Here is a 453,959-nt window from a genome sequence, read left to right as displayed (position 1 = left end):
GACGCGGGCGTAGAGGTGTGCCAGCTCGTGACAGATCGTGTCCAGGATCTCTTCGGCACGGGCCGTCGCATCCATGTGCGCGAACATGAACATCCCGACGTTGATGTGGATCTCATCGAGCGCCGTCGCTTCCAATTGCCACTTCTCCGGCTGATACGAGCCGAACGCTCCGAGCGCCTGCCCGCCGAGTACGACGACCACGCGCTTGCGGAAGGCCGCCGTGAGGCCAGGCAGATGCGGTTCGCTCCGCAGGCAAACCTCCAGAGCCGCCCGAGAACACGCGTCACTCAGGACGCGGAACGCGGCCTGCCCTGGCTGGGTCGAGATCGTCGCGAGTTCGTCCGATTGGGCGGAGACTCCCCACGCGTTCACTTCGTTCCCTCTTCGTGGAGGCGGCCGAGGATGAGCTTGATGAGCGTGTGGATCTCGTCCGCGTACTCCTCGCTGTCCTGCGCGAGCGGGGTGCGCTGCAACGAGGCCGCACGCGACGCATCGAGGTCGCGGAGTGCGAAACCGAGCTCCGTCACGGCCGTGATGAGGTGCGGGATCGGGTCGGGGTGAGTGTTGGCCACGGGGTGTCCTTTCGGGGATCGAGAACCGCTGACACCCTCCACACCAGTCGCTCCCAGGGCCTTGTCAAACGCGATTTCCTGGGACGCGAAATCACGCGAAACGTCTCTTCGCGCTGGGACTGGCTGGGACTTCCTGGGACGAGACGGCCGGTTCGGAGGGTGCTTGGTGGAGCCACTAACGTTCGATGTATGGGGACGATGACGGACGACCAGATCGGAGACGCGCTACGTGATCTCTTGCTGTCCGGCGGGAACCGAGCGGCTCGCAGTCGCACGCCCACGGCCGTCGATCTCGACCAGGCGCTCGTTGATCACGTTGCCAACCGGCTCGATGCGGTAGCGCCCAGTCGAGACCGCGGGTTTGATCGATCGGTGGCCTGGGACCTGTTGGTTGCCGCGGTGACGAGCAGCTCACCGGAACACGAGCGTGACAAAAAGCTGTTGGTCGCGGCGACGCACATGCTGGAGATGGGAAGGGATCCGAGAGACTCCGCCAAGCCGGCGCCTTACGAAGACACCCAAGCGCTGATGAAGTCGATCGGCGTCAACAGCGCGACGTTGAAGCGCTATGCGGGTGTGGAGTCGAACTCCGCCAAGTACGGCAAGAGCATCTCCTTCCGTCGCTATTACGCAGCGGTCGCCTCCGGCCTCGGCGTGAACAGGGATACCCTCCGCCCCGACAAGCACATCGAAAGCGACCACTTCGGCGAGGCCGTCGGCCGGGCCTACCAGCGAGCGCTGCGGAGTGACGACGTGCTGCTTCGCGCAGCACAGGGACACGCGCTACCGGTCGACGAGGCCGCCGAGTCCGATGCTCTGGCTCCACGTCGCGTGAGGCCGCTCGCGTGGGTCGGGGCGGGGCTGGCCGCCGTCGCGGTCGTCGCGGTCGGGATTCTTGTGGCGAGCAACATTGGGGGCGCAGCGCGGGGAGCCGCTGAGGCAGCAGCAGGGCTTGCGACGATCGAGTCGGTCGCCAGCGAACCGCCGAAGTGGACTATCAACACTGCCTTCTGGGTTCCGGTTGGCGCACCGCTCGAGGAGCTCGAAGGGATTACAGACGGGTGTGCGGACCCTCGTGCCCGCGACTGGCTCCTGAAGTACGGCCAGTACCGAGACCACTACCTGTTCAAGGTGAGGAACGTCAGCGACGAAACGATCGGGATTTCCAACGTCGTCTCACGTGGAACGGCGACGGCCCCGCAGCCCGGACTCATCGTGAAGTGCAGTGGCGGGGGCGAGGGCGGCGAAATCGAGTGGTCTGTGCTGCGACTGGAGTTCGGAGAGGGTGTGGTCGCGACGCTGGCCGATACCACGCGGGTGAGTGACTACTTCTGGCTCAACATTCCACCCGGGGAGACATCCGGAGTGCTGGTCTACCCGAGCGGCGAGCAAGACTTCAAGGGCACGCTCACCGTCGATGTCGCACCCACATCCGGCCAAGTGGCTCAGCTGACAATTCCCGCCCTTGAGGAAGCGGACGCCGCCCGGGCGATGGAGTGGCACGCCATGCCGAGCGATAAGCGGGTCACGCTTTCACTTCCGAGCCCCGGCGAGGCGGCCACCTGTGACGTGAACGGGACTGAATTGGAGCGCTGCACCGCGAATGCCCTGCGAGACGCGGTTGACACGCTGTGGGAGAAGGACTGAGCAGGAAGGCAGACATGAGCGAATTGGAATCACGTCAGCGTCGTCTGCGTAGGTGGCGCCATCGGAACGTCGTCGCGCCAGCGGTTATCGCCGTCGCGGGGATCCTTGCCGGGTGCACGGCGGGACCGAGTCCATTGACGGTGACGGCTGAGACGTCATTCGACTTCGCTGATGGGATGGCCGCGGACGTGATGTTCTGGGTGCCGTTGGACGCGCCGATCGAGGAGATGGATCTCGGGGCGAGCACCGTGTACGCCTGCGCACCGGAGCTGACGTCGTGGCTGACCAAGAACGGCACGCTCATCACGACCCCTCAGGCGGTTCTGATCCGCAGTTCGGCAGACAAGAAGCTGGATGTCGAGCTGCGCGCGCAGGGTTCGTACCGAAACGCCGATCCGGGATTTGTCGTGCAATGCGGAACTCCTGGTATCACCGGAGGCGAGGGGTTCGAGGGTGAACTCGAATGGGAACTGGCGCTGGTGCGTCTCGCAGACGATGGCGTCGAGGTGCTGGAGGCGACTAACGAGGGCCCGAAGCCTCTTCAGCTGGCGGTGGACGGTGCTCAGCCAGCTGGAATGCTGGCGCTTGTCCAGGGTGAGCGGGCGTTTGAGGGTCAGCTCGTCGCGTCGACGGAAGGCACGCAGGGGGTCGCGGTGCCGCTGCGCGGCGCGGATGAGGAAACCACCACAGACATCTATTGGCCAGGCATTCCACCTTCAGGCACGCTGCGCGTCGCGATTGCGGCCGACCCGTACACCGATGAGATCGCCTTCCTTTGCTCAGCGGCATCCCAAGCTGCGTATGCCGCGTTGCGGTGTGAGCCGAACAGCGGGCCGGTAGATGAGCAGATTCGGGCGCAGGCAGTCCGCTACCGCGACAACTACGACCGAGTTCAGGAGCGCGAGCGGCTCCGAACGACGGAACCGCAACCGACGACGGCCGCAGAGTCCTCTACGAAACTGACCCGTCTCGATCCGTGGGCTGATCCGGCGATGGCCGACAAAGCGGTCTACGGGGTCGCGGACGGCTGCTACCGCGACGCGTACCGTCTCGACCGGGTCAATTGCTCGGCAAGCCTCACCTGCTACCTGAACGCCGACGAGTCGCTCGGCGCGTGCTACCTCATCGACAGTTGGGAGGTGTTCACGATCGATGGCCTCCGTGAGCTGCCGCCTGCACCGGATGCGGAGATGGATGTCGAGATGCTGCGACTCGCAGACGGCAGCGTCTGCCGGTTCAGTACTGGCGCGGGGCCGAACGCGCCAACGGGCTTCCATGGATGGGTCGGAAGCTGCCACGACGGCGCCGACGTCCTGTGGGCACAGCACAGGGAAGAGATGCCACTGGACCAGATGTTCCTCTTCGAGCCCAAGCGGCCGGGAGGACTTCTTCAGATCGCGGCTGGACCCGAAGGAGTGAAGCCCACGTTCTACGACGTGGCCGAGATTCTCTACTGAGGTAGGGACCGACGAATCTGGTGAACAGGTGCGGGACGTACCCAGGATGCGACCCCCAGCGTCGTCATTGCTCAACCTCGAGCGCTATCCGTAGCGTGTCAGCCGGACTCCACAACGTCAGCAACTATTGACACATTAGAACAAATGTGCGATAATTCATGTCAGCTGAAGTTAGCTCTGACCAACACGGCTTCAGTAGAGCGCTCCCCGGATTCTCCGGAGCGAAGCGCTCGGGATAGCTCTCCACCCGTCTTTCGGGTGTGGGAGTAGCGCCATCACCGTCATCGGTGACGACGCTGCTCCTGCAACCGCAGGAACTGAGGACAAGACTCTTGGGGAGAGCATGTCAATGGAAATAATGGTCCGTGCCGGCGAAGTTGTAGAAAAGTGCGAATTCGTCGGCGAGTGGTCACAACTCGAGAACGTGTTTACGCCATCTCGGTTGGACGAGATCGTCATCGACGGGCGCAGCTACAGGCCGCACCCGAATGGCGGAGGCCTCGTCTCGGTCGATGCGTTCGTTGCATCGACCGCCTATGTGGCACCGACAGCGCGTGTTGCGGACAAGGCGATGGTGTTCGACGCCGTCCGACTCCTCGACCGCGCAGTCGTCGGTGGAAACGCCGTGGTCGCCGGCCGCTGCGAGCTCCGCGGCGATAGCTATGTCGGTGGCAACGCTGGCCTTGTTGGCAAGGTCACGCTGCGTCGTCGTGCGCGAGTCGATGGGATTGCCCGCCTTGAGGGCATGATCCTGCTCGACTATGTCGCACACATTTCACGAGGTCATCTGTTCGGTCCACTATCGATCGGATGACCGCATCAACTCGAGCCCGCCTCGAGCGCAACGAGAAGAGCCCGCACGGGCGACCTCAGTCGCTCGGCGGGCTCTTCTCTTATGTCCCGGTCATCACCAGGACACGGCGGCGCCTGCGTCCACGTAGGAAGGCCAGAACGCGGTTGGTTCGATTCGTAGGTCATCGATTTGAGGTGCTTAGTCCAGTTCTTGCTGGAACTGTCGTGTGGTTCACTTCTATCCTTTGCCCACTGTCTCAGGGGCTCGTCCGGTTAATTCGCTTAGGCACGCTAGGAAGAACGCCCCGTCTCGTACCAGTTCGTTCCATCGGAGACTAGGGACAAGGTGCTACCCGGCGTGGGCAGGAAATCCGAAGCTAGCTTGAGCGAGGTTCCGTTGTCCGTCACGGAGCCGGTGCCTGAGCCGGTGAAGATGATGGTGGCGCGACGTCCCACGCGTTGGCCGATAACGCTTGTGATTGTAGATCCTGCGTTGACTTGCACGACGTCCGAGAAGGACGGGATTCTCACAACACCTGAAACGACGGTCTGAGTCGGCGGTGCGGTTGCACCAAAGTCAACCGCACTGAACGCATCGTTGTGGCCCACGCCCGGGGCAAAGGAGTATGCGGGATTCGTGCCGCTGAGGGTGTACTCGTCGTGGAACCGGCATCCGGTGAAATTGTTGTAGTCGGCGCCTGACTCTTCCCGCAGCGCGAACGCGGCCGTGAACGAGGCGACGGACTTGCCGGGGAACGGATAGGTGGCGCTCGGGGAACCGTTGGAAGAGGGGTTCGCGCTCCCGATGGTAGACGTCGAGTCAATCGTCACGAGCCCTACGAGCGTGTTCCGAGTCGCGCCTGACAGGACGATCTGCGCGAACGCGTCCGAGACGGCGGTTGCAGTGTTGCCAACGTTATTGCGCTCGAACGTGCCGCCAGTGAATGAATTAGCGGTGCCGGTTAAGTAGAGCCCACGTTTGACATTGCCCCAGCTCCGAATGATCCCAAGAACATTTCTGTTGCTAGTGACATAGATTCCCTCACCGTTGTTTGTCTCGCACTGGAGGTTCGTGAGGGTGTTGTTGGTGGAATTGATCCAGACGCCGTGGTTGTCGGAAACGTCCTCCATGCCAGACGCCCACATGTGCACGTTGAGCATGTTCTGCGATCCGAGATCCAGCCGGACACCAGAACGTCCCGAGTACCCGCCCTCGATGTTGACCCACATACCGTCTGTCGAATCAGAGCCGGCGATCGTTCTGATGTGATAGCCGCGGTTCTCTCGGAACTGAATGTCCGAGTAGAACCCGACAATCGCGGGGCCCGCTTTGCCGAGGACTATTCCCGAGCCGGACGCCTTGTTTACGCCGAGGCGCTGAAGGTTCACGTAGGGCGCGTTGACACAGATATTGTCCATGTCGGGTGAGCTTGCGTTCTGATACCGACCGCCTTCGACGGTTAGGTCGCTGATCGTCGAGCTCGCTGAGTTGATGGTGATGAAGTCACCGGATACCCCAGAGGGGCGCCGTAGGGAGGTGACGCTTCGTCCGGCCCCGCGCAGATGCACGATCTTCCCGGGCGCCAGCGTGATGTCCGTCAGGTAGATCGTCCCTGGCGGGAACTGGATAATCGCCCCGCTAGGAGCGGAAGACAGAAGTGCCGATAGAGCGCTGGTATTGGCCGATGCTGTCGCAGGTGGTCCGACAGAGACGCCGTGGACGACTGAGTGGAATACAGGCGCACCTTCGCCGACGAAGGCGCGATTCAGCGACGTCGCCGTCAAGCGGCTCGGCACCTGTCCATCTGGCAGTCGACCTTCCAGGTCTAATGACGCGATGCCACCAATTGCGCCCAGGCCGCTGATCTTGTTAGGCGTGACCGCGCCGTCAGCAATCTTCGCCGTAGAGATCGAATCGTCTGGAACGTCTCCGTTCAGCTTGCCCTGTACCTCTGACGAGAGTTTGCTCTCGCTCACGGCACCGTCAGTGATCTTCTCATTCGTAACGGCGCCATCCTCGATTCGCCCTGTCGTGACCGCTCCGCCCGCGAGCTTCGCCGTCGTAACAGAAGCGTCCGCGAGCTCAGCGTTCAACTTCTTTCGCACGTCAATGCCCAGCTTGACCTCATCGATCGAGTCATCAGCGATGACACCAGTCCCGATCAATGTCATTACCTCTGGACTGAGCTTCGCCTCTGTAATCGCGGCGTCAGCAATCTGGTGTGCGCCTACAGAAGCGTCGGCGAGCTTCACGGTCGTCACCTGACCATCGCCAATGGCCGTCGTCATCACCGCGCTAGAGGTCAGCTGGGACGCTCCAACGCTGCCAACCTTGAGCGCGCCGTCGTCATCATGGGCCTGTTTGAGGAAGTCGTTTAGGATCTCACCCCAGTCCCCTTTGTCTCCTCCTACTTTTGGTAATCGCGCCATTCATTATTTCTCCTGTTTACGTTTCATCATGTTCCGGATCAGCATCACCCCAGCGATCAGCACGACCGCGCTTGCGCTCAGGGACCCCCAGAAGAGAGCCGGCTTCTCTGTCGCAGCTCGCGTCACAGCCTCGAACCCAGTGTTGGGTGGCTTGATTCCACCCGCGTCTGGATTTGCGGCGCTGTAGGTCTCGCTGCCATAAGGCGACGTGCCATAGGTGCTCTGCGCACTTGCACTGTCGGCGACGCCGAGGGCCGACGCCACCAGCAGAGCAAGGGCGAAGAACCCAGCGGCGAGGTGTCGCGCTGTACGAGAGGCAAGCAGCGGCGAAGTGAGGACCGCACTACTCACCGAACGCACGCCCTCCGTAGGCCGCGGCTTCTGCCTTGGAAGCTGCTTGCTTTCGCTCCGTGCCAGCGAAGGCTTTCAGCAATCCACTGACTCCAATAGCGGCGAGGACGCCCGCAAAGCACACCTTCAAGAAGGCTGCTCGCTCCATTTCAGTATCGAGTAAGTGGTCTATGTTGTCTCGGATGTTCGTGCTCACGATGATTGCGTCCTCTTTATGCGCCTGACTATGGGGCATAAGCGGAACCGGGTCAACGATCATCTGTTGGGCAAGCCTGGTCTGTCGGGGTGAGCCGTTGAACAAATCACAACAAGAGGTGTGGAAAACCTAGCTCGAAGGAAGCGCCATGACGCAACTCGAGAGGTCATCTGAGTAGTTCGTGCCATCCTCTTTCGCCGTCGCATCGCGCCTGTATGTCTGGCTGCCGTCGGTGGACTTGAGGGTCTCAACGCAGCCGTTGTCGAACGGCAGCGTGTAATAGATGTAGTTGATCATTGGCTCGCCGTCCAACATTGGTGCGGCTGGAACACCGGGCTCGACAGACTGGAAGACGATCCCTTGAGAGCACTGCGTCTGTCCGTCAATTGATCGCGTCGAACAGACAGGGTTGTAGGTCGCCATGTTGGGGCTGTACGTCGCAACTTTGGCGAGCTCATCGTTGAAGGCCGCGTCCACGTACGCATTGTGCCCCGCGCTCCACACGCAGGCCGCTTTCGGACCGCCGTGCACCGTGTACCCCTTGCCGAGACAGGCGTAGTAGTAGCCGGACCCGTACATCGGCGCGTGGTCAGCGAAGCTCCTCGGATACCGACCGTACTGTGCTTGGTAGAGGGCCAGGGCATCGCGGTATTGAGTCGCTGCCGTATGCATGCTCACGGACCGGGCGCGGTTGATAATCCCGCTGTAATTGGCGATGACGATCGCCGCCAGTACGGCGATGATCACCACGACGATAAGGAGCTCCACAATGGTGAAGCCATTCCTTTCGGTGTCAATGAGTGATGTCTGATGCGCCATTTCTGAGCATGACTATGAAGCACGAGCAAGATGATGACAAGCTCTGCGTCGTTGTAGAAAGCACCACATGGAGCAGAGCACGCACGTCCACACACTTGCGCGTCCCGCGCGAAGCCGGATCAGGTGTCGAGCTAGTTCCGATTCAATCCGTGACGCCGGGTATCGAGCGCGTCCTTAAAATGACTCTCGGCGATGTTGATATCCCGGGTCGGTGTCGCGGGGTCGAAGACCCGCAGGAGCGAGTATCGGAAGCTCAATGGATCGAGGCCCTTCAGCTCCACGTTGCCGCCGTGGCCGTTGGTGGCGTAGATGCTCCAGCGCTGCCGAATACTCTCCTCCCCGTCCGCCTTGCCGACGTACTGCTTTCCGTCCCGGGTATCGGTGATGAGGTAGACCCCGAACACCGAGGAGAGCGCCGTACGCCAGGACGCATACCGATGTTCACGCATGACGGCTTGCAGCTGCACGTAGCTCAGGACGAGACGGTCGAACCCGGGGAACGGCACCGGCTCGGCATCCGCGATGCCCATGACGGGATAGCTCGCCGCCGTCGTGGCGTTCATCCGCCAGGTGCGGGGCGACCGCCACCCGACGACAAGGCGGTTGCGCAGATCGGCCATGTGATCTGTCTCGATGGTGTCGAAAGTCCGGATGATCCTGTCGTTGGTGATCTCGCCGCGGTTCTCCACGACTGACCACAGTCGTGCCTGGTCTCCGCCCTCCTTGATGAAGACGACCCAGAATCTCGCCGGTGTTGCTGGGAACCGTCGCGTGTCGGCGGACTGGCGCCGCGTGTACTCGAAGATCTCCGCATGCGTCGAGTTCGCGTGAAGGCCCGTCAGACCGGTTTCTTCGGCTTCCTGCGCGAAGGCATGACGGATCACGAGCGCCTGCGCCGGATCGATTCCCGCGTCGATCAGCAGCGGGCCGAGTGTCAGCGCCATCGGTGACTCACCTCTCTAATGGCGAGGTCGGATCCTCGTCCGCGGCCGTTTCGTCATCGTCGCCTCGACGCCGGGGGAGACGCTCACTCACCTCGTGCGCGACCTTCTCGTCGATCGTGGCGAGATAGTCCGTGATCTCATCCATCGTCTGCTGCATCGCGAGCTGCGCCATAACGCCAGCCGCGCCGGCCAACATCGCCGGGCTTGTGAGCATCGAGCCGATCGAGCCCGGCTTCACGAACTCGAGGATGCCGGTGATCTTGCCACCCTTGGTCGTGGTGATCGCTCGCTGGACGCCCGAGGACGAGCCCTTCATCATGTGGCTGACCTTCATCGCCTCGGCGGACTTTTCGGTCAACTTCACCCACCGCCCTGAGTTGGCGGCGATCTGAGACCCCGCTTGGGCGGCAGTCGACCCGGTGCTCAGGACTGAGCCAAGTTTTTGCTGGAGGTCGAGTTCCTTCGAGGGCACGCCCGCTGTGCGAAGAAAGAGATCGACCGCGCCCGGGTCGCCGAAGACCGCGAGGCCATCCCCGTCGCTAACCAGCTCGATCTCGTCGCTCATCGCTTCACCTTACGAGGTGCGACCGATGTCACGCGGCGATCGGAGGGTGTTCTCGCGCCGAAGCGCCACGTCGTGGGGTTGTCGCTACAGTCACGAGCGCGGCCGGCGGACTGAGGAGGCGTAGGTGCGGGTCATCCAGGTCGCGACGAAATCATGGCTCGTCATCGACGAGATCTACCGACCGCGGTTCCTGATCTCGTACGGACCCGCCGTGCATCAGCGGACTTTCGAGACTCACCTGCTCTACCGCATCGAAAAATGGGCGTTGGAGCGTCAGAACCGTGTTCCGATCGCGTGGCGAGACACGCATGTCGAGGCCGTCAAGGTGTGTGAAAACGAGATCGATCGCCCGGATTTCCACGCACCGCTTCGTACTGACTACGGCTCGGCTGTCCCGGTAGACCTCCAACGAGCTCGCTGGGACCAGGGTCTCGATCCGCGCACGGGCAAGCCCCGCTGATTCTCGCCGAGGCTCACCAGCGCGGTGGCTTCCCTGCGGCGCCGAACTCGATTAACCCATCGCCGTATCCCGGGTGCTCGACTTCCGGAATGGACTCCTCGTGTCCGCACGACGGGCAGATGTAGCCATCGGGGGAGCTCCGCATCAGGACCGCGCAGTCCGGACAGCGCGGCTGCGCACCTTCGTCGAGCGGGTCGAGATCCATCCGGTCAGCGTAGGCGGCGCGGGGCTGAGAGCTTTGAGTTTTCCACAGCCACGGGACTGGCTTCGGTGGCTTCTTCGGACGACCATCGATTCATGGCAACCGGCAACGCTTCGGGGGCTGCGCCGAGTCCCCGAAGCCCCCATCAACTCACCCTGAGTCAAGCAGCGGTGCTCTCGTGGATCGTGGAGGGCTGCCCAGACGGCGTCTATCCAGAGGACTCGTTCGCTCACCGGATCTCCGCACGGGCGCTCGTAAGTCGAGGGCTGGTGAAAGTGAGCGGGCACGGGCATTCGTGGCAGGCGGTCCCCACAGAGAGCGGGCGCGTCTGGCCCGGCCTCACCGACAGCGACGCTGCGGCACTCGAACGCGCGAATCAGCAGGTCGGTGCCGTCGAAGGTCGGCCCTCTCCAGCGAAGTCGGCAGCTACCGTCAGCCAGTATCTGCAGCGCCGCCCTGCCCCGGCCAAGCCATCTCCCATCACGTACATCAACAAGCAGGAGACCTATATGAGGTTCAAGGTCATGGTCACGCGCGTCCAGGTCGCAGAGCGTTGGATTCGCGGTGTCGACGAAGAAGACGCGGCACGGAAGGTTCGCGAGGAGTTCGAGAAGCCGTATGCCTACTTCGGCCACTGGGAGACGAAGGCATCCGAGATCGAGATCGTCGAAGTCGAGCAGACGACGGTGATCCCTCCCAACCTGTTGGACGAGTCTGGGCCGATGCTCCTGACGGTTAAGGACGCAGCCCAAGCGCTCGGGATTCCCCACCGAGGGCTTGGTGAGCTCGCAAGTCGCGGCGACATCGAGTTCACCCGTGTCGGGTCGAGAAAATACATCCCACGCGAGTCACTACTAGCCTTCGTCCGCGAGAACACGCATCGGGGCGACACGTAGATCCGAGTCTTCGTGCAGCCTCACGCGTTCCGATTCACGCCGCTCTCGGCGCGGTACGCTTGTATCGCCTGCCTCTGTAGCTCAGTGGAAGAGCCACTCCGTCCTAAGGAGAGGGTCGGGGGTTCGAATCCCTCCAGGGGCACTTTTTCTTCGCTGACCAGCCATTTTGCTGTCGCCCAGATCAGCGAGCCCGAGCGGTTTTCATCGCTCGGGGTGGGTTGGCTCCGGCGGATCTATCATGGCGTCGTTCAAGCGCGCGGCCACCGCGTCCAGATCGTCGTCGAACAGATCGGCGTAGGTGTCGAGCGTCATTGCCGCCGAGGCGTGGCCGAGCATGCGCTGCACGGCCTTCACGTTCGCGCCCGCGCTGATCGCCAGCGAGGCCGCTGTGTGCCGTAGGTCGTGCGGGGTGAGCCGGGGGATCGACGGATCTTCTTTCTGCGCCCGTCGAACCGCGACAGCGAACCAACTCCGAGCGTCGCTCTCGCGCTTCATGTGCGTCGCCCCGTTGCCGAACAGGAGACCCTCCGGAGGCTTGTCGGCGCAGGCAGCCTTGATCAGGGGAGCCAGCCGTTCGGGGTACGGCACCGAGCGTCGCTCGTGCGTCTTAGGAGTACCGACATGGATCTCCCACTTCACGAGTACGGCGTTCTCTTCGATGCTGAATCGACGACGCGCAGGGCTCACATGACGGACCCGAAGCGCGGTTGCTTCACCCCACCGCAGTCCCGTGTATGCCAGCACCAAGACGAGTGTCGGGTGGGCGGAGTTGGTGGCGAGGATGTGAACCTGCTCGTGGGTGAGATAGACGCGGGGTTTGGCGACGCTTCGCTGCGGCAACGTGCGCAGATTGCGCGCCGGGTTGGTGGCTATGCGCTGGTCGTCAACGGCCATGTCGATCACCCCGGCGAGGACTCCGAGCGCACGCATGACGACCGAACGGGATTTTCGCGTGGCGAGGTCGGATACCCAGGCCTGGACTTCGGACTTGTGGATCGACGTGAGCTCACGGGCTCCCCAGACCGGTGCAACATGTGCATTCCAGGACGTGACGAGTGGCCCGAACGACGCAGGCTTGAGCATCGGTGGCTGCTTCGACTCCAGCCAAACGGCGGCGAGATCGCCGATGCGTACCTTCGCGAGCGCTGGATCGATGTAGCTTCCTGTCGCCTTGGCCACCGTGACCGTGGAGAGGAAGAGCTCAGCCTCACGTTTAGTTACGAAGCCGCGCTTCTCGGTTTCGGTACCGTCCGGCTTCCGGTAACGCGCGCGGTAGCGACGACCCTTGGCGGTCTCATATGGAGTTGCCGATCCCATCTCGTTACCCACGCCGCGTCGAGGTTGGCCGCAGCTACTGGAGCGGCTTCATCTTCCTGCGCGAACGCGCCACTTGGCGAACCCCTGCCGAAAACATCGGCTGGACGTACTCGCTGGTGAAGTCATCGATCAGCCGCGCCGTTTGGGTGAGATAGGTCGCGTCGATCGAGTAGACACTTCGCGCGTGCCCGTAGCTGTCATGCTCGAGGATCCGCGCGCCCCACCAATGATCTAGGCCCTCCAGACGCACGACGCCGTCCGGGATGAGTTCGAGTGACTGCCGCACTTCTTGGAAGCTCGCTGATTGGGCGAGGACCAGCACATCCGGGCCACTGGGCTTCCATGACAGCTCTTTGACCCATTCGTCGTCGAGCAGATCGTCCGCCGCGATGTCCCGGCTGATGCCAGCGAACTCGTCCGCTTGCAACACGCCCGCCGCGTAGTTGTGTGCGAGGGTGAGCACCGTCTCGGGATAGTCGCCGGCCAGGCCGAGGGACTCGAAACACAGATCGACTCGCGCACGGGCGGCGAGGAATCGTTCGAACGCCTCCGAGATTACGTCGCGGCTCTGCGCTTCGCCGCCCGGAACTTGCCCCAGTCGAGAGCCGAGACGACCGATCTCCTGCAGCGCCGCGAGTGTGTCACCGGTGGCAAGAAACAGTTGCTCAACTGATGCGGCTTCGCGGGCGATGGTGAGCGCACGCACGGCGACGATCACCGCGACAATACCGCCGAGCGCCGCCAGGCCAGAGAAGACGGCTGACAGGGCGTCGACAACGGTTACGTCCACGGCTTCACACAACAGATCGGCTCACGCACGCATCCTCAGTCCTTGCGGTACTGAATCTGGTCGGGCGACGGGCTGTTGTAGTGCACGCCGACGTTGGTCTCGGTGGAGCTTTCGTTCCCACCGCTGCCCGTGTCGGGTGCATCGTCAAAATCAGGACGTGCCATTCTCGTTCTCCGTTCGCGTGCCAAAGACGGTTCCGACGGTCGTCTCGTCCGCGTGATTCAGAACGCCGAGAAGGCTCGCGCCCGGGGTGTCAGCACCAAAGTAGGCGTTCTCAAGTGACGTGCCACCAACGTCACTACTGTCGGCGCTGTCTGACGCGCTGGCGTCAAAGTCTGGTCTTCCCATCGTTATCCTCCCAGGAGTTCAAAGCTGAAAACGGCTGCAAGCGAGAGTGCTGCCGCCGCGAGAACGCCAAATCCTGCCCATACCCATCGACCACGGCTGGCGATGTCGTGCTCGATCGCGGTGAGGACGGTCTCCTTGTCCCGCACGAGCTCTACCTCCACCTGTGCGACGGAATGGTCGCAATCGAGATGGCGGTCGACAAGACGGCGAGCCTCAATGCCCGGTCGTTTTCCCGGACGGAGCGCTATGGCAGCGAAACCCAAGGCGAGACAGGACAGTGCCAGCGATGCAACCCCATAGCCCGGAGCGGACTCCCACAGCTGCGCCGTCCCCGCGGTGATGAGCACGCCTCCGGATACGGCCAGAAATGATGCCTTGTTGGTCACGCTTGCGGTCCGCGCGGTGGCGTCGGACATGAGATGGTCGAGCTCCTCATTCAGCAGGCGCACGCGGTCAAAGCGCTTGCGGCGCGCGGCTGTCTCGGCAGCCGCCTTCGCCTTATTCGCTCCTCGCATACGACAAGCCTAGATACGCGCGCCGACATCACGAGGCACACCAGCGCGCCGAGCCGTTGGCGCGCGAAGATTGAGCCATGGCACATCAGATCGTGGCTCCGACATCACCGCGAACGTCGTACGTGCTGGGGGCCGGCTTTTCGCTCGCTGCGTCCTCGATGATGCCGATCACGGACGAGCTCGGACGCCGTGCAGCTGCGCGTCTCGAACTCGACGACCTTCCCGCGTTCAGTCCCGAAGGGATCACGTTCGAGAGCTGGCTCACGTGGCTCGCAGAGCGGCAGCCGTTCCTCAGCGAGGCGGAACACCTGCAGGACCGCGCTCGGTTCGCCGAACTGTCTGAGGCGATCGCCGAGGTGGTCACCGAGAGCCAAGCCGCCGCGGACGAGGCAGGGTTCCCTCTCTGGCTCGGAGAGTTCGTTGATCTGCTGCACTGGTCTCGGAGCAACGTCGTCACGCTGAACTACGACACGATCATCGAGGAGACAGTCGACAAGAGTCCGCGGTTCGACGGTGATGAGGCGATCTGGTCGGTGGACGTCGTCACGGGCTTCCCGAACGGGCGTGGCGTGCTGTTCGGATCTGGGACGTACTTCGAAGAACGGGCAACGTTCTCGATGCACAAGCTGCACGGCTCGATCGACTGGTACGGCGTCCCGGGTGACCGCACCGGAGCAACACTCGAGCGGATCCGAACTGTTGAGAATCGCAGCGTGGCCGCCCAGCGCGCCACGATCGGCGGCCGTGAGGTCTTCATCGTTCCGCCCACCTCGACCAAAGGCACCTACTTCGACAACCCCAAGACACGGTTCACCTGGCAGCAGGCCCGCGACGGCCTGCGAGCGGCTGAGCGTGTCGTGCTCATGGGATACTCGCTTCCGCTCACTGACACTGCCCTCGCCCGGCTTCTTGCGACAACGATCGGGGTCGGCGATCAGGAGATCGTGGTCGTCAACCCGGACGCGGAGGCCGTCGCGAGCCGCCTCATGGCGCTCGGTGTCGACCGAGCACGCATCCGCACGCACGAGGGGTGCGACTGCGTTGCGGACTACGTCAGCACTGAGGTCGAGGCGGCGACGCGGGAGCTGGTGGAGTATCTGGCATCGACATCACCCGACAGTCCCGTCGCGGTCGGCTGGGGATACAGCGGCTGGGGCGCGATTACCGAGGCAACACTGGATGCTCCGGGTGGCACGCTGCGCCTTTGTGTCGACCGCGTCGATCAGCCGCTCGCGACGGTACTGCACCCTGGCGCGACTTCGGATGACCCGAACGTCCGACCCACGATGACGCTGGGACAGCTCCTCGCGCTCGGGACGCCGTCGGCGATTGTCGTGGAAGTCGAGGGTCGCGAATGGCGCATCTGCACGCGCGCCGAGCCCGAACCAGCGCAGGAGTCGGACTGGATCCTGCTACGCCCGATCGGTCATCAGCCCGACCGCCGTCCGTAGCGAACGTGCGTTGTGGAATGGACAACGCGTATTGACTTTTCTGACCGTTCGTTCATAATCACTCGTCCCCTCCTCGTTGGGCTGCGATGTAGAGGACCCCACCCAGGGGTCATCCATCGCTTCCGATGAGGAGGGCTCACGATGAGTGAGAACGAACCACCCGAGGTGCCGGCGACGGCTCTCGGACCTGTCCGCCCGTTGTCCATACGGATCACGGACGGGCTGCGGGCGCAGCTGGACGTGATCGCCCAGCTCAACGACCGCAGCGTCACCGAAGAGATCCGTCTGGCGCTGGAGGCGTGGGTGCAGACCTCGAAGTCTGACCCCAAGGTGCTCCTGCGTGCCGAGACGGTGCGTGCCGAGATCGAACGCGAAGCCCAGACGAGGCAGAGCGCGATCGAGGCCATCTTCGGCGCCGCGGATTCCGGAGTGAAGACTCCGTCGAGTCGCGGCAAGGCTCCCTCCCCGTAGCTGGGGGATCGGGAGAGGGGCGGCTGTCCCGGGCATCGAGTGCTTTCGCGCACTCTGCCCGGGCGGCTGCCCGAAACACCACCTTCGACAGTCGCTCACCTCGTTGCTGCCCCGCGGCTTGCCAGAGAACTAACGAGTTCTCGGCCGCGACAACAGTAAGGAGGTGGGAACGATGGTCAAGAGCATCGTCATCCCGCACGACCCAAGCCGTTCACCGCGCCTGCGACACCTGGCAACCGCCAGCGAGTTCCAGGCCGCGGTGGACGGCTGGCTCGAGCCAATCGAGATGCCGGCCCTGAACGTGACCGTATACGTCAACGAGGCAGCCCGGCGCGAACAGCAGCCGATCAACTGCCGCGCCATGGCGATCTGGTGGCTCCACACCGCCAACCCGATGCAGCACCCAATCATCCTGGGTGATGTCGTCCTGACGGGCATCGCGGAAGACGGCGGTGGCACCGACGTGCCGGACGACCTCGTCCAGGACATCTTCGATGCACGCGAGTTCGTCGTTCAGATCCGTCCTCCAAAGGACACGGTCTGGTACGACACCTTCGCCCGCTTCGCGGACGTCTTCGACGCCGCAACCTGGTGCATGCTGCTCACCTACACCCTGCACCCGGGAAGCTCGATTCGGCTCTGCAGCCGCGAAGTGACAGTTGGGTCGGAGAGCTTCGATGACTCGTTTCGGGGGAGTGATGCACCGTGGTGAGGGCGCTGCGCATCCCGGTCGACCCTGATGAGCCGATCACGGAAGTTCAGGTCGAGTCGCTCGAGGACTACCAGGGGATCGTCGGCGGCTACATCGAACCGGTCGACATTCCAGCCCTCGGCGTCACGGTGTACGTCAACGAAGAGGGGCTGCTCCGGCAACTCTCCCTGAACTCCCGCGCCACGTTCCTCTGGTGGTACTTCGTCCCCGAAGCGCGCCAGAAAGCAATGCTCGTTGGGCCAGCGCTCGTCGTCGGCCTACCGAATCGGAACGGTGAGAGTACTGACATCCCGGGTGAAGCTACGGAACTACTCCTCAACCCGGGGTGTGGCGCGTCGAGGTGAAGACCCACGGCGACCCGAAGTGGTACCGCAACCGGGCAACCTACGAGGACTACTTCGAAGCGGTTGTCTGGGCGATGGTCACCCTTGAAGGTTGGAGCGCTGCGGAAGATACTCGCATCGTCCCAGTAGACACCGGCACGACCACGATGCCCGTTCGCGCCCAGGACGTAAGCGATCCGGAGCACCCACCCGCAGCCTGACGGATTCAGGCACCAATCCAACGGCGGCGACTGCCCGGACTAGAGAACCACCCGAGTTCTCGTCCGGTGCGGTCGCCGCCTCTTTCATGCGCTGGTATTCATGGGTCCGCCGGCCAGCGGCGGGCGCGATGCTACGTATCGGCCGAGAGGCAGTCCGCCCACTCGTGCCAACCAGGCCGCGTCCGATCGGAGCCCGACAGCCACGTACCCTGCGGCCTAGGTGCATGCGAAGATCGAGCAGCTGCGAGCCGAGGGTGTTCCAGAGGATCCTCCCGCTGAGGCGGTGCCTAGTGTGCCGTAGCTCGTCACCACGCAGGCAACGTCGGCGGTGCTGGCTACGCTCGGGAGCATGGAAGCGTTCGAACAGTTCGTCGCCTTGGCACTTGAAGCCGAAGGGCTGGTTGTCTCGAGCGCGCTCAAGTTCCCGGTCAAGCGACGCACCCGAAAGGTCGCCTACGAGGAGTGGCAGACGCATGGCTTCGAGGTGGATCTCGTCGCCGCTCGCTCAGACAAGCTTGTGCTCGCGACCGTCAAGTCGTTCTTCGGCTCACGTGGTGTGGTTGCCGCCCACGTACGCGGGGAAAGCGCCGATCCTCGGATGAATGCGCTCTACGCGTTGATCAACGACACTCATATCCGCGACACTGTGGTCGCGGGTGCTGCCGCGCGCTTCGGTTTCTCGCATGATCAGGTTGAGCTCCGCCTTTATGTGGGGCGTTTTGCGGGCAAAGGTGCCGAGGCTGAGATTCGCGAGTGGTGCGGAGACCAGAGTGTCGGTGTGGGCCCCATCGAAGTGATCGGAGCGCCGGAGGTCGTTGCGATCGTACGCGAAGTCGCCCGCTCAACTCAGTACCGCGACAGCGCCGTCCTTGCGACGATGAAGGTCCTAGACGCAGTCGGGGCGTTGGTCTGACTCGGAGCGACACACCTATCCAGACCCGCGGGTCTTGGTTGGTGAGTGTGGTGTAGGCTTGTGCCCGAAAGGCAGGGCATGATGGCGCTGAACGAAGCCGACACGCGGGCAAAGCTGATTGACCCGCGTCTTCTCGCCGACGGATGGAGCGAGGTGCTCATCGAGCGGGAGTACACCTATCGACGCGGCAGGGTTCGACTCGTCGGCGAGCAGAGCATTCGCGATCGGCCGCAGTTCTGTGATTATGTCCTTCGGGACGGTGCTCGAGGTCCGATCCTCGCGGTAGTCGAAGCGAAGGCCGAGGATCATGGTCCTTCCGACGGTCTGCAGCAGGCATTGGGCTATGCCGAGGACATTGGTGTGCACTTCGCATACTCGTCCAATGGGCACGGGCTCGTGGAACACGATCGGCTCACGAACCAAGTGCGTGACCTCGAGTCCTTTCCCTCGCCGGCCGACCTGCGCACGCGGATCTCGTCATCACTTCCCACGCGGACGGCCGCGTTGCGGAACCCTGATGGCGTAGTTGTAACCAACCCGATCATTCAGCCCGCGTTTCCCTCGCCGACTGGAGGAATGCGCTGGTACCAGGAGCGCGCAGTGACCGCCGCCCTCGATGAGATGCTCAGTGGGCGTCGGCGCGCGCTGCTATCGCTGGCCACGGGTACCGGCAAGACCTACATCGCATTCAACCTAGCGTGGAAGCTCCTTAGAAGTGGTTACAGCAAGCGCGTGCTTTTCCTGGCGGATCGGATCTCGCTGCGCGATCAGGCATTCAATGAGTTCGGACCGTTCGACACAGCTCGTGGGGTGGTCTCAGGATCGCCGCCATTCGCGCGCGACATCCACTTCGGGATCTACCAGACCCTTTACGCTCGCGGCGAGGACGGTCTCCGTCTGTACGAGCGATACCCGCGGGACTTCTTCGATCTAGTCATCATCGACGAGTGCCACCGCTCGGGATATGGCGACTGGCAGGTAATTCTCGACCATTTCGAGAGCGCGTTCCACCTCGGTATGACCGCAACGCCGAAGCGGAGCGACAGCATCGATACCTACGAGTTCTTCGCTGGCGAGAATAGGGACGGAGACGGCGCGCCGCAGCCTTGTTTCGAGTACTCGCTGGGACGCGGGATCGACGACGGCTTTCTCGCGATGTACCGAGTGCGTCGAGTGAAGACCAACATCGATCAGGATGGCCTCCGAATCGAGGAGGAACTCGACCAGGGTGCAGACCTGATCGTGCCCGATGGCGCGCCGGTCAAGGAGATCTACGCCTCAAGCGAGTTCGAGCGCGCGATTCAGGTCGAGGATCGCACTCGCGCAATGTGCGAGCATCTGGCGGGACTTCTCCGGCAGTGGGGGCCGAACGAGAAGTCCATGGTGTTCTGCGTCAGCATGGAGCACGCGGCACGAGTGCGTGATCACATGCAGCGCCTCCTCGGGCCGGAGACCGGCAAGTCCCACTACGCAGTCCGGATTGTGAGCGAGGAGCCCGCGGGGCAAGCGCTCCTGGAGGAGTTCCAGCTGTCGAGCAGCACACAGCCGGTACTTGCGACCACTGTGGACCTCCTCACGACCGGAGTGAATGTACCGTCCTGTCGGAACATCGTTTTCATGAAGCCGGTCGGATCGCCGACGGTGTTCAAGCAGATCCTTGGTCGAGGCAGCCGTCTCGATGCTGCGACCAACAAGGAGTTCTTCCGTATCGTCGACTACACCGATGCGACGCGCCTCCTCGATGAGTGGGACCTGCCGCCCGCGGGTGGCGCCATTCTGACTGAGGGCCACGGTGTCCTGACGGGCCAGGTAGTCAACCATGACGGATTCGAGCCGATCGAAGGTGCCGCGGTCGTCGTGCGGGCTGGCTCTCGGACGTTCGCCGAGGTTCACACCGACGCTCGTGGACTGTTCCACGTCCCTGAGCTGCCCGAGACGACGCTCACTGTTGACGCGGCAGCCCGCGGGTTTTCGAGCAAGCGACTGCGAGTACCGATCGCAGCAGAGTCGACAGAGATCGTCATCACGCTGCGCGAGCCGCAGCCCGGGGTCGAAAGGCTTGTCATCAGTGGAGTGACCGTCACGATCGCCGAGGAGACCGACCTTACATTGGCGGATGGTGCCGAGCTCACTGTGGAGGAATACATTGAACGGGCCGGAGCTAAGACCCGGGAACTCGTCCGTACACAGAAGGATCTGGTCGAACAGTGGCGCGATCCGGAGGCCCGATCCGCTCTGCGCGCTTCGCTCTCGGTCGTCGACGTGCAGCCAAGTATCCTCGCCCTTGTATCGGGGCGGTCGGATGCGGACGAACTCGATCTCCTAGCCTTCTCGGCGTTCGGCGCCGACATCAAGTCGCGGGAGGATCGCGCGCGGGCGCTCGCGCTGGCGCATAACGTTTCGGACGATGCGCCTCATGCCGAAGGCGCGATTGTGGCCGCGCTGATTGACAAGTACCGGCAGGCCGGCGTCGAGGAGATCGCGAGCGCCGATGTCTTCTCCGTCGAACCTTTCACGAGTGGTTTCGGAGGAGTTCAGGGCGTAATTCGCGCGCTCGGTGGCCCGGAAGCCGTCAAGCAAGTGCTGCGAGACGTGCAGCGCTGGCTTTATCCGACTGACGACGAGGAGCAGGACCGATGACCCCGGAAGCAAAGCTGCGTGGGCTGATTAGGGCCGCGTCGGACCAGATGCGGGCCGATGACAATACCAAGGGCTACCTCTCGTACCTTGAGCAGCTGACATGGCTGCTGTTCCTGAAGCAATATGAGGCGCTCGAGGAAGACCGCGCAGCGATCGCCGTCATCGACGGCACGGACTATGAGCATGTCGTGACGGGACCTTATCGATGGTCAGAGTGGGCCCGCTCCGACCTGACTGGTGACGCCTTGATCGCGTTTGTCACCGAGGATCTGCTGCCCGGACTCCGCAAGCTCGAAGGATCCCGTCGCGCCGAGCGTCTCGCTACCTTGTTCCAGTCAGTCACAGTGGTCATGAAGAGTGGACACACCCTTCGGGAGGTCATCAATCTCGTCGATCAGATCGACTTCCACGCGTTGTCGGATGCCCACACAATGTCGGTCGTCTACGAGTCGCTCCTTTCACAGGCTTCGGACGCTGGATGGTCGGGAGAGTTTTACACCCCTCGTCCGATCGTCGACGCCATGGTCGACGTCGTGCAGCCCACCTTGGGGCAGACGGTCTACGATCCCTGCGCAGGATCGTGTGGCTTCCTGGTTTCTGTCAACGAGCGCCTTCACCCGCAGGCTCTCACCACGGCCGATGCCGACCTCCTCAAGTCCCGCACCTACTTCGCCCAAGAATCCGGCGCGCTGGCTCACTTCGTCGGCACAGTGAATTTGCTATTGCATGGGATTGATGACCCCCAGGCGATCCGACGTAACACACTCGAGGAAGACGTGCGGTCGATCGACCCCGGCGACCAGCGAGATTTGATCTTCACCAATCCGCCTTTCGGCGGCGAGGAAAACCCGCAGGTGCAGCGCAACTTCCCGGCGCGATCTGATTCGACGGAGTTGCTATTCCTGCAGCACTGCATGGCCAAGCTGGCGCCGGGCGGCACCTGCGCAATTGTGGTCCCCGACGGAGTCCTTTTCAGAACTGATCAGGCGTTCCTGAGCGTGCGCCGTCGCCTCCTCAATGAGTTCAGCGTTGAGGGCATCATTCGTCTTCCGAGCGGTGTGTTCACCAACGCGCCGGGAGCGAGGACCAATTTGATGTTCTTCCGCCGCACAGGATCCCCGACCACGTCCATTCGCTTCTACCTAGTCCGCCCTCCCCAGGGACGGCCCGGCTTCTCGAAATCGCTCCCGCTGACCCGCGACCTGCTGACGCCCGCCGTTGAGTGGATTCGAGACGGTGTCCCGACCGCGCACGGATGGGAGTCCTCTTACGAAGAGATCGCGGCGGCAGGCTACGACCTGAACACCCGCCCACGCCTCCACACAGAGGCGGGGGTGCGCGCTGACCCGCTCGATGTGGTCGAGCATCTTCGTAGTCAGGTTGGAGTCGTGCGGGAAACTGCCGCCCGCTGGAGCGAGACGCTCAACAGGCTCGAAAACTTTGAGGCCGGAAACCGTGTGCAGCTCAAGCGTTACATCACCGAGCGAGGTGAACGTGCAGGCGGCGATCCTGCCGAGCGTCTCGTGGGCGTGACCAACTCAGGCGGGCTCGCTGAATTCCGAGGCGCAGCTGCGTCGGATCGATCTCGCTACCGGCGGATTGAGGTGGGTGACTTCGTGTACAACCCCATGAGGATCAACGTCGGGTCCTTGGCATATTGCCGATCCGCCATCGAGGAGGGGTGGGTCTCGCCGGAGTACGTCGTCTTCTCGCTCACTGACGACGCACCATTCAATGCTGACTACCTTCTGTTCTTCCTCACCAGCCACGCAGGTCGCGACGAAATCAACCGTCATGTGCGCGGCGGCGTTAGGGCACGCCTGTACTACGCGGGCCTGGAGAACGTCGAGGTACCAGTGCCCATCGATGCGGCTCAGTGGGACGCCTTCTTGGAGTCGATGGCGGTACTGCGCGAAGTGACGCGCAAGGCGGCGGGGGCATCGTCCGCATCTGATCTCGCTTCGCTCTTGTTTACGGAGGCATGAGATGACGAGGGATCTCGAGACGGCGAATGACCAGAACTGGACGCACGAGGGTACGCGCAAATGACAACGATCGATCAGCAGATCCGAAGTGCCGACGACGCGATTGTCCGCAACATCGAGTTGCTGAGCGCGCAGCGGGATCTTCTCTCGCAGAACGTGCTCGCACAGCTGCGAAACCTCGTCGAAGGACTCATCGTTCGCGCCCACCTCAAGGATGGCTCGCTCACGTTCGACTACAGCCAGGTGGGGCCGGCGCTCGCAGTAGTGAAAGCCAATGCCAAGCTGAATCGTCTGAGTCGCTTTCACAATCTCTTGCAGGCGAGCGCGTCGCACTACACGCTCGACGGTGATCCGTCCGAACGGCTGATGCTCAAGTACTACGAGTACCTGATGCGCACGCGGGATCTGGCACAGAGCCAGTTCGGCCTGACGATCCTTGGGAATCTAGCGAGGTTTCCGATTGATCTAGATCCCTCGATGTATGAGTACTACGAGAAGATCGCGGCTCGCGTGGATGCGATGCGCGCCGGGCCCACCCCGCCAACCAGTGACGCGATCTACTACATCCACAGCTCAAGGCCATTCTTCATCGGCGCTCGCATTTTTTATGAGGTGACGTTCTCGCTCGCTCACAATAAGACGAGCAAGTTCGATCGAGTGATCGGATTCACCGATATCGATGTGACGGACAAGTACGCCTCTAGTCTCGTAATCGCTCAAGACTCGATCGACGTACTCGGTCAGACGATGCCCATCACCCTGATCGAGTCGTGGAGCGTCGCGATCAGGGGCTGCGAGTTCAACAATCTAGCGAAGATTCTTGGTCAGTCGAACGGCGACGTTGGTCGCGGTCTGGCGGAGTACAAGAATCTGATGCAGTACCTGACCACCATGCGCTCGAATCTGCTCGATCTCATCGACATGGACGAGGCGGACTACAACCAGGTCCGTACGTGGGCGCTCGCGAACGCAAAGCGCAGTCCGCTCATCTTCGCCATGCTTGATGCCGCTCGAGCGCTGATCCGGCGAGGGCGACCGGGAGCGAGTCTGCTCCGCTATCTCTTGCTCCGCATGAACAACCAGGTAATCCGTGCGCAGTACGACCCTGCGGCGTGCAGTGCTCTCTCCGGTCTTCACGTGTCGCACTCATGCCGGCCGTTCGACACGATGCCCTTTTGCTCATCGCCACGGCGGCACAACCCACACTTCGCTGACCTCGCGGAGAGTCTCAACTCGTCAGCCCGTCGCCACGAGATCCTTGCTCGCCGAGTCCGAACCAATGTGGAGCAATACGGCGTGATCTACACGCCGGATGCGGAGCTCGCAGGCTTCGGAGACCTCGACTCGCTCATCGCGAAGCACAATGCTCAGTTGCCACCGACCGCTGCGCATCTGCCGCGCAAGCTGATCCACGAGAACGGACACGTCTTCATCAAGGGATATGAGGATGACACCGTCACGATCATCAACGAGCTGCAAAAGGTGGCTGCGACCGGCGTCGTCGACCACGGCATGGACGTCCAGACGTGGATCGACGCCAATCCGACAGCCATTGACGATGACCTCAAGGCCGACGCGCTGAAGGGGCTGTTTGCGGACTCGAAGGTTGCGCTCATCTACGGAGCCGCCGGAACAGGCAAGTCCACGATGGTCGATCACATCGCGAACTACTTCAGCGGTGAGCGGAAGCTTTTTCTGGCGCACACGAACCCGGCCGTCGACAATTTACGTCGGAGGGTGTCCGCCCCGAATTCGTCGTTCAGCACAATCGCGAGCCACCTCGGCGGCATGGGCACGACCCGTCGCTACGACGTCCTCGTGATCGACGAGTGCAGCACCGTGAGCAACGCAAGCCTCCTCAAGGTTCTGGAGAATACGACGTTCGACCTCCTTGTGCTCGTGGGTGACGTCTATCAGATTGAATCCATCGAGTTCGGCAACTGGTTCAGCACCATTCGTTCCTACCTGCCGCCGACCGCGATCTTCGAGCTGACCAAGCCGTTCCGGACGAATGACGAGGCGCTTCTCGCCCTCTGGGATCGCGTGCGGAATCTCGACGACCGCATCGAGGAGTCGCTCTCCAAGAACGGCTACTCGACCGTCCTCGGAGACACCTTGTTCGCGCCGCAGCGCGACGACGAGATTGTCCTGTGCATGAACTACGACGGGCTCTACGGGATTAACAATGTCAACCGCTTCCTCCAGGCCAGTAATCCCAATCCCGCATACGTCCGGCGCGGGGCGACCTACAAGGTCGCCGATCCGGTGCTCTTCAACGACACCAACCGATTCCCGGGAGTGATCTTCAACAACCTGAAAGGCACAATCGTCGGCATCGAGCAGGCGCTTGGGCGCATCACCTTCGACATAGAGCTCGCACGGGACGTCACCGCTGCAGATTGTTGGGGAACCGACCTGCTCTGGGTGGAGGGATCGACGGTTCGCTTCGATGTGCTCGAGATTGCCGATCAGGACGTGGACGACGACACCCTGACCACGGTCGTCCCTTTCCAGATCGCCTACGCGGTGTCCTTCCACAAGGCGCAGGGCCTCGAGTTTGATTCGGTGAAGATTGTGATCACCGACGTCAACGAGGCGAACGTCTCACACAGCATGTTCTACACCGCGATCACTCGAGCGCGGGAGCGGCTGGAGATCTTTTGGACGCCTGAGACGCAGCAGCGAATCCTCAGCCGTCTCGCGGTGAAGGAGAACATTAAAGACGAAAACCTCTTGAAGGTGCGCCGTGGGATTTCACCTGTTTCGAAGCGTCCGCGTCTTCAGAAGGTTCGCGCCACCCCATGATCGCCGATAGATAGTGCACCACACAGCGCGTGGGCATTCTCGCTCACCTTCGGCGTGCAAGAGCTCGAACTCGGACCGGGGCGAAGACATCTCGATCGGTTGGCTATAGCTCGAAGCAACCGAGCAAGTCGCCCGTAGTCTGACAACGTGGACACATTCCTCGACGAGTCGCAGACGTTCATGCGAGCGATCACCGACTCATTCCACCTAGTCAATACGAGCCGCGCGGGACTCGAATTGCTTTCAGGTCAAGTCAGCCGCGTGGTCACGGCGGGCGCCGACGATCGAGTGATCGAGGCGCTCTTCCCCATGCCGGACGGGACCACCGGCCAGAACCTGCGAGCCCACACGTTGCGCGATCAAGCTGCAAAGGACCGCGACCTTGCGGAGATGTGGCTGTTTGTCGCATTCGCACGGTACGAGACTTGGGCTGAGAGCCTTGAGGTCGAGTACGGAATCGCCGGTGCTTCACGCGCCAGTCAGTTCGCGTACGCCCATCAGGGAGCCCCAGGCTACGGCGATGTGTTCCCGACAATGTCGATCGACCGCACCATGGACGCGATCTATTCGCAGGCGGTGAGCGCTGACAACCTCTACTTGTCCTCGACGCCGATCGTAGAAGCTGCTCTCCAACTCTTTCGGTTCTATAAAGAGGTTCGAAATTCGTTCGTTCACTCGAATGCCCGCGCGAACGTGCGATTGGCCACCGCCTCGGTCAACGCACAGGCGGCACTCGTGACTCTGCAGGGCGCCACCACACTTCGGACCGGCGCGGTGCCAATTCTGACGGTTGGTGACCCCGTTTCCGTCAGTCTCGCGCTTGTTCGCGACGTGATAGCTCTGCTCCGCCGTCTCGTGTTCACGATTGATGCGCACCTGTTGCTGTCGCCTATCGGAGTTGCCGAATTCGAACGGCGATGGATCCAGAAGTATGGATCGAATCCCGTGAATGTCTCGCTGAGTAAGCTCAAGCGACCGGCTTGGTTCAACGCGCACGTGTCACACGCACTCGCCATGCCTTCTCCACCTTTGAGCGGGCGAACCGATGGAGCTGTCTGGCCCCCAGCGTCTCGCGAGGCGTTCGTCGACTTCGCGACACCTCGTTGGATGATCAGGCGGACATAGCGCCGATCAGTCCCGGCATCGTCGAGGACCTCCACCCGGCCGAACACTCGCACTGGACCCGCGCGCAGGAGCTGCCCAAACATTATTTGGAAGGCCCCGCGGCTCGAGCGCAGCAAGAATGAAGAGCTAGATCCGATCCTCAACTGCTGCCTGGCACGCGACCTGTGAAGACGGTCCATCCTCGTTGGACGCGAGGTTGATCGCTTCCTTGGCCAAGGCAGTCAGCCAGCCTTCGCGTGCCCTAAACGCGTCGCCTTCGGGAAACGCTGTCTGTAGGGCGGATAGCGCAGTGGATATCGACTCCACATCTTCGCCGGACTCAGCCCGTTTGGCAGCTACTTGAACGAACTGCGGCGCGATCGTGATGGGCGGTTGGTAGACCAAGGAAGTCACTTCACTCCACAGCCAAAGCCGGTCCGCTAATGTCGGCGGGTCCGACCCGATCCAATCGACGCCCTTGGGGAGGGTGAGGACATTCCACGTCCAACCGGACGAACTCCGGCGCCAACGACGGGAAAGACGCGTCTCTCCCGTTCCGGTTGTGATCGCGCCTCTAGCGGCGAGAGCGATGTCCCCGAACTCATCGCGCGCGCCACTGACCATCGGTGCGAGATAGAAGTAGAAGACCTTCGCATCGTGGGATTCGATGCGAACAACTGGGTCGGTCTCGCCGTCTGAGAGGCGGCGTGGAGGCATGATCGTCCAAGACCCAGTCGGGACCGGTTGTCGCCCGACACGTAGTCCGGGCTCCATAATCGTTGCGGCCGTCCTGCCTTTATTGCGAACCGTGAGACGGACGATATCGAGTCGGAGTCCGTGGCGTGGCGTGGCGTGGAGTCCGGTACCGGTCTTCCACCGAGCGATCGAACCGGTTAGGTCTGCGCCCATCCATCGACGCTCCATGAGGTCAAGCTCGACCGTCACGACTGCGCCACCGTAGTACCAACTGCGGGCCGAGAGGAAGACAGTAACAAGTAGAGACAGTGCCGCTAGGACGAGCGACCACGGCGGTTCCATAACGCGAGCGTACTCATCGACCATGCTCGCCTCAGAAATCCGAACCGAAAGGCGACGTACCTGGTGACAGATTGGGGGTTCGTCTCGCTAGCCGCGCCCTACGTTCGATCTACTTGATGCGCACTTCCTGATGATCCATTGCGACACAGACACCGTCCTTGACGACGTACGCCTCGACGTAGTGCCGCCCCTTGTAGGAGGTCGGTTCGACTCTGCTCAGGTTGCCAGTGTCCTTCTCGACTTGCCCCCGGATGCAGTCAGCGCCGATGGCTTCCTCGCCGGTGTTTCGAACCTTCCAGTACACGTCGGAGGGAGCCGGGACGTCGTGCTGGACCCGGAAGTTGATGCTGGAGTTCCGCGGCACCACATTGCCGTACTTCCCTAGTTCGTATTCGCGAAAGCCTCGGCGCTTCGCCACGCGACCGATGATGCGAGCGCGGTAGCGACCATCGAGGCGTGTTCGAATGCCCCACCGGCTTTCGAGCGTCTCATCGGTATTGCGTACGCCCGGTATGCCGAGATGAGCCTCCGACGCCTTCTTGACCGTGGTGTCATACGTTCCGAACTTCTCGCCGAAGAGCCGGCGCCACTTGACCTTCGACTCGTCCGCGTCTTCCTCGTCGTAGGCCTCATCGATCCAGCCGCGGTAGACGTGAATCTTGGTGCGGAAGTTTGCGTATTCGTCCTGGTCCCACCGATGGTTATAGTTCTCAGTTGGCTCGCTCGGGTCATCGATGCTCGGCATGAGCTCGTTGTTCTGCAGGTAATCATCAAGCGCGCCAACGATGTTCTTCAGCGCCGTCGGCACGTCCGTGTACAGAGAGTCGTCTCCCCAGGCGGCCGCTTCGCTCACGCTGTTGCCCAGCAGGATTGACAGAATCACGGACTTGCAGCTGAAGGTGTCCTTGAAGTCCCGGAGGTACTTCATCAGACGGATGACTTTGACGAGCCGCCCGCTCGCGAGCTTGTTCTGGCCGACGAGCCACTCGTTGTAGCCCTCAGGATTGCTGAGCTCGAACTGATTCTCGGCGCGGTTCGTGATGTAGTGCGCATCGTGGCGCTCCATGTACGGCACGAGGTCGATGTGGAACTCGTTGGCGTAGTCGATCCTGATGCACCGGTCGTGTCGGCTGACCATGTCGCGGTATGTGGAGCTGTTGCGGAAGACCGTGTAGAGCTCCTGGACGTAGTCTTCGGCCTCCCAATCTTCGATCTCGTTCATCTCGAGAAGGAGATCGGCGTCAAACTCATCGTTGGCGCGAACCGGGTTGATGATCGTCCGGTGGGCATAGCTGCCCTGGGGAAGAATGTCGATGAAATTGGCGGCGAAGGCGTCCTCGCCTGTCTGAACGAAGTTGGTGATCGCGTTCACTCGCTCATCGAGCTGCTTGATGCGCCCATCGCCGAGGTTCACCTTGTTGACGAGGAAGGCATCGAAGTGCTTGATCAGTTTCATCGCGTCGCCTCCTCGTCTTCGAGTTTCCGGACAGGATCGAACGGCGCGGCGGGCGCTGCGAAGAAGCGCTTGCGGAGGAGCGGAAGCTGCGTCCGAGCCTGGTCGGCACCCAGCGCTCGGAGTTCAGGGATTCCTTCGATTCCGTCAAGGGTGTACTTGCGTTCGTCCACAGAGGGCGACACCCGCACGACATGGTCGTGGCCGAGCAGCAGGATCGCCGAACCAATCGACGATGATGACTGTCCAGACATAAAGACCTTAACGATCCGTTTCGCCCAGTAATTGGCGAGCCCGTGATGACGTGCGCGGCCCGCTGCAAAGTTGGCCGGCGCTTCAGTGCAACCGACGCCGAGTAGTTCGACGTCACCCTTCGCCCATTCCAAGAGGCCGATCGCCTCGACGGCCGCGGTACCCATCGGGTTGTTCGCCCACATGCCGCCATCGACGAGCGGCACGCCATTCGTCAATCGATGCGTCGGGAAGTAGGTCGGCGCGGCCGCGGTCGCCATCGCGACATCCACCGCCAGCATCTTGTAGTCCCGTTCGAAACGTTCGTGATGAGCCGTTTTGAAGACGTTGACCTGGCCGGTCGAGAGGTTGAGGGCCGGGATGACGAGGCGTGTAGAGCTCTCTCCGAGGCGCAGGTTCCCGAATACTTCCTCGAGGGCGCTCTTGAGCGGAGCCGGGTCGTACTTCGCCGTGACGAGTTGCTTCAGCGGACCTACTCGCTTGCTTCCCTTGAAGATCGCGGGCCCCTTCTCTTCATAGAAGCGAAGGATGTCTGCCGCAGGGATACCGAGGCCGATGCCCAGGGCGATGATGCCCCCGGTCGATGTTCCTACGATCAGGTCGAAGTAGGACGCGAGCGGCTGGTCGAGCTCGCTTTCGAGATCAGCAAGGAAGGCCGCAGGAAAAACGCCCTTAATTCCCCCACCGTCGATAGTGAGTACACGTCGGGGAGATGCTGAAAAGTCCTGCTCGGTGGTCATTGTGTCCCTACTTATGCGCCTTTGCGTTCATTTTTGCAAGGACCACCGACATCCACAGAATATCTGACAGAGGTCGCCCACGATCCCAACGGTGCGGAGACTCGCGGCACGGCTAACTCTTCGACAGCAACACGTAGTAGCGGTCCGTGGCTATCTCTCGATAGCGGCGGTGCGGGTGGATTACGCTCAGCCACATGAACGACCAACGCGAGCGCTTCTTCAACGACCTCGACCGGAGCGATGACAGCGCTCGAACGATCGTCGTCGAAGTCAACGGTCGCGAAGTAGTCGCGTCTAGAGTTCGACCGGCCGAGTGGACACTGTCCTTGGGTCGCGAGGGTCGGATTGGACGCGTACGTCGCAGACAAGAGGATCGCGCGGTGTACTTCGTCGGCTATACAGAGCTTGATCCTGACCGTGTTGAGTGGGTCAGCGATGACATAGATCGGGTGCTCGACCGACTAGTAAAACCGGCCTGAGATACCTACTCTCGCCGCCCGGGTGATGGGCTCCAGTTGTGGCGCGTCTCGGAGCCTCGTGCGCGGCGCGACGCCCCGCGAAAGGTCGCTCGAGATGAATTGGCGATTGAAACAGACCTGACTAGCTGACTCGCCATGCCGCGGCTGTCCATTCCTTAGCGCCTACGGTTGCTTCACCTGCGAGCTGAAACGTGATGCCTGTCGGTATCCGGCGCCTCCCGTTGTTCCCCAGCGGCAGCCGCCCCCGGGCGCTGTCGCCTCCGAGGAAACGTCCGTTCTCATCGACCGGCGCGATGCCCCCGCTTCCTGACATCGAGCCAGCGGATCGGAGGACGAGTCCCGGCTCATACATCCTCCCGATCGCGCGCTTCTGATTTTCCGCTTGCACCTTCTCCAGGAGCTTCGTCACCCCAGTTCTCGGTCCGCACAGCACAAACATGCAGTCTGTGGTCGGCTCGGACATGGCGACGAGCTTCAGCCTGTACAGGTCCGAGACGACGTTGCCCCAGCTGCAGTGCTTCGATGGAGTCCACTTCACCTCCATAGCCAGCGAGCGACCCGTACGACCGGCCGTAGGGGTGATGAAGAAGTCCAGTTCCCGCGGGCGGCCCGCCTTCTTCCCGACTCCGCGGACGTCTTGCAATTGCGGGTGCGCGTAGCCTGGCCTGACCCAGAAGTCCGCGGTACTGATGTTAGACACCACGATCTCGTTGATGGTGCCGTGCAGATAGACCTCGTTAAACAACCCCGCTCGCATACAGGCCTGATCGAACGTCAGCTTCGACGCAAGACCGTGAGCGATCAGCCGACCGATGTCTCGCTTGATCCTCACCTGGCTACTTGACGGTGCCTGCGCCGTCATCCGATGAGCCGGGTTGTGGACTTCACGCGACGTGCCTCACTCAGTAGGCGCCGGATCTTGGGTGCAGTCGGCGCTTCGTCGAGATCGGCCTCGGGCCAAGCCACGAGAGCATCGTAGAGGTCACGCCTCGCCCCGCTCACGACCTTCAGGTTGAGGATGGCGAGAAGCTCCTTGAACTTCTCCTTAGCGAGAGAGCTGTGCAGGCGGTTCGCCACAGCGCGGTTTGTGATCGAGTTGAGCGCGAACGCCGACTCTCGGGTCGTGAATTTGCCGATCAGTTCCCTGTAAACCGGGTCTGCGGACCAAGAGGCACCGGACCCGTTCGTAAGGAACACGTACACGAGCACGGTGGCATATTTCTCCTGAATCGCCCGCGGGACTTTCGGCTCGTCGCCGACGAGCCTGCCGAGCTCGCGTACCGGTGGCCCCTCCGCGGCGAAGTTGCTCCACGAGTGGTGGGCGGCAAGGACCGCGTCGAGGGCGGCGTCGATGGCGGGGATACGGAGGTCATCGGGAAGATAGCTCTGACCTCCGACGGACTCCAGAAACTCGTTGGCGAGCGCGGATTCATCCGCCTGCTGGTTGACCCCGAAGCCCCGGGCCTTCGTCCCGAACTGCTTCCGGGCTTCTTCGCTGACGTGTTCCCACAGGTACGGCAGGAGAAGACGGATGTTCTCGAGCACGTATGTGTCGGCTCCTGGCCGGGTGTAGATCCCGAACAGTCCGAGCGCGAGGTTGTCAGCCTGTTCGCGGGGCATCTCCTCGAAGCCGCCGCCCGTTACCGCGGCCGTTGACTGCTCGATCGGGGCCGCTTTGATCTTCGTAAGAAGCAGGCGGACTTGCAGCACCGAGGGAGCGAGAGGGAGGTTGATGACCTCGTTGATGCACGCATCGAGGTAGCCCACCAGCTGAGGTGCGCGCAGAGTCACGTGGTTCGGATGCGCGGCGCTGGCGTGGTTGCGCATGTACCGGACCAGATCGAGCTGCTGGAGTCCCAGATCCGATACCAGCCCAATCCGGTTGGCGGCTAGCAACAGTTTCTGATCGTCGATCAGTCGCATGTCGTCCGGCCCATGGAGTTTCGACCGCAACTCTGAACCGGGCGGGGCAGCCTGATCGAAGAAGTAGTTCAAGTCGTAGGCTGCGGCTTTCGCGCGAACGCTGGACACCGTCTCGTCCCAGAGGTAGTTGAGGGCTGCGTCGAAAAGTCCGGCTGCCACGGCTGCCATGAACTTCGATAGATAGGCGCTCTTGCTGCGCGCCGCCGCATCAACGGGTTCCAGAACATCACCCATCTGGTTGAGCACCCCGACGCGCTGACGCACGGGAACGAGAATGTCCTCGGACGGGAGTCCCAGCGCCTCGATCTCGCCGAGGATGGCGGTCTCGAAGGTCGGCAGGTCGAGCTCTCCGGAGTTGTCCCGACGTGAGATCTCTCGGTTGTTCATGACCCGATCTTGCCAGTTGTCGCGTGGATGGCGAGTGGTACTCGCCTGGCCCCGTCATGCGTTTGAGCTTTGCCTGTCTCCTCGCACGCTCGCGGCGATCTATCTCGGCCGCGATGTTGCCGTCGGGCCGATCCGTTACAGCAGGTTGATCTCGATGAGCGTCCCGAAGTGCTTCTTGTCCGTGTTGAACTCCTGATCGGCGCGGTGCCGGGCGCGCTGACTGTCATACAGCGGGTCGAAAGTAGCCCGCAACACCTTCGCCATCCGCGTTCCGTCGCGGTCCAGCCTGCAAAAGCTCGCCGCCACCGCGGCGACGCCGGGGTCGGCGGCTGCGCGCGGGAGGATCTAACAGGACCACTGCTTACTATCGCGAGTTGAGCCGACCAGGCGCTCGTGGTTTACGGTACGGCCAGCCAGACTTGAAGGCTCGAGATGTGGCGCGTACACAACGACCAACGCCCAGCTATGGTCCGAGTTGAAAAAATCCTTCCCGACAGTCGTGCAACCGAAGAGAGGGCTTCTGGCGAACGGTTCGATGGCGAGACCGTGATCGCCATGCGTGCGCAAAACCTGGATCCGCCATATCCGATCAGCTGGGACTGGACCGCCGGAGGGGGCGCGACGCACCGCAGTAGTCCTCCCGCAATAGCCGAGCAGCTGAAGCGGTTTAACGTGACCCGATTCCGAGTCCGGCTGCCTACGCGAGCGAGATTGCATCTCGCTCGAGCGCTACTTGGCCTGGTTGGGCGCGCGCAGCACCACCCCAGACCTCAGGATGGCCATGCGCATCGTTTCTTGGTTCACGCCCAACCGCGATGCGACCTGCGATAAGGACAACCCAGACTCATACAGTGCCGCTGCCCGACTTACCTGCTCCAGTGTTAGAGGCTGCCGTCGCACCACAACCTTGTTGGCGCGGAGGATTCCGATGACCGTGGACTTGGCGACGCCGTAGTCCTTCGCGAGTTGCGTGGTGGTGTCGCCGGCTTCGTAGCGGGTAGCTACTTCAGCCCGTGTTTCGTCGCTCAGGCGGTTCCAGCCACGCTTGACACGTGGTTGGAACTTGCGCGGAGAATCCCCGAATGAGCCGAGAATCTCGCGGATCTGGGCTGGCGTAACAGGGGTCGCTGAATTATTGGAACAGAGGTAGATAACCCCGACTGAGAGGGGAGGACAATGGGAATGTTCAAACCCGTTGTCCTCCCTCTGTGATCCGCGAGCTTGACATGCGCACCTCCGCCGAGGTGGAGAACGCATCTACCGGTACTCGCCGACAAGTGCGCACGCTCCGGTGACACTCCCAGCGATTCGCGCGAGAGCAACCGCCCTCCGACCAAACTCCACCGGGTGCGCTGCAGGCATGCCTCCTTCACAAACGACTCTCGCCGCTCAGTTCAGGTGTCCACAAGACCGGGTTCAACTCCAATAGCTTCGAGGGCCGCCGAGCTGCCGCCATCTATGCGCCGAACGGAATGATGAAGTCGTCATTCGGGCGATTCAGCAATGCATGTGCTGGGAGCGCACTCCGAGAGCCGCAATGGCGTCGGCAAAGTCCTCGCTCACCCTGGCTCCGCCCTCGGGGGTCACCTCGTCAGGACCAAGGCGCGAGCACGACGTGGATGGCCCCAAGTAGAACCTAAGAATCGGTCAAACGGCACGGGATAGTGGCGCAATCGGCCGGGCCGGCCCACGGTGGCAAGGTCGTTGTCTGCGTCGACGACGCTCATCACCGCTTCACCAGTGTCGTGCTGCGGGTTCTCCACCCCTAACGAACGGCGTGATTTCAGGTCATCTTGGCGTGTGTTAGCATCTCGGCTGCAGTCGACGAAACTCTAACGTGTGATCTCAACGACCTGAAGTGTTAGCTCACTCGTCTCCCGCGTCGGGTCGGCTTCAAATCATTCCAAAACCGAGCTTGGTTGACCGCTTTAGCTTCCAAGGTCTGTTGTTGGTTACGTGACACCAGCAGTTGCTGGTTTTCAACTATGGGTGGTCAAAGATGACGCAATCTGTATCGGTCCAAGCGCGCACCGGGCAATACGCAACTCTGGTGACATTGCTCCTTCTCGCCGGCGTAACGGTCGACGTCCAGTTCGGCGGTCTCCCACCGCTCGTGGGGACGATTGCGGCAGAGTCTGGGCTCTCTGGACCGGAGATCGGGTGGGTCCTCAACGCCATGATGGTGGGTAGCGCCATCTCAGTGAGCCTCTCTACCCGCATCGGCGACATCTTTGGACATCGGAAGGTTCTGATCGTTCTTCTCGGCCTTGCGCTTGTAGGCGCGGCCCTGGCTGCTACCGGAGGCGGATTCTGGGCTCTTGTCACGGGCCGGTTCCTGATGGGGTTCGCGGTCCCGGTCCCACTGTCATGGGGTCTACTGCGCCCACGTGCTACTGCCCGTCAGGTCCGCAATGTTTCGCTCGTTCTCTCGCTGGTCATGGCGATCTTCACCCCCTTGGCCCTCGTCATCAGCGGTCTGGTCGTTCAGGCGGGACTGCCCTGGCAGATGGTCTTCTGGATCAGCTTTGCGCTGTTCGCGATTTTGCTGATCCTGGCCCTGATCGCACGTGAAACACCCGCGTCTTCCCTGGCCACCGGGAGTTTGAACTGGTTCGGGGCGATTGGCCTGGGTGTCTGGGTTACCGCGCTGCTGGTTGGTATCAGTACGGGACCCAGTCTGGGCTGGTCTTCGCCGCTGGTGATCGGCGCATTCGCGATCAGTGCATTAACGTTCATAAGCTGGGTGATTCAGCAAAAACGCTCCGCTGACCCGCTCATTTCTTTCCGTAACATGGACCGGCGCCAGGCCCTCGTTGGGTATTCGGGAATTCTGCTCATCAGCCTGGTTGGGTCGGGTATCTTCATCGTGATGCCTGCTGTCCTGCAAGCTCCAATTGAGTCGGGGTACGGGCATGGATTGTCGACCCTCGATTCGACGTACGTGCTTCTCGCACAGATTCCTGGTGCGGCGCTGGGCTACTTCTGGACGAAGTGGGGCCTTGCCCGGCTCGGGCCGAAAGTCGTCCTCATCACTTCCGGGATCTTCTCTGTCGTGGTGTACCTCGGCATGGCATTCGCGAATGGACCCGCTTGGGCACCGTGGCTGTGGGTCTTCGGCTACGGGCTGGCCACACTGAGCTGCCTAACCGCGGGGTACGCCCTTGTCGCAGCAGCGGGACGCCAAGACAATATGGCGGTGACGATTGGCATCCAGAGCATTGTCCAGTACACCGCGGGGACAGTTCCGACCGCCATTGTCCTGAATGTCCTGGTCGCAGGGGCTGACGGATTCATTCCGGAACAAGCACTCGTTGGAATCTTCGTAGCAGGTGCCGTCGTGATCGCTGTCTTCGTCGCCGTGTGGACCGTGTTCGCGCCAACGTCCATCAAGGATCTGCACGCTGTCGACACGGCAGTCAACACCGCGAAACTTCAAGCAGCCAACCGCTGATGACGTGACCTCGATCGGGTCCACCTGTCCTGAAACCTAACCGGCTAGAGCACTCGATCCGGCCGAGGCCGAGGCGAGCGCGAAAGAGCCCGAGCAAGGCATCCATGGGCAGGAGCATGAACGTGACAAAGTCCATAACCAAGATTCCACCAGGAGAGTTCTCATGAGTCCAACTTCACCCGGCGCAGCACTCCGAGAAATCTTTGAACGCCCCCAAACGGTCATCATGCCCTTCGGTGCGCTTCCAATCCACGCACAGATGGCCGAACACGCGGGGTTCGAGGCGTTCGAGCTTTCGGGTGGCATGTCAGCATGGTGGGCCGAGGGCGCGTCCGACACAGGCTGGTTGACGCTGACCGAAGTCGTAGCCCATGCGAAGCGCGTCGCACGGAGCGTCGACATACCAGTGTTCTGCGACGCGGACACCGGGTACGGGGCACCCATCAATGTTCAGCGCACGGTCCAGGAGTTTTCCGATGCGGGCGTAGCCGGTATTCACATCGAGGATCAAAGAGAACCGAAGAAGTCTGGCGGCGATACCGGAATCGAGCTGGTCTCCGACGCAGAGGCAATTGGACGCTTGAATGCAGCGGTAGCCGCGCGAGACCGATTGAACGCCGACTTCGTGATCGTCGCCCGCACTGATGGTTACGGCGCTGCGGGGGGTGGTCTTGACGAGGCTCTTCGGCGAGGACAGCTCTACCGCGCAGAGACCGGCGTCGACGTCATCTTCTACGAAGGTTTGCAATCGTGGGAACAGGCGGAACTTGCGCTGAAGGAAACACCCGGGGCGAACTATGTGATTCCCAGCGGTAACCTTTTGGGGCAGAAGACACTGCCCGAGCTGACGGCGATGGGCCAAGCGATCGACATCGCTCCTTTCGTGTTGCCGGGGATAAATGAGGTGTGGCGGCTCCTGGTAGATGTCAAAAAGGCGGGTGATGCGACACCCATTGCGCGCTATCTCGACCGCATGGATTCAGTCTTGAGAACCGAGTACGACTTTGGCTGGGGCGGAAAGTTGGGGCGCCCGTCAACGGAGTACGTTCGAGGTACTGAGGAAGAGTATCTACCCGCCGAGGGGCGGCGAGACTACGTCAACAATCTAAACGCGTAGAAAGTGGTGCTGCTCTAACGGGGGAGGGCTCGCGGTCACAAACAGTGCCCATGAGATTCCCGAACGCTCACACGGGGGCAAGGCGGATCCCGCCCTAATGGCTATGTGTGATCGCAACCGACGGGGATGCGTCGCGGTAGGCGGTCGGCGACGTTCCCTTCCACCGTTTGAACGCACTCGTGAAACTTGCCGGGTCAGAGTACCCGAGAACTCGTGATATTTGCGACACCGAGTGATTCGATGCGGCGAGCAGCTCGGAAGCGAGGGTGCCCAGGGTGGCATCGCGTACCTGTGCAAAATCGTGCCCGGTCAATTCAAGCTTTCGTTGTAGCGTGCGTGGGGAGACGCGCAGCGCAGCGGCCGCGTTCGCCAGCTTGCGATTTAGGTGCGGGGCCGCACGGATGACCTTCTCTACTGTGCTCGGCCAGTCGCCAGTCTCACGGAGGACTTCGAGAATCCGCGTGTCTTGGTGTACCCACGTTGTGTACTGAAACTCATTGCCAAAGGGAAGTTCGTGTAGGGACGCTTCGGGCTCCCACCACACCCGTAGCGCTTCGGAGTCGCACTTCACGCTGCACGCAACGATTGTCGAGACCTCGGGAGCAAGGGTTGGGAGCGGAATGTCCACGTGGGTGAATGGGAATGGCTCGCCGTAAAGCCAAGAGAACGTCCGGAAGGTCACGACGAGCTCGCGGTAGATGCTGAATGGTACGAGCTCGTCGGGGGCATCCGGGTAGGTGAATTCGAGGCCCGTTAGCCGTCCGTCTGACGTTCTCAGTGGCGACACTTCAACGAGACCCGGAACGTCATCTGTCGCTGCTGCCCGTACCCAAGCTTCGAGGTTCGGCGCGGCCACGAGAGCGAGTCCTCTGATACCGAACGAGCCGAGAGTATATGAACGTGCGGCCCGCACCCATAAGTCGACGCGGTCCTTCGTGAGAGCAACGAACTGCAGCTGGAAAGCCAGTTCTTTTCTCGCCGGTACGGTCCCCCCGGGCCGGTTTACAACGTCGTGGTCGATGTCGGCCGCCAACAAGGCGAGCTTCCAGTCAAGCCCCGCGTCTTTCAGCACGTCGCAGAGCGCGTGCAGGCTGAAGTTGGGGATGCGTAAGTCCCGGTAAGAGTTGAATCGCACTGCATACCTCCATCGACGTCTTCTGGAGCACTCCCCGACGCGCGGTCTTGTAGGCGCAGAAGAGTCGGAAATGCGGCGTAGTTTCCTAGGGTACTGGCGCGGTTCACCCTGTCAAGTCAGCGTTGAGGCTGGTTACGGTGAAGGCCTATCGCGGAGCGGGCAGCATGGCCGGCTCACAAGGCAATGGAGCAAACGTGATTCACCAGCGTGCGAGATGCTACGCCGGCGCGAGCGCTCGTCCCACCACCGCGGGCGCGACCACTCTTGTGGCTCCGTGACCGCGGCTCACTTAGAGCAAAGGCAGGTTATCGAATGACTTTTCCGGACCCCACCGAATTCCGTCTTGTCGTCGCGGGGCTCTCCGCTGCGGGGGAACCTGATTTTCTCGAGGTTGATCCACCAGCAACCATCGACATCCCCGGTGTGGCGAAGGGCGCTTTCTATTGGGCTGTCGACGGCGGCCATAGCAAAGAGAACATTGGCAGCCCGCCGGACAGTGTCCGACTCGCTGGGCCCGGCGGGTCGACTTTCGGGGTGAACAGCTTTCCGGCCCGTTCGGCGGGCAAGACTCTCGACATCAGCGATATCGATCCCTCGATGGAAGTCGGCCAGGGCGGCGACCCCGCGATGCACTCGAGCGACACGATCGATTACGAAGTTGTCATCTCAGGGAAAGTCGACGTTGAGCTGCCCGGAGGCAAGATCCGCACACTGCGGCCCGGTGACCTCCTTGTCATGGGCGGCGTCACCCACGCGTGGCGAAACCCGTATGACGAGGACTGCGTCTACATCGTGGTGACCGTCGGGTTCAACCCGTAGCCACCAGCGATGTTGTCGCGACGCACACCCAAAGCGGTCTCACGGGCTGCACAAACTCCGACGGCACTGCGCACGTGCCGTCAATCATCTTCGCGGATCTCTCGCGATCAATGAAAGGAAGACCAATGGCAAGACTAGAAGGCAAAGTTGCTCTCATCACAGGTGGCGCGTCTGGCATGGGCGCCGCCCACGTCAGGGTGTTTCTCGACGAGGGCGCGAAAGTCATCATCACAGACATCAACGAGGAACTGGGTTCCTCGTTAGCCAAAGAACTGGGTGCCAACGCCCTGTTCCTTTCTCACGATGTGAGTGAACCCGAGTCATGGGCCGCAGTAATAAAAGCCGGTGAAGCCGCGTTCGGCCCCATTACCGTATTGGTGAACAACGCGGGCATCCCGGGGCCGGTCGTTGAGACCCTGGAGCTGCGCGATTCCGACTATCTCCGCATCATCGACATCGACCAGAACGGCGTCTTCTACGGAATGCGTGCTGTCCTTCCGGCCATGATCGCCGCTGGCGGCGGCTCGATCGTGAATATATCCTCTCTGGCAGGAATGGCTCACAAGCCGGGCAGCCCGAACATCGGATATACCGGCGCAAAGTTCGCCGTTCGCGGCATGACCAAGGCGACCGCTGTCGAGTACGCGAAGCACGGCGTGCGGGTGAACTCGGTGCATCCGGGTGCCATCCTCACCCCACTGAACAGGACCTGGGGCGAAGATGCGCTGGCCGGAGTAGCGGCATCGATTCCGATCGGCCGCTTCGCCGAGCCAGAAGAAGTGTCGTACGCGGTCCTGTTCCTCGCGTCCGACGAAGCACGCTACATCACCGGCGTCGAGCTGATCGTCGACGGCGGCATTCTGGCTGCATAGCGGTGAACATGTGGGCCCGGAGACACGAGACCCTTCGGGCCCACATGCAACGGATGCCTCGTAGACGGGGCCACGACCAAAGGCGAGTGACAGTGGCCGATGTCATCGGTGGGACCTGGAATGATCCCTTCGACAAAGTAGGTAGCGAAGCGCCCGTGCAACAAGGCACCCATCTTGCCTCTCGCGCCGCGTACTTCGTGTCTGACAGCACCGGCATCACCGCCGAGACCCTGGGCAGCGCCCTGCTGGCGAACTTCCCGGGAGTCGTCTTCCACCGCCACACCATTCCCTTCGTTGATTCGGTCAGTGGGGCGCGAAATCTCGTCGGCGACATCCAGCGCGCAGAACAGGCTGGTGTCGACCCCATTCTCTTCACCACCGTCAAGGCCACCGAGATACTCCAGGTGCTGACCGCTTCAGGTGCGATCGTGATCGATCTTCTAGGTGGCCATCTCCGCGAGTTGGAGGCGGCCCTGGGCAGCACCGCGTCGGAGCAGCTCGGTCAGTACCACGGCGTGGGTGACATGGAGCGGTACTTCGCACGCATGCGCGCGGTGGAGTACGCGATCGAGCACGATGACGGTCAAAGCATGCGGGCCCTTGACATCGCAGACGTGATTATCATTGCGCCTTCGCGGTGTGGCAAGACGCCCACAACGATGTATCTGGCACTCCAATACGGCCTGCTCGTGGCGAACTACCCGCTGACCGACGACGACTTCCCCTCCGACGGGCTGCCGAATACGGTGTCTCAGTACGTCGAGAAGTGCTTTGGTCTCACTACAACGCCGCTGCGCCTGAGTCAGGTGCGGCACGAGCGCCGTCCGAGCTCGACCTATGCAAGCCTCGCGCAATGCACCCTCGAGCTGCGGCGGGCGGAAGATCTGTACCGCCGCAATCGCGTGCCGTTCCTGAACTCCTCCACCAAATCTGTCGAAGAGATGTCGGCCGTGATCATGCAGTCCATGCGACTGCGCACCTGACGTGTCGACTCGCTGAACGACCGACACCCATCCATCTCCTCGCGCATACACCCCACACAGATCGGGTCACCAAAATGACGAATACCCTCTGGTTCACCGAGATCGGCATGCACGACGTCGGCCAGGTCGGCGGCAAGAACGCCTCCCTCGGTGAAATGGTCTCGAACCTCTCCAACGCGGGCGTCACCGTCCCCGGGGGTTTTGCCACGACCGCGGACGCCTACCGCGCCTTCCTCGCCGCCGACGGCCTGTCCGACCGGATCCGCGCGACAGTCGAGTCGCTCGACGTGACCGATGTGGTGGAGCTCGCCCGAGTGGGCGCAAACGTGCGCGAGTGGATTGAGAATCAGCCCTTTTTGTCTGATTTCGAGGCAGATGTTCGTGACGCGTATTGGACACTTGTGGGCAGGGAATCAGTAGGCGGGCCCGTGTCGTGGGCGGTGCGTTCCAGCGCGACGGCGGAAGATTTGCCTGATGCGTCTTTTGCAGGGCAGCAGGAGACGTTCCTAAACATCAGTGGGATCGAGAACATCCTCGCGGCAATCCGCAGCGTCTTCGCGTCGCTGTACAACGACCGAGCGATCGCTTACCGGGTGCATCACGGCTTCGACCATCATGATGTGGCCCTGTCGGCGGGAATCCAGCGAATGGTCCGGTCGGATGTCGGGGCCTCCGGTGTGCTGTTCACCGTCGACACGGAGTCCGGGTTCGACCGGGCCGTGTTCATCACCAGCTCGTACGGGCTCGGGGAGGCGGTCGTGCAGGGTGCGGTGAACCCGGACGAGTACTACGTGTACAAGCCGGCTCTCCGCGCCGGCAAGCCCGCGATTCTGAAGCGGTCGGTGGGGGAGAAGGCGCTGAAGATGGTCTACGCCACGGGAGCCGAGATCGGAAAGAGCACGGTCTTTGACGATGTGCCCGCCTCAGCACGTACCCGATTCAGCATCACCGACGCCGAGGTCGAGGAGCTCGGCCGGCAGGCGCTTGTGATCGAGGAGCACTATGGATGCCCGATGGATATCGAGTGGGGCAAAGACGGGATCGATGGGAAGCTGTACATCCTGCAGGCGCGCCCCGAGACGGTGGTCTCGCGTACGGACGGGAACGTGACCCGCCGGTTCGTGCTCGAAGAGGCGGGCACCGTGATCACGATCGGACGGGCGATCGGGCAGAAGATCGGCGCCGGCCCGGTGCGTGTGATGACCTCGCTCGCGCAGATGGATCAGTTCCACGAGGGCGACGTACTCGTCGCCGACATGACCGACCCTGACTGGGAGCCGATCATGAAGCTCGCATCGGCGATCGTCACCAACCGCGGCGGCCGCACCTGCCATGCCGCGATCATCGCGCGTGAGCTCGGCATCCCCGCCGTCGTTGGCACGGGCGACGCCACCATTGGCCTGGCGAACGGGCGCGAGGTCACGGTCTCGTGCGCCGAAGGCGACAACGGGTTGGTGTACGAGGGGATCCTCGCCTTCGAGGAGGTCATCACCAAGCTTGACGAGATGCCCGAGAGCCCGACGAAGATCATGCTCAACGTCGGCACCCCCGACCAGGCGTTCGCGTTCTCGAAGCTGCCCAACAAAGGCGTCGGGCTTGCGCGCCTCGAGTTCGTGATCAACCGGCAGATCGGCATCCACCCGCGCGCGCTGCTCGATTTCGACACCCTCGAGCCCGCCCTGAAGGCCGAGATCGCCGAACGGATCGCCGCCTACCCGTCACCTCGTGACTACTTCGTGCAGCGCGTGGCCGAGGGTATTTCGATGCTCGGTGCCGCGTTTGCCCCCGAGAAGGTGATCGTGCGTCTGAGCGACTTCAAGTCGAACGAGTACGCGAACCTGATCGGCGGCGACCTCTACGAGCCGCATGAGGAGAACCCGATGCTGGGTTATCGCGGGGCTTCCCGATATATCTCCACCGACTTTCGGGAGTGCTTCGATATGGAGTGCGAGGCTCTGAAGTTCGTGCGCGACGAGATGGGACTCACCAACGTCGAGATCATGGTTCCCTTCGTCCGCACCGTCGGTGAAGCGCGCGCGGTGATCAAACTGCTTGCCGAGAACGGCCTGCGCCGTGGCGAGAACGGACTACGCGTGATCATGATGTGCGAACTGCCTTCGAACGCTCTTCTAGCCGATGAGTTCTTGGAGTACTTTGACGGCTTCTCGATCGGTTCCAACGACATGACCCAGCTCACCCTTGGCCTCGACCGGGACTCTGGCCTGGTCGCCGCGACCTTCGACGAACGCCACCCCGCCGTCCTGAAGATGCTCTCCATGGCCATCACCGCGTGTCGGAAGGCTGGGAAATACGTCGGCATCTGCGGTCAAGGACCTAGCGACCACCCCGACCTCGCCGAATGGCTCGTCGGCCAAGGCATCGAATCCATATCCCTCAACCCTGACACCGTCGTCGAGACTTGGCTGCGCCTCTCACAGACTGGCTGAGCCCTTCGGCGAAGTCGAACTGGCACGACTACAGATCTCGTCCGACATCTCGCTCACGAGCTTTGGGATATTGGTCGAACGTGGGCGAGAAGAGCTGAGACAACTAGCTCTATGAGAAGGCCGCCGCCTCTCGACACGCACGCCCACTTGTCGCCTGAAACAGAAGGCCATGCCATACGAAGTCTTGGCCATTCGTCTTCGCAGTGACCCGCTCCACGGATGAGTTCGCCCAGGTGTCGAGTCGACGCGACGCACTTCCAGGTCCTGCGCGAGCTTCATCGCACGCCCGTTCAAGGGGTCATTCTTCACTGGTGGACCGGGTCACCCGAGCTCCCAGACGAAGCTGTACGCCTGGGATGCTACTTCTCCGTGCCCCCGGCCATGATGTCCTTAACAGAGACATTGAAGCTAATCCCGCTCGATCGAATAGTTCCAGAAACTGACCATTCCTACAGAGACCGTCTGAGCCCCGGGGTGAAGAAGCTTGGCGGGGTCGACGAGGTGGAGCGACGCATCGCGAACTTCCATGGCCGGCAGCCGGAGCTGCTCCTGTGTCGGGACGTGTCTGGCGCTGTGCTTGGCCTGGCAGGGTTTGGTCGGATCGAACGCGCAACGGCGATGCGGGCACTCGGGTTTGGGATGGAGGTGCTGTTTTCGCCGAGGCCCCCGGGGGAACGTGTCGTCAGCGATGACGAACTGGGCGAGTTGGCAGGCAAGGTCCGGCAGGTTCCGCGGGACAACCTCGTCGAGCAGAGCGAGCTTCTCTCGATCCACGCGCCTTTGTCCGAACAGGCTGTCCACCTCGTCGACGCGGATGTATTTCGTCGGATGAAGGACGAGACGATTCATCAACACCGCCCGCGGAATAATCGATGACGAGGCGGCACTCGTGGACGCGCTTCGTAGCGGCGTGATTGCAGGGGCGGGTTTGGATGTGCACGAGAATGAACCGCAACTGGCCCCGGGGCTGGCTCTGCTGCCGAACACCGTGCTGTTGCCACACGTGGGAAGCGCCACGATTACTGTCCGTGCCGAAATGGCGCGCCTGAGCGCCCTCAACGCCGTTGACGTGGCCGCCGGCCACAGGCCATTGCACGAAGCGAATCCTGAAGTCAGACCGTAAGCATGCCCACCCTCCTTCTCGCAGACGTTCGCGGGCTTTCCGGCGGTCGAGCTCATCATCGTGCACACGGATCTCAAGGCCCTCGCGGTGGCTCAGGTCTCGCGAGCACGCGCCTCCGACTACACCAACGTGGGTCTTGCGCGCCGGCGGCAGACTCGGGAACAAAATCGCCTCGCCGTCACCCTCCTCGATCCCGGCCCCCGCTCGAGGAGCCCGCGCAGCCGAGGCGACGTCGTGACGCGGGTTGTGCTGGCGCCCGACAGCTTCAAGGGCACGATCATGGCGGCGGCCCTCGCAGCGGCCCTCGCATCGGGCTGGGCCGACGTCGACACAGCCGCGGATTTCGTACACCGCTCGATGGCAGACGGCGGTGAGGGAACGGTCGCAGCCTTCGCCGCGGCAGTGCCGGGAGCTCGACGCATCGCGGTCACAGTCGAGGGACCTGCCGGTGCCGCGATCGAGACGGCCTTTTGCTGCTCCTGCCCGCGACCTCCGGGGTGCCCGGCGGCACCTCCGTGATCGACATCGCCTCGACCTCCGGCATCGAACTGCTCGACGAACTCCGCCTCTGGGATGCCGACAGGACAGGCTTCGGCCAGACAATCCTCGCCGCGCTCGAACACGGGATTTCACGTCTCGTTGTGGGAATAGGATCGAGCGGCTCGACCGACGGCGACAACGGCATGCTGTCTGCGCTGGGCGCGCGATTCCTGAATGCGGTGGGCAAACCCGTCGCCCGCGGGGCTCGCGGACTCAACGACATCGCCTCCGTCGACTCGACCTCGCGGATCTCCGGGCGGCGCCCGATGTGCTCGTCCTCACTGACGTCACGATCCCCTCATCGGACCCCGCGGTGCCGCCGCAGTCTTCGGTTCGCAGAAAGGGCCGAACTCGGTTGCCGACATCACGCGGGTTGACAGCGGTCTCCAGCGTCTTGCCGACGTGCTCGGTCTCGACGCGACTCAATCGGGAACGGGGGCGGCCGGGGGCCCCGGAGGAGCCCTCGACGTCTGGGGCGGCGTGCTGGCTCCAGGCGCCACCGAGGGCGCAGAGCTTATCGGAGTGGCCGACGCCATAGCCGATGCCGACGTAGTGATCACGGGGGAAGGCTCATACGACGGACAGTCCAACGACGGCAAGGTTCCGTCGTTCCTCGCCGGACTTGCCGCCGACGCCGGCGCCCGAGCGATGCTCGCGGCCGGTCTCATCACCTCGGAAGCAGACCTGAGCCTGTTCGCCGCATCCGCTTCGCTCACCGATCTCGCCGGATCCTCCGACGCCGCACTCGCCGAGCCCGCGTGCTGGTCACGCGTGGCCGGCGCGGAACTCGCGCGGTCCGCCGCTCGCCAGAACTAGCTGCCACGCGTCCGTCACGACGCTGCGGACGGATCAACGTCGGCCGACTGAACGTTTCCGCCCGAGATGACCGGGGACGCCGCCAATCCACGCGTAGTCGGCGGCGACGAGGGCGACATTCCCGGGCGCGGGTGGCGGCTTTCCCGCATGCCTATGACCCTCCGCAGATCTGCCGACAGCCCATAACCCACCGTACGGTGGGTTTCAGTGTTAGCATGCTGCGTACGTCACCGCACCGCCGGGGTTCCGCCCAGGCGCGCGATCAAGGAGGATCGATATGGAAAAACCCCCCAGTTCACAGCCGCTCGGCGATATGCCAGCATTCCCTCTGGACAAAATGCCAGAGACCTCATCTGTCCCCGCGGGCGCCAAGCAGTCGGTGTATCCGATGGTCGCGATTCCGGTTGCGATGCTCGGGCTCATCGTCGCATTGCTGCCGCCCCTGCTCGTCACGATGGCATTGCGCTTGCGCGAGATGGACGCGGACGCGGTCACCGGCAATCTGAGCCTCGTCCTCGGGATCGGGGCGTTCTTTGCTTTCGTGGCAAACCCGATCGGGGGTCGCTTGTCCGACCGGTCGATGAGCAGGTTTGGTATGCGGAAGCCGTGGATCGTGCTCGGAGGAGCGATCGGCTACATCGGAATCGTGATCATCACGTTCTCGCCCAACGTGGGCTTTTTGATTCTTGGTTGGTCGATCACGTCGGTGGGGTTCAACTTCGCTCTCGCGGCCCTCATTGCGATGCTGCCTGACCAGATTCGCCCGAGTCGGCGTGGTCGGGTCGCATCCTTTGTCAGTCTCGCTCAGAATCTCGCGCCGGTAGGGGCGACGTATATTGTCCAGCTCTTCCCGATGGGCCTGGCTCAGAGCCTTGTGCCGAGTGCGCTCGGTCTTGTTCTGGTGTTCGTGATGATCGCTGGAGTGAAGGATCGCAGACGGACTGAACCACCCAAGGAGTCGCTGGACCTGAAGACAGTGTTCGGCTCGTTCGTTTTCAATCCGAGGAAGTTCCCGGACCTCGGCTGGGCGTGGTTGACGCGGTTCTTCCTCGTGGTCGCTCAAGCCACCGCGTTGGGATATTTGGTGCTGTTTCTCATCGACCATCTCGGTGTATCGCCCGCTGACGCTCCGAACTTGGTGTTCCAGGCAACCTTGGCGAACGCGGTCGGGATTCTTCTCACGACGACAGTGCTCGGGTGGCTTTCTGACAAGCTTGGGCGACGCAAGCCCTTCGTCGTTGCGTCGGCTCTTATCGCAGTCGTCGGTCTGACGATCATGGCGTTCGCGCCGGACTTCACTTGGGTGCTGGCGGGTCAATTGATCCTCGGCGGGGGGATGGGCGCGTTCTTCGCGGTCGATCTTGCGTTGATTTCCGACGTTCTCCCGAGTGAGGAGGACAGCGGTAAAGATCTTGGTGTTGTGAACATCGCCCAGGCGCTTCCCCAGTCCCTGGTTCCGATTGCTGCTCCGGGGGTCGTGGCGGCGTTCGGGTATCCCGGTCTGTTCCTGGGAGGGGCGTTCTTCGGTGTCCTCGGCGCGCTGGCTGTGCTTCGCGTCAAGAAGGTCCGCTGAACCAAGACGATTGCCCAAGAAGATGCAGACGGGCGGACGGATAGTCGTCCGCCCGTCGTGGACGACCTTTTACTCGTCACCATTCAAGAAACTAGTTAGGAATCAGCAATTGACCTCAGATCACAACCTACGTGATTACACGAGCGTGGACCGGTCGAAGCAATTGACTCTCGATTCGCCGGAAATCGTGGACCGTCTGCGAAAGCTGACTCTCGAGCAGAAGGTGAGACTTCTCACCGGCGCCAACGTCTGGGAGACATGGGCTGAGGAATCGATCGGATTACGCCCGATCGTGTTCTCAGACGGCCCGTCGGGTGTCAGGGGAGGTGCATGGGATGAGCGGCAGCCGTCGATCAACCTGCCGTCAGGCACGGCGTTGGCAGCCTCCTGGGACGTCGAGATCGCGCGGCTGTACGGAACCGTGATGGCTCTCGAAGCGCGAAAAAAAGGTGTCGATGTCGTGAACGGCCCGATGATCAACGTCCATCGTTCTCCGCTGGGCGGCCGAAGCTTCGAATCGTTCAGCGAAGACCCGCGACTGACCGCAGCCATGGCCGCCGGATACGTCCGCGGACTACAGGAAATGGGGGTGGCCGCAAACCTAAAGCACTATGTCGCGAACGACTACGAGACCGACCGCTACACCGCCAATAGCCAAGTCGAGGATCGTGCGCTCCACGAGATTTACCTGGCTGCGTTCGAGGAACCCGTCAGAGAAGCCGGCGCGTGGGCGGTCATGTCTGCCTACAACGCCGTCAACGGCGTGAGTGCAACGGAATCGCCACTGCTCACTGACCCTTTGAAGACCGAGTGGGAATTCGACGGTGTCGTGGTCAGCGACTGGACTGCCGTCCGAACCCTTGCCTCTGCAGCAGCGGGGCAAGATCTGGCCATGCCGGGGCCCGGCGGTCCATGGGGCGACGCGCTGGTCGATGCTGTGCGATCGGGGCAGATACCGGAGAGCACCATCGATGACAAGGTGCGCAGGATCCTTCTGCTCGCGGCGCGCGTCGGTGCATTGACCGACCTTCCACAGAACTCGGCACCGAAGGACATCGATGGCCTGGCGGTGGCAAAACTCGCCGCTGCCGAGGGCGCAGTCCTACTCAAGAACAATGGAGCCCTTCCGCTGGTCCCCGCTGACATCGGCCGGGTCGCCGTGATCGGTCAGCATGCCCTGACGCCACGGACCCAGGGCGGAGGGTCGGCCACCGTAATTCCGACACACGTCACGTCACCGCTCGACGCGATCCGCGCTGCCCTACCCGGACAGAACGTCACGCACGCGATCGGTTCAATCGTGCAAACCGGTATCGCCCCGATACCCCTCACACAAATCGTCAATCCATCCACCCAGCAGCCGGGCGCGCTGGTCCGATTCTTGGACGACGCGGGCGCTGAGCTCTACCGCGAAGACCGTCTCGCGACGACCCTCGTCTACATCACCGGCGACGCCCCCATCAGGACCGCGGCCCTGATGGAAGTGACGTTCAGCTACACCGCGGACTTCGACGGTGATCACCGAATCGGCTTCGCCGCCGTCGGATCTGGGAAGATTTTCGCAGACGGCACCTTGGTCGGCTCCGGGACGGGCGTCCCGATCGTCCACGACCTCGGGGCAAACCTGAACCAGCCGCCCCCCATCACCGCACCCCTCCAGTTGCGTACCGGGGAGTCCGTAGGCATTCGGATCGAGTTCGACATGACTACCCGAGTCGTCTTCGAAGGACACGAGGGGATGTTCGGAATCTTCATCGGCACCGACGTCGGCGAATACGACTCCGAGGCGCTCCTCGCAGATGCTGTCGCCGAGGCGTCGGCCGCCGACGTCGCCATCGTCGTCGTGGGTACAACGGCTGAGTTGGAATCCGAGGGGTTCGACCGCGAGAATTTCAGACTCCCCGGCAACCAGGACGAACTGGTAGCCGCAGTAGCAGCAACGGGCACCCCCACGCTCGTCGTCCTGAACGTCGGAGCACCGGTGCTCACCCCGTGGCGAGACCAGGTCGCGGCTGTTCTGGTGACCTACTTCGGTGGTGAGCAGATGGCCGAAGCGCTGGCCGACATGCTGATCGGAGTCGCGGAGCCCGGCGGGCGTCTCACGACCACCTGGCCGCGAACCGGAGACGAGGCCTTCCTGCCCTCGAACACCCCGGTCGACGGCGATGTCGTCTATGGGGAAGGCATTGGAGTCGGCTACCGCGAGTGGCTCTCACAGGACGCCGAACCTGCCTATTCATTCGGGCACGGGCTGGGCTACTCATCCTGGAAGATCGACAACGTCGACATCTCTCCAGGGGCGGAGGACGTGAGTCTTACCGTGACGGTCACGAATGTTGGTGAGAGGAGTGCCAAGGAAGTCGTGCAGGTCTACTTGTCGAAAGAAGACAGCAGCATCCACCGCCCGGTGTTGTGGTTGGCTGCCTGGGGGGTTGCCCGGTGCGAACCGGGAGCGAGTACGTCGGTCGAGATCAGAGTTCCCCGCCGTTCCTTCGAGGTGTGGCTGAACGGCCAGTGGTTCGAGGAAGCAGGAACGTACGGCGTCCGCGTGGGCACAAGCATCCTCGACTTGACGATGGAGGCGCAGATACTCAGAGGCTGAGTCACCTCTTAGTCGGAACCACAATCTCGGTGATATCTGCACCACTCGGTGCAGGTATCACCGAGACGCTCGATGGCTTACTGCGTTTTGTGATCAGCTCGTTCGCGGGCTAGAGGCACTGCAGTGCCCCAAAAAGTTGTGGTTTGGAACGCCCGCCATACCTCTGGTGCGTTCCCGATCAGAGGCTGCAGTTTACGTATAGCGCCCACGAAATCGAAGTCAGGATCCAGCAGCCACTGAACCTGCAGTCCATCCAACGCTGCCATCACCACCCCCGCCACCAGCTCAGCATCAGATCCATCCGTCCCCGCAGCGAGCTGGGCCTCTTTAATCGCTCGTCCCATTTGCTGGCGACCAACCTCGAATCGCTCCGCGAAGTAAGCCCTGGCCCTCGAATTCCCCGGCTCCACAGACCGCCCCAGCATGCTCGTGTACAGGGCGACGAGACTCGGGATCCTCACGTTGGATTCTGTACCGGCTTGCAGTTCTCCGACGAGGCCGACCCCTCCATCGTCACGTGACCTCAGATCAACTTCGGAATCGTGACGCACAAGGAGTTCGAGCAGCAGATCCTCGAGCGATGGAAAGTAATGAAGGATTGTTCCGTGATTGATATCGAGATCGTCGGCTATTGCCCTCAGAGACAACTTATCTAGGCCGCGATCCGCGAACACTTCGAGAGCAGTATCGAGGATCTCCCGCCGTCGCTCGATTCCTTTGGCGTATGGTCCTCGCCGGTTCAGTCGACTCATGAGACTGATTTTACGTCGGTCCCATCTCGGTACACCGACAAGCCAACGCCCGCAGGTCCGCGGACCCCAGGTCGTTACTCTGAACGAATCTCCCGCTGGCCTTGGCGGATAGGGCCCGTTCGAAGGCCCCGCTTCGTGCAGCGAACCAGGCCAAAGCGTGTGAACGATGAGTTGGCCGCCCACGCATCCGAGCAGATCCCTGTGGATGCGTCGTGGAGCTGGCCTCACCACCTCCAACGACCACTACACCTGGCGCAAGAACCCAAAACCTGTTATCCGCCCGGATCCCGCGTGATACGAACGTGTTGGTGGCTCCACGACTCGCCCAGGTCGCCCGTCATTCCGGCTTCGTGGAAGTCGAGCAGCGCGATGAAGTTCCCCTCCGGCACGACCATGCGTACGCCAGGCAGCTTCTCGTCGACGAGCTGAGCGAGCGTCTGCCGGTCCCGTCGAGGTACTCCACGATATGATCGAGCCACCGGCCGCCAGCAGAGTACGCGGCGATGTGCGCGACCACGCCGACCGTCGAGGCTCCATGACCGGCCCACATCGCGATCCGTTCCCAGAGCTGCGCATGCACGTCGTTCGACAGGATGATCTGTGCGCCCTTGAGTCCCGCGAGGTTCCACGCCTTCGAGGCGGATGTCGCGGTGAGGGTGTGCGAGGCGGCGTCATCCGACGCCGAGGCGTACGCGATGAGCCGTGCCGGCGCGCGCCGAGCCGGGGCAGGTGAAGTGCTCGATCGCCAGCTCAAACGCTGCGATCACGTCGGGAACATGGTGAGAAGGTGATGATCTGGCACGGCACGGCGGACGCTCTGCTCTCGGAGAACGAGACCGTACGCAACTGGAATGAAGTCCGTGAAGTCGCCGGAGGCCCCATCACCGATGATAACTCGCGCCTAATCGAACTGATCGAACGCAAAGCTCTGGTCTCCGAGATAGAGCATGCTTCCCGCATGCACCGCGCCGGCACTCTCGATGCATACGTCGTACATGAGCACCCAGAACCGGCGATGGGCTTCGCCGCGCCGCGAGCATGCCCGGATGCGGTGCTGGGGGCCCCCAGCGAGTCGGCGGCTCACCCTATCGAGGGTTCGGTGAAGCACACTCGTGAAGATCTCGTTGCCGCGCTGTCCACAGCGACTGATCCGATATCGGATCACTGGTGGTGAGAGCGCGGTCGCTGAGGCACCCGCGAGAGCGCCCTCTCACTCTCAACTGTGAATCGCGGCACCTCGCCTGGCCAACGCCTGCGTGAAGAGCTACCGGCTCTTGCTGCCGGCGTCGAATGCAGAGCCTGAGCCGACACCGAAGAGTGCCGCTCCGGTGAAGAGCTCCACGGTCTCACCATCGACGAGCACCTCGACCTCGCCGTCGCCGGCTGGCACGATGGTCTCTGCCCCCCGCCACGTGCAGATCACCGATTCGAGCTCGCGGCGGAGGGTGAGCGCGTCGTCCGCGCTCGCCGCTGCCCACTCTTCGCCGATGGAGATGCTCGTGCGCGCCGAGGCGGAGGCCCGCGCGACTCCCGGATGCGGCTCCGCGACAAGAGTGTCGCCCTCGAGTCGCAGCACGTGTGCCACGCTCAGTGCGCTGGCACGGCCCGCCTCGGCATCGCCCGCACCGCGCATCCACGAGATCAGGCATGGCAGCCCGTCGCGGTCGCGGAAGAAGGAGGGCGCGTAGTAGCTGTCGCCGTAGGTGAGGCGTCCCCAGCTGGCCGCATCGAAGCGTCCGTCTGCGAATGACCCGATGGCGTACGCGACGTAGTGCAGCTCGTCGTCCTGCCAGACCGAGGTGACCATCACATCGCGGCCGTCGATGGTGAAGATCTGGGGGCACTCCCAGAGTGCGCCCGTCCACACCGGCTCCGTCTCGCTCGTGTTCCGCGCTGCCGCCAGTCCGTCGAACGACCAGGAGCGGAGGTCGTCGGAGATGAATGAGCTCGCGGCGGCGTCGCCGCCGGCGATGGCGGTGCCCACGAGCATCCGCCACCGCTCGCCGTCGCGCATCACGAACGGGTCGCGGAAGGCGATGAGGTCGAGTGGTGGGGCTTCGGCGACGACGTCACCCTTCGTCCAGACGAGCCAGTCGTCGTCGACCGGGGTCGCGGTACGGATGCGGCCGACAGCGAACTCGGGTGTGGAGACCGCGGTGTAGAAGATGGTGGCGCGGCCGTCGTCGTCGACTGCGAGCGAGCCTGACCAGATGCCGTCGTCGCCGTCTCCCGGTTCGAGGGCGACGGGATGCTCGGTCCACGAGAACAGGTCGAGTGAGCTGGCATGACCCCAGCGGCATTCGGGCGCCCACGTGGTGCGGTCGGGCACGTACTGGAAGAAGAGATGGTAGCGGCCGTTGTGCCAGGTGAGCGCGAGCGGGTCGTTCATCCAACCCGAGCCGGGGGTGAAATGCCAGCGGGGGCGGTCGTGCGTCATGCGTGCGGCTCCTTTGCTGCCGCCATAGATAGCGGACCTGTCTCCAAGTATGGGCTTGACAAGACGATTTGGCAAAACGTATTGTCATGTTTGTCGCTCCGGCGGCGAGTGCCGCAAACCTGGGCACGTACCCTCGCAATCACGCAACGTCGCACAGAATTGGAGTCGAAGTGATGATGCTTCGCACACACACCCGGAAGTCCCGTCGTGTCCTGGCCGGCGCCACCGGCCTCCTTGCCGTCGGCATCACCGTCGTCCTTTCGGGATGCGGTGCCGGAGGAGGGGCCCCTGCAGCGGGCGCCGACTCGATCACCGTTCTCGTCGAGGCTGGCGGCCACGGCGAGTTGCAGCCCATCGCAGACCAGTTCGAGAAGGACACCGGCACTTCGGTGACTTTCGTCGAGCTGCCCTACGACGGCCTCTATAACCGGCTGAACAGCGAGTTCAGCTCGGGGTCGCTCTCCTTCGACGTCGCCGCCCTCGACTCGATCTGGCTGCCGACCTTCGCCGAGGCTCTCACCCCCCTCGACGATGTGTTCACCGATGACGTGCAGTCCGACCTCTTCCCGGCGCTCGTCACCGAAGCGCAGGTCGAGGGCTCCTTCGTCGGGATGCCCGCCTGGACCAACTCTGAAATTCTCTACTACCGCACTGACCTCTTCGAGGACCCGGCCCAGCAGGCGGAGTTCAAGGCCGAGTACGGCTACGACCTTGCGCCGCCCACCACCTGGGAGCAGTACTCGGACGTGGCGAAGTTCTTCACTCAGGACACCGACGGCGATGGCCAGGTCGACGTATATGGCACCGACGTGAAGGGCGCAGTCGAGACCGAGTGGCTCGCCACTCTGTCGCAGACAGGGGAGAAGAACATGGTCGTCGGAGACGACGGCTCGGTCTCCCTCGGCAATGCCGACAGCCTCGCGGCCCTCGATTTCTACACCAGCCTGCTGCCCTATGCGCCCTCGGGTGCCGCGCAGCTCGACTGGGCCGGTTCACAGAACCTCTTCAACCAGGGCCAGTTGGCGATGATGCGCTTCTGGGCGCACGCCTACAAGCAGATTCCCGCCGACTCGGCAGTAGCGGGCAAGGTCGGCGTCACCACGATGGTGGGTGGTCCCGGCGGAGTCGCCGGTGTGCCCGGCGCCTGGTACCTGTCGGTTCCGGCCGGTACGAGCAAGCAGGAGAAGGCGCTCGAGTTCGTGCAGTACGCCTACGACAACAACGAGCTGTCCGTCGACACCGATCTGGGGCTCGCCTCGCGCATCTCGGTACTCGAGCAGTACCAGGATGAGCCCGGCTACGAGAACTACAAGCCGCTGATCGACACTCTGAACGCCGAGTCGACCGTGCCGCGCCCCGCGAACCCAAATTGGCAGGAGATCGTCGATTCCGCTCTCATTCCGATGATCCAGAAGGCCGTCGTACCGGGAGCGGACAACCAGCAGCTCCTTGACGACGCCAAGGCGCAGGTCGAGTCCATCATCGAGTGACTCTGAGCTGTGGCGCCCGGTCCCGGACAGGGCGCCACAGCCGAATCACCCGCTCCTCGCCATCCCCTCGACCAGAAAGTCTCATCGTGCGTCTCACCGATCGCCGGTTCGCGTTCTTCCTGATGCTTCCGGCCACCGCCTTTCTCGCCGTGTTCGTGGCGTGGCCGCTTGTGCAGTTCGTCTCGGACTCTTTCTTCGAGATCAGCAAGTTCGCCGGTGGCCCCCGCACCTTCGTCGGCTTCGACAACTACATCGAGGCGTTCACCTCGGGTGACTTCGGCAACGCCGCCTGGCGCACCGTGGTCTACACGATCATCGTGGTCGTCTTCGAGTTCGTGCTCGGTCTCGCCGTCGCGCTCATGTTCACGGCGCTCGGCAATTCTTCCCGAGTGTTCCGCACGATCTTCCTCTACCCGCTGATGATTGCCCCGATCGTGGCCGGCCTGCTCTGGCGGTTCCTGCTGATCGACAACTTCGGCATCGTCAACCAGCTTCTGACGGATGCGCACATTCTGAGTGACCCCGGTCAGATCCAGTGGCTCAGCGACCCAAACATCGCCCTGTTCTCGGTCGCGATCCCTGACATCTGGCTGACCACCTCATTCATCTCGCTCGTGCTCTTCGCAGGCCTGCAGAACATCCCCGGCGACGTGATCGAGGCCGCACGACTCGACGGAGCCCGCTACCCGACGATCCTCTTCCGCATCATCATCCCGCTGCTGCGGCCTGTGATCGCGGTAGCCCTGATCCTCAGAGGCATCGACGCCGCCCGCGCGTTCGACGTCATCCTCATCCAGACCAACGGGGGACCGCAACAGAGCACCGAGACCATGTCGTTGCTCGTCTACCGCACCATGGTGCGATTCGGTGACCCGGGCCTGGCGAGCGCGATGGGAACCGTGTATCTCATCGCCATGCTCGCTGTCTCGGTCGCAGCCATCCTGCTCATCTGGCGTCCCGGAAATGAGAACAACCGATGAACGGCCTCGAAACCACCCGCGTCAGCTCACGGGCCATCCTCTGGGTCGCCCTGGTGCTCCTCGTCGTGCTCTACGGCTTCCCCTTTCTCTACATGCTGTTCACCTCGTTCAAGACACCGCTGGAGACCATCGCGGTGCCTCCGACGGTGCTGCCGTCGACCTGGACGATCGAGAACTACGCCTCGGCCATCGGCCGCGACGGCGTGGTCGCCTCGTTCATCAATAGCGTCGTGACGGCTGTGCTCAGCACTGCCATCTCGCTCGTTCTGGCGCTGCCGGCGGCCTACGCCGTCACGCGTTTCCGCACCCGCTTCGGCCGGTTCTTCATCGTCGGCGCCCTCGTGATGCGGATGGTGCCGCCGATCGTGATCGGTGTGCCGATGATCGGAATCTTCCGCAGTCTCGGCATCTCCGACACGTCGTTCGCGCTGGCCATCGCGCACGCCACGATCTCGCTGCCGCTGTCCATCTGGCTGATGTCGAGTTTCTTCGAGGCCGTGCCGGAAGAGCTGGAGGAGGCGGCGAAGATCGACGGCGCGAGTCGGCTCGGTGCACTCTGGCGAGTGGTGCTGCCTGTCACCGCCGGGGGCATCGCTGTCACCGCCATCTTCGCCTTCCTCGCGTCGTGGAACGAGTTCCTCTTCGCGCTGCTGCTCACGGCGACACGCTCGCAGACCACCCCGATCGTCATCGCGAACTTCCAGACTCAGTTCGGTCTCGATTGGGGGGCGATGACAGCTCTAGCGGTGCTCTACTCGGTTCCCGTGATCCTTCTGGCGCTTGTGCTGCAGCGTCACATCGTGGCCGGACTCACTGCCGGTGCGGTGAAAGGATGACGGACTCGGTGAGAATGGCCGGGAGCCGAACTGCCCGGCCTCAAGCATTCAAGGGGACACAGTGACACGCAAGGCCGTAGGCATCAAGGACGTGGCCCGGGAAGCGGGGGTCTCGGTCACCACCGTCTCGCACATCCTCAACGACGTCGAGTCCGCGCGCGCCAGCGACGAGACACGCGAACGGGTGAAGACCACGGCCGCGCGGCTCGGATACGGCGCTAACCGCATTGCCCGCAGCCTCCGGCGGCAGCAGTCCGAGATGATCGGCCTGCTCAGTGAGGAGATCGCGACCACTCCGCATGCCGGCCGCATCATCCTCGGCGCCCAAGAGGCTGCGCGGAAACGCGGGCTCACCCTCGTGCTCATCAACACCAGCCGTGATCAGCTCGACATCCAGCGCGATACGGACGCCCTGCTGCGCCAGCAGGTCGATGGCGTGCTCTACGCCACCATGTACCACCGCGAGATCGCCCTCCCGGCCTCGCTTCAGGCGGTTCCGACGGTGCTGATCGACTCGACTTCCGAGGACGGGCGCGTGCCGTCGGTCGTACCGGATGAAGAGGGAGGGGCCTTTGTCGCGGTCGATGAGCTGATCCGGCATGGGCACCGTCGGATCGGCTTCATCACCAACTCCGACGACGTGCCGGCGACCCGGGGGCGGCTGACGGGTTACCGCCGGGCCCTGGCGGGCGCGGGTCTGGAGTTTGACCCGACGTTCGTGGTCGCCGATCAGTCGGAGACCCCGGGCGGGTATAAGGCGGCGATGGAGATACTCGGCCGGCCGGACCGGCCGACGGGCCTGTTCTGCTACAACGACCGGATGGCGATGGGCGCCTACCGCGCGGCCGCCGAGCTCGGCCTTCGCATCCCAGACGATCTCTCACTGGTCGGCTTCGATAATCAAGAGCTCATCGCCGAAGGCCTCTACCCGGCGCTCACGACGGTGGCGCTCCCGCATTTCGAGATGGGGGAGTGGGCGCTCGAGGCTCTCGCCACGCTGATGGCGGGCTCGGAGGAGTCTGAGCAGCCCGCCGTGTACGAGGTGGTCGTACTGCCCTGCCCGCTGGTTCGGCGGCAGTCGGTCGGGGCCCCGGTTTCCTCGGAGGGGGGTTCCCGTGAGTGACCTGCTCGTCATCGGCGAGGCGCTCGTCGACGTGGTCTCGACTGGCGCCGGCCGTGAAGCACACCCGGGTGGAAGCCCCCTGAACGTCGCCGTGGGTCTCGCCCGGCTGGGGGCCTCAGTCACTCTCGCGACATGCATCGGTACCGACGAGTTCGGGCGGATCCTGTCGGGCCACCTCGCCCGGTCGGGTGTGGTGGTGACACAGGGATCGGTGGACCCCTCTATCCGCACCTCGTCAGCGACGGCAAGCATCCGATCTGACGGATCGGCACAGTATGACTTCGACATCACCTGGGACATCTCGGCTCCCCGCATCTCGAGTTTCCGTGGGCTCCACACCGGGTCGATCGGCGCTCTCCTCGCGCCGGGAGGCGACATCGTCGCGGCCTGCTTCGAGTCGGCCGGGCCGGAGATCCTTCGTTCGTTCGACCCGAACATCCGCCCATCGGTTCTGGGACCGCGGGAGCAGGTGCTCCCGTCGGTCGAACGAATCGCGCGAGCGAGCACGGTCGTCAAGCTGAGCGACGAGGATGCGGAATGGTTGCACCCGGGGCTCAACGCGGCCGAGGTGACGGCGCACTACGCGCGCCTCGGCGCGGCGCTCGTGGTCGTCACCCAGGGAGGTGCCGGAAGCGTCCTCCGTCTCGGCGCCGCGACGGCGTTCGTTCCCGCGCAGACCACCAAGGTCGCCGACACCATCGGGGCCGGCGACTCCTACATGGCGGGGCTCCTCTTCTTCCTCACCACGACGGTCGGTTCCGGCACACTCCTCGGCGGGGCGATGACGCTGCCCGACGCCGTGCAGGCGGCCGCGTTCGCCGCGGCCTGCGCAGCCGTAACGGTGAGCCGGCCGGGGGCAGACCTCCCGAGACTCGACGAGGTCGCTCCGGCGTCCTCCATCCGTTCCGAAAGCGAGAACCCATGACCGCCGCCAACCGATACGATGTGACGGACTGGCCCGTCGGAGATCCGACGGAGGACGTCGGCGAGGTGATCACGAGCATCATCGCCGACATTAAGCGCCGGCAGTCGGCGAGCGACGAGGACGACGGCGGTAAGCCGGGTGCCGTGATCTATCTGCCGCCAGGAGACTTCCGTCTGCGCACCCAGGTCGTGATCGACGTCAGCTTCCTCCGCATCGAGGGATCGGGGCACGGCTTCACCTCGTCGAGCATCCGGTTCAACGTGCCAGAGGACGAGTGGCCCGGTCTGCACGAGCTGTGGCCGGGTGGCAGCCGCATCCTCGTCGACATCCCGATCGGCGAGAACGCGTCGAAGTCCGACGGTGCCGCCTTCCTCGTCGAGCGCCTGGGGAGCCCGCGTATCAGCTCCGTGGAGTTCTCCAACTTCTGTATCGACGGGCTGCACTTCACCGGCGACGGCTCCGACCGGCACCCCGAGAACACCTACCGCAACGGCAAGACGGGCATCCAGGTCAACGGTGCCAACGACTCGTTCCGGATCAACGGGATGGGGTTTGTCTACCTCGAGCACGCCCTCACGATCCACAACGCCGATGCGCTGTCGATCCACGACAACTTCATCGCCGAGTGCGGCAGCTGCATCGAACTGCGCGGATGGGGCCAGGCGTCGAAGATCACCGACAATCTCATCGGGGCCGGCCCGGACGGTCACTCGATCTACGCCGAGAATCACGGCGGACTGCTCGTCACTGCGAACAACGTCTTCCCGCGCGGTGCGAGCAGCGTTCACTTCTCGGGCGTCACACGCTCGAGTGTCACGGCCAACCGCCTGCACTCCTTCTATCCGGGCATGGTCGTGCTCGACGCCGAGAGTTCGGAGAACCTCGTGGGCTCAAACCATCTGCTGCGGGACCTCGAGCCCTGGACCCCGTTTCTCGGCGCGGACAACGACCTCGACGACGACTATGGACTCGTGCGCATCAGCGGCAGCGGCAACTCTGTCATCGGCAATCACGTCTCCGAGATCGTCGACTCGCGCGGCATTCGCCCAGCCGGCGAGGCACCTACGATCTTCCGGCTGGTCTCGGGATCGGGCAATTACATCGCCACAAACCATATCGTCGCCCGGGACATCAACGCGTCGTCGAGTGGCTCCGCTTTCGAGGCGCAGGTAGACGCGCTGCTGAGCACAGCGGCCTCGGACGCGCTCGACGTTCGGACCGTCGTGGTCGAGACCGAGTCGACGGGCAACACCATCCTCGACTCCGGAACCGATAACCAGATCGTCGCCGATCGCGGCGTCAACGCAATTCGTGCAACGCCGGCAGCCTCACCCTCGAGCGTCAGCTAGGCGGGCGACGTAGGGACACCTTCTGCGTCTCGGTAAAGGACTGATTCTCGAGATGACGCATCCGGACGTGATTGGCAAGAGCACTTCGTGCTGGCAAACGCGAATGCGTGGTGCCAAATCAATCACATGCATGCTCGAGCTTCAGCCCTTGATCACGTCGGCGAGAACGTACGGGGAGATCGGCGCACTGCAGGACTAAGCCAAGCGGCCCACGCCAGTCCTGCAAAACCTCAGACGACGGACGATCGTCAGCGCGGACGCCGGCCAGGTGAACATCGGCCCCACCGGTCTAGATCGGATAGCGGCGGCCCTAGGGACGACGTTCATCGCACTGGTCTCCGCCGGGAAGCGACTCGTACCCCGATCAACGAAGTGACCTGGGGAACCAGGACCCCGAGAGCCTGACCGTACTGCTCGGGTTCCTTCCCGTCCACGGCGAGACACAGGTTTAGACCACGATTTTCGCGGTCGGCGCCCGTTAAGACGTACAGGCAGAACTCGACGGATGGAAGGAGATGGTCCTCGAAACTACTGGTTCACTACGGATCGAGGCAAACGGCGAGGATCTCTCCCTCTCGGACGGGCAACACATCATTTTCGCGGCCTCGACGCCCTACTCCTACGTCAACACTCGCGACGCCAGCACGTCGCTCACCCGCATCCTCGTCATCTGAGGAAGGGGCGAGGCTCTCGAGACGAATAGCGCTGGTTCTGATTGCTCCCAGAAAAACAGGCGTTCCCACAAGGCGCCACTGCGGGCTCCAGGATCGAGACGCGACGCTGCCGGCACTGTGACCACCCCCGCAGCCGCAGCGCGGCTCAGAAGGTCGAGACAATCGGTACCGAGGTCCTGGCGTCCTCTCGCCGAGCGGAGCCCCATACCCGGCTGCATCGCGGGGAAGCCTTCGAGCCGACACCGGCTTATCTAGGGGGCGACGTAATCAGCCCGAGCATTCGGGTGACGAGACCGGCGATTGCAGCATCTTCGATCCCCAGCCCGATCGATCGGAAGAAGGCCGTGCGGGTGCGCGATGGGGCGGGTGCTGTACCGGCGACGAGTTCGGGCAGGTCCCCGAGGATGTTCTTCGAGTTCCAGCCGAGTGCCGCCGCGGCGACGAAGTCGGGCACGGCGGCAGCGGAGGTGCGGTAGTCGCTGTATATCTCCAGCGACGGCAGCAGTGCGGGGTCGATCTCATGCGCGTCGGGTGCATTCGTGCTGATCGAAGTGATCAGCGCGGCCGGATGTGCGTGCGTCGCATCCAGCACAGCACCCGCGGCGGAGGTGCAAAGCGCGATGACGTCGGCGTCCAGTGCGGTTTCGACGCCCTGGACGATCTCGACTCCCGGCAGGTCTAGTTCGCGGGCGCTGCGCACGTGCATCCGGATCTCGGAGAAGGGACGCACAGCGCGCAGGTAGTCCACGTGGGCGCGTGCGACCGGGCCTGCGCCGACGACGCTGAGGGTGTTTGCGTCGGGCTTGGCGAGCAGGTCCACAGCCAGCGCGGTGGTGGCCGCGGTACGCAGGGTGGTCAGCGCCTTCGAGTCGATCAGGGCGAGCGGTTTTGCCGGATGTGACGTCGAAGATCAGTGTCCAGGCGGTGATGAGGGCGCCGTCTACGCGCGGGATGTACGGCGACAGCTTGACGGCGTACACGCCGGCGTCGAGGTCGAGCGCGGGGTAGGAGATGATGTCACCGCCGCCGTCGAGATCGAGGACGGTCTGCGTAGGCTGCACGGCACGTCCCGTGGCGAGTGCGCCGAAGGCGAAGCGCAGGCTCATGATGACCTCTTTCGGGTCGAGGGTCGGGAGCTGGTCGGCTGTGATGATCTGCGGGCTGCTCATGGTGTCCTTCCGGGCGGGTAGTTCAGGCGAGGTCGAGGGAACGGTAGAGGGTGCGCGCTCCGAAGCGCAGTGCGTCGGCCGGGGACGCGTTCGTCCACGCCGTGGAACATGCCGGCGAAGTTGTAGTGGCGGGGATCCTCACTGGGATTGGAGCGCGGCGGATGAATATGATCTAGCGTTGCTTATAGTGCGCACCGTGGGTAGTATAATGCGCATGGAGATTCTGTTTTCAGATTGTTTCCGAGCTCGGCGGTACGGGCCGGCCTGATAGATGTGATGTTCACATCCGCTCGCACTTTGAAAGTTGACGCCATGATTTCTACTCAGTTCCAGCCGTTCCAGCTTGAGGAATGGCAGTCCCTGTACGAGTTGGACGTCGATTTCAACCTCGCGGACAGCGGGGTCCAGCCGGTGCTTCTGTCCGAAATGCTGACCGATTCGGAGGCGATCGCCGACTTCCTGAACAGCGATCTGCACTATCCGGCGGTGAACGGAACAACCCTGTTGCGCACGCGGATCGCGGCGCTGTACGGCCCCGAGGTCACACCCGACGAAGTGCTCGTCACGGTAGGCGCAGCTGAGGCGAACGGCCTCGCCGTCACCACACTGACCCGGCCGGGCGACCACGTTGTTGTCCTGGAGCCCGGCTACCGGCAGGTCGCCGGGCTCGCGGCGAACCGTGGATGCGAGGTGGAGGCGTTCCACTTGATCGAGGCTGAGGGCTGGCGACCCGACCTGGAGGAGCTGGAGCGCATCGTGCGCCCCGACACCAAGCTGATCGCGGTGAACAACCCCAACAACCCCACCGGCGCGGTGCTCACCGCCGCTGAGATGGATGCGATCATCGCCATCGCGGCTCGGGTGGGCGCCTGGATCCTCGCTGACGAGGTGTATCACGGGTCTGAACTCGACGGAGTGGAGACCCCGAGCTTCCACGGCCGTTACGACCGGTTGGTCGTGACCAACAGCCTCTCCAAGGCATACGGTCTCTCCGGCGTGCGGCTCGGCTGGATCGTCGGCGATGCTGCCACCGTGCAGGAGCTGTGGCGCCGCCACGAGTACGCCACGATCTCGACAAGCAAGCTCTCAATGAAGATCGGGGAGCTGGCGGTCGAGCCGATACGCCGGGAGTGGCTCTTAGCGCGCAACCGCCGCTTCGTCCGGGAGGGCTTCGCGCGGTTGGCGGCCTGGGCCGAGACGACCGAGGGCGTCGTCACCGTGGTCGAGCCGAAGGCGACCGCGCTGGCGTTCCCCCGCATCGGCTTACCGCTGACCTCGCTCGAGGTCGCGCATGAGCTCCGGCTCGACGGCGTGCTGGTCGGCGTTGGTTCGCACTTCGGTGTCGAGAGCCACATTCGTGTCACGCATGCGCTCGACGGTGCATACATGGATGCGGGGCTGGCTCGGATGGGCGAGACGATCGCGCGCCTGGCGCGCTGATCCGCCTGACAGACTTGGATTCGGCGACGGAGGGAACACGGTGGCGGATCAGACGGACGCGCAGAGCACGTCAGACGGCGTCATCGATCGGTTAGGGCGCCGCATCCGCTCGCTGCGCAAGGCTCAGCCGTTGACGGTCCAGGAACTCGCTGATCGCTCCGGGGTCAGTCGGCGGCTGCTGACCCAGATCGAATTGGGGCAGGCGAATCCGAGCTTGGTCACTGTGGACCGCATCGCCAAGGTGCTCGGCGTCGATTTCGCTGCGCTGACCGCGCCGCGAGAGGCGGACCCCGGAGTTGCCGCCGTGCGGACCATCGAGCAGGCGACGCTGATCTGGTCCAGCCCGTTCGGCAGCACGGCGCACCTGCTGATCACGAGCGAGCACAGCGGTGGGCCCGAGCTGTGGCGCTGGCGGCTGCTCCCGCAGGATCGCTACGTCGCCTCACCCGACCCGTCCGGATCAGAGGAACTCTTCGTCGTGCACGAGGGCAGCCTCGATATCGTCGCTGACGGTGCGGCCGTCACGGTCCCGACCGGCGGCAGCGCTCGATTGCGCAGCGATCGCGAGTACCGGTACGAGAACCGCGGTCCAGAGACACTGGTGTTCAACCGTGTCGTGGCCGTGAGTCGGACGTAACCCGGCCTGCCGCACGTTGCCGATTTCCTGGCGCGCAGGCGGTACACGACCCCCGTACAGCGATATCGCCAGCACATGGGTCAGGAGGCGAAGTCGGGGAGGGAGTCGAGCAGTCGGCGACGTCGTCGTTGTACGGGGTGAGACCAAATAGGTAGGGCTTCGGGTGGCTCAACTCGAGACGGCGGAAGGCCTCGTAGACGTAGAACGAGCCGGCCGGGGCGAGGATGTCGCGCTCCTCGTGGTTGCCGCGGTCGGGGCGCCGGCCTCTCAGGCGAGCACACCCCTGCGGAGCCGTTCGAGGGCCTGATCGGAGTGTGGGGTCCGCTGTCATTCTCGGACGCCGGTGTCGGATCTGCGGCTTTCGCCATCACGAATACGTCTCAGGGTGTGCTCCGCGTGGGTCAGATCATGTTCACTCCGATTGCAACAACTCTCTGCGGTTCCTGCTCGTCGGCGGTCAGGGCGACGGGGCTGCCGTCCAGGGTGCCCTCACCTCCAGCCCCTGCGCACCTCATGGGCACGCCGCCAACGCGGCGAAGCGTGTTTGTGATGCGGCGGGATCCTCGGTCGCGGCAGGGCTGCGCGATGAGGCCCAGACACAAGCGACCACCGTCCCTCCGACACAAAGCGATCACGGAAAGCCGCCACAGAGGGAGCAACGTCACACCTTCGGTCCGTAAGCTGGCATCGCACTCGTGGGCGCTTGCATCCGTCGTTGGGACGATGCGTTCTCCGCCTCAGGAACACTGATGACCGCCGGTACTCCATTCCTCACGGAGCGGACGATTTCGACGGGAGGGAACCCTGGCACCGGTCTTCTGACTGTCGGATGCTAAGTCCTTCGAGGCTCGCGCTTTTCGCCAACCCGCACCTCTTTCGGCCAACTTTCGAAAACGACCCGGCAGGACTGGCACCCACTCGTTCCGCGAGTCCCGCACGCCTGCACCTTGTTTGATGATGCGGGGGCGGGCGCCCCGAAGCGCTACGTCCCTGAGCTGTCACAGTCCGAGGGAGGCGAGGAAGGCGAGCTTCTGCGCGTTGTAGGAGTCGGTCCAGACGCTGGGTGCTCCCATGAATCCGTGTCCCAGTGACGCCTCCTCCGCAGTAGGGAGGAACACGGCGTTTGGAACGCCGAGGTCGTCGAGGCGTTCATGCAGCGCGGATGCCTGGTCGGGGAAGGTGCCGACGTTGCCGTCGGCGATGAAAGTCGGCGGGAAGTCGGCGGTCACATGGTTCGTGACGGAGGCTTCGGCGATCACCGCGTCGGAGGTTCCGAGGTAGGTGCGCGCGGAGAGCCCGAAGAAGAAGTCGAGAAGGGGGACGGGGGCCTGGGTCTCACCTGTCTTGTGGAGTTCGAGGGCTGCACTGTCCAAGACGACAGCCTTCAGGGCGCTTCCGATGACGGGGTCGATGCCGACGCGTTCGGCGTACGCGGGGTTGGTCTGGATGTTGGCGAACTGTCCTGCGAGTTGTCCTCCGGCGCTGCCTCCGCTGATCACGACGTTGTCCATGTCGAGGCCGAGTTGCTTGGCATTTTGCTGGAGGAACACGACCGCTTGGGATATCTGCTCGACGGGTCCGGGATAGCTCACGGTCGGGGCGAGTCCGTAGTCCAGGCTGACGAAGTTGTAACCGCCATCGAGGACCGGGTTGGAGATGACCGAGAATCCGGCGTCCGGCGCGTTCGGATCACCCGTTGCCTTCGTTCCCGCGATCCATCCGCCCCCGTGGATGTAGATGTACGTGGGTCGGGCGATCGAAGCGTCGTCATCGGCGATGTAGACGTCGAGGAAGCTGTTCGGATATTTGCTCCCGTAGGCAATGTCGCTGGTAAGGCGGTCGCCATTGGCGGTCACGCTCGTTGCGTTCTCAGGACCCCGCGGAGCATAGGAAGAGGTCTGGCCCAGAGCCGATTGAAGGGCGACCGCAACACCTGCCGGAACCACCGCGATCGCAACGAGGGTGAGCGACACGACCACAGCGGTCGCCATGAGGGCCGTGGTGACGGTCGAGCGGAGGAGGCGACGAAGGCGCTGGCCGCCGATCGAGCGAGCGCCTCCGTGGGGGCGCCCATCCGCGGGGGATAGCCGGTGATGGCCGGCGATACAGGCGAAGCCGACGGCAATCGCCGCTACCTGTGCCACCACGACCGCCGGATACCATCCCCAGATCATCCACCCGAGTTGTGCAGCGACGCCCAAGGCGGCTGCACCCGGCACGATGACCGCGGTACGAGAGCCCGAGAGGGCGGGCCTGATCAGGGCCGCGCAGAGAAGGATCATGATCACGAGAACGCCGTACGCAGGAGCGCGCAGGAAGAATGACTCCGCCCAGGCGACGAGAAGCGCGAAGAGTCCGACAAGAAACGGCGTCCACCGGAACCGACGCGAGCGGAACGGGGGAACGGGGGCGGTAAGCATCAGCTTTTCTCCAATATTTGCAGGCTGCTGCAAATATACCGCGCTACGCAGTTTTGCGCTTCGCTACCATCGAGGGATGGATGCCGTCTCCCTCCGAGAGCGATCGAAAGAACGCCGTTACCGCGCAATTCTCTTAGCGGGGATGAGGCTGTTCGCTGAGCAGGGGTACGAGGCCACCACCGTCGCGCAGATCGCGGAGGAAGCGGAGGTTTCCCCCCGTTCAGTGTCGGCGTACTTTCCGACGAAGCTCGACATAGCAACCGCATCATCGGCAGCGGCCGCCCGCCGTCTGATGGACTCGTTCACCTCGTGGACCCCCGAACGCTCGATCGTCGATCTCGTCGACCGGTGGCTCCGTGACGAGCCACGCTTTGTCCCCGACGAGGAGTGGCGCGTTCGTGCCGCCATGCTCCACAGGAACCCGCTCCTCCACGGAGCACGTGCTGCGGACCCCGAGCCGCTCGTTGCAGCCGCCGCCACTGCGATCGCCGCTGAACTCGATGTTGATCCCGACGACGCTGCGGTTCAGATCATCCTCGGCATCATCTCGGGAGTCGTCTTGCGGTTTGAACTGATGGCCGGATACGACCGGGGGAGCGAGGGCGTGCTCAGCCTCGCTCATGACGCGCTGGCCGGCGCCTTCGCAGCGGTCCGGCGTGCACGGGGAAAGTATTGGGCCGGCGGCCCGGACGGGAGAACGGAGGCTTGACCGTCAGAGGGGAAGGCTGGTCGACCCGCGGGGGATCACGTCGACGACCGCGGAGTCCGTCGACGCGGGGGCAATCTCCAGACCCAGGCTCATCCCGATACGAGCGGCGATGCCGCGCCCCTCGGCCTGCAGGTTGAATCGCACGCTGCTCAGCGGGGGGTCACTGAAGGCGGCCACCGTGGTGTCGTCTCCACCGATCACTCCGACCTGCTCCGGTGAACGCAGTCCGAGTGACGCCGCTGCGGTGAGGACCCCCAGACCCGTGACGTCGTTCCAGGCGGCGATGCCCCACGGGCCGGAAGCTTCCGCCGTCCACGTCCGGAGGACCTCCTCGATCCGCCGCACGTCGCGCCCCACGACAGTGGATGCGGACCCGTCGATCCCCCGCTCCGCGCAGAAGGCGCGGAACGCGGCGACGCGAGCGGCGATGAACGGTCGGCCACGCGGCTCCTCGATCGCGAGGTAGGCGACCCGCTCATAGCCCCGCTCAAGCAGATGGGTCACTTGGGCGGCCACGATGTCGGCCTGTCCGATCGCCGTCGCGTGCGCGGGGTCGGTGCGGTCGAGGATCCACGCTCCGACCTCCGGCACGCCCGCGGCTCGGAGGGCCGTCGCGTCCGCATCACCCAGGGGATCGAAGGTCACGACGCACGCGGCCTCGACCTTGCCCAGCAGGCGGTCGAGGGCGCCCTGCCAGTGGGGCCCTTCGTAGCGCACCGCGACGAGATCGTACTGCCCCACGAGCCGCCCGATCTCCTCGAGAAGGAGCTCGAGCTGACCGGCGACCTCCCAATCGGGAACGAGGAGGAGGACCACGTCGCCGCGACCGCTTCGGAGAGCATTTGCCGCAGGTGAACTGATGTAGCCGAGCCGTCGCGCGACCTCACGGACGTGGTTCCGGGTCGCCTCGCTGACCTGCCCATCGCGACGACCGTTGAGGACGTAACTCACCGTCGCCCGCGACACGCCCGCTTCACGGGCGATATCTACGGTCCGGATTCTGGTCATGATGGCCTCACTCTAGTAGACACGTGTCATTCACGAAGTTGACACGTGTCTACTACATCGCTACTGTGGTCGACACACGATCGGTAGACACGTGTAAATCAAGGAGGATTTCATGTCAACGACACCTCAGGCCGCGAATGCGGCGCCCCCGGGTGACTCGGGCTCACCCGGCTCGCCTCCGCGGCCCTGGCGAGTGGCCATCATTGCGGGGCTGGCCTCCTTCGTCGACGGTGCCGCGCTGAGCGTCAACGGGATCGCTCTCGTGATCTACCAGCAGGCCATCGGTCTGACGCCCGAACAGGTCGGCCTGCTGACAGCGGTGGTAACCGTGGGGACGGCGATCGGAGCGCTCCTCGGCGGACGCCTGGGCGATGTCTACGGCCGCCGGAAGGTGTTCATCGTGACGATGGCGATGATCGTCATCGGGACGCTCGGTCCCATCTTCTCCGCTGATTTCTGGCTCTTGTTCGCCGGGCTCGCGCTCGTGGGATTGGGCGTCGGCGCTGACCTGCCGGTATCGCTGGCCACCATCGCCGAAGCGGCGACAGAGAAGAACCGCGGCGCGATGCTCGTCTTCACCCAGGTGCTGTGGATCACCGCCTCCCTCGTCGTCGTGATCGTCGCCTCGTCGATCGGCGGACAGGGACGGATCGCCGGTCAGATCCTCTACGGGTTGGTCGCGGTCGTCGGCGTCATCGGGCTCCTCCTCCGCCTCACCCTTCCCGAGTCGGCGCGCTGGCTCGCTTCGCGGGATTCTCGTAGTGACAGCCCGCAGACGGTCGGCGTGGTGCGCTCACGGGTGTCCGACCTCCTGTCCCCGCCGTTGCGTCGCCCGCTCCTGGTGCTCACCGCTTTCTATGCGCTCGTGAGCATCCCCGGCGGGATGCTCGCCTCGTACATCACCTACATCGCCGTGAACGTCGCCGGCGTGCCCGTCGAGCAGTTCGTCGCCTACACAGCCATCGCATTCCCCGTGGGGTTCCTCGCGCTCTTTTTCTTCATGAAGATCGTCGACACCCGGTTCCGGCGAGCCTTCGTTTACGGCTGCGGCCTGCTGACGGTCATCGTGCTGATCGTCCCCGTCGTCTTCGGGCTCGACATCGTCTCGCTCCTCGTCGTCTTCACGCTCATCGGAGGCATCGGCGCGATCTGCGGCGAACCCATCACCCGCGTGTGGTCGAACGAGTCCTTTCCCACCATGCTCCGCTCCACCGCCCAGGGATTCATCCTGACTGTCGGGCGACTCCTCCTGGCCGCCTCGCTGACGGTCGGTCCGGCGCTGATCGCGTTCTCGGTGACCGGCTTCTTCCTCACCCTCGCGGTCATCCAGCTCCTCGCCGTCGCGGTCGCGTACGTAGGCTTCCGAGGAGGACGAATCCAGAACACCTTCGTCGTCGAGAGCGACCCGGCAGTCGGCACCGCCCGTCTCAAAGGAGAGCACCATGCGCCCGCTGTATGAAGGACACCCCGAAGCTCCTGTTGCGGAGCCGGCCCGCGGGGCAGATCTTTGGACGCCGCGAGGGTTCGCGGAACCCGGCTACGGAGCCGTCGTCGACGCCTTCGCCGACGCCGCGGCAGCCAGCCCGCGCGGTGGTGCCGCGCTGACGATCATGGTCGAGGGCCGGACCGTCGTCGACCTCCAAGCTGGCGTCGCGGACCCAGCGGGCCGCCTGTGGGATCGGGACACCCCGACAGGGGTGTTCTCGTGCAGCAAGGGTCTTCTGGCCGCCCTCGTGTCCCGGTTGGTCATGGCAGGGCTTGTAGATCTCGACCGCCCCGTGTCCTTCTACTGGCCGGAATTTGCCCAGGCCGGCAAGGAATCGGTCCCCGTGAGGTGGCTGCTGACGCACCAAGCCGGGCTGTCCTACCCGGTCGAGGATGTGGAGAAGGCCGACGTCATCGCGTGGAGTCCCGTCGTGGACAAGCTCGCCGCACAGAAGCCCCTCTGGGAGCCCGGCACCGGATGGGCCTATCACGCCCTCACCATGGGATGGCTCGTCGGCGAGGTCATCCGGCGTGTCACCGGCCGCTCTGTCGGCGAAGTGTTCCGCGACTACCTCAGCGACCCGATCGGTGCCAGCGCCTCACTAGGTGCCCCGCACATGGCGCAGAGGCCGGTCGCGCAGATGGCTCCGATCCCCGGATTCTCACGCAACTCCCTCGCCGGTGTGGACGGGGCTGAGGATATCGCGCGTTCGTTCACCCTTGGGGGCGCGTTTCCCATCGAGCTCGTCGGCCCAGGGGCAGGCTTCAACGATCCCGACCTTCAGGCGGCCGACATCCCTGCCGGCGGCGTCATCGCCACCGCAGCGGACCTCGCAGCGCTCTGGTCGTCCGCCATCATTCCGACCGAGACCAGTCGCCCGATCGACCCGCTCGTCCTCTCCGACATGACCGTTCGAGGGACCTTCGGGGAGCCCGTCTTCGGGATCGCGGGTACACCGACCCCGCAGTGGGGAACCGGCTACATGATCCACTCCCCGCAAAGGCCTCTGCTGAGCCCGGCGTCCTTCGGGCACGACGGCGCGGGAGGACAGCTCGCCTTCGCCGACAGTGACCACGGCGTCGGCTTCGGGTTCGTCACGAACGATCTGCGCGGTGAGGGCGACACTCGATCGCTCGACATCCTCACGGCGCTCCAAAACACCCTCTGACGTCGGCCCCTCTTCGGCCGGCATTCGCCTCACCCTCACCACTTCTGAAGGATTCACAACATGCCCCTCTTGCCTACTCTCCAGGCCGCCCTGAGCGCCCTCCCGTCGACCTCGATCGACCTGAACGACATTCCGGGGGTCCGTTCCGAGGCTCTCGCCGCGTCGGCCGGTTTCGCTGCGATGGTCGCGCAAGCCGGTCCGGAGGTCGGCGCCGTCACCACCGCCCAGGTCGAGGTCGCCGATGGCACCATCGATGTGCGCATCTACCAGCCGATGGCTCCCGGCCCGCACCCTCTTCATATCTACTTCCACGGCGGCGGGTGGATCGCGGGCGGCATCGAGGACGCCTTCACTGACATCGTCGGCCGGGAGCGAGCCGGGCTCGCCGGGTACGTCACTGTGACGGTCGATTATCGACTCGCACCCGAGGTGACCTTTCCCGTACCGGTCGACGACTCCTACGCGGCCCTCCTCTGGGCCGTCGAGCACGCCGCCGAATTCGACGCGGATCCCGACCGAGTGACACTCGGCGGCGGCTCCGCCGGCGCGAACATCGCGGCGGCGGTCGCCCTGCGTGCGTCGAACGAAGGCGGACCGGTCATCTCGCTGCAGATCCTCGAGGTCCCCGCGCTCGACCTCACCTGCAGCAGCGACTCCTTCACGAGGTACGGCGGCGGCGACTACCCGCTGTCGGAGAAGGAGATCCGTACCTATATCGGCCTGTACCTCGCCCAGCCTCTGGATGCTCTCAACGAGTTTGCCTCCCCGCTCTTGACCGAGGACCCAGCACGCTTCCCCCCGACGCATGTCTTCAGCTCCGAGTTCGATCCACTGCAGGACGACGGACGACGCTTCGTGGAACTGCTCTCGGCGGCTGGGGTGGAAGCCACCTTCACCCTCGGCGAAGGGCAGGTGCATGGGTCATCGGGATTCACCAAACTCCTCCCTGAGTCGGCGACCTGGCGGGATGAGATCATCGCGCTACTCCGGAAGCACGACCCCCGACTCACCGAGACCGCCTGATGCGCCTGCCGCTTCTGGGAGATCCTCAAAATGCTTAATCCCGCTGACCGCTGGGTCTGGGACTTCTGGCATGTCCAGGACGGGTCGACCCACCACCTGTTCTACCTGCAGGCGCCCCGATCTCTTGGCGACCCTCACCTGCGACACCGCAACGCCACGATCGGCCACGCAACCTCAAAAGACCTCGTGAACTGGACCGAACTCGGAACGGTCCTCCGTCCCGGCGGACCGGACGCGCCCGATGCGACGGCGACGTGGACGGGATGCGTCGTACGCGCAGACGACGGCCAGTGGCGCATGTTCTACACCGGCGCCAGGTTCTTATCCCCGGGTGCGGATGGCAACGTGGAGGTCATCCTGGTCGCCGTCTCCGACGATCTGCATCACTGGCGCAAGGACTCCTCTGTCGTCGTGCGTGCCGATGAGCGCTGGTACGAGACGCTCGGATCCTCGAGCTGGCCAGAGGAGGCCTGGCGAGACCCCTGGGTCTACCGCGGCGACGACGGGCAATGGCACATGCTCGTGACCGCTCGCGCCCGCCACGGGGACATCGACGGCAGAGGCGTCATAGGCCACGCGACGTCTGACGATCTCCACACGTGGAATGTTCACCCGCCACTCACCGCCCCCGGTCAAGGGTTCGCGCACCTCGAGGTGGTTCAACGGGCCACCGTCGGGGAGCGATCGATGGTCCTGTTCTCCGCACATTCCGCCGTGATCTCCCCCGACCGGATCTCCGCCGGCGGCCGTACCGGGGTGTGGATCGCCCCATGGAAGAACACGATCGACCTGAGCGAGGCCCAGAACGTCGGAGCCTCCGACCTCTACAGCGGTCGGATCGTCTCCACGTCCGATGGCCCTCGCCTTCTCGGCTTCCTGCTCGACACCGACGGGGCGACGCCCCTCGGCATTTCGGATCCCGAGGATTTCGATCGCGCGACAATCGCCTCCGGAAGCGAGTGGACGCCGACATCTTTTTAAGCGGGGTGAACTGAGCAGCGAGACCGCCAGCGGCTGGAGGCCCGCAATAGTTGAGCCTCGTCCGCCTCAACTACGCCACCCCGCACTTCTCGACTTTCCCGAGGGCAGCGACCGACAGGCGCGGGGCACCGTGCTCAAGGTCCGTCGCGGTCCTCGCGGAACTCCTCGGGTACGAAACCAACGGACGGCATCCTCCCCGCCAGCCCCTTGCGGCACTACCAATCAGTTGTCACCAGTCCGATCCTCCCGCCCAATCGCCAACCCCAAGCCCGAGGCAGCAGATCTCGCGCCGCGAAACCGAGCGGGTAGAGACGTCCGCGTTGCCGCATGTCGACGCATTCGGCGACTCGAAGGGTGAAATGATGCATCTGACTACTCATGTTGGCCCCCCAGTTGAGGGGCCGGATCAAGTCACCGAACACTTTTCTCTAGTGCGATTCGCAGACCGAATCCGACGATCACTGTGCCGGCGATCGCGTCGAGGGCTCGCGCCATGGAACGACAAGCGAACCAGCGGCGAAATGACCGAGCCAGGAGCAGAAGGAACGTAAGCCAAGTGATCCCGATGAGGACGTGCACGAGCGCGAGGCATACAGCCCAGCTGATCTGAGGCGCAGTAGCAGGGATGAACTGTGGCAGCAACGCGATGTAGAAGGCTCCCATCTTGGGGTTCAGTAGGTTCGTCGTGAAACCCAGCCTCCATCCCGCGAGGAGCGAGTCACTGGAGGGGGCCTCAGCAGTCGCTGAAACGCCTGGTGTCGTTGAGGGTCGAATCGCTGAATAGATCATTCTGCCGCCGATCCAGAGCAGATAGCCGGCGCCGACTATGCGAAGCACGTCGTAGGCGATCTGGGAGGCGAAGAGGATCGCGCTCACGCCCGTCGCAGCAAGCACACCCCAGATGATTGTCCCAGTCTGAATGCCGGTAATCACACCCCAAGCTCGTCTCCGGCCCGACACTGTAGCGGTTCGAAGCACTAACGCGGTATCAAGCCCTGGAGTGATGGTGAGCAAGCCAACGACGAGGGCGAATGACCACATCACGGACACATCGGGGACCATGGGAGAAGATTACTAACGCTGCGTGAATCTCGTCGCCTACCCCGACACGCGACGGACAGACCTTGCCGTAACACCCGGGCAGCGCTGGTACTCGGCGCCGGTCGCCCGTAGGCAACGAAACGTGGTGCGCACGCGCTACGCCTCGAGGCCTGATCGCCGACCTGCCGGATGCTCCTCAGCGTCTTGCTCGTCTTCTGCGCGGTCGATCGGGTCGCGGTCCCTGTGCTCTTCGTTCTGGAGTGCATCCTTAAACATTGCGGTCACTGCTTCCGCTACCTGCGAGCGTGCGGTGATGGGGCGTACGTACAGGTGGATCTTGCGGTACGCGTCCGGGTCGGCCAGGGGCACCGCTCGCACCGACGCCGACAGCGTCCCCCGCCCGAGCCGAGGCATGACGGTGACGGCAAGGCCTGCCTCGACGTACCGGGTGAGTGTCTGAAACTCGGCCGCCTGGAACGCGTGGCCCAGCGGCGTCAACAGCGACGGATCGTGCGATGCGATCCACCGCCCGTACGGGTCGTGACGGGGACTGATCGCCCACTGGTCCGAGGCAAGCTCACGCAGAAATACGCGCCCGCGGTTCGCAAGCACGTGGGTAGCTGGCACCAGAGCGTCGAGTGTATCGATGCCGAGTTCGGTGCGGTGCAGGCTGCGGGGTTCGTACTCGTCCGGGATGCTCGCGCCCCAGCTTTTGTGGATGACCGCGTCGAGCGTGCCGCGCGCCAATGCTTGGAGGGCCGCATCCGCCTCCATCTCGTACGGCTCAATACGCAACCCGGGGAAGCTGGTGGCCGCCCTGGTGATCGTCGGGATGAGAAGCCCGCACACCGCGGTAGGAAACGCGCCCACACGGATCACGCCCTTCACCTCGTCATCGTGAAGGGGTGCCCGGCGTAGCTGCTCGAGGCCATCCACGAGCGGTCGACCACGCCCCACAAGGGTGAGTGCTGCCGGGGTGAGAACGACACCGCGACCAACCCGTTCGACGAGGGGTGTTCCGAAGTGCGATTCGAGCTTGCGGACGTGCTGGGAAATGTTCGGCGGCGTGTAACCGAGCACCCGTGCCGCCTCGGCGACGGAACCGTGGTCAGCGATGGCGATAAGCGCGCGGATGCTGATGGGATCAATCATGTAGCGACAGTTTCATGTTTTACGCACGAACGCTAACTGGTGTTGAGGGGTGACCTCATTCGACCATGGATGCGGAGGACACCATGGAAACAACGATTCTGCTCTGCACCCTCGCTCTCGCCGCAACGGGCATCGTCGCCGCGACGCTCGCCGCCATCCGTGGAGACGGGTACGGACAACGCCCCGAGAGTTTTGACTACGACACACGCAACCCCCACTGAGCTCCTGGTCTCTTGTTGCCGAAGCGCACAATCGAGGTTGACGAGCTGTTGGCTCAGGGCGTCGTCGTCTTGTCGGGAGTGGATGCTAATGGGAGGTGTCTTACAGCGTCGCGCCCGAAGGCGATGCGGCTACCGTCGGGGGTCGTGACGCTCCAGTTCTCGGTGCCACCCTCAAGAACAACACTGCCTGGGAGGCCTGTACGACGGCGGCGGGGCAGGCCGCGGTGGGGCGAGCCCGTGGTCCAGGCTGACGAAGTTGTGTCCACCGTCAAGGACGGGGTCAGCGATGACCGAGAATCCTGCGTCCGGCGCGTTCGGATCGCCCGTCGATCTTGTTCCCGCGATCCGGCCGCCCCCGAGGATATAGATGTACGTGGGTCGGGCGATCGACGAGTCGTCATCAGCGATGTAGACGTCGAGGAAGCTGTCCGGATGCTCGCTCCCGTCCGCCGTGTCGCTAATGAGACGGTCCACAGCCCTGCCGTCGCGCACCTTAGGGTATCGCCGTTCCGGATGACGTGAACGGGAGAGAGGGGCCATGCGTCATGCGCTGCCGTGTGCGGGGGATGCAGACTGCCGATCCTCGAACGCGGCGATCGCACGCGCGAGAACGGGAAGGCTCGTGACGCGGTCGTCGACTCCGTCCAACTCGACGGCGAGAGCGCCGCGGTAGCCCGCAGCATGCAGCTCGACGAGTGCCGCGTCGATGTCGAGCGTCCCGGTCCCGAGCGCGAGGTGGTGATCGAACACGCCATCGTTATCGGTGATCTGCACGTGTCCGATGTGGCCGGCGACCGAGGCGACGAATCCGGCGACGCCTTCATCGAGTAGGTGCGCGTGGCCGAGGTCGACGCATGCGCGCAGTGCGGGGGAGTCGACCGTGTCGATCAGGTGCCGTACTTCGGCGCCGGTGCAGCCGAGGTAGCGGATCTCCGCTTCGACGGGTAGCGCGTTCATGTTCTCGAGAACGAGCGCGATCCCGACCGACGCCGCATCCGCGGCCCACTCGGCGAGCATCGTGGTCGAGGCATCGACGGCCGCCGATGGGTCGTCGCCGAAGGCGAGGCCCCCGTGCACGATGAGCGTCCTGCTTCCGACCTGTGTGCAGAGATTGAGGTATCCGTCCATGTGGCGACGCACGGCGTCACGGACCGCCGGGTACAGCTCGGCGGTGTTGACCGACGAGTCGGTGTGCACGATCGGCGACACGTCCTGGCTCTCCAGTAGTTCGCGCAGCGCACGCGCGCGGGCCCGAGTGATCAGGTCGGGACGGTTCTCGGGGTGCTGACAGGCGAGCTCGACTGAGCCGGCGGAGGGAGCCGCCCGTAGGATCCCGATCTCTAGGGTGTCCGAGCCGGTAGACGAGCCGACGCGAGAGCGAGCCGAGAATACCGATGCAGTCATATTGTCTACAATAGACGCGGTTAGGGTAGGCTAAGTTCATGCTCCACAGATCCCGCCGTAGCGTGCTCACCGCCTCCGCCGCCGTTCTCGGCGCCGCCGCGCTGCTCGCCGGGTGTGCTCCCGCCGCCCCAGCCGCAACGGGTTCGACCGTCGAGACCGAGTTCGGCGAGGTCGTGATCCCCGAGCAGATCGAGTCGGTGGTTGTGCTGGAAGGACGTCGTGACCTCGATATCGTGCTCGCCCTCGGACTTCCGCTCGCGGGCTACCCGTTTGAGGGACCCGAGACCGGCATCGAGCTGCCGCTGCCACTTGAAGACGAGCTCGCTGCCGCCCGTGAGAACGGCGCCGAGCAGCTCTTCCTCGCCGGCGAGATCGACATCGAGGCGATCGCTGCCGCCGAGCCGAGCATCATCATCAGCCGCGGCGAAGACGTCGAGCCGATCTACGCCGAGCTGAGCGCGATCGCGCCGATCCTGCCGGTATCCACGAACGACGCCGGCGTCACGTGGCAGGAGGACCTGCTCGCGATCGCCGAGCTCACAGGCACCGAGGATCGCGCCAAGGAGATCATCGCGGAGTACGACGCTCGTCTGGCAGAGGTCAAGGAGACGCACGCCGAGGCACTCGCGTCCGTTCCCGTCGCGCCGGTCGGCTATGACCTCGAGGGCACCGAGGTCGAGGGCGGCCGCCTCCAGTCGGTCATCCTCCGCGAGCTCGGCGCACTCCCGTCGTCGGCCTTCGCCGAGGCCGGGACGGATGGTTCGCTCGAGTACAGCCCCGAGCAGACTCTGGAGGCCTTCGGCGACGCAGGTGCGCTGCTCGTCTTCGCCGACACTCAGGAGGAGTGGGACGCCGCGCAGGTCGACCCCCTCTACGCGCAGCTGCCGGCCGTCGCGGCCGGCGCGGTGGTGCGCGGCGACAAGATGATGCACGAGGGCGGACCCATCACCGCGATGCACGTGCTTGACCTGATCGACGAGCTCTACTCGACCCTCGGATGACGCCGAGTGCGCCTGTGCGGGCGTTTCGGCGCCCGCGCTTCGCGCCACCGGTCCTCGTGCTCGCCGTCGGTGTCGTCGCGCTGGTCGGTGCGGTCGCGGCGAGCGTCGCCCTCGGATCCCGGATGCTGGGACCCGGCGATCTCGCGGCGGTCCTGGCCGGTGCGGGCACCGACGAGTTCACGACGATCGTCAGCGACCTTCGGGTGCCGCGCACCCTCGCGGCTCTATTGGGCGGCGCGAGCCTCGCGGTTGCCGGAGCGGTCATGCAAGGTCACACCCGCAACCGCCTCGCAGACCCGGGCCTGCTCGGCGTCACCGGCGGGAGCGCCGTCGCCGTGGTCATCGCCATCTCCCTCCTGGGCATCCGCAGCCCGCTCGGCTACGTCTGGTTCGCGATCGGCGGCGCTGCCGCCGGCGTGCTGCTGGTCGCGACGATCGCCGCCTCGGCGAGCCTGCGCCGCGACTCCTCGCCCGCCACGCTCGTGCTCGCCGGTGCCGCCGTCTCGGCACTGCTCGGTGCAGCCACCGGCATCATGCTCCTCCTCGACTCCAGCGCACTCGAGCGATACCGCTTCTGGACGGTGGGATCGCTCGCGGCGGTGCGCGGCTACGAAACGGTCATCATCGCCATCCCGCTCGTCGCGGTCGGGCTGTGCGTGGCACTGTTTCAGGCGCGGGCGCTCGACGTGCTCTCGTTCGGAGACGACATCGCCGCATCGCTTGGCCGATCCCTCGGCCGTACCCGCGCCCTCGGGGTCACCTCCGTCACCCTCCTCGTGGCGGGCGCGGTGGCATGCTGCGGCTCGCTCACGTTCGTCGGCCTCATCGCACCGAATGCGCTGCGTCTCGTCGTCGGCCCGGCGCACCGCATCCTCCTGCCTGCATCGGCGCTCTACGGGGCGACGCTGACGCTGCTGGCCGACATCGCGGGGCGCTTCCTCGTGTACCCGGGAGAGCTTCCCGTCGGTATCGTCCTGAGCATCATCGGCGGACCGCTTTTCGTGCTGCTCGTCGCGAAGTCCCTGGCCGGACGGGCGGCCTGGTCATGAGGTCGAGCCTGGCCGATCCGCGCCGCCCGTCGATCCGCATGCACCGCCGCACCGTCATCGCAGCCGCCGCCGTCAGCGCGGGGGTCATCGTGCTCGCGACCGCAAGCGTGTTCGTGGGACGCTACGGCGTCGACCTCCGCGAGATGGCGGCCGTGCTCACCGGGCAGGGCTCAGCCACACAGCACACCGTGATCGTGACACTCCGCATCCCGCGCGTGCTCCTCGCGATCCTCGTCGGCGCCTCCCTCGGCATCGCTGGCGCGATCGTGCAGACCACCGCTCGCAACGCTCTGGCGAGCCCCGACCTGCTCGGTGTGACCGGCGGCGCGAGCGCGGCCGCCGTCGCCGTCATCGTGCTCGGGGGAGGCGGTGACGGTGTCTCCGGCTTTCTGCGCACGATCGGGATCCCCGCAGCATCCGTCGTCGGCGGACTCGCCGCCGCGATCCTCGTGCTCGCCATCCTGCGCCGAACCGGAACGCACGGTCCGACCCCGATCCTCGTGGGCATCGGGGTGTCGACGATCTTCACGGGTCTGGTGAGCTGGCTGCTCATCGCCGCCGACGTCGACGACCTGCAGCGGGCCTCGGTGTGGCTGACCGGAACGCTCAACGGCCGCTCCTGGCCGGAGGTGACCGCCACCACGCTGACGCTTGTCGTGGCTGCAGTGGCGCTGTTGCCGTTCCGGCGCGGACTCGACGTCCTCACCCTCGGGGAGGGTATGACGCGGTCGCTTGGCTACCGGCTCGGGGTGCTCTTCGGGGGGACGACCATTCTGGCCGTGCTGCTGACTTCGGTCGCGACGGCCGCGGCCGGGCCGATCGCCTTCCTCGCGTTGGTGAGCCCCCATCTCGCCCGGATGAGCGCGGCGCGGCCGCGCGCGGGTCTCGTACTGTCGGGTCTGTTCGGTGCCGGAGTGCTCCTCGGCAGCGATCTGATCGCTCGTGCGGCGTTCGCCGTGCAACTGCCCACGGGGGCGATTACCGCGCTGGTGGGGGCGCCGTTCCTCCTCTTCCTTCTCATCAGCCGTCGACAGGAGAACAGATGACGACGCAGACGTCGCCCCCGATCGGGCTGGCCGCCGAAGCGGTGAGCGTTGGGTACGGCTCGACGGTCATCGTGAACGCGGTGTCCCTCGCGATCCGACCCAGGGAGGTCACCACCATCGTCGGTCCGAACGGGAGCGGCAAGTCGACGTTCGTGCGGGCACTCGCCGGACTTGCGGCGCCCCAGGCCGGGCGGGTGGTGCTCGACGGTCGCGATCTCGTGACGCAGCGTCCGCGCGAGACCGCGCGCCGGATCGGGTTCCTTCCGCAGAGCTTGATCGCCCCCGAGCACATCACGGTCCGGGAACTCGTCGGCCACGGTCGCGACCCGCACCGGCGGTGGTTCAAGGCATGGTCGGCCGACGACTCCGTGGCAGTCGACTCGGCCCTCGAGCTCACCGACATGACCGGCCTCGCGGACCATCCGGTCGATGAACTCTCGGGCGGGCAACGTCAGCGCGCGTGGATCGCTCTCACGCTCGCCCAGACCCCCGGCATCCTGATCCTTGACGAGCCCACCACCTACCTCGACATCGCCCACCAGCTCGACACCCTCGAGCTCGTGTCGACCCTGGTGCGCGAGCGCGGCACGACGGTCGTGCTGGTGCTGCACGACCTCACGATGGCGGCGCGATACAGCGACACCGTCGTCGCGATGCACGAGGGACGCGTCGCGGCGCAGGGGAGCCCTCGAGACGTGTTCACTCCCGAGACCCTCGCGCGCGTGTTCGACATCCGCGCCCGTATCGATGATTCGGTCGAGGAGGGCCTCGTCGTGGTCCCGACGCGCCGGGTCGGGAACAGCGCGGGATGACCCCGCTCCGTCGCGGGGCGACGACAATGGCGACATGCATCTCAACGTCGATCTGCGCATCGTGAGTCCGCCGAGCATGGCGATGCTGGCGGCGGACGGCATCCGCGAGCAGATCGTCTCCGGCGCCCTGCGCCCCGGCGAACGACTGCGCGAGGTGCCGCTGTCGGAAGAGCTCGGTGTCAGTCGTCCCCCACTGCGGGAGGCGTTGCAGATGCTCGCGCAGGAGGGCATCGTCGATCTCCTCCCGCGCCGCGGCGCCCAGGTGCGCGGACTCACCGTGCAGGACGCCTACGAGATCGTGACCCTGCGCCGCTCGCTCGAGCGGTTCGCCGTCGACCTCGCCCTCCCCGTGCGCGACGAGGCAGCGCTGCGCCCGCTCGCCAATGCCCTGCAGACGCTCGAGGACCATGCCGCCGCCGGCCTCGAGGAGCGCGCGGTGGCCGACACGATGGGTTTCCACATCGCTCTCGTCGATCTCGGGGGGCACGCCCTGCTGGGGGACACCTACCGCCGGCTGTCGGCCCGCATGCGCATGTGCATGAACGCAAACCGCCGCGTCCGCACCGACAGCGAATCCCTGAGAGCACGTGCCCAACGCCACCGCGAATTGTTCGATGCGATCCTCTCCGGAGATTCCGATGTCGTGCGTGCGTCGATCGAGGACGACGCATCGCTGAGCTTTCTTCCGGCTCTCTCAGACTCCCTTCCCTTGGCCACTCCTGCGGCGACGCAGTGGTACCGCAAGGCCATCGCTACCCTCTCAAAGGGTGATGTGCTCGATGCGGGCTAAACAGGCGCGGAGATAGCTACGCGCGGTTGATGTCAGCACGTGAGGAAATGTCTCCGTTGAGCCGAACATGAACGGCCATACAGTTCTAGGGTCGACACGGAGGAGTGTCTGCTGTCGCGGGTGAATTCCAGATATGCCCGAAGATCAACGCATATTTTGGTCCGCCATTGTGCAGATCATGCCCGTTCTGTTGCTTGCGCTCGTAGTCGAGGCCCGCATGGTTCGCGTCGAGCGCGCGATGCGCTGACCCGAGACCTCCGCGCGCTTCGCGCATGGCGGGACATGTCGCGGTTCCCGGTGGCCGCGCAGAAGACGGGTACGCCATCACCTGCCGTGTCAGCACGTCTACTCTGTGACGCGCGCGAGCCAGCTCTTCGTCGTTCGTAGATTCCCTTTCAGCGTCGACCGGCTGCGAGGACCTGAGGTCGAGCGATCGGCACTCCTTTGGGCTTCGTGCGACGAGTGCGAGAGGATTGGAAGGCAGTCAGGCATGGCTATAAACCGCGCCAGAGCGAGGATGGGAGCGTGACCATGCTCGAAAGATTCTTGACAGTTCGGTGTCTTTTTTCCTGGGCGTCGGTCAATGTTGATACATGGTTTTCTCTCGTTCAGAAGAATTGTGGGTCGAGTACTGTCGCGCTCTGGGGCTCAACCTCAGTCGGGTCCGCGCGGAAGCGGGGCTGAGCCAGGAGTACGTTGCGCGCGCGGCTGGTCTCGCCACGTTCACCTACCAGAAGCTGGAAAAGGGTGAGTCGAATCCTGGAGACCCGGCTAACCCCCGTCTGCAGACGCTGGTCTCACTAGCGCTGGTGCTCGACCTCGACATCACGGAGATGCTTCCTCCAATACCTCACACACTTGCTCGACGTCTACGTGCGCGACCGGGGGTCGATCTGCCGACTACGGCATAGCGAGGCCCGAGGCGAGCGCGTCGGAAAGTGCTCGGTTCAGCCGTCCTGCGCTTTCGAAGCTGATAGCGAGACTCCGGGCGGCATCATCTTCGGGCCCGATCCAGACCCACACCTCACCCTGTGCCTGCTCGAGTCCGACGATCAGGTCCACGGTGACGGCGGTTACGCGACACTCCTCGCCGCTATCGCGGCGCTCGATGGCGGGGATCGCGGTTGGGTTGCTGCGGTGGGTCAGTCGGAGGTCGTCCGAGAGCTCGTGGTATCCGTTGCACCATTCAGGGCACAGCTCGCGGGATCGCTGGGGACTACGTGTCATTTAGAGGGTTTGTCCTTCTGTTGGTTTGTCCGCAGACCGTCTCGTAGCGTGGATCAGCCGGCCTCGGCGTTTCGACGGATCCGTTATTCCGGCCGGCGGCGGACCGGGCCGTATCGGTCGAGGTAGTTCTCCAGGGACACCTCGCGAACGTTGCGCCACCCAACCTTCACTCGTACCATCGTGGCGCCGGACGATCTGAGACCCACGGCGACCTCCGGGTTGAGCCGGAATCGGTCCTCGGGGTGGACCCACCGAAAGTCGGTATAAACACCGATCACTATGCGTCCGTCTGCGGTGCTCTTTTCCTCCCGCGACATGGGTACGGGCCCTTTCGAATGGTGAGAATTCTCAAATCTGATCGGACAGTACCATGTGCACATGACCACGGTGTGACGTGGATGCATCAGTGCGGAGCGCGGCTGGAAGCGTAGGTTCGGCTGAGATCTGTGGGTCGGCGGCTACGGCGCGATCACGGCTCGCCGATGCTCGGTGTGTCCGCGAAGAGCGCCCCTCTTCGCATTCTGGCGAGTCGGGGCGCTCTCGAGGCTGGGGAGAGGGGGGTCGCCCTAGCCTGGTGATGAGCGCACGGGCCTTCGCAGGGGGCGAGCGCTCACAGGCATTGATACCACAGAAGCATGTATACGTGGTGTGAGTCTGGGTGCTTCGACCGCCTCAGTTGCCCCGACTGTCGGTAGGTGGCCGCCACGCTCGCCAGGAGCGTGATCACCGCTGGATCACTCCACGCTTGGAGACTGTCGGCGAGACGCGACCCCCGAAGCCAACTCCGCCCCAGGGCGAGCAAGCCAGCTAGGTGTAGAAGGCCAGGACGTTGTTCACGCGTGATGGCGTTGCGGATGCTGGCGGCTGTTCGTCGTGGGCTCCGTGCGGGCGGTGGTAGGTGTAATGCCAGTTCCAGACCGTAAGAGCCGCGGCCCGATCGACCTCTGAGTGCCAGGTGCGGACGTAAAGGAACTCTTCGGCGAGGATGCGGTTGTAGCGCTCGACTTTCCCGTTGTGTCTGGGCGTGTAGGGCGTAGTCCTCTGGTGCTTGCGCTCGTTCATGGCGTGGCGGAACGCGTGGGCGCGGTAGCAGGAGCCGTTGTCGGTCACGATGCGCTCGATCTGTGTGATGCGGTGGACGGCGAACCACCCTCGTGCCCTGTCGAGGAACGCGACTGCGGTGGCTGCCTTCTTGTCGGGCAGCGCTTCGGTGTAGGCGAGCCTCGAGTAGCCGTCGATCGCGGAGTGTAGGAACACGTAGCCGATCTTCGCTCCTCGCGTCTTCGCGCGGACGACGGCTTTGGCGGCGTCGCTGTCTTTTCCATGGACACGCCAACCGCCTCCGTCGGGGATTCGGCCGGTCTTCTTCACATCGAGATGCACCATGTGCCCGAGCCGCTCGGCCCTGATCTGCTGTGATTGCCGATTACTTTCGCCACTCGGGTCGATGAACTTCCGCCGGCTCAAGCCCAACTGGGCAAGCACTCGGGTGACGGTGCGCCGGCTGACGGTGTTGCCGGTTTGCTGGAGCTCGAAGGAGATGCGGGAGGCGGGCCACTTGTGCCCGTGCCGCATTGCCTCGATCTGTTTGATGAGTCGGCCGGATGTGGCGGTCGGCTGCCGAGCCGGGGCCGATGATCGGTCGAGAAGACCGATTTCCCCGAACTGCTTGTAGCGGTTCACCCACTTTGATGCGGTCGCGCGGGAGATGCCCATCTCGGCGGCTACGTGCGCGATCGGGCGGGTGCGGCAGCGTTCGATGAGGCGCTTTCGCCCCTCGGGTGTGAGGGGCGCGTTTCGATGAGTCACGTTGCAGCCGAGGTGCGGGTCACGGGCGGACCACCAGTTCGAGCAGCTCTTGGCCGCGGGGCCAATCTCCGAGGTTGCTGGCCGTGTTGAGGTGCCCGAGTTCGCCGACGACCTGCAAAAGGCTTCCCCAGCGGGCCGCAAGTCCTTCGGCCACATCGAGGCGGCAATACGGATCGTTCGTGCTGGCTACGACCACGCTCGGGCAAGGCAGCATGCGCGCTTCGATGCCCACGAACGTCGATGCGGCCTCAGCCGGGAACGCGTCTCCAGCTTGATCTGGCGGCGCAACCAGGAGGACTCCCCGCACGCGCAGACCCGCCGCTCCGGTCAACCAGGTCGATGCCGCCCAGCAGCCGAGGCTGTGCGCAATCAGCACCACGTCGATGTCACGCGCCTCAGCATCGTTCACAGCCCACTCTATTGCCGCGACCCAATCGACAAGGTCGGGCTGCGACCAAGACTTTGGCGCGATACGAACCGCTGCGGCACCCCACTGGTGCTCCCATAGGGTCTGCCAGTGCTCTTCGCCGGAACCGCCAATACCGGGAATGGTTACGTACGCGACCACATGCCACCACCACTTCACTCGCCAGCCAGACCTTATGCCTGAACCCGTGTCATTGATACTGGTGGAATCAACATGAGCATGCAGTCGCTGCAAGCGCTATCTAAGTAGACAGGGGTGAACTCGATGGAATCACTGGACCAAATCGACCGCCGCATCATCGAACTGCTTCAAGGCAATGGACGACTCACCGGCGCTGAAGTCGGTCGACGCGTCGGACTGTCGCAGCCCGCGGCCAGCGCTCGTATCCTGCGGTTAGAGAAGGCTGGGGTCATCGCCGGCTATCGCGCTGTAGTTAGCGCGGCCGCGCTGGGCCTGAACATTCACGCCGTCGTCCGGCTACGCACGTCGCACGCGCAACTCTCCCCAGCCCTGGATCTGGCCGCGCGAACGAGTGAGGTCGCCTCAACCCTCAGGGTCACTGGGGAAGACTGCCTGCTCTTCGACATTCAATGCGTGGATGCAGCTCGCCTCGAAGCCGTCGTCGACTCATTCGCGCGCTACGGCCCCGTCACGACTTCCCTGGTACTACACGACTATCCGCTCAAGCCACTGATGCCGCAGCCGTCAACAACCTCATGACCAGCAACAAGCTCTTGCACCATGACGGTGCGTGCAGCGTGTGTGGCTCGTAGATGCTCGGCCAGGATGTCGACGTTGACCGAATCGAAGTCGGCCGACGTGAGGACGAATCGCAGCGAAACCAGATCGGCATACCCCATCCGTGCGGCGTCGAGCGCGGAGCCCAGAAGCGCCCATACGTTCCGCAGTTGGGCGTCGAATGTGTCGGGGATCGTCTCGCCCCTGGAGTCGTACCCGGTGAGGCCGCTGATGTCGAGCGTGCGGACCTCGATCGCGTGAGCGTAGTTGCGATAGGGCGGGAGGATGCCGGATGGGTTGTAGGCGATGTTGGCTGTGACTGCACGTTTTCAACTAGGGTCGGAGCCTGCATCGATGATGGCCCCTCAATCGCTCGAAACTGATCGTTTCTGGTGCCGCGCAGTTGGTGGGGCTTGTGCGATGCGGCGCGTCAGCTGCGTAGGTAAGCAGGCGCCATTGGCGTCGAGGATCGCTCCAGATGACCAGGCTGCCTCGGGGGATGCGAGCCAAAACACAGCGGCGGCGATCTCCTGGGGGTTACCAACTCGTCCGAACGGGCTTTGCGCGCGGAGCGCGTTGCCGTCAGCGCTGTTGAGTTTGGCGAGCTGGCGTTCGGTGGCGACGAAGCCCGGGGCGACGGTAGTGACCGAGATGGCGTGTGGGGCGAGGGCGATGGCGAGCGACTGGCCGAGGGCATGCAGGCCCGCTGTGCTCGCGGCGTAAGCCGGGTACTCGGGTTCGCCGCGGAAGGCGCCGCGCGAGCCGATGTTGACGATTGCTCCTGAAGCTTGGCGGTTGATGAGGTGAGTGGCGACTGCCCAAGCGAGGTTGGCTGGACCCAGCAAATGAACGTCGATCATCGAGCGGAAGGCTGCTGCCCAGTCGGCGTAGGAAACCTCGCCGATCAGGTGCCGGTTGTCGGACGTCGGGGCGAGAGCTGCGTTGCAGACCAGCACGTCAAGACAGCCGAGTTGCTCGACCGCCGAGGCCACGACCCCTGCTGCGCCGTCTTGTTCCCCGATATCGCCGCCGACAAGGATGCGGCGGTGATGAGCGTCGCGACGAGTGCACAGGCACGTCGGCGCGGGGGTATGGGGTGGGGCTCGTCAGCTTTCGCAAGACGAGCAGTATGCGAGAAAACCGACCGCACGCCAATTCGAGGATTCGAATACTGGCTTGGGCGGCGGGCACCTAAGCTCTACTGACGAAGAGGTGCCACTGCAATCCGACCATCCTGTCATCGCCGAAGAGTTCATTCATGGCGATCGTGAAGCCCTTCACGCGCGCTCTTGGGGCTGAGCTACGAGTGCTGATGCGGGTCGCTACGACGGCAAGCCGATGGTGCGACTCCTCGACGCGTACGTACTCGGGGCGCTGGACGCGGGGACTGCGCGCACGAACGCCGAGAATGCGCCGAACATTGCATCCGCTTTAAGCGCCTGGGTCGACGGGGCAAGGATCCGTCGGGAGCGCGATGCAGATGCAGCCGGACTCTCAAGACGTGCTGCGGGCAATGTGGGGGCAGCATGTGCATGAGACGATTGCCGAGGGGTATACGCCCGACTTGATCGCCTGGATCGGTGAACTGTTGGATTCGCGATTCGCTGAGTGACCCCCTGCATCGTCTACCGCGACCTCGCCGGGATGGCCTAACTCATCACGGTCGTATGGGCCGTGGCGTTTCGCGGCTGATGGACTGAGCGGTGCGCGGCGGCTGCTGGGCTCTGGGGAAGTCGGGAAAGCTGAGTTCGTTTCACTCGGGACACACGAGCGCGACTCTCGCGCAAGTGCCGACACCATTCGCGCCGGCGTGAAGTTCCAAAGAACCTGAGTTAGAACTTGCTATTTCTCGCGCCAAAGTTAGCCCTAGTCCAACACCTGGTACGGCTTGGCTATGCGAGAAGTCCGTGCGGTAGAACGGTTCGAAGACGCGCACGCGTTCGGCTGAACTCATGCCCACTCCTTTATCAATTACGTCGATTAGCGCGTGCTCGCTCCTTTGGCTGAGCGCGACGGTGATCGTGGAAGTATCGGAACTGTACTGCGCAGCATTGGATAGAAGGATAGATACAATCCTTTCGACATCCGTCGGATCTGCCCAAGCCTTTAGCTGCGCATTGGTCGATTCCAAGTGAACGCAGCGTTTCCTCCCATGTGGAGATCGCAAGAATATTTCGATCGCCTTTCGGACGGTGGGTTCCAATTGAACGGCTGTCAAGTTGTCGGGCACATGCTGACGCCCGGCTGCGAGAAGTTGTTTGATTACGGCGAGCTGCTTTTCTCCAGCTCGGATGATCGAGTGAGCCGATTCCGTGGCTTCAGGCAACTCGCTGAGCAGTTCGGCGCGCCCGAGTATCACTGTGAGCGGTGTGCGCAATTCGTGTCCGACGGTTCGCAAGAATCGATCACGCGAATCGATGGCTTCCACTAGTTCGGTAACGTCGTGGGAGATCAGCACGTGCCCCATGATCTGATGGTCATTGCCGTCCTGGATCTCTCGAGCGGAGAACCGCATCACGCGTTCTCGGTCAGCGTCGATGAACCGCGCGGTCACGCCTTCGGAGAACTCGCCTGCTCGCATCCGGGCGGTGAAGCCAGGACCGAAAGAGACCGAGGACCCGTCTGCCGGCCGAGCTGATGGCGTGCCGTTGCCTGACGGCTGGTCAGCGAAGACAAGGTGGAGCTGCCGTGCGGCATCGTTCACGCTAACCGGGCGCCCATCGGCATCGAATATGACGATGCCTTCGGATGTCGAGTCAAGGACTGCGGCGAGAGTTGATGCGGTGCGCGAATTTTTCGTAGTGAGCTCGCGGACACGGTCGGCGGCATTCCCTAGGCCACGTTCCGTCTTCCAGAAACGTCGCGAGAACACGGCGATCGCGATCGCGAACGCCATCATGAATGCCGGAAAGGCCACGGCTCCCGTTAAGCCATCCAGGTCGACATAACCCTGGCGGATGAGAGGGTGGGCGCCGGCGTACGTAATTGCGACGGCGGCAACGAAGAGCAGCCGCGCGGGAAACGCAAATGCCAACCACGCCAGCGGGAACATCAATCCAAAAGCGCTAGGTGTGAAGGATCTTACAAATACATCGCGAAGGAACGCCCAGAAGACAAGATCGATGAGCGGGATGGCAGCTAGCCACACCGTCCCGGCGTCACTGCGGGGAAAACGCGCAGCGCCGAGTGCGGCCAAGGTGCCCATTAGGACGAAGCCAAAAGAGACGAGGAACTCAGGCTGCATGAGGCCAATGTCAGACGCCGCCACGACGACCGCTCCAGTCAGCACTACGAGGAAGAACAGAACCTGGGGCGCGGGGTTTCGGCGTAGGTCTCCAATGCCCGGCGGCTCGGCTCGCAAAAGCGAGGCATTAGCTCGTTCCGCACGCGGCCAGCTGACTTCCATTCCCGCCGTCCTTCACACTGCTGAAGCGCCCCGGGTCTGATGGAGACTCGCGCTATTTGACTCCCACGAGCTGATCGGCAGTGGTTTGGTCAGCATAGAATTTTTGCTTGAACTCGGCGAGTGGGATGTCACCGAGGTAGCCGTGGAGGCGCTGGGTGTCGTGCCAGTGCGACCATCCGAACGGCGACGCAGTGGTACCGGAAGGTCATCGCTTCCCGCGGCGGGTGATGCTCGCCACGGGTTGACAGATCTTCTCGGTGTCCATTACCGTATCAGTCATACGATTAACATATCACGAGGAGGTGATGAGGCAGTGGGCAAGAAGCCACGGACAGCCACGATGTGGCAGGTCGCTGAGCGTGCGGGCGTTTCGCAAGCCACGGTCTCCCTCGTGCTGAACAACGTCGGCGGAAGTCGCGTCAATGACGTCACTCGCGAGCGAGTGATGAATGCGGTCGCGGAACTCGGCTATCGCACCAACGCGTTCGCGAAGTCATTGCGAAGCGGAGAGTCGGGCATGATCGGTTTCATCTCTGACGAGGTCGCGAGCTCGCCGTTCGCTGGTCGCCTTTTGAAGGGTGCCCAGCTTCGCGCGTGGGAGTCGGGGAGCGTCATTCTTAGCGTGGATACGTTCAACGACTCTGATCTGGAAGCGGCTGCGATCGACATGATGCTGTCGTATCGAGTTAAGGGCGTCGTCTACGCGTCGATGTACCACCGTGCTGTCGACGTCCCCGCCGGGCTGCAGGGGATACCAACCGTCGTCGTCAACGCCCATGACCGATCCGACCGCGTCCCGAGCGTGTTCCCCGACGAAGAGGGCGGCGGCTACGCTGCCACCCGGCACCTCATTGAGGCGGGCCATGGCCGTGTCGCGATGATCAACATCCAACCCCCGGAGAGCGACCTTCCGGCAGGTATCGGTCGTCTCGCGGGCTACCGTCGCGCGCTCGCCGAGGCGGGTATCGCCGATGACCCTCGCCTGACCCGGAGCGGGACGGGCGTCGTCGAAGACGGGTTTTCCGCCACTCTCAATCTCCTCGCAGAGGCGGACCCGCCCACCGCGATTTTCTGCGGCAACGACCGCACCGCGTGGGGCGCGTATCGCGCGCTGGAATCTGCGGGTTTGCGGGTCGGTGAGGACTGCTCGATCATCGGGTTCGACAACCACGACATGCTGGCACCGTTCCTCGACCCCGGATTGACCACCGTCGAGCTGCCCTACGAGCAGATGGCGCGGCAAGCCCTCGACATCCTTCTCAGCGATACCCCCGACAGCCCCTCCCGAACGTCCGTCGAATGTTCACTGATCCTGCGCGGATCTGTGACGAGTGCAAAGGTGCGCACATGACCATCGAATCCCCACCCCTGGCTGAGGCGGCGAAGATCGCGCCACCGAAGAAGAAGAAGAACCGGCTCCGTCTCCACGTCCGACGCGCGCTCCATTCTTGGCAGTTATACGTATTACTCGCGCCGGCCGTAGTCTACGTCGTGATTTTTAAGTACTGGCCGATGTACGGAGCACAGATCGCCTTCCGCGACTACAACCCCGCCCTCGGCTTCGCCGGCAGTCCGTGGGTCGGCCTCGAGCACTTCGTCCGCTTCGTCACTTCGTTCCAATTCGAACGCCTGATCGTGAACACCCTGACGGTGAACTCACTCGGACTGCTGATCGCGTTCCCCGTGCCGATCATCCTGGCTCTCGTGGTCAACCAACTGCAGAGCGAGCGATTCAAAAAGTTCACGCAGACCGTGCTGTACTCGCCGTCGTTCATCTCCGTAGTCGTCGTCGTCGGAATGATCTTCCTGCTCTTCTCACCGCGGTCGGGCATCGTGAACAACGCCATTGTCGCCTTCGGCGGTGAACCTGTCTTCTTCATGGGCTCGCCTGAGTGGTTCCGACCGCTGTACATCGGCTCGGACATCTGGCAGACGGCCGGGTTCTCGATGATCGTTTATCTCGCGGCGTTGACCGCGATCGATCCTTCGCTGCACGAGGCCGCACGCGTCGACGGGGCGAACAAGTGGCAGCGCATCCGTCACATCGACATCCCCGGCATCATGCCGGTGATCACAATCCTGTTCATCCTCGCCATCGGCAACCTCTTCAACCTCGGGTTCGAAAAGGTGCTGCTCATGCAGACCGATCTGAACCTCCCCACATCCGAAGTCATCCAGACCTACGTCTACAAGATCGGACTGCAGCAAGCGCAGTTCAGCTACTCAGCCGCGATCGGCCTGTTCAACTCCCTGATCAACCTCGTCCTGCTGCTGACCTTCAACTGGGTCGCCAAGCGGGCCGGACAATCGACCCTTTGGTGATGACGCCATGACACACACGATTCCAGCCCTGAAGACCGCGGCATCGGTGCCTTCCCCCGACGACTCGCAACCGCGCTCGCATAGTCCACGGCCGCGCAGCGGCCGTTGGCGCGACCGCGCCGCCGACCCGATCTTCAACGTCGTGGCGATCGGGATGCTGCTCCTGGCCATCGTCGTCATCCTCTACCCGCTGTACTTCATTGTGATCGCTTCGGTCAGCGAGCCCTCCGAGATCCTCAACGGCAACGTCTGGCTGTGGCCCCGGGGATTCACGCTCGAGGGGTACGCGCGGATCTTCTCCGACTCGACGATCATCCGGGCCTTCGGCAACTCCGTGTTGTACACGGTCCTCGGCACGGCGATCAGCGTGGTCGCCATCCTCTGCGCCGCCTATGCGCTCTCACGCAAGGATCTCTACGGCCGAACGTTCTTCATGCTGCTGTTCATCATCACGATGTTCATCGATGGCGGCCTCATCGCCCGCTACCTGGTCGTTCGTGACCTGGGCATGCTCGACACCATCTGGGCGATCGTGCTGCCCGGGGCCATCGGCGTCTGGAACCTCATCATCGCGAGGGCGTTCTTCGAGAACAACGTGCCGGCCGAGCTGCGGGAGGCGGCACAACTCGACGGCGCCAACGACTTCCGGTTCTTCCTTCAGATCGTGCTCCCGCTCTCCAAGCCCCTCATCTTCCTAATGATCATGATCCACCTCGTCGCCAACTGGAACGCGTTCTTCGACGCACTGATCTTCCTCAATGACGAGAGCAAGTACCCGCTCCAGCTGGTGCTGCGCAACGTGTTGATCCAGTCCGAGGTGAACTCCGCCGGTGGCACGGGGGCTCTGGACTCGTATGCCGCAGCTCAGCGCCTGGGGGAGCTGATCAAGTACGGAATGATCGTCGTCTCCACGATCCCCCTCCTGATCGTCCTCCCCTTCATGCAGAAGCACTTCACCAAGGGCGCCCTCCTCGGCGCAGTGAAGAGCTGATCGTGTCCTGCTCACCCACCGTCTCCCACAGGTTTGTCACACCGTCCCATCACCCAACAAGAAAGAACACCATGAGACACCGCCGTTTCCTCACCGCATCCGCCCTCGCCCTCAGCGGCGCCGTTCTCCTCGCCGGTTGCTCCGGCGGGGGAGCCGATACTGAGATCGCCGACAAGTCCGCCGACTTCGGCTTCAACGAGGAGGGGCTCCCGATCGTGGATGACACTCTCACGCTCACCTTCGGTGGCAGCAAGACGCCGCTGGCGCCCGATTACTCGGAGATGGAGCTCGTGCAGCAGTGGGAGGCCGACACCAACATCGCGATCGAATGGGAAAACCTTCCCGATCAGGTGTACGCCGAGAAGAAGAACCTGATGCTGGCCAGTGGTGACCTTCCCGACGTCCTGTTCAACTCGGGACTCTCGGATGCCGAGATCGTGCAGAACGGCAGCAACGGCACGCTCCTTCCGTTGGAAGACCTCATCGATGAATACGCTCCGACCCTCACCGACATCCTCGACTCGCGACCTGACATCCGCGCGGCAATCACCGCGTCAGACGGGCACATCTACACGCTCCCGTCCGTCGAAGAGCTCGGGCTCGTGCAATACCCGAACTTCCTCTACATCAACACCGCGTGGCTGAGCGCGCTCGGACTGCCGATGCCGACCACGATCGACGAGTACCACGACGCGCTCGAAGCCTTCAAGACGCAGGACCCGAACGGCAACGGCGCCGCAGACGAGATTCCCCTCTCGTTTCGCACGGACTCGTTCTGCGCCAACCCCAACGACCTGATCGCCGCGCTCGGCGGGCAGCCCGAGAATAACGATCACCGCATCGTTCGTGATGACGAGGTGCAGTTCACAGCCAACACCGACGGTTACAAAGACGGCGTGACCGCCCTCGGCGACTGGTACGCCGACGGTCTCATCGATCCGGAGTCGTTCTCGCAGGACGACGTCGCGTACCTCTCTAAGGGCAAGTCGGGCACCCCGATCCTCGGGTCGTTCTTCTGGTGGGAGGCGAAGGAGATGGTCGGCGAAGACCGGGTCGGCGACTATGCACTCCTCGGCATCCTCGAGGGCGTCGACGGACAGAAGCTCGCTAGCGTCGCCAACAACCAGGAGATCGGTCGCGGCGCGATGACCATCACCCGCGCGAACGAATACCCGGCCGCCACGATGCGCTGGGCAGATCGGCTCTTCGAGCCCGTGATGTCCGCGCAATCGAACTGGGGTCCGATCGGCGTCACCCTCGAAGAGAACGCCGACGGCGTCCTCGTGCAGATCCCGGCAGCGGCAGGAGAGTCCGAGGGTGAACGTCGCCAGCGCGTCGCTCCCGGCGGGCCCAAGATCACGACAGCGGACGATTTCGTGACCGTCGTCGCACCGGAGCCGCGAGCGAAGGAACGTCAGGATCTTGTCACCGAGTTCTATGCACCGTTCCAGGCCAACGATGCCTACCCGCCCGTGATGCTCTCGAACGAGGAACTCGACCGGGTCTCGCTCGCGAACACAGACATCAACACGCTCGTCAAAGAGAAGTTCGCATCGTGGATCGTGAACGGCACGATCGACGGTGAGTGGGACGCATACGTCTCGCAGCTGCAGACACTCGGCGTCGACGATGTCGTCGCCACCTACCAGCAGGCTTACGACCGGTTCCAGCAGGGCGGCAAATAGCCGTCTCTCGGGCGGGCGGAACCCGAAATCCGCCCGCCCGCGCGAATTCATCCCGACCGGCCGCCGCATCGCCTCGACCACGCCAGGAGCACCCGTGACCACGCCTTCGACCACCACGCCCGACAGCCTCTCCCTGCGGCCCACGGCGCACTTCACCGCGGCGAGCACGTGGCTGAATGACCCGAACGGCCTTCTGTTCCACGAAGGGCAGTACCACCTCTTCTTCCAGAACAACCCTCACGGGACGACCTGGGGAAACATCTCGTGGGGGCACGCCACGTCGGCCGACCTCGTGACGTGGGAAGAGCACGACATCGCCATTCCTGCCACGGACGACGAGATGGCGTTCTCTGGCAGTGCCGTGGTGGATGAGCGCAACACGGCGGGGTTCGCAGGACCTGGCCAATGCGCCCTGGTGGCCGTTTATACGAGTGCCCGTCCGCCGCGAGGGGACGCGCCGGCGTCCCAAACCCAGTCCCTCGCCTTCAGCCTCGATGACGGAGCGACCTGGACGCGGTACGCAGGCAATCCAGTGCTTGACATCGGATCCGCCGAGTTCCGTGACCCGAAGGTGTTCTGGCACGGAGGTGACGACGGCCATTGGGTGATGGTCGCCGTCGAGGCTGTCAAGCGGCAGGTGGTGCTCTACACGTCGCCTGACCTCATCACGTGGACTTACGCATCGCACTTCGGACCTGCGCACGCCGTAGGAGGCGTGTGGGAGTGCCCCGATCTCTTCGCGCTGAGGATCGGCGATAGCGATGAGACACGGTGGGTGCTCGTGGTCAGCATGAACCCCGGCGGCATCGCCGGCGGTTCCGGAACCCAGTACTTCGTGGGGAACTTCGATGGGTTCACCTTCACGGCGGACCGAGTGACCGACTCGACCGACCCCGAGGACTACGACTGGCTCGACTATGGGCGCGACTACTATGCCGCTGTGTCGTTCAACAACGTGCCAGACGGTCGACGGCTCATGATCGGCTGGGCGAGCAACTGGGACTACGCGAACGAGACTCCGACCCATCCATGGCGCTCTGCGATGTCGCTCGTGCGAGAGGTGACACTCGTCCGGACCGCTGAGGGTAGGCTCCGTCTCGTCCAGCGGCCGGTGCTGCCCCTCGATCAGACGGGGGTCACGGACTTCGCGCTGAACGTGCCGTGCGGGTCGGGTGACAGAAACGCCGTCGTGCTCTCCAGCGAGGCGGGCGATCAACTCGTGATCACCGTCGACGGCGAAGACCGCAGCATTACCTGCGACCGGACGCAGAGCGGTGCGACCGACTTCCACGCCGAGTACCCCTCGGTCGACTGGGCTCCGATTCCCGTAGCGTTCGACACTGTCCTCGATCTGAGGATCATCGTCGATGCGACGATCGTCGAGATCTACGCGGGCGGTGGTCTCATCACATTCACTGAGCAGGTGTTTCCCGCCGCCCCGCTCAACTCGATCCGTGTCGAATCGCGCGACTCGGACGGCTGAGCACATGGAGCAGCCGTTCGGCCTCGACGTTCTTGTGATCGGTGAGGCTCTGATCGACATCGTCGACACGGGCACCGAGGTCACCGAGCACGTGGGCGGCAGTCCGGCTAATGTCGCGCTCGGGCTCGGCCGGCTGGGGGTGTCCGTGGGTCTCCTCACCCACCTTGCTGATGATGCGCGAGGACGAAAGATCGTCGGTCACCTGACCGCCTCTGGCGTACACACACTGCCCGAGTCATACTCGGCGCGGGCGACGTCCACTGCGGTTGCGAAGATCGCGTCGGACGGGCATGCGGATTACGAGTTTGACTTGGCCTGGGAGACCACCGCCGGCCCGCTCCTTGACTCGCCGCCGCGTGTCGTGCACACAGGGTCGGTGGCCGCGTTCATGGAGCCCGGCGCGACCGCTGTCCGAGAATTTCTGCGGCGCTCGTCAGCGCAAGAGATGACGTTCGACCCGAACATCCGGCCCGCCTTGGTGGGGTCGCACGCGGTCGCGCTTGCGGCATTCGAGGCTGTCGCACGCATCGCCGCCGTCGTGAAGATGAGCGACGAAGACGCAGCGTGGCTCTACCCAGCGACACCCCCGGACGAGGTGCTCCGTTCTGTACTCCATCTCGGCCCCCGTCTCGTGGCGATCACGCTCGGGGCGGAAGGCGCACTTGTCGCCAATGCCGAAAACATTGTCCGTATACCTGCAGTTAAGGTCGACGCTGTCGACACCATCGGAGCCGGTGACACTTTCATGGCATCCCTCATTCTCGACATCCTGACTTCCGGCAGCCAGGGGCTCAACCACGAATCTCTCGAGCGCTTCGGCTTGAACGCGGTGCAGTCAGCGGCCATTACCGTGTCGCGAAAAGGTGCGGATCTCCCTCGGCTCGAAGACCTTCCTGACCGCCAATGACGCCCGTCACCACCACTATTCCAGATGACGAACCGGCAACTATCGTCTTGACTGCGGTACCGACGGATCGAGCCTCGTTCCCCTTGCGACGTCTCGTATTCCAGCAGACATTGCAACGAGGGGCGATTCTCGGGGGACGCCCCGCGGAGAGCAGCCGGGCGCTGGCACGCGCATTCCCCCGCCCGACGTAGTAACGCCACGCGGCCGTTAACCCTTTACAGCGCCGACCGTCATGCCCGCGATGACTTGCCGTTGGAACAGTGCGTAGATGATCAGCTGGGGCATGAGGACGAGTGTGGCTGCGGCCATCATTCCGCCGTAGTCGACTGTGTATTGGCCTTGGAATCGTGAGACCGCGAGTGAGACGGTGACCATGTCGGGGTCGTTGATGAGGATGGAGGCGAAGGGGAACTCGTTGAAGACGTAGACGACGTTGAAGATGAGGATTGTGGCGATGACTGGTTTCATCAGGGGGAGCACGACGGTCCAGCAGAGTTTCCACAGGCCGACGCCGTCGATGATGGCGGCTTCTTCGATCTCTGCGGGGAACTCGCGGAGGAAGCCGGTCATGAGGAGTGTGTTGAACGGGATCGACACCGCGACGTAGGGGAGGATCAGCGCCCAGTAGGTGCCGAAGATGCCGAGCGCGAGGTCGAGCCGATATACCGGGAATAGCAGGATGTAGACGGGAACGGCCAGCCCCGCGAGGAGGTAGAACCGGACGGACGACTGCGCACGTCGCCGTCGGAAGACCATTCGCGTCAGCGCGAAGGCTGCCATGAAGGAGATCGCGGTCCCGATTGTCACCGAGGCGAGCGCGATGAGGAGTGTGTTCCCGTACATGCGCAGCAGAGGGAGCGAACTGATCGCGTTGAAGTAGTTGTCGAAAGTGAGATTCTCGAATGAGAAGGGATTCGACAGGATGTTCGCGCTCGGCTGCAATGACAGCAGGACAATCCACAGCAGCGGCAGGATGATGAGGAACGTCACGAGGTATGCGACGATGCCGAATCCGGCCGCTGCTCTACGCCCGGGGCGTCGGTGTCGGGATGCGCCCGTGGGCCCGGGATTGACCGAGCCTTCTGGTGCGGTGGTGTGCGTTTGGGCGGAGGTGCGGTGCGTCATGAGACGGACTCCTTTCGGTGGGCCGCAGCCAGATACCCGATAGAGACGACGGCTCCCAGGATCGTGATGATGACAGCGAGTGCCATGCCGTATCCGTATTGCTGGTTGGTGAACGTGATGAAGTACATGTAGCTGACGAGTGTTTCCGAGCGGTGCACCGGTCCTCCGCCGGTCAGCATGTAGACGAGCTCGAAGATCTTGAACACGTTGGTGATCATCAAGATGGTGACGATCGCGAACGTCTCGCGCATCATGGGGATCTTGATGTGCCACGTTTGTTGCCAGCCGGTCGCCCCGTCCAAGGCGCTCGCTTCCATGACGTCGCTGGGGAGCAGCTGCAGTCCTGCGTAGAAGATCGTCATGGCGAAACCGATGCTGCTCCAGATGAAGACCACGGACACGGAGATCGGCGTCAGGTAGTCGCCGCCGATCCATTGCACGGGAGGGATCCCGAAGGCGCCCAGTGCGCGATTGAGGAGCCCGATCTTCGGGTCGAGGATGAAGACCCAGATCAGTCCGACAAGGATCGGCGCGATGATCGCTGGTCCGAACACGAGTGCCCGCATTAGGCCTCCGCCCGCGATGGTTCGCTGAAGCAGGAGAGCGAGTGCGAACGAGGCGGGGATGAGGATGCCGAGGCTGACGACCAGGATCACAATTGTGTTCTGGAGGGCCTGCCAGAAGAACGGATCGTTGAAGAGGGCGATGTAGTTGTCGAAACCGATCCACGTCGGTGCGCCAAAGCCCTGGAACCGGGTGAAGCTGAACACCCCGGAGTAGATGACGGGGTAGACGACGAACATCGTGAAGACGATGATCGCCGGGGTGATCATGAGGAGGATCTTCCAGCGGTTGCTGACCCAGATCATGGGGTGTCTCCTTACTGAGGTGCGGTGCCGACGACGGGTGTGGGGCGGGGCCGGCGCACCGGCCCCGCCCATCGGTTACGGCCGGTTGCTGTCGAGCGCCTTTTGCACCAGATCGAGGGCGGCCTCGGGTGTTAGCTGACCTTGGATGACGCCGTAGATGCTGTCGTACATTGCGTTGGCTACGGGTGTCGGCACGAACAGGTCGGGCTGCGACTGCGGGCTGGTCACCCCGTCGGCGGTTGCCGCGTCCAGTGCGGCCTTGAGAGCACTCTGGTTGTCGGCGTCGACCTGGGGAGCATAGGTCGTGACAGGCGGCTGCCCGTTGTCGACGAGGATCTGCTGAGCCTCGTCCCCGTAGTAGAAAGCAAGGAACTTCTTCACCGCGTCCAGCTTGGCCTCATCATCGCCGACCTTGTGGTCGACCGCGAACGGTGCAGACGCGACGTTCATGATAATGTTCTGCTCACCCACTCCGTCCTCGAACTGGGGTCCCTGCCAGAACGTGATGTCGGCCGCAACGTCAGATTCCTGGATGGCGCTGGATGCCCACACTCCGGCGTCCAGCATCGCCGCGTTGCCGTTGATGAACTGGTCCACCGCCTGCTGATACGTCTGGGTCGACACGTTCGATGGGAACGCGCCCGCCAGCCTCAGCTCATCGATGTGCTCGTAGAGCCGCAAGAAGTCGTCATTGGTGTACTGCTCAGAGCCGTCGAGGAGGCCGTCCACTAAGTCTTCGTACCCAAACCGGTCGAGCATCGTGAGGAAGCTCCAGACGCTGAACGAGGACTGGTTGGCGCCGTTCGAGATCGTGGTGATGCCCTTCGCGCTGAGCGTCTCCGCGGCAGCGAGAAGGTCATCGAACGTCTGCGGCATCGCCACGCCGTTGTCCTCAAGAATCTTCTTGTTCACCCACAACCCGGTGAGCAGACCCTGGTAGGGCACCCCGTAGATCACGTCGTCGGATGAGAAATTGGCGACCGTGCTGTCTGGGAACGAATCGGTCAGATCAAGTTCATCGAGCACCGGGGCGAGGTCCAGCAGCAGACCGGCACCCTGCATCTCCTCGGCCGTGGACTTATACACCCAGAAGATGTCCGGGAGCGTGTCGCTCTGCGCGGCAATCGAGATCTTCTGCAGGTGCTCCGCGACCGCCTCACCGGAAACCGTGACCTTAATGTCGGGGTTGGCCGCTTCGAACGCCTTGACAATCGCCCACGTCGCAGGGTCTGCCGACTCGACGTCGGGATTCTGCATGGACAAAGTGATCTCGGTTGTCCCATCTTCCGGTGCGCTCGTCGAGCCGCAACCTGTCAGAACGAGAGCCGTTACGGCAGCGACTGCGGATACCGCAAGGGCGAGTCGCCCACGAGGCGTACGGCGTACTGTGCGTTGCATTTTCATCTCCTTTGATGGCGAGTCTGCAGGGTGCAGAATGACCCAAGTATCGAAACGTTTGCGCGAAACGTTTGTCTCAAGATAGAGGCAGGGAAACCGAACTGTCAAGCCCTCAGATTTGAGGGGCTGAAGAGCTCGGTGGACTCGCGAAGTTCCAGCGACTGGTGCAGACGAACAGTCCGCGGTCTGGCATCGGGCGCCTCGATGCGTTCCATCAGCAGACCCACCGCCGCCGCGCCCATATCGAACGCCGGCTGGCGCACGGTCGTCAGTCCCGGACTAAACAGATCCGGATTGGTGAATCCGTCGAACGTGGCAAAAGCGATGTCCATCGGCGTTGCCAGTGCCGCCTGCTGCAACGCCCGCAGCCCCGCCACCGCGAGCGGCGTGCTACACGCGATAACCGCGGTGCTCGAGCCCTGTGTCAGATTCGCCGCCAACGCCTCCCGGAGCTCACCGTCATCGGTACCCGTCAGGACGAACTGGTCGTCCCCCACCAGCCCCGCATCGCGGACCCCGTCATAAAAGCCGTCTAGGCGCTCCGCGACCGACGGGACTCGAGCGTCGCCCGCCACCACGGCGAAGCGGCGGTGCCCCCGCGCAGTGAGATGGGCCATCAATCGCCGCATGGAATCACGGTTATCGGCACCCACCTGATCCAACGACACGTCGCTGTAGAGCCGGTCCAGCAGCACGACGGGAGTCTTCTCCGCCTTCAATGCGGTGAGGAGATCAGGTGCCGTGTTCGCGGCCCGCGCAAGGATCAACCCGTCAACCCGCCGCTCGAGAAGGGTGCGAATGGCTCGTTGCTCCCGGTCGGAATCCTCGGAGGAATTCGCAAGCAGCAACGTCAGCCCCCGGTCTGCGGCGGCCTGTTCGACGCCATGCGCCATCTCCGCGAACGCCGGCTCGCCCGCGTCCGACACGATCAGGCCGATGCTGTCCGTCTTGGAGCGACGCATGGCACGCGCCAAGGTGTCCTGCCGATAACCGGTCTTCTCGATTGCTGATACGACGCGGCTGCGCGTCTTCGGCTCGACGTTCCGTGTCCCGTTCAGCACGTGCGACACCGTGGAGATCGATACTCCCGCCATCCGCGCGACATCCACCATCGTTGCCATCTGCAAGCTCCCGTGCTCGACGTGTGATTCTTTTGCGCAAACTTATCCCAACCCACGGCAATCAACCGGAACACCAGCAAGATCGTCGAAATTCACTCCACTTGCACAACCGTCATGGATCATCTACGTTGCAGTCAGAGACAAACGTTTCGATGACTTTGGAGTCAACAAATCCCTGCGTGCAGGGCGAAGGAGGACAACGGTGACCGAACAGATGCAACCGGCCGGAATGCTCGGGGACCTCACGCGAGCGCGGTCGGCGCGTACGGCCCGCGCGTCGAGTTTCGATCAGACCGGCCGTAACCGTGACAACTGGATCGTCATGCCGGGCGAGGAGCGGACGCTGGCAGACATTGAGGGTCCGGGGTTCATCACGCACATCTGGATGACACAGTCCTGCCGTATACAGCCGGGCCCTGGCCAGATCGACCCCAACGTCGTCGGTGTGCCGATGCTCGAGATCCACAATGCTTTGGGTGTCAGTTGGGAAGTTGTCGATCCCGACTACTACCGGAAGGTCGTTCTGAAGATCTATTGGGATGACCAGGAGACGCCGAGCGTGGTGGCTCCTCTCGGTGACTTCTTTGGGCTGATGAATTCGCTTTCCGGGTCATATGAGTCGTTGCCGTTGTCGGTGTCGGCCAAGGAGGCGGAGCTGCATAGCTTCGGCGGCAGCGCCGCCTTCAACAGCTACTTCCGAATGCCGTTCAACACTCGCGCCCGTGTCGTGGTCGAGAATCAGAACGACATCCCCTACCTCCAGTACTTCTACATCGACTATGAGCTCGTCCGCGAGCCGCTCCCGGCCGACACGGTCTACTTCCACGCGCATTGGCGGCGAGCTCTTCCCAACGCGGGTTGGGGACCGGACCTGCAGTCCAACAGCATCGAAACGACTGTGGCGAACCTGGACGGGAACGACAACTATGTCGCGCTTGAGACGGAGGGACGGGGACACTACGTGGGCTGCACGCTCGCGGTGCGCCACTTCCAGGGGTCGTGGTGGGGGGAAGGCGACGACATGATCTTTATCGACGACGACACCTGGCCACCCAGCCTGCACGGCACCGGGATGGAGGACTACTTCGGCCACGCGTGGGGCATGCAACACAACGCGTATCTCTTCAACGGCACGATCGTGCACGAGGAGGACGTTCCCGGTTTCCACCACAGCTACCGATTTCACATGGCCGACCCGATCCGTTTCGAGAAGCGCATCAAGGTGACTTTCGAGCACGGGCACGGCAATCACCTCTCCGACGAGTGGTCCTCGACCGCCTACTGGTACCAGACCCTGCCGTCACCGACCCTGACTATCCCCCCCGTCGACCAGCGGCTTCCCCTCCGCCCCGTGGACCGTGTCATCGAGGCAGCGCTCCCTGCGCTCACCGAGCAGCAGCGAGAAGCGAGAGACGCAGCCGCCCGCAGGATGGACGCGTTCGTCGAGAGCCGCGACCGCATGCGCGCGGAACGTAGCGCGCAGATTGACGACTGGGAGCGCGGAAACGCTGAGATCGCGCATGAAGTTCGTGCCCGGTATGACGCTGGGGAGGCGTGAGCATGCGACCTGAGTTTCATTTCACCGCGGCATCCGGGTGGATCAACGACCCGCACGGCATCACTTACCGGGATGGCGAATACCACGCGTTCTTCCAATACGTTCCGGAACGCACGGACTGGGCACCGAACTGTCATTGGGGTCACGCACGCGGGGCCGACCTGCTTTCCCTCCGCGAGTTGCCCATCGCGATCGCACCAGGCGAGGGGGATGGCGGGATCTGGACGGGATCGCTGGTCACGGCCGACGACGGGCTCACCCGGATCTTCTACACTTCGACGTCGGAACCCGACTTTGGGATCGGACGCATCCGCGTCGCCACCCCGGATGACGATGACTGGATCTCCTGGAGCAAGGGCGCCGTCGTCGCCGTGGCGCCATCCGACCTGAACCTGATCGCCTACCGCGATCCGTTCCTCCGTGAGGACCCCGATGGATGGCGAATGTTCGTCGGCGCTGGAGCCGCCGACGGCACAGCAATGGCGTTGAGTTACCGTTCCGACAATCTGGAGGCGTGGGAGTACGAGGGCGTCGCATTGTCACGCTCGACGTCCGAGACCGAAGACGTCTGGATGGGTGCGCTCTGGGAATGCCCGCAAATCTTCGACATCGACGGACGTTCAGTCATGGTCTCATCCGTCTGGGACGACGATGTGCTGTACTACGCCGGCTACGCCGTCGGGACTTACACGAACGGCACGTTCACCGCCACTCACTGGGGACGCCTTACCTATGGAGACAGCTATTACGCGCCGTCATTGTTCCGCGACGCCGACGGACGACCGTGCTTGAGCTTCTGGATGCGCGGCGTCGCTGACAAATCAGCGGGCTGGGCGAGCGCGCATAGCGTCCCGTACCTTCTCACCCTCGACGGCGACACTTTGGTCGCGAGCCCCCATCCCGACCTCGAAAATTACCGAACCGGAGCTCCCGCCGGCGATTTCTCCGGGCTCGCCGCTGAAATGTCATGGAGCCCCGATGATGCAGGGCTGTCTATCGAGTCAGGGGGTCAGCTCGTCGTCTCCATGGGACGCGAGAACGACGAATTGACGATCGCGATCGACGACAGGGAGTGGAAGGTCCCCTACTCCGGTGAGGTCCGGATCATCGTCGACGGTCCCGTGCTGGAGGTCTCAAGCGCCAGGGGTCTGTTCGGCAGCGCGATTAGCCCGCAGGGCCTCGGGCTGACCGTGCGTAGCGCCGACTCTAAAACTTCTGGCCATGCACTCTCCCGATAAACAAGCCCCGCCGGCCGCGCGTCAACGCCACGGAGTCCTGGTCATCGGCGAGGCACTCATCGATATCGTTAAACATGGGGAGGGTACCCAACCGGTAGAGCACGTGGGCGGCTCCCCAGCCAATGTCGCCCTCGCGCTCGGCAGGCTCGGCCACTCCGTGCGATTGCTGACGGCGGTCGGCCGCGACACTCACGGCGCAAGGATCGAGAAGCACCTCAGCGACTCCGGCGTTGTCGTCGATCCGCGATCCTGGACTCTGGAACGCACGTCCACCGCCTGCGCGACCATTCACCAGGATGGCGCGGCGACCTACGATTTCGACATCACCTGGGCCGTCGAGTGGCCAGGAGACCCGATCACCGCGGGCGTGGTGCACGTCGGATCGGTCGCCGCGTTCCTTCCCCCCGGAGCAGAGACTGTTCATCGCATCGTCGAGCAAGTCGCACACGACGCGATCGTCTCGTTCGATCCGAACATTCGGCCTGCTCTGAGTGGTGACCGACTGGCCGCGATCGGCCAAGTCGAGTCGATCGCAGCGATGTCGGACATCGTCAAGCTCAGCGATGAAGACGCCTCATGGCTGTACCCAGAGTGGCCGCTGGACGCGGTCGCGGATCAACTCCTGGAATGCGGCGCCCGGATGATCGCCCTCACGGCCGGTGCCAGCGGCGCGCTACTCGTGTCGAGCACCGCTCGCGTTCAGGTCCCATCACCAGCCGTGAAGGTCCAGGACACAGTCGGCGCAGGAGACACGTTCTCAGCGGGACTCATCGACGCAGTGCTCCGAGCTCCCGCGCTCCTCGAAGCGCTCAACGAAGACGCCCTCTACACGTTCGGTTGCCACGCAGCGGCCGCTGCGGCGATCACCGTGCAGAGAGCTGGAGCCGACCCGCCCACACGACAGGAGCTGCATCGAGCCGCTCGTGCGTTCGCGGTCAAGCGATCCGCAAACGCCGCGATCGGACTGTTTGCCTGCTAGGGGCAGTTGCTCTAGTTGCTCGGTTGAACTCAGATGGTCCCTGCTATCGGACCAGTACGAGTCACCGCTCGGTCAGGTGTTCAAAGGTGAAACCGTAAAGCCGAACAACGTGACCGTCGCACGAAAAGTAGTCGCGAAGGGCATGCCCACTGACACCGGGACGACTGACCTCTCAGACCAAATTTTCGAAGATCGTCAAAGCCATCAAAGACGCGAACGGCCTCATCTAACTACCTACCGGTCGGCGACCTCAAGCATGTGCCCGCCTCGACTATAGCCACCCGCATCGTCTCCTGATTTACCTTCAGCTGTTTGGCGACCTGGGATAGCGACAGTCCTGATTCGTAGAGTCGCGCAGCTTCACTCACCTGCTCGGCCGTCAGCGGCTGTCGGCGCATCACCACGTTCCTGTCGCGCAGGATGCCAATGATGGTCGACTTCGCAACGCCATACTCCTGTGCAAGTGCGGTAGTTGTTTCGCCAGCCGCGTACCGTTCCGCCACCGTTGTACGAACTTCGTTGCTCAGGCGATTCCATGACCGTTTCACTCTTGGCTGGGCGCTGCGTACATAATCCCCGGTAGCGCCTAGAATCTCGCGGATCTGGGCTGGCGTAACCGGGGTGGCGGAATTATTGGAACAGAGGTAGACAACCCCGATAGAGACGAGAATGGGTCCGCCCTGGCGGGCCCTATCTCGTTCGCCCTGGGAAGGCCCTCGCTGGGGAGTCTCGGCGTCGATATCGTCATCCCATGAGCGCTCACCGGTCCTGGGACGACAGCGATGCGGAACAACTTCTGCGCACCGACAACGACGAGCGCGATGCTCAGGACTTCTCCGACTACTTCGCTTTGTGGATGCGTCAGAGCGCTTACATCAATGTCAACCGTCGTATCAAGGATCACCTCGTGCGTGACTGGCAGGTCCCGCGCCTCCCCGGAAGCAGTCAGAAGCGTCCGCGCCGCTACGCCGACGGGATCCCGTGGTCGATGAGCGCCCGAGATCTCCTCTTCTCGCTGGAACTCGGAAAGCCTCTGAGTGGCAGCATCGTCTTCGAGCACGTCCGTCCGCTCCAGAACACCGTCGCACAACTTACTGCGGCTTATGTACAAGGCGATGGACGTGACGGCCCGTCGATGCTCGAGATTCTTCGACGTGTGCATACGGGCTGGTGCTTCGCCGTCGTCACCAAATCCGAGGACACGACGATCAAACGGCGGGCCGAGGACGACATCTCCGGTAGCCAGAAGTATGCGGAATTGCAGGGTGGGAGTGCAGGGTTCGAGCTGCTGCGCGACGACCCCCGTTTCGCTATGCGCTTCTCGTAGAACTGACATTCCGCATGAGGTGTCTGTTGTCCGTCTCCGCAACGCGCGCCACCGAGAGCTGATCCTCGGACACGGTGAGGGGTGTACCGTCGGCTCGAAGAGAGTGGGGTTCACGGCGACGCCCGCCCGTCAATCGATACGCTCGCACCGTGAAGACACGGCGTAAACCACGCCGCGGGATGGCGTCGCTGCCGCTCATGCGCGGCATCCCCATCGGCGCCACCGCCGGACTCCTGATTGGAGCGGCGGCGGGAAATCCGGGCATCGGCGCAGCCATCGGAGTGCCGGCCGGGCTCGGAGTCGGTCTCGTCGCCACCGTGATCTGGGAACAGTTGCGCCGCTGACATCCGAGCCAACGACGCCTCGTCGAGCTCCGAGCGGCGATCACCGCCCTGTCCCGATGTCCCGCTCCGGGACTAGCCTGGCCGCACGCTCGCCGTCACGCCGGGCGCTGACGCCGGGAGGGCACCGACATGGGACTGCTGCGCTACTCGATCAACGTCACGCTCGACGGATGCTGCCACCACGAGGCGGGACTACCTCCCGACGAGGAGTCGATGGCGTACTGGACGGCGCGGGTCGCGGAGGCTGATGCCCTGATCTACGGCCGCCTCACCTACGAGATGATGGAGTCCGCGTGGCGGAGACCCGCATCCGGACCGTGGCCTGACTGGATGACCGCATGGGACATTCCCTTCGCCGAGAGCATCGATCGGGCGAAGAAGTACGTCGTTTCCGGCACGCTCGACGCCGTCGACTGGAACGCGGAACTGCTCGCCGGCGACTTGCCCGCGGAGATCCGGCGCATCACGCGAGGATCGAACGGGATCCTGGCGGTGGGTGGCGTCACCCTGCCGCTCGCCCTGGCAGACCTTGGCCTCATAGACGAGTACGAGTTCCTCGTGCATCCGGTCCTCGCGGGACGCGGACCGACGTTGCTGTCCGGACTGCGCGAACGTATTTCCCTTGAAGTGATTGATCGCCGCGAGTTCCCCTCGGGAGTGACCGCCCAGCGGTACCGGCCGATCCTGGTGTCGGAATGAGGGAGGGGGAGCCGTCGGGGCGACGCACCTTGTGGTGGGTTCTGCTGCTCGTCACGTCCGCAGTCACCTTGGTGACCGTCAGCATGATCGTCTTCGCCGGCCTCGGAAACTGGTTTACTCCGATCGGTTCCGCCTGCGCAGCCGTGGCGAGCGCGCTTCAGCTGCGAGCTCGCGGGAGGCCAGATGCGTGACCCACGCAGATCGAACGGACGTGGACTCGAGATCTTTCACGCCGTCCTGGCCGTCGCCGCGCTCGTTCTGATCGCCGTCGGCCTATTGGCGAGCATGTCGGGCTCGGACATCAGCGTCTGGACGTTCGTTGTCGGCGGCTACTTGGCGCTGCAGAGCATCCTGAGTTGGGGATGGCACCGTCATCGTCGGCTCGCGAGCCTCGAATCGAATGACGAGACCGCGCCCGGTGCGTGATACGTGAGCGTCGGCAAAACGCCCGGGGCATCCGTCCGCGGGATGTGGAGACTATGACCGAACGCTCAGGCGTGCGGCGGAAGGGTCGGACGGATCGTTCCAGGCGCATCCAGGCACACATGAACCGATTCGGCGGGGCTCTGTTTGTCATAGTCGGGTGCCTGTTCATCATCCTGGTCTTCCTTGGCGACTTGCCGCCGACGCAGCAGGGCCGTTGATATGGCGTGAAGCGTCTCGCCGGAAAGGGGACCCCTACCGGGCGAGAGCGAGGCCGGCGAGCTCGGCGCGGGTGCGGGCGCCGGCCTTCCGGAGCAGGTTCGAGACGTGGAACTTCACGGTGTTGTCGCTGATGCCGAGGTGCTTCGCGATGTCACGATTGCGCGCTCCCGACGCGACGAGGCGAAGCACCTCGCGTTCGCGGGCAGACAGAGACACCGCGCCCACGAGCGGCTCGGGATCGGCCGGCGGATCGAGCGGCAACCGGATCTCGAGCGATGAGCCCCATCCGGTCGTCGACGAGACCGCCAGTTCGCCATCGAGCGCGGAGACTCGCTCGGCGATCGGACGCAGCGAATCGTCGTGCGCGGTGAGCTCGCCCTTTCCGTCGTCGCGGATGCCGATCAACAAGTTCAGGCCGTCGCAATCCCACTGGATGCGCACCCGGCGCGACTCGCCCGCATCGACGAACGCGAGCACCGCGTTCCGCACGATCGCGCGGGCCGCGTGCGCCACCTCGCCGGGAAGAGCGCGCCCCGTGACGGGCGGCTCGACGAACTGCACGTCGAGATCCCCGAAACGCACGAGGGGCCGCAGATCATTGCGAAGTCGCGCAAAAGCACCGACGACCGGCTCGAGCACGCTGCTGCGCTGCTGGTCCGTCACCATCCGAAGACCGACCAACGCGCTCGCCGCCACATCGATCGCCATCGTGCGCGCGGCGCGGTCATCGAGGCGGTCGGAGCGCAGAATCGCGAGCATCGACTCGAGGGTCACGGCGTGCTCGTCGGCATGATCGGTCACCGCGCGCGCCTGCTCGACCTGCTCGCGTCGAGCGGTCGCCGAGCGGAGCGCCTCCTGTTCATCCATCCCTCCACCGTACGCGCCACCTACCCGAACGGATAGCTGACCCGTTCGGGTAGGAAAGACTGGTCTGTCGGGTGGGCGACCGCGGCCACGGAACGTTCGACGATGGACGCATGGACGTACTGGAAGCCGGCGTCGGGTACTCGCTCACCCGCATCCGAAACGAACTGGATGCGGTCATCGACGAGCTCGTGCACCGGGACCCGCTCGCACTGGCGCGCACGGCCGACCTCATCTCCGCCGCGCCGCGGGTCTTCGTCTTCGGTGCCGGCCGATCGGGCCTCGCCCTGCGGATGACCGCCATGCGTCTGATGCACCTCGGACTCGACGCTCACGTCGTCGGCGAAGTGACCGCGCCCGCCATCGGCAAGAACGACCTCCTCCTCGTCGCCAGTGGCTCCGGCACGACCGGCGGCATCGTGCGCGCTGCATCCACCGCGATCGACGCCGGTGCCCGCGTCGCCGCCATCACCACGGCGCCGCACTCGCCGCTCGCCGGCCTCGCCGCCGCGACCATCATCGTGCCGGCCGCCGACAAGCTCGACCGCTCGGGCACCGCATCCGCCCAGTACGCCGGCTCGCTCTTCGAACAGACGGTCATGATCCTCGGCGATGCGCTCTTCCACGCGCTCTGGCAGCGCAGCGGACAGACCGCCGACGAGCTCTGGCCACGCCACGCGAACATCGAATAGCCGCCGAGCCCCCTCTCTCGACCTCCCTTCCGCGATACGAAAAGGAACACAATGAAGCTGCAATTCGCCATGGACACCCTCACGACCGAGGCCGCTCTCGAACTCGCTGCCGCCGCCGCGCCGCACGTCGACATCCTCGAGCTCGGAACGCCGCTCATCAAGAGCGCGGGCTTGTCGGCCATCACCGCGATCAAGTCCGCGCACCCCGACAAGATCGTCTTCGCCGACCTGAAGACCATGGATGCCGGCGAGCTCGAAGCCGACATCGCGTTCGCCGCCGGAGCCGACCTCGTCACCGTGCTGGGAGCCGCCGGCGACAGTACCATCGTGGGCGCCGTGAAAGCGGCCAAGAAGCACGGCAAGGGCGTCGTCGTCGACCTCATCGGCGTCGCTGACAAGCCCGCGCGCGCCAAGGAGGTCGTCGCGCTCGGCGTCGAGTTCGTCGAGATGCACGCGGGGCTCGACGAGCAGGCCGAAGAAGGCTTCACCTTCGCGACGCTGCTGAGCGACGGCGCCGCATCAGGCGTCCCGTTCTCCGTGGCCGGCGGAATCAACGCGACGACGATCGCCTCGGTGCAGGAATCGGGCGCACAGGTGGCCGTCGCGGGCGGCGCGATCTACGGCGCTCCCGACGTCGGCGCCGCCGCGGCGGAGCTGCGCGCGGCCATCGTCTGAGCCCTCACGGACGGGCGGGGAGTCGGCGATCGGCGTCGGCTCCCTTCTTGGCGCGCGCCCCGGGCGGTACCAAGATGAGCGCCAGCTTCGATGTCGAGGGTGGGCCCTTCGCTCAGGACGAGAGCACGGCGGGAGAGCCGGAGTCTCTCCTCTTGCTGTCCCCGGTCGAATCGTAGAGTTCGCGCGCTGCACTCACGGAGTCGAAGTTGGTCTCCGCCCATGCTTTGAACTGTGTGGCCACCGAGAAAAGAGAACACCCGAGATCGGTCGCTTGATATGCGACCGTGACCGGGACGGTGGGCTCGACGGAGCGAGTGACCAGGCCGTCTCGTTCCATGCTCCGAAGGGTTTGCGTGAGCATCTTGGGGCTGACGCCCGCCATCAATCTGTTGAGTTCGGAGTACCTCTTGGCGCCCCCCGACAACGCATTCAGAACGAGGAGAAGCCACTTGTCTGTCAGCGTCGAGAAGAGTTGTCTGCTCGGGCAGCTCGATAGGAAGACGTCGTATGCCTCTTTCGCCGCGCTCTTTTGAACGGCTGCGGTGCGTGTGGTCATGACGAGTATTCCTCCTAGATAGCTACGCACTTTCGGGTACGTACTTCCTGAAGGATAGCGCGCGGCGCACACTTGAGGAATCGTCGGCGCATGAGCCGGCGAGCACTCCACACAGAGGAAAGGCTTCGTCACCATGCGTGCAGCTGTTGTCACGGTTCCCGGCGGTCCGAATTCGATCAGGATCGTCGAGGTCGCCACCCCGTCGCCGGGTCCAGGGGAGGTGCTCGTGCGCGTGGAAGCTGCGGGAGTCAACCCCGTCGATGCGCAGACTCGCGAGGGTTTCTATCACTCCCTGGGGTAGGCGACGAAGTCGCCCGTTGGGCTGGGCTGGGATGTCTCCGGAGTCATCGAAGCGGTCGGTCCGGGAGTGACGCGGGTGTCTGTGGGGTCGCTCGTTGCGGGTATGACGGGCATGGTCGATCGGGATCTGGGAACGTACGCCGACGCGGTCGTGCTTCCAGAGAACGCGGTGGCGGTACGCCCCCGTGAGCTCAGCGCGATCGACGCGGCAACTGTACCGTTGAGCGCCTTGACCGCGAGTCAGGCGCTCGATCTCGCTGGCGCTGCGCGCGGTCGGTCGTTGCTGATCACGGGGGCCGCAGGCTCGGTCGGAGGCTTCGCTCTGGTCCTGGCTGCAGAACGAGGCTTCGCGGTGACCGGTCTGGCGAGAGAGTCGGATCGCGTCTTCGTCGAATCCACCGGCGCGACTCTGATCACCTCGCTCCCCGGATCGCCGACCTACGCAGCGGTCCTAGATGCGGCGATGATCGGAGAGACCGCTCTCGCTTCGGTGGAAGACGCCGGGATCTACATCGGTGTGGCACCCTCTGCCGTGCCTGAGGCAGAGCGTGAGATCTCGGTCTCCGCCGTGGGTGCTCATGCGGATAGCAGAGTGCTGGGTGAGCTTCTCGCGGGCGTGACCAGCGGTGCATACCCAGCGCGCGTGCACAGTGTCATCCCGCTCTCCGAGGCGTTTCGCGCCCACCATCAGCTGGAGACCGGAGGATTTCGAGGAAAGATCATCATCGTTCCGTGAGAGTGCTCCGGCGGGGGCCTCAGCGGGGGAGTTGATTCATCTTCCGGATCTGCTTGTCGAACGTGCCGACAGGGGCGAAGCGAGTCAGGATGCTGGCGCTGCCGGCGAGACGGCCGGCGGTGTAGCGAAGCTTGGGTGTCGGGTTGATCGCAGCCTTCACGATGACTTCGGCGACGACAGCGGGATCGTCACCCGCTTCAATCGCTTTGGCCATCACGCGCGCAAACGTTTCGCGCTGTTCCGTGTACGCGGGAAGCAGTGCCTCCGGACGCGTGCTGCTGGCCTCGAAAGCGGTCTTCGTGTACGCGGGCTCCACGAGGATCGAACGGATTCCGTATTGCCGGACCTCATGGTCCAGTGACTGCGAGTAACCCTCGATGGCGTGCTTGGATGCGCCGTAGACGGCCATGAAGGGTGCGGGCATGAATCCTTGGACCGACGAGACGTTGATGATGTGGCCCGTGCCGCGTGCTCGCATGTGGGGCAGTACGGCTTTCACCATCCGCATGACGCCGAATACGTTGACGTCGAAAACCATCTGGGCCTGCGCGATGGAGGTTTCTTCGGCGGCTCCCACCGAACCGAAGCCGGCGTTGTTGACCAGCACGTCGATGCGGCCGTGCCGGGTGATGACGTCATCCACGGCTGTCTCGACGGACGCGTCGCTGGTGACATCGAGTTCGATCAGGTCGACGCCGGATGCGGGTGCGGCGTCCGTCGCGCGGCGGCTGGTGCCGACGACGACGAATCCGGCGTCGACCAGAGCGGACGCCGCTGACTTACCGATACCAGACGATGCTCCTGTGACGAGCGCGACACGTTTGCTGGAGAGAACCACGGAGACCTCAATCTTTAGATGATGATCGTAAGGTTATGGTTAACGGGGCGACAGCGCAACCTCGCCAAGCGATAGCCTGATGTTCGTAATGTCAACGCTCAGGAGGCTGTCATGCGGTATGGAAGCAGTCAGAAGGAGTCCACTCGCGCTCGGATCGTCGGCAAAGCGGGGGAGCGGTTCAAGACCGACGGGATCGTCGCGTCCGGCGTGTCGACGCTGATGGCCGATGCGGGGCTGACGAACGGTGCGTTCTATGTGCACTTCGCCTCGAAGGAAGACCTCGTGACTGCCGCGGTCGTCGACCAGCTTCGCGCCGAGAAAGACCGCTTCTCGAGCGTCACCGACGACTCTTCGGCGTTCGAGCGCATTGTTCGCGAGTACCTGTCGCCCGGGCACAGGGACGACCCCGCGCATGGATGCCCCACCGCGACTCTCGTTGCGGAGATCGGCCGCAGTGCCGGCGAAACGCGAAGTGCCTACACGCGCGGAGTGCTCGATAGCCTCGGACCGCTTGCCGCCAACATCGGCGACGAGGACCAAGATGGCCGAGCGGCCGCTCTGGCTATCTTGGGAGCGATGTCGGGCACGCTCCAGATTGCGCGTGCGGTCAGCGACCCCGACCTTTCCGACGCGATCTTGATCCAAGGAATCCGGAATGTTCTCTCTCTGATGCCGTGACCATACGGCGCCCGCCGCTTCAGCGGCGGCGGCGGGCGCGCCTCGCTGAGTCGACAGACATGATCGCCACCGTCAGAACGGCGAGCGTGGCCAGGGCGACGGCAATGCCCGCCACGAGAGTCGTCGTCGTTCCGGGGACGACAGCTGCCCACCGGAGCAGATAGCCCGCCAGCGCGGCGGCAGGAAATGTGAACGCCCAGAACGCCAGGCTGAACGAGGCAGACGCATACCTCGGAATCATGAAGACCTGAGTCAACACCATGAGAAAAGTGATTCCGGAGAGCAGTAACTGCACCACGTCGATTTCACCATCGCGGACTGCGAACCAGGCGAGTCCCGCCGTGATCGGCGGTGTGACGAGCACCGCCAACGTGGGAAGCATGGGAGAAGGCAAGGGTGCAGACGCGACGAGTCGGACGATGATGAGCGTGCCGATCGTGGCCCAGCAGAATGTCCCGACGCCGATCGTGCCGATGGCCAGCGCGGGGTATCCGGCGATGTTCAGGGCGATCGCTGCGATGTACGGGCCCGCGATCACAGGCAGCGCGTAGCCAGGGTGGATCTGGCTCAACTGCAGCGCGCCGCTCAACCAGAACGAGAGCATCTGCGCGGACATGGCGCCGAGTACGGCCACCCAGAGCAAGGTCAGTACCTGGACCGGCTCGGGTGCGAGGTACGTCGCGTAGTGGCTCGTGAGCAGCAGTCCGACGACCGGAACGTATGCCGGGAATGGACCGGTCGTCGGATGGCGAACGTCCGCGCGCAGATCCCGCAGTCGCTGCCGTGTCACCGGCAGTCGTGCCATCAGTACGGCAATCCACCAGGCTGCCGATGCCGCGAACAGTACCTCGGCTATGGCCGGCGACACGCCGAAGAGTTCTCCTGCGCCTGCCCAGACGCTGCCCAGGCCCGCGAGGCCCAGCGCGATTCCCAGGGTTGAGTAGCTCAACCGCCGTGGGTCCTGGGCGGGCGCGCTCTTAGGTGAGGCAAGGGGTTCGGTGTTCACCGGAGGGTTCCGCTCTTTCGATGCTGTTCGTTGCGTGGGGGATGGGGTCTTTGACCGGAGGCGCGGCGTACTGCTTAGAAACGCGCCTTCTGGAACGCGGGAACGGCTTCCCTGAGTGACAGCCCGAGATTCGCGAGCTTGTCTTTCACCTCATCGACGGATCTCTGGCCGAAGTTGCGGATCCTCATGAGCTGCTCCTCAGACCGAGTGACCAGTTCCGCGACCGTGTGGATGCCGTCTCGTTTGAGGCAATTGAATGATCGGACGGTGAGATCGAGCTCTTCGATCAGTACGGAGGGCTCGGTCATGACCGTCAGATCGGGCGTCGGACCGAGGCTGACGCCGTCAGCCTCGCCGTTGAGATCGTGCACCAAGCCGAACAGCTCGGTGAGGGTTCGGCCGGCCGAGGCCAGGGCGTCGCGCGGAGAGATGGACGCCTTGGACTCGACATTCAGGATGAGTCTGTCGAAGTCCGTTCGATCGCCCGCACGAATCGCCTCCACGCGGTACGCGACTTTCTGTACCGGCGAGTAGATCGAGTCGATGGGAATCTGGCCGGCCTCGGCAAAATCGTTTCTGTTCTGTGATGCCGAGACGTACCCGCGGCCGCGCTCGATGGTCATCTCCATTTCGAACGTCGCGGTGTCGTTGAGGGTTGCGATGACCAGTTCGGGATTGTGCACGACGATGCCCGCGGGAGACGAGATGTCCGCGGCGGTCATCGGGCCGAAGCCGGTCTTGCGCAGGTACGCCCGAACCGGCTCGTCATGCTCACTGGAAACGACGAGTTGCTTGATGTTCATCACGATCTCGGTGACGTCCTCGCGTACGCCGGGGATGGTGCTGAACTCGTGGAGTACCCCGACGACGTGAATGCTGGTGACGGCCGCGCCCGGGATCGAGGAGAGCAAGGTTCGGCGCAGCGCGTTGCCGATCGTGTAACCGAAGCCAGGCTCGAGCGGCCCGACGACGAAGTGCGACCGAGTCTCGGAGACCCGCTCCTCGGTGAGTTCGGGCCGCGGTGCAAGGGGCATGCAGAATCCTTTCGACTGAGCGCTTCAGGGAAGGCGCGCGCTGCGCTGTTCGGGTCAGGCGGCAGTCGCGAGCGTGTTCACGACAGTGACCAGGCGTGTCACGTCGCCGGGTTGAGTGAGGCCGGCGCGAGCCCGAACTCGAAGCCCCGTGGCTGCGTCTTGCGCAAAGTGCGCAATCTCCACCGCTCGTGATTTCGGCGTTGCGGTGAATCGGCAGATCTGAGCCGCGATCCGTGCCCGTCCTCGTGCCATATGTCCGTCGAGAATCGCGCCAATCTCCGCATCATCCGCCGGCGTCGCGGCTGCGGCGGCGGTCGCAAAGCAGCCTCGCGGGTGAGCGTCGTTGCCGGGCGGCGGTGCCAGCAGCGCGCTCAGCGCCTCATTCAGGGAGGTAGCGACGGACACGGCGTGATCGCGCGCGGCGTCAGTGGAGTCGATGTAACGGCGCAATGCCGCGACGTAGAGCTGGCGTTTGTCGCCAAACGTGTCGTACATACTGCGCTTGCCGATCCCCATGCGGGTGCTCAGCTCGGCTGTCGATGATCCGTCGAACCCGAGGTCCCAGAACACCAACATCGCCTGTTCCAGCGCATCGGCCGGGTTGAACTCTTTGTGTCGAGACATGGTTTCCTCCGCCCGCATCGCCCACGAGAACGATTATTGCACCGAACGTTCTCAAAAAGGCCGTCGCCTCGGTAGGCGCCGCCGTTGCGGAGCTGCGCCCGTGTGCCTACCTGATGAGCGGGCCGCCGCGCTTCCAGTAGCCGAGGAACGACACGCGCTCCTTCGCGATGCCGACCTCGCTGACCAGGTACCGTCGGACGGCCGTCGTCGCCCCCGCCTCCCCGGCGATCCAGGCGTAGAAGCCGTCGTCTTCGCGGGTGGCCGCACCGTGCTCGAGACCCCATTTCCGCACGGCCGCGTCCACCGACGGTGATCCGTGGTGCAGGAGCCGCACCCGCACGGGCGCGGGGACGCCGGCCGACACCACATCGTCGGCGGGATCCGCGCACTCGAGGACCACGTCTGCATCCGCATCCACCGGCAACGAATCCAGGATGCCGCGCACCGCGGGGAAGGCCGTCTCGTCGGCGACCAGCAGAAACCGACGGGCGTCGCCGGGCTGCCAGTGCAGGCCGTATCCGGTCCATCCCATCCGCGAGTCCGGGCCGTTGATGACGACGCGATCACCCGGAACGGCCGCCGCAGCCCACGCGGATGCAGGCCCCGCCGGCTCGTGCAGGAAGAAATCCACATCGATCTCGCCCTCGTCGGGCCGGATCGCGGCCGGCGTGTACGTCCGCAGCACGTTCCGCTCGTCTTCCGGCAGAGCCCGCCACCGGGCGTACCAGTCGGACGGATGCGGAGTCGGCTCGTCGAGCAGACCGAAATCGGCGAAGCGGCCACCGGGCAGCGGCAGCACGAGCTTGATGCGCTGATCCCGCCCCCAGGCGGCGAAATGACGGAGGCTCTCGCCCGCCAGCGTCACCCGCACGAAGCGCGGGCTGAGCATCACGCGCGCACGCACCTCGACCGGGAACGCGCTGTAAGCCCAGGGGCGATCCGCCGGCGCGGATGCCGTCTCGCCCGCCGTCACGAGCGGAACCGGGCCGGCGCCGACCCCCGCAGCGGCACCACGAGCGGGCCGCCCGTGACGGGGTCGCGGATCACCACGTTCGCCAGTCCGAACACCTCGTGCACGCGCTCGCTCGTGATGACCTCTTCCGGCGGCCCCTCGGCGACGATGCGACCGTCGCGCATGGCGATGATGTGTGTCGCGTACCGGGCCGCGTGGTTGAGGTCGTGCAGCACGGCGACCAGCGTGCGCCCCTCCGCGTTCAGCGCGGCGAACAGTTCCATGAGTTCGACCTGGTGGGCGACGTCGAGGAACGTGGTCGGTTCGTCGAGCAGCAGCAGGTCCGTCTCCTGCGCGAGCACCATCGCCACCCACACGCGTTGCCGTTGCCCGCCGGAGAGCGCATCGACGGGCCGCGATGCGAGGTCGGACGTGCCGGTCGCCGCCAACGCTTCTGTCACGGCGCGCTCGTCGGCCTCCGACCACTGCTGCACCAGGTTCTGGTGCGGGTAGCGGCCGCGGGCGACGAGGTCGGCGACCGCGATGCCGTCCGGCGCCGACGCGCTCTGCGGAAGCAGACCGAGCCGGCGGGCGACCTCTTTGGCCGGATACGAACCGATCGCCTGACCGTCGAGAACGACGCGACCGCTCGACGGGGCGAGCAACCGCGAGAGACCGCGCAGGAGCGTCGACTTTCCGCACGCGTTCGGCCCGATGATGACCGTGAAGCCGCCCGGCGGCACCGACACCGACAGGTCGTGCACGATCTCGGTGCGGTCGTACGACAGGCTGATCGCCTCGGCCGACAGGCGCGAGGTCGGTGCGGTGAAGGATTCAGGCACGGCGGCGGATCTCCCAGATGATCATAAGGACGAGGTAGGCGCCGCCGACCGACACGGTGACGACGCCGACGGGCAGAGCGGTGGGCAGCACGTGCTGCGCGATGAGGTCTGCGCCGAGCAGCAGCACCCCGCCGAACAGGCCCGACAGTACGAGCGAGAGATGCGGCGTGCGAGCGACGAGCCGTGCGACCTGCGGGGCCGCGAGCGCGACGAACGCGACCGGACCGGCGACCGTCGTCGCCGCAGCGACGAGGACGACGCCGATGAGCAGCGACGCGGCGCGGATCGCCGACGGCCGCACACCCGTCGACGCGGCCATGTCGTCGCCGAGTTCGAGCTGCCGAAGACGAGGCACGAGCATGATCGCGGCCACGACGAACGGAAGAGCGCACAGGAGCGCGCCGAGAAGCGGACCCGCGGTGACGCCGTTCAGCGACCCCGTTCCCCAGGCGGACGCGAACATTGCGGTCTCGAGCTCGATTTGCAGCAGCATCCACGTGTTCAGCGACGCGAGCATCGCAGAGACACCGATGCCGACGACGATGAGACGGAAGCCCTGCATCCCGCCCCGCGCGGAGAGCAGCCAGATGAGCGCCGCGGTCACGAAGCCCCCGAGCAGCGACCCCGCGATGAGGGCGCTCCCGCTGCTCGAGACGAACACCAGCGCGAGCAGCATCCCCGTGAAGGCGCCGTTGGAGAGACCCAGGACGTCGGGGCTCGCGAGCGGATTGCGGGTCACGGTCTGGAAGAGCGCCCCCGCGATGCCGAGGAGGATGCCGACGGTGATCGCGGCGAGAGCCCGCGGCAGCCGCCAGTCGAGCACGACCGTCCGGTCCATCGCCCCGCCTCCGCCGGTGAGCGCGCGGATCACCTCCGGCGGCGTGAGCGGATAGGTGCCGAGCCCGAGCGCGAGAACGCCGAGCACGCACAGCCCCGCGACGGCTGCGAGCCCGACGACGATGCTGCGCGCGCGCACCGGCATCCGCAGCGGACCAATGCGCAGCAGCACGCGTCGGTAACCGACTCCGGATGCGGCGGGCGCGGTCATAGCGCACTCACGCGGCGACGGCGGGCGAGGAGGATCAGCACCGGCGCGCCGACGAACGCCGCCACGATCCCCACCGGCACCTCGGCCGGAGCGATGATGATGCGGCCGAGCACGTCGGCGAGCAGCAGGACGACGGGTGCCAGCACGGCGGACAGCGGCAGGATCAGTCGCTGATCGACTCCGAACGTCCACCGGATCACGTGCGGCACCATGAGCCCGAGGAACGAGATCGGGCCGGCGAGCGCAGTGGCGGCGCCCGCGAGGAGCGTGACCGCGACGATGACACCGATCCGGATGCCGACGATGTTCGCCCCCTGCGCCCGGGCGACGTCCTCGCCGAGCCCGACGGCGTTCAACCCCGGTGCGAGAACCATCGCGAGAACCAATCCCGCGACGACGAACGGAACCACCGGGACGATGACGTCGAACCCGCGTCCGAGAAGGGATCCGGCGTTCCAGCTACGCATCGAATCGAACGCATCCGGGTCGCTGAGCGCCAGTCCCGTCGTGATGCCCGAGAGGACGGCGCCGAGCGCGACACCGGCGAGCGTCAACCGCAGGGGATCGGCCGAGCCCCGCCCGGACGATCCGATGAGATAGACCGCGACGGTCACGATGAGCGCGCCGAGGAACGCGAGCCACACGAACTGCGACACATCCCGGAGCCCCAGGAAGCTCACGCCGAGAGCGACCGCGAGTGCGGCCCCCGCATTCACGCCGAGGATGCCGGGGTCGGCGAGCGGGTTGCGTGTGAATGCCTGGATGAGGGCGCCGGCGACCCCGAGGGCGGAGCCGGCGACCAGACCCGCCAGCGTGCGCGGGACGCGCAGATCGAACACGACGTAGTCGGTCTCCGGACTGCCCTCACCCCGCAGCGTTCTCCACACCGCATCCAGCGACAGCGGATTGGCGCCGATCGCGAGCGAGAGCGCGACGGTGAGCGAGAGCACGGCCAGGAGGATCCACGTCCCCCCGACCGCGCGCACTCTGCCCTGCGTGACGCGCGCTCGGCCGTCGGTGACGCGCGCTCGGCCGTCGGCGCGGGTGGCTGTCACCGACGTGCGGCGAGGAACGCCTCGATGTCATCCAGCACGGCCTGAGCGCCCTTCGGGCCGACGCCCGACACCCAGTAGCTCGTGTCGACCAACGTCACCGAGGGGAAGGCATCCGCGTTCTGAGCGATGGCGGCAGGGATCTCCGCATCGTCATCCACGTCGGTCGCGGTGATGAACACGTGGTCGGCGCGGGCGGAGAGCACGTTCTCGGGCGAGATATCGGCCTGCAGCCCGTCTGCCCAGTCCTGCTCGGGGATGGTGAACCCGACGCACTCGAGAAGGCTTCCTGCGAACGACACCGGCCCGTAGAGGCTGAGGGTCGTTTCATCGCGGGGCCGGATGAGCTGGGCCGTCTGGCCGTCGACCATGTATTCGTCGGCCAGCGATGCGCAGCGCTCGTCGACTGCCGACAGCAGGTCGGAGACCTCGTCCTGCCGGTTGAGGGCCTCGCCGATGAGCTCGGCGTTGTCGCGCCAGGGGTCTGCCTGCGTCGCGATGAACACCGTCGGGGCGATGGACGAGAGCTGGTCGTAGAGCTCGGAGTGCCGGGCCTCGGTGCCGAGAATGAGGTCGGGCTGCAACGCCGCGATCGCCTCGAGGTCGGGCTCGGGCACGGTCCCCACCGCCTCCACTCCGTCGACATCGAGGTACGCCGGGGTTCCCGCGACGTTGCTCGCGACGGCCGCGCCGACGGGCACGATGCCGACGGCGACCGCCGTATCGAGTTCGAGCGGCTCGAGGACGACGACGCGCTGCGGATCGTCGGGTACGGCCGTCGTGCCGCGAGCGTGCTCGACGTCGTGGGTGCCGGAGGACTCGGATGCCGCACCTTCTTCCGAGGGCGATGCGGAGGCGCATCCGGAGAGCAGGAGCAGAGCGCAGGCCGAGGCGGCGAGAAGCGCGCGGGAGCGGCGGCGGGCGCGTGAGGGCATGACGGATCGTCTTTCTGAGAGGGGGATGGCTCAGCTACGAAAGCGTAGTAAGGCGACCCTAACATTCTCGATCTTCGCGCGCGGAACCCGGCGATGACCGCCGCGCTCAGAGCCGCGCGGGGAAGGCGTGACGCCGTCCGTAGAAGGTCAGCGCGAGCGCGATGGTCCCGAAGACGATCATCACGACCGTGAGCACGAGACCGTCGAACGGGCCCAGCAGAACCGCGCCCAGGATTCCGGCCGTGAAGATCGCGAGGTTGAAAGCGACCGGCAGGAACGAGTTCGCGACATCCGAATCGTCTCCTCCCGCCGTGGTCAGTGCGCCCTGCAGCTGCGCGGAGGCGCCACCGAACGTCATGCCCCACAGCACCGTCGCGACGATGACGGCGGGAGTCCACGCATGGCCGACCAGCAGCGCGACCGCCGCGATGATGAACAGCACGAGGCTGCCGTGCAGCAGCGGGCGCGGATGGTGATCCAACAACGCCCCGACGATGACGATGCCGACGACGGAAGACAACCCGAAGACGAGCAACTCGACGTCGGGGGTGAGCGCGGTGCTCGCCGCCCGCAGATAGGGCGAGATGTACGTGTAGATGGTGTTGTGCGCGAGCATCCACGTGAAGATGACCGCCAGGATCACGGCGATACCGGGGATGCGGATCACCCGCCCGAGGGGGAGTCGAGATCGTGAGGCTTGGCCCGGGGCGGGTGGCGCGATCACGGCGATCACACCGCCCGCGGCGACCGCGACCGCCGTCAGACCGGCGAACGCCCAGCGCCAGTCGAACGTCATCCCGATCCAGGAGCCCAGCGGCGTGCCCAGAGCGAATCCGAGCGGCGCGCCCACGGAGACGATGGCCAGTGAGAGGCCGGCGCGAGACGGCGGGCTGATCTTCCTCCCGTATGCCGCGAGCATGCCCCAGATGACCCCGGAGAACGCGCCCGCGACGAACCGGGACGCGAGGGAGAGGACGATGTCGCTCGAGATCGCCGTGACGGTGTTCGCGACGATCAGACCGATCAGCGTTCCGAGCAGGAGCGGTTTGCGTGCGACGCCGCGTGTCAGAGTGATTGCCGGGATCGAGACGATGACCGTCCCGAGGGCGTACGCGCTGACGAAGAGACCGATGATGCCTTCCCCGGTGCCGAGACCGGCGGCGATCTGGGGCAGCAGGCCCGCCGGCATCGTCTCCATCGCGACGAGCACGAAGCCGATGCACGCGAGGCCCACGAGTGTCGCCCAGGGGAGTCGGCGGGGGACTCGGGTCGAGCCGGACGGTGGAGAGGAGGTCGTGGTCGCTGTCATGGTGCGATCCAGTCAACGCGTGCCGCTCCGCGCGGGGGAGACCCCGTCAGGGGATGTACCCGGAGAGCACCCCATCACGGGCACGCTCGCCGTACTGTCGACGGCATGGACAACAACTCCGAGGTACGCGAGTTCCTCATGTCCCGTCGCGCCAAGGTCTCACCGGAGCAGGTGGGGCTGCCGGCCGGACCGAATCGTCGCGTCGCCGGTCTCCGCCGAACGGAGGTCGCCGTCCTCGCGGGCGTCAGCGTCGAGTACTACGCCAAACTCGAACGCGGCGCGATCGGCGGGGCATCGTCGTCGGTGCTCGACGCGATCGCCGCTGCGCTGCAGCTCGATGACACCGAGCGCACACACCTGTTCGATCTGGCCCGCGCCGCCGACGGCATTCCGGCGTCGGGGCGTCCGCGACGACGTGCCGCGCGATCGGCCGCCCCGCGGTCGAGTCTGCAGTGGGTTCTCAGCACGATCACGACCGGCGTGGCGTTCGTCCGCAACTCGCAGCAGGATCTGCTCGCCACAAATGCGCTCGGACGCGCGTTCTACTCGCCGCTGATCGGCGACGGCGGTCGGACCCCGAACCTCGCCCGATTCCAGTTTCTCGACCCCGCTTCGCGGGATTTCTACCCGGATTGGGATGCCTTCGCGCAGATGTGCGTCGCGATCATGCGCACCGAGGCAGGCCGCGACCCGCACGACAAAGGACTGCACGACCTCGTCGGCGAGCTCGCGATGCGCAGCGACACGTTCCGACAGTTGTGGGGATCGCACGATGTGCGCACGCACGGATCGGGCACGAAGCATTTCCATCATCCCGTGGTCGGCGAACTCGTGCTCGCGTACGAAGAACTCGTCATCACCGCCGACCCCGGCTGCATCCTCATGATCTACACCGCCGAACCCGGATCGGCGAGCGCGGAGCGCCTCGGACTGCTCGCCAGCTGGGCGGCGGCACAGTCGCACCCGCTCGACGCGGAGGCGATTAGCCTTCGAATCGATCTCGGCTGAATCAGACGTGACGCGTCTGGAACTCGTGTGTTCGGGGAGCATCGCCTTGCCGGCTCGCCTCGAGTCTCATTCTCGATCTTGTAGCGTTGGCGAGTGATTTCTCGTGATGCGTCTGGTCGTTCGCTTGATGACGTAGAGACAGCGATTCAGGCGGCGATGCTCGTCAGCGACGTTTCGGCCTTGGACCTTTTGATCTCCGACGACCTGATTTTCATCGGCCCGGATGGTAGCCAGATCAGCAAGGCCGCTGATCTGGATGCGCATCGCACAGGGACAACCCGATTCGAACGAATTGAGGAGATCGAGCGGGAGATAGTGCCCTCCGAGGCTGGTGGTCGCACGGTTCTCGGCGCTGACGTGACGATTATCGACCACGGCAAACGGATTGAAACGCGCCTACGGTGGGAACGTTCGTGGACCGTCGCTGAGGGTCTTTGGCAAGTCACTCGTGGCCGCGTTACCCCTGCGCGCTAGACCATTTCGAGGCCTCAACGTGCCCTAGTGCTCGTGCTCGTGCGCGGCGCGCTCGCCGGTCAGAACGCTGATCGGCTCCTTGCACGCGTCGCCGCGCCACGCTTCGATGCCCTCGCGGACCGCGAACACCGCGATCACGAGTGCCGCGATCGAGTCCGCCCACGCCCACCCGAAGAGGCTGTTCAGGAGCAGTCCGACGAGAAGTGCCGCCGAGAGGTAGGTGCAGATCAGGGTCTGCTTCGAGTCGGCGATCGCGGACGCCGACCCGAGTTCGCGGCCGGCGCGTCGTTCGGCCCAGCTGAGGAACGGCATGATGGCGAGGCTCACCGCGGCCAGCACGATCCCGACGGGACTGGGCTCGGGTGCCCGGTTGCCGACCAGTGAGATAACCGCATCCACACTCACGTACGCGGCGAGCCCGAAGAACGAGAGGGCGATCACACGCAGCGCGACCTTCTCGCGGGCCTCGGGGTTAGGAGACGCGAACTGCCACGCGACGGCTGCCGCGGAGAGCACCTCGACGATCGAATCCAGGCCGAACCCGATCAGGGCGGCCGATGACGCGACCGTCCCCGCCGCGAGCGCGATGACGGCTTCAACGACGTTGTACGCGATCGTGCCGGCCACGATCCAGCGGATGCGGCGTCGAAGGACCGCCGTCCGGAGGGGACTCGTCATGCGCCGCATTCGCAACCGTCGATCGTGCACGTCTCGTCGCTGTCGACCGCGAGAACCACGTCGATCAGGGATTCCAGCGCTCGCGTCAGGTGTGCGTCGGCGATCTCGTACCGCGTCTGCCGTCCTTCCGGCACCGCGACGACGATGCCGCAACCGCGCAAGCAGCTGAGGTGGTTCGACACGTTCGTGCGGGTGAGGTCGAGGTCGCGGGCGAGTTCGGCGGGGTGGCCGGGACCGTCCAGAAGGCGGACGAGGATCCGGGACCGCGTGCGGTCGGCCATCGCCCGCCCCAGACGGTTCATCACATCCAGACGCGAAGAAGTGGTCAGCATGCAGTGACTATACAGCAGGCGCTGACGTATTGTCACTCCGCCGCAGGTGCCGGAGCGGAGACCGTCGCCAGGAACGCGTCCGTCTCCCGGGCGATGGCGGCAGACTGGGTGTGGTGCAGGTAGTGGTCGCCGTCGAGCACGACGACGCGGCCCTGATCGACGGATGCGGCCTGACCGCGGTGCAGGTCGAGCCACCCCTCGACGTCGCCGTTATCGTCGGCGACGAAGAGCAGAACCGGCAGCGTTCGCGGGAACACCGCATCCCGTACCGCCGAGAAGTTCGTGGCGGCGTGCGCCATTTCGTCGAGCATCGTCGGAGCGGTCCCGTTCTGCGTGCTCAACAGCTGCATCTGCTCGGCGGTCGCGGCGTCGAACACGCCGGGCGCCGGGTCTTCGCCGCTCAGCCAGGACAGGGCGCGAAGGATGCCGAGATCGCGGAGGGCCCCGATGCCCTCGGTCGGGATCGGCTCTTCTCCGCCGGGCTGCTGAGGCACGCTGCTGTCGATGCCGACGAAGGCGATCAGTTCGTCGGCGTACGCCGCGCTGTAGGCCAGCGCGTATATCCCCGCGATCGAGTGGCCCATCAGCACGTACCGGTCGACCCCGAGGGCGTGGACCGCCTCGTGCACCTCCGACACGATGTTCTCCGCGGTGCGGGGGACGTCGGTCTGATCGCTCAGGCCCGTGCCGAATGGTTCGACCGCGATCACGCGGTGCGTGTCGTCGAGTTCGGCGATGAGCGGCTGGAAGTCCCGTGCTGGCGCGGCGGTGCCGAGACCCGGGAGGAGCACGATCGTCTCCGGGCCGTCGCCGCTGACGACCACGTTCATCTCTTTGCCGTCGACCGGCACGCGTTCGCCGTACGCGGTGATCGACGCGCGCTCGGACTGCGTCGCGACGAGGTTCACCACGGTCGTCGTGGTGAGAAGAAGGACGGGGAGGGCGACGACGACGGCGACCGTCACCATCGCGATCGTGAAGGGCTTTCGCATGACAACTCATCTCGGGCGCCGACCCGGCGGTCGCGTCGGCGTGCTTCCCAGCCAACCCGGGAGCGCCGGAGCGCAGAAGTGTCGCAGCGTCACGACGGGAGATGACAGATGTCACGCCATCCGGAGCGGCGTCAGCTCGGCGCCGTCACGAGTGCCGCCAGCCGTTCGAGATCCGCCTCCACCATCGCGACATCGCGGGCGAACTCGTCGTCGGTGAGCTCGATCTGGCGCACCGTGAAGATCACCTCGGAGCCGTCCGGATGCGGCACGACGCGCATGGGGTTCGTCACCGTCGTGCCCGAGGGAAGGACGACATCGTGGTCGAGGACGCCCAGCGTGTTGCGGTCGACGAAGCGGACGCGCACGTCGCCCATGGGTGAATCGACGACGAGGTCGTCGCCGACGCGAGTAACGCTCGCTCGGGCGAGGCCCGCCGCCCACCGGGGGAGGTTATCGATGTCGGCGGCATACGCGTAGACGACCTCGGGGGCGGCCCGAACGACTCGGCTGACGTGGTGGCTCCGCATGGCGCCATTGTGGCAGCACCTCAGCAGCACGTCGACGTGGCGATGTCAGTCGAGGATCCGCGCCCAGACGCGCATGTCGTCGAGAAGATCCCGCAGTCGCCCGAAGGCGGCTTCGCCCTCGGGCCCAGTGTCGCTGTGCTCGGCGGCGGTGTGCGCAACGCGCAGGGCGGCGCCGAGTTCGTCATCACCGGTCGCACCGGCGGCGAGCAGCATCCTCTCGAACGGATGCCGATAGAAACCGGACGCAGCCGTGAGCGCCGCGACGTCCCCCTGCAACGCCATGGCGCGCCGCAGGTCGAGCAGCACGACCGCGTGCCGGGCCCAGTCGGGTAGGCCCCGGAACTGCGGACTTTCCGGAAAGTCGGCGCGCTGAGAGGGACGAACGACCCAGATGAACGCCAGAGCCTCGCGACGATCACCGAACTCGCCGACCGTCGCTGCCGTCAACCGCATACGATCCGCGTCGACGAGGTGGCCCGTGCCGAGAACATCTCCGGACGCCGAGTGCACCGAGTCGAGCAGCGTCGCGATAACGGTCTGCGCCACCCGTGCGCGCGGTGCGGCAGGAGAGTCGCGATCGATGGCCTCCGCCGCCCGCAGCCGGGCACGCACCAACCGATACGCGATGCCGAGTCCCACCGGAACGAGTGCGCTCACACCGATCGCGATCGCCACCGCGGCAACGGCTCCGTTGGATACCCACTCCGGCGCGCCGCCGGCGAGGAAGGACAGGATGATGAGCACGCCGACGGTAGCGAGCAACCAGCCGAGGCTGCTCAGCGCCGCGCGACGCAGCCGGTCACCGGGCTGCGGCCGGCCGGAGCCGTCGAAGAGATTCACTCTGGCGCGGTGAGCGACCAGAGGTGGTCGATGCCGTTCTCCACGGCCACGACAGCGACATTCTGGGTGAGGTCCGAACGATCGAACAGCTGGGTGACGCACGCGCTCACGCCGAAGCGCTCTTCGAACCAGTGCGAAAGCGGCCGCGCGGTCATCCCCTGCCAACAGAAAAAGGTCGTCTGCTTCTTGTCACGCGCTTTGTACGTCGCCTTTTCGTCCGCGCGAATCAGATCGACGGGAAGCGCCGTGTCGATCGCGACCGCAATCGCCGCGAAGTCGGGCGTGGTCGCGGCCGGGTCCCAGAATGTCCGGATGACGAATCCCGTGCCCGAACCTCCGGGGGCTCGGAAACCGCGATACGAACCGACGTAACGCTGGTCGGCGCGGTTCCACAGGTCGAAGGCCGCCTGCGCTTGCTTTTTGGCTCCGAACACCTTCGGTTCGTCGCTGTAGGTGAGAAAAGCCTCGGGCGAACTCAGTGCGGCGGCGATCTGGGCGTGGTCGGGCATGGGGCATCCTTCGGTTCGGCGATGCGATCGAACCTCATCGTAGAGACTCGGCGCGGTGCTCAGATCACGCCTGTGGACAGGAGGATCGCCGTGGAAGACAGCGCTCTGATGGTTGCGACTCAGAACCCCGAGATCGAGTACAGCCACAAGAATCCGATCAGCGACACCAGACCGAGCGCCGCGCCCACGATCGACGTCACGAGGCTGAAGAGCGCCCAGCGAGCGCCGGGTAGTCGACTCATCCGAAGTCCCTGCGCCGCGAACAGCAGCGGTACGAAAGACGCCAGCACGGAGAAGATCCAGCTGCCCCCGTCACGCGCCGTCGCGATGACGGCCCAGATCGAATATCCCGCGATCACCACGCTGAGGATCGCGCAGGCCCGGGCCGAGATCGGTTCGTTCTTTTCGGCCACGACCCGGATCCTACAGATTCGCGGGCATGCTCACGCGCCCTAGCATCGAGAGGTCATGACATCGCCCGAGGATCCGCCGCGCTCGCCACTCTGGCGACGCCTGCTCGGCAACTCCGGCGTCTGGTCAGTTGTGTGCGCGGCCGTGGCGCTGCCGTTCTTCCTCGTCGGGCAGGGGCTGGACTTCGGCCCCTTCCTCCTCGCGCTCGGGGCGGGGTGGCTCGCCGGCATATGGGTCGTGAATGCGACGCTCCGGATGCGGCCCGCGTGGCGAGGTCTCCTCGTGCACGGCGTCGTCGCGCTCGTTGGCGCATCGCTCGCCGCGTGGAGTGTCGTCGGGGGCGCGGCAGCCGACGCGGGCCGATCGGCCGTGGTGCAGGGGGCGGTGCTGTTCCTCCAGCTGTGCGCGGTGACGGGGGTGTGCTGGATCTGGCTGGGTCTGCTGGTGCGTGCCCTCGCGGCGCTTCCGAACCGACACTCGACCTCCGGACGCTGACGCACGTTCAGAAGTGCATCTGCACGAATGTGCCGTATTTGATCACGAGCTCTTCCAATGGAACGCCGTCGGCGACCGCGGCGTCGATCCGGATGGTGCTGCCGGCGTTCTTCAGGATGAGGTCGTTGCCGTTCGAGAACGTCAGCGCGGTCCACGGAGAGGACCAGATCGACGCGCCGCGGGAATCTCGGACCGTTAGCCCCTCCGCATCCGCGTCTACTCCGGCCACCTGCTTCGACCCCGAGGCTGTGTACGAGGCCGGGAATTCGGTGCGGTCGTACTCGGCGAAGTACGCCGTGAATCCGACCCTGGCCGTCGGCCAGTCCGCGCGGAGGCTCCGTTTCACGGCCGACACGTGCAGCGTTCGCGTTCCGTCTTCCCCGGGCGCGGCGGGGATGGTGGCCTCTGAGCCGACCGGAAAGCGCTCTCGGAAGAGTTGCCATTGGGCTGCGTCCCCGAGTTCGGCATTCGACGACACCACGTATGGCTGATCGCCGAGATAGTCGATGCTCGCCGTCCAGACTGGGGCACCCGAGGCCCGGCGGCGGCGAGACGACACGATGCCGATCACGGCGATCAGGCCGAGGACGGCAATACCCGCCGCCAGGAAAAGCAGAATTCCTTGGTCGTCGCTCATGGCTCTCTCCTGCTTTCGTTACTCAGCGGCGATGACGGCGCCGGATCACGGTGCCGTCGGGATGAAGATCTCGACGCGGCGGTTGAGCTGGCGTCCGGCGGGATTGTCGACGCCGTCGATCTCGTTCGCCGCGACGGGACGCGATTCGCCGAAACCCTCGGCGGTCAGGCGAGTGTCGACCTGCCCCGACAGCGCGTCGACGACGGCGGCCGCTCGGGATTCGGACAGTGCCTGGTTCGCCGAGTCCGAACCGATGGCATCGGTGTGGCCCGACACCTGGGCGTCGGTCACACCGGCATCGGAGAGAACTCGAGCGACGGTCGCGAGGGTGGCTGTCGCATCCGGTCGGATGTCGATGCTGCCGAAGTCGAACAGCACCCCGTCGCGAAAGGTGATCGTCGTCCCGCACGAGGAGAGGGGCGCGAGAGCGGCGATCGGGGGGAACACTCCGAGCTCGGGCACCGGAGCGATGGGCTCGACCTCGATCGGGACGCCGTTGACGATCCCGGTGCCGTCGCCGTAGTTCTGGATGGTGACCGTGCCGTCGGTGTAGGTTCCCGACCCGTCTCCGAAGTTCTGGATGCTGACGTCGCCATCGGTATAGTTGCCGATGCCGTCGCTGAAGTTCTGAATCGTGGTCGAGCCGTCCGTGAAGTTTCCCGAGCCGTCGCCGAAGATCTGCACGGTCAACGAGCCGTCGGTGTAGTTGCCGACCCCATCGCCGAAGTTCTGGATGGTCACGGTGCCGTTCGTGTACGTGCCCGATCCGTCGCCGAAGTTCTGAATCGTCACGCCGTCGATGACGGAGATGCCGGAGCCGTCGCCGAAGTTCTGCACGGTCCCGTCGGGGCCGATGTAGTTTCCGGAGCCGTCGCCGTACAGGTAGGCGGTGCCATGCCCCGACGGCACTCCGGCGCCGTCGCAGTGCGCCGGCTGGACGCTCACACCGGGAACCCCCGTGAACTCCTCGCCGGTGGCGATGGTGAACGCGGATGCGGAGGTGTCGAGGAGCGAGAGATCGGGGAGCGCGAAGAGCGGAACGGGCGGGAAGTCGCCGACGTCGTACCCCGCCACGCGAGCCACGTCCGGCCCGCTCGGAGTCGCCGACGGTAGGGCACTGCTTTCTCGGGTCTCCGCCGGGTCGGGCGTCGCCGTGCATCCGGCCAGGAGGAGCAGGGTCGCGAGCCCCGGGGTGGTCAGGGTGAGTACAGGGCGGGCGGATGCGGGCATGGCGCGACGATCTCCGTTCGGTGGGGCTTCGGACTCGGCCGCGGGTCGGGAACCTCGGTGCAGAGCCTCTGCCACGGTATCGAGGTGCGCGGGGCGCGAAGGTCCGCGGCGGCGAATCTGTGGATGAGTGCGCGTCGCCCTAGGATTGCGCGGGTGACGGTCCAGACGCATCCGCTGACGGACCGGATCGATCGCCGCCGGCTGCGCGATTACCGTCGCTCCCTTCCGACGGCGGTGCGCCCGCCGTGGGCGGGGATTCTGGGACGCGCTCTTTTGCTGACCGGCTTTCCGACGGCGCTGCTCGTGACCTGGCTGACGGTCCTCGGCGACACGGTGTCGGATGATGGCGAGTGGGACTGGGCGTTGACGCTCATCCTCGTGCCCTACGCGATCCCGCCCGTCATCGGCATCGTGATGTTCGTGCGCGCGGTTCGGCGGCGGTCGGGAGTTCGCCAGTTCCGTCTGCACGATTTCGCCGAGGCGAACGGGTTCACGCACCAGCCGTATGCCCCGGCCCCGGCTCTTCCGGGCATGGTCTTCACCCGCCCGGCGCAGTCCTCGTCGTTCGTCACGGATGTCCTGCGTCGACGTTCCGGGCACGCGCTGGAGATCGGCAACCACACCTGCACCACCGGGTCCGGGAAGAACACGACCACCCACCGCTGGGGCTACGCGGCGATCCGGCTCCCGGTTGCTCTTCCCCACATCGTGCTCGACGCCCGGGGGAATAACTCGATCGGCCGGCCCGCCCTGCCGATCGCTTTCGCGCGCGACCAGCGCCTGTCGCTGGAGGGGGATTTCGATCGCCACTTCACGCTGTACTGCCCCGAGGGCTACGAGACGGACGCGCTATATCTCTTCTCACCCGACACGATGGCGATCTTCGTCGATGACGCCGCGCGGCTGGATGTTGAACTCGTCGACGACTACCTGTTCCTCTACTTCCCCGGGCAGCTCTCGACGCTCGACCCCGAGCTCTGGCAACGCCTGCTGGCGACCACGGAAACCCTGTCGCAGCGTGTGCTGCGGTGGGAGCGTTGGCGAGACGATCGGATCCGGACCGATGCCCTGCCCTTCGTCGCCAGCAGTATCGTCGGACCCGGCACGGGGCGCGGGGTCGCGCAGCAGGGCCGACGGCTATCGGTACGGCAGGACTGGTGGTGGGTGCTGGGCGCCGCTTTCGCGCTCTTCGGCCTGGTGAATCTCGTCATCGACACGGTTTCGGGATGGCTGTCCTAGACGGCGGAAGCGACGAATCGCATCCCGTGGTTCCGGGGGCCCCGAATGTGGGGTACAGTTGACCTCGATAGGCGAACTCTCATTCGTCTCGCCCCGGCCTCGTGGTAATGGTCGGGGCTTTTTCTTTGCCCGGGCGGTGCCGGGTAGACAGCCATGACAGGATCCCACCCGTGAGCGCGGCGCCGGCGGCGACCGCGAACACCGCGAACGTGGGATCATCGCCGGGCATCCCCACGGTCACCCCGACGAACAGGATGAGGGTCGCCAGAGCCGATCCGGTGCCGAGCCAGCGCACGCCATCGCGGGGTGCGCCCGCCCGCTGCACGATCTCCGGGCGAGCGCGGCGCAGCAGCATCCCGATCCCGCCGAGAATCAGGGCGACCGCGCCCAGCGCGCCGGTGACGGCCGCGGGCGCCGCCGCGAGGTACTGCACCTCGCGAAGCTCCTGCTCGTCAGGTCCGACGAACGTGCCGGCCGGGAAATCCCACTGGACGCCCGTATCGGAGACCGTCAGATCGAACGGGTAACTGTCGTAATCGTCGCGTCGGAGCTCGAGGGTGTGCACGTCGTCGCCCGCGACTGTGCGCTGCGTTTCGGTGGTCACCGTGCCCGGATCCGGAACCCGGTCTCCGATCGGTGCGACCACCTCGGCGACCGTTCCGAACGGCACCACGGCCTCCTGCCAATCGCGCGCGCTGTCGGCGGAGCCGGTGTCTTCGGTGATCCACCCGGATGCTGTCGCCTGAGCGGCGAGTTCCGAGGAGACACGGAATTCCACGCGCTGCGGATCGACCGCATCTCTGTTCCACTGGCCGTACGACGGCCAGTGCTCGAGGAGCGCCGCCCAGCGCACACGGTTGACCAGGTGCCCGTCCTCATCCGCGGCGAACGCAGCGGATTCCAGCGTGTAGTCGATGCGCGCTTCGTGCCGGCCGCTGCGCACCTCACTCATCGTCGTGCGCATGAGCGTGGTGTCTGCATCCGGCTCGGTGACGAAGGGCACGTCTTCACCGTCGACGGTCACCCGCTCGACCACGAGTCCGAGGTCGTGACCGTCGATGCGGTCGCGCCACTGCTGGGCGAACTGCGGCACCTGCGCGGACTCCTCATCGAACGAGAGCTGGATCGTCTCGCTGACGGCGATGCGCGCGCGCCCGTCGGGCGTCCGGCTGAGTTCCGCCGACACGGCGGTCGACTCGAACGTCGTGGCCAGCGTTCCCGGCACGTCGCCGTAGTGCGTCGCGTAGTCCGGCGTTCCCGCGTACGGGTTCGGCACGAACGCCACCACGGCGATCGCCCCGGCGACGAGGAAGAAGGCGAAAGCTCGCGCGGCGAGGGCGGGCCACGTCACGAACCCGGGTGCGCGCCACCCGCGGCCCGCGGTCCGATCGCCAATCGCCTGCGTCAGAACCTCGGTCACCCGGCGCCCCGCGGCCCGCGGCGGCGCCAGCAGGACGGCGTACGGGAGCAGTCGATCGCGTGCCGTCGTGCGGCTCAGCAGATCCGTGCGCTCGGCGTACAGTCCGATCCCGCGCAGGTGCTGCACGACGAGAGCTCCCTCGCGGGTCAGCGGGCGCGCCATCAACGCGATCGCGAGCACGACCGCGGAGATCGCCGACGAGGCAATCACGAACGCGACCGGCCACCAGACGATGGCGAGCGTCGTCTGGTGCGAGAGCTGCCGGATGAGACCCCACTGGGCGAGGGTGAGCGCCAGGGGCGCCGCGATGAAGTAATCGCGGACGAAGCCGCGGGGGATCCGTCGCAGGCCGCGCCGCAGCTGCTCGCGCCGCTCGGGCATCGCCAGGTACGCGGCGAGGGCCCGCGGTGCATCGCCGACCCGGCCCGTGCGTCGGGCCGCACGAACCGCCGCGACCAACCATTCCGGCCGCGCCGCGCTCGGGCTCTGCTGCGCGGCGGTGAGTGCACCGGCCAGCTCCGCCGACCGCGGTGTGCGCAGCAGCTGCGCCGCCAGGCGCGCGGAGACACCCTTCGGCGGATCGTACTGGGCGACGTACCACGCTCGCCCGCGCTCGTCGCTCCACGCGACCGCTCGCGCGGCGAGCGCGAGAAGCAGCGTGAGGGCGAGGAGCGCAAGGGGGAGGAGCGGCCCGAACGTCTGCAGCCAGAACAACGGCGTCAGGGGCGGCATCGTGAACGTGGCGGGCGCGAAGACCAGTGTGAACCGAGCCTGCGCGTGCGGGGGAAGATTCTGATCGTTCGTGAACGCGTAGGTCACCTGACCGGGCGGGCTCCCCGCTTCCGGCTCCAGCCACTCCCCGGCGCTCATCAGGGTCCAGGCGATGGCGCCTCGCGGCGGACGCTCGAGCTGCGCATCGAGATCGTCGGGCAACGTGACGGAGACGTCGATCGACGCAACGCCCTGCGGCCACGACGGCCCGAACACGTCCCACTCGAGAAGGTCGACGGGGGCGCCGGTGGCCGCATCCGTCGTCACGTACGCGAGGTCCTGCAGCGTGTAGTCGAGGACGAACTCGTGATCACCGCTCAACCGCCTGCCGGTGCCCATGGAGAGCGTCAGTCGATCGGCGGTGGCGCTCCGCCCGACCTCGACCGGCGCGCCGTCGACCGTCGCTCGGATGTCCGACGGATCGAGCGCATGCCCCTGGTACTCGACCGCCAGCACGCGCTCGATGCCCTGCTCGTCGACATCGTCGGGGAAGAACGCCGTGATCCGTTCCTGCACCTGCGCGCGCAGGACGCCGTCCGCGTCGCGGGTGACCGTGTAGTCGACGGCGAAATCGCGGGCGATCCACCGGTCGGTCGCGTTCGAGGCGGAGGAGGTGATGTCGTCCAGCGTGAGGGGCGGGTTGATCACCGGGCCGACGAGCAGCACGAGCCCGCCAACCGCGACGAGCGCCCAGAAACCCCGGATGGTGTGCTGCAACCGGGCGCCGCCGTGCGAGCGCAGCCACGCCTCGAGGGCGAGCAGCCACCGCGACAGCAGCGCCCAGAGCGGCGTGGGACGCGGACGGTCGTCGGGTACCCGCTCGTCCGTCCTGCCCGGTGCGTCCCCGGTCAGTGGCGCGGCTTGCGGTCGCGGTCGCGACGTCCGCCGGGGGCGCCCTGGTCGAGACGCATCTCGATCAGCTTCCCGCCGATGCGCGTGCCGCTCAGCTTGTCGAGCACCGAGCCCGGCATATCGGCCGGCAGCTCGACGAGCGTGAACTCGGGACGGATGTCGATCTGTCCGAAGTCCTCACGGCGCAGGCCGCCCTCGTTCGCGAGTGCGCCGACGATCTGACGCGGCTCCACCTTGTGGCGTCGGCCGACGGCCAGGCGGTACTTCACGAGCGAGGACTGCGACGGGCGGGCACGGCGTTCGGGCCGGTCCTCGCCGCCGCGCGAGTCGCGCTCCGGGCGGTCCGTGCGGTCGCGGTCCACGCGCACCGGACGCTCGTCCGCCGGGTCGAGCAGGAGAGGAGTCTCGCCCTGCGCGACGACGGCGAGCGCTGCCGCCACATCCGCCTCCGGCACGTCGTGGTGCGTCACGTAGTGCGCGATGATGTCGCGGAACCGGTCGATGCGGGCCGTCTGCTCGAGGGCGCCGGAGATCGCCTCGTCGAAGCGTGTGAGGCGCGTGGCGTTGACATCGTCGACGCTCGGCAGCTGCATCTGGGTCAGCGGCTGGCGCGTCGCCTTCTCGATGGCTGCCAGCATCCGTCGCTCACGCGGAGTGACGAAGCTGATCGCGTCGCCCTGTCGGCCGGCGCGACCCGTGCGGCCGATGCGGTGCACGTAGGACTCGGTGTCGATCGGAAGGTCGAAGTTCACGACATGGCTGATGCGGTCGACGTCGAGGCCGCGGGCGGCGACATCCGTCGCGACCAGGATGTCGAGTTTGCCCGACTTCAGCTGGTTGACGGTCTTCTCGCGCTGAGCCTGAGCGACGTCACCGCTGATCGCCGATGCGGTGTATCCCCGGGCGCGGAGCTTCTCCGCGAGGGTCTCGGTCTCGTTCTTCGTGCGGACGAACACGATCATGCCCTCGAAGTTCTCGACCTCGAGGATGCGGGTGAGGGCGTCGACCTTCTGCGGGTACGACACGTTCAGGTAGCGCTGCGTGATGTTGGCCGATGTCGCGGTCTTGTTCTTGACCGTGATCTCTTCCGGGTCGCGCAGGTACTGCTGCGAGATCCGACGGATCTGGGCGGGCATGGTCGCGGAGAAGAGGGCGACCTGCTTGTCGGCGGGCGTTTCGGCGAGGATCGTCTCGACGTCCTCGGCGAAGCCCATCTTCAGCATCTCGTCGGCCTCGTCGAGCACCATGAACGCGAGCTCGGAGAGATCGAGCGTCTTCTTCTCGAGGTGGTCCATGATGCGACCGGGGGTGCCGACGACGATGTGCACGCCGCGACGCAGAGCCGACAGCTGGGTCCCGTACCCCTGACCGCCGTAGATCGGCAGCACGTGCACGCCGCGGATGTGCGCCGCGTACTTCTCGAACGCCTCGCACACCTGCAGGGCGAGCTCACGGGTCGGGGCCAGCACGAGGGCCTGCGGCTTGCTCTTGGTCGTATCGAGCTGCGACAGGATGGGCAGCGCGAACGCGGCGGTCTTACCGGTACCGGTCTGCGCCATACCGATGACGTCGCGACCCTGGAGAAGCGGGGGGATGGTGGCGGCCTGGATGGCGGAGGGGGTCTCGTAACCCACATCCTTCAACGCCTTCAGTACCGCAGCGTCGAGGCCGAGGTCGGCGAAGGACAGTGTCTCGACGGCGGGCTCGGTCTCGGCGGGAGCGGGGGTCTCAGAAATGCTCATTCTGCAACGGTAGTCCAGGCGAGGGCGGGGTGCGGAGCGGCGCCCCGCGGAGGCCCACACGGATCGGCGGTGCGGCGCCCGCGGTCATTCGGCGGCGGGCTGCGACGATGCGGCATCTCCCGCGGCGCGCGCCTGGCCGATCGCGGTGGCGGTCGCGTCGAGCGCGGCCGCCGCGGCGGCCGCGCCGGCGAGGACTTCGGGGGCGGACGCGCTCAGGAGCTCAACCCATCCGCGCTGGATCCGAAGGAGGTCAGCATCCGCCTGCGGCGTCGGATGGAACCCCACCCCGCGCTGGCCCTCGGCGGGTTCGCCGCGGGTGAGGAGTCCGCGGGCCTCCAATCCGTGTGCGCTCGCGCTCACATAGCTGCGCTGCAGTCCGGTCGCGGCGGCGATGCGGGTGGCGGTGACGCCGGGTTCGCGATGCGCTTCGCGGATCACCGTGATCTCGGTGTTCGTGAGCGCTTCCAGGTCGCGGGCGGCAGGGCCGCGCCGCTCGAGCTGGTGAGCGAGTGCGAGCACCGCGTCCGCCAAAGCGATCAGTCCGAGTTCGTCCGGTGCATCGTTGCCATCCATGCTCCCACCTTAGTGTAAGATTTCATACACACAAGGGAGTCGCCGTCGGTCGAGGACGCGGTGACTCGTGCAGTCGTTCCTGCCACTTTCGGTCCTTGCGCACACGCGCACCTCGCGAGAACCGGACTGGACTCTCGTCGCGCGTGCCCCCCACGACGAGAGAGTGACTTCACGATGTCCGCACCCCGCCCGCCCGCCCGCGTCTTCCGCGGCAACCCGATCGCGACTCTGGTCGCGGTCTGTTTCGGCCTCTTCATGGTCGGCCTCGACGCCACCGTCGTCTCGATCGCCAACCCCGCGATCGCGGCCGACCTCGGTACGTCCTTCACCGAGCTGCAGTGGATCACGAACGTGTATCTGCTCGGGCTCGCCGTCTTCCTCATCCTCGGCGGCAAGATCGGCGACCGATTCGGTCGTCGCCGGATGTACCTCATCGGCGTCGCCGCGTTCGCGATCACGTCGGTCGCGATCGGGCTGATCGGCTCGGTGGAAGGCGTCATCTTCTTCCGCGCCCTGCAGGGCGCCAGCGCGGCGCTTCTGATGCCGCAGACGCTATCGCTGCTGCGCTCGACGTTCCCGCGAGAGAAGTTCGGCATGGCCGTGGGCATCTGGGGCGGCGTCTCGTCCGTCGCCATCGCGGCCGGACCGATCGTCGGCGGCGCTCTCGTGCAGGTTCTCGGCTGGCAGTCGATCTTCTACATCAACGCGCCGATCGCCGTGATCGGCATCGTCTTCGCCGCGTTCGCGCTCGCGGAGTCCACCGCTGAGCGTCAAGAGGGCCGCTTCGACGTGCTCGGGGTGGTCCTGCTCGCGCTCGGCCTCGCGGCGCTCGTGATAGCAATCGTGCAGGGCGAAGCCTGGGGCTGGGGGAGTGCGTCGACCATCGGCGCCTTCGCTCTGGCCGTGGTGTTCCTCGTCGTCTTCGTGATCGTCGAAGCCCGCGTCCGCAATCCGCTGCTGCCGCTCGGACTGTTCCGTTCCCCGCGCTTCTCGATCGGCGGACTCGCGATCGGCACGAACTTCTTCGCGCTCCTGGGCGTCACGTTCTTCCTCACGCTCTACCTGATGAACCTGCGTGGGATCGACGGTCTGGTCGCGGGCGTCATGCTGCTCCCGCTGTCCGGAGTCTCCATCGTCGCCTCGCCGATCGGCGCGATCGTCGTGAGCCGGATCGGCGCGCGCTGGACCATGATCATCGGGCTCGTGGCCATCGCCGCCTCGTTCTTCGCGCTCATGACGACCACGGTCGATTCGCCGTACCTCGCCATGGCGGCGGCGTTCGTGGTGCTCTCGTTCGGTGTCGGTTTCACGATGACTGCGGGCGCGGATTCCATCGTCGGCAGCGCCCCCGTGCAGTACGCCGGCGTCGCGGGCGGCGTCCAGTCCACGATGCTGCAGCTCGGCGGGGCTCTCGGCACCGCGGTGTTCTCCGCGATCGTGTCCGCGAGCGTCGCGGGGTCCGCGCTGGACCTCACCGAGACCGAGCGCGGTTCCCTCGCGCAGGGCATCCTCCCCGAGGGAACCACCGGTGCCGACACGATCGTCGCGCAGGCGGCGTTCCTCGACGGCTTCCACACGGCACTGCTGACCGGCGCGATCGTCGCGCTCGTCGTGGCGGTGCTGGCGGCGGTCCTCATCCGGGATCAGCGGCGCCCCGCGGTCGAGGTCGTGCTCGAGGAGACCGTGGAAGGCCTCGCGGCCCACGCATGATCGACGCGCGGTCGCGGGCGCATCGCGCGCTCGCGGCCGTCGCGCGATCGATCCGCTCCCACCGACCGGGAGCCCGAATTCTCGCACCGAGCCCGCGCTCGTACGCTGGGGAAGTGACGGATGCGGTGCGACGGGTGTGGACGGGGCTCGTCGCCGTCGGCCCTCGCGCGGGGGATCATCGCGTCGCTCTTCGCGCTGCGGTGAGCGTCGCCGTTCCGCTCCTGGTGGTGTGGGCGATGGGGCGACTCGACCTCAGCGTGTACGCGAGCTTCGGGGCCTTCGCGGCCCTGTACGGCCGCCACGACACGTATGCCGACCGCATCCGGATGCAGGCGGCCGCGGCCGCGGTACTGCTCGGTGCGATGCTCCTCGGCACGTCGCTCGTCGTGGTCGGCGCTCCCCTCGCGGTTCGGGTGATCGTGGTGTCGGTGATCGCCGCTGGCGTGACCCTCATCGCCTACGCGGGACGCTGGCATCCGCCGGGCGCCTTGTTCGCCGTGTTCGCGGCGGGCACGACCGCGTCGCTGCCGGCTCAGCCCGGAACCCTCGCGACGGTGCTCGTGGTGGGAGGTGCGAGCGCCGCCTTCGGGATCGGGCTGACCGCGTCGCTGGCGCTGATCCGGCGGGGCGCTCGCCCTTCGGCGGCGCCGGTGCACCGAGAACGCCGTCCCCTCGGCAACCTCGCCGGCGAGATGGCGCTCACGGTCGGAGTGGGTGCCCTGCTCGCGGGGTTGGCGGGTCTGCTCCTCGTCGGCACGCACTGGTACTGGGCCATGGTCGGCGCCGTCGCGGCGCTCGGCGGCGCGCACGTCACCGCGCGGATCGTGCGCGGCGTGCAGCGACTGGCCGGCACGCTCGTCGGCGTCCTCGTCGCCGCAGCGATCCTGGGGCTGCACCTGCCGCCCGTCCTCACGATCCTCGTGGCGGTCGTGCTGCAGGCGGGTGCGGAGATGTTCGTCGGACGAAACTACGGGATCGCGATGGTCTTCATCACGCCCCTCGCGCTCCTCATGGTCGAACTCGCCGCGCCGACCGATCCGACGGTGCTGGTGCGCGACCGTCTCCTCGACACACTGATCGGCGTCACGATCGGCACACTCGTTGCGGCCGCATCCGCCACCCTGCGACGCACCCGCTCGCCCGGTCTAGGCTGAGCCGGTCACCGTCTCGACCACAGGAGTTCCCATGCAGACCCGCCCGCTCGGCGCTACCGGCCGCACCGTCTCGGCCATCGGACTCGGAACCTGGCAGTTGGGGGCCGACTGGGGAGCAGTCGACGACGCCGAAGCGCGGGCGGTGCTCACCGCATCCGTCGACGCGGGAGTCACCCTGTTCGACACCGCGGATGTGTACGGCGACGGTCGGAGCGAGCAGACGATCGGCCGGTTCCTCGCGGGTCGGCCCGGACACGGCATCACGGTGGCGACCAAGATGGGGCGCCGTCTCGACCAGGAGCCCGAGAACTACACCCAGGAGAACTTCCGCGCCTGGACCGACCGCTCCCGCCGCAACCTCGGCGTCGACACGCTCGACCTCGTGCAGCTGCACTGCCCGCCGACCGCGGTCATCGAGTCCGCGGCCACCTACGACGCGCTCGACGATCTCGTCGCGGGCGGGGCGATCGCCTCCTACGGCGTCTCGGTCGAGACCACGGCGCAGGCGCTCGCGGCGATCGCGCGCCCGAACGTCACCAACGTGCAGATCATCCTGAACCCGTTCCGGCTGAAGCCCCTCGACGAGGTTCTGCCGGCGGCCGCGGATGCGGGCGTGTCGATCTTCGCCCGCGTTCCGCTCGCATCGGGGCTGCTGTCGGGCCGCTACACGGCAGCGACGACGTTCAGCGCCGACGATCACCGTTCGTACAACCGGCGCGGCGAGGCGTTCGACCGGGGCGAGACCTTCTCGGGAGTCGACTTCGAGGCGGGCCTCGCCGCGGTCGCCGAGCTCTCGGCCGCGCTGCCGGAGGATGTCTCGCTGCCCGCCGCGACGCTCGCGTGGATCGCGGCGCTGCCCGGCGTCACGAGCGTGATTCCCGGAGCCCGTAACACCCGTCAGGCGACGGCGAACGCGGATGCGGCGGCGCTCCTCGACGGCGGCTTCGAACTCGACGCCTTCGACGCGGTCGTGCGCGACGTCTACGACCGGCGCCTGCGCGCAGACATCCACCCGCACTGGTAACGCCCGCCGCAGACGCCACCCGCGTTGCGCGTCGCGCGCCCGGGAGCGACCATGGAACCATGCCCCCCGCATCCGCCCGCCGTCGCTGGCTCCCGCTCGCCATCGCGGCGGCGACCCTCGTCGCTGCCGCCCTCGTGCTGGTGCTCGTGATGGGCATGGATCGCACACCCGCGACTCCCGCGGCGGCGCCCGCGAGCCCGGTGGCGACGCCCACCGCGACTCCGACTCCGACGCCGAGTGAGACCGGCGCGCCGGTCGACGCGACGAGCTACGACGTCTCCGGGCTTCCCGCAGCCGAGGTGTACTCCGTGATCCCGGCGCTGCCGGTCGACGCGGATCCGGGGGCCGCCCTGCCTGGTCTGCTCGCCACCCCGGCGAGCGCCGCTATTCCGGTCTTCGCCGCTCCCGGCGAGGCCCCCGTCGCCCAGCTTCCGCAGGCGCAGACCTACGGCGGAACCACGGTTCCGGTCGTCGAGCGCCAGACGAACTGGGTGCGCGTTCTGGTGTCGGGACGGCAGGGAACGCCTCCCGGGGGAAACCCGGCGCAGCTGTCGGGGTGGCTGCGCGCCAGCGACGTGACCCTCACCGAAGACGCCACGCGCGTGGACGTCAGCCTCTCGGCCCGCACGGTCTCGATCGTCACCCCGGCCGGGACGGAGACGATCGCGACGGACTTCGGATGGGGAGCGGCGGCGACGCCGACCCCGCTCGGACGCACCTTCATCATGCACACCGCGGTCGTGCCGTCCTTCGGGTACACCCGTGGTCACCCGCTCGTGTACCTCGGGGTGCAGTCGCCGACGCTCGCGGGCTTCTCCGGCGCATCCGTCGCCGTGACCGCGTTCCACTACCACGACGCTCATTCGGGCGCGATCTCGAACGGGTGCCTGCGGCTGGATGCCGCGGCGATCGACCGACTGGCGCAGCTGCCGCTCGGTACTCCGGTCGTCGTCACCGGCTGAGCGGCCTCCCTCTACACTGAGCCACAGCGCCGCGTCGGACGACGGCGAGGCCACAGCGCCGCGTCGGACGACGGCGAGCGCGCCGATCGGACGAGGGGAGCGCGCCGTATGATCCGCATTCCGCGACCGGTTACCCGGCACGGTCTCGTCGCCCTCGGCATGCTGCTCTCGGTCGTCACCGGACTCATCGGGGGGCTCGTGCCGAATTCCACGGATGCCGACGAGCGCGGCTGGTTGCACACCTCCGGCGCTGACATCGTGCGCGCGGACGGCACTCCCGTGACGATCAAGGCGATCTCCTGGTTCGGTCTCGAGACCTCGAACTGCGCACCCCATGGCCTCTGGACGATCCCGCTCGACGAGGGGATGCACCAGATCGCGTCGCTCGGTTTCACCACCGTGCGCGTGCCGTTCTCGAACGAATGCCTCGCCGCGACGGCGAGCAGCTCGATCGACCGCACGGTGAACCCGCAACTCGCGGATCTCGCGCCCCTCGATCTGCTCGACGCCGTGATCGCGAGCGCCCGTACGGCCGGGCTCTCGGTCATCCTCGACCGCCACCGCCCCGACTCGGGTGGGCAGTCCGAGCTCTGGTACACCGCGCAGTACAGCGAGGAGCGGTGGATCGCCGACTGGCGGATGCTGGCGGCCCGCTACCGCGACGACTCCACGGTGATCGGTGTCGACCTGCACAACGAACCGCACGGTGCGGCGTGCTGGTCGTGCGGCGACCCGGCCACCGATTGGCACGCGGCGGCCACGCGGGCAGGCAACGCGGTGCTCGAGGTGAACCCGAACCTGCTCGTGATTGTCGAGGGTGTCGAACGCCAGCCCGACGGCACGTCGACGTGGTGGGGCGGGGGTCTGGCGGGCGTCGCCGACGCGCCCGTCGAGCTCGCGGTACCCGACAGGGTCGTCTACTCGCCGCACGACTATCCGGCGTCGGTGTACGCGCAGTCCTGGTTCTCGGCCGCCGACTATCCCGCGAACCTCGAGTCCGTCTGGGAGCGGAACTGGGGTTACATCGCCTCGCGCGGCATCGCGCCGGTCCTGCTCGGCGAGTTCGGCACCACCTATCGCAGCGAGAGCGACCGGCAGTGGTTGCAGGCCCTGGTGGGGTACCTGCAGCGCACCGGCATCAGCTTCGCCTACTGGTCGTTCAACCCGAACAGCGGCGACACGGGCGGGATCGTCGCCGACGACTGGCGCACTCCGCAGCAGGAGAAACTCGCCGCGCTCCGTCCCCTCCTCGGGCCGCCGGCCGCGCCATCCGTTCCCGTCCCTCGTCCGACGCTCCCGGTGCCGTCGCCGCCCGTCACCCCCGCTCCGCCCGTGACGCCCGCGCCGACGACGACACCCGCTCCGCCCGCCAGCCCGGCGCCGCCGACGACCCCCGCGGGGTCGAAGCTCGCGGCGGAGTGGGTTCTGCAGAGCGCGTGGGGCGAGGGGTACGTCGCCGAGCTGGTGCTCACCGCATCCGGCCCGGTGCGATCGTGGTCCGTCTCCTGGGATTCCCCGGGTGCGGCGGCGGTGACGAACAGCTGGGGGATGGACTGCACGGTGCAGGCGGAACGCGTCACCTGCACGGGTGGGGCGTGGGCGGGTTCGCTCGCGGCGGGGCAGTCGGTACGGGTGGGGCTTCAGGTCGCCTCGTCCGCCGCTCCGACGGCGCCGACCCTGACGGTGCGCGCCTCGTAGCCCGTCGTCTTCGTTCCCGCATCCCCAGGGTCGATCACCGTCCGCCGCGGAGAGCGGCCGGGTCCTACTCTGGGCGCATGCACTTCGTCTTCGATGCGGAGCTCTATCGCTGGGCTGCCCGAGCGGATTCGTCCTGGTACTTCGTCGCGGTGCCGCGGGAGTTCTCGGACGAGATCCGGCAGATCCCGCGCGTACCGCGAGGGTTCGGCGCGGTGCGGGTCGAGGCCGAGGTCGCGGGACTCACCTGGCGCACGTCGATCTTTCCCGGAGAGGCGGATGGCGCGTACTCGCTCCCGATCAAGCGAGCGGTTCGTGAGCGTGCGGCGGCGGGTGAAGGGGACGCGATCCGGGTCGCGCTGACCGTTCTCGACGGCTGATCGATCGTGAGGGGGGAGCAGATGCTGGCAGACGGGGCAGTGGCGGTGGCGTACGCGGTGTTCGCCGTGCAGAGCGTCGTACTCGCGATCATCGACCTCCGCACCCACCGGCTGCCGAACCGGATCGTGCTGCCGGGCTACCCGGTCGCCATCGTCCTGTTCGGCATCGCCGCACTCCTCCGGCCGGATCCGTGGGCGCTCGGGCGCGCGCTGCTCGCGGGCGCGATCCTCTTCGCGTTCTATCTGCTGCTCCGGATGCTGCAGCGCGGCGGCATGGGCGGCGGCGACGTGAAGCTCGCCGGGGTGATCGGCATCATGCTGGGCTTCGCCGGGTGGGACGCCGTCGTCATCGGACTGTTCGCGGGATTCCTCGGCGGGGGTCTCTACAGTGCGGTACTGCTCGCCCGTCGACGCGCCAATCGGCGCACCGCCGTTCCCTTCGGGCCGTGGATGCTGCTCGGCGCGTGGGTGGGCATCGCGGCGCATCTCGCGGGAGTCTGACGGGGCGGCGCTGTCAAGGCGCGGGCCGCGCGCTCCGACGCTCACTAATCTGGGCGTATGTCGGCATCGGAATCTGCCCCCACGTCTCCCGGTCTCCTCCCGCGGGCGACGTCCTGGGCGTTGCAGCGCACGCTCGTCCGCGGCTTCCTGCTCTACGCCGAACATCGCGGTGCGCAGCTGGCCGACAGCATCACCTATCGCACCCTGTTCAGCGTGTTCGCGGCCGTGCTGCTGGTGTTCTCGGCCGCCGCCGTGTGGCTGTCGGGCAATCCCGACGCGTGGGACGCCCTGATCGCCACGGTCAACTCCGCCATCCCGGGACTCGTCGGCGACGGCAAGGGTGCCGTGATCGACGCATCCGAGATCAAGGCGCCCGAGGGCTTCACGATCGCCGGGGTGATCTCGCTCGTGGCGCTCGTCGGTGCGGCGATCGGCGCCGTCGGGTCGCTGCGCAACTCGCTCCGCATCCTGGCCGACAAGGTCGGCGCCGACGCCTTCTTCGTCTTCGTCCTCCTCCGCAACCTGCTGCTCGCCATCGCGATCGGCGGACTCCTGCTCGTCTCGGCGATCGCCACGTTCCTCACATCCGCCTCCATCGGCACGGTCACCGGCTGGCTGGGGCTGCCGCAGGACTCGGTTCCGGTCCTGGTGCTCACCTACCTGGTGTCCGTCGTCATCGTCTTCCTGCTCGACACGGTCGTCATCGTGCTGATGTTCGTCGCGCTGTCGGGGGTGCGCCCGCCCGCCCGCGCGCTCTGGAGCGGCGCTGCCCTGGGCGGTTTCGGTCTGCTTGTCCTCCAGCAGCTTTCGGGTCTCTTCGTCGGCGGGGCGTCGTCGAACCCCCTGCTCGCGACGTTCGCGACGCTCATCGCGCTGCTGCTGTGGATCAACCTCTCCGCCCAGGTCATCCTGATCTCGAGCGCCGTGATCATCACGATGACCCGGGAGCACGAGGATCGCGTTCGCGCGCGTTTCGGAGCGGCGACGTTCCTTCAGCGCCGTGTGCAGCGCGCGGAGGACGCCGTGGCGGCCGCCGTCGCCGAACTCGAGGACGCGCGGGTCGCCGAGGAGAAGGAACGCGCGGCTCAGCGCGCGTAGCGTGCGACGAACGTCTGCAGGAGGCGGGCGGGTTCGGTGACGGGGGATACGCGCACCGCGTCGAGGGTGGAATCCAGCTCTCCGTCGGCGAAATAGCCGTAGTCCGCGTAGGCACGGATGCGGGTCGAGATCCCGTCCACGTCGAGCTCCGGATGGAACTGCGTCGCGTACACGTTCGTGCGGGCGCGGAACGCCTGCACCGGGCACCCCGGCGAGCCGGCCAGTCGCACGAGATGGGGCGGCAGCGTGTGGACGGCTTCCTTGTGGCCGACGTACGCGCCGAACGTATCCGGCATCCCGGCGAAGAGCGGATCGGCGCGGCCCTCGTCGGTGAGACTGACCGGCACGATCGAGATCGGCTCCGAGTACGTGCGATCGATCACCGCGCCCTGGTGCGCGCCGAGAGTGCCGACTCCGTAGCAGGCGCCGAGAAAGGGAAAGTCGCGCGCGACGACCTCGTCGAGGAGCGTCGCCATCTCCTGTTCGACACGGCGTTGCGTCTCGGACTTGCGCGCGGCGGGGTCCGAGGCGTTGAACGGCCCGCCGCCGACGATGACCCCCGAGATCGACTCGAGGTCCAGGGCCGGCAGTGGTCCCGCTTCGAGCCGGATGCGGCGCAGCATCCGCTCGTCGAGGCCGCTGTATCGCAGGAACAGCTCGTACTCTTCGTCGGCGGGCACGTCTTCGGCGCGAGTGGCGAGGAGCACGAACGGCAGCACCCGGGAATTGTACGCGCCTCAGACCGGGTGTCGGCGCGGTGGTTAGGCTGAGGGCATGGCTATCGCACGACTTTCCGGAGGCCCGCTCGACGGGCAGATCATTCCCCTCGACGACATCGTGGGCGACGAGTACATCGCGTCCTACGGAGAAGGGCAGATCATCTACCGCCGCGCCGGCGACGACGTCAACACGGGTGCGTCCGACGGCCCGACCGAGGCGAGCTTCATCTACGCCGACTCGACCGAGCCGCTGACCGTCACCGCCGCAGAGCTGGATGACGTTCCCGACGCGTGAGCGCTGCGCACGCATCGGATGAACCGACCCGCGCCGTCGAGGTCGAGGAGAAGTTCGACGTCGACGACGCGGCGGCCCTTCCCGACTGGACCGCGCTCGACGACATCGACGCGATAGGCGAGGCGGAGGTGCGCGAGCTCGACGCCCGCTACTTCGACACGGCAGACGTCGCACTCGGCCGAGCCCGGGTCGCGCTCCGGCGCCGGACGGGGGGCCCCGACGAGGGCTGGCACGTCAAGAGCTCGGCCCCCGAGGGGCGGCACGAGCTGCACTGGCCGCTCGGTGATACCGACAAGCTCCCGGATGCGGTCGTCGCGGCGGTCGCCCCCTGGGCCCGTCCGCCGTTCACCCCGCTGGCCCGCATCCGGAATCGACGGGTGGCGTACGCGCTCACGGACGTCGTCGGAGGTCTCGTGGCCGAGGTCGTCGACGATCACGTCACCGCGACCGCGGAGCGAACGGGTCAGGTGACCCGCTGGCGGGAGTGGGAGGTCGAACTCGGCCCCGCCGCACCGGGGGACGAGCGCTGGCGCGCGGCGTTCTTCGCCGCCGTCGCACGGCTCGTCGCCACCTCCGGAGGCCGGCCGGCCGCATCCGACTCCAAGCTGGGTCGGGCGCTCGGCCGCTGACGCTCGGCCGCTGACGCTCCGCCGTACTCTGGCGCACGCCAGACGAACGTACGAAGGGCTCCTCCCGATCTCCCGGGAGGAGCCCTTCGTCAGTTGTCTCGGGGTCAGATGTTGATCATGTGCCCGGTGAGACCGTGGAAGGCCTCCTGCAGCGCCTCCGACAGCGTCGGGTGGGTGTGCACGTTGCGCGCGGCCTCGAGGGCGGTGAGGTCCCACTTCTGGGCGAGCGTGAGCTCGGGCAGAAGCTCGGACACATCGGGGCCGATGAGGTGGCCACCGAGGAGTTCGAGGTGCTCCGCGTCGGCGACGAGCTTGACGAAACCGATCGGCTCGCCGAGCCCGTTCGCCTTGCCGTTCGCCGAGAACGGGAACTTCGCGACCTTCACGTCGTAGCCGGCGTCGCGGGCCTGCTGCTCGGTGAGGCCGAAGCTCGCGACCTGCGGGTTGCAGAACGTGGCGCGCGGCATCATCCGGTAGTCGCCGAGCGTCTGCGTCTCGGCCTTGCCGATCGTCTCGGCCGCGACGATGCCCTGCGCTTCGGCCACGTGGGCCAGCTGCAGCTTGGCGGTCACGTCACCGATCGCGTAGATGTGCGGAACGTTCGTGCGCATGTAGTCGTCGATGGCGATCGCGCCGCGGTCGGTCAGCTCGACGCCGGTCTTGTCGAGCCCGAAGCCCTCCACGCGCGGGGCGAAGCCGATGGACATGAGCACGCGGTCGGCCTCGATGGTCGTCGCGGTGCCATCCTTCGGCGTGTACGTGACGGTGACCTTGTCGCCGCCGTCGACAACGCTCTCGACCTTCGTGGAGGTGAGGATGTCGACGCCGAGCTTCTTGTACTGGCGCTGGATCTCCTTGGAGACCTCGATGTCCTCGTTCGGAAGCGCGCGGTCGAGGAACTCGATGATCGTGACCTTCACGCCGTAGTTCTTCATGATGTACGCGAATTCCATGCCGATCGCACCCGCGCCGACGATGACGAGGTTCTTGGGCAGGTCGCGGTTGAGGATCTGCTCCTCGTACGTCACGACGTTCTTGCTGAGCTCGACGCCCGGCAGCAGCCGAACGGTCGAACCGGTCGAGATGATCGCGTTGTCGAAAGTGACCTGCTCGGTCGAACCGTCGGCCTTCGTCACAGTGATGGTGTGCGCGTCGACGAAGGTGCCGCGGCCGTCGTACTCGTCGACCTTGTTCTTCTTCATCAAGTAGTGGATGCCCTTGACGTGCGTGTCGGCGACCTTGCGGCTGCGATCCCACGCGACGCCGAAGTCGAACGACACATCGCCCGAGATGCCGAACAGATCGGCCTGGGCGTGGAAGGTGTGGGCGAGATCGGCGTTGCGCAGCAGCGCCTTGGAGGGAATGCAGCCCACGTTCAGGCACACACCGCCCCAGTACTTCTCTTCGATGACTGCGGTGGAAAGGCCGAGCTGGGCGCTTCGGACGGCCGCGACGTATCCGCCGGGGCCCGCGCCGAGAATGACGACGTCGTAATGAGGCATGGCTCCAGCCTATCGCTCGCGCGGGACGTCCCGACCGGCCGTGCGCTCGGTCGCGACCTCCTTCTGCTGACGCGCTCGCGCGCCCAACAGCCACACCACGATGCCGATCACGACGACCAGCGCGACCGCGCCGATGATCCACGGGAGCGGGTCGGCGCCGGCCGGATCGGCGGGCACGACAGATGCCGACGGCGAAGGCGCGGGCGCTACGGCGTCGGTCGCCGGCGACGGCGTGGCGGTCGCCGAGGGGGAGGCCACCGGCGTGGACGCGATCGGCGCGGGGGCCGCCGCGACGTCGAAGGTGTACTCGCCGGAGATGGGGTGGCCGTCGCTCGAGACGACGCGCCAGAGAACGGTCATGGTGCCGGTCGCCGATCCGCCGAGCGACTGGGTGACCGTCGTGCCCTCGACGACGGGTGCCGCATCCGTGACCGCGGAGCCGGCCGCATCCGTCACCTGGATCACGGTCGACGATCCGTCGGAGAGCAGCTCCGCGCTGAAGGTGAGGACGAGCTGGGCGGGCAGGACGTCGACCGTGCTCCCGGCCGCCGGATCGGACGAAGAGAGCTCGTCGTGCGCGGAGGCGGGCACAGCGCTCGCCCAGAGCATGCCGAGGGCGAGGACGAGTCCTGCGAGGACAGCGGCGGAAAGGCGACGTGCAGACGAGAAGGTGCCGGATGCGTTCACCCCGCCGAGCCTAATCGTGCGCCCTTCCGGCTCCCTGGGTTGACGTGTTCGATTAGAGCGGATTCACATCGGGGGGCTGCGTCATCTCGCGTGCCCGGGCACCCGCGGGGCGCTCGGGAGAACGGCGTGCCCGGGAACCGATCGGATGTGGGACGCCCCGCAGCATCCGTTAGGCTGATCGGCGAGGAGGACGACGTGGACGAGCACTACACACACCGACCCGATGACATTCGGCGTCCCGGCGATGCGCCTACGCCGGCCCATGACACGACCCAGACCTTCGGGCACGACTCGGACCTCTCGTTCGTGCCGTTTGGGAGCGAGCTGAGCGACGCCGAGTTGGAGGCCATCGAGGCCCTTCCGACCGCATCCGCGCTGTTCATCGTGCGTTCCGGTCCGACGGCCGGAGCCCGGTACCTGCTGGACACCGACGTGACGACGGTGGGTCGTCACCCCGACGCCGACATCTTCTTCGACGATGTGACCGTTTCTCGCCGCCACTCCGAGATCACCCGGGTGGACGGCGGCTTCGAGATCGTCGATCAGCGTTCCCTGAACGGCACGTACGTCAACGGCGAGCGGGTCGACCGCGCGACGCTGACCAACGGCGCCGAGGTGCGGATCGGCAAGTTCCGCCTGAACTTCTTCGTTTCTCCCGTCGATCTTCCCGCGCCCGCGGGCGCGTGATGGCGGCTGTTTCCGCCCGCGGCCGTCACGAGGCTGCGGGGCTGCTGAGCATCGGTCAGGTGCTCGCCCGCCTCACCCCCGACTTCCCGGCGCTCACCTCGAGCAAGCTCCGCTTCCTCGAGGTGCAGGGGATCGTCACACCGCGTCGCACCGAGTCGGGGTACCGCAAGTTCACGCCCGCCGACCTCGAGCGGCTGCGCCTGGCGCTCACCCTGCAGCGCGACCACTACCTGCCGCTGAGCGTCATCCGCGACTATCTCGACGACGTGGACGCCGGCCGCAACCCCGCCCCGCCCGCCGAGACGGTCCCGCGCTCGATCGTTCCCGCCGCGCGCCGCTACCGGCGTGACGAGCTTCTCCACACGGCCGGTGCCGGAGCGCAGCTGCTGAACGATGCGCTCAGCACGGGGCTGATCGTCGGCGGCGAGACGTATGACGAACAGGCGCTCGGGATGCTGCGCGCCCTCGTCGCGCTCGACCGCCACGGCATCGAACCCCGCCATCTCCGTCAGCTCAAGCAGAGCGCGGAGCGCGACGTCGCGCTCGTCGAGTCCGCTCTGGCCCCTCTTCGCCGTCGCGTCGACGCGAATTCGCGGGGGAGGGCGGCCGACTTGGCTCCCGAGCTCGCGCGTCGGATCAGCGACGTCCGCGAGGCGCTCATCCGCGCGGCGCTCGACCGACTCGACACCTGATCACCCGACACGCCGAAGGCCGACGACGGATGTCGTTGCTCGCGGCCCCTCGCTCATCTAGCGTGGGAAACACACAGCTTCGGAAGGGAGGCACCCGCATGACCGCAGGTGACCTGCTCGGCGACATCCCGCTCGCCGCGGACCTCCTCTTCACGGACGGTCTTCCCCAGATGGACGACGAAGTCGGTTATCGCGGCGCGGTCGCCGCCCGCGCGGCCGGCATCACCTACCGTCAGCTGGACTACTGGGCTCGTACGGAGCTCGTTGAACCCACGGTTCGCGGTGCAAGCGGTTCCGGTTCGCAGCGCCTGTACGGTTTCCGCGACATCCTCGTGCTGAAGCTCGTGAAGCGACTGCTCGACACCGGGATCTCGCTCCAGCAGATCCGCACGGCCGTCGAACAGCTCCGGGTTGCCGGCATCCGCGACCTCTCCGGCACGACGCTCATGAGCGATGGTGCCTCCGTCTACCTCTGCACCTCGAACGACGAGGTCATCGACCTGGTGAGCCGTGGCCAGGGCGTGTTCGGGATCGCGGTCGGCAAGGTTCTCCGTGAGGTCGAGTCGACGCTCGTCGACTTCGACGCCCAGTCGCCGGACCCGTCCGACGAGCTCGCCGCTCGCCGCGTCCGCCGTACCGCCTGACCCCGGCCGGTCTGACCCGCGCCGCTCGACGCCCTAGCGGCACCCGCTCGCGCGCACTCCAGCACCGCGAGACGGGATCTTCGCGCCGAAACCGTGGGGTAACCCCTACGTCTCGGCGCGAAGATCCCGTCTCGCGGATGGAATCGGCGCAGGAGGCCGGGTCAGGCGGTGGGGGATTCCTCGGGCGACGTGATGCGTCCGGTGCGGATCACCCGGTCGAGCAGCGCGTCGAAGTCAGCGGCGAGCTCCTGAGCGGAGTCTCCCGGCCAGATGTGCAGTGGCTTCGCCGCGCCCTGCGCCTGCTGCAGCGACGTGCGCTCCGGCAGCTGGGGGGAGAGCACAAGCGGACCGAACATGTCGCGCAGTTCCTTGATGCGGAACTGGTGCTCGATCGACTGCGGTCGAACGCGGTTGACCACGATGCCGAGCGGCTGGAGGCGCGGCGAGAGACCCCGGCGGATCTCCTCGATCGCGCGAAGCGCGCGGTCCGCGGCGGCGACGGAGAAGAGCCCCGGCTCGGTGATGACGATCACGCGGTCGCTCGCGGCCCACGCGGTACGCGTGAGGGCGTTCAACGAGGGTGCGCAGTCGATCAGCACGAGGTCGTAGTCGGCCTCGACCGTCGCGAGGGCCTCTTCGAGCTTCCAGACATCGCGGACGCTCGGATGCGGACCGTCGAAGTTGATGGCCGAAGGGCTGCCGATCAGCACGTCGATCGTGCCGGCGTGCACCTTCGTCCAGCCGCTGGAGGTGATGGCCTGTCGGACCACCTTCTCCTTCGGATTCGCGAGGACATCCGCGACGTTCAGGCGACCGGCGACCTGGATGTCCATACCGGTCGACACATCGGATTGCGGGTCGAGATCGACGACGAGCGTACGAACACCCCGGGCGAACGCGGCGGACGCGAGACCCAGTGTGACGGTCGTCTTGCCGACCCCTCCCTTGAGCGAGCTGACGGAAAGGACATGCACGATCCCTAACGTTACCGTCCCCTAGGCTGTGAACACACTCGGCCCTGTGCCCTTGCGGCGCCGATGCCGGTGTGCCACCGCCACAAGACGGATGCGAGGCCCCATGTTCCGGAAGATCCTGGTCGCCAATCGGGGCGAAATCGCGATTCGCGCGTTTCGCGCCGCCTACGAGGTCGGTGCACGAACGGTCGCGGTGTATCCCTACGAGGATCGCTTCTCGCTGCACCGTCTGAAGGCGGATGAGGCGTACCAGATCGGCGAGAAGGGCCATCCGGTGCGGGCGTACCTCGACGTCGACGAGATCATTCGCGTCGCCAAAGACAGCGGCGCCGACGCGATCTATCCGGGCTACGGATTCTTGTCGGAGAACCCCGACCTCGCCGAACGGGCCGCCGCGAACGGTATCGCGTTCATCGGGCCGCCGGCCTCCGTGCTCGAGATGGCAGGCAACAAGGTGACGGCGAAGGAGCACGCGATCGCTGCGGGCGTTCCGGTGCTCCGCTCGACCCCTGCCTCCGACGACATCGAGGAGCTTCTCACGCAGGCCGAGGGGATCGGGTTCCCGATCTTCGCGAAAGCCGTCGCCGGCGGCGGCGGTCGCGGGATGCGGCGCGTCGAGACGGCCGAGGAACTCGCACCGGCGCTGGCGGAGGCGATGCGCGAGGCGGAGAGCGCGTTCGGCGACGCGCGGATGTTCCTCGAGCAAGCCGTGCAGCGTCCGCGCCACATCGAGGTGCAGATCCTCGCCGACACCCAGGGCACGACCGTGCACCTGTTCGAGCGGGACTGTTCAGTGCAGCGCCGCCACCAGAAGGTGATCGAGATCGCCCCCGCGCCGAACCTCGACGAGGACGTGCGCCAGGCGCTCCACCGGCACGCGGTCGCGTTCGCCGAATCCATCGGGTACCAGAACGCCGGCACGGTGGAGTTCCTGCTCGAGACGGCGGGCCCGCGCACCGGCGAGGCCGTCTTCATCGAGATGAATCCCCGCATCCAGGTCGAACACACCGTGACGGAAGAGGTCACCGACGTCGACCTCGTGCAGTCGCAGATGCGGATCGCCGCGGGGCAGAGTCTCGAAGAGCTCGGACTCCTCCAATCGCAGCTTCGGCTGCGCGGTGCCGCTCTCCAGTGCCGCATCACGACCGAGGACCCCACGCAGGGATTCCGGCCCGACACGGGCAAGATCACGACGTACCGTTCGCCGGGTGGCGCGGGCGTCCGCCTGGACGGCGGCACGACGGCCGCCGGATCGCAGATCAGCCCGCACTTCGATTCCATGCTCGCCAAGCTCACCTGCCGTGGCCGCGACTTCGAAGCCGCCGTCGCCCGCGCTCGGCGTGCGCTGGCGGAGTTCCGCATCCGCGGCGTTTCCACGAACATCCCCTTCCTGCAGGCCGTCCTCGATGACCCGGCGTTCGTAGCGGGAGACGTCAGCACGGCATTCATCGATGAGCGCCCGCAGCTGCTGCGCGGCCGCGAGTCGAAGGATCGCGGCTCGAAGATCTTGAACTGGCTCGTCGATGTCACCGTCAACAAGCCGAACGGGGAGAACCCGCTGTCGGTCGATCCCCGCTCGAAGCTCCCGGCGATCGATCTCGGTGCGGCTCCGGTGGCCGGTTCGCGTCAGCGGCTGCAGGAGCTCGGACCGGCCGGATTCGCGGCAGACCTCCGCGCGGCCACGGCCCTCGCCGTCACCGACACGACCTTCCGCGACGCCCACCAGTCGCTGCTCGCAACGCGCGTGCGTACCAAGGACCTGCTGGCGGTCGCGCCGTACGTCGCGCGCCTCACGCCCCAGCTCCTGTCCGTCGAGGCGTGGGGCGGCGCGACCTACGACGTCGCGCTCCGATTCCTCGGGGAGGACCCCTGGGAGCGGCTCGACTCGCTGCGCGGTGCGCTGCCCAACGTCGCGATCCAGATGCTGCTGCGTGGTCGCAACACGGTCGGCTACACCCCGTACCCGACGGCCGTCACCGATGCCTTCGTCCGCGAGGCGGCCGCATCCGGGGTCGACGTCTTCCGCATCTTCGACGCGCTGAACGACGTGTCGCAGATGCGGCCCGCGATCGACGCCGTCCTGGAGACCGGAACAGCGGTCGCCGAAGCGGCGCTCTGCTACACGGGCGACCTCCTCGACCCGGCCGAGTCGCTGTACACGCTCGACTACTACCTGCGGCTGGCCGAGCAGATGGTCGAGGCCGGCGCGCACGTGCTCGCCATCAAGGACATGGCGGGACTCCTGCGGCCCGCGGCCGGTGCGCGGCTGGTCAGCGCGCTGCGTGAACGGTTCGATCAGCCGGTGCACGTCCACACCCACGACACCGCCGGCGGACAACTCGCGACGCTGCTCGCGGTCAGCGCGGCGGGGGCGGATGCGGTCGACGCCGCCGCCGCGCCCATGTCGGGAACGACCAGCCAGCCCTCGCTCTCCGCCCTCGTGGCCGCTCTCGCGCACACCGAGCGCGACACCGGGATCCCGCTTTCGGCCGTCGCCGATCTGGAGCCGTACTGGGAGGCCGTGCGTCACCAGTACCGACCCTTCGAGTCCGGTCTTCCGGGCCCGACCGGCCGGGTCTACCACCACGAGATCCCGGGCGGCCAGCTCTCGAATCTGCGCCAGCAGGCCATCGCGCTCGGGCTCGCCGAGGACTTCGAACTGATCGAAGACCTGTACGCGGCCGCCGACAAGATCCTCGGACGGGTGCCGAAGGTCACTCCGTCGTCGAAGGTCGTCGGCGACCTCGCCCTGCACCTGGCGGCGGTGCGCGCCGACCCGGCGGACTTCGAGCAGAACCCGCAGAACTACGACATTCCCGAGTCGGTCGTCGGCTTCATGGCCGGCGAGCTCGGCGACCTGCCGGGCGGATGGCCCGAGCCCTTCCGCAGCAAGGTGCTGGCGGGGCGCACCGTGCGACCGCCGGTCGCCGACCTCTCCGACGACGACGCGGCGGCGCTCGACGCCGACGCGGCGACCCGACGGAACGCCCTAAACCGGCTGCTGTTCCCCGGTCCGACCCGCACCTTCCACGAGGCGCGCGAGACCTACGGCGACCTCTCTGTGCTCGACACCGACGACTACCTCTACGGACTCACCCCGGGCGTCGAGCACGTCGTCGAGATCGAGCGCGGGGTGCAACTCTGGTTCGGGCTCGAAGCCATCGGCGCGGCCGACGACAAGGGGATGCGGACCGTCATGACGACGCTCAACGGACAGCTCCGTCCGGTGTTCGTCCGCGACCGCAGCGTGGAAGTCGAAGCACGCCAGGCGGAGAAGGCCGACACCGCGCGGCCGGGCCAGATCGCCGCGCCGTTCTCCGGCGTCGTGACGCTCAAGGTGGCGGTGGGCGACAAGGTGCGTGCGGGCGGCACCCTCGCGTCGATCGAGGCGATGAAGATGGAGGCCGCGATCACGAGTCCGGTCGAGGGGGTCGTCGAACGGCTCGCGATCGGCGCGACGGCGCAGGTGGAAGCCGGCGACCTTTTGGTCGTCGTCCGGCCCGCGCATTAGCCTGGACCGGGCGCCGGCGAACCGGTGACCCGTAGGGAGTTCCAGAAATGCCTGATCGCGACGATCAGAACCGGGTCGACGGCGAGTCCGACGACATCATCGACGAACCCGTCAGCGTCGATACCACCGGCTTCGACATCCTCGGCACGCAGACCGCACAGGTCGCCGTTGCCCTGCCCGCACACGATGAGGACGACCTCGTCGATGACGACGTGCTGGCCGACGACATCGCGCTCGATGCTGCGGCATCCGCGCCGTCCGCTCGCCCCGACGTCCTCGTCGACGACGTGCACATTGTGCACGAGGACGACATCGAACAGCACGACGACGCCGCGCCGCACGTTGACGCTGTCGCACCGGTCGAGAGCGAGACCCGGGTCGAGCACGCGCACGAGGTCGACGAGGAGATCGCCGAGCCAGTCGATGCGCCCGAGCTGCCGATCGTCGACGACGTCGCACCGGTTTCGGAGCCGGTGCTGTTCCGCCGCCCCGATCTGCCCCCGGCAGAGCCTGCTGCCTCCGCCCGTCCGGCCGAGCCCGCCCCGGCCCGCGCGGCGGAACCGCTCGTGCCTGCGCCCGTGACCCTCGCCGCCCGCCGCGTGGAAGAACGCGACGCCACGCGGGAGACCCCCGATCTGCTCACGGCCGACCGTCTGCTGCAGCGCGACCGCCTGCCGCGCCGCGAACCCGAGGGTTCGTGGCCGCACTTCGTCTACGCGCTGAGCGGCGGCCGCATCCGGCTTGCCGACAGCAAGCGCGCGCGGGATCGCCGTGCCCTCGACGCCCGGATCGCCGCACCGCTCGATGGCGGCGCCCGGTTCGTGGCTGTGCTCTCCCGGAAGGGCGGCGTCGGCAAGACGACCGTCACGGCACTTCTCGGGATGGCCCTGGCCGACGCGCGGGAAGACCGGGTGATCGCTCTCGACGCGAACCCCGACCGCGGCACGCTCGCCGAGCGAGTGGGGCAGCCCAGCGGCAAGACCGTCCGCGACCTGACCGGGTCGCGCACGCGCGTGCACGGCTTCAACGAGATCTCCTCGATCGTCGTTCGCGACGAGACGCGCCTCGACGTCCTGGCGTCGGATGCGGACCCCCACATCTCCGAAGCGTTCGACGACTCCGACTATCGCGACGTCGCGGCCCTCGCAGCGCACTACTACTCCATCGTGCTCACCGACACGGGCACCGGCATCGTGCACTCCGTGATGAACGCGACGCTCGAAGCCTCCGATGCGCTGGTGATCGTCGCGGGTCTCAGCGTCGATGAGGCGCGCCTGGCGTCCGAGACTCTCACCTGGCTCGAGACGAACGGGTATCCCGAGCTCGCGCGTGCCGCGGTCGTCGTGTTGAACACGTCGCGTCCGGGCACGCCGCTCGTGCGTCAGGACGAACTGGAAGAGCACTTCCGCAGTCGCGTCCGCGCCGTCGTGCGGTTGCCCTACGACGCGCGCATCGCGACGGGCAGCGCGATCACGTTCCGTGATCTGCAGCCGGCGACCCGTCAGGCGGCGCGTGAACTCGCCGCTGTGGTCGTGGCGGGCATCGGTTCGGTGCCCGCGGTGGGCGCCGCGTGAGCGTTCGCTCCATCCGCCTGTTCGGCGACCCCGTGCTGAAGTCACCGAGTGCGCCGATCGACGCCGTCGACGACGGCATCCGGGCACTCGTCCGAGATCTCGTCGACACGGTCGAGCTGCCGGGACGCGCCGGTGTCGCGGCGCCGCAGATCGGTGTGGGCCTGCGCGCGTTCAGCTACAACATCGACGGTGACATCGGCTACATCCTGAACCCCGTGCTCGTGGAGGTGTCGGGGGAGCCCGAGCTGACCGGTGAGGGGTGTCTTTCGGTGCCCGGTCTCTGGCACGACGTGGTGCGGTACCCGCACGCGAAGGCCATCGGCACGGATCTCGACGGGAATGAAGTGGTCCTGGAGGGCGACGGACTTCTGGCCCAGGCGCTCCAGCACGAGACCGATCACCTGGACGGAAAGCTGTACCTCGACCGGCTCGACCGAGAGCGACGCCGGGTCGCGCTCCGCGAAGTGCGCGAGAGCGACTGGTTCTGACCGCGAGAAGGCCCGCATCCGGAAGTCGGATGCGGGCCTTTCGTCCGGGTCAGGCGAGGGAGATGTTCGCCGTGTTCTCCGGAACGCTGTAGAGCGCGGCCACGTCGTCGGCGAAGTCGTCCATGATCACGTTGCGCTTGATCGACAGCTTCGGCGTCAGGTGCCCGCTCGCCTCGGTCCATTCCGTGGACAGGATCGTGAACTTGCGGATCGATTCCGCCCGCGAGACCGTCGCGTTCGCCCGGTCGATCGCCTTCTGCACCTCGGCGCGGACGGCGTCGTCCTTCGCGGCTTCCGCGAGCGACATCGCCGGACGACCGCCGTTGTTCTGCAGCCAGGTGGGCAGCATCTCGGGGTCGAGGGTCACGAGCGCGGAGATGAACGGCTTCTGGTCTCCCACCACGACGACCTGACCCACGATCGGGTTCGCGCGGATCGGGTCCTCGAGCGCGGCCGGGGCGACGTTCTTGCCGCCCGCGGTCACGATGATCTCCTTCTTGCGTCCGGTGATCGTGAGGAACCCGTCGGCATCCAACGAGCCGATGTCGCCCGTTTTGAACCAATCGCCGTCGAACGCGGCGGCGGTGGCCTCGGGGTTCCGCCAGTACTCCTTGAAGACGTTGATCCCGCGGACCTCGATCTCGCCGTCATCGGCGAGCCGCAGTCCGACCCCCGGCAGCGCCGGACCCACGGTGCCGATCTTCGACTTCGTGGCGAGGTTCACGGTCGCCGGCGCGGTCGTCTCGGTGAGGCCGTAGCCCTCGAGGATGTGCACGCCCAGGCTGTGGAAGAAGTGCCCGAGTCGCGGACCCAGCGGAGCAGAACCCGACACGGCGTACTGGATGCGGCCGCCCATCGCCTCGCGGAGCTTGGAGTACACGAGCCGGTCGAACAGTGCGAACTTCACCCGCATCGCGAGCGGTACCTTCGCGCCCTCCTGCTGGAGACGGGAGTGCTCGATCGCCGTGTGCGCGGCCGCGCGGAAGATCTTGCCTTTGCCGCCGGCCTCGGCCTTCTGCTCGGCGGAGTTGTAGACCTTCTCGAACACGCGGGGCACGGCGAGCAGAAAGGTCGGGTGGAAGGAGCCGAGCGCCGCCAGCAGCTGCTTGGTGTCGGGCTGGTGGCCCGTCTTCACCCCGGCGTGGATGTTCAGGATGGAGATGAATCGCGCGAACACGTGCGCCGTGGTGATGAACAGCACGGTGGATGCGCCCTCGACCTCCACCACTTCGTGCAGCGACCGGGCGGAGTTGCGCGACAGCTCGACGAAGTTGCCGTGGGTGAGCACGCATCCCTTCGGCCGCCCGGTGGAACCGGACGTGTAGATGAGCGTGGCGATGTCGGCGGATTTCGCCAGCCCCCGACGGCGCGTGATCTCGTCGTTCGAGACGGAGGCTCCGGCCATGACCAACGCGTCGAGGTCACCCGAGTGCATCTCCCACGCGGTGCGGATGAGGGGCAGGTTCGCTCGAACCTCGCTCAGCCGCTCGGCGTGCTCGGCGGATTCGACCAGCACCGAGACGGCGCCCGAGTCCGACAGGATCCACTCGATCTGGCTCGACGAACTCGTCTCGTAGATCGGCACCATGACGGCTCCGGCGTAGAACAGCGCGAAATCGACGAGCGTCCAGTCGTAGGTCGTGCGGGCGAGGAACCCGATCTTGTCGCCGGGCTCGACGCCGGCCGACACGAAGCCCTTCGCGAGCGAAACGACCTGGCGTTCGAACTCGACGGCGGAGATGTCTCGCCATCCGTCACCGTCGGGCACGGCGAACAGCGGACGATCGGGCGTCGCAGCGACCCGGTCGAACAGCAGGTCGGAGACGTTGGCATCCGGATCGGCAGGGACGATCGCGGGGTTTTCGGATATTACGGCGCTCATTTTCGGCAGCTCCTTCGATACCGTGCGGGTCGCACTTATGAAACGCAAGTCTACGCAGGGGTGACACTGAGTCCCACAGTCCGGGCCCGGTAGGGCTGCCGTGTCCCGACGCAATAGGATTCTGGAGGCTCACGTCGCGGAAGGACACCAGCGTGCTCGCAGTGGGAATCGATATCGGCGGAACCAAGATCGCCGGGGGGATCGTCGACGAATCCGGCACCATGGTGCGCAGCATCCGGGTGCCGACGCCGGTCGATATCGCCGAGATCGAGTCCGCCGTCGCCGCGATGGTGACCGATCTCGCCGCGGGGGAGCAGGCCGTCGCCGGCGTCGCCGCCGCGGGATTCATCGACCGCGACCGATCGAAGGTGTATTTCGCCCCGAACATCGCCTGGCGCGATGAGCCGCTGCGCGACCGCCTCGAGGCACTGACCGGGATTCCCGTCCTGATCGAGAATGACGCGAACGCCGCCGGATGGGCCGAATACCGTTACGGCGCCGGCGAGAACCTCAGCGACGTCGTGATGCTCACCCTCGGCACGGGCGTCGGGGGAGCCGTCGTCGTCGACGGCACGCTTCTTCGCGGCGGCCAGGGGAGCGCTGCCGAACTCGGCCACATGCGCGTGATCCCCGATGGCCGTACCTGCGGATGCGGACAGCGCGGCTGCCTCGAGGTCTACGGCTCGGGCCGCGCCCTGCAGCTCGAGGCCCGAGAGATCGCACAGGACGCCGAGTTCGGGATCGGCCAGGCTCTCGCCGACGCCGCGCGGCGGCCCGAGGGTCTCACCGGTGCCGTGATCTCGCAGCTCGTGCAGGCGGACGATCCGGGTGCGCGAGAAGCCCTCCGCCGGATCGCGGTCGCGGTCGGAACCGCGTGCGGCAGCTTCGCGGCGATCCTCGACCCACAGCGGTTCGTGATCGGCGGCGGAGTGTCGCAGCTCGGCGAGGTGCTGCTCGCGCCGATGCGCGACGCCTTCGCCGCGGCACTTCCCGCCTCCGGTTCCTCACGTCCGATGGCGGATTTCGCCGTCGCCCGGTTGACCAACGACGCGGGGGTGATCGGTGTGGCCGACCTCGCGCGCCGGCGGTACCTCGGGGGGAACTGACCGATGTTCTACTGGCTGATGAAGTACATCGTGATCGGACCGATCGTGAAGGGCGTCTTCCGGCCCTGGATCGTCGGGCGACGTAACATTCCGGCCGAAGGCGCCGCGATCCTCGCGAGCAACCACCTGTCGTTCGCCGACTCGATCTTCCTGCCGCTGATGATCGACCGGCGGATGTCGTTCCTCGCGAAGAGCGACTACTTCACCGGCCGCGGTCTCCGCGGGTGGGCGACCCGTCTGTTCTTCAAGGCGACCGGCCAGATCCCCATCGACCGCTCGGGCGGCAAGGCCTCCGAAGCCTCCCTCAACACGGGCCTGCAGGTGCTCGGACGCGGTGACCTGCTCGGCATCTACCCGGAGGGCACCCGCAGCCCCGACGGCAAGCTGTACCGCGGCCGCACCGGGCTCGCACGCATGGCTCTCGAGGCGCGCGTTCCCGTCGTGCCGGTCGTCATGGTCGACACCGACACGGTGATGCCGATCGGGCAGCGCATCCCGCGTATCGGCCGCGTCGGCATCGTGATCGGCGAGCCGCTCGACTTCTCCCGCTTCGCCGGGATGGAGGGCGACCGCTACGTGCTGCGCTCCGTCACCGACGAGATCATGGTCGCGCTGCAGCGCATCGGGGCGCAGCAGTACGACGATGTCTACGCCTCCACGGTGAAGGATCGGGCGGCCTCGTCACGCGCGCCGGAGGCGGCTCTGCCCTCAGTAGACTGACGGGATGCTCACCTCGCTCGACCCGCTCGATCACTGGCGTTCCCTTCCGATCAAGCAGCAGCCGTCGTGGTCCGATGTCGACGCCGTTTCGGCGGTGTCCGCGGAAATCGCCACGCTTCCCCCGCTCGTCTTCGCCGGTGAAGTCGATCGCCTTCGCGAACGCCTCGCGCGCGCCGCATCCGGTCAGGCGTTTCTCCTCCAGGGCGGCGACTGTGCCGAGACGTTCGCCGGGGCCACCGCCGAACAGATCCGCAACCGCATCAAGACCGTGCTGCAGATGGCCGTCGTCCTGACCTACGGCGCATCCATGCCGGTCGTGAAGATGGGGCGGATGGCGGGACAGTTCGCCAAGCCCCGATCGAGCGACTTCGAGACCCGAGGCGATGTGACGCTGCCCGCCTACCGCGGCGACATCGTCAACGGCTACGACTTCACCGAAGCCTCCCGCCAGCCCGACCCGCAGCGTCTGCTGAAGGGGTACCACACGGCCGCGTCGACGCTGAACCTCGTCCGGGCCTTCACCCAGGGCGGGTTCGCCGACCTCCGCGAGGTGCACAGCTGGAACCGCGGGTTCGCGGCGAACCCGGCGAACCAGCGCTACGAGGGCCTCGCCACCGAGATCGACCGCGCCATCAAGTTCATGGAGGCGGCCGGTGCCGACTTCGACGAGCTGCGTCACGTCGAGTTCTACACGGGCCACGAGGGCCTGCTGATGGACTACGAGCGCCCGATGACGCGTATCGACTCGCGCACGCACACGCCCTACAACACGTCGGCGCACTTCCTCTGGATCGGTGAGCGCACGCGTGACCTCGACGGCGCGCACGTCGACTACTTCTCGAAGATCCGCAACCCCATCGGCGTGAAGCTCGGGCCCACGACCTCCACCGACACCGCGCTCGCGCTGATCGACAAGCTGGACCCCGACCGCGAGCCGGGCCGCTTGACCTTCATCACCCGGATGGGCGCGGGCAAGATCCGCGACGCCCTGCCGCCGCTTCTCGAGGCGGTCAAGGACTCGGGCGCGACTCCGCTGTGGGTCACCGACCCGATGCACGGCAACGGGATCACGACGCCCAGCGGATACAAGACGCGGCGCTTCGATGACGTCGTCGACGAGGTACGCGGCTTCTTCGAGGCCCACCGCGCGGTGGGCACGTTCCCCGGCGGCATCCACGTCGAGCTGACCGGCGACGATGTGACGGAGTGCCTCGGCGGATCCGAACTCATCGACGAGGCCGCTCTCGCCACTCGGTACGAGTCGCTCTGCGACCCGCGCCTGAACCACATGCAGTCGCTCGAACTCGCGTTCCTCGTCGCCGAGGAACTCGAGCAGCTCGAGCGGCACTGAGGCGAACCCGGAGAGGGAGGCGGTCGGCCTCCCTCCTCGGGATCACATCCCGCGGTCGCCGATACCGCCCGCGGGGACGATCTGCCGGATGCGGGCGAGGTCATCGGCGGTGAGGACCACGTCGGCGGCGGACACGTTCTCGGTGACTCGACCGACGCTCCGTGAACCCGGGATGGGCACGATGTTCTCGCTCTGGGCGAGCAGCCACGCGAGTGCCAGTCCGGCGAGCGTGGTGCCCTTCTCCGATGCCAGCTCGGTGAGACGCGTGACCATCGACACGTTGGCGTCGTAGTTCTCCGGCGCCCACCAGCCGACGCCGCGGCGGAAGTCGCCGGCGTCGTAGGCGTCGCGGGGCTGCACGGCTCCGGTGAGGAATCCTCGGGCAAGCGGCGAGTAAGCCACGAGGCCGATTCCGAGCTCGTCGAGGGTTGGGCGCAGCGACTCGGAGTCCAGCGAGAAGATCGAGTACTCGCTCTGCATGACGGAGATCGGGTGCACGGCGTGCGCGCGGCGGATATCGTCCGTGTCCGTGTTGGACAGGCCCAGGTACAAGACCTTCCCGGCGGCGACAAGCTCCGCCATCACGCCGATGACGTCCTCGATCGGCACGGACGGGTCGGGGGCGTGCTGGTAGAGGACGTCGATGTGATCCGTCCCGAGGTTCGCGAGGCTCGTGTCGACGACCGTGCGGATATGGTCGGCGGAAGAGTCCCGTCCGAAGTCGTGCGTGAACCCGAACTTGGTGGCGATCGTCACCCGGTCCCGGATGGGGGCGAGGGCGGTGCCGAGGAGCTTCTCGCCGTCGCCCCATCCGTACATCTCGGCAGTATCGAAGTGGGTGACGCCGAGGTCGTGTGCGTGCCGGATGGCGGCGATGGATTGGGTGTCGTCGCTCGGGCCGTAGCCGATGGCGGTTCCCATCGCGCCGTAGGCGATGGCCGACGACTGGAAGCCCTGACGTCCGAGAGTGCGCGTCTGCATGTGATGTCCTTTCGGGGGTGGAGGTGTCACTATACGCCTCATATGGCAGACTCTGACAGTTGTGTCGCGGTAAGCTCGACCTGTGACCTCACCGACTCGCTCTTCGAACCCGCTGCGCAGTGTCGCGCGCGAATCCGTGCGCGCCCATATCGCGGCGGTCGCGATGGACCTGTTCGCCGAGCGGGGCTTCGACCAGGTCACGGTCGAGGAGATCGCGGATGCGGCAGGCATCTCGGCGCGGAGCTTCCACCGCTACTTCCCCGCGAAGGAGGACGCGGTCATCGGCGATCCGACCCCGTGGGGCGAGTTCCTCCGCGACGACTTCGCGGCGCGGCCGGCGGATGCCCCGATCTGGGCGGCGCTGCACGCGTCGTTCGACGCGCTGCTGGAGACGGGCGGACACCAGGGCGAAGAGCACAAGCGGGGCCTGCGCGTGCTCGATAGCACAGCCTCGCTGCGCGCCCGACACCTCGAGAAGCATCTGCTGTGGGAGGCGATGCTCACTCCGCTGGTCGAAACCCGGTTGACGGGTTCGCAGAAGCCCCTTCGTGCCCGTGTCATCGTCCGGGCGGCGATCGCCTGCTTCGATTCCGCGCTCTCGGCCTGGAGCGCGGCGGATGAGGCGCGGAGCCCCCGGGAGCTGCTCCGGACGGCGTTCGCCCAACTCGACGACACGGAACAGCCGCCCCGCTCGCGCTAGCGGTTACACCCGGCCGATCTGCCCGTCCCGGCCCCCGGCCCCGGCGGGTTCGGGGCACGAAATGTCGTTTGGGGCGGGATAATCGCGCCCCAAACGCAGAATCGTGCCCCAAACCACAGAGGGGTGGCCAGGTGTCAGCCGGAGACGTTGAAGCGGAGCGAGATCCGCGTGCCGCGTTCGACCATCGCTCCCGCGCCCGGGTCCTGGGCCTCGACCTCGGTCGAGCCGTTCGGGAAGAGGTCCCAGGTCGAGAGATAGTCGGCGCTGAAGCCGGCGGCGGAGAGCGTGCTCTTCGCTTCGTCGCGCGTGAGGCCCTCGACATCCGGAACGCGGAAGAGCTCCGGGCCTTCGGAGACGATGAGGGTCACGGTGTCGCCCGGGCGCCAGTCGCCCCCGCCGTCGCGTCCGGCGATGCCGATGACGTTGCCCTTGTCGACGTCGTTCGAGAACTGCGACTGCCGGTCGGCGGAGACGACGAGATCGACCCCCTCGAGGGTTCGCACCGCGTCCTGCACCTTGAGGCCCGACACATCCGGCACGGAGCCGCGGGACACGAGCAGCGAGGCCGTGTCGCCCTCGTAGACGGTGCAGCCGTTGGTGCAGTCGACGGCTTCGCCGGAGGGCCGGGCGACGGATGCCGAGACCACCGTGCCGTCGGCCGCGCCGGTGAAGACATACGCCGGGTCGGACACGGTCACCTTCGCCTGCTGCAGGGTGGCGGTCGCCGCGTCGAGGGTGGTGCCGGTCAGCGGGCCGAGGTCGTGCGGCTGAGGACCGATCGACACGATCACGCGGACGGTCGAGTCCTTGTCCAGCCGATCGCCGCTCCCGGGTTCCGTGCGGATGACGAGACCGGTTTGGACGCTGAGGCTGTACTCCTCGCCCCGTTCGGCGATCAGTGTCTCCGAGAGGAGGGCGGCGCTGGCATCCTCGTAGCTCAGGCCCTCCACCGCCGGAACTGCGACGAGAGAGCCCGGACCCGAGCCGAACCACCATCCGGTTCCGCCCGCGATCGCGGCGAGCAGGATGACGAGGGTGAAGAGCCACCCGCCCTTTGCCGTTCGCCGACGCGCGCGGCGTCGCAGGAGCGTTGCGTTGTCGGTGTCGTCGGCGACGGCCGTCGGCCCGGTCAGCGAGGCCGGCATGGCCCGGGTGAGCTCACCCGAGTCGTAGCCCTCTTCGGCGACAGCCGTGCCGACGGCGAGCGTCCGCGCGACCTGCGGTGCGACGCCGAGCTCTCGCTCGATGTCGCGTAGGCGTCGCAGCATCTCGTCGGCGTCGACCGGACGGGCATCGGGGGAGCGTTCGGTCGCCCACAGGACGAGCTCGTCGAGTTGCTCGGGCACACCCGGGTTCTTCGCGCTCGGCCGGGGCACGGAATCCGTCGCGTGCTGATAGGCGATCTGCATCGGCTGCTCGCCCTTGTACGGCTGCTCGCCGGTGAGCATCTCGTAGAGCATGATGCCGAGCGCGTAGATGTCGCTGCGCGCATCCGCGCTGCCGCGGGTGACGAGCTCGGGCGCGAGATACGCGATCGTGCCCAGCAGCATCTGGCCGCTCGCGGTGTTCGCGGTCGTCGCGCGGGCCAGGCCGAAGTCGCCGATCTTGATGCGGCCGTCTTCGGCGAGCAGGACGTTCTCCGGCTTGACGTCGCGATGCACGATGCCCGCGCGGTGGGCGGCGGCGAGGCCCGACAGGATCGCGTCCATGATCGTGATCGTCTGCGGGATCGACAGACGTCGATGTTCCTTCATGAGGTCGCGGAGCGTGATGCCGGGCAGGTACTCCATGACCATGTAGGCCATGTCGTGGTCCTGTCCCTGGTCGAACACGTTGACCACGTGCGGGTCCGCGAGGCGCGCCGCGGCGCGTGCTTCCTGGATGAACCGGCTCTGGAAGACCGTGTCGTCGCTCAGATGGCCGTGCATGACCTTCAGCGCCACACGTCGCTCGAGCCGCATATCGGTCGCCACGTACACGGTGGCCATGCCGCCGCGGGCGATCCGCGCGCGCACGCGGTAGCGGCCGTCGACCAAACGGCCGATCAGCGGATCCGCGCGCTGGCCCGTGTTCACGCTCAGAGTCTACGGATGCGGGACTGTGAGCCCGGGCAGCGGCTCGCCCCCAACGCGGGGAATTCCCGGCTCAGCCGAGAACGCTCAGCCAGGTGGTCGCCGGCTGCTCCCACTGCGCGTAGCGGTCGGGGTAGGCGGAGATCTGCACCGACTGCGCCGCATCCGCGTACGACATCGACTCCCAGCCGGGAATGTCGAGCAGCCCCCGCGTGAGCGTTCCGTTCGGATCTCCCGCGCCACCGAAGAAGGCGCGCGTCGCCCGGTCGGGATCGCGGACCTGGTCGGCCGTGCCCCATCCGCTCGCCGGTCGCTGCTGGAACAGTCCCTCCGAGTCGCGGTCGCCCCAGTCGAGGTTGCGGAGCCAGGACTCCTGCATCGCCGTGCCCAGCGCGATGACGATGCCCCGGTCGGACACCCCGAGTTCCCGACCGATCCGGATGATGAGCTGCGCGTTGGCGATCTGCTCGGCGTCCAACTCGAGAACCGGAGCGGCGGCAGCGGGTGCGGGGGCGGCGGCTGCGGCGGGTGCGGACGGCGCCGCCGCGGTCGGGAGGGCGATGGTCTGCCCGGGGTAGATGATCGAGTCCCAGGTGAGACCGTTCGCGGCGAGCACGGCCTGCGCCGTTGTTCCGTTCCGTGCCGCGATGCCGCTGATCGTGTCACCGGCCTGCACGGTGTGCGCGGCCGTCGCGGACGGCGGCGCCGGAGCTGGCGCAGAGACGGGGGCCTGCAGCTGCAGGAGATCGCCCGGGTGGAGCACCGAGTCCCACCCCAGGCCGCTCCAGGCCAGCACATCGGCCGTGCGTAGTCCGTATCGGCCGGCGACGCCGCTCACGGTGTCGCCGGAGACGACCGTGTGGGTCGCCGGGGGAGCGACGGATGCGGGCAGCGCGGTGGGAAGCGGGCGTGCGTCGTGTGAGGCGAGCGTCCGCGGTTCGGCAGCATGACCGATCGCGGGGTGCAGGGCCAGAGCCACACCGCCGGCGAGGGCGGAGAGGCCAAGCGCGGCGGTGCGGGGGCGTACGAGGGCGTGCGAAGACATGGGCGTCCTCCTTATGGTGGATCGTCCTTCCGGGGGTTCGGCCACCCTGACATCGGTCGATAACGGTGTCAACGGATGTGAAGGATGTGACAGATGAGAAAACTGTCATCCGCGGTGCCATGCCCGCGCGTGTCGTTGCGGATCCGCTGCCGCGTGGGGAAGCGCAGCAGCGGGTGAGATAGTTGAGGGGTGACCGGCGACAACGACACCCGAATCCCCACCGACTGGTTAGCCATGCCCGACCTCGTGGAGGCGACCGGCGAATCGCTCAGTCGCGTCCGGAGGTACATCGACGAGGCGTACCTGATCGGCTCGCGTCGCAACGGCCCGTTCCAGGTTCCGGCCATCTTCCTCGTCGACGGAGTGCCGCTGAGCTCGCTGCGCGGAACCATCATCGCGATCCGGGATGCCGGTCTCACCGACGACGAGGCGATCGACTGGCTGCTCGAGCACGACGAGGCGATCGGACAGGCGCCGATCACGTCGTTGCTGCAGGGCCGGAAGAGCGAAGTGCGCCGGGTCGCGCGCACCCTCTGACCCGTCCGGAACGGTGACGGCCCTGCGTCACCGCGCGGGCGGTCAGGCCGATCGGGCCGTGGCCGCGCGCGCGAGGTCGCGGAGTTCGCCCACCGCGGCGTTGCCGAGAGGTGCGCCCGACAGCGCACGGTCGGCCTGACGGGCGAAATCCGCGATCAACTGCTCGACTCGTTCGAGGGCACCGCTGTCGATGATCGTGCGCTGCAGCGCCTCGATCTGCGCGACCTCGAGCGCGGGATCTCCGATGAGCTCGTCGAGAACGGCGCGGGTGCCCGCGGGCAATGCCTCGCGGGCGTACGCGACGAGCACGGTGCGCTTGCCCTCGCGCAAGTCGTCGCCCGACGGCTTCCCGGTTTCGGCCTCATCGCCGAACACCCCCAGCACGTCATCGCGCAGCTGGAAGGCCATCCCGACCGGATGCCCGAAGGCGCTCAGAGTCGACAGCTGTCCCTCGTCCGCCCCCGCCAGCGCCGCGCCGATGCGCAACGGCTGCTCGACGCTGTAGCGCGCCGACTTGAGCGAGGCGACGCGGAGCGCTCGTTCCGCGTGCCGCTCGTCACCCTCGGTGAAGTACGCGGATTCTTCGGCGATGTCGAGGAACTGCCCGACCGTGACGTCGCGCCGCATCCGCGCGTACTCGGTGCGGGCGGATGCCGCCGCCTCCGGCGATGACCCCCGCAGCCCCGCCTCGAACAGGTCATCGCTCCACGCGACGAGCAGGTCGCCGGCGAGGATCGCCGACGAGCGCCCGAAGGACTCGGCGTCGCCGGCCCACTGCCGGCCGCGGTGGTGCGCCTCGAACGCCCGGTGCGCCGCGGGGCGTCCGCGGCGGGTGTCGGAGTTGTCGATGAGGTCGTCGTGCACGAGCGCGGCGGCGTGGAAGACCTCGAGGGATGCCGCGGCGGCGATCACGCTCTCGGGGATCTCGACATCGCGCGATCGAGCCTCGGCGACGGCGCGCCATCCGGTCAGGCAGAAACGCGCGCGGAGGCGTTTTCCGCCCTGTACTGCTCCTGCGGTAGCGGTGACGAAATCGCCCGCATCCGAACCCATCTCCGTCGTATCCCGCGATTGGGATACGAAGAAGTTGTCCAGACGCTGGGAAACCGCCTCGATCGCATCTGACATCCTCGACACGGGCCTAGCCTAGTCAGAGCGCCGACGCGTAGACTTCGGCATAACCGTCACCCAAGGGGGATGAATGCCTCTCTCCGAACAAGAGCAGCGCCTGCTCGATGAGATGGAACGCCATCTCATGAGCAACGACGCCGACGTCGTCAGCGCTCCTCAGGACGGTCGCTCGCTCAGTTACCGAAACATCGTCTACGGCACGATCCTCGTGCTCGCGGGACTCGGTGGTTTGATCGTCGGCCTGTCCACTCAGCTCATCGTCGTCGGAGTCGTCGGGTTCGTCCTGATGCTCGGTGGAGTCATCCTCGCCGTCACCCCGACGCGATCCCTGCGTGCCCCGGCGTCCGCCGCCCCCGCGACCGGAACGCCGAAAGCTCGGACGAATGCCTCCTTCATGGATCGCATGAACGATCGCTGGGACCGCCGCCAAGAAGGCCGCTGACCCGCACACACCGCTTATGAAAGCGCCGCCCCCTCGGGGCGGCGCTTTTTTGCGTGCGCGGGGAGGATCCGCCCAGATCGGCCAACGAATGAGTAGTGAAGTGGAGGAAAGTGGAGTAAAGTGGTGATCACCTCACACGTGGGCCGGACGAAGGAGGGGGGAATGCGCACATGCTGCTGGGAACTCACACCCCCAAGCTCGACGACAAAGGTCGCGTCATCCTCCCGGCCAAGTTCCGCGACGACCTCGGAGCCGGCGTCGTGATCACCCGCGGTCAGGACCGCTGCCTCTACGTCTTCAGCGAGGCCGAGTTCGAACGGGTGCACGAGCGCATCCGCGAGGCCCCGCTCAGCAACAAGCAGGCCCGCGACTTCCTGCGCATGTTCCTCTCCGGCGCGAGCGCCGAGAAGCCCGACGGCCAGAACCGCGTGACGATCCCGCCGGCGCTTCGCGCCTACGCCGGACTCGACCGCGAGCTCGTCCTCACGGGTGTCGGCGCGCACGCCGAGATCTGGAACGCCGACGCGTGGAACTCCTACACCGAGACCAACGAATCCGCCTACTCCGAACTGGAGCAGGAGGTGATCCCGGGACTCTTCTGAGCCCCTCGGTCCTGACTCCCAGCCGCCCCCGCCCTGACGCACTTCCCCCGTGTCAGGTAGGCGAGCGGATGGGGATCAGGGCCGAGGGATCCGGCCCCTCATCATGACTCTCCGCGACATTCACACCCCGGTCATGCTCGAGCGCACCGTCGAGCTCCTCGCTCCGGCCCTCCGTGCGCCCGGCGCCGTCTTCGTCGATGCGACCCTCGGCATGGGCGGACACAGCGAAGCGTTCCTCGAGCGATTCCCCGAACTCCACGTGATCGGCCTCGACCGCGACACGGACGCGCTTCGCATCGCGGAGAAGCGCCTGGCGCCCTACGCCGATCGGACCACCTTCGTCCACACGGTCTACGACGGCATCGCGGACGCGGTCGTCGGGGCCGGTGTGCCGCGCGTCGACGGCATCCTCTTCGACCTCGGCGTGTCCTCGCTGCAGCTCGACGAGGCCGATCGCGGGTTCGCCTACGCCAAGGACGCACCGCTCGACATGCGGATGGACCAGAGCAGCGGAACGACCGCGGCCGACGTGCTCGCCACCTACTCCGAGGGCGCGCTGCGCCGCATCTTCGAGCGCTACGGCGAAGAGAAGCTCTCCGGACGGTACGCCCGCGCGATCCTCGCGGCGCGCGACGAGGCGCCCATCGAGCGATCCGGACGACTCGTGCAGATTCTGGATGCGGCCACGCCCGCCGCGCTGAAGAACGCCGGCCACCCCGCCAAGCGCGTCTTCCAGGCGCTCCGCATCGAAGTGAACAGCGAACTCGCCTCCCTCGACCGGGCGATCCCGGCGGCGCTCGACGTGCTCGCGGTCGGCGGTCGCATGGTCGTGCTCTCGTACCAGTCGCTCGAGGACCGCTTCGTCAAGCGCGAACTCGCCCGCGCCTCCGCATCCACCTCGCCCGCGGGCCTGCCCGTCGAGCTGCCCGAGCACGCGCCCCGCTTCCGGCTCCTCGTCAAGGGCGCCGAACTCGCGGACGACGCCGAACGCGCGCGCAACCCGCGCGCCATCCCCGTGCGCCTGCGCGCGGCCGAACGCATCAGGGAGATCGTATGAGCGTCGCCGCCGCACCCGTGGACTTCGTCTCCGCGATCCCGTTCGAGGAGGAGACCGGACAGCGCGACCCCGGTCGCGGCCTCCGGCCGCTCGAGCAGCCGGTGCGCCGGCGCCGCCCGCGTCTGGCCTACGGCATCCTCGCGGTCGCCGGCGCGATCGCGATCGCGGGCGCACAGATGCTCTTCTCCGTGCTGTCCACGCAGAGCTCGTTCGAACTCTCCGCGCTCACCCAGCAGCAGCGGGAGCTCACCTGGCAGAAGCAGATCCTGTACGACGAGGTCGCAGGTCTCAGCTCTCCGCAGTACCTCGCGGCCAATGCGACGGCGCTCGGCATGGTCATCAACGAGTCGCCGAGCTACCTGCGGCTGAGCGATGGAGCCGTGCTCGGCAGCCAGCAGGCATCCGTCTACACGTCGTCGATCGATGCTCTCGGTCGCGGCGCGGTCGCCAACGCCCTGATCGCGCAGACGCCACTCGTGACCGCCCCGGACGCCACGATCGACGGTGTGCAGGCGCCCGCCGTCGATCCGGCGACGACCGACCCGACCGCGACCGATCCGGCGACACCCCCGGCGCTGACCGACGGACTGCCCACCCCCACGACACACTGAGACCATGACGACGCGAAGCACTCGAAGCCCTCGCCGCCGCACCGTCGTCGCTCTCGCGGTGGTTCTGGCGGTGCTCGTCGTCTTCGTCGTCCGGCTGGTCGACATCCAGGTGGTGAACGCCCGCGAGCACGTCGACGACTCGCTCGCGATGGGCATCGGCGCATCGACCACGCTGTACGGCACGCGCGGGTCGATCGTCGATACGAACGGGCAGACGTTGGCCGGCAGCATCCTGCAGTACGACGCCGAACTCGACCCGAGCAACGTCGGTCCGATCACACGGACGGACGCGACGGGCGCCAAGGTCGAGGTGGACTGGCCGACGCTCGCCGCCGAGATCGGTGCAATCACCGGGCAGACGCCGGAAGACGTGCAGAAGATCGTCGCGGATGCCCTCGCGGTGAACCCCGACTCGCAGTACGCCGAACTCACGAAGGGGCTGTCCACCGAGAAGTACCGCGCGCTGGCAGACCTCGAAATCCCGTACCTCTACATGAAGCAGCATCCCGCGCGGACCTACCCGGACGGTGCCGTCGCCGGCAACCTCGTGGGCTTCGTCGGCAGCGGCGGTGAGCCGCTGGAGGGGCTGGAAAGCTCCCAGAATCAGTGCCTGACGTCCACGAACGGCGAACGCATCTACCAGCGCGGCAAGGACGGCGTCGTCATCCCGGGCACCGAGCAGATCACCCCGGCCGTCGACGGCGGCACGCTCTCGCTCACCATCGACCGCGACCTGCAGTGGTACCTGCAGCAGCTGATCGCCGAGCAGACGCAGAACCAGAGCGCGCAGCACGGCCAGATCATGGTCGTCGAGGCCAAGACGGGCAAGATCAAGGCGGCCGCCGAGTATCCGACCGTCGACCCCAACAACGTTTCCGCCACCCCGGAGGCCGACCGCAGCAGCCGCATCTTCCGCGGCGAGTTCGAGCCCGGTTCGACGTTCAAGGCGCTGACCGCGGCGACCGCGATCGACACGGGAGCGGCGACGCCGACGAGCACGGTCACCGCATCCGGACGCGAGACCTTCCCGAACGGCGCACGCGTGACGGACGCGATCTCGCACGGGCCGACGAACTACACGCTCGCGGGCGTGCTCATCGACTCGTCGAACGTCGGCATCTCGAAGTTCGCCGAGAAGGTTCCGGTCGAGACGCGCTACGACTATCTGCAGCGCTTCGGCATCGGTCAGGTGAGCGGCGTGGGCTTCCCGGGGGAGGCCGACGGCGAGCTCCGGCCGGTGTCCGACTGGGACGACCAGACGTTCTACAACACCTCGTTCGGACAGGGCGTCGCGACGACGCTCCCGCAGCTCATGGGCGCGTACCAGGCGATCGCCAACGACGGCGTGAAGGTGCCGCTCTCGCTCGTGCAGTCCTGCACGCACGCCGACGGCACGGTCGAGACACCGGATTCGGGCGCCTCCACGCAGGTCGTTAGCGCGTCGACGGCCCAGCAGGTGCGCGAGATGCTCGAGAACGTCGCCGTCCAGGGCGGTAACGCGCGAGCGATCGCGATCAACGGCTACCGCCTCGGGATCAAGACCGGTACCGGCGAGATCTCGGAGAACGGCGCCTACAAGAACGGCGTGTACTTCACGACGATGATCGGAATGGCGCCCATCGACGACCCCCAGTACATCGTCGCCGTCACCCTCGATCAGCCCACTGCGGTAAGGTCGTCAGCGGCCAACGCGGCCGCCTTCCAGCAGGCGATGACCCAGGTCCTCAAGACCTACCGGGTGATGCCCTCCGACTCGCAGCCCGTGCTGCTGCCGAAGACCGGCTGACCGGCCACGCGCCCGCACCAGACATGATCGCACTCACTCTTTCCCACATCACGCACGTGCTCGGCGGCGAACTCCGCCTCGCCGGCACCGACACACCCGAGACCCTCGTCACCGGATCGGTCGACACCGACTCCCGGCAGATCGGTCCGGGCGACATCTTCGTCGCGAAGCCGGGCGACGTGACCGACGGACACGTGTTCGTCGGCACCGCCCGCTCCGCGGGCGCGGCTCTCGCGATCGTCGAGCGGCCCGTCGACGAGCAGATCACGCAGATCGTCGTGCCGCACGCGGTGACGGCTCTGGCCGATCTTGCCCGCGACGTCGTCGCGCAGGTACGTGCCGGCGGCGATCTTCGGATCGTCGGCATCACCGGCTCGAACGGCAAGACGACCACGAAGAACCTTCTCGCCCGGATCCTGGAGGACGAGGGGGAGACCGTCGCGCCCCGCGCGTCGTTCAACAACGAAGTGGGTGCGCCGCTCACGATGCTGCGCGTCACGACCGAGACGCGGTTCCTCGTCAGCGAATTCGGGGCCAGCGCCCCGGGTGCGATCGCGCAGCTCGCCGGTCTCGTCGAGCCCGACCTCGGCGTCGTCCTGATGGTCGGGATGGCCCACGCGGGCGGTTTCGGCGGGATCGAGGGAACCTTCCACGCGAAGTCCGAGCTCGTGAAAGCGCTCCGTCCGGGCGGGCTGGCCGTGCTGAACGCGGATGACCCCCGCGTGGCCGCCATGGCACCGATCGCGGCCGAGCACGGGGCTTCCGTTCGCTGGTTCGGCCTCGGCGCCGACGCCGACGTGCGGGCCAGCGACGTCGAGGTGTCGGCATCCGGAACCCGTTTCGTCCTCACCGTCGGCGAAGAGTCGCTGCCCGTGTCGCTGCGCGTCCTCGGGGCGCACCACGTGATGAACGCCCTGGCGGCGGTCGCTGCGGCGACGACGCTCGGAGTGTCGATTGCGGACTGCGTGGCCCGGCTCGAGACGGTGGAGATCGCCGAGCGGTGGCGGATGCAGCCCCTCGGGTCGGACCGCATCCGCATCATCAACGACGCGTACAACGCCAGCCCCGACTCTATGACGGCGGCGCTTCGCACCCTCGCCCAGATCACCGGCCCGAGCGAGCGGATGGTGGCCGTCCTCGGCGCGATGAGCGAACTCGGCGAGTACGCGGGCGACGAGCACGACCGGATCGGCGAGCTGGCCGTGCGGCTGCGCATTCCGCGCATCGTGGTGATCGGTCAGGACGCCCGTCGCATGTACATCTCGGCCATCTCCGAAGGTTCCTGGAGCGACGAGGCCGTCTTCTTCCCCGATGCCGACCAGGCGTTCGAGTACCTGCGCGGCGAGCTGCGGGACGGTGACCGGGTACTGGTGAAGTCTTCCAACTCGGCCGGCCTCCGGTTCCTGGGCGACCGGTTGGGAGAGCTGTACGCATGAGATCACTCCTCACCGCGGCGGCGATCTCGCTCGCCTTCACCCTGTTCCTGACCCCCGTCATCCTGCGGCTCTTCCGCAAGTGGGGATGGGGTCAGGTCATCCGCACCCCCGATGACGTCCGCAACCCCAATCACGGTGCGAAGCGCGGAACGCCCACGATGGGCGGCGTCATCTTCATCGTCGGTACCCTCGTCGGTTACTTCATCGGGACGTACGCCGGAGGCAGCCCGCCCACCATCTCGGGGCTCCTCGTCATCTGGATGATGATCGGCTTCGGCCTGGTCGGGTTCATCGACGACTACATGAAGGTGCGCCGTCAGAACAGCCTCGGTCTGAGCGGCTGGCGGAAGATCGTCGGGCAGGTGCTCGTCGTGGTGCCGTTCGGGATCGTCGCGCTGAACTTCCCGAACGCTGCTCAGCAGACGCCGGCGAGTCCGTACGTTTCACTGTTCCGCGACATCCCGGTGCTCTCGTTCATGGCTCTCGGCGTCGTCGTCGGATGGATTCTCTACCTGGCCTGGATCGCGTTCCTCGGCGTCGCGACCTCGAACTCCGTGAACGTCTCGGACGGCCTCGACGGCCTCGCCGGAGGCGCGGCGATCTTCGTGATCAGCGCCCAGGCCCTGATCTCGTTCTGGCAGTTCAAACAGCCCTGCGACCTCGAAGCGATCGAGCGCGGCCTGCAGGATGCCTGCTACCAGACGCGCGACCCGTTCGACCTGGCGATCATCGCGGCCTCGTTCATCGGCGCGCTCGTCGGTTTCCTGTGGTGGAACGCGCCGAAGGCGAAGGTCTTCATGGGCGACGTCGGGTCGATGTCGATCGGCGGCGTCATCGCCGCGCTCGCGATCCTGACGCGCACCGAGGTGCTGCTCGCCGTCATCGCGGGTGTCTACGTCGTCGCCTCCGGTTCGGTGATCCTGCAGCGCTTCTACTTCAAGCTGACCCGAGGCAAGCGGTTGTTCCTGATGAGTCCGCTCCATCACCACCTCGAGATGCGCGGTTGGCCCGAGATCACGATTGTCGTGCGGATGTGGATCATCGCTGGGCTGCTCGCCCTCACCGGCGTCGGGCTCTTCTACGTCGAATGGCTCGTGCGCTCATGAGTGCCGAGCGCCTCGACGCGCTGACGAGCTGGCACGCGGACTGGGCCGGGCTCCGGGTGGTCGTGCTCGGCCTCTCGGTGACCGGCTTCTCGGTCGCCGACACGCTCGCCGAGCTCGGCGCCGACGTGCTCGTGGTCAGCGAGCGCGCCGACGAGGAATACGCGCGGCTCCTGCCGGTCATCGGTGCGAGCCTGTGGACGGGAGCGCTCGACACGGTGCCGGCGGAGATCCTCGCGCACCGCCCCGAGCTCGTCATCGCGTCACCGGGTTTCGCTCCGTCGCATCCGGTGATCCGGTGGGCGCAGGATGCCGGGGTCGCGCTCTGGGGCGATATCGAACTCGCCTGGCGCGTGCGCGATAAGGTCCTGCGGCCGGACGGCACGCCGGCCGACTGGGTGCTGATCACCGGTACGAACGGAAAGACCACGACGACGAGCCTCACGGCGACCATGCTCGTCGCCGGTGGCCTGCGTGCGGCACCCGTGGGGAACATCGGTGTGCCTGTGCTCGACGCCATCCGCGACCCGGCGGGATTCGACGTGCTGGTCGTCGAACTCTCCAGCCACCAGCTCTGGTACCTCTCGCTGCAGACCGGCCCCCAGCCACTGTCGCCGCACGCGAGCGTGTGCCTGAACCTCGCGGAGGACCACTACGAATGGCACGGCTCGGCCCTGGCCTACCGCGACGCCAAAGCCGTCGTCTATCAGCACACCCGGGTCGCGTGCGTCTACAACAAGGCCGATGACGCGACCCGCGTGATGGTCGAGGATGCGGATGTGATCGAGGGTGCGCGGGCGATTGGGTTCGATCTCGGTGTGCCCGGGCCGAGCGATCTGGGACTCGTCGACGGCATCCTCGTCGATCGCGCGTTCCTGGACGACCGCCACACGAGCGCCCTGGAGCTCACGACGCTCACCGACCTCCGCGATCGCGGGCTCGGCGCCCCGCACGTCGTCGCGAACATCCTGGCGGCATCCGCTCTCGCCCGTTCGCTCGGGGTGTCGCCCGTCGACATCCGCCGCGCTCTGGCGGAGTTCCGTCTCGACCCGCATCGCATCGAGGTCGTCGCGGTCGCCGAGGGGATCACCTGGGTCGATGACTCGAAGGCCACGAACCCGCACGCCGCGGACTCCTCGCTCGCGGCGTATCCGGGGGCGATCTGGGTCGTGGGCGGCCTGTTGAAAGGCGTCGACATCGGCGCGCTCGTCGCCGGACGCGGCAGCCGCGCGAAGGCGGCGATCGTGATCGGAGCGGAGCGTGGCGAGATCCTCGCGGCGTTCTCGCGACACGCGTCCGAGGTGCCCGTGTTCGAAGTCGATGCCACGCAGACTGAGGACGTCATGGCGCAGGTCGTCGAACTGGCGATCGGGATCGCACGTGACGGGGACGTGGTTCTGCTCGCCCCCGCCGCCGCATCCTTCGATCAGTTCGCCTCCTACGCCGACCGCGGCCGGCTCTTCGCGCAGGCGGTGCAGCGACGGATCGGAAGGGATGCGGGTGGTCGACACGACGAGGACCAGACCGGTCCCGCCGGAGCCTGAGCCCGGCTCTCGCCGCGGGCTCGCGGCACGCGTCTCGCTCGGCCGTGTGTTCGCGCCAGTGCCGAGCGAGTTCCTGCTGATCGCCTCGACGGCGCTGCTGCTCACCGGGTTCGGGCTCGTGATGATCCTCTCCGCCACGTCGGCGACCGCGGAGGATGCCGGCGGCGGCCCCTACGACGCGGTACTCAAACAGGGCGTCTTCGCGATGATCGGCATCCCGCTGATGTTCCTGGCCTCGCGCATGCCGCTCACGTTCTGGAAGCGCATCGCCTGGCCCGCGCTGATCCTCGCGATCCTGTTCCAGATGCTCGTCTTCACGCCGCTGGGCGTGGAGAACGACGGAAACCAGAACTGGATCCGTATCGCGGGGCTGCAGGCTCAGCCGTCCGAATTCCTGAAGGTCACCCTCGCGCTCTGGCTCGGCTACGTGCTGTACCGCAAGAAGACCCTGCTCGCCGACTGGCGGCACGTCTTCATCCCCGCCGTGCCGGTGGGCATCGCGGTGATCGCGACCGTGATGGCCGGCCACGACCTCGGCACGGCGATGATCCTCGTGCTCATCATGCTCGCCGCGCTGTTCTTCTCCGGTGTGAAGCTCCGCGTCTTCCTGCTCCCCGTCCTCCTGGCGGTCGGTGCGGTGGCCTACTTCGCGATCAACAGTCCCGACCGGATGCGGCGCTTCATGAGCTTCATCAACGAGGACTGCCTGGCCGACTACTACGGCGACTGCTACCAGCCGTTGCACGGCATCTGGGGTCTCGCCGGCGGCGGGATCTTCGGGCTGGGCCTCGGCAACTCGAAAGAGAAGTACAGCTGGCTGCCCGCCGCCGCCAACGACTACATCTTCGCGATCGTGGGCGAAGAGCTCGGCCTCATCGGCTGCATCGTCGTGCTGCTCCTGTTCGGGCTCTTCGCGGTCGGCGCGTTCCACATCGTCCGCAAGACCAACGACCCCTTCGTCCGCATCACGGCGGGCGCGATCTCGATCTGGATCGTCGGACAGGCGCTCATGAACGTCGGCGTCGTCCTGCGCCTCCTCCCCGTGTTCGGTGTGCCGCTGCCGTTCATGTCGCAGGGGGGCACCTCGCTCATGTCGGTGTTGATCGGATGCGGTGTGCTCCTGTCGTTCGCGCGCACCCTGCCGAGACCGGGCCCCGTCGCTGCCGCCGCTCCGGTGCGTGGCAGAATCACCCGGTGACGACCTATCTTCTCGCCGGCGGGGGAACCGCCGGCCACGTCAACCCGCTGCTCGCGGTGGCCGATGCGCTCCGCGCCCGCGAGCCCGACGCGGACGTTCTGGTGCTGGGCACGCGTGAGGGGCTCGAAGCGCGACTCGTGCCGGCCCGCGGCTACGAGTTGCTCTTCGTCGACAAAGTGCCCTTCCCGCGTCGCCCGAACCGTGCCGCTGCGAGCTTTCCGGGCCAGTTCCGTCGAGCGATCGCGCAGGTGCGCGCCCACATCCGGGAGCGTCACGTCGACGTGATCGTCGGGTTCGGCGGGTACGCGTCGGCTCCGGCCTACATCGCCGCCGGTCGCGAGCGGGTGCCGTTCGTCGTGCACGAGGCGAACGCCAAGCCCGGACTCGCGAACGTGCTCGGCGCCCGTCGGGCCGCGGCGGTCGGCGTCGCGTTCGCCGGAACGCCGCTCCGTCGCGGCGAGGTCGTCGGAATGCCGCTTCGCGGAGAGATCGTCGATCTCGATCGCGACGCTCTTCGCGCGGAGGCCGCGGAATTCTTCGGGCTCGACGCCGAGAAGCCGACGCTTCTGGTGTTCGGGGGCTCCCTCGGCGCGCTCCGGCTCAACACGGCTCTCGCGGGCTCGTGGGGTGACGTGCGGGCGGCCGGATGGCAGCTCATCCACATCACGGGGGAGCGGTCGGACCTGACCGATCCCGGGGTCCCCGGATACGCGCTCCGGCGTTACGTCGACCGGATGGATCTCGCCTTCGCGCTGGCGGACGTCATCGTGTCCCGCTCCGGGGCCGCGACCGTGAGCGAGATCAGCGCCCTGGGCATCCCGGCGGTGTACGTGCCGTACGCGGTGGGCAACGGGGAGCAGCGGTTGAACGCCGCGTCCGCCGTCGCCGCCGGAGCGGCCATCATCATCCCCGACGCGGACTTCACCCCCGATCGCGTGCGCGCGGAGATTCTGCCGCTGCTCGCCGATGAGACCCGGATCGAGCGGATGCGGAGCGCCGCCGCATCCGTCGGCATCCGGCGCGGTGCCGAGAACGTCGTGGACCTGATCGACCGCGCGCTCACGCGCTGACGCGGACGGCACGCGGCGCGGACGGCCCGCGGTCGCGGTCGGCGTTCAGTCGCGCGTGGCGTGCAGGGCCGCGGCCAGCAGCTCGCGGGCGTCGTCGTCGGTGAGTCCCAGCAGGCGGATGCGGGCGACGAAATCCGCGGCGGCCGCCTGCGCCTGCCGGAGGGCCGGGTCGGCGGCCAGGCTGACGAACGTACCGGCCCGGCCACGGGTCTCGATCACCCCGGTGCCCTCGAGCTCCCGATACGCCCGAGCGGCCGTGCCGGGCGCGATATCGAGGCGTTCGGCGAGCGCGCGGACCGTGGGGAGTCGCTCGCCGGGTGCCAGAGTGCCCGCCGCGATCGCCGCGATCACTCCCGACCGCAACTGCTCGAACGGCGCGACGGAGCTCGAGGAATCGATACGCAGGGGGAGAGGCGGCATCTGCCCAGTCTGGCGTGCATCGCCGCACGTCGCTGGCGCGGCGGCGGCGTCGACGGCTTGGGCGTCGCGGCGGACGATCCGCGAATCGGTCTGGGCGCGCCCTCGGCGATCGGCGACGCGAGCGAACCTAGACTTGTCGGGCCATGATCAGACCCGACCTCACCCTCCCCATCCCCGCCTCGATCGACGCGGCGCACTTCATCGGCATCGGGGGGTCCGGAATGTCGGGGCTCGCGCGCATGTTCCTCGCGCGGGGCATCCGCATATCGGGGTCGGACCGCGCCGATAGCGCGGTGCTGCGCGAGCTCGCCGCCGCCGGCGCGGACGTCCACATCGGCCACGACGCGGCGCATCTCGGTGACGCCGACACCGTGATCCACACCGGCGCGATCTGGCCCGAGAACCCCGAATACGTGACGGCGAAGGAGCGCGGCCTCGCCGTGATCCACCGGTCCCAGGCGCTGCACTGGCTGATCGGCGGACGCCGCCTCGTCGCCATCGCCGGCGCCCACGGCAAGACCACGTCGACCGGCATGGTCGTCACCGCGCTCAAAGCGCTCGGAACCGACCCGAACTTCGTGAACGGCGGGGTCGTCGCGCAGCTCGGAACCTCGAGCGGAACGGGCGCCGACGAGTTGTTCGTGATCGAAGCCGACGAGTCCGACGGCACGTTCCTCCTCTACGACACCTCGATCGCCCTCATCACCAACGTCGACCCCGATCACCTCGATCACTGGGGCTCCGACGACGCGTTCTACGACGGTTTCGCGCGGTTCGCGGATGCGGCCACCGAGGCCGTCGTGATCTCCGCCGACGACCCGGGTGCACGCGAAGTCACCGGCCGCCTCGGCCACGCGAACATCGTGCGCTTCGGCTTCGCCGCGGATGCCGACATCCGCATCACGGACGTCGTCACGGACGGACCGGTGTCGTTCGAGGTCGCGCGCGGCGACGAGCGCGCGCGTGTGCAGCTCGCCGTGCCCGGAGCACACAACGCGGTGAACGCGACGGGAGCGATCGCCGCTCTCGTGACCCTCGGTTTCGCGTTCGCGGATGCTGCGCGCGCCGTCGAGGGATTCGCGGGCACCGTCCGGCGGTTCGAACTGCACGGTGTCCGACGCGGGGTGAGCGTCTACGACGACTACGCCCACCATCCGACCGAGGTCGCGGCGGCGCTGTCGGCCGCTCGTACCGTCATCGGAGACGGCCGGTTGATCGCCGTGCACCAGCCGCACACGTATTCGCGCACCCAGCTGATGTCGGGAGAATTCGCGCACGTGCTCGAAGAACTCGCGGACCAGACCGTCGTGCTCGATGTCTACGGTGCCCGCGAAGATCCGATTCCGGGCGTCACGGGTGCACTCGTCCGCGATGCCTTCGTGGACGAGAGCCGCGTGCGGTTCGTCTCGGACTGGCAGGAGGCGGCCGAGTACACCGCGAACATTGCGCGCGAGGGTGACTTCGTCGTCACGCTCGGGTGTGGCGACGTGTACCGGATCATCCCGCAGGTGCTGACGGCCCTCGGTGAGTCCGCCGCGCCCGGGAGCCACTGAGACGATGCGCCGACCGTCGCCGCTTCCGCCGCCCGCGGGGGCATCCTCGTCCGGCGGCCGCGACGATTCCGCGCGCCGATCGGTCGAGCGCCGCACCGCCGCGGAGACTGCCCGCGGTGACGCCCGGGTGGATTCGCCCGACGCCGACGAACTCTTCGGAGCAGCTGGAGCCGCCGAGTCGGACTCCGATGTCGGTGCCGGGGCTGGCGATGACGCGGGGCTCGACGGGGACGCGCAGATCACGGCGCCGATCGCGCCGCTCGTGCTCCCACGGACGACGCCCGGCGCGAGCCCCGTCGACCCGGGCACCGGTCGCGCCGCGGGCGCGCCGACCGAGGCGGAGCCAGTGGGCATCCGGGACGTCTGGCGCGCCGCCCGCGCGCGGCGACGTGCTCTGCGCGCCGAGGTGCGCCGATTCACGGTGCGCCAGCGGCGGCGGCGGATGCTGTGGCTCGGTGTCGCCGCATCCCTCGTGATCGTGACGGTGGCAACCGTCGGCGCCGCCTACAGTCCGCTCTTCGCGGTCGAGCAGGTCGAGGTCGTCGGCACTCAGCAACTCGCGGCCGCCGACGTGCAGGAGGCGCTGTCGGGCCAGATCGGCACCCCGCTCGCTGCGATCGATGAATCTGCGATCAAGTCCGCGCTCGTTCAGTTCCCGCTCGTCGAGTCGTACACGGTCGAGGCGCGCCCGCCACACGAGCTGATCGTGCGGATCGTGGAACGCACGCCGGTCGGTGTGTTCTCGTCGGCGTCGGGCTACACGCTGGTCGATGCCGCCGGAGTTGCGCTGTCGACGACCCCGGACGCGCCCGCCGGCTACGCGATCATGGATGTCTCCGGCGGAGTCGGATCGCCCGCCTTCGCGGCCGCCGGTCGGGTGATGCGCACCCTGCCCGCCGATCTCCGTGCGCAGGTGACGGTGGTCACCGCATCCACGCCCGATGACGTGACGCTGACCCTCGGTGCGGCGAATGCGAAGGTGGTGTGGGGGAGCGCGGACGACTCTGCGCAGAAGGCCCGTGTGCTGCAGGCGCTGATGGTCGCGCGCCCCGCCGACACCGTTTCGGAGTACGACGTGTCCTCGCCCGAGGCCGGCGTCGTCCGCTGACCTGCACCCTTGCTCCCTGCGCCGCGCTCCCTGCTCCGCGCTCCCTGCTCCGCTCCACTCTCGCGCCCCGCCTCGCTCCCCGCTCTCGCGCTCCCCGCCTCGCTCCCGCTCTCGCGCTCCGCTTTCGCGCTCCGCCTCGCTCCCTGCTCCGCTCTGGCGCGACTTCTGCGCGCTACGGGCTGCTCACGTGTCGCAATCTGTCGTCCACAGCAGCCGATTGCGCCACGTGAGCACCTTCCTGCTGCGTTCACGTGTCGCAATCCGCTCGCACGGCAACCGATTGCGCCACGTGAGCACCTTCCTGCTGCTGAGCACCCTCGTGCTGGGCTCACGTGTCGCAATCTGTCGGGCACGGCGGCCGATTGCGACAGGTGAGCACGTTCGTGCGGCGCTCGCGTGGCGCAATCGGTCGGGCGCGGGCGGGGGCGCGGATGGCGACACGTGAGCACCGGGGGTGCCAATTCGTGCGCGACTTGGGCGACACGCCCAGGATGCGCGGGGTCGGCGGGGTGGCGCCGCATACCTTCAAGTCAGGAATTGCATACCGGGTAATTCTTTAAACTTCTAGCTGAGGTTTAAAGTTCAGCCTCGGTTCCACAGCGGGTTCGGGATGAGACGGAGGCCGGCATGAGCCAGAACCAGAACTACCTTGCGGTTATCAAGGTCGTTGGAGTGGGCGGTGGCGGCGTGAATGCTGTCAACCGCATGATCGAGTTGGGTCTGCGAGGTGTGGAGTTCATCGCGGTGAACACCGACGCGCAGGCTCTTCTCATGAGCGACGCGGACGTCAAGCTCGACGTCGGACGCGAGCTGACCCGCGGACTCGGCGCTGGCGCCGACCCCGAGGTCGGCCGTCGCGCGGCGGAAGACCACGCGGAGGAGATCGAGGAAGCGCTCGCGGGCGCCGACATGGTCTTCGTCACCGCGGGTGAGGGTGGCGGTACCGGAACCGGTGGCGCTCCCGTCGTCGCGCGGATCGCGAAATCGATCGGTGCACTCACGATCGGTGTGGTCACCAAGCCGTTCTCCTTCGAAGGCCGCCGTCGTCAGAGCCAGGCCGAGGCGGGCGTGACCAAGCTGAAAGAAGAGGTCGACACCCTCATCGTGGTGCCGAACGATCGTCTTCTGGAGATCAGCGACCGCGGGATCTCGATGATCGAGGCCTTCGCGACCGCCGACCAGGTGCTGCTCGCCGGTGTTCAGGGAATCACCGATCTGATCACGACGCCCGGTCTGATCAACCTCGACTTCGCCGACGTGAAGTCGGTGATGCAGGGGGCGGGGTCCGCGCTCATGGGCATCGGCTCGGCGCGCGGCGCCGATCGCGCCATCAAGGCCGCCGAGCTCGCGGTCGAGTCGCCCCTTCTGGAAGCCTCGATCGAGGGCGCGCACGGCGTGCTGCTCTCGATCCAGGGTGGCTCCAACCTCGGAATCTTCGAGATCAACGATGCCGCGCAGCTGGTGAAGGAAGCCGCGCACCCGGAGGCCAACATCATCTTCGGTACGGTCATCGACGACACTCTCGGCGACGAGGTGCGCGTCACGGTCATCGCCGCCGGTTTCGACAGCGGAGAGCCGACTCCCCGCCTCGAGCCCGTGCTGCAGGCGCGCCCGGCGGTCAACCCGCTGACCACGCCCGACCCGGCCCCGATCGCCGAGAAGCCTGCGCCGCCCGTGCCCGTCGAGAAGCCGGTGGCCGTGCCGGTCGCGGCGAACGCCGAGCCGACGTCGTACGACTCCGCCTTCGGTGATGACGACCTCGACATCCCGGACTTCCTCAAGTAGGTCCGAGACACCCACGCGGGCGAGCCCGCCGGCCAGGTCGTCGGCGGGCTCGCCCGCACCACATCCCGCCCGTTCCGCCCCGCAGGAGGATCCGTGACCGACGCACCGAGCGCGCCGCTCTCCGAGCGTCTCGCGATGATCGACGAGCGGATCGCCGACGCCGCCCGGGCGGCCGGCCGGAACGCCGATGACATCACCCGCATCGTGGTGACCAAGTTCCACCCCGCGTCGCTCGTCGATGAGCTCTCCGCTCTCGGGGTCGGTGACGTCGGTGAGAATCGCCAGCAGGAACTCTCCGCGAAAGTGGGCGAGGTGCGGCCCGCGGGCCCGCTTCGCTGGCACTTCATCGGTCAGGCGCAGACGAACAAGGCGCGCGCCGTGCGTGCCGCTGCATCCGTCGTCCATACGGTCGACCGTGCCCGGTTGGCGGATGCTCTCGATCGGGCCGCCGAGCCGAGCGACGATCCGCTCGATGTGCTCGTGCAGGTCAACCTCACGGACGACGCGGACCGCGGGGGAGTCTCGCCCGAGGGGCTCGACGCCCTCGCCGCGCACGTCGCCGGATGCCGCACCCTTCGCCTCCGCGGGATCATGGCCGTCGCCCCCCTCGACGAAGAGCCCGCCCGAGCGTTCGCCCGGCTGCACGGCTACGCAGAACGACTGCGCGCGATCGTTCCCGACGCGCGCTGGATCTCTGCCGGAATGACCGGCGATTTCATCGAGGCGATCGACGCAGGCGCGACACACCTGCGGATCGGCTCGGCAATAACGGGTCCGCGCCCCTTGCGCGGATAGCCTCGAACTGACGAGCAGCAAACGGAGGATGCGATGTCGAACCCGCTGAAGAAGACCATGGTGTACCTGGGCCTCGCCGACGAGGAAGAGGTCTACGAGGAGCCGGCTCCCACGCGCGTGCGCAAGAGCGAGCAGGCCGTCGAGAAGGTCGCTGCGCCGATCACGCCGCTGCATCGTCCGGCGGTCGTGCGTCAGCCCGCCGTGGGTGCGGTCACCGAGATCCTCACGGTGCACCCGAAGCAGTACCGCGACGCGCAGATCATCGCGGAGAACTTCCGCGATGGCGTGCCGGTCATCATCAACCTCTCGCAGATGAGCGACGCCGACGCGCGTCGGCTGATCGACTTCGCGAGCGGGCTCTCCCTGGGTCTCTACGGGCGTATCGAGCGCGTGACCAGCAAGGTCTTCCTGCTGTCGCCGGAGAACGTCGCGGTGTCGGGAGACGGAGCGGTCGCTCAGGCCGATCCTGAGGCCGCCCCCTTCACTCAGCCGTAATCGATCGTGGAGATCGTCCGCCTCGTCGCATCGGTAGCGAACGTCCTGCTGTTGATCTACGTGCTGGTGCTGCTCGGGCGCCTGATCCTCGATTACATTCCCATCTTCAACCGTGAGTGGCGTCCCCGTGGCGTGGGACTCGTGGCCGCAGAACTCGTCTACACGGTCACGGACCCGCCCATCAGGCTGCTCCGTCGCTTCATCCCCCCGCTCCGCATCGGGCCGGTCGCGATCGATTTCGCGTTCGCCCTTACGATGCTGATCTGCTTCGTCCTGCTGTCGGTGACGCGGTCCCTCGCGGGCTGATTCGTCCCCGACTATGCTGTTCGAAGCGGCCCGTCCGCGGGCATCCCCCTGATATCGGCATGCCGCCACGCCCCGAAAGAGGAATCATCATGGCATTGACTCCGGATGACGTCGTCACCAAGCAGTTTCAGCACGTTCGCTTCAAAGAGGGTTTCGACCCCGACGAGGTCGACGACTTCCTCGACGAGATCGTCGTCGAGTGGCGCAAGACGATCGCCGAGAACGACGAACTGAAGGCGAAGCTCGCCGCGTTCGAGTCCGGTGACGCGACTCCCGCCGAGGCACCCGCGAAGGCGCCCGAGGTCGAAGAGGTCGTCGTCGAAGAGGCCGTCGTCGAGACGCCCGCCCCGGCTCCTGTGTCGAGTGAGGGCGGCACCGCCCAGACGGCCGGAATCATCGAGCTCGCTCAGCGTCTGCACGACGAGCACGTCGCCGACGGCAAGGCGCAGCGCGACCAGCTCATCTCCGACGCTCAGGCGCAGGCCGCATCCATCGTCGCCGAGGCCGAGGCCAAGGGTCGCGAAGAGATGGCCCGCCTCGACAAGGAGCGCACCGTTCTCGAGAGCCGCATCACCGAGCTCCGTCAGTTCGAGCGCGACTACCGCTCGCAGCTGCGCGGTTTCATCGAGGGCCACCTGCGTGACCTCGAGTCCTCCTCGAGCGGTACCGGCAACACCCCGGTCTCGGCTATCGGCCTCTAGGTCGGCCGTTGACGGCTCGACCCCCTTTGCGGACGGCGGCGGCCGGCGTCATCATCGCCTCTCTGGCGGTGCTGGTGCTGGCCGCCGACCAGTTCGCGAAGTTCCTTGCAATCGCCTTCCTGCCCAGTGAGCAGGCCGTTCCTGTCATCGGGGACGCGTTGGTCTTCTACCTGATCCGCAATCCGGGCGCCGCATTCTCGTTTGGTGAGAGCGTGACCTGGGTCTTCACGATCGCCCTCGCCGCGGTCGCCATCGCCATCGTGATCATGGCGCGGCGTATCCACTCGCGTGCGTGGGCCGTGATCCTCGGACTTCTGCTCGGCGGAGTGCTGGGCAACCTGACCGATCGGCTTCTTCGCGCACCGGGATTCGCCGTCGGTCATGTCGTCGACTTCATCTCGACACCGTGGATGATGCCGGCGATCTACAACGTCGCCGACATGTTCATCGTGACGATGATGATCGGCGTCGCCATCCTCGTGCTGATCGGACTGCGGTTCGACGGCACGCGTGACCGCGCGTCCACTTCGACGGATGCGGATGCCTCCGACGCCCCGCCCGAGGGCGACTCCGACGCAGCCACAGACCCCGCAGTTGTTGATGCGCGCGACCCGCTCTTCCCCGTTGCAGACCCGGATGCGGGCGCCCCGCCGCGTGCGGACGAACCGCGCCGGACCTGACGTGGAATCGCGTTCGCTTCCCGTCCCGGACGGGCTCGAGGGCGTCCGGGTGGATGCCGCCCTCGCGAAGCTGCTGGGGTTCTCCCGCACCTTCGCCGCGGATGTCGCCGATGCCGGCGGGGTGACCCTCGACGGTCGCGGCCTGGGCCGGTCGGATCGGCTCCGCGCGGGCGGGTGGTTGTCGGTCGAATGGACCCCGAAGCGGGAACCGGAGATCGTTCCGATGGCCGTGCCCGATCTCGGCATCGCCTACGACGACGATGACATCGTCGTCGTCGACAAGCCGGCGGGAGTTGCGGCGCATCCGTCGCTCGGATGGGACGGGCCGACGGTGCTCGGCGCTCTCGCGGCGGCCGGCTTCCGTATCGCGACCACCGGTGCTGCCGAGCGCCAGGGGGTCGTGCATCGGCTCGACGTCGGCACGAGCGGTCTCATGGTGGTGGCGAAGACGGAGTCGGCGTACACCGCGCTCAAGCATGCGTTCAAAGAACGCGAGGTGGAGAAGATCTACCACACGGTGGTGCAGGGGCATCCTGACCCGCTCGCGGGCACGATCGACGCCCCGATCGGGCGCAGCCCCTCGCACTCGTGGAAGTTCGCGGTGCGGCCCGAGGGCAAGGACTCGGTCACCCACTACGAGACGCTCGAGGCGTTCCGCGGCGCTGCGCTGCTCGAGGTGCACCTCGAGACGGGGCGCACACATCAGATCCGCGTGCACATGGCGGCGCACCGCCATCCCTGTGTCGGCGACCCGCTGTATGGGGCCGACCCGACGATCGCGGCCAAGCTCGGCCTGACCCGGCAGTGGCTGCACGCGCATCAGCTGGGTTTCACGCATCCCGCCACGCGTGAGAGCGTCACCTTCACTTCGGCCTACCCGGCCGACCTGGCGCACGCGCTCGAGGTGCTCCGCGGGGACTGAACGCGTCTCGTCGGTTCAGCGTCCGCCCTCGAAGCGGGTCGGTCCGTCTTCGCGCGCCGCGGCGATGCGCGCGCGCATCTCGTCGGAGACGCCCTGCAGGTCATCGAGCGGGTACCAGCCCACCTCGGTCATCTCGCCGTCTGCCGGGTACGGCTCGCCCTCGATCCAACTGCACCCGAAGGTGAGATCGAGGTAGTCGCTCTGGTCGCCGTTCTCGTAGGTGACCCGAGGGATCTGGTGCACCCAGGCCAGGCGATCGACGCGGATGCGGACGCCCGCCTCCTCCTCGGCCTCGCGCACGGCGGCCGTCGCGGGCTCCTCGCCGGGGTCGATGATGCCCGTGATCGGCGTCAGTGCGCCGTTGTCGCTCCGCCGCCCCAGGAGTACCTCGCCGCCTCGGATGATGACGGCGGTCACACCGCTGAGGGGGAGCGGGCGGGTGCCCACGAAGCGGCGCAGGTCGAGGACGAAGTCGGGTGTGGGCATGGCCTCGACGCTAGCGGAGCAGGGGGCGACGCCGCATCCGTCCGCGCCGCCGCACGCGACTCGCCGACCGGGGCGAGTGTCGGAGTCCGAACGTAGACTCGACGAGTGGCAGCCGACTCTTTCGCTCATCTGCACGTGCACAGCGAGTACTCGATGCTCGACGGGGCGGCCCGGATCGGGCCGATGGTGCAAGAGGCCGCGCGTCTCGGGATGCCGGCCATCGCCGTCACCGACCACGGCAACACCTTCGCCGCGTACGAGTTCTACAAGACGGCCAAAGCCGAGGGCATCAACCCGATCATCGGCATCGAGGCCTACGTCACGCCGGGGACGCACCGCTCCGACAAGTCCCGCGTGCGCTGGGGCGGTCCCGAGCAGTCGAGCGACGACGTGTCGGGGTCGGGCGCGTACACGCACATGACCCTGTGGTCGCAGACGAGCGGCGGCATGCACAACCTGTTCCGCCTCTCATCCCGGGCCAGCATCGAGGGCTACTACTTCAAGCCGCGCATGGACCGCGAGCTGCTGCAGACCTATTCCGGTGGCCTCATCGCGACGACCGGATGCCCCTCGGGCGAGGTGCAGACCCGCCTCCGCCTGGGTCAGTACGATGCCGCGCGCGCGGCGGCCGCGGAGTTCCAAGACATCTTCGGCAAAGAGAACTACTTCGCCGAGATCATGGATCACGGGCTGTCCATCGAACGCCGGGTGATGACCGATCTGCTGCGTATTTCGAAGGACCTCGACATTCCGCTGGTCGCGACGAACGACTCGCACTACACGCATCAGCACGACTCGACGAGCCACGCCGCGCTTCTCTGCGTGCAGTCCGGCTCGACCCTCGATGACCCGAAGCGGTTCAAGTTCGACGGCGACGGGTACTACATCAAGTCGCCGGCGGAGATGCGCCAGATCTTCCGTGATCACCCCGAGGCCTGCGACAACACGCTGCTCATCGCCGAGCGGTGCCAGGTCGAGTTCAACACCGAGGCGAACTACATGCCCCGGTTCCCGGTGCCGGATGGCGAGACCGAGGAATCCTGGTTCGTGAAAGAAGTCGAGAAGGGTCTCGAGTTCCGCTACCCGGCGGGGATCCCCGACACCGTCCGCGCGCAGGCCGAGTACGAGACCGGCGTCATCGTGCAGATGGGATTCCCGGGTTACTTCCTGGTCGTCGCCGACTTCATCAACTGGGCCAAAGACAACGGCATCCGCGTCGGGCCGGGGCGTGGTTCCGGTGCCGGTTCGATGGCCGCCTACGCGATGCGCATCACCGACCTCGATCCGCTGCAGCACGGCCTGATCTTCGAGCGGTTCCTGAACCCCGACCGTGTGTCGATGCCCGACTTCGACGTCGACTTCGACGACCGCCGTCGCGGCGAGGTCATCCAGTACGTGACCGAGAAGTACGGCGACGAACGCGTCGCGCAGATCGTCACCTACGGCACGATCAAGGCGAAGCAGGCGCTGAAGGACGCGGGTCGTGTGCTCGGCTTCCCGTTCAGCATGGGCGACAAGCTGACCAAGGCGATGCCCCCCGCGGTGATGGGAAAAGACATGCCGTTGGACGGCATGTTCAACCGCGATCACCCGCGCTACAAAGAGGCATCCGAGTTCCGCACTCTGATCGAGACCGATCCCGAGGCGAAGACCGTGTTCGACACGGCCGTCGGCCTCGAGAACCTGAAGCGGCAGTGGGGCGTTCACGCGGCCGGCGTCATCATGTCCAGCGACCCGCTGATCGACATCATCCCGATCATGCGCCGCGAACAGGACGGCCAGATCGTCACCCAGTTCGACTACCCCGCGTGCGAGTCGCTCGGCCTCATCAAGATGGACTTCCTGGGGCTGCGCAACCTCACGATCATCAACGACGCGGTCGACAACATCGAGGCCAACCGCGGCGAGAAGCTCGTTCTGGAAGACCTCACCCTCGACGATCAGGCCTCGTACGATCTGCTCTCGCGCGGCGACACGCTCGGCGTGTTCCAACTCGACGGCGGGCCGATGCGATCGCTCCTCCGGCTCCTGAAGCCCGACAACTTCGAAGACATCTCGGCGGTCATCGCGCTGTATCGTCCGGGTCCGATGGGCGCCAACTCGCACATCAACTACGCGCTGCGCAAGAACGGCCAGCAAGAGATCACCCCGATCCACCCCGAGTTCAAGGAGTCGCTCGCGGAGATCCTGAACACCAGCTACGGCCTGATCATCTATCAAGAGCAGGTCATGGCGATCGCACAGAAGGTCGCCGGGTTCAGCCTCGGCCAGGCCGACATCCTGCGCCGGGCGATGGGTAAGAAGAAGAAGTCCGAGCTCGACAAGCAGTTCGCCGGGTTCCAGGCCGGTATGCACGCGAACGGCTACTCCGATGAAGCGGTGCAGAAGCTCTGGGAGATCCTGCTGCCGTTCTCCGACTATGCCTTCAACAAGGCGCACTCGGCCGCCTACGGGTTGGTCTCCTACTGGACGGCCTACCTCAAGGCGCACTATCCCGCGGAGTACATGGCGGCGCTCCTGACGAGCGTGGGGGACTCCAAAGACAAGATGGCGGTGTACCTGAACGAGTGCCGCCGGATGGGGATCCGGGTGCTGCCTCCGGACGTGGGGGAGTCCATCCGGTACTTCGCCGCCGTCGGGGAAGACATCCGCTTCGGCCTCGGCGCCGTGCGCAACGTCGGCGCCAACGTCGTCGACGGGATCATCGCCGCGCGTGCCGATGACAGCTTCGTCAGTTTTCACGACTTCCTGACGAAGGTGCCGCTGCACGTCGCCAACAAGCGCACGATGGAATCCTTGATCAAAGCGGGTGCATTCGACTCGCTCGGATCGACCCGTCGGGCGCTCCTCGAGATCCACGAGGACGCGACCGAGGCGGCCGTCGAGACCAAGCGGAAGGCCGCGACTGGCGCGATCGGGTTCGACTTCGACAGCCTCTACGACGAGGCCGAAGAGATCATGCCGGCCAAGGTGCCCGAGCGACCCGAGTGGACCAAGAAAGACAAGCTGGCGTTCGAGCGCGAGATGCTCGGGCTCTACGTGTCCGATCATCCGCTCGCCGGGCTCGAGATCCCGCTCGCGAAGCACGCCTCGATCGGCATCCACGACCTGCTGGCCGCAGAAGACATCGCCGACGGCGATCAGGTGACCGTGGCCGGGCTCGTCACGAGCGTGCAGCACCGGGTGGCGAAGGCGAGCGGCAACCCCTACGGCATGATCACCGTCGAAGACTTCAACGGCGAGATCACCGTGATGTTCATGGGCAAGACCTACACGGAGTTCCAGTCGCAACTCGTCGCGGACTCGATCATGGTCGTCCGCGGGCGGGTATCGCGGCGCGATGACGGCATGAACCTGCACGCGCAGAGCTGTTTCTCGCCCGATCTCGGGGCGGTGGACGCCTCCAGCGACCTCGTGCTCGTCGTTCCCGAGCAGCGGGCGACCCAGTCGGTGGTCGAAGACCTCGCGGCGGTGCTCGCCCGCCACCGCGGTGACACCGAAGTCGTCCTGAAGCTGCACCGCGATGGCATCGCGAAGGTCTTCGAGGTTCCGCATCCGGTGACCGTCAGCGCCGATCTCTTCGGCGACCTGAAGGGACTTCTCGGCCCGAACTGCCTCGGCTGAGCCTGCCATGGTCGCGGTGGCCTGCCGCGATTAGTATCGAACCCGACCTCCCCCCGGCCCGATCGGGCCCGCGCCCGGAAGGATGCGACATGACCGATGACCACACCCCGGCGAACTCCGTGACGGAGTTCGACCCCGATGCCCCCGAGCACGACGCGTCGCACGACGTCTCGGCTCCCCGCGACGACGCCGCTCTGCAAGACGGTGCCGTGCCCGAGACGTCCGCGACAGAGACGGCGGAACCGCCGCAGTACGGGGTCGGACCGTTCTCGATCCGCGAGGTCGTCCTCGCCGGGATCTGGGCGCTCGGGTTCCTCTTCTCCTTCTTCTCGATCTTCTCGCCGGGTTTCGAATCGGTCTGGACGAGCGGGCTCACGTGGGTGCTCACGATCGGCACGCCCACCGTCGCCGTCTTCCTGATCGTGCTCCGTCGCCTGTCGCCGGGCGGCATCCGGCGCGTCGGATCGCTCGGTATCGACCAGTTCGCGTCCGTCGCGTTCTCGGTCTCCGCCGTGCTCTGGCTGCAGATGGTCTGGGCATCCGTCACCTCGCTCGCCGACAACGGCGTCACCCCCTACAGCTGGGTGGTGTGGGTCGAGCTCGTGCTGATGACCGCCGGCGTCGTCTTCACCGTGTTCGCCCCCTTCGTGCCCGGGATCGGTGAGGACTTCCGTTACCGCGCAGAGATCGTCGCGCACCGGAACGCCCGGCCGCTGCGCCCCGTGACCGTACGCCCGGCGGCACCTCGCCCGGTGCGTCAGCCCGCTCCGTCTCCGGCTCCCGCGCCCGCTCCCGAGTACGCGACGGGCGCATACCCGGCCGCGGACAACGCGACGGGCGCTCAGCCGGCGTTCGCCGCGACGCAGGAGAACGCCACGGCCGTGTACGACACGGGCGAGTTCCGCCCCTTCGGCGACGCGTTCGTCGAGACCGGCGCTCAGCAGACCATCGACCCGGATCCCGAGCCCGTCGCCGAGCCCGCCGCGCAGCAGCCGTTCTGGGCGCTCGCTCCGGTCGAACGCGAAGTGCTCGACGAGCGCGGCGCACCGTTGTTCGTCATCGGACCGACAGCGTGGGCGCTCGTGATCGAGGATCGCGGCGAAGTGTTCGTCGTGCGCCACGAGGATGGTCGCATCGGTTACCTGCACGACGTCACGGACGTGACGCGCGGCTGACCCGCGAACCTGCGAACGCGGCGGCCCGGGGCGACCCGGCCGCCGCGTTCCCGTGTGCGCAGCCGGTAGCCTGGACGGATGCTCCGCACCATCGATCTCCGCGGCCGCACGCTCTCTGCGGCCGAGCTGCTGGCCGCCGTTCCGCGGGCCGGCGTCGCCCGCGACACCGCTCTCACGACCGCTGCCGAGATCGTCCGTGATGTCGCGCTTCGCGGCGAGGCCGCCGTACGCGAGCAGGCCGAGCGATTCGACGGTGTGTCGGGTCACGCGATCCGCGTTCCGAGCGTCTATCTCGATGAGGCACTCGACACACTGGATGCCGGTGTCCGTGCGGCGCTCGAAGAAGCGATCACCCGCGTGCGTGCCGCATCCGCCGCCCAGGTACCACCCGCGGTCGTGACCGAGCTCGCCCCCGGTGCCCGCATCACTCAGCGCTGGCAGCCGGTGCGCCGCGTCGGGGTATACGTGCCGGGTGGCAAAGCGGTCTACCCGTCGAGCGTGATCATGAACGTCGTGCCCGCCCAGGTGGCGGGCGTCGACGTCGTCGCGCTCGCCTCGCCGCCGCAGCGCGACCAGGACGGTCGCATCCACCCGACGATCCTGGCCGCGGCGCGTCTCCTCGGCATCGACGAGGTCTACGCCATGGGCGGCGCGGGGGCCATCGGTGCCTTCGCCTACGGGATCGATGCGCTCGGCCTCGATCCGGTCGACGTCGTCACGGGCCCCGGCAACAACTTCGTCGCGGCCGCCAAACGGGCCGTCGCCGGTGTGGTCGGCACCGACTCGGAAGCAGGCGCGAGCGAGATCCTCATCGTCGCCGACGAGACCGCCGATGCGGGAATCGTCGCGGCCGACCTGATCAGTCAGGCCGAGCACGACGAGCAGGCGTCGTCCGTTCTCGTCACCACTTCGCCGGAGCTCGCCGACGCGGTGCGCGTCGAACTCGCGGCACGTGTCGCGCGGACGCGCCACTCGGTGCGCGTGACGGCCGCCTTCGACGGGCCGCAGTCGGCGATCGTGCTCGTCGACGACCTCGCGCAGGCGACGGCCTTCAGCAACGCCTACGCACCCGAGCACCTCGAACTTCATCTCGCCGATCCGCGGCCCGAGACTTTCGTGAACGCCGGCGCGGTGTTTGTCGGAGACCAGACGCCCGTGAGTCTCGGCGACTACCTCGCCGGCAGTAACCACGTGCTGCCGACCGGGGGACAGGCGCGGTACGCACCCGGATTGTCTGCCGCCACGTTCCTCCGTCCCCAGCAGGTCATCGAATACGACCGCGCGGCGCTGGCCGAGGTGCGCGACGCGATCGTGACTCTCGCCCAGGCGGAAGCGCTTCCCGCGCACGGCGAGGCCGTCGACGCCCGTTTCGAGAGTTAACCTGTCGCTGCCATGCATTGCCCTTTCTGTCGCCATCCCGATTCCCGTGTCATCGATTCGCGCACGAGCGACGACGGTCTCAGCATCCGTCGTCGTCGTCAGTGCCCCGAATGCGGAGGGCGTTTCTCGACGATCGAGACCGCGAGCCTGAACGTCATCAAGCGTTCGGGGGTGATCGAGCCCTTCAGTCGCGAGAAGGTCATGTCGGGCGTGCGCAAAGCGTGTCAGGGGCGACCGGTCACCGACGCCGACCTGGCTTTCCTCGCGCAGCGCGTCGAAGAGGCCGTGCGGCAGACGGGTTCGTCGCAGATCGACACCAACGAGATCGGGCTGGCCATCCTCGGCCCGCTCCGCGAGCTGGATGAGGTCGCGTTCCTGCGCTTCGCGAGCGTCTACCAGGCCTTCGACTCGCTGGAGGACTTCGAAGCGTCGATCAGCCAGCTGCGGGAGGACCGCGCGCGGCGACTGTCGGCCGAGCCCGCGGACTGACGCGCCGAAGAGCGAGGCCGCACGGCGGTAACCTGGGCAGCGATGTATCCGCTCATGTTCCGCCACGTCCTCTCCCGCATGGACCCGGAGACGGCTCACCACGCCGCCGTCCTCGTGATCCGGATGCTGGCATTCCCGCCGTTCTCCTGGGCGGCCCGCGCCCTCACGAAGCCCGACCCGGCGCTCCGCACCCGCGCCCTCGGGCTCGAGTTCGCGTCTCCGTTCGGTGTCGCGGCCGGGTTCGACAAGAACGGCGTCGCCGCCGCGGGGCTGCACTCCCTCGGGTTCGGTCACGTCGAGGTGGGCACCATCACGGCAGTCCCGCAGGAGGGAAATCCTCGCCCGCGACTGTTCCGCCTCATCCCAGACCGTGCGGTCATCAACCGGATGGGGTTCAACAACGACGGAGCGGCCGCTGCCGTCGTGCGGCTGCAGAAGCTCCGCCGCCGTTCCCGGCGCGCGGTGCTCGGCGTCAACATCGGCAAGAGCCGAGTCGTCAATGTGGCGGACGCGACCGACGACTACGTGCGGAGCACGCGACTGCTCGCGCCGCTCGCGGACTATCTCGTCGTCAACGTGTCGTCGCCCAACACGCCTGGGCTGCGGGGGCTGCAGGCGATCGAGACGCTTCGCCCGCTGCTGGAGGCGGTGCACGCGGCATCCGGATCCACTCCGCTCCTCGTGAAGTTCGCCCCCGACCTCGAGGACGATGAGATCCGAGCCGTCGCGCGTTTGGCCGTCGAGCTGGGGCTGGCCGGAGTCATCGCGACGAACACCACGATCTCCCGCGCGGGGCTCCGCACCTCCGACGCCGTCGTCGAGGCCGCGGGCGCGGGCGGTCTCTCCGGGGCGCCGCTCAAGGGACGAGCCCTCGAGGCGCTCCGTCTGGTGCGAGCCGTCGTCCCGGCCGAGTTCTGCGTGATCTCCGCCGGCGGTGTCGAGACGAGCACCGACGTGCAGGAGCGACTCGCCGCCGGCGCGACGCTCGTGCAGGGGTACACGGCATTCCTCTACCGCGGCCCGCTCTGGGCGCGTCAGATCAACCGCGGCCTCGCCGCCGCATCCGCCCGGCGCTGAAAAAACCGCGAGACCGCAGTCCCTCGGCGAGACAGTGGCTCGAAGCCGATGTCTCGCCGCGAAATTGCAGTCTCGCGGGTATGGGCGATGGGGGCGCGTGCGCTCAGGCGGGGCGCTGGCCGCGCTTCACCTGCGCCTTGGGCTCGCGCATGAAGCGCATCTGCACCGTGCGCATCGCGCCGTACCAGCCGAGCCCGCGTTCGACGCGGTCCTCGCCGAACTTGGCGCGGGTCGCCTTCTTCACGCGGAACGACGTGAGCACCATGTCGAGCACCGCGACGACGATAAAGACCCAGAGCAGCACGTACGAGTAGAACTGCAGGAACGGGATGTTGACGAACATCAGCAGCAGCACGACGACCATCACGGGCATCACCATCTCGGCGATGTGCCAGCGCGAGTCGACGTAGTCACGGACGAAGCGCCGCTGCGGCCCCTTGTCGCGCGGCTGCATGTAGCGCTCGTCGCCGGCGGCCCGACCGATCCGCGCCTTCTCGCGCTGGGCAGCGAGCTCGGCGCGGGCGCGCGCCTTCGCCTCTTTGGTGTCGGCGACCAGGGGACGCTTGCGTGCGGCTTCCTGCTCGGCGCGGCTGGGCGTCGGGCGCCCCTTGCCGCTCGCGGAAGTGGGCTCGGCGTCGAGCGGAGCGGAGTCAGCGGTGATCTTGGCCACGGGAGTTCCCTCGGGAAGCGGATGGGGGTTCGACTTAAGATTACCCGCATGACCTCGGAGACACCCCGAAATTCCGCCGTGCATGATTCTGTCGCCGCCGGCATCCCCACCGCGCTGGCCGATCTCGGTGCGCTGGTGCGCATTCCCTCGATCGCCTGGCCGGCGTTCGATCAGACCGCCCTGGAGCGGAGCGCCGATGCGGTCGCCGCGCTGGCGACGAGTACGGGCGTGTTCGATCGGGTCGACGTCACGCGGTCTCGGATCCCGGGGACGGACGAGTTCGGGCAGCCCGCCGTGCTCGCGACGCGCGCCGCACGGAACGGGCGACCGACCGTGCTCCTCTACGCGCACCACGATGTGCAGCCGACCGGCGACGACGACCTGTGGGAGACCCCGCCCTTCGAACCGACCGTGCGGGAGGGCCGGCTCTACGGGCGCGGCGCCGCCGACGACAAAGCCGGCGTCATGGTGCACATCGCCGCGTTGCGCGCGCTGAAGGAGATCGCCGGCGACGACCTCTCCCTGGGCGTCGCTTTGTTCATCGAGGGCGAGGAGGAGTACGGGTCCCGTTCCTTCGGACAGTTCCTGAGCGACAACGCGGACGCCCTCCGCAGCGACGTCATCGTGGTGGCCGACTCGGGGAACTGGGATGCGGAGACCCCCGCGCTGACGGTCTCGCTCCGCGGCAACGCGCGATTCACGCTCACCGTGCGAACGCTGGATCACGCGTCGCACTCGGGCATGTTCGGGGGAGCGGTGCCGGATGCGTTCATGGCCACCGTGAAGTTGCTCGCGACTCTGTGGGACGACGACGGCGCGGTCGCTGTCGACGGGTTGCTCGAGCGGGACGCGGAAACGCCCCCGTACGACGAGGCCACGCTCCGCGACGAGGCGGGCCTTCCCGACGGCGTGTCGCCGGTCGGGCGCGGTTCGATCCTCAGCCGGATCTGGAACAAGCCGTCGATCACCATCACCGGTATCGACGCGACGAGTGTGGAAGCGGCCTCCAACACGCTCGCTCCGGAGATATCCGTCGTGATCTCGGCGCGGGTCGCTCCGGGCCAGCGCGCCGAGGAGGCGTACGCGGCGATCGAGACGCACCTGCGCGCGCACGCGCCGTTCGGGGCGCAGCTCACGTTCACGGATGTGGACTGCGGTGACCCGTTCCTCGTCGACACCAGCGGATGGGCGGTCGAGGCAGCGCGTGCCGCGCTCAGCGTCGGTTACGGCGTAGACGCGGTCGACGTCGGCATCGGCGGGTCGATCCCGTTCATCGCCGACCTGATCGAGCAGTTTCCGGGCGCACAGATCCTGGTGACCGGCATCGAGGACCCGCACACGCGCGCGCACAGCCCGAACGAATCGCTCCATCTTGCGACATTCCGCCGCGCCGTGCTGTCCGAGGCGCTGCTGCTCGAGAACCTGGACTCGCGAACGATCTGAGGATCACCGGCGCCCAGGCCCGAGACGCGTCGTAGAATCGAGAAGTCCCGCGTCGTGCGGGCCCGCACCGAAGGAGAGTCATGACCGACACCGCACTGTCGACCGACCAGGCCACCCAGCCCCACGGTGTGGCGCTCAGCGATGCCGCCGCCGACAAGGTCAAGAACCTGCTCGAGCAGGAGGGCCGTGACGATCTGCGTCTGCGCGTCGCCGTCCAGCCCGGCGGATGCAGCGGCCTGATCTACCAGCTCTATTTCGACGAGCGTTACCTCGATGGCGACCAGACGGTCGATTTCGGTGGCGTCGAGGTCATCGTCGACGACATGAGCGTTCCGTACCTGGATGGCGCGACGATCGATTTCAAGGACACGATCTCCGAGCAGGGGTTCACGATCGACAACCCCAATGCTTCGGGCTCCTGCGCCTGCGGCGACAGTTTCCACTGACCTTCAATTCAGTTCGCGCAATCGGCGCGGTCGGCCCCGGATTTCGGCGGTTCGGCCGCGCCGATTGGCATATGCAGCCTGGACGGATGGCCTGAATAGGGTGAGACCTTGCCCTAGACTGAAGGAAGCTTCATCCGCAATCTGAAAGGTGCGCCGTGCCCTCGAAACGTCGTATCCGCTGGGCCGTTCTCCCCTTGGGGATCGCGTCGGCTGTCATCCTCGCCGGATGCAGTACGTCCGAGCTGCACGGCTTCCTTCCCGGCTTCGTCGAGGACGGTACTCCCACCACGAACCGCACCGACATGGTCGCCGGTCTGTGGGTCAACTCATGGATCGTGCTGCTCGCGGTCGGAATCGTCACCTGGGGCCTGATGCTCTGGGCGATGATCGCCTACCGCCGCCGCAAGGGTCAGACCGGCCTGCCCGTGCAGCTGCGCTACAACATGCCGATCGAGATCTTCTACACGGTCGTGCCGTTGATCCTGGTGGTCGGCTTCTTCGCCTTCACGGCGCGCGACCAGACGATCCTCGAGACCCAGTACGACGACCCCGACGTGTCGATCACGGCGATCGGCAAGCAGTGGGCGTGGGACTTCCAGTACGGCAACGATGACACCCCGAGCGACGAGCCGGTCTGGTCCATGGGCATCCAGGCGCAGACGGATGCCGCGGGCAACGTCGACCAGGCGCAGCTGCCGACCCTCTACCTCCCCGTCGACAAGAGCGTCAAGATCCAGCTCGAGTCGCGCGATGTCATCCACTCCTTCTGGATCGTGGACTTCCTCTACAAGAAGGACATGTACATCGGGCGGGACAACTTCTGGTCCTTCACGCCGACCCGTGAGGGAACCTACGCCGGCAAGTGCGCCGAGCTCTGCGGCGAGTACCACTCCGCCATGCTCTTCAACGTGAAGGTCGTCAGCGAGGACGAGTACGAGCAGTACCTCGACTCCCTCCGCGACAAGGGGCAGACGGGCGACATCCAGGACGCCTACGACCGGCTCGGGAACAACCCGGGCACCGGCGGCACGAACGCCGAGGGAGACGAGTAATCATGGCGACGACGCTTCCGCTCCAGGAGAAGGGCTCGTCCCGACCGACGACGCTGCCCCCTCGTCAGGCCGCCCTGCTCAGCGCCACGCGCGTCGAGCAGAAGGGCAACATTATCGTCAAGTGGATCACCTCCACTGACCACAAGACGATCGGGTACATGTACCTGATCGCGTCGTTCCTGTTCTTCCTGCTCGGCGGCGTGATGGCACTCATCATCCGTGCCGAGCTGTTCGAGCCCGGGATGCAGATCGTTCCCACGAAAGAGCAGTACAACCAGCTCTTCACGATGCACGGCACGATCATGCTGCTCATGTTCGCGACGCCGCTGTTCGCCGGATTCGCCAACGCGATCCTTCCGCTGCAGATCGGCGCTCCCGACGTCGCGTTCCCGCGTCTGAACGCATTCGCCTTCTGGCTCTTCCTCTTCGGCTCGACCATCGCGGTCGCCGGCTTCCTGACCCCCGCGGGCGCGGCATCCTTCGGGTGGTTCGCGTATCAACCGTTGGCCAGTGCGTCGTTCACACCCGGCGCCGGAGGCAATCTCTGGATGCTGGGCCTCGGCATCAGCGGTTTCGGCACGATTCTCGGCGCGGTGAACTTCATCACCACGATCATCACGATGCGTGCCCCCGGCATGACCATGTGGCGGATGCCGATCTTCTCCTGGAACACGCTGGTCACCAGCATCCTGGTGCTGCTCGCGTTCCCGATCCTGGCCGCAGCGATCTTCGCGGCCGCCGCCGACCGCGTGCTCGGTGCGCACATCTACGACCCGCAGAACGGTGGCGTGCTCCTCTGGCAGCACCTGTTCTGGTTCTTCGGTCACCCCGAGGTTTACATCATCGCTCTGCCGTTCTTCGGCATCGTGTCGGAGATCTTCCCGGTGTTCAGCCGGAAGCCGATCTTCGGATACAAGACGCTGATCTACGCCACGATTGCCATCGCCGTGCTGTCGGTCGCCGTCTGGGCGCACCACATGTACGTCACGGGTGGGGTGCTGCTGCCGTTCTTCGCCTTCATGACGATGTTGATCGCGGTCCCCACGGGCGTGAAGATCTTCAACTGGATCGGCACCCTCTGGCGAGGCTCCGTGACGTATGAAACGCCGATGGTGTTCGCGCTCGGATTCCTCGTGACCTTCGTCTTCGGTGGTCTGACCGGCATCATCCTGGCGTCGCCGCCGCTCGACTTCCACCTGTCGGACTCGTACTTCGTCGTCGCGCACTTCCACTACGTCGTCTTCGGTACCGTCGTGTTCGCGATGTTCGCCGGGTTCTACTTCTGGTGGCCCAAGTGGACCGGCAAGATGCTCAACGAGCGCATCGGCTACATCCACTTCTGGACGCTGTTCATCGGCTTCCACATGACCTTCCTCATCCAGCACTGGCTGGGCGTCGATGGCATGGTGCGTCGCTACGCGGACTACTCGGCCGCCGACGGCTGGACCTGGCAGAACCAGGTGTCGACCATCGGCTCGATGATCCTCGCCGCATCCGTGATCCCTTTCCTCTTCAACGTGTGGATCACGGCCCGGAAGGCCCCCTCCGTCACGGTCAACGACCCCTGGGGATACGGTGCATCGCTCGAGTGGGCGACGTCGTGCCCGCCGCCGCGTCACAACTTCACGTCCATCCCGCGCATCCGCAGCGAACGCCCCGCGTTCGATCTGAACCACCCTGAAGCGGCCGTGCCGGTCGGCGTGGGTCCGGCGAAGGATGCCCCCGATGCCCCGGTTGTCGACACGGCCGAGGGAGAGGTCAAGTAACGTGCGCACGAACACCACGATCTGGTGGATCCTGGTCGGCTTCTTCGTCTTCATCGATGTCGTGTACATCGGATGGAGCGTGCTGGCGCATCCCGAGATTCAGCCCTGGTACAAGGCGATCGAGTGGGTGGGTTCGATCGCGCTGCTGTTCGGTGCGCTGATGGCCGCCATGATCGGCTTCTACACCCAGCGCGTCTACATGGCGCAGGGCGGCGAGCTTCCCGAGGACACCCTCACGGCCGACATTGATGACGGCGACCCCGAGCTCGGCGAATTCAGCCCGTGGTCCTGGTGGCCCATCGTGCTCGCCGCCTCAGCCGCCATCGCCGCGATCGGCCTCGCGGTCGGTACGTGGATGGTGCCCATCGGATTCGCGGTCTTCGCCATTGCCATCGTCGGCTGGGTGTTCGAGTACTACCGCGGGTATTTCGCGCGCTGATCCGTGTCGATCCGGTTGAATCCGGCCGTCGTCTCCGACATCGGCCCCCATCGTGCCTCCAATCAGGACGCGGCGTTCACCGCGTCCTGGGGAGCCGCGGTTGCCGACGGCGTCGGTGGCGGTCCGTCGGGCGACCTCGCCTCGGCCGCGCTCGTCCATCGGCTGGTGCCCGGCCCGATGCGGATCACCGAGCCGGAGGAGTTGCTCGCCCGCATCCGTGAGGCGAACTGGGACCTGCGCGCACACGTGCGCCGCGACCCCAGCCTGCAGGGAATGGCGACGACGTTCACCGGGATCTTCGTGACGCCCGACGACCGGCTGCTCCTCGCGCACACGGGGGACTCGCGCGCCTACGTTCTGCGCCACGCCCAGCTGCTGCGGCAGACGCGCGACGACTCCTACGTGCAGGCGCTGGTCGACAGCGGGTTGCTCGCTCCGGAGGCTGCCGCATCCCACCCTCGTCGCAACATCATCACCGCGTCTCTCGGCGGCGGGGAAGAGGATGTCGTCTCCGTCGCAGAGCGGGAGGCCGTGGTGGGGGATCGCTGGCTGCTGTGCAGCGATGGAGTGAGCGACTACCTCGATGATGAAGAGATCGGGCTCACGCTCCTCCGTCACCGCGACGTCGGGCCCGCCGCTGAGGCGCTCGTCGCCCTGGCTCTCGAGAGTGGCTCTCGCGACAATGTGACCGCGGTCATCTGCGACGTGGTCGACGGCCTTGCCGATCTGCACGAACGAGCCGCGTTCGCCGGTTCGGCCGCGGAGCGGTTCCAGGAGCAGCTCGACGTCATCGCATGATCCCTTCGGGTCAGGCCGGGTCCCGTACGACCATGACGAGCGGGTCGAAGGTGCGGGGGAGCGCTCCCCGGTCGTTCTCGGTGGGCTGTCCCTCGCGCGCCCAGTACTCGAACCCTCCGATCATCTCGCGCACCGGGTACCCCAGAAGCGCGAACTCGCGGGCGCCCTTCGCGCCGGCGTTGCATCCCGGGCTCCAGCAGTAGACGACCACGGCGGTACCGGCGGGGATCTCGACGGGCGCCCGCTCCGCGATCTGCCGATACGGCATGTGTATGGCACCGGCGACTCGACCCTGAGCCCACGCCTCATCGCCGCGTACGTCGATGAGCACGACGTGCTCACCGTTCTTCTGAGCCGCGTACACGTCGGAGGGGTCGGTCTCGTGGGTGAGTTTCGTCGAGAAGAAGTCGAGGGCGTCGGTCATCGTCCGAGCCTAGGCCGGGCGTACCGCCGCCGACCTTGATCAGGCAGACGCCCGTCGGCGGATTCCTGCCGGATCAGGCCAGGAGCCCGCCGATCGAAACGGGGCTGTCGGCGATGTTGCCCACGATTCCCCGGATGACGTTCTCGCCGGTTTCACGCCGCAGGCCGTCGTACCAGGCCTCGGTCACGTCGGGCTCGAAACCGTGCGTCTCCGCGGCGCGCTTGCGGGCGCGCAGAACCAGATCGGCCGCGCGCTGCGTGCGGGCGTGCTCGTAGCGGCGCAGGGTGTCTTCGATGCCGAGTGAGGTGGTGGCGAAGAGCAGGCCGAGCACGTAGCTGTCCTCGAGCGCCGAACACGCTCCCTGACCGATGTCGGGGGCCGTGTTGTGCGCGGAGTCGCCCAGCAGGACCACACGACCGCGCGTCCAGGTGTGGAACGGGTCGACGTCCCAGATCTCGACCCGGTTGAAGGATGTCGCCGGATCGATCGAATCGAGAAGTGTCTGCACGCCCGGGGCCCAGCCGGCGAACGCCTCGCGCAGGGGTGCGATCCCGGTGGAACGGTCGTAGGGGATGCCGGACGGCTGGGGTACGTCGCAGAAGAAGTAGAAGCGATCGCCGGCGACGGGCATGACCGAGACGCGCTTTCCTTCCGCGACGTACGTGGTCCACTGGTCGACCGGTCCGACGCGCGTGTCGATCGGGACGAGCCCGTTGAAGTTCGTGTAGCCGGAGTAGCGGCGTTCGGTCGGAGTGCCTCGGACGTAGTCGCGTGTCAGCGACCGCGCGCCATCCGCGCCGATGACGAGATCCGCCGTCGCCGTCTGACCGTTCTCGAAGGTCACGGTCACCTCGTCGTCGGTCTGCGAGATCGACTGCATCCGCATCCCGAGATGGATGCGGTCGGCACCGACGGTGTCCATCAGGAGGCCCTGCAGGTCGGCGCGGGCGACGGGGTAGGAGCGTTGACCGGTCTGATCGGTGACCGGGTCGAGGCTGAACCGGCACATCGTGTCGCCGGTGTGGCCGTCGACGTAGGCCATGGTGTCGAGGTGGCCGCCGAGCGCCGCGACCTCGTCGCGCAGACCCAGCCAGTTCAGGACCTTGACGCCGTTCGGCCACAGTGAGAGGGCTGCGCCCACCGGACGGTTCTCACGGATCTGGTCGTAGATGCGCACATCGTGGCCGAGTCGCTGCAGGGCGATGCCCGCGCTCGTTCCGCCGATACCTGCGCCGATGATGATGACTCGCACTCCGTTACCGTAACCGGGCGCTGTCACGGCGATGTTACAGCCACCAACATCGCACGCTACGGAAATGACGAATGCCCCGGCGGTCTGCCGGGGCATTCGGTGTCACAGCCTCAGCTGCGTGGCTCGTCGTCCTTCGGAGCGTTCAGCTCTTCGAGACGCTTCGGTGACGGGAACTCGACCTCGGCCTTGTCGTGCAGCGAGATGGTCGGGCGACCCTCCTTCTCCGCGCGATCCGTGGCGCCGGCGATCTCGGCGTCTTCCTCGGAGTCGATGTGGTCGAGCGTGTGGTGCTGGTGAGCGACCGCGGCATCGAGTTCGGCCTGCGTGAGCGGTACGAGACGGTCCTCGAAGAACCAGCGCGAGATCGACGCGCGGAGGTTCTCGTGCCACGGGATGCGCCCCTGGGCGTTCGGACGAACCACGAGAGGCTCGTTCACCTCGTTGTCGACCAGCTTCCAGCGCTCGTACTCGTCGACGGGCTGGTGCACCTCGATGTACTCGCCGCCGGGGAGGCGGACGATGCGACCGGACTCGTAACCGTGCAGAGCGATCTCACGATCCTTCTTCTGCAGCGCGAGAGCCATCCGCTTCGTGACGAAGTAGGCGATGATCGGGCCGATGATCAGGAGCGCCTGCAGCGTGTGGATCACTCCCTCCATCGTCACCCAGAAGTGCGTGGCGATGATGTCGGAGGATGCCGCTGCCCACAGGACCGCGTAGAACGTCACGCCAGCGGCGCCGATCGCCGTGCGGGTGGCCGCGTTGCGCGGACGCTGAGCGATGTGGTGCTCCCGCTTGTCGCCCGTGACCCAAGCTTCGATGAACGGGTAGATCAGCACGAGGACGATGAACAGGCCGAGGACTGCCAGCGGCAGGATGATGTTCCACGACCAGGTGTGGTCGAGGAAGACGGTCTCCAGGTGCGGCGGAACGAGGCGCAGCGCACCATCCGCGAATCCGATGTACCAGTCCGGCTGGGTACCGGCCGACACCGGGGAGGGGTCGTACGGTCCGTAGTTCCAGATGGGGTTGATCGTCACGAGCGACGCGATCAGCACGATCACACCGAACGTGATGAAGAAGAAGCCACCCATCTTCGACATGTAGACGGGCATCATCGGGTAGCCCACGACGTTGCTGTTCGTGCGGGCGGGACCGGCGAACTGCGTGTGCTTGTTGATGATCATCAGGATGAGGTGCAGCGCAAGGAGCGCGACGAGGATCGCCGGAAGCAGCAGGATGTGCAGCGTGTAGAGGCGGCCGACGATGTCGGTTCCGGGGAACTCTCCGCCGAAGAGGAGGAACGAGATCCAGGTGCCGACGATCGGGATGCCCTTGACCATGCCGTCGATGATGCGGAGGCCGTTACCCGAGAGCAGGTCGTCGGGGAGGGAGTACCCGGTGAAGCCCTCGGCCATCGCCAGGATGAAGAGGATGAAGCCGATGACCCAGTTGAGCTCGCGCGGCTTGCGGAAAGCACCCGTGAAGAACACGCGGAGCATGTGCACGCCGATGCCCGCCACGAAGACGAGGGCGGCCCAGTGGTGGATCTGGCGAACCAGCAGACCACCGCGGACGTCGAAGGAGATGTGCAGGCTCGACTCGAGCGCCGCAGACATCTCGATGCCGCGCATGGGCTCGTACGCACCGAAGTAGTGCGTCTCGACCATGGATGCCTGGAAGAAGAACGTGAGGAACGTGCCCGAGAGCAGCACGACAACGAACGCCCACAGGGCAATCTCACCGAGCATGAACGACCAGTGGTCGGGGAAGATCTTGCGACCCAGCTCTTTCACGAGCCCCGAAAGGCTGGTGCGCTCGTCGAGATAGTTCGCCGCAGCGCCGACGAAACGGCCGCCGAGCGGCTTACCGTCGCGACCCGCGGGGGGAGCCGTCGTCACGCCCGAGGCAGGCTCGGTCGTGACGTTCTCCGTGGGGTGGGTGACGGTACTCAATGACGCTCCCAGAAGCTCGGGCCGACGGGTTCGGTGAAGTCGCTGCGTGCGACGAGGTAGCCCTCGGCGTCGACGGTGATCGGCAGCTGGGGAAGGGGACGCGCGGCCGGGCCGAAGATGACCTTGGCGCCGTCGGCGACGTCGAACTGCGACTGGTGGCACGGGCACAGCAGATGGTGGGTCTGCTGCTCGTAGAGCGCCACCGGGCAACCGACGTGCGTGCAGACCTTGGAGTAGGCGACGATGCCGTCGTACGACCAGTCCTTGCGGTCCTCGGCCTCGATCAGCTTCTCCTGCGGCATGCGCATCAGCAGAACGATCGCCTTGGCCTTCTCCTCGAGGTACCCGTCGTGGTGGCTGACGCCGGCGAGCTCTTCGGGGATCACGTGGAACGCGGAACCCAGGGTGACTTCGGATGCCTTAATCGGCTCGCCGCTGGGGTCGCGCGCCAGGCGCGTTCCCTCGGTCCACATGGTGTGGCTGAGCAGGTGCACGGGGTCGCCCGCGTACGGGTTCGCGGCGCTGTTCTGCGGAGCGAGACCGCGGAAGAGGACGACGCCGGGGATCACCGAGGCGACGAGTGCGGCGAACAGCGAGTTCCGGATCATCGTGCGGCGCCCGAATCCGGACTCCTCGTTCGCGACCTCGAAGTTCGCGATGACGGCTTCGCGCGTCGAGTCCCGACCGCGCGTGGCGTGGCGCGGCTCGATGAACTCCTTGTCGGACATGACGGCCTTCGACCAGTGGATCGCGCCGACGCCGATGGCGAGCAGCGCGAAGGCGATACCGAGGCCGATGAAGAGGTTGTTGTCGCGGATCGCGGCGAGCGATCCGCTCTCGATCGGGAAGATCAGGTACGCGATGACGGCCCAGATGGATGCCGCAACCGACAGGTAGAAGAGCGTGTAGACCGTGCGTACGGCGCGCTTCATCGCCGCCGGGTCCTTGTCCGTGATGCGTTCCCTGTGGTCAGGAAGACCGGGGTTCTGCACCGGGTCGGACACTGCCACAGCGAGACCACTCGACGGCTTCCAGGAAGCCCTCTCGTGCTCTAGCGGGTCGCCCTCGTGTGCCATGGTGCTCCTCGTGCGTTCGTTCGTGGGGGACGGTTAGTTCGACTTCGCGGTGATCCACACCGTGATGGCGATCAGTCCGCCGATCCCGAAGATCCAGATGAAAAGGCCCTCGGATACCGGACCGAGCGACCCGAGCGAGAATCCGCCGGGCGATTCGTTGTCCTGCATGTAGAGAAGCGCGGAGATGATGTCGCGCTTGTCTTCGGCCGAGAGGTTCATGTCGTTGAACACGGGCATGTTCTGCGGGCCGGTGACCATGGCCGCGTACATGTTCAGTGCGCTCGTGGTGTGCAGGTTCGGGGCGTACTTGCCCTCCGTGAGAGCGCCGCCGGCGCCCGCGACGTTGTGGCACATGGCGCAGTTGATGCGGAAGAGCTCGGCGCCCTCCGACACGTCGCCCTGACCGTCGAGGACCTCGGCCGCCGGGTAGGTCGGGCCGGGGGCGATGGACTGCACGTAGCTGGCCATCGCGTCGATCTGGTCCTGCGTGAACTGCACCGGCTTCTGCGGTGCCTGCGGCGCCTGCGCCTGCAGCGGCATCCGGCCCGTGGAGACCTGGAAGTGAACGGCCAGCTCGCCGACCCCGTACAGCGAGGGTCCGCTTTCCGTGCCCTGGACGTCGAGTCCGTGGCAGGTGGCGCAGTTGGCCTGGAACAGCTTCTTGCCGTCTTCGACGGTGAGCGTGGATGCCGCAGCCGACGTGTCGGTCGTTGCGGCCATCGCGGCAGATGCGCCGGCGTACACGCCGCCCGTCAGCAGCAGGCCGATGCCGATGAGGGCAGCGGCGGCCAGGGGGCTGCGACGACCGGACTGCCGACGCTTCTTCTCTCGTGCCATGAGTTCGTGGGGCTCCGCTCTATCGCAGGAAGTAGATGACGAGGAACAGGGCGATCCAGACCACGTCGACGAAGTGCCAGTAGTACGACACGACGATCGAGGTGGTCATCTCCTTGCGTCCGAAGTTCTTGACGGCGTACGCGCGGCCGATGACAAGCAGGAACGCGACGAGTCCGCCCGTCACGTGCAGGGCGTGGAAGCCGGTGGTGATGTAGAAGGCCGACGCGTACGAGTTGGCGCTGATCGGCATGCCCTCGGCGATGAGCTGGGCGTACTCCCACACCTGACCGGAGACGAAGACGGCGCCGAGGAAGAAGGTGAGGAAGAACCACTCGACCATGCCCCATTTGAGCGGGTTCTTGTCGGTGCGGTACGGCTGGTAGCGCTCGGCGGCGAACACACCCATCTGGCACGTGACCGACGACAGCACGAGGATGATCGTGTTGACGGTGGCGAAGGGGACGTTCAGCAGCGAGGACTCGTCGGCCCACAGCTCGGGGGAGGTGCTGCGCAGCGTGAAGTAGATCGCGAACAGGCCGGCGAAGAACATCACTTCGCTGCCGAGCCAGACGATGGTGCCGACGGCGACCGGGTCTGGCCTCTTAACCTTGCGAAGGGCCTGGGAATACGTCGCTGGGGTCGTCACAGTGTCCATTATGACCGATATCGGCTGCCTGTTCTCGCACCGCGTACCTGTGCGGAAGCCGCGTCGCGGCTTAGGGGAACCTAAGAAATAGGCCAGAGTGCGCGGGGAGTCGCGTCCTACCGGGACTTTGCCCCGGTGCGGCCCGAACCGCGGGCGGTCGATAGGCTTCGGAGTCATGGTGGACCTTCACGACTGGCCGACGATTCTGACCCGGCTGCTGGCTCGACGCGACCTCAGTATCTCCGAGTCGACCTGGGCGATGCGAGAGGTCATGGCCGGCGCGGCGACGCCCTCGCAGCTCGCCGGATTCCTCATCGCCCTCCGCGCGAAGGGCGAGACGGTGGACGAGATCGTCGGGTTCCGCGACGCGATCCTCGAAGCGGCGCTGCCGCTGCCGGTCGATTCCCACGTGCTCGACATCGTCGGCACGGGCGGCGACCGGTTCGGAACCGTGAACATCTCGTCGATGTCGGCGATCGTCGCGGCGGCCAGCGGTATCCCGGTGGTCAAGCACGGCAACAAGGCGGCCAGCTCGTCGTCGGGGTCCTCCGACGTGCTGCGCGCCCTCGGTGTGGACCTGGCGCTGTCGCCCGAGGCGGTGGCGGAAACTCTTGCCCGAACGGGGATCACCTTCGCCTTCGCGGCGGCGTTCCACCCCGGCTTCCGGCATGCGGGACCGACCCGGGCGGAGTTGGGGGTGCCGACCGTCTTCAATTTCCTGGGACCGCTCTGCAACCCGGCGCGGGCCGAGGCGAACGCGGTGGGCGTGGCGCATCTGGATCGCGTGCCGCTCATCACGGGTGTCTTCCGGACGCGGGGTGCGACAGCGCTCGTGTTCCGCGGCGACGACGGCCTCGACGAACTCACGACGACCGGGCACAGCCGGATCTGGGAGATCTCCCGCGGTGACGTGCACGAGCACGACCTGGACCCGCGCGACCTCGGGATTCCGCTCGCGCGCATCGAGGACCTGATCGGCGGCGGCCCCGAGCACAACGCCGAGGTCGTCCGTCGGGTTCTGGCCGGTGAGCGCGGGCCCGTCCGTGACATCGTGCTCCTGAACACCGCGGCGGGCATCGTGTCGTTCCGCCTCTTCCAGGATCCGGCGCAGGCGCAGCGCTCCATCGTCGAACGCCTCGCCGAGGCGAAGGATGCGGCCGCCGCAGCCGTCGACAGCGGCGCGGCCGAGGCGAAGCTCGCGCACTGGGTGGCGACGACTACCGAGCTCTCTGCCTGATCGGCGACTTCGATTAAACACGGCGCGGTGTCGCGGGCGTGAAGTGGTCAGACCTCTAACGTGAGCATCAACAGCCCGCGATCCCCAGGAGGAACGCTCATGTCCGCAACCACCGCACCCACCGTCGATGTCATCGACACCCCGACCAAGAAGGTAGGCCTCGTCAAGCTCGCCGGCATCCTCGGCATCCTCGGCGGCATCGCATTGATCTTCGTCGGCCTGGTCGTCTGGATCATGGTCTCCTCGCAGCTCCGCGCCGAGAACATCACCGTGCCCGACGATGCCGCCGCCTTCCAGGGGCAGACCGTCGCGGGTCCGTTCACCGCGTACGTGCAGGCCGATATCATCCAGCACCACGCGCTGGCCGCATCCGATGGCAAGACCTACGCCCAGCTCGACCAGGACGACCCGGTGCGGGCGACGCTGATGAACGCGTCGTTCCTGCGGGCGTCTCTGTTCACCTCGGTCGTGTCCTTCGGCGTCGCGGCATTCGCGATGGGCATCGGTGTGCTCTCGATCATCTTCGGCGCGGCGATCCACCGCCTCGCGTCCGTTCCGGTGATCGTGAAGCGCGCCACGGTATCGAGCAGCTGAGGTCACGGGTCGCCCCGCACCACCGCCTCCTCACGGCGGGTCCGCATCGATGCGGGCCCGCCGTCCGCGTTCGCCCTTCTTAGACTGGATCGGTGATCCGCCCTCCCGCATCCCGAGCCGCGTTCCCCTGGCTCGTCGTCGTGGGAGTTCTCGTGGCGGCCCTCAGCCTCCGCGGACCGATCGTCGCGCCGACACCGGTGCTGCGCGACATCGAGACCGATCTCGGTATCGGCGCGAGCACCGCAGGCCTGCTGACGACCGCGCCCGTGCTCATGTTCGCGCTCCTGACGCCGGTCGCCGCGATCGTGATCCGTCGGGCAGGTGCGGAGATCGCCCTTCTCGTGACGCTGCTCGGCGTTCTGGTCGGCACGGCGATCCGCGCGCTCCCCGGGTTCCCTTCGATGCTCGTCGGGATGATCGTGATCGGCGCGGCGATCACGATCGGGAACGTCGTCATCCCCGTCGTCATCCGCCGCGATGTTCCGCCGGAACGCGTCGGCATCGTGACGGCGTCGTACGCGGCGACCCTGAACGTCGGTTCGCTCATCACCTCGCTGCTCACGGCGCCGCTGGCGGAGGTGGTCGGCTGGAACCTCGCCCTCGTCGCCTGGTCGGTGCTCTCGTTCGCGGGAGTGGCGGTCTGGGGCGCCCACCTGAGGCGGGAACGCCGTCGCGCCGCCCATCCCGTTCCGATCGTGCGATCGGAGCCCCGGCCGCACCGCACCGATCTCGATCCGGAGACGATCACGGGGCCGCTGCCCATCGTCGCGCCGGCGTCATCGTCGGTCTTCCTCCGCCCCGCGTCGTGGTTGCTGCTGATCGCTTTCGCCCTGCAGGTCACGATCTACTACGCGCTCTCGACCTGGCTGCCGACCCTCGGAGCCGACCGCCTCGGCCTGGACTCGGCGACGGCGGGCGCGCTCGCGTCGATCTTCCAGGGCGTCGGGGTGCTCGGCTCGTTCGTCGTGCCGTTGCTCGCCCGCGTCGCCCCGCGCATCGTGCCGACCCTCGTGATCAGCGCCAGCTGGCTGCTGCTGACCGGCGGCATGCTGGCGGCGCCGGAGCTCACCTGGCTCTGGTTGTCGTTCGGTGCGATCGCGCACTCCGGCGGGTTCGTCGCCATCTTCTCGGCTCTGGTGAGCGTTGCGCGGACGGATGCCGAGGCCACCACGATGTCTGCCCTCGTGCAGGGCGGCGGCTACGGCATCGGCGCCTTCGGCGCACCCATCGCCGGGGCGTTGCACGAGGCGACGGGAGGGTGGGACGTGGCTCTGTGGGGGATGCTGGGGCTGGCGGTGCTCTACGCCGTCGCGCTGACGTCGGCGATGGCGGTCGCTGCGCGATCGAAGGCCGACCCGAGTCCCCACTGAGCGGTGAAGGATGCGGCCGCGCCGCGGGCATCCGCCGTCAACGGTGCGAGCGCCGTATCGGGGACGTCGAGGGGGAGGTCCCGGACCACCTTCACGACCGTCGGTGCCACGGCGAGGTAGTCGGCGCCGGCCTGCACCTTGGCCTGGGCGCTCGCGCCCATTCCCTCGCCGCGTTCGGCGGCTGCGATGATGCCGGCGAGGTCGCCGTGGGCGGCGAGCAGGGTCGCCGCGGTCTTCTCCCCGATGCCGGCCACCCCCGGAAGACCGTCGGATGCATCACCGCGGAGAACCGCGTAGTCGACGTACTGCGCGGCGCGAATGCCGTATTTCGATTGGACGGAGGAATCGGTGAGCACTTCGAGGTTGCTCATCCCTCGCGCCGTGTACACGACGCGCACATCGGCCTCGTCGTCGATGAGCTGGAAGAGATCGCGGTCGCCGGTGACGATGTCGACGGGCATGCCCGCATCCGTTGCCAGCGTGCCGATGACATCGTCGGCCTCGTGCTCGGCCGCGCCGACGATCACGACGCCCAACAGCCCGAGCGCCTCGCGGATGAGGGGCACCTGACGCTCGAGCGGGTCGGGGACCTCCTCGACATCCGGTCCCGCCGCGACGGCCTCGACCACGCGATGGGTCTTGTAGCTCGGGATCAGGTCGACGCGCCACTGCGGACGCCAGTCGTCGTCCCAGCACGCCACGAGGTGCGTCGGGCGGTACGTGCTGACGAGTTTCGCGATGATGTCGAGAAAACCGCGTACGGCGTTGATCGGGCTGCCGTCCGGGGCAGTGACCTTCTCGGGCACTCCGTAGAACGCGCGGAAATACAGGGAGGCGCTGTCGAGGAGCATGAGTCGGTCGGTCACGCGCTCATCCTGTCACGGGGGCTCGGCGCGCGGCAGACTGGGCGGATGGACCCTCTCGATGCCCTGAACGAGATCGCGGCGCTGCTCGAACGCGAACGGGCGTCGCGGTACCGCTCGAAAGCGTTCCGTGCCGCCGCGAAGGCGTTCGCGGAGCTGCCGGAGGCGGCGCGAACCGACCTCGGCCGCATCCAGCGAACGAAGGGCATCGGCGACACCACGTTCCGGGTGATCCGCGAGGCGATCGAGGGCGGGGTTCCGGACTACCTGGTCGAGCTCCGGGGGAGCGCCGGGGTCGCGGCCGTCGAGAGCGGCCTGCGCGCGCTGCTCCGGGGCGACCTGCACGCCCACTCGGACTGGTCGGATGGGCTCACCCCGATCGATCAGATGGTGGATGCGGCACGCGCGCTCGGCCACGAGTACCTCGCCCTTACCGATCATTCACCGCGGCTCCGGGTCGCGAACGGCCTGCGCGCCGAGCGATTGCGGGCGCAGATCGACCTCGTCGGCGGGTTCTCGGGCGACGGATTCACGCTCCTCACCGGAATCGAGGTCGACATCCTCGACGACGGGGCCCTCGATCAGGAGCCGGAGTTGCTCGATCGCCTGGACGTCGTGGTCGCGAGTGTGCACTCGAAACTCCGGATGGAGTCGCCCGCCATGACCCGCCGGATGCTGGCCGCAATCCGCGACCGGCACACCGACGTGCTGGGCCACTGCACGGGACGACTCGTGGAGGGCGCGCGGGGGACGCGCCCCGCATCCGTCTTCGATGCGCCCGCGGTCTTCGCAGCATGCGCCGAGAACGCCGTGGCGGTCGAGATCAACGCGCGTCCGGAGCGGCAGGATCCCCCCGATGAACTGATCGCGATCGCCCTCGAGGCGGGATGCCTGTTCTCCATCGACAGCGACGCGCACGCGCCCGGCCAACTGTCCCTGCTCGATCACGGCGCGCGCCGTGCGGAGGCGGCGGGTGTTCCCGCGGAGCGGATCGTCACGACCTGGCCGCTGGATCGGGTGCGCCAGTGGCTCGTCCGGGAGCGCTGACCGCTCACACCACGATGGCCGCGGCCATCACCACGGTCGCCAGCCCCATCGCGCCGAACTGCGCGCGCACGAGTCGTCCGTGCGCGCGCTGCGCCGCGATCGCGGACCACGCCCCGTACGCGATGGATGCCACCACGAACAGGCCCGTCGTGCCCCCGGCGCCCACTCCGTGCGCATGCGCCGGAGCAGCAGCGGAGGCGGGCGCCATCGCGAGCAGCAGCGCCGCCATCGCCACGAGTCCGAGCGCGGCGTGCACCGTCATGAGGGCGTCGTCGTCGGAGCGGGGCCGGTGCCGGCGGCGCGGGCTCCGCAGTGCCGCCAGCCCGACCGCGCCGACGATCAGCAATGCCGCCCAGTACGGGCGCGGGACGATGCCGAGGAGCGCCGCATCCACCATCGCGAGCAGCATGATGACGGATGCGGCGAGTTCGGGCACACGGACCCGCCGCCGGTCGGCCGCCACACAGCAGGCCGACGCGGCAGCGGGGACGAGCGCCCAGACGTGCAGGGCCTCGTTCACGGTTCAGTGGTGCGCGTGCGAGCCGTGATCATCGAGCCCGGCTTCCGGGCCATGACCGTGGGCGTGCGCATCGTGGTGGCCGGGTGCGCAGTGCGCGCTCTGCGGTGCCGGCACGTTCAGCACGGGGCTCCGCTCGAAGAAGTTGTACGGCTTGAGCGTGAACTTGGCGTAGTCCATCGGCATGACCGGCCAGTCCTCGTTGCGTGGGAAATGCGTGAGACCGAACGTGTGCCACAGCACGACGTCCTCACCGACGAGGGGCTCGTCGCCCGCGATGAAGGCGGGAATCCCCGCACCTCCCGGATGCTGGTTCACGAAGTCGCCGGCGGCGTAACGCTCCGCAGGGTCGTACTTCGTGACGAACAGGTTCTTGGTCGCGAACGCCGCGCGTGCGGAGATGGAGGAGTCGGGATCGGCGAGGAGTACCGGAGTCTCCGTCGGGAACAGCACGTAGGACGTGGGCTGGCCCATCGACGTCGACTTCTCGGTCGATGCGATCTGCCACACGCGGTTCACGGCGCCGTCCGCGACGCGACCCGACACGCCCTCCGATTCGATCGGTGTCACGCGCTTCGTGAAGGCGTTGCCCGCCGGGTTGGTGGAGGAGATCGGCAGGCGCACCGCGTCGATCTCGTTCACGACGTTGGCGGTGCCGTCGACGGTCATGTCGAGCCGGGCGGAGAAGAGGTGCTGGTGGTAGGGGGCGCCGAGTCCCGGAGCGACCTCGGAGGCGTACGGGTAGGGCGAGCCGTCGTCGTTCGCACCCGGGTACGCCGACGTGAACAGGATGCCGGTGAGCTTGGCCTCGCACTCGATGGTGCCGTCGAGGTACAGGTACCAGAAGAACCCGTAGTCGTAGTTGCCGACCGTGGTGAAGAACGAGATCACGAGCCGACGCGACCGGCGCACCTCGCTCGCTCCGGTGAAGATGTCGGTGTGCTTCCAGAGCGTGCCGAAGTCCTCTTCGTGGATGCAGACGCCGTTGCGGACGGTGCGGGGCAGCCCGAGCTCGTCGGCGATGGTGACGTCGAGGTACCTGATGTCGCCGACGCAGTCGCAGCCGAGCTCCAACTCGTTCGTGTACCGCCCGAACAGGTACTCGCCGGTGTCGAAGTAGTTCTGCCAGAAGCGGTTCGGCGCCGGATCGGCATAGGGGACGACCATCTCGCTGATCGATCCGCGGTACATGACGGGCCTGCCCGCGAACGCCAGCTGGCGCACCACGAGCCCCTCGCGGGTGTCGAACCCGATACGGAGGTCCCACTCGCCCCAGGTGAGGTGTTCCCCATCGACCGTGAAGCTCGATCCCTCCGGCTGCGTGATGATGATCGGCTTCAGCCCCTCCAGGGGCGGTCCCTGCAGCTCCGGGTCGTCGTAGTTGCCGCTCGTGGCGGGAATCTCGAATCCGGGAGTGTCGACGATGCGGATGACTCGACGATCGGCGACGTCGATGTAGGCGGTGAGACCATCCACCGGGTGCGCCCACGGGTGATCGGCCGGGTAGTCCTGGCGGAACGCGAAGGTACGCAGGATGCGGCGTCCGACCTCGTCGTCGTACCCGTAGCTGCCCGCGCTCAACGGCACGAGCACGACGTCGGCGACGGTGAGGCCGCGGGCGGCGAGTGCCGCGACCCATTCGGCGCTCTCGTTCGCGATGATCCCGACCTCTTCGAACTCCGCATCCAGGATCGGCAGCTGCCCGTCGCTGCCGTCGAGTTCGACCTGTGAGAGCACCGTGCCGGCGTCGATCGAAACGATCATGTCGAGCGATCGGGTGGTGGCCATGTCGAGCAGCTGCACCCGCGCCGTCCGTTCCGGCACGGGCCCGCCCGCCTGCCACTGGGCGATCAGGCTCTTCGACGGCTCCTCGAGGCCGACGTAGGCGAAGCGGGTCGTCGGGGTCGCATCCGGGCGGCCGAGCACGATGCCGCGCACGGCCTCGATCTCGGCGCCGGTCAGCGACGACAGCGGATGCTGCGGGGCTTCGGGCGCGGTGTATTCGGACGAGGTGGCGGTATCGAGGGTGCTCATGGGGAGATCTCCTGACGGTGTAGCGGGGGAGGGAAGCGGGTCACGCGATCGAGTCGGTGAGTTTCGTGTAGGCGGCCGGGCGGCGTTGGCGGATCCACACGGCCTGCAGATAGCCGAAGACGGGGAAGACGACGACCAGCGCCAGCAGGAACCAGCTGACGGCGCCGAAGACGGGGGTGCCCTCCGCATCGACGTCGCCCACCATGAGGGGGAAGTACACGACGATCAGCGCGGCCGACAGGATGAGCCCGACGAACCCTAGGGCCGGGGCGATGACCGTGTTCCAGATCCGGCGATCCTGACGGGTCCGCGCGAAGTACACGATCACCGCGATCGACGTGACGGCCATCAGAAGCGCGATCGCGAGCGTCGCGACACCGGCGAACCAGGTGAACACCTGCAGCACCGGGTCGAGCTGGAACACGGCGAAGACCGCGATCAAGACGACCGAGGTGATCGTCTGGACCAGCGACGACGCGTGCGGGGAGAGGTGACGGTGGTGCACGGCGCCCAGGCGATCGGGCATGACGCCCGCACCGGCCATGGAGTGCTGATAGCGAGTGAGGACGTTGTGGAACGACAGCACGCACGCGAACATCGACGTGATCAGCAGCACGTTGACCGTGACCTCGCCGACGATGCCGAGATACTGCGCGACCGTCCGGAGGATCAGCGTTCCCGGGTTCTCCGCCGCAGCGTCGAGGACGCCATCCGGTCCCCACGCCATCACCAGCGCCCACGAGGCGAGCGTGTAGAACACGCCGATCCCGATGACGGCGCCGTACGTGGCGCGCGGGATCGTGCGGTTCGGGTCACGGGCCTCGTCTCGGAAGATGGCCGTCGCCTCGAACCCGATAAAGGCCGCGATCGCGAACATGAGGCCGACGCCGGGGGAACCGCTGACGACGTTCTCGGGGGCGAACGGCGCGAGACTCAGTCCCTGGGCGCCGCCGGAGAACACCACGGCGGCGACCAGAACGAGAACGATGCCGACCTCGGCCACGAGGAGCACGCCGAGGACCTTGCTGGAGAGGTCGATGTGCCGGTAACCGAGGACCCCCACGAGGGCCACGGTCAGCAGCGAATAGATCCACCAGGCGATCGCGGGGCCGCCGAGCGAGGTGACCGTGACGCTCAAGATGTAGCCGACGTAGCCGTACACCGAGACCTGGATGGTCGTGTAGGTCAGCATCGCCGTCCATGCCGCCGCGAGGCCCGTCGATCGGCAGAGACCGTAACCGACGTAGGTGAAGAACGCCCCCGGCTTCGGCACGTGCCGTGTCATCGCCGCGAGGCCGACCGCGAAGAACAACAGGATGACGGCGCTGATCGCGTACAGGGCGGGGAACCCGGCGCCGTTGCCGAGCAGGATCCCGAGGGGGGCCGCGCCACCGACGACCGTGAGGGGGGATGCGGCGGCGACGACCATGAAGATGATGGCGGTCACCCCGAGCGATCCCTGAAGACTGCGGGCCGGCGCCGAAGCGACGCCGGGAGATTCGATCCGGGTCATGAGAGTCCTTGTCGGGTACGTGGTCGGGGAGCGGGACGGTTCGGGAGCGAGCCTTCCGGTCGGCCGTTGCCCTGCCGTCACCGCGCGAAGAAGACCTGGTACGCGCCGAACGGGACACCCGCGGTCCCCTGTCTCATTCGGGTGTCACGTCGCGGAAACACCGACGTCGCGACGGGGCAATCCGCACCGGATAGCGTCGGCGCAGCATCCGGAGGTGACCCATGACCGCTCTCGAACGAGCGATAGCGCGCCCGGATCCGGTGAGTGATTTCGGATCGCGCTCGCCGCTGCACGGCCTCGCGCGGCGGAGCGTCGGGTTCTTCGACGTGCTCGCGCAGTCCGTATCGGCTGTGGCGCCGTCGGCGGCCGCCACGACCGTGGTGCTCCTCGTCGCGGGGGTCGAGCCGTCGGCGACCGTGCCGGCCGTGCTGCTGGCCGGCATCCTGAGCCTGTTCGTCGCGCAGACGGTCTCGCAGTTCGCGCGCCGTTTCGCCGCCACGGGAGCGCTGTACACCTACGCGGTGCGTGGACTGGGCCCGGTGCCCGGCCTGGCCGCCGGCGCCGCGATCATCGTGGGGTACGCCGCGATCGCGATGTTCGCCCTGCTCGGCGGCGCGTATTACACATCGATGCTGCTCGGTGCGCTCTGGCCCGCGGTGCACGGACCGGGGGCAATCGCGGGCACCCTCCTCGCGGAGGCGCTGCTGCTGGTGCTCGTGCTGGTGCGCGGCATCCGTATCTCCTCGCGTGTCGCGCTCGTGGTGGAGGCGGTGTCCGTGGCGATCATCGCGGCTCTCCTCGTGGCGCTGCTGGTGCGGATGGGGCCCATCGATCCGTCGGTCCTGCTGCCGGCGGACGGCGTATCGCTCGCGACCGTGGGGGCGGGCGCACTCGTGGCGCTGACGGCATTCGTGGGCTTCGAGAGCGCCGCGACGCTCGGGGTCGAGGCGCGGACCCCGCTTCGCACCGTCCCTCGCGCCATCGCCTGGACCGTGCTGGTCTCGGCGGTTCTGTACCTTCTCGCCGCCGTGACCCAGGTGGCGGGTTTCGCCGCCATCGACGGCTCGATCGCGGACAGCGCATCACCCATCAACGAGCTGAGCGCGGCGTTCGGGCTGGGCGGATGGGGCGTGCTGGCTGACGTCGGGATCGCTGCATCCTTCCTCGCCTGCGCGATCGGCTCGGCGACGGCGCTCACTCGTGTCGTGTTCACGATGGCGAGGGACGGCGTCGTGCCGAAAGCCATCGGCCGCACGCATCGGCGCTGGGGCACCCCGACGGGCGCGTTGATCGTGTGCCTGCCCGTCATCGTGCTCGTCCCGCTCGCCCTCGTGCTCGCCGGGGTCGACATCCGTGCCGCGATGCACGTGACGATCGCCCTGGGTGGCGCGGGGTACATCGTGGCGTACGTCCTGGTGTGCGTGGCGGCTCCCGTGTTCCTTCGACGCATCGGTGAGCTGACGGTGGGCGGCGCGCTCATGGCGCTCTTCAGCGCCGCGGCCCTGACCGCCGCCCTGGCGGCGTTCTTCATCGTGGATGCGGCGGGCGGCGGCGCTGTGGTCTGGCTCGCGGTGGCCGTGGCGATGGCCGCGACCGGGGCGATCGCCTGGCGGCTTCGCGGAGGTCGCCGCCTCCCGGAGCGGATCGGCACCTACGACGAGCCGATCGCGACGCAGGTGCTGGGCGGAGTTCCCCGCGCCGATCAGGCGGCGGGTGGTGACACCGTTCGTGGCTGAGCGCGAGTCCGCTCCGGCCGTCCCGACCCTCACCGCGCGCCAGCCCCGCGCGATCCATAGCGCGCTTACCGTGCTGGAGTGCGTCGCCGCCCTCGGCGCCGGTGTCACGGCGCGGGAGATCTCCGATGCCCTGAAGCTGCCGCGCGCGACGACCTATCGGCTGCTCAACCTGCTGGTCGAGGACGAGTACCTCGTGCGGACCCCGGATCTTGCCGGGTTCGCGCTCGGGGCAAAGGTGACGCAGCTGGCAGCAGTCGCGTCTCCCGTTCGCATCACGACGGCGGCCCGGTTGGTGCTCGCGGAGACGCGTTCGGCGCTTCGCGGGGGTGTGCATCTCGTGCTCTACGACCACGGCCGGGTGATGGTCGCGGATGCGGACCCGGATTTTCCGTTGAGCGATGAACTGCGCCTCGTCCGCGAACCCGCACGGTACGCGCTCGGGCGTCTTGCCTACCTCGAGAGCGGGGCGCACGACGACATCACCCGCGCGGCCGCGGCCGATCTCGCCCGCTACGGAGCGACACGGCAGCTCGGCGAGACCACGCCGGGCACGGCATGCGTCGCCCGGCCGATCCGCGATGTGGACGGCAGATTGGCCGCGGCGATCGGCTTCTCCGGACCGCTGCGACGGGCTCAGGAGCCGGAAGAGGTGCTCACGGTTCTCCACGGCGCGGCCGAGAGGCTAGCGCCGCTGCTCACCTAGTGCGTGCGTCGTGCGATCGGCGTGGCGTCAGCATCCGGGCCCGGTCGGGTTCTCCACGCACGTGCGGTCGACGAGCGCCGTGCGGGCCTCGACGATCTGCACCGGGTGGCCGCCGGTCGTCGCCTCGACGATGCCGTCGATCTCGCGCCATCCGCCACCGTCGAAGCTGACCTCGGGCGCGTACTGCACCGTCACCGCGGCGATGTAGTCCCCGCGCGCCGGATAGGCATGGCTCGTGCCGGTGGGCGTGAACTGCGCCTGACCGAGCGCGGTCCAGGACGCTCCGCCGGACGCCGCGGTCCGCGTCGCACCGTCGCCGTACGCGAAGCGGTAGCCGATGGGGGTGAACCGCACGACCACGTCGTATCCGAACAGAGTGCCCGGAATGCTCTGCGCGGATGCGGCCGACACCAGGTTCGTCGGCATCCCGACGATGCCGATACCGGCGGGTTCGCTCGCCAGAGACGGCGCAGCCGGCCGGAACGACGCGATGTCCGCGAGCGTCACGTCGGGGAGCCCGACCGCCGTGTAGTTGCCCCGGCACAGGACGGTCTCGCACCCCGGGCGCAGCAGATTGCCGTTCTCGTCGTAACGCGGGGCGTCGGGATCGACGGGAGCGCCGTTGTTGCCGCCGTTACTGTTGCCGCCGTTGTTGGCGCCCGGGCCGGTGTTACCGCGGCCGGGGCCGCCGCCGGTTTGCGCACCGATATCGATCTGCGAGCCGGAATTCTCGACGGAACACGCACCCACCGCGACCAGGTCTGGACTGCAACTTGTCGCGGCGGATACTGCCGTGAGAATTCCCAGAGTCAGAACCAAGCTCAGCACTGGTCTTCCCCGATCAGCTGGCTGTCCGAAATCAGCCACACATCGGAATCGCGAACAAGATCGACGCTTAGCCGACTCACTGTTGCCCGATCAGCGGGAGTCTTGTCTTGTCCTGAATCGTCAACCACGCGAGTCTCACTAGAGTCCAGACAGACGACTATGGAGACCTGGTCCGGAAGCTCGAAGGTGCTAGGTAGCACTCGCTCTACAGATGACGCTCCAGTGATACGAAGTCCAGCCTCATCTAACTGGCGCTGAGAGTCCACATCGGAATCAAGCGCGTTGCCCGATAAGAACTGTTCAGGAGTCGGATTGCCGGTAGGGTCCTCGCGTCGTCGGTTCAGGGCGTCCACATAAGCGCGGTAGGTCTCCTCGGCGGCGGCGAACGCCTCTGCCTCGTCCGTGAATCCGGTGGCGCTCGGCGTCGGAGCAGGCGCGGGTGTCGTGCAGGCGGCAAGCGTCATCATCCCGGCCACCGCGAGGGTGGCCACCAGCGCGCGGAACGGACGACGGATCACACGCACACCGTAACCGTCCCGCATCCGGCGCCGCAGCCGTTATCCACAGGCGCCGTAACAGCGCCGACACACGGACCGGCGAAGATGGCGGAATGCACCTCGCGTCCTCTCTTTCTGCGTCCCTGCCCGCGTGGCTCCTCGGTGAGCTCGACGACCTGCCCGCCGTACTGCCGACGCTCGAGGACCGAATGGACCTCGTCAACGCGCTCGCGGATCGCAACTGGCGCGAGGGCAGCGGCGGTCCGTTCGCCGCGATCGTCGTCGACGCCGCTACCGGCGCGCTCGTCTCGGCGGGGGTGAACGTCGTGTTGGCGTCCGGTCTCAGCTCGATGCACGCCGAGGTGACGACGCTGAGCCTCGCGCAGACGGCCCTCGGCCGCTGGGACCTCGGCGCGGAGGGCGCTGATCTCGAGCTCGTCGTCAACTGGCGTCCGTGCGTCATGTGCTACGGCGCGACCATGTGGAGCGGCGTCCGATCGCTCGTCGTCGCGGGCGAGGGTCCGCTGCTCGAGGAGCTCACGAAGTTCGACGAGGGCCCGGTCGTGGCGGACTGGGCGGCGCAGTTCGACGCCCGCGGCATCCGCGTCTCCATCGGCACGCGTCACGATGAGGCCGTCGCGGTATTCGCGGCCTACGGCGACAGCGACTCGATCGTGTACAACGCACGCGGAGCCGTCGACTGACCGACGGGCTTATCGTGGCCTGCGATGACGGATGCGGATTTTCGGGCCGAGTTCGATGCCCGGCTGGAGGCGCTCCGTGCGCAGGCGGTGCGTGACGCGATCACGCGCGGAGACGCGCTCGGCGGCGTCCTCGCCGCGCGCGGTGACCCGGCCGGCGCGGACGACGAGCACGACCCCGAGGGTGCGACGCTGTCGGACGAGTGGTCGCGCCTCGAGGGACTGCGGATCGGCGCCGTGCGCGAGATCGCGGAGATCGACGCGGCGCGCGCCCGGCTCGACGCGGGAACGTACGGCATCTGCATCCGCTGCGGCCGCTCCATCCCGGTCGATCGGCTGCGCGTGCGACCCACCGCGACGATGTGCGTGACCTGCGCGGCGCTGGGCTGAATCCCGGCGAGCGTCAGTCGGCGTCCGACCGACGGCCGGCTTCGACGAGGCTGTGATGGATGCGGTGCAGGTCTTCGAGCAGAGACCCGATCAGGATCCAGTGCGTGGCCGACGGACGCGTGATCTGCAACGGCGTCGTCAGGGCCGGCGGTTCTTCGACGACCGCTGCCGGGGGCTGACCGACCCGCTCGACATCGTGGGCCGCCCGGCGGAGCTGCTCCGCGATCGCCCGCACCTGCGGCTCGTCGACGAGATCGGGGGAGTAGTGGTCGTAGACCGCGCGGGTCATCCCCGTTACCTGCGTCACGATCGGTGTGTACAGTTCGACGGTCCGGGTGAGCTCCGCCAGCTCCGCACGATGCCGACCGCTCCGCGGATTGAGCGTGAGGGACTCCGAACCCGCACGGATCGCGGCGTCGGCGGCGTCGCGCATCGGGCGCATGAGGCGCGCTTCGAGCATGAGCTCCTCGAGCTGCCCGCGCGTGCGGACGCTCGTGAGGGCTTCGGCGAGCCGGTCGAGGGATGCCGACAACTCGCTGCCGAGCCGCGCCGTCGACTCACGAGCCGGCGCCAGGGCCACCGGCGGCACCAAGAGCACGTTGACCACGACGCCGATCGCCGCGCCGAGGATCGTCTCGATGACCCGGTCGAGCGCGTAGTCCGGCGTCGCGGTGCCGAGGGCGAGCACGAGGATCGCGCTGATCGCGATCTGAGTGGCTGCCCCCGGAGCGAGGCGCAGTGCCCACGCGATGAGCAGACCGCAGGCCGCGGCCGTCAGGATGACCCAGGTGCCGCTGCCGAAGAAGAGTCCGAGTGTCGTGGCGAGCAGGACGCCGAGGATCACTCCGACCGACCGCTCCACCGCCTTGCTGAACGACTGGTTGAGGCTCGGCTGCACGACGAGCAGCGCCGCGATCGCGGCGAACACCGGCAGGGGTCCCGGGATCAGCCACTGCGAGAGCAACCAGGATCCGATGACCGCGATGGCGGACTTCACCACCAGCAGCAGCGGAGTGCGCTGCGCGGCGCGGATGGCGGCCGGAAGACGCATCAGGGTTGCCGGGCGCGCAGCTTCCGCGCCGCCTCCGCGGGGGTGGTGCCGAGCTCCCGCTCGGCGAAGGTCAGGTCGTATCCGCCGCTGGTGCGGCGAGTGGCGCGCAGCGACTCGGCGTCCGTGCCGGACGCACCGCCCGCGAGCAGCGCGTCGGTGCGGCGGAACCGCACACCGAGCTCGCCCTGGGGTGTGGTGCCGATCCGGTCGATGTCGGCCCACGGTGCGCGACCGATCTTCGCGACACGGATGCCGTCCGCATCCGCGCGGAGGATCGTCGAGTGCCGCAGCTGATTGATGATCGAGACGCCGCCCCCGACCCCGAAGATGCCGATGGCGGCGGTACCGGCGATGAGCGCGAGAACGTTGTCGCCGTTCAGGAGCACCACGAACACGCCGAGCACCGCGGCGGCCAGACACACGGCGCCGAGCGCGAACAGGCGCCCGCGCGGGGTCACGAAGCGGATGCGGGACGAATCTTCACTCACCCGCACAGCCTATTCGCCGGGTTCGCGCCCCGCGCCGGGCGACGCGTCGCCATCGGTGTCCTCGTCATCGTCCGGGCCGGTGTCGTCCGCCCGTAGGAGGTCGTCGAGGGCCGCGTCGAACGCCGCATCGGTGCTCGCGGAGGTGAGCAGCGGTTCGGCCTCGATCACGAGATCCAGGGTCTGTCGGAGCAGGGCGCCCGTGGTGGGGGACTGCAGCAGGCGATGCTGGTCGAGGGGGCCGAGCGGAGCGATGCCGGCCAGCTGCCACGACGAGGTGAGGGGGTCTTCCGACAGCGGGATGCTCGCATCCCAGGTGCCGTCCGCGTACTCCGTCGACCGTGCGAGCACGCGGCGCACCGAACGTTCGACCTCGTCGCGAAGCGGTGCCAGTTCGTCTTTCCAGGCGAGTTCGGGCACTTCCTCGACGAGCGCACGCGGGTAGGGGTCATCGTCCAGCCACTCGCGGACCCGGATGCGGCGATCCCCGTACGCGACGATCACGATGTCGTCGGCGCCGGGGGCGACGCGGGCGATGCGCGCCATCGTGCCGAACGGGAATCGCTCGTCGCCCCCGCCGGCCTCGTGGCCGCGTTCGATGAGCGTCACCCCGAACGACGGCGTCTCGTCGTCGAGCAGGCGTCCGAGCATGACGCGATAGCGCTCTTCGAAGATGCGCAGGGTGAGGGGCATGGCGGGCAGCAGCACCGTACCGAGGGGGAACATGGCGACCGGCTCCATGGCCCCAGTCAACCACTCACCGCACGGCAGCGGGCGGGTACCGCCTAGGCTGCCGATATGCCCGGCTTTCCCGTCGTGACAGGCGACGCCTCGTGCCCGTGCGGCAGCGGTGAGACGTACGACGGATGCTGCGCCCCAGCCCTCCGCGGAACCCCACCGGCCACGGCGGAGGCGCTCATGCGCTCCCGGTACACCGCGTTCGTCGTGGGCGACGGCGCGTATCTGCGGGAAACGTGGCATCCGGGCACGCGTCCGGACGATGTCGATCCCGACCCGGCCCTTCGTTGGACCGGTCTTTCGATCCTCGGCACCCGCGAGGGGATGCCGGGAGACACCCGCGGCCGCGTCGAGTTCCGCGCCCGATACCGCGCCGGTCGCGAGCGCGGCGAGCTGCACGAGGACAGCCGCTTCGTCTGGCAGAGCGGACGCTGGTGGTATCTGGACGGCGTCATCGGCTGACGGCCCGCGCCGTCCTGTCAACCCGCGCGCCGAGCGGGCGCGAGGTTTCTAGGCTGGACGGGTACCCCCGTCACTCTCAGAAGGAGTCTCCATGTCCCGCATCCTCGTCTTCGGCGGTCACGGCAAGGTCGCTCTCCTGCTCGAGCCGCTGCTGGCCGAGCGTGGCGACGATGTCACGGCCGTCATCCGCAACGCCGATCACTCCGAGGAGGTCGCCGCGACCGGGGCCACCCCGAAGGTCGCGGACGTCGAGCAGCTCGACGTCGACGCGCTCGTCGAGCTGCTCGCGGGCTATGACGCGGTCGTCTGGTCGGCCGGCGCCGGCGGCGGCACCGCCGAACGCACCTACGCCGTCGATCGTGACGCCGCCATCCGGACGATGGATGCCGCTGTCCGCGCGGGCGTTCCGCGGTACGTGATGGTGTCGTGGATCGGGTCGTCGCCCGACCACGGCGTCGACCCCGACAACTCGTTCTACGCGTACGCCGACGCGAAGCTCGCCGCAGATGAGCACCTCCGCGCCACCGACCTGCAGTGGACCGTCCTCGGGCCGGGAACGCTCACTCTCGACGCCCCGACGGGCGCCATCACGACCTCGCCCGAGGGCAGCGGCGACGTGTCGCGCGCCGATGTCGCCGCGGTCATCGCCCAGGTGCTCGCCGACGACAGCACCGCCCGGCGCACCATCCGGTTCGGCGCCGGCGAGACTCCGATCGCAGACGCCCTCCGCGCCTGACACGGAATGCCCCGCGCCGAGCGCGCGTTGACGATCGCGTGAATGCACAACGCGTCGACGTAGTCGTGATCGGCGCGGGGCAGGCCGGTCTGTCTGCGGCCTACCATCTGCGGCGGCGAGGATTCGCCCCGGTCGGCCGTGCACTCCCCGGAGAACGCACCTTCGTCGTGCTCGATGGCGACGACCGCCCGGGCGGCGCCTGGCAGCACCGGTGGGAATCGTTGCGCATGGCGACCGTGAACGGGATCCACGAGCTGCCCGGCTTCCCCGTTCCGCCGGCCGACCCGCGCGCGTCGAGCCGCGACGTGCTGCCGGTGTACTTCGCCGAGTACGAGGAGGAGTTCGCACTCGACGTGCGGCGTCCGGTGCGCGTGCGTGCCGTACGTCGTACCGCGGAGCCGGATGCGGGACTCATCGTCGAAACCGACCTCGACGTGTACGCCGCGGGCCACGTCATCAACGCCACCGGCACGTGGACTCGTCCGTACTGGCCGGCTTATCCGGGCCGTGACCGGTTCCGCGGGCGTCAGCTGCATGTCCACGACTATGTATCGGCGGCCGAGTTCGCCGGGCAGACCGTCGTGATCGTCGGTGCCGGAATCTCCGCGGTCCAACTGCTCGACGAGATCTCGCACGTGGCGAGCACCTACTGGGTCACGCGCGACGAGCCGCAATGGGCGCGGGAGGACTTCGACATCCCGGCGCGGGTTGCGGCGATCGCGGGGGTGGAGGAACGCGTGCGGCAGGGACTCCCGCCGGGCAGCGTGGTCTCGGTCACCGGAATGCACCACACGACGTGGTCGCGCGCGGCCGAGGCGCGCGGGGTGCTGGTGCGCCACCCGATGTTCACGGCGATCGAGGAGAACGGTGTCCGGATGCCGGACGGATCGTTCGTGCGCGCCGACGTGATTCTCTGGGCGACCGGCTTCCGGGCCGCCATCGACCACCTCGCGCCGCTCCGGTTGCGGACGGCCGCGGGCGGCATCCGTGTCGAGAACTCGCGGGCGACCGACGAACCGCGCCTGTTCCTCATCGGCTACGGCCCCTCGCAATCGACGGTCGGTGCCAACCGGGCCGGCCGCGCGGCCGTTCAGCAGATCGTCGCGGATCTGGATGCCGCACCGGCCCCTGCGTTGCGCCATGTTTCGCGCACGTGACCTGATCGAAACAAGAAGGATCTACCGTCGCATCATGAGTATTCACGCGTCGCACACCCCGGATGAACTGCTCGACCCGGAACGGGCGATCAGCGCTTCGCTGTCTGCAGACGAGTTCAAGGCGCTGTTCCGTGGGCACCCCGGCGGCGTCGCGGTCATCACCGCCGAAGGCCCGGACGGCCCGGTATCCCTGACCGCGACCTCGGTGTCGTCGGTGAGCGCCGAGCCGCCGCTCCTGATCTTCTCGATCTCCGCACTCTCGTCTGCCGCTCCCGCCATCCTCGCGGCGGAGACCGTCGTGGTGCATCTGCTCGACAGCGACGACATCGACGTCGCGAAGCTCGGCGCGACGAGCGGGATCGACCGGTTCGCCGACCACGACTCGTGGACCCGCCTCGTCACCGGCGAGCCCGTCTACAACGGCGTGCGCGCGTGGGTGCGTTGCAGCATCATCGAACGCATGAACGCCGGCGGATCGACCGTGATCGCCGCGCACGCGCTCCAGTCCAGCCTGAACCGCGACGTCGAGCCGGGTGCGCACGGCAACGCGCTGGTGTACCACAACCGCACCTGGCACCGTCTCAGCGACGACTCGCGCGTGCACTGACCGTCCTCTCCGGCCGGTTCCGCCTCCCCCTGTCGTAGACTGGGGGAGGCGCCTAGCGCGCCACGGCTGTGGCAGCATCCGCGACGACGACTCGATGCCGCCCCCCGATCGCCGCTTTCCGGCGCGGGCGCCGAGAGTGCAACTACCTGCTGATGGAGCAAGGCGGCACGCCGCTGAGTCCGCGCGGAGGTTGTGCCTTGGCACCCGAGCAATCCACTTTGATCCACCACACCGGGTGGGGATACTTTCCCATCGCGTTCATCGCCCGGCTGCCGTTCGCGATGATGGTCGTGGGTGTTCTGACACTCGTGACCAGTGCGAGCGGTTCTGTCGCGCTCGGCGGACTCGCCTCGGCTGCAGTCGGCATCGGTGTCGTGATCGCCGGTCCGGTCATCGGTGACGCCGTCGATCACCACGGCCAGCGCACGGTGCTCGTGCCGGTCGGTCTGATCAACGGTGTGCTTCTCGCGCTGTTCCCGCTCGTCGTGCTGTCGGGGATGCCCGATGCGATGGTGCTGATCGTGGCGGGACTGATCGGGGTGACCGCGCCTCAGGCCGCCGCGATGAGTCGCAGCCGTGTGATCGCGATCATCCGTGACCGGCTGCATCCGGATACCCGCGGCCGCACATTCACACGCGCCATGTCGTACGAGTCCGCCGCGGATGAGACGGCGTTCGTGATCGGCCCGTTCCTCGTCGGCATCTTCGCGTCGTTCATCGCCCCCTGGGCGCCGATCGCGATCGCCGCGGCCCTGAGTTTCGTCTTCGTCACGGCGTTCGCACTTCACCCGACCGGCGTGCTCGCGACATCGAGCGAATCCGAGACCGCGCGCCGTGCACCGTTCTCGGCCGTCCTGAGCCCGCGCGTGCTGGTGCTGGTGGGAGGCACGTTCGCCGTCGGACTGTTCTTCGGCTCGACGCTCACTTCTCTCACGGCCTTCATGGAATCCCGCGGCGCGGGCGCGGATGCGGGGCTGCTGTACGGCCTGATGGGCATCGGTTCCGCGGCTCTCGCGTTGGCCGTCGCGGTGCTGCCGGCACGTTTCGCATTGCGCTGGCGTTGGCTCGTCTTCGCCACGGTGATGGCGGTGTCGGCGTCGGCGTACGCAGCGACGGATGCGGTGTCCGGCCTCGTCGTCACGCTTCTCGTGATGGGGCTCGGCGTGGGCCCGGCGCTCGTGACGATCTTCAGCTTGGCGGGGGAGCGGAGCCCGGCGGGGCGCTCGGCCACCACGATGACGTTGCTCGCGTCGTCGTTGACGCTCGCTCAGGCCCTGTCGTCAGCCCTGGCGGGGTCGATCGCGGAGACCGTGTCGATTCCGCTCGCCCTCGCGCTTCCCGCCCTCGCGGCGCTGCTCGTGCTGGTGTTCGGGGTGCTGAATGTCGCCGTTGAGCGTCACGATGCCCGCGTCCACTACAGCGTGACGTACGCCTCGATCGTGGCGCCCGCGGGCAGCGGCTCGTAGAAACTCAGCTCGAACGTCTGCTCGGCCCCGGCGGGAAGCTCGTCGACGTAGGTGCCATCGGCCGAGATCAGGGTGCCCTCCGCGTCGCGCGTGAGGACGATGACCTGCGCATAGAGCTGATCTCGCGGGGTGCCGTTCACGACCCGGCCCGTGACGGCGGGGATCCCGTACTCGTCGGTCTGCTGCACGTCTTCGACGGTGACGATTCCCGCCTCATCGGGTCCGAGGATCCGCGCGTCGGCCTTGTCGGGTAGCTGCAGTCGGACGTCGGTGATCGTCGCGTCGCCGGCGTCGAGGAATGATCCCACGATCGCCGTGGGGCCGGGCTGGATCGTCAGGTACTGCTCATGCGTGTCCACGACGGTGCCGCTCGCGTCGAGACCCTCGACCAGGATGATGCTGTCTTCGAAGATCGCGTCGGGGTTGGGGTTGTCGAGCACGACGCCGTAGTTCCAGATCCCTTCGGCGAGGTTCGTGGGAGTCACGACGACCTCGCCCGCCAACAGATCGAGCGCCGCGCCGTATTCGATCGGTCCGTCGGGAACGAATTCCCCATCGTTCGGGAAACCGTCGGTGTAGGGCGCGTCGTAGGGGCGGGGTGCGAATCCGAACGGGTCGGAGACCGTGAACGCGGAACCGATGGCCACGGCGAAGATCACGCCGATGACAGCGAGCGCGCTGGCGCCCGCGGAGGTCGCGATCGCGGCGATACCGAATCCCTTGCCGCCGTGGCTGCGGCCGATGACGGCGATGAGCCCGCAGATGAAGCCGGCGAGGAGGGCGGGCACGGCGAGCACCGCCACGAGCGGGAGCGCGAGGGCGCCCACCCCCGCGAGGCAGAAGGCGACGATCGCCAGGGATGCGGGGCGGGGGTCGCGTCCGCGCGGTTGCGCGGACGGCGGCGCGTACGTCGGGCTCGGAGACGGGATCAGCACGGGGGCCGCGCCGGGATACGGCTGCGTGAAGCGCTGTCCGGGACGAATCGTCGGCGGCGACGGCTCTGCTGCCTGCGGTGGGACGGATTCGTCGCTCATGCCGGGGCTCCTCGCCGCAGGGATCGGATGCGGGTGGTCCGAGCCTAGAACTCCGGCCGTGCCCGCGCGTGTGCGCTGTGGAGAATACGCTCGAGGGATGCAGATCTTCCTCGCCGTGCTCCTGCTCGTGAACGCGATCTACAACGTGGTCGTGTGGCCGCGATTCTTCCAGCGGGTCGCGAAAGATGCCCGTGCGCGTGACGCCGCCGGCAAGCGGACGGCGTTCTTCCGCGTGCACGCGGTGCTGATCGGCATCGCTCTGCTGCTCGCTGTCGTCTCTGCGGTCGCCGGCGTCTGGGCGCTCGTCACGGTCTGACGACCTACGATTGGCCGGTGTCCGTCGCCAAGATCCTGCTGTTCTATCGCTTCGTCCCGATCGCCGATCCGGAGGCCGTGCGGTTGTGGCAGCGCGATCTCTGCGAGCTGCTCGGGCTCCGTGGGCGCATCCTCATTTCTCGCGATGGCATCAACGGGACGGTGGGCGGCGAGCTCGACGCGGTGAAGACCTACCGTCGGAAGACGCTTCAGTACGCCCCCTTCGCAGACATGGACGTGAAGTGGTCGGAAGGCTCGGGACTCGACGACCTCGGCATGAGCCTCGACTTCCCCCGGCTGTCGGTCAAGGTGCGCGACGAGATCGTCAGTTTCGGCGCTCCGGACGAGTTGACGGTCGACGCGGACGGTGTGCGCGGCGGGGGGACTCCGCTTTCTCCGGCCGAGGTCAATGCTCTCGTTGCTCGGCGGGGAGATGATGTCGTCTTCTTCGACGGGCGGAACGCCTTCGAGGCGGAGATCGGCCGATTTCGCAATGCCGTGGTTCCGGATGTGGCCACCACTCGCGACTTCGTGGCCGAGCTCGAGTCTGGGCGTTACGACCACCTGAAGAACACCCCGGTCGTCACGTACTGCACCGGCGGCGTGCGGTGCGAAGTGCTGTCGAGCCTGATGGTCGCGAGAGGGTTCCACGAGGTGTACCAGCTCGACGGCGGCATCGTGCGATACGGCGAGGCGTTCGGCAACGACGGACTGTGGGACGGATCGCTCTACGTCTTCGACGGCCGAGGCGCCGTCACGTTCGGGCCCGACGCGGAAGTCCTCGGCACGTGCGCCGGATGCGGCGCTCCCGGAGACCGCATCGGCGACTGCACGGATTCCGCTTGCCGCGTTCGGGTGGTGCTCTGCCAGGACTGCCTCGCCGGTGCCGCCGTTCCGTGCCCGGACCACGCCGCGACCGTTCCCGGATGATGCGATAGCCGCTCCCGGGTGACCTCATGACCCGCCTGCCCGTCAGAAGGGTGGTGGGTCGTTGTCGGGTGTGAACCGCGCGGTCCCTCCGTGTCTTGTGGGTGGGGTCGTGGTGTGGGTGTGGCCGAGGGGTGTGGTCCAGTGGAGGGTTCCGCCGGGGTGTTGGGTGACGGTCCAGGAGGCGGTGTGTTTGAGGGTGTGGTGGCGTCGGCAGAGGTGGGCGAGGTTGTCGGTGCGGGTGGGGCCGCCGTGGGCGTGGGGGATGGTGTGATCGATGTCGCAGTGGATGGCGGGGGTGCGGCATCCGGGGAATCGGCAGTGTTGGTCTCGGGCTTGGAGGTGTCGGGTCATGGCGGCGGTGGGGGTGTACCGGTCGGTGGTGAGCATGGTGCCGGTGATGGGGTGGGTGAGGACCCGGGCGAATGCGGTGCTGTTTCCGAGGAGTCGGCGGGCGGTGTCGGGGTCGATGGGTGAGCGTCCGGTGAGTTCGGCGGGGTCCTCGGATACGCCGGCGGCGGTGAGGACGGGGACCACGACCTGGATGGTCGCGCGGATCGCGCCGAGTTCTCCAGGCTGATCCCCGGTCACCGTCGGATCCGCGCCGGGCGTGCTGGTGAGGAGCATGTCGGCGACGAGGTCGGCGCGGATGTGGTCGACGGTCCGGTCATCGGACGCGATCACCTCCTGCCGCTCGCGCTCACGTGCGCTCGCGACATCGACGCCCACCGCAGCGCCACAATCATCCGTGACGTGGCGGCGCGTTCGTTCGCGGGCGTTCTTGATCAGGCGGCCTTGTTGGGTGAGGCGGTCGTGGATCGCGTGCGCGAGAAGGGCGGGGAGGATGACGACGAGTTCCGCCATTCCGTCCTCCAGCGGCACGACGCGAACGCCTCGGTTTTCTCGGGCTTCCTGGTGGCGTTCCGTCAGGGTTCGGGGGTGGAGTTTCTCCGCCAGCATCCCGAGCAGGTGTTTCGCGCCGGCCGGGGTCTCTGCTTCGCAGACGGGGACGGCGGCCTGGTCGAACAGCTCCCGGTCCTCGCCTGCGAGGGGGAGCCCGGCGTCGACGACGGCACGCACGTGCCCCTGGGTGATCCGGCCCGCCTCCCACGCCGTCACCGTCTCCGGGAACCCGGAAACGAGCGTGTCAGCATCGCTCATCCGGCGTTGCACGGTGCGATCAGACAGGCGGGTCGCGCAGGCGATCTCCGCCGCCACCGACCGCATCGCCATCTCGCGCTCCCGCACCGCGTTCGATCGGCTCACTCGCTCCGCGTACGCACCGGCTCGCGCGAAAGCCCGCACCGCTGCCGCCTGCGCGGTCGCTAACGCGCGCTCCGCGGCGATTACACCGGCCACCACCGCGGCCCGTTCGGCATCCTCACCGCCCGGGACGCTCACCTCGATATTCGAACGCATGTTCTAATCGTAGTGGAGACCTCCGACATCCACACCCTTATCACCCGCACAATCCACATCCGTGGACAACATCCCCGCACCCGCCCCTGGGGAGGACAAGTCGCCCGACCCGCGACCTGAAAGAATGGACCAATGCCTCCCGCACCCGATCAGCAGCTCGATTCCTACACGCTCGCGACCGACGGCGCATGCAAGGGCAACCCGGGGCCGGCCGGGTGGGCGTGGGTCGGCGAGGACGGTCAGTGGGCGGCGGGCTCGATTCCCGAGGGCACGAACAACATCGGCGAACTGCTCGGCCTCCTGTACGCGATCCGCGATCACCCGCACGTCACGAACCTCACGGTGCAGGCCGATTCGAAGTACGCGATCGACACCTACAGCTCATGGATGGACGGCCACGCGCGCCGGGGCTGGCTGACGAGCGCGAAGAAGCCGACCGCGAACCGCGAGATCCTCGAACAGCTCATGGAGGCCCGTGAGGAGCGCCGTGCGGCGGGACTCCCGCCGGTCATCCTCGAGCACGTCCGCGGGCACAGCGGGCATCGGCTGAACAGCTGGGCGGATGAGCGGGCCGTCCGGGCGTCGCAGCACGCGGCGAAGGGCGAGGAGCTCATCTGGACCTCCCACCGCGGGCTCGACCCGCTCGACGTGTCCGTCGACCCGCCGCGTTCCGCCGGCGACCGTCCGCGCCGCTAGGCCGACACAGGCTCCCGACGCACGCCCCGCGACGCCTGAGACCTCACGGACGATCGATCAGGGCGCGAGCCGCGGCACCACGCGCACCATGATGATCATTGCGACCAGCTCGACGAGCGTCTGGGTGACCACGACGAGAGGTGCGAGCGAAAGGTCGGGGGGCAGCGCGAGAGCGAGCGGCAGGACGACGAGCGAGTTGCGGGTGACGCCGCTGAAGATCAGGGCGCGGGCGGCGCCCGCATCCGCTCGCACCACGCGAGCCGCAGCCCAGCCGAGCGCGATCATCACGACGACGAACGCGGCGTAGAGCGGCAGGAGACCCCAGAGCTCGCTCAGTCTGGCGCCGACGGCCCGCACCTGAGAGGCGACCACGACGCCGAGGGTCAGCATCATGAGCGGCACCATGAGCGAGGGCAGCCCGCTTTCGGCCCGCCGCGCCGCCGGGATGCGCGCGGCGAGCAGCTGCACGAGGATCGCCAGCCCGAGCGGGAGCGCGATCAGCACGAGGAACGCGCGGATGAACGGGGCTGCGTCGATCGTGGCGAGAGCATCCGCTCCCGCGAATGCCCACAGGTATCCGGGCAGAAGGAGGAGTTGAGCGACCGTCAGGAGCGGAGCGGCGGCGAGCAGCCGGTCGCTTGCCCCACCGGCGATCCGGGTGAACACGATCACGTAGTCGACGCACGGTGTCAGAAGAACGAGAAGCACACCGATCAGCATTGCTTGGTCGCCGGCGACGAAACGGGACAGCCCGTAGACGACGCACGGGACGACGACGAAGTTCAGGAGTCCGAGGGTGAGCAGAAACCGACGGTCGCCGAGAGCGTCACGGATGCGGCGGAACGGCACGGTCAGGAACGTGACGAAGAGCAGGGCGCCGAGCGCGGGCTCGATGGCGACCTCGAGCGCCGCGTTCGCGGGAACAGCGATCCCGACGCCCGCGCCGAGGGTGATCGCGAGGAGATACAGCGCGACCTGGTGACGCTCCGCGACGTCGGAGTACGCGCCTCTCCGGTCTGCCACGCCCTCGACACTATCCGGACCCGCGGGCGTTCTTCCTCGCGCGCTGCGTAGGCTGGATGCATGCTCGCCACCGTCATCCACGCCGCCCGTGACATCCGCGTCGAAGAGGTTCCCGACCCGCAGCTCTCCACCGGACGCGACGCCATCGTGCGCGTCGTCGCCGCGTGTGTCTGCGGTTCCGACCTCTGGCCGTACCGGGGCGTCACCGCGACGGACCGACCGCACCGCATCGGTCACGAGTTCGTCGGGATCGTCGAGAGCGTGGGGGACGACGTGCAGAACGTCGCGCCCGGCGATTTCGTCATCGCCCCGTTCTACGTGTGCGACGGAACGTGCGCGAACTGCCGCAACGGTGTCAGCACCTCGTGCCTCAGCGGCGGATGGTGGGGCGGCGACGTGCACGACGACGGTTTCGCCGACGGCGGCCAGGGCCAGTTCGTTCGTGTTCCGCTCGCCGACGGCACCCTCGCGGTGGTTCCGGGGCCGATCGGCGACGAGGAGATCCCCGGCCTGCTCACTCTGAGCGATGTCATGGGTACCGGACACCACGCGGCGGTGTCGGCGGGTGTGCAGCCCGGTGACAGCGTCGCCGTCGTCGGTGACGGCGCGGTGGGGCTCTGCGCCATCATCGCCGCCAAGCGGTTGGGTGCGACGACGATCATCGCGATGTCCCGGCATCCGGAACGTCAGGCGCTCGCCCGCGAGTTCGGTGCGACGCACATCGTCGCGGAGCGTGGCGACGAGGGCGTCGAGAGGGTGCGCGAGCTCACCGACGGCATCGGCGCCGACCGCGTGCTCGAGTGCGTCGGCACGAAGGAGTCGATGGATCAGGCGCTCCGTTCGGCGCGTCCGGGCGGGATGGTCGGATACGTGGGCGTGCCGAACGGCGGCCCCGAACTTCCGATCGGTCGGATGTTCGGGTCGAACGTCGGCGTCAACGGTGGCGTCGCGCCGGTGCGCGGCTACATCGAGGAACTTCTGCCGGACGTCCGTTCCGGCGCCGTCCGGCCGGGTCTGGTCTTCGACCTGGAGCTTCCGCTGACGGAGGCGGCCGAGGCGTACGCCGCGATGGACGAGCGTCGGGCGACGAAGGTGCTGCTCCGGCCCTAGAGCGCGAGCTTCAGGGTGTGACGGACTCTGACGGCGCGTCGTCGATCGGTGGCGCGGGCAGGGGCGCTGGTGCTTGCTCGGACGGGAGTCCTTCGTCGTCGCCCGGCTCTTCGCCCGGGATCGGCGTCGTGCTCGGACCGGGCGTGGGGGTCGATGTCGGCGGCTTCGGCGTCGGCGTCGGATCCGGTGTGGGAGTAGGTGCGACCGGCTGCTCCGGAGCCGGGGCGGGCGCCGGCTCCGGAGCGGGCACCGGGTCGGAGCTGACGAACGGCTTCCACGGTTCGCTCACGGAGCGTCGGAACGTCGTCGGAGGTGCGGTGGGATCGACTTCGCGCACCTGCAGCGGCGGCTCCACGCCGATCGCCGCTTCCATCTCGTCGGGGGAGTCGGCCTCGGTGACACTCAGGATCTCGGCTGCTTGGGCCGTGCGGCCGCTCGCGGACTCGTCGGACACGTTCAGCGCGATCGAGGTGACGGCGGTCACGGCGAGGGCGCCCGCGCATGCGGCAGCGACGATGACAACGCGGGTGTGTGCGCGCACGTAGCTCCTCTCGCCGCACCGAGAATCACGGGAAGTCACTCGGTGGAAAGTGTCGGGGTGGCTTCCATATTCACGTGCTCCACAGCGCGAGTCAATGCGAGCGCACCGGGATTCTGTCCGGAGAGCACGTTAAACCCCAGTTCATGAGCACGATCTGAAAAACCAGGGCGGATGCGGGATCCGGCCGTGTCAGGAACTCCGCGACCCCAGCGGATACCGACGCCGCAGGACGAGGCGCTGCACGAGCGTCCAGACCACCGTCACGGCCAGGTACAGGCCCGCGGCCAGGGGAACGAAGACGGCGACCACCGCGGAGGCGAAGGAGAGGAACCCGAGTGCGTGGAGCGCGAACGACGGGGTGACGTCGCTCGTCACGACCGGTCGGAAGGCGCGACGGGTCACCTCGCCGGCCGCGATGATCATCAGGAGCACGGTGCCGAAGACGGCGATGCTCGCCGGATCGAGCGCCCCCGCGGAGACGATCCCCGCGAGGCTGCTGCCGAGAGGAACGCCCGCGAGAGTCTCCGACAGCAGCGCGTTGTCGCGCCCCGCCAGGACCGGATGCAGAAACACCGCGTAGAGAATGCCGACGATGGGCGCTTGCACGAGCAACGGCAGGCACCCCGCCAGCGGGGACGCGTGCTCGTCGCGATAGACCTGCATCGTCTCGCGCTGCATGCGCTCGGGATCGGTGCGATATCGCTGCTGGATGAGGCGTAGACGCGGCGCGAGCCGCGCGCGGGTCTGCTCCGCTTTCGCTTGCGAGACTCCGGCGGGGATGAGGAGGGCGCGCACGATCAGCGTGGTCAGAATGACCGCCGCGGCCGCAGCCGAGGCGCCGGTGAAGGGTTCGAGAACAGAGGAAAGGGCGAGAAGCGCGCGGTAGGCGAGGTCGAGGAGGGCGGTCACGGGCGGGAAGGCGAAGATGTCCACGGAAGGATCCGTTCTGCGAGGTCGATCGGGAAGGTGATCGGCCGCGACGGAACGCCGCATCCTCGCCGGTCGGGGGCGAGGGAGAGAAGGAGCGTTGCGCGGCGGCGTCTAGAGGACGACGGCCGCGTGGCCCGGTGCTCGCGGGCGCGGGTGCCCGGACGCATCCGGATCGCTCTGCGTGAGCGGAGAGGACACATCGATGCTGCGACGAGGGGTCGCGGAGGGATCCGTTCCCGCTGCCACACCGGCGAAGGCGGTAGCCGCCACGACGATAAGGGCGGCGGCGATCACGGTAGCACTCGATGATCGGCGTCAAGCCGAGGCCGCGTGGGGGTGGCCCTCCGTACGCTGGGGTCATGGCAGATCAGCACACCTCCGTTCCCACCGTGGCGCTCAACTCGGGCCACGCCATCCCGCAGCTCGGCTACGGCGTCTTCAAAGTCGACCCGGCGAAGACCGAGAAGTACGTCACCGAGGCCCTCGAGGTCGGCTACCGGCACATCGACACGGCAGCGATCTACGGCAACGAAGAGGGCGTCGGCCGCGCGATCGCGTCCAGCGGGATCCCGCGCGACGAACTCTTCATCACCACGAAGCTCTGGAACGATCGTCAGGCGGGCGACGAACCCCGCGCCGCGATCCAGGAGAGCCTCGAGAAGCTCCAGCTCGAGTTCGTCGACCTGTACCTGGTGCACTGGCCCGCCCCGGCCAACGGCAACTACGTGAACGCCTGGACGAGGCTCGTGTCGCTGAACGAGGCCGGGCTCGCGCGGTCGATCGGCGTGTCGAACCACTTGGTCGAGCACCTCGCACAGCTCGAGGCCGCCACGGGCACGCTGCCCGCGGTGAACCAGCTCGAGATCCACCCCGCCTACCAGCAGCGCGAGGTCGTCGAGTGGTGCACGTCTCGCGGTGTCCACATCGAAGCGTGGGGTCCGCTCGGCCAGGGCAAGTACGACCTGTTCGGCACCCCGGCTGTCGCCGACGCCGCCGCGGCGCACGAGCGCACGCCCGCCCAGGTGGTGCTGCGCTGGCACCTGCAGAAGGGCTTCATCGTCTTCCCGAAGACCGTGAATCGCGAGCGGATGGCGGAGAACTTCGCGCTGTTCGACTTCGCGCTCTCCGATGCTGAGGTCGAAGCGATCACGGCACTCGATCCGCAGGATGGCTCGGGCCGCGTGGGCGCGCACCCGTCCGAACTGAACTGATCCCGGCATCCGGAACGAGAGGCGCTGCGCGTGAAAGCGGCCCTGATCCTCGCGACTCAGCAGTTCGAGGATCACCCGGCCTTCCACGATCCCGACATCGACGAGTTCTTCGTTGTCGAGTCCGCGCAGCGCTTCTCCCGGTTGCCGTACCACCGGCACAAGATCGTGCTGCTGCTCGCGGCGCTTCGGCACACGGTCGACAGGCTCCGCGCGGACGGGCGCATCGTGCGTGTCGTCGCTCTCGAGGATGACCTTTCGTTCGCTCGCGGAGTCGAAGAACTGGCGACCCGGCACGGCGCCGACGGTCTGGCGTGGATGAGCGCGACCGATCGGGGAGTCGACGAACGGATCCACGCGCTGTGCGCCCGGCTCGGCCTTCGCAGTCGGGTGTATCCGGATGCGCTGTTCCTCACTCCGGCAGAGGCATCCGACGAGTGGTTCGCCGCGCATCCGACGCCCGTCATGGAGACGTTCGTGCGGTGGCAGCGTCATCGCACGGGGATTCTCATGGACGGCGAGCAGCCCGTCGGCGGGCGGTGGAACTTCGACGCCGATAATCGGCATCCGCTTCCGAAGCGCGGGGTGACGGTGCCGGCGCTTCCTTTTCCGTCGCCCGATCCGATCACCGCCGGTGTGATCGCCGAGGTGAACGAGCGGTTCGCCGATCATCCCGGTGATGCGGCGCAGTTCTGGCTCCCGGTGACCCCGGATGCGGCGCGCCAGTGGCTCGACACGTTCATCGCCGAACGGTTCCGCGATTTCGGGCGCTACGAAGACGCGATGTCGCGCGACCAGCCGTTCCTGTTCCACTCGGTGATCTCGCCGATGCTGAACATCGGGCTGCTGACGGTCGACGAGGTGATCACGGCCGCGACGACCGCGGGCGACGACGTGCCGCTGGCGTCGGTCGAAGGCTTCGTTCGCCAGATCATCGGATGGCGGGAGTACATGCGCGGCATGTACCGGGCGCATCCGGAACTCGACGGAGCGAACGCGTTGGGGTTGAGTAGGCCGCTCGAGGACTGGTGGTACACGGGGAAGGGAATCCCGGTCGACGTGCCGGTGCCGGTGCGGTCGGTGCTCGAGAGCGTGCACCGCTGGGGGTATGCGCACCACATCGAACGGCTGATGGTGCTGGGTAACTGGTTCCTCCTGCGGGGCTACGCCCCCGCCGAGGTGAACCGCTGGTTCTTGGCGCTGTTCGTCGATGCCTACGACTGGGTGATGGTGCCGAACGTGTTCGGGATGAGTCAGTACGCCGATGGCGGGCTGGTCGGCACGAAGCCGTATATCTCCGGCGGGGCATATCTGCAGAAGATGGGGTCGTGGTGGTCGTCGGCACAGCAGGCGAAGGAGTCCGCGTTCACGGACGCGTACTGGCGGTTCCTCGATCAGCACGAAGACGCGCTGGCGGGCAATCCCCGCATGTCGCTGCCCCTCGCGCAGATGCGGTCGCGGCGCGCGGCGAGCGAGTCCGCAGGCGGGTAGTCGCAGGGCCTCCCACGGCGTCCGGAGTGTGATTAGCGTGGAGGGATGAGTGACACCCGTGCGGAGATCCGAGAGTTCCTGAGTTCTCGACGGGCGCGCATCTCGCCCGAGCAGGCCGGGCTGCCCGCATACGGCGGCAACCGGCGCGTGAGCGGACTCCGGCGCGAAGAGGTGGCGATGCTCACGGGCGTCTCGGTCGACTACTACGTGCGGCTGGAGCGGGGCAATCTCGCGGGAGCCTCCGAAAGCGTGCTGGACGCGCTGGCGCGAACCCTGAGCCTTGACGAGGCGGAGCGGCAGTACCTGTTCGACCTCGCTCGGAACGCCGGACCGGCGCCGCGGCGTCGACCGCCGGTGACGAGCGATGTGCGGCCGGCGATCCGGCAGGTGCTCGATGCGATGGCCGATGCTCCCGCCTGGGTGCGCAACGGCCGGCACGACATCCTCGCCGCGAACAGCATGGGTCGTGCGCTCTACGCGCCGGTCTTCGACGACCCGCGGCGGCCGGTCAATACGACCCGGTTCACGTACCTGAATCCCGCCGCGCGCGAGTTCTGGCGCGACTACGACCAGATCGCCGACGACGCGGCGGCGATGCTCCGGTTGGAGGCAGGACGCAACCCGCACGATGAGGGGCTCATCCGCCTGGTGGGGGAGTTGTCGACGCAGAGCGAACTCTTCCGCCAGCGGTGGGCGTCACGGGACGTGAAGTACCACCGCAGCGGGATCAAACGGCTCCACCACCCGGTGGTCGGCGACCTCGACCTGAACTACGAGTCGATGGAGCTTCCCAGCGAGCCGGGGCTGGTCATGAACGTCTACACCGCGGCGCCCGGCTCGCCCACGGCGGATGCGTTGATGCTGTTGGCGTCGTGGGTCGCCGATCAGAACCGGCGGGCCGCCCCCGATCACCAGAAGGTCACCCCGGAGGCGTAACCTCTCCCGGCGCGCCTGCACCCGCACGGTCGCGCAGGACGGCCCGCGCGATGCGGTCACCTGACACGAGCGCGCCCTGGATGGACGCGGTGTCGCGGTGGTCTCCGGCCAGATAGACACCGTCGCGGATGCGGGCGGGTCGGGTCGGCCGCAGCGGCGCCGTCTGCGCGGGCAGCGCGTGCGGGATGTCATCGCGGCGGATGAGGTGCCAGCCCGCCACCGACCCGCCCCAGATCTCGCCGAGATGGCGGCGCACCACCGTCTCCACCGGCCCGCCGCCGGTCGAGGGCAGCAGACATGTCGCCTGCACGAGGTGCCGGCCGGGAGGTGCATAGGAGGGCGCGGCGTTCGACATCACCGCGGTGTTCACGACCGGGCCGCTGCGGCGTCCGTCGAGCCGCAACATGCCGGATTCGGTCGGCGGCACCTCCGCTTCGAACCACCACGTCTGCAGACCGCGGGTCTGAGCGGACGGCACACCGACGAGCGCCGGCACCGCCTCCGAGCCGACCGCGATGACGACCGTCTGCGCTCTGAGGGTGTCGGCACCGGCGACGGCGATCTCCGTGCCGCGGGCGCCCGACCGGAGCCCGGTGACGCGGTGACGGAGTCGGATCGAGGCCCCCATCAGTCGGGCCATGCTCGCGAGCTGCGCGGGGACCGCCTGGATGCCGTGCTCGGGAACTCCCGGGCGACCCAGCGCGAACATGCGGATGAGCAGCCGGACGAACGCGTCGGATGTTTCGAGCGTGTCGTCCGCGACGACGCCGGCGAGGAACGGCTCGAGCACCTCGGCGCGAAGTGCGCCGAGCACGCCCGCGCGACGCCATCCGGTCGCGAGTGACGCGTCGGCGCCGGTGAGCGCGGTGCGCGGCCTCACGATGGTCGGCCCCGCCCACCGCGCGAGAGCCGAGAGTTCGCGCGCCGATAGCAGCCCGCTGCGGAGGGTTGCGGGCAGAAGTCGGGGGTGATGGAGCGGGTGCGCGAGGGTCGCGACCCCGCGGTCGCGCCGCACCTGCACGCCCCCTGGGAACTGCTGCAGTCCGAGGGCACGCACATCGACCCACCGCCCGACGGCCGGGTAGGCGGGATTGAGCAGCTGGAAGCCGCGGTCGAGGAGGAAGCCGTCGACCGCATCCGTGCGCTGCCGACCGCCGACCGCCTCCGCCGCCTCGAGTACGACGACGTCGAGGCCCGCCTGCGCCAGCACGCTCGTGCAGCGCAGCCCCGCCAGGCCCGCGCCGACGACGATCACCTCGTGTGCATCCACGGGGCGAGCCTAGGCCTGCGGGCGGCGCCTACGGCGGGGTGGTGCGGCGCCCGCGCGCGTCGGTAGCCTGACCGCGTGACTCACCGGTTGACAGCAGATGAGGCTCGGCGGATCGCCGTGCGAGCACAGTTGCTCGATGCCGATCGCCCCGGCGATGTCGTGGAGGTGGCCGAGCAGCTCGGCTACATCAAGATCGATCCCACCGCCACGATCGCGCCCGCGGAGCACACCCTGCTCTGGTCGCGGATCGGATGGTCGTACGAACCGGGCCAGCTGTCGAAGGCGGTGGAGCAGGACCGGCTGCTGTTCGAGTTCGACGGTGCCTTTCGGCCGATGAGTCTGCTGCCGCTCATGCTGCCCGGCATGCGTCGGTGGCCGCAACGCGAGAGCAGCCGCCAGTGGCTCGAGGCGAACGCCGCGTTCCGCGACGACGTGCTGGCGCGCCTTCGCGACGGCGGCCCGCTCTTCGCCCGCGAGATTCCCGACACCGCGGTCGCGCGGCGCGGCACCGACGGATGGTCGGGGCCGAATCAGGTTCCGCACATGCTCGACTTCCTGAGCCGCCAGGGCAAGGTGGCGATCGTCGGCCGCGCCGGGCGTCACCGGCGGTGGGATCTCGCCGAGCGGGTCTACCCGCAGAACTTGCCCGACTACGCGTTCGATGACGCCGAACGGATGCGGGAGGAGCGCCGACTCCAGGCCGTCGGCATCGCCAAGGAGAAGTCGCCGTGGACGCCGGTCGGGGCGGCGGGGGAACCCGCGACGATCGAGGGCAGCGCCCGGAAGTACCGCGTCGATCCGGAGGCGCTGGCCGCCCTGAACGACGACCGCGGCGGTCGGGTGGCTTTCCTCAACCCCTACGACAGCCTGCTGTTCGACCGCCCGCGCCTGCGCGAACTCTTCGCGTTCGACTACGTGCTCGAGCAGTTCAAGCCGAGGCCCCAACGCCGGTACGGCTTCTTCGCGCATCCGATTCTGATGGGCGACCGATTCGTGGGGATGCTGGATGCCGAAGTGGACCGTACCCGGGAGGAATTGCGGCTCGGCGCCATCCACGAGTTCGTGCCGTTCGATCCGGAAGAGACCGAGATGGTGCGGGCCGAACTCGCGGAACTCGGCGAATGGCTCGGGATGTCGGTCACCGGGCTGGACTGACGCCATCCGGCCCCGCTCCGTTAGCGTGGCGATATGACCGAGCACACGAATGCCCAGAACAAGACCCAGGCCGAACGAGCGCAGGCGCTGTCGGCCCTGAATGCCGCCCCCGAGATCCTCCGCGTCGTCAACGTCTGGGACGTCGTCTCGGCCAAGGCCATCCTCGACCTTCCGGAGACCCGAGCCCTCGCCACCGCCGGGCACTCCATTGCCGCGACCTTCGGCTACGCCGACGGCACCATCCCGCTCGAGACGACACTCGACCTCGTCAGCCGCATCGTCGCGGTCGCGGGCGACGTGCCCGTCTCCGCCGACCTCGATGACGGCTACGCCGATGCGGGGGAGACCGTGCGTCGCGCGATCGGCGTCGGAATCGTCGGAGCCAACGTCGAAGACCGGCTCCGCCCGCTCGCCGAGGCCGCGGCCCGCGTGGAGGCGATCGTCGCCGCCGGTCACGCCGAGGGCGTGCCGTTCGCGCTGAACGCGCGCACCGACGCGTTCGTGCGTGGCGGTGACCGCCCGGTCGAGGAGTCGATCGCGGACGCGATCGAGCGCGGTCGCGCGTACCTGTCGGCCGGCGCCGACGTGATCTTCGTCCCCGGCGTGCTGAACGCCGACGTCACCCGTCAGCTCGTCGAGGGCATCGGCGAGCGCAAGGTCAGCGTGATCGGGCTGCCCGGCGCGTTGGCTGCCGCCGAGTACGAGGCGCTCGGAGTCGCCCGCATCTCGTACGGACCGACCACCCAGCGGGTCGCGCTGACCGCACTGCAGGACGTCGCGAAGAGCCTCTACGCCGACGGCGTCATCCCCGCCGGTACCCGCGCGCTGAACTGATCCGCACCCGCACCGGTGCGTGAGGCCGGAGCACGAAGAAGACGACGGATGCGGCGCCGAGGCCGCATCCGTCGTCTTCGTTCCGGGGTTACGCCGACGCGGTCGCGCTGCGCTTCGGGAGCACCCAACCGGGGCGCACGAAGTGGCAGGTGTACCCGTTCGGGATGCGCTGCAGGTAGTCCTGGTGCTCGGGCTCGGCCTGCCAGAACGGGCCCGCGGGCTCGATCGTGGTGACGGCCTTGCCGGGCCACAGCCCCGACGCGTCGACGTCGGCGATCGTGTCGCGGGCGACCTGCTCCTGCTCGGGAGAGAGCGGGAAGATGGCCGACCGGTAGCTGGTGCCGATGTCGTTGCCCTGACGGTTCAGGGTCGACGGGTCGTGGATCTGGAAGAAGAACGCCAGGATGTCGCGGTAGGTGGTCTTCGAGGGGTCGAACACGATCTCCACGGCCTCCGCATGACCGGGGTGGTTGCGGTAGGTCGCGTGCTCGTTGGTTCCGCCGGTGTACCCGACGCGCGTGGAGATCACGCCCGTCTGGTGGCGGATGAGCTCCTCGGCGCCCCAGAAACAGCCGCCCGCCAGGACGGCGGTCTCGGTGCCGGGGCTGCGGGTGATGGATCCGGTGTCGGTGGTCATGCGACGTCCTCCTGCGTGGTGGTGAAGAGTGTGCGGTAAGAACCGTAGCCCTGCTCCTCGAGCTGGGCGACGGGGATGAAGCGGAGTGCGGCGGAGTTCATGCAGTAGCGCATGCCACCGGCTTCGCGCGGGCCGTCATCGAACAGGTGCCCGAGATGGCTGTCGGCGCCGGCCGAGCGCACCTCGGTGCGCTTCATCCACAGCGTACGGTCTGTCTTCTCGGTCACGGCGTCGGAGTCGATCGGCCGGGTGAAGCTGGGCCACCCCGATCCGCTCTCGAACTTGTCGGCCGACGAGAACAGGGGCTGACCCGACACGACATCGACGTAGATGCCGTCCTCGTGGTTGTCCCAGTAGCGATTGCGGAAGGGCGGCTCGGTGCTGTCCTCCTGGGTCACGCGGTACTCGTTCGGGGTCAGGCGGCTGAGCGCCTCGGGAGTCTTGCGGTAGTCGTTGCTCACGGTGTCCTCCTTGTTCGCCACCGCTGGCTGCGGCGTCTTAGGGGTCAACGGTCGCGGCTCTGGATTTGGTCCCGCGAACCTGGGAGCGGGCTTTGAGTTGTGTCGGCTCTGCGGTGGGCGCAATTCCGGGCCCACCGCCAGGCATCGTGCATACGATGACGGGACCGACCACAGGAGGAAACGTGCCGCGCACAATCGTCATCACCGGAGCAAGCGACGGAATCGGCGCCGCATCCGCACGCCAATTGCAGGATGCGGGCGAGACGGTCGTCATCGTCGGCCGGAACCCGGAGAAGACGGATGCGGTGGCTCGACGCCTCGGCGCGGATTCGTTCATCGCCGACTACAGCGACCTCGCGCAGGTGCGGGACCTGGCGGCGGCGCTGCTCGAGACATATCCGCGGATCGATGTGCTGGCCAACAACGCCGGCGGCATCTTCGGCGACCGCGTCACGACCGTCGACGGGTACGAGTTCACCTTCCAGGTCAACCACCTGGGCGGCTTCCTCCTCACGAACCTCCTGATGGACCGACTCATCGAGAGTCAGGCGTCGGTCATCCAGACCTCGAGCCTCGCGGCGCAGCGCTTCTCGCGATTCGACATCGACGACCTGCAGGCGGAGAAGAAGTACTCCGCGAGCACGGCCTACGGCAACGGCAAGCTCGCCAACATCCTGTTCACGAAAGAACTGCACCGGCGCTTCCACGAGAACGGTGTCCACGCGGTCGCGTTCCATCCCGGGGCGGTCGCGAGCGGGTTCGCGGGAGCATCGAGCGGACCATGGAAGTTCATGTACACGAACCCGCTGACGGCGCGCCTACTCACCTCGACCGAGGTCGGTGGCGCGAGGCTCACGTTCCTCGCACTCGGCAAGCCGGGGGTCGACTGGGAGCCGGGTCAGTACTACGCGAACAACCGGCTCGCGAAGACGACCCGTGTCGCCGACGACCCCGGGGTGGCGAAGATGCTCTGGGAGCGGAGCGCGGAGATGGTCTCGCTCTGATCGCACCGGGGTCGGCGTAGCCTGATCCCATGCCGTCAGATGCCGCCCTCCGCACCGCGCGGGAGCAGCTCGTCGACCTGGCCCGCGGCGACGGGTTCGCGGGTGCGGCGCATGCGCTGATCGATCTGCCGACCGTGCCGGATCCGCGCCCGGCGGCGATCCTCATCCTGTTCGGCGTGCTCGATGGTCGGCCGAGCACCGCGGAGACCCAGGCGTCCGCGGTCTCTCGCGATCTCGACGTGCTGCTTCTTTCTCGCGCAACGACCCTGCGCGCGCATCCCGGACAGGTCGCCTTTCCCGGCGGTCGCCTCGATCCGGAGGATCTCGGTCCCGTGGATGCGGCGCTGCGCGAGGCGCGCGAGGAGACCGGGCTCGATCCCCGAGGCGTCGATGTGCTCGGCGTTCTCCCCGATGTTCCGCTCGCCTTCTCCGGCCACGTGGTGACGCCGGTGCTCGGCTGGTGGCGCCATCCGACGCCGGTCGGGGTCGTCGACACCGCCGAGTCCTCGGATGTCTTCCGGGCACCCGTGGCCGATCTACTCGACCCCGCGAATCGCGGCGTGACCGTCCTCCGTCGTGACGGGCGAGAGTTCCGCGGGCCGGGATTCCGGGTGGCGCACACCACCGGTGAGCACCTCGTGTGGGGGTTCACGGCGATGCTGCTCGCCGCGCTGTTCGATCGACTCGGGTGGACCGAGCCGTGGGACCAGGCGCGCGAACTGCCGCTCGTGCTCTGACGTGCGGCGCCATCCCGGTGACGACGTCGGAGGGGGAGGCTAGGGTCGCGACATGGCGAGATCTACATCCGATACCGAGTCCGTCGCGGCCGTCCACCAGGGCATCGTGCCGTCGTACCTCCTCGACCGTCTGGCGCAGTCGACGCGTTTTCCGCGCGCAGCGGATGCGGCGCGCCAGACGCTCACGATCGGACGACCGCCGCGTCGCGCGCGCATCGAGCTGTCGATCGACGCGTCCGGCAACCTCGTCGCGGAGGTGAGTGCCGCCCCGGACCGCACGATCAGCGACGCACAGAACACGGAGACGTTGCCGGGCGTACGCGTGCGGACAGAAGACGAGCCGCCGGTCGATGACGAGGCCGTGAACGAGGCGTACGACGGACTCGGAGCGACGTTCGAGCTGCTGCTCTCGGCTTTCGGGCGAACCTCGATCGACGGTGCGGGCGCGGCACTCGAGGCGACCGTGCACTTCGGCGTCGATTACGACAACGCGTTTTGGGACGGCGAGCGGATGGTGTTCGGCGACGGTGACGGGGAGGTCTTCCTCGGCTTCACCGGCTCGGTCTCGATCATCGGTCACGAGCTCGGGCACGGCGTCATCCAGCACACGGCGGGGCTCGAATACCAGGGTCAGTCGGGGGCCCTCAACGAGTCCATCGCCGACGTGTTCGGTGCGTTGACCGAGCAGTATCAGCGGGGCGACACGGCGGAGGATGCCACCTGGCTCATCGGCGGCGGGATCTTCGGCGCGGCCGTCGAGGGCCGTGCGCTGCGGTCGATGATCGAGCCCGGAACGGCGTACGACGACGACCAGCTTGGCCGCGATCCGCAGCCCGCTCACATGCGGGATTATGTGGAGACGGCGGAAGACAACGGCGGCGTGCACCTGAACTCGGGCATTCCCAATCGCGCGTTCGCCCTTGCTGCGATCGCTCTCGGCGGGCCGGCCTGGGAACGCGCCGGGCTCGTCTGGTATCGGGCGCTGACCGGTGGGCTGGGTCCGACCGCGACGTTCGCCGAGTTCGCCGAGGCGACGATCGCCGCGGCGACGGCGCAGTACGGTGAGGACTCGGAGGTTTCCGCGGCGGTGCGGACCGCGTGGACGACGGTGGGAGTGGCGGTCGATGAGCGAGGCGGAGCAGGCGGCTGATCGCCCGATCGCCGTCGCCGTCGTGCGGTCCGGCGGCATCGCCGGCATCCGTCGCACGTGGCAGATCGAACCGCCCACTGACGTCGCGTCTCGGTGGGTCGCGCTGATCGAGCGCTGCCCGTGGGACGATCCGGCGCCGGCTCGGCGGGGCGCCGATCTCTACACGTGGTCCATCCGCGCACGGGTCGCCGGCCGCGAGTGCGCGCGGGAGATTCCGGATGCGGAGCTCTCGGGGCCGTGGCGTGTGCTGGTCGATGCGGTCCAGACGGCAGCGAAGGCCTGAGTCGGCATTGACTGCGACGGGCGCCGCTGTCAAGCGCTCGCCTTTCCGAGGAGTCTGCCGTTCGATCGATGAGTACCTGTTCTCTCGAAGAAAGGCCTCCGATGACCGCTACACCCGAAGAGCTGCACAAGCTCAACGACCTGCTCAAGGACTTCCGGTTCGCGATGCTCACCACCCGCGCGACCGACGGCACGCTGACGGCGCACCCGCTGACTGTTCAGGAGAGCGAGTTCGACGGCGACCTGTGGTTCATCGTCGGACGCAACGCGCCCGCCGTGCAGCACGTGCAGGTCGACCCGATGGTGGGAGTCTCGTTCAGTTCGAACAGTTCGTGGCTTTCGCTCGCCGGCTCGGCCGAGGTCGTCGACGACGCAGCGAAGCTGACGCAGCTGTGGAACTCGGCGGTCGACGCGTGGTTCCCGAACGGCCCGGAAGACCCGAACGTGACGCTGCTTCGCGTGAACGCGCTGAGCGGCGAGTACTGGGACAGCCCGGGAGGCCGCGTCGCCACGATCGCCGCCTTCGTCAAGCAGAAGGTCACGGGCGAGAAGTTCGAGGCCGACAACGAGAAGTTCGACCTGTAAGACGCACCGCCGTTCCGCATCCGTCACGGCCGGGGGAGAGCATCCTCCCGGTCGAGGCGGATGCGGGCGAGCATGACCCCGCCCACGAGTGCCCCGAGACCCCCGATCGCCATATCGCCGATGGAGTCCTGGTACGCGACGTAGATCTCGTCGCTGATGAACCGCCAGCCCGCCCACTCCACCATCTCCCAGAGCGCGCTGATGGCCAGACCGATGGCGGCGGTGAGGACGAGCGGCGCGCGTCGGGGCACCGAGATGCCGCGCAGGTCGGGCACGACCCGCGCGCGAGACAACGCGAGATAGAGGATCACGGCGAGCACACCGGTGCAGGCGAAGTGCACGACGAGGTCCCACCAGGAGATGCGCGTGTAGAGGTCGAGGACGTTGCTCCACGCGGCGGTGAGCACGACTACTCCGTAGACGACGTCGAACCCGGAGCGCACCCCGACGAAGCGGGGCACGAGCAGCGCGGGGAGCGAGAACGCCAGGATGCCGGCATCCGTTGGCTCGAACACGACCGCGGCGATCAGAACGCTCACCAGCCCCACGACGCGGAGGGCGTCCGCCGCCCACTCGCCGATACCGCGCGGCCGGCGGAGGAAGTTCCTTCTCACGCGGGTGGCCGATCGGTCGGGAAGCGCAGGACGGTCTGCACCGGCAGATGGTCGGAGGGCCAGCGACCATCGATCCGGTGCGCATTGATGCCGATCGTGCGCACCTCGACCTGAGGGGTCACGGCGATCCAGTCGATTCGCGTGCCGAACCGGCGCGGGGGACGGTAGTTCGTGTACGTGCTGAGCTGCGGAGAGACGCGAACGGATGCGGTCTCCCACGCATCAACGAGCTGATCGCCGGCGAACAACTCGCGAAGCGCGGGGGAAGTGTCGTCCGCGTTGAGATCCCCGGTGACGATCGCGGGAAGCGACTGCGCGGCGACCCGCCGGCGCACGAACTCCGCCGCGCGCACGCGGGATGCCCGCGAGATGTGGTCGAAGTGGGTGTTGATCGCGAGGAACCGCGCCGACGTGACGCGATCGCGGAACTCCGCGCTGACAGCGATGCGCGGCACCAGATTGCCCCAGGAGCGGGAACCAGCGGTGGCCGGCTCATCCGAGAGGGCGAGCTGCTGCCACGCCAGGAGCTCCAGGCGATCCGTGTCGTAGAGGATGGGGCATCCCTCGCCCTGTCCGTCGCGTTCGCGCCCGTGCCCGATGACCCGGTAGGTCGGCCCGAGTGCCGAGGTGAGGGCGCCCAGCTGCACCGGCATGACCTCCTGCGTGCCGAGGAGCGTGGGACGCTCGGCCCGCAGCAGACGCTGCATCCGCGGCTCGCGATCGCGCCACTCGTCGACCGCGCGGACGAGCGGCCCGTTCATCTTGCGTCGGATGTTGTACGTCATGACGTGCAGATCCGGCGGCGGGACGGGGCCGATCAGGGCGTCGCTCATCGTTCGTAGGCCTCTCGCGTGCGGGTGGCGTGCCGCATCCGGCGCAGCAGCATCCGCTCCCACCGTACGGGTGGGAAGTCGCGGGGCCAGTGCACCACGACGGTGCGGATCCCGCGCTTCAGTCGGCGCGCGAACGCGACGCCGTCCGAGAACGGGCGCATCGAGATGCCCATGGCCGCGCCCGGGAGGGAGCGGATGCGGAACCGTTCCCCAAGGTGGAACGCGAGGTCGAGGTCGTCGTGCACCTCGGTGTCGTGACGATGCACGGTCGCGCTGACCCGACTCCATGCCGTTCGGCGCATGGCGAGATTGGAGCCGAAGAGCGGCAGGTGGCCGAGCGCGAGCACGCCGGCGACGGCGTAGGCGCCGAGGTAAGCAACCGCCAGGCTCGAGCGGAGGGGACGCGGCCCGTCGACGAAGCGCGCGCCGCCGGTGAACGCCGCGACGTCGGGCCGGCGACGGAAGCCGCGTTCCATCGCTTCGACCCACGAGTCGGCGGGCAGGCAATCCGCATCCAGACGCAGGATCAGGTCGCTCGTCGCGGCGTCGTACCCGGCCGACGCGGCCGCTGGGATTCCGGGTGCGTTGCAGCGCACGACGACGGCCCCGGCCTCGCGGGCGACGGTCGCGGAAGCGTCGGAGGAGCCGTTGTCGACGACGATCACTTCATCGGGCGCGCGCGTCTGGAGTGCCAGCGCGCGCAGGCAGCGACGGAGTTCGTCGGCGTCGTCCTTGACGGGGATCACCACGGTCGTGGTGAGAAAGGGGGGTGGCGGCGTAGCGCGGGTCACGTCGTCTCCTCGGTGTCGTTTTTTCACGCTATGCCGCTCGGTTGCCCGTGCAGGCCGCTTGACCGTTCGCACATAGGCGCCTATGCCGATGTGCGCGGTCGTGTCGATCCCGGAGGGCGGGCGGCACTCGGTATGGGATGGAGGCGATCGTGCAACGTTTTCCGCGGTCCCGGCCATGAACAGGGTGTACCGACGGACCGAGGAGGAACTGTGAACGATTCACATGTCGACGAAATGCTTCGTGCGAGCGCCCCTGCGGCGTTCGCCACCGATCCCGCTGTGCGCGCCGAGCTCGACCGGGCTGTGGTCTCATCGCGCGCGATCGCCGTTCGCGGGCGGCGGATGCGGCGGCTGAGCTGGGTGGCGCTGCCGGTGATCGCCGTTCCGGCGCTCTCGCTGATGACGACCGGTGGCACGGATCCGCGGATGTCGCCCGACTTCGTCATCCCCGTCACCTACACGACCGACACCGGGCGCCAGGTCGACTGCGCGATCGAGCTGTTCAACGGCGAGATGGACTACGTCGAGACGAACACCCAGGCGGTCGACTACTTCCGCGGCCAGGACTGGAGCCGGGTCGGGCAGGAGATCTACGAGAAGGCACTCGTCTACGAAACGACGCGCGCCGTCTCGCCGTGGGCTCAGGCCGAAAACGATGTGCTCATGGCGAATGCGCCGGACGGCCTCTTCGTCGACGGCGGTATGGGCTCGGACTCGACCTGCAGCGGTGAGCTGCATTGAGCCTCTCGGATGGCCGCCGCGGGCACGCGGACGAGACCCGCGCGGCCCGGATCGCCGACATCGTGCGGCGCGAGTCGGGGTCGCTTCTGGACTATTTCGCGCGGCGCACGTCGTCTCGCGAGGATGCGGCGGACCTCCTCGGCGACACGCTGGTGATCGTCTGGCGTCGCGAACGCGCCGTGCCCGAGGACGCCGCGGAGGCGCGCATGTGGATGTTCGGTGTCGCGCGCCGGGTGCTGTCGCAGCATCGCCGATCCAGCGGACGGCGCCATGCGCTGAGCGAGCGACTCGGCCACTACCTGCGCGACAGCGAGCGCCCGCCGGAGAGCGCAGAGGCGGGCGATGTCCGCGCGGCGATCGCTCAGCTGAACGAGGGGGATCAGGAGATCATCCGGCTCGTCTACTGGGATGGATTCACGCTCGCGGAGGTGGCGCAGCTCCTCGCGATGAACCCGGCGACCGTGCGCAGCCGGCACGCGCGCGCCCGCACCCGGCTGCAGGGTCTTCTGACCCCGGCGGTCGGCGAGGAGGTTCGGTAGCCACCGGCCGGACGCTCCGTCAGTCGGACGTCATTCGCACGCGCCACTCCATGCTCGCCAGGGCGGCGGCCAGGCGCCGGGCGTGTTCACGGGCGAGATCGAGCGATGAGTCGGAGCAGACGTCGATGGCGATGGGTGGCGGGTCGGCGAACTTCGGGATCTGCACCTCGGCCCAGACGTTCGGGGCGAGTCCCACCCGCGGAAATGCGGTTCCCGCATTCTCGACGTGCGAGTCGGCGGCGAACGCGACGACGTCGAGTGCGTCGAGCTTCGTGATCGGCATGTCGACCACGAGAGTGACGACGAACGGGCCGCTGGCGGTGTCGCGCATGATTGCCCAGCATTCCATGCCTGCGCAGGTCGCGGGCGATGATCGTGCGGTCTACGGTTCGCGTCGGTCGTGCTGCATCCGGCGTTCCCGCATCGCGAGGAACAGGGGGAAGGTGAAGGCGATCGCCGTCACGCCGGAGAGCACGATGTAGAGCCAGGCGCGCTTCATCCCGAGACGACGGGACTCCACCACGATGAAGACGGCTCCGACGACGGCGACGACGAGAAGGTCGATGCCGATCGACGACACCGCGGGGCCGCCGCCGAAGATGTCGCCCAGGTAGTTGCGTCCGGCGACGATCGTCCACGTGTTGAAGAAGAAGGTGCCCACGAGACCGACGAGCGCGAGCGCGAGGTAGACGATGGCGCGGGGTGTCCAGTGATGTCTCACGAGGCGCGCAACTCCCTCATGATCTCCGCCCAGCGCACGAGGAAGCGCGGCTCGTCCAAGCGGCGCCGCCGCATCCACGAGGTGACCTCTTCGTTGCTCTTGCTCGCGTTGCACGACCCGCAGGCCGGCACGACGTTCTCGATCGTGTAACGCCCGCCGCGCGAGATCGGCAGCACGCAGTCTTTCTGGAGCGCCGCGCCATCAGCGCCGCAGTAGGCGCACGCGGCCCACGCGTCGAGAATGCGGAACCACTCCGCGGCGGTGAGGTCGCTTCCGGATGCGGCGACCCGCCGCGTACGCCGGCGCGCGGCTCGCGCCTTTCGCGTCTGGGGGAGTGCCATGGGCCGAGAGTATCCGCGGATGCGGCCGCCGCTCGCGAGACACCCCGCGACTCCAGAGCTATTGACAGTAGCGCTGTGGCTAAGTATGTTAGCCACATGACGAATCAGCCGCAGACCACGTTCCTCGCCCGCCCGAACCAGGGGCGCATCGCTTACGACCTGCGGGGCAATGGCCCGCTGGTGGTGCTCGTTCCCGGGATGGGCGAGATCAGGTCGACGTATCGCTTCCTGGTCCCCTCGCTCGTCGCGGCGGGCTACTCGGTCGCGACGACCGATCTTCGCGGGCACGGCGACAGCGATGCGGCGTTCACGAGCTACGGCGACGTCGACACGGCCGGCGACATCGCGGCGCTGATCGGCGAGCTGGGCCGCCCGGCCGTCGTCGTCGGCAACTCCATGGCCGCGGGAGCCGCCGTCATCGTCGCCGCCGAGCACCCGGATCTCGTGTCGGGGCTCGTGCTGGTCGGGCCGTTCGTCCGCAATCCCCAAGCCAATGCCGCGCTCACCCTGATGTTCCGGATCATGATGGCCCGGCCGTGGGCTGCGGCGGCGTGGAAGGCCTACATGCCGACCCTCTACGCAGGTGCTAAGCCCGCCGATTTCGTGGAGTACCGGGACGCGGCCATCGCGGCCATGAAACGGCCCGGGTACGCGCGCGCCTTCAGCCTCACCACCCGCACCGACCATGCCCCGGCCGAAGCGCTGCTCGGTTCCGTCACGGCGCCGACGCTCATCGTGATGGGAGAGCAGGACCCGGACTTCGCCGACCAGCGGGGCGAGGCCGACTGGATCGGCACGGCGCTCGGGGGCGAGGTCGTGATGGTCCCGGATGCGGGCTACTACCCGCACTCGCAGCAGCCGGCGGTCACCGCATCCGCCATCGTCGACTTCCTCAGCCGTGCGGCGCACCGTGCCTAGGGCGGGACTGGACCGGGCAGTCGTGATCGACCGTGCCGCGGAACTCCTCGACGCGCCGGGCGCGGAGGGCCTGAATCTCGCCGCCGTGGCGGCGAGCCTCGGGGTCAAGACGCCGTCGCTGTACAAGCACATCGACGGAATGCCAGGCGTGCTCCGCGGGGTCACGCTGCGCGCGAAGGCCGAGCTCGGGGCGGCGATGGGTCAGGCCGCGATCGGCCGTTCGCGCGACAAGGCGATCACCGGGATGTCTATGGCGTATCGGACGTGGGCGCTCGCCCACCCCGGACAGTACGCGCTGACCGTGCGCGCTCCCGCGGCGGACGACGCCGAGGACACGGCCGCCTCCGCCGCCGTGATCGACGTCATCTACGCGGTCTTGGCCGGGTACGAGCTGCGCGACGAGGATGCGGTGCACGCGACCCGGTTCTTCCGCGCGGCACTGCACGGCTTCGTCTCCCTCGAGACGAGTGGCGCGTTCGCGCTGGCGGTCGATCGGGAACGCAGCTTCGAGCGTCTCGTGCAGAGCGTTGTCACCGCGCTCTCGACGTGGGCACGGGAGTAACGGCGTCAGATCCAGCCGCGCTCCTGGGCGAGAACCGTCGCCTGCTGGCGTGAGGACACGGCGAGCTTGCCGAGTGCGGACGACACGTGGTTTCGGACGGTGCCGGGAGACAGATGCAGCGTGGCCGCGATCTGCGCGATCGTCTCGCCGCGTTTGCCCGCCCGCAGCACGTCCAGTTCGCGGTCGGTGAGCGGGCTCCGCTCGTCGGCGAGCGCGTCTGCCGCGATCTCCGGGTCGACGTAACGGCGCCCCGCCGCGACCCGCCGGATGATGTCGGCCACCTCTTCGGCGCGGCGGGACTTCGGCACGAAACCCTCGACACCCGCCTGGAGCGCCCGGCGGAGGACGCCGGGCCGCGCGTGCCGCGTCACGACGATGCAACGTGCCGTGCTTTTGCCGCGCAAGCGCTCCGCGACCTCGACGCCGTCGAGGCCCGGCATCTCGAGATCGAGCAGGCAGATGTCGGGGGACAGCCGCAGCGCCTCGGCGACTGCGTCGGTTCCGGTGCGGCATTCGGCGACGATCTCCAGATCATCCTCGAGTCGTAGCAGCGAGGCGAGAGCCGTCCGGATCATGTCTTCGTCATCGGCGATGAGCACGCGGATCATGTCGAATCCCGTTCGGTCGGAGCCGCCGGGAGCGACACCGTCAGCTCGAAGGTGTCGGCGGACCGTCCGACGCGGATGTCGCCGCCGACGGCGTTCGCGCGTTCGGTCATCCCGGCCAGTCCCGACCCGTCACCGGTCTCGTCCTCCCCGGTCTCGTCGTTCGCGATCCGGTACACCCACTGCGCGGCGTCGCGCTCCAGCGACAGGCGGGCCCAGCGTCCACTCCCGTGCTTGAGCACGTTCGTGACGCTCTCGCGAACGATCGGTCCGAGCACATCGGCGGGCGCGTCGACGGCGGCCGCATCGACCTCGGGGTGCACATCGACGCCCGCGGACCGCAGCAGGTCGACGGCGTTCGCGAGTTCGTCCGGCAGGGGCACTCCGCGGAACGCGGCGGCGAGATCTCGCGTGCCCTGCCGGGCCGCATCCACCGCCGCCTGCGCGCGAGTGATCTCGGCCGCGGCCGCTTCGGGGTCGCGATCGATGAGCCGCTGGGCGAGTTCGAGCTGCAGGGCGATGACCTGCAGGTGGTGGCCCTGCAGATCGTGCACGTCATTCGCCAGCCGGAGACGCTCTCTCGTTGCCGCGAGGAGGCTCTCGGCCTGCCGCGCCCGATCGAGTTCCAGAACGATGTCCCACCACCACAGCGACGATGCGGCGATCACCGGCAGCATCGTGGCGAACAACGCCGGCACGAAGAATCCGTTGGGCTCGACGTGAGAAAGATCCGACCAGGATGCCTCGGCGACCCAGACCGCGACGAGGGCGACGGTCACCGCGAGAATCACACGCCACCGGATGCCCGGCAGCCACGGACGCACGCTGAGGGCGTAGGCGAAGATGCTGGCCCCCGCCATCCACGACCCCGCCGCGAGACCGAGGAGCACTCCTCCCATCACCACGCCCACGAGGGCGATGGCGTCCGGGCGGGGGAGCCGGCCACGCTCCTCGTCGCCCCCGGCCAGCACGACCGGGCGGTACCCGCGGAGGAGGAAGACGACACCGGCGTGCACGACGATCAGGGAGATACCCGCGAGCGCGAGCCGCCAACTGAGCCCCGCGCCCTCATCGTGGCGCACCAGGATCCAGACGAGCCACTGCAGCGTCGCCACGACACCGAAGAACACAATGCCCCCGACCGTGTACCACCAGGTCGCGGTCACGCTGCGCGCCAGGGCGCGCTCCCCGATACGCGGGGCGTCGCTGCGCGCCGGGATCGGTGAGGTCATGACACCACGGTAGGACAGCGAGCGTGGCCGGGTCGTGCGCGCGGGGCGGGTCGTGACATTCGTCACGGGTCGGATGCTGCATCCTCACGGCTCGTCGTGACACCGCGACACTGCCGAGAACCGGGCGCCGCCGATGAGATGGAACCACTATGAATCCACTCGCCGAACTCATCCTCAACTTCCAGAACCTCGTCGCCCAGCTGCCGGAGTGGGCCCAGCCCCTCATCGTCGCCGTCGCCGGTGCCGTGCCCTTCATCGAGGGCGAGGGGGCCGCGACGATCGGCATCGTCGGCGGCGTGAACCCGGTGGCCGCCGCGATCGCGGGCGCGCTCGGCAATTTCGTCGCGGTCGCGCTCGTCGTGCTGCTCGGCGCGCAGATCCGTGCGGCCATCGCGCGCCGACGGAAGACGCCGGCGAAGCCGCGGTCTGCGCGTATGGAGAAGTTCCAGCGCGCCTTCAACCGCTACGGCGTGGTGGGCGTGAGCCTGCTCGGCCCCCTGCTCCTGCCGACGCACTTCACCGCTGCCGCGCTCACCGGTGTCGGTGTGCCGAAGGGTCGCGTGCTCGTCTGGCAGGGCGTGGCGATCGCGTTGTGGACCACGGCCCTCACTCTGATCGTGACCGGCGTGATCGCGGTCGCGGTCTGAGATCGGACCCGCGTTCGGCGTCAGTCCGTGACGTCGGTGTAGGTCGCCCGCCAGAAGAGGTCGGCGATGTCTTCGGCCGACACCTTGAACTCGCCGCCGCCGTCGGCGCTGTTGCCGGGACCCCAGGGATTGCGCATCCAGACGCTGCCATCCGCGTCTATCCGGGTCACCGCGTACGAGTGCTTGTTGACGATGTCGATCTCGCGGGTGGAGCCGTCCGGACCCTCGACGGTGATCGTGTGATCGCCCTCGCGCGGCGACGACAGGACGACCTGGCCGCCGTTCGCGAGGTTCTCGCGCAACGGATCGATCTGGCTCTCCGTCAGCCCCGCATGGGACTCGTTCTCCACGACCTCGACGTCGCGGCCGGTGATGATCGTCATCGCGTCTTCCGGCTCCCCGCCGTCGAGGAAGCCGTATCCGTACTCCTTCTCGATCGCCGCCTCGTAGAGCGCGGCGATCGAGGCCTTGTCGCCGGGCAGCCAATCACCGTCGGACTGTCGCGCACCGTTGCCGAAGACCTTGTCGACGAAGACCTCTGTGGGCTCGCCGTTTTCGTAGAGCGTCACCCAGTAGCCGTTCTTCTCCGCATCCCAGCGCACGTTCTCGCGGATGAAGTCGTCGCCTTCGTCGGAGCCGAGGAGTGCGACGATGCTGGACAGCATGAAGCAGTCGCCGATCGAACCTTGGTCGACGTCGTCGGCGTCGAAGGCGTTCTCGTCGGTGATCGACTCGTTGACGGGCTGATCGGGCACGGTGTCGTCGTGGGTCCACCAGCCGAACGGATCCCACCAGGCGTTCCCGTCGGCGTCGTCGTCGATCGCCGCCCGGAGTTCGTCGGCTGCACGGGCCGCGGCCGCTTGGATCTCGCCGGCGGCGCCGAGAGCCGCGAGTCGCGCCCGGCCTGCATCGAGCAGCGCGCCGACGTCGAGGGGATTGTCGCGCACGGCCTGTCGCGCCGTCTCGAACGACGCGGCCGCCGATTCGTACGCGGCCCGGTGCCTGCGCAGCTCACCGGCGTAGCGCTGCAGCGTGGCGGCGCCGGTGCGGTAGGTCTCGGCGAGTTCGTCCGCATCCTGTTCCACGGTCTGCTGAGCCTCGGCGTAGGCCCGAGCGGCCTCGCCCTCCCATTCGTCCGCGGTCGCCGTTCGGATGCGGCGCGCCGCGGCGCGCGTCGATTCGGCCAGAGTGTCGAGCCGGGCGGCCGCGGCCTCGATCGCGTCGGGGTTTCCGAGGGTGCTCACCACAGTCTCCATCCCACGTTGACGGTCGGTCCGGCACCGTCTTCGGCGCCATCGGATTCGGTGTCATCGGACTCGCCGTCGACCGATCGGACCTCGATGACGCACCAGGGTGCGATGCGTACGCGTTCTCCGGCGGCGAGGGTGGCACGCCCGTCGTCTCCCCACACGAGGGCGGCGGTGTCGCTCGCCTCGAGGATGCCGACCTGCACCCCGCAGACGTTCGCTTGCGCACCCGCAGGAACGGCCGTCTGGCCGCCGATGAGGCCGGCGTAAACGATGGCGGCGACCGCGCCGAGGACGGCGATGATCCCGACCAGACGCCAGGGTGTGCGGCGCCCGGCCATCACCGGTCGCTGGCGTCGGGGACGCGGATCTCGACGGATGCGGACGCATCCGAGCCGTTCGCTTCGAGCGCGATGGCGACCAGCCGAAGCGTGCCCCCGCCCGGCAGCGGCGCCTCTTCGCCCTCGGTGAGGGTGTGCGACGAGCGTCCGTCGGGGTGGGAGATGCCGAATCGGGCGGTGATCCCACCGCCGTCACCGGCCGGGCGTAGATCGGTCGAAATGTAGCCGATGCGGAACCCATCGCCGCGGTACTGCGTGCCCTGACGGAGAACTGTCTGCGTCACACTCATGCGCTCGGCACCTCGGCCGTGGCGAGCTGATCGATGACGCCCTGTTCGAAGGACGCCATGTCGGAGCGCGCTCCGGCGAGCCCGTCGGCCAGACGAGTGGTCTGTGCGGCGGCGTGCGCGCGCAGCCGGTCGATCGCGAGTTCGTACGACGCGGCGGCGGCCGCGAGGACGTCGGATGCGTAGACGCCGGCGTCCGTGGGCAGTTCGACAGAACCCTCGGTGAGGGCGGCGGCGGCGCGCAGCCGGTCGGTCGCGGTGTCCAGCTGGTCGAACGACATGGCGATGCTCATAGTTCCCCCTCCGGCCAGTGTCGCACGGTGCGGCGCCGCGAACCCGGCCATCCACAGGCGGATGCGGCGTCGCCAGCGCTGTTGATGCCGGTCAGTTCCGAGATGTGCGACTCCTGCATGCCACTTAGACGGAGTTCTCCCACGGTGGTGGTTCGTCGTCTCGTCGCGCCGTCGTCATGACGTCTCGGTAGGGCGACCGCTCGTCGTCGGGTGTGAAGTGCACCGCGGTGGGTGGCGACGGGTCGGGATACCTCGCGCCGAGCGGCGATGTCCATTCGACGACCCCGTCGTCGAGCATCTGCACGCGCCAGGCGGTGAATTGTTTCATGGAGTGGTGTCGTTGGCAGAGGCATTGCAGGTTGTCGGTGCGGGTGGGTCCGCCGTCGGCCCAATCACGGACGTGGTCGATTTCGCGGCGGATGGCGGGTGCGGCGCATCCGGGTGCTCGGCATCGCTGGTCGCGGCCGGTGATCTGTCGGCGCAGGATCGGGGGGATGTCTCGTCGGTCGACGGCGAGGACCTGGCCGGTGACGGGGTGGGTGAGGATGCGGTCCCAGCCGGTGGTGGAGCCGCCGGCGAGGCGTCGGGCGGTGTCGGCGTCGATGGGTGCGCGTCCGGCGAGGTCGGCGGGGGAGTCGTCGGTGCCGAGGAGGGTGAGCACGGGCACGACGACCTGCACGTGCGCGCGGATCGCCCCCAGCGTGCCTGGACCATCGTCGGTGCGGGTGGGATCGGCGTTGGGCTGCGCGGTGAGGGCCATGTCGGCGAGGAGGTCGGCCCGCACCTGGTCGATCGTGCGGGTGTCGACGGCGTGGGCGGCGTCTTCGGGGTCATCGGGGAGCCCCGCGGCGCGGGAGTCGCGCAGACGGTCGGCGGCCTGTGCTCTCAGATCGATGAGCGCACGAGCCATCCGTGTGGTGCGGTCGTAGATGCCCTCGCCGATGATCGTCGGCACGATGAGTCCGAGCTGGCTCATTCCGTCGCCCAGCGGCGTGAGGAACACGCGGCGCTCTTCTCGTGCGTCGGCGTGACGTTCGGTGAGGGTGCGCGGATGCAGCCGCTGGGCGAAGATCTCGAGGCCGGCGCGGACGCGTCCGGGAGTGTCTGCCTCGCACCGCCGCACGGCCTCCTGGTCGAACGCGGCACGCATCTCGGGCGGCAAGACGCTTCCGGTCTCGACGATCAGGCGCACGTGCCCTTCGTGGATGCGGCCGTCGGCGAGGGCGGCGAGCGTCTGCGGGTAGTTCTCGGAGAGCTCGGCGGCGGCGTTCATCCGGCGCTGCATGGTGCGGTCGGAGACCCGTGAGCGGGCGCCGAGTTCGAGAGCGATCGCGCGCTGTGCCATGTCGTGGTCGCGCACCCGGCGCGGAGAACTCGCGCTCTGCGCTCGAGCCAACTCCTCGGCCCGAGCGAGCGCCCGGGTCAGCTGGGCCTTGCCCACCGCGATCACCGCATCCGCCTGCTGCACGGCGTGCGCGATCTCGCTCAGCGTCGCCTGGTCGGCGTCGCTGAAACCGATGACCCCGTCGCGGCCCATGGCACCCCTCCTGAGACGGCGGCAACGCGGTGACGTTGTCGCAGCTCGCCGGGGCACTCGGCGATGAAACGGACCGAAAGCGGCTGCTTCCGACCTGAGATAAGTCTCGCACCGACCTCCGACATCGCCCCGACGCGGGCGAGCGCGAGGGCACGAGCGTGGAAAACACCGCCACACGGAGTGCGAGTGAGAGCAGATCGTAGGCTGACGGAATGCCTTCCTCGACGCACACACCGCTGTCTTCGTGGCAGTTCGGGGGTCGGCTCCGGCAGTACCAGGCCGACGTGCTCGCCGAGGTGGGTGTCGACACGGCGGTCGGTCTCGACGGAGGCAGGTCGCTGCACATCGTGGCGCCGCCCGGGTCGGGCAAGACACTGCTCGGCCTGCTGCTCGCGGCCCGTCGCGGACGCCGGGCGGTCGTGCTCGCGCCGACCGTGACCATCCGGGAGCAGTGGGCGCGGCAGGCGGTCGCTCTCGCGCCGCATCCGAAAGCGGTGTCGGAAGACCCCCAGCGCCTCGGCGACCTTACGGCGCTGACGTATCAGTCGCTGAGCGTGCTCGACACGGCCAACCCGTTCGCCGCACTCGCCCGAGCGCGCTGGATCGACGAGCTCGAATCCGACGGTCGCTCTGCCGAAAACGCGAACACGTGGCTCGACGAGCTCGCCTCCGCTCATGCCGCGGCGTACCGCTCCGGGATCATGCGTCGATCGCGCACACTGCGTCGACAGCTCATCCGGGAGGATGCGGGCGTACTGGCGACAGCGCTGCATCCGAATGCCCTCGCGCTCATCGACCGTCTCGTCGCGCACGGGGTCGAGACCATCGTGCTCGACGAGTGCCACCACCTGCTCGACCACTGGGCGCTCGTCGTGGCGACCCTCGCGGCGCGTGTCCGCACGGCCGGACGCGAACCGCTGCTGATCGGACTCACCGCGACCCTGCCCTCACCCGACGACGCCGACGAGTACGACAACTACACCTCCCTTCTGGGAGAGGTGGATCACGAGGTGCCCGTGCCCGCGATCGTCCGCGAGGGCAACCTCGCGCCGTTCCGCGATCTGGTGCGCTTCACCGAGCCGACGGCCGAGGAGCTGCTGTTCCTCAACGCGCACGCCGAGGGGCTGACGGTGCTGCTTCGCCACACGTTCGCGGGTGACACGGGGGTCGGGTTCCTCCTCGAGGCGCTGCAGCCGCAGCCCGCGCCACAGCCGCAGCCCGCGCCACAGCCGCAGCCCGCGCCACAGCCGCAGCCCGCGCCGCAGCCCGCGCCAGCGTCGCCGGGCGCGCGCGGCGACCTCGAACCGCCGGCGCCGCCGCCCCGCGGCGAGGAGACGGATGCGCGACTGGCTGCGGCATTCGCCGCCGACTTCGCGGGGGCGGAGGCTGCCGCGGCCATGCTCTCGGCGGTTGCGCCGCTGCATCCGCTCGTCGCCCATCTGCCCGACGTCGCGCGCCGGCCGCCCACGACCGACGAGTCGCTGCGGCTGCTCGCGCGCTTCGCGCTCGATCGGCTGCTGCCCGACCCAACGGCCGCACCGCGGTGGGAACGCATCCGTCGCACCCTCGCCGACTTCGGTTTCGCCCTCACCGACCGCGGCGTGCGTCGCACTCGCGACCCCGTCGACACGATGCTCGCCTCGTCGCTGGCGAAGGACTACGCCGCGTGCGACATTCTGCGCATCGAGCGCTCGGCGCTCGGCGACGATCGCCTGCGGGCGCTGATCGTCACGGACTACGCCGAGCACGGCAACACTCAGGGCGGGCTCGTCGGCACGGCGGGTGCGCTCCGCACCTTCGCCGTGATCTCGGCGGATGCATCGACGGCGGGACTGCGTTCCCTGCTCGTCACGGGTAGCCGCACACGAGTGGCTACCCGGGACGCCGACGTGCTCATGCGGGCGCTCACAGACCTGCTCGGTGTGCCGGTCGCCGCCGCACCGCTCGTCGATTCGCCACAGGTATCGGAGGTGCACGCCCCCGGTGTCGCATCGGCGTCGCTCGTGCGGGCCGCATCCGCGCTGCTGACCCGCGGTGACCTGCACGTGGTGGTGGGCACTCGGGGGCTCTTCGGCGAAGGGTGGGACTGCCCCGCGGTGAACACGCTGATCGATCTCACGGCCGTCGCGACCGCATCGGCGACGCAGCAACTGCGCGGGCGCACGCTGCGTCTTGACCCGGCGTGGTCGCAGAAGGTCGCGCACAACTGGACGGTCACGGCCATGCTTCCGCCCGGCTTCGCGCTCTCCGCGGCGCCCGACCTCGCGCGCCTGCACCGCAAGCACGCTCGCCTCTGGGGGTTAGAGGTCGACGACCCGTCGCGCGTCGTGCGGGGGATCACGGGGGCGTTGTCGTCCACCCGGCGCGAGGGCCTCCGCTCCGGGCTCTCGGCCGCGCACCTCAACGACCTCCTCGTCATTCCGGCGCGGTCGGCGACGCGGAACGAGTGGCAGATCGGCCAGCCGTACGCGGATGCGGAAGGCGTCAGCACCCTCGTCGCCCGACGGCGGTCGACACCCGTGTTCCGAACGAGTGTCGCGTCGTCGCGCGCGCTGGGCGGCGCGCTCGGCGCACTGGTGGCCACGGCGGTCGGGGTCAGCGGCCTGGCCTGGACCGTCATCGAACCGTCGGCGGCGATCGGCGTCGATGCGCTCGTCCTCGCGGCGGCGGTGTGGCTCGGCGTTCCGGTGTGGACGTCGTGGCGCGACGCCCGGGTACTGCGGACCGGCGGGGCGGAGTCGTATCGCCGCATCGGCGCCGTCGTGTGGAACGCCCTTCGCGCGGCGGGGCGGGTGGCTGACGGTCCCGCCACGGTGCGCGCGGAGACGGGCTTCGACGCCATCAGCGTGTGGGTGACGGATGCTGCGCTGCCCGACCAGCGGACGTTCGCCGATGCGCTCGGTGAACTCTTCGGCCCGGTGCGCACGCCGCGATTCTTGCTCGAGACCGGCCGCGGAGGCAGGTCATGGCTCGTGCGGACGGTGCTTCGAGGCCATGGTCCCGCCCACTTCCTGCCGGTACCGACGGCGATCGGCCGGCGCCGAGCGGATGCCGAGGCGTTCGCCCGCGCCTGGAACAGGGAGGTCGGCCCGGTCCTGCTTCACGCGATGGACGACCCCGCCCGGCTCGCCGTGCTGGCCCGCGCGCGGAGAGCGGGCGGTGGCGCACCGAGTGGTCTGCGCGATGCCGTGCGCGACGACGTGGTGTCCGCCGTCGTCGTGCGGGAGGAGTGGCGCTGACGTCGCGTCGCGTCCTGTCCTCCCCAGTCATCCGCAGCCGGCGAGACGTGCACAGATGCGCGTGCGGGCGGGTGCGGCCCCGGCAGCGGCGACGAAAGTGGAGCGCATGACCGAACCCACTGTGCGCTTCGAGCGCGACCACGCCTTCGCCTCCGACGTCGACCTCGAGGAGATGATCGCGGACCTGCTTCACGGGGCGAATCGGCGCCAGCTCTGGATGCTGTTCCTCGGTGAGGACGACGTGCTGCTCGACCCGATCGTGCCCTGCGACGACTACCCCGACGACCCGGCACTCACCGCCCGCACCGACGATCTCGGCACCGTAACGTTCCCGACGATCCTGGCGCACCGCGTCGCCAGCCTGCGGGAGCTCATCGGCTTCGCCTCGGTGGTTCTCGTCTGGGAGCGCCGGGGGTCGGATCTGCTCACGCCGACCGATATCGCGTGGTCCCGAGCGATGGCCGAGTCCGCGGCGGACGTCGGTGTGGACCTGCGCGTGCAGTTCGTGCTGCACGACCGAGGGGTGCGGCAGATCACTCCGGTCGACGACGGCGCCGCGGCGGCCTAGTGCGGCGAATCCGCTCGATTCCGGCCGATCGTTCGAAGGCGTCGCGGGTGATGCGCTCGATTCGGCGACCCGACGCGAGTGCCCCCACGAGATGACGCAGACCGCGGAACACGCGGCCGTTCGCGACCTCGAGTACCGCATCCGTCACCGGGCGCGTGGCCGACGTCATCTTGTGGAGGGTGCGGAACGGCGCGTAGTAGATGAACTGTGTCTCGAGATCCGGATGCGCCGCCGCATCCGCCCGCCGTTTGCGCCGCTCGAGGAAGCCGAATGCGAATCGCACCAGCCGGCTCGGCGACTGTCCGAGACGATCGATGGGCGTGTTGACCCGGAACGGCGGCACCGCCCATCCGTCATCCGGGAGATCGCGACCCAGCAGTGCGCGGAACGCGGCGTCGGGCACGTCACGCACGTCGCCTCGTGCGTAGACCGCCAGAGCGGGGTCGGGGGTGCCCGCGGGCACGGTGCCCGCGACGTGGATCGTGGCCGACAGCGGCAGGTCGGCGCTGTTCGGACCCACGAGAACCTCGTACTCGCCCTGCTCGATCTCCCAGCGTCCCGAGCGGACGTCGAAGAAGCGGAAGGTTCGCGCACCGAACGGCACCGTGACCGTGCGGCGTTCCCCCTGTGCGACGCGGATCTTCGACCACCCCTTGAGCTCTCGATCCGGGCGGTACACCGCGCTCGAACCGGTGCGGCGTACGTACAGCTGGGGAACGTCGACGCCTGCGGCCGCGCCCACGTTGGTGACGGTGAACGTCGCCCCGTCCGCGTCGACGGTGAGATCGGCGTAGGCGAACCGCGTGTAACCGAGCCCGAAACCGAACGGGAATGCCGGTGCCACGCCCGCGCTCGTGTGAAAGCGGTACCGCGCGAAGAGGCCCTCGCGATACTCCGCCGTGCGGCCCTGGGCGGGATAGCCGCTCGACGTCGGATCGTCGTCGGCGCTCATCGGCATCGTCTCCGCGAGCCGGCCCCCGGGTTCGACGGCTCCGGTGAGGACGTCCCAGATCGCCTCGGCGCCCGCCTGGCCGCCGAGGTAGCCGTGCACGAGCGCCGTCGTCAGATGCAGCCAGGGGGTTTCGATCGGGCCGCCGCCGGACAACACGACGACCACCGGAGTACCCGTCGCCGCGACGGCCCGAAGCACGTCCACCTGGGCTGCGGGGAGATGCAGATGGGGGCGGTCGATGCCCTCGGATTCGTCCGCATCCGGTAAGCCGAGTGCGACGACGGCCACATCCGCGGTCGCAGCCGCGCGCGCCGCCGCGGCCGTTAGCGCCGCATCGGGCCGCCCGTCGAGCGCGAAACCGGGGGCGTACGCGACGAGTTCGAGACCCGCATCCGCGATGGAGCCCAGCAGGGTGGTCAGTCGAGTGGGGTTCACGATCGACGACCCGGCACCCTGATAGCGCGGGTGCTCGGCGAATGCGCCGATCAGCGCCACCCGGGCTCCCGGCGCCAGCGGCAGGATCGTGGACTCGTTCCGCAGGAGCACCGCACTCTCGGCGGCGGCGCGACGGGCGAGACGGTGGTGCGCCTCGGTGGGGTCGGCCGGCGTCGGTCGCGCCTCGGCGGTAACCCGCCGGACGAGCGTGAGCAGTTCATTCGCCCGGGCGTCGAGATGCGCCTCGTCCAGCCGCCCGGTCTGAATGGCGCGCACGATCTCGCGCGCGGATTCGAAGCCGGGGGAGGGCATCTCCAATGTGCCGCCGGCGGCGATCGAGGCGGCCGGGCCGTCTGCACCGCCCCAGTCCGAGATCACCGCGCCGTCGAAGCCCCACTCCTCGCGCAAGATCTCGGTGAGCAGATGCCGATTCTGATGCGCGTACGTTCCGTTCACGAGGTTGTAGGACGACATCAGCGCCCACGGCGCGGCCTCCCGCACGACGATCTCGAACGCGGTCAGGTACAGCTCGCGAAGGGTCCGCTCGTCGATCACCGAGTCCGACACGAGGCGCCGAAGCTCTTGGTTGTTCGCCGCGAAATGCTTGGGAGTCGCCGCGACACCCTGCGACTGGATGCCGCGAACGTAGGCCGCGGCGAGTCGACCGGCGAGTTCGGGGTCTTCGGAGAGGTACTCGAAGTTGCGCCCGCCGCGCGGGTTCCGCTTGATGTTGAGGCCCGGGCCGAGCAGCACGTGCACCCCTCGCGCGGTCGCTTCCTGCCCCAGAGCGACGCCGATCTCCGCCGCCAGATCCTCGTCCCAGCTGTTCGCGATCGTCGCGGCCGGCGGAAAGCAGACGGCGGGCTCGCTCCCGCCGAGACCGAGATGATCTGCGTCTCCCGGCTGCTTACGGATGCCGTGCGGGCCGTCCGACAGCCAGATCTGCGGAACCCCGAGCCGCGGAATCGGCCGGGTCTGCCACACGTTCGCGCCGCTCACCAGGGCGGCCTTCTCGATCAACCGGAGGTCGGCGGCAGTCGGCGGCATGGGGGCCTTTCGGGCGTAGGCGGGGCGGCCCGCATCCGTCGCCGTCGCGGACATGGAGGCCGTCATCGGATCCTGCCCAGAAACGGCAGCACGAACAAGGCCAGCATTGCGACGACCGCGGTGGCCGCGTACAGCGCCGGGTAGCCGCCCAGGCTCGTGACGACGGGTGCGGCGATGACCGGCGCGAGAACCTGCGGCAGGGTGCTCGCGATGTTCGCGACACCGAGCAGTGTCGCGCGCGTGCGCGGGTCGGGCAGGGCATCGGTCACGATCGCGACGTCGACGGCGAGGAAGAGTCCGTAACCGACGCCCAGTACCAGCACCGCGGTCACGATGAGCGGTACGTCGACGGCGAAGGCCATCAGCACGGCGCCGACGGCGAGGACGATCGCCGCGCCGGCGGCCACTCCGCGTCGACGGCGGAGCCGGTCGGAGAGCGCGCCGCCCACGCCCGCCGCGATGCCGGCGACCACCACATAGCACGCGGTGAGCACGAGGATCCAGGTGCCGGGGTCGTCGATCTGGGCTCGATCCGAGAGGAAGTAGTACAGATACAGCAATCCGAGCGCGCTGACGAGGTTCAAGAGGAACCGCAGGCCGAAGGCGGCGACGAACGTCCGGTCGACGCGCAAGCCGCGCCGCGGCGGCGCCGCCGCAGCGCCCGTGGCGAGAGGTTCCGCTGCGGCGTCGGGCACACCGGGGCGCGTGATCAGGATCGGCACCACCAGCAACGGCACCGCGACGGCGATCGCGATGTAGCCGAGCGCGCCCTCGCCGAGTGCGACGGCGAGCGCCGTGCCGACGATGGTTCCGGTGAGCTGCGCGATGCCGAAGAGCGACCCGACGAGCCCGCGCCGCTGTTCGGGCACCCGGTCAGCGATCAGCGCGGCCAGTACCGCGAATGGTCCGTTGAGACCCACCTGTGTCAGCACCCAGCCGAGCACCATCACGGGCGGGGATGCGGCGGCCGCCAGCACCAGGAGACCGGCGACTCCGACGCCGAGCCCGATCAGGAGCACGGGCGCGCGACTGCCCGTGCGGGCGCGGAGTCGATCGGAGAGCACGCCCCACAGCGGATTCGCGATCATCGAGGCGGCCGCACCTGCGCCGGTGACGAGAGCCAGCAGCCCCTCTTTGCCGCCGTCGACGGCGATCAGCGCGGACTGCGCCGGCAGAAGAATCTGGATGGGCCCGAACCAGCCGACCGCAACCCCGACGGTCGCCGTGACGAGGGCGGCGATCCACCCTCGCCGCGGGCCCGCGGTGACGTCCTCGTGCGTTCCCGTCACCATGCGAGCGACGCCTCCCACATCTGCACGTACTCCTCAGCGCCGTTCATCAACTGCTCCTTCAGCTCGGCGCCGTCGGCCCCCGCCGTGCGGATGATGTCGGCGACCCAGTCGGCGTAGAGGCCGTACTGCGCGACTCCATCGGCGTTCAGATCCCACGTGCGCTGCCCGAACACCTGGCGATCGAAGACGGCACCGTTGGGAGCCGTGAACGGATACCCGAGCGGATCGGACGCCGCATCGAGCCGTGCACCGGGTTGCGCGGCCAATCCGTTCACGTCGGAGCTGTACCCGTACGACGTGAGCACGCCGCTTCCCGCGGCGGTCGTGTTGGCATTCCACTCGGAGAGGAAGTCGGGCTCGCCGTTGCCGGCATCGGATGCGGCGTACGCGTAGCCCGCCACGAAGCCGCCATCCTGCGCGACCCGTGCCGTCAGCGAGCGGTCCGACCAGGTGTGCACCGCCGCCAGACCGCGGTAGCCCGCGTCCTCGGCGATGTCGAGCACCGCCTGCGCCGTGGCGACGCCCATGTGATCGACGTGGATGATCATGCCGCGGTCCATCATCTGCTCGATGAGGTACTCCCCGAGCTCGGTGAGTCCTCGTACGTTGCAGATCGGGCCCGTCGGGTACACGGGCAGCACGGCCCCGGCAGCCGACCCGGATGCGGCAGCCAGAAGCGCGGCGATCCCGTCGTTCGTGATCGGCTGCGTGTTGTCGGCCGGCCCCGTGCAGCTCTGCGCCATCCAGAAGTGGCCGGTGCTGAGGTAATTGCCGACGTTGAGCGCGACTCCGGTCACGCCGGCATCGAACCGCGTGCCGCCGAACGCGTTGTCGAACTTGTGCACCGGGTAGAGCCCGCTGACCCCCATGGTCTCGAGCTCATCGAGCCCCGCGTCGACATCGGCCTCGTCGCACTGCGCGACCCCGTCTATCTCGCGGCATCCGAACGGTTCGGAGATCTCGACGCCGATCGTGACGGCGAGCTTTCCCTCGGCCGCGATCTCGCGCACCTGCGCGGGAGTCGTGGCGATCCGGAACCACCCCTCACCGACGCCGCCGGACTGGGCGTCGATGTAGTCCTGCATCTCGTGCAACAGGTCGGCCTGCGCGCGAATCTGCTCCATCTCGTCGCAGCTGGTGACGCGGGTGGGGTACAGCTCGCAGATCACCCGGTTTCCGACCAGCAGCGCGTTGAATACGCGCAGCCCGCCCTGCCAGGCTCGTTCGATTCCGCCGTAGTACGCCTGCTCGTGAAGCAGGCTCGTGGGAGTGGGCCAGTCGGTGAACGTCGGCCAGCCGTCATCGCCGCCCAAGGGATCCGTTCCGCCGATGATGGCTTCGAACAGCGCCCCCGCTCCCGCGGCGTGCGAGGGGCACCCGGCGAGGGCGTCCTCGATCCCGCCCTCCGCGAACGGGGCGCCGCAGATCAGCTCGCCCCCGAACGCCGCGCTCGCAGCGGGGTGCGCGTGCGCGTCGATCAGGCCATTGATCGTGCCATCGGCGTTGACCGCGGATTCGGTCGGGCCGCTGAGCACACCGGTTGTCGCGGCGGCAGGCTGGGCGCAGCCGGATGCGGGAACGAGAGCGAACGAGGCATCCGATGTCGTCAACTGCCCCGACCGACTCCCGATCAGCGCACCGGTCAGGGTCGAACGGATGCGGTACCCGTTGGCGCCGACCGAGATCGTCCAGTCTGCGCGATCGCCGTACTCGGTGCCGGCCCATACCCAGTTCGCGACGCTCAGGTAGAGGATCGCGCCGGTGGAGTCGTAGAGGCGGTAACGGCCGAGGTCGGTCGCCTCGATGGCGAAGGGCTCGGCGGTCGCGGAGGTGCCGCGGGTGCCGTAGCCGACGCTTTCGCGGGTGAGGTAGTTCGATGAACCGGCGGTCGTTCCGGTCGTGGTCACCCGGAGGGCGACGCAGCGTCCGTCCAGGTCGTTCGCGGGCGTTTCTGTGGTGGCGATGCTGGCCTGGGCGGGAATCAGGGTGAAGAGAAGAGCGAGGGTGGCGGTGAGGGCGATGGGCAAGGTGCGGCGTACTCGGATCGTCATGGCGACTCCTCTGAGGGGTGCTACGGACTGTGGATGCGGGGGAGCAGACGGTGCATGGTGTGGATCTCTGGTGTGTCGAGTGGAGCGGGTGGGGCAGGAGGGGCCGAGTCCGTCGCGGCGGACACGATCAGGAGGTCAGTCGTCGTCGGGGTGGCGTTCGCGGGTGGCGCCGGATGCGGTAGCGGGCCCGTCGGCGTCGGAACCTTCGGCGTGGGCGGCCAACGCTCGCGCGACGAAGGCGGCGGTGCGTCGTGCGGCGGCGGTGTCGTGGTCGGCGAGCCAGCCCATGGTGATCCCGTCGAGGGAGGCGACGAGCAACCGGGCGAGGTCGGGGAGGGGAGCCGTCCACCGGGTGCGGGTCAGTTCCGCGGCGTATTGCAGGACCTCCGCCGCGGTGCCGAAGTAGCTCTCCCACTGGGTTCGCATCTGACCGTCCGCGTTCTGCCGGCGTGCGAACAGTCCGAGCTCGAGAAGCGCCAGTTCCCGCTCGGGCTCGGCGGCGAGCAGATCGATGTAGCCGTTCACACCGCTCAGGAGCGCGGCCTCGATCGAGGTCGCGTCGACCGAGCGCGTCTCGGCGACGAACCGTTCCTGGTCGGTCACCGTCTCGACGACGGCGCTCATCAACTCGTCGTGGTTCTCGAAGATGTAGTGGAAGGCGCCGAGCGGCATCTGCGCTTCCGTGACGATGGCTCGGGTCGTCGCGGCGGCCACGCCGCTGCGGGCGATGACCCGGATGGCGGCGGCGATGAGCTCTTCGCGGCGCTGGGACGGGGGAATGCGTCGCATCATCGGGCGCCCCCGGCATCGGATACGGGGGAGCAATCGGAGCGCAACCCGGTGGCGGGCCGGGTGCGGCGGAGGTGCGTCGGCATGCGATCTCCCTGAGTTGTACAGATGTCCAACTCAGTATGCAGACGAGGCCCACGGCGCGATAGAGGCTGTTCCGGGTCTTAACACGGCGGAAACGCGGATCGACGCGGTGCGCCCGGCGAGCAGGGCATTCGTCTCACTCCGCTCCGAGTGGACGTGCGGCTCCCTACCCCTCCCATCCTACGGAGCGGGAGGGGGCTTGCGGCAAGGCCCCGGTGCGGGGGCAGAATCGTTGCCCACCCTCGCTTCGCATCGGAGATCTCCGCATGACTTCAGCGCGCCCGAGCGCTTTTAGACTTCCCGCCGAACTCGTCCGCAAGTCCCGTCCCGACCTCATCGCCCGTGACGAGCAGCAGTTCGCCGACATCGACGACAGCGTCGAACGGTCGCTCGAGGAGACAGCTCGCCGCCTCGACCGCACGACGCGCGCGAAAGCCTCGACCGGTCAGGAGTCGGTCGACCGTGATCTCGAGGCGCGCCGCCTCGCCGCCCGGCTGCACACGTTGCAGCGCTTCTCGCTCGATCTCTGCCTCGGCCGCATACGCCCGGCCGATGACGAAGAGCCGCGGTACATCGGCAGGCTCGGCCTCGCCGACGACGACGGTCGTCAGCTGCTCATCGACTGGCGGGCGCCTGCGGCGGAGCCGTTCTTCGCCGCCACACATGCGGACCCGCGCGGTCTGATGAGTCGGCGGCGATATCGCTGGGCAGGCGGGCGGGTCAGCGACTACTGGGACGAGGTGTTCACGCCCGACGGGCAGGAGGATGACGCGGCGCTCGATGACCAGTCGGCCTTCATCGCGAGCCTGAGCGCCGCGCGTACGCCCCGGATGCGGGACGTGCTCACGACCATCCAGGCGGATCAGGATGCCATCATCCGGGCATCGTCGCGCGGGGCGCTCGTCGTGGACGGCGGCCCCGGCACGGGCAAGACGGTGGTCGCCCTGCATCGCGCGGCGTACCTGCTCTACGCCGATCCCGCTCTCGCGCCCGGACGCGGCGGGGTGTTGTTCGTCGGGCCGCACGAGGCCTACCTCGCCTATGTCGATGACGTGCTCCCTCGACTGGGCGAGGAGACCGTGCAGATCCGCACGCTGCGCGACCTCGTTCCCGAGGGGGCTCGAGCCGGTTCGGAGCCCGAACCCGTCGCGGAGCTCAAGGCGTCCGCGCAGTGGTCGAGCGCGTTTCGGCGCGCGGTGCGCCTGTTCGAGCGACCGCCCGCCGATGCGCTGCGCGTCGAAACGCCGTGGGCCGATCTGCCGCTGGGCACCGACGACTGGGCGGAGGCGTTCGATTCGGCCGAGTCGGGACTCTCGCACAACGAGGCGAGGGATCAGGTGTGGGAGTCGCTCGTGGAGCTGCTGGCGCGGCGACACGACCGCGATGTTCCCCGGTCCGAGGCACGACGGGCGCTGGCAGAGAACGACGCCCTCGTCCGGGCGTTCGCGCGCAGTTGGCCGATCCTCGATCCCGTCGGGCTCGTGGCCACCCTCTGGTCGGACGCGCAGTTTCTCCGACGGGTCGCTCCGTGGCTGACGGATGCGGAGCGGGCGATGCTCGTCCGCGCCGATCCGCGGGCGTGGACGCTGTCCGACCTGCCGCTGCTCGACCTCGCGCGATCGCTCATCGGTGACCCGGGCGTGCCCGAGCTCGCTCGTCGGCAGGAGGCGGCGCTCGCCTCACGTCGCGCGCAGATGGACCGCGTGATCGACGACCTGATCGCCGCCGACGACGGCGACCTGCTGCTCATGTCGATGCTGCGGACCGCAGACGTGCAGAACAGCCTCATCGATGACCGTGAGATCCCGGATGCGGAACGGGACCCGCTCGCCGGCCCCTTCGCGCACATCATCGTCGACGAGGCGCAGGAGCTGACGGATGCGGAGTGGCAGATGCTCGTGCGTCGCTGTCCGTCCCGCAGCTTCACGATCGTGGGCGACCGCGCCCAGGCCCGTCGCGGGTTCACCGATGGGTGGGCGGATCGTCTCGCCCGGGTCGGCCTCCGCGATGTGCGGGTCAGCCGCCTCACGATCAACTACCGCACACCCGCGGAGATCATGGCGTCGGCCGAGCCGGTGATCCGTTCGGCGATTCCGGATGCGAACGTGCCGGTGTCGATCCGAAAGAGCGGGATACCTGTCGAGCGTCGCCCGCGGGCGGATCGTGATCCGGTCCTCGACGAATGGGTCGCCGCGCACCCCGATGGCGTCGCGTGCGTCATCGGGGATCCGGCTTTCGCGGGGGCGCCCCGCATCCGTTCGCTGAGCGCCGTCGACGCGAAGGGGCTCGAGTTCGACCTCGTGGTGCTCGTCGCCCCGGACTCGTGGGGCGACGGCATCACCGCAACGGTCGATCGCTACGTCGCGATGACGCGCGCCACCGAGCGGCTCGTGGTGCTCTCCGAGTGACGGCTGATCAGCGACGGCTGATCAACGACCGTCGCGCAGACTCGACGCGAAATTCGTCACGTTCTCTCGGAGGGCGTCGATGCGTCGGTCCCGCGCGGCTTCCCGGTCGAACCCGAGGTAGGCCGAGGGCGGGAGCCGCCGCACGTTGCGCGAGCATTCGAAATTCGCGCACACGAGTGTGCCGACGGTGTCGCCTCGGCGCCCCGCGTCGCCGACTCGCTTCGCGGTGAACAGCACCACGTCGTTGGGCAGCTCGACGTCGTTGCACCAGGAGCACTGCGGTCGGGACCTGGCCTTCGTGTCGGCCTCGCGAAGGATCAGGCCGACCGCATCGCCGTCGAGCTCGGTCACGATGTAGCCGACCTGCGGCAGCTTGCGGTCCCGCCATCCGAAGAAGTCGAGCCGGTCCCAGGGGGTCTCGGCGAGATCCGTCGGAATGAGGACGTGGGCGCGTTCGCTGCGGGACGCGTTGATGAACGAAGCCCGGATGCGGGCGTCGGAAAGGGGGAGCATGATTCTGCCTTTGCGAGGGAGCGCCGGATCGGCCGGCGAAGAGAAGACCCGTCGGGGTCGGGAAAGGGAAGGACAAGGAGGGAGCGGACGCTCTACCTCGCGCCGGCACAGAAAGCGCCGACGACCTCCCCACACCCGACGGGCAGCTCACGTTCATGCATGATCTCCACGATACGCCGGCGAACGCCGGACCGGTCGAAGTTCGTAGGCTGGGGGAGTGAGGTCATCCGCATCCCGCGCCGCGAGCGCATTCCTGGTCGGGTGGCGGGTGATCGCGACCGCGATCGGGCGTCGCCGGACCTGAGGCGGCCGTCGCGGCTGAGATAGTAGAAGGCATGACTGAGAACATCGCGCGATACGTCGACCACACGCTGCTCAAGCCCGAGGCGACGTCGGCGGATGTCGCGGCCACGATCGCGGAAGCGGCGGACCTCGGCACGTACAGCGTCTGCCTGTCGCCGTCGGTGCTTCCGGTCGATCTTCCGGAGGGCCTGAAGCTCGCGGTCGTCGTGGGATTCCCGAGCGGCAAGCACCACTCCGAGATCAAGGCCGCCGAGGCCTCGCTCGCCGTGGCCCAGGGAGTCGATGAGATCGACATGGTGATCGACATCGGCGCGGCGATCGAGGGGCGTTACGACGCGGTCGAATCCGACATCCGTGCGGTGCGGGATGCGGCGCCGCACCCCATCGTGCTGAAGGTCATCATCGAGTCCGCGGCGCTGTCGGACGACGCGATCGTCGCCGTCTCGAAGGCCGCTGAGGCGGCGGGCGCGGACTTCGTCAAGACGTCGACCGGTTTCCACCCGGCCGGTGGTGCCTCGGTGCACGCGGTCGAACTCATGAAGCAGACCGTCGGCGATCGCCTTCAGATCAAGGCATCGGGCGGCATCCGGACCCGTGCGGATGCCGAGGCAATGATCGCCGCCGGTGCCAGCCGCCTCGGACTGTCCAGCACTCGCGCGATCGTCGAGGACGGCGTCGCCTCGGGTACGTACTGACGACACCCGATCCCGCGGAAGGCACCGCATAGGATCGAGCACGACGCGCGCTGCGCGGGAAGGTCGTCGCATGCACTCCAGCAGCACCAACACGTGGGTTCTCGTCGACGGCGAGAACATCGACGCGACGCTCGGCGGATCGATCCTCGGCCGACGCCCGCAGCCCGATGAGCGCCCGCGCTGGGACCGCATCCTGAGCTTCGTCGAGCGCAGTTGGTCGCAGCCGGCCCGCGGTCTGTTCTTCTTGAACGCGACCACGAACGTGCCGATGACGTTCGTGCAGGCGCTCAAGGCCATGGACTACGAGCCGGTGCTGCTGTCCGGCCCGCCCGAGTCGAAGATCGTCGACATCGCCATCCAGCGGACCCTGCAGGCGCTGCGCGACCGCGACAGCGACGTCGTCCTGGTCAGCCACGACGGAGATTTCGTCGAGGACGTCGAGTCGCTCATCGACGGCGAACGGCGCGTCGGCGTGCTGGCGTTCGCGGAGTTCCGGAGCTCGACCTACTCGGCTCTGCCCGGCCTCACGTTCTTCGATCTCGAGTACGACGCCCGCGCTTTCGACGCACCGTTGCCGCGCATCCGCGTCATCCCGATCGACGAGTTCGACCCGGCTGCGTTCCTCGGCTGAGGCCGGCGAATCCGCGTCAGGCGGGCCGATACGTCATGTACACGTCGACGTCGTCGGACGTGTCTTCGACGAAGGAGTGCCGTTCGTAGAGCCGCCGCGCGGCGCTGCCCTGCAGCACGTTCAGTCGAAGCGGCCGCGGATCAGGGTCGGCGAGGATGTCGCGCAGCACCCGACCGCCGATTCCCCGTCCCTGCAGATGCGGCGCCAGGTAGAAGTGCTCGAGCCACCGCACGTCTACCTCCGGCCGGACCGACACGCACCCGACGTCGACGCCGTCGACGATGACCACGCGGGTGTTCTGCGCATCGAAGACGTTCCGCATCCGCTCTCTGACCCGAACCGGGTCGTACCGGCCGAGGCGTTCCAGGTCGTCCCGCAGCACGACGGCCCGGAGCTCGACGAGCCACTCGAGATCTGCCGCCGTGCTCGGCCGCAGGGCGACGGCTGTCACAGCCGGATCTGGTACTGGATCATGCCGCTGCGGGTCGCGACGCGGTCGTACAACTCGCGGGCGACACTGTTGCTCTCGGCGGTCAACCAGTAGACCTTCGCGCAGCGCTCGTCCGCGGCCCAGGCGCGCACGTGTTCGATGAGCGCTCGTCCCGTTCCGCCTCCCCGCGCGTCGGGGGAGACGAAGAGGTCTTCCAGATAGCAGTAATCGCCGGTCGACCAGGTCGCCGGGTGCGTGACCCACTGCACGAGACCGATCACGGTGTCGTTCTCGTCGCGGGCGAGGGCCGCGTGCATGCTCGATTCCGAATCGACGAGACGCGCGAACGTCGCGTCCGTGGTCGCGTCGTCGAGCGCCGTCTCATAGAACGCCAGATACCCGCTCCAAAGAGCGAGCCAGTCGTGGCGATCCGACGTCGTGAGCGGGCGGATCGTGACCATCCGACCAGCCTACGGATGCGGCGCGCCGCTCCTCGCCCCGATCCGGGCTCGGTCCGCGACCGCGCGTGCGGTGAGTGGGTCAGAATGAATCGTCGTCGCGGTATCGCCCGCCGTCGATGGCGCCTTCGTTCTTCCTGCGGGCGGGACGCGGCCGGACGAGGAATCGTTCGGCCTAGCGGAAGAGATCCTGAGGAGACGGTGACGATCGACGGCATGTCCGAGGTGTTCGGCACCCGCGCCGGCGCTGTGCTCGAAGCCCGGATCGAGCGCGCGCGGATGCATCCGGCTAAGCGCGTCGGGCTGGGTATCGCCGCGCTGGCGATCTCGGTGGCCACCGGCGGAGGGGGCGGCGACGACGTGCTCCCGGGCTTCGACCTCGTCGTCACTCGGCGCGACACCGGCACGGAGGTACTGCGGGCCCGCGTCGGTCATCTCCAGGAAGCGGATCGCGTCCTCACGCAGACCCGACGAGACCTCGACATGATGACGGTCGAGCAGTTCGTCCGGGAATGGCGCGCAATCGACTGACGCGCGCGCGGTCGTCGTTCACTGCCGCTCGAGGCAGAGTAACCGCTCGCGATCGTCCCAGGGGAACGACGCCTCGCGGACCGTGACCGCGCTCAGACGGCGCTCCGAGCGCCGCCGCCGATCGGTGTGCCGTGCGAGCGACCTGCGGTGTTCGGCTTCCACCCCAGCGCGGGTGCGACGTACTTCGCGAACGATTCGACGAGTCGTAGATTGAACTCGACGCCGAGCTGACTCGGGATCGTGAGCATGAGGGTGTCGGCGGAGCGGATCGCCTCATCCGCCAGCAGTTGCTCGACGAGAGCGTCCGGTTCGCCGGCGTAGGTCTTGCCGAAGGTCGACCGCATCCCGTCGATGATGCCGATCTGGTCACCGCCCTGCGCGCCACCGAAGTACATGGCGTCCTCGCGGGTGGTGATCGGGAAAATGCTGCGGCTCACCGAGACGCGCGGCGTGCCGGCGTGACCGGCGTCCTTCCACGCGGCGCGGAAGGCATCGATCTGCTGCGCCTGTAGTAGGTCGAACGGCGTGCCGTCTGCCTCCGTCAGAAGCGTCGACGACATGAGGTTCACACCGATCCGGCCGGCCCATTCGGCCGTGTCGCGGCTTCCCGCGCCCCACCAGACCCGTGAACGCAGGCCGGGGGACTGCGGCTCGATCTGCTGCCGACCGGTGCCGCCGCCGAACGGGCTGTCGGGGTCGCGCTCGGCGAGCCCTTCCCCGTCGATGGCGCGGAGGAAGAGGTCGAAGTGCTCCCGCGCCAGGTCGGCGCCGCGGGGGTCGTTCGAACCGGTGTAGCCGAACGCTTCGTAGCCGCCGATGACGGACTCGGGTGAGCCACGGCTCACGCCGAGCGCGAGTCGGCCGTCGCTGATGAGATCGACCGCGGCCGCCTCCTCGGCGAGGTACAGCGGGTTCTCGTAACGCATGTCGATCACGCCGGTGCCGACTTCGATGCGCTTCGTGCGCGCCGCGATCGCGGCGAGCAGCGGCATCGGAGAGGCCTGTTGACGGGCGAAGTGGTGCACACGGAAGGCGATGCCGTTGACGCCGAGCTCGTCCATGCCGACGCCGAGGTCGATGGCCTGCAGCATCGAGTCCTTGGCGGTGAGGATGCGGCCGCCACCGAGAGGGCCGTAGTGCCCGAACGAGAGAGTTCCGAAGCTTTCCATATCCCGTGCAAGCGCGTGCACTCCGGTCCTATTCCCTTGAATGCACATGAATCGGTGCTGCGTGGCGCCAGATGACGGCGGCTCTGCACCCGCATACCGGCGACGAGCTCGTTCTGATAACCTGAGGTGTCACTCGTTTGATTCGCCGTTTCGGCGTGCGCGCGTGACATCGCAGGAAATCAATTCGCTTCGCCTCGGCTCGACTCATCCGTCGTTCCGGCGGGCACCGCATCGTGACATCACGATCGCACGTGCCGAGGCCTGAGACCCCAACCCAACAAGGACAACCCACTACATGACTACCGCAACGACCGCCCCGGCCATCAAGCAGGTCGCGATCAACGACATCGGATCTGCTGAAGACTTCCTGGCAGCGGTCGAGAAGACCCTCAAGTTCTTCAACGACGGAGACCTCATCGAAGGCACCGTCGTCAAGATCGACCGCGACGAGGTGCTCCTCGACGTCGGTTACAAGACCGAGGGCGTCATCCCCTCCCGCGAGCTCTCGATCAAGCACGACGTCGACCCCAACGAGGTCGTCAAGGTCGGCGACGCTGTCGAGGCCCTCGTTCTCCAGAAGGAGGACAAGGAAGGCCGCCTCATCCTGTCCAAGAAGCGCGCACAGTACGAGCGTGCGTGGGGCGATGTGGAGAAGATCAAGGAGAACGACGGTGTTGTCACCGGCTCCGTGATCGAGGTCGTCAAGGGTGGTCTGATCGTCGACATCGGCCTCCGCGGATTCCTCCCGGCGTCGCTCATCGAGCTGCGTCGTGTGCGCGACCTGACGCCGTACCTCGGCCAGGAGATCGAGGCGAAGATCCTCGAGCTCGACAAGAACCGCAACAACGTGGTCCTGTCGCGCCGTGCGCTCCTCGAGCAGACGCAGTCGGAGTCCCGCTCCAACTTCCTCAACAACCTGCACAAGGGCCAGGTCCGCAAGGGCACGGTCTCGTCGATCGTCAACTTCGGTGCGTTCGTCGACCTTGGCGGAGTGGACGGCCTCGTGCACGTCTCCGAGCTGTCGTGGAAGCACATCGAGCACGCCTCCGAGGTCGTCGAGGTCGGGCAGGAAGTCACCGTCGAGATCCTCGAGGTCGACCTCGACCGTGAGCGCGTGTCGCTCTCGCTCAAGGCGACCCAGGAGGACCCGTGGCAGGTCTTCGCCCGCACGCACGCCATCGGTCAGGTCACGCCCGGTAAGGTCACCAAGCTCGTTCCGTTCGGTGCGTTCGTGCGCGTCGCAGACGGCATCGAGGGCCTCGTGCACATCTCCGAGCTGTCGGGCAAGCACGTCGAGCTCGCCGAGCAGGTCGTGTCGGTCGGCGAAGAGGTCTTCGTCAAGGTCATCGACATCGACCTCGAGCGTCGCCGCATCTCGCTCTCGCTGAAGCAGGCGAACGAGTCGGTCGACCCGTACGGCACCGAGTTCGACCCGGCCCTCTACGGCATGGTCACCGAGTACGACGAGAACGGCGAGTACAAGTACCCCGAGGGCTTCGACTCCGAGACCAACGCGTGGAAGGAAGGGTTCGACACCCAGCGCGAGGCTTGGGAGCAGGAGTACGCCGCGGCACAGGGTCGCTGGGAGGCTCACAAGGCCGCCGTCATCAAGGCCGCCGAGGCCGAGGCCGCGAACCCGAGCACGGTCGACTCGAGCACGGGCTCCTCGTCCTTCTCGAGCGACTCCAGCAACGCCGGCACCCTCGCCGACGACGCTGCTCTCGCCGCGCTTCGCGAGAAGCTGTCTGGCCGCTGATCCTTCAGCGTTAGCATCCGATCCACAGGGGGTCGGAACCTTCGGGTTCCGGCCCCCTGTGCCGTTCTCGGAAGCATCCGCTCGGGGTGTGTCGGGGGAGGCGCGTACCGTCGGGGCGTGCCCGATGAACGACGTGCCTGTGCCATCGCGGACGGATGCGGCGGCCCCGTGCCCGCAGCGTCCCCGCTGCCGCTCTGCGAACTCCACCTCGCCCTCGCCGCGGAGGCGTCTGCCGACGTGCACGGCGAGACCGATCTGCTCCCCGCACCGTGCCGTCGATGCGGATCGCCGCTGGGTGCGCGGTTCCGATCGGGATGGATCTGTGCGGTCTGCGACTGGCGCCACGGCGAGGTCGTCGACGGCGAGCTTCCGGCGCCGAGACTCGACATCGTCTACTACCTCGGGTTCCGCGACCGGGTGAAGATCGGAACGACGGTGAATCCGCGTCAGCGATTCGCGGCCATCCGCCACGATCAGGTGCTCGCGTTCGAGCGTGGCGACCGGATGCGGGAGCACCTGCGACACGCCCAGTTCGCCGACGAGCGGCTCGAGCGGAGCGAGTGGTTCGTCCGCAGTTCTGCGCTCGACGCCCACATCGACACGCTTCGCGGCGACGTGAACCCGTGGACGCGATACGCCCAGTGGCAGAGCGCTGCTCTCGCGGTCGGGTACATCGGATGAGCGTGAGCTGCCGAATGCCGTGACAGCGTGTCCCCTCTTCGGGGGACGCCGCGGCGTGCGGGCGGGGGCATCCGCGCCGAGGCGATAACGTCGGGGTATGAGCCACGAAGAGACCGCGGGAGTCCCCGTCGCGGATCGTGTCGTCGACTCCTCCGGGCTGCGTCGAAGGATCCGGCAGGCGGCCGCATCCTTCGAACTTCCCCCCTTCCTCGAGAACGGCCGGGGCCGGACGACGGCCTTGCTGCAGCTCGCGCTCTGCGCGGTGGTCATCGTTCTCGTCGTCGTGGTCGTCTTCGTGCCCCTCAGCGGTGACGTGAGCCTGTTCTGGCTCGGCGCGATCATCGTGCTCGCCGCGGGAGGGGCGGCGGTACTGGTTCCGTGGGCCGTGCTTTCGCCCTGGTGGATCATCGCGATCCCGCTCATCGACATCGTCGGCATCCTGCTGCTGCGGCAGGCGCAGCCGTCGGCCGGGTTCGACGCGCTCTTCCTGGTTCCGATCGTCTGGCTGTCGATCTTCTACGGCCTGTTCGGCTACTTGATCGGCGTCGTCGCCGTGCCCCTCACGGTGCTGACGACCGTCCTGATCGATGGAACACAACCCTTCACCTACACGATCATCGTTCTGCCGGCCGTGGCGTTCGTGCTGGCGTCGATCAGCCTCCTGCTCTCGCGGCAGATGACCGCGCAGCGGGTGCTGTTCTCCCGGCAGACGGGCACGATGGCGCGGACCCTCCGGCGTGCGCAGAAACAAGAAGAGCTCCTGGCGGAGGTTCTCGACACGATCGATTTCGGCGTCATCCGCATCGCCGTCGACGGATCGACCACGGTCGCGAACGAAGCGCACGCCCGCCTGCAGCGCGCTGCGCGCTCCGCGGCGTCCGGTCTCGACGAGCGTGGTGCGTCGTACGGCGCGGATGGCGTCACACCGCTCGACCGGGCCGACATCCCGTTCGCCCGTGCCGCACGCGGTGAAGTGTTCGACAACCAGATTGTGTGGTTCGGCGGGGAGGGCTCCCGGCGTCGTGCGTTGAGCGTCACCGCACGCAGGACGCGCGCGGTCGACGGTGCCGACAGCGGAGCCGTGATCGTGTCGCGCGATGTCACGAGTGAACTGACCGCCCTCCGCGCCCGCGATTCGCTGGTCTCCTCGGTTTCGCACGAGCTCCGCACCCCGCTCACATCGATCATCGGCTACCTCGAGCTCGCGGTCGACGATCCGAACGTGCCCGCGCGCGCCCGGAAGAACCTCGAGATCGCGGAGCGGAACGCCGCACGACTGCTCGGCATCGTGTCCGACATCCTGACGGCGTCGAGCCGCTCGGAGATGTCGGCCGACCTGACCATCTCGCAGCAGGACATCGATGTCGCCGAGGTGCTCCGCGCGAGCGGTGAGGCCTGGGAGCCGACCGCGGCCGAGCGCGCGATCGAGATCGATATGGACGGGATCCGTCCTGCGCCGGCGTACGCGGATCCGCTGCGGATGCGGCAGGTGATCGACAATCTGATCAGCAACGCCGTGAAGTACAACCGCGACGGCGGCTACGTCGCTCTCGCGGTGCACTCGGATGGTCTCGCCACGAGCATCACCGTCACCGACAGCGGAATCGGTCTGAGCAGCGACGAGCTCCATCGCGTCTTCGAGCGCTTCTTCCGCGCCGGCGACGACGAGGCGACCGGGACAGGTCTCGGACTCTCGATCAGTCGGGAGATCGTGCGCGCCCACGGCGGCGAAGTCACGGTCACGAGCGCCGTGGGTGTGGGATCCACCTTCACCGTGATCCTGCCGGCGACCGCGGACAGCCTCGACGACCCCGATGGTGAGGCGCGGACCGTCTCGTTGGACGAGAGCACCGGGCCGGGGAACGGGGCTCGCCGATGATCCTCGACCCCGCAACGTCTGCGCTGATCGCCTCGGTGGTCGTGGCGAGCGCGGCGGTCACATTCATCGCGACGGCGCTCGCACCGCGCTTCGCGTCGACCGGGGCGCGGCTGTGGGGTTTGGCGCAGGTCATGGCGCTCGTCTCGGTGTTCTGCCACCTCGTCGCCGGCGCATCGGCGGTGGCCATCGAAGCGAACTGGGCGGTCGCACTCGGTAACGGCGCCGTCGTCGTGTCGATCGGATGCCTGCTCCTCGGCTTCCGCGCCTACAGCGGCAACGAGGTGCAGGGCCCGGCGCTCATGGTCGTGGCGCTCGGGTTCCTCACCGTCGCCGCGTGCGCGATCGACGCCCCGGGACCGCGCGAGGGCGGCGGGGAGATCGTCACCTACCTCTCGATCACCGTGCTGTCGCTGGGCGCCGCCTGGCATGCCGTGGCGGGACGCACGCGGGAGTACGCGATGGCCTGGATCTTCGCCGGATGCCTCGTGGTGTGGTCGCTCTTCTCGCTCATCCGCGTCGCCGTCGTCGTGTTCTGGGGGGCCGAGGTGCTTTACCAGCAGTGGTGGGGCGAGGTCGGCACGTCGCTGGTCCTGGTGAGCGTCGGAGTCGTGTCGACGATCGCGATCTTCGTGCTGCGGGCCACGCTCGCGGGGGAGTCCGTCGTGCGCGCGAAGACGGCGGCATCCGATGACGTCCTCGCGCCCCAGGCGTTCGTCGAGTCCCTTCGCGGCGTGCTGCACCGCGCCAGCGCCCGCACCGAGCTCGTGGTCGTCATCGCGGTGCTCGTCGAGGATGTCGGGGCGATCACGGCGTCGTTCGGTCGGGACGTGGCGGAAGCGGCGACGCGGATCCTGCGTTCGGCGGTCCGCGCGTACGCGTCGCCGGTCGCGATCGTCGGAGAGGGGACCGATCCGAACATCGTGCTGGTCGCCACGACGGCGACGAGTCCCGCGGATGCGCGCCGTCAGGCGGGGCTGCTCTATCGCGGCGTGGTGCAGAGCTACGTCGGACAATCGCGCATCGTCGTTCCGGGAGTCGGTGTGGGCGTCGCGCTCAGTCAGACGCTCGGGTACGCCGCGGAGACGCTGGAAGAGGGCGCCACGATCGCGGCGGTCCTCGCGTCCGAGAGCGATGAAACGTCCGTCGTATTCGCCACCGTGCACAGCCTGCCGGAGGACCCGTTCCCGGCCGATCGGGTGTGACGGTGCGCACGCGCGCCATCCCGCACGCGCCGACGCGATAGCGTGCACGGTATGGCACGGCGCGACGGAGAGACGGGGCCGGTGCTGACGCGCCTCCGGGCGGCGTTCCGTTCTTCTCTCCTCGGCGAGCGGCACTCGCGGTCCGCAGCCGTGCGCGGCCGATCCGCGGCGCTGAACCAGCTGCTCCTGTGCGCTGTCGTTCTGATCGTCAGCAGCCTGGCGTTGTTCATCGGCTCGCATCCGAACGGGACGCTCTTCCTCGCGGCCGTCCTGCTCGTGTTCGCCGGCGGTGCGGCCGCGCTCGTGGTGCCGTGGTCGCAGCTACCGCAGGGGTGTGTGATGGTCATCCCCGTCATCGACATCGTCGCGATTGGGCTGCTGCGGATGGCGGAGCCGGCCGGAGGTCTCGGGCTCCTGTGGGTCTTCCCCGCCATCTGGCTCGCGACGCTCGGCGCGGTCGGCTTCGCTTTGCAGTTCGTGCTGATCACGGTGTTGTACTGGGCGATCGTGGCCACCTCGCCGGGAACGACGACGACCGTGACCTATGCGGTGGTGCTGCTGCCCGTCGTGATCATGTCGGTGGCCACGACCGTGTTCGTCAGCAATCGCCGCTCGCAGGCGCAGCAGAGCCTCCTCGATCGCCAGGCCGTGCTCCTCTCGGGAGCGCTGCAGCGCGCACAACGACAAGAAGAGCTCATGACCGAGGTGCTGGACGCCGTCGATTTCGGCGTGCTCCGCATCGCGCCCGATGGCACCGTCGCCGTCGTGAACGAGGCGCTGGGTCGCTTCCAGAACGCGATCCCCGGTTTCGGCATCCAGGACCGCGAACTCGACAACGCCTACCGTCCCGACGGAACCACCCGGATCCACCAGGACGAGCGGCCCCTCGTCCGCGCGATCCAGGGAGAGGTGTTCGACGACCAGGTGGTCTGGTTCGGACACCCCGACGAACGACGGACCGCGATGAGCATGACCGCGCGCCGGATGCGGGACGCCTACGGCGCCGATGCAGGCGCGGTCCTGATCGCGCGCGATGTGACGCGCGAACTGACGGCCCTGCGAGCGCGGGACCGCCTGGTCGCCTCGGTGTCGCACGAGTTGCGCACCCCGCTGACCTCCGTGCTGGGCTACATCGATCTGGCGCTCGACAACCTCGACCGGCCCGAGGCCGTGCGGAAAGACCTCGAGATCGCGGGGCGGAACGGCGAACGCCTGCTCGAGATCGTGGCCGATATCCTCGCGGCGTCGAGTTCGTCGCGGTTGTCGGTGGACATGCGGATCTCGCCGGAGGACGTGGATGTCGCCGACATCGTGCGCGCGTGCGCCGAAGCATGGCGGCCCCGCGCGGCCGAGCGGGCGGTCACGATCGTCACGGGCGATGTCGAGCCGGCCCGGGCGTTCGCCGACCCGCTGCGGCTGCGGCAGGTCGTCGACAACCTGGTGAGCAATGCCGTGAAGTACAACCGCGACGGCGGCGAAGCATCCATCGGCTGCGCGAGCGACGGCGAGTCGACGTGGATCGTCGTCCGCGACACGGGGCCGGGCATGACGCCCGTCGACCAGGAGCGTCTGTTCGAGCGATACTTCCGTGCCCGGAACGATGTCGAAGGCACCGGCCTCGGCCTGTCCATCAGCCGCGACATCGCTCGCGCGCACGGAGGCGACATCACGGCGCGGAGCGAGCGCGGCGTGGGGTCCACGTTTATCGTGCGATTGCCGGCCACCTCGCGGGCGGCAGCGACCGCCGATGCGGCGGGGGACGAGCCCCGACGAGACGCCGGAGAGGCGCGCACGTGAACTTCGATCTGGCGACCGCGTCGCTCATGACGGCTTTCGTCGCGAACGTGGCGGGCGTGCTGTTCATCGTCGACACCCTCTTGCGCCGCGATGACGCCGCCGGGCGGATCTGGGCGATCGCGTTTCTCAGCGGGATGGCGACGACCGTCGCCTACGCGCTGTGGGCATCGGGTGCCGGTGGTGTCGTGGCCATCGCCATCGGCAACGCCCTGTTCGTCAACACCACGGGCTGTATGTGGCTCGGATCGCGGAAGTTCAACGAGCGCCGGATGGGGCCGGCCGCGATCGTCGTGGTGTTGGCGGGCATCCTCGTCGCGGCTGCCGTTCTGGCCGAGGGGCCGAGCGGCGGGGACTGGGCGGGTTGGCTGGTCATGGGGCTCTCGCTCGTCGGGTTCGCGGCTCTCGCGGCCGTCGAGACCACGCGATACCCGATGGGCAGGATCGGCACGGCCCGTGTGCTGACCGCCGTCCTCGCCGTGGAATGCGTGTTCTACCTCGCCCGATCGATCGTCTTCGTCACCGCCGGGCCCGACAGCGACCTGTTCCAGGTCTGGTTCGGCTCGCTGATCGCGAACTTCGTCACGATCGGGCTGACGATCGTCGCGGTGGCGGTGTTGTCGGTGCTGCGCGCGGGTCGGGCCGAACTCCGCGGATACTCCTGGATGACCCGCGTCGGCTCCAGCTCGGACGGCATCCTGCTCGGATCCACCATCACGACGGCGCTCGAGGACGTCGTGGAGCGGGCGGGCTGGCGGGGCGACCTGATCGCGCTCATCGCCGTCAGAGTGGAGGGGATCGCGCAGATCCGGACGGCATTCGGCGCCGATGTCGCCGGCGACGTGACGCACGCGTGGCGACAGGGGGTACGCCGCTTCGCGCCGTCCGCGTCGCTCGTCGGCGAAGACGGCGAGTACACGCTGCTCGTCATCGCGCCCGCCTCGACGGCCGCCGACGCTCGCCGTCAGGCCGGCACGATCTACCGCGGGCTGTTCGAGGCGTTCGGCCGGGTGTCGGATGCCGTCATCCCCGCGGTCGGCGTCGGGGTCGGTCTCACCGAGACGGTCGGCTACGACCCGAAGGCGTTGCTCTGGGCGGCCCGTGAGGCATCCGAGATCGCCGCGACGAGCATCGAGTCGTCGGTGCTCTTTGGCGGCGCCTCGACGATCGGCGAACGCGGAGACTGAGTCCCGCGCCGGGATCGGTGCGGCGCCCCGCGCGTGGCATGCTCGTGGAATGCCGCTCATCGCTCTCACCGGGGGCATCGCCTCGGGAAAGTCCACCGTTGCGCGCCGACTCGCCGAGCACGGTGCGGTGATCGTCGACGCCGACGCGCTCGTGCGCGATGTGCAGGCGCCGGGTTCGCCGGTGCTTGCGGCGATCGCCGCCGAGTTCGGGACAGAGCTCCTCGGCGCGGACGGCGCTCTCGACCGCGCGGCGCTGGGCGCGATCGTCTTCTCCGACGACGAGGCGCGGCACCGCCTGAACGCCATCGTGCATCCGGCGGTGCGAGCCGCATCCGCCGATCGATTCGCACAGGCCTTCGCCGCGGATGCGGACGCGGTGGTCGTCTACGACGTTCCGCTGCTCGTGGAGGCGCGGGTCGATGACCCGTGGGAACTCATCGTCGTCGCCCACGCTCCGTCGGCGGTTCGGCTCGAACGCCTGGTGACGCTGCGCGGTCTGACGCGCGCCGAGGCCGAGAAGCGGATCGCCGCGCAGGTGGACGACGATGCCCGCCTCGCGGTCGCAGACGTGGTCATCGACACGGCCGGGTCGCTCGCGGAGACCCACGCGCAGGCCGACGCGCTCTGGGAGCGCCTGCGCGCCTGATCCGTCCGCGCGGGGCGCAACCCGGCCCCGATGTCGGAGGGTCCACCTACTCTGGAAAGGTGCAGACCACCCGATCCGTTCGCCCCTTCGAGGTCATCAGCGAGTACATCCCCAGCGGCGATCAGCCGCAGGCGATCGCCGACCTCGCCGCCCGTATCAATGCCGGTGAGACCGACGTCGTGCTGCTCGGTGCGACCGGTACCGGCAAGTCCGCGACGACCGCGTGGCTGATCGAGCAGGTGCAGCGCCCGACGCTCGTCATGGCGCACAACAAGACCCTTGCCGCTCAGCTGGCGAACGAGTTCCGCGACCTCATGCCCAACAACGCGATCGAGTACTTCGTCTCGTACTACGACTACTACCAGCCCGAGGCGTACGTTCCGCAGACCGATACCTTCATCGAGAAGGATTCGTCGGTCAACGCCGAGGTCGAGCGCCTCCGCCACTCGACGACGAACTCGCTGCTGAGCCGTCGCGACGTCGTCGTGGTGTCGACCGTCTCCTGCATCTACGGCCTCGGCGCACCGGAGGAGTACCTGCGCGCGATGGTGGCGCTCCAGGTGGGGGAGCGGTACGACCGTGACGCCCTCATCCGTCAGTTCATCGCCATGCAGTACAACCGCAACGACGTCGACTTCTCACGAGGAAACTTCCGGGTGCGCGGCGACACGATCGAGATCATCCCGGTGTACGAGGAGTACGCCATCCGCATCGAGCTGTTCGGTGACGAGATCGAAGCGCTGTACATGCTGCATCCGCTGACCGGCGACGTGATCCAGAAGATGGATTCCGTGCCGATCTTTCCGGCGTCGCACTACGTCGCCGGAACCGATGTCGTACAGCGCGCGATCGGCACGATCGAGGCCGAGCTCGCCGAGCGGCTCGCCGAATTCGAACGCCAGGGCAAGCTCCTGGAGGCTCAGCGGCTCCGCATGCGCACGACGTTCGACCTCGAGATGCTGCAGCAACTGGGCTTCTGCTCGGGCATCGAGAACTACTCGCGTCACCTCGACGGCCGCGAGCCCGGCGCGCCGCCGCACACCCTCCTCGACTTCTTCCCCGACGACTTCCTGCTGGTGATCGACGAGTCCCACGTGACCGTGCCGCAGATCGGCGCGATGTACGAGGGTGACGCATCCCGCAAGCGCACCCTCGTCGAGCACGGATTCCGACTGCCGTCCGCCATGGACAACCGGCCGCTCCGCTTCGACGAGTTCAAGAACCGCGTCGGCCAGACCGTGTACCTCTCGGCGACGCCGGGCCGGTACGAGATGGGCATCGCCGACGGCATCGTCGAGCAGATCATCCGGCCGACCGGCCTCATCGACCCCGAGATCGTGGTCAAGCCCTCGAAGGGGCAGATCGACGATCTGCTCGAGGAGATCCGGATCCGCGTCGAGCGCGACGAACGCGTGCTCGTCACGACGCTGACGAAGAAGATGTCGGAGGAGCTCACCGACTTCCTCAGCGAGCACGGGGTGCGCGTGCGCTACCTGCACTCCGATGTCGACACGCTCCGCCGCGTCGAGCTGCTGTCGGAGCTGCGCTCGGGTGTGTACGACGTGCTCGTCGGCATCAACCTGCTTCGAGAGGGCCTCGACCTGCCCGAGGTGTCGCTGGTGTCGATCCTCGACGCCGACAAGGAGGGCTTCCTCCGCAGCGGCACGTCACTCATCCAGACGATCGGCCGCGCCGCGCGAAACGTCTCGGGGCAGGTGCACATGTACGCCGACAAGATCACCGACTCCATGCGGTTGGCGATCGACGAGACGGATCGTCGGCGCGAGAAGCAGGTGGCGTACAACCTCGAGCACGGCATCGATCCCCAGCCTCTACGCAAGAAGATCGCCGACATCACCGACGCGTTGATCCGCGAGGGTGCCGACACGAAGGCGATGCTGGCGCGCGATCCGGGTCGCAAGGGTAAGTCGCCGACGCCGAACCTTCGTCGCGAGGGCATCGCGGCCGAGGGGGCGACGCAGCTGGAGTCCACGATCGAGGATCTGACGAACCAGATGCTCGCCGCCGCATCGGAGCTGAAGTTCGAGCTCGCCGGTCGACTCCGCGACGAGGTGCAGGACCTCAAGAAAGAACTCCGCGCCATGGAGCGCGCCGGGCACGCGTAAGGGCCGGGAAGAAGACCCCGCGCGGCGCGATCGAGACCAGGGGCAGCGCCTGAGGGGCAGTGACTCAGGGGCAGTGGATGAGGGGTTTCGGCCCCGACCGGTCGAACGTGTGCGCCGACATCGGCGCCCCGCACAGGGGGCACGGGCGCTCGGTGCGCACCGGCTCCGGCGCGGTCTCGTACGGACCGACGGATGCCGGACCGGCAGCGCGAATGAGGGAGGCGTTGATCCACTGGTACCACCCACCGGCGGCGCGCACGCGCTGACGCAGGGGGAGTCGTGGGGAGTCCGCATCTATTCGTGCCATGATCATTAGTGTACTAACTAACTGCGCTAGAGTCGCGGAATGTCTGATGATCTGCTGCGCCTCGAGAATCAGGTGTGCTTCGCACTCGTCACGGCGGCGCGCAACGTCGTGTCCATCTACCGACCTGTTCTCGAGCCGCTCGGGCTGACGCACCCGCAGTACCTCGTCATGCTGGCGCTCTGGGAACAATCGCCGCGCGCGCTGGGTGAACTCGCCGCGGAGCTCGCGATGGAGCCCGCCACTCTGTCGCCGCTCGTCAAACGCCTCGAAGCGCAGGGCCGGGTGACGCGCACGCGCCGACCGAGCGACGAACGCGTGCTCGAGATCGGCCTCACGGGTGAGGGGCGCGACCTGCGCACAAAAGCACTCGCCGTGCCGGAGCAGATCATGGCCCGGGTGGGAATGGACGCCGCGGCGCTCGCGAGCCTTCGGGACGCCTTGAGCCCCTTCGCCGGTCGCCTAGAGGGTTGACACTGAGCGCGGACGCGCGGAGTGTACCGCCGCGGGTCCGCCGCGAGCGAAGCGCGGACCCGGTGTCGGTGGCCCTGCCTAGACTTGACCGGTGCCCATTCTTCCCGTGTCCGAACTCGCCCACGCCGCCGGAACACTCAGCGTTCGCGGTGCCCGCGTCCACAATCTGAAGAACGTCGATCTCGACATTCCGCGTGAATCGATGGTGGTGTTCACGGGTCTTTCCGGGTCGGGAAAGTCGAGCCTCGCGTTCGACACGATCTTCGCCGAGGGCCAGCGTCGCTACGTCGAGTCCTTGAGCTCCTACGCCCGCCAGTTCCTCGGTCAAGTCGACCGCCCCGACGTCGACTTCATCGAAGGTCTCAGCCCCGCGGTGTCGATCGACCAGAAGTCGACCAACCGCAACCCGCGCTCGACCGTCGGCACGATCACCGAGATCCACGACTACATGCGCCTGCTGTGGGCGCGCATCGGCATTCCGCACTGCCCCGAGTGCGGTGAGGTCATCCAGCGGCAGACCGTGCAGCAGATCGCCGACCAGCTCATGGAGCTCCCCGATCGCACGCGCTACCAGATCGTCGCGCCGGTCGTGACCCAGAAGAAGGGCGAGTTCGTCGACCTCTTCAAGGAGCTCAGCGCGAAGGGGTACGCCCGTGCCGTCGTCGACGGTGACCTCGTGCAGCTCGCGGAGCCGCCGACACTCAAGAAGAGCTACAAGCACGACATCGCGGTCGTCGTCGATCGCCTGGTCGCGAGCCCCGACATCCTGTCCCGGGTCACCGACTCGGTCGAGACGGCGCTGGGCCTTGCCGGCGGCATGATGCAGGTCAACTTCGTCGACGACGAGGGCGACGACGCATGGCAGAACTTCAGCGAGAAGCTCGCCTGCCCGAACGGCCACCCGCTCCAGCTCACCGAGATCGAGCCGCGCACCTTCTCGTTCAACGCGCCCTTCGGTGCGTGCCCCGCCTGCTCGGGTCTCGGCACGCGCATGTCGGTCGACGTCGATCTGATGCTCGCAGACGAAGACCTGTCGATCCGCGAGGGCGTCATCATCCCTTGGACCACCCAGGGCAAGGGGCTGTTCCAGTACTACGAGCGACTGCTCGAGGGCCTCGCCGACGACCTCGGGTTCTCGCTCGACAAGCCGTGGCGGATGCTGCCGCAAGACATCAAAGACGCCGTGCTGCGCGGTGACAACTTCAAGGTCTCGGTGAAGTGGAAGAACCGGTACGGCCGCGAGATGCGGTACACGTCCGGCTTCGAGGGCGTCGTGCCCTACATCGAGCGCCAGTACGCGCAGGCCGAGTCCGACAGCGCTCGGCAGCGCTGGGGCGAGTACCTCCGAGAGGTGCCGTGTCCCGTCTGCGATGGTGCGCGTTTGAAGCCCGAGGTCCTCGCCGTGCAGGTACACGGGCATTCCATCGCCGATGCGTCTCAGATGAGCCTGTCCGACGCGCAGAGATTCTTCGACACGCTCGACCTCACCGATCGTGAGGCCAAGATCGCCGCGGCCGTGCTGCGGGAGATCCGTGCGCGCCTCGACTTCCTCATCCAGGTCGGGCTCACCTACCTCTCGCTCGCGCGCGCGGCCGGGTCTCTCTCCGGCGGTGAGGCGCAGCGCATCCGGCTCGCCACGCAGATCGGTTCGGGCCTCACGGGCGTGCTGTACGTGCTCGACGAGCCGTCGATCGGCCTGCACCAGCGCGACAACCGGCGTCTCATCGAAACGCTGATCGCCCTGAAGAATCTGGGCAACACCCTGATCGTCGTGGAGCACGACGAGGAGACGATTCAGGCGGCTGACTGGGTCGTCGACATCGGACCGCGCGCCGGCGTCGACGGCGGCAACGTCGTGCACTCGGGTCCGTACGAGCAGCTCCTCACCGACGAGAACTCCCTCACCGCCGCGTACCTCTCCGGTCGTCGGCGCATCGAGGTGCCGGCCAAGCGCCGCCCGATCGACAAGAAGCGTCAGATCTCCGTCGTGGGGGCGCGGGCGAACAACCTCCAGAACGTGACGGCCACCTTCCCGTTGGGCGTTCTGACCGCGGTCACCGGGGTCAGCGGTTCGGGCAAGTCCTCGCTCGTGAACGGCATCCTGTACGAGGTGCTGGCGTCGAAGCTGAACGGCGCGCGTCGCGTTCCCGGCAAGCACACCCGTGTCACCGGCCTCGACAATCTCGACAAGGTCGTCCACGTCGACCAAGCGCCGATCGGACGCACTCCGCGTTCCAACCCGGCGACGTACACGGGAGTGTTCGACCGCATCCGCAATCTGTTCGCCGAAACCCCCGAGGCCAAGGCGCGCGGCTACCAGGCCGGCCGGTTCAGCTTCAACGTCAAGGGCGGGCGCTGCGACGCCTGCTCGGGTGACGGCACCATCAAGATCGAGATGAACTTCCTGCCCGACGTCTACGTCGACTGCGAGGTCTGCCACGGCAAGCGATACAACCGCGACACGCTCTCGGTGCACTACAAGGGCAAGAACATCGCCGAGGTGCTCGAGATGCCGATCGCGGAAGCCGCGGACTTCTTCGAGCCGATCCAGGCGATCCACCGATTCATGAAGACACTGGTCGACGTGGGGCTCGGGTACGTGCGTCTCGGGCAGTCGGCGACGACCCTCTCCGGAGGAGAGGCGCAGCGCGTCAAGCTGGCGACCGAACTGCAGCGCCGATCGAACGGGCGCAGCATCTACGTGCTGGACGAACCGACCACGGGCCTGCACTTCGAAGACGTCAGCCTCCTGCTCGGAGTGTTGAACAGCCTGGTCGACAAGGGCAACACCGTGATCGTCATCGAGCACAACCTCGACGTCATCAAGTCGGCGGACTGGGTTATCGACCTGGGTCCCGAGGGCGGATCGGGCGGCGGCATGATCGTCGCCACCGGTACGCCGGAGAAAGTCGCGCGTACCGAGGGCAGTCACACCGGCGCGTTCCTGGCCGAGGTGCTCGACGCCGGCGAGCGGCGCAAGGCGGGCTGATCGTGCCGTCCGTTCTGCCCTATCGGCCGAAGCAGGGCGAGATCCCCACGAGTCCGGGGGTGTATCGCTTCCGTGATGCCGAGGGCCGCATCCTGTACGTCGGCAAGGCGAAGAACCTGAGGGCGCGGCTCTCGAACTACTTCGCTCCGCTGCACACGCTGCACGAGCGCACGCGCCGGATGGTGACGACCGCGTCGTCGGTCGAATGGACCGTCGTCGGCAGCGACGTCGAGGCGTTGCAGCTCGAGTACATGTGGATCCAGGAGTTCACACCGCCCTTCAACGTCCGCTACAAGGACGACAAGTCCTACCCGTACATGGCGATCACCCTCGCCGACGAGGCGCCACGGGTCATCGTGACGCGCAACCGGCGCATCAAGGGGGCGAAGTACTTCGGGCCGTACCCGAAGATCTGGGCCGTGCACGACGTGATCGATCTCATGATCAAGGTCTTCCCCATCCGCACCTGCTCGGATTCGTCGTACAAGAAGGCGATGGCGACGGGTCGTCCGTGCTTCCCCGGCCAGATCGGCCGATGCGGCGGTCCCTGCTCGATGAAGGTGACGATCGACGAGCACCGCGCGATGGTCGATGACTTCGTCGCGTTCATGTCGGGTGGAGACCAGCGGTTCACGAAGGCGCTCTCGGCCCGGATGCGGGAATCCGCCGCGGCGATGGACTACGAGGCGGCCGCCGACTACCGCGACAAGCTGCAGGCGATCGAGGCGGTGCTGGTCAAGAGCGCCCTGGTTCTGCCGGATGACACGGATGCGGACCTCTTCGGGATCGCGGAGGACGAACTCGCCGCCACGGTGCAGCACTTCGTCGTCCGCGGTGGGCGCGTGCGCGGGGTGCGCGCGACGACGATCGAGAAGGAGATCGACATCTCCGGCGCGGACCTCGTCGACCAGGTCATCCAGCGCACGTACGGCGATGCCTCCGCGGCCGACATCCCGAAGCAGGTGCTCGTGCCGACGCTTCCGGAAGATGCCGCCGAGCTCGAGCAGTGGCTTCGGGACAAGCGCGGCAAGGGCGTGACGATCCAGGTCGCCCAGCGCGGCGGGAAGGCCGACCTGATGCGCACGGCCACGATCAACGCGCAGCAGGCCCTGATGCTCTACAAGACGCGGCGCACGAGCGACTACGTCGCTCGGACGCAGGCGCTCACCGATCTGCAGGAGGCGCTCGGGCTCGCCGAAGCGCCGCTGCGGATCGAATGCTACGACGTCTCGCACCTGTCGGGAACGAACGTGGTGGCCTCGATGGTCGTGTTCGAGGACGGGCTGCCCCGGAAGGATCAGTACCGCACGTTCGGGATCCCCGAGACGACCGACGACACCGACTCCATCCACCAGGTCATGACGCGTCGCCTCGCGTACCTCGATCGCCCCGAGGAGCAGTCAGATGCGGAGATCGCGGCGGCCGCCATCGACGTCACGGCGTCCGCCGACGGCGACGAGGTCGTGGCGACGACCCGCAAGCGCCCGCGGTTCGCGTACCCGCCCCAGTTGCTCGTCGTCGACGGCGGACAGCCTCAGGTGGCGGCTGCGGCGCGTGCGCTGGCGGACTCCGGTCACACCGAGATCGCGCTGTGCGGCATTGCGAAGCGTCTCGAGGAGGTGTGGCTGCCGGGGGAGGACTTCCCGGTCATCCTGCCGCGCACGTCGGAGGCGCTCTACCTCTTGCAGCGCCTGCGCGACGAAGCGCACCGGTTCGCGATCACGCACCAGCGCAAGCGTCGCAAGCGCGACATCTCGAGCGTGCTGTCCGAAGTCCCCGGGCTCGGCGACACCCGGATCAAGGCGCTGTTGCGGCACTTCGGGTCGGTCGCGGCGCTCCGGGAGGCGACGCCGGAGCAGATCACGGAGCTGCCCGGCATCGGTCCGAAGCTCGCGGCGACGGTGCACGAGCACCTGACGAATCGGTAGGCTGGAAGCTCGACGACAGGGGTAGACATGTCGGAACCCGCGGTGACGACCAGCGCCGGTGAGGTGCTCATCGTCACGGGTATGTCCGGCGCCGGGCGATCGACCGTCGCGAACGCGCTCGAAGACCTCGACTGGTACGTGGTCGATAACCTTCCGCCGACCATGCTGCGTCCGCTTCTGGAACTCTCCGAGCGCGCCGGGGGAGCGGTGCCGCGGGTGGCCGTCGTCGTCGACGTGCGCGGACGCGACCTGTTCGGCAGTCTGCCCGAGATCACTCGGTCGCTCCGCGACGGCCGGCACTTGCGTCTGGTTTTCCTGGACGCGAGCGACGACGTGCTCGTCCGCCGGTTCGAGGCCGTGCGTCGTCCGCATCCGCTGCAGGCCGGCGGCACGATCGTCGATGGAATCCACCGCGAGCGCGCGCGTCTCGCGCCGCTCCGGGAGAACGCCGACCTCATCGTCGACACGTCGTCGTACAACGTCCACCAGCTGACGAGCCGCGTCGCGGAACTGTTCGCGGCCGAGGGCGCGGCGCCGCACACGGTCACGCTCATGAGCTTCGGCTTCAAGTACGGGCTTCCGGCGGATGCCGACATCGTCGCCGACATGCGTTTTCTTCCGAACCCCTACTGGACCGACGAACTCCGCTCGTTGACCGGTGAAGACGAGAAAGTGCGCGATTTCGTGCTCGACCAGGAGGGCGCCCGCGAGTTCCTCGACGCCTACTCCGCTGCGCTCGCCCCCGTTCTCGCGGGTTATCAGCGCGAGAACAAGCGTCACTCGATCATCGCGATCGGGTGCACGGGCGGCAAGCATCGCTCGGTCGTGATGGTGCGAGAACTCGCGGAACGGCTCGCCGAGGTGCCGGGTGTTGCGGTGGGTGTGACGCATCGCGACCTCGGTCGCGAGTAGGCTGGAATGTCGTTTCCCGCCCCGACCCGAGGAGTGCCGTGCCCCTGACCGCCGACGTCAAGGCCGAGTTGATCGCCGGACGCGACCCGCGTCCCTCTGCGAGAGTGGCCGAACTGACGGCGATCCTGCGCTTCGCGGGAGGGCTGCATTCCATCGCCGGTCGCGTCGCCGTCGAAGCCGAGGTCGACTCCGAAGCGCTCGCGCGACGGGTCGCCCGCGAACTCGTCGAGATCTACGGAGTGCGCCCCGAACTCGCCCACGTGCAGGGCACCTCGGGCCGCACCGGGGGCTCGTACGCGGTGCGCGTCATCGAGGGCGGCGAGACGCTCGCGCGGCAGACCGGTCTGCTCGATCAGCGCCGCCGCCAGGTGCGCGGCCTGCCGAACAAGCTCACGACCGGCGCCCGTCACGACCTCGCCGCGATCTGGCGTGGCGCATTCCTCGCGACCGGAACGCTGACCGATCCCGGCCGTTCCGCCGCGCTCGAGGTCTCCTGCCCCTCCGGAGAGGCCGCCATGGCCCTCGTCGGAGCGGGACACCGCCTCGGCATCCCCGCCAAGGCCCGCGAGGTGCGCGGCGTGCCGCGCGTCGTCGTGCGCGAGGGAGAGGCCATCCGCTCCGCCCTCCACGAGATGGGCGCGCGGAAGGCCGCGCAGGACTGGGAGCAGCTGCGTCAGCGCCGCGAGGTGCGCGCCGGGGTCAACCGCCTGGTGAACTTCGATGACGCGAACCTGCGCCGCTCCGCTCAGGCGGCGGTGGCCGCATGCGCGCGGGTCGAGCGGGCGCTCGAGATCCTCGGTGACTCCGTTCCCGAGCACCTGAAGGCTGCGGGCGACCTGCGCCTGGCCCATCGCGACGCGAGCCTCGACGAGCTCGGCCACCACGCCGATCCGCCGATGACAAAGGACGCCGTGGCAGGCCGCATCCGGCGCCTTCTGGCGATGGCCGACAAGCAGGCCGAGATCGACGGCGTGCCCGGCACGGAGTCCGCCGTCCCCGTCGGCGCCGACGACTGACCCGCACGGGCGGACGGATGCGGCGCCGACACGCGCGGCCCGTTCGTCCTGTCATTCGGGGGAATCAAGGCTCTCGAATCCGGGTTGCCCCTCAGTAGGATGGGGTCGTCCCCTCGTCGCTCCGAGGACTTCGGCGCGGCGCCGACAGGAAGAAGAGATTATGGCAAAGTACACGCTGCCCGAACTCACGTACGACTACGCCGCGCTCGAGCCGAGCATCAGCGGAACGATCATGGAGCTGCACCACAGCAAGCACCACCAGGCCTACGTAACCGGCGCCAACACCGCGCTGGAGCAGCTGGCCGAAGCCCGGGATTCTGGCAACCTGGCCAACATCAACAAGCTCGAGAAGGACCTCGCGTTCAACCTCGGCGGCCACACGAACCACTCGATCTTCTGGACGAACCTGTCTCCGAACGGTGGCGACAAGCCGACCGGCGAGCTGGAGTCCGCGATCACCGACCACTTCGGTTCGTTCGACAAGTTCCAGGCCCACTTCACGGCCGCGGCGCTGGGCGTCCAGGGCTCCGGATGGGCGGGTCTCTTCTGGGACTCAATCGGTGAGAACCTCATCATCCAGCAGTTCTTCGACCAGCAGTCGCAGTTCGCCGCCGGCTCCGTGCCGCTGCTGCTGCTCGACGTCTGGGAGCACGCGTACTACCTCGACTACAAGAACGTCCGTGCCGACTACGTCAAGGCGTTCTGGAACATCACCGACTGGGCCAATGTTCAGACCCGCTTTGTCACGGCTCGGGAGAAGACGGCAGGCCTGCTGGTAGTGTCATGATCAGGTGAGGATGCCGCGCAGCCCTCGCTTTTGCGGGGCTCCGGCATCCTCTTCTTCGGAGCCGATGCACCCTGTTTTCGGTTCCGTCCCGGGGGTCCATCTCGGGAAAGATAAGGCGCTACGGCGCGACGAGAAAACGGGAGACACCGTGTCTGTCAAGATCGGCATCAACGGCTTCGGCCGTATCGGACGCAACTACTTGCGCGCAGCACTCGCGCAGGGAGCTGACCTGGAAATCGTGGCGGTGAACGACCTCACCGACAACAAGACGCTCGCGCACCTGTTGAAGTACGACTCCGTCGGCGGCCCGCTCACCGAAGAGGTGTCGTACGACGCGGACTCGATCACCGTCGGCGGCAAGAAGATCAAGGTCTTCGAAGAGCGCGACCCCGCCAACCTCCCCTGGGGCGAGCTGGGAGTCGACATCGTCATCGAGTCGACCGGCCGCTTCACCAAGGCCGAGGACGCGAAGAAGCACGTCGCCGGCGGCGCAAAGAAGGTCCTGATCTCGGCACCCGCCACGGGTGACGACGTCACGATCGTCATGGGTGTCAACGAGGGCGACTACAACCCCGAGACCGACGTCATCATCTCGAACGCGTCGTGCACCACGAACTGCCTCGCGCCCCTCGCGCAGGTCTTCAACGACGCATTCGGCATCGAGCGCGGCTTCATGATGACCGCACACGCGTACACGGCCGACCAGAACCTGCAGGACGGCCCGCACAGCGACCTCCGTCGTGCGCGCGGCGCCGCGATCAACATCGTGCCGGCCTCGACCGGAGCCGCCAAGGCCATCGGCCACGTTCTGCCCGAGCTGAACGGCAAGCTCAGCGGCTCGTCGTACCGCGTGCCGGTTCCCACCGGCTCGATCGTCGACCTCACGATCGTCACCCCCACCGAGGGCCTGACGGTCGAGACGGTCAACGCGGCCTACAAGGCAGCGGCGGCCGAAGGCCGTCTCGCCGGATTCCTGCAGTACACCGAGGACCCGATCGTCTCCAGCGACATCCAGGGCAACCCGCACTCCTCGATCTTCGACTCGGAGCTGACCAACGTCAGCGGCAACCTGGTCAAGGTCTCGGCGTGGTACGACAACGAGTGGGGCTACTCCAACCGTCTCGTCGACCTGACCGAGTACGTCGCAGAGAGCCTGTAAGCGCCTCATCATGGCACTGCGCACCCTTGCCTCGCTGGGGTCGCTCGCCGGTAAGCGCGTCATCGTCCGTGCTGACCTCAATGTCCCCTTGCGGGACGGGGTCATCACGGACGATGGTCGCGTTCGGGCGACGCTTCCCACCCTCAACGCCCTGATCGATCAGGGCGCCCGCCTCATCGTCGCCTCCCACCTGGGACGACCCGATGGGGCACCCGACCCGAAGTACAGCCTCGAGCCGGTCGCGCAGCGACTGTCGGAGCTGCTCGGAAAGCCCGTCGCGTTCGCTCGCGACACGGTGGGGGAGTCGGCCCACGAGGCTGTCGCCTCGCTTCAGGACGGCGACGTCACCGTCATCGAGAACCTCCGATTCAATCCCGGAGAGACCTCGAAGGACGAGGGCGAGCGCCGTGCGTTCGCGCAGCAGCTCGCCGAGCTCGGCGACGCGCTCGTCTCGGACGGGTTCGGTGTCGTGCACCGCAAGCAGGCCAGTGTCTACGACCTGGCCGAGCTGCTCCCGTCGGCGGCCGGTCTCCTGATCGAGACCGAGGTCGACGTGCTCGACCGTCTGACCGAGAACCCCGAGCGCCCGTACGCGGTCGTGCTCGGCGGGTCGAAGGTCAGCGACAAGCTGGGCGTCATCGCGCACCTGCTGCCGCGCGTGGACACGATCCTGGTCGGCGGCGGAATGATGTTCACGTTCCTCGCGGCCGAAGGGTACCCCGTGGGGGCCAGCCTGCTCGAGAAGGACCAGATCGAGACCGTCAAGGGATACATCGCGACGGCCAAGGAGCGCGGCGTCACGCTGATCTTCCCGGTCGACGCCGTCGTTGCTTCCTCGTTCAGTGCGGATGCGGACCACGTGGTCGCCGCCGCGGACGCTCTCGAAGACACTCCGTTCGGTTCCTCCGGTCTGGGCCTCGACATCGGACCCGAGACCGCGAAGATCTTCGCGGACGCCATCCGCGGCAGCAAGACCGTGTTCTGGAATGGGCCGATGGGCGTGTTCGAGATGCCGGCCTTCGCGAGCGGAACCAAGACCGTCGCTCAGGCGCTCACCGAGGTCGACGGACTGTCCGTCGTCGGTGGCGGCGACTCCGCGGCCGCCGTGCGTCAGCTCGGGTTCTCGGACGACCGTTTCGGTCACATCTCCACCGGCGGCGGAGCGAGCCTGGAGTTCCTCGAAGGTAAGAAGCTCCCCGGACTGGAGGTCCTCGGATGGTCGCTGTGACCAGAACACCGCTCATCGCGGGTAACTGGAAGATGAACCTGGACCACCTCCAGGCCGTCGCGCTCGTGCAGAAGCTGCACTGGACGCTGAAGGACGCGAAGCACGAGTCCGACACCGTCGAGGTGGCACTGTTCCCGCCGTTCACCGATCTTCGGACGGTGCAGACCCTCATCGATGCCGACAAGATCCCGTTCGCCCTCGGCGCGCAGGACATCTCGACGCACGATTCGGGCGCGTACACGGGTGAGATCTCGGGCGCGTTCCTCGCCAAGCTGGATGCCGCATACGTGATCATCGGGCACTCCGAGCGTCGCGAGTACCACGCCGAGTCGGATGAGGTCGTGGCCGCGAAGGTCGCTGCGGCCCTCCGCCACGGGCTTCGCCCGGTGATCTGCGTCGGTGAGACCGCCGCAGACCTCGAAGAGTTCGGCGCGAGCGCTGTTCCGGTCGGCCAGTTGCGCGTCGCCCTCGAGGGCGTCGCGGCGGACGCCGAGATCGTTGTGGCGTACGAGCCGGTCTGGGCCATCGGCTCGGGCCAGGCGGCGACGCCCGATCAGGCGCAGGAGGTGTGCGCGAAGCTCCGCGAGGTGGTCGCGGAGACCCTCGGTGCCGACGCGGCCGCGCGTACCCGTGTGCTCTACGGCGGGTCCGTGAAGTCGAGCAACATCGCCAGCTTCCTGCGTGAGCCCGACGTCGACGGCGCGCTCGTCGGCGGGGCGAGCCTCGTTGCGGACGAGTTCGCTGCCATCATCCGATTCCAGAAGCACGTCGGCGTGTGACACTTCCGGGAGGCCGGTCCGACCGGCCTCCCGGAAGCGTCCGCCCGGCTCGCTATACTTAACCCTTGTGCGGTCCGACGGGTCGCCGGGAAAGGGTACGACCACAGTGCAGATCCTCGAGTTCGTGCTCCAGGTGCTCCTCGGCATCACGAGCCTTCTGCTGACTTTGCTCATCCTGCTGCACAAGGGCCGCGGTGGCGGCCTCTCCGACATGTTCGGTGGCGGAATGAGTTCGACCATGGGATCATCCGGCCTTGCCGAGCGCAACCTGAACCGCTTCACGGTCGTTCTCGCGCTCACCTGGTTCGTCTCGATCGTGGCCCTGGGTCTGGTCACCAAGTTCTCCGGACTGGTCTGACATGGCCACCGGAGGCAACGCGATCCGCGGCACTCGTGTCGGCGCCGGCCCGATGGGCGAGCAGGATCACGGGTACCACGCCGACCGCGTCGCGGTGTCCTACTGGGATGCCCTCGGCAACGAGACGACCCGGTACTTCGCTGCCGGCATCACCGAAGACGAGATCCCCGACACGATCGACTCCCCGCACTCGGGGCTCCCGGCCGGTCGCGACCAGGCGAACCCGCCGGCCGTGGCGAAGGCCGAGCCCTACAAGACGCACCTCGCCTATGTGAAAGAGCGTCGCACCGACGACGAAGCCGTCGAGCTCCTCGACGATGCGCTCAAGAAGGTTCGCGATCGGCGCGGTCAGAGCTGACCACCGGTACATGATGAAGGGGCGGATGCAGCTGCATCCGCCCCTTCATCATGTGAGCGACTCGGCGCCGCTCAGTAGTCGATGTCGATGAGCTCCGGCGGCACCTTGCCGGCGGCCGCCTCATCGACGAAGAACACCGTCCGTTTGCGTCCCTTGGCGCCCGCTGCGGGAACGCTCTGGTAGCTGGCTCCGGCGAGGGCCAGGCCGAGCGCCGAGGCCTTGTCGGGGCCGACCAGCACCATCCAGACGCGCTTGGAGGAATTGATCACCGGTCGCGTCATCGTGATGCGTTCGGCGGGCGGCTTGGGCGACTCGCGCACCGGCACCGCCGCACGATCGGTGATGCTGATCTCCGGGCGGTCGGGGAACAGCGACGCGATATGCGCATCGGGTCCGACACCCAGGAAGCAGACGTCGAACGACGGCCAGGCGCCGACCGCCGGGTCGGCGAATCGTGCGAGCTCGGCCGCGTAGGCGTCCGCCGCCGCGTCGAGATCGAGACCGTCGTCGGACGCGGCCATCGCATGGATGTGATCGGCCGGGATGTCGATCAGGTCGAAGAGAGTCGCCGCGGCCACCGCGTCGTTCCGGTCTGCGGAGCCGCGCGGAACGAACCGCTCATCACTCCACCAGAAGTGCACGAGCGACCAGTCGATCTCGGCACGTCGCGGGTGGGCGGCGACGGCAGCCAGCACCTGGCCCGCCATCGATCCGCCCGTCAGCGAGACATGCGCGAGCTTGCCCTCGACAACGCGCTTCGATACGCGGCTGAGCAGTCGCGAAGCCACCGCCCGAGCGAGGGCGTCGGGGTCGGCGCGAACGACGACCTGCTTCTCCGCGACCTGCGATGTCATCGGGTCTCGCTCTCCGTGCGGGATTCGACCAGGTCGCACCCCTCCGTGATCACGCGCCCGTACAGCGCGTCGGGGTCGAGACGGCGGAGCTCCTCCGCCAGGCACTCACGCAGCGAGCGGCGCGGGAACGCCAGCTCGTGCGTCGGCTGCCCGGGCTGGGTGAGCACGGCGGTCGCCGGGTCGGGACGCTCCAGGAGGATGTCGCCATCCTCGCGGGTGAGCCGCACCGACTTGATGCCGTGCGCCCACTCCGACGCGTCGAGATAGCGCCACGACACATCGATCTTCAGCTGCAGCGTGAGCCATGCCGCGAGAAGCGGAGTCGACGGGGAATCCGCCCCACCCAGAACCTCGGCGGCGGTGACCTCCTGGTACGGCGGCTGGTCGAGCACCGCAGCGAGCTGTTCGCGCCACCGGGTGAGCCGGGTCCAGGCGAGATCGGTGTCGCCGGGAGCGTAGTTCGCGCCGAGTCCCTGGACCCACGTGTGCGGGTCTTCCTGGGTTGCCGCATCCGTGATGCGACGCTGAGCGATTCGGCCGAGCGCGGACTGCGACGGGACGGGCGGGGTGTCCTCGGGCCACCACACGACGACCGGGGCATCCGGAAGAAGAAGTCCCGTCACCAGGCTCTCCGTGTTGGAGCCTGCGGCGCCGTACGCGTGCAGCAGGACGACCTCGCTCGCGCCGGCGTCTCCGCCGACACGGATCTGCGCGTCGAGCCGAGCGTCGCCGTCCGGAGTGTCTAGCAGCACGATGACGCGCATGGGGTGTTCCCGCGAGGCATCGTTCGCGGCCTCGATGGCCTCTTCCTCGATGCCGCGCCGCGTGGCGATCACGAGCGTCAGGACGCGGCCGAGGGCCACTGCCCCGCCCTCTTCGCGCACGTCGATGAGGGCACGGGAGATCTTGCTGACGGTCGTGTCAGGCAGGTCGACGATCACGGGCGCCTCCAAGTGCGTCCATCGCGGGAGAGGAGCTCGTCCGCCGAGCTCGGACCCCACGAACCGGGGGAGTACTGCTCGAGAGCGCCGCCCTGAGCCTCCCAGAACTTCTCGATCGGGTCGAGGATCTTCCAGCTGAGCTCGACCTCTTCGTGGCGCGGAAACAGCGGCGGATCGCCGAGCAGAACGTCGAGGATGAGGCGCTCGTACGCCTCCGGGCTCGCCTCGGTGAACGCATGGCCGTAGCCGAAGTCCATCGTCACGTCGCGCACCTGGTTGTCGGCGCCGGGAACCTTGGAGCCGAACCGGATGGTGACGCCCTCGTCGGGCTGCACCCGGATGACGAGGGCGTTCTGGCCTTGTCCTGCCGTGGCGCTGCGCCCGAACAGCAGCTCGGGCGACTGCTTGAAGACGACTGCGATCTCGGTCACGCGTCGGCCGAGGCGTTTTCCGGTGCGCAGGTAGAACGGCACATCGGCCCAGCGTCGCGTGTTGATCTCGAGCTTGATGGCGGCGTACGTCTCGGTCGTGGAGTTCGGGTCCATCCCGTCCTCTTCGAGGAAGCCGCGCACCTTCTCGCCGCCCTGCCATCCGCCGCCGTATTGACCGCGAGCGGTCGCGAGGCTCAGATCCTCGGGCAGCGTCACCGCGGCGAGCACCTTCTCCTTCTCCGCCCGCAACTGCGTCGCGTCGAAGCTGATCGGCTCCTCCATCGCGGTGAGCGCGAGAAGCTGCAGGAGATGGTTCTGGATGACGTCGCGAGCCGCGCCGATTCCGTCGTAGTACCCGGCGCGTCCGCCGACGCCGATGTCCTCGGCCATCGTGATCTGCACGTGGTCGACGTAGTTCCGGTTCCAGATCGGTTCGTACAGCTCGTTGGCGAAACGGAGCGCGAGGATGTTCTGCACCGTCTCCTTACCGAGGTAGTGGTCGATGCGGAAGATCGAATCGGTCGGGAACGCGGAGCGGAGCGCGTCGTTCAGGGCGCGGGCCGAGTCGAGGTCGTGGCCGAACGGCTTCTCGATCACGACGCGGCGCCAGCGGTCGGAGGCATCCGCGGTGTCATCCACGAGCCCCGACGCCTTCAACTGCTGCGCGACGATCGGGAAGTCCTTCGGCGGAATCGACAGGTAGTACGCGTGGTTCCCCATCGTGCCGCGTTCGACGTCGAGCGTTTCGACCGTCTCACGAAGACGGCGGAACGCGTCGAGATCGTCGAACTCGCCCTGCACGAAGCGGATGCCCTGCAGGAGCTGGGCCCAGGTCTCCTCGCGGAACTCGGTGCGCGAGTGCTCCTTGACGGCCTCGTACACGACCTGGGCGAAGTCCTCGTCCTCCCAGTCGCGACGCGCGAAACCGACGAGTCCGAAGCCGGGAGGCAGCAGACCGCGGTTGGCCAGGTCGTAGACGGCGGGCATGAGCTTCTTGCGTGACAGGTCTCCTGTCACGCCGAAGATGACGAGGGCGCTGGGTCCCGCAATGCGGTTCAGGCGCCGGTCGTCCGGGTCGCGCAGGGGGTTGTGCCCGCGCGAGATCTCGACAGTCATCGGGTCGATCTTCTCCTATTGAGCGGCTTCGAACAGGGCGAGAACATCGGCCTGGGAATCGGTGAGGGTGAGCGTGACGACCGGACGGCCGTGGCCTTCGGCGAGGACGGCGGCATCGCCGGCGGCCTGCGCCTCGATCAGCTGACCGAAGGTGAAGGGACGGCCGGGGATCTCGACATCGACCTCGCCCTGCTGCAGGATCTGCAGGTAGACGCCGTTCGCGGGACCGCCCTTGTGGTACTGACCGGTCGAGTGCAGGAACCGCGGGCCCCAGCCGAACGTGGTCGGCCGCCCGGAATCTGCGGCGACGAGCTCGCGGAGCCCCTGGAGGGGAGCGAGTCCCTGCCGGTCGACGTACGCCTGGATGGACACGTAGCCGTCAGCCGGAATCTGCGCCCACAGGGCGTCGAGGACGCCCGCGATGGTTCCCGATGCCGCGAGCGCCGGGTCGGACACCCGCACCTCGACGCCGTCTGTCGTGAATGCGGGCGCCACGCGAGCGGGCCGCGCCTCGAGGAGAGCGCGGGTCGCGGACTTGGCCGACTCGACATCGGGCTGATCGAACGGGTTGATGCCCAGCATCCGCCCGGCGATCGCCGTCGCGTACTCCCAGACGATGAACTGCGCGCCGAGCGATCCGCTCACGAGCACCTCGCCGTGGTGACGCTCGAAGAGATGATCGTGGTGCACGTCGTCGACCAAACGAACGAGCTGCACATCGTCCGGGGTGTTCTCGACTTCCGGCGACACGGGCAGCAGGACGACGGGCAGGATGCCGGTGCCGTTCTTGCCCGTCGACTCGGCGATGAGCTGCTCGATCCAGTCCGGAAGGCCGATGATGTGCGTTCCGTCGGTGATGAGACCGAGCTTGTCGCGGCGAGGTTCGCCACCGGCGATCGCGGCTGCCAGCACGAGAGCGGGATTGCGCGCGTCGTCGATCGCGACCTCGAGGAGCGTCGCCTCCGCCTCATCGAGAAGCTCGTCGAGATCGACCCCGGCAAGCCCCGTCGGAACGAGTCCGAAGGCCGTCAGCGCCGAGTAGCGCCCGCCGACGGTCGGGTCGGCGGTGAAGACCGTGTACCCGTCTGCCCGCGCGGACTCCTCGAGCGGTGAACCGGGGTCGGTGACGACGATGATGCGCGACGCGGGATCGATCCCGACGTCGCGGAAGGCCGTCTCGAACGCGCGCTTCGCGGAATCCGTCTCCACGGTCGACCCGGACTTCGACGACACGACCAGCGCGGTCTGCGCCAACCCGCCGAGCTCGGTGTCTCCGTCGATGGCGGCGAGCACCTGGGCGGGCGCCGTCGAGTCGAGGATCACGAGCGGCACGCCCGCGGTCTGGGCGATCACCTCGGGAGCAAGCGACGAGCCGCCCATACCGGCGAGCACGATGCGGGTCACACCGTCGGCACGAAGCACGTCGCGGAGCGTCGTGATCTCGTCGACGAGCGGACGGGAGACCGAGACGGCCTGCACCCATCCGAGCCGCCCGGCGGCGTCGTCCGCCGCCGAGGCGCCCCAGAGATCCGGGTCACCCGCCGTGATCCCCGACGCGACGAGGCTCTCGACGAGCGCGGGAAGGGTATCCGAAACGACGTCACGGACCCGTCCACTGAGGTGGAGGTCGAAGCTCATCGTGCGGCCTTCAGCGCCTCCGCGACCGTACCCTGCAGCTCGTGCCAGGAGACGATGAACTTCTCGACGCCCTCGTCCTCGAGCACCTGCGTCGCGTCGACGACGTCTACGCCGACCGCCGCGAGGCGGTCGAACACGTCGTGCGCGTCGGCGTAGTTGACCGTGATCGTGTCGCCCGTGATCTCCGCGTGGTCGAAGGTCGCCTCGAGCGTCTTCTCCGGCATCGTGTTGACCGTGCCGGCCGCGACGAGCTCGGTCACGTACAACGTGTCGGGGAGCGCCGGATCCTTGACGCCGGTGGATGCCCACAGCGGACGCTGCACGTTCGCCCCCGCCGCGAGGAGGGAGGTGGCGCGCTCGGTCTCGAACTCCCGCTCGAACAGCTCGTAGGCGAGTCGCGCGTTCGCGATGCCCGCCCGGCCGATGAGCGCGGTCGCCTCATCCGTATCGATCGCCTTCAGTCGCTTGTCGATCTCGGTGTCGACGCGCGACACGAAGAACGAGGCGACGGAGTGGATCGTGGAGAGGTCCAGGCCCGCGTCGCGCGCCTTCTCGATGCCGGCGAGGTACGCGTCGATCACGGCGGCGTACCGCTCGAGGCTGAAGATCAGCGTGACGTTCACCGAGATGCCGGCGCCGATCACCTCGGTGATGGCGGGCAGGCCGGCCTTCGTCGCGGGGATCTTGATGAGAGCATTCGGCCGGTCAACCTTGGCCCACAGCTTCTTAGCCTCCGCGACAGTGGCCGCGGTGTCGTGTGCGAGGTCGGGGGAGACCTCGATCGACACGCGCCCGTCGACTCCGCGCGTCGCGTCGTAGACGGGACGGAAGATGTCGGATGCGGACTGCACGTCGTCGGTGGTGATCTCGAAGATCGCCGCGTCGACGCTCGCGTCGGCAGCGGCCAGCGTGGCGACCTGCTCGGCGTACGCCTCGCCCTTGGCCAGCGCGCCGGCGAAGATCGTCGGGTTGGTCGTGACGCCGGAGACGTTTCGCTCGGTGATCAGCGCAGCGAGGTTGCCGGTCGTGATCCGCTCGCGCGACAGGTCGTCGAGCCAGATGCTGACTCCGGCGGCGGCGAGCTGTTCGGTGGGGGTGCTCATGCGTGGGTCTCCTTGATCGTCTCGCGTGCCGCGGCGATGACGGCTTCGGTCGTGATGCCGAACTTCTGGAACAGGGTCTTGTAGTCGGCAGACGCACCGAAGTGCTCGATCGAGACGGATCGTCCCGCGTCGCCGACGATGGCGTGCCAGCTGAGCGCCGTTCCGGCCTCGACCGACACGCGCGCCTTGATGGCCTTCGGCAGCACGCTCTCGCGGTACTCCTCGTCCTGCTCGGCGAACCACTCGAGCGACGGTGCCGACACGACCCGTGCGTGCACGCCCTCGGCCGCGAGCGCCTCGCGCGCCTCGACGGCGAGCTGGACCTCGGAACCGGTACCGATGAGGATCACGTCGGGCGTGCCGTTGGCCGCCTCGGCCAGAACGTATGCGCCCTTGGTGGCGAGGTTCGCCGAGGCGAACTCGTCACCGGATGCGGCGCCCGTGCCACGCTCGAACACCGGGATGTTTTGGCGGGTCAGGGCGATGCCGCTCGGGCCGGTCTGGCGGCGCAGCATCTCGAGCCAGACGACGGCCGTCTCGTTGGCATCCGCCGGACGCACGAGAGCGAAGTTCGGGATGGCGCGGAGGGTGGCGACCTGCTCGATGGGCTGGTGCGTCGGACCGTCTTCACCCAGCGCGACGGAGTCGTGCGTCCACACGAAGATCGTCGGGATGTTCATGAGGGCGGCCAGACGAACCGGCGGGCGCATGTAGTCGCTGAAGATCAGGAAGGTGCCGCCGAAGGGCCGGGTGGGTCCGTGCAGCTTGATGCCGTTGAGGATCGACCCCATGGCGTGCTCGCGGATGCCGAAGTGCAGAACGCGCCCGTAGGGCGAACCGCTCCACTCGTGGGTCGACCATTCCTCCGGGATGAACGACGACGCGTTCTTGATGGTCGTCAGGTTCGACTCGGCGAGGTCGGCCGATCCGCCCCAGAGCTCGGGGAGCTCGGCGGCCAGCGCGTTGATGACCTGGCCGGAGGCGGCGCGGGTCGAGACCTCCTTGCCGGCGGCGAACACGGGGAGCGCGTCGGCGATGTTTTCCGGCAGCTCGCCGGAGAGCAGACGATCCAGGAGCGCCTTGCGCTCCGGGTTGGCCTCGGCCCATGCGTCGAATCCGGTCTGCCACTCGGCCTTCGCCGCTTCGCCGCGCTCGACGAGCGAGCGGGTGTGCGCGAGCACGTCGTCGGCGACGTCGAAGTTCTTCTCCGGGTCGAACCCGAGCACCTTCTTCGTCGCGGCGAGCTCGTCGGCGCCGAGCGCCGAACCGTGGATCTTGCCGCTGTTCTGCTTGCCGGGGGAGGGCCATCCGATGATGGTCTTCAGGATGATGATCGACGGCTTGGCCGTCTCGCCCTTGGCGGCCTCGATCGCCGAGTACAGCTCGGGAACGTCTTCGACGTACTGACCGGAGGCCTTCCAGTCGACCGTCTGCACGTGCCATCCGTATGCCTCGTAGCGCTTCGCGACATCTTCGGTGAAGGCGACGTTGGTGTCGTCCTCGATCGAGATCTGGTTGGCGTCGTAGATGACGACCAGGTTGCCGAGCTGCTGGTGACCGGCGAGCGAGGATGCCTCGCTCGTGACGCCCTCTTCGAGGTCACCGTCGGACGCGATGACGTACACGAAGTGGTCGAACGGTGAGGTGCCTTCGGCGGCCTCGGGATCGAACAGGCCGCGCTCGTAGCGGGCCGCGTACGCGAACCCGACGGAGGAGGCGAGACCCTGGCCGAGCGGGCCGGTGGTGATCTCGACGCCCTTGGTGTGGCCGTACTCCGGGTGGCCGGGGGTCAGCGAACCCCAGGTGCGGAGCGCCTGCAGGTCGGACAGCTCGAGGCCGAAGCCCCCCAGATACAGCTGCACGTACTGCGTGAGCGACGAATGGCCCGCAGACAGGATGAACCGGTCGCGGCCGAGCCAGTGGGGATCCGCCGGGTCGTGGCGCAGCACGTGCTGGTACAGCAGGTACGCGGCCGGCGCGAGGCTCATTGCGGTGCCGGGGTGCCCGTTGCCCACCTTCTCCACGGCATCGGCCGCGAGGATTCGGGCCGTGTCCACGGCGCGCTCATCGATCTCATCCCAACGCAAATCGGCCACAGGACCGCCTTTCAGAAGAGGAGCGCCGCGCCGTTCCGGATTCCCATCACGTCGGTGCGTGCGGGGGCCGGGGCGGGGCGCGTGTGTTGTTTCAGCATAGACTGGAGGGACGTGACAGCGGGGCGATTGCGGGGCAGATGGACATCACGACGAGTGCGACGCTCGACGCATCCGAGGTACGCCATTCCCTTCGCCGCACGGTCCGCGCCTACATCTCGCTGACAAAGCCCCGGGTTCTCGAACTGCTGCTGGTGACGACCGTTCCGGTCATGATTCTGGCGCAGAACGGCCTCCCGAATCTTTGGCTCGTGCTCGCGACCGTCGTCGGCGGATCGCTCAGCGCCGGTTCCGCGGCGGCCTTCAACATGTACCTCGATCGCGACATCGATGCGCACATGCAGCGCACCGAGAACCGCCCGCTCGTGACGGGTGAGATATCGCCGCGTGGCGGATTGATCTTCGCCTGGACCCTCGCGGTCGTCTCGACCGTCTGGCTGCTGCTGACGACGAACTGGCTGGCCGCATCGCTCTCGGTCGCCGCGATCTTCTTCTACGTCGTCGTCTACACGATCATCCTCAAGCGGCGCACCGAGCAGAACATCGTCTGGGGCGGCATCGCGGGCTGCTTCCCGGTCGTGATCGGCTGGAGTGCGGTCACCGGATCGCTCTCGTGGACACCCGCCATCCTCTTCCTGCTGGTCTTCCTGTGGACGCCGCCGCACTACTGGCCGCTGTCGATGAAGTACAAGACGCAGTACGAGGACGTCGACGTCCCCATGCTCGGCGCGACGCGTTCGGGATCGCAGGTCGGTTTGCAGGTCATCCTGTACGCCTGGGCGACGGTCGCGTGCTCGGTGCTGCTGATCCCGGTGGCGTCGATGGGCATCGTGTACTCCGCATCCGCCGTCGTCTTCGGCGGCTGGTTCCTCTACGAGTCACACCGCCTCTACAACCGCGCCGTGCGCGGCACGGAGCCCCGCCCCATGCGCGTGTTCCACGCGTCCATCACCTACTTGACGCTCCTGTTCGTGGCGATCGCGATCGATCCGCTGCTTCCGTTCTGAGTCTCTGAACCAACGAGAACGGCCCCGGTCATCTGACCGGCGCCGTTCTCGTTTCCCGCGGTGGTTCAGCGGTTCGCGGGCTCCGACTCGGTCGGTGCCTCGGACGCCGGGGCGGTGACGACGGGCTCGTCGGCCGGGATCTCGACCTCCGGCTCCTCCTGCTGCCAGGAGATGGCTTCGACGACCTCGACGGGGCGTGCCGTGAAGGTCTTCGCGGCGCCGAGCGCGAGCGCGGCGATCAGTCCGACGAGTCCCGCGACGATGAATGCGGCGGCGAAGACGACCCAGGCCTGGCCTCCGTAGACCTCGACACCGGTGGCGCTGCCGTCGAGCAGCTTCGCTTCCATGACCGTGAGCTTGTCGACCGTCAGCCAGACGCCGAAGCCGATGCTGGCGGCGGATCCCACGACGAGGCCCCAGAAGGGGATGCTGCGTGTCAGGCGGGGACGTGTGTTCATGTGGGGCGAACTCCTCAAACGGGCGGCAACGGTTGCCGCGCCATCAGCCACCCTGCCCGGCCGTTCCTGGTGCGCGCGATGCGTCGCCTATGCATCCGCTGTGTGCGCAAGGCCGTTCGGCTACTCGCCGGACGCCCGCTTCAGCCGGAGCACGACGACCGTCATGGTCGCGGCGGTGAGCGCCGCGAGTACCATGTGCACGCCGACGGCCAGCTCGGGAAGGCCGTTGCGCGCCTGATAGAGGCCCACCGCGATCTGGACGACCTCCACCGCGAGAAGGGCGGTCAGCCAGCGGCGCACGGGGTAGCGGCGCAGCCAGGCCAGGGCGGTGAGCACGAGCGTGAGGGCGAACAGCGTGTATCCCGGCCACGAGTGCACGTGCTCAAGGATCTCGGCGTCGAACCCGTTGCGGGCCGCCGCCGCGTCGCCGGAGTGCGGACCGGCGCCGGTCGTCAGCACACCGACGACGACGGTGACCGCCAGCACCAGCGTCGTGACGTGCGTGGCGATCGCGAACCCGCGCGGCACGGTGAGCCGGCGAGTTCCGCCGGGCTCGTCCATCCGGGCGAGGAATGCGGCGCCGACGCAGACGAGCACGACCGACGCAATGTAGTGGAACCCGACGATGAAGGGGTTCAGGCCCGTCAGGACGGTGATGCCGCCGACGATCGCCTGAGCGAGGATGCCGAGCAGCACGATCGCGGCGAGGACGAACAGATCGCGGCGCTCCCGCCGCATCCGCCAGAGGAGGACCACGACGATCACGGCGAGGATTCCGACGAGTCCGGTCAGCGTCCGGTTGCCGAACTCGATGATTCCGTGGATGCCCATCTCGGGCGTGTTGACGATCGACTCCGCGGTGCACGTGGGCCACGTCGGGCAGCCGAGCCCGGATCCCGTGAGCCGCACGGCGCCACCCGTGCCGATGATGAGCACTTCCGCGACGAAGGACATCCACGCGAACACGCGGATGCGGGTGTCCACCCGGCCCGGAAGCCATCCCGCGAAGCGCGCGAGCGCGCCGGTTCGGTCGTTCGTCTGCGTACCGGCAGCCATTGTTCGCGCCTTCCGAAATGCGGTCGCGCTTCGGGTTCGCGACCCGGCGCCGCCGCCCGGCGAGGGGGCGGTACCTGTAGAATCAAGGGGTTCGGGATGCGACGCCAACGCGTTCCGCATCACTGACAGTTTAGGTGCACAGCCTGCGCCTTCTGATCGGGCCGGAAGCGGCATCCCCTCGCGAACTCGCGCGAAACGGAATGCCGGCACGGATGACACCGTTGGGCCCTAAGAGGAGAGTGACACACCATGTCGGATGTGCTGATCGATCGACCGGAGCTTGCGGGCCTCGGAGTGTACGAATTCGGATGGCACGACGCGGATGCGGCCGGTGCCAGCGCGAAGCGCGGCCTGACCGAAGCCGTCGTGCGCGACATCTCGGCGCTGAAGGCCGAGCCCGAGTGGATGCTGAAGAACCGCCTGAAGGCGTACCAGCTGTTCGGACGCAAACCCATGCCGACCTGGGGCGCCGACCTCAGTGACATCGACTTCGAGAACATCAAGTACTTCGTGCGTTCGACGGAGAAGCAGGCGCAGTCCTGGGAGGATCTCCCCGAAGACATCCGCAACACGTACGAGAAGCTCGGCATCCCGGAGGCGGAGCGTTCCCGCCTCGTCTCGGGCGTCGCGGCCCAGTACGAGTCCGAGGTCGTCTACCACCAGATCCAGGAGGATCTGGAAGCGCAGGGCGTCATCTTCATGGACACCGATACGGCCCTCCGCGAGCACCCCGAGTTCTTCACCGAGTACTTCGGTTCGGTCATCCCCGCGGGTGACAACAAGTTCGCCGCGCTGAACACGGCCGTCTGGTCGGGCGGTTCCTTCGTGTACGTCCCGAAGGGCGTGCACGTCGAGATCCCGCTGCAGGCCTACTTCCGGATCAACACCGAGAACATGGGTCAGTTCGAGCGGACGCTGATCATCGCGGACGAGGGTTCGTACGTGCACTACATCGAGGGCTGCACGGCGCCGATCTACAAGAGCGACTCGCTGCACTCCGCGGTCGTGGAGATCATCGTGAAGAAGAACGCCCGCGTTCGGTACACGACGATCCAGAACTGGTCGAACAACGTCTACAACCTCGTGACCAAGCGTGCGATCGCCCATGAGGGCGCGACCATGGAATGGGTCGACGGCAACATCGGCTCGAAGGTCACCATGAAGTACCCGTCCATCTACCTCATGGGCGAGCACGCCAAGGGCGAGACGCTGTCGGTCGCCTTCGCCGGGCCCGGTCAGCACCAGGACGCCGGCGCGAAGATGGTGCACATGGCGCCCTACACGCAGTCGTCGATCGTCTCGAAGTCGATCGCTCGCGGCGGAGGTCGTGCGGGTTACCGCGGCGAGGTCCGCGTCGACGCCAACGCCCATCACTCCGCCAACACGGTGCGCTGCGACGCGCTGCTGGTGGATTCGATCTCGCGGTCGGACACCTACCCGGCGATCGACATCCGCGTCGACGACGTGCAGCTCGGTCACGAGGCCACCGTCTCGAAGGTCAGCGAAGAGCAGCTCTTCTACCTCATGAGCCGCGGCCTGGCCGAGGACGAGGCGATGGCGATGATCGTGCGCGGGTTCATCGAACCCATCGCGCGCGAATTGCCGATGGAATACGCACTCGAACTCAACAAGCTCATCGAGATGGGCATGGAAGGATCCGTCGGCTGATGAGCTCGGCAACTCAGGCCCCCGCGGAGACGCACACGGAGGGCCACATCGATCCTGCCGCGGCATTCGTGCCCGTGCAGACCCGCTCCGAGCGACTGCGCTCCTTCGATCCGTCCGAGTTCGGCGCGCCGACCGGCCGCGAGGTCAACTGGAAGCACACGCCCATCGCCCGCGTGCAGCGCCTGCTGGACGACGCACCGGGTGACGAGGGGGCCGTCGGGATCAGCGTCTCCGGGCCGTTGGCGGCAGCCGGTCTCGCCATCGGCGCGGCGCCCCGCGGCGAGGTCTTCCGCCCGGAAGACATCTCGGCCGCGATCGCCTGGTCGCGTTCCGCGGAGGCGCTGTACCTCAGTGTTCCGGCGAACGCGGAACTCGACGAACCGTCGGTCATCGACCTTCGCGGCGCCGGCGGACGCGCGCACCAGCACCTCGTGATCGAAGCCGGAACGAACTCCCGCGCGACCGTCATCCTGCGCCACGCGGGTACGGCGGCGTTCGCTCAGAACGTCGAGATCATCGTCCGTGATGGCGCCGACCTGACGGTGCTCACACTGCAGGAGTGGGACGACGATGCGGTGCACCTTTCGGCGCACCAGTCCCGCGTCGACCGCGATGCGCGACTGCGGCACATCGTCATCAGCTTCGGCGGAGGTGTCGTGCGGGTGAACCCCAGCGTCGAACTCGCCGGTTCCGGCTCACGCGGCGAGCTCTACGGCCTCTCCTTCGCGGATGCGGGTCAGCACCTGGAGAGCCAGGTTTACATGTTCCACAAGGGACCGCAGACCTCCGGCGACGTTCTCTACAAGGGAGCGCTCCAGGGCGACACCGCCCGCTCGGTCTGGATCGGCGACGTGCTGATCGGACCGGATGCGGTCGGCACCGACTCGTACGAGGCGAACCGCAACCTCGTGCTCACCGACGGCGCCCGTGCCGACTCGATCCCGAACCTTGAGATCCAGACCGGCGACATCCGCGGCGCCGGACATGCGAGCGCGACCGGTCGGTTCGACGACGAGCAGTTGTTCTACCTGCAGGCGCGCGGAATCGGTGAAGACGAGGCGCGCCGCCTGGTCGTCCTCGGATTCCTGATGGAGATCGTGCAGAAGATCGGCATCCCCGAGCTCGAGGACGGCCTCGTCGGGCGCATCGAGGCGGAGCTCGCCGAGGGAGAACTTCGGTGACGGCGGTGCGCGTCTGCGGGCTGAGCGAACTCGAGCAGGACACCGCCCGCCGGGTCGAGATCGACGGTGTCGCAATGGCCGTCGTGCTCGACGGCGAGGGCGAAGTGCATGCGATCGGCGATGTCTGCACGCACGGCGACATCTCGTTGTCCGAGGGCTTCGTCGAGGGCGACACGCTCGAGTGCTGGGCGCACGGATCCGCATTCTCGCTCCGCACCGGACACCCCCTGAACCTGCCGGCGTACGAGCCGGTCCCTGTCTACGCGGTCACGATCGACGGGGACGATGTGCTCATCGACCCGGCCGTGACCAAGAACGTCAACTGAAGAGGAACACCATGTCTGTCCTGGAGATCCGCGACCTGCACGTGACGGTCGAGACCGATGAGGGCGTCACCCCCATCCTGAACGGCATTACGCTGACCATCCGCACGGGTGAGACGCACGCCATCATGGGCCCGAACGGGTCGGGCAAGTCGACCCTCGCCTACACGATCGCCGGCCACCCCAAGTACACGGTCACGAGCGGTTCGATCACGCTCGACGGCGAGGACGTCCTCGCCATGACGGTCGACGAGCGCGCCCGCGCGGGCCTGTTCCTCGCGATGCAGTACCCGGTGGAGATTCCGGGCGTGACGGTGACGAACTTCCTGCGCACCGCGAAGACCGCCATCGACGGCGAGGCTCCCTCGATCCGGACCTGGACCAAGGACGTCAAGTCCGCCATGAAGGACCTTCGGATGGATGCGAAATTCGCGTCCCGCAACGTCAACGAAGGCTTCTCGGGCGGAGAGAAGAAGCGCCACGAGATTCTCCAGTTGGAGCTGCTGAAGCCGCGCATCGCCGTGCTCGATGAGACCGACTCGGGTCTCGACGTCGACGCGCTGAAGATCGTGTCCGAGGGCGTCAACCGTGCGAAGTCGTCGAGCGACCTCGGCGTGCTGCTCATCACGCACTACACGCGCATCCTGCGCTACATCCAGCCGGACTTCGTGCACGTTCTCGTCAAGGGACGCGTCGCGGAAGAGGGCGGGCCCGAGCTGGCCGAGCGGCTGGAGAACGAGGGATACGACCGATTCCTCGAGCCCGTCGCCGACGCGGACGCGTAGACTCGCGCCATGACCGCGACTCTCACGAACGAGAAGTACGACGACGTCACCGAGGCCCTGAAAGACGTCATGGACCCGGAACTCGGGATCAACGTCGTCGACCTCGGCCTCATCTACGACCTGGCCTGGGACGACGAGAACGACGCTCTCATCATCCATATGACGCTCACCTCGGCCGGCTGCCCGCTGACCGACGTGCTGGAGGAGCAGACGGCGCAGGCGCTCGACTCCGTCGTCGATAGGTTCCGGATCAACTGGGTATGGATGCCGCCGTGGGGCCCGGAACGGATCACCGACGACGGGCGCGACATGATGCGCGCCCTCGGCTTCGCGATCTGAGCAGGTCCGTGCGCGCTGAGCCTCTCGAGGCGCTGCCGCTGTCGCAGCTCCGGGAGCGGCAGAGCGCGAAGTGGCGGACGTACCCGGACGATGTGCTGCCGCTGTTCGTCGCCGAGACGGACTTTGCCCTGGCGCCCGCGATCACCGAGGCGCTCATGCGAGCCGTCGCTCTCGGCGACACCGGGTACACGCCCGAGGACTCCGGCATCCGCTCCGCCTACGCGGGGTTCGCCGAGCGTCGCTTCGGCTGGTCGCCGGATCCTGCACGGATGCGGACGACGGCCGACGTCATCTCCGGCGTGGTGGAGATCCTCCGCCGCGTGACCGTGCCCGGGGATCGGGTCGTGGTCACTCCGCCGGTGTACCCGCCGTTCTTCGAGTGCGTCCCGGAGGCGGGTGCGGTCGCCGAGCGCGTGCCGCTGCGCCGCGGCCCGAACGGCTGGAGCCTCGACCTCGAGGGGATCGAGGCGGCGCTGGCCGGGGGAGCTCGTGCGGTTCTGCTGTGCAACCCGCACAATCCCACGGGCACCGTGCATTCGCGGGAGAGACTGGTTGCGCTCGCGGAGCTGGCCGACCGGTACGGCGCGACGGTCGTGAGCGACGAGATCCATGCGCCGCTCACCCACGCGGAGGCCGAGTTCACGCCGTTCCTCGCCGCATCCGCTGTGTCGGCGCGCGTCGGCTACGCGGTCGTGTCGGCGAGCAAGGCGTTCAATCTGGCCGGTCTGAAGTGCGCGATCATGGTCACCGCGGACGACGCCACGACAGCGGTCGTGCGAGCCCTTCCGGAAGAGGTGGAGTGGCGGACGGGGCTTTTCGGAGCCCTCGCCGGAGTAGCCGCATTTTCGCCGGAGAGCGATGCCTGGCTCGATTCGCTGCTCGTCTCGATCGATCGGAACCGCCGGCTCCTCGAGGATCTGCTCCGCGATCATCTGCCGGAAGCCGTGTACCGGGTGCCGGAGGCCGGCTATCTGGCGTGGGTCGACCTGTCCGCGCTCGGGTGGGGCCCGAATCCGGCCAAGCGAATTCTCCGCGACGCCCGGGTCGCCCTGCACTACGGTCCGGCGTTCGGGGCCGAGGGTACCGGGCACGTGCGTATCAATCTGGGGTGCGCCCCCGAGGTGCTCACGGAGGCGATCGAGCGGATCGGCGCGCTCGTCGCACACCGTTCGAATTGAGCGAGAGCGAAGGTAAGGCTACCCTCATCAGGTGACGACTCTTTCGGCCACGAGGCCCGCCTACCGCCCGTACCTCGCCACCGTGATGCGGGTGAACCGTTTGTCGCCGAGCTTCGTGCGGATCACATTCACGAGCCCGCAGTTCACCGATCTCGGTACCGCGGGGCTCGACCAGCGGGTCAAGATCCTCTTCCCCGGGCCGGACGGGACGGTGTGCGACGTGGGTCAGACCGACCCGGAAGCCATTGCTGCCGCCGCCTGGTACGACCGCTGGCGCGCGCTGCCCCTCGAGGCACGCACCCCGTTCCGGACGTACACCGTTCGGCGCGCTGCACCCGATGCGCTCGAACTCGACATCGACTTCGTGCTGCACCACGAGCCCGGTCCCGCGGGCGCGTGGGCGGATGCGGCCGCCCCCGGCGACGAGCTCGTCATTGTCGGTCCCGATGGGGGGAGCGAGGACTGGCGGCTCGGCATCGACTGGCATCCGGGCACGGCCCGGCGGTTGCTGCTCGCCGGTGACGAGACCGCTGCGCCCGCGATCTGCAGCATCCTGGAGTCCCTCGGCGCCGATCATCTGGTCGACGCCTTCATCGAGGTCCCCGGCGATGCCGATGTGCTGCCGGTGTCGTCATCCGCGAACATCTGTTGGCTTCCGCGCGGAGAGCGCGCGCACGGTGAGGCGCTGATCGAGGCGGTCTCCGCGTGGGCCGACGCCTCGCGCGACGTGCTGACGCGTGCCGGGGCCCCTGCGCCGCAGACGCTGGAGGAGATCGACGTCGACGTCGACATGCTGTGGGACAGTCCCGAAGACGCTCAGGGGGAGTTCTACGCGTGGATGGCGGGAGAATCGGCCACCGTGAAGACTCTGCGCCGGCTGCTCGTGACGGCGCACGGCGTCGACCGTCGCCGGGTCGCGTTCATGGGCTACTGGCGCAAGGGCCTCTCCGAGCGCACGGGGTGAGCGGAGTCAGGCGCCCTGGTGCGCCACGTCGTCGGGTTCGACGACGGTGTGGTGCCGGCCCATCGGCACCACCATCGGGCGGCCGGTGAGCGGGTCGGAGATGATGCGGCTGTTCAGGCCGAACACCTCGCGCACGGTGGCGGCCGTGAGCACGTCGGACGATGTGCCCGAGGCGACGATCGCGCCGTCCGCCATGGCGACGAGATGGTCGGCGTAGCGCGCGGCCAGGTTCAGATCGTGCAGCACCATGACGATGGTCGTGCCGCGCTCCCGGTTGAGGTCGGTCAGGAGATCGAGGACGTCGATCTGGTGGCTGATGTCGAGGAACGTCGTGGGCTCGTCGAGGAGCAGCACGTCGGTCTCCTGCGCGAGCGCCATGGCGATCCAGGCGCGCTGGCGCTGCCCGCCGCTCAGCTCGTCGACCGGTCGGTCGGCCAGGTGCACCGTCCCCGTGGCGTCCAGCGCGCGGGCGATCGCGTCCTCATCGGTCTGCGTCCAGCGCGCGAGCGCGCCCTGGTGTGGATGCCGGCCGCGGCTGACCAGATCCGACACGGCGATGCCGTCGGGCGCGATGGGCGACTGCGGCAGCAGACCCAGCACGCGCGCCACCTGCCGCGTGGGCTGCCGGTGGATCGCCTTTCCGTCGAGCAGGACGCTGCCCGAGGTCGGCGCGAGCAGACGTGCCATCGACTTCAGGAGCGTCGACTTGCCGCAGGCGTTCGCACCGACGATCGTCGTGATGCGCCCAGCAGGGACCTCGAGGTCGAGGGCGTCGACGATCACGCGGTCGCCGTAGCCGAGGGTGACCCGGTCTGCGACGAGAGAGCGGTGGACGGTCATATCGAGGATCCTCCGGTACGGCTGCTGCGGATGAGCAGGTAGACGAGATACGGCGCTCCCAGAACGCCGGTGATGACACCGACGGGGAGGCGTGTGCCGAACGCGTACTGCGCGGCGAAATCGGCCACGAGCACGAGCAGACCGCCGACGAGACCGGCGGCCAGCACCGGAGAGCCGACCGGCCCGAGGATGCGGACGGCGATGGGGCCGGCGAGGAACGCCACGAACGAGATGGGCCCGGCCGCCGCCGTGGCGAAAGCGAGCAGGATCACGGCCAGCACGATCAAGACGATCCGGCGTCGCTCCACCCGCAGCCCGAGGGCCGCCGCGGTGTCATCACCGAGTCGCAGGATCTCCAGATCCCGAGAGCGGAGCAGGAGAAGGGGCACCACGATCACCATGACGAGGGCCAACGGGATCGTGCGGTTCCAGGTCGCGTCGTTGAGATTTCCGGTGATCCACCGCATGGCGGTCTGCAGGTCCCACTCCGCTGCGCGCGAGATGACGTACGACACGACGGCGTTGAAGATCGCCGCGACGCCGATGCCGACGAGGATGAGCCGCGCGCCCGAGCCGCCCTTCTTGTAGGCGAGCACGTAGATGAGGAGCGCGGCGGCGAGTGCCGCGCCCGTCGCGAGAAACGAGACGGGGGTCTCGTCGAGCGACAGGACGACGATGCCGATCACGGCCGCGGCGCTCGCGCCCGAGCTGATGCCGATGACGTCCGGACTGGCCAACGGGTTTCGCAGCATCGTCTGGAAGACCACCCCGCCCATCCCGAAGCAGATGCCGGTCAACACCGCGGTCGTGGCCCGGGGGAGTCGCAGTTCGCCGACCGTGAAGGATGCGCCGGGAACCTGCTGGCCGACGATCACTCCCCAGACCTCGGCCGGTGTGTAGAAGGTCTGGCCGAGCATCAGCGAGAGCGCGAAGGCGACGGCGGTCACCGCGGCGAGGGTCACGCAGACCGCGACCCACCGGCGTGAGCGGGTGCGGCGACCGTGCCGAACGAGCGCGACGGTGTCGGGGGAGATCCGGGTCGTCACAGGGCACGCACCTTCTGACGTCGCACGATCGCGATGAAGAACGGGGCGCCGATCAGGGCGGTGATGATACCCACCTCGATCTCCTGGGGGCGGGCGATCACGCGGCCGACGATGTCGGCGCCGGTCAGCAGAATCGCGCCGCCGATCGCGGAGAACGGGAGCAGCCACCGGTGATCGACGCCGATCAGCAGACGGCAGATGTGGGGGACGACCAGCCCGACGAACCCGATGGGGCCGGCGACCGCGGTCGCGGCGCCGCAGAGGATGATCGCGCCGAGCGTCGACACCAGACGTGCGGTGCGGACGCGCTCCCCGAGCCCCGCGGCGAGTTCGTCGCCGAGCGCGAGGGTGTTCAGGGCGGGCGCGCAGAGGAGGCAGATGACGAGCCCGACGGCGAGGAAGGGGAGAACCTGGACGATGGTCGGCATCGTGGCTCCGCCGACACCGCCGACCTGCCAGAAGCGGAACTGGCTCATCACGTCGATGCGGGGAAGCAGGATGGCGCTGACGAGCGAGGTGAACGCGACCGCGGTGACCGCGCCGGCCAGGGCGAGCTTGAGCGGCGTCGCACCCCCTCGGCCGATCGAACCGACGGAGTATACGAACACGGCGGCAAGGGCGGCTCCGGCCATCCCGAACCAGATGTAGTCGGCGGGTGCGGAGAGTCCGAGGTAGGCGATTCCGATCACCACGACGAGTGATGCGCCGCCGTTGATGCCGAGGATCTGCGGATCGGCGAGCGGATTGCGCGTCGCACCCTGCAGCACGGTACCGGCGACGGCCAGGGCGGCGCCGACGAGGATCGCGAGGATGGTGCGGGGGATGCGCTTGTTCACGGCGGCGGCCGCCGTGGTGTCGGTCGAGCCCGTGACGCCCGCCCAGATGTCGGTCCATCCGACGGCGCGCGCCCCGAAGGTCACCGAGAGGAGGGCGATCGCGACCAGTGCGACGACGAGGATCGTCAGCCAGATCGCCCGTCGCCGCCCCCAGCGACGCCGAAGCGGCGTGCGGGGGGCGGCGACGGGTGTCGTGGTGCTCACGACCGACGTGCGCTTCGGCTGATGGGCATCAAGAAGCCTTCTCGGCCGCCTCGCCCACGACGCGGATGTAGTCGTCGCCCTCGGCGGAACCGATCGTGAGGGGGCTCGGGGTGATGACGGTGGACAGGGTGGTCGCGCTGTCGATGATCGCGATCGCGCCGTCCGCCACCGCGGGGATGCGCGAGAGCAGCGGGTCGGCCTGCAGGGTGGCGACCATGTCGTCCGAGCCGTACGCGACGATCAGCTGGACGTCTTGGAAGTCCTCGATCTGCTCGGCGCTCGTCTGGAACCAGAACGTCTCGGATGCATCCGACTGCTCGGCGACGTACGCGGCCGATCCCAGACCCATCTCCTCGAGGAAGCCGACGCGCGGGTCGCGGGTGCTGTAGTAGTTCACGTTGCTGAGGTCGGTGGGGTCGTAGTAGGTGAGGAGGAAGTTCTTCCCCGCGAGAGCCGGGTACTTCGCCGCCTCCGTCGTCACGTGATCCTCGAGCGAGGTGACGAGATCCTTCGCCTCCTGCTCGAGACCGAGCGCCGTGCCGTCGAGGATGGTCATGTCCTGCCAGGAGGTGCCCCAGGCGACGTCCTGGTAGGTCACCACGGGGGCGATCTTGGTGAGCGTGTCGTACTGCTCCTGCGTCATGCCGGAGTATGCGGCGAGGATGACGTCGGGGCGCGCATCCGCGATGGCCTCGTAGTCGTAGCCGTCGGTCTCGTCCATCAGCACCGGAGTCTCGGCACCGAGCTCGTCGAGCTTCGCCTTCGTCCAGGGGAGGAGTCCGTCGCCGTCTTCATCGCCGTAGGTCACCTTCGGCATGGCCACCGGCACGACGCCGAGGGCCAGTGCCGCATCCTGGTTGCCCCAGTCGAGCGTCACGACGCGCTCCGGCTGAGCGTCGATCGTGGTCTCGCCGAAGGCGTTCTCGATCGTGACGGGGAACGCGCCGTCGGGTGCGGCGGCCGAGTCGGTGGACGTGGTGCTCGAGGCACCTGTGCTGCAGCCGGTGAGGAGCAGGGCGGCCGCCGCGACAGCGACGAGGGCAGAGCGTGTACGCGACACGAGACCTCCAGAGATCATGTAAGGGATGCCTTACCTTACATATATGCCCTGCCCGGTTGCCAACCGGAGCTCCTCCCGCGTGGGTCAGCGCGAGCGGTCGACCTTGCGCACCACGGTCCACACGAGGGGGAGCAGAACCGCGACGAACGCGGCCTTCACCAGGCCCGGCACGATGAACGGAATGACGCCCGACGCCATCACCGAGGCGAACGAGACGGACTGGCCGAGCACCTGGGCGAGGATCAGCGCCATGTAGGGCACACCGACCAGGAACGGCACGACGCTCGCCGCGACGAAGCCGACGAAGGCAAGGACAGGCTTGCGGTCCCAGGCGCGCTCGGCGAAGTAGCCGGCGACGAACGCGGCCGGAATGAATCCGAGGATGAAGCCGAACGAGGGCGCGAGAACATAGAGCGGTCCGCCGACGCCGCCGGCGAAGACGGGCAGCCCGGCGAGTCCGGCGAGAAGGTACGTGGCCATGCTGGCCGCGCCACGGCGCGCACCGAGAGCCGCGCCCACCATCACGACGCCGGCGGTCTGCCCGGTGATCGGCACGGGACCGATGAAGAACGACACCCGCGCGAGCAGGGCGACCACGAGGACACCGGCCACGACGAGCGCGGCATCGACGGCGAATGCGCGAGCTCGGGTGGACGGGCGAGCGACGATATCGGCCAGGACACGGCGGCCGGATGCGGGAACGGCGACGGACATGGTTCTCCTCAGACGTCGGGCCCGCCGCAGTCGTGCGGGCGTCGCGACTCATCCTAGGGCGACTCCGCGCGCGCGATGAGGAGGGCGGACGCCGGATGCCGTGGCTCGCCGTAGAATCGATGTGGCGATTCCGCCGAAATCCACCCCGAAGAACGGACGTCACCTGTGCTTGCCGTGCACAACCTCGAAATCCGCGTGGGCGCTCGCGTGCTCATGTCCGACGTCGATTTCCGGGTCGGGCAGGGCGACAAGATCGGGCTGGTCGGTCGGAACGGTGCCGGGAAGACCACGCTCACCAAGGTGCTCGCGGGAGATCTGATCCCCGCGGACGGCGCGGTCGAGCGCACCGGCGAGCTGGGCTACCTGCCGCAGGACCCGCGCACGGGCGACCCGGAGATGCTCGCGCGCACCCGCATCCTGGACGCCCGGGGGCTCGGTACTCTCGCGATCGGGATGCAGGAGTCCTCGCTCGAGATGGCCGACGAAGATCCCGAGGTCGCCGCGAAGGCCATGCGCCGGTACGGCTCGCTGACGGAGCGCTTCGAAGCGCTCGGCGGCTATTCGGCCGAGGCCGAGGCCGCCTCGATCGCCCACAACCTGTCGCTGCCCGACCGCATCCTCGACCAGCCGCTGAAGACGCTCTCCGGTGGTCAGCGCCGTCGCATCGAGCTCGCCCGCATCCTGTTCTCGGACGCCGACACGATGATCCTCGACGAGCCGACCAACCACCTCGACGCCGACAGTGTCGTGTGGCTCCGCGAGTTCTTGAAGAACTACAAGGGCGGGCTGATCGTGATCAGCCACGACGTCGAACTCGTGGGCGAGACGGTGAACCGGGTGTTCTACCTCGATGCGAACCGTCAGGTCATCGACGTCTACAACATGAACTGGAAGAACTACCTGCGCCAGCGGGTCGCCGACGAGGAGCGCCGCAAGAAGGAGCGCGTCAACGTCGAGAAGAAGGCGACCGCGCTGCAGCTGCAGGCCGCTCGCTTCGGTGCGAAGGCCTCGAAGGCCGCCGCCGCGCACCAGATGGTCGCGCGCGCCGAGAAGATGCTCTCGGGCCTCGACGATGTGCGTCAGGATGAGCGCGTCGCGAAGCTCCGGTTCCCGAAGCCCGCTCCGTGCGGCAAGACGCCGCTGATGGCGCGGGGGCTGTCGAAGTCCTACGGCTCGCTCGAGATCTTCACCGACGTCGACCTCGCGATCGACCGCGGTTCCCGGGTCGTCATCCTCGGCTTCAACGGTGCGGGAAAGACCACGCTGCTCCGGATGCTGGCGGGCGTCGACATTCCCGACACCGGCATCATCGAGCCCGGCCACGGCCTGAAGATCGGCTACTACGCGCAGGAGCACGAGAACCTCGACGTCGGTCGCTCGGTGCTCGAGAACATGATGTCGGCGGCGCCCGACATCACCGCCACCGAGGCGCGGAAGGTGCTGGGATCGTTCCTGTTCACCGGCGATGACGTGCTGAAGCCGGCCGGGGTGCTCTCCGGTGGCGAGAAGACACGCCTCTCGCTCGCGACCCTCGTGGTCTCGAGCGCGAACATGCTGCTGCTCGACGAGCCCACCAACAACCTCGACCCCGCCTCGCGGGAAGAGATCCTCGGGGCGCTGGCGCACTACGAGGGTGCCGTGGTGCTGGTCTCGCACGACGAGGGCGCGGTCGAAGCGCTGAACCCCGAGCGTGTGCTCATCCTTCCGGACGGCGTGGAAGACATCTGGGGTCGCGACTACGCCGACCTCGTCGCGCTCGCCTGACCGTCATCGCCGCCCCTCGCTCGGTGGCGGTCCCGCGTCGGGTCAGTGACCGATGTGGTCGAGCAGGGCGTCCTCGTCGACCGCATCCCGGTCGGTACGACGCGCGCGCGCCGGACGAGGAGCGTCGGGGTCCCGGTCCTCGGCAGCGTCTTCGCGGGCGTGCTTCACCTCGGTACGGATGATGTAGCCGATGAAGACGAACCCCATGATCGCGAACAGGATCCACTGGATTGCGTAGGACAGGAACGGTCCGGGGTCGATTGACGGGGCATCGAGCGGCTGCGGACGTTCGGTCGGTGCCGGGTCCTCCGTCGCCAGGATGCCGTACGCGCTGGTGATCGTGTCGGGCCCCGTGGTCTCCGCGATGAGCGGTAGCGCGATCGTGGGCACCTGCCCCGCGGGGGCGCTCCGGCCCGATGTGGGAAGAGCCTCACCGGGCCGCATCCGCACCGTGATCTTCACGTCGCCCGCGGGCGGCGCAGCGATGACGGCGGGGCCGTCGCCGGATTCCGCCGGCGGAACCCAACCGCGGTTGACGATGAGGATCCGGCCGTCGTCCGCCCGGAACGGAACGAGCACCTCGAAGGCAGAGGTGCCGCCGTGCGGCCGGTTGCGCACCACCAACTGGTCGTCCGGCAGGTAGCTGCCCTCGACCGCCACGGGATGCCACTCGAGCTCCCCGTCGAAGACATCGACGGACGACACCGCGTCATCGAGCGCGAGCGGTGCCGCGTCGTAGTTCCGCTCGGCGAGAGCGAGTTGCTCGGCGCGCGCGTCATTGCGGGAGAACTGCCAGTTCGACAGCATCACGCAGATGATCGCGAAGATCAGCGCGATCGCGGCGTACACCGACCAACGGACCGCCGCGGGGGCCGTCTTCAGGTTCACGCGGGGCGCTCCGCATCCGTCAGCGCCGCGACCGCCACGGGAAATGAGCGCGACGTCAGAAATCCGCGCAGATAGTCGACGTGCGCGTCGCACGCGACCCACGTCTTACGGCGATCGGCGGTGTGGATACGGGGATTACGCCACTCGATGCGCCAGCTCGCGCTGTCGCGGCATCCTGCCCGTGAGCACATCGCATCGGTCATTCTTCTGGCTTTCGCAGCGGCGTTTCGGTGATCCGGATGACGCGGTCCATGGGCTCCGCGGGGGCCGCCGGGGCAGCGGCCTCGGTCCGGGGCGCCGGTGCCTCCAGCATCCGTTCCGGATTGATGACCTCGGGACCGTGCGTGTCTTCTCCGACGTTCGCGATGACCACCGCGATGTAGGGGAGGAACACGGCTCCCGCGGCGAAGACCCAGGTGTACCAGCCGTAGGGCGTCACGAGAGCCATCGCGATGAAGCAGGCGATGCGGATGCCCATGGTGATCATGTACTTCGTGACCCGCGAACCTTCGTCCTCGCGCGGGGCACGCGGCAACGAGGTGGCCGACTGAGGGGTCTTCGAGGCTTTCTTCACGGTGCGTCCAGCCTACGCCGGACGCACCGCGACGGACCCGTCAGGAGAGCGAGCCGTAGGAGCTGTAGTACGAACCGGCCGTGCTGAAGAGCGCGACGAACCAGATGACGACGAAGATGCCGATGATCAGAGAAAGCGCGACGCCGACCCAACCGATCACGGTGCCCGCGATCGCAAGGCCGCGACCGTTCTCTCCGCTGCTCTTGAGCTGGCGGAGCGAGAGGTGACCGGTGATGACGCCGGCGACCGATCCGACGAACGGCAGGAAGACGAAGCCCGAGATCGAAGCGATCAACGAGATGATCGCGAGGACGTTGGTCTTCGGCGTGACCGGATACGGCGTGTACGACGGTGCCCCGTACGCGGGCTGTGACCCGTATGCGGGCTGGGCGCTGTAGCTCGGCGCCTGCGCGCCGTACGCAGGCGGAGCCCCGTACGCGGGCGGCGGGTACGCGGGCCCTGCGCCAGGTGCGGGCGGGGCCACCGGGGGTGCGGTGGGCGGCGTGGTCGGCGGAGTCGGCGGCGACTGCGGGTTGTCGGGGATCGGATCGCTCATGGGATGCCCTTTCATCGGCTCGAACCCCAGCGTTTCAGCGCACGCTCCACACTGTCAAACGCAGCCGTCATGCATCGGAGCCGCCGATAGGCTGTTCAGTTGAGCCCGTCGCACCGCGGCGGTGCGCCCGACCCGAGGAGAACGTCATGTCGACCGAACGCGTGGTGCTGGTGACCGGAGGCAACCGAGGCATCGGTCGCGCTATCGCTGAACGTTTCGTGGCAGATGGGTACCGCGTCGCAGTGACGGCTCGCTCGGGTGAGGGCCCGGAGGGCACCCTGACCGTCCGCGCGGATGTCACCGATGCGGCGGCCCTCGATGCGGCCTACACCGAGATCGAAGCGAAACTCGGTCCGGTCGGGATCGTCGTCGCGAACGCCGGGATCACCCGCGACACGCTGCTGCTGCGGATGAGCGAGGACGACTTCGATGACGTCGTCGCCACGAACCTCGGCGGCACCTTCCGGGTGGTCAAGCGGGCAGCGAAGGGCCTGCTGCGGGCGCGCTGGGGCCGCGTCATCCTGATCTCCAGCGTCGTCGGACTCTACGGATCTGCGGGTCAGATCAACTACTCGAGCTCGAAGAGCGGCCTGGTGGGCTTCGCCCGATCACTGACCCGCGAGCTCGGTTCGCGAGGAATCACCGCGAACGTCGTCGCCCCCGGATTCATCGAGACCGACATGACCGCGGCTCTCCCGGAGGAGACGCAGGCCGAGTACAAGCGGAACATCCCCGCCGGACGCTTCGCGAGCCCCGAAGAGGTCGCGGGCGTCGTCGCGTGGCTCGCCTCCGACGATGCGGCGTACATCTCCGGTGCGGTCATCCCCGTGGACGGCGGACTCGGGATGGGTCACTGAGCCCGACCCTCACACGGTCCGGTCGACCGCCGCGGCGATGGCGGCGCCCAGACGTTCCGGCTGCGAGAACTGCGGCCAGTGACCCGAATCGAGTCGGACGACCTCCGAATCGGCGACTCGCGCGAACTCCTCCGCGGCTGCCGGCCACTCCGTGAGCATTGCGAGGAAGGCCGCCTGATCGGCGGAACCAGCGAGCACCGTGACCGGTACCGAGAAGCGCCGCTCATCGCGGAGTTCCACGGGATCCATCGGTACTCGGCTCGGAACGGATGCGGTCAACGCCGCCGCGGCGCTACGGGTCTGCGGGTCGAGATCTGCGACGTCGGGTTCGTCGAAGAAGGTCCATCCGGGGAACGGGATGACGCCGTCGATCACCGGAAACTCCGAGATGATGCCGCCGGTCGGGGGCAGCGCGGTGTCGACCAAGATGACGCGTGCGACGCGGCCGGGGCGAGCATCCGCCGCGCCCCACACGACGTTGCCACCTCCGCTGTGACCCACCAGGACGACGGGGTCATCGGACGCGTCGATCCGAGCGACGACGGCATCGATCCAGTCCGCGATGCCGATACCCGCGGAGCGCTCTGCATCCGCCCCGGTCCCGGGCATCGTCAGGGCGACGGGGTGATGCCCGGCGGATTCGAGCGCGGGCGCCACCGCTTCCCACGATGATGCGTCAAGCCACAGACCGGGAACGAGCAGGATGTCCATGCTCGGCACGATACGCCGCACCGGCGACACTCGAACAGGTCAGGAACGAAGAAGCGGATGAGGCACCCCGCTCGGTAACGTGAGCCGTGTCGGCCGTCCCGCGAGGTGCGGGGGAGGATGCCGGCGGGAATGAGACGAGACCCATGACCGCGAACGACGACACCGCAGGCGGGTTCACCGCGGAAGAGAAAGCCGCGATGAAGGACCGCGCGGCCGAGGCGCGGAAGGTGAAAGCCCGGAAAGGCAAGCAGTCGCCGGCGGAAGACACCGCAGACGTGCTCGCGAAGATCGCTGAACTCGGAGACGCCGACCGAGCGCTCGCGGAGCGCGTGCACGAAATCGTCGCGAAGGCCGCGCCCTCGCTCGCGCCGAAGCTCTGGTATGGAATGCCCGCTTACGCGAAGGACGGCAAGGTCGTGTGCTTCTTCCAGGGTGCCGACAAGTTCAAGAGCCGATACTCCACGCTCGGGTTCAACGACGCCGCGAACCTCGACGACGGCGCGATGTGGCCGACCGCGTTCGCTCTCACCGACGCGGCGTCCATCGATGAGCAGGCCATCGCGGCACTCGTGGCCCGCGCGGTCGGCTGAGTCTTCACGGCAGCAGCGCGATGACCTCGCGAAGATCGACGGGGCCGACGACCAGGTCGGCCTGAGCCCGGACCGCGGGTTTGGCGTTGAAGGCCAGCCCGAGCGCGGCGGCGCCGAGCATGAGCAGGTCGTTGGCGCCGTCGCCGATCGCGACGGAACGTCTCGGATCCACGCGGTAGGTGTCGCACCACTCCTGCAGCGCCCGGGCCTTCGCGGCCGCATCCACGATGTCGCCGTCCACTTCGCCGGTGAGGAGTCCTTCCGCCACCCCGAGGCGGTTGGCCCGCCACACGTCGACACCGAGGGACGGGGCGAGTTCGTCGAGGATCTCGTGGAATCCGCCCGAGACCACCGCGACGATCCCGTCGCGCTCGTGGACGGCGGCAACCAGCTCGCGAACGCCCGGAGTGGGCTCGATGCGGGTCTGCACGCGCGCGAACGCGGACGTGGGGACGCCGCGAAGCGCGGCCACCCGGGAGCGCAGGCTCGAGGCGAAGTCGACCTCGCCGCGCATCGCGGCCTCCGTTGCCGCTGCGACCTCGGCGCCGCGCCCGGCTTCGTCGGCGAGGAGTTCGATGACCTCGTTGCGGATCAGGGTGGAGTCTGCGTCGAGCACGACGAGCAGCCGCGCGGGAGAGGGAATCACCCATCCACCGTAGCGGCGGGGATCACTGCTCGACGCGGATGCCCTTACCGACCACGGTGATACCGGAGTCTGTCACGGTGAAGCCGCGCTGCAGGTCGCGTTCCCGGTCGACGCCGACCGTCGCGCCGTCGGCGAGCGACACGTTCTTATCGAGGATCGCCCGATGGATGCGGGCCCCTGCCCCGACCCGGACCCGGTCAAAGAGCACGGAGTCGGTGATCGTGGACCCCCCGCCCGCGAGCGTCCAGGGTCCGACCACGCTTCGCTCGAGGTGGGTACCGGAGAGCACGGAACCGAGCGACACGATCGAGTCGATGGTGTTGCCGATCCTGCCCTGCGCGTCGCGGACGAACTTGGCCGGCGGCGAGTTCACGAGCTGCGAATGGATCGGCCACTGCATGTTGTACAGGTTGAAGATCGGCAGCGTCGAGATCAGGTCGAGGTGCGCGTCGTAGAACGAGTCGATCGTGCCGACGTCCCGCCAGTAGGCGCGGTCGCGGTCGTTGGATCCGGGAACGTCGTTGCGGATGAAGTCGTAGACGGCCGCCTCGCCACGGTCGACAAAGTACGGCACGATGTCGCCGCCCATGTCGTGGTTCGAGGTCGGCACCTCGCCATCCGTCTCGACGGCTTCGATCAGCGCGTCGGTGTCGAAGATGTAGTTGCCCATCGACGCCAGCACCTCGTGGGGGCTGTCGATGAGTCCGGCCGGGCTCTGCGGCTTCTCGAGGAACGCGCGGATGCGGGTCGGGTCCTCCGGCTCGACGTCGATGACGCCGAACTGGTTCGCGAGACCGATCGGCTGTCGGATCCCCGCGACGGTCGCGCGTGCACCCGAGGCGATGTGCGCGTCGAGCATCTGCGTGAAGTCCATGCGGTACACGTGATCGGCGCCCACCACGACCACGATGTCGGGCTGCTCGTCGTTGATGAGGTTGAGGCTCTGCAGGATCGCGTCGGCCGAACCCGAGAACCACCTCTTGCCGAGCCGCTGCTGCGCCGGCACGGACGCGACGTAGGCGTCGAGCAGCGCAGACATCCGCCACGTCTGCGAGATGTGCCGGTCGAGGCTGTGCGACTTGTACTGCGTCAGCACGACGACTTGCCGAAGGCCCGAGTTGATCAGGTTCGAGATGGCGAAATCGATCAGGCGATACTGCCCTCCGAACGGAACCGCGGGCTTTGCCCGATCGGCCGTCAGCGGCATGAGTCGCTTTCCCTCGCCGCCGGCGAGGATGATCCCTAGGACCTTGGGTGTACCCGGCATGCCCCCACACTATGCCGGGCAGAGTGCCTGTACTAGCGTCCTTGACATGCGCGTTGACATCATTTCCAAGGAGTACCCGCCGGCTGTCTACGGCGGCGCTGGAGTTCACGTGACCGAACTCGTCAAGGCGCTTCGGGAGCGGATGGATGTGCAGGTGCGCGCGTTCGGCGAGCCCCGCGACGAGGCCGGGACGAGCTCGTACCCGGTGCCGTCCGAACTCGCGAGCGCGAACCCCGCTATTCAGACCCTCGGGACGGATCTCGAGATCGTCGGCGACGTCGCCGGGGCCGATGTCGTGCACAGCCACACCTGGTACGCGAACTTCGCCGGGTACGTCGCGTCGCTCCTGCACGGCATCCCGCACGTCGTCTCGGCGCACAGCCTCGAGCCGCTGCGCCCGTGGAAGGCGGAGCAGCTCGGCGGCGGGTACGCGGTGTCGAGCTTCGTGGAGCGGACGGCCTACGAGTCGGCGGCGGCCATCGTCGCCGTGAGCGGCGGTATGCGGACCGACATTCTCCGGAGCTACCCGCAGGTCGACCCGGAGAAGGTGCACGTCATCTACAACGGCATCGACGTGGAGGCATGGCAGCCGGTGGACGACGTCGAGCTCCTCGCGACGCTCGGCATCGATGCCGAGCGGCCCTCGGTCGTCTTCGTCGGTCGGATCACTCGGCAGAAGGGCCTGCCGTACCTGCTGCGCGCAGCGCGACTGCTTCCGCCGGAGGTTCAACTCGTCCTGTGCGCCGGAGCTCCCGATACCCCGGAGATCCTCGCCGAGGTCGAGGGGCTCGTCCGGGAGCTTCAGGAGACGCGTGAGGGAGTCGTGTGGATCGACCGCCACCTGCCCCGCCGCGAACTGTGCGCGGTGCTGACCTCTGCGACGACCTTCGTCTGCCCCTCGATCTACGAGCCGCTCGGAATCGTGAACCTCGAAGCCATGGCGTGCGGCGCCGCGGTGGTCGGCACCGCGACCGGCGGAATCCCCGAAGTCGTCGAGGACGGCGTGACCGGTCGCCTCGTGCCGATCGAGCAGGTGCAGGACGGCACCGGCACGCCGGTCGACCCGGACCGCTTCGTGGCCGATCTCGCGCGGGTGCTGACCGAGGTCGTCTCCGATCCGATCCGCGCGCGGGAGTACGGCGCGGCGGGTCGCAAGCGCGCGGCGGACGAGTTCAGCTGGGCCCGGATCGCGGAGCAGACCGAGCAGCTGTACCGCTCGCTCGTGGGCGCCCGGTGACCTCGGCGCGGCGGCGACCCGCCGTACCCGGCAGCTAGGCTGGGGACCATGCCGCAGGTGCTGGAGTTCTCTGACGTCGTCGTCCGCCGCAATGCGAGAGACATCGTCTCTCACCTGGATTGGCGGGTGGATGCGGACCAGCGCTGGGTGATTCTCGGCGCGAACGGCGCGGGCAAGACCACCGTGCTGCAGCTGGCCGCGTCCCTCGAGCACCCGACGGCCGGATCGGTCACGATCCTGGGGGAGCGGCTGGGGCGCACGGACGTGTTCGAGCTGCGTCCCCGAATCGGCTTCGCCTCATCCGCGATGGCGAAGCGCATCCCCGCGGACGAGACCGTCCTCAACGTCGTGCTGACCGCCGCCTACGCGGTCGTCGGCCGCTGGAACGAGGAGTACGACCGGATCGACGAGCGCCGCGCGCTGCGCGTTCTCGCGGAGTGGAAGCTCGATCACCTCGCCGACCGCACCTTCGGCACGCTGTCGGATGGTGAGCAGAAGCGCGTGCAGATCGCGCGATCGGTGATGACCGACCCCGAGCTGCTGCTGCTCGATGAGCCGACTGCGAGCCTTGACCTCGGTGCGCGCGAAGAGCTCATGGCGTTGCTCGGCGGGTACGCGCAGGTCGCAACCACGCCGGCGATGGTGATGGTCACCCACCACGTCGAAGAGATCCCGGTCGGATTCACGCACCTGCTCCTGCTCCGTGATGGCGCGGTCGTCGCGGCCGGGCCCATCGCCGAGACCCTCACGGCCGAGAATCTGTCGACGACGTTCGGCATGCCGATCCTCGTCACGGAGGCCGAAGGCCGCTACGCGGCACGCGCCGCGCAGTGAACCGGATGCGGCGTTCCGCGCCGAACCTGGTAGACTCGACCCTTGGTGCGTCACGCACCTACGACTTTTGACGCCACCCCAAGGATTCCTCATGAAGACTGACATTCACCCCGGCTACAAGGCCGTCGTTTTCCGCGACCTCGGTTCGGGCGAGACCTTCCTCACGCGCTCCACGGTCAGCAGCGACAAGACCATCGAGCTCGACGGAGTCGAGTACCCCGTCATCGACGTCGAGATCTCGTCCGCGTCGCACCCGTTCTACACGGGCAAGCAGCGCATCATGGACTCGGCCGGTCGCGTCGAGAAGTTCAACCAGCGCTTCAAGAACTTCGGCGCCAAGTAAGCCGCGTACGGAAGGCCCCGCTTCGGCGGGGCCTTCCGTCGTTCCGGCTGCGTGTGATCAGCGGATCGGCCACCGGCCGTCGACCGTGTCGTCCGGATCGATGCGCCCAATGCGCACGAAGTACTCGGTGAGGCTCTCGGCCTGTTCGCGCGCCCAGCCGATCTGCTGGGTATGGAGTTCGACGCCGTCGGCGGGCAGGCGATACCCGAAACGATCGGCGAGAGCCTGCGCGATGCGGCCCGCGGCGATGGCGTCCGCGGCCGCGTCGTGTGCGCCGAGGAGCGGCACCGCGTAGTGCTCGGCGACGACGCCGAGCGTGCGCTTGCCGCGGCGGTAGCGATCGACGGCTTTGTCGAGCACGAGCGGGTCGATGACGGGCGTGGGTGCCACGATCGGCGCGTGGCCGTAGCGGAGCGCCTCGTGCTTGAGCATCGAGAAGTCGAAGGGTGCGTTGTAGGCGACGACGGCGATGCCGCGTGCGAAGAGGTCACGGAGAGCGTCGAGGATCTCACCGACCACCTCGGCGGCGGGGCGCCCGTCCGCCCGTGCCCGCTCGGTCGTAATGCCGTGCACCGCGGTCGCCCCGGCCGGGATCTCGATCCCCGGATCGGCCGCCCACGCGTGGGCCTCGCAGACGTGGCCGTCGGAGTCCAGGACCCCGACGTGCGCGGTGACGATCCGATCGTTCACGGTGTCGATCCCGGTGGTCTCCAGATCGAAGACGCCGATGCGTTGCGCCCACTCCGGCCTGTCGAAAAGCGGAAGGGTCTCGGCCGGCCACGGGTTCATGCCGCTCACGGTACGCGAGGCCGCCGACACGCCCCGACGGGCACGCCGCCCCACTCCCGGGTTCGCTCGGGAGCAGGGCGTGACTCGTAGACTCGGGTGGTGACCGTTCCGCATCCGTACGCCGATCTGCTCGCGGCGATCCCCGTTGCGCGTCACACGCGCACGGTTCTCGGCGGTCAGACCGTCTACTGGGTCTACGGCGACGCGGATGCGGAGACGACGCTGCTCGTCGTCCACGGATTCCGCGGTGAGCATCACGGTCTCGAGCCGGTCATCGCGTACCTCCCGGGGCTGCGGATCATCTCGCCCGACCTCCCCGGTTTCGGGGAGAGCCCGGCGCTTCCGGGACGGCAGCATGACATCGCGACCTACGCCGCGTGGCTCGCCGAGTTCTCGGCGGCGGTCGCTCCGGGTGCCGTGGTGCTCGGGCACTCGTTCGGGTCGATCGTGGCCGCGGCGGCCGTGGCCGACGGGTTGCCGACGCCCCGCCTCATCCTCGTGAACCCGATCGGGGCGCCGGCTCTCGAGGGGCCCCGCGGCGTCCTGACCCGGCTCGCGGTGTTCTACTACCGCGCGGCGGCGCGGCTTCCGCGCCGGATCGGTGACGCCGTGCTGCGCAGTCGGGTCATCGTGCGGGTCATGAGCGTGTCGATGGCGAAGACGCACGACCGCACGCTGCGGCGCTTCATTCACGACCAGCACGACACGTACTTCTCGCGGTTCGCGGATCGCGATGTGCTGCTGCAGGCCTTCGTCGCCTCGGTGTCGAACGATGTGCGGGCATCGGCACCGCGCATCCACGTGCCCGTCCTCCTCGTCGCGGCCGAGCGCGACGACATCACTCCGATCGAGGCGGAACGGCGCCTGGCTCGCATGTTCGCCGACGCGGAGCTCGTGGAGATCCCCGATGTCGGGCATCTCATCCACTACGAGACCCCGCGTGCCGCCGCGGACGCGATCAGGCGGTTTCTTCCGCTTTCCGACGCCGGTACGTGTTGACGTTCATCCGATTGCCGCAGTTGCCGGTGTCGCAGTAGCGCTTGGACTTGTTCCGCGAGTAGTCGATGTAGACCGAGCGGCAATCGTCCGCCGAACAGACGCGGACGCGGTCGTATTCGTCGGCGCGAATGACGTCGATGAAGGCCATGGCGGTTTCGACGAGGATGCGGGTCGAGAGCTGCTCGTCGTCCTCCGCCGCGTGGATGTGCCACTGCTCGTAGCCCGCGTGCGAGACGAGTTGGGGGAGCGCGCGGGCATCGCGGAGCATGGCGTTCACGAGCGGCACGGCGTCGTCGCGGCGGACGCCCCAGAGTCCCTGCAGGCGAGGGCGGATGGCGCGGAGCGCCGCGAGCTCCTCGGCGTCGCGCTGCAGCCGCCCGGTGTACACGCGCTCGTCGAGGAACCGGTTCAGATCGGCCAGGTCGACGAGCCCGTCGTGGCCCTCGGAGGAGGTGACCGGCAAGGTGTTGACGAGGTCGACGGCAGCGGCGAGCGCCAACTGAGTGTCATGGATGAAAACCATCTTGACTCCTGACAGGGTGATCGCTATTGTCACAAGCGTAACCCCACTTCACTCATGACAGGCGGCGAGCCGATGGCGATATCGACGGCGTCCACACCGATCATCGGCGATTCCTCGCGCCCCGCCGGTGCGCCACGCGCGGCCGGACTCATGATCGGGCTCACGTCGGCCCTCGCGTTCTCGTCGAGCGGGCCGCTCGTCAAGCCGCTCCTGGAGGCGGGGTGGACGCTCGGCGCGGCGCTCCTCATCCGGATGGGTCTGGCCGCTCTGGTGCTCTCGCCTGCCCTCGTCATGGCCGTGCGCCGCCGGCCCGGCCTGCTCCGCCGCGAGGGCCGACTGATCGTCGGGTTCGGCCTGACGGCCGTCGCCGGATGCCAATTGTTCTACTTCGCCGCCATGCAGCGGATGCCGGTCGCCGTCGCTCTGCTCATCCAGTACTTGGCACCTGTCCTGCTGGTTCTGCTCGCGTGGGCGCGCACCCGCCGTGCCCCGTCCCGCACCGTGATCGCGGGGTCGATCGTGGCGCTCGTCGGACTGGTGCTCGTCGTCGACATCTCCGGTGCGCGCTTCGACCTGCTCGGCACCGGCTTCGCGCTTCTCGCCGCGTGCTGCGTCGGGGCCTACTTCCTGCTCTCCGAGCGCGCCGGAGAAGACCTCCCGCCGCTTGCGCTGGCTGCGGGCGGCCTGGTCGTCGGCGCCGTCCTGATGGCCGTTCTGTGCCTCGTCGGCATCCTGCCGTTCGCGATGCCCCTCGTCGGCGTCGAACTCGGCGGCATCGAGCTTCCGGCTCTCCTGCCGATCCTGTGGGTCGGTTGCATCGCGACCACGCTGGGCTACGCGCTCGGCGTGAAGGCGGTGCCGCTTCTCGGCTCGCGCGTCGCCTCGTTCGTCGGTCTGTCCGAAGTGCTGTTCGCTCTCGGTTTCGCCTGGCTGCTCCTGGGCGAGACGCCCGGGATCTGGCAGATCGTCGGCGGAGTGCTGATCGTGGGCGGCGTGGTGCTCGTGCGACGAGACCGCAACCGGGTCGCCGAACCGCGCGGTGAGGCCGCTAGCGTTCCGGTCGTGCCAGTTCCATGAGCGGGACGATCCGGTAGGGGATCACCTCGTCCATCACGAGCGACGTCTCGGTGCGTTCGACGCCGTCGATCGAGAGGATGCGGGCGTCGGTGTCGAACAGGTGCTGCGCATCTCGGCATGCCACGCGCACGAGGAGATCGACCGCGCCGCTCAGTCCGTGCGCCTGGACGACCTCGGGGACGAGCGCGAGGTGCTCGCGGATCCGCGGAAGCTCGTGCTGCCGCACGACCACGCTGATGTACGCCTCGATCGGAAAGCCGAGCGCCTGCGACGAGATCGCACGCTGATAGCTGAGGAACGCACCGGTGCGGTCGAGACGGCTCATGCGCGCCTGCACCGTGTTGCGAGAAAGACCGAGCCGGTCGGAGAGGGCGACCACGGTCGCGCGGTGGTCCTCCGCGAGGGCGCCCAGCAACTCCAGATCGATGCGGTCCAGGTTCGACATAATGCTTGACGTTAGCAGTCCGGGCGCGGCGTGATCGAGCAGAATGCGCAGCGGCGATCTCAGGTTCCGGTCGGGGACGGCGACGGCGTGCTTCCGGCCGTCGTGAAGAGACCCAGACCGTGCGCCGTGAGGATGTCGAACGCGTCCTGGTACGTCTCCGGCTCCGGATGCCCCGGCTCGCCGTACTTGGCCAGGAGCAGCCCGAGGAGTCCCTTCGCGGGCGACGTCAGAGGCTTCGTCGAGGACTTCAGCTCGGCGACCTCATCCTCGTTCAGAAGGGGCGGAACGTAGGCCGGCGAAACGGTCGGCCAGGTGGACGCCGGCCGCGGCTCGGTCAGATTGGTGACGTCGAAGAGGGTCTTCGCATCGCGATCACGATCGGTCAGCGGCTCGAGACCGTGCAGGGCACTCAGGGTGGCGATGACCGCGCCGTGGTGCCGTTCGTCGTGGATGATCGTGCCCGCCTTCGTGTACGCGGACACCGCGATCGCGGGAACGCGAGGACCGAGGCGATCGAATCCGAACCCCATCTCGCCGTCGGACGAGTCCGGATGCGGCGGAACGGCCGCGGGCGGGGGAACGTGATCGTAGGTGCCGCCGTGCTCGTCGAACGTCAGCAGGAGCAGGGTGTTCAGGGCGTGCGACCCGGTTGGGGAGTCGGCCGTCCGCACCGCGTCGTAGACGCGGGCGACGAGTGCCTCACCGGCGCGGACGTCGGACACCGCCGAGTCGAAGACCGGAGCACCGTCGACCTCGCTGTCGCGCAGCACACCGAACGGCGGGTGGAAGTCATTGTGGTTGTAGACCATGCGGGGCTCGATGAACGCGTACGCGGGCAGCGTTCCGTTCGCCGCATCCGCGAAGAACTCATCCATGTACGCGAAGTGCTCGGTGCGCCAGAACTCCTCGAGCGCGGGCGCATGCATGACGCCGGTGAGGGAGATGAGTTGCTGCTCGTCGAAGTAGATCTTCCAGCTCACTCCGGCGTCGTTCAGTCGGTTGAAGATCGTCGGGGTGTCGGGAGCATCGAGCCACTTCTCGTAACCCCCGTCGCCGCGGTTGGTCACGAACCCGTGCGACGTCGAGGCGTGGAAGAAGGAGCGGTTGCAGTAGGTCTGGCTGGGCACGGCACTGTGCCAGTGATCGAAGACCGCGAACTCCTTCGCGAGCGTCGAGAGTACGGGGAGCATCGCGGGCGCGAAGCCGCCCATGATGACGTCCGCACGATCGGGGTCGGGCTCCCGGCCGTGGCTCGTGCGCCGGAAGTTGGCGATGTAATCCCGCACGAACCCGCCCATCGTCGGAGTCGCACCGGCCGGAGGCGCGTTGTACGGTGAACGCAGTCCGTGCGACCAGTCGGTTTCGTTCGAGGGCGGATCGACCGTGCCGAACAGCTGCGTGTTCACGTGCGGGTAGGTTTCGCCGGGATCCGGCTCCGGGGCGCACATGATGTCGTCCGTGCTGCCGGTGTAGATGTGGGCGGGAACCACGCGGCCATCCGGTGCGGTGTTGGAGTGATCGCCGAATGCGAGCCCCTCGAACGTGTCGCCGGCCGGCAGGTTCGCGGGCGTGTACAGGTGGCCCAGCAGATTGTCGAACGAGCGGTTCTCGCCCATCAGCACGACGACGTGCGCGAACCCCGGAACCTGCTCGCTCGTCGGGCGGCGAGCCGCATCCGTCACCGCCCATGCCGCCGCGCCCGCGCCGCCGCCGAGGGCGAGTCCGCCGAGAGTCAGTCCGCCCACCCGGAGGAAGTCTCGGCGCGACGATGTGCTGTCGCGTTCGGGGCGTGAGGGGGAACGCGGCGTCATGCCACCCGACAGTAGTGCACCGGGAGAGAGGACCGGCGGATCACCCGGCGGCGTACGACAACAACCGGATGCGGTCGCCCTCCCATCGGAGGTGGTGCACGGAACCGTTCGCCAGCCGCTCGCCCGGGATGGGGAACGCGTCTTCGCTCGCGTGTCCGATGACCTCTCGGATCAGGGCGCCGTGGGCGACGACGATGACCGTCGACTCGCCGGGAGCGGACTCCGACCGGGCGTCGCTCACGACCCGGGTCAGGCCGCGGAGGGCGCGGGCGCGCACGTCCTCGCGCGACTCCGCGTTCGGAACCTGCGCGGTCGGCCACGGCCCCCAGCGCTCGGCGAAGACCACGTCGGTCTCGCCCTCGGCGTCCCCGTAGCCGCGTTCGCGGAGTTCGGGATAGGTGCGCGGGCCATCGAGACCGAGTTCTGCGCCGATGATCTCGGCCGTCTCCCGAGCACGGGAGAGGTCGCTGGAGACCAGACGGACGGTCTCGGGATCGACCTCGTCGCGAAGACGCAGCGCCGTGTCACGCGCTTGCGCGCGGCCGGTGTCGTTGAGGGGGATATCGGTCGATCCCTGGATGCGGCGCGCGCGATTCCAGTCGGTTTCGCCGTGGCGGACGAGGATGAGTCGGGTCACAGTCCTGCTCTTCGTGGGGAGATCGTCAGCGGAGCGAGGGAAGCGCATCCGCAAGAGCCGTGAGCACCTCGCTGGTGCCGGCATCGACTTTCACGATAGCTCGCGCGTCGACGCGGGTCTCCCCGCGGTTGATGATCACGACCGGAAGCTTGCGCCGTCGAGCCCGCTCGACGAGCCGGATCCCGGAGTTCACCACGAGGGACGAACCGGCGACGAGCAGGGCGTCGCTGGTTTGCACCAGCTGCTCGGCCTCCCGGAACTTCTCGGCCGGGATGAACTCGCCGAAGAACACGACGTCGGGCTTCAGCACGCCGCCGCAGACGCTGCAGTCCGGGATGCGGAAGCCTTCTGCGCTCTCGGGGGTCACGTCGCCGTCGGGGCCGAGGGGGAGGTCCGCATCCGCATTCAGCCACGGGTTGTCGGCCTCGACGCGAGCCGCCAGATCGCGGCGGTCGAAGACCTGACCGCACTGCAGGCATCCGACCCGGCGCATCGTGCCGTGGAGTTCGACGACGCGCCGGCTTCCTGCCCGCACGTGCAGCCCGTCGACGTTCTGGGTGATGACGCCCGTGGTGACGCCGTCGAGTTCGAGGCGTGCGAGCGCGCGGTGCCCGTCGTTGGGGGCGGCGGCGGCGAACCGGCGCCAGCCCAGGTGGCTCCCGACCCAGTAGCGGCGGCGAGCCAGTTCGCTGGAGAGGAACTCCTGCACGGTCATCGGGGTGCGCACCGGAGCGCCCTGCCCCCGGTAGTCCGGAATGCCCGAGTCGGTGGACACCCCCGCACCCGTCAGCACCGCTACTCGGCGCCCGGCGAGCGCGTCGATCGCTCGTCCGACCTGCGCCACCGTGGCAGCGTCCCCATCCGTCACGACTGGCACAGTACCTCCTGCACCAGAGCCTACGCCCGCTGGTTTACGCGCAGGTTTCGTCGCGCGGGCGCAGATCCCCCTCTCCATCCGCGAGACTGGATCTTCGCGCCGAGACCGCGGGGTAACCCCACTGTCTCGGCGCGAAGATCCCGTTTCGCGGTCGGCGGCGCGGGGTGAGGGCGACGGGCGGGTGGAGGACGGATGCGGATAGAAAAGGTGGCGGATGCGGATGACTCGCGCCTCGGCGACTACCGGAACCTCACCGATGTGGCGCTTCGGCGCGTGCTGGAACCGGCCGGCGGCCTCTACATCGCCGAGTCCGCGAAGGTCATCGAGCGAGCCCTGCGCGCCGGTCACGTTCCGCGCTCCGTGCTCGTGCAAGACAAGTGGGTCGACGACATCGCGGCGATCCTCGGCGAACGGGACGTGCCGGTCTACGTGACGGACTCGGCGACCGCTGAGCAGATCACGGGGTACGCGGTGCACCGCGGGGCACTCGCGGCGATGCACCGGCCCGAGCTTCCCGACCCGGCCGAGGTGCTCCGCGGAGCCCGCACCGTCGTCATCCTCGAAGACATCGTGGACCACACGAACGTCGGCGCCGCGTTCCGCGCGGCCGCCGGCCTCGGGGCGGACGCGGTCCTCGTCACCGAACGGTGCGCCGATCCGCTGTACCGGCGGAGCGTTCGGGTGAGCATGGGCACTGTGTTCCAAGTGCCGTGGACCCGCCTTCCGGCGTGGCCGGCGGCCCGCCGTCTGCTCGATGAGGCCGGCGTGCACGTCGCCGCTCTGGCCCTCGCGGACGGGGCGACCGACCTGCACATGTTCGCGGCGGACCGCCCGGAGCGCGTTGCGCTTCTTCTCGGCTCCGAGGGTGACGGACTCAGTCGAGCCGCCCTTCGCGCGGCCGATTCGATCGTCACGATTCCGATGGCCGGTGGCGTCGACTCCCTGAACGTGGCGGCGGCGAGCTCCGTCGCGCTGTGGGCGCTCGCCCACCCGCCGCGCTGACCGCGACCCGGGCGCCCCGGCGAGCTGTGGTCAGTCGCTCGTTCCGCGTTCCGCATCCGTCTGCGGCACGGCGTACATCGCCAACGCCTCGGGGCGTTTCGCGCTGACGGTGTCGCCGGAGGACTGATTGCGCAGGCGCCGCAGCACCCACGGCACGAAATGCGTGCGTGCCCACACCAGGTCGCCGCTCCGCGCGGAACGCCAGGTGAGTCGAGGAATCGGCTCGGGCTGCATGGGGGTGAGGTCGTTCGGCACGTTCAGTGCCCGCAGCACCATGCGGGCGACCTCGTGGTGGCCCAACGTGTTGAAGTGGAGGCGGTCGTTCGCGAAGAACCGGCCGTCCTGCACCTCTTTCAGTGCCCACTGATCGGCCACGATGCAGTCGTAGCGCTCCGCGATCGCACGGACGTTCTCGTTGTAGATCGCGACCTTGCCGCGGAACGTCCGGAGCACGGGGGAGAAGTCGGTGTCGATGCCGGTGAAGACCACGACGGTCGCGCCGGAGGACGTCAGGCGGATGACCGCGTCTTCGAACTGCGCGCTGATCTCGTCGGGATCGGTGCCGGGGCGGATGACGTCGTTGCCGCCGGCGCAGATCGTGATCAGGTCGGGCTGCAGGGCGAGCGCGGGTTCGATCTGGTCGGCGATGATCTGCGCGATCAGCTTTCCGCGCACGGCGAGGTTGGCGTACGCGAAGTTGGGGACGGCGCCGGCGAGGACTTCGGCCACGCGGTCCGCCCACCCGCGGCTACCGCCGGGGGATTCGGGGGAGGGATCGCCGATCCCTTCCGTGAAGCTGTCGCCGATGGCCACGAATCGCCGCCAGGGGTGCGTGCTCGGGTTCTCGGCCGGGAGGGCTGCGGCCACGGGAAGATCGGTCGCGTCCGGCGCGGCGCTGGTCATCGCGGAAGTGTCGTCAGGGGCGTTCGGTTCAAGAGTCATCGCGTCACCACGTCGTCAGCCTAACGCGGCACCATCGCGCCGCGATGTCGGCGGCGTCGCCTATCGTTGACAGTCGCGATCGAGAGCGGAGCGGAGGTGATCTCGTGAGCGAAGACGAGCTTTTCGGCGCCCACGCGGACGCATCGACGGAACCCGACGGCGGTCATATCGGAAGCTTCGCGGCAGAGCATCTGTCGCCCACCTACCCGCAGCGCGCGCCGTGGGGAACGGCCCAGCGACTGCGTGCGTGGCAGGCGGAGGCGCTCGACCTGTACTTCTCGCTGGACGGGCCGGACGGTCCGGGCAAGGGCCCTCGGGACTTCCTCGCCGCGGCGACCCCCGGCGCCGGGAAGACGACCTTCGCGTTGCGTCTGGCGAGCGAGCAGATGCGACGCGGTGTCGTGGACCGCCTTGTCGTCGTCGCGCCCACGGAGCACCTGAAGACCCAGTGGGCGGATGCGGCGGCCCGGGTCGGGATCCGACTCGACCCGAACTTCAGTAACCGGCACGCGATGCCGTCCCGCCAGTATCACGGCGTCGCGGTGACCTACGCGCAGGTCGCCGTGAAGGCATCCGTCCATCAGGCGCTCATCATGGACAAGCGCACGCTCGTGATCCTCGACGAGGTGCATCACGGCGGCGACGCGCTGAGCTGGGGCGATTCCCTCCGTGAGTCGTACGCCCGGGCGACGCGACGGTTGCTGCTGTCGGGGACGCCGTTCCGATCCGACACGGCCCCCATCCCGTTCGTCGAGTACCACCCGGATCAGCACGGGATCCGGGTGTCGCGCACCGACTACGCCTACAGCTATCGGCGCGCGCTCGAAGACGGCGTCGTGCGCCCCGTGCTCTTCATGGTCTACGCCGGCCACATGCGCTGGCGCACGAAGACCGGCGACGAGATGGAAGCCCAGCTCGGGCAGGACAACACGAAAGACATCACCTCGCAGGCCTGGCGTACCGCGCTCAATCCCGACGGCGAGTGGATGTCGGCGGTGCTCCGATCCGCAGATCGACGCCTGTCCGAGGTGCGCGCGACGGTACCGGATGCGGGCGGGCTCGTCATCGCGACCGACCAGACCGCTGCCCGCGCGTACGCCGCGATCCTCCACGAGATCTCCGGCGAGCCGCCGACGGTCGTCCTCTCGGACGAAGCGGAAGCCTCGGGGCGCATCGAGACATTCGCGAACTCCGAGTCCCGTTGGATGGTCGCCGTCCGGATGGTGTCGGAGGGTGTCGACGTGCCGCGCCTGGCCGTCGGGGTCTACGCGACCTCGGCCTCGACCCCGCTGTTCTTCGCCCAGGCCATCGGCCGCTTCGTGCGGGCCCGGCGCCGCGGCGAGACGGCGACCGTGTTCCTGCCGAACGTTCCGCAGCTGCTCACGCTCGCGAACGAGATGGAAGCGCAGCGCGACCACGCCCTCGACCGCGACAGCGACGCGGAAGACATGTGGGACGCCGAAGAAGACGCGATGAACGCGGCGGAGCGCGAAGACAAGGCGTCCGATTCGCTTCTGGAGGAGGGCAGCTATCAGGCGCTCGATGCGCACGCGCACTTCGATCGGGTCCTGTTCGACGGCAAGGAGTTCGGGCAGCTGGCCGTGCCCGGAACGCCGGAGGAGGAGGAGTTCCTCGGGCTTCCCGGCTTGCTGGAGCCCGAGCACGTGCACGAGCTGTTGATGCAACGCCAGGCGCGGCAAGGGCGGCACCGGCAGGCACGGGAGGCCCGCGAGGAAGCCGATCCCGAACGCACGCCATCGGATGCAGACATCCCGGCTCCGCTGCACCGCACGTTGAAAGAGCAGCGCCAGCTATTGAACAGCCTGGTCGGTCTGTACGCACGACAGTCCGGGGAGGCGCACGGGCAGGTGCACGCGGAGTTGCGGCGAGTGTGCGGAGGCCCCGCGGTGTCGAACGCGACCGTCGCTCAGCTGCAGGCGCGCATCAACCTCCTGCGTGCTCGCGTTCGCGCCTGATCGCTCGAGTTCGGTTCGCCGAACCACGCGCGATGCGGCAGGTCGCTAGCCTCGATCACGTCGCGGCCTTTCCTCGATCGCGGCACCCGTGCGCACGGGAAGGAATCCCATGTCAGAACCCGTCCTGCCGGTGACACCGTCGGCGCGCGTTCGTCGGCGCTGGGCCCGCTATCTCGTCAACGAGCGCGCGGAGGCGACCGTGTACCGCAACCTCGCCGGTCGGCGAGCGGGGGAAGAGCGGGAGATCCTGCTGGCGCTTGCGGCGGCGGAGGGCCGTCACGAGCAGCACTGGCTGGACCTGCTCGGCGGCGAGCCCCGTTCGCTGCCCCGTTCCTCGACGGGGACGCGCCTGCTCGGTTGGATGGCCGAGCGGTTCGGCTCGATCTTCGTTCTCGCGCTCGCGCAGAATGCCGAGGGGCGTTCGCCCTACGACGACGATCCGTACGCGACGCCGGCGATGCGCGCGGATGAGAAGATCCACGCGGAGGTCGTGCGCGGGCTCGCCGCGCGAGGGCGGCGGCGGTTGTCGGGCACCTTCCGTGCCGCGGTCTTCGGCGCCAACGACGGGCTCGTGTCGAACCTGGCACTCGTCATGGGCATCGGTGCCACCGGCGTCGGCGCGCAGTTCGTGCTCTTCAGCGGGATCGCCGGCTTGCTGGCGGGAGCACTGTCGATGGGGGCGGGGGAGTTCGTCTCGGTGCGATCGCAGCGCGAGCTGTTGGCGGCCACGGAGCCGAGTAACGACGCGGATGCGGTGCTGCCCGACCTCGACCTGGACGCGAACGAGCTCGCGCTGGTCTACCGTGCGCGGGGGCTGAGCGAGGAAGATGCCGGTGCGCGCGCCCGGCACGTCGTGGAGGTGGCGCAGGCGGCCGAGCGGGGAACGCCCTATCGCCTGCCGACCGAGGCGACCGACGCGCACGAGACCATCGGCGGTGCGTGGGGAGCGGCGTTGTCGAGCTTCCTCTTCTTCGCCTCCGGCGCCATCATCCCCGTGCTGCCGTGGATCTTCGGCATGGCGGAGACGCCCGCCGTGCTCCTGGCTCTGGCGCTCGTCGGCATCGCGTTGCTCGGGACCGGCGCCACCGTCGGCCTGCTGTCGGGCGGCCCGCCGCTCCGGCGCGCCGTTCGGCAGCTCGCGATCGGTTTCGGCGCCGCAGCCGTGACGTACGCGCTGGGCCTCTTGTTCGGCGTCGGATCCGCCTGACTGCTGCCTACGCCTCTGCCGCGGCATCCGCCACAGCCGGTTGCTCAGGCGGGAACGAGGCCGCCGCGGTCGAGGGAGCCGGTGACCGCGGCCAGCAGCGTGACGATCCGTCGGGACTCACGCGGCGAAAGCCCGGAGATCAGGGTGCGCACATCCGCACTCGACGGCCCGATCGCGGCCGTGATCTGCTGGCTCACCTGCGCGGTGAGATGCAGGTGGTGACCTCGCCCGTCGTGCGGGTTCTCGGTGCGGGTCACGAATCCGCGTTCGATCATCCGCGCGACGATGAGCGAACTCGCACCGTTCGTCAGGCCGAGGTTCCGGGCGACGTCGATCGCACGGACGGGTTGGCCGAGTGCCTCGAGTCGCGCGATGAACTCGAGAGCGACGATCTCGTTCGCGCGCACATTCAGTTGGTCCCGCAGGCGGAAACGCAGGAGTGCGTTGGACGTCTGCAAGGCAGACAGGGCTTCAAGAACCGGGACGGATGCGGGGATCGCGGCGTCAACGGGGAGAGAGGTAGCAAAGCTGCTCATTCTGGACCTTCCGTAGAGGAGTCCGCGAGCATCCGTCAAAAGTCGGTGAACATCCGCAGGTCTTGAGCGAATCACATTCGCAAGAGGGGGGTTGCCGCTCCCCAAGGAGCGGCAACCGTGCTACGAAGAGCGTCGGACGCCCACGCTGCGTCGACGGTTGGCGACGGTCATCGCGACCGCACCCGCGCCGATCAGGAGAACTGCACCGAAGAGGACGACGGGGTTGAGTTCGCCGCCCGTCGCGGGGAGTTCGGCGCCGTTCTCGGTTCCCGGTCCGGGGCCGTTGTTCGTGCCGTTACCGGTTACCGGCGGCGAGAAGACGGTGATCGTGTACGTCTCGCTGTCGGTCGTGGTACTTCCGTTGGACGCCGTGACGGTGAAGGTCGTGGTGCCGGGCGTCGTCGGAGTGCCGGAGATGACTCCCGACGTGCCGTCGAGCGCGAGCCCGACCGGGAGCGTCGTGGTCGTGAAGGTCGGCGACGGTGTGCCAGACGCGGTGACGCCGAAGGAGTAGGGCGTGCCGGCGGTCGCAGCGGTCGGGCCGCCGGAGGTGATGGTCGGTGCGACCGTCTCCGACGGTGTGCCGGACGCGGGGCACGCGGTCGGAACGGTGATCGTGTTCGATTGGAGAGTGACCGCGGCGTTCCGGGCGAGGAGTCGGCCGATGATGGTGGCGCCGGTGGTCGCCGTCACGGACTGGTCGGCGATGACCGTGCCCTGGAACTGCGCTCCGGTACCGATCGTGGCGGAACTGCCGACCTGCCAGAAGACGTTGCACGAGCTCGCGCCACCCGTGATGACGATCCGCGTTCCCGACCCGATCGTGAGGGTGGACGCTGCCTGGAACACCCAGACGGAGTCGGCACTGCCTGCGAGCGTGAGCTGGCCGTTGTTCGACAGGGCGATCGCCCCGCCGTTGTAGACACCGGGCGTCAGTGAGAGACCCGTGAGCTCGGTGATGCCGGTCGTATTCGGGGTGAGCGATGCCGCCGTGTTGTAGGCCGTGGTCGCGTCGAGTTGCGCCTGCGTGGCGACGGCGTCGGTTTGGTGAGTGGTGCCGGTGACGGCACCGTTGGGCGCGCCGCCGAATCCGGTGATGGCGGAGCCCGGGGAGATGCCGAGGTCCCCGTTCACGGTCGTCGACCCCGTGTTGGTCACTTCGCTGGCACCCAGAACGCCGAACGGGGCGGCGGTGCCGAGATTGACGGGGCCGTCGATGACGGTGTCGGCGGATGCGGCGGACGCGCCGCCGAACATGAAGGCGGCGGCGAGTCCCAGACTCGTCGAGATCGCAAGGAACGAGCGGGTGGACGGCGTGCTGGCCATGATGGCCCCTGCCTAAGTGGGAGAGGCACATATGAAGTGTCGTCGACACCCGCGTGATCCCCGGTACCCGAGGTATACATCATCCGGCCGGAAAACGGGGCGAATAGTTCACAGACTCACGCAATTGACCAAAAAATAAGCGGAAAGTAGTTCACCGACTCGAGCAACTACGGGCGAATGGCCATGCGGGTGTCGCCGCGCTCCTCGCTCCGAGGCGACGAAAAAGGCCCCCTTTCGGGGGCCAATTCCTTCTGTGCGCGAGGGGGGACTCGAACCCCCACGCCCTAATACGGGCACTAGCACCTCAAGCTAGCGCGTCTACCATTCCGCCACCCGCGCATTGGGTGTTTTCGGTTTTGCAACCGAGGAATGACATTACCACGTCCCGCACGGGCCCTCGAACCGGGCCGGGTTCCCGCGTGTGTCGCACCCGCATCCGCGAAACAGCAATGGGGCCACGAGACCGCGGCCCCGGACCGACGTCTCGTGGCGAAAGTGCCGTCTCGCAGCCCGAGGGGGTCGCGGTGGGGACGGGGGCGAGGCGGGCGGGCGGTAATCTGAACGCCATGACCGAGCACGCCGCATCCGGGAACTCCGAGTTCCCCGAAGTCGTGCGGCTCGCTCGCGACCTCATCCGCATCGATACGACGAATCACGGCGGCGGTCGCGCGGTCGGTGAACGCGAAGCCGCCGAGTACGTCGGCGCCTACCTCGAGACGCTCGGACTCACCCCGGAGTACTACGAACCGATCCCGCGCCGCACCAACGTGTCGGTGCGAGTGCCCGGTCGCGACCGGTCGCTGCCGGCCCTCGTCGTGCACGGTCACCTGGACGTCGTTCCGGCCGTGGCCGAGGACTGGAGCGTCGACCCGTTCGCCGGCGAGATCCGCGACGGGATGCTGTGGGGCCGCGGCGCCGTCGACATGAAGAACATGGATGCGATGATCCTGACGTCCGTCGCCGACATCCTGCGCTCCGGCGACGCGCCCGCCCGCGACCTCGTCGTGACGTTCTTCGCCGACGAGGAGAACGGCGGCGTGGAGGGTTCGACCCTCGTCGTCCGCGACAGGCCGGAATGGTTCGCGGGCGCGACGGAAGCGATCAGCGAGGTCGGCGGATTCTCCGTCGACGTGGGCGATCGGCGCGCATACCTGCTTCAGGTCGGCGAGAAGGCGTTGCTGTGGCTTCGTCTCGTCGCCCGCGGTGCGGCAGGCCACGGCAGCCGCGTGCACCCCGAGAACGCGGTCACCCGCCTCGCCGAGGCGGTGGCCGCCATCGGGCAGACGAAGTGGCCGGTGCGCCTGACCCCGACCACGACCCAGTTCCTCGCCGCGCTTGCCGAGACGGCAGGGCTTCCGCTCGACGACCCGGATGCGATCGCCGGATCCGCGGGCCCGGCCGCCGCATTCCTGCAGGCGACGCTACGAACGACGGCCAATCCGACGGCCCTCACCGCGGGGTACAAGCACAATGTGATCCCCGATCGCGCGGAGGCGCTCATCGACGTCCGGGTGCTGCCGGGCACGGAAGACGCCGCGCTGGCCGACATCCGCCGCATCGTGGGGGACGACATCGAGATCGAGACGGTCGTCGGCGACATCGGACTCGAGACGCCGTTCTCGGGGGATCTCGTGGACGCGATGGTCGCGGCCCTCGGGCGACACGATCCCGATGCCCCGGTGATCCCCTACCTCATGGGGGCCGGTACCGACAACAAGGCGCTCTCGCGACTCGGTATCACCGGATACGGCTTCGCCCCGCTGCGTCTCCCGCGCGGTCTCGACTTCACCGGGATGTTCCACGGGGTCGACGAGCGGGTGCCGTTGGACGCCCTCGTTTTCGGCCAGCGTGTTCTCACCGACCTGCTCCGCACGTACTGACCGATCTGCTCCGCACGTACCGATTCACCTGCTCCGCACGTACTGACCGATCTGCTCCGCACGTACCGATTCACCTGCTCCGCACGTACTGATCCACTCGCTCTCACCGAAGGACCGTAGATGCTGCATTTCCTCGAGGCGCTCCTGCTCGGATTCGTTCAGGGGCTCACCGAGTTCCTTCCGGTCTCCTCCAGTGCGCACCTGCGCATCCTGGGAGCCTTTCTGCCGACAGCCGAAGACCCGGGCGCCGCGTTCACCGCGATCACCCAGATCGGGACGGAGGCCGCGGTCGTCATCTTCTTCTGGCGCGACATCGTGCGGATCGTCTCGCACTGGTTCGGTTCGCTGACCGGACGCATCCCGCGCAATGACCCCGACGCCCGGATGGGCTGGTTCATCATCGTCGGGTCGATCCCGATCGTCGTGCTCGGACTGCTGTTCCAGGACCAGATCGAGGGCGTGTTCCGTTCGCTCTGGCTCGTCGCGGGCATGCTGATCTTCTTCGGCGTGCTGCTCGGGATCGCGGATGCGGTCGGCGCGCGCAAGCGCAAGTTGAACGAGCTGAACGTCGGTGACGGCGTGGTTTTCGGTCTCGCGCAGTCGTTCGCGTTGATTCCCGGCGTCTCCCGCTCGGGCGGCACGATCACGGCCGGACTGTTCCTCGGCTACGAGCGCGCAGCCGCGGCCCGGTACGCCTTCCTGCTCGCGATCCCCGCGGTGTTCGGCAGCGGGCTCTACCAGCTGTACAAGGTGGTCCGCGAGCCCGAGATCGACCCGCCGTACTCGCTGTGGGAGACCGGCGCAGCGACGGTCGTCGCGTTCTTCGTCGCGCTCGTCGTGATCAAGTACTTCATGGCCTGGATCTCGAAGCGCAGCTTCCTGCCGTTTGTCATCTACCGAGTCGCGCTCGGCGCGTTCGTGATGGTCATGCTCGCGACCGGAGTGATCCAGGCCTGAGCGCGGCGCGTCGAGCAGAGGCGGGTCAGCGGCGCGGGTCGTCGCGGCCGGGCTTGCTCGGCCCGTCGCCCCGACGCTTGAGATACTGCTCGAACTCGCGGGCGATCGCATCGCCGGATGCCTCGGGGGAGTCCCAGGTGTCGCGCGTGCGCTCGAGCTGCTGGATGTACTCCGTCATCTCCTCGTCGTCGGCGGCGGCGGCATCGATCGACGCCTCCCACGCGGCCGATTCGGTGGCGAGTTCCGCGCGCGGAACCTTCGCCCCGGTGAGGTCCTCGAGACGGTCCAGGAGTGCGAGCGTCGCCTTGGGTGACGGGGTGTGCCCGGCAACGTAGTGGGGCACGCTCGCCCAGAGGCTCGCGGTCGGGATGCCGGCGGCATCCGCGACGTGGCCGAGGACGCTCATGATCCCGACCGGTCCTTCGTAGGTGCTGCGCTCCAGCTCCAGCGACGTCCGGAGGCCCTCGTTCTCGCTGCCGGCGAAGACGGAGATCGGCCGCGTGTGCGGCACGTCCGACATCATCGAGCCGAGCGACACGATCCCGGTGATGTCTTCACGCAGGGCGATGTCGACGAGTTCGTTCGCGAAAGCCTGCCACGCGCGGGCGGGTTCAGCGCCCGTCAGCAACCAGAGCTGCGTACCGCGCATCGGCCGCTCGGGACGCAGCATGGTCGTCTCCGGCCACTTCAGCGAACGACGTCCTTCGGAATCCAGCACGGCGTGCGGGCGCGTGTACTGATAGTCGAAGTAGAGTTCCGGATCGACGGAGTGAACGGGCTCGTAACGGCCCTGTTCGCGCAGCAGAGCGACGGCGGCGGATGCGGCTTCGCCCGCATCGTTCCAGCCGTCGAACGCGGCGACCAGTACGCGACGCCCGAGTCCTTCCACGCGATCCTCCTCCGCCCCGCGGCGCGGGATCACTCCAGGATAGGCGCAGGTCGCTTCCGTGGCGCCGGTGAGGGGCCGTGCATGACGCGGTCCCGTCCGGACCCCTCTCTGTCGGGTGCCCGGACGGCGGGAGGGGAGCCGATCGTTAGCATGGGGAGGTGACCCGCTCTCTTCCCGCCGCAGTCCTCTGGGACATGGACGGCACGCTCGTCGACACGGAACCGTACTGGATGGCGGCGGAGAAGCCGCTCGTGGAGAGCTACGGCGGCACGTGGTCGCACGAGCAGGCGCTGACTCTTGTCGGACTGGGGCTCGAGGACGCTGCCCGCATCCTCCAGCAGGCCGGCGTGCGGTTGTCGACGGGAGAGATCATCGACACGCTCACGGCGAGCGTCATGACCGCTCTCGCCGAGCAGGGCATCCCGTTCCGTCCCGGCGCGCGGGAACTCCTCGCCGATCTCCGCGCCGCGGGGATCAAGACCGCACTCGTCACGATGTCGCTCCGGCGCATGGCGCTGACCGTGACCGACCTGATGGATTTCGACGCGTTCGACCTCGTGATCGCGGGCGATGACGTCGTACGTCCGAAACCGTTCCCCGACCCCTACCTGCAGGCGTGCACCGCTCTCGGAGTCGACCCCGCTGACACCGTGGCGATCGAGGATTCACCGAACGGTCTCCGCTCGGCGGTCGCCGCCGGCACCACCGCGCTCGGTGTGCCCCACATGGTCTCGCTCGAAGGCATCGGCGCGTCCGCGCTCTGGCCCTCCCTCGACGGCCGACTTGCCCGCGACATCGCCGAGCTCCACACCGCGCATTCCGCGCGCCGCCGAGAGGACGCCGCACTGTGAGCGGACAGATCACCGCTCCGCGCGGTCCCTTCCGCTTCGGCGACCGCGTGCAGCTCACCGGGCCCAAGAACCGGTTGCACACCATCACCCTTCGTGAAGACGGCGAGATGCACACGCATCACGGCGTCCTCCGGCACGCGGATCTCGTCGGCTTGCCGGACGGTTCGGTCGTGACCGGCAGCGGTGGGCACGAGTACCTGGCTCTGCGTCCGTTGCTCCGCGATTTCGTGATGTCGATGCCCCGCGGCGCGGCGATCGTCTACCCGAAGGATGCGGCGCAGATCCTCGCTCAGGCCGACGTGTTCCCCGGAGCCGTCGTCGTCGAGGCGGGGGTCGGATCCGGCGCGCTCGCGCTCTGGCTGCTGCGCGGGATCGGTGCGGAGGGGCGCCTGATTTCGTTCGAGCGGCGGGAAGACTTCGCGGAGGTAGCGCGGGCGAACGTGGAGACCTTCCTCGGCGATCGGCCCGACAACTGGAACCTGGTCGTCGGAGATCTCGCCACGCAGCTCACCGAGACTGTCGCACCCGGGTCCGTCGACCGAGTGGTGCTCGACATGCTGGCGCCCTGGGAGTGCATCGATGTCGTCGCCGAGGCGCTCGCCCCCGGCGGGGTCGTCATCTGCTACATCGCCACCGCGACGCAGCTCAGCCGGGTGGCCGAGTACCTGCGCGGAACCGGGCTCTTCACCGAACCCGAGTCGAACGAGACCATGGTGCGCGGCTGGCACGTCGAAGGACTGGCCGTCCGGCCGGATCACCGGATGGTGGCGCACACCGGGTTCCTTCTCTCGGCGCGTCGGCTCGCGCCCGGTTCGGTCGCGCCGGAACAGAAGCGACGCGCGTCGAAGTCGAGTTACGGCGACGAGGACGTGGAGCTGTGGACGCCGGGTGCCGTCGGCGACCGCGTCATCAACGACAAGAACCTGCGCAAGCGCGTCCGCGAGGCGCAGCGGGCCGCCGAGGGGGCGCGGTTGGCCGCGGGTGCCGCGGCGGCGGACGAAGCCGACGAGGCCGAGCGCATAGACTGACCCGGTGCGTAGACTCCCCGCCGCTGTCGCTGCCCTCGGACTCGTTGCGATCGCTCTCGTCGGTTGCTCCTCATCGCCTCAGGCGTCGTGCGAGCGGACCACGGAGCCGGGCGCTCTCGAGAACCTGATCTCCGTCTCCGGAGACGTCGGGTCCTCTCCGGAGGTCGATGTGCCCACTCCGTTCCACGCGGGTTCCGTCGAGTTCGCCGATTTCGCGACCGGTGACGGCACGAAGCTGGTCGACGGGCAGCAGATGTTCGATATGGGCATCACCATCGTCGACGGTGCAACGGGCCAGACCATCGCCGACCAGGGCTACGACGGGGGCGCCGCCCCGGTGTCGCTGGACAACTGGAGCAACGCCGTGCCGGGCTTCGCCGACGCGCTCGCGTGCGCTTCCGAGGGTTCGCGCATCGTCATCGGGATCCCGGCCGATTCGCTCGGCTCGATCGCCCAGCTCCCGATCTCGGACGGCGCGGATGCGGTGGCCGTGCTCGACATCACGAAGGTCTACCTGTCGGCGGCCGACGGCGCGGACCAGTTCAACGACAGCCCGGGACTGCCGACCGTCGTCCATGCACCCAGCGGACAGCCCGGCATCATCGTGCCGGATGCGGTCGCGCCGACCGAGCCCGTCGTCCAGGTGCTCAAGCGCGGAGACGGCGAGGCGCTCGAGAACGGCGACACCGCCCTCCTGGCGTACACCTCGGTCGCCTGGGACAAACCGAATGAAGTCTCGCGGACGACCTGGGGCTCCGAACCCCAGGCTGTGCCGATCTCGGCGGGCGATGACGTCGTGCTGAACGCGCTCACCGGCCAGACGGTCGGCTCGGAGATCATGGTCATCGTGCCCACGGGTGGGGGCTCGAGCGGTGCGCCCGCGAGCGCGGACATCTACGTGTTCGACGTGCTCGGCATCTCGCCGGTCGCGGCCGGCTGAGCTGCCGCCTCATCCGTCCCCCGGTCCTAGGATGGGGGGCGTGCCTTCGACCGATGCTCTGCGCGCCGCGCCCGAGGAACGTCTGGTCAACCTGGTCGTCGCGCTCATGGCGACGGAGCAGGGACTGACGAAGGACACGATCCTCTCGTCGGTGTCGGGGTATCGCGAGCAGGCCGAAGCGGGTGCCTCCAAAGACGCGCTCGAGAAGATGTTCGAGCGTGACAAAGACAATCTGCGCGGGATGGGCGTCCCGATCGAGACGATCGGCGACTACGCCGACCCGGACGATCTTCGCGAAGCCCGCTACCGCGTGCCGATGGCCGAGTACGCCCTGCCGATCGACATCGACTTCACCGCCGCGGAGATCGCGCTGCTGAACCTGGCGGGGAGCGTCTGGAGCGAGAGCTCCATGTCGGCGCCGGCGCGAAGCGGTCTGCGGAAGATCCGCGCTCTGGGCAACACGGTGGACGAGCGGATCATCGGCTACTCGCCGAAGATCAGCGTCCGCGACCATGCTTTCGCTCCGCTGCAGCGCGCGATCGAGCTGGCCCGCACCGTGACCTTCCCCTATTTGAAGCCCGGCGAAGCAGCGCCCCGGTTGCGGCGCGTGCGTCCCCTCGCTCTGGTCGAGTACGAGGCGCGGTGGCACGTGCTCGGGCACGACACGGTGGCGGATGCGGAGCGCACGTTCCTGCTGTCGCGCATCACCGACGCCGTCGTCGTCACCCGCGAGAGCTTCGATCCCGCGCTCCGACGGGGTGCGGGGGAGCGGGCGCTGGACGGTTTGCGTCAGCTCGCCCTCTCGCAGACCGCCCTGGTGGAGGTGCACCCGGGCACAGAGGCGGCGCTTCGGCTCGGCCGACGCGCCAGCCCCGCACCGCAAGGACTGCGCGTGCCCTATGTCGACGCGCACATCCTCGCCGATGAGCTCGCCTCCTACGGTCCGGAGGCGCGCGTCGTCGAACCCGCGCACCTGCGGGCCCTCGTGATCGACCGGCTGCGCGGCACCCTGGAACGCAACGGAGACGACGCATGAGCGCGCCGCGTCCGCTGCTCGCCACCGAGCGCGCTGCCCTCATCATGCAGCTCGTGCCGTACCTGCTCGAGCTCGGCGAGGTGTCGGTCGCCGACGCCGCCGCCGCCTTCGAGGTCGCCCCCGAGCAGATGCGGGAGATGGTCGAGAAGCTGACGGTCATCGGGCGTCCGGGCGACGGCGGCTACTGGCAGTTGCCCAACGACCTCTTCGACATCGACTGGGATCTCCTCGACCAGCAGGACCGCATCGCGCTCACCCACACGGTCGGTCTCGAGCGGGCGCCGCGGCTCACGGCCCGTGAGGCGGCCGCGCTGCTCGCCGGTCTCCACCTCACCGGCTCGCTGCCGGGGTTCGGGGGCAGCGAGATCGTCGCGGGCCTCCTCGCGAAGCTCGCGCGCGGCGCGGCATCCGTTCCGGCCGACGTGATCGTGGCGCCCGCGCCCGTCGACTCCGCACGGGACGTCGTGGGCACGGCCCTCCGCACGGGGGTCGCGGTGACGTTCACCTACAAGACTCCGGATGCGGCCGCGATGACCCGCACGGTCGACCCGGTCAAGGTGCACATCGCCGATGCGCAGTGGTACCTGCAGGGGTGGGATCACCTCCGCGACGGTATGCGCACCTTCCACCTGGATCGGGTCAGCGACCTCGCGCTCACTGACATCCCGGTCTCGCACGCCGGCGAGCCCGTGCCGGAGCTGTTCGAATCGGGCTCCTTCGACGTCGAAGCGCGGATCCGATTCCCCATGGCCGTGGCTCCGCTGTTGGGCGACTACCTCGAACGCGCCCAGGTAGAGGTGTCGGGAGCGGTCGGGGTGGCGACCATGCGAATCGCCGACGAGCACAGCCTGCGCCGACTCGCGGCGCGTCGCGGGGGCGGCGTGGAGATTCTCGAGCCGCTCGCCGCTCGCCGCGCCGCGGCTGAATGGGCCGCGGCCGGTCTCGCCCAATACGGCGAGGACTGACCCGCCTCCCGCCCCGCACGACAGGCCCGGGGTAGACTGCTGTCACGCCCGCGGAAGGACTTCGACATGCTGCAGAATCTCACCGGATGGCACTTCCTGATCATCCTCCTCGTCATCCTGCTGCTTTTTGGTGCCGCGAAGCTGCCCGCCCTCGCCCGGAGCCTCGGCCAGTCGGCCCGCGTGTTCAAGGGTGAGATGAAAGAGATGAAGAAGGACGACGAGCAGGCCGGTTACCCGGCATCGACTCCTCCCTCCGCTCCCGCGTCGCAGGTCGGCACGACGGTCCCCGGCGATTCCGCATCCCGGACCGACGGGACCGACTCCACCCCTCGCTAGCCGTCCGTGTCGACGGCACGCACCGCGCGCATCGGCAGAGGCAAGCGTTCGCCCGAGGGGCGGATGACGCTCGGGCAGCACCTGGTGGAGCTGCGGAAGCGGCTGATGATCTCCGCCCTCGCGATCGTTGTGGCAATGATCGCGGCGTTCTTCCTCGCGGAGCAGGTCATCCAGCTCCTGTCGGTGCCGATCGCCATGATCGCCGAGCAGCGTGGCACGGAGTTCGCGAAGCTGAACTTCACATCCATCACGGCCGGGTTCGACCTTCGGTTGCGGATCGCGTTCGCGATCGGTCTCATCGCGTCGGCACCCGTCTGGATCTGGCAGATCTGGGCGTTCCTGATGCCCGGGCTGACCCGTAAAGAAATCCGCTACACGGTCGGATTCCTGGCGGCGGCCATACCGCTGTTCTTTGCGGGAACCGCGGTGGGGTGGCTGGTCATGCCCCACATCATCGAGCTCATGGCGCAGTTCGTGCCCGAGCAGGGCGCGCTGTTCTTCGACGCTCAGTACTACTACGACTTCATCCTCAAGCTGCTGCTCGTCGTCGGCGTCGCGTTCGTACTCCCGGTCTTCCTCGTCGCGCTGAACTTCGCCGGGGTGATCTCGGGAATCGCGATCCTGAAGGGATGGCGCATCGCCGTTCTGGTCTCGGTCATCTTCGCGGGCCTCGCCACCCCTGCCGCCGACATCTTCTCGATGCTGATGCTGGCGGGAATCCTGATCGTGCTCTACATCGCGGCCGCCGGGATCTCGCTACTCGTGGACCGGCGTCGCAACAAGCGCAACGAGACCCTTCTGGAGACGACGACGCCATGACCGAGCCGAGCCCGGCCGAACGATACGCCCGCGCGACGAGCGCGCGACAGCATCCGGAGACGGCGGAGTTCGCGAGTCGGCAGGCCTTCACGCTCGATCCGTTCCAGATCGACGGATGCGAATCGCTCGAAGAGGGGCGGAGCGTGCTGGTGGCCGCACCGACCGGCGCGGGCAAGACCATCGTGGGGGAGTTCGCCATCCACCTCGCGATGAGCACGCCCCGCGACAAGGCGTTCTACACGACGCCCATGAAGGCGCTCTCGAACCAGAAGTTCCGCGAACTCGTCGAGGTGTACGGCGCCGAGAACGTCGGGCTGCTGACGGGTGACACCAACATCAATGCCAACGCCCGGGTCGTCGTCATGACCACCGAGGTGCTGCGCAACATGCTGTACGCGTCGTCTTCGGCGCTCCGGGATCTGCGGTTCGTGGTGATGGACGAGGTGCACTACCTGGCCGACCGATTCCGCGGCGCCGTGTGGGAGGAAGTCATCATCCACCTCCCGCCGGAGGTGCGACTCGTGTCGTTGTCGGCGACGGTCTCGAACGCGGAGGAGTTTGGCGACTGGCTCGACACGGTGCGCGGCGAGACCGACATCATCGTCTCGGAGACCCGCCCGGTTCCCCTCGAGCAGCACGTGCTCGTGCGCGGAGATCTGCTCCCGCTCTTCGACGATCGTGCGGGGGTCGCGACGGCGCAGGTGAACCAGGAACTGCTGCGCATCCGTTCGGCGACGGGGCAGACCTACGAGCGCAACCGCAACGCGATGCAGAATCGGCGGGCGGACGGCCAGCACCGCCGCCCCCACAAGGGCGGGCAACGCTCCATCCGCCCCGCGAACTCGCGGCGGATGGAGCGGATCGACCGCCCGGAGGTGATCGAGCTGCTCGCTCGCGCCACCCTGCTCCCCGCGATCTTCTTCATCTTCAGTCGGGTGGGCTGCGACGCGGCCGTACAGCAGGTGCGGCGTTCGGGGGTGCGGCTGACCGACGCGGACGAGCGACGTGCCATTCGCGAACTGGTCGAAGAGCGCACCCGCAATCTCGCCGAAGAGGACCTGGCCGTGCTGGGGTTCTGGGAGTGGCGCGAGAATCTCGAGCGGGGCGTGGCCTCCCATCACGCCGGCCTTCTTCCCGCCTTCAAGGAGATCGTCGAAGAACTCTTCCGGCGCAAGCTCGTCAAGGTCGTCTTCGCGACCGAGACCCTCGCGCTCGGCATCAACATGCCGGCGCGCACGGTCGTGCTCGAGAAGCTCGAGAAATTCAACGGCGAAGCGCGTGTTGCGATCACCTCGGGGGAGTACACGCAGCTCACCGGTCGCGCCGGGCGCCGAGGCATCGACGTCGAAGGTCACGCGATCGTGCAGTGGACCGAGGGGATGGACCCGCAGTCCGTCGCCGCGCTCGCCTCGCGGCGCACCTATCCGTTGAACTCGAGTTTCCGGCCCACGTACAACATGGCCGTGAACCTGATTGACCAGTTCGGCCGCCCCGCGGCGCGCGACATCCTCGAGTCGTCGTTCGCGCAGTTCCAGGCCGACCGCGCGGTGGTCGGCCTCGCTCGCGAGGTGCGTGCGGCCGAGGAGTCGCTGCGCGGGTACGCCGAGGCCATGGCCTGCGACCGCGGCGACTTCGCGGAGTACGCCGCCATCCGGGTCGCTCTGGGCGAGGTCGAGAACCTCAATCGCAAGGACGCCACCGCGTCGCGCGCGACGAGGGATGCCCGCCAGCAGGAACGCGAGTCGCTGCGCAAGCGCATGCAGCGGCATCCGTGCCATTCCTGCCCCGAGCGCGAACAGCACTCGCGGTGGGCCGAGCGTCACCGTAAGCTCGCGCGGCAGGTCGACCGGATGCGGTCGCAGATCGACGCGCGCACCGGAACCGTCGCGCGCGTCTTCGATCGCGTCGTGGAGGTCTTGACCGCGCTCGACTACGTGCGGGTCGAGTCCGACGGCAGTGCCACCCTCACAGCGGCCGGTCGGACGATGCGTCGCATCTACGGAGAGCGCGACCTGCTCGTCGCCGAGTCGATCCGCACCGGGATCTGGGACTCGCTCGACGCGCCCTCGCTCGCGGCGCTCGTGTGCGCGCTCGTGTACGAACCCCGGCGCGACGAGGCGGGCCCCGGTGAGCGGGGTCTGCCGCGAGGCCGGTTCCGTGATGCGTTGACCGCGACGGAGTCGCTGTGGCAGCAGCTCGACGACCTGGAGCAGGACCATCGGCTGCCCGGCTCCGAGCCGCCCGCGAGCGGGCTCTCGCAGGCGATGTACTCCTGGGCGCGCGGTGCGCTGCTCGACCGCGTCCTGAGCGAGGCGGACATGGCCGCGGGAGACTTCGTGCGGTGGGTCAAGCAGACGATCGACCTGCTCGACCAGCTGTCTCTCGTCGCCGACGCCCCGCTTGCCTCGACGGCGCGAACGGCGCTGGATGCGGTGCGGCGCGGAATCGTCACCTACGTCGCGGGCTGAACGCACGGGGCGGTGCCGACGCACGGCGTCCTCACGGCCAGCCCGGCTCTAGGCTGATCCAATGACCCGAGAACGGCCGCTGCTCCCGTTGTGGGCCGCGGCCCCGACGGCCGTCGGAGCGGGACTGCTCCTCACCCTCGCGTTCCCCGCGGTGAGCTGGTGGCCGGTCGTGTTCGTCGCGATCCCGCTCGCGCTGCTGCCGTTGATCGGACGCCGGGCCTGGGCGGCTCTCCTGATCGGCACCCTCTTCGGGGCGGCGTTCTTCCTGGTCAACGTCTCGTTCACGGCGCGGTACCTCGGGCCCATTCCGTGGCTCGCGTTGTCGCTTCTCGAGGCCGCACTGACCGGCGTCGGCGCGGTTCTGATCACCTGGGCTTACCGCTGGGTTCCGCGCGTGCTCCGCGGCGACATCGCCCGAGTGACGGCCCTGCCGGCACTCGTGGCGGGTCTGTGGACGCTGCGGGAGCAGTGGCTCGGGTCCTGGCCGTACGGCGGTTTCCCCTGGGGACGGATCGGCGTGACGCAGGCATCCGGCCCCCTGGCCGAGGTCGCGTCGTGGGTCGGCATGTCGGGTCTGACCTTCCTCATCGTCTTCGTGTGCGCCGCGGCGGTCGAGTACGTCCGCATCCGACGCCTGCGTGACGTGCGACTCGTGCTCCCGGCCGCGATCGTCGCCGTGGCACTCGTCGCGGTTCCCGCCTTTCCGACCACGGATGCGGGGAGCATGCGGGTCGGGTCCGTACAGGGAAACGGCCCTGCGGGGTACTTCGACCGGCGGAGCGCCGGAGACATCCTGGCCTCCCAGCTCTCGGCGACCGCGCCGATCGTCGACGAGCAGATGGACGTCCTCGTGTGGCCCGAGGGCGGAATCGACTCCGATCCCACGAACAACGCCGCAACGGCCGCGACGCTCGATGCCCTCGCCGAGCGCGTGGACGCGCCGCTGATCGTCAATGCGGCCACCGCCCGCGGCGACGAGTACTTCAACACGTCCATGCTGTGGCAGGCCGGCGACGGGGCCGTGCAGACCTACGACAAGATCCACCCGGTACCGTTCGGCGAGTACGTGCCCGACCGCCCGTTCTTCGAGGCCCTCGCACCCGACTTGATCGGTCTCATCCAGCGCGAATACACCCCGGGCACCTCGGAGCCGGTGTTCGATCTCGGCGACGCGATGGTCGGGCTCGCGATCTGCTTCGACGTCATCTACGACGACGTGATCTGGGCGGCGATGAACGGCGGCGCCGAGGTGTTCATGTTCCAGACGAACAACGCCGACTTCCGCGGCACGGATGAGAACCTGCAGCAGCTGGCGTTCGCCCGCATGCGCGCCATCGAAACGGGCCGCTCGGTCGTCAACATCTCGACGGTCGGCACGAGTCAGGTGATGGCACCCGACGGATCCGTCATCGAGGGGCTTTCGGCCGATGAGGCGGGGGCGATGCTCACCGACGTCCCGCTCCGGACCGGTCTGACTCCGGCCGTTATTCTGGGGCCGTGGGTGCACGGGGTGCTTGCCGGGGGGAGTGCCCTCGGGCTGATCCTCGCGGGCGTCATCCGGCGCCGCGCACGCGAAACGGCGCCGTCCCTCTAGAGGGGACGACGCCGCGCGTTGCCAGTGGTCAGGCGGTCTTCTTGTTCACGTCCTCGCCGGCGCCGCGGCGCGAGCGGATGAATGCGAGACGCTCTTCAAGAAGCTCTTCGAGCTCGGGAATGCTCCGGCGTTCGAGCAGCATGTCCCAGTGCGTGCGGGCGGCCTTCTGGTCGCCCCGGTCGACCGTGACGGTGGTGCCGTCGACGCTCAGGACTGCTTCGCCACCGCACGTCCGGCACTCCCAGGTCTGGGGTGCATCGGCGTCAGCGGCGAAGTTCAGTGTGGTTTCCTTGCCGCACGTGCTGCACACGTAGGTGTGCTGTGTGCGCTCATGGAAAACGACGCCCTCTTCGCTCTGTAAGCTCTGGGCGCCGAGTCGAATGCCGCGGAGACTGCGGTCTGCCATTGTGTGGTCCTCTCGTCGCGTATCTTTCCGGTATAACGTGTTCGGATGGGAGGATCATCCGAAGCACCTATGCCTGGTCTGAACTCCCAGGTGATGCACAGCCGCGAATGCGCTGCGACATGGTTAGGTGCACCCGCTATTCCGACGGACGTCTGACCTCCTCCTCAGGTATGCGGGGGAGCGAGAGCCTCCAGCGCGATGTCGGCGTGATCCGTGATGATGCCGTCGACGCCGAGAGCCCGGAGGCGGCGCATCTGCGCCACATCGTTCACGGTCCAGACGTGCACTTCGACTCCGGAGCGATGCGCCGCACCGATCAGGCGCTTCGTCAGCACGCGCACCGGGCCGCGCCGCTCGGGGATCTGCAGAGCGTCCAGGCCGGCGAGCGTCGCGCTCGTCAGTCGCGCCGATCCCGTGGCGACGGCAGCGAGCACTCGAGCGAGCCGGGCGCTGCCGGCCGATGTGGCGGGGATCAGGGCGGGGCGCGTCGCGCGTGCGGCGGCGAGGGCGGCCTCCCGCCGGGCATCCGAGAAGCTCGTGAGCAGCACCCGCTCGGCGTGGTCAGCGACGATCTCGCCGGCGGGCTCCGCCGCCGCGGCGACCTTCACATCGATGTTGAACCGAAGGTCGGGAAAAGCGGTGAGCGCCTGAGCGAGGGTGATCAGACCTCCCCGCGGGGCCATCAGGTCTTCGAGCTCGTGCAGCGACACGTCCGCGAGGCGTCTCGGGTCGCCGGTCACCCGCCGAAGGTCTTCATCGTGGGACAGCACGACGACGCCATCGGCGGTGAGGTGGCAGTCCGACTCGACGTACACGGCTCCGGCCGCGTGAGCGGCGGCAACGGCGGCGAAGGAGTTCTCGGCGACATCCTTCTCCCCGTCCGGAACGAGACCGCGGTGAGCGAGAACGCGCGGCACATCGGTGCCGATGAAGTAGGGGTGTGTCACGGGAACCTCCACGCGCCACGGTACCCGCCGTGACGAGGACGGCGCCGTTGGTAGGGTCGAAGCGGTCGTCGCGATTCGTCGCGCGGCGCATCCGCATCCGAGATCCTGGAGTTCCCGTGTCCCACCTCACCCCCCTCGAACCCGGCACGTTGACGGGTAAGACCGCGCTGGTCACCGGCTCCTCCCGCGGGATCGGCGCCGACACGGTGCGGTACTTCGCACAGGCCGGAGCGAACGTGGTCATCAACTTCCGGAACAAGGCGCCGCGGGCCGAGAAGCTCGCCACCGAGCTCCGCGGTCTCGGCGTCGAGGCGCTCGTCGTCGGCGCGGACCTCACCGATCCCGAATCGGTGCGCGCCATGATGGCCGAGGTGGAACGCACCTTCGGCTCGCTCGACATCCTCGTGCTGAACGCATCCGGAGGCATGGAGAGCGGGATGGCGGAGGACTACGCGCTGCAACTCAACCGAGATGCGCAGGTCGACGTGCTCGAGAGCGCGCTGCCCCTGCTCGGCAGCGGCGCACGCGTCGTCTTCGTCACGAGCCACCAGGCCCACTTCATCCGTACGACGCAGACCATGCCCGAGTACGAGCCCGTGGCCCGCTCCAAGCGCGCGGGCGAAGACGCTCTGCGCGAGCGGATCCCCGCGCTGTCCGACCGCGGTGTCGAGTTCGTCGTCGTCTCCGGCGACATGATCGAGGGCACCATTACGGCGACTCTGCTCGAACGCGCCAACCCGGGCGCGATCGCCGCACGCCGGGGCGACGCCGGCAAGCTCTACAACGTCGCGGAGTTCGCCGCGGAGGTCGCTCGCGCCGCCGCGGACCCGATCCCCGCCGACAACACCCGCCTCGTCGGCGACACGTCGTCGTTCGACGCTGCGTAGCCCGCACGAAGAAGCGCCCGCCACCGTTCGGTGTGCGGGCGCTTCTTCGTGCGCGGGACGAACCCTTAGACGCTCTTGCCGAACGTGAACGCGCGGATGATCTGCAGGATGCCGAGCAGCACGAGCGACACCCCGACGAACAGCCAGAGCAGCGCGACGTAGAGCGGGGAGAACAGCAGGGTCACACCGGCGAGGAGGCTGACGATCGCGAAGAAGACCGTCCAGCCGCGCGAGCCGGCAGATCCCAGGGTCGTGAGCGCGACGACGCCCTCGACGATCCACGTCACTCCCACGAACACGCCGACGAAGATCGCGAGGAAGACCGTCGTGTCGCCGAGGTTGGCGAGCGCGATCACGCCCGCGACGACGAACAGAACCCCGAGCACGATGTGGCCGACGCGCGCCCACCCGCTGAGGGTCTTCGAGAAGACCCCGATGCCGGCGTAGACGAGCCCGGTGACGATCGCGTACACGGCGATGATCGCGGTGCCGACAGCGGCCGTCTTCAGCGGCCAGACGAGGATGAGGATGCCGACGATGAGCGCGACAGCGCCACCGATGCCGAGCGCCGTGCGGATGCCGCCGACCACGCTCTTCTCTGCGGAAGCAGTAGTCATGGAGTGCCCTTTCTGAAAGAAGCCTGTGAACTCACTTGTCACCATAGCGTGAGGACGGACGCCTGGTGAGGTCCGGGCCGAGCGGGCGACATTGGACGTCTTGTGCAGGCTCACTGGAAGAGCAGCACCGCGGCGATCAGGACGGGGACGCAGCCGATCGTGGTGAGCAGGATCGTGTCGCGGCTGACGGTCTCGCCCACACCGTAGCGCTGGGCGTAGTTGAAGACGTTCTGCGCGGTGGGGAGAGCGGCGAGAACGACGACGACGAGCGTGTCGGCGGCGCTCAGCCCGAACATCGTGGCCACACCCCACGCGATCACGGGCATCACGATCAGCTTCAGTGCACTCGCGACGACGACCTCGGCGCGATGCCCGGCGGCCCCCAGCACGCGTTGCCCGTGCAGCGAGATGCCGTAGGAGATGAGGAGCACGGGCACGCAGGCGTTCGCGATCAGGAGCGAGGGCTCCAGGATCACCGGCGGAAGATCGATGTCGAAGACCGAGACCAGGGTGCCGAGAACCGACCCGACGACGATGGGATTCGTAACGGTGCGGGTGAGGATTCGGCCGAACGACCGCTCGCCGCTCGTCGTCGCGTCGAGGATGCCGAGCGTCAGGGGAGTGAAGAGCAGAAGCTGCATCAGGATCACGGGCGCCGGGAAGGCGGCGCTCCCCAGCAGGTACAGCGAGAGCGGAATGCCGATGTTGTTGGAGTTGACCTGACCGGCCGAGAGCGCGCTGATGACGGTCTCCGGGATCGAGCGTCGCCACACGAGGCGGGCGAGAAGGCCCTGCACTGCGATGACGACGACCGCCGCGATCGCCGACACCGGCAGTAATGCGGAGAACAGCGAGTGCACATCGGCCTGTGCCAGGACGGTGAACAGGAGGAACGGCGAGAGGACGTAGAAGGTCAGTCGGCTCAGGACGTGGCGGGCGTGCGGTCCGAGCAGATCGATTCGGCCGAGGATGTAGCCGACCACGATGGCCAGGCCCACCACCACGAATCCCGTCAGTACGTCCAGCATCCGTCCAGCGTAGAACGCGACGAAGCGCCGCCCTCACCGAGAGGACGGCGCTTCGTCGAGGCTGATCAGCGCTTGCGGGGCACGCGGTTCTCGGCGCTGACCATCCACGACAGCTGCTCGAGACGCTCGAGGATCGAGTGCAGGATGTCGGCGCTGGTCGGGTCTTCGTCGTCGACGTCATCGTGCACGTCGCGGCAGGTGGCGGTGACCGCATCCAGTCGTTCGGTCATGAGGTCGACGACCTCCGTCGTTGCGATCTCGCCCTGGGGGATCTCGGGAAGGGTCGTCGTCTCGGCCACGACATCGCTGCGGCCGTCCGGCAGCGCGTGCAGCGCACGCATGCGCTCCGCGACCGTGTCGGCGAACTCGCGCGCGGCCTCGATGATCTCGTCGAGCTGCAGGTGGGTGTCGCGGAAGTTGGTGCCGACGACGTTCCAGTGCGCCTGCTTGCCCTGCAGCGAGAGTTCGATGAGGTCGACGAGCACCTTCTGCAGGTTCTCACTGAGCGACTCGGACGCGGTGAACCCGCGTTCGGCGTTCTGTTCGCCGGTCAGACCGGCGCCGCTGCCGCCGCGTGCGGGTCGCCGCTGGTTTCGCGTGGGGGACTTCTCGGTTGCAGTGGATGCGGCGGACGTGGACTTCGTAGCCATCGGGATACTCCTTCATCGGTTGCGATTTCCACGCTAGGCAGGGGCCTCCGCATCCGCCCGCCCTTGCCCACGTTCCGTCGAGGTGGTAGCCGCTACACGGCCTACCGGATGCAGGCAAGGGGCGGTCCGCGGGCCGGCTCCTGCCTAGCGTTGACCGGATGATGGCTGACCCGAACTCCGCGCCCGACGCCCCCGGTGAGCCGCTGGATTCTTACGCCGCCATCGGTGACGGGCGCACGATCGCCCTCATCGGCCGGCGGGGCCAGATCGACTGGATGCCCGTGCCCGACATCGGTGCAGAACCGGTGTTCGCGCGTCTCCTCGACGACGACGACGGCGGATGCATCGAGCTGGAGCCGACGACGGAGTATTCGGTGACCCGGCGCTACCTGCCGGGGACCAACGTGCTCGAAACCACGTTCACGACCGCATCGGGAGTCGCGCGGGTCACCGATGCGCTCGTCGTCGGGGTCGCCGGCCGGTTGCCCTGGTGCGAGCTGGGCAGGCGGGTCGAGGGGGTGCGCGGCGAGGTCTCGTTCGCCTGGCGAGTGCAGCCCGGCACCAAGCTCGGCACGGCGTCGCCGTGGATCGAAACCACCGAGCGCGGCGCGATCATCCGCTGCGGCGACACCGCGATCGCTGTCGTCGGAGACGGACACGCACCCGACGAACCCGACGCCGCCGCCGCCTCTGTCGTCCTCCGCGGCGCGATCGACACGACCCCGGATTCGCGGCACCTGCTCGTGGTCGTCGCCACGCACGACGAGCCGCTGCGGTTGCCGGACCCGGCGAACGTCGACCGCGGCATCGACCGCACGATCGACAGTTGGCGGATGTGGTCGCGCGAGTTCTCGTACGACGGCCCGTGGGCGAATGCCGTGCAGCGCAGCGCGCTCGCGATGAAGCTCCTCGTCTACGCCCCCACCGGGGCGATCGTCGCCGCGGGAACGACCTCGCTTCCGGAGACCGGACGCGGCGGCAAGAACTGGGACTACCGATTCGCGTGGGTGCGCGACGTGGCCTACACGGTGCACGCGCTCGTCGGGTTCGGCCTCCGCGAAGAGACGCACGCGGCGCTGTCGTGGTTGAGTCGCGCGATCCGCACGCACGGATCTCCCGACCCGCACGTGTTCTACGGGCTGGACGGCGTGCCCACCGACGGTGTCGAGTTCCGGGATGCGCCGGGCTGGAAGGGCATCGGACCCGTCGTGGTCGGCAACCCCGCCCAGGGGCAATTGCAGCTCGGTGTCTACGGCGACGTGTTCGCGGTCTGCCGCACCTACGTGGATGAAGGGAACGTGCTCGATCACGGCACCGCGCGACTGCTCGGCGAACTCGCCGACCGGGTGTGCGACCTGTGGCGGACGCCGGATTCGGGCATGTGGGAACTCCCCGAAGCCCGGCACTACATCTCCTCGAAGATGGGATGCTGGCAGGCGCTGAACGATGCCGTGCACCTGAACGAGCGCGGGCAGGCGCCGGGGCGGGCGGAGCGGTGGGCCGCCGAGCGGGAACGCATCCGGGCATGGATCGACGAGCACGGGTGGGATGAGGAACAGGGCGCCTACGTGATGGCGGCCGGCAGCCCCGACCTCGATGCATCCGTCCTCCTGCACGCGCCGAGCGGCTTCGACCGCGGCGAACGGATGAGCCGCACGATCGATGCCCTGACCCGGCAACTCGGGGTCGGGGACCTGCTCTACCGCTACAGCGGGGCGGCCGCAGAGGAGCACACCTTCCTCGCCTGCGCATTCTGGCGGGCGGGCGCTCTCGCGTGCGTCGGTCGGTACGACGAGGCCATCGCGAGCATGGACCGGCTGATGGAGACCGCGAACGACGTCGGCATCCTCCCCGAGATGATCGACGCCTCGGACGGGTCGTTCTGGGGCAACCTGCCGCAGGCGCTCAGTCACCTGGCGCTGGTCACGACGGCCCTGACGATTCGCGAGGTCGCACCGGACTCGATCGCGTAGCGCTCGCCTCCGCGGCTTTCGCGTGGGACCATCGGGACGTGACCGCGCCCTCTGATGACACCGCGCGCCTGCGTGAGCTGGTGCTGTTGCGGCGTGTGCGCGACCGCATCGATCGCGACTACGCCCAGCCCCTCGATGTGCCCGCGCTGGCGCGCGGGGTGAACCTGTCGGAGGGGCACCTCAGTCGTCGATTCCGCGCCGCATACGGCGAGTCGCCGTACAGCTATCTCATGACGCGGCGGGTCGAACGCGCGATGGCGCTCCTCCGTCGCGGTGACCTGACCGTCACGGAGATCTGCTTCGCGGTCGGGTACGGCTCCGTCGGAACCTTCACCACGCGCTTCACAGAACTCGTCGGACACTCGCCGACGGCGTATCGCGCCCGCGCATCACGGACGGCTCCGGAGATGCCGGGGTGCCTCTCGAAGCACGCGACGAGACCGGTCAGGAATCGAGAAGCGCGTGACGGTGCATCGGGCCTAACGTCAGCGCTATGAACATCACCATCCATTACGCCTTCCTCCCGCACACGGATGCGGACGCCTCGCTCGCCTTCTATCGCGACACCCTCGGGTTCGAGGTCCGCAACGACGTCGGATACAACGACATGCGGTGGATCACGGTCGGGCCGATCGGCCAGCCCGAGACCTCGATCGTGCTGCAGCCGCCGGTGGCCGACCCGACGATCACGGACGACGAGCGGCGCACCATTCTCGAGCTGATCGCGAAGGGGTCGTACGGCGCGCTGACGCTCGCGACCGACGATCTCGACGGGCTCTTCGCGAAGCTCGAAGCCAGCGGCGCCGAGGTCGTGCAGGAACCCGCCGATCAGCCCTACGGCGTGCGCGACTGCGCGTTCCGTGATCCGTCGGGCAACCTGCTGCGCATCAGCGAGATCCGCTGAGCGCAGAGTCCGCGAACGTCGGGGCTCTGCCCTACGATCGCACGCAGGGAGCGGGGGAGACCCGCTCGGGGGGAGCGCACACCGTGACCATGCCGACGACCACCACGACAGACCGCCATCCTGCCGACCTGCACGACGTGATCCGCGTGCAGGGCGCGCGCGAGAACAACCTCCGTGACATCGACGTCGAGATCCCGAAGCGGCGACTGACGGTGTTCACCGGGGTCTCCGGATCGGGCAAGAGCTCGCTCGTCTTCGGCACGATCGCCGCCGAATCGCAGCGCATGATCAACGAGACGTACAGCGCGTTCGTGCAGGGTTTCATGCCGTCACTCGGACGCCCCGACGTCGACGTCCTCGAGGGTCTGACGACCGCGATTATCGTCGACCAGGAGCGGATGGGCGCGAACGTGCGTTCCACCGTCGGCACCGCGACCGACGCGAACGCGATGCTGCGCATCCTGTTCAGCCGACTGGGTGAACCGAGTCTGGGGTCGCCGCAGGCCTACTCCTTCAACGTCGCGTCGGCACACGGTGCGGGGGCGGTGACCGTGGAGCGGGGAGGTGAGAGCAAAGCGGTCCGCGCGTCCTTCCGCGTGCTCGGCGGGATGTGTCCGCGCTGCGAGGGGATGGGTCACGTCACCGACATCGATCTCGCTCAGATCTTCGACGAGAGTAAATCCCTGGTCGAAGGGGCGATCACCGTTCCCGGATATACGGCGGACGGGTGGATGGTGCGCATCTTCTCCGAATCGGGCTTTCTTCCGCCGGAAAAGCCCATCCGTGATTTCACGGCTGCCGAACGGAAGGACTTTCTCTACAAGGAACCGACGAAGGTCAAGCTCGCCGGTGTGAATATGACGTACGAGGGACTCGTGCCCAAGGTGCAGAAGTCGTTCCTCTCGAAAGATCGGGAGGCGATGCAGCCTCACATCCGTGCTTTCGTCGACCGGGCCGTCGCGTTCGCCGTCTGCCCGGACTGCGCGGGCACGCGGTTGAACGAGGGTGCCCGGTCGTCGAAGATCGGGGGCGTCAGTATCGCCGATGCCTGCGCCATGCAGATCAGCGATCTGGCCGTCTGGGTGCGGGGGCTCGACGCGCCATCCGCCGGTCCGCTCCTCGAGAAGCTCAGTCAGACACTGGACTCGTTCGTTCAGATCGGCCTCGGATACCTGTCGCTCGATCGCCCGGCAGGTACCCTGTCGGGCGGCGAGGCGCAGCGGACCAAAATGATCCGGCACCTCGGGTCCTCGCTCACCGACGTCACTTACGTCTTCGATGAGCCGACCGTCGGCCTGCATCCGCACGACATCGAGCGGATGAACGCGCTGCTGCTCCAGTTGCGCGACAAGGGCAACACCGTGCTCGTCGTCGAGCACAAACCCGAGACCATCGCGATCGCCGACCGGGTCGTCGACATCGGGCCGGGTGCCGGAACGGCCGGCGGCACGATCTGCTTCGAGGGAACGGTCGACGAGTTGCGGGGGAGTGGCACACTCACCGGTCGGCACCTCGAAGATCGCACGGCACTCAAGGAACGAGCGCGCGAGCCGCGTGGCGTTCTCGAGATCCGTGGCGCGACGGCGAACAACCTCCGGAACGTCGACGTCGACGTTCCGCTGGGCGTGCTCGCGGTCATCACGGGTGTTGCGGGCTCGGGGAAGAGCTCGCTCATCCACGGCTCCGTTCCCGCATCCGCGGACGTGGTGTCGATCGATCAGGGCGCCATCAAGGGGTCACGTCGCAGCAATCCCGCAACCTACACGGGGTTGCTCGAGCCGATCCGCAAGGCGTTCGCGAAGGTCAACGGCGTGAAGCCCGCGCTGTTCAGCGCGAACTCCGAAGGCGCATGCCCCGCCTGCAACGGCGCGGGTGTGATCTACTCCGACCTCGGCATCATGGCGGGCGTCGCCACTGTGTGCGACGTCTGCGAGGGGCGCCGGTTCGACGCATCGGTCCTCGAATACCGGCTGGACGGGCGCGATATCAGCGAGGTGCTGGCGATGCCCGTCTCCGAAGCGGTGGAGTTCTTCGCGGAGGGGGAGTCCCACATCCCGGCGGCCCACGCGATCCTGACGCGGCTCGACGATGTCGGGCTCGGTTATCTCACCATCGGGCAGCCGCTCACGACCCTATCGGGCGGGGAACGCCAGCGGTTGAAGCTGGCGACGCGCATGGGAGATGCGGGGGGCATCTACGTTCTCGACGAGCCGACGACAGGTCTGCACCTGGCGGACGTCGAACAGCTTCTCCGGCTCCTGGATCGCTTGGTCGACTCCGGAAAATCTGTGATCGTCATCGAACACCACCAGGCCGTTATGGCCCACGCGGATTGGATCATCGACGTCGGGCCGGGCGCCGGCCACGACGGTGGGCGGATCGTGTTCGAGGGGACGCCGGCGCAACTCGTCGCGGATGCGACGACGCTGACCGGTCAGCACCTCGCGGCGTACGTCGGTCGATGACCGAGGTGCGCGTCTACTGCGTCGAGTACGAGCTCGCCGAAGACGGGGAGGTGCTGGCGGTGGGAGACCGCATTCGCCGCGTCGTCGTTCCTTACGGCACGGGGGAGTACTTCGGCACCGAGCTCGATCGGACTCCGTGGATGTTCGATCGCGCGGGTTTCGCAGCACCCGGCTTGGGGGGCCGCGTGCTCGAGGGCGTCGTCACGAGGATTGACGCGATCTACGTGCAGCGGCCCGTCGGGCAGCATATGGTGCGGGGGAGTGCGCAGCTGGAGCCGCTGCCGTCGACGGATGACTGGCGTCGGCCCGAGCTTCGGACTCTCACTCCGTCCATCCCTCCGGGTTTCACGGGCACGTACTTCTGGGCGACCTATGAAGACCCCCGCATCGGCGATGAAGACTTTAGCGGCTGGGTCATCACCGTGGATACCGATCTGCCGCTGGGTGCCACGGAGGCGGAGAGCTCTGAGTGAACGAGATCTGTCGGCAAGAGTGCTGCGGTTGCGGGCCGGACGGCGTCTCAGCATGCGTTTGCATACACTTGGCGGCGATCCGGCTGCGACGTTATGTCACATCGGGCCGAGTCGCAGCGGTGCGGCGTCCGATGGCGAGCCACGTGATCGGGCCGATGATCGGGACGAGAACGGTCAGCAGCGTCCAACCGAGCGTCTGCCCACCGGTGAGTCGTGTTGCGTGCCGTGCCAGCGACACCAGCGCGACGAGCATCAGCGTCAGCAGCGCGACGGTCACCAGCACCCACGCGATGTCGTAGCCATCCGGCAACAGTGGGTTCGCAGAGACGCTCATGCTGACACTGTATGAGCTGCGGTGGCCGCTCCCCAGGGTGAGATGGCCCCGATCGCTCATTGCCGATAATGCACATTATGTCAGATCGTCGCGAAGGTTAGCCGCGCCTCGACACCGGGAGCCGGGACGAGCACCAGCGCAGGCGTATGCGCATGGCGCGCGGATGGCGCAATCCCGCAGGTGCCGGGCTCCTCGCCGACGAGGATGGGCAGCGTGAACGCGGGGACGCCCTTCGGGGGCGGGGCGATGCCGTCACTCTGATCGATCCGGTACCAGACCTGCAGGGACCCGTCCTTCTCCGCGACCGTGTACGCGCCGTCGAAGAACGGGTGGTAGCCGTCGTCTCCGGAGGTGTCTGCGACGGCTGTGACGTAGATGCCATCCGTTCGGTATACGACTCCGCCTCCCGCGAGCAGAAATGACTTCTCCGCGACCACGTAGCCCGTCTCGCGCCCCGCACTTACGAGAGGCACGACGGTCACTGACGACGTCACCCAGAGGAAGCCGCCCGCGAGGACGGCCGCCGAAAGCGCTGTAGTTCGTACGGGGACGAGAAGTAAGAGCCACCACCGACGCGCCGGGATTGCGCACAACGCCGCGGCGAGTGCGCTGAAGCCGACCAGCACGGCAAGCGTCAGGAGCCGATGCGAGTCGAACGTGTCGATGAGAATGGAGACCTTGCCATCGGAGGACTCGCCCACCCGCACCACGAAAACGGTGATCGCGATCGACGCGGCCAGTGCGATGGCAGCGACCATAACCAGGGCGCGACGGACCCGCATGTCCCGAGGACGCGTGGAGTGCGGGCAAGCACGGAGCACGACGTCAGCCTATGAGCGTTCACGGCGCATCCTGTGTTGTCCGCGGTGGATTCAGGGCGATGACCCCGTGATCAGCCCGTGGGTCTGCTCTGCCGAATCAGCAACCAGACGAAGTACGCACCGCCGACGACGACGGTCATGACCCCCACCGGGAGTTGGGTCGGGGCGAACGCGCGCTGGGCGGCGATGTCCGAACACAACAGGATGATCCCGCCGGTGAGGCCGGCGGGAATCAGCGCGATCGTCGAGCTGCCGCGCAGTCTCGCGGCGATCTGCGGTGCCACGAGTGCGACGAATGCGACGGGACCGACGGCGGCGGTCGCGATCGCCACGAGAAGGATTCCGCACAGCAGAGCTCTCAGGCGGACGGCCTCGACACGCACCCCGAGGGCCTGCGCGAGGTCGTCGCCGAGTTCGAGTTGGCGGAGCGCCGGCGCCTGCGCGAGCAGCACCGGACACACCACGGCGAGGAGTCCGAGTACGGGCCAGAGTTGGTCGTACCCGACCCCGTTCAGGGAGCCGCTCCCCCACGCCGCGGCCTGCATCGCATCGTCGAGATCGGCGCGGGTCGACAGCCAGCTGTTGACCGACGCGAGTGTCGCCGAGACGCCGATGCCGATGATGATCAGCCGGAACCCCTGGATGCCGCCGCGGTACGTGAGTGCGTAGACCAGCAGTGCGGTCACCACACCGCCCGCCACCGCACCGATCGCGGTCAGCAGGTATCCGCCGCCGAAGATCAGGATGACGACGAGCCCGCCCGTGTACGCCCCCGTCGTGAACCCGATGATGTCGGGGCTGCCGAGAGGATTTCGGGTCAGCGACTGGAACACGGCTCCGCTCATTCCCAGGGCTGCTCCGATGACGATCGCCAGCAGCGCCCTCGGCAAGCGCCACTCCCCCACGACCAGACGTGCCTGCGGCGTTCCGCCTCCCCCCAGGGCGGCCAACACATCGACGGGCGAGAGGACGTAATCGCCCACGCTGAGCGCCACGAGAAAGAACACGCCGGTCACCGCAACCAGCAGTACGCAGAGCGCCAGGGTTCTGACGTCGACCCGCACCGAGAACGCGGGCAGCGCTCCCCTCCCCGCCGTGCGGATGACGATCGGCGCGCGACGCGTTCCGTTCCCGCGCATCACAGCCCGGTGATCTTCCTGCGGCGCGCGAGCAGCACGAGTACCGGAGCGCCGATGAACGCCGTGATGATGCCGACCTGCAGCTCCTGCGGCGGCACGATGACCCGCCCCACGACATCCGCGATGAGCAGCAGAATCGGTGCGCACACCGCGGTGTAGGCGATGATCCACCGCTGATCGGGCCCGACGAACCAGCGGACGACATGCGGGACCATGAGCCCGAGGAACGCGATCGGGCCGGCCGCGGCGGTAGCGGCGCCGGCCAGGAGCGTCACTGCGACGATCACCAGAACCCGCGTGCGAACGACACTCGCACCCAAGGACCGGGCCAGGTCCTCGCCGAGAGCCACGGCGTTCAGCGGCGCGGCGACGAGCGCGGCGATGACGAGCCCGATCGCGATGAACGGAAGGACGGCCCAGAGCACGTGCTCGTCACGCGACGTGAGGCTGCCTGCTCCCCAGAACCGCATCCCGTCGAAGACGGATGGGTTCAGAAGCGAGATCATGCTCGACATTCCGCTGAGCATCGCCCCCAGTGCGACCCCGATCAAGGTCAGGCGAATGGGCGTCGCGCCCGCGGGGCCGCGGGAGCCGATGGCGAAGACGAGCATCGTCGCCGCGGCGGCGCCCGCGAAGGAGAACCAGACATATCCCTGGATGTTGCCCACCCCGAACCAGCCGATCCCGACGGTGACGAGGAATCCCGCACCCGCGTTGACCCCGAGAATTCCGGTATCCGCGAGCGGGTTGCGGGTCAGCGCCTGGATGAGCGCTCCCGCGACGCCCAGCGCCGCGCCGACGGCGGCGCCGATGAAGGCGCGCGGGAGACGCAGGGCGACCACGATCTCGTACACCTCTCCGGATCCGCGGCCCTGCGCGGCGTCGATGAGAGTTCGCACGACCTCGCCCGGCGGGATGTAGCGCGCACCGACCGCGAGACTCCCGACGACGGTCACGGCGAGCACTCCGGCGAGCACGATCAGCAGGCTCGACCGCGCCCCTGCCCCCCGCACTCTCGTGGGGGCAGGGGCGCGAGGGAGGCGCCCGACGGCCGACGTCGACGGGGCGATTGTCAGCTCGCCGACTCGGGGATGAGAACGGTCTGTTCGACCGAATGCAGCCAGTCGAGCGCGGTGCCGTAGTCGGTCACACTCGACCAGACGCCGTACACGCTGCCCGACTGGGCGGCGGGGAGCGCGGTGAACAGCGGCGTCTGCACCGTGCCCGCCAGCGATGCAGACAACTCCCCTGCGGGGTTCGCGCCGGTGACGATGATCTCCGCCTCGCCCAGCACGGACGTGGTCAACTCGGGTGAGATGTACATCCAGCCTTTGTCGCCGTCCTCTTCGGCGGGGATGCTGGGTGTGGTCGCCGCGCCGAGGTCGTCGAAGAACAGGGCGCCGACGGCGCCGCCCGGGTAGAGCACCGAGAACCCGCCCTCGACGTCGCCGTCGCCGATCGCCGCCCAGGGGCGAGCCAGCACGTCGGCGTACTCGTCCTGCACCCGCGCCAGCTCGTCCTCGTAGAGGGCTTCGGCGGCGGAGAACTCGTCGGCGTGGCCGACGACATCCGCCACGCTAGCTCCGATGGCCCGCCAGTCGCCGCGGTACTCGCCCTCGAAGATGGCGGTGGGCGCGATCTGCGAGAGCTTTTCGTACGTCGCCTCGTCGATCTCCAGGACGTCGCCGACGATGAGGTCGGGTTCGGCGGCGAGAACCGCTTCGATGTTCAGATCGAAGAAGGCGCCGACGGTGTCCGCGCTGGCGATGAGATCCTGCTGTGCGGCCGTGAACGAGTCCGCGTACGCCGAGTAGTCCTGCATCGCCACCGGGGTGACTCCGACCGCAGCGAGCTGCCACGGCGTGTCGTACGACACCGCGACGACGCGAAGCGGTTCGACGGGCACGGTGACGTCGCCGTAGGCGGTGTCGACGGTACGGGTCTCGGATGCGGTGGCCGATGCATCAGCCGACGTGTCTGCGGGCGTACAGGCCGTCAGGCCGACGAGCGCGAACGCGAGAGCAATGGGCAGGGCGATACGGGCGCCGACGGAAGCGGTGCGGGGCATGAACGATCTCATTTCAGCGAAGATTAGGTAAGCCTTACCTACTTCACGATCGTAACCGTGTCCCCATTGCGCTAGTTGGACAATGTGTACCTTTTTCTTGACAGCCGCCTCGTACGGTGAGTCAGTCCCGATCCTGCTCCACGTGTCCGCTCGCCCCCGCGGTCCAGTAGCCCACGGCGCGGTGGCGGTCCCGGCCGAGCCCCCACGCCGTCCGCACGTGCGACCGCACGCGCCGCGCCGCCGCCGCTTCGCACGCGATCCAGGCGTACCCCGGCCCATCCGGCACATCGCTCTCCGCCACTGTGGCGGGCAACGCGCTGGTGCGTCCGCCGGATCCGATGATCCACGTCCACTCGACGTTTCCGCGTGTGGGGATCTCCTGTCGGTCCTGCTCCCCCGGGACTTCGACGATGGCGCGGGCGCGGGCTCCGGCGGGGAGTTCCTCCACGATGCGCGCGAGTCCCGGCAACCCGGTCGCGTCGGCGACGAGCAACTGCCACTGACTGTCCGCCGGCGGCGCGTAGTACGACCGAGACGGTCCGCCGTGGAAGACGCCGACGATGTCGCCGGCCTCGGCGTTCTCGGCCCAGCCGGACGCGACTCCGCCCTCGTGGACGACGAAGTCGATGTCGAGTTCCTGTCCGTCTTCGTGCACCGCGCGCACGGTGTAATGGCGCCACGGCGGTTCATCGTCGGTCGGGGTGTGCCCGTACTCGCGGTCGTTGAAGAATGCGACATCCGCATCCTGCTCCCCCGGTCGGGGAAAGGCGAGGTCGATGCGCTCATCGCCGCCGCCGTCGGTGTGCCAGCGCCAGTCTCCGACGGCACGCAACCGCACGCGGATGGCGGAGGGGGTCAGTCGTGTCGTACGGACGACCGCCGCGGGCTCGCAGAATGCCATGGTCAGCTCTCCTGGGTGGGGGTGTCGTCGCGACGGCCGGAGGCCGCTGCGCCGAAGGAACGGAAGTAGGCGGTAGGCGTGTGACCCGTCGCTTGTCGGAAGAGTTGGATGAAGGTGCTCGAGTTGGTGTACCCGACGTTCCGCGCGACCGTGATCACGGACTGGCCTGCGGCGATGTCGATCAAGGCGCGCCGCATCCGCACGTTGATGCGCCACTGCGTCAGGCTCGAACCGGTTTCGCGCTCGAACCCGCGGTTCACGGTGCGTCCGCTCACCCCGATCGTCCGGCCCCACTCGTCACTCGTGCCGCTGTCGGCGGGATTCTGGGCGATCTTCTCCGCGATCGCCCTCAGCTCGGCGCTCCGGGGCATATGCACGTCGAGCGTGGCGGAGCGGACGGGCGCGAACAGGTCGACGATCAGCTGTTGGATCCGCATCCGCACGTCGGTCGTCAGCTCGGCGTTCTTGTTGGCGAGAAGCAGTTCCCGCAGCACCGGTGTGACGCCGATCCCGGTGGCGATCTGCCACGGGACGGTGACGCGATCGGCCGAGAAGTACGTGACGTAGAACGATGTTCCGGGTTCGGCCGTGACGTGATGGGTGGTTCCGGCGGGGATCCAGATTCCCAGTCCGAGCGGGGTGACCCACAGTCGTCCGTCCGCTTCGACGGTCAGCACGCCGCTATCGGAGAAGATCAGCTCGTGTTCATCGTGCACCCCGTCGGTCCATTTCTCGTGGCTGCTGCTGACGATCGACTGCGTCGTCAGGAGCCACGGTTCGTGGGTCAGGGCATGCGTCACGTCATCCGGCGCTGATGACGGGTCTGCGTCGGATGGTGCATCCGCCGCCCTTGCGTGTCCAGAATCAAGCATCGGGCTCGAGTGTAACGCGATCCGTCCACCCGTCGCGGGTGACGACGCTTGCGCGCTGTCGGGGACGTGCGCGTCGCGCCCCGCGCTGCGCGTCAGCGGCGGATCAGGCCCGCAGCGATCTGCGTCGTTCGAGCGCCGCCGTGAGGTACGGCCCGGTCGGGCTCGACGAGTGCGCCGCGACGGACTCGGGCGTGCCTTCGGCCACCACGGTGCCGCCGGCCGCTCCCGCGCCGGGACCCATGTCGATGACCCAGTCGGCCTCCGCGACGATGCGCATGTCGTGCTCGACGATGATGACCGTGTTGCCGCCGTCGACGAGGTGCTGGAGGTGGGTGATCAAGCGGTCGGCATCGGCGGGATGCAGCCCGGAGGTCGGTTCATCCAGAAGGTAGAGCGTGTCGCCACGGGTGGCACGTCGCAGCTCGGACGCGAGCTTCACGCGCTGCGCCTCACCACCGGACAGCTCGGTCGCCGGCTGACCGAGCGACACGTACCCGAGGCCCACGTCGAGGAGCGCATCGAGGTGGCGGCACACGTCGGGGTCGTCCGCGAAGACTTCGCGCGCACGAGTGACGCTCAGCGACAGGACGTCGGCGATCGTGTGCCCCGCCAGCTCGATCTCGAGCGTCTCCGGGTTGTACCGTGAACCGCCGCACGTCGCGCACGGTGCCTGCACGGTGGGCAGGAAAAGCAGCTCGACCTCCATCGTCCCCTCCCCCTTGCACGTGGTGCAGCGACCACTCGGCAGATTGAATGAGAAGCGACTTGCGTTGTAGCGGCGACGGCGCGCTTCCGGCGTTGCGGCGAACAACGATCGCACTCGATCGAACAGGCCGGTGTAGGTCGCGACATTCGACCGGGGCGTGCGGCCGATGGGCTTCTGGCTGACCTGAACAACGCGGCGGAGTCGATCCGCCGGTCCGGTCGCCCGTCCGGAGGTGACAATCGGTGCGGCACCGAGCAACGGATCGTCGGCGGATGCTGTCTCGGTCTCGCCCGCGGCACTCTCGCCCACGTCGCTGGCCAGACTCTCGCGGAGGAGGTCGGGAAGCGCCTGGCTCACCAGGCTCGACTTGCCGGACCCCGAGACGCCGGTGACCGCCGTCAGCGCACCGAGGGGGAACGTGACCGACAGCTCGCTCAGGTTGTTCCGGCTCACGTTCTCGAGCGCCAGGCGCGCGTCACCCGACCGGCGGGGCCGGCGCTCAGTCCGCGGGGTGTCCGCATCCGTGAAGAGATAACGGCGGGTGACGGACTGTTCGACACCGCGCAGGCCCTCCAGCGGACCGGAGTACAGCACCGAGCCGCCGGCCGCGCCGGCGCCCGGACCGATGTCGACGATCCAGTCCGCGTGACGGACGACGTCGACCGAATGCTCGACGAAGAAGACCGTGTTGCCGGTGTCCTTCAGCGTGCCGAGGATTCGCAGCAGCGCCTCGGTGTCGGCCGGATGCAGCCCCGCGGACGGCTCGTCCAAGACGAAGACCACGCCGAACAATCGCGAAACGACCTGGGTCGCGAGGCGCATGCGCTGGAGCTCCCCCGATGACAACGTGATCGTCGTCCGGTCGAGGGAGAGATATCCGAGCCCGAGGTCGATGAGCGGGGTCACGCGTCCGAGGAGCTCGGAGACGAGACGCTGCGCCGCCAGACGCTGCTCGGGGGCCAGCGCCTCACCGCGAGCGACGGACGCGCTCGGGATCCAGTCCGGCTCTTGCACGCGACGCATCAGCGAAGCCAGATCGTCGAGCGTCATCGACGACACCTGCGTGATGTCACTGCCCTCGAAGGTGACCGCGAGAGCGTCGGGCTTCAGCCGAGTGCCGTGGCAGGTCGGGCACTCGACGCTCACCATGAACGAGGCCGCGCGTTCCCGCATCCGGGGGCTCTTCGAGTTCGCGAACGTGTCTAGCACGTAGCGTCGTACGCCCAGGAACGTGCTCATGTAGCGCGGTTCGAGCCCGGCGGCGACCGCCCGTCGTACCTCTGCCGGAGGGCGATCGGTGAAGACCGGCACCTGCGGAGAATCGTCCGTGTAGAGCAGCCATTCGCGCTGATCGGGCGCGATCTCCCGCCAGGGAATGTCGAGGTCGTAGCCGAGTGAGATCAGACTGTCGCGGAGCTGCTTGCCGTGCCACGCGGTCGGCCATGCCGCGAGCGCGCCGTCGTTGATCGACAGCCCTTCGTCGGGAACCATGAGCTCTTCGGGCACGTCGTACACGCGACCGAGACCGTGGCAGGTGGGGCAGGCGCCCTGCACCGTGTTCGTGGAGAAGCCCTCTGCCAGCAGCATGGGCGCGCCATCCGGGTACGTACCGACGCGGGAGAACAGCATCCGTACGACGTTCGCGATGGTGGTGGCGCTGCCGACCGTCGATCGTGCCGTGCCGCCCGAGCGCTGTTGCGGCAGGGCGACCGCGGGCGGGAGGCCGTCGATCGCATCGACGTCGGGCGCACCGACCTGCTCGATCAGACGCCTTGCGTAGGGTGCGACCGATTCGAAGTAGCGGCGTTGGGACTCGGCGTACAGCGTGCCGAACGCGAGCGAGCTCTTTCCAGAACCGGAAACGCCCGTGAAGGCAACGAGCGCATCTCGCGGGATGTCGACCGCGACATCCCGGAGATTATGCTCCCGCGCTCCACGGACGCGGACACCGCTCTCGTGAGCGGGCGTCACACCGTGTCGTCGGTCGAACGCGTGGTGCGGCGCGTGACGCGCTCACCGGCGGTCGGGTCGACGGCCGTGCGGGTCACGGTGTCGGTTTGGCGGCGACGCGCGAGCAGCACGATGCCGATGACGAAGACGACCGCACCGGCGCCCATCAGGATGTAGCCGATCAGGTCGAGGTTCACACCGGGGACATCGACGTTGATGGCGAAGGCGAGAATTGCTCCGATGACGAATAGGGCGATGCCCCCACCGATACTCACAGTGGCCTCCTGATAGCTGGCGAACGGTACGACGCCATCATGGCGGACGGGTCAGACACGCTCCCGGGGCTTGACAGCGCGCTCAGGCGACGGGGCCCACGGGCGTCCACTGCCCGAACTTCGGCAGCCGTCCGTCGCCCGAGGACCGACCCGTCAGACGCCGACGCACCCACGGGCCGACGTGAGTGCGGTAGTACGCGGCTCCGCGGAGCCGCACCGTGCGGTCCTCCTCGGTCAGCGACCACCAGTCGTGCGGCGGAGTGTGGCCGAGAGAGGTCAACACCCGCGCCGCGACGCGGTGGTGTCCGCGAGAGTTCATGTGCAAGCGGTCTTCCGACCAGTAGTCCGGCCGCGAAAGCTCGTCGTCGGGCCAGTTCAACGCGCGGAACACGTCGTCGCGGCCGGCGATCCGGTCGACGACCGCCACCGAGAGCTCGTCGCCGCGGCGCTGCACGAGGCGGCCCATCGGCAAGTGGGCCGACGGATTCGCGCCCGACAACAGGATCACCCGGACGCCTTCCGCGTCGCACCGCTCGAGCACACGCGTGAACGCGTCCGCGACGTGAGCGATCGTCGTGCGCGGCCGGAGCATGTCGTTGCCCCCGCCGTTGAACGACAGGTGGGTCGGGCGCAGCGCGAGTGCGGGCTCGAGCTGCTCCTCGACGATCGGCCAGACGAGCTTCCCGCGGATGGCGAGGTTCGCGTATGAGATCGGCTCACCCACCGCATCCGCCCATCCCTGGGCGACGATGTCTGCCCAGCCGCGAACGGTCCCGTCGGGCAGTTCGTCGCCGACGCCCTCGGTGAATGAATCGCCGATCGCGACGTAGCGGATAGAGGGTGCAGGCACCGGCTCAGCTTAGGGCCGGCGACCGCTCATCGAGCGCGCGGCCACGACGGTCGGCGAGACCGAAGGTCGCAGCCCCGGCGATCACGAAGAACGCCGCGAACACCACGAACAGGAGCGGTGCGCCGCCGAGGGCGAGCAGCGGCGGCACCGACAGCGGGGCGAGGATGGAGGCGATTCGTCCGATGCCGGCCGCCCACCCGCTGCCGGTCGCCCGCAGCGGTGTGGGGTAGGTCTCGGGAGTCACGGCGTACAGCGCACCCCATGCCCCGAGATTGAAGAAGGACAGCGACATTCCGGTGACGATGACCATGACCTCGCCGCTCGATACCCCGAACAGCACGGCGGAGACGGCGGACCCCGCGAGGAACACGACAAGAGTGATCCGCCGACCCCACCGCTCGATCGCCCACGCGGCGACGAGGTAGCCGGGGAGCTGGGCGAGCGTGATCAGCAGCGTGAAGCCGAACGACCGCACCAGGTCGTAGCCCTGCGAGACAAGGATCGTGGGAATCCAGATGAACGCGCCGTAGTACGAGAAGTTCACGCAGAACCAGACGATCCAGAGGCTCGCGGTGCGGCGACCGAGACCGGGCGCCCACAGAGCCGCGAGTCGATCGCGGGCGGATGCGGCCGGCGCCACGGGCGCCACGACCAGCGGCGGCGATGTGCTCAGGTGACCCGCGGACCGCTCCAGAGCGGTCACGATGTCGTCGGCTTCGGTGTATCGGCCGCGGGATGCGAGCCACCGCGGCGACTCTGGCAGGCCCCACCGCACGATGAGCGCGTACACCGCCGGCACTGCCCCGAGCGCGAACGCCCACCGCCAGCCATCAGCGGACGCGGGAATCACGAAGTAGCCGATGAGGGCGGCCGCCGTCCAACCGATCGCCCAGAAGGCCTCGAGCAGCACGACGAGTCGGCCCCGCATCCGCGCCGGTGCGAACTCGCTCACGTAGGTGGAGGCAACGGGAAGCTCGGCGCCAAGGCCGAGACCGACGATGAATCTCAGCACCAGCAGCGCGGCGAGCCCGCCGACCAGTGCGCTGGCACCTGTGGCGATCCCGTAGACGAGAAGGGTCACAGCGAAGACCTGCCGTCGACCGAACCGGTCGGCGAGGAGACCCCCGACGCTCGCTCCCACGGCCATCCCCACGAACCCGATCGACGCGATCAGGCTCGTCTCCGCCGGCACGAGGTCCCACTGCTGGGCGAGCACGGCGATCACGAACGAGATGATGCCGACGTCCATGGCATCGAGCGCCCAGCCGAGACCCGACCCGGTCAGCACCTTCAGATGCTTGCGGGTGAAGGGAAGGTCGTCGAGTCGTTCGCCGAGCGGCAGCACGGAAGGAGCAGTCATCGCGGATCCTCGATCGATCAGTCGTCGGCGAGCATGTCGCGCACGAGCGGGACGACCTTCGACCCGTACAGCTCGATGGAGCGCAGCATCCGCTCGTGCGACAACGTGCCGTTCGAGAACTTGAGGTCGAAGCGGTCGAGTTTCAGCGTGCGGACGGTCTCGGCGATCTTCCGCGCGACGGTCTCCGGCGACCCGGCGTACATGGCGCCGCCCGGTCCGACATCGTGCTGGAACTGCAGCCGGCTGTACGGCGGCCATCCGCGGTCGCGGCCGATGGCGTTGCGGTTGACCTCCATCGCCGGATACGCCTCATCCCAGGCCTGCTGGTCGGTGTCCGCGATGTGCCCGGGCGAGTGCACGCCCACCGGCAGACGATCACGGCCGGCACCGTCCAGAGTGCGGTGGAAGAGATCGACGTACGGGCGGAAACTGGAGGCGGGTCCGCCGATGATGGCGAGCATGAGGCCGAACCCGTAGCGCGCCGTGCGGAGCACGGATTCGGGCGACCCGCCCACGCCGACCCACGCGCGGATGCCGTTCTCGGTCTTCGGGAAGATGTCGGCGTTCGTGAGGCCGGCGCGGGTGGTTCCCGACCACGTCACCGGCTTCTCGTTCATCAGCCGACTGAACAGATCGAGCCGCTCCTCGAAGAGCACTTCGTAGTCCTGCAGGTCGAAGCCGAACAGCGGGAAGGACTCGATGAACGACCCGCGCCCGAGGATCACCTCGGCCCGCCCGTTCGAGATGGCGTCGAGCGTCGCGAACCGCTCGTACAGTCGCACCGGGTCATCCGAGGACAACACGGTGACCGCCGTGCCCAGGTGGATGTGACGGGTGCGGGCCGCGGCCGCCGACAGCACGATCTCGGGGCTCGACACCGCGAACTCCCGACGGTGGTGCTCCCCCACGCCGAAGAACGACAACCCCACCTCGTCGGCGAGGACCGCCTGGTCGACGACGTTCCGGATGGTCTGCGCGTCGGTGAGCAGCGCGCCGCTCTCATCGGCGGTGACATCTCCGAACGTGTCGAGCCCGAACTCCACTGCAGCGCTCATGCCGCCCTCACTTTCGATTCACGTGCATGTAACGGGGGTGGCGCACGCGCTATTCCGCGTCGGCGGGTCGAATCAGGACTGCAGCGCCGACCGCAGGGTGTCCAGGCCCACACCGCCGACATCGAGAGCGCGCTTGTGGAAGTCCTTGATCGAGAACGCGTCGCCCTGCGCCGCACGGGTGTCGTCTCGGATCTGCTCCCAGATGCGCTGACCGACCTTGTATGACGGCGCCTGTCCCGGCCAGCCGAGGTAGCGGTTGACCTCGAACTGGATGAACTCGTCGGACATGTTGACGTTGCGGCGCATGAAGTCCAGGGCGTACTCGTGGTCCCACACGCCCGTGCCGTCCAGGCGCGGCTTCTTCAGGTGCACGCCGATGTCGAGGACGACGCGGGCCGCCCGCATCCGCTGGCCGTCCAGCATGCCCAGCCGATCGGCGGGGTCATCGAGATAGCCGAGCTGTTCCATCAGACGCTCCGCGTAGAGCGCCCAGCCCTCCGCGTGACCCGACGTGCCGGCGAGCAGTCGGCGCCACGAGTTCAGCTGCCCGCGGTTGTACACGGCCTGCGCGATCTGCAGGTGGTGACCGGGAACGCCCTCGTGATAGACCGTCGTGAGTTCCCGCCAGGTGTCGAACGACGTGACCCCCTCGGGAACCGACCACCACATGCGTCCCGGGCGGGAGAAGTCGTCGGTCGGGCCGGTGTAGTAGATGCCGCCCTCCTGCGTGGGCGCGATCATGCACTCGAGTCGGCGAATCGGCTCGGGGATGTCGAAGTGCGTGCGGCCGAGCTCGGCGACGGCCCGGTCGCTGGTCGCCTGCATCCACTCGCGAAGCGCGTCCGTGCCGTGCAGCTTGCGCGAATCGTCGGACTCGAGGTACGCCACGGCCTCCTCGACCGAAGCCCCCGGGAGGATCTCGTGAGCGATCGACTCCTGCTCGGCGACCATGCGCGCGAGTTCTTCGACCCCCCACTCGTACGTTTCGTCGAGGTCGATCGTCGCCCCGAGGAAACGGCGGGAGTGCAGTGCGTAGAGCTCGCGACCGACCGCATCCTCTTCAGAGGCGACCGGGGCGAGCTCCGTGATGAGGAACTGGGCCAACGTGTTGTACGCCACGCGTGCGGCTCCCGACTGGTCGGCGAGCTCCCGTGCGAGCGAGGCAGGCAGGTGACCTTCGGCGGGGTCCGCGTCCGCCACGAACACCGCGAAGAAGCCGTTGTCGGCGGTGTACCGGTTGATCTGCGTCGCCACCTCGGACACCTGACGGCGTGCCGGCGTCACGCCTGCAGCGATGCCGGCACGCAGGGTCTCGATGTATCCCTCGATCGCTGCCGGAACGCCGCCGAGGCGCTGGGCGATGACGGCCCAGTCCTCCACCGTGTCGGTCGGCATGAGGTCGAACGCCGAGCGGATGTCTTGGGCGGGCGAGGCGATCACGTTCAGATCACGCAGCGACGCGTTCGCGGCGTGGAGCTCGAGATCCAGTCGCAGTTCGCGGCCCAGGTCTTCTTTCGTGACCGCGTCGATCGCGTCGACCGGGATGGCGCGGTCGAGGCGCTCGAGTGCCACGCGTGCTGCCTCGGCGTACCGCTTCGCACCGGCGGGCGAGTAGTCGCCGAACCGTCCGTTGTGCTCGAATCGGCCGATGTAGGTCGCGACCGTCGGGGCGAGTTCTGCCACGGTGTCGACCCACTCTTCAGCGATCTCATCGATCGAGGTGGGGATGCGCGATGGTTCCGTCATGCCATCGAGCCTACGCAGGCCGGGGTGACCGGCCAACCCGGGTCAGTGACCGGCGATGTTCCAGTCGGTGCCATGACCGATCTGCACATCGAGCGGCACGGTGAGGGTGGCTGCGTCGCCCATCCGGTGGCGAACGATCTGTTCCGCGGCGTCCCACTCCCCCGGCGCGACCTCCACCACGAGTTCGTCGTGGATCTGCAGGAGCACCCGGGAAGAGAGCTGCTGAGCGCGGAACTCCTCGTGGATGCGGAACAGCGCGATCTTCATGATGTCGGCGGCGCTGCCCTGGATGGGGGCGTTCAGCGCCGCGCGCTCGGCGTTCTCGCGAAGCACCCGGTTGGGGCTGGCGAGGTCAGGGAACGGTCGGCGGCGCCCGAAGATCGTCTCGGTGAACCCGTCGATCCGCGCCTGCTCGACCGAGGAACGGAGGTAGTCGCGCACCGCGCCGAACCGGGCGAAGTACTCGGTCATGAGCTGCTTCGCCTCGGACTGTTCGATGCGCAACTGCTTCGACAGTCCGAACGCCGACAGCCCGTACACGAGCCCGTACGACATGGCCTTGACCTTGGTGCGCATCGCCGGCGTCACATCAGCCGGGTCGACGCCGAACACGCGTGCACCGACGAACCGGTGCAGGTCTTCGCCCGAGCGGAACGCTTCGACGAGACCAGGATCTTCCGACAGATGCGCCATGATGCGCATTTCGATCTGCGAGTAGTCGGCGGTCAGCAGAGTCTCGTACCCCGCGCCGACTTCGAACGAGGAGCGGATGCGGCGGCTCTCTTCGTTGCGGATCGGAATGTTCTGCAGGTTCGGGTCGGTGCTGGAGAGCCGGCCGGTCTGGGAGCCCGTCTGCAGGTACGTGGTGTGGATGCGCCCGTCGGCGCCGATCGCGGCGTCGAGGGACTCGATGATCTGACGCAGCTTCGTCGCCTCGCGGTGCTGCAGCAGGAGATCGAGGAACGGATGCGGGTTCGAGTCCTGCAGATCCGCGAGCACGGCAGCATCCGTCGAATACCCGGTCTTGGTCTTGCGGGTCTTCGGCAGCTGGAGGTCTTCGAACAGCACCTCCTGCAATTGCTTGGGCGACCCGAGGTTCACCTCGCGGCCGATCGCGACGAACGCGTCTTGCGCGATGCGTTCCGCGCGTGCGCCGAGCTCGGCCGAGAACGTCGACAGCTTCTCGTGCGAGACGGCGACGCCGGCGAGCTCCATGTCGGCGAGAGTGACGAGCGTCGGCAGCTCGATGTCGGTGAGCACCTCGGCCACGCGTCCGGTGACCTCGGCGCGGAGCGCGGCTCCGACGCGGAGGACGAACCAGGCCAGCTGCCCGGGAGTCGCCCCCTCGGTCTCGGGGACGAGCTGCGCCGGGTCGGCTTCGGGAAGCTTCTCGCCGAGGTAGCGGTCGACGAGGTCTGCGAGGGTCTTGTCAGGAAAGCTCGGGCGGATCAGCCATCCGGCGATCAGCGTGTCGAACGCGAGTCCGTGCAGGCGCACCCCCGCGCGGTGCAGGGCTTTGACCTGACCCTTCGCGTCGTGCAGCACTTTCGGGGCCGCGGAGGCGAGCCAGGGCGCGATCGCCGCGGAGATCTCCTCCGTCCAGGTGGCTTCGACCACCGACTCGGTCGTGGCGATTCCGATGCGCGCCGGGAGACCGTTCTCGATTGTGACCGTCAGTGCACGCTCATCGGAGTCGGACGCCAGCCACGCGGTGAGCGCGGCAGCATCCGTCTCGCTCGCCTGCGGGACGGCGACCGAGGGTGCGGTCGTCGCCGAGCCCTCTGAGGCGTCGGTTCCGGTCGCCTCGAACACGCGCGGGAGGAGCGTGCGGAACTCGAGCCGGGCGAAGATGTCGCGCACGGCTTGCGTGTCGATCGGCTGGCGGAGGAGGTCGGCGGGAGTGACCGGCAGCTCGACGTCGGTGAGAAGCCGGTTGAGGGCGCGGTTACGGCGCACATCATCGATGTGGTCGCGGAGGTTGCCGCCGACAACACCCTTGATCTCGTCGGCGTGGGCGAGGAGTTCGTCGAGCGAGCCGTACTGGGTGAGCCATTTCACCGCCGTCTTCTCGCCGACCTTCGGAACTCCGGGCAGGTTGTCGCTCGTCTCACCCACGAGGGCTGCGATCTCGGGGTACTGGGCGGGCGGCACTCCGTAACGCTCCCGCACCGTCTCGGGCGTGTAGCGCTTGAGCTGCGAGACACCCTGCACACTCGGGTAGAGCAGCGTGACCTCGTCGTTCACCATCTGGATGGAGTCGCGGTCGCCCGAGCACACGAGCACGTCGTAGCCCGCCTCGACGCCCTGCGTCGCGAGGGTCGCCAGGATGTCGTCAGCCTCGATGTCTTCTTTCGTCAGCACCGTGATCTGCATCGCGCGCAGGCACTCCTGCAGCAGCGGGATCTGGCCGGAGAACTCGGGCGGGGTCTCGCTGCGCGTCGCCTTGTAGGCCGGGTACTCGCGGGTGCGGAACGACACGCGTGAGGTGTCGAAAGCGACTGCCACATGGGTCGGGTTCTCGGCCTTCAAGAGGTTCACGAACATCGACAGGAAGCCGTAGACCCCGTTCGTGTGCTGACCGTCCTTGGTCGTGAAGTTATCGACCGGCAGCGCGTAGAAAGCGCGGAACGCGAGCGAATGGCCGTCGACGACCAGAAGAGTAGGCTTTGCGGAGTCCGTCACCCTGCCAGCCTAATCAGCGGCGCAGACACCACGACACGGGCGACGAAGCGAGGACCTGCCGCGATGACCGAAACGACGCCCCCGCTCGATGGGATCGCCTGGGCCATGCAGCGCGGCAACGGCGCACTGGCCGACAAGATGGGCTTCGAGTGGGTCGAGCTGACGGTCGATCGTGCCGTGGCGACCATGCCGGTGGCGGGCAACACGCAGCCGGTGGGCCTGTTCCACGGAGGCGGCTACGTCGTGCTCGGCGAGTCGCTGGGCTCCATGTCGGCGAACCTGTACGCCGGCCCGGGCAAGCTCGCCGTCGGAGTCGACATCAACGCGACGCACACCCGGTCCGCGACCTCTGGTCACGTCACGGGCGTCTGCACGCCGATCCACCTGGGCCGCACGATGACGGTGCACGAGATCGTCGTGAGCGACGATCAGGGTCGGCGGTGCTCCACCATCCGCATCACGAACCTCATCAAGGACGCGCCCGCCGAGCGCTGAGGCTCTGTGGCGCGAGCGGGTCTTGCGGCCTTCTCTCCGCGAGACGGGATCTTCGCGCCGAGACCGTGGGGTTACCCCGCTGTCTCGGCGCCCGGATCCCGTTTCGCGGTCGGGAGGGACTACTTCTTCGCGGCCAGCTGTTCGATGATGGCCTTCGCGACGTCCTGCATGGTGAGACGGCGATCCATGGATGCCTTCTGAATCCAGCGGAAGGCCTCGGGCTCGCTGAGGCCCATCTTCTCGTTGAGCAGGCCCTTGGCCCGGTCGACGAGCTTGCGGGTCTCGAAGCGCTCGACCATGTCGGCGACCTCTGCCTCGAGCGTGATGATCTGCTCGTAACGGGCGAGGGCGATCTCGATCGCGGGCAGCAGGTCGTTGGGCGTGAAGGGCTTCACGACGTACGCGAGTGCGCCGGCTTCGCTGGCCCGCTCGACGAGCTCCTTCTGGCTGAACGCGGTCAGCAGCACGACGGGAGCGATGTGGTTCTTGCTCAGCTTCTCGGCGGCGCTGATGCCGTCGAGCTGCGGCATCTTCACGTCCATGATCACGAGGTCGGGGCGGAGGTCGGTCGCCAGCTGCACGGCGGTCTCACCGTCTCCGGCTTCGCCGACGACGTCAAAACCGTTGTCGCGCAGGATCTCGACGATGTCGAGACGGATGAGCGACTCGTCCTCTGCGACCACCACGCGGCGGGGTGCGGACGGCGTGTTGGCGGGGGCATCCAGGTCAGTCACTCCTGAATCCTACGGCACGGCCTGTCACGGCGCGGCGTGCACGCGCGCGCGGGACGGATCGGCTTCCGGATGCATCCGCGCCTACGCCCCGAGGACGGTGCGCACCTGCGCTAGTCTCGATGGCGGCGTGCGACTCAGTTGCCGCGTGCCGGTGTGGCGGAATGGCAGACGCGACCGACTCAAACTCGGTTGCCCGAAAGGGCGTGTGGGTTCGACTCCCACCACCGGTACCGATTCGGATCGCAGATCGTGCGTGTGCCGATTTCGGCTAAATGACCGCATGAACGTCGCGGTGTCAGTGGCGCGGAGTCCGGGTTCCTCGTGCGGAGCGAAGTGCTCCGGTGACTCACGCTGCCGCGGCGAGGAGATGCTGGTTGCGTGCGGCGATGAGCCTCCGCAGATAGGGAACGAGAACGAGCCGCTCGGCGATGACGCCGAACACCGGTGATGCGAGAGTGATCGTGTCGGTCATAGCGGTCCGTCCGGACGGAAGACGCTCGAACCGGTGCTCGTGGTGAAACACACGAAACGGACCGCGCACCTGCTCGTCCACGAAGCGCGTCGCTTTGTCCCACGATGTGATCTTCGAGGTCAACGTGAACCAGACGCCGAAGTGACGCGCGTGCCACGTCACCGTCTCACCCGGTCCGATTCGCCCCGTCGTCGTGCCCGCGATCGCACGCTCTCCGGAACGGGCCATCGACGTCATATGCGCATCGATGTCGAGTGACAGATCGAACAGGAGTTCCGCTTCGACGTCCGTGACCGTGATAAGGGTGAAGGTCGACGTCATGGGATCGATTCCATCATGCCGAGCTCCATGTGATGCCCGCCGGGCGTGTCGGGTGGGGTCAGGGTCGCCACGGTACGGCGTTCCGCGCTCGCTCGGCCTCCCGCGCCGCGGCACCCGCGCGCGATCGTGCCTCGGCGCTCTCCCGGCGCAGGCGTTCGGCGTCGGATGCAGCCGCCTCCGCATCCGCCACGGCACGATCGAGCGCGACGCGCAGGTCGTCGGCTCGCGCGCGCAAGGACCTCGCCTGTTCCTCCGCCTTCGCGCTCCGTGCGTCGGCTCGCTCCGCGTCGCGCACGGCGGCGGACGCCGCGTGCTCCGCGGTTCGCGCCGCTTCTTCCGCCGCTTTCCGCGCGCGGCGCTCGACCAGGTCGTTCCGCACCGGGCTCGCCGCCCGAGCTGCGCCGTCGGGCGCCGAGCCGGCCACGTACTCGCTCACGGCCTCACCGTCGAGCTGGCCCGCCTCGAGCGGTGCGAGCAGCCGGCCCGTCAGCACCGCCGCGGCGACCGTCTCATCCACGACGGCCGCGTTGATGGTCTGGGTGACCGCGTCTCTGGCCGACGGACTCAGGGGCGTGCCCGCCGCCTGGGCGAGGTCCGCGGCCCGCTTCGCGAGCGACGCGACGAGCTGTCGGCGCTGCCGACCCAGCTGCGTGAGCTCCTTCGCGTCCAGATCATCCTGCGCGTCGCGGAGGGCAGCCGAGAGCTCAATGGCCTCGGCGAGCTGCCCCTCGCGGACCAGGATGTTCACCGCCCATGCGGAGACCGCGGGCTTCCGAAAAGCCTTGATCGTCGAAGCCGCAGCTCCGGATGCGGATGCCACCGCCGCGTTCCGCGCGGCCGTGAACTGGGTGGGCGGAAGACCGTAGAGCGCGGCGGCCACCGCATCCGCTTCGTCCTCGATGCCGGCCATGTTCTCATTCTGCCGGTCGCTCCGCTCGGAATGATCCCGGTGCTCCCGCGCTTGCATCGGGGTATGAGAGCAATCGTCTACTCCCGCACCGGTGCCTCCTCCGTCCTTTCCGCTGTCGAGCGGGAGCCGGCGACGCCCGGTCTGGGCGAGGTCCGCGTGCGCGTCGCCGTCTCGGGAGTGAACCCGACCGACTGGAAGGCGCGCGCCGGCAACGGTGCTGCTCCCGACTTCGCCGAGATCGTCCCGAATCAGGACGGCGCGGGCGTCATCGACGCGGTCGGAGGCGATGTCACGCACGTCGCCGTCGGCGATCGCGTGTGGGTGTACCTCGCCGCTCACCAGCGACCCACCGGAACCGCCCAGGAACGGACGGTGCTGCCGGCCCGTCACGTCGTCCGCTTGCCGGACGGCACCGGCTTCGACGTCGGAGCGAGCCTCGGAGTGCCGGCGATGACCGCGCACCGTGCGCTGACGGTTCACGAGTTCGGACCCGCCCACCTCTCCCCCGGCGCGCTCGACGGGCGTGTCGTGCTCGTGCAGGGAGGCGCGGGCGCCGTCGGTCACACGGCGATCCAGCTTGCGGTCTGGGCCGGTGCCACCGTGATCGCCACGGTGAGCAGCGAGGCGAAAGCCGCTCTCGCCCGCGCCGCCGGCGCCCATCACGTCCTGCAGTACCCGGACGAGCAGCTGTCGACCCGCATCCGGGACCTCGCCCCGAACGGCGTCGACCACATCGTCGAGGTCGCCCCGGCCGTCAACGCCGCTCTCGATGTCGAGGTCGCGGCTAACCACGCCAGCGTCGCGTACTACGCCAACAACAACGGGAACGACTTCACGGCGCCGATCGTCGCGAGCTTCGCGAAGAACATCCGTTGGCAGGGACTCCTGCTCTACACCGTCGGCGAACCCGCCCTCGACGCCGCCGCACAGGACATCACCGCGGCTCTCGACGACGGTGCGCTGCCGGTCGGCGCCGCGTCCGGACTTCCGCTCACATGGTTCGATCTCGACGACACCGCTGCGGCACACGATGCCGTCGCGCAGGGTGAGATCGGCAAAGTACTGATCCGCGTCTCCGCAGACGTGCCGGAGTAGTCGCCTCCACCACGAAGAGGAGGGGCCCCGACTCGGGACCCCTCCTCTTCAAGCACCTGCCGGCTGCTACTCGCCCGACTTGTAGATCGGCGCGAGGCCGTTGACGGCGTCGCCGATCCGGTGGATGCGGATGTCGTTGGTCGAACCCGCGATTCCGGGAGGGGAACCGGAGATCACGACGACCTTGTCGCCCTCGACGGCCAGGCCGTGCGAGAGGAAGAAGTCGTCGACCTGCATGAACATCCGGTCTGTGTGCGGCACGTGCTCGACGAGAGACGAACGGATGCCCCACGTCAGCGCCATCCGGCGACGGATCGCCGGGTCGGGCGTGAACGCCATCATCGGGATGTGCGGGCGCAGACGCGACATGCGCCGCGCGGTGTCACCGGACTCGGTGAAGATGCAGAGCCACTTCGCCTCGACGAACTCCGCGACCTCCATCGCGGCGAGCGTGATCGCGCCGCCCTGGGTGCGGGGCTTCGTGTTGAGCGGCAGGATGCGGTCGAGACCGTGCTCCTCGGTCGAGGCCACGATGCGCGCCATCGTCTCGACGACACCCACCGGATACTTGCCGACGCTGGTCTCGCCCGAGAGCATGACCGCATCCGCACCGTCGAGAACGGCGTTCGCGACGTCGGACGTCTCAGCGCGCGTGGGCACCGGGTTGTCGATCATCGACTCGAGCATCTGGGTGGCGACGATGACGGGCTTGGCCATCCGGCGGCAGAGCTCGACCGCGCGCTTCTGCACGATCGGCACGGCCTCCAGCGGAAGCTCGACACCGAGGTCGCCGCGGGCGACCATGATGCCATCGAACGCGTCGATGATCTCTTCGAGGTTGTCGACGGCCTGCGGCTTCTCGATCTTGGCGATGACCGGGATGCGCCGGCCTTCCTCGGCCATGATCTCGTGGACACGATCCACGTCCTCTGCGCTGCGCACGAAGGAGAGGGCGATCACGTCGGCGCCGGCGCGGAGGCCCCAGCGAAGGTCGGCCTCGTCCTTGTCGGACAGGGCCGGCACGTTGACCGCGACGCCGGGCAGGTTGATGCCCTTGTTGTTCGAGACGGGGCCGGCGACGATCACCTTCGTGGTGACGACGACACCATCGGTCTCGACGACCTCGACGCGCACCTTGCCGTCGTCGATCAGGAGGAAGTCACCCGGCTTCACGTCCTGAGGCAGGCCCTTGAAGGTCGTTGAGACGATCTCCTTCGTGCCGAGGATGTCTTCGACCGTGATCTTGAATATGTCGCCGACAGCGAGGAAGTGAGGTCCGTCGGCGAACTTGCCGAGACGGATCTTCGGACCCTGGAGGTCGACGAGGACGGCGACCGCTCGGCCCGCGTCATCCGCGGCCCGACGCACGTTCGCGAAGTTCGCGTCGTGCACGGAGTAATCCCCGTGGGAAAGGTTGAGGCGGGCAACGTCTACACCTGCGTCGATGATCGCGCGGACCATCTCGTAGGACGATGTTGCCGGGCCGAGGGTTGCGACGATTTTCGCGCGTCTCATCGGTGTGTTGTGCTCCGGTTCATTGGGTGGGGGAACGCATTCAGCCTACGCGCGCTGCAGCCCGATGGCGACATCGTCCGGTTGAACGGGCGAGGGCAGAGCGGTGTCTCCCATGAGGTAACGGTCCACGGATGCTGCCGCCGCGCGGCCTTCCGCGATCGCCCACACGATGAGGGACTGTCCGCGACCCGCGTCGCCGGCGACGAACACGCCGGGCGTGGTGGCCTGGTAGTCCTTCGCGCGTTCGACGTTGCCCCGATTCGTGAACTGCGTGCCCAGCTGCGTCTCCAGCTCGGTGCGCTCCGGGCCCGTGAAGCCGAGCGCGATGAGCACGAGGTCCGCCGGGATCTCCCGCTCGGTGCCGCTCTTGGGTACGCGGCGTCCGTCGATGTACTCGGTCTCCGCGACGCGGAGCGAGCGCACCTCGCCGACCTCGTTCGCAAGGAACTCGACCGTGGAAGCGAGGAACATCCGCTCGCCGCCCTCTTCGTGCGCAGAGGAGATCTCGAACAGGGTCGGCGTCGTCGGCCACGGCTGGTTCTCGGCGCGCTCCGCCGGCGGCTGCTTTCCGATGGCGAGGTTCGTGACGCTGAGGGCACCCTGCCGGTGCGCCGTTCCGATGCAGTCCGCGCCGGTGTCGCCGCCGCCGATGACGACGACGTGCTTGCCTTCGGCGGAGATCTGGTTGTGCACCTGGTCGCCGGCCACCGCGTGGTTGGACTCGACGAGGTACTCCATCGCGTAGTGCACGCCCGCCAGATCCCGGCCGGGGATGGCGAGGTCGCGCGGCACGGTCGAGCCGGTCGCGATGACGACCGCGTCGTAGCGCGTCCGCAGGTCGGACCAGCTGATGTCACGGCCGATCTCGACTCCGGCGCGGAAACGGGTGCCCTCGTCTTGCATCTGCCGCAGGCGCGACTCGAGGTGCTTCTTCTCCATCTTGAAGTCCGGGATGCCGTAGCGCAGCAGTCCGCCGATGCGGTCGTCGCGCTCGAAGACGGCAACCGTGTGCCCCGCGCGCGTCAGCTGCTGTGCGGCGGCCAGACCCGCGGGACCCGAACCGACGACGGCAACGGTCTTTCCGGTCAGACGCTCCGGCGGCTCCGGCTCGACCCACCCGTGTGCGAACGCATCGTCGATGATCGAGACCTCGACCTGCTTGATCGTGACCGGCGGCTGGTTGATGCCCAGCACGCACGAGCTCTCGCACGGCGCCGGGCACAGCCGGCCCGTGAACTCGGGGAAGTTGTTGGTCGCGTGCAGGCGCTCGATGGCCGCACGGCCCTCCCCGCGCCAGGTCAGGTCGTTCCACTCCGGAATCAGGTTGCCCAGCGGGCAGCCCTTGTGGCAGAACGGCACACCGCAGTCCATGCAGCGACCCGCCTGACGGCGGAGCACGGCGGAATCGCCCGGCTCGTACACCTCTTTCCAGTCCATGATGCGAACCGGAACCGGTCGGCGAGAGGGAAGCTCCCGCTCCGTGACCTTTAGAAAACCTTTCGGGTCAGCCACCCGTCACCTCCATGATGCGGCCCCAGACGACGTCGCCATCGGGGTCGAGCCCCTCGGCCAGCGCCTGTTCTCGGGTCTGCAGCACTGCTGCGTAGTCGCGCGGAACGATCCGCACGAAGTTCTTCACTTCCTCCTCGAAGTTCTCGAGGAGGTTCGCTGCCAGCACGGAGTCCGTCTCGGTGACGTGACGCTGCAGCAGGTCGCGGAGGATCTCCGCATCGCCCGACCCGAGCGGGCCGAGTTCGAGCTCACCCGAGGCGAGCGAGTCGCGGTTGACGAGGTTCTCGTCGAGGCGGTGGATGTACGCCGTGCCGCCCGACATCCCGGCGCCGAGGTTGCGTCCCGTCGCGCCGAGGATCACCGCGAGGCCGCCCGTCATGTACTCGAGCGCGTGGTCGCCCACGCCCTCGACGACGGCCGTCGCCCCGGAGTTGCGAACCAGGAAGCGTTCGCCCACCGAGCCGCTCAGGAACATCGTGCCCTGGGTGGCGCCGTAGCCGATGACGTTGCCGGCGATGACGTTCTCGGATGCGGCGAAGGTCGCACCGCGCGGTGGCCGAACCACGATCTGACCGCCCGACAGGCCCTTGCCGACGTAGTCGTTCGAGTCGCCTTCGAGTCGCAGGGTGATGCCCGCCGGCATGAAGGCGCCGAAGGACTGTCCGGCCGAGCCGACCAGGTCGACCACGATCGAGTCGGACGGAAGACCGTTCTGGCCGTGCGCCTTCGTGACGTGGTGACCGAGCATCGTGCCCACCGCTCGCTCGGTGTTGCGGATCGGGAGCGAGATCCGGACGTGACCGCCGCGCGCGATGACGTCCTGCGCGCGCTCGATGAGTCCGACGTCGAAGTGCTCCTCGAGCTCGTGCAGCTGGCCGCGCAGGTTGCGACGCGGTTCCTCGTCCGAGAACGCGGGGCCCTCGAGCACGGGAGCCAGGTCGAGACCGCTCGCCTTCCAGTGCTCCACGGCGCCGTTGACGTCGAGGAACTCGGTGCGGCCGATGGCCTCGTCGAGGGTGCGGAAGCCCAGCTCCGAAAGGTACTCACGAACCTCTTCGGCGATGAACTCCATGAAGTTCACGACGAACTCCGGCTTGCCGTTGAAACGGGCGCGGAGCACCGGGTTCTGCGTCGCGACACCCACGGGGCAGGTGTCGAGATGGCACACGCGCATCATGATGCATCCGGAGACGACCAGCGGAGCGGTCGCGAAACCGAACTCCTCGGCGCCGAGCAGGGCGCCGATGACGACATCGCGGCCGGTCTTCAGCTGACCGTCGACCTGCACCACGACACGGTCGCGCATGCCGTTGAGCATGAGCGTCTGCTGCGTCTCGGCGAGACCGAGTTCCCACGGCGTTCCGGCGTGCTTGAGCGAGTTCATCGGGCTGGCGCCGGTACCACCGTCGTGGCCGGAGACGAGGATGACGTCGGCCAGAGCCTTCGCCGTTCCCGCGGCGACCGCACCGATGCCCGACTGGCTCACGAGCTTCGCGTGCACCCGAGCGGACGGGTTCGCCCGCTTCAGGTCGAAGATCAGCTGCTTGAGGTCTTCGATCGAGTAGATGTCGTGGTGCGGGGGCGGTGAGATGAGGCCGACTCCGGGTGTGCCGCCGCGGGTGCGGGCGACCCACGGGTACACCTTCTGCGGGGGCAACTGACCGCCCTCGCCGGGCTTCGCGCCCTGGGCGAGCTTGATCTGGATGTCGTCGGCCTCGGTCAGGTACAGGCTCGTCACGCCGAACCGCCCGGAGGCGACCTGCTTGATGGCGCTGCGCCGGCGCGGGTCGAGCAGACGATCGACGTCTTCTCCGCCCTCGCCCGTGTTCGACTTCGCGCCGATGCTGTTCATCGCGATCGCGAGCGTCTCGTGCGCCTCCTGCGAGATCGAGCCGTAGCTCATCGCTCCGGTGGAGAAACGCTTGACGATCGACGCGACGGACTCGACCTCATCGATCGGCACGCGCGGACGTACACCGGTCTTGAGACCGAACAGGCCGCGGAGCGTCTTGAGCTCCTGAGCCTGGTCGTCGACGAGCTTCGTGTACTCCCGGAAGACGTCGTATCGCCGTTCCCGCGTCGCGTGCTGCAGCCGGAAGACGGTGTCGGGGTTGAACAGGTGCGGCGAGCCGTCTCGACGCCACTGGTACTCCCCGCCGGTCCAGAGCCGCTCGTGGGCACGGGCGGCCGCATCCTCGGGGTACGCGAACGCATGGCGCGCCGCGTTCTCCGTGGCGACGACCGAGAGTCCGACGCCGCCGAGCTTCGACTCGGTGCCGGTGAAGTAGGCGTCGATGAACTCCTGCGACAGCCCCACCGCTTCGAACACCTGGGCGCCCGCGTAGGAGGAGACGGTCGAGATGCCCATCTTCGACATGATCTTCAGGACGCCCTTGCCGAGCGCCTTGATGAGGTTCGCGACGGCCTTCTGCGGCGCGATCCCAGTGATGTAACCGGCGCGCACCAGGTACTCGACGGTCTCCATCGCGAGGTACGGGTTCACCGCGGATGCGCCGTAGCCGATCAGCGTCGCGACGTGGTGAACCTCGCGCACGTCGCCCGCCTCGACGACGAGCCCGACCTTCATCCGCGTCTCCTTGCGGATCAGGTGGTGGTGCACGGCCGCGAGCATGAGCAGAGACGGGATCGGCGCGAGATCCTTGTTGGAGTCGCGGTCGCTGAGCACGATGAACTCCGCGCCGTCCTCGATCGCGCGGTCGACCTCGGCGCACATCTGCGTGAGGCGCTTCTCCATGCCCTTCGCGCCCGCGGCGGCCCGGTACAGGCCACGAACGGTCACCGAGGTGCGTCCGGGCAGCGCCGTGTCGATGTGCTGGATCTTCGCGAGTTCGTCGTTGTCGATGACGGGGAAATCGAGAGTCACCGTGCGCGCGTGATCGGCGCCCCAGCTGAGCAGGTTCGGCTCGGGGCCGAGTCCGAGCGACAGCGACGTGACGACCTCTTCACGGATCGAGTCGAGCGGCGGGTTGGTCACCTGCGCGAACTGTTGGGTGAAGTAGTCGAACAGCAGACGCGGGCGGTCGCTGAGGACGGCGACGGGGGTGTCGCTGCCCATCGCCCCGAGCGGCTCTGCGCCCGTCTGACCCATCGGGGTCAGCAGGATGCGGACCTCTTCCTCGGTGTAGCCGAACGTGCGCTGACGACGGGTGATCGAGGCGATCGGGTGCACGATGTGCTCGCGCTCGGGCAGCTCGGAGAGGCGCACGCGCCCCGCATCCAGCCATTCCTGCCACGGCTCGAGCTCAGCGAGCTGCTGCTTGATCTCGCCGTCGCCGACGATGCGCTGCTGCGAGGTGTCGACGAGGAACATCCGACCCGGGCGAAGGCGTCCGCGGCGCTTGATGCGCTCGGCCGGGAAGTCGAGCACACCCGTCTCGCTGCCGATGACGACCAGGCCGTCGGTGGTCTCGGTCCACCGACCGGGACGCAGGCCGTTGCGGTCGAGCGTCGCACCGACGACCGTTCCGTCGGTGAAGATCAGCGCGGCGGGGCCGTCCCAGGGCTCCATCTGCATCGAGTGGTATTCGTAGAACGCGCGGAGCTTCGGATCCATGTCCGGCTGCTTCTCGTACGCCTCCGGCACCATCATCATGATGGCGTGCGGCAGGCTGCGACCGGTGAGGGTCAGCAGCTCCAGGACCTCGTCGAACGACGCGGAGTCGCTCGCGCCTTCGGTGCAGATCGGCAGCAGCGGACGGATGTCGCCGAGCACCTCGGACTCGAGCTGCGACTGGCGCGCCCGCATCCAGTTCCGGTTGCCGTTGACGGTGTTGATCTCGCCGTTGTGCGCCAGCATCCGGAGCGGCTGCGCGAGCGGCCACGAGGGGAACGTGTTCGTCGAGTACCGGGAGTGCACCACCGCGAGCTCGGACGCGAAGCGCTCGTCCTGCAGGTCGGGGTAAAACGGCTCGAGCTGGAGCGTGGTGACCATGCCCTTGTAGCCGAGCGTGCGGCTCGACAGCGACACGAAGTAGGCGTTCAGTTCGTTCCGGGTGCGCTTGCGGAGGCGGAACACCCGACGGTCGAGCTCGATCCCCGACAGCGCGGGGGCGTCGCCCGACGCGGGACGCGAGAGGAAGAGCTGCTCGAACACGGGCCGCGCCTCGAGCGCCAGCTTGCCGAGGTGCTCCTCGACGGTCGGCACCTCGCGCCATCCGAGAACGACCAGGTTCTCGGATGCGGCAAGCCGCTCGATCCCGGACTTCTGCGCGGCGCGCTCGTCGTCATCGCGCGGGAGGAAGGCCATTCCCGCCGCGTACTCCCCCACCGGCGGCAGGTCGAACTCGACGACCGCTCGGAGGAACGCATCCGGCATCTGCGTCAGAATGCCGGCGCCGTCACCGGTTCCTGCATCCGACCCGATCGCACCGCGGTGCTCCAGGTTCCGGAGCGCGGTGAGTGCCAGGTCGATGATGTCGTGACCGGCTTCACCACGCAGCGTCGCCACCATGGCGAGACCGCAGGCGTCCTTCTCGAACGCCGGGTTGTACATCCCCTGCTTGGCGGGGAAATCGGCGAGGGTCTGCGACCCGTGCGCGCGATGACGGGGGCTCGGAGCCATACCAACCGTCCTCATGTTGTTGCTTTTACGGGGACGACGTCGGCCCTGGGAGTTATTCGAGACGTCCGGAGCTTGTGGCTGTGCGCTCGGTGCTGACTTCTGCTGCGGGCGGTTCGCTCACGTCAACGAAGTCGTCGGTGTCTTGCGAGTGTAGCGCCGTCTTGTCGACCCATTCGCGACCCGGCCGATACGGCGAGGGCTCGAGTCCCGGATGGCGGCGCTTCTGCACGATCACGATGACGAGTCCGATGACCACACCGATGATCGCCGCCCACACGTTCGAGCGGAGCCCGAAGTAGATCTCACTCGGGTCGATCCGGATGTTCTCCCAGACGATTCGGCCTGCGCTGTACCAGATCAGGTACAGACCGAACAGACGACCCCACTGGAGCGTGAAGCGCTTTCCGGCCCACAGGATGACCGCGGCGCCGAGCAGATTCCAGATCACCTCGTAGAGGAAAGTCGGCTGGAAAAGCGTGCCGTCTGGCAGTCCCGCCGGGATCGCGGCGTTGCCCGGATCGATCTCCAGTCCCCACCACGCATCCGTCGGCTGACCGAACAGCTCCTGGTTGAAGTAGTTGCCGAATCGGCCCATCGCCTGCGCGATCAGCATGCCCGGAGCCACCGCATCCGCGAACGTCCAGAACCGGATGCCAGTCCAGCGGCAGCCGATCAACGCACCGATGGCGCCACCGATGAGCGCACCGTAGATGGCGATGCCGCCCTCCCAGATGGCCCAGACGGTGCCCGTCCGCCAGGCGATCTCACCGTTCTCGAACGTGAACAGCACCCACGGGTTGCTGCCGTCGCCGAAGTAGAACCCCGGGTGGGTCAGCACGTGGAAGATGCGCGCTCCGATGATCGCGATCGGGATCGCGAACAGGCAGATATCGATGACGACCCACGGCTCTGCACCGCGTCGGCTGAGCCGACGGTTCGTCAGCAGCACCGCCACGATGATGCCGGCGATGATGCACAGCGCATAGAAGTGGATGCGCAGCGCACCGATCTCGAAGTAGCTGATCGAGGGGCTCGGGATGCTGCCGAACACGGATAGTGCCGAGAAAGTCACGACGGCGAGTCTACTGGGCTGTCGGACGTGCGCCGCGCGCCGTGCTTCGTGGGGGCCGGCGGGGTTGGCAGCGCGCCACAACTCCTCCAGAACCCGTCGCTCGGAGCCCCCAGCGGCGTGCGGGTACCGGATTGAAGGAGTTGTGGCGTGCGGGGCGTCGTGTCGCCGCGGGTTCGCTCCGCTCTGCCGACCGACCGCTGCGCTCCCGCGATGGCGGATCGCGTGCGGTCTACGGCGACAACTCCTCCAGAATGAGCGTTCCGGTGCCACTCGGCACCCGAACGGCCGGGATTGGAGGAGTTGTGCGCTGCGGGTCAGGCTGAGCGGGTGCCGTCGGCGAGAGCCCGAGCGGTGCGGGCGAGCTCGTCGAGCCCGCCGTCACGAAGCGCGCGAACGAGCGCGGTCCCGACGATCGCCCCGTCGGCGTAGTCCAGAACGCCGGAGACCTGATCTGCCGTGGAGATTCCGATGCCGACGCACGCGTGCTCGACGCCGCGCTCGCGAAGACGCGCCACGAGGGTCCGTGCCGCCGCATCCAGCTCAGCGCGCTCCCCCGTGATACCCATCGTCGAGACCGTGTAGACGAACCCGGTCGAGTTTCGCGCGACGAGCTCGAGGCGTTCGTCCGTCGACGTCGGTGCGGCGAGGAAAACGCGGTCCAGGCCCGTCCGCTCGCTCGCGGCGATCCAGTCGGCCGCCGCCTCCGGCGTGATGTCGGGGGTGATCAAACCCGCGCCGCCGGCCGCGGCGAGCTCATCCGCGTATCGGTCGACACCGTACTGGAACACCGGGTTCCAGTACGTCATGACGAGAACCGGGATGTCGACACGGGCGGCGATCTCCTGCACGGCCGGGAAGATGTCGCGCAACCGGAAGCCGCCGGCCAGCGCGTGCTGGGTCGCCTCTTGGATGACAAGACCGTCCATGACCGGATCGGAATACGGCGGGCCGAGCTCGAGGATGTCGGCTCCGTTCTCCGCGAGCGTGACGGCCGCCTCGATGCTCGTGCGGAGATCCGGGAACCCGAGCGGCAGATAACCGACGAACGCTCCGCGCCCTTCGGCTTTCGCGGCATCGATCGCCGCGGCGACGCGCGAGCTCACAGCTCCGTCCCCTCGCCCTTGGCTTCCTCCGTGGGCGCGGGAACGTCCACGGGTGATCCGTCATCGCCGGCTTCGGCGTCGTACAGCTCGAAGTAGCGGGCGGCGGTGTCCATGTCCTTGTCGCCGCGACCGGAGAGGTTCACCACGATCACCGACTCCGGACCCAGCTCGGGGCCGAGTCGCACCACGGCCGCCAGGGCGTGCGCCGACTCGATGGCGGGGATGATCCCCTCGGTGCGCGAGAGCAGGCGCAGCGCCTGCATCGCCTCGTCATCGGTCGCCGGAATGTACTGCGCGCGACCGATCGACGAGAGCCACGCGTGCTCGGGGCCGACGCCGGGATAGTCGAGCCCGGCCGAGATCGAGTGGGACTCCACCGTCTGACCGTCTTCGTCTTGCAGCACGTACGTCTTCGCGCCGTGCAGGATGCCCGGTCGCCCGCGCTCGATGGAGGCCGCGTGGCGCGGGGTGTCGACGCCGTCGCCGGCCGCCTCGACGCCGTACAGCGCGACACCCTCGTCGTCGAGGAACGCATCGAACATGCCGATCGCGTTCGACCCGCCGCCGACGCACGCGAAGACCGCATCCGGAAGCCGGCCGATCGTCTCGAGCATCTGCGCGCGAGTTTCTTCGCCGATGATCTTCTGGAAGTCGCGCACCATGGCCGGGAACGGATGCGGTCCTGCGGCGGTGCCGAAGATGTAGTTCGTCGTCTCGACGCTCGACACCCAGTCGCGGTACGCCTCGTTGATCGCGTCCTTCAGCGTGCGGGAGCCGGTCGTCACCGGGATGACCTCGGCGCCGAGGAGCCGCATCCGCGCGACGTTCAACGCCTGACGCTCGGTGTCGACCTCGCCCATGTAGATCGTGCAGTCGAATCCGAAGAGCGCCGCAGCGGTCGCGGTCGCCACACCGTGCTGTCCTGCCCCGGTCTCGGCGATCACGCGCGTCTTGCCGAGGCGCTGGGTGAGCAGCGCCTGCCCGATGACGTTGTTGATCTTGTGGGACCCGGTGTGGTTGAGGTCTTCGCGCTTGAGGAAGACCCGTCCGCCGCCCGCGTGCTCGGCGAACCGGGCGACCTCGGTGAGTGCGGACGGTCGGCCGGCGTAGGAGTTCAACAGCCCCGTCAGTTCGGTGGCGAACGCGGGGTCCGCCATGGCCGTCTCGTAGACCTCGGTCAGCTCGTCGATCGCGGCGATGAGCGATTCGGGCATGTACCGGCCGCCGAACTCACCGAAGAACGGACCTTTGGCATCGCGGAGTTTCATGAACCGACCTCCAGGAAGGATCGCAGGGTGGCGACGGGGTCGCCGGTGACGAGGGCTTCGCCGACGAGCACGACGTCCGCGCCCGCGTCGCGATAGTGGCGGACATCCGCGGGCTGCAGCACGGCGGACTCGGCGATCTTGACCGCATCCGCCGGGAAGCTGTCGGCCAGGCGGCCGAACAGGTCACGGTCGAGGTCGAACGTGGAGAGGTTGCGGGCGTTCACGCCGATGAGTCGCGCCCCGATATCGGCGGCGCGGGCGAGCTCATCGGCCGAGTGCGTCTCCACGAGAGGCGTCATCCCGAGCTGTCGCACCAGGTCGTGAAGCTCGACCAGCAGCGGTTGCTCGAGCGCCGCGACGATCAGCAGCACCAGGTCGGCACCCGAGGCGCGCGCCTCCAGCACCTGATACGGGGTGGCGATGAAGTCCTTGCGCAGCACCGGCAGCGCCACGGACGCGCGCACGGCCTCGAGGTCGGCGAGGCTGCCCTTGAATCGGCGACCCTCGGTGAGCACGGAGATGGCGCTCGCTCCGCCCTGCTCGTAGAGCGACGCCTGGTGGGCCGGATCGGGGATGGCGGCGAGATCACCTCGTGAGGGGCTCGCGCGCTTCACCTCGGCGATGATCTTGACGCGGTCGGCGGGGGCCAAGGCGGCCAGCGCGTCGAGCGCGGGGGTCTGCGCGAGTGCCGCGCGTTCCACCTCGGCGATCGGACGCACAGCGGCGCGGGCCTCGGCATCTTCCACCGCGCCGGCCATCAGGTCGGCGAGCACGCTCAGTGCTCTTTCGCGATGTACTTCGACCCGTTGGCGCCCCAGCCGGCGCGCGACATGATCCAACCCACGATGGCGCCGATCACGAGCAGAACCACCGATGCCCACACGAGCGCCGGCAGGTCGAGCACGAAGAACAGGGTGCCGAAAGCGACGGCGACGAGCATGATGATGACCGCCGTCCATGCTGCCGGGGAGTGTCCGTGGCCCGGGTCGCCGATGGGGTTGCTCATGAGTCTCCTTCGCGTGGCGCGGGCATCTCGTGCCCGGCTCTCAGTCTAGCGGGGGGTCTGCGGGGTCGTTGGATCGTCGCCACGGCTGAGGTCGTCCCACGAGTCGACGGCATCGAGGGGTCCATCGGTGGTGCGTCGCGCGGCCCGACGGGCGGCAGCCTCGTACTTGCGAGTCCCGCTCGGCCACCGCATCCCGGTCACGACGACGAAGACTCCGACGGCGGCGAGAACGAGCGCCGCGAGCGCTGCGACGAAGGGCCACGCCGTCGTCGATGTCGACGACACGAGGTCGCCGACCGCCGAGTCGCCGGCGATCCCGGTGACCTCGGTGACGCTCGGGGTGATGGCGGATGCGGGCACCCCGACCAGGAGCGGCGCGACCAACGTCGCGAGCAGCACGGCGATCAGCACCGTGAGGAGGCCGAACACGAGCCGCAACGCGCGCCCGACGATCGACAGCGCCGCGCCGAGAGCCAGGACGGCGAGGCTCAGCGGGGCGAGAACCGGGATGGCGGTGGCTCCCGCCACGGCGACATCCGACGTCGCGCCGCCGGTCAGCACCACGTGCACCCAGGTCTGGGTCGACGAGATGACGCCCGCGGCTCCCGCGAGGAGAGTCACAAGGACCGACGTCGAGCGGGCGCGCCGCATCAGCGATCGCCGCGCACGGGGTCGAGGTCGTCGCTGTCGAAGCAGGTGCGGGTACCGGTGTGGCACGCGACCCCGACCTGATCGACGCGGACGAGGATCGCGTCCCCGTCGCAGTCCAGGCGGGCGCCCTTCACCAGCTGCATGTGACCCGAGGTGTCGCCCTTGCGCCAGTACTCCTGGCGTGAGCGCGACCAGAAAGTCACCCGACCGGACGTGAGTGTGCGGCGGAGGGCCTCCGCATCCATCCATCCGAGCATCAGCACCTCACCGGTGTCGTACTGCTGGATGATCGCCGCCACGAGTCCGTCGGCCGTGAACGTCACCCGGGAGATGCGCTCGTCGAGCGTCTCACTCATGCGCGCACCTCGATTCCGGCGTCGGTCAGGGCGGACTTCACGTCGCCGACCGTCAGCTGCGCGGAGTGGAAGACGGATGCGGCGAGCACCGCATCCGCGCCGGCCTGGATCGCGGGGGCGAAGTCCTCGGCCGCACCGGCGCCGCCCGACGCGATCACGGGCACCCGCGCGATCTCGCGCATCAGCGTGACCAGCTCGAGGTCGAACCCGTCCTTGGTGCCGTCGGCGTCGATCGAATTCACGAGCAGCTCACCGGCGCCGCGTTCGATGGCTTCCTGCGCCCACTCGACGGCATCGAGCGTGGTCAGGGTCCGGCCGCCGTGCGTCGTCACGACGAAACCCGACGGCGTGAGCGGCGCGCGCTTCACGTCGAGCGAAAGAACGAGCACCTGCGCACCGAAGCGGTCGGCGATTTCGTCGATGAGAGCGGGACGGGCGATGGCCGCCGAGTTCACGCCCACCTTGTCGGCGCCCACCCCGAGCAGACGCGCGACATCCTCCGCGGAGCGCACTCCCCCGCCGACCGTCAACGGGATGAACACCTCTTCGGCGGTGCGACGCACCACGTCGTACGTGGTCGCGCGCTCGTCGACCGTCGCCGTCACATCGAGGAAGGTGAGTTCGTCAGCGCCCTGCTCGAAGTAGAGCCGCGCAAGTTCGACCGGGTCGCCCATATCGCGGAGATTCTCGAAGTTGACGCCCTTCACCACGCGCCCGGCGGCCACGTCCAGGCACGGGATGACCCGGCAGACGAGGCTCATCAAAGCCTCGCGGCGTGGATTTCGGTGACCAGGATGGCGCGCGCGCCGATGGCGTAGAGCTCGTCCATGACCTGATTCACGTTCTTCCGCGGGCTCATCACCCGAACGGCCACCCACGCGGGGTCGCGCAGCGGCGAGATCGTGGGCGACTCGATGCCGGGCGCGACCGCGATCGCGGCGTCGATGAGTTCGACCGGGAGGTCGTAGTCCACCAGCACGTAGCGCTGCGCAACGAGCACTCCGCGCAGGCGACGCAGCAGCGTGTCGAGTCCGGCCGGCTCTTCGGGGCCGGTGATGAGCACCGCATCCGACTCGAGCAGGACGGGACCGAAGATCTCCAGCCCCGCCTGGCGGAGCGTGGTACCGGTCGAGACCACATCGGCGACCGCATCCGCAACGCCCAGTTCGACCGCGGACTCCACCGCACCGTCGAGCGGGACGAGGTCGACAGCGATGCCCTGCTCGTCGAGATATGCGTCGACGAGGCCCGGGTACGCGGTCGCGACCCGCACGCCGTCGAGATCCTTCAGCTCGTGGAAGCGCCCCGGAGGCGCCGCGAAGCGGAACGTCGACCCGCCGAAACCGAGAGCCTCGATCTCGCGGGCGCCCGGCATCCGGGCATCGAGCAGCAGGTCGCGCCCGGTGATGCCGACATCCAGCGCTCCCGAGCCGACGTAGGTCGCGATGTCCTTCGGACGGAGGTAGAAGAACTCGACATCGTTGACCGGGTCGATCACGTGCAGGTCTTTGGGGTCGCGGCGACCGGTGTACCCGGCCTCGGCCAGCATGGCGTGCGACGTCTCAGCCAGTGAACCCTTGTTGGGCACGGCGATTCTCAGCATGGGGAAAGACTCTCTCGAAAAGTGCGGACGGAGGGATGCCGGTCACAGATGTCGGTAGACGTCCTGCAGCGTGAGGTTCTTCGCCAGCATCATCACCTGCAGGTGGTAGAGGAGCTGGGAGATCTCTTCTGCGGCAGCATCCGTCGACTCGTACTCGGCGGCCATCCACACTTCGGCGGCTTCTTCGACGATCTTCTTGCCGATCGTGTGCACCCCGGCGTCGAGCTCGGCGATCGTGCCGGAACCAGCGGGTCGGGTGCGTGCCTTCTCGCTGAGCTCCGCGAATAGATCGTCGAACGTCTTCACTGGTCCAGGGTATCGAACCGGGAGGACCCCTCGGACCGGATGACCGCGGCGGCGTGCGCCGGAGCTACGCGGCCCCGTGCAGGTGAGCCCGCGCGGCCGCCGTGCGAAGCCCCGCGATGGCGTTGTCGGGATCGTCCGCACCGAACACGGCGGATCCGGCGACGAACGTATCGGCGCCGGCCGCGGCGGCCTGAGCGATCGTCGACTCGCCGATCCCCCCGTCGACCTGCAGCCACACGGCAGAGTCCCGACGACGCGCTTCTGCGGCCAGCGTGCGAAGCTTCGGCATGGTCTCGGGCATGAACGACTGTCCGCCGAAGCCCGGCTCGACCGTCATCACGAGCACCTGATCGAACTCGGGAAGAACCTCGAGCAGCGCGTCGACCGGGGTTCCGGGCTTCACGGCGACACCGGCGCGCGCCCCGATCGCACGCAACCGCCGGGCCAGCGCGACCGCATCGTCCGCGGCCTCGAGGTGGAACGTGACCGACGCCGCGCCGAGCTCGGCGTACTCGGGAGCCCACCGGTCGGGATCCTCGATCATGAGATGGACGTCCAGCGGCACGGGACTCGTCTCCTGAATACGACCCACCATCTGCGGACCGAACGTCAGGTTGGGCACGAAGTGGTTGTCCATCACGTCGACGTGCACGAAGTCTGCAGAGGCGATGCGGGCGAGTTCGGCCTGCATGTTCACGAAGTCGGCGGCGAGGATCGACGGGTTGATGCGGAGATCGGTCACGCGTCCATTATCCCCGGGTGGTCGCCGCCCAACCGCGGGGTCGTCGCGACAACTCCTCCACATCGGGCCCCGGCGGGGTCGGTGGCCCCGGGGTTACCGGTTTTGGAGGAGTTGTCGAGTCGCGAGCTCGGAGCGGGCACAGCGCGGGCGGCCGGTTCTCCCGAGCCGTGCGCGACAACTCCTCCACATCGGGCCCTGGCGGGGTCGGTGGCCCCGGGGTTGCCGGTTTTGGAGGAGTTGTCGAGGCGCGAGCTCGGAGCGGGCACAGCGCGGGCGGCCGGTTCTCCCGAGCCGCGCGCGACAGCTCCTCCATATTGGGCCCCGGCGGCGCCGGTGGACCCCCGGGTTACCGGTTTTGGAGGAGTTGTCGAGTCACAAGTCCGGCGTGGACACGGTGCGGGCACAGTGCGGGGCGGCATCCGCGCGTCGGCGCGGACCCGCGAGCGGGTCAGCGTCGGCGGAGGAGGCTCAGGAACATGGCGTCTGTGCCGTGCCGGTGCGGCCACAGCTGCGCACGCCCCGATCCGTCGGCGGGCGTCGGCAGATCCAGCGGCGTACGCGCCACCGCCTGCACGGCCGCGCGTGCGTCCAGTTCCTCCAGCTCATCGCCCCACTCGCGACGCGCCTCCGCAACGACCCCCACGGTCTCGGCGAGGTGCGGCGAGCACGTCACGTACGCGACGATCCCGCCGGGGCGGAGAGCGCCGATCGCGGCCGACAGCAGTTCGGACTGCAGCGCAGTGAGCTCCGCGACGTCGGCGGCGGACTTCCGCCAGCGGGCCTCCGGGCGACGGCGCAGCGCGCCGAGGCCCGTGCAGGGCGCATCGACGAGGATGCGGTCGTACGACCCGGGCGCCAGGGCGGCGCGCTCCCGACCGTCGAGCTCGCTCACCGGAACCTCAGCGGGAACGCCCGCCAGCGCAGCACGCACGAGCCCCGCCCGCGCGTGGGAGATCTCGTTCGCCTCGAGATGGGCACCGTGCGCGAGTGCCTCCGCGGCGAGCAGGGCGGTCTTCCCGCCGGGGCCGGCGCACAGGTCGAGCCACCGTTCGCCGTCGCGCACCGGCACGACGCGTGAGAGCGCGAGGGCGACCAGTTGCGAACCCTCGTCCTGGACGCGGATGCGGCCACCCGCTGCCGCCATCACGCCGGCGGGGTCGCCGCCGGCCGAGAGCGCCCCCACCGGGGAGTACACGGTCGGCGCGAGATCCGCGGGGCGCGTGGCGAGCCCCGGAAGAACCGCCAGTGCCACTCGCGGCGACGCGTTGTCGGCCCGCAGCAGTTCGTCGAGCTCGTCTGCGCGTCCTTCCGCTGCGAGAGCGCGACGGAAGGCGCGGAGGATCCAGACGGGATGCGAGGTCGTGAGGCTCAGGCGTTCGTCGGCGGATCGCGCCGACTCCTCGATGCGAGCGATCCACTCCCCCGGTGTGTCGCGGGAGATCCGGCGCAGAACGGCGTTCGCGAAGCCGGTGGGGCCGGGGCCTGCCACCGCGCGGACGAGCGCGACGGTCTCGTGCACCGCCGCGTGGGAGGCGATCCGCGTGGAGAGCAGCTGGTGGGTACCGAGCCGAAGCGCGTCGAGGACGTCGGGGTCGATCGCCTCCGGTTCGCGCCCGGCGGCGGACGCGATGATCGCGTCGTAGGTGCCCTGCCGCCGCAGGGTGCCGTAGGTCAGCTCGGTCGCGAGCCCGGCATCCTGCGAGTTCAGCCCCGCGCGTTCGATCTCGATCGGAAGCAGCAGGTTGGCGTACGCCTCATCGGCGTGCACCGCCCGAATCGTCTCGTACGCGACGCGGCGAGGTCCGCGCGCGACGCTCACGAGCCGACCACCGGTTCGGCCGAGCGGATTCCTCGATACCAGTCCCCGGCCGCCATGGCGGATTTTCCGGCGGGCTGAACGCGGGCGAGAAGGAGCGGGTCGGTGCCCGTGCCCACCCGAATGGCGGACCCGTCCAGCGCCAGCCGACCGGGAGCGAGTGCGGACTCCGCGTCGGCGCGATGCAGCTCGATCACTTTCACCCGCGCGCCCTCCAGCGTCGTGAACGCACCGGGTTCGGGAGTCGTGCCGCGCCACCGGGCGAGGATCTCGTCGGCGGGTCGGGTCCAGTCCAGTCGCCCGTCCTCGGCGGTGAGCTTGGGCGCGTACGTCGGTTCGCCGGACTGCGGCACGGCGCGCGCGGTGCCGGCGGCGATCTGGTCGACCACCCGGTGCAAGAGCTCGGCGCCCTGTTCGGCGAGGTCGGCGAGCACGCGGTCTGCCGTCGCGAGCGGCGGCACCCGATAGCGGATCTCGTCGAAGACATCGCCGGCGTCGAGAGCCGCGACGAGCTGGAACACGCCGGCACCGATCACGGAGTCGCCCGCGACGAGGGCGCGCTGCACGGGTGCTGCTCCCCGCCAGGCCGGGAGCAGAGAGAAGTGCAGATTGATCCACCCGTGCCGCGGCGTCGACAGCAGCGGTTCGCGCACGAGGCCGCCGTACGCGACGATCACCCCCAGGTCGGGCGCGAGACGGGCGATCTCGGCCGTCGCTGCATCGTCGAGTCGATCCGTCTTGACGACCGACAGACCGAGGTCGGTGGCGGCCTGTGCGACGGATGACGGCGTGAGCACGCGCTTGCGGCCCAGCGGCGCGTCGGTGCGCGTGACGACCGCGGCGACGTCGTGGGCGGATGCAGTGAGCACCCGTAGAGAGGGGACAGCCGCATCCGGCGTCCCTGCGAAAACGAGACGCATGACGCTCCTCACAGATCGGGGTCGGGCACGTCGACCCGCACTCTGAGTGTATTGCGCGCCGCCACCGCGGCCCGTCCCTTCGCCCGGCTGCGGCGCCCGGCGACGGCCTCGGCGACGACCGATGCGCGAAGGGTCTGCGCCACGGCTCGTCCGTGCGCGTAGTCGAATCGGACGAGGGCGCGCACCCGCGGGACGTCGTCGCTCGGGATCGGCACCGGGCCCACGACCGCGTCGGCGGTGAGTTCGTGCACATCGCGGGCGAGCGCCGAGAGAGCGCCGTCCACGGCCGGGCGGGTTCCTTCGACGACCGCCACGCGAACGGTCGGCGGCATCTTCAGCGGGGCGCGCTCCGCCAACTCGGATCGGGCATAGGCGGGCTGGGTCCAGGTCGCCAGGGCGCGGGCGACGGCGCCCGCCACCCCCGTTAGCATCACGGGAGAACCGGGAGCCGCGAGGGCAGCGGCGTTCGACCACCAGCGCAGGCAGGACTCCGTGATCCGCAGGTCCTCGGCGAGCAGCATCCGGTCGCCGTCGAGGAGGAGAACGGCGCGGTACCCGCCGTCGGCGACCGGTTCGGCGCCGCGCGTCGCGACGACGAGGGCGGGGCGCGCGTCGACGCGCAGCAGGGCATGGTCGCGGTCGGCGAGGATGACCCGGGTGTTCGGGAAGGCCCGGCCGAGTTCGTCGGCGGTGCGCTCACTGCCCGAGGAGGCGAGGCGCATCTCGGTCGCCGAGCAGTGCGGGCAGACCCACCCCGCGATTCCACGGCCGCACCAACCGCACTCGGGGGCGCGCCCGTGCCCCCGCACGCGCAGCGGGCCGGTGCAGTGCACGCAGCGCGCCGGATGCCGGCATGACGAGCACACCACGACCGGTGCGTATCCCGGCCGAGCGACCTGGACGAGCACCGGACCGGAGGCGAGGGCCTCCCGCACCGCCGCGAACGCGCTGGAGGGGATCCGTGCCTGGGTGGGCGCGTCGGATGTGGCGGTCAGCACGACGCGCGGAGACTGCCGACGGCGCGCGGGTACGTCGCGGAGCCAGCCCAGGCCCACCAGACGCTCCACGTCGGTCGTGCGGGTGTGCCCGAGGATGAGCAGCGCCGATGCCTCCAGCTCCTGACGCACGAGTGCGGCGTCCCGGGCGTGCACGCCCGGACTCAGCGGTTCGGCGAGCAGCGGATCGCCGTCGTCCCAGATCACGACGAGCCCGAGCGCTGCGACGGGGGCGTAGACCGCCGACCGATTGCCGACGACGACGCAGGGGGCATCGCTGAGGGTGCGGAGGTACGCCGCATACCGCGCCGGTCCGGACTGGCGCGCGTCGACGGGCACGACCGCGTCGATCGGCAGCTTGCCCTCGAGCGCGGAAACGACCTGCTCCTGATCGCGGTGATCCGGCACCACGATGACCACGCTGTGGCCGGCCGCGAGGGTGACCGCTGCGGCCGCCGCGACGAGCACGGCCCACGCCCCGACCGTGCGACCCTCCCCGATGACGACGGGTCGGGGCGGTGCGTCGAGCGCCATCCGCTCGCGATCCTTCAACCCGGGGCGCAGCGTCGGGAATGCGTCGAGCACGTCTTCGGCGGCGCGCACCACCTCGGGCGCGACGACGGGCGCCGTCGGCGGCTCGCGCAGCAGCCAGGACTTCTCGGCCCGCACCATCCGCTTCGGTACCGCGAGTCGGAGGACATCGGATGCGGACCCCGCCGCCCGGTCGGCAACCTTCCGCGCCAGCTCGTACAGCCCGCCCGGCAGCACCGGCACCGGCGAGATGACGGAGTCGAGCTCGGAGAGCGGGCGCTCACTCGGCTCGGACCAGGCGCGTTCGACCACGAAGCCGTCGATCATCCGGCCGGCGCTGCGCAGCGGAACCTTCACCCGCACGCCGGGCTGCGCGTCCGCATCGAGGTCGGGCGGGACCACGTAGTCGAACAGGCGGTCGAGCTGGGGCAGCGGGCTGTCCAGCAGCACACGGGCGATCGGGCGGGCGGATGCCGACGGCGGCGCAGCGGCGGCCGCCGCATCCGATTCCGTCGCGTCGACTGCCTCGTCGCCGCCCGCCGCCGCGTCGCCTGCGGCCTCGGTCGCCCCCGCCGTCACGTCAGAGCCCGGCAGCGGCGCGCAACTCCTCGACGCGGTCGAGGCGCTCCCAGGTGAAATCAGGTAGCTCGCGCCCGAAGTGCCCGTACGCCGCGGTCGCGGCATAGATCGGGCGCAGCAGGTCGAGCTGGTCGATGATCGCCTTGGGGCGGAGATCGAAGACGTCGAGGATCGCGCGCGTGATCTTGTCGTCGTCGACGTGGGCCGTTCCGAAGCTCTCGACGTAGAGTCCGACGGGGCTCGCCTTGCCGATGGCGTAGGCGACCTGCACCTCGAGACGGTCGGCGAGACCCGCCGCGACGGCGTTCTTCGCGACCCAGCGCATGGCGTAGGCGGCGGAGCGGTCGACCTTCGAGGGATCCTTGCCGCTGAAGGCGCCGCCGCCGTGGCGGGATGCCCCGCCGTAGGTGTCGATGATGATCTTGCGACCGGTGAGTCCGGCATCGCCCTTCGGGCCGCCGGTGACGAAGGGGCCCGCCGGGTTGATGTAGTACTGCACATCGGGGAGGTCGAGTCCGGTCGAGGCGAGCACCGGGTCGATCACCGCGGCGCGAACCTGGGCGCGCAGGTCTTCCTGGCTGATGTCGGGGTGGTGCTGGGTCGAGAGCACCACGGATTCCACCGTCTTCGGCACGTGCCCGTCGTAGCCGAGTGTCACCTGCGTCTTGCCGTCGGGGCGTAGGAAGGACAGCTCGCCCGAGCGCCGCGCATCGGCGAGCCGCTCCGCCATCCGGTGCGCCGTCCACGCGGCCATCGGCATGTACTGCGGCGTTTCGGTGGTGGCGAAACCGAACATGATGCCCTGGTCGCCGGCGCCCTGTTCGTCGCGCGGGTCGATCGACCGGCCCTCGCGCTGTTCGAACGCCTGGTTCACTCCGGCGGCGATGTCGGAGGACTGCGCGCCGATCGACACGCTCACCCCGCAGGAATCACCGTCGAAGCCGGTGTCGCTGGAGGTGTAGCCGATGCGGTTCACGACGTCGCGCACGATCGCCGGAATCTCGACGTACGCACGCGTGGACACTTCACCCGCGACGTGCACGAGCCCGGTCGTGACGAGGGTCTCGACCGCGACACGGCCGGCGGGATCGTCGGCGATGATCGCGTCGAGGATGCTGTCCGAGATCTGGTCGCAGATCTTGTCGGGGTGCCCCTCGGTGACGGACTCGGAGGTGAACAGGCGCAGGTCGGTCATCGGTACTCCCCGTTGTGGCGAACGCTGCCGCCATCATGCACGCGGCCCCGGACACCAGGTGTCGGGGCCGCGCAACAGAACGAAATTACTCGGCGTGCCGTAGACGCAGCTTGTCCTCGTGGATCTCGTGCATCGCGATGGTGAGGGGCTTGTCCTCGATCGTCGAGTCCACCAGCGGACCCACGTTGTCGAAGAGGTTTCCTTCGTGCAGGTCGGAGTAGTAGTCGTTGATCTGACGAGCGCGCTTGGATGCGTAGATCACGAGCTGGTACTTCGAGTCGACCTTTTCGAGAAGGCTGTCGATGGGGGGCTCGATGATGCCCTGGTTGGTTCCTGCCATGGCGAAACCTCCTGGTTCTTCAGTGGCGGCGAAAGTCGGCGGACGCGGCGATCAAGATGCGCGCGAAGATGCCTGGGCTAATTCTACGACCTCACGCGCGGCTTCGGCGACGTCCGCGTTCACGACGCGGTAATCGAACTCGTGCTGGGAGGCCAATTCGACCCGCGCGGTACGCAACCGGCGGGCTCGTTCCTCGTCGTCCTCGGTGCCGCGCCCCACGAGCCTTTGGACGAGCTCGTCCCAGCTGGGCGGAAGCAGGAACACCAGCGTCGCGTCGGGGGCGGCCTCGCGCACCTGACGCGCGCCCTGCAGATCGATCTCGAGCAGAACCGTGCGTCCCTCGGCGAGGGCTTTGTCGATCGGCGCCCGCGGCGTGCCGTACCGGTGCGCGTTGTGCACCGTGGCGTACTCGAGGAGCTCGCCCCGGGCGATGAGGTCGTCGAAGCCGGCGTCATCGACGAAGAAGTAGTGCTGGCCGTCGACCTCGCTCGGGCGCGGAGTGCGCGTCGTCGCCGACACCGACAGCAGGATCTCCGGATGGTGCTCCTGGATGTGGGTGGCGACCGTGCCCTTGCCGACGGCGGTGGGCCCGGCGAGCACGATCAGCCGGCTTCGTGCCCCGCGCGGACGGGGTTCGGGGAACCGGCCCTCGAGCCAAGTATCGAGCGCGCGCCGCTGGCGCACGCCGAGACCCGCGAGGCGCTTCACGTTCGAGATTCCGAGTTCGGCGAGGATGCGTTCGCGTTTGCTCTCGCCGATCGCAGGCAGCGCGGTGAGGAAGTCGGTGATGCGGAGCGTTCCCGCCGGCGACAGGCTGTCGGTGTCGGCGCGGCGCAGCACCTCCTGCGGCGACACGACACGGGTCGCGATGTCGCGTTTGAGGGAGGCGCGCGCGCGGCGGGCGGCCACGGCCTTCCGTGACGCCGCCGCGCGGTCGACCTCGGGGGGTGTCTGCTTGTCAACCACGGGCACTCCCCCGGTAGAGCGCGGCGCGTTCTTCGATCCGCGCCGCGAGGCCCGCGGGCCCGACGGACAGGATGCTGCGGCTCTCGTTCGCGATCACGTTCGAGGCCCCGTAGCCGAATAGACGCGGCAGGTCGGCGGGGTCCGCCCCCTGCGCGCCGAAGCCCGGCGCCAGCACCGGCATGCCGGCGATGACGATGTCGGTCAGCCCGAATGCGGCGCGGTCGACGGTCGCGCCGATGACGACGCCGATCGAGCCGAGCGCACCGGGCAGTCCCATGTTCAGTTCGCCCACGTCGTGCGCGACGCGGGCCGCGAGGCGGCCCCGCACGTCCGCCGAATCGTCGTCGACGAGCGCCTGCTGCACGAGGGCGGCTTCCGGGTTGCTGGTCGCGGCCAGCACGAACGCGCCCTTCCCGTGGGCGATCGCCATCCGCAGCGATGCGCGGAGCGAATCGGGCCCGAGGTAGGGGCTGAGCGTGACGGCGTCGGCCTCGAGGGGTGAGCCCGGTCGCAACCACGCGTCGGCGTATCCGGCCATCGTCGTGCCGATGTCTCCGCGCTTCGCGTCGGCGATGACCAGCAGGTCGGCCGCGCGCGCGGCCTGCAGGACGTCTTCGAGCGCGCCGAATCCCCGTGAGCCGTACTGCTCGAAGAACGCGACCTGCGGCTTCACCACACCGACGCGTCCGGCCGATGCCTCGACGACGCGCAGGCCGAACTCGCGCGCGCCGGCGGCGGAGGGCTCGAGGCCCCACGCCGTCAGCAGGCTCGCGTGCGGATCGATTCCCACGCACAACGCGCCGTGGTCATCGAGCGCGGCGCGCAGGCGCTGGCCGAATGAGATCACGCGCGCGCCGCCCGATCCGCCGCGTACTCCTGCAGGCTGCGCACGTTGTAGCCCTCGCGGATGACCGGCAGCGCACTCACGGCCGCGCCGAGCACGGCCATCGTGGTGAATAGCGCCTTGTCGGCCGCCACGGCCGCCGCCCGGATCTCGTATCCGTCGGCGCGCGCAGATCCACCACTCGGGGTGTTGACGATCATGTCGATGCGCCCGGCGTTGATCAGATCGACGACGTTCTCCTCACCGCTCTCCTGGGTGGCCGAGTACTTGTTGACGATCTGCACCCGGATGCCGTTCCGCGCCAGGATCTCGGCCGTTCCCTCGGTGGCCAGCAGCTCGTACCCGAGCTCCTGCAGGCGGTGGGCGGGCAGGATCACGGCCCGCTTGTCGGCATCCGCGACCGAGATGAACACCGTTCCGCCCAGCGGCATGCCGCCGTATGCGGCCTGCTGGCTCTTCGCGAACGCGGTCGGGAAGTCGCGGTCGATGCCCATGACCTCGCCCGTCGAGCGCATCTCCGGTCCGAGCACCGAATCGACGGTCTGACCGTCCTTCGTGCGGAACCGCTTGAAGGGGAGCACGGCTTCCTTCACCGCGACCGGTGCGTCCAGCGGGACCCGCGAGCCGTCCTGCTCGGGCAGCATGCCCTCGGTCTTCAGATCCGCCACCGACGAGCCCGCCATGATCCGCGCGGCCGCCTTCGCGAGCGGGATTCCGAGGGCCTTCGAGACGAACGGGACCGTGCGGCTCGCGCGTGGATTGGCCTCGATGACGTAGAGCACGCCGGCGCTGATCGCGAACTGCACGTTCAGCAGTCCGCGCACACCCACGCCCCGGGCGATGGCGAGCGTCGCTTCGCGCACGCGGTCGACATCGGATCGACCGAGGCTGATCGGGGGCAGGGTGCAGCTCGAGTCGCCGGAGTGGATGCCGGCCTCCTCGAGATGCTCCATGACGCCACCGATGTAGAGCTCGTCGCCGTCGAACAGGGCGTCGACGTCGAGCTCGATCGCGTCGTCGAGGAAACGGTCGACCAGGAGCGGCAGACCCGGTCCGATGATCGCCTGGTCGGCGACGCGCACGAAGTAGTCGCGGAGGCTCTCGGTGTCGTAGACGATCTCCATGCCGCGCCCGCCGAGCACGAAGCTCGGACGCACGAGCACCGGGTAGCCGATCTCTTCCGCGATGGTGACGGCGCCGTCCACGTCGATCGCCGTGCCGTTGCGAGGAGCAACCAGCCCCGCGTCATCCAGCAGGCGCGCGAACAGCTCGCGCTCCTCGGCGAGATCGATGGCCTCCGGGCTCGTGCCGAGGATGCGGTACCCCGCGTCCTCGATCCCCTTCGCGAGCCCGAGCGGCGTCTGGCCGCCGAGCTGGCAGATGACGCCGAGGATCTCTCCCGAGCGGCTTTCGGCGTGCAGCACTTCGAGCACGTCCTCGAGCGTCAGCGGTTCGAAGTACAGGCGGTCGCTGGTGTCGTAGTCGGTCGAGACCGTCTCGGGGTTGCAGTTGACCATGATCGTCTCGTAGCCCGCATCCGACAGTGCGAAGGAGGCGTGCACGCAGGAGTAGTCGAACTCGACGCCCTGACCGATGCGGTTCGGGCCCGACCCGATGATCACGACCTTGGTGCGCTCGGACGCGGCGACCTCGGTCTCCTGGTCGTAGCTCGAGTAGTGGTACGGCGTGAGGGCGGGGAACTCGCCCGCGCAGGTGTCGACCGTCTTGTAGACCGGGCGGATGCCGAGTCCGTGCCGGATGCCGCGCACCTCGGTCTCGCTGAGTCCGCGGATCTCGGCGATCTGAGCGTCGCTGAACCCGTGGTCCTTGGCGACCCGGATGGCTTCCGCATCCAGTTCATCGGCCGTGCGCAGGAACTCGGCGACCTCGTTGATCAGGACGATCTGGTCGAGGAACCACGGGTCGATCGCGGTCGCCTCAAAGGCCTGCTCGATGGTCGCCCCTTTCCGGAGCGCCTGCTGCAGCACGACGATCCGGCCGTCGGTGGGCGTCCGCGAGATCTCCAGGAGCTCCTGCACCGAGCGGTCCTCGGGACCCCAGTGGAAACTCGACCCGCGCTTCTCGAGCGAGCGCAGCGCCTTCTGCAGGGCGGTCGCATAGTTGCGGCCGATCGCCATAGCCTCGCCCACGGACTTCATGGTGGTCGTGAGCGTGACGTCAGCGGCGGGGAACTTCTCGAAGTTGAAGCGCGGAACCTTGACGACGACGTAGTCGAGCGTCGGCTCGAAGCTCGCCGGCGTCACCTTGGTGATGTCGTTCGGGATCTCATCGAGGCGATACCCGATCGCGAGCTTGGCGGCGATCTTGGCGATCGGGAACCCGGTCGCCTTCGACGCCAGAGCGGACGAGCGCGAGACGCGCGGGTTCATCTCGATCACGATGATGCGGCCGGTGGCCGGATCGATCGCGAACTGGATGTTGCAGCCACCGGTGTCGACGCCGACGGAGCGGATGATGTCGATGCCGATGTCGCGGAGCTTCTGGTACTCGCGGTCGGTGAGCGTCAGCGCGGGCGCCACCGTGATCGAGTCGCCGGTGTGCACCCCGACCGGGTCGACGTTCTCGATCGAGCAGACGACGACCGTGTTGTCGGCCGTGTCGCGCATGAGTTCGAGCTCGTACTCCTTCCACCCGAGGATCGATTCCTCGAGCAGCACCTCGTTCGTGGGCGAGTCGTGCAGGCCGGCGCCGGCGATGCGGCGGAGGTCACGCTCGTCGTAGGCGAAGCCCGAGCCGAGGCCGCCCATCGTGAACGAGGGGCGCACGACCAGCGGGTAGCCGAGTTCTTCGGCCGCGGCGAGGCACTCGTCCATCGTGTGGGCGATGCGGCTGGCGGCCACATCCGCGCCGCACTCCAGCACGAGCTCCTTGAAGACCTGGCGGTCCTCGCCCTTCTGGATGGCCTCGACCTTCGCGCCGATGAGCTCGACGTCGTACTTGGCGAGGATGCCCAGCTCGTCGAGCTTGATGGCGGCGTTCAGGGCGGTCTGGCCACCGAGGGTCGGCAGAATCGCGTCCGGCTTCTCCTTCGCGATGATCGTCTCGAGCACGTCGGGGCTGATCGGCTCGATGTAGGTCGCGTCGGCGAAGTCGGGGTCGGTCATGATCGTCGCCGGGTTCGGGTTCACGAGGATCACGCGCAGGCCTTCGGCCCGGAGGACCCGGCACGCCTGGGTGCCGGAGTAGTCGAATTCGGCGGCTTGCCCGATGACGATCGGGCCGGAGCCGATGACCAGGACGGAGCGGATGTCGTCGCGCTTAGGCATTGGCGGCTTTCTTGCTGAGGTCCTCGCGCACGAGCTGGGCGAAGCGGTCGAACAGGTAGTTGGCGTCGTGTGGGCCGGCGGCGGCTTCGGGGTGGTACTGCACGGAGAACGCGGGGATGTCGAGCGCGCGCAGGCCCTCGACCACGTTGTCGTTCAGTCCGACGTGGCTCACTTCGACGCGGCCGTAGCCGTGCGGGCTGTCGGAGGTGGTGTCGAGCGGCGCATCGACCGCGAAGCCGTGGTTGTGCGCCGTGATCTCGACGCGCCCGGTCTCGCGGTCCAGCACGGGCTGGTTGATGCCGCGGTGCCCGAACGGCAGCTTGTACGTGCCGTAGCCGAGCGCGCGACCGAGCAGCTGGTTGCCGAAGCAGATGCCGAAGAAGGGCAGCCGTTCGTCGAGCACCGCGCGCAGCAGTTCGACGTGATCTTCGGATGCGGCGGGGTCGCCGGGGCCGTTGGAGTAGAAGACCGCGACCGGGTCGATCGCGCGGATGTCGTCGATCGTGACCGACTGGGGCAGCACGTGCACGTCGAAGCCGCGGGCCGCGAGGTTCACAATGGTCGCCTGCTTCACCCCGAGATCGAGCACGGCGAGGTTGCCGATGCGCTCCCCTGTCGCCGGGGTGATCTCGGCGGCGGCGACGGACACGCTGGCCGACAGGTTCTGCCCGGCCATCTCGGGCGCCTCGCGGACGATCCGGAGCTGCTCTTCGGGATCGAGGGCTGCGGCATCGCCGGAGAAGATACCGCCGCGCATGCTGCCCGCGGAACGGATGTGGCGGGTGACCGCGCGCGTGTCGATGCCGCTGATGCCGACGATTCCGTCGGCGACCAGGGCCTCGTCGAGCGAGCGGTCGGCGCGCCAATTGGAGACGACGCGCGAAGGGTCGCGCACGATGTATCCGGCCACCCAGATGCGTCGGGACTCCACGTCTTCTTCGTTGACGCCGGTGTTGCCGATGTGCGGGGCGGTCTGCAGCACGATCTGGCCGGCGTACGACGGATCGGTCAGGGTCTCCTGGTAACCGGTCATGCCGGTCGAGAAGACCACTTCGCCGAGGGTCGTGCCGGTCGCGCCGTACGCGTTGCCGGGGTAGCGCGAGCCGTCCTCGAGCACGAGGGCGGCGGGGCTGCTGCGGAAGAGGGTCATGCGTCGGTTCCTGTCGGTGTGGGGGAAGTCAGAAGCGCGGTGATCGCGTCGGCGGCCGCGCGGGCCGATGCGCCCTGCGGGCGGAAGTACGAATCGACCACGGTGCCGTCGTCGAGTCGCCAGCTGAGCCTGGTCAGACCGTCTCGTTCGACGACCCGGTCGATCGCGACCGTCGCCTGCTCGGCCGCGGTGAGGCGTTCGCGGGAGAGGAAGATCGGGTCCTGACCGCGCAGATGCAGCACGACGCCGTCATCCGTCACGGTCAGGTCCGCGCGCGCGCGGAACCCGAGCCCGCGGACGGCGAGGCGCTCGAGCGCCACCCCGTGCGCCGTGGTGGCGACGTAGAGACCGGGGAACTCGGCGCGCACGAGAGAACCGGGGGGCACCGCCTCGCTCGGCGCGGCGAGACCTCGATCGCGTCGCGTTCGTCGTCGCCAGCCGAGGCCCATCAGCCCGATCAAGACGATCGCGACCGCGAGCATGACCAGCAGGGCTCCCTCGCGGCTCACGGGGCGACCTCCTCGGGAGAGGCCAGCGCGCCGTCGCGCAGCGTGACCCGCCCCGCGTGGAACGTCCATCGCGTGCTGCCGGGAAGCTCGCGCCCGAGGTAGGGCGAGTTGACGCTCAGACCGTGCAGGTCGTCGGTGCCGAAGACCCCGCCGCCGCGCGGATCGTGCAGCGTAAGGTGGGCCGGCTCCCCCGCGGTCAGCGGGCGCCCGTGACCGCCGAGGCGGCCGATCGCGGCGGGGGTGCGGCTCATCACGCGGGCAACATCCGCCCAGTCGAGCATTCCGGTGTCGACCACGGCGAGCTGCACGACCCGGAGGGCGCTCTCGAGTCCGACCATCCCGTTCGCGGCGGCGTGCCACTCGCAGGCCTTCGCCTCGTGCGGATGCGGGGCGTGATCGGTCGCGACGATGTCGATCGTGCCGTCGGCCAGGCCCTCGCGCACCGCGCGAACGTCCTCGTCGCGGCGAAGCGGCGGGTTCACCTTGAAGCGCGCGTCGTACCCGCGCACCAGCTCGTCGGTCAGCAGCAGGTGGTGCGGGGTGACCTCCGCCGTCACGGCGATCCCCCGCTTCTTGGCCCAGCGGATGATGTCGACCGACCCGGCCGTCGACAGATGGCAGACGTGCAGCCGCGATCCGACGTGCTTCGCGAGGAGCACGTCGCGCGCGATGATCGCTTCTTCGGCGACCGCGGGCCAACCCGCGAGGCCGAGTTCCGCCGAGACACTTCCCTCGTTCATCTGGGCGCCCTCGGTGAGCCGCGGGTCCTGCGCGTGCTGCGCCACGACACCGTCGAACGCCTTCACGTACTCGAGTGCACGGCGCATGATCAGCGGGTCCCAGACGCAGAACCCGTCGTCGCTGAAGACCCTGACCTTGGCCCGCGAATGCGCCATCGCGCCGAGTTCGGCGAGTCGCTCGCCCTTCTGCCCGACGGTGACGGCGCCGATCGGCTGCACGGTGACGTAGCCGGCGGCTTCGCCGAGCGCGAGTTCTTGCTCGACGACACCGGCGGTGTCGGCCACCGGTGACGTGTTCGGCATCGCGAAGAGCGCCGTGAAACCGCCGGCGGCTCCGGCACGCGAGCCGGTGAGGATCGTCTCGGACGCTTCGTAACCCGGCTCCCGCAGATGCGTGTGCAGGTCGACGAGGCCGGGGAGGGCCACGAGGCCGTCCGCATCGATGACGCTGGCACCGGAGCGGCTCAGGCCGCTGCCGACCTCGGCGATCCGCGCATCCTCGATGAGGATGTCGGCCGGGTCGCCGCCGTCGATCCGTGCGCCGCGGATGAGGAAGGTCTCGCTCATCGTGCGTCCTCCTTCTCAGCATCCGCGCGTTCGCCGGAGAGCAGCAGGTAGAGAGCCGCCATCCGCACGGACACGCCGTTGGTCACCTGCTCGAGCACCGTCGACCGCGGAGAATCCGCCGCAGCCGCAGATATCTCGAGGCCTCGGTTCATGGGTCCGGGGTGCATCACAATGCTATCGCCCGGCAACGCCGACAATCGCGCCGCGTCCAGCCCCCAGGACCGCGCGTACTCCCGCTCGGTCGGGAAGTAGGCGGCGTTCATCCGCTCCAGCTGGATGCGGAGCATCATGAGCGCGTCGGGACCCGCGGCGATCGCGGCGTCCAGGTCGTAGCCGATCGTGGCCGGCCACGCCGAGACGTCCTGCGGGATGAGGGTCGGGGGCCCCACCAGAGTGACCTTCGCACCCAGGGTGTGCAGCAGCCAGACGTTCGAGCGCGCCACGCGCGAGTGCAGAATGTCGCCCACGATCGTGACCGAGAGTCCCGCCAGGTCGCGACCGCGGCTGTCGTCGCCGTAGGTGCGCTTGCGGATGGTGAACGCGTCGAGCAGGGCTTGCGTCGGGTGCTCGTGGGTGCCGTCGCCCGCATTCACGACGCCGGCGGTGATCCAGCCGCTCGTCGCGAGGGTCCGGGGTGCACCGGATGCGCCGTGCCGGATGACGACCGCATCCGCTCCCATCGCCTGCAGCGTCTGCGCCGTGTCCTGCAGCGACTCGCCCTTGGAGACGCTCGAGCCCTTCGCGGAGAAGTTGATGACGTCGGCGGAGAGGCGTTTCGCGGCGGCCTCGAAGGAGATGCGTGTGCGGGTGGAATCTTCGAAGAAGAGGTTCACCACGGTCTTGCCGCGCAGCGTCGGCAGCTTCTTCACCTCGCGGCGCTGCGTGTCGGCCATGTCTTCGGCGACATCGAGGATGCGCAACGCGTCGGTGCGCGTGAGTGAGCGGGTGTCGAGAAGGTGCCTCATGACTCGATCGTCACCTCTTCGATACCGTCCACCTCGGCGAGGCGCACGTTCACCCGCTCGGTGCGCGAACTCGGCAGGTTCTTGCCGACGAAGTCGGGACGGATCGGCAACTGGCGGTGCCCGCGATCGATCAGAGCGGCCAGCCGCACGGCCGCCGGGCGGCCGATGTCCTGCAGCGCATCGAGCGCGGCGCGGATGCTGCGACCGGAGAACAGCACGTCGTCGACGAGCACGACCGTGCGTCCGTCGATTCCGGACGCCGGAATCTCGGTGCGGTGCGGGGTGCGGGTGGGATTCTTCGCGAGATCGTCGCGGTACATCGTGACGTCGAGCGCCCCGACCGGAACGGGGGTGTTCGCGAACTCGGAGACGAGAGCGCCGATGCGGTTCGCGAGCGGAACGCCGCGCGTGGGGATCCCGAGAATCACCAGACCTTCCGCCCCGCGGTTGGACTCGAGGATCTCGTGTGAGATCCGAGTGAGCGCTCGGGCGATGTCGGCCTCATGCAGCACGGTTCTCGTGCTCATCCGCCGCTCCCTTCTCCGCCTCTCGGACGGTGTTAAAGGTTGCTGTGGTTCTCCTACACCCTATCAATACCGGGCGCCCGACGAGCCCGGAACGCGGCCCCGCTGTTAGGCTCGAAAGACTGCCATGACCGAACGAACCGACCTCCGTGGCGCTGCTGCGTCCGACCCGCACCGTCCCCTTCCGAACGACGACGCGGTCCGCGGCGATGGTGCGGATGCGTCCGTCGTGATGGGTGCCGGCGCGGCTTCGGCGACGGCGAAGGTCATCCTGTTCGGCGAGCACGCCGTCGTGTACGGGTACCCGGCGATCGCCGTCCCGGTGGCAGCCCTGACGGTGCGCGCCGATGTGCGTCCGGCGCTCGGCGGCAGCACGATCGACAGCGCACTGTTCTCGGGCCCGCTCGCGGACGCTCCCGCGCGCCTGCGCCCCACGGCCGTTGCCGCAGAGGCTGCCCTCACCGCGCTCGGCGCAGCGCACACGCCCGTCGCCGTCCGCATCCGGAGCGACATCCCCGCCGAACGCGGTGTCGGTTCCAGCGCGGCGGTCGCCGCTGCCGTGGTCGGGGCCGTCGCCGACGCGTTGCAGGTCACCCTGGATGCGGACCGTCATCACGAGCTCATCCAGATCGCCGAACGTGCGGCCCACGGAACGCCGAGCGGCCTCGACGCGCGCGCGGTGCGCGCGGCGGGGCCCATCTGGTTCCGTTCCGGCGACGTCGAGCCTCTGACGGTCGCCGTACCTCTCGTGTTCGTGATCGCCGACACCGGTGTCCGCGGCCGGACGGGTGAGGCGGTTGCGGCCGTTCGCGCGCTGCGTGAAGAGTTCCCGGTGCACACCGATGAGGTGATCGCGGCTCTCGGTGACCTCGCGGTCTCTGCCCGCGACGATCTGGCCAGCGGAGACGCGGAGTCGCTGGGGCGCCGCATGACCCGCGCGCACGCCCTGCTCGGCGAGCTCGGTGCCGGCGACGCGGCGTTGGATCGCCTGGCAAAGGCAGCGCTGGCTGCCGGAGCGCTCGGCGCGAAGCTCACCGGCGGCGGACGGGGCGGGTGTCTGCTCGCTCTCGCGCGCAGCGCGGCGCACGCAGAAGACCTCGAGACGGCCCTTCGTGCGGCCGGGGCCACCGACGTGTGGGCGACGACCGTGCCCGCCACCGGCGCTCAGGCGTCGGACGCTCCGGCCGCTCCGGCCGCTCCGGCGGAGTCGGTGCCCGTTCGGCCCGTATCCCGCACACGGACGCCGGTCGGATCCGAACAGATCACGAATGTGGAGCAGACCCGATGACCCGTGCGACCGCGCGCGCCCACCCGAACATCGCGCTCGTGAAGTACTGGGGCAAGCGTGACGCCGCCCTGAATCTCCCGGCGACCGGCAGCATGTCGATGACCCTCGACGTCTTCCCCACCACGACGACCGTGACGGTCGAGCCCGGCCGGGACCGCGACGAACTCGTCCTCGGCGGCGTCGTGCAGCAAGGGGTGCCGCGGGAGCGCGTGGAACGATTCCTCGACCTCGTGCGCACCGCATCCGGATCCTCCGCGCGCGCCCGCGTCGAGACGGAGAACACGGTTCCCTCCGCCGCGGGACTCGCGTCGTCCGCCTCGGGGTTCGCCGCTCTCGCCGGTGCCGCCGCCGCGGCGTACGGGCTGGATCTCGACGAGCGCGCGCTCTCCCGGCTCGCCCGTCAGGGCTCCGGATCCGCATCCCGATCGATCATCTCCGGCTTCGCGGTGTGGCACGCCGGCGACGACGATGCGTCCTCGTTCGCGGAGGCCGTGCCGGCACCCGAACTCGCCATGGTGGTCGCCATGGTCGACCGGCGCGAGAAGTCCGTTTCGAGCCGCGAGGCCATGCGACGGACGGTCGACACCTCGCCGTTCTACCCCGCCTGGATCACGTCGACGGCCCGCAGCCTCGAGGACGCCCTGGCGGCCGCGGCCGCGGGCGACGTCGAGCGTCTCGGTGGCATCACCGAGACCAACGCGCTGCGCATGCACGCGCTCATCCAGTCGTGCGATCCGCCCATCCGGTACCTCTCCCCGGTGAGCGTCGAGATCTTCGACCGCGTGGTCGCGCTCCGCGCGCAGGGCGTCGCCGCGTTCGCGACGGCCGATGCCGGGCCGAACGTGGTCGTGATCTGTCGCCCGGCGGATGCGGCGACGGTCGCCGCAGCGATCGACGACCTGGCCGACACGGTCACCTCTCTGCCGGGACCGGGAATGCAGGTCCTCGACCGGGTGCCCGCATGAACCGCGGCGCGGCGGCGCACGCGGAGACGATTACGGTGCGCGCACCGGGCAAGCTCTTCATCGCCGGCGAGTACGCGGTCGTCTCCCCCGGCGAGCCGTCCGTGCTCGTCGCGGTCGATCGCTACCTCACGGTCGGCCTGACCGAGAGCGTCGGCGCCGGCAGCATCCATTCCCCCGAGTACGGGCGGATGCCGGTGGTCTGGACGCGCAGCGAAGGCGGGCTCACGGTCGACCGGGAACACCACCCCTACGACTACGTCTTCGAGGCGATCACGGTCGCCGAGCGCCTGCGGGCCGAACGCGGGCTTGCGCCGCGCTTCTTCGACCTGCGGATCGACAGCGGACTCGACGACGTATCGGGTCGGAAGTTCGGTCTCGGTTCGTCGGCAGCCGTGACGGTCGCCACGGTCCGCGCGATCGACCGGTTCTACGGTTTCGATCTGTCGCCCACGGAGCTCTTCCAGATCGCGCTTCTCGCGACGATCCAGGTCGCCCCGACCGCGTCGGGCGGCGACCTCGCGGCGAGCACGTTCGGCGGATGGATCGGGTACCGCGCCCCCGATCGTGAACTGCTCCGCCAGCGCACCGCCGCGGGTTCGATCGACGCGCTCCTCCGCGACACTGCGGCGTGGGAGGGCCTCGAGATCCGTCGACTATCGGCGCCGCGCAACCTCTCGTTCCTCGTCGGATGGACGGGCGCGCCGGCGTCCACCGAGCGACTCGTGGACGCCGTCGGACGGCGGAGCCGGGCCGGCAGCATCGATCACACCGCGTTCCTCGAGGATTCACGTCGATGCGTGAACGGGCTGTGGACGTCGCTCGAGACCGGCGACGATTCCGCCACGCTCGGGGCGGTGAACGCCGCGCGCCACATCCTGCAGGGACTCGGCGCACAGTCCGGTGTATCGATCGAGACGCCCGCTCTCCGCGCGCTCTGCGAGGTCGCCGAATCGATCGGCGCGGCGGCGAAGCCGTCCGGCGCCGGGGGCGGCGATTGCGGCATCGTGCTCGCGCCGGCCGGGGCGGACGTCGCCGGCATGCTGCGCGCCTGGGAGGCGCACGACATCCGTCACCTCACGGTGTCGGTGCACGCGCCCGAGGCGGAACCGGCGTGAGCGCGCCGGGGCCCGCGGGGCGGAAGGACGATCACGTCCGCTTGGCGGCGGATCAGCAGGCAGAGGGTCTGCGCGGCAACGACTTCGACGACATCACGTTCCTGCACCACGCCCTCGACGGGATCGACGCCGACACGGTGGACACGTCCGTCGAGGTGGCCGGCACGACGTGGTCGCTCCCCTTCCATATCAACGCGATGACGGGTGGCAGCGCCGCGACCGGCCGCATCAACCGTGATCTGGCGATCGCCGCGCGCGAGACCGGCGTGGCCATCGCCTCCGGCTCCCTGAGTGCCGGGCTCGACGACCCCGCGCTCCTAACGACCTTCCGCGTGCTCCGCGACGAGAACCCCGACGGCGTCGTCTGGGCGAACATCGGCGTCGAGCGGCGACCGGATGATGCGCGTCGCGCGGTGGACGCCCTCGCGGCCGATGCGCTGCAGGTGCACCTCAACAGCATCCAGGAGACTGTGATGCCGGAGGGCAGCCGGCATTTCTCCGGGTGGCTGCGCTCGCTCGAAGCGCTCCGCGATGCCGTCGAGGTGCCGATCGTCGTCAAAGAGGTCGGATTCGGCCTCAGCACCCGCACCCTCTCTCGTCTCACCGACCTGGGGATCCGCTACGCGGACGTCTCGGGCCGTGGCGGCACCGATTTCGTGCGCATCGAGAACTCCCGCCGCGCGGGGGCCGATTACGAGTACCTGACCGGATGGGGGCAGTCGGCCGTCGCGTCGCTCCTGGACGCCCCTGCATCCGCCCCCGTGCTGCTCGCCTCGGGCGGCGTGCGCAGTCCGCTCGACGTCGTGCGTGCGCTCGCGTTGGGCGCCCGGGCCGTGGGGGTGTCGGGCACATTCCTCGCCCCGGTGCTGGACGGCGGCGCGGACGCCCTCATCGCGCGGATCACGCAGTGGACGGCGCACACCCGGGCACTGCTCGCCGTGCTCGGCGCCGCAACGCCCGCCGACCTCGTCCATTCGGACCTCATCATCGACGGCTCGGTCGCGCGCTTCTGCGCCGCTCGGGGCATCGACATCACCGCGTGGGCGCATCGTTCGGATGCCGCCCCGTCCACCGAGAGGAGCCGGCATGACCGGTGACGCGGAGTTCACCTCCATCCCGATGCGCTGGGTCGGCCCGCTCCGTCTCAGCGGAGACGTCGTGGGCGAGCAGCAGGTGCCGCTCGCGACCTACGAGTCCCCTCTGTGGCCCTCGGTCGGACGTGGCGCACGCATCTCGCGCCTGGTGCCGGACGGCATCCGCGTGACGATCGTCGACGAGCGGATGACGCGCTCCTCGCTCTTCGTCGCCGCGACCGGGGCCGACGCGGCCCGCGCGGCGCGCCGCATCCTGGAACGCCAGGCCGAGCTCGCCGAGATCGTCGCCGCGCAGAGCAGGCATGCGCGCCTGATCGACATCGATACCGAGATCGTCGGCAACCTGCTCTTCCTTCGGTTCGCTCTGACGACGGGCGATGCGTCCGGCCACAACATGGTCACGCTGGCGGCGGAGTCGCTCATGGCCCGTGTGCTGGAGTGGCACCCCGAGCTGGAGTACGGCTCGATTTCGGGCAACTACTGCTCCGACAAGAAGGCCACGGCCGTCAACGGCATCCTCGGGCGGGGTCGCAACACGATCGCCGAGATGCTGATCCCGGCCGCGCTCGTCAGCGAGCAGCTGCGCTCGAGCGCCGCTCGCATCGTCGAACTGAACACGCGCAAGAACCTCGTCGGTTCCACGATCGCGGGCGCTCTCCGGTCGGCGAACGCGCACTACGCGAACATGCTGCTGGCCTTCTACCTCGCGACGGGACAGGATGCGGCGAACATCGTCGAGGGATCGCAGGGCATCACCTGGGCCGAGGTCCGTGGCGACGGCGATCTCTACTTCTCCTGCACGCTCCCGAACCTGATCGTCGGCACCGTCGGCAACGGCAAGGACCTCCCCGGCGTCGAAGACGCGCTGACGCGGATCGGGTGCCGCGAGGACCGCGAGCCGGGCGGCAACGCCCGTCGACTCGCGGGTCTGATCGCCGCGACCGTCCTCTGCGGCGAGCTCTCGCTGCTCGCGGCGCAGACGAACCCCGGAGAACTGATGGACTCGCACCTGCGCCTCGAGCGCCGCACGGAAGGAACCCGATGAGCATGCGGATCGGCATCCACGATCTGTCCCTCGCCACCGCGGGATACGTCCTCGACCTGAACGATCTCGCCGCGGCGACCGGTGTCGACCCCGACAAGTTCCGGATCGGGCTCGGCCAGGACCAGATGAGCGTTCCCGGCCTCGACGAAGACATCGTCACGATGGGCGCCGCCGCAGCGCTCCCCATCCTGGAGCGGCACGGACGCGACAGCATCCGGACCCTGATGTTCGCGACCGAGTCGGGGATCGACCAGTCGAAGTCCGCCGCGGTGTTCGCGCACGCGCTGCTCGGATTGCCCGACACCTGCCGGGCGGTTGAGCTGAAGCAGGCCTGCTACGCCGCGACCGCCGCGATGCAGGCCGCGCTCGGCATCGTCGCGCGGAACCCCGAGGAGACCGTGCTCGTCATCGCGAGCGACATCGCCCGGTACGAGGTCGACACGGCCGCCGAACCCACCCAGGGGGCCGGAGCCGTCGCATTCCTCATCGCGGCAGACCCGGCACTCGTGGAGATCGAGCCCATCGTGGGCGTGCACACCGCCGACGTCTCCGACTTCTGGCGACCGAACGACAGCGCGACCGCGGTCGTCGACGGCAAGCTCTCGATCGACGCCTACCTCGACGGCCTGACCGCCGCGTGGGACGACTTCCGTGCACGCGGCGGCGTCGACATTGCCAAGATCGACCGGTTCTGCCACCACCAGCCCTTCACGCGGATGGCGGCGAAGGCCCACCGCCGCATGGCGGAGCACACCGGCACCGAACTCGGTGTCGAGCTCTACGAGACCAGTACCGTCTACAACCGCCGGATGGGCAACTCCTACACGGCGTCGCTCTACGCCGGGCTCGCTGCGCTGCTCGACTTCGACGATGACCTGGCGGGTCGCCGCATCGGATTCGTCAGCTACGGCTCGGGCAGCGTGACCGAGATCTTCACCGGCGTCGTGAGCGCCGAGTACCGCGAGTTCCGCCGACAGGCGGAAACGGCGGCGCGTCTCGATGGTCGTGTCCCGGTGAGCGTGGAGCGCTACCGGGCGCTGCACTCCGGTGGTGCCGTGTCGAGCGCCGCGGACGTCGAGATCCCGGTCGAAACCGACGGCCCGTTCCACTTCACCGGCATCCGCCACCGGGCGCGCCAGTACCGCGCCTGATCCGAACGTCCTCCGATGCGCGCAGCGCGGGCGTCGGAGGACGACGGCGATCAGATCGCGGCGGGTGCGGTCGCCTCGCGGTAGAGCGCGTCCTCGATCGGATGCGACCGGATGGGATGCCCCTGGGTCGTCAGGCATCGCCCGGACGTGAGGTCCCACTTCCAGTCGTGCAGGCTGCAGGTCAGCACGCCGTCTTCGATCTTGCCGGTCTTCGACAGATCCGCCCGCAGGTGCGGGCAGCGACGCTGCACGACCCAGTCGCCGATCTGCGTGTCTTCGGAGACATCGGCCTGCTCGGCGTACCAGTTCTCGACGTACTCGATCCGGTCGCGCGACAGGCACTTGAAGAACGTGGTGATGAACTCGTTGAACTTGCCGCTCCGGCTGGCGGTGAACTGCATCGACAGGAAGATCGAGTTCGACCAGTCGATCTCGTGCTCGGCGATGTTCGTGGAGACCAGGTCGGCGGGAATCGTGAACCAGTAGACCGCTTCTTCGCCGGCGTACTCGCGCACCTTCGCCTTGGGGAAGTCGACCACGAGGTCGAGCTCGCCGATCGTCATCCGCACGGCCCCGCCGACCCCGCTCCGGATCGTGCGCGCCCGACGAAGCAGCGGCTCCCACCATTCCTTCAGCGCCGCCAGCATCTCCGCGGGCGGCAGGACCTCGGCGCGCGAGGCTTCTTCATCCGCGATCTCCTGCTGTCGCGCCGCGCGCTGCCGCTCGAGGTAGCCCCACTTGTCGGCGAACATCTCGTCGATCTCGGCGTCGGTGTACAGGGTCTGCTCGACCGAGAGGTCGCCGCTTTCGAGGGTGACGACCGTGCCGGGGATGAACACGTGGCCGTCGTACTGCGGTGCCTCGTCGGCCAGGCGGGCGAGGAACTGCGCCTGGTCGGTGAAGATCGAATCGTTCTCGAGGCCCCAGCCGTTGTAGCGGAACAGCTCGTCGCGGAGGAACATCGGCGGCCCGGCCATCGGGAAGACGTGCGGAGCGTCGACCTTCTCGATGTAATACATGGCGCGCTTGTGCTGCGCCTCGCGCTTCAGGTGGGCGAAGTTCTTCTTCGCGTCCTCCGGCAGGTCGTAGACCATCGGCCACCAGATCGCGCCGGAGAACTGCGTGAAGTAGAGCTCCGGCTTCGAGAACGACAGGAGCTTCTCGAGATCGAGCGGGTGCGAGTCGTTCTGGTTCAGAATCGACGCGCTGCCGTCGTCGACGGAGAGCGAGGAATCCCCGATCGGACCGTCGCTCGGTGCCCGGAGCGGCGTCACCATCAGGCGCAGCGGCCCGCGCTCAATGACCTCACCCGCGTGGGTGTAGGTGATGTTGTGGAAGCCGAGCTTCCGCAGATCTTGCTCGAGGTCATCGGTCGGGTAGTCCGGCAGGAGAATCTCGATGTTGGGACGCACGTACTGACGAAGCAGCCACGGGTCGAAGTGATCGCGGTGCCGGTGCGAGATGTAGAGCATGTCGGCGGCACCGAAGCGCTCCCAGTCGAGTCCGCGGTTGTCGGGGAAGACGAACCAGGACCCGTAGAACGAGGACTTCACGACCGGATCGCAGAGGATGCTGCCGCCGGCTGTTTCGATGAACATGCCGGCATGTCCGAGACCCGTGATGCGCATAGAGAAGGATCCTTTCCGGGTTCGAGTCTACGCAGCGGGGGCTGTGCGACCCGTTGATGCACCGGCGGTCCGCCGCATCCGTCACGCCCCGTCGGGACGTGCGGGGACTGGTCAGCCGGCGCGCGCGATGCGTGCCAGGACGCCGTGCACGAACGCGCCGGCTTCGTCGGTCGAGAACTCTTTCGCGAGCTCCACGGCCTCGTCGATGGCGACCGCGACGGGCACCTCGTCGTTGTACAGGGCCTCCCACACGCCGATGCGCAGCACGGCGCGATCGACGGCGGGCATGCGCTCGAGCTTCCAGTCGCGGGCGTGCGTGATGATCTGCTCGTCGATCTCATCGCGGTTGTCGATCACACCGTCGACGATGTCGCGGGCGTACGTCCACGATGCCTGGCGCGCGGGCTCGCCGGCCGCACGCTGGGCTTCGGCGGCGAGGATCACGGCCAGGTCGTCACCGCGGACGTCGGCCTGGAAGAGGATGTCGAGGGCGCGCTTACGCGCTTTGCTACGTGCACTCATGAAGGGGGCCCCGCCGCGTCAGCTGATGCGGCCGAGGTAGTCGCCCGTGCGGGTGTCGACCTTGATCTTCGTGCCGGTCTCGAGGAAGAGCGGAACCTGCATCTCATAGCCGGTCTCGACCGTCGCGGGCTTCGTGCCGGCCGACGAACGATCGCCCTGCAGGCCGGGCTCCGTGTAGGTGACCTCGAGGATCACGGATGCGGGCAGCTCGATGTAGAGCGGGTTGCCGTTGTTCAGCGCGATCTGCACCTGCTGGTTCTCGAGCAGGAAGTTGGCGGAGTCGCCGACGATCGTCTTGCTGACGTTGAGCTGGTCGTAGTCGGCGACATCCATGAACACGAAGTTGTCACCATCGTTGTACAGGTACGTGAAGTCGCGGCGGTCGACGTTCTCGGTCTCGATCTTCGCGCCGGCGTTGAACGTCTTGTCGACGACCTTGCCGGACATGATGTTCTTCAGCTTGGTGCGCACGAAGGCGCCGCCCTTGCCGGGCTTGACGTGCTGGAACTCCACGACGCTCCAGAGCTGCCCGTCGATGTTGAGGACGACGCCGTTCTTGATGTCTGCGGTGGATGCCATGGTGTCGAGTTTTCCGTTCGTCAGCGTTCGGGTCCGTACGGCCCGACCGCCCATTCTAGTCCGCGAGACTGGATCTTCGCGCCGAGACCATGGAGTAACCCCACTGTCTGGGCGCGAAGATCCCGTCTCGCGGGTTCTCGGGCGGGGGGATCAGCCGTCGGCTTGGCCGGTGATCACACGGATGAGGTCGGCCACCGCAGTGGCGTAGCCGGGCACTCCCTGCCCGATCACGTGCACGACCGCGACGTCGTGGACGTATGAGTGGTGTCGGAACTCCTCGCGGGCGTACACGTCGGAGATGTGCACCTCCGCGATCGGCAGGCTCACCCCGCTCAGCGCATCGCGCAGCACGACGGAGGTGTGGGTCAGTCCGCCGGGATTGATGACGATCCCGGCGCAGTCCTCACGTGCGGCGTGGATGGCGTCCAGCAGCACGCCCTCGTGGTTGCTCTGCAGAGCGCGGACATCGAAGCCGAACGCCGCGGCCGCATCCGTCGCCACGCGTTCGACGTCGGCGAGGGTCGCGCTGCCGTAGATGTCGGGCTCGCGCGTGCCCAGAAGATTGAGGTTCGGACCGTTGACCAGGAGGAGGCGTCGGGGAGTGCTCACGAGCGCACGCTACCAGCGGATGCGGTCATCGCACCCTGCGCCGCGAGGCGGACGGGCGCCGCTCCCGCGCCGAACCCGTCGTAGCCACGGCGTCGTTCGACGAACTCGAGGAACACCTCGCCCACCGTGCGGGTGTAGCAGTGCAGGTACTCCGCGTCGTCGTCGCGGTCGTAGGCCAGCCGCAGGGACCGCAGTTCCTGCACGCGCTCGGGGCTCAGGTCGAATCGGGCGGCGAGATCGTCGTAGTAGTTGTCCGGCATCCGCAGGAACTCGAGGCCGCGGGCGGCGGCGGCGGCGGCCAACGCCCGAACGTCTCCGCAGGCGAACGCGACGTGCTGTGCGAGACCCACGGAGTGTCCGCGTTCGACGGTCATCGGGGGTGCCACGTTCAGCGGCAGGCGCACGGCGCGGTCTGCGCTGCTCATGACGCGGCTGCGCATGAGTCCCTGCGGGCCGGGTACGTCGGTCGTTCCGGTCACGCGCAGCCCGAGCACCGAGCGGTAGAACAGAACGGACTCCTCGATCACCTGCCAGGGCAGCGTGAGGCTCACATGGTCGACTCCCTCGACCGCGCCGGACACCGCCGACGCGCCGTGCTCGAACTCCCCCACCCACGCCGGCTCGCCCGACGTGGCGTCGGCCCAGTACAGCTCCGTTCCGTCGGGGGCGACGGCGGCGTCGAGCGGCTGCTCCGCGGCGTACGTCCGGCGGTAAGCGCGGGGTGTGGCGAGTTCGTCCGCGCGGCGGGTCAGTGCCTCCGCATCCTGAACGGCCACCCCGATCGCCGCGATGTGCGGGGCCAGTCCGCGGGCGTGCTGCTCGTTCAACACGACGCGTGCGCGACCGGACGTCCAGAGGGTCACGGGCTTGGTTCGGTGCCGCCCCCGGGAGGTGAACCCGGCCTGAGCGAGCAGCGCCTCCACGGCCGAGGTGTCCTCCGCTTTGATCTCGACGAAGTCGATCTCGACGGGAGGGGTCGTGTCGGTCAGCAGCGCGAGGCCCCCGGGGGCGTCGTCGCCGAGCCGCCGCGCGACCGCGTCCTCGAGGTGCCGGAGCGAGCGTCGGGCGTGAACGGCGGTCCGCTCCGCATCCGTCTGCCGGAACGTGTCGTTGAACACCTCGAGCGACCAGGGTCCGGTGTAGCCGGCGCGCACGACGTGCGTCATGAGGTCGACGAGGTCGAAGCTGCCCTCGCCCGGGAACAGCCGGTGGTGGCGGCTCCAGGAGAGCACGTCCATCGAGAGCGTCGGCGCGTCGGCCAGCTGCAGGAAGAAGATCTTCTCGCCCGGGATCTGCTCGATGGCCGCGGGATCGTGGCCCCGCGAGAGGATGTGGAAAGAGTCGATGCAGACTCCGACGGCCGGGTGATCGGCCAGCTGCACGATGCGCCACGCACGGCGGTAGTCGTCGACGAAGCGTCCCCAGGCGAGCGCTTCGTACGCGATCCGCACGCCGTAGCGCGCCGCGAGATCGCCGAGCCGGCGCAGCTGGCTCGCGCTGACGTCATCGTCGTCGATCGTCGCGGTGCCGACGTTGCTGCAGCACAGCACCGTCTCGACGCCGAGTTCGCGCATGAGCGTGAACTTCGCCTCCGCCCGCCGCAGCACCTCGAGGAACGCGGGCTCATCGACGCCCTCGACATCGCGCATCGGTTGGTAGAGGTCGATCGACAGTCCCAGACGCTCCGCCGAAGCGCGAAGCTCGGAGGGACTCTCGGGAGCAGCGACGAGATCGGGTTCGAAGATCTCGATGCCGTCGAAGCCGGCGGCGGCGCACGCGCGCAGCTTGTCGGCGAGGGTCCCGCTCAGGCACACAGTGGCGATTGACGTCTTCATCGCGGCGAATGTACCACGCAGTACATTCATCGCAACAGGGGCGATGAGTGGCTTCTGTCGAAGGAAGGAGTTGACAGGTCGCGGGTGCATCGTTCACCCTGGACGCACCAGTTAGTACATTCCGGGTCGCGCGCTCGTCGTCGAGTGCGTCCACGAAGGAGTAGCCCGTGCACGTCGATCACCCGTATCTCGTCGGCCTCATCGGTACCGGCGTCGGGCCCTCGCTGACGCCCGCACTGCACATGACCGAGGCGGCAGCGCTCGGCATCCCGTACCTGTACCGCACGATCGATCTGACCGATCTCGGCCTCTCCCCCGACGATCTCGGCGACATCCTCGCGTGGTGCGAGCGGCTGGGCTTCGACGCCGTCAACGTGACCCATCCCTGCAAACGCGATGTCATCGCGTACCTCGACCGGGTCGACGAGACCGCCGCCGCGCTCGGAGCCGTCAACACAGTGCTTTTCACGGAATCCGGTCGCATCGGCCACAACACCGACACGACGGGGTTCGAGCGCGCGTTCCGCACCGGCATGCCGGATGCGCACCTCGACCGGGTGACGCAGCTCGGTGCCGGCGGCGCCGGTTCCGCTGTCTCCGACGCGCTCCTGCGGCTCGGCGTCCGCGACCTCACGATCGTCGATATCGACACGGCGCGCGCCACCGAGCTCGCCGCCGAGCTGTCCGCGCGGCACGACGCCCGCGTCACCGCGGCCGGCACGGATGACCTTCCGGATGCGGTCCACCGGTCCGATGGCGTCGTGCACTGCACGCCGACCGGAATGGCGGCGCATCCGGGGATGCCCTTCGCGGAAGACCTCCTGCGGCCCGACCTGTGGGTCGCCGATATCGTCTACCGTCCGCTTCGGACGGAGCTGCTGACGGCCGCCGCGAGCGCCGGATGCACGACCCTCGATGGCGGCAGGATGGCGGTCTATCAGGCCGTCGACGCCCTCGAGCTCATCACCGGGCAGCGCCCGGACCCCGACCGCATGATCCGCCATTTCCACGATCTCGTCGCCTCGCACGAGATTCCCATCCGATAGGAGCGTCCACCCGATGACCACCACCGCAACGCCGCGGAAGACACCCGTGAAGGCCGCTGTCGCCAGCTTCATGGGCAGTGCCGTCGAGTACTACGACTTCTTCCTGTTCGGCTCCGCCGCCGCACTCATCTTCCCCGTCATCTTCTTCCCGAGCGGCGACGACGCCGCGCTCGTCATGTCGTTCGCGACGTTCGGCTTCGCGTACATCGCGCGGCCCTTCGGCGCCGTGATCCTCGGTCACTTCGGCGACCGGATCGGCCGTCAGAAGGTTCTGATGTTCACCCTGCTGATGATGGGCATCTCGACGTTCATCATCGGATGCCTTCCGACCTTCGAGCAGATCGGATGGTTCGCCCCTGGTCTTCTCGTGCTCTGCCGCTTGATGCAGGGTCTCTCGGCGGCCGGGGAGCAGGCGGGTGCCTCGTCGCTCACGCTCGAGCACGCCCCCGACGACCGGCGCTCGTTCTTCACGTCGTGGACGCTGACCGGCACCCAGGGCGGTCAGATCCTCGCCGCCCTCGTCTTCATCCCGGTCGTGGCGCTTCCGGACGACATCAAGTTCACTTGGGGATGGCGCGTCCCGTTCTGGCTCAGCGCCGTCGTGGTGCTGGTGGCGTTCTTCATCCGGCGCTCCCTCAACGAGACGCCGGAGTTCGAAGCTGCGAAGGCGTCCGGCGACATCGCACGGATGCCGCTCATCCCGCTCCTTCGCGACCACTGGCGTGACGTGATCCGCGTCATCTGCTGCGCGTTCATCGCGGCCGTCTCCACGGTGTTCGGCAACCTGGCCCTCGCCTACGGCGTGGAGGTCGGCCTGGCGCAGAGCCTCACGCTCTGGTTGGTCGTCGTCGCGAACATCGTCGCACTCGGCACGCAGCCGCTGTTCGGTCGTCTCGCTGACAAGATCGGTCGCAAGCCCGTCTTCATCTACGGTGCGCTGTCATCGGCGGTGTTCATGCCGTTCTACATGCTGTCGATGAGCGGCGACAGCACGCTCCTGACGTTCGCGCTCGCGATCCTCACGTTCTCGGGCGGATACGCGGCGGCCAACGCGGTGTGGCCGTCGTTCTACGGTGAGATGTTCAGCACCCGGGTGCGGTTCTCCGGAATGGCCATCGGCACGCAGCTCGGGTTCCTGATGGCCGGCTTCGCGCCGAGCATCGTCGCCGCCCTGGGCGGTGTCGCCGAGGGCGGCTGGGTCGTGATCAGCATCTTCACGGCGGTCATTTCGCTGATCGCCGCGGTGAGCGCGCTCACCGCCCGCGAGACGAAGTCGGTGCCCACGGCCGAGCTCGGGCTCCGCGCGGAGCGCTTGCACGCCGACGCCTGAACCGGATCGCCAGTGGGGCCCCGCTTCGGCGGGGCCTCACTGCTGTTCGGCAACCTCCTGGTAGGCGGCGAAGAGCAGCGACTCGTCGGGCGCCTGCAGCACTGTCGGGCGGGCGAGGTCATCGAGCACGATGAAGCGCAGCATCCCGCCGCGCGACTTCTTGTCGCGCTGCATCGTCGCCAGCAGCGTCGGCCATGCCCCGCCGCGGTAGGTGGTCGGAAGACCCAGCGACTGCAGCACATCGCGGTGACGCTGCGCGGTGTCATCGGAGAGGCGTCCGGCGAGTCGGGAGAGCTCGGCGGCGAAGACCATGCCGATCGAGATCGCCGCCCCGTGCCGCCAGCGGTAGCGCTCGGCGTGCTCGATCGCGTGGCCGAGCGTGTGACCGTAATTGAGGACCTCGCGGAGCCCCGCCTCGCGGAAGTCCTCCCCCACGACGCGCGCCTTCATATCGATCGCGAGTTCGAGGCAGCGTCGGAACGACGCGGATGCCGGGTCGACGATCGCGGTCGGCTCCGCCTCGATGCGATCGAGGATCTCGGGGTACCAGATGAAGCCCGCCTTCACGACCTCCGCGAACCCCGCAGTCGCCTCGTTGGCCGAGAGCGAGTCGAGCAGTGACAGATCGCAGATGACGGCCCGCGGAGCCCAGAACGCGCCGACGAGGTTCTTGCCCTCCGCGGTATTCACGCCGGTCTTGCCGCCGACGGCGGCGTCGACCATGCCGAGGACGGTGGTCGGCACGTGCACCACCTGGATGCCGCGCAGCCAGGTCGCGGCGACGAAGCCCGCGAGATCGGTGACCGCTCCCCCGCCGAATCCGACGACCGCATCCGTCCGGGTGAAGTCGGACTGCCCCATGACCTGCCAGCAGAACGCCGCGACCTCGATGCGCTTCCCCTGCTCCGCATCCGGAATCTCCGCGAGCAGCACGTCGCGTCCCGGGGTACCCATGAGCTGATCGCGGAGCAGCCCCGCGCGCTCGGCGAGGGTCGGCGGGTGCACGATCAGGATCTTCCGGACGCTCGGCGCGAGGGCTTCGCCGACGCGATCCAGGATGTCGCGGCCGATCGCGATGTCGTACCCGGGGTCGCCGGGCACCGAGATGACGGTGGTCTCGCTCATACGGGGGTTCCTCTCGGGACGGCGGTCGCCGCCCACGTGGCGATGCTCTCGACGACGTCGGCGAGCGGTCCGCGGGATGTGTCGAAGACCGCGTCCGCGACCTCCTCGTAGAGCGGCCGGCGTGCGGTGAAGATCCGTTCCCATTCTTCGACGGGGTCGGTCCCGCCCGCCAGGAGCGGCCGGGAGCCTCCGGCGATCCGCTGAGCGACCACCTGACGGTCGACCGTCAGGAAGGCGACGCGGTGCGCGCGGAGGTCGTCGCGCGTCTGCGCATCGAGCACGGAACCGCCACCGAGCGAGACGACTCCGCCGGCGGCGAGGGCGCGCACGACGGCGTCGCGCTCGAGGGCGCGGAAGTGCGGCTCCCCGTGGGAGCGGAAGAGTTCCGGAATCGGACCGTGCTGGCGAACGATCATCGAATCGGTGTCGACGAACGGAACTCCGAGCGTGCGCGCGACGCGGCGGCCGAGGCTGCTCTTCCCGGCCCCCATCGGCCCGACCAGCACCAGCGCCGGGTCAGCGGCTGCGCTCATCGTCGTGCAGCGCCGGGTCGCTCTGCACGCTCGTGCGCAGCGCCTCCGGGATCGCAGCGAGGTAGGACTCGAGGTTGCGACGTGTCTCCGAGACGTGATCGCCGCCGAACTTCTCGAGCACGGCGTCGGCGAGCACGACGGCGACCATCGCCTCGGCCACGACTCCTGCCGCGGGCACGGCACAGACATCGGAGCGCTGGTGGTGGGCGGTCGCGGTGTCGCCGGTCGCCACATCGACGGTCCGCAGCGAGTGCGGAACGGTCGCGATGGGCTTCATCCCGGCGCGAACGCGCAGCACTGTGCCCGTCGACATTCCGCCCTCGGTTCCGCCGGCACGATCGCTCGAGCGGGTGATGCCGTCGGCCGCGGCGAACAGTTCATCGTGGGCGCGCGATCCGCGGCGGCGAGTCGTCTCGAATCCGTCGCCGATCTCGACGCCCTTGATCGCCTGGATGCTCATGAGCGCCTGCGCGAGCTTCGCATCGAGTTTGCGATCCCACTGCACGTGCGATCCGAGCCCCGGGGGAACGCCGTAGGCCAGCACCTCCACGATTCCGCCGAGGGTGTCGCCGTCCTTCTTGGCGGCGTCGACCTCGGCGACCATGCGCGCCGACGTTTCGGCGTCGAAGCACCGCAGCGGATCCGCATCGAGCGCGTCGACGTCGCTCGGCACGGGCAGGGCGGCGTCCTCGGGCACGCGTACCGGTCCGATCGAGAGCGTGTGGCTGACCAGCGTGATGCCGAGCTCCGAGAGGAAGGAACGGGCGATCGCGCCGAGCGCGACGCGCGCGGCGGTCTCACGGGCGCTCGCCCGCTCGAGGATCGGCCGGGCCTCGTCGAAGCCGTACTTCTGCATGCCGACCAGGTCGGCGTGGCCCGGACGAGGACGTGTCAGGGCGGCGCCGCGGCCGCGCGAGCGTTCGGTCAGCTCGACCGGCTCGGCACTCATGACCTCGACCCACTTCGGCCACTCGGTGTTGCCGATGCGCACGGCGATCGGGCTGCCCAACGACTCGCCGTAACGCACCCCGGTGGAGAGCGTGAGCTCGTCCTCCTCGAACTTCATCCGGGAGCCACGACCGTAGCCGAGCTTGCGGCGAGCGAGGTCGGCCTGGATGGCGGCCCGACTGATCGGAACGCCGGCGGGGAGGCCCTCCATGAGGGCGACGAGTTCGGGACCGTGGGATTCGCCGGCCGTGAGCACGCGGAGCATTGGTCTAGTCTCCCACGACCGCGCGGCGCATCTCCGCCAGCACACGCGCCTCGTCGAGCAGCGGATGCTGCGCATCACCCGTCGTGAACGCGCGCACCTGCAGGAGTGCCTGGTGCAGCAGCATCCCGAGTCCCGACGACGCGGGGAGCCCCGCCCGCTGCCAGGCGTGCCCGAGGACGGTCGGCCACGTGCCGTAGGCCACGTCGAAGAGAGTGCCGCCGCCCGCCGCGAGGGAGTCCGTCACGTTCTCCGCCAGCGCGGCGTCGGCCGGGAGCGCGGCGATCGTCAGCGACACGTGCGGAACCGGGGCGGTGTCGAGTCCGGATGCGGTCACCCGCATCCCGAGGTCTTCTCCGAGGCGCATCAACGTGTCTGCGCGCTCGGGCCGGCGGGCGCGCACGTCGATCTGCCCCGCGCCGAGTTCGTGCAGAGCGACGAGCGCCGAGGTGGCCGTCGCGCCCGTGCCGATGATGCGCGCGGACTCGACCTGGTCGATTCCGCTCTCCCGGAGCGCGCCGACGATCCCGCCGACGTCCGTGTTGAACCCGATCGGCTCCTCGGCGTCCACGATCAGCGTGTTGACCGCGCCGGTCAGTTCCGCGTGCCGATCGCGCACACCCGCGAGCCGGTAGCCGGCGAGCTTCAGCGGCATCGTCAGCGACAGGCCCCGCCAGCTCGCATCGAGCGCGGCGATCGCCCCGGCGAAACCGTCCTCGGTCACCCGGCGACGCTCGTATGTCCAGTCGAGACCCAGGGCGGCGTAGGCCGCCGCGTGCAGCACCGGAGAACGGCTGTGCCCGATCGGATCCCCCCAGACGGCGAGACGCCGGGGTGTCAGCATCCGGAGTCCGGGTTCTCCGTGCACCAGGCGCGCCACTGCGCGACGGCCTGATTGTGCTCGGCCGCGGTCGCCGTGAAGACGGTCTCCCCCGTGTCGAGGTTGACCGTCACGAAGTACAGCCAGTTGCCCTCGGCCGGAGACATCGCCGCATCGATCGCGGTGTCGCCCGGGTTGGAGATCGGGCCGACCGGCAGCCCGGGATGCACGTAGGTGTTCCACGGGTTGTCATCGGCGAGAGCCTCTGCCGACGAGCTGGCGGTGCCGTCGTGCAGCTCGTTGAACCCGTACTGGGCGGTCGAGTCCATCTGCAGGAGCCCGAACGTCTCCTGGTTGCCCGGGTCGAGGCGGTTCTGAATCACGCGCGACACCTTGTAGAAGTCCTCGGTGGAGCGCGCCTCGCGCTGGATGATCGACGCGATCGTGAGGATGCGCTGCCGGTCATCGACGGGCACACCGGCGGCGTCGAGCGACTGCACCGTGCGGTCCACCATCCGTTGGATGATCTGGGGCGCGGTCGTGCCGGGATCGAAGGTGTAGGTCGCGGGGAAGAGCCAGCCCTCGAGCGAGTCCGCCGGCACCCCGTACGCGGCGGGATCGGCGACCGCCGCCTGCAGGTCCTCGATCGGCACCGTCATCTGCTCGGAGATCGTCGTGAGCGACTGCTCGACCGTCAGCCCCTCGCGGAGCTGCGTGGAGTTCTCCATCCGGTTCGCCGGGTCTTCGAGCGCGGTGATCACCGCGGCGGACGTCATGTGCGTGCGGAGGGTGAACACGCCGGGCTGGAACGTGAAACCGACGTTGTTCTCGATCATGTAGTCGTAGAGCGAGTCCGGGGTGCGGGTGACACCGGCGTCGTACAGCTTCTGCGACACCTGCGGGCCCGCGTCGCCCGACGCGATCGTGATGGTCGTCGCTTCGCCCTCGGTGCCGGCGTCGAACTCGGCCGGCTCCTCCCATCCCATGAAGGCGCGGATGCGGTCCTCGTAGGTGTTCCAGACCCAGTACCCGCCGCCGGCGATGCCGCCGACGAGGGCCACCACGACGATGAGAGCGATCCAGCCGCCGATGCGACGGCGGCGCTTGTCGGGCGGCGGCGGAGGGGATCCGAGCACGTCGGTCGTGACTTCGCCCGTGAAGAGCGCATCGAGTGACCCTGCCCGCGGGGCCGGCATCGGCGCCTCGCGCGACGAGGACGCGGCGGGCGCCGCGACGACCGACCATCCCTCGGGAGGCGTGACGGGGCGCGCGGATCCGGATGCGGCTTCTGCCGCCGCCGCAGCTTCGCGGGCGGCGCGCCGAGACGGCGGCTGGCTGTCGGACATCAGTCGGGCTCCTCGTCCGGGTGTACGGGTGTGCCGGCGGCCGAGCCCCTGCTCTTCTCGACATCGAGGGCGTTCTGCAGCAGGATCACGGCGGCGACCTGGTCCACTATGCCACGGCTCCCCCGTTGAGATCGTCCGGATTGCCTGAGCGCCGCGTGTGCGGAGACCGTGCTCAACCGTTCGTCGACGAGGCGCACCGGCACATCGGTCGCCCGGGCGATGGCGGTCGCGAACTCGCGCGCGTCCGTGGTGGAGGCGGTGTCTTCGCCGCGCAGGTTCGTCGGCAATCCCACGAGGATCTGCACGGCGTCATACTCGCGACCTATCGCGATGATGGGCGCGACGGCGTCCTCGGTGCGCGCGCCCGTCTCCCGGGGGGTCGCGAGCCGGCGGTGGGGGTCGCATTTCGCGACCCCGACCCTGGCTCGTCCGACGTCGATGCCCAGCCGCACGCCGCGGTCGAAACCCGTCACGCGCGAGCGGCCTCCAGCGCGGAGGTCACGGCGTCGAGAGCGGCCGGAAGCGCGTCGGCATCCGTCCCGCCGCCCTGGGCGACGTCGTCCCGCCCGCCGCCGCCGCCGCCGAGCACTGCGGCTGCGGCTTTGGCGAGGACGCCCGCCTTGACACCAGCGTCCCGTGCACCGGGCGTCGTCGCGACGATGACCACGACGCGCTCACCCGCGACCGCGCCGAGCGCGACGACACCGGCATCCGAGCCGAGTCGGTCCCGCACCTGCAGGGCGAGCGAACGCACGTCATCGGCGGACGACACCGCGCCGAGCGAACCGGTGACGACCCGCAGGCCCCCCACCGATCGCGCCTGCGACGCGAGTTCGGGCGCACGACCCGCGAGCGCCTGCGCTTCGAACGAGGCGATCTTCTTCTCGGCCGCCTTGAGGCTTGCGGCGAGGTCGGCGATGCGCGCCGGCAGCTGGTCGCGGGGCACCTTCAGCGACCCGCTCAGCTGCGAGACGATCGCCCGCTCCGCGGCGAGGTCACGGAATGCGTCCAGACCGACGAGCGCCTCGACGCGACGTCCGCCCGCACCGACCGACGACTCCCCCACCAGATTGATGAGGCCGATCTCGGCGCTGGATGAGACGTGTGTCCCGGCGCACAGCTCGCGCGACCACGGTCCGCCGATATCGACCATCCGCACCGTGTCGCCGTACTTCTCACCGAACAGCGCCATCGCGCCGAGCTCGCGCGCGTCGTCGAGTGCCAGCACTCGCGTCGTGACCTCGAGGTTGTCGTGCACCGCATTGTTCGCGATCTCTTCGATCTCGGTGCGTGTTTCGGGCGAGAGTGCCTGACCCCAGGTGAAGTCGAAACGCATGTACCCGGCGCGGTTGAGCGAACCGGCCTGGGTGGCGGTCTTGCCGAGGGTGTCCCGCAGCGCGGCGTGCACGAGGTGCGTCGCGGAGTGCGCCTGGCGCGCAGCGCGGCGGTTGGCGGCGTCCACGACCGACGTCGCGGGGTCGCCGACGCCGATCTCGCCGACCGTCACCTCGACGGTGTGGCTGACGAGTCCCGCGACCGGCTTCTGCACGTCGAGCACGTCGGCCTCGAAGCCGGCTCCCACGATCGCGCCCTTGTCGGCGACCTGGCCGCCGGACTCCGCGTACAGCGCGGTCTCGGCGAGGATGATCTCCGCGATCTGGCCCGCGCGGGCGCGGTCGGCGGGAACGCCGTCGATCAGGATGCCGAGGACCCGCGACTCCGTCTCGAGGTCGGTGTACCCGGTGAAGACGGTCTCACCCTGTGCGCGGAAATCGCGGTAGACGCTGTGATCGGCGATCGCCCGGCGGCGGTTCTTCGCATCCGCCTTCGCGCGGGAACGCTGCTCCTGCATGAGGGTGTCGAACGCCGCGCGATCGACGTTGAGGCCTGCTTCCTCCGCGACCTCGAGCGTGAGATCGATCGGGAAACCGTACGTGTCGTGCAGCAGGAAGGCCTCGGTACCCGCGAGCGAGGTGCCGCCGGCCTGCTTGGTCTGCGCAATGGACAGATCGAGGATCGTCGATCCGGAGGCCAGCGTCCGGAGGAAGGTCTCCTCCTCGCCGAACGCGTACTGCGAGATCCGCGACCAGTCGTCGGCGACCACCGGGTACGCCGCAGACATCGCGTCACGCGACGCCGCGAACAGTTCGGGGAACGTGGGGCCGTCGACGCCGAGCAGACGCATCGCGCGCACGGCGCGGCGCATGAGGCGACGCAGGATGTAGCCGCGTCCCTCGTTCGAGGGAGTCACGCCGTCGGACAGCAGCATGAGCGAGGAGCGCACGTGGTCGGCGATCACGCGGTAGCGCACGTCGTCCTCGTGTTCGGCGCCGTACGGGCGACCCGACAGGGCGACGGCACGGTCGAGCACCGGGCGCACCTGGTCGATCTCGTACATGTTCTCGACGCCCTGCTTGATGAACGCGACGCGCTCGAGGCCCATGCCGGTGTCGATGTTCTTGTTCGGCAACTCGCCGACGATGTCGAAGTCCGTCTTCGATCGCACGTTGGCGATCGAATCCTGCATGAAGACGAGGTTCCAGATCTCCGTGAAGCGGTTGTCATCGACCGCGGGGCCACCGTCGCGGCCGTACGCGGGACCGCGGTCGAAGTAGATCTCCGAGCAGGGGCCGGCCGGGCCCGGCTGGCCGGTCGACCAGTAGTTGTCTTCCTTGCCGAGCCGCTGGATGCGCTCGGCCGGCAGGCCCGCGATCCGCTGCCACAGCGCCGCTGCTTCGTCGTCGGTCTCGTAGACGGTGACCCAGAGGTCCTTCTCGTCGAATCCGAGTCCGCCGGTGGATTCCGCCGACGTCAGCAGCTCCCAGGCGTACGTGATCGCCTGTTCCTTGAAATAGTCGCCGAACGACCAGTTGCCGAGCATCTGGAAGAACGTGCCGTGCCGCGCCGTGTGCCCGACCTCTTCGATGTCGTTCGTGCGGATGCACTTCTGCACATCGGCCGCGCGGGGGAAGGGCGCGGGAACCGTGCCGTTCAGGTACGGAACGAAGGGAACCATCCCGGCGACCGTGAACAGCAGCGTCGGGTCATCGCTGACCAGAGACGCCGACGGGACGATGACGTGATCGTTCTTCTCGAAGTAGGAGAGGTAGCGTGCGGCGATGTCAGCGGTCTTCATGGAGTCTGTTCCTCGGGAAGGAGCACCCGGACCGATCGGCCCCGGCGCGCACGGCGGTACGGGTCAGTCGCGGTCGGCGACGACGGAGGCGACGTCGGAGTCGGAGAACTTGGCCTGCTCTTCGCGGTAGGCCTCGCCGATGCGGTCGGTGAACTCGGTGATCCGAGCGTCGATCTCGGCGAGCACCTCGTGCCCGCGGGGATCCTTGTTCACGAGGTGGGCGAGCAGGAACCCGGCCCCCGTGCCGAGCACGAACCACAGGACATTCTTCACCGGGACCTCTTCCTTGTTGCGGCCGTTCAGCTGGCGGCCCTCATCCATCGTAGGTGAGAACACCTCAACCGGTCGGTGTGGCCGTGCTCTTCTCCGCGCGCTACTTTCCTGCGCGCGCGCCTCAGATCTGTAGCGCGCATGCTGAAAAGTGGCGCGCCGGGAGCTTCGAAGACGACGAAGGGCGCCGGGGATGCCCCGGCGCCCTTCATGCGAGCTGGATCAGCGCGCGGCGTAGTACTCGACGACGAGCTGCACGTCGCAGGTCACGGGGACCTCTGCACGCTTCGGGCGACGCACGAGGCGTGCCTGCAGCTTGTCGAGCTCGACCTCGAGGTAGCCCGGAACGGGGGGCAGGACCTCGGCGTGGCCACCGGCTGCGGCGACCTGGAAGGGTTCGGTTCCCTCGCTGCGGGGCTTCACGTGAATGAGCTGGCCCGGCTTGACGCGGAACGAGGGGCGGTCGACGATCTGGCCGTCGACCTGGATGTGACGGTGCACGACGAACTGGCGGGCCTGCGCGGTGGTGCGGGCGAAGCCGGCACGCACGACGAGGGCGTCCAGACGCATCTCGAGAAGCTCGACGAGGTTCTCACCCGTCAGCCCCTCGGCACGGCGGGACTCGTTGAACGTGTTGCGCATCTGCTTCTCGCGGATGCCGTACTGCTCGCGAAGGCGCTGCTTCTCGCGCAGACGAACGGCGTAGTCGCTGTCCTGCTTGCGCTTGGTGCGGCCGTGCTCGCCCGGAGCGTAGGGACGCTTCTCGAGGTACTTGGCGGCCTTCGGGGTGAGCGGGATGCCGAGTGCGCGGCTGAGGCGCACCTTGCGGCGGTCCTGGGACTTCGTGGTCACGAAGTGTTCCTTTCGATGACGCGGTCGTGCCTTTCACGACTCACGGACGTATCTCCCGATTCCCCGTTCCGCGCGCACGCCGGGGCGCATCGGAGCAGTGGATGGAAGGAGGAGATGCCCGAAAACATGGTTTCGAGCCGATTCAGCTTATCAGACTGGGGCGGAGGAGCCCGGGGCGGGTGCTCCCGCGCTCACGCGGTGCCGTCCAGGATGCGACGGATGCGTTCGAGCCGGGCGGCGACGTCACGTTCGTGCCCGTGCGATGTCGGCTCGTAGTAGCGGTGTCCGACGAGCGGATCGGGCAGGTACTGCTGCGCCACGACGCCGACATCCGCGTCATGCGGGTAGCGGTAGCCCTTGCCATGCCCGAGCCGCTTCGCGCCCGCGTAGTGGGCATCGCGCAGATGATTCGGGACCCGCCCGAATCCGCCGTTTCGGACGTCGGCGATGGCCCGGTCGATCGCGAGGTACGCGGCATTCGACTTCGCGGTGGACGCGAGGTACGCCGTCGCTTCGGCGAGCGGGATGCGGCCTTCCGGCATGCCGATGAACGCCACGGCGTCGGCGGCGGCGACGGCGATCTGCAGCGCCTGCGGATCGGCCAGGCCGATGTCTTCCGCGGCGGAGATGACGAGGCGGCGGGCGATGAACCGGGGGTCCTCCCCCGCCTCGATCATGCGCGCGAGGTAGTGGATCGCCGCATCCACATCGCTCCCCCGGATCGACTTGATGAAGGCGCTGATCACGTCGTAGTGCTCGTCGCCCTGACGGTCGTAGCGCAGGAGCGCGCGATCGACCGCCTGCGCCACCACCTCGGCCGTGATCTCAGGAGTGTCATCGGATTCCGGGTCGTCGACCATCGCCGCGGCCGCCTCGAGCGCCGTGAGCGCCCGTCGGGCGTCGCCCGATGCCATCTGCACCAGCGCCGCGCGGGCGTCGTCGGCGAGTGCGACCGAGCCCGCGAGCCCCCGCGGGTCGCTCACCGCCCGGTCGACGAGCGAGCGCAGATCGTCATCGCCGAGCGTCTCGAGCGTCAGCAGCAGCGATCGTGACAACAGCGGCGAAATCACGGAGAACGAGGGGTTCTCGGTGGTCGCCGCGATCAGCACGATCCATCCGTTCTCGACGCCCGGAAGCAGCGCGTCCTGCTGGGCCTTCGTGAATCGGTGGATCTCGTCGAGGAAGAGGATCGTCGACTGCCCGTAGAGGTCGCGCTGATTCAGCGCCTCCTGCATCACCTCTCGAACGTCTTTCACGCCCGCGGTCACGGCGGAGAGCTCGACGAACCGACGCCCCGAAGACCGGGCGATCGCCTGCGCGAGTGTCGTCTTCCCCGTGCCGGGGGGACCCCAAAGGATCACCGAGACAGCGCCGTTCGTCTGGCGGGAGCTGTCTGCCAGCGCCACGAGCGGCGAGCCCGGTCGCAGAAGGTGCCGCTGGCCGGCCACCTCGTCGAGCGAGACCGGCCGCATCCGCACCGCGAGAGGGGTCTGCCCCTGGAAGAGTGCGCCGCCGGTCATCCCTCCAGGCTAGACGTGCGCGCCGACACCGCGTCCGCCCCGTGGCTTTGTCGCGCGCGGGCGGCTGTGCGTAGGATCGGGCGAGCTCCGGCTCACGGATGAGGAGGAACAGTGGCCAACCCGAAGTCACGTGAACAGCGCGCCGAACGCGAGCGTGCTCGCCTGTACCAGGCCCGACGGGACTTCCACGCCGGCATCAGCCGCCGCCGCGTGCGAGACAACCTCATCGCCGGGATCGCCGGCGGCATCCTCATCCTCGCCGTCGTCGGCGGACAGGTCGCGTACTACACGCTCGGACCGGGCGTACCCGCTCCGTCCTCATCCCCCTCCCCGACGGCGACGCCGTCGATACCCGCGCCCTGATCGGGGCGCCGCACGGTCGTCGCGATCGGCCCGGCCGGCCGGACGCGTCATCCCCGGTCGCCGTCCCTCAGCGCTGCGACCGCGGGTACTAGGCTGAATCCGATTGCCCGACCGCCGATGCGAGCCGCTTGAGGTGCCCCGTGACTGCCGCGACAGAACACTCTTCCGATCAGCCCGAAACCGGGATCGTTGATCCCGGCGCCGACGCGCCCGAGAACATCGCTGAGCCGGTGACGACTCCCGATTCCGTGAACCCCGCCGAGCCCGACGGTGAGCCCGAACCCGCGACGGCGAGCGAGCCCGAGGCCGCGACGGCGAACGAGCCCGAGGCCGAAGGCACCCCTGAGCCCGTGGCCGAGCCCGTTGCGGCTCCGACACCGACTCCCGCGATGCCTCGCAAGCCGAAGGCGGCACCCGTCGCCGTCGAGAACGGCGAGCCCTGGGGCCGCGTCGACGATGACGGAACGGTCTCGGTGCGCGAGGGCGACCAGTGGCGAGTGGTCGGTCAGTATCCCGACGGCTCCCCCGAGGAGGCGCTCGCCTACTTCACCCGCAAGTACGCCGACCTCGCCAGCGAGGTGACCCTGCTGGAGGTGCGTCAGCGCCGCGGCGGGGCGTCCGCCTCCGACCTTCGACACACCGCGACGACCCTGCAGGGCAAGCTCGTGGACGCGGCGGCGGTGGGCGATCTCGCTTCCCTCACCTCGCGCCTCGACGCCCTGTTCGGCACGCTGCAGGAGGCGACCGCCGCCGAAGCCCAGGTCGCGAAGCAGGCCGTCGATGCCGCCATCGTCGAGCGCACAGCGCTGGTCGACCGCGCAGAGGCGATCGCAGCCCGCGACCCGCGCACGGTGCAGTGGAAGCAGGTGTCGGTCGAACTGAACGACCTCTTCGAGCAGTGGCAGGCGCACCAGCAGAACGGTCCGCGCCTGCCCAAGTCGACGTCGCAGCAGCTCTGGTCTCGATTCCGCGAGGCGCGCAGCACCGTGGAGCGGCACCGTCGGGCGTTCTACGCGGAGCTCGACGAGACCCACAAGCACGCGAAGGACCAGAAGACCCGCCTCGTGGAACGCGCGGAGGCGCTCGCCCCTCGCGGCGAAGAGGGAATTCCCGCGTATCGCGGACTGCTCGACGAATGGAAGGCCGCCGGACGCGCCGGCAAGAAGGTCGACGACGCGCTCTGGGCTCGGTTCAAGGCTGCGGGCGACGCGCTCTACGGCGCACGCATCGAGCGCGAGTCCGTGGAGGCCGAGGAGTCGAAGGGGCGCATCGAACTGAAGCGTGCGGTCCTCGAGCGTGCCCGGCCGATCGTCGACGTCAAGGACCTCGCCTCCGCGCGCCAGCAGCTGACGGCGATCCAGCGCGAGTGGGACGAGATCGGACGGATCTTCCCTCGCGACAAGGAGCGGACGCTCGATGACGAACTGCGCAAGATCGAGACGTCTGTGCGCACGCGGGAAGACGCCGACTGGAAGCGCAACGACCCCGAGACGACCGCCCGCGCGAACGACATGACGCGGCAGCTGACCGACGCGATCGAGAAGCTCGAGGCCGACGTCGCCGCCGCCGAGAAGCGCGGCGACGCCCGGGCGACGAAAGAAGCCCAGGCCGCCCTCGAGGCGCGGAAGGCGTGGCTCCGCGCGATCGGCGGCTGAGTCCTCCCCCGGATGACTGTCATCCGGGTCTGTCCACAGGTCGCCCGCGACGCCCCGAAGAGAGGGCGTCGCGGGGGCACCGGGTGGCCAGACGTGGTGGTGGGTGTTGTTGCCCCGG

General features: G+C 67.8%; 439 protein-coding genes, 3 tRNA genes and 3 pseudogenes (1 of these 445 running past the window's edge). 230 read left to right on the top strand and 215 right to left on the bottom strand.

Going from position 1 to position 453,959, the window contains the following annotated elements:
* On the bottom strand, positions 1 to 201 hold the 5' portion of the coding sequence (locus tag LMI96_RS05605; RefSeq protein WP_228360767.1) for a hypothetical protein. Its footprint begins 471 nt before the window's first position; 201 of the gene's 672 nt are visible here — the first part of the coding sequence; its start codon is at positions 199 to 201; its stop codon lies off the left edge, out of view.
* A 167-nt stretch (positions 202 to 368) separates the two neighbouring features.
* Complete coding sequence (locus LMI96_RS05600; protein ID WP_228360766.1) at positions 369 to 572, bottom strand: hypothetical protein; 204 nt, start codon at positions 570 to 572, stop codon at positions 369 to 371.
* A gap of 198 nt (positions 573 to 770) precedes the next feature.
* Here LMI96_RS05600 and LMI96_RS05595 point away from each other — a divergent pair, with 198 nt between their 5' ends.
* From LMI96_RS05595 to LMI96_RS05585, 3 genes are all read left to right on the top strand, one after another.
* Complete coding sequence (locus LMI96_RS05595; protein WP_228360765.1) at positions 771 to 2,219, top strand: hypothetical protein; 1,449 nt, start codon at positions 771 to 773, stop codon at positions 2,217 to 2,219.
* A gap of 14 nt (positions 2,220 to 2,233) precedes the next feature.
* Positions 2,234 to 3,676, top strand: coding sequence for a hypothetical protein (locus tag LMI96_RS05590; RefSeq protein WP_228360764.1), 1,443 nt, complete (start codon positions 2,234 to 2,236; stop codon positions 3,674 to 3,676).
* Positions 3,677 to 4,025: 349 nt separating this feature from the next.
* The gene (locus LMI96_RS05585) at positions 4,026 to 4,490 is read left to right on the top strand and encodes a hypothetical protein (protein WP_228360763.1); all 465 of its coding nucleotides are present in this window, start codon (positions 4,026 to 4,028) and stop codon (positions 4,488 to 4,490) included.
* Positions 4,491 to 4,759: 269 nt separating this feature from the next.
* On the opposite strand, the gene LMI96_RS05580 is transcribed toward LMI96_RS05585, so the two are convergent.
* From LMI96_RS05580 to LMI96_RS05560, 5 genes are all read right to left on the bottom strand, one after another.
* Positions 4,760 to 6,898, bottom strand: a complete 2,139-nt coding sequence (locus tag LMI96_RS05580) for a hypothetical protein (protein WP_228360762.1) — start codon at positions 6,896 to 6,898, stop codon at positions 4,760 to 4,762.
* Between the two features lie 3 nt (positions 6,899 to 6,901).
* Positions 6,902 to 7,249, bottom strand: coding sequence for a hypothetical protein (locus LMI96_RS05575; protein ID WP_228360761.1), 348 nt, complete (start codon positions 7,247 to 7,249; stop codon positions 6,902 to 6,904).
* 325 nt (positions 7,250 to 7,574) lie between these two features.
* Positions 7,575 to 8,264: a type II secretion system protein gene (locus tag LMI96_RS05570; RefSeq protein WP_228360760.1), complete on the bottom strand. Its 690-nt coding sequence runs from the start codon at positions 8,262 to 8,264 to the stop codon at positions 7,575 to 7,577.
* 131 nt (positions 8,265 to 8,395) lie between these two features.
* A complete protein-coding gene (locus LMI96_RS05565; protein ID WP_228360759.1) occupies positions 8,396 to 9,208 on the bottom strand; it encodes a GIY-YIG nuclease family protein in 813 nt (270 codons plus the stop codon).
* A gap of 7 nt (positions 9,209 to 9,215) precedes the next feature.
* Complete coding sequence (locus LMI96_RS05560; protein WP_228360758.1) at positions 9,216 to 9,773, bottom strand: hypothetical protein; 558 nt, start codon at positions 9,771 to 9,773, stop codon at positions 9,216 to 9,218.
* Positions 9,774 to 9,897: 124 nt separating this feature from the next.
* Between LMI96_RS05560 and LMI96_RS05555 the strand changes: the two genes are divergently transcribed.
* Complete coding sequence (locus LMI96_RS05555; protein WP_228360757.1) at positions 9,898 to 10,233, top strand: hypothetical protein; 336 nt, start codon at positions 9,898 to 9,900, stop codon at positions 10,231 to 10,233.
* A gap of 13 nt (positions 10,234 to 10,246) precedes the next feature.
* Here LMI96_RS05555 and LMI96_RS05550 read toward each other — a convergent pair whose 3' ends face one another.
* Positions 10,247 to 10,438, bottom strand: a complete 192-nt coding sequence (locus tag LMI96_RS05550) for a hypothetical protein (protein WP_228360756.1) — start codon at positions 10,436 to 10,438, stop codon at positions 10,247 to 10,249.
* Positions 10,439 to 10,530: 92 nt separating this feature from the next.
* Here LMI96_RS05550 and LMI96_RS05545 point away from each other — a divergent pair, with 92 nt between their 5' ends.
* The gene (locus LMI96_RS05545; protein WP_228360755.1) at positions 10,531 to 11,331 is read left to right on the top strand and encodes a helix-turn-helix domain-containing protein; all 801 of its coding nucleotides are present in this window, start codon (positions 10,531 to 10,533) and stop codon (positions 11,329 to 11,331) included.
* A gap of 70 nt (positions 11,332 to 11,401) precedes the next feature.
* A tRNA-Arg gene (locus LMI96_RS05540) sits at positions 11,402 to 11,473 on the top strand.
* 59 nt (positions 11,474 to 11,532) lie between these two features.
* On the opposite strand, the gene LMI96_RS05535 is transcribed toward LMI96_RS05540, so the two are convergent.
* From LMI96_RS05535 to LMI96_RS05525, 4 genes are all read right to left on the bottom strand, one after another.
* Complete coding sequence (locus LMI96_RS05535; protein ID WP_308015749.1) at positions 11,533 to 12,660, bottom strand: site-specific integrase; 1,128 nt, start codon at positions 12,658 to 12,660, stop codon at positions 11,533 to 11,535.
* Between the two features lie 22 nt (positions 12,661 to 12,682).
* Positions 12,683 to 13,438, bottom strand: a complete 756-nt coding sequence (locus LMI96_RS05530) for a hypothetical protein (RefSeq protein ID WP_228360754.1) — start codon at positions 13,436 to 13,438, stop codon at positions 12,683 to 12,685.
* Positions 13,439 to 13,473: 35 nt separating this feature from the next.
* On the bottom strand, positions 13,474 to 13,602 hold the full coding sequence (locus LMI96_RS16080; protein WP_267059239.1) for a hypothetical protein: 129 nt from the start codon (positions 13,600 to 13,602) through the stop codon (positions 13,474 to 13,476).
* A 186-nt stretch (positions 13,603 to 13,788) separates the two neighbouring features.
* The gene (locus tag LMI96_RS05525) at positions 13,789 to 14,301 is read right to left on the bottom strand and encodes a hypothetical protein (protein WP_228360753.1); all 513 of its coding nucleotides are present in this window, start codon (positions 14,299 to 14,301) and stop codon (positions 13,789 to 13,791) included.
* Between the two features lie 77 nt (positions 14,302 to 14,378).
* Between LMI96_RS05525 and LMI96_RS05520 the strand changes: the two genes are divergently transcribed.
* The 9 genes from LMI96_RS05520 to LMI96_RS05480 all read left to right on the top strand — a co-directional run bounded on the left by LMI96_RS05520 (position 14,379) and on the right by LMI96_RS05480 (position 26,947).
* Complete coding sequence (locus LMI96_RS05520) at positions 14,379 to 15,752, top strand: hypothetical protein (RefSeq protein ID WP_228360752.1); 1,374 nt, start codon at positions 14,379 to 14,381, stop codon at positions 15,750 to 15,752.
* A 141-nt stretch (positions 15,753 to 15,893) separates the two neighbouring features.
* Positions 15,894 to 16,223, top strand: a complete 330-nt coding sequence (locus LMI96_RS05515; RefSeq protein WP_228360751.1) for a ribbon-helix-helix domain-containing protein — start codon at positions 15,894 to 15,896, stop codon at positions 16,221 to 16,223.
* Positions 16,224 to 16,395: 172 nt separating this feature from the next.
* Positions 16,396 to 16,935, top strand: a complete 540-nt coding sequence (locus tag LMI96_RS05510; protein ID WP_228360750.1) for a DUF3846 domain-containing protein — start codon at positions 16,396 to 16,398, stop codon at positions 16,933 to 16,935.
* The gene (locus tag LMI96_RS05505) at positions 16,929 to 17,279 is read left to right on the top strand and encodes a DUF3846 domain-containing protein (RefSeq protein WP_228360749.1); all 351 of its coding nucleotides are present in this window, start codon (positions 16,929 to 16,931) and stop codon (positions 17,277 to 17,279) included. Before LMI96_RS05510 ends, LMI96_RS05505 begins: the two co-directional genes overlap by 7 nt.
* Positions 17,280 to 17,828: 549 nt before the next feature.
* Positions 17,829 to 18,392 (top strand): hypothetical protein, encoded by a 564-nt coding sequence (locus LMI96_RS05500; protein ID WP_228360748.1) that lies wholly within the window; start codon positions 17,829 to 17,831, stop codon positions 18,390 to 18,392.
* A gap of 87 nt (positions 18,393 to 18,479) precedes the next feature.
* Entirely contained in the window at positions 18,480 to 21,032 is a 2,553-nt protein-coding gene (gene hsdR, locus LMI96_RS05495) for an EcoAI/FtnUII family type I restriction enzme subunit R (protein ID WP_374197911.1), read from the top strand.
* The gene (locus LMI96_RS05490) at positions 21,029 to 23,017 is read left to right on the top strand and encodes an N-6 DNA methylase (protein WP_228360746.1); all 1,989 of its coding nucleotides are present in this window, start codon (positions 21,029 to 21,031) and stop codon (positions 23,015 to 23,017) included. Before hsdR ends, LMI96_RS05490 begins: the two co-directional genes overlap by 4 nt.
* Before the next feature lie 60 nt (positions 23,018 to 23,077).
* On the top strand, positions 23,078 to 25,822 hold the full coding sequence (locus tag LMI96_RS05485) for an ATP-dependent RecD-like DNA helicase (protein ID WP_228360745.1): 2,745 nt from the start codon (positions 23,078 to 23,080) through the stop codon (positions 25,820 to 25,822).
* Positions 25,823 to 25,969: 147 nt separating this feature from the next.
* Positions 25,970 to 26,947: a hypothetical protein gene (locus tag LMI96_RS05480; protein ID WP_228360744.1), complete on the top strand. Its 978-nt coding sequence runs from the start codon at positions 25,970 to 25,972 to the stop codon at positions 26,945 to 26,947.
* Between the two features lie 126 nt (positions 26,948 to 27,073).
* Here the strand turns inward: LMI96_RS05480 and LMI96_RS05475 are convergent, their stop codons facing one another.
* The 3 genes from LMI96_RS05475 to LMI96_RS05465 form a co-directional block, all read right to left on the bottom strand.
* The gene (locus LMI96_RS05475) at positions 27,074 to 27,988 is read right to left on the bottom strand and encodes a hypothetical protein (RefSeq protein WP_228360743.1); all 915 of its coding nucleotides are present in this window, start codon (positions 27,986 to 27,988) and stop codon (positions 27,074 to 27,076) included.
* Positions 27,989 to 28,073: 85 nt separating this feature from the next.
* Complete coding sequence (locus tag LMI96_RS05470) at positions 28,074 to 29,420, bottom strand: cyclic GMP-AMP synthase DncV-like nucleotidyltransferase (RefSeq protein WP_228360742.1); 1,347 nt, start codon at positions 29,418 to 29,420, stop codon at positions 28,074 to 28,076.
* The gene (locus LMI96_RS05465) at positions 29,417 to 30,409 is read right to left on the bottom strand and encodes a CBASS cGAMP-activated phospholipase (protein ID WP_228360741.1); all 993 of its coding nucleotides are present in this window, start codon (positions 30,407 to 30,409) and stop codon (positions 29,417 to 29,419) included. The genes LMI96_RS05470 and LMI96_RS05465 overlap by 4 nt, the downstream gene beginning before the upstream one ends.
* Before the next feature lie 194 nt (positions 30,410 to 30,603).
* Between LMI96_RS05465 and LMI96_RS05460 the strand changes: the two genes are divergently transcribed.
* A complete protein-coding gene (locus LMI96_RS05460; RefSeq protein WP_228360740.1) occupies positions 30,604 to 30,888 on the top strand; it encodes a hypothetical protein in 285 nt (94 codons plus the stop codon).
* A 121-nt stretch (positions 30,889 to 31,009) separates the two neighbouring features.
* On the opposite strand, the gene LMI96_RS05455 is transcribed toward LMI96_RS05460, so the two are convergent.
* The 3 genes from LMI96_RS05455 to LMI96_RS05445 all read right to left on the bottom strand — a co-directional run bounded on the left by LMI96_RS05455 (position 31,010) and on the right by LMI96_RS05445 (position 33,504).
* Positions 31,010 to 31,720 carry a hypothetical protein gene (locus LMI96_RS05455; protein ID WP_228360739.1) on the bottom strand — a complete coding sequence of 237 codons (711 nt, stop codon included), beginning with the start codon at positions 31,718 to 31,720 and terminating at the stop codon, positions 31,010 to 31,012.
* A gap of 26 nt (positions 31,721 to 31,746) precedes the next feature.
* On the bottom strand, positions 31,747 to 33,198 hold the full coding sequence (locus LMI96_RS05450; RefSeq protein WP_228360738.1) for a hypothetical protein: 1,452 nt from the start codon (positions 33,196 to 33,198) through the stop codon (positions 31,747 to 31,749).
* A 135-nt stretch (positions 33,199 to 33,333) separates the two neighbouring features.
* A complete protein-coding gene (locus tag LMI96_RS05445; protein WP_228360737.1) occupies positions 33,334 to 33,504 on the bottom strand; it encodes a NaeI family type II restriction endonuclease in 171 nt (56 codons plus the stop codon).
* Positions 33,505 to 35,248: 1,744 nt separating this feature from the next.
* Here LMI96_RS05445 and LMI96_RS05440 point away from each other — a divergent pair.
* Both LMI96_RS05440 and LMI96_RS05435 read left to right on the top strand, forming a co-directional pair.
* On the top strand, positions 35,249 to 36,649 hold the full coding sequence (locus LMI96_RS05440; RefSeq protein ID WP_223721579.1) for an MFS transporter: 1,401 nt from the start codon (positions 35,249 to 35,251) through the stop codon (positions 36,647 to 36,649).
* A 163-nt stretch (positions 36,650 to 36,812) separates the two neighbouring features.
* Positions 36,813 to 37,766, top strand: a complete 954-nt coding sequence (locus LMI96_RS05435) for an oxaloacetate decarboxylase (RefSeq protein ID WP_223721578.1) — start codon at positions 36,813 to 36,815, stop codon at positions 37,764 to 37,766.
* Between the two features lie 94 nt (positions 37,767 to 37,860).
* On the opposite strand, the gene LMI96_RS05430 is transcribed toward LMI96_RS05435, so the two are convergent.
* The gene (locus tag LMI96_RS05430) at positions 37,861 to 38,901 is read right to left on the bottom strand and encodes an AraC family transcriptional regulator (protein WP_228360736.1); all 1,041 of its coding nucleotides are present in this window, start codon (positions 38,899 to 38,901) and stop codon (positions 37,861 to 37,863) included.
* Between the two features lie 312 nt (positions 38,902 to 39,213).
* Here LMI96_RS05430 and LMI96_RS05425 point away from each other — a divergent pair, with 312 nt between their 5' ends.
* The 10 genes and pseudogenes from LMI96_RS05425 (at position 39,214) to LMI96_RS05390 (ending at position 50,676) form a co-directional block, all read left to right on the top strand.
* Entirely contained in the window at positions 39,214 to 39,720 is a 507-nt protein-coding gene (locus tag LMI96_RS05425; protein ID WP_223721576.1) for a cupin domain-containing protein, read from the top strand.
* A 125-nt stretch (positions 39,721 to 39,845) separates the two neighbouring features.
* On the top strand, positions 39,846 to 40,592 hold the full coding sequence (locus LMI96_RS05420) for an SDR family NAD(P)-dependent oxidoreductase (protein WP_228360735.1): 747 nt from the start codon (positions 39,846 to 39,848) through the stop codon (positions 40,590 to 40,592).
* 155 nt (positions 40,593 to 40,747) lie between these two features.
* Positions 40,748 to 41,575, top strand: a complete 828-nt coding sequence (locus LMI96_RS05415; RefSeq protein ID WP_223721643.1) for a pyruvate, water dikinase regulatory protein — start codon at positions 40,748 to 40,750, stop codon at positions 41,573 to 41,575.
* A gap of 74 nt (positions 41,576 to 41,649) precedes the next feature.
* Positions 41,650 to 44,022, top strand: a complete 2,373-nt coding sequence (gene ppsA, locus LMI96_RS05410; RefSeq protein ID WP_228360734.1) for a phosphoenolpyruvate synthase — start codon at positions 41,650 to 41,652, stop codon at positions 44,020 to 44,022.
* Positions 44,023 to 44,241: 219 nt separating this feature from the next.
* Positions 44,242 to 45,145 (top strand): annotated as a pseudogene (locus tag LMI96_RS05405) (TatD family hydrolase).
* A gap of 60 nt (positions 45,146 to 45,205) precedes the next feature.
* Positions 45,206 to 45,664: a glycerate kinase gene (locus LMI96_RS16300; RefSeq protein WP_308015748.1), complete on the top strand. Its 459-nt coding sequence runs from the start codon at positions 45,206 to 45,208 to the stop codon at positions 45,662 to 45,664.
* Positions 45,661 to 46,062, top strand: a complete 402-nt coding sequence (locus LMI96_RS16065) for a glycerate kinase (RefSeq protein WP_269216583.1) — start codon at positions 45,661 to 45,663, stop codon at positions 46,060 to 46,062. The genes LMI96_RS16300 and LMI96_RS16065 overlap by 4 nt, the downstream gene beginning before the upstream one ends.
* Positions 45,986 to 46,501, top strand: coding sequence for a glycerate kinase (locus LMI96_RS16060; protein WP_269216589.1), 516 nt, complete (start codon positions 45,986 to 45,988; stop codon positions 46,499 to 46,501). Before LMI96_RS16065 ends, LMI96_RS16060 begins: the two co-directional genes overlap by 77 nt.
* 277 nt (positions 46,502 to 46,778) lie before the next feature.
* The gene (locus tag LMI96_RS05395; protein WP_223721573.1) at positions 46,779 to 48,074 is read left to right on the top strand and encodes an MFS transporter; all 1,296 of its coding nucleotides are present in this window, start codon (positions 46,779 to 46,781) and stop codon (positions 48,072 to 48,074) included.
* A gap of 109 nt (positions 48,075 to 48,183) precedes the next feature.
* Positions 48,184 to 50,676 carry a beta-glucosidase gene (locus tag LMI96_RS05390; RefSeq protein ID WP_228360733.1) on the top strand — a complete coding sequence of 831 codons (2,493 nt, stop codon included), beginning with the start codon at positions 48,184 to 48,186 and terminating at the stop codon, positions 50,674 to 50,676.
* 77 nt (positions 50,677 to 50,753) lie between these two features.
* On the opposite strand, the gene LMI96_RS05385 is transcribed toward LMI96_RS05390, so the two are convergent.
* A complete protein-coding gene (locus LMI96_RS05385; RefSeq protein WP_223721571.1) occupies positions 50,754 to 51,428 on the bottom strand; it encodes a TetR/AcrR family transcriptional regulator in 675 nt (224 codons plus the stop codon).
* A 272-nt stretch (positions 51,429 to 51,700) separates the two neighbouring features.
* Positions 51,701 to 51,907 carry a hypothetical protein gene (locus LMI96_RS05380; protein WP_223721570.1) on the bottom strand — a complete coding sequence of 69 codons (207 nt, stop codon included), beginning with the start codon at positions 51,905 to 51,907 and terminating at the stop codon, positions 51,701 to 51,703.
* 308 nt (positions 51,908 to 52,215) lie between these two features.
* Between LMI96_RS05380 and LMI96_RS05375 the strand changes: the two genes are divergently transcribed.
* Positions 52,216 to 52,602, top strand: coding sequence for a hypothetical protein (locus tag LMI96_RS05375; protein WP_223721569.1), 387 nt, complete (start codon positions 52,216 to 52,218; stop codon positions 52,600 to 52,602).
* A 90-nt stretch (positions 52,603 to 52,692) separates the two neighbouring features.
* On the opposite strand, the gene LMI96_RS05370 is transcribed toward LMI96_RS05375, so the two are convergent.
* Positions 52,693 to 53,865 (bottom strand): glycoside hydrolase family 32 protein, encoded by a 1,173-nt coding sequence (locus tag LMI96_RS05370; RefSeq protein ID WP_223721568.1) that lies wholly within the window; start codon positions 53,863 to 53,865, stop codon positions 52,693 to 52,695.
* A 173-nt stretch (positions 53,866 to 54,038) separates the two neighbouring features.
* On the opposite strand from LMI96_RS05370, the gene LMI96_RS05365 reads away from it, so the two are divergent.
* From LMI96_RS05365 to LMI96_RS05335, 7 genes are all read left to right on the top strand, one after another.
* Positions 54,039 to 55,355 carry an ABC transporter substrate-binding protein gene (locus tag LMI96_RS05365; RefSeq protein ID WP_223721567.1) on the top strand — a complete coding sequence of 439 codons (1,317 nt, stop codon included), beginning with the start codon at positions 54,039 to 54,041 and terminating at the stop codon, positions 55,353 to 55,355.
* An 86-nt stretch (positions 55,356 to 55,441) separates the two neighbouring features.
* Positions 55,442 to 56,335, top strand: coding sequence for a carbohydrate ABC transporter permease (locus LMI96_RS05360; RefSeq protein WP_223721566.1), 894 nt, complete (start codon positions 55,442 to 55,444; stop codon positions 56,333 to 56,335).
* Positions 56,332 to 57,171, top strand: coding sequence for a carbohydrate ABC transporter permease (locus tag LMI96_RS05355; RefSeq protein WP_223721565.1), 840 nt, complete (start codon positions 56,332 to 56,334; stop codon positions 57,169 to 57,171). Before LMI96_RS05360 ends, LMI96_RS05355 begins: the two co-directional genes overlap by 4 nt.
* 61 nt (positions 57,172 to 57,232) lie before the next feature.
* On the top strand, positions 57,233 to 58,294 hold the full coding sequence (locus LMI96_RS05350) for a LacI family DNA-binding transcriptional regulator (protein ID WP_223721564.1): 1,062 nt from the start codon (positions 57,233 to 57,235) through the stop codon (positions 58,292 to 58,294).
* The gene (locus LMI96_RS05345; protein ID WP_228360732.1) at positions 58,287 to 59,219 is read left to right on the top strand and encodes a carbohydrate kinase; all 933 of its coding nucleotides are present in this window, start codon (positions 58,287 to 58,289) and stop codon (positions 59,217 to 59,219) included. Before LMI96_RS05350 ends, LMI96_RS05345 begins: the two co-directional genes overlap by 8 nt.
* Positions 59,216 to 60,568: a NosD domain-containing protein gene (locus LMI96_RS05340; RefSeq protein WP_223721562.1), complete on the top strand. Its 1,353-nt coding sequence runs from the start codon at positions 59,216 to 59,218 to the stop codon at positions 60,566 to 60,568. Before LMI96_RS05345 ends, LMI96_RS05340 begins: the two co-directional genes overlap by 4 nt.
* Before the next feature lie 515 nt (positions 60,569 to 61,083).
* Complete coding sequence (locus LMI96_RS05335; RefSeq protein ID WP_223721561.1) at positions 61,084 to 61,242, top strand: hypothetical protein; 159 nt, start codon at positions 61,084 to 61,086, stop codon at positions 61,240 to 61,242.
* A gap of 247 nt (positions 61,243 to 61,489) precedes the next feature.
* Here LMI96_RS05335 and LMI96_RS05330 read toward each other — a convergent pair whose 3' ends face one another.
* Positions 61,490 to 62,119: a hypothetical protein gene (locus tag LMI96_RS05330; protein ID WP_267059278.1), complete on the bottom strand. Its 630-nt coding sequence runs from the start codon at positions 62,117 to 62,119 to the stop codon at positions 61,490 to 61,492.
* A gap of 604 nt (positions 62,120 to 62,723) precedes the next feature.
* Here LMI96_RS05330 and LMI96_RS05325 point away from each other — a divergent pair.
* The gene (locus LMI96_RS05325) at positions 62,724 to 63,851 is read left to right on the top strand and encodes an aminotransferase class I/II-fold pyridoxal phosphate-dependent enzyme (RefSeq protein ID WP_223721559.1); all 1,128 of its coding nucleotides are present in this window, start codon (positions 62,724 to 62,726) and stop codon (positions 63,849 to 63,851) included.
* Positions 63,852 to 63,891: 40 nt separating this feature from the next.
* Positions 63,892 to 64,488 (top strand): helix-turn-helix domain-containing protein, encoded by a 597-nt coding sequence (locus tag LMI96_RS05320; protein ID WP_223721558.1) that lies wholly within the window; start codon positions 63,892 to 63,894, stop codon positions 64,486 to 64,488.
* Between the two features lie 998 nt (positions 64,489 to 65,486).
* Here the strand turns inward: LMI96_RS05320 and LMI96_RS05315 are convergent.
* Complete coding sequence (locus tag LMI96_RS05315; RefSeq protein ID WP_223721557.1) at positions 65,487 to 66,908, bottom strand: alpha/beta hydrolase; 1,422 nt, start codon at positions 66,906 to 66,908, stop codon at positions 65,487 to 65,489.
* 76 nt (positions 66,909 to 66,984) lie between these two features.
* Between LMI96_RS05315 and LMI96_RS05310 the strand changes: the two genes are divergently transcribed.
* Positions 66,985 to 67,617: a TetR/AcrR family transcriptional regulator gene (locus LMI96_RS05310; RefSeq protein ID WP_223721556.1), complete on the top strand. Its 633-nt coding sequence runs from the start codon at positions 66,985 to 66,987 to the stop codon at positions 67,615 to 67,617.
* 3 nt (positions 67,618 to 67,620) lie between these two features.
* On the opposite strand, the gene LMI96_RS05305 is transcribed toward LMI96_RS05310, so the two are convergent.
* A complete protein-coding gene (locus tag LMI96_RS05305) occupies positions 67,621 to 68,625 on the bottom strand; it encodes a LacI family DNA-binding transcriptional regulator (protein ID WP_223721555.1) in 1,005 nt (334 codons plus the stop codon).
* 112 nt (positions 68,626 to 68,737) lie between these two features.
* On the opposite strand from LMI96_RS05305, the gene LMI96_RS05300 reads away from it, so the two are divergent.
* The 4 genes from LMI96_RS05300 to LMI96_RS05285 are packed head-to-tail and all read left to right on the top strand — an operon-like array spanning position 68,738 to position 73,283.
* A complete protein-coding gene (locus LMI96_RS05300) occupies positions 68,738 to 70,084 on the top strand; it encodes an MFS transporter (RefSeq protein ID WP_223721554.1) in 1,347 nt (448 codons plus the stop codon).
* Positions 70,068 to 71,279, top strand: a complete 1,212-nt coding sequence (locus LMI96_RS05295) for a serine hydrolase domain-containing protein (protein ID WP_228360731.1) — start codon at positions 70,068 to 70,070, stop codon at positions 71,277 to 71,279. Before LMI96_RS05300 ends, LMI96_RS05295 begins: the two co-directional genes overlap by 17 nt.
* A gap of 60 nt (positions 71,280 to 71,339) precedes the next feature.
* Positions 71,340 to 72,302: an alpha/beta hydrolase gene (locus LMI96_RS05290; RefSeq protein WP_228360730.1), complete on the top strand. Its 963-nt coding sequence runs from the start codon at positions 71,340 to 71,342 to the stop codon at positions 72,300 to 72,302.
* Positions 72,303 to 72,332: 30 nt separating this feature from the next.
* Positions 72,333 to 73,283 (top strand): glycoside hydrolase family 68 protein, encoded by a 951-nt coding sequence (locus LMI96_RS05285; RefSeq protein WP_228360729.1) that lies wholly within the window; start codon positions 72,333 to 72,335, stop codon positions 73,281 to 73,283.
* A 411-nt stretch (positions 73,284 to 73,694) separates the two neighbouring features.
* On the opposite strand, the gene LMI96_RS05280 is transcribed toward LMI96_RS05285, so the two are convergent.
* Positions 73,695 to 74,345 carry a LysE family translocator gene (locus tag LMI96_RS05280; protein ID WP_228360728.1) on the bottom strand — a complete coding sequence of 217 codons (651 nt, stop codon included), beginning with the start codon at positions 74,343 to 74,345 and terminating at the stop codon, positions 73,695 to 73,697.
* Between the two features lie 135 nt (positions 74,346 to 74,480).
* Entirely contained in the window at positions 74,481 to 75,476 is a 996-nt protein-coding gene (locus LMI96_RS05275) for a LysR family transcriptional regulator (protein WP_228360727.1), read from the bottom strand.
* A gap of 83 nt (positions 75,477 to 75,559) precedes the next feature.
* On the opposite strand from LMI96_RS05275, the gene LMI96_RS05270 reads away from it, so the two are divergent.
* A complete protein-coding gene (locus LMI96_RS05270; RefSeq protein ID WP_223721548.1) occupies positions 75,560 to 75,697 on the top strand; it encodes a hypothetical protein in 138 nt (45 codons plus the stop codon).
* A 543-nt stretch (positions 75,698 to 76,240) separates the two neighbouring features.
* Here the strand turns inward: LMI96_RS05270 and LMI96_RS05265 are convergent.
* Positions 76,241 to 77,101: a sugar phosphate isomerase/epimerase gene (locus LMI96_RS05265; RefSeq protein WP_228360726.1), complete on the bottom strand. Its 861-nt coding sequence runs from the start codon at positions 77,099 to 77,101 to the stop codon at positions 76,241 to 76,243.
* A 38-nt stretch (positions 77,102 to 77,139) separates the two neighbouring features.
* On the opposite strand from LMI96_RS05265, the gene LMI96_RS05260 reads away from it, so the two are divergent.
* The 6 genes from LMI96_RS05260 (at position 77,140) to LMI96_RS05235 (ending at position 82,710) form a co-directional block, all read left to right on the top strand.
* Complete coding sequence (locus tag LMI96_RS05260; RefSeq protein WP_228360725.1) at positions 77,140 to 78,102, top strand: ABC transporter substrate-binding protein; 963 nt, start codon at positions 77,140 to 77,142, stop codon at positions 78,100 to 78,102.
* 14 nt (positions 78,103 to 78,116) lie between these two features.
* Positions 78,117 to 79,151, top strand: coding sequence for an iron ABC transporter permease (locus tag LMI96_RS05255; RefSeq protein ID WP_228360724.1), 1,035 nt, complete (start codon positions 78,117 to 78,119; stop codon positions 79,149 to 79,151).
* Between the two features lie 38 nt (positions 79,152 to 79,189).
* Entirely contained in the window at positions 79,190 to 80,197 is a 1,008-nt protein-coding gene (locus LMI96_RS05250) for an iron chelate uptake ABC transporter family permease subunit (RefSeq protein ID WP_228360723.1), read from the top strand.
* On the top strand, positions 80,194 to 81,009 hold the full coding sequence (locus LMI96_RS05245; RefSeq protein WP_228360722.1) for an ABC transporter ATP-binding protein: 816 nt from the start codon (positions 80,194 to 80,196) through the stop codon (positions 81,007 to 81,009). The genes LMI96_RS05250 and LMI96_RS05245 overlap by 4 nt, the downstream gene beginning before the upstream one ends.
* 34 nt (positions 81,010 to 81,043) lie before the next feature.
* Positions 81,044 to 81,799: a GntR family transcriptional regulator gene (locus LMI96_RS05240; protein ID WP_228360721.1), complete on the top strand. Its 756-nt coding sequence runs from the start codon at positions 81,044 to 81,046 to the stop codon at positions 81,797 to 81,799.
* Between the two features lie 593 nt (positions 81,800 to 82,392).
* Positions 82,393 to 82,710, top strand: coding sequence for a helix-turn-helix transcriptional regulator (locus LMI96_RS05235; protein WP_228360720.1), 318 nt, complete (start codon positions 82,393 to 82,395; stop codon positions 82,708 to 82,710).
* On the opposite strand, the gene LMI96_RS05230 is transcribed toward LMI96_RS05235, so the two are convergent.
* From LMI96_RS05230 to LMI96_RS05220, 3 genes are all read right to left on the bottom strand, one after another.
* The gene (locus tag LMI96_RS05230; RefSeq protein WP_228360719.1) at positions 82,700 to 83,026 is read right to left on the bottom strand and encodes a hypothetical protein; all 327 of its coding nucleotides are present in this window, start codon (positions 83,024 to 83,026) and stop codon (positions 82,700 to 82,702) included. The two genes, LMI96_RS05235 and LMI96_RS05230, sit on opposite strands and share 11 nt — an antisense overlap.
* An 807-nt stretch (positions 83,027 to 83,833) precedes the next feature.
* Entirely contained in the window at positions 83,834 to 84,835 is a 1,002-nt protein-coding gene (locus LMI96_RS05225) for an IS481 family transposase (protein WP_228360718.1), read from the bottom strand.
* Between the two features lie 19 nt (positions 84,836 to 84,854).
* On the bottom strand, positions 84,855 to 85,403 hold the full coding sequence (locus LMI96_RS05220) for an alpha/beta hydrolase (protein WP_228360803.1): 549 nt from the start codon (positions 85,401 to 85,403) through the stop codon (positions 84,855 to 84,857).
* 123 nt (positions 85,404 to 85,526) lie between these two features.
* Here LMI96_RS05220 and LMI96_RS05215 point away from each other — a divergent pair, with 123 nt between their 5' ends.
* Entirely contained in the window at positions 85,527 to 85,982 is a 456-nt protein-coding gene (locus tag LMI96_RS05215) for an Lrp/AsnC family transcriptional regulator (protein ID WP_228360717.1), read from the top strand.
* Here LMI96_RS05215 and LMI96_RS16395 read toward each other — a convergent pair.
* The 3 genes from LMI96_RS16395 to LMI96_RS05205 form a co-directional block, all read right to left on the bottom strand.
* Positions 85,937 to 86,233 (bottom strand): hypothetical protein, encoded by a 297-nt coding sequence (locus LMI96_RS16395; RefSeq protein WP_374197910.1) that lies wholly within the window; start codon positions 86,231 to 86,233, stop codon positions 85,937 to 85,939. The two genes, LMI96_RS05215 and LMI96_RS16395, sit on opposite strands and share 46 nt — an antisense overlap.
* Before the next feature lie 132 nt (positions 86,234 to 86,365).
* Entirely contained in the window at positions 86,366 to 87,040 is a 675-nt protein-coding gene (locus LMI96_RS05210; RefSeq protein WP_228360802.1) for an SDR family NAD(P)-dependent oxidoreductase, read from the bottom strand.
* 713 nt (positions 87,041 to 87,753) lie between these two features.
* Positions 87,754 to 89,406, bottom strand: coding sequence for a PAS domain-containing sensor histidine kinase (locus LMI96_RS05205; protein ID WP_228360716.1), 1,653 nt, complete (start codon positions 89,404 to 89,406; stop codon positions 87,754 to 87,756).
* A 340-nt stretch (positions 89,407 to 89,746) separates the two neighbouring features.
* Between LMI96_RS05205 and LMI96_RS05200 the strand changes: the two genes are divergently transcribed.
* The 6 genes from LMI96_RS05200 to LMI96_RS05175 all read left to right on the top strand — a co-directional run bounded on the left by LMI96_RS05200 (position 89,747) and on the right by LMI96_RS05175 (position 96,794).
* On the top strand, positions 89,747 to 90,757 hold the full coding sequence (locus tag LMI96_RS05200; protein WP_228360801.1) for a LacI family DNA-binding transcriptional regulator: 1,011 nt from the start codon (positions 89,747 to 89,749) through the stop codon (positions 90,755 to 90,757).
* Positions 90,754 to 91,728, top strand: coding sequence for a sugar ABC transporter permease (locus tag LMI96_RS05195; RefSeq protein ID WP_228360715.1), 975 nt, complete (start codon positions 90,754 to 90,756; stop codon positions 91,726 to 91,728). Before LMI96_RS05200 ends, LMI96_RS05195 begins: the two co-directional genes overlap by 4 nt.
* Positions 91,729 to 91,735: 7 nt before the next feature.
* Positions 91,736 to 92,719, top strand: a complete 984-nt coding sequence (locus LMI96_RS05190) for a carbohydrate ABC transporter permease (protein ID WP_228360714.1) — start codon at positions 91,736 to 91,738, stop codon at positions 92,717 to 92,719.
* A 71-nt stretch (positions 92,720 to 92,790) separates the two neighbouring features.
* The gene (locus tag LMI96_RS05185; RefSeq protein WP_228360713.1) at positions 92,791 to 94,404 is read left to right on the top strand and encodes an ABC transporter substrate-binding protein; all 1,614 of its coding nucleotides are present in this window, start codon (positions 92,791 to 92,793) and stop codon (positions 94,402 to 94,404) included.
* A 94-nt stretch (positions 94,405 to 94,498) separates the two neighbouring features.
* Positions 94,499 to 95,887 (top strand): glycoside hydrolase family 32 protein, encoded by a 1,389-nt coding sequence (locus tag LMI96_RS05180; RefSeq protein WP_228360712.1) that lies wholly within the window; start codon positions 94,499 to 94,501, stop codon positions 95,885 to 95,887.
* Positions 95,888 to 95,891: 4 nt separating this feature from the next.
* The gene (locus LMI96_RS05175) at positions 95,892 to 96,794 is read left to right on the top strand and encodes a carbohydrate kinase (protein ID WP_228360711.1); all 903 of its coding nucleotides are present in this window, start codon (positions 95,892 to 95,894) and stop codon (positions 96,792 to 96,794) included.
* Positions 96,795 to 97,001: 207 nt separating this feature from the next.
* Here the strand turns inward: LMI96_RS05175 and LMI96_RS05170 are convergent, their stop codons facing one another.
* From LMI96_RS05170 to LMI96_RS05155, 4 genes are all read right to left on the bottom strand, one after another.
* Positions 97,002 to 97,919 carry a carbohydrate ABC transporter permease gene (locus tag LMI96_RS05170; protein WP_228360710.1) on the bottom strand — a complete coding sequence of 306 codons (918 nt, stop codon included), beginning with the start codon at positions 97,917 to 97,919 and terminating at the stop codon, positions 97,002 to 97,004.
* Positions 97,916 to 98,788, bottom strand: coding sequence for a carbohydrate ABC transporter permease (locus LMI96_RS05165; RefSeq protein WP_228360709.1), 873 nt, complete (start codon positions 98,786 to 98,788; stop codon positions 97,916 to 97,918). The genes LMI96_RS05170 and LMI96_RS05165 overlap by 4 nt, the downstream gene beginning before the upstream one ends.
* Positions 98,789 to 98,863: 75 nt before the next feature.
* The gene (locus tag LMI96_RS05160; protein WP_228360708.1) at positions 98,864 to 100,045 is read right to left on the bottom strand and encodes an ABC transporter substrate-binding protein; all 1,182 of its coding nucleotides are present in this window, start codon (positions 100,043 to 100,045) and stop codon (positions 98,864 to 98,866) included.
* A gap of 245 nt (positions 100,046 to 100,290) precedes the next feature.
* Positions 100,291 to 101,307, bottom strand: a complete 1,017-nt coding sequence (locus LMI96_RS05155) for a LacI family DNA-binding transcriptional regulator (RefSeq protein ID WP_228360707.1) — start codon at positions 101,305 to 101,307, stop codon at positions 100,291 to 100,293.
* Between the two features lie 202 nt (positions 101,308 to 101,509).
* Here LMI96_RS05155 and LMI96_RS05150 point away from each other — a divergent pair, with 202 nt between their 5' ends.
* From LMI96_RS05150 to LMI96_RS05120, 7 genes are all read left to right on the top strand, one after another.
* Positions 101,510 to 102,865: a glycoside hydrolase family 172 protein gene (locus LMI96_RS05150; protein WP_228360706.1), complete on the top strand. Its 1,356-nt coding sequence runs from the start codon at positions 101,510 to 101,512 to the stop codon at positions 102,863 to 102,865.
* A gap of 2 nt (positions 102,866 to 102,867) precedes the next feature.
* Complete coding sequence (locus LMI96_RS05145; protein ID WP_228360800.1) at positions 102,868 to 104,103, top strand: glycoside hydrolase family 32 protein; 1,236 nt, start codon at positions 102,868 to 102,870, stop codon at positions 104,101 to 104,103.
* Positions 104,087 to 105,082, top strand: coding sequence for a carbohydrate kinase (locus tag LMI96_RS05140; protein WP_228360705.1), 996 nt, complete (start codon positions 104,087 to 104,089; stop codon positions 105,080 to 105,082). The genes LMI96_RS05145 and LMI96_RS05140 overlap by 17 nt, the downstream gene beginning before the upstream one ends.
* Before the next feature lie 751 nt (positions 105,083 to 105,833).
* Entirely contained in the window at positions 105,834 to 106,409 is a 576-nt protein-coding gene (locus LMI96_RS05135) for a hypothetical protein (protein WP_223721531.1), read from the top strand.
* A gap of 149 nt (positions 106,410 to 106,558) precedes the next feature.
* Complete coding sequence (locus tag LMI96_RS05130) at positions 106,559 to 106,753, top strand: hypothetical protein (RefSeq protein ID WP_223721530.1); 195 nt, start codon at positions 106,559 to 106,561, stop codon at positions 106,751 to 106,753.
* 129 nt (positions 106,754 to 106,882) lie between these two features.
* A complete protein-coding gene (locus LMI96_RS05125) occupies positions 106,883 to 107,452 on the top strand; it encodes a dihydrofolate reductase family protein (RefSeq protein WP_228360704.1) in 570 nt (189 codons plus the stop codon).
* A 183-nt stretch (positions 107,453 to 107,635) separates the two neighbouring features.
* On the top strand, positions 107,636 to 107,878 hold the full coding sequence (locus LMI96_RS05120) for a hypothetical protein (RefSeq protein ID WP_223721528.1): 243 nt from the start codon (positions 107,636 to 107,638) through the stop codon (positions 107,876 to 107,878).
* Positions 107,879 to 108,130: 252 nt separating this feature from the next.
* Here LMI96_RS05120 and LMI96_RS05115 read toward each other — a convergent pair whose 3' ends face one another.
* Entirely contained in the window at positions 108,131 to 108,964 is an 834-nt protein-coding gene (locus LMI96_RS05115; protein WP_228360703.1) for a LuxR C-terminal-related transcriptional regulator, read from the bottom strand.
* 110 nt (positions 108,965 to 109,074) lie between these two features.
* On the opposite strand from LMI96_RS05115, the gene hxlB reads away from it, so the two are divergent.
* Positions 109,075 to 109,653 (top strand): 6-phospho-3-hexuloisomerase, encoded by a 579-nt coding sequence (gene hxlB, locus LMI96_RS05110; protein ID WP_228360702.1) that lies wholly within the window; start codon positions 109,075 to 109,077, stop codon positions 109,651 to 109,653.
* A gap of 51 nt (positions 109,654 to 109,704) precedes the next feature.
* Positions 109,705 to 110,328 carry a 3-hexulose-6-phosphate synthase gene (hxlA, locus tag LMI96_RS05105; RefSeq protein ID WP_223721525.1) on the top strand — a complete coding sequence of 208 codons (624 nt, stop codon included), beginning with the start codon at positions 109,705 to 109,707 and terminating at the stop codon, positions 110,326 to 110,328.
* 112 nt (positions 110,329 to 110,440) lie between these two features.
* On the opposite strand, the gene LMI96_RS05100 is transcribed toward hxlA, so the two are convergent.
* The gene (locus LMI96_RS05100; RefSeq protein WP_228360701.1) at positions 110,441 to 110,884 is read right to left on the bottom strand and encodes a helix-turn-helix domain-containing protein; all 444 of its coding nucleotides are present in this window, start codon (positions 110,882 to 110,884) and stop codon (positions 110,441 to 110,443) included.
* A 319-nt stretch (positions 110,885 to 111,203) separates the two neighbouring features.
* Here LMI96_RS05100 and LMI96_RS16390 point away from each other — a divergent pair.
* Together LMI96_RS16390 and LMI96_RS05095 are read left to right on the top strand one after the other, a co-directional pair.
* Positions 111,204 to 111,347: pseudogene (locus LMI96_RS16390) on the top strand (alcohol dehydrogenase catalytic domain-containing protein); the annotation flags it as partial.
* A complete protein-coding gene (locus LMI96_RS05095; protein ID WP_374197909.1) occupies positions 111,336 to 111,920 on the top strand; it encodes a zinc-binding dehydrogenase in 585 nt (194 codons plus the stop codon). The pseudogene LMI96_RS16390 and the gene LMI96_RS05095, both read left to right, overlap by 12 nt.
* Before the next feature lie 19 nt (positions 111,921 to 111,939).
* Here LMI96_RS05095 and LMI96_RS05090 read toward each other — a convergent pair whose 3' ends face one another.
* Complete coding sequence (locus tag LMI96_RS05090; protein WP_228360699.1) at positions 111,940 to 112,758, bottom strand: oxidoreductase; 819 nt, start codon at positions 112,756 to 112,758, stop codon at positions 111,940 to 111,942.
* 111 nt (positions 112,759 to 112,869) lie between these two features.
* Between LMI96_RS05090 and LMI96_RS05085 the strand changes: the two genes are divergently transcribed.
* A complete protein-coding gene (locus LMI96_RS05085) occupies positions 112,870 to 113,436 on the top strand; it encodes a TetR/AcrR family transcriptional regulator (protein WP_223721521.1) in 567 nt (188 codons plus the stop codon).
* Positions 113,437 to 113,455: 19 nt separating this feature from the next.
* Here the strand turns inward: LMI96_RS05085 and LMI96_RS05080 are convergent, their stop codons facing one another.
* The 9 genes from LMI96_RS05080 to LMI96_RS05040 form a co-directional block, all read right to left on the bottom strand.
* The gene (locus LMI96_RS05080; RefSeq protein ID WP_228360698.1) at positions 113,456 to 114,385 is read right to left on the bottom strand and encodes a hypothetical protein; all 930 of its coding nucleotides are present in this window, start codon (positions 114,383 to 114,385) and stop codon (positions 113,456 to 113,458) included.
* A 131-nt stretch (positions 114,386 to 114,516) separates the two neighbouring features.
* Positions 114,517 to 115,476 carry a DNA-directed RNA polymerase subunit alpha gene (locus LMI96_RS05075; protein ID WP_228360697.1) on the bottom strand — a complete coding sequence of 320 codons (960 nt, stop codon included), beginning with the start codon at positions 115,474 to 115,476 and terminating at the stop codon, positions 114,517 to 114,519.
* 54 nt (positions 115,477 to 115,530) lie between these two features.
* Positions 115,531 to 116,100: a TetR/AcrR family transcriptional regulator gene (locus LMI96_RS05070; protein ID WP_228360696.1), complete on the bottom strand. Its 570-nt coding sequence runs from the start codon at positions 116,098 to 116,100 to the stop codon at positions 115,531 to 115,533.
* A gap of 106 nt (positions 116,101 to 116,206) precedes the next feature.
* Positions 116,207 to 117,073 carry a siderophore-interacting protein gene (locus LMI96_RS05065; RefSeq protein ID WP_228360695.1) on the bottom strand — a complete coding sequence of 289 codons (867 nt, stop codon included), beginning with the start codon at positions 117,071 to 117,073 and terminating at the stop codon, positions 116,207 to 116,209.
* A complete protein-coding gene (locus LMI96_RS05060) occupies positions 117,070 to 117,894 on the bottom strand; it encodes an ABC transporter ATP-binding protein (protein WP_228360694.1) in 825 nt (274 codons plus the stop codon). The genes LMI96_RS05065 and LMI96_RS05060 overlap by 4 nt, the downstream gene beginning before the upstream one ends.
* Positions 117,887 to 118,942 carry an iron chelate uptake ABC transporter family permease subunit gene (locus tag LMI96_RS05055; protein ID WP_228360693.1) on the bottom strand — a complete coding sequence of 352 codons (1,056 nt, stop codon included), beginning with the start codon at positions 118,940 to 118,942 and terminating at the stop codon, positions 117,887 to 117,889. Before LMI96_RS05055 ends, LMI96_RS05060 begins: the two co-directional genes overlap by 8 nt.
* Positions 118,939 to 119,997 (bottom strand): iron chelate uptake ABC transporter family permease subunit, encoded by a 1,059-nt coding sequence (locus LMI96_RS05050; RefSeq protein WP_228360692.1) that lies wholly within the window; start codon positions 119,995 to 119,997, stop codon positions 118,939 to 118,941. Before LMI96_RS05050 ends, LMI96_RS05055 begins: the two co-directional genes overlap by 4 nt.
* Positions 119,994 to 120,929, bottom strand: a complete 936-nt coding sequence (locus LMI96_RS05045; RefSeq protein ID WP_228360691.1) for an iron-siderophore ABC transporter substrate-binding protein — start codon at positions 120,927 to 120,929, stop codon at positions 119,994 to 119,996. Before LMI96_RS05045 ends, LMI96_RS05050 begins: the two co-directional genes overlap by 4 nt.
* A gap of 106 nt (positions 120,930 to 121,035) precedes the next feature.
* Positions 121,036 to 122,238 (bottom strand): MFS transporter, encoded by a 1,203-nt coding sequence (locus LMI96_RS05040; RefSeq protein WP_228360690.1) that lies wholly within the window; start codon positions 122,236 to 122,238, stop codon positions 121,036 to 121,038.
* A 105-nt stretch (positions 122,239 to 122,343) separates the two neighbouring features.
* Here LMI96_RS05040 and LMI96_RS05035 point away from each other — a divergent pair, with 105 nt between their 5' ends.
* A complete protein-coding gene (locus LMI96_RS05035) occupies positions 122,344 to 123,246 on the top strand; it encodes a helix-turn-helix transcriptional regulator (RefSeq protein ID WP_228360689.1) in 903 nt (300 codons plus the stop codon).
* Positions 123,247 to 123,339: 93 nt separating this feature from the next.
* Positions 123,340 to 123,720, top strand: coding sequence for a nuclear transport factor 2 family protein (locus LMI96_RS05030; protein WP_228360688.1), 381 nt, complete (start codon positions 123,340 to 123,342; stop codon positions 123,718 to 123,720).
* A 24-nt stretch (positions 123,721 to 123,744) separates the two neighbouring features.
* Here LMI96_RS05030 and LMI96_RS05025 read toward each other — a convergent pair whose 3' ends face one another.
* The 7 genes from LMI96_RS05025 to LMI96_RS04995 form a co-directional block, all read right to left on the bottom strand.
* Positions 123,745 to 124,407 (bottom strand): cation transporter, encoded by a 663-nt coding sequence (locus tag LMI96_RS05025; protein ID WP_374197908.1) that lies wholly within the window; start codon positions 124,405 to 124,407, stop codon positions 123,745 to 123,747.
* Positions 124,395 to 124,730 carry a helix-turn-helix transcriptional regulator gene (locus LMI96_RS05020; RefSeq protein WP_228360686.1) on the bottom strand — a complete coding sequence of 112 codons (336 nt, stop codon included), beginning with the start codon at positions 124,728 to 124,730 and terminating at the stop codon, positions 124,395 to 124,397. The genes LMI96_RS05025 and LMI96_RS05020 overlap by 13 nt, the downstream gene beginning before the upstream one ends.
* A 32-nt stretch (positions 124,731 to 124,762) precedes the next feature.
* Positions 124,763 to 125,722, bottom strand: coding sequence for an alpha/beta fold hydrolase (locus LMI96_RS05015; RefSeq protein ID WP_228360685.1), 960 nt, complete (start codon positions 125,720 to 125,722; stop codon positions 124,763 to 124,765).
* Positions 125,723 to 125,853: 131 nt separating this feature from the next.
* Positions 125,854 to 126,249: an SRPBCC family protein gene (locus LMI96_RS05010; protein ID WP_228360684.1), complete on the bottom strand. Its 396-nt coding sequence runs from the start codon at positions 126,247 to 126,249 to the stop codon at positions 125,854 to 125,856.
* Positions 126,250 to 126,294: 45 nt separating this feature from the next.
* A complete protein-coding gene (locus LMI96_RS05005) occupies positions 126,295 to 127,089 on the bottom strand; it encodes a hypothetical protein (RefSeq protein ID WP_228360683.1) in 795 nt (264 codons plus the stop codon).
* On the bottom strand, positions 127,086 to 127,598 hold the full coding sequence (locus LMI96_RS05000; RefSeq protein ID WP_223721504.1) for a hypothetical protein: 513 nt from the start codon (positions 127,596 to 127,598) through the stop codon (positions 127,086 to 127,088). The genes LMI96_RS05005 and LMI96_RS05000 overlap by 4 nt, the downstream gene beginning before the upstream one ends.
* 119 nt (positions 127,599 to 127,717) lie before the next feature.
* A complete protein-coding gene (locus tag LMI96_RS04995; RefSeq protein ID WP_228360682.1) occupies positions 127,718 to 128,011 on the bottom strand; it encodes a hypothetical protein in 294 nt (97 codons plus the stop codon).
* A 55-nt stretch (positions 128,012 to 128,066) separates the two neighbouring features.
* On the opposite strand from LMI96_RS04995, the gene LMI96_RS04990 reads away from it, so the two are divergent.
* The gene (locus LMI96_RS04990) at positions 128,067 to 128,504 is read left to right on the top strand and encodes a hypothetical protein (RefSeq protein WP_228360681.1); all 438 of its coding nucleotides are present in this window, start codon (positions 128,067 to 128,069) and stop codon (positions 128,502 to 128,504) included.
* Positions 128,505 to 128,511: 7 nt separating this feature from the next.
* Here the strand turns inward: LMI96_RS04990 and LMI96_RS04985 are convergent, their stop codons facing one another.
* A complete protein-coding gene (locus LMI96_RS04985) occupies positions 128,512 to 129,141 on the bottom strand; it encodes a hypothetical protein (protein WP_223721501.1) in 630 nt (209 codons plus the stop codon).
* 45 nt (positions 129,142 to 129,186) lie between these two features.
* Positions 129,187 to 130,371, bottom strand: coding sequence for an OmpA family protein (locus tag LMI96_RS04980; protein WP_228360680.1), 1,185 nt, complete (start codon positions 130,369 to 130,371; stop codon positions 129,187 to 129,189).
* 153 nt (positions 130,372 to 130,524) lie between these two features.
* Between LMI96_RS04980 and LMI96_RS04975 the strand changes: the two genes are divergently transcribed.
* A complete protein-coding gene (locus tag LMI96_RS04975; RefSeq protein WP_228360679.1) occupies positions 130,525 to 131,610 on the top strand; it encodes a hypothetical protein in 1,086 nt (361 codons plus the stop codon).
* A gap of 79 nt (positions 131,611 to 131,689) precedes the next feature.
* Here the strand turns inward: LMI96_RS04975 and LMI96_RS04970 are convergent, their stop codons facing one another.
* The 3 genes from LMI96_RS04970 to LMI96_RS04960 form a co-directional block, all read right to left on the bottom strand.
* A complete protein-coding gene (locus LMI96_RS04970) occupies positions 131,690 to 134,518 on the bottom strand; it encodes a DUF2207 domain-containing protein (RefSeq protein WP_228360678.1) in 2,829 nt (942 codons plus the stop codon).
* Between the two features lie 131 nt (positions 134,519 to 134,649).
* On the bottom strand, positions 134,650 to 136,395 hold the full coding sequence (locus LMI96_RS04965) for a DEAD/DEAH box helicase (RefSeq protein ID WP_223721497.1): 1,746 nt from the start codon (positions 136,393 to 136,395) through the stop codon (positions 134,650 to 134,652).
* An 84-nt stretch (positions 136,396 to 136,479) separates the two neighbouring features.
* Complete coding sequence (locus LMI96_RS04960; protein ID WP_228360677.1) at positions 136,480 to 136,968, bottom strand: helix-turn-helix domain-containing protein; 489 nt, start codon at positions 136,966 to 136,968, stop codon at positions 136,480 to 136,482.
* Positions 136,969 to 137,142: 174 nt separating this feature from the next.
* Here LMI96_RS04960 and LMI96_RS04955 point away from each other — a divergent pair, with 174 nt between their 5' ends.
* From LMI96_RS04955 to LMI96_RS04920, 8 genes are all read left to right on the top strand, one after another.
* Entirely contained in the window at positions 137,143 to 138,678 is a 1,536-nt protein-coding gene (locus LMI96_RS04955) for an MFS transporter (protein ID WP_228360676.1), read from the top strand.
* A gap of 113 nt (positions 138,679 to 138,791) precedes the next feature.
* A complete protein-coding gene (locus tag LMI96_RS16295; protein WP_228360675.1) occupies positions 138,792 to 139,832 on the top strand; it encodes an FUSC family protein in 1,041 nt (346 codons plus the stop codon).
* A 31-nt stretch (positions 139,833 to 139,863) separates the two neighbouring features.
* Entirely contained in the window at positions 139,864 to 140,856 is a 993-nt protein-coding gene (locus LMI96_RS04945; RefSeq protein ID WP_228360674.1) for an aldo/keto reductase, read from the top strand.
* A 59-nt stretch (positions 140,857 to 140,915) separates the two neighbouring features.
* Positions 140,916 to 141,818, top strand: coding sequence for a L,D-transpeptidase (locus LMI96_RS04940; RefSeq protein WP_228360673.1), 903 nt, complete (start codon positions 140,916 to 140,918; stop codon positions 141,816 to 141,818).
* A gap of 108 nt (positions 141,819 to 141,926) precedes the next feature.
* Positions 141,927 to 143,516, top strand: a complete 1,590-nt coding sequence (locus LMI96_RS04935; protein ID WP_228360672.1) for a cellulase family glycosylhydrolase — start codon at positions 141,927 to 141,929, stop codon at positions 143,514 to 143,516.
* 77 nt (positions 143,517 to 143,593) lie between these two features.
* Positions 143,594 to 143,893, top strand: coding sequence for a DUF1905 domain-containing protein (locus LMI96_RS04930; protein WP_228360671.1), 300 nt, complete (start codon positions 143,594 to 143,596; stop codon positions 143,891 to 143,893).
* Between the two features lie 21 nt (positions 143,894 to 143,914).
* A complete protein-coding gene (locus LMI96_RS04925; RefSeq protein WP_228360670.1) occupies positions 143,915 to 144,394 on the top strand; it encodes an A24 family peptidase in 480 nt (159 codons plus the stop codon).
* A 57-nt stretch (positions 144,395 to 144,451) separates the two neighbouring features.
* A complete protein-coding gene (locus LMI96_RS04920; RefSeq protein ID WP_223721488.1) occupies positions 144,452 to 145,492 on the top strand; it encodes a YihY/virulence factor BrkB family protein in 1,041 nt (346 codons plus the stop codon).
* On the opposite strand, the gene LMI96_RS04915 is transcribed toward LMI96_RS04920, so the two are convergent.
* On the bottom strand, positions 145,480 to 146,211 hold the full coding sequence (locus tag LMI96_RS04915) for a glutamine amidotransferase (RefSeq protein WP_228360669.1): 732 nt from the start codon (positions 146,209 to 146,211) through the stop codon (positions 145,480 to 145,482). The two genes, LMI96_RS04920 and LMI96_RS04915, sit on opposite strands and share 13 nt — an antisense overlap.
* A 55-nt stretch (positions 146,212 to 146,266) precedes the next feature.
* Between LMI96_RS04915 and LMI96_RS04910 the strand changes: the two genes are divergently transcribed.
* Together LMI96_RS04910 and LMI96_RS04905 are read left to right on the top strand one after the other, a co-directional pair.
* Positions 146,267 to 146,506 carry a response regulator gene (locus LMI96_RS04910; protein WP_228360668.1) on the top strand — a complete coding sequence of 80 codons (240 nt, stop codon included), beginning with the start codon at positions 146,267 to 146,269 and terminating at the stop codon, positions 146,504 to 146,506.
* A complete protein-coding gene (locus LMI96_RS04905) occupies positions 146,503 to 147,135 on the top strand; it encodes a CYTH domain-containing protein (RefSeq protein ID WP_228360667.1) in 633 nt (210 codons plus the stop codon). Before LMI96_RS04910 ends, LMI96_RS04905 begins: the two co-directional genes overlap by 4 nt.
* A 104-nt stretch (positions 147,136 to 147,239) precedes the next feature.
* Here LMI96_RS04905 and lpdA read toward each other — a convergent pair whose 3' ends face one another.
* Both lpdA and LMI96_RS04895 read right to left on the bottom strand, forming a co-directional pair.
* Complete coding sequence (gene lpdA / locus LMI96_RS04900) at positions 147,240 to 148,637, bottom strand: dihydrolipoyl dehydrogenase (RefSeq protein WP_228360666.1); 1,398 nt, start codon at positions 148,635 to 148,637, stop codon at positions 147,240 to 147,242.
* 9 nt (positions 148,638 to 148,646) lie between these two features.
* Positions 148,647 to 149,324, bottom strand: a complete 678-nt coding sequence (locus tag LMI96_RS04895) for a copper resistance CopC family protein (protein WP_228360665.1) — start codon at positions 149,322 to 149,324, stop codon at positions 148,647 to 148,649.
* Positions 149,325 to 149,552: 228 nt separating this feature from the next.
* Here LMI96_RS04895 and LMI96_RS04890 point away from each other — a divergent pair, with 228 nt between their 5' ends.
* The 3 genes from LMI96_RS04890 to LMI96_RS04880 all read left to right on the top strand — a co-directional run bounded on the left by LMI96_RS04890 (position 149,553) and on the right by LMI96_RS04880 (position 151,347).
* Positions 149,553 to 150,011, top strand: coding sequence for an FHA domain-containing protein (locus LMI96_RS04890; RefSeq protein ID WP_223721641.1), 459 nt, complete (start codon positions 149,553 to 149,555; stop codon positions 150,009 to 150,011).
* A complete protein-coding gene (locus tag LMI96_RS04885) occupies positions 150,011 to 150,703 on the top strand; it encodes a MerR family transcriptional regulator (protein ID WP_223721482.1) in 693 nt (230 codons plus the stop codon). Before LMI96_RS04890 ends, LMI96_RS04885 begins: the two co-directional genes overlap by 1 nt.
* A gap of 98 nt (positions 150,704 to 150,801) precedes the next feature.
* Positions 150,802 to 151,347, top strand: coding sequence for a MerR family transcriptional regulator (locus tag LMI96_RS04880; protein ID WP_269216584.1), 546 nt, complete (start codon positions 150,802 to 150,804; stop codon positions 151,345 to 151,347).
* A 161-nt stretch (positions 151,348 to 151,508) separates the two neighbouring features.
* Here the strand turns inward: LMI96_RS04880 and LMI96_RS04875 are convergent, their stop codons facing one another.
* Positions 151,509 to 152,321 carry a ParA family protein gene (locus LMI96_RS04875; RefSeq protein WP_223721481.1) on the bottom strand — a complete coding sequence of 271 codons (813 nt, stop codon included), beginning with the start codon at positions 152,319 to 152,321 and terminating at the stop codon, positions 151,509 to 151,511.
* Between the two features lie 103 nt (positions 152,322 to 152,424).
* Between LMI96_RS04875 and LMI96_RS04870 the strand changes: the two genes are divergently transcribed.
* Genes LMI96_RS04870 through def form a run of 3 tightly spaced genes read left to right on the top strand, consistent with a single transcriptional unit; the run spans position 152,425 to position 157,894 of the window.
* Positions 152,425 to 155,832 (top strand): pyruvate carboxylase, encoded by a 3,408-nt coding sequence (locus LMI96_RS04870; protein ID WP_228360664.1) that lies wholly within the window; start codon positions 152,425 to 152,427, stop codon positions 155,830 to 155,832.
* 47 nt (positions 155,833 to 155,879) lie between these two features.
* On the top strand, positions 155,880 to 157,406 hold the full coding sequence (locus LMI96_RS04865) for a MinD/ParA family protein (RefSeq protein ID WP_228360663.1): 1,527 nt from the start codon (positions 155,880 to 155,882) through the stop codon (positions 157,404 to 157,406).
* Entirely contained in the window at positions 157,403 to 157,894 is a 492-nt protein-coding gene (gene def, locus LMI96_RS04860) for a peptide deformylase (protein ID WP_228360662.1), read from the top strand. The genes LMI96_RS04865 and def overlap by 4 nt, the downstream gene beginning before the upstream one ends.
* A gap of 49 nt (positions 157,895 to 157,943) precedes the next feature.
* Here the strand turns inward: def and LMI96_RS04855 are convergent, their stop codons facing one another.
* Positions 157,944 to 159,776: a long-chain fatty acid--CoA ligase gene (locus LMI96_RS04855; RefSeq protein WP_228360661.1), complete on the bottom strand. Its 1,833-nt coding sequence runs from the start codon at positions 159,774 to 159,776 to the stop codon at positions 157,944 to 157,946.
* 152 nt (positions 159,777 to 159,928) lie between these two features.
* On the opposite strand from LMI96_RS04855, the gene LMI96_RS04850 reads away from it, so the two are divergent.
* The 3 genes from LMI96_RS04850 to LMI96_RS04840 are packed head-to-tail and all read left to right on the top strand — an operon-like array spanning position 159,929 to position 162,953.
* Entirely contained in the window at positions 159,929 to 160,882 is a 954-nt protein-coding gene (locus LMI96_RS04850; protein ID WP_228360660.1) for an ROK family glucokinase, read from the top strand.
* A gap of 3 nt (positions 160,883 to 160,885) precedes the next feature.
* The gene (locus LMI96_RS04845) at positions 160,886 to 161,602 is read left to right on the top strand and encodes a 1-acyl-sn-glycerol-3-phosphate acyltransferase (protein WP_228360659.1); all 717 of its coding nucleotides are present in this window, start codon (positions 160,886 to 160,888) and stop codon (positions 161,600 to 161,602) included.
* Positions 161,603 to 161,606: 4 nt separating this feature from the next.
* A complete protein-coding gene (locus tag LMI96_RS04840) occupies positions 161,607 to 162,953 on the top strand; it encodes a class II 3-deoxy-7-phosphoheptulonate synthase (protein ID WP_228360658.1) in 1,347 nt (448 codons plus the stop codon).
* A gap of 42 nt (positions 162,954 to 162,995) precedes the next feature.
* Here the strand turns inward: LMI96_RS04840 and LMI96_RS04835 are convergent, their stop codons facing one another.
* Complete coding sequence (locus LMI96_RS04835) at positions 162,996 to 163,934, bottom strand: aldo/keto reductase (protein ID WP_228360657.1); 939 nt, start codon at positions 163,932 to 163,934, stop codon at positions 162,996 to 162,998.
* A gap of 82 nt (positions 163,935 to 164,016) precedes the next feature.
* On the opposite strand from LMI96_RS04835, the gene LMI96_RS04830 reads away from it, so the two are divergent.
* Positions 164,017 to 164,634: a TetR family transcriptional regulator gene (locus LMI96_RS04830; protein ID WP_223721472.1), complete on the top strand. Its 618-nt coding sequence runs from the start codon at positions 164,017 to 164,019 to the stop codon at positions 164,632 to 164,634.
* A gap of 134 nt (positions 164,635 to 164,768) precedes the next feature.
* Here LMI96_RS04830 and pknB read toward each other — a convergent pair whose 3' ends face one another.
* Together pknB and LMI96_RS04820 are read right to left on the bottom strand one after the other, a co-directional pair.
* Positions 164,769 to 166,709: a Stk1 family PASTA domain-containing Ser/Thr kinase gene (pknB, locus tag LMI96_RS04825; protein ID WP_223721471.1), complete on the bottom strand. Its 1,941-nt coding sequence runs from the start codon at positions 166,707 to 166,709 to the stop codon at positions 164,769 to 164,771.
* Between the two features lie 70 nt (positions 166,710 to 166,779).
* Entirely contained in the window at positions 166,780 to 167,751 is a 972-nt protein-coding gene (locus LMI96_RS04820; RefSeq protein ID WP_228360656.1) for a LysM peptidoglycan-binding domain-containing protein, read from the bottom strand.
* Between the two features lie 189 nt (positions 167,752 to 167,940).
* Between LMI96_RS04820 and LMI96_RS04815 the strand changes: the two genes are divergently transcribed.
* Complete coding sequence (locus LMI96_RS04815) at positions 167,941 to 168,288, top strand: Rv2175c family DNA-binding protein (RefSeq protein ID WP_374197459.1); 348 nt, start codon at positions 167,941 to 167,943, stop codon at positions 168,286 to 168,288.
* A 42-nt stretch (positions 168,289 to 168,330) separates the two neighbouring features.
* On the opposite strand, the gene LMI96_RS04810 is transcribed toward LMI96_RS04815, so the two are convergent.
* The gene (locus tag LMI96_RS04810; protein ID WP_374197907.1) at positions 168,331 to 169,425 is read right to left on the bottom strand and encodes a polyprenyl synthetase family protein; all 1,095 of its coding nucleotides are present in this window, start codon (positions 169,423 to 169,425) and stop codon (positions 168,331 to 168,333) included.
* Positions 169,426 to 169,489: 64 nt separating this feature from the next.
* Here LMI96_RS04810 and LMI96_RS04805 point away from each other — a divergent pair, with 64 nt between their 5' ends.
* From LMI96_RS04805 to LMI96_RS04760, 10 genes are all read left to right on the top strand, one after another.
* Positions 169,490 to 169,861 (top strand): DUF3040 domain-containing protein, encoded by a 372-nt coding sequence (locus tag LMI96_RS04805; protein WP_228360655.1) that lies wholly within the window; start codon positions 169,490 to 169,492, stop codon positions 169,859 to 169,861.
* A 170-nt stretch (positions 169,862 to 170,031) separates the two neighbouring features.
* A complete protein-coding gene (gene mraZ, locus LMI96_RS04800; RefSeq protein WP_228360654.1) occupies positions 170,032 to 170,463 on the top strand; it encodes a division/cell wall cluster transcriptional repressor MraZ in 432 nt (143 codons plus the stop codon).
* A gap of 103 nt (positions 170,464 to 170,566) precedes the next feature.
* The gene (gene rsmH / locus LMI96_RS04795) at positions 170,567 to 171,520 is read left to right on the top strand and encodes a 16S rRNA (cytosine(1402)-N(4))-methyltransferase RsmH (protein WP_228360653.1); all 954 of its coding nucleotides are present in this window, start codon (positions 170,567 to 170,569) and stop codon (positions 171,518 to 171,520) included.
* A complete protein-coding gene (locus LMI96_RS04790; RefSeq protein ID WP_223721466.1) occupies positions 171,517 to 172,131 on the top strand; it encodes a hypothetical protein in 615 nt (204 codons plus the stop codon). Before rsmH ends, LMI96_RS04790 begins: the two co-directional genes overlap by 4 nt.
* A 4-nt stretch (positions 172,132 to 172,135) precedes the next feature.
* On the top strand, positions 172,136 to 173,917 hold the full coding sequence (locus LMI96_RS04785; protein ID WP_228360652.1) for a penicillin-binding protein 2: 1,782 nt from the start codon (positions 172,136 to 172,138) through the stop codon (positions 173,915 to 173,917).
* 23 nt (positions 173,918 to 173,940) lie between these two features.
* Positions 173,941 to 175,353 (top strand): UDP-N-acetylmuramoyl-tripeptide--D-alanyl-D-alanine ligase, encoded by a 1,413-nt coding sequence (gene murF / locus LMI96_RS04780; protein WP_228360651.1) that lies wholly within the window; start codon positions 173,941 to 173,943, stop codon positions 175,351 to 175,353.
* The gene (gene mraY / locus LMI96_RS04775) at positions 175,350 to 176,459 is read left to right on the top strand and encodes a phospho-N-acetylmuramoyl-pentapeptide-transferase (RefSeq protein ID WP_223721463.1); all 1,110 of its coding nucleotides are present in this window, start codon (positions 175,350 to 175,352) and stop codon (positions 176,457 to 176,459) included. Before murF ends, mraY begins: the two co-directional genes overlap by 4 nt.
* Complete coding sequence (gene murD / locus LMI96_RS04770; RefSeq protein ID WP_228360650.1) at positions 176,456 to 178,000, top strand: UDP-N-acetylmuramoyl-L-alanine--D-glutamate ligase; 1,545 nt, start codon at positions 176,456 to 176,458, stop codon at positions 177,998 to 178,000. Before mraY ends, murD begins: the two co-directional genes overlap by 4 nt.
* The gene (gene ftsW, locus LMI96_RS04765) at positions 177,951 to 179,198 is read left to right on the top strand and encodes a putative lipid II flippase FtsW (protein ID WP_223721461.1); all 1,248 of its coding nucleotides are present in this window, start codon (positions 177,951 to 177,953) and stop codon (positions 179,196 to 179,198) included. Before murD ends, ftsW begins: the two co-directional genes overlap by 50 nt.
* The gene (locus LMI96_RS04760; RefSeq protein WP_228360649.1) at positions 179,195 to 180,268 is read left to right on the top strand and encodes a glycosyltransferase; all 1,074 of its coding nucleotides are present in this window, start codon (positions 179,195 to 179,197) and stop codon (positions 180,266 to 180,268) included. Before ftsW ends, LMI96_RS04760 begins: the two co-directional genes overlap by 4 nt.
* A 45-nt stretch (positions 180,269 to 180,313) precedes the next feature.
* Here LMI96_RS04760 and LMI96_RS04755 read toward each other — a convergent pair whose 3' ends face one another.
* Complete coding sequence (locus tag LMI96_RS04755; RefSeq protein WP_223721459.1) at positions 180,314 to 180,688, bottom strand: GntR family transcriptional regulator; 375 nt, start codon at positions 180,686 to 180,688, stop codon at positions 180,314 to 180,316.
* A 143-nt stretch (positions 180,689 to 180,831) separates the two neighbouring features.
* On the opposite strand from LMI96_RS04755, the gene murC reads away from it, so the two are divergent.
* From murC to LMI96_RS04710, 9 genes are all read left to right on the top strand, one after another.
* A complete protein-coding gene (murC, locus tag LMI96_RS04750; protein ID WP_228360648.1) occupies positions 180,832 to 182,241 on the top strand; it encodes a UDP-N-acetylmuramate--L-alanine ligase in 1,410 nt (469 codons plus the stop codon).
* 4 nt (positions 182,242 to 182,245) lie between these two features.
* Positions 182,246 to 183,349 (top strand): FtsQ-type POTRA domain-containing protein, encoded by a 1,104-nt coding sequence (locus tag LMI96_RS04745; protein ID WP_228360647.1) that lies wholly within the window; start codon positions 182,246 to 182,248, stop codon positions 183,347 to 183,349.
* Between the two features lie 627 nt (positions 183,350 to 183,976).
* The gene (gene ftsZ / locus LMI96_RS04740) at positions 183,977 to 185,134 is read left to right on the top strand and encodes a cell division protein FtsZ (protein WP_228360646.1); all 1,158 of its coding nucleotides are present in this window, start codon (positions 183,977 to 183,979) and stop codon (positions 185,132 to 185,134) included.
* 135 nt (positions 185,135 to 185,269) lie between these two features.
* Positions 185,270 to 185,929, top strand: a complete 660-nt coding sequence (locus tag LMI96_RS04735) for a YggS family pyridoxal phosphate-dependent enzyme (protein ID WP_223721637.1) — start codon at positions 185,270 to 185,272, stop codon at positions 185,927 to 185,929.
* Between the two features lie 33 nt (positions 185,930 to 185,962).
* Positions 185,963 to 186,424: a cell division protein SepF gene (locus LMI96_RS04730; protein WP_223721454.1), complete on the top strand. Its 462-nt coding sequence runs from the start codon at positions 185,963 to 185,965 to the stop codon at positions 186,422 to 186,424.
* A 6-nt stretch (positions 186,425 to 186,430) separates the two neighbouring features.
* The gene (locus LMI96_RS04725) at positions 186,431 to 186,730 is read left to right on the top strand and encodes a YggT family protein (RefSeq protein ID WP_223721453.1); all 300 of its coding nucleotides are present in this window, start codon (positions 186,431 to 186,433) and stop codon (positions 186,728 to 186,730) included.
* Positions 186,731 to 186,819: 89 nt separating this feature from the next.
* A complete protein-coding gene (locus tag LMI96_RS04720; protein ID WP_223721452.1) occupies positions 186,820 to 187,431 on the top strand; it encodes a DivIVA domain-containing protein in 612 nt (203 codons plus the stop codon).
* 8 nt (positions 187,432 to 187,439) lie between these two features.
* A complete protein-coding gene (locus tag LMI96_RS04715; protein ID WP_223721451.1) occupies positions 187,440 to 188,111 on the top strand; it encodes a signal peptidase II in 672 nt (223 codons plus the stop codon).
* Between the two features lies 1 nt (position 188,112).
* Positions 188,113 to 189,033, top strand: coding sequence for an RluA family pseudouridine synthase (locus tag LMI96_RS04710; RefSeq protein ID WP_228360645.1), 921 nt, complete (start codon positions 188,113 to 188,115; stop codon positions 189,031 to 189,033).
* A gap of 15 nt (positions 189,034 to 189,048) precedes the next feature.
* Here the strand turns inward: LMI96_RS04710 and LMI96_RS04705 are convergent, their stop codons facing one another.
* Positions 189,049 to 189,519, bottom strand: coding sequence for an NUDIX domain-containing protein (locus LMI96_RS04705; protein WP_223721449.1), 471 nt, complete (start codon positions 189,517 to 189,519; stop codon positions 189,049 to 189,051).
* 153 nt (positions 189,520 to 189,672) lie between these two features.
* On the opposite strand from LMI96_RS04705, the gene dnaE reads away from it, so the two are divergent.
* The 5 genes from dnaE to LMI96_RS04680 all read left to right on the top strand — a co-directional run bounded on the left by dnaE (position 189,673) and on the right by LMI96_RS04680 (position 197,264).
* Positions 189,673 to 193,143, top strand: coding sequence for a DNA polymerase III subunit alpha (dnaE, locus tag LMI96_RS04700; protein ID WP_231341371.1), 3,471 nt, complete (start codon positions 189,673 to 189,675; stop codon positions 193,141 to 193,143).
* A gap of 89 nt (positions 193,144 to 193,232) precedes the next feature.
* Entirely contained in the window at positions 193,233 to 194,318 is a 1,086-nt protein-coding gene (locus tag LMI96_RS04695) for a hypothetical protein (RefSeq protein WP_223721447.1), read from the top strand.
* Between the two features lie 78 nt (positions 194,319 to 194,396).
* Positions 194,397 to 195,698, top strand: a complete 1,302-nt coding sequence (gene hisD, locus LMI96_RS04690) for a histidinol dehydrogenase (protein WP_223721446.1) — start codon at positions 194,397 to 194,399, stop codon at positions 195,696 to 195,698.
* A gap of 12 nt (positions 195,699 to 195,710) precedes the next feature.
* On the top strand, positions 195,711 to 196,187 hold the full coding sequence (nrdR, locus tag LMI96_RS04685) for a transcriptional regulator NrdR (RefSeq protein ID WP_223721445.1): 477 nt from the start codon (positions 195,711 to 195,713) through the stop codon (positions 196,185 to 196,187).
* A gap of 42 nt (positions 196,188 to 196,229) precedes the next feature.
* Positions 196,230 to 197,264, top strand: coding sequence for a quinone-dependent dihydroorotate dehydrogenase (locus tag LMI96_RS04680; protein ID WP_228360644.1), 1,035 nt, complete (start codon positions 196,230 to 196,232; stop codon positions 197,262 to 197,264).
* A gap of 103 nt (positions 197,265 to 197,367) precedes the next feature.
* Here the strand turns inward: LMI96_RS04680 and LMI96_RS04675 are convergent, their stop codons facing one another.
* Positions 197,368 to 197,925, bottom strand: coding sequence for a DUF3043 domain-containing protein (locus LMI96_RS04675; protein ID WP_374197463.1), 558 nt, complete (start codon positions 197,923 to 197,925; stop codon positions 197,368 to 197,370).
* Between the two features lie 57 nt (positions 197,926 to 197,982).
* Here LMI96_RS04675 and LMI96_RS04670 point away from each other — a divergent pair, with 57 nt between their 5' ends.
* The 6 genes from LMI96_RS04670 (at position 197,983) to LMI96_RS04645 (ending at position 203,878) form a co-directional block, all read left to right on the top strand.
* A complete protein-coding gene (locus LMI96_RS04670) occupies positions 197,983 to 199,377 on the top strand; it encodes a dipeptidase (protein WP_228360643.1) in 1,395 nt (464 codons plus the stop codon).
* 80 nt (positions 199,378 to 199,457) lie between these two features.
* The gene (gene erpA, locus LMI96_RS04665; RefSeq protein ID WP_223721441.1) at positions 199,458 to 199,823 is read left to right on the top strand and encodes an iron-sulfur cluster insertion protein ErpA; all 366 of its coding nucleotides are present in this window, start codon (positions 199,458 to 199,460) and stop codon (positions 199,821 to 199,823) included.
* A 155-nt stretch (positions 199,824 to 199,978) separates the two neighbouring features.
* The gene (gene coxB / locus LMI96_RS04660; protein WP_223721440.1) at positions 199,979 to 200,875 is read left to right on the top strand and encodes a cytochrome c oxidase subunit II; all 897 of its coding nucleotides are present in this window, start codon (positions 199,979 to 199,981) and stop codon (positions 200,873 to 200,875) included.
* Between the two features lie 2 nt (positions 200,876 to 200,877).
* Entirely contained in the window at positions 200,878 to 202,641 is a 1,764-nt protein-coding gene (gene ctaD, locus LMI96_RS04655) for a cytochrome c oxidase subunit I (protein ID WP_223721439.1), read from the top strand.
* Position 202,642: 1 nt separating this feature from the next.
* Entirely contained in the window at positions 202,643 to 203,080 is a 438-nt protein-coding gene (locus LMI96_RS04650) for a cytochrome c oxidase subunit 4 (RefSeq protein WP_223721438.1), read from the top strand.
* 3 nt (positions 203,081 to 203,083) lie between these two features.
* Positions 203,084 to 203,878 carry a PP2C family serine/threonine-protein phosphatase gene (locus LMI96_RS04645; protein WP_228360642.1) on the top strand — a complete coding sequence of 265 codons (795 nt, stop codon included), beginning with the start codon at positions 203,084 to 203,086 and terminating at the stop codon, positions 203,876 to 203,878.
* Between the two features lie 10 nt (positions 203,879 to 203,888).
* Here LMI96_RS04645 and LMI96_RS04640 read toward each other — a convergent pair whose 3' ends face one another.
* The 6 genes from LMI96_RS04640 to LMI96_RS04615 form a co-directional block, all read right to left on the bottom strand.
* Positions 203,889 to 204,302, bottom strand: a complete 414-nt coding sequence (locus LMI96_RS04640; RefSeq protein ID WP_228360641.1) for a rhodanese-like domain-containing protein — start codon at positions 204,300 to 204,302, stop codon at positions 203,889 to 203,891.
* Between the two features lie 73 nt (positions 204,303 to 204,375).
* Positions 204,376 to 205,554 carry an FAD-dependent urate hydroxylase HpxO gene (hpxO, locus tag LMI96_RS04635; protein ID WP_228360640.1) on the bottom strand — a complete coding sequence of 393 codons (1,179 nt, stop codon included), beginning with the start codon at positions 205,552 to 205,554 and terminating at the stop codon, positions 204,376 to 204,378.
* 110 nt (positions 205,555 to 205,664) lie between these two features.
* Positions 205,665 to 207,455 (bottom strand): cytochrome bc complex cytochrome b subunit, encoded by a 1,791-nt coding sequence (locus tag LMI96_RS04630; protein ID WP_228360798.1) that lies wholly within the window; start codon positions 207,453 to 207,455, stop codon positions 205,665 to 205,667.
* Positions 207,456 to 207,505: 50 nt separating this feature from the next.
* Positions 207,506 to 208,585, bottom strand: coding sequence for a ubiquinol-cytochrome c reductase iron-sulfur subunit (locus LMI96_RS04625; RefSeq protein ID WP_223721434.1), 1,080 nt, complete (start codon positions 208,583 to 208,585; stop codon positions 207,506 to 207,508).
* 33 nt (positions 208,586 to 208,618) lie between these two features.
* Complete coding sequence (locus LMI96_RS04620; RefSeq protein ID WP_223721433.1) at positions 208,619 to 209,422, bottom strand: c-type cytochrome; 804 nt, start codon at positions 209,420 to 209,422, stop codon at positions 208,619 to 208,621.
* A 19-nt stretch (positions 209,423 to 209,441) separates the two neighbouring features.
* Positions 209,442 to 210,077 (bottom strand): heme-copper oxidase subunit III, encoded by a 636-nt coding sequence (locus LMI96_RS04615; RefSeq protein WP_223721432.1) that lies wholly within the window; start codon positions 210,075 to 210,077, stop codon positions 209,442 to 209,444.
* A gap of 166 nt (positions 210,078 to 210,243) precedes the next feature.
* Here LMI96_RS04615 and trpD point away from each other — a divergent pair, with 166 nt between their 5' ends.
* The 3 genes from trpD (at position 210,244) to LMI96_RS04600 (ending at position 213,269) form a co-directional block, all read left to right on the top strand.
* Positions 210,244 to 211,305, top strand: coding sequence for an anthranilate phosphoribosyltransferase (gene trpD, locus LMI96_RS04610; RefSeq protein ID WP_223721431.1), 1,062 nt, complete (start codon positions 210,244 to 210,246; stop codon positions 211,303 to 211,305).
* Positions 211,306 to 211,404: 99 nt separating this feature from the next.
* On the top strand, positions 211,405 to 211,899 hold the full coding sequence (locus LMI96_RS04605) for an aromatic ring-opening dioxygenase LigA (protein WP_228360639.1): 495 nt from the start codon (positions 211,405 to 211,407) through the stop codon (positions 211,897 to 211,899).
* Positions 211,900 to 211,991: 92 nt separating this feature from the next.
* Positions 211,992 to 213,269, top strand: coding sequence for a CynX/NimT family MFS transporter (locus LMI96_RS04600; RefSeq protein WP_223721429.1), 1,278 nt, complete (start codon positions 211,992 to 211,994; stop codon positions 213,267 to 213,269).
* Here LMI96_RS04600 and LMI96_RS04595 read toward each other — a convergent pair.
* Entirely contained in the window at positions 213,200 to 214,135 is a 936-nt protein-coding gene (locus tag LMI96_RS04595; RefSeq protein WP_228360638.1) for a 5'-3' exonuclease, read from the bottom strand. The two genes, LMI96_RS04600 and LMI96_RS04595, sit on opposite strands and share 70 nt — an antisense overlap.
* Positions 214,136 to 214,180: 45 nt before the next feature.
* On the opposite strand from LMI96_RS04595, the gene LMI96_RS04590 reads away from it, so the two are divergent.
* Positions 214,181 to 215,179: a PHP domain-containing protein gene (locus tag LMI96_RS04590; protein ID WP_228360637.1), complete on the top strand. Its 999-nt coding sequence runs from the start codon at positions 214,181 to 214,183 to the stop codon at positions 215,177 to 215,179.
* A gap of 4 nt (positions 215,180 to 215,183) precedes the next feature.
* Here the strand turns inward: LMI96_RS04590 and LMI96_RS04585 are convergent, their stop codons facing one another.
* From LMI96_RS04585 to LMI96_RS04575, 3 genes are read right to left on the bottom strand one after another with little or no spacing between them, the layout of a single operon-like run.
* The gene (locus LMI96_RS04585; protein WP_228360636.1) at positions 215,184 to 215,699 is read right to left on the bottom strand and encodes a hypothetical protein; all 516 of its coding nucleotides are present in this window, start codon (positions 215,697 to 215,699) and stop codon (positions 215,184 to 215,186) included.
* Positions 215,700 to 215,702: 3 nt separating this feature from the next.
* Positions 215,703 to 217,730: a primary-amine oxidase gene (locus LMI96_RS04580; RefSeq protein ID WP_228360635.1), complete on the bottom strand. Its 2,028-nt coding sequence runs from the start codon at positions 217,728 to 217,730 to the stop codon at positions 215,703 to 215,705.
* A gap of 40 nt (positions 217,731 to 217,770) precedes the next feature.
* The gene (locus LMI96_RS04575) at positions 217,771 to 219,243 is read right to left on the bottom strand and encodes an APC family permease (RefSeq protein WP_228360634.1); all 1,473 of its coding nucleotides are present in this window, start codon (positions 219,241 to 219,243) and stop codon (positions 217,771 to 217,773) included.
* 260 nt (positions 219,244 to 219,503) lie between these two features.
* Between LMI96_RS04575 and LMI96_RS04570 the strand changes: the two genes are divergently transcribed.
* Together LMI96_RS04570 and LMI96_RS04565 are read left to right on the top strand one after the other, a co-directional pair.
* Entirely contained in the window at positions 219,504 to 220,979 is a 1,476-nt protein-coding gene (locus tag LMI96_RS04570; protein ID WP_228360633.1) for an APC family permease, read from the top strand.
* Entirely contained in the window at positions 220,972 to 221,682 is a 711-nt protein-coding gene (locus LMI96_RS04565; RefSeq protein ID WP_228360632.1) for a helix-turn-helix domain-containing protein, read from the top strand. Before LMI96_RS04570 ends, LMI96_RS04565 begins: the two co-directional genes overlap by 8 nt.
* Positions 221,683 to 221,709: 27 nt before the next feature.
* Here LMI96_RS04565 and LMI96_RS04560 read toward each other — a convergent pair whose 3' ends face one another.
* Both LMI96_RS04560 and LMI96_RS04555 read right to left on the bottom strand, forming a co-directional pair.
* Positions 221,710 to 222,432, bottom strand: coding sequence for a hypothetical protein (locus tag LMI96_RS04560; RefSeq protein WP_228360631.1), 723 nt, complete (start codon positions 222,430 to 222,432; stop codon positions 221,710 to 221,712).
* A 71-nt stretch (positions 222,433 to 222,503) separates the two neighbouring features.
* Entirely contained in the window at positions 222,504 to 223,028 is a 525-nt protein-coding gene (locus LMI96_RS04555) for a hypothetical protein (protein ID WP_228360630.1), read from the bottom strand.
* Between the two features lie 92 nt (positions 223,029 to 223,120).
* Here LMI96_RS04555 and LMI96_RS04550 point away from each other — a divergent pair, with 92 nt between their 5' ends.
* Together LMI96_RS04550 and LMI96_RS04545 are read left to right on the top strand one after the other, a co-directional pair.
* Entirely contained in the window at positions 223,121 to 223,711 is a 591-nt protein-coding gene (locus LMI96_RS04550) for a nucleoside deaminase (RefSeq protein ID WP_228360629.1), read from the top strand.
* Between the two features lie 24 nt (positions 223,712 to 223,735).
* Complete coding sequence (locus LMI96_RS04545; RefSeq protein ID WP_223721418.1) at positions 223,736 to 224,098, top strand: TraR/DksA C4-type zinc finger protein; 363 nt, start codon at positions 223,736 to 223,738, stop codon at positions 224,096 to 224,098.
* Positions 224,099 to 224,111: 13 nt separating this feature from the next.
* Here LMI96_RS04545 and LMI96_RS04540 read toward each other — a convergent pair whose 3' ends face one another.
* Genes LMI96_RS04540 through LMI96_RS04530 form a run of 3 tightly spaced genes read right to left on the bottom strand, consistent with a single transcriptional unit; the run spans position 224,112 to position 226,375 of the window.
* A complete protein-coding gene (locus LMI96_RS04540; RefSeq protein WP_228360628.1) occupies positions 224,112 to 225,149 on the bottom strand; it encodes an aromatic acid exporter family protein in 1,038 nt (345 codons plus the stop codon).
* Positions 225,149 to 225,637 carry a hypothetical protein gene (locus tag LMI96_RS04535; RefSeq protein ID WP_228360627.1) on the bottom strand — a complete coding sequence of 163 codons (489 nt, stop codon included), beginning with the start codon at positions 225,635 to 225,637 and terminating at the stop codon, positions 225,149 to 225,151. The genes LMI96_RS04540 and LMI96_RS04535 overlap by 1 nt, the downstream gene beginning before the upstream one ends.
* A 9-nt stretch (positions 225,638 to 225,646) precedes the next feature.
* On the bottom strand, positions 225,647 to 226,375 hold the full coding sequence (locus tag LMI96_RS04530; RefSeq protein WP_308015746.1) for an LON peptidase substrate-binding domain-containing protein: 729 nt from the start codon (positions 226,373 to 226,375) through the stop codon (positions 225,647 to 225,649).
* 57 nt (positions 226,376 to 226,432) lie between these two features.
* Here LMI96_RS04530 and LMI96_RS04525 point away from each other — a divergent pair, with 57 nt between their 5' ends.
* From LMI96_RS04525 to LMI96_RS04505, 5 genes are all read left to right on the top strand, one after another.
* Positions 226,433 to 226,834, top strand: coding sequence for a YchJ family protein (locus LMI96_RS04525; RefSeq protein ID WP_228360626.1), 402 nt, complete (start codon positions 226,433 to 226,435; stop codon positions 226,832 to 226,834).
* Positions 226,835 to 226,925: 91 nt separating this feature from the next.
* Positions 226,926 to 227,570, top strand: a complete 645-nt coding sequence (locus tag LMI96_RS04520) for an SDR family oxidoreductase (RefSeq protein WP_228360625.1) — start codon at positions 226,926 to 226,928, stop codon at positions 227,568 to 227,570.
* A gap of 38 nt (positions 227,571 to 227,608) precedes the next feature.
* On the top strand, positions 227,609 to 228,727 hold the full coding sequence (locus LMI96_RS04515) for an NAD(P)-binding domain-containing protein (RefSeq protein WP_228360624.1): 1,119 nt from the start codon (positions 227,609 to 227,611) through the stop codon (positions 228,725 to 228,727).
* Positions 228,728 to 228,761: 34 nt separating this feature from the next.
* Positions 228,762 to 229,334 (top strand): flavin reductase family protein, encoded by a 573-nt coding sequence (locus tag LMI96_RS04510; RefSeq protein WP_228360623.1) that lies wholly within the window; start codon positions 228,762 to 228,764, stop codon positions 229,332 to 229,334.
* 218 nt (positions 229,335 to 229,552) lie between these two features.
* The gene (locus LMI96_RS04505; protein WP_228360622.1) at positions 229,553 to 230,800 is read left to right on the top strand and encodes an MFS transporter; all 1,248 of its coding nucleotides are present in this window, start codon (positions 229,553 to 229,555) and stop codon (positions 230,798 to 230,800) included.
* Here LMI96_RS04505 and LMI96_RS04500 read toward each other — a convergent pair.
* Positions 230,749 to 231,834 carry a hypothetical protein gene (locus tag LMI96_RS04500; RefSeq protein WP_228360621.1) on the bottom strand — a complete coding sequence of 362 codons (1,086 nt, stop codon included), beginning with the start codon at positions 231,832 to 231,834 and terminating at the stop codon, positions 230,749 to 230,751. The genes LMI96_RS04505 and LMI96_RS04500 overlap by 52 nt on opposite strands.
* 97 nt (positions 231,835 to 231,931) lie before the next feature.
* Between LMI96_RS04500 and LMI96_RS04495 the strand changes: the two genes are divergently transcribed.
* Positions 231,932 to 232,150, top strand: coding sequence for an SCO4848 family membrane protein (locus LMI96_RS04495; RefSeq protein ID WP_223721409.1), 219 nt, complete (start codon positions 231,932 to 231,934; stop codon positions 232,148 to 232,150).
* Positions 232,151 to 232,167: 17 nt separating this feature from the next.
* Positions 232,168 to 233,079, top strand: coding sequence for a rhodanese-related sulfurtransferase (locus LMI96_RS04490; protein ID WP_228360620.1), 912 nt, complete (start codon positions 232,168 to 232,170; stop codon positions 233,077 to 233,079).
* A 42-nt stretch (positions 233,080 to 233,121) separates the two neighbouring features.
* Here the strand turns inward: LMI96_RS04490 and LMI96_RS04485 are convergent, their stop codons facing one another.
* Positions 233,122 to 234,495 carry an HNH endonuclease signature motif containing protein gene (locus LMI96_RS04485; protein WP_228360619.1) on the bottom strand — a complete coding sequence of 458 codons (1,374 nt, stop codon included), beginning with the start codon at positions 234,493 to 234,495 and terminating at the stop codon, positions 233,122 to 233,124.
* Positions 234,496 to 234,627: 132 nt separating this feature from the next.
* Between LMI96_RS04485 and LMI96_RS04480 the strand changes: the two genes are divergently transcribed.
* Positions 234,628 to 235,191 carry a ribonuclease H gene (locus tag LMI96_RS04480; protein WP_223721406.1) on the top strand — a complete coding sequence of 188 codons (564 nt, stop codon included), beginning with the start codon at positions 234,628 to 234,630 and terminating at the stop codon, positions 235,189 to 235,191.
* Between the two features lie 57 nt (positions 235,192 to 235,248).
* Here the strand turns inward: LMI96_RS04480 and LMI96_RS04475 are convergent, their stop codons facing one another.
* Positions 235,249 to 236,214 (bottom strand): arsenic resistance protein, encoded by a 966-nt coding sequence (locus LMI96_RS04475; protein ID WP_228360618.1) that lies wholly within the window; start codon positions 236,212 to 236,214, stop codon positions 235,249 to 235,251.
* 60 nt (positions 236,215 to 236,274) lie between these two features.
* Here LMI96_RS04475 and LMI96_RS04470 point away from each other — a divergent pair, with 60 nt between their 5' ends.
* Positions 236,275 to 237,324 (top strand): zinc-dependent alcohol dehydrogenase family protein, encoded by a 1,050-nt coding sequence (locus LMI96_RS04470; protein WP_228360617.1) that lies wholly within the window; start codon positions 236,275 to 236,277, stop codon positions 237,322 to 237,324.
* Positions 237,325 to 237,334: 10 nt separating this feature from the next.
* Here LMI96_RS04470 and LMI96_RS04465 read toward each other — a convergent pair whose 3' ends face one another.
* From LMI96_RS04465 to LMI96_RS16290, 3 genes are all read right to left on the bottom strand, one after another.
* Positions 237,335 to 237,865: a hypothetical protein gene (locus LMI96_RS04465; protein ID WP_228360616.1), complete on the bottom strand. Its 531-nt coding sequence runs from the start codon at positions 237,863 to 237,865 to the stop codon at positions 237,335 to 237,337.
* A gap of 189 nt (positions 237,866 to 238,054) precedes the next feature.
* On the bottom strand, positions 238,055 to 238,798 hold the full coding sequence (locus LMI96_RS04460) for a membrane protein insertase YidC (protein WP_228360615.1): 744 nt from the start codon (positions 238,796 to 238,798) through the stop codon (positions 238,055 to 238,057).
* A 108-nt stretch (positions 238,799 to 238,906) separates the two neighbouring features.
* On the bottom strand, positions 238,907 to 239,089 hold the full coding sequence (locus tag LMI96_RS16290) for a DUF6412 domain-containing protein (RefSeq protein WP_228360614.1): 183 nt from the start codon (positions 239,087 to 239,089) through the stop codon (positions 238,907 to 238,909).
* A gap of 65 nt (positions 239,090 to 239,154) precedes the next feature.
* On the opposite strand from LMI96_RS16290, the gene LMI96_RS04450 reads away from it, so the two are divergent.
* The 3 genes from LMI96_RS04450 to LMI96_RS04440 are packed head-to-tail and all read left to right on the top strand — an operon-like array spanning position 239,155 to position 242,430.
* Positions 239,155 to 240,006: an aldo/keto reductase gene (locus tag LMI96_RS04450; RefSeq protein ID WP_228360613.1), complete on the top strand. Its 852-nt coding sequence runs from the start codon at positions 239,155 to 239,157 to the stop codon at positions 240,004 to 240,006.
* 30 nt (positions 240,007 to 240,036) lie between these two features.
* Positions 240,037 to 241,494 carry a cryptochrome/photolyase family protein gene (locus tag LMI96_RS04445; protein ID WP_228360612.1) on the top strand — a complete coding sequence of 486 codons (1,458 nt, stop codon included), beginning with the start codon at positions 240,037 to 240,039 and terminating at the stop codon, positions 241,492 to 241,494.
* A gap of 45 nt (positions 241,495 to 241,539) precedes the next feature.
* On the top strand, positions 241,540 to 242,430 hold the full coding sequence (locus LMI96_RS04440) for a helix-turn-helix transcriptional regulator (protein ID WP_223721398.1): 891 nt from the start codon (positions 241,540 to 241,542) through the stop codon (positions 242,428 to 242,430).
* On the opposite strand, the gene LMI96_RS04435 is transcribed toward LMI96_RS04440, so the two are convergent.
* Positions 242,414 to 243,700, bottom strand: a complete 1,287-nt coding sequence (locus tag LMI96_RS04435; protein ID WP_228360611.1) for an NAD(P)/FAD-dependent oxidoreductase — start codon at positions 243,698 to 243,700, stop codon at positions 242,414 to 242,416. The genes LMI96_RS04440 and LMI96_RS04435 overlap by 17 nt on opposite strands.
* A gap of 75 nt (positions 243,701 to 243,775) precedes the next feature.
* On the opposite strand from LMI96_RS04435, the gene LMI96_RS04430 reads away from it, so the two are divergent.
* Both LMI96_RS04430 and LMI96_RS04425 read left to right on the top strand, forming a co-directional pair.
* Complete coding sequence (locus LMI96_RS04430) at positions 243,776 to 244,855, top strand: DNA glycosylase AlkZ-like family protein (RefSeq protein WP_228360610.1); 1,080 nt, start codon at positions 243,776 to 243,778, stop codon at positions 244,853 to 244,855.
* Between the two features lie 33 nt (positions 244,856 to 244,888).
* Positions 244,889 to 245,689, top strand: coding sequence for an isocitrate lyase/phosphoenolpyruvate mutase family protein (locus LMI96_RS04425; protein ID WP_228360609.1), 801 nt, complete (start codon positions 244,889 to 244,891; stop codon positions 245,687 to 245,689).
* Between the two features lie 88 nt (positions 245,690 to 245,777).
* Here LMI96_RS04425 and msrA read toward each other — a convergent pair whose 3' ends face one another.
* Entirely contained in the window at positions 245,778 to 246,326 is a 549-nt protein-coding gene (gene msrA / locus LMI96_RS04420) for a peptide-methionine (S)-S-oxide reductase MsrA (protein WP_223721394.1), read from the bottom strand.
* A complete protein-coding gene (gene msrB / locus LMI96_RS04415) occupies positions 246,323 to 246,787 on the bottom strand; it encodes a peptide-methionine (R)-S-oxide reductase MsrB (protein WP_223721393.1) in 465 nt (154 codons plus the stop codon). Before msrB ends, msrA begins: the two co-directional genes overlap by 4 nt.
* A gap of 155 nt (positions 246,788 to 246,942) precedes the next feature.
* Here msrB and LMI96_RS04410 point away from each other — a divergent pair, with 155 nt between their 5' ends.
* From LMI96_RS04410 to LMI96_RS04390, 5 genes are all read left to right on the top strand, one after another.
* Entirely contained in the window at positions 246,943 to 247,791 is an 849-nt protein-coding gene (locus tag LMI96_RS04410) for an SDR family NAD(P)-dependent oxidoreductase (RefSeq protein WP_228360608.1), read from the top strand.
* Between the two features lie 29 nt (positions 247,792 to 247,820).
* Positions 247,821 to 248,528 carry a CoA pyrophosphatase gene (locus tag LMI96_RS04405; RefSeq protein WP_228360607.1) on the top strand — a complete coding sequence of 236 codons (708 nt, stop codon included), beginning with the start codon at positions 247,821 to 247,823 and terminating at the stop codon, positions 248,526 to 248,528.
* Positions 248,529 to 248,580: 52 nt separating this feature from the next.
* Positions 248,581 to 249,678, top strand: coding sequence for a M4 family metallopeptidase (locus LMI96_RS04400; protein ID WP_228360606.1), 1,098 nt, complete (start codon positions 248,581 to 248,583; stop codon positions 249,676 to 249,678).
* A complete protein-coding gene (locus LMI96_RS04395) occupies positions 249,653 to 249,961 on the top strand; it encodes a protealysin inhibitor emfourin (RefSeq protein ID WP_228360605.1) in 309 nt (102 codons plus the stop codon). Before LMI96_RS04400 ends, LMI96_RS04395 begins: the two co-directional genes overlap by 26 nt.
* A gap of 101 nt (positions 249,962 to 250,062) precedes the next feature.
* Positions 250,063 to 250,545 carry a pyridoxamine 5'-phosphate oxidase family protein gene (locus LMI96_RS04390; RefSeq protein ID WP_228360604.1) on the top strand — a complete coding sequence of 161 codons (483 nt, stop codon included), beginning with the start codon at positions 250,063 to 250,065 and terminating at the stop codon, positions 250,543 to 250,545.
* A gap of 23 nt (positions 250,546 to 250,568) precedes the next feature.
* On the opposite strand, the gene LMI96_RS04385 is transcribed toward LMI96_RS04390, so the two are convergent.
* From LMI96_RS04385 to LMI96_RS04375, 3 genes are read right to left on the bottom strand one after another with little or no spacing between them, the layout of a single operon-like run.
* Positions 250,569 to 251,159 carry a hypothetical protein gene (locus LMI96_RS04385; RefSeq protein ID WP_228360603.1) on the bottom strand — a complete coding sequence of 197 codons (591 nt, stop codon included), beginning with the start codon at positions 251,157 to 251,159 and terminating at the stop codon, positions 250,569 to 250,571.
* Positions 251,156 to 251,992, bottom strand: a complete 837-nt coding sequence (locus LMI96_RS04380; protein ID WP_228360602.1) for an endonuclease/exonuclease/phosphatase family protein — start codon at positions 251,990 to 251,992, stop codon at positions 251,156 to 251,158. The genes LMI96_RS04385 and LMI96_RS04380 overlap by 4 nt, the downstream gene beginning before the upstream one ends.
* A complete protein-coding gene (locus LMI96_RS04375) occupies positions 251,989 to 252,783 on the bottom strand; it encodes a glycosyltransferase family A protein (RefSeq protein WP_228360601.1) in 795 nt (264 codons plus the stop codon). Before LMI96_RS04375 ends, LMI96_RS04380 begins: the two co-directional genes overlap by 4 nt.
* A gap of 210 nt (positions 252,784 to 252,993) precedes the next feature.
* Between LMI96_RS04375 and LMI96_RS04370 the strand changes: the two genes are divergently transcribed.
* Both LMI96_RS04370 and LMI96_RS04365 read left to right on the top strand, forming a co-directional pair.
* Positions 252,994 to 253,524 carry a hypothetical protein gene (locus LMI96_RS04370; protein WP_223721384.1) on the top strand — a complete coding sequence of 177 codons (531 nt, stop codon included), beginning with the start codon at positions 252,994 to 252,996 and terminating at the stop codon, positions 253,522 to 253,524.
* Positions 253,521 to 254,063: an RNA polymerase sigma factor gene (locus tag LMI96_RS04365; protein ID WP_228360600.1), complete on the top strand. Its 543-nt coding sequence runs from the start codon at positions 253,521 to 253,523 to the stop codon at positions 254,061 to 254,063. The genes LMI96_RS04370 and LMI96_RS04365 overlap by 4 nt, the downstream gene beginning before the upstream one ends.
* A gap of 19 nt (positions 254,064 to 254,082) precedes the next feature.
* On the opposite strand, the gene LMI96_RS04360 is transcribed toward LMI96_RS04365, so the two are convergent.
* The 3 genes from LMI96_RS04360 to LMI96_RS04350 are packed head-to-tail and all read right to left on the bottom strand — an operon-like array spanning position 254,083 to position 255,125.
* On the bottom strand, positions 254,083 to 254,394 hold the full coding sequence (locus LMI96_RS04360; protein ID WP_228360599.1) for a hypothetical protein: 312 nt from the start codon (positions 254,392 to 254,394) through the stop codon (positions 254,083 to 254,085).
* Between the two features lie 51 nt (positions 254,395 to 254,445).
* Complete coding sequence (locus LMI96_RS04355; protein ID WP_228360598.1) at positions 254,446 to 254,784, bottom strand: DUF2834 domain-containing protein; 339 nt, start codon at positions 254,782 to 254,784, stop codon at positions 254,446 to 254,448.
* Positions 254,781 to 255,125 carry an HNH endonuclease gene (locus tag LMI96_RS04350; protein WP_228360597.1) on the bottom strand — a complete coding sequence of 115 codons (345 nt, stop codon included), beginning with the start codon at positions 255,123 to 255,125 and terminating at the stop codon, positions 254,781 to 254,783. Before LMI96_RS04350 ends, LMI96_RS04355 begins: the two co-directional genes overlap by 4 nt.
* A 96-nt stretch (positions 255,126 to 255,221) precedes the next feature.
* On the opposite strand from LMI96_RS04350, the gene LMI96_RS04345 reads away from it, so the two are divergent.
* Entirely contained in the window at positions 255,222 to 256,043 is an 822-nt protein-coding gene (locus LMI96_RS04345; protein WP_228360596.1) for an alpha/beta fold hydrolase, read from the top strand.
* Between the two features lie 22 nt (positions 256,044 to 256,065).
* Complete coding sequence (locus LMI96_RS16285; protein ID WP_228360595.1) at positions 256,066 to 256,605, top strand: TetR-like C-terminal domain-containing protein; 540 nt, start codon at positions 256,066 to 256,068, stop codon at positions 256,603 to 256,605.
* A gap of 5 nt (positions 256,606 to 256,610) precedes the next feature.
* Here LMI96_RS16285 and LMI96_RS04335 read toward each other — a convergent pair whose 3' ends face one another.
* Both LMI96_RS04335 and LMI96_RS04330 read right to left on the bottom strand, forming a co-directional pair.
* Positions 256,611 to 257,213, bottom strand: a complete 603-nt coding sequence (locus LMI96_RS04335; RefSeq protein ID WP_228360594.1) for a DNA-binding response regulator — start codon at positions 257,211 to 257,213, stop codon at positions 256,611 to 256,613.
* Complete coding sequence (locus LMI96_RS04330) at positions 257,210 to 258,442, bottom strand: sensor histidine kinase (protein WP_228360593.1); 1,233 nt, start codon at positions 258,440 to 258,442, stop codon at positions 257,210 to 257,212. Before LMI96_RS04330 ends, LMI96_RS04335 begins: the two co-directional genes overlap by 4 nt.
* Before the next feature lie 149 nt (positions 258,443 to 258,591).
* Between LMI96_RS04330 and LMI96_RS04325 the strand changes: the two genes are divergently transcribed.
* Positions 258,592 to 259,089, top strand: a complete 498-nt coding sequence (locus tag LMI96_RS04325) for a small multidrug efflux protein (RefSeq protein WP_228360592.1) — start codon at positions 258,592 to 258,594, stop codon at positions 259,087 to 259,089.
* A 20-nt stretch (positions 259,090 to 259,109) separates the two neighbouring features.
* Here LMI96_RS04325 and LMI96_RS04320 read toward each other — a convergent pair whose 3' ends face one another.
* The 5 genes from LMI96_RS04320 to LMI96_RS04300 form a co-directional block, all read right to left on the bottom strand.
* Positions 259,110 to 260,333 (bottom strand): C2 family cysteine protease, encoded by a 1,224-nt coding sequence (locus LMI96_RS04320; RefSeq protein ID WP_228360591.1) that lies wholly within the window; start codon positions 260,331 to 260,333, stop codon positions 259,110 to 259,112.
* Positions 260,330 to 260,677 carry a hypothetical protein gene (locus LMI96_RS04315; protein ID WP_228360590.1) on the bottom strand — a complete coding sequence of 116 codons (348 nt, stop codon included), beginning with the start codon at positions 260,675 to 260,677 and terminating at the stop codon, positions 260,330 to 260,332. The genes LMI96_RS04320 and LMI96_RS04315 overlap by 4 nt, the downstream gene beginning before the upstream one ends.
* Positions 260,677 to 260,967 (bottom strand): hypothetical protein, encoded by a 291-nt coding sequence (locus LMI96_RS04310; protein WP_228360589.1) that lies wholly within the window; start codon positions 260,965 to 260,967, stop codon positions 260,677 to 260,679. The genes LMI96_RS04315 and LMI96_RS04310 overlap by 1 nt, the downstream gene beginning before the upstream one ends.
* Complete coding sequence (locus LMI96_RS04305) at positions 260,964 to 261,257, bottom strand: hypothetical protein (RefSeq protein WP_228360588.1); 294 nt, start codon at positions 261,255 to 261,257, stop codon at positions 260,964 to 260,966. Before LMI96_RS04305 ends, LMI96_RS04310 begins: the two co-directional genes overlap by 4 nt.
* Before the next feature lie 124 nt (positions 261,258 to 261,381).
* Positions 261,382 to 262,794 (bottom strand): HNH endonuclease signature motif containing protein, encoded by a 1,413-nt coding sequence (locus LMI96_RS04300; protein WP_228360587.1) that lies wholly within the window; start codon positions 262,792 to 262,794, stop codon positions 261,382 to 261,384.
* Positions 262,795 to 263,006: 212 nt separating this feature from the next.
* Between LMI96_RS04300 and LMI96_RS04295 the strand changes: the two genes are divergently transcribed.
* Both LMI96_RS04295 and LMI96_RS04290 read left to right on the top strand, forming a co-directional pair.
* Complete coding sequence (locus tag LMI96_RS04295; protein ID WP_228360586.1) at positions 263,007 to 266,033, top strand: DEAD/DEAH box helicase family protein; 3,027 nt, start codon at positions 263,007 to 263,009, stop codon at positions 266,031 to 266,033.
* A 106-nt stretch (positions 266,034 to 266,139) separates the two neighbouring features.
* Positions 266,140 to 266,601: a hypothetical protein gene (locus LMI96_RS04290; protein ID WP_223721368.1), complete on the top strand. Its 462-nt coding sequence runs from the start codon at positions 266,140 to 266,142 to the stop codon at positions 266,599 to 266,601.
* Here the strand turns inward: LMI96_RS04290 and LMI96_RS04285 are convergent.
* From LMI96_RS04285 to LMI96_RS04270, 4 genes are all read right to left on the bottom strand, one after another.
* Positions 266,567 to 269,101 carry a glycoside hydrolase family 3 protein gene (locus tag LMI96_RS04285; protein WP_228360585.1) on the bottom strand — a complete coding sequence of 845 codons (2,535 nt, stop codon included), beginning with the start codon at positions 269,099 to 269,101 and terminating at the stop codon, positions 266,567 to 266,569. The two genes, LMI96_RS04290 and LMI96_RS04285, sit on opposite strands and share 35 nt — an antisense overlap.
* On the bottom strand, positions 269,098 to 270,327 hold the full coding sequence (locus LMI96_RS04280; RefSeq protein ID WP_228360584.1) for an MFS transporter: 1,230 nt from the start codon (positions 270,325 to 270,327) through the stop codon (positions 269,098 to 269,100). The genes LMI96_RS04285 and LMI96_RS04280 overlap by 4 nt, the downstream gene beginning before the upstream one ends.
* Positions 270,321 to 272,378 (bottom strand): hypothetical protein, encoded by a 2,058-nt coding sequence (locus tag LMI96_RS04275; RefSeq protein ID WP_228360583.1) that lies wholly within the window; start codon positions 272,376 to 272,378, stop codon positions 270,321 to 270,323. The genes LMI96_RS04280 and LMI96_RS04275 overlap by 7 nt, the downstream gene beginning before the upstream one ends.
* A 135-nt stretch (positions 272,379 to 272,513) precedes the next feature.
* A complete protein-coding gene (locus tag LMI96_RS04270; protein ID WP_228360582.1) occupies positions 272,514 to 273,167 on the bottom strand; it encodes a TetR/AcrR family transcriptional regulator in 654 nt (217 codons plus the stop codon).
* A gap of 350 nt (positions 273,168 to 273,517) precedes the next feature.
* Here LMI96_RS04270 and helR point away from each other — a divergent pair, with 350 nt between their 5' ends.
* Positions 273,518 to 275,659: an RNA polymerase recycling motor ATPase HelR gene (gene helR, locus LMI96_RS04265; protein ID WP_228360581.1), complete on the top strand. Its 2,142-nt coding sequence runs from the start codon at positions 273,518 to 273,520 to the stop codon at positions 275,657 to 275,659.
* 21 nt (positions 275,660 to 275,680) lie between these two features.
* On the opposite strand, the gene LMI96_RS04260 is transcribed toward helR, so the two are convergent.
* A complete protein-coding gene (locus LMI96_RS04260) occupies positions 275,681 to 276,172 on the bottom strand; it encodes an FBP domain-containing protein (RefSeq protein ID WP_228360580.1) in 492 nt (163 codons plus the stop codon).
* A gap of 335 nt (positions 276,173 to 276,507) precedes the next feature.
* On the opposite strand from LMI96_RS04260, the gene deoC reads away from it, so the two are divergent.
* Together deoC and LMI96_RS04250 are read left to right on the top strand one after the other, a co-directional pair.
* A complete protein-coding gene (gene deoC, locus LMI96_RS04255; RefSeq protein WP_228360579.1) occupies positions 276,508 to 277,170 on the top strand; it encodes a deoxyribose-phosphate aldolase in 663 nt (220 codons plus the stop codon).
* 70 nt (positions 277,171 to 277,240) lie between these two features.
* Positions 277,241 to 277,801: an NYN domain-containing protein gene (locus tag LMI96_RS04250; RefSeq protein WP_223721355.1), complete on the top strand. Its 561-nt coding sequence runs from the start codon at positions 277,241 to 277,243 to the stop codon at positions 277,799 to 277,801.
* A gap of 16 nt (positions 277,802 to 277,817) precedes the next feature.
* Here the strand turns inward: LMI96_RS04250 and LMI96_RS04245 are convergent, their stop codons facing one another.
* Together LMI96_RS04245 and LMI96_RS04240 are read right to left on the bottom strand one after the other, a co-directional pair.
* Entirely contained in the window at positions 277,818 to 278,252 is a 435-nt protein-coding gene (locus LMI96_RS04245) for an N-acetyltransferase (RefSeq protein WP_228360578.1), read from the bottom strand.
* A complete protein-coding gene (locus LMI96_RS04240; RefSeq protein WP_223721353.1) occupies positions 278,249 to 278,692 on the bottom strand; it encodes a GNAT family N-acetyltransferase in 444 nt (147 codons plus the stop codon). The genes LMI96_RS04245 and LMI96_RS04240 overlap by 4 nt, the downstream gene beginning before the upstream one ends.
* Before the next feature lie 213 nt (positions 278,693 to 278,905).
* Between LMI96_RS04240 and LMI96_RS04235 the strand changes: the two genes are divergently transcribed.
* Positions 278,906 to 279,220, top strand: coding sequence for a hypothetical protein (locus LMI96_RS04235; protein ID WP_228360577.1), 315 nt, complete (start codon positions 278,906 to 278,908; stop codon positions 279,218 to 279,220).
* A 92-nt stretch (positions 279,221 to 279,312) separates the two neighbouring features.
* Here the strand turns inward: LMI96_RS04235 and LMI96_RS04230 are convergent, their stop codons facing one another.
* The gene (locus tag LMI96_RS04230) at positions 279,313 to 280,389 is read right to left on the bottom strand and encodes an LLM class flavin-dependent oxidoreductase (RefSeq protein ID WP_223721351.1); all 1,077 of its coding nucleotides are present in this window, start codon (positions 280,387 to 280,389) and stop codon (positions 279,313 to 279,315) included.
* Positions 280,390 to 280,684: 295 nt separating this feature from the next.
* On the opposite strand from LMI96_RS04230, the gene rpsA reads away from it, so the two are divergent.
* The 8 genes from rpsA to uvrB all read left to right on the top strand — a co-directional run bounded on the left by rpsA (position 280,685) and on the right by uvrB (position 291,660).
* A complete protein-coding gene (rpsA, locus tag LMI96_RS04225; protein WP_223721350.1) occupies positions 280,685 to 282,145 on the top strand; it encodes a 30S ribosomal protein S1 in 1,461 nt (486 codons plus the stop codon).
* A gap of 117 nt (positions 282,146 to 282,262) precedes the next feature.
* On the top strand, positions 282,263 to 282,826 hold the full coding sequence (locus LMI96_RS04220) for a GIY-YIG nuclease family protein (protein ID WP_228360576.1): 564 nt from the start codon (positions 282,263 to 282,265) through the stop codon (positions 282,824 to 282,826).
* 97 nt (positions 282,827 to 282,923) lie between these two features.
* Positions 282,924 to 284,705, top strand: coding sequence for a cell wall metabolism sensor histidine kinase WalK (locus LMI96_RS04215; protein ID WP_223721348.1), 1,782 nt, complete (start codon positions 282,924 to 282,926; stop codon positions 284,703 to 284,705).
* On the top strand, positions 284,702 to 285,907 hold the full coding sequence (locus LMI96_RS04210; protein WP_228360575.1) for a hypothetical protein: 1,206 nt from the start codon (positions 284,702 to 284,704) through the stop codon (positions 285,905 to 285,907). The genes LMI96_RS04215 and LMI96_RS04210 overlap by 4 nt, the downstream gene beginning before the upstream one ends.
* Before the next feature lie 51 nt (positions 285,908 to 285,958).
* A complete protein-coding gene (locus tag LMI96_RS04205; RefSeq protein WP_223721346.1) occupies positions 285,959 to 287,704 on the top strand; it encodes a PAS domain-containing sensor histidine kinase in 1,746 nt (581 codons plus the stop codon).
* Positions 287,701 to 288,888 carry a hypothetical protein gene (locus tag LMI96_RS04200; protein WP_228360574.1) on the top strand — a complete coding sequence of 396 codons (1,188 nt, stop codon included), beginning with the start codon at positions 287,701 to 287,703 and terminating at the stop codon, positions 288,886 to 288,888. The genes LMI96_RS04205 and LMI96_RS04200 overlap by 4 nt, the downstream gene beginning before the upstream one ends.
* A gap of 49 nt (positions 288,889 to 288,937) precedes the next feature.
* Positions 288,938 to 289,534 (top strand): dephospho-CoA kinase, encoded by a 597-nt coding sequence (coaE, locus tag LMI96_RS04195; protein WP_228360573.1) that lies wholly within the window; start codon positions 288,938 to 288,940, stop codon positions 289,532 to 289,534.
* 59 nt (positions 289,535 to 289,593) lie between these two features.
* Positions 289,594 to 291,660, top strand: a complete 2,067-nt coding sequence (gene uvrB / locus LMI96_RS04190) for an excinuclease ABC subunit UvrB (protein WP_223721343.1) — start codon at positions 289,594 to 289,596, stop codon at positions 291,658 to 291,660.
* A gap of 64 nt (positions 291,661 to 291,724) precedes the next feature.
* Here the strand turns inward: uvrB and LMI96_RS04185 are convergent, their stop codons facing one another.
* On the bottom strand, positions 291,725 to 291,973 hold the full coding sequence (locus LMI96_RS04185; RefSeq protein WP_228360572.1) for a hypothetical protein: 249 nt from the start codon (positions 291,971 to 291,973) through the stop codon (positions 291,725 to 291,727).
* A 33-nt stretch (positions 291,974 to 292,006) separates the two neighbouring features.
* Between LMI96_RS04185 and LMI96_RS04180 the strand changes: the two genes are divergently transcribed.
* The 11 genes from LMI96_RS04180 (at position 292,007) to LMI96_RS04130 (ending at position 303,952) form a co-directional block, all read left to right on the top strand.
* Complete coding sequence (locus LMI96_RS04180; RefSeq protein ID WP_228360571.1) at positions 292,007 to 292,438, top strand: MarR family winged helix-turn-helix transcriptional regulator; 432 nt, start codon at positions 292,007 to 292,009, stop codon at positions 292,436 to 292,438.
* Positions 292,439 to 292,529: 91 nt separating this feature from the next.
* Entirely contained in the window at positions 292,530 to 295,427 is a 2,898-nt protein-coding gene (uvrA, locus tag LMI96_RS04175; RefSeq protein WP_223721340.1) for an excinuclease ABC subunit UvrA, read from the top strand.
* A 2-nt stretch (positions 295,428 to 295,429) separates the two neighbouring features.
* Positions 295,430 to 297,355 (top strand): excinuclease ABC subunit UvrC, encoded by a 1,926-nt coding sequence (gene uvrC, locus LMI96_RS04170; RefSeq protein WP_228360570.1) that lies wholly within the window; start codon positions 295,430 to 295,432, stop codon positions 297,353 to 297,355.
* Positions 297,356 to 297,382: 27 nt separating this feature from the next.
* Entirely contained in the window at positions 297,383 to 298,267 is an 885-nt protein-coding gene (gene rapZ / locus LMI96_RS04165; RefSeq protein WP_223721338.1) for an RNase adapter RapZ, read from the top strand.
* A gap of 38 nt (positions 298,268 to 298,305) precedes the next feature.
* Positions 298,306 to 299,283 (top strand): DNA-binding protein WhiA, encoded by a 978-nt coding sequence (gene whiA / locus LMI96_RS04160; protein ID WP_223721337.1) that lies wholly within the window; start codon positions 298,306 to 298,308, stop codon positions 299,281 to 299,283.
* A 160-nt stretch (positions 299,284 to 299,443) separates the two neighbouring features.
* Entirely contained in the window at positions 299,444 to 300,070 is a 627-nt protein-coding gene (locus LMI96_RS04155; protein ID WP_223721336.1) for a superoxide dismutase, read from the top strand.
* Between the two features lie 148 nt (positions 300,071 to 300,218).
* A complete protein-coding gene (gap, locus tag LMI96_RS04150; protein ID WP_228360568.1) occupies positions 300,219 to 301,229 on the top strand; it encodes a type I glyceraldehyde-3-phosphate dehydrogenase in 1,011 nt (336 codons plus the stop codon).
* 10 nt (positions 301,230 to 301,239) lie between these two features.
* Entirely contained in the window at positions 301,240 to 302,457 is a 1,218-nt protein-coding gene (pgk, locus tag LMI96_RS04145; RefSeq protein WP_228360567.1) for a phosphoglycerate kinase, read from the top strand.
* Positions 302,445 to 303,236 carry a triose-phosphate isomerase gene (gene tpiA, locus LMI96_RS04140; RefSeq protein ID WP_223721333.1) on the top strand — a complete coding sequence of 264 codons (792 nt, stop codon included), beginning with the start codon at positions 302,445 to 302,447 and terminating at the stop codon, positions 303,234 to 303,236. The genes pgk and tpiA overlap by 13 nt, the downstream gene beginning before the upstream one ends.
* A gap of 106 nt (positions 303,237 to 303,342) precedes the next feature.
* Positions 303,343 to 303,594 (top strand): preprotein translocase subunit SecG, encoded by a 252-nt coding sequence (gene secG, locus LMI96_RS04135; protein ID WP_223721332.1) that lies wholly within the window; start codon positions 303,343 to 303,345, stop codon positions 303,592 to 303,594.
* A 1-nt stretch (position 303,595) separates the two neighbouring features.
* The gene (locus LMI96_RS04130) at positions 303,596 to 303,952 is read left to right on the top strand and encodes an RNA polymerase-binding protein RbpA (RefSeq protein ID WP_223721331.1); all 357 of its coding nucleotides are present in this window, start codon (positions 303,596 to 303,598) and stop codon (positions 303,950 to 303,952) included.
* A 71-nt stretch (positions 303,953 to 304,023) separates the two neighbouring features.
* Here the strand turns inward: LMI96_RS04130 and pgl are convergent, their stop codons facing one another.
* From pgl to tkt, 6 genes are read right to left on the bottom strand one after another with little or no spacing between them, the layout of a single operon-like run.
* On the bottom strand, positions 304,024 to 304,806 hold the full coding sequence (gene pgl / locus LMI96_RS04125) for a 6-phosphogluconolactonase (RefSeq protein WP_223721330.1): 783 nt from the start codon (positions 304,804 to 304,806) through the stop codon (positions 304,024 to 304,026).
* Entirely contained in the window at positions 304,803 to 305,747 is a 945-nt protein-coding gene (locus LMI96_RS04120) for a glucose-6-phosphate dehydrogenase assembly protein OpcA (protein WP_223721329.1), read from the bottom strand. Before LMI96_RS04120 ends, pgl begins: the two co-directional genes overlap by 4 nt.
* Entirely contained in the window at positions 305,744 to 307,294 is a 1,551-nt protein-coding gene (gene zwf / locus LMI96_RS04115) for a glucose-6-phosphate dehydrogenase (protein WP_223721328.1), read from the bottom strand. Before zwf ends, LMI96_RS04120 begins: the two co-directional genes overlap by 4 nt.
* A gap of 15 nt (positions 307,295 to 307,309) precedes the next feature.
* A complete protein-coding gene (locus LMI96_RS04110; protein WP_223721327.1) occupies positions 307,310 to 308,932 on the bottom strand; it encodes a glucose-6-phosphate isomerase in 1,623 nt (540 codons plus the stop codon).
* Positions 308,929 to 310,035: a transaldolase gene (gene tal / locus LMI96_RS04105; RefSeq protein WP_228360566.1), complete on the bottom strand. Its 1,107-nt coding sequence runs from the start codon at positions 310,033 to 310,035 to the stop codon at positions 308,929 to 308,931. The genes LMI96_RS04110 and tal overlap by 4 nt, the downstream gene beginning before the upstream one ends.
* Complete coding sequence (tkt, locus tag LMI96_RS04100; RefSeq protein ID WP_223721325.1) at positions 310,032 to 312,131, bottom strand: transketolase; 2,100 nt, start codon at positions 312,129 to 312,131, stop codon at positions 310,032 to 310,034. Before tkt ends, tal begins: the two co-directional genes overlap by 4 nt.
* A 137-nt stretch (positions 312,132 to 312,268) precedes the next feature.
* On the opposite strand from tkt, the gene LMI96_RS04095 reads away from it, so the two are divergent.
* On the top strand, positions 312,269 to 313,195 hold the full coding sequence (locus LMI96_RS04095) for a heme o synthase (RefSeq protein WP_223721324.1): 927 nt from the start codon (positions 312,269 to 312,271) through the stop codon (positions 313,193 to 313,195).
* Positions 313,196 to 313,260: 65 nt separating this feature from the next.
* Here LMI96_RS04095 and LMI96_RS04090 read toward each other — a convergent pair whose 3' ends face one another.
* Together LMI96_RS04090 and LMI96_RS04085 are read right to left on the bottom strand one after the other, a co-directional pair.
* The gene (locus LMI96_RS04090; RefSeq protein WP_223721323.1) at positions 313,261 to 313,653 is read right to left on the bottom strand and encodes a dinucleotide-utilizing enzyme; all 393 of its coding nucleotides are present in this window, start codon (positions 313,651 to 313,653) and stop codon (positions 313,261 to 313,263) included.
* Positions 313,654 to 313,773: 120 nt separating this feature from the next.
* A complete protein-coding gene (locus tag LMI96_RS04085) occupies positions 313,774 to 314,709 on the bottom strand; it encodes a heme A synthase (RefSeq protein WP_374197906.1) in 936 nt (311 codons plus the stop codon).
* 249 nt (positions 314,710 to 314,958) lie between these two features.
* Here LMI96_RS04085 and sufB point away from each other — a divergent pair, with 249 nt between their 5' ends.
* The 7 genes from sufB to LMI96_RS04050 are packed head-to-tail and all read left to right on the top strand — an operon-like array spanning position 314,959 to position 321,147.
* A complete protein-coding gene (gene sufB / locus LMI96_RS04080) occupies positions 314,959 to 316,377 on the top strand; it encodes a Fe-S cluster assembly protein SufB (protein WP_223721322.1) in 1,419 nt (472 codons plus the stop codon).
* Positions 316,377 to 317,558, top strand: coding sequence for a Fe-S cluster assembly protein SufD (gene sufD, locus LMI96_RS04075; RefSeq protein ID WP_228360564.1), 1,182 nt, complete (start codon positions 316,377 to 316,379; stop codon positions 317,556 to 317,558). Before sufB ends, sufD begins: the two co-directional genes overlap by 1 nt.
* The gene (locus LMI96_RS04070; RefSeq protein ID WP_223721320.1) at positions 317,555 to 317,884 is read left to right on the top strand and encodes a non-heme iron oxygenase ferredoxin subunit; all 330 of its coding nucleotides are present in this window, start codon (positions 317,555 to 317,557) and stop codon (positions 317,882 to 317,884) included. The genes sufD and LMI96_RS04070 overlap by 4 nt, the downstream gene beginning before the upstream one ends.
* Positions 317,885 to 317,895: 11 nt before the next feature.
* The gene (gene sufC, locus LMI96_RS04065; protein WP_223721319.1) at positions 317,896 to 318,666 is read left to right on the top strand and encodes a Fe-S cluster assembly ATPase SufC; all 771 of its coding nucleotides are present in this window, start codon (positions 317,896 to 317,898) and stop codon (positions 318,664 to 318,666) included.
* A 9-nt stretch (positions 318,667 to 318,675) separates the two neighbouring features.
* Positions 318,676 to 319,005: a metal-sulfur cluster assembly factor gene (locus LMI96_RS04060; protein ID WP_223721318.1), complete on the top strand. Its 330-nt coding sequence runs from the start codon at positions 318,676 to 318,678 to the stop codon at positions 319,003 to 319,005.
* An 8-nt stretch (positions 319,006 to 319,013) separates the two neighbouring features.
* The gene (locus LMI96_RS04055) at positions 319,014 to 320,183 is read left to right on the top strand and encodes a MalY/PatB family protein (protein WP_228360563.1); all 1,170 of its coding nucleotides are present in this window, start codon (positions 319,014 to 319,016) and stop codon (positions 320,181 to 320,183) included.
* A 31-nt stretch (positions 320,184 to 320,214) separates the two neighbouring features.
* Entirely contained in the window at positions 320,215 to 321,147 is a 933-nt protein-coding gene (locus tag LMI96_RS04050) for a siderophore-interacting protein (RefSeq protein ID WP_228360562.1), read from the top strand.
* 6 nt (positions 321,148 to 321,153) lie between these two features.
* Here LMI96_RS04050 and LMI96_RS04045 read toward each other — a convergent pair whose 3' ends face one another.
* The 5 genes from LMI96_RS04045 to LMI96_RS04025 form a co-directional block, all read right to left on the bottom strand.
* Complete coding sequence (locus LMI96_RS04045; protein WP_228360561.1) at positions 321,154 to 321,987, bottom strand: ABC transporter ATP-binding protein; 834 nt, start codon at positions 321,985 to 321,987, stop codon at positions 321,154 to 321,156.
* Positions 321,984 to 323,033, bottom strand: coding sequence for an iron chelate uptake ABC transporter family permease subunit (locus LMI96_RS04040; protein WP_228360560.1), 1,050 nt, complete (start codon positions 323,031 to 323,033; stop codon positions 321,984 to 321,986). Before LMI96_RS04040 ends, LMI96_RS04045 begins: the two co-directional genes overlap by 4 nt.
* Complete coding sequence (locus tag LMI96_RS04035) at positions 323,030 to 324,073, bottom strand: iron ABC transporter permease (protein ID WP_228360559.1); 1,044 nt, start codon at positions 324,071 to 324,073, stop codon at positions 323,030 to 323,032. The genes LMI96_RS04040 and LMI96_RS04035 overlap by 4 nt, the downstream gene beginning before the upstream one ends.
* A 28-nt stretch (positions 324,074 to 324,101) precedes the next feature.
* Positions 324,102 to 325,133 (bottom strand): iron-siderophore ABC transporter substrate-binding protein, encoded by a 1,032-nt coding sequence (locus LMI96_RS04030; protein WP_223721313.1) that lies wholly within the window; start codon positions 325,131 to 325,133, stop codon positions 324,102 to 324,104.
* A gap of 84 nt (positions 325,134 to 325,217) precedes the next feature.
* Positions 325,218 to 325,847: a biotin transporter BioY gene (locus LMI96_RS04025; protein WP_228360558.1), complete on the bottom strand. Its 630-nt coding sequence runs from the start codon at positions 325,845 to 325,847 to the stop codon at positions 325,218 to 325,220.
* A gap of 165 nt (positions 325,848 to 326,012) precedes the next feature.
* Between LMI96_RS04025 and LMI96_RS04020 the strand changes: the two genes are divergently transcribed.
* Complete coding sequence (locus tag LMI96_RS04020; protein WP_223721311.1) at positions 326,013 to 327,611, top strand: ABC-F family ATP-binding cassette domain-containing protein; 1,599 nt, start codon at positions 326,013 to 326,015, stop codon at positions 327,609 to 327,611.
* A 42-nt stretch (positions 327,612 to 327,653) separates the two neighbouring features.
* Here LMI96_RS04020 and LMI96_RS04015 read toward each other — a convergent pair whose 3' ends face one another.
* From LMI96_RS04015 to LMI96_RS04000, 4 genes are read right to left on the bottom strand one after another with little or no spacing between them, the layout of a single operon-like run.
* Positions 327,654 to 328,499, bottom strand: coding sequence for an SURF1 family protein (locus LMI96_RS04015; protein WP_228360557.1), 846 nt, complete (start codon positions 328,497 to 328,499; stop codon positions 327,654 to 327,656).
* Complete coding sequence (locus LMI96_RS04010) at positions 328,496 to 328,702, bottom strand: hypothetical protein (protein WP_223721309.1); 207 nt, start codon at positions 328,700 to 328,702, stop codon at positions 328,496 to 328,498. The genes LMI96_RS04015 and LMI96_RS04010 overlap by 4 nt, the downstream gene beginning before the upstream one ends.
* Positions 328,699 to 329,073, bottom strand: a complete 375-nt coding sequence (locus LMI96_RS04005) for a DUF3099 domain-containing protein (protein WP_223721308.1) — start codon at positions 329,071 to 329,073, stop codon at positions 328,699 to 328,701. Before LMI96_RS04005 ends, LMI96_RS04010 begins: the two co-directional genes overlap by 4 nt.
* A gap of 40 nt (positions 329,074 to 329,113) precedes the next feature.
* Positions 329,114 to 329,629 (bottom strand): DUF4190 domain-containing protein, encoded by a 516-nt coding sequence (locus LMI96_RS04000; RefSeq protein WP_223721307.1) that lies wholly within the window; start codon positions 329,627 to 329,629, stop codon positions 329,114 to 329,116.
* Positions 329,630 to 329,775: 146 nt separating this feature from the next.
* Here LMI96_RS04000 and LMI96_RS03995 point away from each other — a divergent pair, with 146 nt between their 5' ends.
* The gene (locus tag LMI96_RS03995; RefSeq protein WP_228360556.1) at positions 329,776 to 330,486 is read left to right on the top strand and encodes a beta-ketoacyl-ACP reductase; all 711 of its coding nucleotides are present in this window, start codon (positions 329,776 to 329,778) and stop codon (positions 330,484 to 330,486) included.
* 9 nt (positions 330,487 to 330,495) lie between these two features.
* Here the strand turns inward: LMI96_RS03995 and LMI96_RS03990 are convergent, their stop codons facing one another.
* A complete protein-coding gene (locus LMI96_RS03990; protein ID WP_228360555.1) occupies positions 330,496 to 331,197 on the bottom strand; it encodes an alpha/beta fold hydrolase in 702 nt (233 codons plus the stop codon).
* Between the two features lie 143 nt (positions 331,198 to 331,340).
* Here LMI96_RS03990 and LMI96_RS03985 point away from each other — a divergent pair, with 143 nt between their 5' ends.
* A complete protein-coding gene (locus tag LMI96_RS03985; protein WP_228360554.1) occupies positions 331,341 to 331,787 on the top strand; it encodes an iron chaperone in 447 nt (148 codons plus the stop codon).
* 4 nt (positions 331,788 to 331,791) lie between these two features.
* Here the strand turns inward: LMI96_RS03985 and serB are convergent, their stop codons facing one another.
* Both serB and glgC read right to left on the bottom strand, forming a co-directional pair.
* A complete protein-coding gene (serB, locus tag LMI96_RS03980; protein ID WP_228360797.1) occupies positions 331,792 to 332,430 on the bottom strand; it encodes a phosphoserine phosphatase SerB in 639 nt (212 codons plus the stop codon).
* Between the two features lie 25 nt (positions 332,431 to 332,455).
* A complete protein-coding gene (gene glgC, locus LMI96_RS03975) occupies positions 332,456 to 333,700 on the bottom strand; it encodes a glucose-1-phosphate adenylyltransferase (protein WP_223721303.1) in 1,245 nt (414 codons plus the stop codon).
* A 46-nt stretch (positions 333,701 to 333,746) separates the two neighbouring features.
* Here glgC and glgA point away from each other — a divergent pair, with 46 nt between their 5' ends.
* The 3 genes from glgA to LMI96_RS03960 all read left to right on the top strand — a co-directional run bounded on the left by glgA (position 333,747) and on the right by LMI96_RS03960 (position 336,114).
* A complete protein-coding gene (glgA, locus tag LMI96_RS03970) occupies positions 333,747 to 334,937 on the top strand; it encodes a glycogen synthase (protein ID WP_228360553.1) in 1,191 nt (396 codons plus the stop codon).
* Between the two features lie 48 nt (positions 334,938 to 334,985).
* The gene (locus tag LMI96_RS03965; protein WP_228360552.1) at positions 334,986 to 335,771 is read left to right on the top strand and encodes an ABC transporter ATP-binding protein; all 786 of its coding nucleotides are present in this window, start codon (positions 334,986 to 334,988) and stop codon (positions 335,769 to 335,771) included.
* Positions 335,772 to 335,862: 91 nt separating this feature from the next.
* Complete coding sequence (locus LMI96_RS03960) at positions 335,863 to 336,114, top strand: type B 50S ribosomal protein L31 (protein WP_223721300.1); 252 nt, start codon at positions 335,863 to 335,865, stop codon at positions 336,112 to 336,114.
* Positions 336,115 to 336,171: 57 nt separating this feature from the next.
* Here the strand turns inward: LMI96_RS03960 and LMI96_RS03955 are convergent, their stop codons facing one another.
* The gene (locus LMI96_RS03955) at positions 336,172 to 336,903 is read right to left on the bottom strand and encodes an exonuclease domain-containing protein (protein ID WP_223721299.1); all 732 of its coding nucleotides are present in this window, start codon (positions 336,901 to 336,903) and stop codon (positions 336,172 to 336,174) included.
* Positions 336,904 to 337,002: 99 nt separating this feature from the next.
* On the opposite strand from LMI96_RS03955, the gene LMI96_RS03950 reads away from it, so the two are divergent.
* Positions 337,003 to 337,902, top strand: a complete 900-nt coding sequence (locus LMI96_RS03950; RefSeq protein WP_228360551.1) for an alpha/beta fold hydrolase — start codon at positions 337,003 to 337,005, stop codon at positions 337,900 to 337,902.
* Here the strand turns inward: LMI96_RS03950 and LMI96_RS03945 are convergent.
* The gene (locus LMI96_RS03945; RefSeq protein ID WP_228360550.1) at positions 337,862 to 338,425 is read right to left on the bottom strand and encodes a CGNR zinc finger domain-containing protein; all 564 of its coding nucleotides are present in this window, start codon (positions 338,423 to 338,425) and stop codon (positions 337,862 to 337,864) included. The genes LMI96_RS03950 and LMI96_RS03945 overlap by 41 nt on opposite strands.
* A gap of 72 nt (positions 338,426 to 338,497) precedes the next feature.
* On the opposite strand from LMI96_RS03945, the gene LMI96_RS03940 reads away from it, so the two are divergent.
* A complete protein-coding gene (locus tag LMI96_RS03940) occupies positions 338,498 to 339,502 on the top strand; it encodes a DMT family transporter (RefSeq protein WP_228360549.1) in 1,005 nt (334 codons plus the stop codon).
* On the opposite strand, the gene LMI96_RS03935 is transcribed toward LMI96_RS03940, so the two are convergent.
* From LMI96_RS03935 to LMI96_RS03920, 4 genes are read right to left on the bottom strand one after another with little or no spacing between them, the layout of a single operon-like run.
* Positions 339,474 to 339,947 carry an Lrp/AsnC family transcriptional regulator gene (locus LMI96_RS03935; RefSeq protein WP_223721295.1) on the bottom strand — a complete coding sequence of 158 codons (474 nt, stop codon included), beginning with the start codon at positions 339,945 to 339,947 and terminating at the stop codon, positions 339,474 to 339,476. The genes LMI96_RS03940 and LMI96_RS03935 overlap by 29 nt on opposite strands.
* 59 nt (positions 339,948 to 340,006) lie before the next feature.
* A complete protein-coding gene (locus LMI96_RS03930; protein WP_228360548.1) occupies positions 340,007 to 341,758 on the bottom strand; it encodes an alkaline phosphatase family protein in 1,752 nt (583 codons plus the stop codon).
* Positions 341,759 to 341,798: 40 nt separating this feature from the next.
* A complete protein-coding gene (locus LMI96_RS03925; protein WP_228360547.1) occupies positions 341,799 to 342,395 on the bottom strand; it encodes a histidine phosphatase family protein in 597 nt (198 codons plus the stop codon).
* Positions 342,396 to 342,420: 25 nt separating this feature from the next.
* The gene (locus tag LMI96_RS03920; RefSeq protein ID WP_223721292.1) at positions 342,421 to 343,263 is read right to left on the bottom strand and encodes a Sir2 family NAD-dependent protein deacetylase; all 843 of its coding nucleotides are present in this window, start codon (positions 343,261 to 343,263) and stop codon (positions 342,421 to 342,423) included.
* A 201-nt stretch (positions 343,264 to 343,464) separates the two neighbouring features.
* Here LMI96_RS03920 and LMI96_RS03915 point away from each other — a divergent pair, with 201 nt between their 5' ends.
* Positions 343,465 to 344,274 carry an RNA methyltransferase gene (locus tag LMI96_RS03915; protein ID WP_228360546.1) on the top strand — a complete coding sequence of 270 codons (810 nt, stop codon included), beginning with the start codon at positions 343,465 to 343,467 and terminating at the stop codon, positions 344,272 to 344,274.
* A 30-nt stretch (positions 344,275 to 344,304) separates the two neighbouring features.
* Here LMI96_RS03915 and LMI96_RS03910 read toward each other — a convergent pair whose 3' ends face one another.
* Positions 344,305 to 345,177, bottom strand: coding sequence for an SGNH/GDSL hydrolase family protein (locus LMI96_RS03910; RefSeq protein WP_228360545.1), 873 nt, complete (start codon positions 345,175 to 345,177; stop codon positions 344,305 to 344,307).
* Between the two features lie 83 nt (positions 345,178 to 345,260).
* Here LMI96_RS03910 and LMI96_RS03905 point away from each other — a divergent pair, with 83 nt between their 5' ends.
* Complete coding sequence (locus LMI96_RS03905) at positions 345,261 to 347,192, top strand: DEAD/DEAH box helicase (protein ID WP_228360544.1); 1,932 nt, start codon at positions 345,261 to 345,263, stop codon at positions 347,190 to 347,192.
* 109 nt (positions 347,193 to 347,301) lie between these two features.
* Positions 347,302 to 348,399 carry a VIT1/CCC1 family protein gene (locus LMI96_RS03900; protein WP_228360543.1) on the top strand — a complete coding sequence of 366 codons (1,098 nt, stop codon included), beginning with the start codon at positions 347,302 to 347,304 and terminating at the stop codon, positions 348,397 to 348,399.
* Between the two features lie 44 nt (positions 348,400 to 348,443).
* Here the strand turns inward: LMI96_RS03900 and LMI96_RS03895 are convergent, their stop codons facing one another.
* From LMI96_RS03895 to LMI96_RS03885, 3 genes are all read right to left on the bottom strand, one after another.
* Positions 348,444 to 348,935, bottom strand: a complete 492-nt coding sequence (locus tag LMI96_RS03895) for a MarR family winged helix-turn-helix transcriptional regulator (protein ID WP_228360542.1) — start codon at positions 348,933 to 348,935, stop codon at positions 348,444 to 348,446.
* A gap of 120 nt (positions 348,936 to 349,055) precedes the next feature.
* Complete coding sequence (locus LMI96_RS03890) at positions 349,056 to 350,261, bottom strand: ice-binding family protein (protein ID WP_223721286.1); 1,206 nt, start codon at positions 350,259 to 350,261, stop codon at positions 349,056 to 349,058.
* 254 nt (positions 350,262 to 350,515) lie between these two features.
* Positions 350,516 to 350,600: transfer RNA gene (locus LMI96_RS03885), tRNA-Leu, on the bottom strand.
* A gap of 227 nt (positions 350,601 to 350,827) precedes the next feature.
* On the opposite strand from LMI96_RS03885, the gene LMI96_RS03880 reads away from it, so the two are divergent.
* Both LMI96_RS03880 and LMI96_RS03875 read left to right on the top strand, forming a co-directional pair.
* Complete coding sequence (locus tag LMI96_RS03880; RefSeq protein ID WP_228360541.1) at positions 350,828 to 352,141, top strand: M20/M25/M40 family metallo-hydrolase; 1,314 nt, start codon at positions 350,828 to 350,830, stop codon at positions 352,139 to 352,141.
* Positions 352,142 to 352,264: 123 nt separating this feature from the next.
* A complete protein-coding gene (locus LMI96_RS03875) occupies positions 352,265 to 353,098 on the top strand; it encodes an undecaprenyl-diphosphate phosphatase (RefSeq protein ID WP_223721632.1) in 834 nt (277 codons plus the stop codon).
* Positions 353,099 to 353,123: 25 nt separating this feature from the next.
* Here LMI96_RS03875 and LMI96_RS03870 read toward each other — a convergent pair whose 3' ends face one another.
* Positions 353,124 to 353,987, bottom strand: a complete 864-nt coding sequence (locus tag LMI96_RS03870) for a PAC2 family protein (RefSeq protein ID WP_223721284.1) — start codon at positions 353,985 to 353,987, stop codon at positions 353,124 to 353,126.
* A gap of 158 nt (positions 353,988 to 354,145) precedes the next feature.
* Between LMI96_RS03870 and LMI96_RS03865 the strand changes: the two genes are divergently transcribed.
* From LMI96_RS03865 to lnt, 9 genes are all read left to right on the top strand, one after another.
* The gene (locus LMI96_RS03865; RefSeq protein ID WP_228360540.1) at positions 354,146 to 354,838 is read left to right on the top strand and encodes an HAD family phosphatase; all 693 of its coding nucleotides are present in this window, start codon (positions 354,146 to 354,148) and stop codon (positions 354,836 to 354,838) included.
* Positions 354,835 to 355,866, top strand: coding sequence for a tRNA (adenine-N1)-methyltransferase (locus tag LMI96_RS03860; protein WP_223721282.1), 1,032 nt, complete (start codon positions 354,835 to 354,837; stop codon positions 355,864 to 355,866). The genes LMI96_RS03865 and LMI96_RS03860 overlap by 4 nt, the downstream gene beginning before the upstream one ends.
* 4 nt (positions 355,867 to 355,870) lie before the next feature.
* The gene (locus tag LMI96_RS03855) at positions 355,871 to 356,806 is read left to right on the top strand and encodes a peptidylprolyl isomerase (RefSeq protein WP_223721281.1); all 936 of its coding nucleotides are present in this window, start codon (positions 355,871 to 355,873) and stop codon (positions 356,804 to 356,806) included.
* Between the two features lie 106 nt (positions 356,807 to 356,912).
* Positions 356,913 to 357,842, top strand: a complete 930-nt coding sequence (locus LMI96_RS03850; protein ID WP_267059250.1) for a WYL domain-containing protein — start codon at positions 356,913 to 356,915, stop codon at positions 357,840 to 357,842.
* Complete coding sequence (locus tag LMI96_RS03845) at positions 357,839 to 358,807, top strand: YafY family protein (RefSeq protein ID WP_228360538.1); 969 nt, start codon at positions 357,839 to 357,841, stop codon at positions 358,805 to 358,807. Before LMI96_RS03850 ends, LMI96_RS03845 begins: the two co-directional genes overlap by 4 nt.
* A gap of 66 nt (positions 358,808 to 358,873) precedes the next feature.
* On the top strand, positions 358,874 to 359,143 hold the full coding sequence (gene tatA / locus LMI96_RS03840; protein WP_223721278.1) for a Sec-independent protein translocase subunit TatA: 270 nt from the start codon (positions 358,874 to 358,876) through the stop codon (positions 359,141 to 359,143).
* 63 nt (positions 359,144 to 359,206) lie between these two features.
* Positions 359,207 to 359,962 carry a twin-arginine translocase subunit TatC gene (tatC, locus tag LMI96_RS03835; RefSeq protein ID WP_228360796.1) on the top strand — a complete coding sequence of 252 codons (756 nt, stop codon included), beginning with the start codon at positions 359,207 to 359,209 and terminating at the stop codon, positions 359,960 to 359,962.
* A complete protein-coding gene (locus LMI96_RS03830; RefSeq protein WP_228360537.1) occupies positions 359,959 to 362,430 on the top strand; it encodes an RNA helicase in 2,472 nt (823 codons plus the stop codon). Before tatC ends, LMI96_RS03830 begins: the two co-directional genes overlap by 4 nt.
* A gap of 61 nt (positions 362,431 to 362,491) precedes the next feature.
* Positions 362,492 to 364,024, top strand: coding sequence for an apolipoprotein N-acyltransferase (lnt, locus tag LMI96_RS03825; RefSeq protein ID WP_228360536.1), 1,533 nt, complete (start codon positions 362,492 to 362,494; stop codon positions 364,022 to 364,024).
* A gap of 28 nt (positions 364,025 to 364,052) precedes the next feature.
* Here the strand turns inward: lnt and LMI96_RS03820 are convergent, their stop codons facing one another.
* Positions 364,053 to 364,430 (bottom strand): RNA polymerase-binding protein RbpA, encoded by a 378-nt coding sequence (locus tag LMI96_RS03820; RefSeq protein WP_223721275.1) that lies wholly within the window; start codon positions 364,428 to 364,430, stop codon positions 364,053 to 364,055.
* A gap of 164 nt (positions 364,431 to 364,594) precedes the next feature.
* The gene (locus LMI96_RS03815) at positions 364,595 to 365,377 is read right to left on the bottom strand and encodes a glycerophosphodiester phosphodiesterase family protein (protein WP_228360535.1); all 783 of its coding nucleotides are present in this window, start codon (positions 365,375 to 365,377) and stop codon (positions 364,595 to 364,597) included.
* A 116-nt stretch (positions 365,378 to 365,493) separates the two neighbouring features.
* On the opposite strand from LMI96_RS03815, the gene LMI96_RS03810 reads away from it, so the two are divergent.
* On the top strand, positions 365,494 to 366,264 hold the full coding sequence (locus tag LMI96_RS03810) for an SDR family oxidoreductase (RefSeq protein WP_223721273.1): 771 nt from the start codon (positions 365,494 to 365,496) through the stop codon (positions 366,262 to 366,264).
* Between the two features lie 65 nt (positions 366,265 to 366,329).
* Here LMI96_RS03810 and LMI96_RS03805 read toward each other — a convergent pair whose 3' ends face one another.
* The 3 genes from LMI96_RS03805 to LMI96_RS03795 form a co-directional block, all read right to left on the bottom strand.
* Entirely contained in the window at positions 366,330 to 366,881 is a 552-nt protein-coding gene (locus LMI96_RS03805; RefSeq protein ID WP_223721272.1) for an HdeD family acid-resistance protein, read from the bottom strand.
* A gap of 110 nt (positions 366,882 to 366,991) precedes the next feature.
* Positions 366,992 to 367,909: an AEC family transporter gene (locus LMI96_RS03800; protein ID WP_223721271.1), complete on the bottom strand. Its 918-nt coding sequence runs from the start codon at positions 367,907 to 367,909 to the stop codon at positions 366,992 to 366,994.
* Between the two features lie 65 nt (positions 367,910 to 367,974).
* Entirely contained in the window at positions 367,975 to 368,559 is a 585-nt protein-coding gene (locus LMI96_RS03795) for a Dps family protein (RefSeq protein ID WP_228360534.1), read from the bottom strand.
* 161 nt (positions 368,560 to 368,720) lie between these two features.
* On the opposite strand from LMI96_RS03795, the gene LMI96_RS03790 reads away from it, so the two are divergent.
* From LMI96_RS03790 to LMI96_RS03770, 5 genes are all read left to right on the top strand, one after another.
* Positions 368,721 to 370,532 carry a glycoside hydrolase family 15 protein gene (locus LMI96_RS03790; protein ID WP_228360795.1) on the top strand — a complete coding sequence of 604 codons (1,812 nt, stop codon included), beginning with the start codon at positions 368,721 to 368,723 and terminating at the stop codon, positions 370,530 to 370,532.
* Between the two features lie 38 nt (positions 370,533 to 370,570).
* A complete protein-coding gene (locus tag LMI96_RS03785; protein ID WP_228360533.1) occupies positions 370,571 to 371,029 on the top strand; it encodes a helix-turn-helix transcriptional regulator in 459 nt (152 codons plus the stop codon).
* Positions 371,026 to 371,436, top strand: a complete 411-nt coding sequence (locus LMI96_RS03780) for a VOC family protein (protein WP_223721268.1) — start codon at positions 371,026 to 371,028, stop codon at positions 371,434 to 371,436. Before LMI96_RS03785 ends, LMI96_RS03780 begins: the two co-directional genes overlap by 4 nt.
* A gap of 89 nt (positions 371,437 to 371,525) precedes the next feature.
* Entirely contained in the window at positions 371,526 to 373,901 is a 2,376-nt protein-coding gene (locus LMI96_RS03775; RefSeq protein WP_228360532.1) for an excinuclease ABC subunit UvrA, read from the top strand.
* Positions 373,898 to 374,374 (top strand): hypothetical protein, encoded by a 477-nt coding sequence (locus LMI96_RS03770; RefSeq protein ID WP_228360531.1) that lies wholly within the window; start codon positions 373,898 to 373,900, stop codon positions 374,372 to 374,374. Before LMI96_RS03775 ends, LMI96_RS03770 begins: the two co-directional genes overlap by 4 nt.
* Positions 374,375 to 374,465: 91 nt before the next feature.
* Here LMI96_RS03770 and LMI96_RS03765 read toward each other — a convergent pair whose 3' ends face one another.
* The 14 genes from LMI96_RS03765 to polA all read right to left on the bottom strand — a co-directional run bounded on the left by LMI96_RS03765 (position 374,466) and on the right by polA (position 391,133).
* Complete coding sequence (locus LMI96_RS03765; RefSeq protein ID WP_228360530.1) at positions 374,466 to 374,708, bottom strand: PLDc N-terminal domain-containing protein; 243 nt, start codon at positions 374,706 to 374,708, stop codon at positions 374,466 to 374,468.
* 80 nt (positions 374,709 to 374,788) lie between these two features.
* Positions 374,789 to 375,466 (bottom strand): hypothetical protein, encoded by a 678-nt coding sequence (locus LMI96_RS03760; protein ID WP_223721265.1) that lies wholly within the window; start codon positions 375,464 to 375,466, stop codon positions 374,789 to 374,791.
* 134 nt (positions 375,467 to 375,600) lie between these two features.
* Complete coding sequence (locus tag LMI96_RS03755) at positions 375,601 to 376,668, bottom strand: iron chelate uptake ABC transporter family permease subunit (RefSeq protein ID WP_228360529.1); 1,068 nt, start codon at positions 376,666 to 376,668, stop codon at positions 375,601 to 375,603.
* A complete protein-coding gene (locus tag LMI96_RS03750; RefSeq protein WP_228360528.1) occupies positions 376,668 to 377,645 on the bottom strand; it encodes an iron chelate uptake ABC transporter family permease subunit in 978 nt (325 codons plus the stop codon). Before LMI96_RS03750 ends, LMI96_RS03755 begins: the two co-directional genes overlap by 1 nt.
* Positions 377,646 to 377,740: 95 nt before the next feature.
* On the bottom strand, positions 377,741 to 378,736 hold the full coding sequence (locus LMI96_RS03745; protein WP_228360527.1) for an ABC transporter substrate-binding protein: 996 nt from the start codon (positions 378,734 to 378,736) through the stop codon (positions 377,741 to 377,743).
* A gap of 121 nt (positions 378,737 to 378,857) precedes the next feature.
* On the bottom strand, positions 378,858 to 379,637 hold the full coding sequence (locus LMI96_RS03740) for a siderophore-interacting protein (RefSeq protein ID WP_228360526.1): 780 nt from the start codon (positions 379,635 to 379,637) through the stop codon (positions 378,858 to 378,860).
* A gap of 2 nt (positions 379,638 to 379,639) precedes the next feature.
* Positions 379,640 to 380,437 carry an AraC family transcriptional regulator gene (locus LMI96_RS03735; protein ID WP_228360525.1) on the bottom strand — a complete coding sequence of 266 codons (798 nt, stop codon included), beginning with the start codon at positions 380,435 to 380,437 and terminating at the stop codon, positions 379,640 to 379,642.
* Positions 380,438 to 380,612: 175 nt separating this feature from the next.
* Entirely contained in the window at positions 380,613 to 383,186 is a 2,574-nt protein-coding gene (locus LMI96_RS03730) for an excinuclease ABC subunit UvrA (RefSeq protein ID WP_228360524.1), read from the bottom strand.
* Positions 383,183 to 383,440, bottom strand: a complete 258-nt coding sequence (locus LMI96_RS03725; protein WP_223721258.1) for a DUF6458 family protein — start codon at positions 383,438 to 383,440, stop codon at positions 383,183 to 383,185. Before LMI96_RS03725 ends, LMI96_RS03730 begins: the two co-directional genes overlap by 4 nt.
* A gap of 82 nt (positions 383,441 to 383,522) precedes the next feature.
* A complete protein-coding gene (locus tag LMI96_RS03720; RefSeq protein WP_228360523.1) occupies positions 383,523 to 384,290 on the bottom strand; it encodes an SGNH/GDSL hydrolase family protein in 768 nt (255 codons plus the stop codon).
* A gap of 4 nt (positions 384,291 to 384,294) precedes the next feature.
* Positions 384,295 to 385,650 (bottom strand): MFS transporter, encoded by a 1,356-nt coding sequence (locus LMI96_RS03715; protein WP_228360522.1) that lies wholly within the window; start codon positions 385,648 to 385,650, stop codon positions 384,295 to 384,297.
* Positions 385,651 to 385,667: 17 nt separating this feature from the next.
* Positions 385,668 to 386,705, bottom strand: a complete 1,038-nt coding sequence (locus LMI96_RS03710; protein WP_228360521.1) for an LLM class flavin-dependent oxidoreductase — start codon at positions 386,703 to 386,705, stop codon at positions 385,668 to 385,670.
* A 72-nt stretch (positions 386,706 to 386,777) separates the two neighbouring features.
* Positions 386,778 to 388,451, bottom strand: coding sequence for a DUF885 domain-containing protein (locus LMI96_RS03705; RefSeq protein ID WP_228360520.1), 1,674 nt, complete (start codon positions 388,449 to 388,451; stop codon positions 386,778 to 386,780).
* 42 nt (positions 388,452 to 388,493) lie between these two features.
* Positions 388,494 to 391,133, bottom strand: coding sequence for a DNA polymerase I (gene polA, locus LMI96_RS03700; protein WP_228360519.1), 2,640 nt, complete (start codon positions 391,131 to 391,133; stop codon positions 388,494 to 388,496).
* Positions 391,134 to 391,196: 63 nt separating this feature from the next.
* Between polA and LMI96_RS03695 the strand changes: the two genes are divergently transcribed.
* Positions 391,197 to 391,628, top strand: coding sequence for a hotdog fold thioesterase (locus tag LMI96_RS03695; RefSeq protein WP_223721252.1), 432 nt, complete (start codon positions 391,197 to 391,199; stop codon positions 391,626 to 391,628).
* A 119-nt stretch (positions 391,629 to 391,747) separates the two neighbouring features.
* Here the strand turns inward: LMI96_RS03695 and LMI96_RS03690 are convergent, their stop codons facing one another.
* Entirely contained in the window at positions 391,748 to 392,362 is a 615-nt protein-coding gene (locus tag LMI96_RS03690) for an ANTAR domain-containing response regulator (protein WP_223721251.1), read from the bottom strand.
* Between the two features lie 147 nt (positions 392,363 to 392,509).
* Between LMI96_RS03690 and LMI96_RS03685 the strand changes: the two genes are divergently transcribed.
* Positions 392,510 to 392,592, top strand: a tRNA-Leu gene (locus LMI96_RS03685).
* A 116-nt stretch (positions 392,593 to 392,708) separates the two neighbouring features.
* On the opposite strand, the gene LMI96_RS03680 is transcribed toward LMI96_RS03685, so the two are convergent.
* Both LMI96_RS03680 and LMI96_RS03675 read right to left on the bottom strand, forming a co-directional pair.
* The gene (locus LMI96_RS03680) at positions 392,709 to 393,155 is read right to left on the bottom strand and encodes an SRPBCC family protein (protein ID WP_228360518.1); all 447 of its coding nucleotides are present in this window, start codon (positions 393,153 to 393,155) and stop codon (positions 392,709 to 392,711) included.
* A gap of 58 nt (positions 393,156 to 393,213) precedes the next feature.
* A complete protein-coding gene (locus LMI96_RS03675) occupies positions 393,214 to 394,065 on the bottom strand; it encodes a transposase (protein WP_228360517.1) in 852 nt (283 codons plus the stop codon).
* Positions 394,066 to 394,128: 63 nt separating this feature from the next.
* Here LMI96_RS03675 and LMI96_RS03670 point away from each other — a divergent pair, with 63 nt between their 5' ends.
* Positions 394,129 to 395,160, top strand: a complete 1,032-nt coding sequence (locus LMI96_RS03670) for an NADPH:quinone reductase (protein ID WP_228360516.1) — start codon at positions 394,129 to 394,131, stop codon at positions 395,158 to 395,160.
* Positions 395,161 to 395,226: 66 nt separating this feature from the next.
* Here the strand turns inward: LMI96_RS03670 and pyk are convergent, their stop codons facing one another.
* The 27 genes and pseudogenes from pyk to pyrR all read right to left on the bottom strand — a co-directional run.
* The gene (pyk, locus tag LMI96_RS03665; RefSeq protein ID WP_228360515.1) at positions 395,227 to 396,675 is read right to left on the bottom strand and encodes a pyruvate kinase; all 1,449 of its coding nucleotides are present in this window, start codon (positions 396,673 to 396,675) and stop codon (positions 395,227 to 395,229) included.
* 45 nt (positions 396,676 to 396,720) lie between these two features.
* Complete coding sequence (locus LMI96_RS03660) at positions 396,721 to 398,187, bottom strand: glutamate synthase subunit beta (RefSeq protein WP_223721246.1); 1,467 nt, start codon at positions 398,185 to 398,187, stop codon at positions 396,721 to 396,723.
* The gene (gltB, locus tag LMI96_RS03655; protein ID WP_374197905.1) at positions 398,180 to 402,769 is read right to left on the bottom strand and encodes a glutamate synthase large subunit; all 4,590 of its coding nucleotides are present in this window, start codon (positions 402,767 to 402,769) and stop codon (positions 398,180 to 398,182) included. Before gltB ends, LMI96_RS03660 begins: the two co-directional genes overlap by 8 nt.
* 52 nt (positions 402,770 to 402,821) lie before the next feature.
* Positions 402,822 to 403,841, bottom strand: coding sequence for a prolipoprotein diacylglyceryl transferase (lgt, locus tag LMI96_RS03650; protein ID WP_223721244.1), 1,020 nt, complete (start codon positions 403,839 to 403,841; stop codon positions 402,822 to 402,824).
* Positions 403,842 to 404,155: 314 nt separating this feature from the next.
* Positions 404,156 to 404,944, bottom strand: a complete 789-nt coding sequence (gene trpA, locus LMI96_RS03645) for a tryptophan synthase subunit alpha (protein WP_228360514.1) — start codon at positions 404,942 to 404,944, stop codon at positions 404,156 to 404,158.
* Positions 404,941 to 406,212, bottom strand: coding sequence for a tryptophan synthase subunit beta (gene trpB / locus LMI96_RS03640; RefSeq protein ID WP_223721242.1), 1,272 nt, complete (start codon positions 406,210 to 406,212; stop codon positions 404,941 to 404,943). The genes trpA and trpB overlap by 4 nt, the downstream gene beginning before the upstream one ends.
* Complete coding sequence (gene trpC / locus LMI96_RS03635) at positions 406,209 to 406,985, bottom strand: indole-3-glycerol phosphate synthase TrpC (RefSeq protein WP_228360513.1); 777 nt, start codon at positions 406,983 to 406,985, stop codon at positions 406,209 to 406,211. Before trpC ends, trpB begins: the two co-directional genes overlap by 4 nt.
* 2 nt (positions 406,986 to 406,987) lie before the next feature.
* Complete coding sequence (locus LMI96_RS03630; protein ID WP_223721240.1) at positions 406,988 to 407,218, bottom strand: DUF6704 family protein; 231 nt, start codon at positions 407,216 to 407,218, stop codon at positions 406,988 to 406,990.
* A gap of 45 nt (positions 407,219 to 407,263) precedes the next feature.
* Positions 407,264 to 407,869: a Trp biosynthesis-associated membrane protein gene (locus LMI96_RS03625; RefSeq protein WP_228360512.1), complete on the bottom strand. Its 606-nt coding sequence runs from the start codon at positions 407,867 to 407,869 to the stop codon at positions 407,264 to 407,266.
* The gene (gene hisI, locus LMI96_RS03620) at positions 407,869 to 408,225 is read right to left on the bottom strand and encodes a phosphoribosyl-AMP cyclohydrolase (protein WP_223721238.1); all 357 of its coding nucleotides are present in this window, start codon (positions 408,223 to 408,225) and stop codon (positions 407,869 to 407,871) included. Before hisI ends, LMI96_RS03625 begins: the two co-directional genes overlap by 1 nt.
* Positions 408,222 to 408,986, bottom strand: a complete 765-nt coding sequence (gene hisF / locus LMI96_RS03615) for an imidazole glycerol phosphate synthase subunit HisF (protein ID WP_223721237.1) — start codon at positions 408,984 to 408,986, stop codon at positions 408,222 to 408,224. Before hisF ends, hisI begins: the two co-directional genes overlap by 4 nt.
* Positions 408,986 to 409,828 carry an ATP phosphoribosyltransferase gene (gene hisG, locus LMI96_RS03610; RefSeq protein ID WP_223721236.1) on the bottom strand — a complete coding sequence of 281 codons (843 nt, stop codon included), beginning with the start codon at positions 409,826 to 409,828 and terminating at the stop codon, positions 408,986 to 408,988. The genes hisF and hisG overlap by 1 nt, the downstream gene beginning before the upstream one ends.
* Positions 409,829 to 409,870: 42 nt before the next feature.
* Positions 409,871 to 410,134, bottom strand: coding sequence for a phosphoribosyl-ATP diphosphatase (locus tag LMI96_RS03605; protein WP_223721235.1), 264 nt, complete (start codon positions 410,132 to 410,134; stop codon positions 409,871 to 409,873).
* Positions 410,135 to 410,198: 64 nt separating this feature from the next.
* A complete protein-coding gene (gene rpe, locus LMI96_RS03600) occupies positions 410,199 to 410,876 on the bottom strand; it encodes a ribulose-phosphate 3-epimerase (RefSeq protein WP_223721234.1) in 678 nt (225 codons plus the stop codon).
* A gap of 448 nt (positions 410,877 to 411,324) precedes the next feature.
* Positions 411,325 to 412,695, bottom strand: a complete 1,371-nt coding sequence (locus tag LMI96_RS03595; RefSeq protein ID WP_228360511.1) for an RsmB/NOP family class I SAM-dependent RNA methyltransferase — start codon at positions 412,693 to 412,695, stop codon at positions 411,325 to 411,327.
* Positions 412,692 to 413,612: a methionyl-tRNA formyltransferase gene (fmt, locus tag LMI96_RS03590; RefSeq protein WP_228360510.1), complete on the bottom strand. Its 921-nt coding sequence runs from the start codon at positions 413,610 to 413,612 to the stop codon at positions 412,692 to 412,694. Before fmt ends, LMI96_RS03595 begins: the two co-directional genes overlap by 4 nt.
* 8 nt (positions 413,613 to 413,620) lie before the next feature.
* On the bottom strand, positions 413,621 to 415,597 hold the full coding sequence (locus LMI96_RS03585; RefSeq protein ID WP_228360793.1) for a primosomal protein N': 1,977 nt from the start codon (positions 415,595 to 415,597) through the stop codon (positions 413,621 to 413,623).
* Positions 415,598 to 415,718: 121 nt separating this feature from the next.
* Positions 415,719 to 416,912: a methionine adenosyltransferase gene (metK, locus tag LMI96_RS03580; protein ID WP_223721231.1), complete on the bottom strand. Its 1,194-nt coding sequence runs from the start codon at positions 416,910 to 416,912 to the stop codon at positions 415,719 to 415,721.
* Positions 416,913 to 416,997: 85 nt separating this feature from the next.
* Positions 416,998 to 417,252 (bottom strand): DNA-directed RNA polymerase subunit omega, encoded by a 255-nt coding sequence (gene rpoZ, locus LMI96_RS03575; protein ID WP_223721230.1) that lies wholly within the window; start codon positions 417,250 to 417,252, stop codon positions 416,998 to 417,000.
* Positions 417,253 to 417,303: 51 nt separating this feature from the next.
* Positions 417,304 to 418,218 (bottom strand): guanylate kinase, encoded by a 915-nt coding sequence (gene gmk, locus LMI96_RS03570; RefSeq protein WP_228360509.1) that lies wholly within the window; start codon positions 418,216 to 418,218, stop codon positions 417,304 to 417,306.
* Positions 418,211 to 419,065, bottom strand: coding sequence for an orotidine-5'-phosphate decarboxylase (pyrF, locus tag LMI96_RS03565; RefSeq protein WP_228360508.1), 855 nt, complete (start codon positions 419,063 to 419,065; stop codon positions 418,211 to 418,213). The genes gmk and pyrF overlap by 8 nt, the downstream gene beginning before the upstream one ends.
* A complete protein-coding gene (gene carB, locus LMI96_RS03560; RefSeq protein ID WP_223721227.1) occupies positions 419,062 to 422,349 on the bottom strand; it encodes a carbamoyl-phosphate synthase large subunit in 3,288 nt (1,095 codons plus the stop codon). The genes pyrF and carB overlap by 4 nt, the downstream gene beginning before the upstream one ends.
* The gene (gene carA / locus LMI96_RS03555; RefSeq protein ID WP_223721226.1) at positions 422,342 to 423,499 is read right to left on the bottom strand and encodes a glutamine-hydrolyzing carbamoyl-phosphate synthase small subunit; all 1,158 of its coding nucleotides are present in this window, start codon (positions 423,497 to 423,499) and stop codon (positions 422,342 to 422,344) included. The genes carB and carA overlap by 8 nt, the downstream gene beginning before the upstream one ends.
* A complete protein-coding gene (locus LMI96_RS03550) occupies positions 423,496 to 424,008 on the bottom strand; it encodes a hypothetical protein (RefSeq protein WP_228360507.1) in 513 nt (170 codons plus the stop codon). The genes carA and LMI96_RS03550 overlap by 4 nt, the downstream gene beginning before the upstream one ends.
* Positions 424,005 to 425,315: a dihydroorotase gene (locus tag LMI96_RS03545; RefSeq protein WP_228360506.1), complete on the bottom strand. Its 1,311-nt coding sequence runs from the start codon at positions 425,313 to 425,315 to the stop codon at positions 424,005 to 424,007. Before LMI96_RS03545 ends, LMI96_RS03550 begins: the two co-directional genes overlap by 4 nt.
* A complete protein-coding gene (locus tag LMI96_RS03540; RefSeq protein ID WP_223721223.1) occupies positions 425,312 to 426,280 on the bottom strand; it encodes an aspartate carbamoyltransferase catalytic subunit in 969 nt (322 codons plus the stop codon). Before LMI96_RS03540 ends, LMI96_RS03545 begins: the two co-directional genes overlap by 4 nt.
* Positions 426,277 to 426,813 (bottom strand): annotated as a pseudogene (pyrR, locus tag LMI96_RS03535) (bifunctional pyr operon transcriptional regulator/uracil phosphoribosyltransferase PyrR); the annotation flags it as partial. The gene LMI96_RS03540 and the pseudogene pyrR, both read right to left, overlap by 4 nt.
* 118 nt (positions 426,814 to 426,931) lie before the next feature.
* On the opposite strand from pyrR, the gene mvk reads away from it, so the two are divergent.
* From mvk to LMI96_RS03505, 6 genes are read left to right on the top strand one after another with little or no spacing between them, the layout of a single operon-like run.
* Positions 426,932 to 428,092 carry a mevalonate kinase gene (gene mvk, locus LMI96_RS03530; RefSeq protein WP_228360505.1) on the top strand — a complete coding sequence of 387 codons (1,161 nt, stop codon included), beginning with the start codon at positions 426,932 to 426,934 and terminating at the stop codon, positions 428,090 to 428,092.
* Complete coding sequence (gene mvaD, locus LMI96_RS03525; protein ID WP_228360504.1) at positions 428,089 to 429,057, top strand: diphosphomevalonate decarboxylase; 969 nt, start codon at positions 428,089 to 428,091, stop codon at positions 429,055 to 429,057. Before mvk ends, mvaD begins: the two co-directional genes overlap by 4 nt.
* Positions 429,054 to 430,172, top strand: coding sequence for a phosphomevalonate kinase (locus LMI96_RS03520; RefSeq protein WP_228360503.1), 1,119 nt, complete (start codon positions 429,054 to 429,056; stop codon positions 430,170 to 430,172). The genes mvaD and LMI96_RS03520 overlap by 4 nt, the downstream gene beginning before the upstream one ends.
* Positions 430,169 to 431,269, top strand: coding sequence for a type 2 isopentenyl-diphosphate Delta-isomerase (fni, locus tag LMI96_RS03515; protein ID WP_228360502.1), 1,101 nt, complete (start codon positions 430,169 to 430,171; stop codon positions 431,267 to 431,269). Before LMI96_RS03520 ends, fni begins: the two co-directional genes overlap by 4 nt.
* On the top strand, positions 431,259 to 432,311 hold the full coding sequence (locus tag LMI96_RS03510) for a hydroxymethylglutaryl-CoA reductase (protein ID WP_228360501.1): 1,053 nt from the start codon (positions 431,259 to 431,261) through the stop codon (positions 432,309 to 432,311). Before fni ends, LMI96_RS03510 begins: the two co-directional genes overlap by 11 nt.
* Positions 432,308 to 433,462 carry a hydroxymethylglutaryl-CoA synthase gene (locus LMI96_RS03505; protein WP_228360500.1) on the top strand — a complete coding sequence of 385 codons (1,155 nt, stop codon included), beginning with the start codon at positions 432,308 to 432,310 and terminating at the stop codon, positions 433,460 to 433,462. Before LMI96_RS03510 ends, LMI96_RS03505 begins: the two co-directional genes overlap by 4 nt.
* Before the next feature lie 50 nt (positions 433,463 to 433,512).
* On the opposite strand, the gene LMI96_RS03500 is transcribed toward LMI96_RS03505, so the two are convergent.
* The 5 genes from LMI96_RS03500 to LMI96_RS03480 form a co-directional block, all read right to left on the bottom strand.
* Complete coding sequence (locus LMI96_RS03500) at positions 433,513 to 435,090, bottom strand: Rieske 2Fe-2S domain-containing protein (protein WP_228360499.1); 1,578 nt, start codon at positions 435,088 to 435,090, stop codon at positions 433,513 to 433,515.
* Between the two features lie 111 nt (positions 435,091 to 435,201).
* The gene (gene nusB, locus LMI96_RS03495; RefSeq protein ID WP_223721214.1) at positions 435,202 to 435,612 is read right to left on the bottom strand and encodes a transcription antitermination factor NusB; all 411 of its coding nucleotides are present in this window, start codon (positions 435,610 to 435,612) and stop codon (positions 435,202 to 435,204) included.
* An 18-nt stretch (positions 435,613 to 435,630) separates the two neighbouring features.
* The gene (gene efp / locus LMI96_RS03490) at positions 435,631 to 436,191 is read right to left on the bottom strand and encodes an elongation factor P (protein WP_228360498.1); all 561 of its coding nucleotides are present in this window, start codon (positions 436,189 to 436,191) and stop codon (positions 435,631 to 435,633) included.
* 150 nt (positions 436,192 to 436,341) lie between these two features.
* Complete coding sequence (locus LMI96_RS03485; RefSeq protein WP_223721212.1) at positions 436,342 to 436,800, bottom strand: type II 3-dehydroquinate dehydratase; 459 nt, start codon at positions 436,798 to 436,800, stop codon at positions 436,342 to 436,344.
* Positions 436,797 to 438,635: a bifunctional sugar phosphate isomerase/epimerase/4-hydroxyphenylpyruvate dioxygenase family protein gene (locus tag LMI96_RS03480; protein ID WP_228360497.1), complete on the bottom strand. Its 1,839-nt coding sequence runs from the start codon at positions 438,633 to 438,635 to the stop codon at positions 436,797 to 436,799. Before LMI96_RS03480 ends, LMI96_RS03485 begins: the two co-directional genes overlap by 4 nt.
* Positions 438,636 to 438,802: 167 nt before the next feature.
* On the opposite strand from LMI96_RS03480, the gene LMI96_RS03475 reads away from it, so the two are divergent.
* Together LMI96_RS03475 and LMI96_RS03470 are read left to right on the top strand one after the other, a co-directional pair.
* Positions 438,803 to 439,681: a shikimate dehydrogenase gene (locus tag LMI96_RS03475; RefSeq protein ID WP_228360496.1), complete on the top strand. Its 879-nt coding sequence runs from the start codon at positions 438,803 to 438,805 to the stop codon at positions 439,679 to 439,681.
* Positions 439,682 to 439,694: 13 nt separating this feature from the next.
* The gene (locus LMI96_RS03470; RefSeq protein ID WP_228360495.1) at positions 439,695 to 441,011 is read left to right on the top strand and encodes an MFS transporter; all 1,317 of its coding nucleotides are present in this window, start codon (positions 439,695 to 439,697) and stop codon (positions 441,009 to 441,011) included.
* Between the two features lie 36 nt (positions 441,012 to 441,047).
* On the opposite strand, the gene aroB is transcribed toward LMI96_RS03470, so the two are convergent.
* From aroB to LMI96_RS03420, 10 genes are all read right to left on the bottom strand, one after another.
* Complete coding sequence (gene aroB, locus LMI96_RS03465; protein WP_223721208.1) at positions 441,048 to 442,136, bottom strand: 3-dehydroquinate synthase; 1,089 nt, start codon at positions 442,134 to 442,136, stop codon at positions 441,048 to 441,050.
* On the bottom strand, positions 442,133 to 442,669 hold the full coding sequence (locus LMI96_RS03460) for a shikimate kinase (protein WP_228360494.1): 537 nt from the start codon (positions 442,667 to 442,669) through the stop codon (positions 442,133 to 442,135). The genes aroB and LMI96_RS03460 overlap by 4 nt, the downstream gene beginning before the upstream one ends.
* Complete coding sequence (gene aroC / locus LMI96_RS03455; RefSeq protein ID WP_223721206.1) at positions 442,653 to 443,882, bottom strand: chorismate synthase; 1,230 nt, start codon at positions 443,880 to 443,882, stop codon at positions 442,653 to 442,655. The genes LMI96_RS03460 and aroC overlap by 17 nt, the downstream gene beginning before the upstream one ends.
* Before the next feature lie 4 nt (positions 443,883 to 443,886).
* Positions 443,887 to 444,747, bottom strand: a complete 861-nt coding sequence (locus LMI96_RS03450; RefSeq protein WP_308015745.1) for a shikimate dehydrogenase — start codon at positions 444,745 to 444,747, stop codon at positions 443,887 to 443,889.
* A complete protein-coding gene (gene mltG / locus LMI96_RS03445; RefSeq protein WP_228360493.1) occupies positions 444,717 to 446,045 on the bottom strand; it encodes an endolytic transglycosylase MltG in 1,329 nt (442 codons plus the stop codon). The genes LMI96_RS03450 and mltG overlap by 31 nt, the downstream gene beginning before the upstream one ends.
* Positions 446,045 to 446,518 carry a Holliday junction resolvase RuvX gene (gene ruvX / locus LMI96_RS03440; protein ID WP_228360492.1) on the bottom strand — a complete coding sequence of 158 codons (474 nt, stop codon included), beginning with the start codon at positions 446,516 to 446,518 and terminating at the stop codon, positions 446,045 to 446,047. Before ruvX ends, mltG begins: the two co-directional genes overlap by 1 nt.
* Entirely contained in the window at positions 446,515 to 449,181 is a 2,667-nt protein-coding gene (gene alaS / locus LMI96_RS03435) for an alanine--tRNA ligase (protein ID WP_228360491.1), read from the bottom strand. Before alaS ends, ruvX begins: the two co-directional genes overlap by 4 nt.
* Positions 449,182 to 449,244: 63 nt before the next feature.
* Complete coding sequence (locus tag LMI96_RS03430; protein WP_223721201.1) at positions 449,245 to 449,502, bottom strand: class I SAM-dependent methyltransferase; 258 nt, start codon at positions 449,500 to 449,502, stop codon at positions 449,245 to 449,247.
* A gap of 171 nt (positions 449,503 to 449,673) precedes the next feature.
* Complete coding sequence (gene rpsD / locus LMI96_RS03425) at positions 449,674 to 450,303, bottom strand: 30S ribosomal protein S4 (RefSeq protein ID WP_223721200.1); 630 nt, start codon at positions 450,301 to 450,303, stop codon at positions 449,674 to 449,676.
* A 191-nt stretch (positions 450,304 to 450,494) separates the two neighbouring features.
* Positions 450,495 to 451,823 carry a replication-associated recombination protein A gene (locus tag LMI96_RS03420; protein WP_228360490.1) on the bottom strand — a complete coding sequence of 443 codons (1,329 nt, stop codon included), beginning with the start codon at positions 451,821 to 451,823 and terminating at the stop codon, positions 450,495 to 450,497.
* Positions 451,824 to 451,934: 111 nt separating this feature from the next.
* Between LMI96_RS03420 and LMI96_RS03415 the strand changes: the two genes are divergently transcribed.
* Positions 451,935 to 452,186 carry a dioxygenase gene (locus LMI96_RS03415; protein ID WP_223721198.1) on the top strand — a complete coding sequence of 84 codons (252 nt, stop codon included), beginning with the start codon at positions 451,935 to 451,937 and terminating at the stop codon, positions 452,184 to 452,186.
* Between the two features lie 389 nt (positions 452,187 to 452,575).
* Complete coding sequence (locus LMI96_RS03410; RefSeq protein WP_228360791.1) at positions 452,576 to 453,841, top strand: DUF349 domain-containing protein; 1,266 nt, start codon at positions 452,576 to 452,578, stop codon at positions 453,839 to 453,841.
* Positions 453,842 to 453,959 lie beyond the last annotated feature (118 nt).

Source organism: Microbacterium sp. cx-59, assembly GCF_020805625.1.
In the GTDB taxonomy this organism is placed as follows: Bacteria; Actinomycetota; Actinomycetes; order Actinomycetales; family Microbacteriaceae; genus Microbacterium.
Note: the sequence above shows the minus strand (reverse complement) of the source record. Positions and strands in the feature narration are given on the sequence as shown.

What these genes read in the sequence shown, in the direction of transcription:
- LMI96_RS05595 (WP_228360765.1), top strand. Translation starts at nt 771, where the DNA reads ATGACGGACGACCAGATCGGAGACGCGCTACGTGATCTCTTGCTGTCC.
- LMI96_RS05590 (WP_228360764.1), top strand. Translation starts at nt 2,234, where the DNA reads ATGAGCGAATTGGAATCACGTCAGCGTCGTCTGCGTAGGTGGCGCCAT.
- LMI96_RS05585 (WP_228360763.1), top strand. Translation starts at nt 4,026, where the DNA reads ATGGAAATAATGGTCCGTGCCGGCGAAGTTGTAGAAAAGTGCGAATTC.
- LMI96_RS05580 (WP_228360762.1), bottom strand. Translation starts at nt 6,898, where the DNA reads ATGGCGCGATTACCAAAAGTAGGAGGAGACAAAGGGGACTGGGGTGAG.
- LMI96_RS05570 (WP_228360760.1), bottom strand. Translation starts at nt 8,264, where the DNA reads ATGGCGCATCAGACATCACTCATTGACACCGAAAGGAATGGCTTCACC.
- LMI96_RS05565 (WP_228360759.1), bottom strand. Translation starts at nt 9,208, where the DNA reads ATGGCGCTGACACTCGGCCCGCTGCTGATCGACGCGGGAATCGATCCG.
- LMI96_RS05560 (WP_228360758.1), bottom strand. Translation starts at nt 9,773, where the DNA reads ATGAGCGACGAGATCGAGCTGGTTAGCGACGGGGATGGCCTCGCGGTC.
- LMI96_RS05550 (WP_228360756.1), bottom strand. Translation starts at nt 10,438, where the DNA reads ATGGATCTCGACCCGCTCGACGAAGGTGCGCAGCCGCGCTGTCCGGAC.
- LMI96_RS05545 (WP_228360755.1), top strand. Translation starts at nt 10,531, where the DNA reads ATGGCAACCGGCAACGCTTCGGGGGCTGCGCCGAGTCCCCGAAGCCCC.
- LMI96_RS16080 (WP_267059239.1), bottom strand. Translation starts at nt 13,602, where the DNA reads ATGGCACGTCCTGATTTTGACGATGCACCCGACACGGGCAGCGGTGGG.
- LMI96_RS05525 (WP_228360753.1), bottom strand. Translation starts at nt 14,301, where the DNA reads ATGCGAGGAGCGAATAAGGCGAAGGCGGCTGCCGAGACAGCCGCGCGC.
- LMI96_RS05520 (WP_228360752.1), top strand. Translation starts at nt 14,379, where the DNA reads ATGGCACATCAGATCGTGGCTCCGACATCACCGCGAACGTCGTACGTG.
- LMI96_RS05515 (WP_228360751.1), top strand. Translation starts at nt 15,894, where the DNA reads ATGAGTGAGAACGAACCACCCGAGGTGCCGGCGACGGCTCTCGGACCT.
- LMI96_RS05510 (WP_228360750.1), top strand. Translation starts at nt 16,396, where the DNA reads ATGGTCAAGAGCATCGTCATCCCGCACGACCCAAGCCGTTCACCGCGC.
- LMI96_RS05500 (WP_228360748.1), top strand. Translation starts at nt 17,829, where the DNA reads ATGGAAGCGTTCGAACAGTTCGTCGCCTTGGCACTTGAAGCCGAAGGG.
- LMI96_RS05490 (WP_228360746.1), top strand. Translation starts at nt 21,029, where the DNA reads ATGACCCCGGAAGCAAAGCTGCGTGGGCTGATTAGGGCCGCGTCGGAC.
- LMI96_RS05485 (WP_228360745.1), top strand. Translation starts at nt 23,078, where the DNA reads ATGACAACGATCGATCAGCAGATCCGAAGTGCCGACGACGCGATTGTC.
- LMI96_RS05475 (WP_228360743.1), bottom strand. Translation starts at nt 27,988, where the DNA reads ATGGTCGATGAGTACGCTCGCGTTATGGAACCGCCGTGGTCGCTCGTC.
- LMI96_RS05470 (WP_228360742.1), bottom strand. Translation starts at nt 29,420, where the DNA reads ATGAAACTGATCAAGCACTTCGATGCCTTCCTCGTCAACAAGGTGAAC.
- LMI96_RS05465 (WP_228360741.1), bottom strand. Translation starts at nt 30,409, where the DNA reads ATGACCACCGAGCAGGACTTTTCAGCATCTCCCCGACGTGTACTCACT.
- LMI96_RS05460 (WP_228360740.1), top strand. Translation starts at nt 30,604, where the DNA reads ATGAACGACCAACGCGAGCGCTTCTTCAACGACCTCGACCGGAGCGAT.
- LMI96_RS05450 (WP_228360738.1), bottom strand. Translation starts at nt 33,198, where the DNA reads ATGAACAACCGAGAGATCTCACGTCGGGACAACTCCGGAGAGCTCGAC.
- LMI96_RS05435 (WP_223721578.1), top strand. Translation starts at nt 36,813, where the DNA reads ATGAGTCCAACTTCACCCGGCGCAGCACTCCGAGAAATCTTTGAACGC.
- LMI96_RS05425 (WP_223721576.1), top strand. Translation starts at nt 39,214, where the DNA reads ATGACTTTTCCGGACCCCACCGAATTCCGTCTTGTCGTCGCGGGGCTC.
- LMI96_RS05420 (WP_228360735.1), top strand. Translation starts at nt 39,846, where the DNA reads ATGGCAAGACTAGAAGGCAAAGTTGCTCTCATCACAGGTGGCGCGTCT.
- ppsA (WP_228360734.1), top strand. Translation starts at nt 41,650, where the DNA reads ATGACGAATACCCTCTGGTTCACCGAGATCGGCATGCACGACGTCGGC.
- LMI96_RS05395 (WP_223721573.1), top strand. Translation starts at nt 46,779, where the DNA reads ATGGAAAAACCCCCCAGTTCACAGCCGCTCGGCGATATGCCAGCATTC.
- LMI96_RS05385 (WP_223721571.1), bottom strand. Translation starts at nt 51,428, where the DNA reads ATGAGTCGACTGAACCGGCGAGGACCATACGCCAAAGGAATCGAGCGA.
- LMI96_RS05370 (WP_223721568.1), bottom strand. Translation starts at nt 53,865, where the DNA reads ATGACGCACGACCGCCCCCGCTGGCATTTCACCCCCGGCTCGGGTTGG.
- LMI96_RS05365 (WP_223721567.1), top strand. Translation starts at nt 54,039, where the DNA reads ATGATGCTTCGCACACACACCCGGAAGTCCCGTCGTGTCCTGGCCGGC.
- LMI96_RS05355 (WP_223721565.1), top strand. Translation starts at nt 56,332, where the DNA reads ATGAACGGCCTCGAAACCACCCGCGTCAGCTCACGGGCCATCCTCTGG.
- LMI96_RS05340 (WP_223721562.1), top strand. Translation starts at nt 59,216, where the DNA reads ATGACCGCCGCCAACCGATACGATGTGACGGACTGGCCCGTCGGAGAT.
- LMI96_RS05335 (WP_223721561.1), top strand. Translation starts at nt 61,084, where the DNA reads ATGGTCCTCGAAACTACTGGTTCACTACGGATCGAGGCAAACGGCGAG.
- LMI96_RS05325 (WP_223721559.1), top strand. Translation starts at nt 62,724, where the DNA reads ATGATTTCTACTCAGTTCCAGCCGTTCCAGCTTGAGGAATGGCAGTCC.
- LMI96_RS05315 (WP_223721557.1), bottom strand. Translation starts at nt 66,908, where the DNA reads ATGCTTACCGCCCCCGTTCCCCCGTTCCGCTCGCGTCGGTTCCGGTGG.
- LMI96_RS05310 (WP_223721556.1), top strand. Translation starts at nt 66,985, where the DNA reads ATGGATGCCGTCTCCCTCCGAGAGCGATCGAAAGAACGCCGTTACCGC.
- LMI96_RS05305 (WP_223721555.1), bottom strand. Translation starts at nt 68,625, where the DNA reads ATGACCAGAATCCGGACCGTAGATATCGCCCGTGAAGCGGGCGTGTCG.
- LMI96_RS05300 (WP_223721554.1), top strand. Translation starts at nt 68,738, where the DNA reads ATGTCAACGACACCTCAGGCCGCGAATGCGGCGCCCCCGGGTGACTCG.
- LMI96_RS05295 (WP_228360731.1), top strand. Translation starts at nt 70,068, where the DNA reads ATGCGCCCGCTGTATGAAGGACACCCCGAAGCTCCTGTTGCGGAGCCG.
- LMI96_RS05290 (WP_228360730.1), top strand. Translation starts at nt 71,340, where the DNA reads ATGCCCCTCTTGCCTACTCTCCAGGCCGCCCTGAGCGCCCTCCCGTCG.
- LMI96_RS05285 (WP_228360729.1), top strand. Translation starts at nt 72,333, where the DNA reads ATGCTTAATCCCGCTGACCGCTGGGTCTGGGACTTCTGGCATGTCCAG.
- LMI96_RS05280 (WP_228360728.1), bottom strand. Translation starts at nt 74,345, where the DNA reads ATGGTCCCCGATGTGTCCGTGATGTGGTCATTCGCCCTCGTCGTTGGC.
- LMI96_RS05275 (WP_228360727.1), bottom strand. Translation starts at nt 75,476, where the DNA reads ATGATTGATCCCATCAGCATCCGCGCGCTTATCGCCATCGCTGACCAC.
- LMI96_RS05270 (WP_223721548.1), top strand. Translation starts at nt 75,560, where the DNA reads ATGGAAACAACGATTCTGCTCTGCACCCTCGCTCTCGCCGCAACGGGC.
- LMI96_RS05265 (WP_228360726.1), bottom strand. Translation starts at nt 77,101, where the DNA reads ATGACTGCATCGGTATTCTCGGCTCGCTCTCGCGTCGGCTCGTCTACC.
- LMI96_RS05260 (WP_228360725.1), top strand. Translation starts at nt 77,140, where the DNA reads ATGCTCCACAGATCCCGCCGTAGCGTGCTCACCGCCTCCGCCGCCGTT.
- LMI96_RS05250 (WP_228360723.1), top strand. Translation starts at nt 79,190, where the DNA reads ATGCACCGCCGCACCGTCATCGCAGCCGCCGCCGTCAGCGCGGGGGTC.
- LMI96_RS05245 (WP_228360722.1), top strand. Translation starts at nt 80,194, where the DNA reads ATGACGACGCAGACGTCGCCCCCGATCGGGCTGGCCGCCGAAGCGGTG.
- LMI96_RS05240 (WP_228360721.1), top strand. Translation starts at nt 81,044, where the DNA reads ATGCATCTCAACGTCGATCTGCGCATCGTGAGTCCGCCGAGCATGGCG.
- LMI96_RS05235 (WP_228360720.1), top strand. Translation starts at nt 82,393, where the DNA reads ATGGTTTTCTCTCGTTCAGAAGAATTGTGGGTCGAGTACTGTCGCGCT.
- LMI96_RS05230 (WP_228360719.1), bottom strand. Translation starts at nt 83,026, where the DNA reads ATGACACGTAGTCCCCAGCGATCCCGCGAGCTGTGCCCTGAATGGTGC.
- LMI96_RS05215 (WP_228360717.1), top strand. Translation starts at nt 85,527, where the DNA reads ATGGAATCACTGGACCAAATCGACCGCCGCATCATCGAACTGCTTCAA.
- LMI96_RS05205 (WP_228360716.1), bottom strand. Translation starts at nt 89,406, where the DNA reads ATGGAAGTCAGCTGGCCGCGTGCGGAACGAGCTAATGCCTCGCTTTTG.
- LMI96_RS05200 (WP_228360801.1), top strand. Translation starts at nt 89,747, where the DNA reads ATGTGGCAGGTCGCTGAGCGTGCGGGCGTTTCGCAAGCCACGGTCTCC.
- LMI96_RS05195 (WP_228360715.1), top strand. Translation starts at nt 90,754, where the DNA reads ATGACCATCGAATCCCCACCCCTGGCTGAGGCGGCGAAGATCGCGCCA.
- LMI96_RS05190 (WP_228360714.1), top strand. Translation starts at nt 91,736, where the DNA reads ATGACACACACGATTCCAGCCCTGAAGACCGCGGCATCGGTGCCTTCC.
- LMI96_RS05185 (WP_228360713.1), top strand. Translation starts at nt 92,791, where the DNA reads ATGAGACACCGCCGTTTCCTCACCGCATCCGCCCTCGCCCTCAGCGGC.
- LMI96_RS05175 (WP_228360711.1), top strand. Translation starts at nt 95,892, where the DNA reads ATGGAGCAGCCGTTCGGCCTCGACGTTCTTGTGATCGGTGAGGCTCTG.
- LMI96_RS05170 (WP_228360710.1), bottom strand. Translation starts at nt 97,919, where the DNA reads ATGACGCACCGCACCTCCGCCCAAACGCACACCACCGCACCAGAAGGC.
- LMI96_RS05165 (WP_228360709.1), bottom strand. Translation starts at nt 98,788, where the DNA reads ATGATCTGGGTCAGCAACCGCTGGAAGATCCTCCTCATGATCACCCCG.
- LMI96_RS05160 (WP_228360708.1), bottom strand. Translation starts at nt 100,045, where the DNA reads ATGCAGAATCCCGACGTCGAGTCGGCAGACCCTGCGACGTGGGCGATT.
- LMI96_RS05155 (WP_228360707.1), bottom strand. Translation starts at nt 101,307, where the DNA reads ATGGCAACGATGGTGGATGTCGCGCGGATGGCGGGAGTATCGATCTCC.
- LMI96_RS05145 (WP_228360800.1), top strand. Translation starts at nt 102,868, where the DNA reads ATGCGACCTGAGTTTCATTTCACCGCGGCATCCGGGTGGATCAACGAC.
- LMI96_RS05140 (WP_228360705.1), top strand. Translation starts at nt 104,087, where the DNA reads ATGCACTCTCCCGATAAACAAGCCCCGCCGGCCGCGCGTCAACGCCAC.
- LMI96_RS05135 (WP_223721531.1), top strand. Translation starts at nt 105,834, where the DNA reads ATGAGCGCTCACCGGTCCTGGGACGACAGCGATGCGGAACAACTTCTG.
- LMI96_RS05125 (WP_228360704.1), top strand. Translation starts at nt 106,883, where the DNA reads ATGGGACTGCTGCGCTACTCGATCAACGTCACGCTCGACGGATGCTGC.
- LMI96_RS05120 (WP_223721528.1), top strand. Translation starts at nt 107,636, where the DNA reads ATGCGTGACCCACGCAGATCGAACGGACGTGGACTCGAGATCTTTCAC.
- LMI96_RS05115 (WP_228360703.1), bottom strand. Translation starts at nt 108,964, where the DNA reads ATGGATGAACAGGAGGCGCTCCGCTCGGCGACCGCTCGACGCGAGCAG.
- hxlB (WP_228360702.1), top strand. Translation starts at nt 109,075, where the DNA reads ATGGACGTACTGGAAGCCGGCGTCGGGTACTCGCTCACCCGCATCCGA.
- hxlA (WP_223721525.1), top strand. Translation starts at nt 109,705, where the DNA reads ATGAAGCTGCAATTCGCCATGGACACCCTCACGACCGAGGCCGCTCTC.
- LMI96_RS05100 (WP_228360701.1), bottom strand. Translation starts at nt 110,884, where the DNA reads ATGACCACACGCACCGCAGCCGTTCAAAAGAGCGCGGCGAAAGAGGCA.
- LMI96_RS05085 (WP_223721521.1), top strand. Translation starts at nt 112,870, where the DNA reads ATGCGGTATGGAAGCAGTCAGAAGGAGTCCACTCGCGCTCGGATCGTC.
- LMI96_RS05075 (WP_228360697.1), bottom strand. Translation starts at nt 115,476, where the DNA reads ATGCCCCTTGCACCGCGGCCCGAACTCACCGAGGAGCGGGTCTCCGAG.
- LMI96_RS05070 (WP_228360696.1), bottom strand. Translation starts at nt 116,100, where the DNA reads ATGTCTCGACACAAAGAGTTCAACCCGGCCGATGCGCTGGAACAGGCG.
- LMI96_RS05055 (WP_228360693.1), bottom strand. Translation starts at nt 118,942, where the DNA reads ATGACCGCGCCCGCCGCATCCGGAGTCGGTTACCGACGCGTGCTGCTG.
- LMI96_RS05045 (WP_228360691.1), bottom strand. Translation starts at nt 120,929, where the DNA reads ATGCCCTCACGCGCCCGCCGCCGCTCCCGCGCGCTTCTCGCCGCCTCG.
- LMI96_RS05040 (WP_228360690.1), bottom strand. Translation starts at nt 122,238, where the DNA reads ATGACAGCGACCACGACCTCCTCTCCACCGTCCGGCTCGACCCGAGTC.
- LMI96_RS05035 (WP_228360689.1), top strand. Translation starts at nt 122,344, where the DNA reads ATGGACAACAACTCCGAGGTACGCGAGTTCCTCATGTCCCGTCGCGCC.
- LMI96_RS05025 (WP_374197908.1), bottom strand. Translation starts at nt 124,407, where the DNA reads ATGCGGCGCATGACGAGTCCCCTCCGGACGGCGGTCCTTCGACGCCGC.
- LMI96_RS05020 (WP_228360686.1), bottom strand. Translation starts at nt 124,730, where the DNA reads ATGCTGACCACTTCTTCGCGTCTGGATGTGATGAACCGTCTGGGGCGG.
- LMI96_RS05015 (WP_228360685.1), bottom strand. Translation starts at nt 125,722, where the DNA reads ATGCGAAAGCCCTTCACGATCGCGATGGTGACGGTCGCCGTCGTCGTC.
- LMI96_RS05010 (WP_228360684.1), bottom strand. Translation starts at nt 126,249, where the DNA reads ATGCGGAGCCACCACGTCAGCCGAGTCGTTCGGGCCGCCCCCGAGGTC.
- LMI96_RS05000 (WP_223721504.1), bottom strand. Translation starts at nt 127,598, where the DNA reads ATGCCCGACCACGCCCAGATCGCCGCCGCACTGAGTTCGCCCGAGGCT.
- LMI96_RS04990 (WP_228360681.1), top strand. Translation starts at nt 128,067, where the DNA reads ATGACATCGCCCGAGGATCCGCCGCGCTCGCCACTCTGGCGACGCCTG.
- LMI96_RS04985 (WP_223721501.1), bottom strand. Translation starts at nt 129,141, where the DNA reads ATGAGCGACGACCAAGGAATTCTGCTTTTCCTGGCGGCGGGTATTGCC.
- LMI96_RS04980 (WP_228360680.1), bottom strand. Translation starts at nt 130,371, where the DNA reads ATGCCCGCATCCGCCCGCCCTGTACTCACCCTGACCACCCCGGGGCTC.
- LMI96_RS04965 (WP_223721497.1), bottom strand. Translation starts at nt 136,395, where the DNA reads ATGAGCATTTCTGAGACCCCCGCTCCCGCCGAGACCGAGCCCGCCGTC.
- LMI96_RS04960 (WP_228360677.1), bottom strand. Translation starts at nt 136,968, where the DNA reads ATGGATGGCAACGATGCACCGGACGAACTCGGACTGATCGCTTTGGCG.
- LMI96_RS04955 (WP_228360676.1), top strand. Translation starts at nt 137,143, where the DNA reads ATGTCCGCACCCCGCCCGCCCGCCCGCGTCTTCCGCGGCAACCCGATC.
- LMI96_RS04945 (WP_228360674.1), top strand. Translation starts at nt 139,864, where the DNA reads ATGCAGACCCGCCCGCTCGGCGCTACCGGCCGCACCGTCTCGGCCATC.
- LMI96_RS04940 (WP_228360673.1), top strand. Translation starts at nt 140,916, where the DNA reads ATGCCCCCCGCATCCGCCCGCCGTCGCTGGCTCCCGCTCGCCATCGCG.
- LMI96_RS04935 (WP_228360672.1), top strand. Translation starts at nt 141,927, where the DNA reads ATGATCCGCATTCCGCGACCGGTTACCCGGCACGGTCTCGTCGCCCTC.
- LMI96_RS04930 (WP_228360671.1), top strand. Translation starts at nt 143,594, where the DNA reads ATGCACTTCGTCTTCGATGCGGAGCTCTATCGCTGGGCTGCCCGAGCG.
- LMI96_RS04925 (WP_228360670.1), top strand. Translation starts at nt 143,915, where the DNA reads ATGCTGGCAGACGGGGCAGTGGCGGTGGCGTACGCGGTGTTCGCCGTG.
- LMI96_RS04920 (WP_223721488.1), top strand. Translation starts at nt 144,452, where the DNA reads ATGTCGGCATCGGAATCTGCCCCCACGTCTCCCGGTCTCCTCCCGCGG.
- LMI96_RS04910 (WP_228360668.1), top strand. Translation starts at nt 146,267, where the DNA reads ATGGCTATCGCACGACTTTCCGGAGGCCCGCTCGACGGGCAGATCATT.
- lpdA (WP_228360666.1), bottom strand. Translation starts at nt 148,637, where the DNA reads ATGCCTCATTACGACGTCGTCATTCTCGGCGCGGGCCCCGGCGGATAC.
- LMI96_RS04885 (WP_223721482.1), top strand. Translation starts at nt 150,011, where the DNA reads ATGGCGGCTGTTTCCGCCCGCGGCCGTCACGAGGCTGCGGGGCTGCTG.
- LMI96_RS04880 (WP_269216584.1), top strand. Translation starts at nt 150,802, where the DNA reads ATGACCGCAGGTGACCTGCTCGGCGACATCCCGCTCGCCGCGGACCTC.
- LMI96_RS04870 (WP_228360664.1), top strand. Translation starts at nt 152,425, where the DNA reads ATGTTCCGGAAGATCCTGGTCGCCAATCGGGGCGAAATCGCGATTCGC.
- LMI96_RS04865 (WP_228360663.1), top strand. Translation starts at nt 155,880, where the DNA reads ATGCCTGATCGCGACGATCAGAACCGGGTCGACGGCGAGTCCGACGAC.
- LMI96_RS04855 (WP_228360661.1), bottom strand. Translation starts at nt 159,776, where the DNA reads ATGAGCGCCGTAATATCCGAAAACCCCGCGATCGTCCCTGCCGATCCG.
- LMI96_RS04845 (WP_228360659.1), top strand. Translation starts at nt 160,886, where the DNA reads ATGTTCTACTGGCTGATGAAGTACATCGTGATCGGACCGATCGTGAAG.
- LMI96_RS04840 (WP_228360658.1), top strand. Translation starts at nt 161,607, where the DNA reads ATGCTCACCTCGCTCGACCCGCTCGATCACTGGCGTTCCCTTCCGATC.
- LMI96_RS04835 (WP_228360657.1), bottom strand. Translation starts at nt 163,934, where the DNA reads ATGCAGACGCGCACTCTCGGACGTCAGGGCTTCCAGTCGTCGGCCATC.
- LMI96_RS04820 (WP_228360656.1), bottom strand. Translation starts at nt 167,751, where the DNA reads ATGTCTTCGCACGCCCTCGTACGCCCCCGCACCGCCGCGCTTGGCCTC.
- LMI96_RS04805 (WP_228360655.1), top strand. Translation starts at nt 169,490, where the DNA reads ATGCCTCTCTCCGAACAAGAGCAGCGCCTGCTCGATGAGATGGAACGC.
- mraZ (WP_228360654.1), top strand. Translation starts at nt 170,032, where the DNA reads ATGCTGCTGGGAACTCACACCCCCAAGCTCGACGACAAAGGTCGCGTC.
- rsmH (WP_228360653.1), top strand. Translation starts at nt 170,567, where the DNA reads ATGACTCTCCGCGACATTCACACCCCGGTCATGCTCGAGCGCACCGTC.
- LMI96_RS04790 (WP_223721466.1), top strand. Translation starts at nt 171,517, where the DNA reads ATGAGCGTCGCCGCCGCACCCGTGGACTTCGTCTCCGCGATCCCGTTC.
- LMI96_RS04785 (WP_228360652.1), top strand. Translation starts at nt 172,136, where the DNA reads ATGACGACGCGAAGCACTCGAAGCCCTCGCCGCCGCACCGTCGTCGCT.
- murF (WP_228360651.1), top strand. Translation starts at nt 173,941, where the DNA reads ATGATCGCACTCACTCTTTCCCACATCACGCACGTGCTCGGCGGCGAA.
- mraY (WP_223721463.1), top strand. Translation starts at nt 175,350, where the DNA reads ATGAGATCACTCCTCACCGCGGCGGCGATCTCGCTCGCCTTCACCCTG.
- murD (WP_228360650.1), top strand. Translation starts at nt 176,456, where the DNA reads ATGAGTGCCGAGCGCCTCGACGCGCTGACGAGCTGGCACGCGGACTGG.
- ftsW (WP_223721461.1), top strand. Translation starts at nt 177,951, where the DNA reads ATGCGGGTGGTCGACACGACGAGGACCAGACCGGTCCCGCCGGAGCCT.
- LMI96_RS04755 (WP_223721459.1), bottom strand. Translation starts at nt 180,688, where the DNA reads ATGCCGCCTCTCCCCCTGCGTATCGATTCCTCGAGCTCCGTCGCGCCG.
- murC (WP_228360648.1), top strand. Translation starts at nt 180,832, where the DNA reads ATGATCAGACCCGACCTCACCCTCCCCATCCCCGCCTCGATCGACGCG.
- LMI96_RS04745 (WP_228360647.1), top strand. Translation starts at nt 182,246, where the DNA reads ATGCGCCGACCGTCGCCGCTTCCGCCGCCCGCGGGGGCATCCTCGTCC.
- ftsZ (WP_228360646.1), top strand. Translation starts at nt 183,977, where the DNA reads ATGAGCCAGAACCAGAACTACCTTGCGGTTATCAAGGTCGTTGGAGTG.
- LMI96_RS04735 (WP_223721637.1), top strand. Translation starts at nt 185,270, where the DNA reads ATGATCGACGAGCGGATCGCCGACGCCGCCCGGGCGGCCGGCCGGAAC.
- LMI96_RS04730 (WP_223721454.1), top strand. Translation starts at nt 185,963, where the DNA reads ATGTCGAACCCGCTGAAGAAGACCATGGTGTACCTGGGCCTCGCCGAC.
- LMI96_RS04720 (WP_223721452.1), top strand. Translation starts at nt 186,820, where the DNA reads ATGGCATTGACTCCGGATGACGTCGTCACCAAGCAGTTTCAGCACGTT.
- LMI96_RS04705 (WP_223721449.1), bottom strand. Translation starts at nt 189,519, where the DNA reads ATGCCCACACCCGACTTCGTCCTCGACCTGCGCCGCTTCGTGGGCACC.
- dnaE (WP_231341371.1), top strand. Translation starts at nt 189,673, where the DNA reads ATGCTCGACGGGGCGGCCCGGATCGGGCCGATGGTGCAAGAGGCCGCG.
- LMI96_RS04695 (WP_223721447.1), top strand. Translation starts at nt 193,233, where the DNA reads ATGACCGATGACCACACCCCGGCGAACTCCGTGACGGAGTTCGACCCC.
- hisD (WP_223721446.1), top strand. Translation starts at nt 194,397, where the DNA reads ATGCTCCGCACCATCGATCTCCGCGGCCGCACGCTCTCTGCGGCCGAG.
- nrdR (WP_223721445.1), top strand. Translation starts at nt 195,711, where the DNA reads ATGCATTGCCCTTTCTGTCGCCATCCCGATTCCCGTGTCATCGATTCG.
- LMI96_RS04680 (WP_228360644.1), top strand. Translation starts at nt 196,230, where the DNA reads ATGTATCCGCTCATGTTCCGCCACGTCCTCTCCCGCATGGACCCGGAG.
- LMI96_RS04670 (WP_228360643.1), top strand. Translation starts at nt 197,983, where the DNA reads ATGACCTCGGAGACACCCCGAAATTCCGCCGTGCATGATTCTGTCGCC.
- erpA (WP_223721441.1), top strand. Translation starts at nt 199,458, where the DNA reads ATGACCGACACCGCACTGTCGACCGACCAGGCCACCCAGCCCCACGGT.
- ctaD (WP_223721439.1), top strand. Translation starts at nt 200,878, where the DNA reads ATGGCGACGACGCTTCCGCTCCAGGAGAAGGGCTCGTCCCGACCGACG.
- LMI96_RS04640 (WP_228360641.1), bottom strand. Translation starts at nt 204,302, where the DNA reads ATGACCGACGCCCTCGACTTCTTCTCGACGAAACTCACCCACGAGACC.
- LMI96_RS04625 (WP_223721434.1), bottom strand. Translation starts at nt 208,585, where the DNA reads ATGGCACACGAGGGCGACCCGCTAGAGCACGAGAGGGCTTCCTGGAAG.
- LMI96_RS04620 (WP_223721433.1), bottom strand. Translation starts at nt 209,422, where the DNA reads ATGGCACGAGAGAAGAAGCGTCGGCAGTCCGGTCGTCGCAGCCCCCTG.
- LMI96_RS04615 (WP_223721432.1), bottom strand. Translation starts at nt 210,077, where the DNA reads ATGGACACTGTGACGACCCCAGCGACGTATTCCCAGGCCCTTCGCAAG.
- trpD (WP_223721431.1), top strand. Translation starts at nt 210,244, where the DNA reads ATGGTGGACCTTCACGACTGGCCGACGATTCTGACCCGGCTGCTGGCT.
- LMI96_RS04605 (WP_228360639.1), top strand. Translation starts at nt 211,405, where the DNA reads ATGTCCGCAACCACCGCACCCACCGTCGATGTCATCGACACCCCGACC.
- LMI96_RS04590 (WP_228360637.1), top strand. Translation starts at nt 214,181, where the DNA reads ATGGACCCTCTCGATGCCCTGAACGAGATCGCGGCGCTGCTCGAACGC.
- LMI96_RS04580 (WP_228360635.1), bottom strand. Translation starts at nt 217,730, where the DNA reads ATGAGCACCCTCGATACCGCCACCTCGTCCGAATACACCGCGCCCGAA.
- LMI96_RS04575 (WP_228360634.1), bottom strand. Translation starts at nt 219,243, where the DNA reads ATGACCCGGATCGAATCTCCCGGCGTCGCTTCGGCGCCGGCCCGCAGT.
- LMI96_RS04550 (WP_228360629.1), top strand. Translation starts at nt 223,121, where the DNA reads ATGCACCTCGCGTCCTCTCTTTCTGCGTCCCTGCCCGCGTGGCTCCTC.
- LMI96_RS04545 (WP_223721418.1), top strand. Translation starts at nt 223,736, where the DNA reads ATGACGGATGCGGATTTTCGGGCCGAGTTCGATGCCCGGCTGGAGGCG.
- LMI96_RS04540 (WP_228360628.1), bottom strand. Translation starts at nt 225,149, where the DNA reads ATGCGTCTTCCGGCCGCCATCCGCGCCGCGCAGCGCACTCCGCTGCTG.
- LMI96_RS04530 (WP_308015746.1), bottom strand. Translation starts at nt 226,375, where the DNA reads ATGGAGCCGGTCGCCATGTTCCCCCTCGGTACGGTGCTGCTGCCCGCC.
- LMI96_RS04525 (WP_228360626.1), top strand. Translation starts at nt 226,433, where the DNA reads ATGCCCGGCTTTCCCGTCGTGACAGGCGACGCCTCGTGCCCGTGCGGC.
- LMI96_RS04520 (WP_228360625.1), top strand. Translation starts at nt 226,926, where the DNA reads ATGTCCCGCATCCTCGTCTTCGGCGGTCACGGCAAGGTCGCTCTCCTG.
- LMI96_RS04510 (WP_228360623.1), top strand. Translation starts at nt 228,762, where the DNA reads ATGAGTATTCACGCGTCGCACACCCCGGATGAACTGCTCGACCCGGAA.
- LMI96_RS04500 (WP_228360621.1), bottom strand. Translation starts at nt 231,834, where the DNA reads ATGAGCGACGAATCCGTCCCACCGCAGGCAGCAGAGCCGTCGCCGCCG.
- LMI96_RS04495 (WP_223721409.1), top strand. Translation starts at nt 231,932, where the DNA reads ATGCAGATCTTCCTCGCCGTGCTCCTGCTCGTGAACGCGATCTACAAC.
- LMI96_RS04485 (WP_228360619.1), bottom strand. Translation starts at nt 234,495, where the DNA reads ATGCGTTCGAATATCGAGGTGAGCGTCCCGGGCGGTGAGGATGCCGAA.
- LMI96_RS04480 (WP_223721406.1), top strand. Translation starts at nt 234,628, where the DNA reads ATGCCTCCCGCACCCGATCAGCAGCTCGATTCCTACACGCTCGCGACC.
- LMI96_RS04470 (WP_228360617.1), top strand. Translation starts at nt 236,275, where the DNA reads ATGCTCGCCACCGTCATCCACGCCGCCCGTGACATCCGCGTCGAAGAG.
- LMI96_RS04450 (WP_228360613.1), top strand. Translation starts at nt 239,155, where the DNA reads ATGGCAGATCAGCACACCTCCGTTCCCACCGTGGCGCTCAACTCGGGC.
- LMI96_RS04440 (WP_223721398.1), top strand. Translation starts at nt 241,540, where the DNA reads ATGAGTGACACCCGTGCGGAGATCCGAGAGTTCCTGAGTTCTCGACGG.
- LMI96_RS04425 (WP_228360609.1), top strand. Translation starts at nt 244,889, where the DNA reads ATGACCGAGCACACGAATGCCCAGAACAAGACCCAGGCCGAACGAGCG.
- msrA (WP_223721394.1), bottom strand. Translation starts at nt 246,326, where the DNA reads ATGACCACCGACACCGGATCCATCACCCGCAGCCCCGGCACCGAGACC.
- LMI96_RS04410 (WP_228360608.1), top strand. Translation starts at nt 246,943, where the DNA reads ATGACGGGACCGACCACAGGAGGAAACGTGCCGCGCACAATCGTCATC.
- LMI96_RS04405 (WP_228360607.1), top strand. Translation starts at nt 247,821, where the DNA reads ATGCCGTCAGATGCCGCCCTCCGCACCGCGCGGGAGCAGCTCGTCGAC.
- LMI96_RS04400 (WP_228360606.1), top strand. Translation starts at nt 248,581, where the DNA reads ATGGCGAGATCTACATCCGATACCGAGTCCGTCGCGGCCGTCCACCAG.
- LMI96_RS04395 (WP_228360605.1), top strand. Translation starts at nt 249,653, where the DNA reads ATGAGCGAGGCGGAGCAGGCGGCTGATCGCCCGATCGCCGTCGCCGTC.
- LMI96_RS04390 (WP_228360604.1), top strand. Translation starts at nt 250,063, where the DNA reads ATGACCGCTACACCCGAAGAGCTGCACAAGCTCAACGACCTGCTCAAG.
- LMI96_RS04380 (WP_228360602.1), bottom strand. Translation starts at nt 251,992, where the DNA reads ATGAGCGACGCCCTGATCGGCCCCGTCCCGCCGCCGGATCTGCACGTC.
- LMI96_RS04360 (WP_228360599.1), bottom strand. Translation starts at nt 254,394, where the DNA reads ATGCGCGACACCGCCAGCGGCCCGTTCGTCGTCACTCTCGTGGTCGAC.
- LMI96_RS04350 (WP_228360597.1), bottom strand. Translation starts at nt 255,125, where the DNA reads ATGGCACTCCCCCAGACGCGAAAGGCGCGAGCCGCGCGCCGGCGTACG.
- LMI96_RS04345 (WP_228360596.1), top strand. Translation starts at nt 255,222, where the DNA reads ATGACGAATCAGCCGCAGACCACGTTCCTCGCCCGCCCGAACCAGGGG.
- LMI96_RS04335 (WP_228360594.1), bottom strand. Translation starts at nt 257,213, where the DNA reads ATGATCCGCGTGCTCATCGCCGATGACGAAGACATGATCCGGACGGCT.
- LMI96_RS04330 (WP_228360593.1), bottom strand. Translation starts at nt 258,442, where the DNA reads ATGACCTCACCGATCCCGGCGCGCAGCGACGCCCCGCGTATCGGGGAG.
- LMI96_RS04325 (WP_228360592.1), top strand. Translation starts at nt 258,592, where the DNA reads ATGAATCCACTCGCCGAACTCATCCTCAACTTCCAGAACCTCGTCGCC.
- LMI96_RS04315 (WP_228360590.1), bottom strand. Translation starts at nt 260,677, where the DNA reads ATGGCCGGGCGCCGCACACCCTGGCGTCTGGTCGGGATCATCGCCGTC.
- LMI96_RS04310 (WP_228360589.1), bottom strand. Translation starts at nt 260,967, where the DNA reads ATGAGTGTGACGCAGACAGTTCTCCGTCAGGGCACGCAGTACCGCGGC.
- LMI96_RS04305 (WP_228360588.1), bottom strand. Translation starts at nt 261,257, where the DNA reads ATGAGCATCGCCATGTCGTTCGACCAGCTGGACACCGCGACCGACCGG.
- LMI96_RS04300 (WP_228360587.1), bottom strand. Translation starts at nt 262,794, where the DNA reads ATGGGCCGCGACGGGGTCATCGGTTTCAGCGACGCCGACCAGGCGACG.
- LMI96_RS04295 (WP_228360586.1), top strand. Translation starts at nt 263,007, where the DNA reads ATGCCTTCCTCGACGCACACACCGCTGTCTTCGTGGCAGTTCGGGGGT.
- LMI96_RS04290 (WP_223721368.1), top strand. Translation starts at nt 266,140, where the DNA reads ATGACCGAACCCACTGTGCGCTTCGAGCGCGACCACGCCTTCGCCTCC.
- LMI96_RS04285 (WP_228360585.1), bottom strand. Translation starts at nt 269,101, where the DNA reads ATGACGGCCTCCATGTCCGCGACGGCGACGGATGCGGGCCGCCCCGCC.
- LMI96_RS04280 (WP_228360584.1), bottom strand. Translation starts at nt 270,327, where the DNA reads ATGGTGACGGGAACGCACGAGGACGTCACCGCGGGCCCGCGGCGAGGG.
- LMI96_RS04275 (WP_228360583.1), bottom strand. Translation starts at nt 272,378, where the DNA reads ATGACGATCCGAGTACGCCGCACCTTGCCCATCGCCCTCACCGCCACC.
- LMI96_RS04270 (WP_228360582.1), bottom strand. Translation starts at nt 273,167, where the DNA reads ATGCGACGCATTCCCCCGTCCCAGCGCCGCGAAGAGCTCATCGCCGCC.
- helR (WP_228360581.1), top strand. Translation starts at nt 273,518, where the DNA reads ATGACTTCAGCGCGCCCGAGCGCTTTTAGACTTCCCGCCGAACTCGTC.
- LMI96_RS04260 (WP_228360580.1), bottom strand. Translation starts at nt 276,172, where the DNA reads ATGCTCCCCCTTTCCGACGCCCGCATCCGGGCTTCGTTCATCAACGCG.
- deoC (WP_228360579.1), top strand. Translation starts at nt 276,508, where the DNA reads ATGACTGAGAACATCGCGCGATACGTCGACCACACGCTGCTCAAGCCC.
- LMI96_RS04250 (WP_223721355.1), top strand. Translation starts at nt 277,241, where the DNA reads ATGCACTCCAGCAGCACCAACACGTGGGTTCTCGTCGACGGCGAGAAC.
- LMI96_RS04240 (WP_223721353.1), bottom strand. Translation starts at nt 278,692, where the DNA reads ATGGTCACGATCCGCCCGCTCACGACGTCGGATCGCCACGACTGGCTC.
- LMI96_RS04235 (WP_228360577.1), top strand. Translation starts at nt 278,906, where the DNA reads ATGTCCGAGGTGTTCGGCACCCGCGCCGGCGCTGTGCTCGAAGCCCGG.
- LMI96_RS04230 (WP_223721351.1), bottom strand. Translation starts at nt 280,389, where the DNA reads ATGGAAAGCTTCGGAACTCTCTCGTTCGGGCACTACGGCCCTCTCGGT.
- rpsA (WP_223721350.1), top strand. Translation starts at nt 280,685, where the DNA reads ATGACTACCGCAACGACCGCCCCGGCCATCAAGCAGGTCGCGATCAAC.
- LMI96_RS04215 (WP_223721348.1), top strand. Translation starts at nt 282,924, where the DNA reads ATGAGCCACGAAGAGACCGCGGGAGTCCCCGTCGCGGATCGTGTCGTC.
- LMI96_RS04210 (WP_228360575.1), top strand. Translation starts at nt 284,702, where the DNA reads ATGATCCTCGACCCCGCAACGTCTGCGCTGATCGCCTCGGTGGTCGTG.
- LMI96_RS04205 (WP_223721346.1), top strand. Translation starts at nt 285,959, where the DNA reads ATGGCACGGCGCGACGGAGAGACGGGGCCGGTGCTGACGCGCCTCCGG.
- coaE (WP_228360573.1), top strand. Translation starts at nt 288,938, where the DNA reads ATGCCGCTCATCGCTCTCACCGGGGGCATCGCCTCGGGAAAGTCCACC.
- LMI96_RS04185 (WP_228360572.1), bottom strand. Translation starts at nt 291,973, where the DNA reads ATGATCATGGCACGAATAGATGCGGACTCCCCACGACTCCCCCTGCGT.
- LMI96_RS04180 (WP_228360571.1), top strand. Translation starts at nt 292,007, where the DNA reads ATGTCTGATGATCTGCTGCGCCTCGAGAATCAGGTGTGCTTCGCACTC.
- rapZ (WP_223721338.1), top strand. Translation starts at nt 297,383, where the DNA reads ATGTCGGAACCCGCGGTGACGACCAGCGCCGGTGAGGTGCTCATCGTC.
- LMI96_RS04155 (WP_223721336.1), top strand. Translation starts at nt 299,444, where the DNA reads ATGGCAAAGTACACGCTGCCCGAACTCACGTACGACTACGCCGCGCTC.
- pgk (WP_228360567.1), top strand. Translation starts at nt 301,240, where the DNA reads ATGGCACTGCGCACCCTTGCCTCGCTGGGGTCGCTCGCCGGTAAGCGC.
- tpiA (WP_223721333.1), top strand. Translation starts at nt 302,445, where the DNA reads ATGGTCGCTGTGACCAGAACACCGCTCATCGCGGGTAACTGGAAGATG.
- LMI96_RS04130 (WP_223721331.1), top strand. Translation starts at nt 303,596, where the DNA reads ATGGCCACCGGAGGCAACGCGATCCGCGGCACTCGTGTCGGCGCCGGC.
- pgl (WP_223721330.1), bottom strand. Translation starts at nt 304,806, where the DNA reads ATGACATCGCAGGTCGCGGAGAAGCAGGTCGTCGTTCGCGCCGACCCC.
- zwf (WP_223721328.1), bottom strand. Translation starts at nt 307,294, where the DNA reads ATGACTGTCGAGATCTCGCGCGGGCACAACCCCCTGCGCGACCCGGAC.
- LMI96_RS04110 (WP_223721327.1), bottom strand. Translation starts at nt 308,932, where the DNA reads ATGAGCTTCGACCTCCACCTCAGTGGACGGGTCCGTGACGTCGTTTCG.
- tal (WP_228360566.1), bottom strand. Translation starts at nt 310,035, where the DNA reads ATGAGCACCCCCACCGAACAGCTCGCCGCCGCCGGAGTCAGCATCTGG.
- LMI96_RS04095 (WP_223721324.1), top strand. Translation starts at nt 312,269, where the DNA reads ATGGACATCACGACGAGTGCGACGCTCGACGCATCCGAGGTACGCCAT.
- LMI96_RS04090 (WP_223721323.1), bottom strand. Translation starts at nt 313,653, where the DNA reads ATGAACACACGTCCCCGCCTGACACGCAGCATCCCCTTCTGGGGCCTC.
- LMI96_RS04085 (WP_374197906.1), bottom strand. Translation starts at nt 314,709, where the DNA reads ATGGCTGCCGGTACGCAGACGAACGACCGAACCGGCGCGCTCGCGCGC.
- sufB (WP_223721322.1), top strand. Translation starts at nt 314,959, where the DNA reads ATGTCGGATGTGCTGATCGATCGACCGGAGCTTGCGGGCCTCGGAGTG.
- sufD (WP_228360564.1), top strand. Translation starts at nt 316,377, where the DNA reads ATGAGCTCGGCAACTCAGGCCCCCGCGGAGACGCACACGGAGGGCCAC.
- sufC (WP_223721319.1), top strand. Translation starts at nt 317,896, where the DNA reads ATGTCTGTCCTGGAGATCCGCGACCTGCACGTGACGGTCGAGACCGAT.
- LMI96_RS04060 (WP_223721318.1), top strand. Translation starts at nt 318,676, where the DNA reads ATGACCGCGACTCTCACGAACGAGAAGTACGACGACGTCACCGAGGCC.
- LMI96_RS04045 (WP_228360561.1), bottom strand. Translation starts at nt 321,987, where the DNA reads ATGACCGTCCACCGCTCTCTCGTCGCAGACCGGGTCACCCTCGGCTAC.
- LMI96_RS04025 (WP_228360558.1), bottom strand. Translation starts at nt 325,847, where the DNA reads ATGTCCGTCGCCGTTCCCGCATCCGGCCGCCGTGTCCTGGCCGATATC.
- LMI96_RS04010 (WP_223721309.1), bottom strand. Translation starts at nt 328,702, where the DNA reads ATGACCGATGCGATGTGCTCACGGGCAGGATGCCGCGACAGCGCGAGC.
- LMI96_RS04000 (WP_223721307.1), bottom strand. Translation starts at nt 329,629, where the DNA reads ATGAGCGATCCGATCCCCGACAACCCGCAGTCGCCGCCGACTCCGCCG.
- LMI96_RS03995 (WP_228360556.1), top strand. Translation starts at nt 329,776, where the DNA reads ATGTCGACCGAACGCGTGGTGCTGGTGACCGGAGGCAACCGAGGCATC.
- LMI96_RS03990 (WP_228360555.1), bottom strand. Translation starts at nt 331,197, where the DNA reads ATGGACATCCTGCTCGTTCCCGGTCTGTGGCTTGACGCATCATCGTGG.
- LMI96_RS03985 (WP_228360554.1), top strand. Translation starts at nt 331,341, where the DNA reads ATGACCGCGAACGACGACACCGCAGGCGGGTTCACCGCGGAAGAGAAA.
- glgC (WP_223721303.1), bottom strand. Translation starts at nt 333,700, where the DNA reads ATGCCGGGTACACCCAAGGTCCTAGGGATCATCCTCGCCGGCGGCGAG.
- glgA (WP_228360553.1), top strand. Translation starts at nt 333,747, where the DNA reads ATGCGCGTTGACATCATTTCCAAGGAGTACCCGCCGGCTGTCTACGGC.
- LMI96_RS03965 (WP_228360552.1), top strand. Translation starts at nt 334,986, where the DNA reads ATGCCGCAGGTGCTGGAGTTCTCTGACGTCGTCGTCCGCCGCAATGCG.
- LMI96_RS03960 (WP_223721300.1), top strand. Translation starts at nt 335,863, where the DNA reads ATGAAGACTGACATTCACCCCGGCTACAAGGCCGTCGTTTTCCGCGAC.
- LMI96_RS03955 (WP_223721299.1), bottom strand. Translation starts at nt 336,903, where the DNA reads ATGAACCCGTGGCCGGCCGAGACCCTTCCGCTTTTCGACAGGCCGGAG.
- LMI96_RS03945 (WP_228360550.1), bottom strand. Translation starts at nt 338,425, where the DNA reads ATGGTTTTCATCCATGACACTCAGTTGGCGCTCGCCGCTGCCGTCGAC.
- LMI96_RS03940 (WP_228360549.1), top strand. Translation starts at nt 338,498, where the DNA reads ATGGCGATATCGACGGCGTCCACACCGATCATCGGCGATTCCTCGCGC.
- LMI96_RS03935 (WP_223721295.1), bottom strand. Translation starts at nt 339,947, where the DNA reads ATGTCGAACCTGGACCGCATCGATCTGGAGTTGCTGGGCGCCCTCGCG.
- LMI96_RS03930 (WP_228360548.1), bottom strand. Translation starts at nt 341,758, where the DNA reads ATGACGCCGCGTTCCCCCTCACGCCCCGAACGCGACAGCACATCGTCG.
- LMI96_RS03915 (WP_228360546.1), top strand. Translation starts at nt 343,465, where the DNA reads ATGCGGATAGAAAAGGTGGCGGATGCGGATGACTCGCGCCTCGGCGAC.
- LMI96_RS03910 (WP_228360545.1), bottom strand. Translation starts at nt 345,177, where the DNA reads ATGACCAGCGCCGCGCCGGACGCGACCGATCTTCCCGTGGCCGCAGCC.
- LMI96_RS03905 (WP_228360544.1), top strand. Translation starts at nt 345,261, where the DNA reads ATGTCGGCGGCGTCGCCTATCGTTGACAGTCGCGATCGAGAGCGGAGC.
- LMI96_RS03900 (WP_228360543.1), top strand. Translation starts at nt 347,302, where the DNA reads ATGTCAGAACCCGTCCTGCCGGTGACACCGTCGGCGCGCGTTCGTCGG.
- LMI96_RS03895 (WP_228360542.1), bottom strand. Translation starts at nt 348,935, where the DNA reads ATGAGCAGCTTTGCTACCTCTCTCCCCGTTGACGCCGCGATCCCCGCA.
- LMI96_RS03890 (WP_223721286.1), bottom strand. Translation starts at nt 350,261, where the DNA reads ATGGCCAGCACGCCGTCCACCCGCTCGTTCCTTGCGATCTCGACGAGT.
- LMI96_RS03880 (WP_228360541.1), top strand. Translation starts at nt 350,828, where the DNA reads ATGACCGAGCACGCCGCATCCGGGAACTCCGAGTTCCCCGAAGTCGTG.
- LMI96_RS03850 (WP_267059250.1), top strand. Translation starts at nt 356,913, where the DNA reads ATGGCGACGGAGCAGGGACTGACGAAGGACACGATCCTCTCGTCGGTG.
- LMI96_RS03845 (WP_228360538.1), top strand. Translation starts at nt 357,839, where the DNA reads ATGAGCGCGCCGCGTCCGCTGCTCGCCACCGAGCGCGCTGCCCTCATC.
- tatA (WP_223721278.1), top strand. Translation starts at nt 358,874, where the DNA reads ATGCTGCAGAATCTCACCGGATGGCACTTCCTGATCATCCTCCTCGTC.
- tatC (WP_228360796.1), top strand. Translation starts at nt 359,207, where the DNA reads ATGACGCTCGGGCAGCACCTGGTGGAGCTGCGGAAGCGGCTGATGATC.
- LMI96_RS03830 (WP_228360537.1), top strand. Translation starts at nt 359,959, where the DNA reads ATGACCGAGCCGAGCCCGGCCGAACGATACGCCCGCGCGACGAGCGCG.
- lnt (WP_228360536.1), top strand. Translation starts at nt 362,492, where the DNA reads ATGACCCGAGAACGGCCGCTGCTCCCGTTGTGGGCCGCGGCCCCGACG.
- LMI96_RS03820 (WP_223721275.1), bottom strand. Translation starts at nt 364,430, where the DNA reads ATGGCAGACCGCAGTCTCCGCGGCATTCGACTCGGCGCCCAGAGCTTA.
- LMI96_RS03805 (WP_223721272.1), bottom strand. Translation starts at nt 366,881, where the DNA reads ATGACTACTGCTTCCGCAGAGAAGAGCGTGGTCGGCGGCATCCGCACG.
- LMI96_RS03800 (WP_223721271.1), bottom strand. Translation starts at nt 367,909, where the DNA reads ATGCTGGACGTACTGACGGGATTCGTGGTGGTGGGCCTGGCCATCGTG.
- LMI96_RS03795 (WP_228360534.1), bottom strand. Translation starts at nt 368,559, where the DNA reads ATGGCTACGAAGTCCACGTCCGCCGCATCCACTGCAACCGAGAAGTCC.
- LMI96_RS03790 (WP_228360795.1), top strand. Translation starts at nt 368,721, where the DNA reads ATGGCTGACCCGAACTCCGCGCCCGACGCCCCCGGTGAGCCGCTGGAT.
- LMI96_RS03780 (WP_223721268.1), top strand. Translation starts at nt 371,026, where the DNA reads ATGAACATCACCATCCATTACGCCTTCCTCCCGCACACGGATGCGGAC.
- LMI96_RS03775 (WP_228360532.1), top strand. Translation starts at nt 371,526, where the DNA reads ATGCCGACGACCACCACGACAGACCGCCATCCTGCCGACCTGCACGAC.
- LMI96_RS03770 (WP_228360531.1), top strand. Translation starts at nt 373,898, where the DNA reads ATGACCGAGGTGCGCGTCTACTGCGTCGAGTACGAGCTCGCCGAAGAC.
- LMI96_RS03765 (WP_228360530.1), bottom strand. Translation starts at nt 374,708, where the DNA reads ATGAGCGTCTCTGCGAACCCACTGTTGCCGGATGGCTACGACATCGCG.
- LMI96_RS03760 (WP_223721265.1), bottom strand. Translation starts at nt 375,466, where the DNA reads ATGGTCGCTGCCATCGCACTGGCCGCGTCGATCGCGATCACCGTTTTC.
- LMI96_RS03755 (WP_228360529.1), bottom strand. Translation starts at nt 376,668, where the DNA reads ATGCGCGGGAACGGAACGCGTCGCGCGCCGATCGTCATCCGCACGGCG.
- LMI96_RS03745 (WP_228360527.1), bottom strand. Translation starts at nt 378,736, where the DNA reads ATGCCCCGCACCGCTTCCGTCGGCGCCCGTATCGCCCTGCCCATTGCT.
- LMI96_RS03740 (WP_228360526.1), bottom strand. Translation starts at nt 379,637, where the DNA reads ATGGCATTCTGCGAGCCCGCGGCGGTCGTCCGTACGACACGACTGACC.
- LMI96_RS03715 (WP_228360522.1), bottom strand. Translation starts at nt 385,650, where the DNA reads ATGACTGCTCCTTCCGTGCTGCCGCTCGGCGAACGACTCGACGACCTT.
- LMI96_RS03710 (WP_228360521.1), bottom strand. Translation starts at nt 386,705, where the DNA reads ATGAGCGCTGCAGTGGAGTTCGGGCTCGACACGTTCGGAGATGTCACC.
- LMI96_RS03705 (WP_228360520.1), bottom strand. Translation starts at nt 388,451, where the DNA reads ATGACGGAACCATCGCGCATCCCCACCTCGATCGATGAGATCGCTGAA.
- LMI96_RS03695 (WP_223721252.1), top strand. Translation starts at nt 391,197, where the DNA reads ATGACCGAAACGACGCCCCCGCTCGATGGGATCGCCTGGGCCATGCAG.
- LMI96_RS03680 (WP_228360518.1), bottom strand. Translation starts at nt 393,155, where the DNA reads ATGACGTCGACCTTCACCCTTATCACGGTCACGGACGTCGAAGCGGAA.
- LMI96_RS03675 (WP_228360517.1), bottom strand. Translation starts at nt 394,065, where the DNA reads ATGGCCGGCATCGAGGACGAAGCGGATGCGGTGGCCGCCGCGCTCTAC.
- LMI96_RS03670 (WP_228360516.1), top strand. Translation starts at nt 394,129, where the DNA reads ATGAGAGCAATCGTCTACTCCCGCACCGGTGCCTCCTCCGTCCTTTCC.
- pyk (WP_228360515.1), bottom strand. Translation starts at nt 396,675, where the DNA reads ATGAGACGCGCGAAAATCGTCGCAACCCTCGGCCCGGCAACATCGTCC.
- gltB (WP_374197905.1), bottom strand. Translation starts at nt 402,769, where the DNA reads ATGGCTCCGAGCCCCCGTCATCGCGCGCACGGGTCGCAGACCCTCGCC.
- trpB (WP_223721242.1), bottom strand. Translation starts at nt 406,212, where the DNA reads ATGAAACTCCGCGATGCCAAAGGTCCGTTCTTCGGTGAGTTCGGCGGC.
- LMI96_RS03630 (WP_223721240.1), bottom strand. Translation starts at nt 407,218, where the DNA reads ATGAGCAACCCCATCGGCGACCCGGGCCACGGACACTCCCCGGCAGCA.
- LMI96_RS03625 (WP_228360512.1), bottom strand. Translation starts at nt 407,869, where the DNA reads ATGCGGCGCGCCCGCTCGACGTCGGTCCTTGTGACTCTCCTCGCGGGA.
- hisI (WP_223721238.1), bottom strand. Translation starts at nt 408,225, where the DNA reads ATGAGTGAGACGCTCGACGAGCGCATCTCCCGGGTGACGTTCACGGCC.
- hisF (WP_223721237.1), bottom strand. Translation starts at nt 408,986, where the DNA reads ATGAGCCTCGTCTGCCGGGTCATCCCGTGCCTGGACGTGGCCGCCGGG.
- hisG (WP_223721236.1), bottom strand. Translation starts at nt 409,828, where the DNA reads ATGCTGAGAATCGCCGTGCCCAACAAGGGTTCACTGGCTGAGACGTCG.
- fmt (WP_228360510.1), bottom strand. Translation starts at nt 413,612, where the DNA reads ATGCGTCTCGTTTTCGCAGGGACGCCGGATGCGGCTGTCCCCTCTCTA.
- metK (WP_223721231.1), bottom strand. Translation starts at nt 416,912, where the DNA reads ATGACCGACCTGCGCCTGTTCACCTCCGAGTCCGTCACCGAGGGGCAC.
- rpoZ (WP_223721230.1), bottom strand. Translation starts at nt 417,252, where the DNA reads ATGGCAGGAACCAACCAGGGCATCATCGAGCCCCCCATCGACAGCCTT.
- carB (WP_223721227.1), bottom strand. Translation starts at nt 422,349, where the DNA reads ATGCCTAAGCGCGACGACATCCGCTCCGTCCTGGTCATCGGCTCCGGC.
- carA (WP_223721226.1), bottom strand. Translation starts at nt 423,499, where the DNA reads ATGACCCTCTTCCGCAGCAGCCCCGCCGCCCTCGTGCTCGAGGACGGC.
- LMI96_RS03545 (WP_228360506.1), bottom strand. Translation starts at nt 425,315, where the DNA reads ATGAGCGAGACCTTCCTCATCCGCGGCGCACGGATCGACGGCGGCGAC.
- LMI96_RS03540 (WP_223721223.1), bottom strand. Translation starts at nt 426,280, where the DNA reads ATGAGGCACCTTCTCGACACCCGCTCACTCACGCGCACCGACGCGTTG.
- mvk (WP_228360505.1), top strand. Translation starts at nt 426,932, where the DNA reads ATGACCGAACGAACCGACCTCCGTGGCGCTGCTGCGTCCGACCCGCAC.
- mvaD (WP_228360504.1), top strand. Translation starts at nt 428,089, where the DNA reads ATGACCCGTGCGACCGCGCGCGCCCACCCGAACATCGCGCTCGTGAAG.
- LMI96_RS03520 (WP_228360503.1), top strand. Translation starts at nt 429,054, where the DNA reads ATGAACCGCGGCGCGGCGGCGCACGCGGAGACGATTACGGTGCGCGCA.
- LMI96_RS03510 (WP_228360501.1), top strand. Translation starts at nt 431,259, where the DNA reads ATGACCGGTGACGCGGAGTTCACCTCCATCCCGATGCGCTGGGTCGGC.
- LMI96_RS03505 (WP_228360500.1), top strand. Translation starts at nt 432,308, where the DNA reads ATGAGCATGCGGATCGGCATCCACGATCTGTCCCTCGCCACCGCGGGA.
- LMI96_RS03500 (WP_228360499.1), bottom strand. Translation starts at nt 435,090, where the DNA reads ATGCGCATCACGGGTCTCGGACATGCCGGCATGTTCATCGAAACAGCC.
- nusB (WP_223721214.1), bottom strand. Translation starts at nt 435,612, where the DNA reads ATGAGTGCACGTAGCAAAGCGCGTAAGCGCGCCCTCGACATCCTCTTC.
- efp (WP_228360498.1), bottom strand. Translation starts at nt 436,191, where the DNA reads ATGGCATCCACCGCAGACATCAAGAACGGCGTCGTCCTCAACATCGAC.
- LMI96_RS03480 (WP_228360497.1), bottom strand. Translation starts at nt 438,635, where the DNA reads ATGAAGACGTCAATCGCCACTGTGTGCCTGAGCGGGACCCTCGCCGAC.
- LMI96_RS03470 (WP_228360495.1), top strand. Translation starts at nt 439,695, where the DNA reads ATGACCACCACCGCAACGCCGCGGAAGACACCCGTGAAGGCCGCTGTC.
- aroB (WP_223721208.1), bottom strand. Translation starts at nt 442,136, where the DNA reads ATGAGCGAGACCACCGTCATCTCGGTGCCCGGCGACCCCGGGTACGAC.
- LMI96_RS03460 (WP_228360494.1), bottom strand. Translation starts at nt 442,669, where the DNA reads ATGAGCGCAGCCGCTGACCCGGCGCTGGTGCTGGTCGGGCCGATGGGG.
- aroC (WP_223721206.1), bottom strand. Translation starts at nt 443,882, where the DNA reads ATGCTCCGCGTGCTCACGGCCGGCGAATCCCACGGTCCCGAACTCGTC.
- mltG (WP_228360493.1), bottom strand. Translation starts at nt 446,045, where the DNA reads ATGTCCGACAGCCAGCCGCCGTCTCGGCGCGCCGCCCGCGAAGCTGCG.
- alaS (WP_228360491.1), bottom strand. Translation starts at nt 449,181, where the DNA reads ATGAAGACCGCTGACATCGCCGCACGCTACCTCTCCTACTTCGAGAAG.
- LMI96_RS03430 (WP_223721201.1), bottom strand. Translation starts at nt 449,502, where the DNA reads ATGGATGAGGGCCGCCAGCTGAACGGCCGCAACAAGGAAGAGGTCCCG.
- LMI96_RS03420 (WP_228360490.1), bottom strand. Translation starts at nt 451,823, where the DNA reads ATGACCGGCGGCGCACTCTTCCAGGGGCAGACCCCTCTCGCGGTGCGG.
- LMI96_RS03410 (WP_228360791.1), top strand. Translation starts at nt 452,576, where the DNA reads ATGCCTCGCAAGCCGAAGGCGGCACCCGTCGCCGTCGAGAACGGCGAG.